The organism is Brevibacillus brevis (genome assembly GCF_001039275.2).
GTDB lineage: Bacteria > Bacillota > Bacilli > Brevibacillales > Brevibacillaceae > Brevibacillus > Brevibacillus brevis_C.
Genome location: NZ_CP030117.1, coordinates 2,919,362 through 3,380,734 on the forward strand (window position 1 = coordinate 2,919,362; position 461,373 = coordinate 3,380,734).

At 46.0% G+C, this 461,373-nt stretch carries 290 protein-coding genes, 4 pseudogenes and 3 riboswitches (2 of these 297 only partly in view); of the genes and pseudogenes, 166 read left to right on the forward strand and 128 right to left on the reverse strand.

Features of this window, described 5'->3' with window-relative positions; translation table 11 throughout:
• Positions 1 to 1,875: the 3' portion of a (Fe-S)-binding protein gene (locus tag AB432_RS14685; RefSeq protein ID WP_048032903.1), read on the forward strand. Its footprint begins 171 nt before the window's first position; 1,875 of the gene's 2,046 nt are visible here — the last part of the coding sequence; the start codon falls outside the window, past its left edge; its stop codon occupies positions 1,873 to 1,875.
• A 206-nt stretch (positions 1,876 to 2,081) separates the two neighbouring features.
• The gene (locus AB432_RS14690) at positions 2,082 to 2,930 is read left to right on the forward strand and encodes a VOC family protein (RefSeq protein WP_048032904.1); all 849 of its coding nucleotides are present in this window, start codon (positions 2,082 to 2,084) and stop codon (positions 2,928 to 2,930) included.
• A 117-nt stretch (positions 2,931 to 3,047) separates the two neighbouring features.
• Here AB432_RS14690 and AB432_RS14695 read toward each other — a convergent pair whose 3' ends face one another.
• Positions 3,048 to 3,677 carry a hypothetical protein gene (locus AB432_RS14695; protein ID WP_048032905.1) on the reverse strand — a complete coding sequence of 210 codons (630 nt, stop codon included), beginning with the start codon at positions 3,675 to 3,677 and terminating at the stop codon, positions 3,048 to 3,050.
• 434 nt (positions 3,678 to 4,111) lie between these two features.
• Here AB432_RS14695 and AB432_RS14700 point away from each other — a divergent pair, with 434 nt between their 5' ends.
• Positions 4,112 to 5,593, forward strand: a complete 1,482-nt coding sequence (locus tag AB432_RS14700; RefSeq protein ID WP_048032906.1) for an Lsa family ABC-F type ribosomal protection protein — start codon at positions 4,112 to 4,114, stop codon at positions 5,591 to 5,593.
• A gap of 176 nt (positions 5,594 to 5,769) precedes the next feature.
• A complete protein-coding gene (locus AB432_RS14705; protein ID WP_082195927.1) occupies positions 5,770 to 6,360 on the forward strand; it encodes a dihydrofolate reductase family protein in 591 nt (196 codons plus the stop codon).
• Between the two features lie 63 nt (positions 6,361 to 6,423).
• On the opposite strand, the gene AB432_RS14710 is transcribed toward AB432_RS14705, so the two are convergent.
• On the reverse strand, positions 6,424 to 7,389 hold the full coding sequence (locus AB432_RS14710; protein ID WP_048032908.1) for a DHH family phosphoesterase: 966 nt from the start codon (positions 7,387 to 7,389) through the stop codon (positions 6,424 to 6,426).
• 86 nt (positions 7,390 to 7,475) lie between these two features.
• Complete coding sequence (locus AB432_RS14715; protein WP_048032909.1) at positions 7,476 to 9,488, reverse strand: sigma-54 interaction domain-containing protein; 2,013 nt, start codon at positions 9,486 to 9,488, stop codon at positions 7,476 to 7,478.
• Positions 9,489 to 9,736: 248 nt separating this feature from the next.
• On the opposite strand from AB432_RS14715, the gene AB432_RS14720 reads away from it, so the two are divergent.
• The 7 genes from AB432_RS14720 to AB432_RS14750 all read left to right on the forward strand — a co-directional run bounded on the left by AB432_RS14720 (position 9,737) and on the right by AB432_RS14750 (position 17,962).
• Positions 9,737 to 11,347 carry a glutathione ABC transporter substrate-binding protein gene (locus AB432_RS14720; protein WP_048035819.1) on the forward strand — a complete coding sequence of 537 codons (1,611 nt, stop codon included), beginning with the start codon at positions 9,737 to 9,739 and terminating at the stop codon, positions 11,345 to 11,347.
• A 29-nt stretch (positions 11,348 to 11,376) separates the two neighbouring features.
• Entirely contained in the window at positions 11,377 to 12,297 is a 921-nt protein-coding gene (gene nikB / locus AB432_RS14725; RefSeq protein WP_048032910.1) for a nickel ABC transporter permease, read from the forward strand.
• Positions 12,298 to 12,314: 17 nt separating this feature from the next.
• The gene (locus AB432_RS14730) at positions 12,315 to 13,859 is read left to right on the forward strand and encodes an ABC transporter permease (RefSeq protein ID WP_048032911.1); all 1,545 of its coding nucleotides are present in this window, start codon (positions 12,315 to 12,317) and stop codon (positions 13,857 to 13,859) included.
• Between the two features lie 10 nt (positions 13,860 to 13,869).
• Positions 13,870 to 14,835: an ABC transporter ATP-binding protein gene (locus tag AB432_RS14735; RefSeq protein WP_048032912.1), complete on the forward strand. Its 966-nt coding sequence runs from the start codon at positions 13,870 to 13,872 to the stop codon at positions 14,833 to 14,835.
• 19 nt (positions 14,836 to 14,854) lie between these two features.
• Positions 14,855 to 15,820, forward strand: a complete 966-nt coding sequence (locus AB432_RS14740) for an ABC transporter ATP-binding protein (protein ID WP_048032913.1) — start codon at positions 14,855 to 14,857, stop codon at positions 15,818 to 15,820.
• Between the two features lie 36 nt (positions 15,821 to 15,856).
• Positions 15,857 to 17,212, forward strand: coding sequence for a M20/M25/M40 family metallo-hydrolase (locus AB432_RS14745; protein WP_048032914.1), 1,356 nt, complete (start codon positions 15,857 to 15,859; stop codon positions 17,210 to 17,212).
• Between the two features lie 174 nt (positions 17,213 to 17,386).
• Positions 17,387 to 17,962, forward strand: a complete 576-nt coding sequence (locus AB432_RS14750) for a hypothetical protein (RefSeq protein ID WP_048035820.1) — start codon at positions 17,387 to 17,389, stop codon at positions 17,960 to 17,962.
• Between the two features lie 117 nt (positions 17,963 to 18,079).
• Here AB432_RS14750 and AB432_RS14755 read toward each other — a convergent pair whose 3' ends face one another.
• The 3 genes from AB432_RS14755 to AB432_RS14765 form a co-directional block, all read right to left on the reverse strand.
• On the reverse strand, positions 18,080 to 18,448 hold the full coding sequence (locus tag AB432_RS14755; RefSeq protein WP_048032915.1) for an ArsR/SmtB family transcription factor: 369 nt from the start codon (positions 18,446 to 18,448) through the stop codon (positions 18,080 to 18,082).
• Entirely contained in the window at positions 18,449 to 18,883 is a 435-nt protein-coding gene (locus tag AB432_RS14760) for an SRPBCC family protein (protein ID WP_048032916.1), read from the reverse strand.
• A gap of 170 nt (positions 18,884 to 19,053) precedes the next feature.
• On the reverse strand, positions 19,054 to 19,977 hold the full coding sequence (locus AB432_RS14765; RefSeq protein WP_048032917.1) for a LysR family transcriptional regulator: 924 nt from the start codon (positions 19,975 to 19,977) through the stop codon (positions 19,054 to 19,056).
• Positions 19,978 to 20,254: 277 nt separating this feature from the next.
• Here AB432_RS14765 and AB432_RS14770 point away from each other — a divergent pair, with 277 nt between their 5' ends.
• The 10 genes from AB432_RS14770 to AB432_RS14815 all read left to right on the forward strand — a co-directional run bounded on the left by AB432_RS14770 (position 20,255) and on the right by AB432_RS14815 (position 30,734).
• On the forward strand, positions 20,255 to 21,037 hold the full coding sequence (locus AB432_RS14770; RefSeq protein ID WP_048032918.1) for an enoyl-CoA hydratase/isomerase family protein: 783 nt from the start codon (positions 20,255 to 20,257) through the stop codon (positions 21,035 to 21,037).
• A gap of 33 nt (positions 21,038 to 21,070) precedes the next feature.
• Positions 21,071 to 22,606: a class I adenylate-forming enzyme family protein gene (locus tag AB432_RS14775; RefSeq protein WP_048035821.1), complete on the forward strand. Its 1,536-nt coding sequence runs from the start codon at positions 21,071 to 21,073 to the stop codon at positions 22,604 to 22,606.
• A 185-nt stretch (positions 22,607 to 22,791) separates the two neighbouring features.
• Positions 22,792 to 24,378: a long-chain-fatty-acid--CoA ligase gene (locus tag AB432_RS14780; RefSeq protein ID WP_048032919.1), complete on the forward strand. Its 1,587-nt coding sequence runs from the start codon at positions 22,792 to 22,794 to the stop codon at positions 24,376 to 24,378.
• 131 nt (positions 24,379 to 24,509) lie between these two features.
• Positions 24,510 to 25,688, forward strand: coding sequence for a lipid-transfer protein (locus tag AB432_RS14785; protein WP_082195929.1), 1,179 nt, complete (start codon positions 24,510 to 24,512; stop codon positions 25,686 to 25,688).
• 25 nt (positions 25,689 to 25,713) lie between these two features.
• On the forward strand, positions 25,714 to 26,529 hold the full coding sequence (locus tag AB432_RS14790) for an SDR family NAD(P)-dependent oxidoreductase (protein ID WP_048032920.1): 816 nt from the start codon (positions 25,714 to 25,716) through the stop codon (positions 26,527 to 26,529).
• 37 nt (positions 26,530 to 26,566) lie between these two features.
• Complete coding sequence (locus AB432_RS14795; protein ID WP_053079576.1) at positions 26,567 to 27,019, forward strand: MaoC family dehydratase N-terminal domain-containing protein; 453 nt, start codon at positions 26,567 to 26,569, stop codon at positions 27,017 to 27,019.
• Between the two features lie 27 nt (positions 27,020 to 27,046).
• Entirely contained in the window at positions 27,047 to 27,454 is a 408-nt protein-coding gene (locus AB432_RS14800; protein WP_048032922.1) for a MaoC/PaaZ C-terminal domain-containing protein, read from the forward strand.
• A 135-nt stretch (positions 27,455 to 27,589) separates the two neighbouring features.
• Complete coding sequence (locus AB432_RS14805) at positions 27,590 to 28,783, forward strand: acyl-CoA dehydrogenase family protein (protein ID WP_048032923.1); 1,194 nt, start codon at positions 27,590 to 27,592, stop codon at positions 28,781 to 28,783.
• 39 nt (positions 28,784 to 28,822) lie between these two features.
• Entirely contained in the window at positions 28,823 to 29,566 is a 744-nt protein-coding gene (locus AB432_RS14810; RefSeq protein WP_082195931.1) for an SDR family NAD(P)-dependent oxidoreductase, read from the forward strand.
• A 16-nt stretch (positions 29,567 to 29,582) separates the two neighbouring features.
• Positions 29,583 to 30,734: an acyl-CoA dehydrogenase family protein gene (locus AB432_RS14815; RefSeq protein ID WP_048032925.1), complete on the forward strand. Its 1,152-nt coding sequence runs from the start codon at positions 29,583 to 29,585 to the stop codon at positions 30,732 to 30,734.
• A gap of 68 nt (positions 30,735 to 30,802) precedes the next feature.
• Here the strand turns inward: AB432_RS14815 and AB432_RS14820 are convergent, their stop codons facing one another.
• Positions 30,803 to 31,498 (reverse strand): response regulator transcription factor, encoded by a 696-nt coding sequence (locus AB432_RS14820; RefSeq protein WP_048032926.1) that lies wholly within the window; start codon positions 31,496 to 31,498, stop codon positions 30,803 to 30,805.
• 123 nt (positions 31,499 to 31,621) lie between these two features.
• Between AB432_RS14820 and AB432_RS14825 the strand changes: the two genes are divergently transcribed.
• The 16 genes from AB432_RS14825 to tyrS all read left to right on the forward strand — a co-directional run bounded on the left by AB432_RS14825 (position 31,622) and on the right by tyrS (position 49,883).
• Positions 31,622 to 32,566, forward strand: coding sequence for an alpha/beta hydrolase (locus AB432_RS14825; RefSeq protein ID WP_048032927.1), 945 nt, complete (start codon positions 31,622 to 31,624; stop codon positions 32,564 to 32,566).
• Positions 32,567 to 32,583: 17 nt separating this feature from the next.
• Positions 32,584 to 34,002 (forward strand): DUF1254 domain-containing protein, encoded by a 1,419-nt coding sequence (locus tag AB432_RS14830; protein ID WP_053079577.1) that lies wholly within the window; start codon positions 32,584 to 32,586, stop codon positions 34,000 to 34,002.
• 18 nt (positions 34,003 to 34,020) lie between these two features.
• Positions 34,021 to 35,460, forward strand: a complete 1,440-nt coding sequence (locus AB432_RS14835) for a DUF1254 domain-containing protein (protein ID WP_053079578.1) — start codon at positions 34,021 to 34,023, stop codon at positions 35,458 to 35,460.
• A gap of 22 nt (positions 35,461 to 35,482) precedes the next feature.
• Positions 35,483 to 37,141, forward strand: coding sequence for a flavin-containing monooxygenase (locus AB432_RS14840; protein ID WP_048032928.1), 1,659 nt, complete (start codon positions 35,483 to 35,485; stop codon positions 37,139 to 37,141).
• 37 nt (positions 37,142 to 37,178) lie between these two features.
• Positions 37,179 to 38,678 carry an aldehyde dehydrogenase family protein gene (locus AB432_RS14845; protein WP_048032929.1) on the forward strand — a complete coding sequence of 500 codons (1,500 nt, stop codon included), beginning with the start codon at positions 37,179 to 37,181 and terminating at the stop codon, positions 38,676 to 38,678.
• 32 nt (positions 38,679 to 38,710) lie between these two features.
• The gene (locus AB432_RS14850; RefSeq protein WP_048032930.1) at positions 38,711 to 39,739 is read left to right on the forward strand and encodes an alcohol dehydrogenase catalytic domain-containing protein; all 1,029 of its coding nucleotides are present in this window, start codon (positions 38,711 to 38,713) and stop codon (positions 39,737 to 39,739) included.
• A gap of 361 nt (positions 39,740 to 40,100) precedes the next feature.
• A complete protein-coding gene (locus AB432_RS14855; protein ID WP_048032931.1) occupies positions 40,101 to 41,576 on the forward strand; it encodes a protein adenylyltransferase SelO in 1,476 nt (491 codons plus the stop codon).
• A gap of 110 nt (positions 41,577 to 41,686) precedes the next feature.
• Positions 41,687 to 42,505 carry a hypothetical protein gene (locus tag AB432_RS14860; RefSeq protein WP_048032932.1) on the forward strand — a complete coding sequence of 273 codons (819 nt, stop codon included), beginning with the start codon at positions 41,687 to 41,689 and terminating at the stop codon, positions 42,503 to 42,505.
• Between the two features lie 110 nt (positions 42,506 to 42,615).
• Positions 42,616 to 43,578: an AAA family ATPase gene (locus AB432_RS14865; RefSeq protein WP_048032933.1), complete on the forward strand. Its 963-nt coding sequence runs from the start codon at positions 42,616 to 42,618 to the stop codon at positions 43,576 to 43,578.
• Between the two features lie 14 nt (positions 43,579 to 43,592).
• A complete protein-coding gene (locus AB432_RS14870) occupies positions 43,593 to 44,231 on the forward strand; it encodes an RNA ligase family protein (protein WP_048032934.1) in 639 nt (212 codons plus the stop codon).
• A gap of 135 nt (positions 44,232 to 44,366) precedes the next feature.
• Positions 44,367 to 45,428, forward strand: a complete 1,062-nt coding sequence (locus tag AB432_RS14875; RefSeq protein ID WP_048035825.1) for a suppressor of fused domain protein — start codon at positions 44,367 to 44,369, stop codon at positions 45,426 to 45,428.
• 39 nt (positions 45,429 to 45,467) lie between these two features.
• Positions 45,468 to 47,132, forward strand: coding sequence for a DUF6138 family protein (locus tag AB432_RS14880; RefSeq protein ID WP_048032935.1), 1,665 nt, complete (start codon positions 45,468 to 45,470; stop codon positions 47,130 to 47,132).
• A 301-nt stretch (positions 47,133 to 47,433) separates the two neighbouring features.
• Entirely contained in the window at positions 47,434 to 47,712 is a 279-nt protein-coding gene (locus tag AB432_RS31070) for a hypothetical protein (RefSeq protein WP_048032936.1), read from the forward strand.
• Positions 47,694 to 47,933, forward strand: coding sequence for an ATP-binding cassette domain-containing protein (locus AB432_RS31075; protein WP_053079579.1), 240 nt, complete (start codon positions 47,694 to 47,696; stop codon positions 47,931 to 47,933). Before AB432_RS31070 ends, AB432_RS31075 begins: the two co-directional genes overlap by 19 nt.
• A 119-nt stretch (positions 47,934 to 48,052) precedes the next feature.
• Positions 48,053 to 48,253 (forward strand): P-loop NTPase family protein, encoded by a 201-nt coding sequence (locus tag AB432_RS31080; RefSeq protein ID WP_235617696.1) that lies wholly within the window; start codon positions 48,053 to 48,055, stop codon positions 48,251 to 48,253.
• A gap of 367 nt (positions 48,254 to 48,620) precedes the next feature.
• Complete coding sequence (gene tyrS, locus AB432_RS14890; protein ID WP_048035826.1) at positions 48,621 to 49,883, forward strand: tyrosine--tRNA ligase; 1,263 nt, start codon at positions 48,621 to 48,623, stop codon at positions 49,881 to 49,883.
• Between the two features lie 75 nt (positions 49,884 to 49,958).
• On the opposite strand, the gene AB432_RS14895 is transcribed toward tyrS, so the two are convergent.
• Positions 49,959 to 52,142, reverse strand: coding sequence for a hypothetical protein (locus AB432_RS14895; protein WP_235617697.1), 2,184 nt, complete (start codon positions 52,140 to 52,142; stop codon positions 49,959 to 49,961).
• Between the two features lie 120 nt (positions 52,143 to 52,262).
• On the opposite strand from AB432_RS14895, the gene AB432_RS14900 reads away from it, so the two are divergent.
• The 17 genes from AB432_RS14900 to AB432_RS14980 all read left to right on the forward strand — a co-directional run bounded on the left by AB432_RS14900 (position 52,263) and on the right by AB432_RS14980 (position 104,816).
• Positions 52,263 to 52,640 (forward strand): MarR family winged helix-turn-helix transcriptional regulator, encoded by a 378-nt coding sequence (locus tag AB432_RS14900; RefSeq protein WP_235617698.1) that lies wholly within the window; start codon positions 52,263 to 52,265, stop codon positions 52,638 to 52,640.
• 3 nt (positions 52,641 to 52,643) lie between these two features.
• Complete coding sequence (locus AB432_RS14905; RefSeq protein ID WP_048032939.1) at positions 52,644 to 53,834, forward strand: MFS transporter; 1,191 nt, start codon at positions 52,644 to 52,646, stop codon at positions 53,832 to 53,834.
• 270 nt (positions 53,835 to 54,104) lie between these two features.
• Positions 54,105 to 55,253 (forward strand): AI-2E family transporter, encoded by a 1,149-nt coding sequence (locus AB432_RS14910; RefSeq protein ID WP_053079580.1) that lies wholly within the window; start codon positions 54,105 to 54,107, stop codon positions 55,251 to 55,253.
• A 707-nt stretch (positions 55,254 to 55,960) separates the two neighbouring features.
• A complete protein-coding gene (tycA, locus tag AB432_RS14915; protein WP_048032940.1) occupies positions 55,961 to 59,239 on the forward strand; it encodes a tyrocidine non-ribosomal peptide synthetase TycA in 3,279 nt (1,092 codons plus the stop codon).
• 93 nt (positions 59,240 to 59,332) lie between these two features.
• On the forward strand, positions 59,333 to 70,102 hold the full coding sequence (gene tycB / locus AB432_RS14920; protein ID WP_048032941.1) for a tyrocidine non-ribosomal peptide synthetase TycB: 10,770 nt from the start codon (positions 59,333 to 59,335) through the stop codon (positions 70,100 to 70,102).
• Between the two features lie 103 nt (positions 70,103 to 70,205).
• Positions 70,206 to 89,672 (forward strand): tyrocidine non-ribosomal peptide synthetase TycC, encoded by a 19,467-nt coding sequence (gene tycC / locus AB432_RS14925; protein WP_048032942.1) that lies wholly within the window; start codon positions 70,206 to 70,208, stop codon positions 89,670 to 89,672.
• Positions 89,673 to 89,755: 83 nt separating this feature from the next.
• A complete protein-coding gene (locus AB432_RS14930) occupies positions 89,756 to 91,537 on the forward strand; it encodes an ABC transporter ATP-binding protein (protein ID WP_048032943.1) in 1,782 nt (593 codons plus the stop codon).
• A 2-nt stretch (positions 91,538 to 91,539) separates the two neighbouring features.
• Complete coding sequence (locus AB432_RS14935; protein WP_048032944.1) at positions 91,540 to 93,339, forward strand: ABC transporter ATP-binding protein; 1,800 nt, start codon at positions 91,540 to 91,542, stop codon at positions 93,337 to 93,339.
• Entirely contained in the window at positions 93,336 to 94,043 is a 708-nt protein-coding gene (locus AB432_RS14940; RefSeq protein ID WP_048032945.1) for a 4'-phosphopantetheinyl transferase family protein, read from the forward strand. The genes AB432_RS14935 and AB432_RS14940 overlap by 4 nt, the downstream gene beginning before the upstream one ends.
• A gap of 28 nt (positions 94,044 to 94,071) precedes the next feature.
• Positions 94,072 to 94,800 (forward strand): thioesterase II family protein, encoded by a 729-nt coding sequence (locus tag AB432_RS14945; RefSeq protein ID WP_048035829.1) that lies wholly within the window; start codon positions 94,072 to 94,074, stop codon positions 94,798 to 94,800.
• Between the two features lie 51 nt (positions 94,801 to 94,851).
• Positions 94,852 to 96,438, forward strand: coding sequence for a lipase family protein (locus tag AB432_RS14950; RefSeq protein WP_048032946.1), 1,587 nt, complete (start codon positions 94,852 to 94,854; stop codon positions 96,436 to 96,438).
• A gap of 106 nt (positions 96,439 to 96,544) precedes the next feature.
• The gene (locus AB432_RS14955) at positions 96,545 to 98,284 is read left to right on the forward strand and encodes an ABC transporter ATP-binding protein (RefSeq protein ID WP_048032947.1); all 1,740 of its coding nucleotides are present in this window, start codon (positions 96,545 to 96,547) and stop codon (positions 98,282 to 98,284) included.
• Positions 98,281 to 100,152, forward strand: coding sequence for an ABC transporter ATP-binding protein (locus AB432_RS14960; RefSeq protein WP_048032948.1), 1,872 nt, complete (start codon positions 98,281 to 98,283; stop codon positions 100,150 to 100,152). Before AB432_RS14955 ends, AB432_RS14960 begins: the two co-directional genes overlap by 4 nt.
• Positions 100,153 to 100,293: 141 nt before the next feature.
• Positions 100,294 to 101,085, forward strand: coding sequence for a citryl-CoA lyase (locus tag AB432_RS14965; protein WP_048032949.1), 792 nt, complete (start codon positions 100,294 to 100,296; stop codon positions 101,083 to 101,085).
• A 36-nt stretch (positions 101,086 to 101,121) separates the two neighbouring features.
• Entirely contained in the window at positions 101,122 to 102,270 is a 1,149-nt protein-coding gene (locus AB432_RS14970) for an acyl-CoA dehydrogenase family protein (RefSeq protein WP_048032950.1), read from the forward strand.
• Positions 102,271 to 102,533: 263 nt separating this feature from the next.
• A complete protein-coding gene (locus AB432_RS14975; RefSeq protein WP_053079581.1) occupies positions 102,534 to 103,955 on the forward strand; it encodes a serine hydrolase domain-containing protein in 1,422 nt (473 codons plus the stop codon).
• Positions 103,956 to 103,979: 24 nt separating this feature from the next.
• The gene (locus tag AB432_RS14980) at positions 103,980 to 104,816 is read left to right on the forward strand and encodes a M55 family metallopeptidase (RefSeq protein ID WP_048032951.1); all 837 of its coding nucleotides are present in this window, start codon (positions 103,980 to 103,982) and stop codon (positions 104,814 to 104,816) included.
• A 51-nt stretch (positions 104,817 to 104,867) separates the two neighbouring features.
• On the opposite strand, the gene AB432_RS14985 is transcribed toward AB432_RS14980, so the two are convergent.
• On the reverse strand, positions 104,868 to 105,530 hold the full coding sequence (locus AB432_RS14985; RefSeq protein ID WP_048032952.1) for an S-layer homology domain-containing protein: 663 nt from the start codon (positions 105,528 to 105,530) through the stop codon (positions 104,868 to 104,870).
• 238 nt (positions 105,531 to 105,768) lie between these two features.
• Here AB432_RS14985 and AB432_RS14990 point away from each other — a divergent pair, with 238 nt between their 5' ends.
• A complete protein-coding gene (locus AB432_RS14990; protein WP_048032953.1) occupies positions 105,769 to 106,614 on the forward strand; it encodes a M15 family metallopeptidase in 846 nt (281 codons plus the stop codon).
• Positions 106,615 to 106,754: 140 nt separating this feature from the next.
• On the opposite strand, the gene AB432_RS14995 is transcribed toward AB432_RS14990, so the two are convergent.
• Positions 106,755 to 107,519 (reverse strand): C40 family peptidase, encoded by a 765-nt coding sequence (locus AB432_RS14995; RefSeq protein WP_048032954.1) that lies wholly within the window; start codon positions 107,517 to 107,519, stop codon positions 106,755 to 106,757.
• A gap of 147 nt (positions 107,520 to 107,666) precedes the next feature.
• Between AB432_RS14995 and AB432_RS15000 the strand changes: the two genes are divergently transcribed.
• From AB432_RS15000 to AB432_RS15020, 4 genes are all read left to right on the forward strand, one after another.
• Positions 107,667 to 108,353 carry a response regulator transcription factor gene (locus tag AB432_RS15000; protein ID WP_048032955.1) on the forward strand — a complete coding sequence of 229 codons (687 nt, stop codon included), beginning with the start codon at positions 107,667 to 107,669 and terminating at the stop codon, positions 108,351 to 108,353.
• A 93-nt stretch (positions 108,354 to 108,446) separates the two neighbouring features.
• A complete protein-coding gene (locus tag AB432_RS15005) occupies positions 108,447 to 109,730 on the forward strand; it encodes a sensor histidine kinase (protein WP_235617699.1) in 1,284 nt (427 codons plus the stop codon).
• Positions 109,731 to 110,050: 320 nt separating this feature from the next.
• Positions 110,051 to 110,290 carry a glutaredoxin family protein gene (locus tag AB432_RS15015; protein ID WP_048032957.1) on the forward strand — a complete coding sequence of 80 codons (240 nt, stop codon included), beginning with the start codon at positions 110,051 to 110,053 and terminating at the stop codon, positions 110,288 to 110,290.
• A 177-nt stretch (positions 110,291 to 110,467) separates the two neighbouring features.
• On the forward strand, positions 110,468 to 111,016 hold the full coding sequence (locus AB432_RS15020; protein ID WP_235617700.1) for a MarR family winged helix-turn-helix transcriptional regulator: 549 nt from the start codon (positions 110,468 to 110,470) through the stop codon (positions 111,014 to 111,016).
• Positions 111,017 to 111,104: 88 nt separating this feature from the next.
• Here AB432_RS15020 and AB432_RS15025 read toward each other — a convergent pair whose 3' ends face one another.
• Positions 111,105 to 112,001 (reverse strand): LysR family transcriptional regulator, encoded by an 897-nt coding sequence (locus AB432_RS15025; protein WP_048032959.1) that lies wholly within the window; start codon positions 111,999 to 112,001, stop codon positions 111,105 to 111,107.
• A gap of 127 nt (positions 112,002 to 112,128) precedes the next feature.
• Between AB432_RS15025 and AB432_RS15030 the strand changes: the two genes are divergently transcribed.
• The 6 genes from AB432_RS15030 (at position 112,129) to AB432_RS15055 (ending at position 117,176) form a co-directional block, all read left to right on the forward strand.
• Positions 112,129 to 112,812, forward strand: a complete 684-nt coding sequence (locus tag AB432_RS15030; protein WP_048032960.1) for an MOSC domain-containing protein — start codon at positions 112,129 to 112,131, stop codon at positions 112,810 to 112,812.
• Positions 112,813 to 112,842: 30 nt separating this feature from the next.
• On the forward strand, positions 112,843 to 113,631 hold the full coding sequence (locus tag AB432_RS15035; protein WP_048032961.1) for a xanthine dehydrogenase family protein molybdopterin-binding subunit: 789 nt from the start codon (positions 112,843 to 112,845) through the stop codon (positions 113,629 to 113,631).
• A gap of 10 nt (positions 113,632 to 113,641) precedes the next feature.
• The gene (locus AB432_RS15040; protein ID WP_048032962.1) at positions 113,642 to 113,857 is read left to right on the forward strand and encodes an FAD binding domain-containing protein; all 216 of its coding nucleotides are present in this window, start codon (positions 113,642 to 113,644) and stop codon (positions 113,855 to 113,857) included.
• A gap of 39 nt (positions 113,858 to 113,896) precedes the next feature.
• Positions 113,897 to 114,478: a cupin domain-containing protein gene (locus AB432_RS15045; RefSeq protein WP_048032963.1), complete on the forward strand. Its 582-nt coding sequence runs from the start codon at positions 113,897 to 113,899 to the stop codon at positions 114,476 to 114,478.
• Between the two features lie 137 nt (positions 114,479 to 114,615).
• The gene (locus tag AB432_RS15050) at positions 114,616 to 116,436 is read left to right on the forward strand and encodes a PAS domain S-box protein (protein WP_048032964.1); all 1,821 of its coding nucleotides are present in this window, start codon (positions 114,616 to 114,618) and stop codon (positions 116,434 to 116,436) included.
• Between the two features lie 107 nt (positions 116,437 to 116,543).
• Complete coding sequence (locus AB432_RS15055; RefSeq protein WP_048032965.1) at positions 116,544 to 117,176, forward strand: YczE/YyaS/YitT family protein; 633 nt, start codon at positions 116,544 to 116,546, stop codon at positions 117,174 to 117,176.
• Positions 117,177 to 117,199: 23 nt separating this feature from the next.
• On the opposite strand, the gene AB432_RS15060 is transcribed toward AB432_RS15055, so the two are convergent.
• Positions 117,200 to 118,417: an MFS transporter gene (locus AB432_RS15060; RefSeq protein ID WP_048032966.1), complete on the reverse strand. Its 1,218-nt coding sequence runs from the start codon at positions 118,415 to 118,417 to the stop codon at positions 117,200 to 117,202.
• 286 nt (positions 118,418 to 118,703) lie between these two features.
• On the opposite strand from AB432_RS15060, the gene AB432_RS15065 reads away from it, so the two are divergent.
• The 21 genes from AB432_RS15065 (at position 118,704) to AB432_RS15165 (ending at position 141,537) form a co-directional block, all read left to right on the forward strand.
• A complete protein-coding gene (locus AB432_RS15065) occupies positions 118,704 to 119,549 on the forward strand; it encodes a histidine racemase CntK family protein (RefSeq protein ID WP_048032967.1) in 846 nt (281 codons plus the stop codon).
• Positions 119,550 to 119,583: 34 nt separating this feature from the next.
• Positions 119,584 to 120,390: a class I SAM-dependent methyltransferase gene (locus tag AB432_RS15070; RefSeq protein WP_048032968.1), complete on the forward strand. Its 807-nt coding sequence runs from the start codon at positions 119,584 to 119,586 to the stop codon at positions 120,388 to 120,390.
• An 18-nt stretch (positions 120,391 to 120,408) separates the two neighbouring features.
• Positions 120,409 to 121,716: an opine metallophore biosynthesis dehydrogenase gene (locus AB432_RS15075; protein ID WP_048032969.1), complete on the forward strand. Its 1,308-nt coding sequence runs from the start codon at positions 120,409 to 120,411 to the stop codon at positions 121,714 to 121,716.
• Between the two features lie 33 nt (positions 121,717 to 121,749).
• Positions 121,750 to 123,357 carry a staphylopine-dependent metal ABC transporter substrate-binding lipoprotein gene (cntA, locus tag AB432_RS15080; protein WP_048032970.1) on the forward strand — a complete coding sequence of 536 codons (1,608 nt, stop codon included), beginning with the start codon at positions 121,750 to 121,752 and terminating at the stop codon, positions 123,355 to 123,357.
• 20 nt (positions 123,358 to 123,377) lie between these two features.
• Positions 123,378 to 124,310: a nickel/cobalt ABC transporter permease gene (opp1B, locus tag AB432_RS15085; RefSeq protein ID WP_048032971.1), complete on the forward strand. Its 933-nt coding sequence runs from the start codon at positions 123,378 to 123,380 to the stop codon at positions 124,308 to 124,310.
• Positions 124,311 to 125,204 carry a staphylopine uptake ABC transporter permease subunit CntC gene (gene cntC, locus AB432_RS15090; protein WP_048032972.1) on the forward strand — a complete coding sequence of 298 codons (894 nt, stop codon included), beginning with the start codon at positions 124,311 to 124,313 and terminating at the stop codon, positions 125,202 to 125,204.
• A 7-nt stretch (positions 125,205 to 125,211) separates the two neighbouring features.
• Positions 125,212 to 126,033 (forward strand): staphylopine uptake ABC transporter ATP-binding protein CntD, encoded by an 822-nt coding sequence (gene cntD, locus AB432_RS15095; protein ID WP_048035831.1) that lies wholly within the window; start codon positions 125,212 to 125,214, stop codon positions 126,031 to 126,033.
• Positions 126,020 to 126,763, forward strand: a complete 744-nt coding sequence (locus AB432_RS15100) for an ABC transporter ATP-binding protein (RefSeq protein WP_048032973.1) — start codon at positions 126,020 to 126,022, stop codon at positions 126,761 to 126,763. Before cntD ends, AB432_RS15100 begins: the two co-directional genes overlap by 14 nt.
• A 49-nt stretch (positions 126,764 to 126,812) precedes the next feature.
• Positions 126,813 to 128,000, forward strand: coding sequence for a staphylopine family metallophore export MFS transporter CntE (gene cntE, locus AB432_RS15105; RefSeq protein WP_048032974.1), 1,188 nt, complete (start codon positions 126,813 to 126,815; stop codon positions 127,998 to 128,000).
• A gap of 204 nt (positions 128,001 to 128,204) precedes the next feature.
• Entirely contained in the window at positions 128,205 to 129,281 is a 1,077-nt protein-coding gene (locus tag AB432_RS15110) for a PAS domain-containing sensor histidine kinase (RefSeq protein WP_235617701.1), read from the forward strand.
• Positions 129,278 to 129,922 carry a response regulator gene (locus AB432_RS15115; protein WP_048032975.1) on the forward strand — a complete coding sequence of 215 codons (645 nt, stop codon included), beginning with the start codon at positions 129,278 to 129,280 and terminating at the stop codon, positions 129,920 to 129,922. The genes AB432_RS15110 and AB432_RS15115 overlap by 4 nt, the downstream gene beginning before the upstream one ends.
• Positions 129,923 to 130,053: 131 nt before the next feature.
• Entirely contained in the window at positions 130,054 to 131,253 is a 1,200-nt protein-coding gene (locus AB432_RS15120) for an NAD(P)/FAD-dependent oxidoreductase (RefSeq protein ID WP_048032976.1), read from the forward strand.
• Positions 131,254 to 131,287: 34 nt separating this feature from the next.
• Positions 131,288 to 131,866, forward strand: a complete 579-nt coding sequence (locus AB432_RS15125; RefSeq protein WP_048032977.1) for a helical membrane plugin domain-containing protein — start codon at positions 131,288 to 131,290, stop codon at positions 131,864 to 131,866.
• A gap of 24 nt (positions 131,867 to 131,890) precedes the next feature.
• Complete coding sequence (locus tag AB432_RS15130) at positions 131,891 to 133,309, forward strand: MBL fold metallo-hydrolase (protein ID WP_048032978.1); 1,419 nt, start codon at positions 131,891 to 131,893, stop codon at positions 133,307 to 133,309.
• 31 nt (positions 133,310 to 133,340) lie between these two features.
• Entirely contained in the window at positions 133,341 to 134,132 is a 792-nt protein-coding gene (locus tag AB432_RS15135) for a sulfite exporter TauE/SafE family protein (protein ID WP_048032979.1), read from the forward strand.
• A 122-nt stretch (positions 134,133 to 134,254) separates the two neighbouring features.
• Positions 134,255 to 134,359, forward strand: a riboswitch (SAM riboswitch).
• 109 nt (positions 134,360 to 134,468) lie between these two features.
• On the forward strand, positions 134,469 to 135,401 hold the full coding sequence (locus AB432_RS15140) for an ABC transporter permease (protein ID WP_082195934.1): 933 nt from the start codon (positions 134,469 to 134,471) through the stop codon (positions 135,399 to 135,401).
• 4 nt (positions 135,402 to 135,405) lie between these two features.
• Complete coding sequence (locus AB432_RS15145; RefSeq protein WP_048032980.1) at positions 135,406 to 136,353, forward strand: ABC transporter permease; 948 nt, start codon at positions 135,406 to 135,408, stop codon at positions 136,351 to 136,353.
• Positions 136,354 to 136,366: 13 nt separating this feature from the next.
• Positions 136,367 to 137,383: an ABC transporter ATP-binding protein gene (locus tag AB432_RS15150; protein WP_048032981.1), complete on the forward strand. Its 1,017-nt coding sequence runs from the start codon at positions 136,367 to 136,369 to the stop codon at positions 137,381 to 137,383.
• Complete coding sequence (locus AB432_RS15155; protein WP_048032982.1) at positions 137,376 to 138,332, forward strand: ABC transporter ATP-binding protein; 957 nt, start codon at positions 137,376 to 137,378, stop codon at positions 138,330 to 138,332. Before AB432_RS15150 ends, AB432_RS15155 begins: the two co-directional genes overlap by 8 nt.
• 27 nt (positions 138,333 to 138,359) lie before the next feature.
• Complete coding sequence (locus AB432_RS15160) at positions 138,360 to 139,991, forward strand: peptide ABC transporter substrate-binding protein (RefSeq protein ID WP_048032983.1); 1,632 nt, start codon at positions 138,360 to 138,362, stop codon at positions 139,989 to 139,991.
• Between the two features lie 295 nt (positions 139,992 to 140,286).
• A complete protein-coding gene (locus AB432_RS15165) occupies positions 140,287 to 141,537 on the forward strand; it encodes an aminopeptidase P family protein (RefSeq protein WP_419178485.1) in 1,251 nt (416 codons plus the stop codon).
• 156 nt (positions 141,538 to 141,693) lie between these two features.
• On the opposite strand, the gene AB432_RS15170 is transcribed toward AB432_RS15165, so the two are convergent.
• On the reverse strand, positions 141,694 to 142,125 hold the full coding sequence (locus tag AB432_RS15170) for a VOC family protein (RefSeq protein ID WP_048032985.1): 432 nt from the start codon (positions 142,123 to 142,125) through the stop codon (positions 141,694 to 141,696).
• Positions 142,126 to 142,239: 114 nt separating this feature from the next.
• Between AB432_RS15170 and AB432_RS15175 the strand changes: the two genes are divergently transcribed.
• On the forward strand, positions 142,240 to 143,187 hold the full coding sequence (locus tag AB432_RS15175) for a helix-turn-helix transcriptional regulator (RefSeq protein ID WP_048032986.1): 948 nt from the start codon (positions 142,240 to 142,242) through the stop codon (positions 143,185 to 143,187).
• Positions 143,188 to 143,386: 199 nt separating this feature from the next.
• Here the strand turns inward: AB432_RS15175 and AB432_RS15180 are convergent, their stop codons facing one another.
• Complete coding sequence (locus AB432_RS15180) at positions 143,387 to 144,406, reverse strand: alpha/beta fold hydrolase (RefSeq protein ID WP_048032987.1); 1,020 nt, start codon at positions 144,404 to 144,406, stop codon at positions 143,387 to 143,389.
• Between the two features lie 142 nt (positions 144,407 to 144,548).
• Here AB432_RS15180 and AB432_RS15185 point away from each other — a divergent pair, with 142 nt between their 5' ends.
• Positions 144,549 to 145,457, forward strand: coding sequence for a LysR family transcriptional regulator (locus AB432_RS15185; RefSeq protein ID WP_048032988.1), 909 nt, complete (start codon positions 144,549 to 144,551; stop codon positions 145,455 to 145,457).
• A gap of 264 nt (positions 145,458 to 145,721) precedes the next feature.
• Positions 145,722 to 146,285, forward strand: coding sequence for an NAD(P)H-dependent oxidoreductase (locus tag AB432_RS15190; protein ID WP_048032989.1), 564 nt, complete (start codon positions 145,722 to 145,724; stop codon positions 146,283 to 146,285).
• Positions 146,286 to 146,351: 66 nt separating this feature from the next.
• Here the strand turns inward: AB432_RS15190 and AB432_RS15195 are convergent, their stop codons facing one another.
• Positions 146,352 to 146,717: a winged helix-turn-helix transcriptional regulator gene (locus AB432_RS15195; RefSeq protein WP_048032990.1), complete on the reverse strand. Its 366-nt coding sequence runs from the start codon at positions 146,715 to 146,717 to the stop codon at positions 146,352 to 146,354.
• Positions 146,718 to 146,822: 105 nt separating this feature from the next.
• Positions 146,823 to 148,334 carry an MFS transporter gene (locus AB432_RS15200; RefSeq protein WP_048032991.1) on the reverse strand — a complete coding sequence of 504 codons (1,512 nt, stop codon included), beginning with the start codon at positions 148,332 to 148,334 and terminating at the stop codon, positions 146,823 to 146,825.
• A 217-nt stretch (positions 148,335 to 148,551) separates the two neighbouring features.
• Here AB432_RS15200 and AB432_RS15205 point away from each other — a divergent pair, with 217 nt between their 5' ends.
• Together AB432_RS15205 and AB432_RS15210 are read left to right on the forward strand one after the other, a co-directional pair.
• Positions 148,552 to 149,376: a MerR family transcriptional regulator gene (locus tag AB432_RS15205; RefSeq protein WP_048032992.1), complete on the forward strand. Its 825-nt coding sequence runs from the start codon at positions 148,552 to 148,554 to the stop codon at positions 149,374 to 149,376.
• Positions 149,377 to 149,403: 27 nt separating this feature from the next.
• On the forward strand, positions 149,404 to 150,423 hold the full coding sequence (locus AB432_RS15210) for a serine hydrolase domain-containing protein (protein WP_048032993.1): 1,020 nt from the start codon (positions 149,404 to 149,406) through the stop codon (positions 150,421 to 150,423).
• A gap of 82 nt (positions 150,424 to 150,505) precedes the next feature.
• Here AB432_RS15210 and AB432_RS15215 read toward each other — a convergent pair whose 3' ends face one another.
• Entirely contained in the window at positions 150,506 to 151,243 is a 738-nt protein-coding gene (locus AB432_RS15215; protein ID WP_048032994.1) for a MerR family transcriptional regulator, read from the reverse strand.
• A gap of 133 nt (positions 151,244 to 151,376) precedes the next feature.
• Between AB432_RS15215 and AB432_RS15220 the strand changes: the two genes are divergently transcribed.
• Positions 151,377 to 152,396, forward strand: a complete 1,020-nt coding sequence (locus tag AB432_RS15220; RefSeq protein WP_048032995.1) for a phosphotransferase enzyme family protein — start codon at positions 151,377 to 151,379, stop codon at positions 152,394 to 152,396.
• 39 nt (positions 152,397 to 152,435) lie between these two features.
• On the opposite strand, the gene AB432_RS15225 is transcribed toward AB432_RS15220, so the two are convergent.
• Both AB432_RS15225 and AB432_RS15230 read right to left on the reverse strand, forming a co-directional pair.
• On the reverse strand, positions 152,436 to 153,617 hold the full coding sequence (locus AB432_RS15225; protein ID WP_327377900.1) for a GNAT family N-acetyltransferase: 1,182 nt from the start codon (positions 153,615 to 153,617) through the stop codon (positions 152,436 to 152,438).
• 261 nt (positions 153,618 to 153,878) lie between these two features.
• Positions 153,879 to 156,014, reverse strand: coding sequence for a helix-turn-helix domain-containing protein (locus AB432_RS15230; protein WP_048032997.1), 2,136 nt, complete (start codon positions 156,012 to 156,014; stop codon positions 153,879 to 153,881).
• Positions 156,015 to 156,137: 123 nt separating this feature from the next.
• Between AB432_RS15230 and AB432_RS15235 the strand changes: the two genes are divergently transcribed.
• The 16 genes from AB432_RS15235 (at position 156,138) to AB432_RS15305 (ending at position 171,421) form a co-directional block, all read left to right on the forward strand.
• Positions 156,138 to 157,589, forward strand: a complete 1,452-nt coding sequence (locus tag AB432_RS15235; RefSeq protein ID WP_235617703.1) for an aldehyde dehydrogenase family protein — start codon at positions 156,138 to 156,140, stop codon at positions 157,587 to 157,589.
• Positions 157,590 to 157,615: 26 nt separating this feature from the next.
• On the forward strand, positions 157,616 to 158,506 hold the full coding sequence (locus tag AB432_RS15240) for an NAD(P)-dependent oxidoreductase (protein ID WP_048032999.1): 891 nt from the start codon (positions 157,616 to 157,618) through the stop codon (positions 158,504 to 158,506).
• 336 nt (positions 158,507 to 158,842) lie between these two features.
• Entirely contained in the window at positions 158,843 to 158,947 is a 105-nt protein-coding gene (locus AB432_RS31510) for a class III lanthipeptide (RefSeq protein ID WP_201265926.1), read from the forward strand.
• 141 nt (positions 158,948 to 159,088) lie between these two features.
• Positions 159,089 to 161,710: a class III lanthionine synthetase LanKC gene (gene lanKC / locus AB432_RS15245; RefSeq protein ID WP_048033000.1), complete on the forward strand. Its 2,622-nt coding sequence runs from the start codon at positions 159,089 to 159,091 to the stop codon at positions 161,708 to 161,710.
• 159 nt (positions 161,711 to 161,869) lie between these two features.
• Complete coding sequence (locus tag AB432_RS15250; protein WP_048033001.1) at positions 161,870 to 162,178, forward strand: thioredoxin family protein; 309 nt, start codon at positions 161,870 to 161,872, stop codon at positions 162,176 to 162,178.
• Positions 162,179 to 162,242: 64 nt separating this feature from the next.
• On the forward strand, positions 162,243 to 163,526 hold the full coding sequence (locus AB432_RS15255; protein WP_048033002.1) for a glycoside hydrolase family 18 protein: 1,284 nt from the start codon (positions 162,243 to 162,245) through the stop codon (positions 163,524 to 163,526).
• A 96-nt stretch (positions 163,527 to 163,622) separates the two neighbouring features.
• Positions 163,623 to 163,850, forward strand: coding sequence for a hypothetical protein (locus AB432_RS15260; protein WP_041749457.1), 228 nt, complete (start codon positions 163,623 to 163,625; stop codon positions 163,848 to 163,850).
• Between the two features lie 81 nt (positions 163,851 to 163,931).
• Positions 163,932 to 165,143 (forward strand): serine-tRNA(Ala) deacylase AlaX, encoded by a 1,212-nt coding sequence (locus tag AB432_RS15265; RefSeq protein ID WP_053079582.1) that lies wholly within the window; start codon positions 163,932 to 163,934, stop codon positions 165,141 to 165,143.
• A 31-nt stretch (positions 165,144 to 165,174) separates the two neighbouring features.
• A complete protein-coding gene (locus tag AB432_RS15270) occupies positions 165,175 to 165,558 on the forward strand; it encodes a kinase-associated lipoprotein KapB (protein WP_048033004.1) in 384 nt (127 codons plus the stop codon).
• A 41-nt stretch (positions 165,559 to 165,599) separates the two neighbouring features.
• A riboswitch (TPP riboswitch) is annotated at positions 165,600 to 165,710 on the forward strand.
• 199 nt (positions 165,711 to 165,909) lie between these two features.
• Positions 165,910 to 166,113 carry a sulfur carrier protein ThiS gene (gene thiS, locus AB432_RS15275; RefSeq protein WP_007729348.1) on the forward strand — a complete coding sequence of 68 codons (204 nt, stop codon included), beginning with the start codon at positions 165,910 to 165,912 and terminating at the stop codon, positions 166,111 to 166,113.
• Positions 166,114 to 166,118: 5 nt separating this feature from the next.
• Complete coding sequence (locus AB432_RS15280; RefSeq protein WP_048033005.1) at positions 166,119 to 166,892, forward strand: thiazole synthase; 774 nt, start codon at positions 166,119 to 166,121, stop codon at positions 166,890 to 166,892.
• Positions 166,885 to 168,180 (forward strand): acetylornithine deacetylase, encoded by a 1,296-nt coding sequence (locus AB432_RS15285; protein WP_048033006.1) that lies wholly within the window; start codon positions 166,885 to 166,887, stop codon positions 168,178 to 168,180. The genes AB432_RS15280 and AB432_RS15285 overlap by 8 nt, the downstream gene beginning before the upstream one ends.
• Positions 168,181 to 168,187: 7 nt before the next feature.
• The gene (tenA, locus tag AB432_RS15290; RefSeq protein ID WP_048033007.1) at positions 168,188 to 168,868 is read left to right on the forward strand and encodes a thiaminase II; all 681 of its coding nucleotides are present in this window, start codon (positions 168,188 to 168,190) and stop codon (positions 168,866 to 168,868) included.
• The gene (locus tag AB432_RS15295) at positions 168,853 to 169,635 is read left to right on the forward strand and encodes an ABC transporter ATP-binding protein (RefSeq protein WP_048033008.1); all 783 of its coding nucleotides are present in this window, start codon (positions 168,853 to 168,855) and stop codon (positions 169,633 to 169,635) included. The genes tenA and AB432_RS15295 overlap by 16 nt, the downstream gene beginning before the upstream one ends.
• Positions 169,635 to 170,393, forward strand: a complete 759-nt coding sequence (locus AB432_RS15300) for an ABC transporter permease (protein ID WP_039961545.1) — start codon at positions 169,635 to 169,637, stop codon at positions 170,391 to 170,393. Before AB432_RS15295 ends, AB432_RS15300 begins: the two co-directional genes overlap by 1 nt.
• Complete coding sequence (locus AB432_RS15305; RefSeq protein WP_048033009.1) at positions 170,390 to 171,421, forward strand: ABC transporter substrate-binding protein; 1,032 nt, start codon at positions 170,390 to 170,392, stop codon at positions 171,419 to 171,421. Before AB432_RS15300 ends, AB432_RS15305 begins: the two co-directional genes overlap by 4 nt.
• A gap of 89 nt (positions 171,422 to 171,510) precedes the next feature.
• Here AB432_RS15305 and AB432_RS15310 read toward each other — a convergent pair whose 3' ends face one another.
• Positions 171,511 to 172,893, reverse strand: a complete 1,383-nt coding sequence (locus tag AB432_RS15310; protein ID WP_048033010.1) for a sensor histidine kinase — start codon at positions 172,891 to 172,893, stop codon at positions 171,511 to 171,513.
• Positions 172,894 to 173,607 carry a response regulator transcription factor gene (locus AB432_RS15315; RefSeq protein ID WP_048033011.1) on the reverse strand — a complete coding sequence of 238 codons (714 nt, stop codon included), beginning with the start codon at positions 173,605 to 173,607 and terminating at the stop codon, positions 172,894 to 172,896.
• 151 nt (positions 173,608 to 173,758) lie between these two features.
• Between AB432_RS15315 and AB432_RS15320 the strand changes: the two genes are divergently transcribed.
• From AB432_RS15320 to AB432_RS15330, 3 genes are read left to right on the forward strand one after another with little or no spacing between them, the layout of a single operon-like run.
• Positions 173,759 to 174,670 (forward strand): ABC transporter ATP-binding protein, encoded by a 912-nt coding sequence (locus AB432_RS15320; RefSeq protein WP_048033012.1) that lies wholly within the window; start codon positions 173,759 to 173,761, stop codon positions 174,668 to 174,670.
• Positions 174,670 to 175,419, forward strand: coding sequence for an ABC transporter permease (locus AB432_RS15325; protein ID WP_048033013.1), 750 nt, complete (start codon positions 174,670 to 174,672; stop codon positions 175,417 to 175,419). The genes AB432_RS15320 and AB432_RS15325 overlap by 1 nt, the downstream gene beginning before the upstream one ends.
• A 12-nt stretch (positions 175,420 to 175,431) precedes the next feature.
• Complete coding sequence (locus AB432_RS15330) at positions 175,432 to 176,163, forward strand: ABC transporter permease (protein ID WP_048033014.1); 732 nt, start codon at positions 175,432 to 175,434, stop codon at positions 176,161 to 176,163.
• A gap of 262 nt (positions 176,164 to 176,425) precedes the next feature.
• Here the strand turns inward: AB432_RS15330 and AB432_RS15335 are convergent, their stop codons facing one another.
• Positions 176,426 to 176,968 (reverse strand): hypothetical protein, encoded by a 543-nt coding sequence (locus AB432_RS15335; RefSeq protein WP_048033015.1) that lies wholly within the window; start codon positions 176,966 to 176,968, stop codon positions 176,426 to 176,428.
• A 179-nt stretch (positions 176,969 to 177,147) separates the two neighbouring features.
• On the opposite strand from AB432_RS15335, the gene dacB reads away from it, so the two are divergent.
• From dacB to AB432_RS15385, 10 genes are all read left to right on the forward strand, one after another.
• Positions 177,148 to 180,042, forward strand: coding sequence for a D-alanyl-D-alanine carboxypeptidase/D-alanyl-D-alanine endopeptidase (gene dacB, locus AB432_RS15340; RefSeq protein WP_048033016.1), 2,895 nt, complete (start codon positions 177,148 to 177,150; stop codon positions 180,040 to 180,042).
• Positions 180,043 to 180,211: 169 nt separating this feature from the next.
• Positions 180,212 to 181,276 (forward strand): Ldh family oxidoreductase, encoded by a 1,065-nt coding sequence (locus AB432_RS15345; protein WP_048033017.1) that lies wholly within the window; start codon positions 180,212 to 180,214, stop codon positions 181,274 to 181,276.
• Between the two features lie 84 nt (positions 181,277 to 181,360).
• Positions 181,361 to 181,753, forward strand: coding sequence for an aspartate 1-decarboxylase (gene panD, locus AB432_RS15350; protein ID WP_048033018.1), 393 nt, complete (start codon positions 181,361 to 181,363; stop codon positions 181,751 to 181,753).
• A 38-nt stretch (positions 181,754 to 181,791) separates the two neighbouring features.
• Positions 181,792 to 182,484 (forward strand): YheC/YheD family protein, encoded by a 693-nt coding sequence (locus tag AB432_RS15355; RefSeq protein WP_048033019.1) that lies wholly within the window; start codon positions 181,792 to 181,794, stop codon positions 182,482 to 182,484.
• A 187-nt stretch (positions 182,485 to 182,671) separates the two neighbouring features.
• Positions 182,672 to 184,015, forward strand: a complete 1,344-nt coding sequence (gene brnQ, locus AB432_RS15360) for a branched-chain amino acid transport system II carrier protein (RefSeq protein ID WP_048033020.1) — start codon at positions 182,672 to 182,674, stop codon at positions 184,013 to 184,015.
• A 132-nt stretch (positions 184,016 to 184,147) separates the two neighbouring features.
• Entirely contained in the window at positions 184,148 to 185,353 is a 1,206-nt protein-coding gene (locus AB432_RS15365; protein WP_048033021.1) for a DUF418 domain-containing protein, read from the forward strand.
• 220 nt (positions 185,354 to 185,573) lie between these two features.
• On the forward strand, positions 185,574 to 186,986 hold the full coding sequence (locus tag AB432_RS15370; protein ID WP_048033022.1) for an FMN-binding glutamate synthase family protein: 1,413 nt from the start codon (positions 185,574 to 185,576) through the stop codon (positions 186,984 to 186,986).
• Between the two features lie 5 nt (positions 186,987 to 186,991).
• On the forward strand, positions 186,992 to 187,786 hold the full coding sequence (locus AB432_RS15375) for a YqjF family protein (protein WP_048033023.1): 795 nt from the start codon (positions 186,992 to 186,994) through the stop codon (positions 187,784 to 187,786).
• Between the two features lie 129 nt (positions 187,787 to 187,915).
• On the forward strand, positions 187,916 to 189,091 hold the full coding sequence (locus AB432_RS15380; protein ID WP_048035834.1) for an acyltransferase: 1,176 nt from the start codon (positions 187,916 to 187,918) through the stop codon (positions 189,089 to 189,091).
• A 61-nt stretch (positions 189,092 to 189,152) separates the two neighbouring features.
• Positions 189,153 to 190,052, forward strand: a complete 900-nt coding sequence (locus AB432_RS15385) for a DMT family transporter (protein WP_048033024.1) — start codon at positions 189,153 to 189,155, stop codon at positions 190,050 to 190,052.
• A gap of 135 nt (positions 190,053 to 190,187) precedes the next feature.
• On the opposite strand, the gene AB432_RS15390 is transcribed toward AB432_RS15385, so the two are convergent.
• Positions 190,188 to 191,495 carry an aminotransferase class I/II-fold pyridoxal phosphate-dependent enzyme gene (locus tag AB432_RS15390; protein WP_048033025.1) on the reverse strand — a complete coding sequence of 436 codons (1,308 nt, stop codon included), beginning with the start codon at positions 191,493 to 191,495 and terminating at the stop codon, positions 190,188 to 190,190.
• A 178-nt stretch (positions 191,496 to 191,673) separates the two neighbouring features.
• Here AB432_RS15390 and def point away from each other — a divergent pair, with 178 nt between their 5' ends.
• The 3 genes from def to AB432_RS30760 all read left to right on the forward strand — a co-directional run bounded on the left by def (position 191,674) and on the right by AB432_RS30760 (position 193,495).
• Positions 191,674 to 192,225: a peptide deformylase gene (gene def, locus AB432_RS15395; RefSeq protein WP_048033026.1), complete on the forward strand. Its 552-nt coding sequence runs from the start codon at positions 191,674 to 191,676 to the stop codon at positions 192,223 to 192,225.
• A gap of 3 nt (positions 192,226 to 192,228) precedes the next feature.
• The gene (locus tag AB432_RS15400) at positions 192,229 to 193,239 is read left to right on the forward strand and encodes a homoserine dehydrogenase (protein WP_048033027.1); all 1,011 of its coding nucleotides are present in this window, start codon (positions 192,229 to 192,231) and stop codon (positions 193,237 to 193,239) included.
• A 100-nt stretch (positions 193,240 to 193,339) separates the two neighbouring features.
• On the forward strand, positions 193,340 to 193,495 hold the full coding sequence (locus AB432_RS30760; RefSeq protein WP_173630014.1) for a hypothetical protein: 156 nt from the start codon (positions 193,340 to 193,342) through the stop codon (positions 193,493 to 193,495).
• A gap of 64 nt (positions 193,496 to 193,559) precedes the next feature.
• Here AB432_RS30760 and AB432_RS15405 read toward each other — a convergent pair whose 3' ends face one another.
• The gene (locus AB432_RS15405; RefSeq protein WP_048033028.1) at positions 193,560 to 194,348 is read right to left on the reverse strand and encodes a CAP domain-containing protein; all 789 of its coding nucleotides are present in this window, start codon (positions 194,346 to 194,348) and stop codon (positions 193,560 to 193,562) included.
• 7 nt (positions 194,349 to 194,355) lie between these two features.
• Positions 194,356 to 194,512, reverse strand: a riboswitch (cyclic di-AMP (ydaO/yuaA leader).
• Positions 194,513 to 194,596: 84 nt separating this feature from the next.
• The gene (locus tag AB432_RS15410; RefSeq protein WP_235617705.1) at positions 194,597 to 194,872 is read right to left on the reverse strand and encodes a rhodanese-like domain-containing protein; all 276 of its coding nucleotides are present in this window, start codon (positions 194,870 to 194,872) and stop codon (positions 194,597 to 194,599) included.
• 494 nt (positions 194,873 to 195,366) lie between these two features.
• Between AB432_RS15410 and AB432_RS15415 the strand changes: the two genes are divergently transcribed.
• A complete protein-coding gene (locus AB432_RS15415; protein WP_007729289.1) occupies positions 195,367 to 195,570 on the forward strand; it encodes a cold-shock protein in 204 nt (67 codons plus the stop codon).
• Positions 195,571 to 195,745: 175 nt separating this feature from the next.
• Here the strand turns inward: AB432_RS15415 and AB432_RS15420 are convergent, their stop codons facing one another.
• Positions 195,746 to 196,192, reverse strand: coding sequence for a hypothetical protein (locus tag AB432_RS15420; RefSeq protein WP_048033030.1), 447 nt, complete (start codon positions 196,190 to 196,192; stop codon positions 195,746 to 195,748).
• A 111-nt stretch (positions 196,193 to 196,303) separates the two neighbouring features.
• Between AB432_RS15420 and AB432_RS15425 the strand changes: the two genes are divergently transcribed.
• The 14 genes from AB432_RS15425 (at position 196,304) to AB432_RS15495 (ending at position 208,330) form a co-directional block, all read left to right on the forward strand.
• Entirely contained in the window at positions 196,304 to 197,047 is a 744-nt protein-coding gene (locus tag AB432_RS15425; protein ID WP_048033031.1) for a 2-phosphosulfolactate phosphatase, read from the forward strand.
• A gap of 80 nt (positions 197,048 to 197,127) precedes the next feature.
• Complete coding sequence (locus tag AB432_RS15430; protein WP_048033032.1) at positions 197,128 to 198,717, forward strand: catalase; 1,590 nt, start codon at positions 197,128 to 197,130, stop codon at positions 198,715 to 198,717.
• Between the two features lie 522 nt (positions 198,718 to 199,239).
• Entirely contained in the window at positions 199,240 to 201,150 is a 1,911-nt protein-coding gene (locus AB432_RS15440) for an EAL domain-containing protein (RefSeq protein WP_048033033.1), read from the forward strand.
• A 154-nt stretch (positions 201,151 to 201,304) separates the two neighbouring features.
• The gene (locus AB432_RS15445) at positions 201,305 to 201,763 is read left to right on the forward strand and encodes a GreA/GreB family elongation factor (protein ID WP_048035835.1); all 459 of its coding nucleotides are present in this window, start codon (positions 201,305 to 201,307) and stop codon (positions 201,761 to 201,763) included.
• Between the two features lie 115 nt (positions 201,764 to 201,878).
• Positions 201,879 to 202,154: a hypothetical protein gene (locus AB432_RS15450; RefSeq protein ID WP_048033034.1), complete on the forward strand. Its 276-nt coding sequence runs from the start codon at positions 201,879 to 201,881 to the stop codon at positions 202,152 to 202,154.
• Between the two features lie 184 nt (positions 202,155 to 202,338).
• Positions 202,339 to 202,809: a MarR family transcriptional regulator gene (locus AB432_RS15455; RefSeq protein ID WP_235617706.1), complete on the forward strand. Its 471-nt coding sequence runs from the start codon at positions 202,339 to 202,341 to the stop codon at positions 202,807 to 202,809.
• Positions 202,802 to 204,091, forward strand: coding sequence for a hypothetical protein (locus AB432_RS15460; protein WP_048033036.1), 1,290 nt, complete (start codon positions 202,802 to 202,804; stop codon positions 204,089 to 204,091). The genes AB432_RS15455 and AB432_RS15460 overlap by 8 nt, the downstream gene beginning before the upstream one ends.
• Positions 204,092 to 204,156: 65 nt before the next feature.
• On the forward strand, positions 204,157 to 204,345 hold the full coding sequence (locus AB432_RS15465; protein ID WP_048033037.1) for an alpha/beta-type small acid-soluble spore protein: 189 nt from the start codon (positions 204,157 to 204,159) through the stop codon (positions 204,343 to 204,345).
• A 103-nt stretch (positions 204,346 to 204,448) separates the two neighbouring features.
• Entirely contained in the window at positions 204,449 to 204,700 is a 252-nt protein-coding gene (locus tag AB432_RS30765; RefSeq protein ID WP_201265927.1) for a hypothetical protein, read from the forward strand.
• A gap of 172 nt (positions 204,701 to 204,872) precedes the next feature.
• Positions 204,873 to 205,757, forward strand: coding sequence for a hypothetical protein (locus AB432_RS15475; protein WP_048033039.1), 885 nt, complete (start codon positions 204,873 to 204,875; stop codon positions 205,755 to 205,757).
• 98 nt (positions 205,758 to 205,855) lie between these two features.
• Positions 205,856 to 206,641 (forward strand): CsxC family protein, encoded by a 786-nt coding sequence (locus tag AB432_RS15480; RefSeq protein ID WP_048033040.1) that lies wholly within the window; start codon positions 205,856 to 205,858, stop codon positions 206,639 to 206,641.
• A gap of 268 nt (positions 206,642 to 206,909) precedes the next feature.
• Positions 206,910 to 207,326 carry a MerR family transcriptional regulator gene (locus tag AB432_RS15485; protein ID WP_048033041.1) on the forward strand — a complete coding sequence of 139 codons (417 nt, stop codon included), beginning with the start codon at positions 206,910 to 206,912 and terminating at the stop codon, positions 207,324 to 207,326.
• Positions 207,327 to 207,382: 56 nt separating this feature from the next.
• Positions 207,383 to 207,577, forward strand: a complete 195-nt coding sequence (locus tag AB432_RS15490; protein WP_162630243.1) for a hypothetical protein — start codon at positions 207,383 to 207,385, stop codon at positions 207,575 to 207,577.
• A 387-nt stretch (positions 207,578 to 207,964) separates the two neighbouring features.
• Positions 207,965 to 208,330 carry a MerR family transcriptional regulator gene (locus tag AB432_RS15495; protein WP_048033043.1) on the forward strand — a complete coding sequence of 122 codons (366 nt, stop codon included), beginning with the start codon at positions 207,965 to 207,967 and terminating at the stop codon, positions 208,328 to 208,330.
• A 47-nt stretch (positions 208,331 to 208,377) separates the two neighbouring features.
• On the opposite strand, the gene AB432_RS15500 is transcribed toward AB432_RS15495, so the two are convergent.
• Positions 208,378 to 209,136 (reverse strand): SDR family oxidoreductase, encoded by a 759-nt coding sequence (locus AB432_RS15500; protein ID WP_048033044.1) that lies wholly within the window; start codon positions 209,134 to 209,136, stop codon positions 208,378 to 208,380.
• A 479-nt stretch (positions 209,137 to 209,615) separates the two neighbouring features.
• Between AB432_RS15500 and AB432_RS15505 the strand changes: the two genes are divergently transcribed.
• The 6 genes from AB432_RS15505 (at position 209,616) to AB432_RS15530 (ending at position 215,078) form a co-directional block, all read left to right on the forward strand.
• A complete protein-coding gene (locus AB432_RS15505) occupies positions 209,616 to 212,021 on the forward strand; it encodes a peptidase G2 autoproteolytic cleavage domain-containing protein (protein WP_053079583.1) in 2,406 nt (801 codons plus the stop codon).
• A gap of 28 nt (positions 212,022 to 212,049) precedes the next feature.
• Positions 212,050 to 212,241: a hypothetical protein gene (locus tag AB432_RS15510; protein ID WP_048033045.1), complete on the forward strand. Its 192-nt coding sequence runs from the start codon at positions 212,050 to 212,052 to the stop codon at positions 212,239 to 212,241.
• A gap of 289 nt (positions 212,242 to 212,530) precedes the next feature.
• Complete coding sequence (locus AB432_RS15515; protein WP_048033046.1) at positions 212,531 to 212,986, forward strand: DUF2628 domain-containing protein; 456 nt, start codon at positions 212,531 to 212,533, stop codon at positions 212,984 to 212,986.
• 35 nt (positions 212,987 to 213,021) lie between these two features.
• Positions 213,022 to 213,423 (forward strand): hypothetical protein, encoded by a 402-nt coding sequence (locus tag AB432_RS15520; protein ID WP_048033047.1) that lies wholly within the window; start codon positions 213,022 to 213,024, stop codon positions 213,421 to 213,423.
• A 32-nt stretch (positions 213,424 to 213,455) separates the two neighbouring features.
• Entirely contained in the window at positions 213,456 to 214,097 is a 642-nt protein-coding gene (locus AB432_RS15525; protein WP_048033048.1) for a hypothetical protein, read from the forward strand.
• Between the two features lie 45 nt (positions 214,098 to 214,142).
• Positions 214,143 to 215,078, forward strand: a complete 936-nt coding sequence (locus tag AB432_RS15530; RefSeq protein ID WP_048033049.1) for a DUF4261 domain-containing protein — start codon at positions 214,143 to 214,145, stop codon at positions 215,076 to 215,078.
• Positions 215,079 to 215,178: 100 nt separating this feature from the next.
• Here AB432_RS15530 and AB432_RS15535 read toward each other — a convergent pair whose 3' ends face one another.
• The 3 genes from AB432_RS15535 to AB432_RS15545 all read right to left on the reverse strand — a co-directional run bounded on the left by AB432_RS15535 (position 215,179) and on the right by AB432_RS15545 (position 219,500).
• Positions 215,179 to 216,411, reverse strand: coding sequence for a hypothetical protein (locus AB432_RS15535; protein WP_048033050.1), 1,233 nt, complete (start codon positions 216,409 to 216,411; stop codon positions 215,179 to 215,181).
• Positions 216,412 to 216,918: 507 nt separating this feature from the next.
• Entirely contained in the window at positions 216,919 to 217,950 is a 1,032-nt protein-coding gene (locus AB432_RS15540; RefSeq protein WP_048033051.1) for a YkvI family membrane protein, read from the reverse strand.
• A 155-nt stretch (positions 217,951 to 218,105) separates the two neighbouring features.
• Positions 218,106 to 219,500: a membrane protein gene (locus tag AB432_RS15545; protein WP_048033052.1), complete on the reverse strand. Its 1,395-nt coding sequence runs from the start codon at positions 219,498 to 219,500 to the stop codon at positions 218,106 to 218,108.
• A gap of 234 nt (positions 219,501 to 219,734) precedes the next feature.
• Here AB432_RS15545 and AB432_RS15550 point away from each other — a divergent pair, with 234 nt between their 5' ends.
• The 3 genes from AB432_RS15550 (at position 219,735) to AB432_RS15560 (ending at position 223,226) form a co-directional block, all read left to right on the forward strand.
• Complete coding sequence (locus AB432_RS15550) at positions 219,735 to 221,036, forward strand: AAA family ATPase (RefSeq protein ID WP_048035837.1); 1,302 nt, start codon at positions 219,735 to 219,737, stop codon at positions 221,034 to 221,036.
• A 12-nt stretch (positions 221,037 to 221,048) separates the two neighbouring features.
• A complete protein-coding gene (locus AB432_RS15555; RefSeq protein WP_048033053.1) occupies positions 221,049 to 222,767 on the forward strand; it encodes a hypothetical protein in 1,719 nt (572 codons plus the stop codon).
• Positions 222,768 to 222,926: 159 nt separating this feature from the next.
• Complete coding sequence (locus AB432_RS15560) at positions 222,927 to 223,226, forward strand: MarR family transcriptional regulator (RefSeq protein ID WP_048033054.1); 300 nt, start codon at positions 222,927 to 222,929, stop codon at positions 223,224 to 223,226.
• Between the two features lie 62 nt (positions 223,227 to 223,288).
• Here AB432_RS15560 and AB432_RS15565 read toward each other — a convergent pair whose 3' ends face one another.
• Positions 223,289 to 224,167 (reverse strand): 5'-3' exonuclease, encoded by an 879-nt coding sequence (locus AB432_RS15565; RefSeq protein WP_048033055.1) that lies wholly within the window; start codon positions 224,165 to 224,167, stop codon positions 223,289 to 223,291.
• Positions 224,168 to 224,417: 250 nt separating this feature from the next.
• On the opposite strand from AB432_RS15565, the gene AB432_RS15570 reads away from it, so the two are divergent.
• From AB432_RS15570 to AB432_RS15610, 9 genes are all read left to right on the forward strand, one after another.
• Positions 224,418 to 224,624, forward strand: a complete 207-nt coding sequence (locus AB432_RS15570) for an alpha/beta-type small acid-soluble spore protein (protein WP_048033056.1) — start codon at positions 224,418 to 224,420, stop codon at positions 224,622 to 224,624.
• A 187-nt stretch (positions 224,625 to 224,811) separates the two neighbouring features.
• The gene (locus tag AB432_RS15575; RefSeq protein WP_048033057.1) at positions 224,812 to 225,069 is read left to right on the forward strand and encodes a hypothetical protein; all 258 of its coding nucleotides are present in this window, start codon (positions 224,812 to 224,814) and stop codon (positions 225,067 to 225,069) included.
• Between the two features lie 104 nt (positions 225,070 to 225,173).
• Positions 225,174 to 226,049: a M23 family metallopeptidase gene (locus AB432_RS15580; RefSeq protein WP_048033058.1), complete on the forward strand. Its 876-nt coding sequence runs from the start codon at positions 225,174 to 225,176 to the stop codon at positions 226,047 to 226,049.
• A gap of 14 nt (positions 226,050 to 226,063) precedes the next feature.
• A complete protein-coding gene (locus AB432_RS15585; protein ID WP_048033059.1) occupies positions 226,064 to 226,879 on the forward strand; it encodes a GTP pyrophosphokinase in 816 nt (271 codons plus the stop codon).
• Between the two features lie 71 nt (positions 226,880 to 226,950).
• Positions 226,951 to 228,171, forward strand: a complete 1,221-nt coding sequence (locus AB432_RS15590; RefSeq protein WP_048033060.1) for a D-alanyl-D-alanine carboxypeptidase family protein — start codon at positions 226,951 to 226,953, stop codon at positions 228,169 to 228,171.
• A gap of 120 nt (positions 228,172 to 228,291) precedes the next feature.
• Entirely contained in the window at positions 228,292 to 229,224 is a 933-nt protein-coding gene (locus AB432_RS15595) for a glycosyltransferase (protein ID WP_235617707.1), read from the forward strand.
• Positions 229,172 to 229,945, forward strand: a complete 774-nt coding sequence (locus AB432_RS15600) for a glycosyltransferase family A protein (RefSeq protein ID WP_235617708.1) — start codon at positions 229,172 to 229,174, stop codon at positions 229,943 to 229,945. The genes AB432_RS15595 and AB432_RS15600 overlap by 53 nt, the downstream gene beginning before the upstream one ends.
• A gap of 184 nt (positions 229,946 to 230,129) precedes the next feature.
• The gene (gene deoD / locus AB432_RS15605; protein WP_048033063.1) at positions 230,130 to 230,837 is read left to right on the forward strand and encodes a purine-nucleoside phosphorylase; all 708 of its coding nucleotides are present in this window, start codon (positions 230,130 to 230,132) and stop codon (positions 230,835 to 230,837) included.
• Between the two features lie 81 nt (positions 230,838 to 230,918).
• Positions 230,919 to 231,608, forward strand: coding sequence for a DUF4241 domain-containing protein (locus AB432_RS15610; protein WP_048033064.1), 690 nt, complete (start codon positions 230,919 to 230,921; stop codon positions 231,606 to 231,608).
• A gap of 1,511 nt (positions 231,609 to 233,119) precedes the next feature.
• On the opposite strand, the gene AB432_RS15620 is transcribed toward AB432_RS15610, so the two are convergent.
• The 5 genes from AB432_RS15620 to AB432_RS15640 all read right to left on the reverse strand — a co-directional run bounded on the left by AB432_RS15620 (position 233,120) and on the right by AB432_RS15640 (position 238,309).
• Positions 233,120 to 233,410 carry a GerAB/ArcD/ProY family transporter gene (locus tag AB432_RS15620; RefSeq protein WP_113732272.1) on the reverse strand — a complete coding sequence of 97 codons (291 nt, stop codon included), beginning with the start codon at positions 233,408 to 233,410 and terminating at the stop codon, positions 233,120 to 233,122.
• Between the two features lie 418 nt (positions 233,411 to 233,828).
• Positions 233,829 to 235,793: an acyltransferase family protein gene (locus AB432_RS15625; protein WP_327377932.1), complete on the reverse strand. Its 1,965-nt coding sequence runs from the start codon at positions 235,791 to 235,793 to the stop codon at positions 233,829 to 233,831.
• 339 nt (positions 235,794 to 236,132) lie between these two features.
• Positions 236,133 to 236,996, reverse strand: coding sequence for an anti-sigma-V factor RsiV (locus AB432_RS15630; RefSeq protein WP_048033066.1), 864 nt, complete (start codon positions 236,994 to 236,996; stop codon positions 236,133 to 236,135).
• Between the two features lies 1 nt (position 236,997).
• Positions 236,998 to 237,501, reverse strand: coding sequence for an RNA polymerase sigma factor SigV (locus AB432_RS15635; RefSeq protein WP_048033067.1), 504 nt, complete (start codon positions 237,499 to 237,501; stop codon positions 236,998 to 237,000).
• Between the two features lie 256 nt (positions 237,502 to 237,757).
• Positions 237,758 to 238,309 carry a hypothetical protein gene (locus AB432_RS15640; protein WP_048033068.1) on the reverse strand — a complete coding sequence of 184 codons (552 nt, stop codon included), beginning with the start codon at positions 238,307 to 238,309 and terminating at the stop codon, positions 237,758 to 237,760.
• Positions 238,310 to 238,650: 341 nt separating this feature from the next.
• Between AB432_RS15640 and AB432_RS31305 the strand changes: the two genes are divergently transcribed.
• Positions 238,651 to 238,782 carry a hypothetical protein gene (locus AB432_RS31305; protein ID WP_268811855.1) on the forward strand — a complete coding sequence of 44 codons (132 nt, stop codon included), beginning with the start codon at positions 238,651 to 238,653 and terminating at the stop codon, positions 238,780 to 238,782.
• A 195-nt stretch (positions 238,783 to 238,977) separates the two neighbouring features.
• Here the strand turns inward: AB432_RS31305 and AB432_RS15645 are convergent, their stop codons facing one another.
• From AB432_RS15645 to AB432_RS15655, 3 genes are all read right to left on the reverse strand, one after another.
• Complete coding sequence (locus tag AB432_RS15645) at positions 238,978 to 240,717, reverse strand: amidohydrolase (protein WP_048033069.1); 1,740 nt, start codon at positions 240,715 to 240,717, stop codon at positions 238,978 to 238,980.
• A gap of 103 nt (positions 240,718 to 240,820) precedes the next feature.
• Entirely contained in the window at positions 240,821 to 242,635 is a 1,815-nt protein-coding gene (locus AB432_RS15650) for a PucR family transcriptional regulator (protein ID WP_235617709.1), read from the reverse strand.
• Positions 242,636 to 243,113: 478 nt separating this feature from the next.
• Positions 243,114 to 243,938, reverse strand: coding sequence for a MerR family transcriptional regulator (locus tag AB432_RS15655; RefSeq protein WP_048033070.1), 825 nt, complete (start codon positions 243,936 to 243,938; stop codon positions 243,114 to 243,116).
• Positions 243,939 to 244,021: 83 nt separating this feature from the next.
• Between AB432_RS15655 and AB432_RS15660 the strand changes: the two genes are divergently transcribed.
• On the forward strand, positions 244,022 to 244,501 hold the full coding sequence (locus AB432_RS15660; RefSeq protein ID WP_048033071.1) for a GNAT family N-acetyltransferase: 480 nt from the start codon (positions 244,022 to 244,024) through the stop codon (positions 244,499 to 244,501).
• A 47-nt stretch (positions 244,502 to 244,548) separates the two neighbouring features.
• Positions 244,549 to 244,716, forward strand: a complete 168-nt coding sequence (locus AB432_RS31515; RefSeq protein ID WP_419178478.1) for a hypothetical protein — start codon at positions 244,549 to 244,551, stop codon at positions 244,714 to 244,716.
• A gap of 5 nt (positions 244,717 to 244,721) precedes the next feature.
• Here the strand turns inward: AB432_RS31515 and AB432_RS15665 are convergent.
• The 6 genes and pseudogenes from AB432_RS15665 to AB432_RS15690 form a co-directional block, all read right to left on the reverse strand.
• Positions 244,722 to 244,931 (reverse strand): annotated as a pseudogene (locus AB432_RS15665) (TetR/AcrR family transcriptional regulator); the annotation flags it as partial.
• Positions 244,932 to 245,573: 642 nt separating this feature from the next.
• Positions 245,574 to 245,840 carry a thiolase family protein gene (locus AB432_RS15670; protein WP_162630244.1) on the reverse strand — a complete coding sequence of 89 codons (267 nt, stop codon included), beginning with the start codon at positions 245,838 to 245,840 and terminating at the stop codon, positions 245,574 to 245,576.
• A gap of 240 nt (positions 245,841 to 246,080) precedes the next feature.
• The gene (locus AB432_RS15675; RefSeq protein ID WP_048033073.1) at positions 246,081 to 246,869 is read right to left on the reverse strand and encodes an SDR family NAD(P)-dependent oxidoreductase; all 789 of its coding nucleotides are present in this window, start codon (positions 246,867 to 246,869) and stop codon (positions 246,081 to 246,083) included.
• A 26-nt stretch (positions 246,870 to 246,895) separates the two neighbouring features.
• Positions 246,896 to 248,131 (reverse strand): MFS transporter, encoded by a 1,236-nt coding sequence (locus tag AB432_RS15680; RefSeq protein ID WP_082196045.1) that lies wholly within the window; start codon positions 248,129 to 248,131, stop codon positions 246,896 to 246,898.
• Positions 248,132 to 248,312: 181 nt separating this feature from the next.
• Positions 248,313 to 249,323 (reverse strand): TauD/TfdA family dioxygenase, encoded by a 1,011-nt coding sequence (locus AB432_RS15685; RefSeq protein WP_048033074.1) that lies wholly within the window; start codon positions 249,321 to 249,323, stop codon positions 248,313 to 248,315.
• A gap of 12 nt (positions 249,324 to 249,335) precedes the next feature.
• The gene (locus AB432_RS15690) at positions 249,336 to 250,865 is read right to left on the reverse strand and encodes a long-chain-fatty-acid--CoA ligase (protein WP_048033075.1); all 1,530 of its coding nucleotides are present in this window, start codon (positions 250,863 to 250,865) and stop codon (positions 249,336 to 249,338) included.
• Positions 250,866 to 251,318: 453 nt separating this feature from the next.
• Between AB432_RS15690 and AB432_RS15695 the strand changes: the two genes are divergently transcribed.
• Positions 251,319 to 252,092: an SDR family NAD(P)-dependent oxidoreductase gene (locus AB432_RS15695; protein WP_048033076.1), complete on the forward strand. Its 774-nt coding sequence runs from the start codon at positions 251,319 to 251,321 to the stop codon at positions 252,090 to 252,092.
• Positions 252,093 to 252,171: 79 nt separating this feature from the next.
• Here the strand turns inward: AB432_RS15695 and AB432_RS15700 are convergent, their stop codons facing one another.
• The 5 genes from AB432_RS15700 to AB432_RS15720 all read right to left on the reverse strand — a co-directional run bounded on the left by AB432_RS15700 (position 252,172) and on the right by AB432_RS15720 (position 257,187).
• The gene (locus tag AB432_RS15700; RefSeq protein WP_048033077.1) at positions 252,172 to 253,314 is read right to left on the reverse strand and encodes an acyl-CoA dehydrogenase; all 1,143 of its coding nucleotides are present in this window, start codon (positions 253,312 to 253,314) and stop codon (positions 252,172 to 252,174) included.
• Positions 253,315 to 254,003: 689 nt separating this feature from the next.
• Positions 254,004 to 254,354 carry an SDR family NAD(P)-dependent oxidoreductase gene (locus AB432_RS31085; protein ID WP_235617710.1) on the reverse strand — a complete coding sequence of 117 codons (351 nt, stop codon included), beginning with the start codon at positions 254,352 to 254,354 and terminating at the stop codon, positions 254,004 to 254,006.
• Positions 254,306 to 254,668, reverse strand: a complete 363-nt coding sequence (locus AB432_RS15710) for a nuclear transport factor 2 family protein (protein ID WP_048033078.1) — start codon at positions 254,666 to 254,668, stop codon at positions 254,306 to 254,308. The genes AB432_RS31085 and AB432_RS15710 overlap by 49 nt, the downstream gene beginning before the upstream one ends.
• Positions 254,669 to 254,707: 39 nt before the next feature.
• Positions 254,708 to 255,943 (reverse strand): MFS transporter, encoded by a 1,236-nt coding sequence (locus AB432_RS15715; protein WP_235617711.1) that lies wholly within the window; start codon positions 255,941 to 255,943, stop codon positions 254,708 to 254,710.
• Positions 255,944 to 256,131: 188 nt separating this feature from the next.
• Positions 256,132 to 257,187, reverse strand: coding sequence for a TauD/TfdA family dioxygenase (locus AB432_RS15720; RefSeq protein WP_048033080.1), 1,056 nt, complete (start codon positions 257,185 to 257,187; stop codon positions 256,132 to 256,134).
• Positions 257,188 to 257,352: 165 nt separating this feature from the next.
• Here AB432_RS15720 and AB432_RS15725 point away from each other — a divergent pair, with 165 nt between their 5' ends.
• Positions 257,353 to 258,264, forward strand: coding sequence for a LysR family transcriptional regulator (locus tag AB432_RS15725; protein WP_235617740.1), 912 nt, complete (start codon positions 257,353 to 257,355; stop codon positions 258,262 to 258,264).
• Between the two features lie 68 nt (positions 258,265 to 258,332).
• On the opposite strand, the gene AB432_RS15730 is transcribed toward AB432_RS15725, so the two are convergent.
• Both AB432_RS15730 and AB432_RS15735 read right to left on the reverse strand, forming a co-directional pair.
• Positions 258,333 to 258,800: a 2,4'-dihydroxyacetophenone dioxygenase family protein gene (locus AB432_RS15730; RefSeq protein ID WP_048033082.1), complete on the reverse strand. Its 468-nt coding sequence runs from the start codon at positions 258,798 to 258,800 to the stop codon at positions 258,333 to 258,335.
• Positions 258,801 to 259,113: 313 nt separating this feature from the next.
• The gene (locus tag AB432_RS15735; protein WP_048033083.1) at positions 259,114 to 259,467 is read right to left on the reverse strand and encodes a hypothetical protein; all 354 of its coding nucleotides are present in this window, start codon (positions 259,465 to 259,467) and stop codon (positions 259,114 to 259,116) included.
• Between the two features lie 915 nt (positions 259,468 to 260,382).
• On the opposite strand from AB432_RS15735, the gene loaP reads away from it, so the two are divergent.
• On the forward strand, positions 260,383 to 260,967 hold the full coding sequence (loaP, locus tag AB432_RS15740) for an antiterminator LoaP (RefSeq protein WP_048033084.1): 585 nt from the start codon (positions 260,383 to 260,385) through the stop codon (positions 260,965 to 260,967).
• A gap of 78 nt (positions 260,968 to 261,045) precedes the next feature.
• Positions 261,046 to 261,735 carry a 4'-phosphopantetheinyl transferase family protein gene (locus AB432_RS15745; RefSeq protein WP_048033085.1) on the forward strand — a complete coding sequence of 230 codons (690 nt, stop codon included), beginning with the start codon at positions 261,046 to 261,048 and terminating at the stop codon, positions 261,733 to 261,735.
• Between the two features lie 40 nt (positions 261,736 to 261,775).
• Here the strand turns inward: AB432_RS15745 and AB432_RS15750 are convergent.
• The 55 genes and pseudogenes from AB432_RS15750 to AB432_RS16020 all read right to left on the reverse strand — a co-directional run bounded on the left by AB432_RS15750 (position 261,776) and on the right by AB432_RS16020 (position 424,133).
• Positions 261,776 to 262,361: pseudogene (locus tag AB432_RS15750) on the reverse strand (GNAT family N-acetyltransferase).
• 142 nt (positions 262,362 to 262,503) lie between these two features.
• Positions 262,504 to 272,670 carry a non-ribosomal peptide synthetase gene (locus tag AB432_RS15755; RefSeq protein WP_053079585.1) on the reverse strand — a complete coding sequence of 3,389 codons (10,167 nt, stop codon included), beginning with the start codon at positions 272,668 to 272,670 and terminating at the stop codon, positions 262,504 to 262,506.
• Between the two features lie 53 nt (positions 272,671 to 272,723).
• Positions 272,724 to 277,019, reverse strand: coding sequence for a non-ribosomal peptide synthetase (locus tag AB432_RS15760; RefSeq protein ID WP_048033086.1), 4,296 nt, complete (start codon positions 277,017 to 277,019; stop codon positions 272,724 to 272,726).
• Positions 277,020 to 277,146: 127 nt separating this feature from the next.
• Positions 277,147 to 278,331 (reverse strand): DegT/DnrJ/EryC1/StrS family aminotransferase, encoded by a 1,185-nt coding sequence (locus tag AB432_RS15765; RefSeq protein ID WP_048033087.1) that lies wholly within the window; start codon positions 278,329 to 278,331, stop codon positions 277,147 to 277,149.
• Positions 278,328 to 279,269 carry an ROK family protein gene (locus tag AB432_RS15770; protein ID WP_048033088.1) on the reverse strand — a complete coding sequence of 314 codons (942 nt, stop codon included), beginning with the start codon at positions 279,267 to 279,269 and terminating at the stop codon, positions 278,328 to 278,330. The genes AB432_RS15765 and AB432_RS15770 overlap by 4 nt, the downstream gene beginning before the upstream one ends.
• Positions 279,266 to 280,369, reverse strand: coding sequence for a Gfo/Idh/MocA family protein (locus AB432_RS15775; RefSeq protein ID WP_048033089.1), 1,104 nt, complete (start codon positions 280,367 to 280,369; stop codon positions 279,266 to 279,268). Before AB432_RS15775 ends, AB432_RS15770 begins: the two co-directional genes overlap by 4 nt.
• A 106-nt stretch (positions 280,370 to 280,475) precedes the next feature.
• Positions 280,476 to 281,558 carry a hypothetical protein gene (locus AB432_RS15780; RefSeq protein ID WP_048033090.1) on the reverse strand — a complete coding sequence of 361 codons (1,083 nt, stop codon included), beginning with the start codon at positions 281,556 to 281,558 and terminating at the stop codon, positions 280,476 to 280,478.
• A gap of 23 nt (positions 281,559 to 281,581) precedes the next feature.
• On the reverse strand, positions 281,582 to 286,279 hold the full coding sequence (locus AB432_RS15785) for a type I polyketide synthase (protein ID WP_048033091.1): 4,698 nt from the start codon (positions 286,277 to 286,279) through the stop codon (positions 281,582 to 281,584).
• Positions 286,279 to 290,958 carry a type I polyketide synthase gene (locus tag AB432_RS15790; RefSeq protein WP_048033092.1) on the reverse strand — a complete coding sequence of 1,560 codons (4,680 nt, stop codon included), beginning with the start codon at positions 290,956 to 290,958 and terminating at the stop codon, positions 286,279 to 286,281. The genes AB432_RS15785 and AB432_RS15790 overlap by 1 nt, the downstream gene beginning before the upstream one ends.
• A gap of 4 nt (positions 290,959 to 290,962) precedes the next feature.
• Positions 290,963 to 298,912: a non-ribosomal peptide synthetase gene (locus tag AB432_RS15795; protein WP_048033093.1), complete on the reverse strand. Its 7,950-nt coding sequence runs from the start codon at positions 298,910 to 298,912 to the stop codon at positions 290,963 to 290,965.
• Positions 298,905 to 303,707, reverse strand: coding sequence for an SDR family NAD(P)-dependent oxidoreductase (locus AB432_RS15800; protein WP_048033094.1), 4,803 nt, complete (start codon positions 303,705 to 303,707; stop codon positions 298,905 to 298,907). The genes AB432_RS15795 and AB432_RS15800 overlap by 8 nt, the downstream gene beginning before the upstream one ends.
• The gene (locus AB432_RS15805) at positions 303,704 to 308,389 is read right to left on the reverse strand and encodes a type I polyketide synthase (RefSeq protein WP_048033095.1); all 4,686 of its coding nucleotides are present in this window, start codon (positions 308,387 to 308,389) and stop codon (positions 303,704 to 303,706) included. The genes AB432_RS15800 and AB432_RS15805 overlap by 4 nt, the downstream gene beginning before the upstream one ends.
• On the reverse strand, positions 308,379 to 309,656 hold the full coding sequence (gene fabD / locus AB432_RS15810; RefSeq protein ID WP_048033096.1) for an ACP S-malonyltransferase: 1,278 nt from the start codon (positions 309,654 to 309,656) through the stop codon (positions 308,379 to 308,381). The genes AB432_RS15805 and fabD overlap by 11 nt, the downstream gene beginning before the upstream one ends.
• A 75-nt stretch (positions 309,657 to 309,731) precedes the next feature.
• The gene (locus AB432_RS15815) at positions 309,732 to 318,005 is read right to left on the reverse strand and encodes a hybrid non-ribosomal peptide synthetase/type I polyketide synthase (protein ID WP_048033097.1); all 8,274 of its coding nucleotides are present in this window, start codon (positions 318,003 to 318,005) and stop codon (positions 309,732 to 309,734) included.
• Positions 317,998 to 322,341 (reverse strand): type I polyketide synthase, encoded by a 4,344-nt coding sequence (locus tag AB432_RS15820; RefSeq protein ID WP_053079586.1) that lies wholly within the window; start codon positions 322,339 to 322,341, stop codon positions 317,998 to 318,000. The genes AB432_RS15815 and AB432_RS15820 overlap by 8 nt, the downstream gene beginning before the upstream one ends.
• Positions 322,342 to 322,362: 21 nt before the next feature.
• A complete protein-coding gene (locus AB432_RS15825; protein WP_048033098.1) occupies positions 322,363 to 323,019 on the reverse strand; it encodes an HAD family hydrolase in 657 nt (218 codons plus the stop codon).
• A gap of 89 nt (positions 323,020 to 323,108) precedes the next feature.
• Positions 323,109 to 331,511, reverse strand: a complete 8,403-nt coding sequence (locus AB432_RS15830) for a type I polyketide synthase (RefSeq protein ID WP_048033099.1) — start codon at positions 331,509 to 331,511, stop codon at positions 323,109 to 323,111.
• A 97-nt stretch (positions 331,512 to 331,608) separates the two neighbouring features.
• On the reverse strand, positions 331,609 to 332,328 hold the full coding sequence (locus AB432_RS15835) for a thioesterase II family protein (protein ID WP_235617479.1): 720 nt from the start codon (positions 332,326 to 332,328) through the stop codon (positions 331,609 to 331,611).
• Between the two features lie 406 nt (positions 332,329 to 332,734).
• A complete protein-coding gene (locus tag AB432_RS15840; RefSeq protein WP_053079587.1) occupies positions 332,735 to 333,751 on the reverse strand; it encodes a glycosyltransferase in 1,017 nt (338 codons plus the stop codon).
• Positions 333,752 to 333,801: 50 nt separating this feature from the next.
• Positions 333,802 to 334,767 (reverse strand): LLM class flavin-dependent oxidoreductase, encoded by a 966-nt coding sequence (locus tag AB432_RS15845; RefSeq protein WP_048033100.1) that lies wholly within the window; start codon positions 334,765 to 334,767, stop codon positions 333,802 to 333,804.
• 20 nt (positions 334,768 to 334,787) lie between these two features.
• Positions 334,788 to 335,081, reverse strand: coding sequence for an acyl carrier protein (locus tag AB432_RS15850; RefSeq protein ID WP_048033101.1), 294 nt, complete (start codon positions 335,079 to 335,081; stop codon positions 334,788 to 334,790).
• Between the two features lie 43 nt (positions 335,082 to 335,124).
• Complete coding sequence (locus tag AB432_RS15855) at positions 335,125 to 336,159, reverse strand: hypothetical protein (protein ID WP_235617480.1); 1,035 nt, start codon at positions 336,157 to 336,159, stop codon at positions 335,125 to 335,127.
• Between the two features lie 58 nt (positions 336,160 to 336,217).
• The gene (locus AB432_RS15860) at positions 336,218 to 338,638 is read right to left on the reverse strand and encodes an excinuclease ABC subunit UvrA (RefSeq protein ID WP_048033103.1); all 2,421 of its coding nucleotides are present in this window, start codon (positions 338,636 to 338,638) and stop codon (positions 336,218 to 336,220) included.
• 25 nt (positions 338,639 to 338,663) lie between these two features.
• The gene (locus AB432_RS15865; RefSeq protein WP_235617481.1) at positions 338,664 to 339,134 is read right to left on the reverse strand and encodes a type II 3-dehydroquinate dehydratase; all 471 of its coding nucleotides are present in this window, start codon (positions 339,132 to 339,134) and stop codon (positions 338,664 to 338,666) included.
• A gap of 5 nt (positions 339,135 to 339,139) precedes the next feature.
• Positions 339,140 to 343,423 carry a type I polyketide synthase gene (locus AB432_RS15870; RefSeq protein ID WP_048033105.1) on the reverse strand — a complete coding sequence of 1,428 codons (4,284 nt, stop codon included), beginning with the start codon at positions 343,421 to 343,423 and terminating at the stop codon, positions 339,140 to 339,142.
• A 29-nt stretch (positions 343,424 to 343,452) separates the two neighbouring features.
• On the reverse strand, positions 343,453 to 350,436 hold the full coding sequence (locus AB432_RS15875; protein WP_048033106.1) for a non-ribosomal peptide synthetase: 6,984 nt from the start codon (positions 350,434 to 350,436) through the stop codon (positions 343,453 to 343,455).
• Complete coding sequence (locus tag AB432_RS15880) at positions 350,429 to 358,108, reverse strand: SDR family NAD(P)-dependent oxidoreductase (protein WP_235617482.1); 7,680 nt, start codon at positions 358,106 to 358,108, stop codon at positions 350,429 to 350,431. Before AB432_RS15880 ends, AB432_RS15875 begins: the two co-directional genes overlap by 8 nt.
• 34 nt (positions 358,109 to 358,142) lie before the next feature.
• Positions 358,143 to 358,955 (reverse strand): transglutaminase-like domain-containing protein, encoded by an 813-nt coding sequence (locus tag AB432_RS15885; protein WP_048033108.1) that lies wholly within the window; start codon positions 358,953 to 358,955, stop codon positions 358,143 to 358,145.
• Positions 358,948 to 369,465, reverse strand: a complete 10,518-nt coding sequence (locus AB432_RS15890; protein ID WP_048033109.1) for a non-ribosomal peptide synthetase — start codon at positions 369,463 to 369,465, stop codon at positions 358,948 to 358,950. Before AB432_RS15890 ends, AB432_RS15885 begins: the two co-directional genes overlap by 8 nt.
• Before the next feature lie 7 nt (positions 369,466 to 369,472).
• A complete protein-coding gene (locus tag AB432_RS15895; protein ID WP_053079588.1) occupies positions 369,473 to 372,115 on the reverse strand; it encodes a non-ribosomal peptide synthetase in 2,643 nt (880 codons plus the stop codon).
• Between the two features lie 28 nt (positions 372,116 to 372,143).
• Positions 372,144 to 378,743, reverse strand: coding sequence for a type I polyketide synthase (locus AB432_RS15900; RefSeq protein WP_048033110.1), 6,600 nt, complete (start codon positions 378,741 to 378,743; stop codon positions 372,144 to 372,146).
• Positions 378,744 to 378,799: 56 nt separating this feature from the next.
• A complete protein-coding gene (locus tag AB432_RS15905) occupies positions 378,800 to 380,401 on the reverse strand; it encodes a hypothetical protein (RefSeq protein WP_048033111.1) in 1,602 nt (533 codons plus the stop codon).
• A gap of 62 nt (positions 380,402 to 380,463) precedes the next feature.
• Entirely contained in the window at positions 380,464 to 385,098 is a 4,635-nt protein-coding gene (locus AB432_RS15910; protein WP_048033112.1) for a type I polyketide synthase, read from the reverse strand.
• Positions 385,091 to 397,618, reverse strand: a complete 12,528-nt coding sequence (locus AB432_RS15915; protein WP_048033113.1) for a hybrid non-ribosomal peptide synthetase/type I polyketide synthase — start codon at positions 397,616 to 397,618, stop codon at positions 385,091 to 385,093. The genes AB432_RS15910 and AB432_RS15915 overlap by 8 nt, the downstream gene beginning before the upstream one ends.
• Complete coding sequence (locus AB432_RS15920; protein WP_048033114.1) at positions 397,615 to 398,775, reverse strand: acyl-CoA dehydrogenase family protein; 1,161 nt, start codon at positions 398,773 to 398,775, stop codon at positions 397,615 to 397,617. Before AB432_RS15920 ends, AB432_RS15915 begins: the two co-directional genes overlap by 4 nt.
• Before the next feature lie 79 nt (positions 398,776 to 398,854).
• Positions 398,855 to 399,547, reverse strand: a complete 693-nt coding sequence (locus AB432_RS15925; protein WP_048033115.1) for an SAM-dependent methyltransferase — start codon at positions 399,545 to 399,547, stop codon at positions 398,855 to 398,857.
• 9 nt (positions 399,548 to 399,556) lie between these two features.
• Positions 399,557 to 399,808: a phosphopantetheine-binding protein gene (locus AB432_RS15930; RefSeq protein WP_047069454.1), complete on the reverse strand. Its 252-nt coding sequence runs from the start codon at positions 399,806 to 399,808 to the stop codon at positions 399,557 to 399,559.
• Positions 399,809 to 399,846: 38 nt separating this feature from the next.
• Positions 399,847 to 400,881 (reverse strand): HAD-IIIC family phosphatase, encoded by a 1,035-nt coding sequence (locus AB432_RS15935; RefSeq protein WP_048033116.1) that lies wholly within the window; start codon positions 400,879 to 400,881, stop codon positions 399,847 to 399,849.
• Between the two features lie 43 nt (positions 400,882 to 400,924).
• Positions 400,925 to 401,806, reverse strand: coding sequence for a 3-hydroxyacyl-CoA dehydrogenase family protein (locus tag AB432_RS15940; protein WP_048033117.1), 882 nt, complete (start codon positions 401,804 to 401,806; stop codon positions 400,925 to 400,927).
• A gap of 110 nt (positions 401,807 to 401,916) precedes the next feature.
• Complete coding sequence (locus tag AB432_RS15945) at positions 401,917 to 405,003, reverse strand: cyclic peptide export ABC transporter (protein ID WP_048033118.1); 3,087 nt, start codon at positions 405,001 to 405,003, stop codon at positions 401,917 to 401,919.
• A gap of 32 nt (positions 405,004 to 405,035) precedes the next feature.
• Positions 405,036 to 409,541 (reverse strand): non-ribosomal peptide synthetase, encoded by a 4,506-nt coding sequence (locus AB432_RS15950; protein WP_053079589.1) that lies wholly within the window; start codon positions 409,539 to 409,541, stop codon positions 405,036 to 405,038.
• 700 nt (positions 409,542 to 410,241) lie between these two features.
• Positions 410,242 to 411,102: a helix-turn-helix domain-containing protein gene (locus AB432_RS15955; protein ID WP_048035846.1), complete on the reverse strand. Its 861-nt coding sequence runs from the start codon at positions 411,100 to 411,102 to the stop codon at positions 410,242 to 410,244.
• A gap of 136 nt (positions 411,103 to 411,238) precedes the next feature.
• The gene (locus AB432_RS15960; protein ID WP_082196047.1) at positions 411,239 to 412,135 is read right to left on the reverse strand and encodes a proline dehydrogenase family protein; all 897 of its coding nucleotides are present in this window, start codon (positions 412,133 to 412,135) and stop codon (positions 411,239 to 411,241) included.
• Positions 412,136 to 412,573: 438 nt separating this feature from the next.
• Entirely contained in the window at positions 412,574 to 413,128 is a 555-nt protein-coding gene (locus AB432_RS15965; RefSeq protein WP_048033121.1) for a GNAT family N-acetyltransferase, read from the reverse strand.
• A 172-nt stretch (positions 413,129 to 413,300) separates the two neighbouring features.
• Positions 413,301 to 413,768 carry a DinB family protein gene (locus tag AB432_RS15970; RefSeq protein ID WP_048033122.1) on the reverse strand — a complete coding sequence of 156 codons (468 nt, stop codon included), beginning with the start codon at positions 413,766 to 413,768 and terminating at the stop codon, positions 413,301 to 413,303.
• 77 nt (positions 413,769 to 413,845) lie between these two features.
• Positions 413,846 to 414,877 carry a Cfr family 23S rRNA (adenine(2503)-C(8))-methyltransferase gene (locus tag AB432_RS15975; RefSeq protein ID WP_048033123.1) on the reverse strand — a complete coding sequence of 344 codons (1,032 nt, stop codon included), beginning with the start codon at positions 414,875 to 414,877 and terminating at the stop codon, positions 413,846 to 413,848.
• A gap of 688 nt (positions 414,878 to 415,565) precedes the next feature.
• Positions 415,566 to 416,354, reverse strand: coding sequence for a 2-keto-4-pentenoate hydratase (locus AB432_RS15980; protein ID WP_048033124.1), 789 nt, complete (start codon positions 416,352 to 416,354; stop codon positions 415,566 to 415,568).
• Between the two features lie 5 nt (positions 416,355 to 416,359).
• The gene (gene dmpG, locus AB432_RS15985; RefSeq protein WP_048033125.1) at positions 416,360 to 417,397 is read right to left on the reverse strand and encodes a 4-hydroxy-2-oxovalerate aldolase; all 1,038 of its coding nucleotides are present in this window, start codon (positions 417,395 to 417,397) and stop codon (positions 416,360 to 416,362) included.
• A 25-nt stretch (positions 417,398 to 417,422) separates the two neighbouring features.
• Positions 417,423 to 418,310, reverse strand: a complete 888-nt coding sequence (locus AB432_RS15990) for an acetaldehyde dehydrogenase (acetylating) (protein WP_048033126.1) — start codon at positions 418,308 to 418,310, stop codon at positions 417,423 to 417,425.
• A 22-nt stretch (positions 418,311 to 418,332) separates the two neighbouring features.
• Entirely contained in the window at positions 418,333 to 419,118 is a 786-nt protein-coding gene (locus AB432_RS15995; RefSeq protein ID WP_048033127.1) for a 2-keto-4-pentenoate hydratase, read from the reverse strand.
• 32 nt (positions 419,119 to 419,150) lie between these two features.
• Complete coding sequence (locus tag AB432_RS16000) at positions 419,151 to 420,617, reverse strand: aldehyde dehydrogenase (protein WP_048033128.1); 1,467 nt, start codon at positions 420,615 to 420,617, stop codon at positions 419,151 to 419,153.
• Positions 420,618 to 420,627: 10 nt separating this feature from the next.
• Entirely contained in the window at positions 420,628 to 421,089 is a 462-nt protein-coding gene (locus tag AB432_RS16005) for a RidA family protein (RefSeq protein WP_048033129.1), read from the reverse strand.
• A complete protein-coding gene (locus AB432_RS16010; protein WP_048035847.1) occupies positions 421,086 to 422,090 on the reverse strand; it encodes an amidohydrolase family protein in 1,005 nt (334 codons plus the stop codon). The genes AB432_RS16005 and AB432_RS16010 overlap by 4 nt, the downstream gene beginning before the upstream one ends.
• Positions 422,081 to 422,617, reverse strand: coding sequence for a 3-hydroxyanthranilate 3,4-dioxygenase (locus AB432_RS16015; protein WP_048033130.1), 537 nt, complete (start codon positions 422,615 to 422,617; stop codon positions 422,081 to 422,083). Before AB432_RS16015 ends, AB432_RS16010 begins: the two co-directional genes overlap by 10 nt.
• 28 nt (positions 422,618 to 422,645) lie before the next feature.
• Positions 422,646 to 424,133 (reverse strand): 4-hydroxyphenylacetate 3-hydroxylase family protein, encoded by a 1,488-nt coding sequence (locus AB432_RS16020; protein ID WP_048033131.1) that lies wholly within the window; start codon positions 424,131 to 424,133, stop codon positions 422,646 to 422,648.
• A 264-nt stretch (positions 424,134 to 424,397) separates the two neighbouring features.
• Between AB432_RS16020 and AB432_RS16025 the strand changes: the two genes are divergently transcribed.
• The gene (locus AB432_RS16025) at positions 424,398 to 425,045 is read left to right on the forward strand and encodes a Crp/Fnr family transcriptional regulator (protein ID WP_048035848.1); all 648 of its coding nucleotides are present in this window, start codon (positions 424,398 to 424,400) and stop codon (positions 425,043 to 425,045) included.
• Positions 425,046 to 425,071: 26 nt separating this feature from the next.
• Positions 425,072 to 425,704, forward strand: a complete 633-nt coding sequence (locus tag AB432_RS16030; protein ID WP_048033132.1) for a Crp/Fnr family transcriptional regulator — start codon at positions 425,072 to 425,074, stop codon at positions 425,702 to 425,704.
• Between the two features lie 79 nt (positions 425,705 to 425,783).
• Here the strand turns inward: AB432_RS16030 and AB432_RS16035 are convergent, their stop codons facing one another.
• From AB432_RS16035 to AB432_RS16140, 21 genes and pseudogenes are all read right to left on the reverse strand, one after another.
• Positions 425,784 to 427,739, reverse strand: coding sequence for a GTP-binding protein (locus AB432_RS16035; protein ID WP_048033133.1), 1,956 nt, complete (start codon positions 427,737 to 427,739; stop codon positions 425,784 to 425,786).
• Positions 427,740 to 428,398: 659 nt separating this feature from the next.
• Complete coding sequence (locus AB432_RS16040; RefSeq protein ID WP_048033134.1) at positions 428,399 to 428,872, reverse strand: DUF4358 domain-containing protein; 474 nt, start codon at positions 428,870 to 428,872, stop codon at positions 428,399 to 428,401.
• 5 nt (positions 428,873 to 428,877) lie between these two features.
• On the reverse strand, positions 428,878 to 430,017 hold the full coding sequence (locus AB432_RS16045; protein WP_048033135.1) for a DHHW family protein: 1,140 nt from the start codon (positions 430,015 to 430,017) through the stop codon (positions 428,878 to 428,880).
• Positions 430,018 to 430,032: 15 nt separating this feature from the next.
• A complete protein-coding gene (locus tag AB432_RS16050) occupies positions 430,033 to 431,439 on the reverse strand; it encodes an MBOAT family O-acyltransferase (RefSeq protein ID WP_048033136.1) in 1,407 nt (468 codons plus the stop codon).
• A 21-nt stretch (positions 431,440 to 431,460) separates the two neighbouring features.
• A complete protein-coding gene (locus AB432_RS16055) occupies positions 431,461 to 432,147 on the reverse strand; it encodes a GDSL-type esterase/lipase family protein (RefSeq protein WP_048033137.1) in 687 nt (228 codons plus the stop codon).
• Positions 432,148 to 432,260: 113 nt separating this feature from the next.
• The gene (locus tag AB432_RS16060; protein ID WP_048033138.1) at positions 432,261 to 434,081 is read right to left on the reverse strand and encodes a sensor histidine kinase; all 1,821 of its coding nucleotides are present in this window, start codon (positions 434,079 to 434,081) and stop codon (positions 432,261 to 432,263) included.
• Entirely contained in the window at positions 434,078 to 434,752 is a 675-nt protein-coding gene (locus AB432_RS16065) for a response regulator transcription factor (RefSeq protein ID WP_048033139.1), read from the reverse strand. The genes AB432_RS16060 and AB432_RS16065 overlap by 4 nt, the downstream gene beginning before the upstream one ends.
• 209 nt (positions 434,753 to 434,961) lie before the next feature.
• Positions 434,962 to 435,162, reverse strand: coding sequence for a hypothetical protein (locus AB432_RS16070; protein WP_235617483.1), 201 nt, complete (start codon positions 435,160 to 435,162; stop codon positions 434,962 to 434,964).
• Between the two features lie 27 nt (positions 435,163 to 435,189).
• Positions 435,190 to 435,507: a heavy metal-binding domain-containing protein gene (locus AB432_RS16075; RefSeq protein WP_007729137.1), complete on the reverse strand. Its 318-nt coding sequence runs from the start codon at positions 435,505 to 435,507 to the stop codon at positions 435,190 to 435,192.
• A 9-nt stretch (positions 435,508 to 435,516) separates the two neighbouring features.
• Entirely contained in the window at positions 435,517 to 436,278 is a 762-nt protein-coding gene (locus tag AB432_RS16080; RefSeq protein ID WP_048033141.1) for a CPBP family glutamic-type intramembrane protease, read from the reverse strand.
• Between the two features lie 306 nt (positions 436,279 to 436,584).
• Entirely contained in the window at positions 436,585 to 436,842 is a 258-nt protein-coding gene (locus AB432_RS16090; protein ID WP_048033142.1) for an autorepressor SdpR family transcription factor, read from the reverse strand.
• A gap of 353 nt (positions 436,843 to 437,195) precedes the next feature.
• Positions 437,196 to 437,666 carry a hypothetical protein gene (locus tag AB432_RS16095; RefSeq protein WP_048033143.1) on the reverse strand — a complete coding sequence of 157 codons (471 nt, stop codon included), beginning with the start codon at positions 437,664 to 437,666 and terminating at the stop codon, positions 437,196 to 437,198.
• 108 nt (positions 437,667 to 437,774) lie between these two features.
• Positions 437,775 to 438,386 carry a DUF4304 domain-containing protein gene (locus tag AB432_RS16100; protein ID WP_048033144.1) on the reverse strand — a complete coding sequence of 204 codons (612 nt, stop codon included), beginning with the start codon at positions 438,384 to 438,386 and terminating at the stop codon, positions 437,775 to 437,777.
• A gap of 55 nt (positions 438,387 to 438,441) precedes the next feature.
• Positions 438,442 to 438,900, reverse strand: a complete 459-nt coding sequence (locus tag AB432_RS16105; protein ID WP_053079590.1) for a ribosomal maturation YjgA family protein — start codon at positions 438,898 to 438,900, stop codon at positions 438,442 to 438,444.
• A 572-nt stretch (positions 438,901 to 439,472) separates the two neighbouring features.
• Positions 439,473 to 441,923 carry a non-ribosomal peptide synthetase gene (locus AB432_RS31415; protein ID WP_327378040.1) on the reverse strand — a complete coding sequence of 817 codons (2,451 nt, stop codon included), beginning with the start codon at positions 441,921 to 441,923 and terminating at the stop codon, positions 439,473 to 439,475.
• 132 nt (positions 441,924 to 442,055) lie between these two features.
• Positions 442,056 to 444,724 (reverse strand): annotated as a pseudogene (locus tag AB432_RS31420) (AMP-binding protein); the annotation flags it as partial.
• A gap of 29 nt (positions 444,725 to 444,753) precedes the next feature.
• Entirely contained in the window at positions 444,754 to 444,867 is a 114-nt protein-coding gene (locus AB432_RS31520; RefSeq protein ID WP_419178486.1) for a hypothetical protein, read from the reverse strand.
• 32 nt (positions 444,868 to 444,899) lie between these two features.
• Positions 444,900 to 445,067: pseudogene (locus tag AB432_RS31525) on the reverse strand (AMP-binding protein); the annotation flags it as partial.
• A 79-nt stretch (positions 445,068 to 445,146) separates the two neighbouring features.
• Positions 445,147 to 457,257 (reverse strand): non-ribosomal peptide synthetase, encoded by a 12,111-nt coding sequence (locus AB432_RS16130; protein WP_113732276.1) that lies wholly within the window; start codon positions 457,255 to 457,257, stop codon positions 445,147 to 445,149.
• Positions 457,258 to 457,273: 16 nt separating this feature from the next.
• Entirely contained in the window at positions 457,274 to 460,564 is a 3,291-nt protein-coding gene (locus tag AB432_RS16135) for a non-ribosomal peptide synthetase (protein WP_053079592.1), read from the reverse strand.
• A 503-nt stretch (positions 460,565 to 461,067) separates the two neighbouring features.
• Positions 461,068 to 461,373: the final stretch of a SagB/ThcOx family dehydrogenase gene (locus AB432_RS16140; RefSeq protein WP_053079593.1), read on the reverse strand. Its footprint extends 708 nt past the window's final position; only the last 306 of its 1,014 coding nucleotides appear in the window; its start codon lies beyond the right edge, outside the window — the gene reads right to left on this strand; it ends in the stop codon at positions 461,068 to 461,070.

A 461,373-nucleotide genomic window follows, 5' to 3' on the forward strand; every position in this document is an offset into this window, starting at 1 on the left:
CAAACAAAGCTCTTGAAAGATCCGAAAAGCGGTGTCATGCATATCATCATGTTTTACGGCTTTATCATTCTTCAGTTTGGGGCGATTGAACTCATTATCAAAGGGTTCGTCAAAGGCTTTGAATACCCGATGGGAGAGGCTCACAAGTATTTCAGTCTCAGTCAGGAGATTACGACTTTTCTCGTGCTGCTCGCAGTTGGTTATGCCTACTATCGTCGCTATATTGAGAAAGTAAAGCGTTTGAAACGAGGGTTTAAATCAGGGCTTGTGATTATCTTTTTAACAACACTGATGCTATCGATTTTCTTTACTTTAGCCTTTGAGCACCTATGGCTGGGAGATTCAGGTGGGGCGCATGCTCCCATCTCATCGTTGATCGCTAGCTTGTTCGCTGGGATACCCCCTGAGATAGCTGGTGCACTGTTCTATCTGTTTTGGTGGGTTCATCTACTTACGCTCCTTGCGTTTATGGTCTATGTCCCGCAATCCAAGCACGCGCATGTACTATTCGCGCCTGTAAATATCATGTTGCGCGATACCAAACCTGTCGGGAAGCTCACATCCATTGATTTTGAGGATGAAAAGCAAGAGACTTATGGCGTCGGAAAGATCGAGGATTTCCGGCAAAATCAGTTGATTGACCTGTACGCCTGCGTGGAATGCGGTAGATGTACCAATATGTGTCCTGCATCCGGTACAGGCAAAACGCTATCGCCAATGGATCTGATTGTGAAAATGCGCGATCATCTGACGGAAAAAGGCTCAGCGATTACATCACGTACGGCATGGATGCCTTCCTTTGCGTTTGCGCAGGCAAGAGGGAACCATCCAATGTATGATGAAGTGGCTGTTACCGCAGTACAAGCTCCTACGCTGATCGGAGACGTCATTACGGAAGAAGAGCTATGGGCTTGTACAACGTGCAGAAATTGCGAGGATCAATGTCCAGTAGCGAATGAGCATGTGGAAAAAATTATCGATATGCGCCGTTATCTCGTGTTAACGGAAGGCAGTATGCCGCATGAAGCATCTCGCTATTTCCAAAATATCGAACGACAGAGCAATCCGTGGGGGATTAACCGAAAAGAGCGGTTGAAGTGGCGAGAGGGGCGCGAAGACATCCAAGTGCCTACCGTGAGTGAGGTAGAGGAGTTCGAATATTTGTTCTTTGTCGGCTCCATGGGATCGTTTGATCTTCGTAGCCAAAAGATCGCGCAGGCTTTCGTCAAAATTATGAATACGGCGGGTATTTCTTTTGCTGTTCTGGGCAATGAGGAGCGTAATTCCGGGGATACAGCTCGTCGCATGGGGAACGAGTTTTTATTCCAGCAGCTCTGCCAGGAAAACATCGCGAACTTCCAAGCTTATGGCGTCAAGAAGATCGTCACGATTTGCCCGCATACGTACAATACGTTTAAGCATGAATATCAAGAATTCGGGTTGGAGGCAGAAGTCTATCATCATACAGAATTGATCTGGAAGTGGATGCAGGAAGGACGGATCAAGCCGACGAAGGAAGTCGACGAATCCATTGCTTATCACGACTCCTGTTACATCGGGCGGTATAACGATATTTACGATATCCCGCGGCAAATCCTTACCCACATTCCAGGTGTTCAAATGCTGGAGATGGCGCGCAACAAACAAGATGCGCTGTGCTGCGGGGCAGGCGGTGGGATGATGTGGATGGAAGAAACACAAGGAAAACGTGTAAATATTGAGCGTACGGAGCAGGCACTCCGTCTAAATCCAACGACAATCGGCAGCAACTGTCCATACTGTCTGACCATGATGAGTGACGGGACAAAGGCAAAAGAGATGGAGCACCTCGTCAAAACGCTGGACATTGCAGAAATCGTGGAGAAAGCGATCTAAAAGAACGTCGAAAAAAGAGCGATAGACCGCTCTTTTTTGTTTGGAGAGGATTTTTCGTGACAATCGGCATTTGATATATTATAGTAACTTTATTACTAATCGTAAGTTAAAACGGAACTTCATCTCGGAATAGAGAAGGTCGTTTATGGTCAGCTTGACAGAAGTATGAAGAACACCCATGTATATAAACGAGGAGGAACACGCTCATGACTTTTCATCAAAGTCCCCATACGTTTGTCCGACAGGTCAATCTCAAGGTACAGAACCTGGATCGCTCCCTGGCTTATTATCAGGAAGTAATCGGATTTAAAATCTTGAACCAATCTGCCACAAAGGCGGAGCTGACTGCTGACGGCAAAACAGTGCTGCTATCCATCGAACAACTTCATGACGCATTACCGAAACAAAATCATTCGACAGGTTTGTATCATTTCGCGCTTCTACTGCCAAAACGCTCTGATTTGGCTAGCGTTGTGCGACACTTCTCTGCGTTGAATTTGCGTATCGGGTCTTCGGATCATCTCGTTAGTGAAGCGCTATACTTATCGGACCCGGATGGAAATGGGATTGAAATTTATGTCGATCGTGATCCTGATCAATGGAGCTGGCATGAAGGTACCGTAGACATGGCAACAGATCCATTGAATTTTACAGATTTGTTGTCAAATGGGGAACAAACCGCGTGGAAGGGTCTGCCTGCTGGTACCATCATGGGACATATTCATCTGCATGTATCGAGGTTGAATGAAGCTGAACATTTTTATACCAAAGGACTTGGCTTTGAAGTAGTGAACCGATATGGAGCACAAGCACTGTTCATCTCCACTGGAAAGTACCATCATCATATCGGGTTGAATACATGGGCGGGTGTCGGCGCTCCACCGCCACATCCGAAGAGTCCGGGGCTCGAATCGTTTATCCTGGTGCTTCCGAATGAAAGAGCGAGAAATCAAGTAATCACTCAGTTAAGAGAGATCGGTGCAAGTGTTCAGGAGGAGAGCGGTCATTTTGTTACGGAGGATCCTTCTGGCAATCTGATTCAACTGCACATATAATTGGAAGCCGCAGGAGAGCTTTCAGCTCGATAAACGAAAACGACCTGTGGGTTGCATGAATGGTTTTCCATCGTGCTACCTACAGGTCGACTACTTATCTCAGATATTGATTAATGATTAGTACTTTCTCGTGAGGATTCGAGAATGCTCTCCGTCTACAGTGATTTCCCAGCCTCTTGGGATTTCATAAGCAAAGGCTGGCGAAGGGTGCTTGACCGCTTCAATGCTGGATTCAGTAGGGATACTGGTGATATTTACGATTTGTTTTTCATAGAGACTTACATTTACCACGACCCAGCCATATGGTACAGGCACCCCGGTACCGACCCATTTATTCTCCAGCTCTTGAGGTTGGTACCGTTTTTTATTCTCATTTCTGATATCGATATAAGCCTGTCTCTTGCTGTTATAACCTCGACCGATTTCTACCCAACCAGAAGGGATGTTAAAGCTTAAGCTTCTTTCCACTTGCCCATAATTAGCGCCATTAATATATTTCGCTATTTCATATCCAAGCTGTGTTCCACGATGTGGCTCTTTTTCAATCGAAATCCATCCATTCGGAAAGAACGTGTCGTATGCGACTACTAACGTATCACCGTACTTCCAGTTTCCATCAAAGATATACTTTTGTGGACGGACGTTAGATTCTTTTCCTTTTCCTACTGCATCTGCTGCTTGTGTCGGAACGATCAGGAATGATGATGCCAAGACGAGAATACCCAAACTTCTTACCACGTTATTCATAGCGTAACTCCTCCATATGAATGCAATAAGTAAAAAAAAGAATTTCAATAAGCATGAGAATTCTAAACATTTTTGAAATTTCCTTCTTTTTCTGGAAAAAAATTCTTGTTGATAATCGTCGAGGGAGTCGTGTCGTCGGAATTATAAAAAGTAAAACTTGTTGAAACTAAAAAATGGATATGATACAATACTGTTAAATTAATGACGGGAGCTGAAAGGTATAATGGATTCTTTTCTTGCTTAAAAAATAAAACAAAAAAGCGATATCCTTCGCATGTTTTATTCTTTATACGCAAGAAAGTTACATTATCTTTTCACTCAATCAATATATCCATATCTAACTCTTTTTGAGTTGGATTTGCTGTATTTATTTGAGCTACAAGAGAGGGTAACTTTCTTGTAGCTTTTCTATTTTTATACAGGAGGTTGATTGTATGTCATTAATCAATGTAAATAACTTAACGTTTGCCTATGAAGGCAGTTTCGATAATATTTTTGAAAACGTGAGCTTCCAAATCGATACGGATTGGAAATTGGGCTTTACGGGAAGAAACGGGAGGGGGAAGACGACCTTTCTCAACCTGTTGCTTGGTAAATATGAATACAGCGGAAAGATTAGTGCTCATGTCAGCTTTGAATACTTTCCTTTCCAAGTCGAGAACAAAGAATATCTGACCATTGATATCGTTCAAGACATTGTCCCGGATTATCAGCTATGGGAATTAATGCGCGAGTTCTCCCTCTTAAAGGTTTCAGAGGATGTTCTGTATCGTCCCTTTGAATCTTTGTCTAACGGGGAGCAAACGAAAGTAATGTTAGCCGCCTTGTTTCTAAAGGAAAACAGTTTTTTGTTAATTGATGAGCCAACCAATCACCTCGATATGCATGCAAGGGAGCTCGTCAGTGATTATCTCCATTCCAAAAACGGTTATATTTTGGTGTCTCACGACCGAGCATTTCTAGACAATTGTGTCGATCACATCTTGTCCATCAACAAGACGAACATCGAGGTGCAAAAAGGGAATTTCTCTGATTGGTGGGAAAATAAACAGAGACAGGATAACTATGAACTCGCTGAGAATGAGAAGCTCAAAAAAGACATTAAACGCTTGTCGGACGCAGCCAAACGTACAAGCAACTGGTCGGACGCTGTGGAAAAGACGAAAAATGGAACATTGAATTCCGGTTCCAAAATAGACAAAGGGTATGTTGGCCACAAGGCTGCGAAAATGATGAAGCGCTCCAAATCGATGGAGCAAAGGCAGCAATCCGCCATTGATGAAAAGTCGAAGCTGCTGAAAAACATTGAAAACCAGGAGAGCTTAAAGATTGCACAGCTTGCTTATCATAAAAATCAACTGGCCGAACTGGAGAAGGTCTCGATTTATTACGGAGAGAAGCTAGTTTGTTCAGATGTCAACTTTACGATTGAGCAGGGAGAGCGTATAGCGCTGGCAGGTAAGAACGGTTCAGGAAAATCCAGCATTCTCAAGCTCATTTGTGGGGAGAACATCCAACATACGGGGACCTTCCGAAAGGGGAGTCAATTGAAAATCTCGTATGTTTCTCAAGACACTTCCCATCTAAAGGGCAATCTCACTGACTTTGCGCGAGACAACGGGATCGAAGAGAGCTTGTTCAAATCAATTCTGCGCAAGCTGGACTTTTCCCGCGTGCAATTTGAGAAGGATATCTCCGCTTTTAGTGGCGGACAGAAGAAGAAAGTACTCATTGCGAAAAGTCTTTGCGAGAAAGCACATCTTCATATTTGGGATGAGCCGCTAAACTTTATTGACGTCATTTCTCGCATGCAAATTGAAGAGCTGCTCCTGGAACACTCGCCAACAATTCTTTTTGTGGAGCATGACAGGGAATTTTGCAATAACATCGCTACAAAGATCGTTGAACTATACTAGGACGAAAAGTGTCTAAAAGAAGGAAGGTGGGGAGAACCGTTTCGTTTTCCTCACCTTCCTTTTTCGTAGGAGGTCAGGGACTGTTCGTAAGGAAAATTGAGCAATCGAGAAGAAATAGTAAGCAGCGAAATGTGGTAGTTTTTAGATAATACTTTTAAAAGAATGGCGGAGATCCAATGGGGAAAATAATTGCAAATGTAAGCAGTACATTAAATGGTATCTATACTGGGCCGACAGGAGAAGAAGATAATATGGTAAGCTGGGCATTGCCTGGAATCATCGACGCCACAGATGACGGTCTTGCGTTATTCCAGAGGGTTGACGCCATCTTGATGGGGCGAGTCACCTATGAAGGCTTTTCAAGCTATTGGCCGTTCCAAGAGGGAGATTGGGCTGATGCGATAAATAAGACTCAAAAGTTTGTAGCAACCAATAATAGTGAGCTTACGGAAGTTCATTGGGGTGACTACGGCAATACGATTACACTCCTTCATTCTGATGTCATGACCAAAATAAAAGAGCTTAAAACACAAATCAAGGGTGATATCATTGTTCCTGCTAGCGCGGGCCTTGTTCAAGGTTTGATCCATGCTGATTTACTTGATGAACTCCGAATGATTATTCATCCGGTGTTATTGGGCAGCGGCAAACATTACTTTGACAACATTCATACACGTCACGACATGAAGTTGATAGAAACGAAGCTTTACGGAAAAAGTGGTTCCATACAACTACGATATGAGATCGGAAAGGCACAAGCAGAATAAAAAAGGTTTTTGTCCAATTTCTCAATTTCATGGATGGAGAAATTGGACTTTTTGGTTTTTACACTAATTCGTTCGTAAAGCAGGGTATACGAAAGCCTTTAACGTAACACCCGTAAAGGAACATCCAGAAGCCTTTGGATGACCGCCACCACCGTAATGCTGGGCAATCACAGACAGATTCACGTCTTCTCGAATGGTTCGAAAGCTAATTCTACCTTTTCCAGGATCAAGCATCGCGACGAAATCAATCATCTCCGCATTTTTACATAAGAAATTACCTGTCGTGGAGTGATATTGCTCGAGGAAAACCACGCCCACTTGATACGTTTTTGGCTCGTCTAAATCAATTTCAACCGGAATCAGCTTCATTTGCTTCAGCTTTTTTTGCTCAAATTCATCGATTCGTTTTTCTTCTGTATAGATGAGGATCGATTCTACTTCGTCAAATACGAATTGATCTGTATGAGCACCTTCACCACGCAAGCGCCCCAGCACATTTTGAACAAACGTGTCTCGCTCGACCATATAGAATAAAATGTTCAGTTGATTGGCTTGTACAGTACCGGTTGCATCCCAGTCCCACGTATCAAAGGCACGAACCAGCTCCACATAGTCAGAGAGAACGCTAGTTGGAATCAGATATCCCTGCTTTACCAGGTAATCATAATAGAGGCTCGTTGCCGAAGTCTTTTTCCCTGATTCTTCCGTAATAACCTTTGCCCATTCGTACTTGGAGGCCAATGGCAAGGCGGTTGGATGATGATCGATCAAGACAAACGCATGACCCTGATCGATCTTTTTCTGAATGAGCGTTGCGACCTCGTCATTGACACTTACATCGGTAATTACGACATACATATCGGGGGTGAGTTCTTCTTCGATAAACTTTTGTACGTCTTGATTGACAGTGTAAGGAGTTACCCCGCGGGAATCGACTTCTTGCTTGGAAAAAGCAATTTGACTCAGTATCGCACAGGATACGCCATCCAAGTCCTTATCACTGAAGTGAATGATTTTTTGATGATTCATTGGGCATCTCCTTATGAATTGAGTCCAGATTTCGTAGTTCACTACCATAAATCATTTTTCCCAGGACCGCAATAGATAGACCATCTTTATTTCAATACCCTCAATCCAGCATCGGTTAACCTCGTCCCAAAAGGCCCCCGGCTTTTTACAATATATCCACGCGATTCAAGTACATCCAATCTGCTGCGAATCTGCTGCTCGCTCAGTGGCTTTGCCCAATCCTTGCTCATCTCGGTTATTCTCCGTCGATTTGGCCTTTCGCCACGTTCAGCGATGGTTTGAATACTCCGTAAGATAAGCAGCAGCTCGTCTTCTTCATCAGGAATGACCGGCGCTTCGGTATGTGAATGATCGCTTTTTAAAAAGCTATTTTCCCACGGCATGTCCTTAATTTGGATGATATCCTCGTCACAGACAGCCAGCATGTAATCGATGGTGTTCTTTAACTCCCGCACATTTCCAAACCACGGTAGGGTAGTGAGCCTCTCGATGACTTCCGGCTTGATAGTCACTTGTGGGTGTACGCTTTGTCGGATAAAATGCCGAACGAGCAGCGGGATGTCATCGGTTCGAGTTCGCAGGGAGGGGAGATCGACAAAGAGAACACGTAGCCGATGATACAAATCTTCCCGAAAAGTTCCTTGTTCGATCATATGCAGCAAATTTTTGTTAGTGGCAGCAATGATCCGAACATCGATTGGAATGATTTGGCTTCCCCCGATGCGCATAATCTCTTTTTCCTGCAGGACCCGCAGAAGTCGTGCCTGTAGCTTCAGGCTACTGTCACCGATTTCGTCCAAAAAGATCGTGCCGCCGTTTGCTTGCTCGAACAAGCCAACTTTTCCACCTTTTTTAGCCCCTGTGAATGCACCGTCATCATAGCCGAACAGCTCGCTTTCCATCAAATCCTCAGAAATGGCGCTGAAATTGACAGCGAGAAACGGCCTCTTATCCCGCAGCGATGCGTTGTGGATGGCACTCGCAAAAAGTTCCTTGCCCGTGCCGCTCTCTCCTTGGATCAGGAGGGTGAGGTCTGTTTTTGCCAGTTTTTTTGCCTTTTCCTTTGTGCGCGTGAGGATTGAGCTTTCCCCAATCATATCGTCAAATGTGTATTTGGCCACAAAGCCTTTCTTTTTCAATTCGGAGCGCAGCGATCTTTCCAACTCGATTGTCTTTCTCGCATTCTTGAACGTAGCGACGAGTGATTGGTCATTGTTTAAAGGGAAGCGGTGAACAATGACTTCAACCTCACCGAACGTAAACCAGCGATCCTCTTCCTGTGAGAGGGCAAATAAAAAGTCGATGAGCTCAGGATGATCCATGACATCACGAATATGTCTGCCAATAACACGCTTGGCAGAGACACCGAGCAGAAGGCCGAGCTCCTCATTGAAGACCGTGATCTTGCCATCTTGCGTAATTGTCAAGATCCCGTCGTTTACGCCATCCAGCACCTCATTCAAATGCTTATTCAAATCTGTGGCTATCTGGTTGGCATCAGCCAGCCGCTTGCTCAATTGAATGATTTTACGCAAATAGCGCTGAGAGATCACGTCTCCTGGCCCGTTCAGTTGGAAATGGTCGAGTATTTGATGAATCGTCGAGATGTCCATCAGGCGGGGACCGATACTCACTACATCTTGAACATGGTCAGGGATTAGCTCGAACGCCCCTGGTGTCACTGCGAGATCAATTATTTCTACGTGCGGAATGCCGGGATAATACGGTATGTAATGAATGTGGTCAATCCCCAGCTTTTTCAGTGATTCAATGGACTCCAAACATGTTTCTAAGGAGTCATTGACGTAATAAGCTTTGGTTCCAACTGGTAAGTATAAGAGCCTGTCGATGTTTTCGTAATTGATGATCCTATTGGCGATGATGAGTTTGCAATTTGTTCCAAGGCATGCTCTTATTTTTGGCTCTTCTAATACGAGCGGGTGGGAGAGGACGACCAATTGATTATGAAGGGTTGTTGGAAGTTCCTCCTCGACGGAATAACTACTCATCCGCACATACCCGTCCATAATCTCCTGAAGTTGATTGACAAGCGCGATTCGGGTGTCTTTGCTGCCAGCTAGTAAAATGAATTCGTTCATCATGCCTTCCTCGCTTTTGGTTATTTGGGTGTGTTTGGTTGAATTAATTGCAAGAAATAACCGAATATTCTATATCGTAAACCAAATAGTATTTCATTGCACGATTAATTGATGGAGAAAACCAGCAAATATCAACGGTTCAGGACGAGGAAGCAGCATAGACTGCTCCCTATTTTTTTGGCATAGATCATGCTAATTAATTCAGTAGTTTCACTTCATTAATAGAAAGGGGAGAGATTTACGTGCAGATGAGAAGAAGAGTGAGATTACTCACAGTCAGCTTTTTGATGGCAACAGCCATGCTATCTGCCTGTACGAGCAATTCTGGTCAACCCCCGCCAACAAGCGGACCAGCGCCTGGAAATGCTCAACAACAAGAAGTACCAGCAAAGGCAGTACGAAATGCGGAATTAACAGTGGCTCTTGAAGCGGAGGCCACCTCACTTGATCCTTGGAATTCCACGGATAGCAACACGCTGCATATTTTGTCCACGATGTTCGAAGGATTGCTTACGCTGGATGAAAATCGGGAGGTTGTCCCTATTCTTGCAACCGATTACAAATTAAGCGCTGATGCAACCTCTTTGACTTTTCATTTACGCAAAGGAATCCTTTTTCATGACGGTTCACCCTTTGATGCAGAAGTAGTGAAAAAGAATCTGGATTACGTACGCAACAAGGAGAATGGCATGGCAAGAGCGAGCTTTTTTGGATTTATCAAGGAGGTTACTGTAGTAGACCCGTACACGATCACTGTTGTGGCGAAAGAACCAAATTCTGCGATGGTTGCCTTTATGGCACATCCTTCTGCCACCTTTAAATCGCTGAAAGAATTGCAAAAAAAAATCGATGATCCGAAATACAATTTGGACCGCAATCCAGTAGGGACAGGACCCTACCAATTCCGCGAATGGAAGAACGGGCAGTTTGTGAAGGTAGCTGCCTTTGATGGTTACTGGGATAAAGAGAAGCCGGCAAAGCTAGCAGCGATTCTGTTTAAGCCTGTGACGGAGGCGAGTACGCGGGTCAATATGCTCAAAGCCAGCGAAGTAGACATTGTGACAAGTTTGCCGACCCTGGATGCGCGGAGTATGGGAACAGATCCGAATCTCGATGTTTACTCCGGTCCATCGCTCAACATGATTTATGTCGGTATGAATACAAAGCTGGATAAGTACAAGGACAAGCGGGTGCGGCAGGCGATGAACTACGCGATCAACAAAGAACAATTGATCAGTCAGGTTGCTGACGGTTTTGGTACAGCTGCCGATTCACCGCTTTCGCCATTGGTAAAAGGCTACGCGAAACAGCAAGGCTATCCGTACAACGTTGACAAAGCGAAACAGCTTTTGACAGAGGCTGGTTATCCAGATGGTTTCGCAGCTACGTTGTGGACGCGCAATTCAACGGAATTCGTCGCGATTGCTGAAAATATCAAAATGCAGCTGCAAGCTGTAGGGATCAAAGTAGAGGTGCAAGCTTACGAGAGCGGCACGCTATTTGAAAGGCTGGATGCCGGAGAGGGAACGGATCTCTACATCGGGCGATGGGGTACGGGTACAGCGGAAGCGGATTGGGGAATGCGACCGAACTTTGCATCTGACCGAATTCCACCGAACTATAATAACTCTGGCTATTATCAGAACGAACAAGTCGATCAGCTGCTAAATGAAGCATTGAAAGCAACAGCCAACAGCATGGCACAGCAAAAATACACCGAAGCACAAAAAGTCATCATGGATGAAGCCCCATGGATATTCCTGTACGTCCCGGATGTGGTGATCGCAAAACGGAAAAATGTCTTGGATGTTGGGGTTACTCTTGATACAGTTCGTCTCCAGGCTGCATACAAACAATAAGTTAGTTTTCTAAAGAGAAGGTGTAGGAAATGGCTAGATATATTTTTGGTCGCATATTGGGCATGATTCCCATTTTAGTGATCATCTCGATCCTTTCTTTTTTGTTCGTACATCTTACCCCTGGCGACCCGATCCGCATCATGTACGGTGCGGAAATGGATATGGCCACCTATGAGAAAGTAAAAGCGAATCTAGGCTTTCATGATCCACTCTATGTGCAGTACGGTCGTTATCTTCAGCAAATTTTGTCCGGCGATTTCGGTGTTTCCTATAAAACAAAGACCAATGTGTCTGACGAGATCGGTAAGCGGTTCTTATACACGCTTGGATTAACGTTTGCCGCCATGTTCTGGGCGCTGATTATAGGCCTGGTTGTCGGAATTTATTCAGCGGCTCGGCGCAAGTCGATTTGGGATCGCATCGGGATTATCTCAACCACGACGATCATTAGCATTCCGGAGTTTTGGTTCGGACTCATGCTCATGCAAATGTTTGCCGTGCAGTTGGGATGGTTCCCAACCAGTGGCAGCGGAACTTTTGCGCACCTTCTGCTTCCGTCGATAACACTAGGATTCGGAGTGTCTGCGATCATTGCCCGCTTTACACGCTCCAGTGTCCTTGAAGTATTACAGGAAGATTTTGTACGCACAGCCAAGGCGAAAGGGCAGCGAGAGTCAGTCATCATTTGGACGCATGTATTGCGTAATGCGCTGATTCCTGTGATCACGATGACTGGGTTGCAATTTGGCTTTTTGCTCGGAGGAGCAGTCGTAGTTGAGCAAGTTTTTTCCTGGCCAGGGCTGGGATCGTATTTGATTGATTCCGTTCTCGCTCGCGATTATCCGGCCATGCAAGCGCTCATTCTGCTCTTTTCCGTCCAGTTTCTCATCGTCAATCTTCTTGTAGATATCAGCTACAGTCTTGTGAATCCGCAAATCCGTTATGAATAACAAAGAGGAGCAGACGAATGAAAAGTCAGAATACTCACTCTCCCTTTCAGCTATTTTTGAAAAAGTTCAAGAAACAGACGATGGCGGTAGTAGCCTTTTGGATATTAATCGGCATCTTTCTGCTAGGGTTGGCAGGGCCATGGATCACACCCTATGATCCGAATCGGCCTGTGACAGAGCAGTATGAGGAAAAGGGAATCGACAAAACGAAAGAATTGACCGGATCGATTCAAATAAGCGGGATCATGAGTGATGGTACAGAACTCCCTGTGTCTGAGCTTATGCTGCAAAGTACGAACCGACAGATTTCCACCGTCAGTGAATCGAATGGCTCGATCACCATAACACCAGTCGGGCAAGGAAGCACAACGGTGCTGATGGCAAAAGGAGATGTCGCTTCGCAGATCAAGCTAGACGTTTCTGCAGAGGACTCCCCACCGATTCTTACGCAGCTGCTGCTTCAAGGTCCGGCAGGCATGGTAAAGAAGGGGGACATCTTCCAGCTTGACCTAGAGGCCAGACTTTCAAATGATGTTAAGCTGATCGGCTTTGAACAAATTCGTAGCAACCTGAAACAAGTAGTGGGGGCGAACAAGGCTGTCTCACAAGAAAACAACGGGTTCGTAACAGCCAAGAAAAAGCAATCGGAAGAGGACGGACAAATTCATTACCAGTCGACAGATGAAAAAGTAGTACGTGTAACGCCTGATGGGATGGTGACCGCGCTTGGTCAGGGTATCGGGCAAGTGAAAGTATCAATCGGGCCTGTATCTACCATTGTCCCGATAGCTGTTGAAACATCGATGCAAGAGCCTGTACTCGTCCAAATACAGCCTAGTCAGACGCATATCGCACTTATGGACAATAGGAAACATCAACAGCCATCCCTACTGCACTGGTTCGGAACCGATCATCAAAATCGGGATATCTTCAGTCGTGTCTTGGCTGGGACTCGTGAAACACTGTTCATTGGTTTCGTATCTGTCGGGATCGGTGCTGTTATTGGGACGCTGCTTGGCCTATTAGCTGGATATTACGGAAGGTGGATTGACTCGATTATTACGCGTCTAACCGATATTTTGTTGGCGTTTCCGGGGATATTGCTCGCGATCGCAGTGATTGCCGTGCTAGGGGCTGGGATGGTGAACATTATTTTTGCAGTAGCAGTTTTTACGGTTCCCATCTTCATCCGCATCGTCAGAGGGAGTGCTTTAGCGTTAAAGCAAATGACGTATGTGGAAGCGGCTAAATCAATCGGTGTGCAGGATTTTGTGATTATCATACGGCATATTTTGCCTGGTATGCTTCCTGTGGTCATGGTTTATTTGACGATGAGAATTGGTACAGCGATTCTGCTTGGAGCTGCTCTTAGCTTTCTCGGTCTAGGTGGTGACATAACAGCTCCGGAATGGGGGGCGATGTTGAGCGCAGCCAAAGACAACAGCCGGAATTTTTTCTACCCAACATTTTTTCCTGGGATCGCCATTGTACTGACTGTAGTCTGCTTCAATTTGTTTGGCGACGGTCTGCGAGATACGCTCGATCCCAAGCTAAAGGAGTAGAAGTGAACGAATGAATACGCCTATTTTAGAGGTCAACCAGTTACAGGTTTCTTTTAAGAAAGAAAAGGAAGAGATAACTGTCGTCAACGGTATTTCTTTTATTGTTCATGCGGGTGAAACCTTGGGGATCGTCGGAGAATCCGGTTGCGGCAAAAGCATTACCTCACTATCGATCATGCGCCTGATCAACCCACCCGGCCGCATTACGAATGGACAAATTGTTTATAACAACAGGGATTTGACCCAACTCTCCGAGGAAGAAATGCGTGTGGTCCGAGGAACCGAGATCTCGATGATTTTCCAGGAGCCGATGACCTCCTTAAACCCTGTTTTTACGATCGGCCGACAAATCGATGAGATTATTCTACTTCATACGTGCGCATCCAAACAGGAAGCAAAAGAACAATCCATTGAGATGCTAAAGCGCGTCGGTATATCCCGTGCTGAGCAAATCTACCGAAGCTATCCGTTCGAATTGTCGGGTGGAATGCGGCAACGGGTAATGATTGCGATTGGGATGGCATGCCAGCCAAAGCTGTTGATTGCGGATGAACCAACAACGGCGCTGGATGTAACGATTCAATTGCAAATCTTAGACCTGATGAAAAAATTGCAAGAAAAAGAAAATACAGCCATCATGCTAATCACTCATGACCTGGGGGTGGTCGCTGAGATGTGTGATCGCGTTCTGGTGATGTATGCAGGAGAAGTCGTGGAAGAAGCTGACGTCGATGATTTATTCCATAATCCTAAGCATCCTTATACCATTGGTCTACTGCAATCCATGCCCTCTTCAGTAGAAAAGAGAAGCCGCCTATATACGATCAAAGGGCAAGTCCCGCCAGCAGGGTCGATCACCAAGGGTTGTCGCTTTGCAGAACGGTGCGATCGTGTTATTGACCGTTGCTGGGGGGAAGACCCCGCGATCGTTTCGGTCGGCAATAATCATACGTGCCGCTGCTGGTTACATGCCTAGGAGAACGGGAGGTGTTGGGATGGACCCATTAGTAGAAGTACAACAGTTACAGGTGTTTTATCCAGGGAAGAGCAAGCTGCTGCAAAAAACGAAGAGTGTAGTGAAGGCCGTCGATCATGTTTCGTTTACCATCAATCAAGGAGAGACGCTCGGGCTGGTAGGAGAATCCGGATGTGGAAAATCGACGATGGGCAGGGCGATTTTGCACCTGATAAAACCAACTTCAGGAGATATCAGCTTTGCAGGCAGGAGTCTGTCCTCCTTATCAGCAAGTGAAATGAGGCAACAGCGCAAGCATTTTCAAATGGTGTTCCAAGATCCATTCTCGTCGCTTAACCCACGATTGACGGTAAAGGAAATTCTAGATGAGCCGCTAAAAGCCCATAGATTGGGTGATGAACATCAGCGTTTGGAAAAAATACATCATATGATGGAGGTTTGCGGGTTAAATCGCATGTATGCTGAGCGGTATGCTCATGAATTTTCGGGTGGGCAGCGGCAACGAATTGGCATTGCTCGTGCACTGATTCTTCAACCACAGCTAGTAGTGGCTGATGAACCCGTCTCTGCACTAGATGTATCGATCCAGTCGCAAATCTTAAATCTTATGCAGGATTTACAAGAAGAATTTCAACTGACTTACTTGTTCATTTCCCATGATCTCGGGGTGGTTCGACATATCTGCAATCGTGTCGGAGTCATGTATTTAGGAAGAATGGCGGAGCTTGCGAAAACGGAACAATTGTACGCCAATCCATTACACCCCTATACCAAGACGTTGTTATCCGCCATCCCGGTGGCAGATCCCCGATTGAGAAAGGAACGAATTATTTTGCAAGGGGACGTGCCTTCGCCAGCCAACCCTCCACAGGGCTGTGCTTTTGCCAGTAGATGTCCGAGTGTGATGGAGATTTGTAAAGAAATCAGACCAGATATGCGGCAAGTGACCGATGCGCATAGTGTGGCTTGTCATCTCTATGTCTGATCCAAAAGGAAACAATCGATAGGAGAGAATATAACAATGAGCTTGGCTACAGTTCAGCGTCTGATAGAGGAGCGAAAAGAACAATATTTACAGCAACTGTTTGCCTTGTTGAAACAGAAAAGCATAAGTACAACCAATGTAGGCGTACGAGAATGTGCGGAGCTGTTGAATGAGATGATGCAGGCATGTGGGATACAGAGTCGCCTAATGGAAACAGCGGGACATCCAGTTGTATATGGAGAATGGATAAAGGCTGAGAATGCATTCACAGTATTGATCTATGGTCACTATGATGTCCAGCCTCCTGAGCCGCTCGAGGAATGGCTGTCGCCACCCTTTGAACCGAACATACGAGACGGAAGGATTTATTGTCGAGGAGTAGGAGACAACAAAGGTCAGTTAATGGCTCAGGTACTGGCGATTCAAACGTATTTGGACAGCTTTGGTGAGTTGCCAGTCAATGTGAAGCTGGTATTTGAAGGGGAGGAGGAAAACAGTAGTCCTCATCTCGCGACTTTCGTTGAAGAGAATAAAGAGCTATTGGCATGTGACCTTGTTTACACATCAGATGGGCCCATGCATGGAAGTGGTATCCCTTCTGTTGAGTTAGGTGTCAGGGGTATTCTTGGTGTCGAACTGGTAGCACACGGAGCAAAATGGGATCATCATTCGGGAAATATGGGAAATATCGCACCCAATCCGGCATGGATTCTTATTGACTTGTTAAAAACGATGCGTGATGAGCAAGGGAGGGTGCTAATCGAAGGATTTTACGATAATATCCGCCAACCGACTGCCTATGAGCTGGATTTGCTTCGCAAGCTTCCTTTTGAACGTGAGGTGTTAATCGAGCAGATCGGATATCCAGATATCGAAGCGGACGCCGAAACCTTTTATCGCTTGGTATCCTTGGAACCGACTTTCAATATTTGCGGTTTTCACAGTGGGTACGGGGGAGACGGCTCCAAGACGATTATTCCTGCCACTGCGCGTGTGAAAATGGATATACGGCTAGTCATCGATCAAGACCCAGACGATATTTTTCAAAAGCTTTGCGAACATGTGAAAAAACACAATCCTTCCATAGAGGTCTTGCATCAAGGAGAAATGAAACCTTCACGTACTTCTGCTGAACTGGAGATCGTGAAAGTGGTTACACAGGCAGTCAGAGACGCGTACAGAGTAGATCCTCTTCTTGTACCTGGAGTCGGCGGGAGCCTCCCCGATTATGTCTGGACTCAGATTCTCGGAGTCCCATCCGTGATGGTCCCGTATGCGAACGCAGATGAGGCGAATCATGCGCCGAATGAAAATATGGTAGTGGACCTTTTTTATCAGGGCATTTCATGTACATGCCATGTGATTCATCGATTAGGGGAGCTTTCAAAGTAAGAATCAATAAGTGGTAATTTGCTATTCATATCCATATGTAATATAATGCTTGGGTTAATAGCACTCCACGTATCAGTAACGGCACGGGCGTGTTCGCGATTATTCGCGATCGCCCTTATTTCTATTACACGAGTAAAATAGTGGAGAGAGAATATGGAAAAGGTGGTCTTCAACATGAAAAAGTCTGCATTGATCCCCGCTGCACTTCTGCTCGCAGTCCTGACTGCTTGCGGCAACACGCAGCCTACGGAGCAACCAGTAAATCAAAATCAAGCAGCAACAGGCACCCAACAGCCAGCAGGTGACGCAACTACGCAAAAACCTGAAGAAGCGAAAAAAGAAGAGCAACAGGTGATCGCTGCTCCACAGGAAATCGTAGTGTACAAGCAAGGGGAAAAAACATCGCTGAAGCCGGAAGATGATAAGTTCAAGGAAATTCTTGCGCTCATGAACAAACGCTTTGAAACGCCAGCGAACCAAATGCGTTTTGACGAGAGTACCCAAGCGGTGGAGAAGGACAAGAAAGAGGCTTTGGCGGTTGAATTCAACTACGCTGAAGTAACGACAAATACTTTGCCAGCGACTGTTAGTACAGATAACAAAGCAGAAGTAAAGGCGAAGACACTGTTCTTCGTATTGAGCGGAGAAAACAAAGACCATATGTTTGATTCAGAAGATGGCAAAGCTTATGGAACTGCACCGCTGCAATTGACCGAATCCACTGAACTGACCGAGCTGTTGAATAAGTAATCGAACGACGCAGACTGTCGAGCAATCGGCAGTCTTTTTGCTATTTAAAATGCCTGATCAAAGAAAACCCTCTTGATCTTGGGGCAACCGATCAAGAGGGAAGAGCAAGATAAATGATTACCTTTTTTGATCTGGTTCCGATTGCACAACAGTTAACGCCGTGTCGCCATCGGTCTCTACCAGGTGCTTTAGCATAGACAGCTTATTGTTCCAAAACTGCTCGTAAAAGGAAAGCCACTGCTTTACTTCTGTCAGGGGACCGGGATGCAGCCGATAAATTTTCTCACGACCTACTTTATGTCCCGTGACCAGATCAGCGTCGGCAAGTATATGAAGATGTTTGACCACAGCAGTTCGGCTTATGGGGAAATGAGAGGTAATCGCTGAGATCGGTAATTCTTTTTCAGCTAGCAAGCGAAGTACTTCTCGACGAGTAGGGTCAGCAATCGCTTGAAATACATCAACCTTTTCTGCTGAGGCAGACATTTAGCCTTCCACAACCTTTTTCAGGCGCTCGTGAACAATTCCAACCCAACCTTGATTCATCTTCTCGCGAATCATTGAGCTCTTCGCGTTTGCTTTTCCGATGATCTCATCTGCCGCTTTCCATCCACCATGAATGAGGGTAAACTCCGTCTTCTCTCCCAGGTCTTTTAAAAGAAAAGAGACGACCCAACCTTCTGTATCCCAAGCAAAAGAAAGGCGATGTGGTGCTTCTACTTCCAACACTTTGCATGGTGACGGCCCAAAAGGGGATTGGATATGAAACTCATGACCAACTACAGGCTGAAAATCATTCGGCATAAACCAAGCTGAAATGGCTTCCGCAGTGGATACTTTCTCCCATACCTTTTGAATAGGGGCGTCGAAAACAATGGTTTGTTTAATATCTTCTACGGCTTGCTGGTTGTTCTGTTCCACGATGAATCTCTCCGTTTCGTAGTGAAAATATAACACCTTTTGGTTTTACTTTATGATGATATAACACCTTTTGGTTTTATGTAAATGGTATTTTTCCCCCAAGGATATAAGACTATACAAAAAAGGAGATCAGATTAACTGAAGCTCCTTTGTAACATTCATGGATCGACTCATAGTCTACTTCCTTCTTTAAATGGCTCCGCTTGCACTTGAAGTTCTTTCAAAAATTCCTTACCGACCGCGGAAACGTATTGGTTTTTTAATTTGATGCAATAATAGGAGACTACGGGTTCCTTTGCAATGAGAGGCTTGCAAATAATATCTTCCCTTTGAAAAAATGGATCGGTTTTCGTCGTCAGGCGAGTTTCAAATCCCAATGCCATTCCTTGCGAGATGAAATGTTTTTTTGTTTCATAGTTTTGGGATTGAACGAAGAAGTTAATTTTGTGAAATTCCTCAAATAGATAGGAATAAAATTTTTTTGTATCACTCAAATTGGTGGAGGCAACAATTGGATAGTTATATAAATCCTCCATGTAAACAATCTCTTTGCTAGCCAATTCCGAGTCCTTTCGAAAACAAACCATCATGGAGCTATCTGTAATGTGGGTTGTAGTAAGCAGTTTGTTTTCTTCATGGGAGGAGGGAAAGGAATAGATGACTCCGATGTCGACATCCCCATTCAAAACATCTTTTCGAACTTGCATCAGATGTGCTTCTTTTACATGAAGATGGACCTTCGGGAATTTTGTCGTAATCGCAGCCAAGGTTTTCGGGACGAGTGTTCGACAGATGCCTGGGACAATAGAGATGGATAGCTGTCCTTCGAACTCAGAAGAATCACATCTCGCCTCATTTTTGAATTCTTCGATGTGGTTTAATACTTCCTGAGCGCGTAAGATCAGCTTCCTTCCCACTTCAGTGGGCTCTAATCCAGTGCGTGAGCGTTCAAAAATTTTTACGCCGAGCTCTTCTTCCAAGCTGCTGATCGCAAGGCTTATACCTGGAGAAGACACAAAAAGTCGTTCGGCGGTGTTCGCAATCGATCCTGTTTTTGCTATTTCAGTTATGTAGATAAGCTGCTCGATACGCATAGCTTCACCCCAGTAACATTGATTTTCATGGAAAATGTGTTTAGGAATGCTTACTAATATGAGCCATTAATATTTACATAACGTACCTTTTCATTTCTAAACTTTAAAAATGGATAGTACAAGAATATCATGAACGTAAGATTTCGAACAATCAGAATTGTCACTTTAATAATAACGCTTCCAAGTTAATTTTGAAAGGAAGGAGGAGAGTTTCGTTTAAGTAGGGTTGGTAGCATTTGACAAAACTCGGTTCGAGTACACCAAAGAGGTGAGTCGTATGAAGGAAAAAAACATCCTGACCACGATTGAAAACAACATTTGCATCATCAAATTGAACAGGCCTGAAATTAGAAATCCTTTAACGGAAGCAGCATGGGAACTACTCGATACATTAAGGGAAATTCAATATGACGACCAAGTCAAAGCCGTTATCATCACAGGTACAGAACGTGCGTTTAGTGCTGGCGGTAATTTGGGTAACGTTCAGCGTGATACTTCGGATGCTTTTGCTACCCGTAAAAGAATGAAACAGTATTATGAACTGCTTCATATGATGAGAAAAGTGGAAAAGCCCATAATAGCTGCTGTAAATGGCGCCGCAGCAGGAGCGGGAGTCAGTCTGGCTTTAGCCTGTGACTTGGTTATTGCAGCCCGTTCCGCTTTTTTCATTCAAAGTTTCGTGAAAGTGGGGGCTCTTCCCGATTTCGGTGGGATTCATTTTTTGACACAATCATTGGGGCCTCACCGAGCTAAAGAACTTATGATGTTGGGAGAGCGCATCACGGCAGAACAAGCATACCAGATAGGGATGGTGAATGAAGTAGTCGATGATGGTATCTTGCTGGAGCGGGCATGCTCCATAGCCCAAAAGATTGCAGAGGGGCCGAGCTTGTCCATTGGACTGATCAAACAACTTGTTCACTATAGCGCGAATGTCAGTTTGGAAGAGTTTTTGGAGCTGGAAGCCTTTGGTCAAGGATTATGCTTTCAGACGGAAGATTTGAAAGAAGGAGTTACTGCCTTTTTTGAAAAACGGGCTCCACAATTTAAAGGGAAATGATAGGAGAGTTCCTTGTTGGTGAGGTGGGTCATCGTGAATATTGGGAGTTCACTTGTCAGAAACGCGAATATGATGCCGGATAGAGTCGCGATCGTCTATCAGGATCAGACATACACGTATGAACAGCTAAACCGAATCGTAAATCGCCTGGCACATGGTTTGCTTTCACTTGGAATCGCGAAAGGTGAAAAGATATGCTTCATGATGAAAAACTCCGATATCTTCCCGATCGCTTTTTTTGCGGCCGCCAAGATTGGTGCTGTTACCGTTCCGATTAACGTCCGGCTGACGAAATCGGAAGCAGCATATCTCATCGATCATTCTGATGCCAAGCTGGTCATTTATGATGAGGAATATGGAGAGTTGATAGAACAGGCTCGATCTGCCAAGGTTGCTCATTGTATTGCTGTTCACCATGCACAAGTAGAAGGACATTTGTCGTTGCAACAGGTTCTGACTGAAAATGAAAATGAACCTGATATTGTAGTTGAACAGCATGATGATTCTCACATCCTGTATACATCCGGCACGACAGGAAGACCCAAGGGAGCTTTATTCGATCATTACCGAGCTATTTTGTTCGTATTTCATTCGCTTGGTATGAGTGGGGAAATAATGAATAGCCGCATCCTGCATTTCATGCCTTTCTTCCACGGTGCAGGCTTCAGTATCCTCTTCAAGGATTTATTTTTGGGCCAAACGCTTGTCATTCAACGAAAATTTGATCCTGTTGAAGTATTGAAAGCAATTGAGCAGTATAAAATTCAATCATTTATTGCCGTCCCAACGATGTATAACATGATGCTGCAAGTTCCAGATGCAGACCGATACGATTTATCCTCGATTGAAAGCCTAAGGTATGGGGGGGCACCTATGTCTCCCGAACTGATCAAGAGAAGCATGGAGCTGTTTAAGACGGATCAGTTTAACAATAGATGTGGTTTGACAGAAGGTGGTCCTTCCGGGATTTACTTATATCCGGAGGATCATAAGGAAAAACTCGGGACAAGCGGAAAGGCAAGATTTTTGACGGAAGCCAAAGTTGTTGACCAGCGTGGAAAAGAGGTCGTACCTGGAGAAATCGGGGAACTGATTCTGCGGAGCGAGATGGTTATGAAGGGCTACTATAAAAATCCAGAGGCTACTGCGCAGGCCATTCGTGATGGATGGCTGTACACGGGGGACTTGTGCTCTATTGATGAAGATGGGTTCATAACGCTTGTGGATCGCAAAAAGGATATGATTATTTCGGGCGGGAGCAACATCTATTCTGTGGAAGTGGAGAATATCTTGTACGCTTTTGATGGTGTATTAGAGGCAGCCGTGATCGGTGTTCCCGATGAGAAATGGGGTGAATCGGTCGCAGCCATTATCGTAGCAAAACCTGGTTGTACCATCGATAGGGCCGAGTTGATTGAATTTTGTCGAAAGCATCTCGCAGGCTACAAGATCCCTCGCAAAGTCATGTTTATGGACGTATTACCAAGAAATCCTTCCGGGAAAATCCTGAAGTATGAATTGCGAAGTCGTTACATGAATCATCCATCCGAATTTACTTTTCCCCAGTGATTGTGGAAACAAGCAATATATGGCCATGCAGGAAAGGATGTCTCCATGATAAGACATTCTTTTCTTCATTTGAGAGTTGTTTGCCGAAGGTTTGGACTCGCTTTATTCGAAACAGTTGGACAAATGGATGGAAGAACGATGTAAGGGTTTTTAAAGACCTGAGATATGGAAAGGAGCTGGTCGTATTGAAAAAGCCATGGCATGCCTTTTATCCACGAACGATCCCGTATGAAGTGGAAATTCCTTTGTGCTCAATCTACCATTTCCTGGAGCGAGCTGCCCAAGATTTCCCTCACCAGACAGCCGTGATCGAAGCGGATGTGGAGCTGACCTATTCCGAACTGAAACACGCAGTTGATCGGTTTGCCGCTGCTTTGTATCGACGTGGATGCAGGAAGGGAGATCGCTTGGGGATCATGCTATTCAATTGCAAGGAATACATCATCGCCTATTTCGCCGTTCAACGATTAGGGGGGATTGTCGTCCAACTAAACCCCATGTTTCAGCAGCGAGAATTGCAAATCATGTTGGATGATTCGGAGCCGAGCTGGCTGATTTGTGATAGCAGTCAGATTGAGAAACTAGAAAGTACCGGCTATCAAAAAAAGCTGACGATCATAACCACAGATGACAATCAGAATGGATATGCCTATTTCTATCAGTGGATCGAAGAACAAAACGATACACTCCCTCCTTTGCAAATCAATAGCAAGGAAGATATTGCCGTTTTACAGTACACAGGCGGAACGACAGGAACACCAAAAGGGGTTATGATTACGCATTTCAACACGGTAGCGAGCACATACCATACCTTTATCACAGACGAAGGGGCACTTCAACGTCCCGGTGAACGGTTTCTTGGTGTTTTCCCGATGTTCCATGGAGCAGGCTTGATGGTCATGATGTCCTCTATCTTCCATGCAGGTGCGTACATTCCCATCAGACATTTCCGCATCCACGAGGCACTTCCCATCATTCGCAAGTATCGACCCTCTCATCTTTCAGCGTCACCCACTGTCTTTGTAGCATTAGTGAACCATCCTGATTTTCGGGACGATGATTTGCGTACGCTGAAAATATGCAGATCAGGTGCTGCTCCGATCCCTTTGGAGGTGCTTCGAGCCTTTGAACAAAAGTCAGGCGTCCGTATTTCTGAAGTGTATGGACTTACAGAATCCAACGCAGTTATCGTTCGGGTATTTGGAAAAGGTGATCGAAAAACAGGGAGTGTAGGGATCCCAGTCCCTAATGCCGATGTGAAAATCGTGGATGTGGAAACGGGTTTAGAAGAACTGCCTCTAGGAGCTACAGGTGAAATTATCCTGAAAGGTCCGCAAATCATGAAAGGTTATTGGAAAAAACCAGAAGAGACTGCACAAACGATACGTGATGGATGGCTCTACACGGGTGACACCGGCATGCTGGATGAGGATGGCTTCTTGTATGTAGTCGGAAGGAAAAAGGAAATGATCATCGCTGGAGGATACAATATTTATCCCAACGAGATTGATGAGGTTTTATACCAGCATCCAGCGGTTGCAGAAGCGTGTACATTCGGTATCCCGGATGCCTACCGAGGAGAAACCGTCAAAGCAGCCATTGTTGTGAAGAAAGACCATTCGCTGACAGAAGAAGAAATTGTGCATTGGTGCAAAGAACGGCTGGCGAAATATAAAGTGCCTAGATTGATCGAATTCAGGGAACAATTGCCGAAATCGGCAGTGGGCAAAATATTACGCCGTACATTGGTTGAGGAAAATCGTAGCCATTAATATTTACTTAATGTACCTTTAGCGTTCTAAACTTTATTAAATACAAGCATAAATTTATTATTAATTTAAAGATTCAAATTATTCATAAATATTTTGAGCTACTTCACCATTTTACAAAGGAGGCGAGACTATTGGGTAAAAAAGTAAAAGTAATCGGCGTAAATATGATACCGTTTACAAAACCTGGGGCACACGAGCCCTATGAAGTTATGGCAGCGAAAGCAGTAAAAGGTGCACTGGAAGATGCGGGAATTAACTATTCCGAAATCCAGCAAGCCTATGCCAGCTATGTATACGGTGACAGCACGTGTGGCCAAAGAGCGTTGTATTTGGTAGGGATGACAGGGATTCCTATTTTTAATATCAATAACAACTGCTCCTCCGGTTCCAATGCCCTGTTCCTGGCACGACAAGCAGTAGAGTCTGGAACCGTAGAGTGCGCATTGGCTGTAGGCTTTGAAGAAATGAAGCCTGGTGCATTGAAATCCCATTGGGATGATCGAACGCCGGCAACAGGCTGGTTGCAGGATCGCTTGAAGGAATTGTGGCCGGAAGTGCCGCAAGCACCGAATGCAATCCGGTTGTTTGGTTCGGCGGGTAAGGAGTATCTGGAGAAGTACGGGGCGAATCCCGACATTTTTGCAAAAGTTTCCGTGAAAACAAGGAATCATGCCGTTCAAAATCCGTACTCGCTCTTTACACAAAAGCTGACAGTGGAAGAGGTCATGAGTGCGCCGGAGCTGATGCCTACATTGACTCGCCTCATGGCCTGCCCACCAACCTGCGGAGCGGCAGCGGCTATTGTATGCAGTGAGGAATTTGCCAAAAAACACGGTATTTCCAACGCGGTCGAGATTGTGGGGCAAGCGCTGACAACGGATATGAACGTCAGTTACGACAATATCCTCAATCTGGTGGGTGCCGATATGACACGTCGTGCTGCTAAACAGGTCTATGAGGCAGCAGGCATCGGTCCAGAAGAAGTCGATGTTCTGGAGCTCCATGACTGCTTCACCCCAAATGAGGTCATTACCTATGAGAGCCTGGGGATATGCGAAGAAGGTGGAGCAGAGAAATTTATCAATGACGGCAGTAACACATACGGTGGCAAAGTAGTGGTCAACCCTTCAGGTGGATTGATGTCAAAAGGACACCCCATCGGGGCAACAGGCCTGGCGCAGTGCACGGAGCTAGTCTGGCAGCTACGCGGGCAAGCACAGAAACGGCAAGTGGACAATGCAAGAGTCGCCTTGCAGCACAACTTGGGTCTTGGTGGCGCTTGCGTCGTAACCATGTATCGAGTTGGATAATAACGAAATGGAAGGAAGAGTGGATATGACGAAAATGTTGGAAAACCAAGTAGCAATCGTTACAGGGGCAGGACGCGGAATTGGCCGTGAGACGGCATTGGTATTGGCTGAAAATGGAGCGCGAGTCGTTGTGGCAGATCGAGACGAAGAACCGGCAGCAGAAGTCGTTTCTACGATCAAGGATCTCGGAAGCGATGCGATCGCATTTTGCGGAAACGTAACAGATCCAGCCTATCCGAAACAATTGGTAGATGCGACGATCTCAGCCTTTGGTCGACTGGATATTATCGTGAATAACGCTGGCTATTGCATTGACGGCCTGCTTCATAAAATGACGGACGAAGCGTTCCAGGCGATGCTGGACATCCACTTGATCGCTCCCTTCCGCTTGATTCGTGAGGCATCTCCATACATGCGCGATGTCGCCAAAAAAGAGATCGAGCAAGGAATCGTTCATCACCGCAAGATTATCAATGTTTCCTCAGGTTCTGGAGTAAGAGGAAACATGGGTCAAGCCAACTATTCTTCAGCAAAAGCAGGTGTTATCGGATTAACCAAAGTCGTAGCGAAAGAGTGGGGGCAATTCAATATCAACAGCAATGCAGTCGCTTTTGGTTTCATTGATACTCGTCTTACACGTCCAAAAGAAGAGGGTCTGGTCGTCAACGGCGAGGCCGCGGGCATTCCAGAGAAAGTACGGCAGAAGCTAATTAGCAACATTCCTCAACAGCGCGTTGGCAGCGCAAGGGAAGCAGCCGAAAGCATTTTATTCCTCGCATCCCCATTGTCCAACTATATCAATGGACAAGTGCTTGGAGTAAACGGAGGTTCCTTGACGTAATCATTTCGTCCAATTTATGTAGATGAGGTGAATGAACATGTCCCATGTGAAAGATTTGATCGGTCTGGAGTTTAAACCGTACACCATGACAGTAGAAAAAGGAAAAATAAAAGAATTGGCCCTCGCCATTGGTGATGACAACCCGATCTATTACGATCTGGAGGCTGCCAAAAAAGAAGGCTACGCTGGCATTCCGATCCCGCCAACTTTTTTGCAAGTCATTGACTTGTGGGGCGGCATGGGTTCCGTCGAAAAAATGGAGAAGCTGGGATTAAAACTGGCGAGAGTTTTGCATGGACAGCAATCCTACGAATATGTGGGTGACATTGTCGCAGGAGATGTGCTGTCTGTCACGAGTAAGGTTGTGGATGCAGAAACGAAAACCGGAAGCACCGGTTCGATGGATTTGGTCACCTCTGAAAATCAGTATCGAAACCAGCGAGGCGAACTGGTAGCCATTACGCGAAACACGATCGTGCATCGTCATTAATGAGGCATGAGAAGAAAGGAGAACGACATGATATTTTATGAGGATGTAAGCGAAGGATATGAGTTCCCCATTCTGGAAAAAGAACCGATCACCCGCGTGCAACTCGTTCGATTTGCAGGTGCTTCCGGCGATTTTCACCCGCTCCATTTGGTGGAAGAGTTTGCAGAAAAAGCCGGAATGAAGATCATCGCTCACGGTATGCTAGTCATGGGGATGCTGTCCCAAGGAGTCACTTCCTGGGTTACTCGAAAAAATGTTCAGAAGATTCAAGTTCGTTTCAGTAAAATGACACTGCCTGGCGAATCGATCCAGATTGTTGGGAAAGTGTTGGAAAAAAAGCCGGACAATACCGTAGTGGGAGAAGTACTGGCAAAGAATAAGGAAGGCGAAGTCAAAGTTTCAGGCATTTTTGAAGCCAAATTGCCCTCCAGGTAGTAGATAAGGCTGTGTATCCTAACTGACCGGATTGAGTGCCGTGAAAACTGGTTGCAATTTTCGCCTTTCACGGCTCTCAAAGACGGTCTTTCCTATATGTGCCTACTCACGAATCATGATTGGGAGGATGATATGATGTCAAGCCCATCAACTTCAACTACACGAACTACTTTTGATTTATGGAAAAGAGAAAGACGTTTCCTTACAGATGAACATGAGATGTTCCGAACGTCCTTGCAAAAATTTCTCGAAAAAGAAGCAGTCCCTAATATTGAAAAATGGGAAGAAGAAAAATACACGCCACGAGAATTTTATCAAAAGCTGGGTGCTCAAGGGTTTCTTTGTCCACAAATAAAGCCAGAATACGGCGGGCTTGGCCTAGACTTTGGTTTCAATCTCGTCTTGGCGGAGGAGTTAAACCGTGTTGGCGTAGGCACACTGGCTAGCACGAGCTCTTCGATTATCGTCCCTTATCTCGAGCGCTTCGGAAACGAAGAGCAAAAGAAAAAATACTTACCGAAATGTGTAAGCGGAGAAATCACGACTTCGGTAGCGATGACAGAGCCTGGAATCGGCTCGGACTTAGCCAGTATGAGTACCATGGCTATTCGTGATGGCGATCACTATATCGTAAACGGACAGAAAACCTTTATCTCCAACGGAATCAATGCATCGCTGTTTTTCGTTGCAGTCAAAACAGATCCAAAAGCAACTCCAGCCCGGAAAGGCATCAGCATCCTCTTGGTGGATGCGGGTACACCCGGATTTTCCCGCGGTCGTAAATTGAAAAAGCTGGGTCAGCATTCAACAGATACCGTTGAGTTGATTTTTGAGGATGCACGAGTTCCCGTTGCAAATCTGTTAGGAGAAGAAGGCCAAGGCTTCTACTACTTGATGGAAAAATTGCAGCAGGAACGGCTCTTGATTGCTTTGGGTGCATTGGTCGTAGCAGAAGAGATGCTCAAGACAACCATGAGCTATGTGAAGGAAAGACAGGCTTTTGGGAAACCGATCAGTTCCTTTCAGAACACGCAATTTGAGATCGCGGAAATGGCAACCGAATTAAAAATGGCACAGACCTTCCTGGATAATTTAACCGAAAAACATATGCAAGGTGATAATATCGTGACCCAAATTTCCATGGCAAAATGGTTCATTACCGAAATGGCAAGGAAGATGTCAGCCCGCTGCTTGCAGCTTCATGGCGGATACGGCTTCATGGAAGAATATCCGATCGCCCGTCGTTACCGAGATGTTGCTGTGATGCCGATCTATGGGGGGACAACGGAAATTATGAAAAATATTATCGCCAAAAACCTCGGTTTGTAAATGACTATCATCTACTAAAATCAGAAAGGGAGGATGAGTATGAGATTTGCAGGCAAAGTCGCGATCGTTACCGGTTCAGGTAAAGGAATTGGCAAGACGATTGCTCAAAAACTGGTTCTGGAAGGAGCACTTCTTACCGTAACGGATGTCAATAAGCAAACATGCGAAGAGACTGCGCTGCAAATCAATCAGGCGGGTGGAAGGGCAATCGCAGTAGAGGCAGATGTTTCCAAGGCGGAGGATACACGAAGGATTGTTGACAAGACAATCGAGGCCTATGGAAGAATCGACATTCTCGTGAATAACGCTGGATTTGTGAAAGATGCGCGAATCAATGACATGGAAGAGAATGAATGGGATTCTGTCATCGATGTTTGTTTGAAGGGCGCTTTTTTATGCTCCAAATATGTGTCTTCTCATATGATCGAGCAAAATTACGGGAAAATCGTCAATATTTCCTCGCGAGCACATTTAGGTAATCCCGGTCAGGCAAACTACTCCTCGGCCAAGGCTGGAATCGTCGGATTAACACGCGCTCTGGCCAAAGAATTAGGAAAAAACAACATTACTGTCAATGCAATTGCACCCGGTCTTATTGAAACGGATGCACTCCTACACCATCCCAAATATGAAAAAATCAAAGAGCTTCAAAAGAAAGATACGCCCATACAACGGATTGGATTACCGGAGGATGTGGCGAATGCCGTTTTGTTTTTTGCATCAGATGAATCCTCATATATCTCCGGTGATCTACTGCACGTCTCCGGCGGAAGATTTGGTTGAGAAGGAGGAACTGAACATGGCTCTCGTATTATCCGATGAACAAACGATGATTAAGGACACCCTTCGAAGATTTTTGGATAAGGAAATACACCCCATGGTTGATGATTACGAGAAATCAGGAAAAGCGGTATCAAAAGACATCGTGAAAAAATTGGTGCCATTTGGGTTTCTGGGAGGACTGCTGCCTGAGGAAGCAGGTGGTAACGGACTCGATTACACAACCTACTTTACTATGATCGAAGAATTGTCCAGAGTGTGGCCATCCTTGCGTGCGACAGTGGGACTATCGAATTCGGTACTGACTCATATCTATGAATACGGAACAGAAGAGCAACGAAGAAAATTTTTACTACCATTAATGAGCGGTGATAAATTTGGCTTTTTTGCCCTGACAGAACCAAATGTGGGATCGGACACATCGAGCATTCAAACTCGTGCAGAACGCAGGGGAGACAAGTGGGTGATTAACGGCTCCAAGATGTTTATTACGAATGGGCTGGAAGGAGAAATCGGGATCGTCATCGCACAAACCGATAAATCCAAAGGAAATGACGGGATTGCCGCTTTTATCGTAGAAAAAGGGATCTCTCATTATCAAACCAAGCCCATTGAAAAAATGGGCACAGTGAGTTGTCCATTTGCTGAGTTGATTTTTGAAGATTGTGAGATTCCGGCAGAGAATTTGCTAGGAAAAGTAGGGGATGGATTACGACAGGGACTAAAATTTCTCAATAGCGCTCGTGCTATGGTTGCCTTTATATCGACAGGCATTGCCCAAGCGTGTATAGACTCTTCTGTGAGGTATGCCAAAGAACGGGTGCAATTTGGAAAACCGATTGGAGGCTTTCAGCTCATTCAAGCAAAAATCAGTGAAATGGTAACGCTGACGAACGCGATGCGCTTGTTGGGTCTTCAAGCCAGCCATCTGCTGGATCAAGGAAAGCCGTGCAAACTGGAATGCTCGATGGCGAAATACTTCGCGACAGAAAAGGTGCTCAAAGTGGCGGAAGAAGCCTTGCAAATCCATGGCGGCTACGGGTACACAAAAGAGTTTCCGGTCGAACGCTATTACCGTGATATTCGTTATTTTACGATCGCCGAAGGAACCAATGAGATTCAAAAACTGATTATTGGACGAGAAATTTTAGGGATCTCCGCTTTTTCTTGATCGTCTGTAAGAGTGGTAAAAGTGCCGACAGAAAGCTCTGTCGGCTTTTTGGTGTTTTTTTACTTCGTCTAGGAGATGATTCCTTGCCGATAGAGTTCCCCAACAGCGTGAGATCGGTTGTTTGCACCTGTTTTTTGAATGGCGGATTTCACGTATTGTTTTACGGTCAACTCACTGATATTCATCGAATCAGCCATTTCCTTTGTACTTTGTCCCCACGCGATTCTCTGCATGACTTCCAGTTCTCTCTTGCTTAATGAAGAAGAATTTTCTGCACCCTGAAAATCTTCAATAACCCTGCCGACGAGTTTGCCATATAGAGTGGCAGATGTAAGGAGATCTTCATCAATAGTCGCTCCTATATGAAATTGTTTGGAGGATATTAAGCCAATGACGACAGAGCCGTAGCAAATGGGGGAAACTAAAAGAGCATGATCATTGGAGGAATGAGCGTAATTGCTACTGGTTTGTTTGAAAAATTCGATGCCAGAACAGTACTTGGCTTTTCTTTCACGGATGACTCCCTGCAAAATATTGTATGACCGAGCATCATCCCGTTTTTCCCGTATATGACTTAATCCTTTTGAAGAAAGGGATATAATTCCTTCTGCAAAATATCCAATAGGCGAATATCGATATAACGAGGCATCCTGGACTGGAAATAGCTCCATATAGAGCTCAAGAATTTTATATAATTTTTCTTCATGATTCGTTATGGCATCCAGCTTTCGAACTAGTTCTTCAATGGTATAGATTGCAGTCACTTTGTCATCTCCTTTTGGGGGAATCTATATACGACAAAATGGGAATATTCCAATTATACAGAAAAAGATAGGCTTTAGATAGAGAGAAAGCATACATGATAGCAAGGGAAGGATGGAAGTTTTGTGGCAAATTTAGATCCAAGAGCAAAAGTTTATTTGGACAGGATTAACCAATTACCGCCTCTCCATAAGTTAGAACCGCAAGCAGTGAGAGATTTATTCGCACAGATCCCTCCTGTCGAGGTAAAGCTCGCACCACTCGCAAAAGTGGAGGACAAGCGGATTCCTGTTGGAGCGGAAGGCGAAATAACCATCAGGATTTACACACCAGAAGGACAAGGTCCGTTTCCACTTTTTATCTATTATCACGGTGGAGGTTGGGTAATCGGTGATCTTGAAACCGTAGATGCCAGTTGTCGAATGCTGGCTTATCAAACGGGAAGAATCATCGTTTCTGTCGACTATCGTCTAGCTCCAGAGCATAAGTTCCCTGTTCCCGTCGCAGATTCCTATGCAGCGTTAAAGTGGGTGAGTGAAAATGCTTCCTCTATGAATGGAAGCGCTTCTGATTTGGTCATAGGCGGTGATAGTGCAGGAGGGAATCTTGCCGCTGTGCTCTCGCTTCTTGCTAGAGACCAAAACGGTCCTGCAATAAAGGCGCAGGTCCTCATTTACCCAGTAACGGACATGCGCTTTGACTCTTCGTCTTACATGGAATTTCAAGAAGGATTTGGTCTGAATCGGGACCTGATGATTTGGTTTTCCAACCATTATATCAATCATGAGTATGATAAAAGCAATCCGTATGTCGCTCCACTTTCAGCAAGTGATTTGAGCAATCTACCTCCAGCGATCGTGATTACCGCTGAATGTGATGTTCTGCGCGATGAGGGGAAGGCTTATGCCGAACGCTTGAAGAATGCAGGGGTAAAGGTTGAATCGATTTGTGAGAAAGGCTTGGTACACGGGTATTTTGCGAATATGGCTATATTTCCGGAGCGTATAAAAGCAACGATTTCTCGTATAACAGAATTTTTGCATAAGATCGATCAGATTATCACCAAGTAGGATAGGGGGGTGTATCAATGTTGAAGGGAAAGCTACTCATTTTCTCACTGACTACTGTCCTGACAACGCTGTCCTTTTCTGTTAGTAATGCTGCTTTAAAAGCTCCTGCTCAGGCTAGCACCATCGTGCCCTTGGCGAAGCAAGGAACGGTATCAACCAAACAGTCACGTGAGAATTTAGCGTACAGCCTGGGTATCCAAGCGTACATTTACGGTTATCCTCTTGTAACCATGGAGATGAAGAAGCGGAATGCTATACAAAACAAAAGGCCTTTAAATCAGTTTTTTCATCATCAAACGCTACCTGCTGCTGATTATCGGGGCGTAGTTTCCCCCAATCACGATACGCTGTACTCGGCTGCCTATCTTGACCTTACCCAAGGTCCTCTGGTCCTGCACGTACCTGATTTCGGAAAACGATATTATACCATCCAATTGATGGACGCATGGACAAATTCCTTTGACTACATCGGGACGAGAACGACAGGCACAAAAGAAGGCGACTATGTGATCGTTGGACCAACGTGGGAAGGTGACCTGCCAGATAATAGGAAAGTTATCAAGTCCCCGACCAATACAGTGCTCGCTGGTGGACGTATTTTAATAGATGGGGAGAATGACATACCGAATGTAACAGAACTTCAAAAGCAGATGACGATTACACCCCTTGTCCAATCTGCGCAGACCAGTTCTTCCACAAATGTACCTGCTGCTTTATTCGACGATCAGGACCCGCTGTCGTTTTTTCGTATGCTGACCAACTCCATGAAAGCCAATCAGCCTGCTCCAGTGGATGAGGCTCACGTCAAGCAATTTGAACACATTGGGATTTCGGCTACCGGTAATTTTAATGAAACTGCGCTTGATGAAGCCACTCTGGCGGGGTTAAGACGAGCTGTAAAAGATGGGGAAGAAATCATTGCAACGGCAAGTGTTGGCAAAGGACAAGGAGAAAATGGATGGAGCCTCAACCTCGATTACGGAACTTATGGGGTTGATTACTTGAAGAGAGCTGTCGTAGCTCGTACGGCTTTTGGTGCCAACATCCCGAGTGAAAGCGTATATCAAAGAACGGCTGTGGATGACAATGGGGACCCATTAACCGGAGAGAATCGTTATGTCATTCACTTTGCAAAAGATAACCTTCCTCCTGTCGAGGCTTTCTGGTCACTAACCCTGTATGGAGCAGATTACTACTTCGTACCAAACCATATCAATCGTTATGCACTTGGCGACCGCACGAGGGAGCTGAAATACAATGCAGACGGCTCTCTTGATATCTACCTCCAGAAAGAACCGCCAGCAGGAAAAGAATCGAACTGGCTGCCGACGCCAGAAGGAGACTTTAACTTGATGCTCAGAATGTATTTGCCAAAGCCAATTGTCCTGGAAGGCAAATACGAAATTCCCACGGTGAAAAAAGTAAGCGGACAATAAGCAAAGGGGGAAGTGCTTGTGAAAAAGGCAGGTCTGTTCATTACAGCACTGAGTGTATTGACTTCAATGGCGACGGGTAGTGCTTATGCAAAAGAAAACAGGCAATACCAAGCAGGAATGGTTCAGTCACAAGCTTCGGCCGCACCAAATACAGTACCACTCGTGCAAGCTCCCTTCCGTACCAATTTGGCGTACAGTGTAGGCGTTGATGCTTACATATACGGCTATACCCTGGTTGAAATGGCAAGAACGATGCAGACATACACGGAAAAAACCCCATTGAACACATTCCATCATGACAAGCTGTTAGCTGATGCCAGTTTCAGGGATTTTGTTACACCAAACAATGACACATTGTACTCAAGTGCATGGCTTGATTTATCAAAGGGACCCCAAGTGTTGCGTTATCCCAAAATCGACCGTTACTTCACTCTGCAAATGATGGATGCCTACAGTAACTCCTTCCATTATATCGGCGGCTCCAATCTAGATGACTATCAAGGTGGAAAGGTTGTGATTGTGGGACCAGAGTGGAAAGGAAAGCTGCCAAGTGATGTGGAGGTCATCAGAGCGCCAACGGATATGCTCTGGCTTCTGGGGAGAACATCTGTCAATGGCGAAAAAGATTTGCCCAATGTTTATAAAATTCAGGAGGAGTATACATTAGCACCCTTGGATGCCAAACAGAAACCGGGTTCGATCCATCTACCCAAAATTCAATTGGGTGACTTCGATGATCCGTCAAAATTTTATCCATTACTCGCCCAATTGATGAAGCTCAACCCACCGCCACAAAAGGATGAGGCTTTTCTAAGCAAGCTTGAGTTCATAGGCTTGGATTACCAGGCAGGGACATTTCACGCAAACAATGATCCAGTGGTTATGGAGGGCTTGACGAAAGCGGTAAAAGATGCAAAAGAGATCATAAAGAATTCCATGAGTATTCTCCAAAGACCCAACAATGGAAATTGGCGGGTAAACAATGAACGAGTGGGTATTTATGATACCTACTATTTAAACAGAGCAATGATTGCCAAGCGTGGACTTGCAGCCAATACGGCAAAAGAAGCTGTATACGCAACAACCCGTGTGGATAGTGATGGGAATCCTTTGGTCGGTCAGAAAAAATACGTGATTCATTTTGAGAAAGATCAGATCCCTCAGACAAAATCGTTCTGGTCGCTCAGTATATATGATTCCGATAATCACTTCATCAATAATCCGATGAATCGCTATTCGATTGGAGATCGCACGGAAGGGCTGAAATACAATGAGGATGGTTCGTTAGATATCTACATTCAAAGCACACCACCGGAGGGCAAAGAATCTAACTGGCTACCATCACCTACCTCAACGACAGCCCCGAATTTTAGTTTGGTCTTAAGAATCTACACCCCAGATGAGTCTTTACAGGAAAATACCTTTGTCGTACCGGCTGTGAAAGTAGTGAATGAGTAAACATGAGGAGGTTGGAACAAAAATGACATTTACTCAGCACAAATCCCAGAAGAATGCGAATACCGACTTCGACGCGGTGATCATCGGCGCGGGATTCTCGGGGCTATACATGCTCTATCGTTTGCGTGAAGCAGGATTTTCTGTGCAAGCTTACGATGCCGCTCCAGATGTTGGTGGTGTCTGGTATGCAAATCGTTATCCCGGAGCGAAATGCGACTCGGAAAGCATCATTTACAATTACATGTTCTCCGAGGAGCTCTATCAGGAATGGACATGGTCCTCCAGATACCCGGAGCAGGCAGAAATTCTGAGTTATCTCAACTATGTGGCGGACAAGTTCGATTTGCGGCGTGACATCCAGTTCAATACGCGTATGAGGGCGGCCCATTACGATGAGGTGAATAACAGGTGGCGACTCCAGACGGAAGACGGCACGCATATAACGGCGACGTACTTTATTACTGGTGTCGGTAATCTCTCGTCCTCCAATATCCCCAAATTTAAGGGCTTGGATAGCTTCGAAGGCGATTGGTACCATACCGGACACTGGCCACATGAAAAGGTAGATTTCAAAGGGAAGCGCGTCGGAGTGATCGGTACAGGTTCGAGTGGTATCCAGTCCATCCCGGTCATTGCAGAAGAAGCAGGTCATCTTTTCGTCTTTCAGCGGACACCTGGGTATTGTACGCCAGCGAGAAACCACGCCTATGATCCTGAGTTCATCCGCCAAACGAAAGCAAACTATAGCGAGATTAAGCGGCAAACGCGTGAATCTGCGACCGGCTATCTGCACAAATTGATCCATGATCGATCCGCGCTGGCAGATTCTCCAGAAGAACGCCAGCGGGAATACCAAAAGGTTTGGGATCGGGGAGGATTTGGGTTAGGTACAACTTACAATGACTTGATCATTAACCCGACAGCTAATGAAACGGTCGCCGAATTCATTCGCAGCAAGATCGGTGAGACCGTAAAAGACCCCAAAACAGCGGAGCTTTTGAAACCAACTTATTATTTCGCTGCGAAAAGACCTGTTCTGGACACCAATTATTATGAGACCTATAACCGCGACAATGTCACTTTAGTTGATGTAAAAAGTGCTCCAATTACAGAGATAACACCCAAGGGAATCAAAACGACGGAAGAGGAGTATGCACTGGATATCCTCGTTTTTGCAACCGGTTACGATGCGATGACCGGGCCGTTATTTAAAATCGATATTCGTGGAAAAGACGGAATCTCCCTGAAGGAAAAATGGGCTGGAGGTCCCCAAACCAGAACGTACCTAGGCATCGCAAACGCTGGTTTCCCGAACATGTTTATGATTACGGGTCCCGAGAGTCCCTCCTCTCTGTCAAACGTTCCTGTTTCCATTGAGCAGCATGTGGAATGGATTGGCGATTGCCTGGAATATTTGCGCGAGCATGGGATTACAACCATAGAGGCGAAAGCCGAGGCAGAGGAGGCTTGGAGCGCGCATTGCAGAGAAGTGGCCGATGCGACACTCTACACGAAAACAGATTCATGGTATACAGGTGCAAATATTGAGGGTAAACCACGTGGATTCCTCATCTATGTAGGCGGTGTTGGAGCCTACCGCAAAATATGCGACGAGGTCGCAGCCAAAGGCTATGAGGGCTTCTCCTTAACCCCTACGTCTGCTAAAGAAACCATTTCATAAAAAGACGCAACATTCCAAACAAAAGGAGATGAATAGCATGTCCAAAGTACGAGCTGTACCGCAGGAAAACGTGGCTACTTTCCTTTTTGACACCAAACAAATGCTGATCAACGGCGAATGGGTTCCTTCTCTCTCCGGTAAAATCTATGAATCTATCAATCCAGCAAATGGTGAGGTCATCGCCAAAATCTATGAAGGAGACGAGGCAGATGTAGATCGGGCAGTGCGTGCAGCAAGAGCAGCATGTAACGGGCCATGGTCAAAAACATCCCCTGTAGAACGAACACTACTCCTCCATAAGCTTGCAGATTTGCTGGAACAACGTGCTGAAGAATTTGCCTATCTCGAAACGCTGGATGGCGGTAACACGATTACGCTTACTCGTCATGCATTCGTCCCAAGCGCCGTGGCTCACTTGCGCTATTATGCAGGCTGGGCGACCAAATTAACGGGACAAACGATACCGCTTACATCAGGCGGAAATTTTCATGCCTATACAATTAGAGAGCCATTAGGTGTTTGCGGACAAATTACGCCATGGAACTATCCTTTGCTGGGGACAGTCTGGAAGTTAGCCGCTCCGCTCGCTGCAGGGAATACCGTGATTTTGAAGCCTTCCCAGCAAACATCCTTGACGACCTTGCTGCTTGGTGAGCTGATTATGGAAGCAGGTTTCCCCGCGGGTGTGGTGAACATTGTAACAGGTTCTGGCCGTAAAATCGGGGAAGCGATCGCGAATCACCCTGATATTGACAAAATCGGTTTCACAGGGTCGACGGAAGTGGGCAAAGGAATCATGAGAAAATCCGCTGACACCTTGAAAAAAATCACTTTGGAATTAGGGGGAAAATCACCAAACATTATTTTTGCGGATGCTGACCTGGATAAAGCGATACAAGGTGCGTTTCTTGGGATGTTTACAAACCAGGGGCAAATCTGTGTGGCAGGGACTCGTCTCTATGTTGAAAAGCCAGTCTTTCAACAGGTCACAGCTAAATTGGTTGAAATGGCACAAAAAATGAAAGTTGGGAACCCTCTAGACCCAGCTACACAGATGGGGCCACTGATTTCCAAAGAGCACTTGCAAACTGTGAAAAATTATATTGAAATCGCCAAAAAAGAAGGAGCTACCGTTTTAACAGGCGGAAACATTCTACAAGAAGGCGAGCTGGCAGGCGGAAACTATTTGGAGCCTACCATCCTTACTGATCTCGAAGAAAATTGTACGGCGGTAAAAGAGGAGATATTCGGCCCGGTCTTGTGCGTCATGCCGTTTGAACAGATAGAGGAAGTCATTGAAAGAGCGAACGAAACCGAATACGGATTGGCTGCAGGTATATGGACGCAAAATTTGACGACCGCGCATAAGGTCAGCAATGCGTTAGAAGCAGGGACTGTCTGGGTAAATACGTATCTGAAGTCGGATAACGCTCTTCCCTTCGGAGGACATAAGCAAAGCGGGATTGGATCAGAAATGGGTTATCAAGGTATAGAAGCTTACACCAAAACGAAAAGTGTCTTAATCAGCCTCGATTAAATGAATCAAAATCATACCAGGGGGTAAACAGAATGAAGGCACTCGTACTCGTAGATAAGCAGAAATGTGAAGTGAAAAATGTTCAAGATCCCACACCTGATAAAGACGGGATTCTCATTAACGTCATGGCAAACGGAGTATGTCGGAGTGACTGGCATTTTTGGCTGCATGGACAACCAGTGAACCGTATTTTGGGTCATGAATTCTGCGGTATCGTGGAAGAAGTGGGAAGGGAAGTGACCCATTTTAAAAAGGGAGATCGGGTAGTTGTTCCATTTATCGGAAGTGATGGAACGTGCCCTTATTGTCTCAGTGGGAAGTCAAACCTGTGTGACTCTCGGTCATTCCCCGGAATGTCTTATGATGGCGGCTATGCAGAATACGTCGCGGTTCCAAAAGCAGATCGAAATGTTATCCATTTGCCAGAAGAAATTGGCTTCCTTGATGCTTCGGCCTTGGGTTGCCGCTTCATGACCGCATTCCATGGACTAGTCGATCGGGCTCAAGTTATGCCTGGAGAATGGGTTGTCATTTACGGATGTGGTGGCCTTGGGCTTTCTGCAATTAACATTGCCTCGGCTATGGGGGCAAACGTGATCGGTGTGGACATTCATGATACGAATTTAGTGTTAGCCAAGCAGATGGGGGCAGCTTATACCATTAACAGCCGTAAAACGAACTCCGTTGAAGCCATCATGGAACTCACGAAGGGTGGAGCAGACGTGTCAGTAGATGCACTGGGGCATTCCGAGACATGCGTCAACTCAATCCTCAGTCTCAAAAAAGACGGCCGCCACTTGCAAGGGGGGATTGTTACACATGATGGTGGAAATGTTACGATCCCAGTAACGGATATGGTCAAGAAAGAGATTCGCTTCCTTTCTACCTTTGGCATGCCGGTTCATGGTTACTCTTCTTTGCTTTCTTTTGTGTTGCAAGGAAAACTGGCTCCTAGCAAAATGGTGAATCGCGAAGTGTCTCTTTCAGAAGTGAATGACATTTTCGAAGGGATGACACAAAATACGCTTACTGGAACATTTGTTGTCACAAAATTCGAATAAGACAAGCCAGTCATTGCAAGCATGAGGAAGAGTCTGCGGGTCATTACAGCAGACTCTTTTTAGTGAAGTCATTTATAGAAATTTCTGATTTATCATCCAAGATCGATGGTGTATAGTAAATGAAAAGGAATCAATAATGAAACGTTCCGCTCGCCCGTTTCTGGTATCGACCTAGTCTCTACAAGCTTGGTTTTTATCACAATGGTCCTCATGATGGTAGTGACCATCATGTTGCTGGCACCGAATTAAAACGTCGAATGGAAATCCGGCGTTTTTTGTTTTTCGTGTGACCAATGTGCTCCTATTTTGCATGAAAAGGGTATAATAAATTGGCAAAAGCCAATTGATAAAAGGAGATACAATGACAGACAAAAAAGCAACAATCGAACCGGGATGGAACTTCGATAACAGCTATACAACGCTGCCAAAATCATTCTTCTCTAGGCTCAATCCACCTCCTGTACGATCACCGAAGCTAGCCATTCTCAATGAACGTTTGGCAAAATCGCTAGGGCTGAATGTCGAAGCTCTGCAAAGCGAAGAAATCATAGCCATGCTCGCAGGAAATAAAACCCCAGAAGGCGCTATGCCTCTCGCTCAAGCATATGCGGGGCATCAATTTGGCCATTTTACCATGCTGGGCGACGGGCGTGCTCTCCTGCTTGGCGAGCAAATTACGCCTACAGGCGAGCGCTTTGATATCCAACTGAAAGGTTCAGGCAGAACACCTTATTCACGCGGCGGCGATGGTAGAGCAGCCCTTGGCCCGATGCTGCGCGAATACATCATTAGCGAGGCCATGCATGGACTCGGAATTCCTACTACTCGGAGCCTTGCGGTAGTGACAACCGGCGAGTCTATTTACCGCGAAGCCGAGCTGCCTGGTGCCATTTTGACGCGTGTCGCAGCCAGTCATATCAGAGTAGGCACGTTCCAATTCGCGGCAAGATTTTGTTCCATTGAAGATCTCCGCGCGTTAGCTGATTATACGTTACAAAGACATTTTCCAGAGAACCATGCAGAGGAAAACCGCTATCTCCTCCTATTGAAGGGAGTCATCCAGCGTCAGGCTATGTTGATAGCAAGGTGGCAACTCGTAGGCTTTATTCACGGGGTCATGAACACCGACAACATGGCGATCAGCGGCGAAACCATTGATTACGGTCCTTGCGCTTTCATGGACACGTATGATCCTGCTACTGTATTTAGCTCCATTGATGTTCAGGGCCGCTATGCTTACGGAAATCAGCCGTACATAGCCGTATGGAATCTTTCCCGTTTTGCGGAAACCTTATTGCCTTTGTTGCATGACAACGAAGCGCAGGCTGTGAAAATGGCCGAAGATGCCCTTGCCGAATTCAGCAAGCTGTATCATAGCAATTGGCTCACTGGAATGCGGGCAAAGCTCGGATTGTTTAACGAAGAGGAACAAGACGAGGCGTTGATCGAAGGTCTGCTCAACATGATGAAGGAGAATCATGCAGACTATACGAATACATTCCGTGCTTTTACGCTCAATCAACCAGAAGATAGCGTGCTGTTTGGTACGTGCGAATTCCCGGAATGGCATGAGCAGTGGAGAGCGCGACTAACGAGACAGCCAGAAGACCCCGCTGCGGTACAACAGTTAATGAAAAAGAGTAATCCGGCAGTCATCCCTCGCAACCATCGTGTAGAAGAGGCATTGGAAGCTGCGTGGAAAGAGGGCGACTACACGGTGATGGAACGGCTCCTGGCAGTCCTTTCTGATCCATATGCTTACACTCCTGAACAGGTAGAATACACGACTTTACCAGCGGAATCGGCACGTCCTTACCAAACGTTTTGCGGTACGTGATAGCATGGAATCAGAGTCCAACGATCTTTCACACGTTGGACTCTTTTTTCATACGTCCGATCCGCGCTAAAATATGGAAAAGCATCATAGTAAAAAGGAGCAATCGATTTATGGATAAAAAAGCAAAGCAAATCTTGATGAAAACATTTTGGAGCAGTAAAGGCTGGAACAGTGCTCCGTACGACTTTTCGGGAGAAGATTTTGAATACGCCAAAAGCAAAGGACTCATGTTTGACCCGTTAACGATCAGTCACGAGGAGTGCATAGACAAAATCATTGCTCTGCATGAAAAAGTGACGAAAGAACAAGTCGCCGCAGCATTTTTGTACAGTCTCTCGACGCGAAAGGTGTACCTGCGCAGCGCCTTGTCTAGTTGGGCTTTGACTCAGTCTTTGACAGCCCATTCGTTCGAAAGTAACGTCGGCAAATATATAAATCCAGAAAACGGCACCTATTTCGCTATGTACGGAGACTGCCATCTTTGCGACCGCTACCATATGGCAAGTCGAGAGCAGTATACGAATGAAGATTTGAATGTATTGAATTTCGAAAGAATCAAGTGGGGCGGTATCCGTCTAAATTACCTTTTGTACGTCATGCTTGATCTGGAGCTAGTAAGCAAAGAAGAAAATCTTTCGGTACAGGAAGAAGATGTAGCCATCCTCCGTCAGGTGCTAGCCATCATCGCGAGCAGTGAACCAACTGATGCCGCCCGTCAATTGGAGAAGCGCCTCCATGGTGTCTTTCCATCTAGCAAAAACGAACGGGATGTGTTCATGGAAATTCTTGCATCCGCTGGAATCTTGGCTCCAACCAAGAACCGACCAGGGCGTGGCGGGAAGAACGACTTTTTCGCCGTCGTGAATTGGCGGGGGGAAGATAGCTACTCCGAGCAAGCTGTCCAGAACTTCTTTGGTCCGTGGCTGTAAAGAACGGAAAATCTAGGAACAAAGAAGGGTGCCATCTATACGCGAAGTGTGTATAATATTGGAAAAGCATGTCGAAAAGTTTGTTTTTATTGAAAGGAGGTGAGATATAAGTGAAAAAGAAATTAATCGTCTTGTCAGGCATTGCGGGCAGTGGCAAAAGTAAGTGGGCGCAAGAAATTGCCAAAAAGGAACGGGCAACCATTGTGTCTACGGATGAAATTCGCCAGAACTTATTCGGTGATGAGCGAAAACAAAAAAAGTCTGCGCAAGTATTTTTTGAGGTCTATTCGAAAATCGCAACGGAGCTGGCGAATGGAAAGAATGTCATCTTAGACGCGACCAATATCGACAGAGAGAAAAGAATGAAAGTCCTTGCCAAATTTCCCGATGTCCAAAAGGAATGCTATTACTTCGACGTTCCCTATTCCGTTTGCCTGGAGCGCAATCGATCCCGAAAGAGAACCGTAGACGAATACATCTTGGCGAAGATGCGGAAGAACTTCCATTTTCCCATCAAGAATGAAGGCTGGGATCACATTCATCTCTTGCACGAACCAGTGCCTTATGCCATTGCAAAAGAAGAGTTCGTTCAATTGCTTCAAAACGAACCCTCCTATGAAGAGCTGTTCGACAGGTTGAATGCCATACCAATTTTCAAAGAGATGTATCAATTTAATCAAGAAAACCCTTATCATCAGTACCCTTTGTGCAAGCATACCTATCATGTTTTCGATTATGTAAACGCCTTTTACACGGAAGAAGACAAATTTCTCATGCAAGTGGTCGCCCTGTTTCACGATACAGGAAAACCATTTTGCAAAACCTACAAGCCGATGAAAGGCCATTACTCCTACTTCGGACATGAGCATGTTTCCGCACAAATTGCTTGCCATTTCTTAAAAGAATTAGGATTCAACGATGATTTTATTTTCGAAGTCGTCAACCTGATTCAAATGCACATGAAGATTAACTACGGAACGCAGCAAGATATTTCCGAGATTTATCATTTGCTAGGCGATGAGTACCTATGGAAGCTGTACTTCTTCAAGGAAGGGGATGCCTATGCCAAATGAGGAGGTGAATAACGATGCTGAAAAAATACCCGAGAACCTTTCACTTACCCTGGTCAAGAACTAGAACCGACGATGATAAAATTTTGCGAACGGTTTGTCATTTCGAGGGAAAAGAAGTAGTCGTGACAGAAAAGCTGGATGGCGAAAATACCACGCTGTACCGAAATCATATCCATGCAAGGTCACTCGATAGCAAAGATCATGCATCTAGACATTGGGTAAAGATGCTGCACGGGATGATTTCGTTTCATATCCCGGAAGGCTGGAGAATTTGCGGGGAAAATGTATATGCACTGCACTCCATCTATTACGAACACCTAACAAGCTATTTCTACGTGTTCTCGATCTGGAATGAAAAAAATGAATGCTTGTCGTGGGATGAAACGGTAGAATGGGCCGAACTACTTGGCTTGGAGACAGCGCCTGTCTTATACAGAGGGATTTGGAAGGAAGAGACCGTAAAAAGTTGCTACACCAAACAATCTTTCTTCGGCGGGGAACAAGAGGGGTACGTGGTACGAGTAACGGAGAGGTTTCCATACGAAGATTTTAAACAATCTGTCGCCAAGTTTGTACGCAAAAATCATGTGCAAACCGACCAGCACTGGTTATCGAAGCCAGTCGTTCCGAATGGGATAGCACAGGCTCATTAAAGACTTTTGAATAGAAGGGAATGAGAACGATGTAATTTGCTAAGTGGTATTGACCGTCTAATAGAGTATCCAAAATTCATTTTGGCTATTGTTAAGACTGTCATTACATAGGAGGTAAGAGAGATGAGCGAAGAAATGAACGAAGAAATGATGTCAGCGGGCTGGGATGCCATTGATCAGGAGATGAGAAAGATTTATGGAGAGCAGGAGCCTAAGCATTACGGGACGCTCATCTCGTATGCGCTGGGTGGTCACGATCCATTGGATGGAATAAGCGCCTACAAATCAGACGAGCCTTACCCGCATTGGCATTTTGTGACCTATGGATTTACTGAGCTGTATGAAAAGGAATCCGAGAATGAAGAGGAAAGCGGTTTTGGATTTGAATTGACGTTTCGATTGGCGCGAAAGGACGACGAGGAAGAACCGCCTGCCTGGGCGCTGAATCTGCTTCAAAATATGGGGCGTTACGTATTCAACACGGGCAATGTATTTCATGCAGGTGATCATTTGGATGCCAACGGTCCGATATGCCTGGGCGCCGATACCCAACTGACTGCGCTCGCTTTTGTCACGGACCCACAGCTTGCCGAAATCGATACGCCGAATGGTCGAGTGCAATTCTTGCAAATGGTCGGGATCACTGGTGATGAACTAGATGCGATGATGGCTTGGAATACACGTGGCGTACTCGAATCTGGCTTGCCGTACATGCCTTTCTACATAACCGATCTCGAGCGGGATTCACTCCTTCGCAACTCTACCGTTTCTGATGCTGTGCAAAAAGGCATGGAACAAGAAGGCTCCAACACTGCCTATTTGTTTGTGAGCCAGCTTGGCTGGGAGCCGGGTAAAAAGGGCTTATTGAAAAAAACGCCTTCGACCTTGAGGTTGGGAGCTAAGCAAGCGGAAGTCATCGGAAAAATTCTCCGTGGACGTATACGAAAAGGAGAAAGCCTGAGCCTCGTGGGACCTGATGTCCGTGTTGTATTTGAGGCAGGAAAGAAGCCTGAATGTAATCCAGGGGAGGATGTCATTCGCTTTGTCCTCGATGATGCGACAACGATTGCGCTAACCAAGCAGTTGCTTCCAAAGGAAAGCAGCTTTGAGATCCCTTCCCTGAAAGGAATTGCCATCAACATTGTGAAAACCAATATTACCGATAGCGAGGGCAATGTCGTCAAGGTCATCGGTTAAGGCGACAGCGCTGTTTTTGGCGAGGAGGAGAGTCAGTCAATGCATCAGGCAGCAGAAGCATTTCTAAACGAAGTATGGACTTCCATCCAAGAAATTTACCAAAAAGAGAACCAGCGGATCAAAGAGATCAAAGACTGGAGTCTACTGCAGGCGGGGGTCAAAGACTACCTGAGAGTGGCGTGGAGAAAAGGAAAACCTAATTGGGCCAATGGCAAAATCCACGTGGATGTTCACGAACCTTTCAGTTGGAGTGACGACTCGTACAAATACGAGGCGGGGTCTTATATTGAGGAGCTTACAGAGGAAATGCTCATGAATGAGTTTTTTCCAGCACTGTGTGATCGAATGGAATCCCTGTTCCATTCCACCGACTATGATTCTCACTTTTTTAATTACCACTTCGAGCTTGTTTTCGAATTCGAGTGGAAACAATCGGTGCAATGCCATGCTCGCCATTTCATAAACGAGCGAAAACGCGAGAGTCTAAAACAAGCACTGGATCAATTTATCGAGACAAAAATGAAAGCGGAGCTTCCTGTACGTCCGAAAGAAAGTGACGATTTTTTCTTCGCCCATTGTCTCGTCAATCCCGATCTGATGGAACAGAAGCAAGAGGTAATCGAACCGCTCATCCAGCGTCTTAGTGAAAAGCTGCGCTCCAATAAAGAACGCAGTGATTCGTGGACATACCACTCTACTTTGGCTTTAAAAGGCTGGGCGAATGAGCGTTTTTTAGTCAAATTTTTCGATCGTACCGGGCATTATGGAATGGATTGGGTTTTGAAACCTGAGCAGGAACGTCAGGAACTGAAAACGGAGGAGCTGGACTTTTTCCTGTACGTCGCTCTCGCAATAGGTAACAAGGAGCCGGACACCCGCAAGAAGTTCCTGGACCTCGCTGTTCAGCTTGGCTCCAAGCAGGCTGCGGACTACGTAAACCGGGGCAGTGGTCGCTTTGAAAACGAGTATAAAAGCAGTCTGATTCAAGCACATGCCAATGATGTTTTGCAAGCGATCGACATCCGGATTGTATCTGAGGAAGAAGCGGCCTACGGTGAAGCCATCGATTTTATCAACGGCCTTTTGCGTGAAGGCTTTCCCAAAGGGTACAAGCTCAAGCTGAAAAGCAGCGAAAAGCACTACCTGCCAGTAAAAAAGCTGGCGAAGTCAGGTCTCCACCAGTTTTTTGGCAATGCGTCCCGATATCCTGGCTTATACCCGAAAATCGCAGAATATGCCGAGCTTGCGATGGAGGAGTTCGCGTGGTACGGGGATGTAGAGCCTAGTGAAAAATCCGTCATGCCGGGCACCTATGCGGTATTGGCTCTCGGCTTGTCTAGCAACGAATATTTTCCACTCTTTTGTCGCTATATGGAGCTGGTCGACACGGAGCATCAGTCTGCCCAGGACGATTTTGCCATGGCTTTTATGGAGGCGCATGGTATAACCGCAAAGAATATGCCGGTACTCGTCTCTCTGGTGCTTGGCAGTAGCGACTCGGCGAAGCCTTTGAAAAATATCACCCTCGATCGTACCGAACTGGTGGATGCACTCATAGAGGAGCTTGCAGCAATGGAAGATTACCATCGGGAAACTGTTATTTATCGTCTTTTTGGAGGGAATAAGAAGCTCGCACAGGCGGTAAAAAAGGAATCTGCCCCCCTCAAAGACAAGCTTGCACAAGTGCTGGCCTTGGTCGAATAGCTGCTTCATTTACATTATGTAGAAGGCCATGTTATATTGAAGGCAACTATGTGGAACGGAGGGTGAATCATTTGCGCAACTGTTTATTTATTGGAAAAGCCAATCCTATCATAAATAAACAAGAAGCCAAATTCACCCGTAAATGTATATCCTGAATCCCTGTATGGTCTATTTTTCATATAGCGATTTCTAGTACGAGAGCAAGATGCTTCTGTTTATTGGACAGAAGCATCTTGCTTTGTTGTCAAAAAAAGGGGTGATACAGATGAACAAAGAGTAAACGACGAGAAACGAATATGGCATGGGTTTTCTTGCACAGGAGCTATCTAACGAAGAAAAACAAATGACCATCGCCGACTTTTTTGCCGAAAATTATTGGAGCAAAGAACTTGTGAGAGCGATGGATGATCTCGGTATTCATGAATTGGATTCAGCTAAAAAGATGGGTGTTCTGTCCGGTGGTGAGCGTTTCAAATACCGTTTTTTAAGTCTGTTGGCAAAGAAACCCGATTTGATTCTGCGGTACATGTGCCTGGCAGTAAACAAATCCTCGACTTTTCATTGGAAGTACTGCAAATAACGAACAAACAGCTATCGAAACAGATTCATTTATCGATCAAGGGGCCGGAAAAAGTCGCGATTATTGGGGAAAATGGGATCGGAAAAACAACGTTGTTAAAAAAGATCATGGATGAGCTAGTCCAGCACCCGTCCTTACAGATCGGGTACATGCTCCAAAACTATGAAGACCGGCTGGCTTCGACAAAAACACGCTTGAATACTTGGAAACAACAGGAATGAAAGATGCGATTACAAAAGCGTATACACATTTAGGCAGTATGAAATTGACAAAAGAGGAGATGCATCAACCCATTAAAAACTTGCCTGGGGGATAAAAAGCGAAATTGCTCCTAGTGAAAATGATTTTGGATCAGTGCGAAATATTGATACTGGATGAACCGACCCGAAACTTCAGTCCGTTGACGACTCCTGTTCTGTGCCGCGCCTTAACGGCTTTTGACGGTGTGATTATCAGTATTTCGCATGATCGAAGGTATTTACATGAAGTCGCAACAACTGTTTATGAACTCACCTCCGACGGTCTCACGAAAATAAAATAAGGGATCGTAGCGGAATCATTGCAACATGGTTGACATTGCTATTTGAATTCAATATACTGACTTTAATTTCATATGAAACATACGTTGAAAGAGCCCAGTAGCAGCTTATTCCCTGTCCTAGAAAGCCGGGGGTTGATGGAACCCGGTACACAATAAGCGAGCGAATTACACTCTGGAGTATCTCGGGTAATGCCGAGCGGAATCGCGAACGATAACTCGCTACGAGTGGCATGAATGGCCTGCGCTAACGCTGGGGTCCATTGGTGCAAGATGGGTGGTAACACGGTTATTCAATCGTCCCTATGTCTACAATAGACAAGGGGCGATTTTTTGTTTTTACCATAGGAGATTGAAGGAGTGTATGGCAGTGAATATTATCGACGAACTCGAATGGCGCGAAGCCATCAATCAGCAAACAGATGCAGAAGGGCTGCGAGAATTAACGAATGAAAAAGCAGTCTCGCTATATTGTGGTGTTGATCCAACAGGTGACAGCATGCATATCGGTCACTTGATTCCTTTCATGGTACTGAAACGCTTCCAGCTCGCTGGTCATCGTCCGGTCATTTTGATCGGTGGTGCAACAGGTACGATCGGCGATCCGAGCGGACGTCAATCTGAGCGCTCTTTGCAAACAATGGAACAAATTCAGGAGAACGTAGAAGCGCTCACCGCACAAATGAAGAAGCTGTTCGTAACAGAAGGCGACAACCAAATCCGTTTGGTGAACAACTATGACTGGACACACAAAATCAATGTCATTGAATTTTTGCGAGATTACGGTAAAAACTTCAGCATCAATACGATGCTTGCCAAGGATGTTGTGTCGAGCAGACTGGAAAGCGGCATCTCGTTTACGGAGTTTTCCTATCAAATTCTGCAATCGCTGGATTACCTGCATCTGTACAAACATGAAGATGTTCAACTGCAAATCGGCGGTTCCGACCAATGGGGCAACATCACAAGCGGTCTTGATCTGATCCGCAAAAAAGAAGGACCAGAAGCGAAAGCATTCGGTCTCACCATTCCTCTGATGCTGAAGGCAGATGGTACGAAATTCGGGAAGACAGCAGGAGGAGCCATCTGGCTTGATCCAAACAAAACAACACCATTCGAATTCTACCAATTCTGGGCGAATACGGATGACCGCGATGTTGTGAAATACTTGAAATACTTTACGTTCCTCTCGAAAGAGCAAATTGAAGAGCTGGCTGAAAAAGTACTGACCGAGCCACATAAACGCGAGGCTCAAAAAGCGCTGGCTGAGGAAATGACGAGATTTGTGCACGGCGAGGAATTGCTGGAGCAGGCGAAGCGCATTACAGCTGCTTTGTTTACTGGTGATATTAAATCGCTGTCGGCAGATGAGATCGAGCAAGGCTTCAAAGAAATGCCGACGTTCGAATCAACCCTCGAAACGAAGAACATTGTCGATTGGCTCGTCGAGGTCGGCATTGAGCCATCCAAGCGTCAAGCACGTGAGGATATTACAAAAGGCGCTATCTCCATGAATGGCGAGCGCGTTACCGATCTGGAACTGGAAGTAACGCCAAGTCTCGCTATCGGAGGTCGCTTCATCATTATCCGCAAAGGCAAGAAAAACTACAGCTTGGTAAAATTGTCTCAATAGATAAAGGAATAAGAAGCTTCCCTGGAAACATGAAGGGAAGCTTTTTTGTATTTGTGAGCATTGATTTTCCTTTTATTACGGGAGTGCAACACTATCCATTTTGTTCGCAGCAATAACCGCAACTGCATTCGGCTCCAGATCGAACCAAAAAATAAGATCGCCATCCGCTTTCTTCTGCGACGGCTTCAACCCGTTCACATAGACTTCTGAAGCTTTTGTCGCCATGGAAAGACCAGAAATCTTGCGCATGCCATCATTGTGTAGAACAACAGAGCCATTTGGTGCATATTCCATTCTGACTTGAGAGAGGGCAAGCCAATAATCCATGATTTCACGTACCGTCGTCAAATGCAATTTGCCTTGATCCCGCAGCGCGCCCATTCGCTTCAACAAGCGGTCAAAATCGGGATGGATGATCCAGTTCCCTTTGGCATCTCGAATGACAAATTTCCCGCCTTGCTTTTTGGCTGGAATTCTTGCCAAGTAGGTATGGTTAATAAAAACCCCACGATTTTGAATGAGCTGCTGGAGATTTTGCTCCCGATACAGATACAGCGTATCTTCCGGAATGGTGGCAGCCGACCATGAAAAAAACGAACCAGTCACTGTCGGATGCGACCAATAGAGAGGGGTGCGCAGGGCGTCGCCTTTCTGAGTTTGGTACAGATCAAGGCCATTATTCGGATTGGCGATATCTTCTGAGCTGTAGTGCCAAAAATACGAGGTGCCAAATTTTCCCCACTGATGAGCCAAGTAATTCGCAGTTTGGTTGTCGAGCCCGTTAAACGCAAAGCTGGTCTTCAAATACCCATGGTCAATCCAGGTCCTGCTTTGGAAGTGATCTTTCATTACTTGCAACGCATCTTCCGTCGTTTTTTGATAGTGCCTGATTTCGTAAGGATAGAGGGTATGCAGACCAATATCATCACCGTTCCGATACAGATCATCCAGAAACTGCAAAAATTCAGGACTTTGCGCAATGGCGATATTGACAGGTGATTTCGCTTGAAAATACGGATTGGAGTAAAATACGCTTTTCGTAACTGGAATCCGGTGTTTGACAAAACCGCCTGTCGCTTGTGCTGACGATGTAATCTTCTCGGAACCGAAATAAACAGCCCGATTCGTTTGCAGCGTCTGCTCGTCAGCATGCTCTGTCCATACATGTGTCGCCAAATAGCCAGAAGGCTGACTCATAAATCGCGGCATGAGCTTCGGTTGATACCCAACTACCAACGAGAATGAATTCGTCCGTTCATCGTTTGCACGATATTCAGAAGAGTGGCGGACTTTTCCGACTTGATTCGTAGAGCCTTGCTGTACGTATCTGTGATCGTTCATGTGATCCAGATTGACGATCAGCTGTTTTTGCGTTGTATTCAATTCAAGTGACGACACGTTGGGAGCATGGTACAAAAAAGCTGCTTGCTTCCCTTGACCGAATTTCGCACCTTGGTGATCCAGCCAGTAAGATGCTTGGAATGATTGTGTGTCCACTTTCCGGTTTTTGCGGTATACCTCTGTTACTTTTGGCTTGAATTGCAGGGCGAATGCCTCTCGAAAAACCTTTGCCACTTGCTTGTAGCTGGTTTTTACGGTGACATCGATGGCAGGGCTATTTTTTTGCAATTCATATTGTGCTGTAACCACTGAAATCGGAGTATGACCTGTGACAATGATTGTGTTACCAGTAGCGGTCTCCTGTTGTTCCACCTTAACATCATCCCATTTGCGAACCCAGTAACTGCCCCGTTTGATAAAAATGTTCCGGTCGATGACTTTCGTCGTAGCAGGAGAGAAATAGACATCATTTCCACGGACGGCAGTTACTTTTGCCTGATGGACAAGCGGAGCATTCATTCTGCCGCCAAACGATTCGGAGCGAATTTCGATGGCCGCACCTGGTTGAAAGGGTGGACTTTGATCCAACGTTATTTGATGGGAGCCTTTCGGAAGGGAAGGAGTCATCGTATTATAGATGGTGCCATATTCGGCTTGGTACTGAATAGAAGAGAGGATTTCATTTTTCGCCAGATCGGTAATACGGATATTGCCTGCCTCATCCCAGCTAAACACATAATACAGATTTTGAAAGGAGGATTCCTTCGCAAGTGCAGGTATTGGAAAATAAAGGACTAAAAAAAGCAAGAATAAGAAGGAAAGTGCGAAAAACCTTTTTACCACCATGATTTTCTCCTTTTGAATGATGATATAGGTTAGACGAATGTGCACGGAAAAAGCCACAAGGTAACCCACCATGATTTAGACCTTCTCAAACAGCAAGAAAAGAGATATAATTAATTAAATTAATTAACTAATACAAAGTACAAAGGAGCTAACATGTACCCGTTCTTTTCAAAAGTCGCATTCACACATCGTATGTACAATAACCAATTGCAAGAGGAGTTACTTCCATTCGGTATATCCGTCACACAATGGGCGTTAATTCGTTACCTGAAAAATAACGGTTCTGCTACTTTTAGCGACGTCGCCGATTATTGGCAAGTAGAGAAGCCGGCTATTACACCTATTGCGCAAAAATTAGCTGCGCGTGAAATCATTTTGATCTCATCTGGATCAGACAAACGGCAAAAAATTATGTATTTGTCAGAGAAAGGTGAAGCGCTACATAAGACGATTATGGAAGCGACTGATCCGTTCCTGGAAGAAATATTGGAGGGCATCTCACCAGAAGAAAGAGACGCAGCAGCCACCGTACTAGAAAAAATAATCATGAACCTAAAGAGAAGAGGGTAAGCAGTGAATAAGGATAGGCTTTGGACGAAAGAGTTCGTTATTGTTTCTTTCATCAATTTTCTTTTGACACTTATGTTTTTCTTACTCATGGTTACGATTGCTTCGTATGCCAAAACAGAATTTCACGCTTCAACCAGTTCAGCCGGATTAGTATCCAGTATCTTTATCATTGGTGCTTTGATTGGCCGCCTACTCACTGGTAGAGCCATTAGTCATATTGGTACGAAAAAAACGCTTTGGATTGGGTTAGCATTTTTTGCTGTCACCTCGTTGCTTTACTTTTTTGCTGTCCATATCAGTTTGCTACTGGTAAATCGATTGCTGCAAGGGATTGCCGTTGGTATTGCGAGTACAGCAACAGGAACCATTATTGCTCAAATCTTGCCAGCGTCACGCAAGGGTGAGGGGATTGGCTATTACAGTTTAAGTGCGATTTTAGCCACCGCGATTGGTCCTTTTCTCGGCATGATCTTATTACGGCTTGAAAATGGTTTCACCTGGATCTTTACGATGAATGTTGTGTTTTCCCTGATTTGTTTGCTGTTTTATGCCATGGCAAAAATCAATGTTCCGCTTCCTTCCTCAAGTGTGAAAGAGGAAACAAAAGGTTCTCTGCTTTCGAAATTCATCGAGCCGAAAGCCTTGCCGATTTCATTCATCGCCTTATTAATCGGCTTCAGTTATTCGGGTGTCTTGTCATTTCTATCGTTTTATGCGGAAGAAATTAATCTCACCTCCGCTTCCAGTTATTTCTTCCTGGTGTATGCCATTGTCATTATCCTCTCTCGACCATTCTCAGGAAAGCTAATGGACGCAAGAGGGGCGAACATCGTGACATACCCCAGCCTGGTGATATTTGCTGTCGGGATGCTTTTATTCAGTCAAGCCTCCACTTCATGGATGCTGCTGCTATCTGCTGCATTGATTGGAGTAGGTTACGGAAACTTTAACTCCATTGCCCAAACCGTAGCAGTGAAGGTGACAGATCCGCATCGCTTTGGATTAGCAACCTCTACGTACTATATTTTGTACGATCTAGGATTAGGAATCGGGCCCTATCTGCTCGGATTTATCGTACCGCATACGGGATATCGTACGATTTTCGTCGGGATGGTTGCCTTCATCCTTTTCAGTATCCCGCTTTATCACTGGCTACACGGAAAACGCGATCGGGAATTGATGCGTACTGCCTAACTCATCCAAGTAAAAAAGGAGGAGTCAGGCCCCCTATAAAAGATAGGCAGGCTGCCCTTAGTCGGTAGCCTGTTATCTTTTTCAGCAGTGTTTTTGATATAGGATTATGGAAAGTTCGAGGGAAGTTTTAGTGAAAGTGGAAAAATGATAACAGACGGTTGAAAAACATAGTATACTTTTGAGTGGACATAGTAATGGAAAAGTTTATGAACAAGTTTATGAACAAACCGCTCAACTTAGAACTCACAAAGGTTAGGAGTCAGCTAGAAAATGATGGAGAAAGTACACTGGCGAGATATAAAGAAGTACATAATGATCGCGACTTACACCGTATTACTGTTTGCTGTGGTCTGGAATTTCCCTTCTGTAAAGTCATTTATCTATGAAATATTTGACTTATTAGATCCTGTGATTTATGGGATCGCCATTGCTTACATCTTGAACATTTTAATGAGATTTTATGAAGAAAGACTTTTCTCGCCTCTTAACCGCAGTAACAATCGAATCTGGTCAAAAGTAAGACGTCCTTTTTCGATCCTGTTAACTTTGGCGACTGTCCTGGTATTTTTTACATTTCTTATGTGGTTTATTGTCCCTCAGCTTCTCACGAGTATTTCCATGCTTGCCGCAAGTATTCCGAATGACATGCAATCGTTAAAGGCTTTCGTTGATGGTTTTGCAGAGAGGTTTAACTTGTCCGGCGATTTATGGAATACACTTATGGAGAAGTGGAATGAAATTGTAAATAAGTTAGGCCATTTTTTCCTGACTTCCATCCCTGTATTACTGACGTACACGAAAATGTTTACCGTTAGCTTTATCGATGTCATCATGGGGTTGATGTTGTCCGTCTATTTGCTCCTCTATAAGGAAAAGCTGACGCTCATTGCGAAAAAACTCGTTTATGCCTATTCGTCAAAAGCAAAGGCGGATCGAGTTGTAGAAATTGGACAAATCACAAACCGCGCATTTAGTGGCTTTATCTCAGGCCAGCTAACAGAGGCGCTCATTCTTGGCGGGCTTTGTTTTGTAGGGATGTGGGCATTTAATATGCCGTATGCACTACTTGTGAGTGTGATCATTGGCGTAACGAGCATCATTCCGATTTTTGGTGCTTATATCGGGACGATTCCGAGTGCCTTTATTATTTTAATGATCGATCCAGTGAAGGCTATTTGGTTCATTGTCTTTATTCTTGTCTTGCAGCAAATTGAAGGTAATTTTATCTATCCAAGAGTGGTAGGGAATTCAATCGGATTGGATGGCTTATGGGTGATCGCAGCCTTATTGGTTGGCGGAGCATTGTTCGGGTTGATGGGAATGCTGCTTGGAATCCCTGCTTTTGCCGTCGTATATACGCTTGTCAGAAGTACGACGAACAAGCGACTGAAGGACAAGAATATCTTCCTGAAAGAATAGGTGTCCACCGTTTCGATTCCACAATGAAGTCGTAAATCAAAAGGCTCACACTTTCGAATGAAACCAGAAAGTGTGAGCCTTTTTTGTAGGGATTGAAGAAGGGTTTGGGTAAAAAGTAACACAATTAACAAAAAATCCCTATTTTTTAACTGATTTCCAAAACACTCTCTGTTATAATGAATAACAGTTTCTCGAACAGGTGCATATGAATACGTTATTCTGCTGGATTGTAAGGAGGTGTGCAGGCCAGCACATTTGTTTTCAGGTAATGTATTTTTTCCGTTCGAAATGGTCGGGAATCATGTCCTGAATCCATTAGGCTAGAGTATCAGTGCACATGCTTTGACCAAGATATGGAAGGTGACTTTTGTCCTGAAAACCGCTTTGAGTAAACAGGGAATTATTCCCATTGTGAAAAAATGTAAAATCGCGGAAAATTTGTAGGTGAAAATTGGTTCATGACCATAGTAATATGAAATTGGGTAATACTTACAAAAAAGATACAAAAACCCACATATTTTGTTACATTTGCCCATTATATTAAATGGTGTTGATGAGGAATTTCCAATGTGAGCCATTCGTCACTGATGCTTCATCTTCAGAGTTAGCAGACCATTTCCTTGTAGTGTCGTTCACTTGTTTGGCCATCACATTGTATTGTCACACTTCATGATAGACAAAAGTTTGCCAATTATCGGAGGGGACATATGTTAGCAAATCAGGCCAATCTTATCGACTTGGAGTGGGAAAAAGAACAGGTAGCTTTGTTTAATGATACAAAGGCTGAATATCCACAGGATAAGTCGATTCATCAGTTGTTCGAGGAACAGGCAGAAGCTGTGCCACACCGAGTTGCCATCGTTTATGAAAATGAGCGCTTGACTTACCAAGAGCTCAACCGAAAAGCCAACCAATTGGCAAGAGCCCTGATTGAAAAAGGGATTACAAGAGATAGCATTGTCGGTGTGATGATGGAGAAATCCATTGAAACTGTGACAGCTATTCTTGCCATCCTCAAGGCTGGCGGAGCGTATGTTCCTATCGATATCGAATATCCCCGAGATCGGATTCAATATATCCTGCAAGACAGTCAAACGAAAATCGTCATCACTCAGAAAAAAGTCAGCCAACTTGTTTATGACGTCGGATACCGTGGACCTGTAGTCGTACTTGAGGAAGAACATCTGGATTCTCGCGCAGATTCCAATCTTCACTTGCCAAGCAAACCTACTGACATGGCGTATGTCATCTACACTTCAGGTACAACCGGCAAGCCGAAAGGAACCATGCTGGAGCATAAAGGGATCGCTAATTTGCAATCATTCTTTCAAAATGCATTCGGTGTAACACCTGCAGACAGGATTGGACAGTTTGCCAGCATGTCTTTTGATGCATCGGTATGGGAAATGTTCATGGCTTTACTAACCGGTGCCAGCCTCTACGTCCTTTCGAAACAGACGATTCATGATTTCATCAGTTTTGAAAACTATTTGAATGAAAATGAATTGACCATCATCACGTTGCCACCCACATATTTGACTCACCTCAACCCAGATCATATTACTTCACTTCGCATCATGATTACGGCAGGTTCTGCTGCCAACTTCCCTTTAGTAAATAGATGGAAAAACAAAGTCCGATACGTGAATGCATACGGACCTACGGAAACAAGCATTTGCGCGACGATTTGGGAGGCACCTTCCAATGTGCTCGTCAACCAAACGATCCCAATCGGCAAACCGATTCAAAATACGTCCGCGTATATTGTCAATGAAGAGCTTCAATTACAGCCAATTGGCAGTGAAGGCGAATTATGCATAGGTGGAGTAGGCTTAGCCAGAGGATATTGGAATCGCCCGGATTTGACCGCAGAAAAATTTGTAGATAATCCGTTCGTACCAGGAGAGAAGATGTACAGGACAGGAGATCTGGCCAAATGGTTGCCGAATGGAGAAATCGAGTTTCTCGGCAGAATCGACCATCAGGTGAAAATCAGGGGTCATCGGATTGAGTTAGGAGAAATCGAGTCCGTTTTGCTGAAACATGAACAAATAAAAGAGGCAGTGGTAATCGCTAGAGAAGACCAACACGCTCAACCCTATTTGTGCGCTTATTTTATTTCGCCAGAGGAAGTAACACCTGCGCAGATCAGAGAATTTGCCGCTCAAAAGCTTCCTGCGTACATGCTCCCTTCGTATTTCGTGAAGCTGGATAAAATGCCGCTTACGCCGAATGACAAAATTGATCGCAAAGCATTGCCAGAACCCGATGTTGCTGCTGAGACAAATCCTGCATACGAACCTCCCAGAAATCAGACAGAATCGATTCTCGCAACCGTGTGGCAAGAGGTATTGGGAATTGAGAAAATTGGGATTCGCGACAATTTTTACTCACTCGGTGGGGATTCCATTCAAGCGATCCAGGTCGCTGCTCGTTTGCATGCCTATCAACTAAAGCTAGACACGAAAGATTTGCTGAATTACCCGACCATTTCCCAGGTTGCTCTCTATGTTAAAAATACGACGAGGAGAAGCGAGCAGGGAATTATCGAAGGCCCTGTTACCTTAACGCCCATTCAACAATGGTTCTTTGAAAAGAACTTTACGAATATGTTCCATTGGAATCAATCGTATGTATTGTATCGCGAACAGGGATTTGATCCTGAAGCCATCCAACAGGCCTTGGATAAAATTCTTTCACATCATGACGCACTACGCATGGTCTATCGGAACGAGAATGGGAGAATCGTACAACAAAATCGTGGGTTGGATAGCGAATTATACCATTTCCTTCAATATGATTTGACCTCGCATTCGGATGTCCAGCAAGCAATCGAAGAAGAGACAAAACGATTGCATGGCAGCATGAATTTACAAGAGGGACAGTTGGTGAAGGCAGCCTTGTTCCACACGCTCCAAGGCGATCATTTGTTTTTGGCCATCCATCATTTAGTCATGGATGGAATCTCTTGGCGCATTCTGTTTGAGGATCTAGCAACTGCATACAGTCAGGTACTAGGAGGAAAAGAAATCGTTCTCCCAGAAAAAACGGATTCTTTTAAAAATTGGGCAGTGTGGTTGAACGAGTATGCGAATAGTGATGAGTTGATGAGCGAAATCCCGTATTGGGAGAATCTTGAATCAGGAGCTAGGAATGCTTCCCTTCCGAAGGACTATGAAACGGTGGGCTGCAAACAGAAGAGTATCCGCAACATACAGGTCGGATTGCTAGCAGAGGAAACCGAACAATTGTTGAAGCAGGCAAATTCTGCTTATCAAACAGAAATCAATGATTTGTTACTGGCAGCGTTGGGGCTGGCCGTTGCAGAGTGGAGCGGGCTTGACCAAATCGTGATTAATCTGGAAGGGCACGGGCGCGAGGATGTGATCGAACACGCTAACGTGACAAGAACAATCGGATGGTTTACCTCCCAATATCCAGTTTTACTAGATTCGAGTCAAATGAATCACTTACCTGACCATATCAAATGCACGAAAGAAAACCTGAGGAAGATCCCCAATAAAGGCATTGGCTATGAAATTTTAAAATATATGACAGAACCGGAAAAACGGCATTCCTTGTCCTTTTCCTTGCAACCCGAAGTGACGTTTAACTACTTAGGTCAATTTGACGCAGGCCTTAACAACGAAATGTTTAGCCGATCTCCGTATAGTTCAGGCAACACGCTCGGTGCGGATGGGAAGAACAATCTGAGTCCCGATTCGGAGATTTATACCGCCTTGAATATTACAGGAAGAATTGAAGGTGGAGAGCTTCTCATCACGTTTACTTACAGCGAGGAGCAGTTTAAAGAAGAGTCCATTCATCAACTGAGTGCGGACTATCAAAAACATCTCCGGGCGATCATTACACATTGCTTGCAGAAAAAAGAAGTCGAGCGGACACCCAGTGACTTTAGTCTAAAAGGACTTCAGATGGAAGAAATGGACGACATCTTCGAATTATTGGCCAATACGCTTAAATAAATAAGCAGTTGCTACTATTTTTGGGGTTAAACATGTTCTTGTCTTACATTTTTATGTAAATATAACAAATAATGTCGATATCGAGGTGCCGGAATGAGTGTTTTTAGCAAAGAACAAGTACAAGATATGTATTTATTGACGCCCATGCAAGAGGGAATGTTATTTCACGCCTTGCTAGACGAAGAACATAACTCTCATCTTGTACAGATGTCCATTTCGATTCAGGGCAATCTTGATGTTGGTTTGTTTACCGATAGCTTGCATGTACTGGTAGAGAGATATGATGTGTTCCGCACGTTGTTTCTCTATGAAAAATTAAAACAGCCTTTGCAGGTTGTCTTGAAGGAACGGCCCATTCCCATCCTATTTTGCGATTTAACTGCATACGACGAGCAAGAAAAGCAGCAGCGCTACACACAGTACAAAAGGAATGACCAAGAGAAAACCTTTCATCTAGCGAAAGATTCGTTGATGAGAGTGGCTATTTTCCAAATGACGGAGAGCGAATACCAAATCATCTGGAGTTTTCATCACATACTCATGGACGGTTGGTGCTTTAGCATTATTTTTGATGACTTGCTTTCCGTCTACTTATCCTTAAAGAATGGGGCACCGATTTCGCTTGATCCGGTGCAGCCATACAGCCAATTTATTCGTTGGCTGGAAAAGCAAGATAAAGAGGCTGCTCGCGCATATTGGAGAGACTATCTGGAACAATTTGAACAGCAAACTTCCTTGCCGAAATTTGGGAAGTCTTCTAGCAAAGCCTTTCTACCAGCGCAATATCGTTTTGCGCTGGACCGTATGCTGACGCAGCAGCTTTCTGCGATCGCAAGTCAAAATCAAGTGACATTGCCGACGGTGATTCAAACCTTATGGGGGATTCTCCTCCAATCCTATAACGCTACGAATGATGTACTATTCGGCTCTGTTGTATCCGGGCGACCAACAGAAATCGTAGGAATCGACAAAATGGTTGGGTTGTTCATCAATACCATTCCATTCCGCATTCAAGCGAAAAACGATCAAACCTTTGCCGACTTGATACAGGATGTGCACCAAAGAACACTGCAATCCCAATCCTATGAGCATGTACCTTTGTACGATATTCAAAACGATTCTGTATTGAAGCAAGATTTGATCGATCACTTGATGGTCATCGAAAACTATCCGTTAGTCGAGGCCTTGCAGAAAAAAGTAGCGACACAGCAAGTAGGTTTTACCATTTCTGATGTCGAGATGTTTGAGCCTACCAATTATGACATGACCGTCATGGTAATGCCCAAAGAAGAGATTGCGATGCGGTTTGATTATAATGCTGCTGTTTTCAACGAAGCTCTTATCCAAAAAATGGCTGGACATCTCGAGCAGATTGCGGCTTGCGTGGCAAACAATCCGAAGGTCAGCCTTCAGCAGGTTACTTTGCTGACAGAAACTGAAAAACAAGAGCTAATGGCCAGAAACCGTGATACTTCCGTTGCCTATCCAACGAAAACGATGCACGAGCTCTTCATGGAACAGGTGGATAGGACACCTGAGCAGGTAGCTGTCGTATTCGGAGAACAGCAGTTGACGTATCGGGAGCTAGATGAAAAGTCCAATCAGCTCGCCAGATTTTTGAGAAGAAAAGGCATTGCAGCAGACAGTCTGGTTGGTACGATGATGGATCGTTCGATCGAGATGATTGTCGGAATTCTTGGGGTTTTGAAAGCCGGTGGTGCGTTTGTACCGATTGATCCGGAGCTGCCAGAAGAACGAATTGCCTACATGCTCGAGCATAGCGGGATTCAATTGGTAGTGACCCAGCAGCATCTACTAGAGAAAGTCTCTGCTTCTACTGAAAAAATAGATATCAGCGCTCCAGCCATCTGGGAAGAGAGCCATGCGTCTGTGGAAACGATCAATCAACCAGATGACTTGTTTTATATCATCTACACGTCCGGAACGACAGGCAAACCAAAAGGGGTCATGCTTGAGCATAAAAACATGGCAAATCTGATGCACTTTACGTTTGCCAAGACCAACATCGATTTTCATGAAAAAGTATTGCAGTATACCACATGCAGCTTTGATGTTTGCTACCAGGAGATCTTCTCCACGTTGCTTTCCGGGGGACAGCTCTATCTCATCACGAATGAGATGAGACGTCATGTAGAAAAACTGTTTGCCTTTATCCAGGAGAAACAGATCAGCATATTGTCCCTCCCTGTATCTTTCTTGAAATTTATCTTTAACGAAAAAGATTATGCCCAAAGCTTCCCGCGTTGCGTCAAGCACATTATCACTGCCGGGGAACAGCTCGTCGTCACTCATGAGCTACAGAAATATCTGCGGAACCATCACGTATTTTTACACAATCATTACGGGCCGTCGGAGACACATGTGGTAACTACCTTCACGATGGACCCAAGCATGGATATACCAGAGCTGCCACCAATCGGAAAACCGATCAGCAACACAGGCATTTATATCCTGGATGAAAAGCTGCAAATGAAACCAGATGGCATTGTTGGGGAGCTGTATATCTCTGGTGCGAATGTAGGAAGAGGGTATTTGCACAATCCGGAGCTGACTGCGGAGAAGTTTCTCGAGAACCCGTATCAATCAGGAGAAAGAATGTATCGAACGGGTGACCTCGCTCGTTGGATGCCAGATGGCAATATTGAGTTTTTAGGGCGAATCGACCATCAGGTAAAAATCAGGGGTCATCGCATCGAGTTGGGAGAGATCGAATCGCACTTGCTCAACCACGCCTCCATCAAGGAAGCCGTGGTCATCGATAGAACCGATGAGACAGGTGGCAAGTATTTGTGCGCCTATGTTGTTTGGACAGAGGAAGTCAGCAACGAAGAGCTGCGTGCGTACTTATCACGAACGCTGCCGGAGTATATGATCCCTTCCTTCTTTATGAGCTTGGAGCGGATTCCGGTCACACCTAATGGAAAAACAGACAGAAGAGCCTTACCCATCCCTGAGGGTAATGCTTTTAAGGGAGCGGATTACCTCGCTCCGACAACCGAACTGGAACAGAAAATGGCAGCGATTTGGGAGAACGTACTCGGCGTATCCCCGATTGGCATTCAGGATAATTTTTTCACGCTGGGGGGCCATTCGTTAAAAGCCATTCATCTCATTTCCCGGATGCAAAAAGACTGCCAAGCAGATGTTCCGCTTCGCGTGTTGTTTGACAGACCAACCATTCAAGAAATCGCCAAGTATGTGGAAGGTGAAGAGGAAGGAAAGTATCTCGCTATTCCGCGCGTCGCCATGCAAGAGCACTATCCTGTATCCTCTGCGCAAAAACGCATGCTGATATTAAACCAGCTTGATCCGGCTAGTACGGTGTACAATCTGCCCGTTGTGACTGTACTCGATGGGGAATTGAATGTGCAGCAGCTGGAGCATGCCATTTCCAATCTGGTGAGTCGTCATGAATCGCTGCGGACTTCCTTCCATACCATTAACGGTGAGCCGGTTCAACGCATTCATCAGGAATGCAAGCTGCCAATCGCCTACATGGAAGCGACAGAAGATGGTTTGAATCAAGTCATCATGGATTTCATGCGTCCGTTTGATTTGGAAAAAGCGCCATTAAGTCGGGTTGGACTGGTCAAACTGGGAGAGCGGCGCCATGTCATGATCATCGATATGCACCATATCATTTCGGATGGTGTGTCATCGCAAATCATCCTGAATGAACTTGCGCAGCTCTATCAAGACAAATCCTTGCCTGAGCAACGCATTCAATATAAAGACTTCGCGGTTTGGGAGAAAGGTCTGGCACAGACAGACCAATACAAAAAACAGGAAGCGTATTGGACCGAGCGATTCGCTGGTGAAATTCCTGTTTTGAACCTGCCTTTAGACTACTCTCGACCGTCTGTTCAAAGCTTTGAGGGCGAACGTTATTTATTCGGCTCGGAAAAACAGCTACTGGATGGCTTGCAAAGAGTGGCGGCAGATACTGGTACTACGCTCTATATGGTGCTCATGGCAGCCTATCATGTTTTGCTCGCAAAATACTCCGGGCAAGAAGACATGGTAGTCGGGACCGTGACAGCTGGAAGAACGCACCCTGACACCGAAAGCATCACGGGTATGTTCGTCAACACGCTGGCAATGAGAAATCAGCCGGTGGCAACCAAAAGCTTCAAGCAATTTTTACGAGAAGTGAAGGACAATACACTCTCTGCCTTTGAGCATGGGGAGTACCCGTTTGAGGAACTCGTTGAAAAGCTGGCGGTCAATCGAAATCGAAGCCGCAATCCATTATTTGACACCTTGTTTATTTTGCAAAACATGGATGCCAATCCGATCAAGATCGAAGGCATGACAGTGACGCCTTACGTGCCCGAGGGCAAAATGGCGAAATTCGATTTGTCGCTCGAAGCAACCCAAAACAACGCAGGTCTCATGTTCTGCTTCGAATTTTGCACCAAGCTGTTCAAGCAGGAGACTATCGAACGCATGTCGCGTCATTACATCCAAATCTTGCAAGAAGTCATCCGGAACACGGACTTGGCTCTCTATCAGATAGAGATGCTCACCGAGCAAGAAAAGCAGGAATTGCTGGTCCATTTCAATGACACATTCAAGCCTGTTCAGTTGGAAAGCACACTCCCACAGCTATTTGAAGAACAAGTAGGGAAAACCCCTGATCAAATCGCGCTGGTTTGCGGGGACCAAAGGTTGACATATCAGGAGCTCAATAAGAAGGCCAATCAGCTTGCTCGTACATTACGGAAAAAAGGAGTAAGTGCTGACCAACGAGTTGGGATTATGGCAAATCGTTCCTTGGAGATGGTGATTGGAATCCTTGCCATTCTCAAGGCTGGCGGAGCATATGTGCCTATTGATCCAGAATATCCGAATGATCGCATTGCCTATATGCTGGAAGATTGCGAAGCCCGTCTGGTGCTTACCCACGAGCATCTTGGAACAAAGGTTGCGGCTGGAGTGGAATGCCTGTATCTGGAGGATAAGAGTAACTATTCTCGTATCACCACAAACCTTGACCCGATTCATACGGCTACCAATCTGGCTTATATCATTTACACATCGGGTACGACGGGTAGGCCAAAAGGGGTCATGGTGGAGCACCGAGGTATTGTCAACAGTGTGACGTGGAACAAAGAAGAGTTTGCCCTATCTGTCCATGACAGAGGTTTGTTGGCTCTATCTTTTGCCTTTGATGGTTTTGTCCTTACCTTCTTTGCGTTGATTCTATCCGGTTCAACGGTTGTCTTGACGAAGGATGAAGAAGCCAAAGATCCGATAGCGCTCAAAAACCTGATCTCAACATGGAGTTGCAGCTACACGTTATGCGTACCGAGCTTGTTCCAGGCGGTTTTGGAATGCAGCACCGCCGACGAGATCAGTCCGATGAAAATGGCCGTGCTCGGGGGAGAAAAGCTATCGCCGAAGTTAGTTGAGATGTGCAAAGAGATGAATCCGCAGATGATTGCTGTCAATGCGTACGGTCCGACAGAAAGCAGCGTTATCGCCACCTATCTGTGCGATACGCTCCCGGATGCTCCGATCACCATTGGACGGCCAATAGCAAACACAAGCATATACATCGTGGACCATTCACATCAACTGCTCCCAATCGGTGTAGTGGGAGAGATATGCATAGGCGGACTCGGTTTGGCACGCGGATATTGGAACAAACCAGAACTTACCGAGGAGAAGTTTGTCTCCAATCCATTTGAGCCTGGTGAACGCATGTACAAGACGGGCGACCTTGGCAGATGGCTCCCTGACGGGACGATTGAATTCGCAGGACGCCTGGATGAACAAGTAAAAGTGAGAGGATACCGGATTGAGATCGGGGAGATAGAATCGGTTCTGCTCAGCTATGAAACGACAAATGAAGCGATTGTCGTGGCTTATCAGGACGGAAGCGGGGATGCGTATCTGACTGCCTATTTCACCGGGAAAGACAACATCTCGGAAGCGGCGCTTCGAACACATCTATCGCAAGAATTGCCAGCGTATATGGTACCAACCTATCTGGTTCAACTGGATGCTTTCCCGCTCACGCCAAATGGCAAGATCGATCGCAAAGCGCTGCCGAAGCCTGAAGGAAAGCCTACAACAGGTGTGGAGTATGTCGCTCCTGCCAATGAAGTAGAGGCAACACTGGCCAAGATTTGGGAAAACGTCCTTGGCATCACAGGCATCGGAGTGATGGATAACTTTTTTGAGCTGGGTGGACATTCTTTGAAAGCAATGACGGTAGTGGCGCATGTGCACAGGGAATTTCAAACCGATCTTCCGTTGAAGCATTTCTTTGAACAGCCTACCGTTCGAGCCTTGTCCAGGTTGATAGCACACAGTGAGAATGCGCCAGATGCATCGATTCAACCAGCAGAACCACAAGAGTACTACCCGGTATCCTCTGCCCAGCAGCGGATGTACGTGCTCCATCAGTTGGAAGGCGCGGGCATCAGCTACAATACGCCTGGGATGATCATGCTAGAGGGTCAACTGGATCGCGAACAATTGAAGCATGCACTGCAAGCATTGGTGGATCGTCACGAAATCTGGAGAACCTCCTTTGAGATGGTAGGAGATCAGCTAGTCCAAAAAATTCATGACCACGTGGAAGTGGAAATGGAATATCGGAGTGCAGAAGAACATCAGATCGATGAAATTTTCCATGCGTTTGTCCGTCCATTTGATCTGGCTGTTCCGCCACTGCTGCGCATGGGCCTCGTGCAAATCTCGAATGAACGTCATCTTCTCTTGTATGACATGCATCATATTGCTTCGGATGCCTCGTCTGTCACGATCATTTTCAATGAACTGGCGGAATTGTACCAAGGCAGACAATTACCGGAGCTGCGTATCCAATACAAAGATTTTTCTGTTTGGCAAAAACGCTTTACCGAGTCAGATGACTTCAAGAAGCAAGAAGAGTATTGGCGCCAGGCGTTTGAGGGGCATAACACTGTCTTGGAGATTCCGACAGATTTTCCACGCCCAGCTGTGAAAAGCTTTGAGGGTGATCAAATCGTACTCGCTACCGATAGACCTCTGCTAGAAGCTTTACATGCGTTGGCTGCAGAAACGAAAACGACCTTGTTTATGGTCTTGCTAGCCGCTTACAACTTGCTGCTCTCGAAGTATACGGGGCAGGAGGATATCGTTGTCGGAACGCCAATCTCCGGTAAGACACGCGCTGAGCTCGAACCGATTGTTGGTATGTTCGTCAATACGCTAGCAATCAGAAACAAACCGACAGCAGAGAAGACCTTCAAGGAGTTTCTGATGGAAGTCAAGCAGAATGCCCTGGATGCCTATGATCATCAGGATTATCCGTTGGAAAGTCTGGTTGAAAAGCTTGGGATTCAACGTGATCCGGGACGCAATCCACTTTTTGATACCATGTTCATTCTGCAAACCGACGAGCTTTACCAAAAAACACTGGGTCAACTGACCTATCAGCCCTATGAATCGACGAGCGCACTTGCCATTTCAAAGTTCGACCTGTCTTTTCACCTGACTGAACGGGAAACAGACCTGTTGCTGCGACTGGAGTACAGTACCAAGCTGTTTAGAAGAGACACCGTAGACAGAATGTCGCGTCATTTTATGCAAATTCTACGCAATGTTGCGGCAGAACCTGACAGGCAGCTTCAGGCGATTGAGATGCTGACGGCAGAAGAAAAGCAGCTGTTGCTAGTGGAATTCAATCATACAGACAGAGAGTTCACGGAAGACCAGACCATACAACAGCTCTTTGAGGAACTGGCAGCGAACACGCCTGACCAAACGGCCATTGTATTTGAAGAGAAGAGCATGTCATACCAAGAGCTCAATGAAAAAGCGAACCAGCTAGCTGCGGTTTTGCGGGAAAAAGGGGTAGGTCCTTCGCAAATCGTCGTCATGATGGTAGAGCGTTCCTTGGAAATGGTCATTGCCACACTCGCCATTTTAAAAGCTGGCGGAGCCTTTTTGCCTGTCGATCCCGATTATCCCGAAGATCGAGTTCGCTACATGATCGAGGATAGTCAAGCGAAGCTCGTGCTTACCCATTCTCACTTAATCCACAAGGTGTCCAGTCAGGCAGAAATTATCGATTTGGACGACGCGGGGAGCTATTCGTCGCATTCAGACAATTTGCTTTGCATCAACAAGCCGTCAGATCTGGCCTATATCATTTACACGTCCGGTACCACTGGCAATCCAAAAGGAGTCATGCTGGAGCACAAAGGGGCAGCCAATCTACAGGCGGTTTTCAAAAATCAACTCGGCGTAACGCCACAAGATCGGCCAGGGCATTTTGCGAGTATCTCTTTTGACGCATCGGTGTGGGATATGTTTATAGCTCTATTGACAGGAGCGACCTTGTATATTATCTCCCGCGATACAATCAATGATTTCCGCAAGTTTGAGGAATATGTCCACAAAAACGGAATTACCATTCTCACGTTACCGCCGACGTACGCTATTTATCTTGAGGCTGACCGTATGCCGTCCCTGCGTATCCTGATTACTGCTGGATCGGCTGCAACTATCGCGTTGGTAGAGCAATGGAAAGAGAAAGTGACCTATATCAATGGCTACGGCCCCACAGAGAATACAGTTTGCGCCACACTCTGGAAAGCTTTGCCGCATGAACCAGTTGGTCAGACCATTACGATTGGCAAACCGATTCAGAATACGAAGTTGTTCATCGTGGATGAACAAATGCAATTGAAGACAGTCGGTCAAATAGGTGAATTGTGCATCAGCGGGGTGGCGCTAGCCAGAGGATATTGGAATCGACCAGAATTGACGGCTGAAAAATTCGTCGACAATCCGTTTGTGCCAGGAGAGAAGATGTATCGCACCGGGGATCTGGCCAAATGGCTTCCGGACGGAAATATCGAGTATCTCGGTAGAATCGACCATCAGGTGAAGGTACGCGGTCATCGGGTAGAGCTGGGCGAGGTCGAGAGTGTCCTGTTGCGATATGAGACGATCATTGAGGCAGCAGCTATCACACATTTGGATGACCAGGGGCAACCTTACCTGTGCGCATACTATGTAGCCGATGGGGAAGCAAGTCCGGCTCAACTGCGTGAATTTATGGGAAAAGAATTGCCAAATTATATGGTTCCCTCCTTCTTCGTTCAGTTGGATAAGATGCCGTTGACACCGAATGACAAAATTGACCGCAAAGCATTGCCGAAGCCAAGTCACGAAGAGAAATCGGGCAGGGAATATGAAGCACCACAAAACGAACTGGAACACTTACTGGCAACGACCTGGGCAGAGGTATTGGGAATTGGGCAAGTGGGAATGAAAGACAACTTCTTTGAATTGGGCGGAGATTCCATCAAAGCCATACAGGTATCCACGCGTTTGCACGCATCAGGCTGGACGCTAGCGATGAAGCAACTGTTCCAATATCCGACCATTGAACAAGTGGCTGCTCATGTCATACCGAACAACAGAGAGAGCGATCAGGGAGTAGTAGAAGGCGAGATTGGCTTGACGCCCATCCAGAGGTGGTTCTTCGAGTGCAATTTCACTGACCGTCACCACTGGAATCAGGCTGTCATGCTCTTCCGAGAGGATGGCTTTGATCCGGGACTTGTTCAGCAAGCGTTCTATAAAATCGTCGAGCACCACGATGCGTTGCGCATGATATATAAACAGGAGAATGAGACAATCACGCAAATCAATCGAGCGCTGACAGGTGAGCGATTCCGTTTCCATTCGTATGACTTGAAAGACCATGCAAATAGCGCAGCTCATATTTTGGAGTTATCTGATCACATCCAAAGCAGTATCGATTTGGAACAGGGACCACTCGTCCACTTGGCACTCTTCTCCACAACGGAAGGGGATCATTTACTGATTGCCATTCATCATCTGGTCGTGGATGGCGTTTCATGGCGCATCTTGTTTGAAGATTTTTCCTCTGCCTATTCGCAGGCTCTCCACAATCAGGAGATCGTCTTGCCGAAAAAGACAGATTCCTTCAAGGATTGGTCGATTCAATTGCAAAACTATGCGGAGAGTGACGAGCTTTTGCGTGAAGCTGCGTATTGGCACAACCTCGAGAGCACGACCACGGCAGGAAAGTTGCCAACCGATTTTGTTACAGCAGATCGTAAACAAAAGCACACCCGTACAGCGAAGGTCGAGTTGACAGCGCAAGAGACAGAAAACCTGTTACGTCACGTACATCATGCCTATCACACAGAAATAAATGACCTGTTGCTGACTGCGTTGGGATTAACCGTGAAAGAGTGGGCGAATACCGACTACGCTGTCATCAACCTGGAAGGTCACGGTCGCGAAGATATTCAGAATGAAATGAATGTGACCAGAACGATTGGGTGGTTCACATCCCAGTTCCCTGTCGTGCTTGATATGGAAAAGTCAAAGGACTTGTCATACCAAATCAAGCAAATCAAAGAAAACTTGCGCCATATTCCGAAAAAAGGAATTGGCTACGAGATATTACGCACGATGACAGCGGATAAACTGCGTCCATCCCTGCAATTTAGCCTGCGGCCGGAAATCAGTTTTAACTACCTCGGGCAATTTGATTCGGATGTAAAATCTGGCGGACTTACTTTCTCGCCACTCGGTACGGGGCAGCTTTTCAGTCCAGAATCGGAGAGAGTATTCTTGTTGGATATTTCCGGCATGATCGAGGATGGAAAGCTCCAGATCAGTTTTGGCTATAGCAGTCTCCAGTATCAGGAAGAGACCATCGCGAAATTGGCAGACAACTATCGGAATCACTTGCTCAGCATTATTGAGCATTGCCTATCAAAAGAAAATGGAGAATTGACCCCAAGCGATTTGGGTGATGATGACCTTTCCATGGAAGAACTGGAGAACATCCTGGAATTAATCTAATCAGGCGACATGAGAAATGCTATTCCTCCAATAAAAGCTGAGACATTCGCTTTTATTGGAGGAACCCTCTTTAAATCGATAAATCACAGAGTTGAGGTGCAGAATGAATAAGCAGGAAAATATTGCGAAAATTTATCCGTTAACCCCATTGCAAGAGGGTATGTTGTTTCATGCTGTCAAAGATACAGACAGCAGCGCCTACTGCCTCCAGATGTCCGCAAAGCTTCAAGGTGATTTTCACCTGCCTATTTTTGAAGAGAGCATGAACAAGCTCGTAGAGAACTATGAGGTTTTGCGCACTGTGTTTGTTTATCAAAATCTGCAGCGGCCTCGACAGGTTGTTTTTAAAGAAAGAAAAGTTACCGTTCATTTCGAAAACATTGCGCATTTACCTATAGATAATCAGAACGATTACATAAAAGCGTATACCAGCCAGCATCATACATTTGAGCTGACGAAAGACGTCTTGATGAAAGCAGCCATTTTCCAAACGGGGGAGAACCAGTATCAGTTCGTTTGGGCTTTCCATCATATCATCGTCGACGGTTGGACTTTGGGCGTATTGCTTCATAAGCTGCTCTCGTACTACGCCGCCATTCGCAAGGGCGAGGCTGTTTTGCGGGAAGCGACCAAACCATACAGCGACTATATCAAATGGCTGGATAAGCAAAACAAAGAAGAAGCACTTACTTACTGGCAGAACTACCTGGAAGGCTATGACCAGCAGGCTGATTTCCCTAAAAAGAAAAATGTAGCGGAAAATAGCCATTATGTACATGTGGAGAATCTTTTCACCGTCGCACCTGAGAAGACTCAGCAACTGATGCAGATTGCCAATCAGAATCAGGCTACGATGAGCAGTGTGTTCCAATCTCTTTGGGGTATTTTGGCGAGCAAGTACAAAAATTCGGACGATGTGGTATTCGGTTCTGTTGTGTCAGGTCGACCGCCAGGGATTCAAGGGATTGAGAGCATGGTTGGATTGTTCATTAACACGATCCCAACCCGCGTGAAAACAAACCCTAAACAAACCTTCAGTGGGCTGTTAAAAACAGTTCAGGAGCAAGCCTTGGCTTCTGCTTCTTATGATTTCGCTCCGCTGTACGAAATTCAGAGCAAGACGGTACTGAAACAGGAGTTAATCGATCATTTGGTGACGTATGAAAACTACCCGGATAATACTTTGAATGATCTGGAGGATTCCTTAGGCTTTCAATTCAACGTGGAAAATGGGGAAGAACAGACCTCCTATGATTTTAACGTTGTAGTAGCGGTCGCACCTTCGAATGAGATGTATGTGAAGTTGAGCTATAATGCATCGGTGTATGAAGAGTCATTCATGAACCGAGTAGAAGGGCATTTGAAAACGATCATTGAACAGGTCATTCACAATCCGAATGTACTGCTGGAAGATATCGGAATCATCACGGATGAGGAAAAACAGCAATTGCTGGTAGCTTATAACGACACGACCGCCGATTATCCACGCGACAAAATGATTTTCGAGCTGATCGCGGAGCAAGCAAGACAGACGCCTTCGAAAGTTGCGGTTGTTTGCGGGGAAGATCGCCTTACTTACCAGGAGCTTCAGGAGCGTTCCAACCAGTTGGCCAGAGCTCTGCGTGGGAAAGGAATTAGCCAAGGCAGTATCGTCTCCATTATGGCGGAGCATTCACTCGAGCTGATCGTGGCTATTATGGCCGTTCTAAAAGCAGGTGGCGCCTATTTGCCGATTGATCCCGAGTATCCGATAGAGAGAATTCAGTATTTACTGGATGACAGTCAGACGACGATTCTCTTGACACAGTCTTATCTTCAGGAAAAAGTCGAGTTTGAAGGAGACATCCTCTACCTAGACAATCCTTCCTTGTTTGAAGGCGACAGTACAGATCTTGACACAGCATGCACACCGGACGATTTGGCTTACATGATCTATACTTCCGGGTCTACGGGGAATCCAAAAGGCGCGATGATTACCCACCGAGGTCTAGTCAATTACATTTGGTGGGCAAACAAGGAGTATGTCCAAGGGGAAGCTGTAGACTTCCCGCTATACTCTTCCATTTCGTTTGATTTGACTGTCACCTCGATCTTCACGCCGCTTCTGTCAGGCAATACGATCTATGTCTACAGAGGAACAGATAAAGTACAGGTTATTTTAGACATCCTCCAAGATAATCAAGTGGGCATCATCAAGCTGACGCCAACCCATTTGAAGCTGATTGAAGAAATAGATGGAACAAACAGCAGCATCCGACGGTTTATTGTCGGTGGTGAGAACTTGCCGACCCAATTGGCGAAGAGAATTTATGAGAACTTTGGACAGAATGTCAAGATTTTCAATGAGTATGGACCTACCGAAACGGTTGTGGGCTGCATGATTTATTTGTATGACCCTAAAAAAACCATCCAGGAATCGGTACCAATCGGCGTCCCGGCAGACAACGTTCAACTCTACCTGCTTGATTCTTCTATGCAGCCGATACCTGTTGGCTCCATCGGCGAAATGTACATAGCTGGAGATGGAGTCGCCAAGGGCTACTTCAACAGACCGGAGCTGACAGAGGAAAAGTTCATCGATAATCCGTTCCGTCCGGGGACCAAAATGTATCGAACAGGCGACCTAGCGAAGTGGCTGCCTGACGGCAATATGGAATACTTGGGAAGAATCGACCATCAAGTCAAAATCCGCGGGCATCGGATTGAGATGGGCGAAATTGAGGCGCGTTTGACGCAGCATGAATGGATCAAGGAAGCCGTCGTCATCGCTGAAAAGGATGACAGTGGCCAAAATGTGCTCTATGCCTACATTGTTTCCGAGCAGGAGTTGACTGTATCGGAATTGAGAGAGCATTTGGGAAGTACACTTCCTTCCTACATGATCCCGTCCTTCTTTGTCCGTTTGGAGGAAATTCCGCTGACAGCCAATGGAAAAGTAGAGCGGAAGAAATTGCCGAAGCCTGACGGTGCAGTTGTAACGGGAACAGCGTACGTCGCTCCTCAGAATGAAACGGAAACCAAACTGGCTGAGATTTGGCAGCAGGCCTTGGGGGTTAGCCGTGTAGGCGTTCACGATCATTTCTTTGATTTGGGTGGACATTCACTGAAGGCTATGACAGTCATTTTTCAAGTTTCTAAAGCGTTGGAAGTGGATTTACCAGTAAAGGCATTGTTCGAGAATCCGACCGTATCCCAGCTCGCTGCTTTTATCTCGAAATCGGGGAAAAGCAAGTACACAGCCATCCAACCGGTTGAGGTAAAAGAATTTTATCCCGTATCTTCTGCTCAAAAAAGAATGTACATCCTTCAGCAATTTGAAGGAAGTGGCATCAGCTATAACATTTCGGGAGCAATGTTGCTGGATGGAAAGCTGGATTACAATCGTTTTGCTAGCACGGTCCAACGTCTGGCGGAGCGCCACGAAGCCTTGCGCACCTCCTTCCACCGTATCGATGGTGAGCCAGTACAGAAAGTGCATGATGAGGTAGAAGTACCAATCCTGATGCTGAAGTCTACGGAAGACAAGGCAGAGCAAATCATGCGGGATTTTGTCCGTCCATTTGACCTCGGAATCGCTCCCTTGATTCGAACGGGCTTGGTCAAGTTGGGCAAAGACCGCCATTTGTTCCTGCTAGACATGCACCATATCATCTCGGACGGTGTTTCGTCCCAAATTTTGCTGAGTGAATTTGCCAAGTTGTACCAAGGGGAAGCATTGCAGCCTCTTTCTCTCCAATACAAGGATTTCGCTGTCTGGCAAAATGAGCTGTTCCAGACGGACGTGTACAAGAAACAGGAGCTTCACTGGTTAAATACGTTTGCTGATGAAATTCCTTTACTCAATCTGCCGACTGATTATCCGCGTCCAACCATTCAAAGCTTTGAAGGGGATCTTGTCCTTTTTGACACTGGAAAAGAATTGACCGAGCGTTTGCGCAAGGTAGCAGCAGATACGGGTACCACTCTGTATATGGTCTTGCTCGCGGCTTACCATGTACTTCTGTCCAAGTATTCCGGCCAAGAGGATATCATAGTAGGTACGCCTGTCGCTGGTCGTTCTCATGCCGATGTGGAAAACATCATGGGGATCTTCGTGAATACGTTGGCGATGAGAAATCATCCTGCGAGCGACAAAACCTTTACCCAATTCTTGCAAGAAGTGAAACAAAACGCGCTGGCGGCCTTTGACAATCAGGATTATCCATTTGAAGAGCTGGTGGAAAAGCTGGCGATTCAACGTGACATTAGCCGAAATCCTTTGTTTGACACCATGTTTTCTTTGGAAAATGCGAATCAGCAGTCGCTGGCAATCGAGCAGCTCACAGCAGCTCCGTATGAGTTATTTAACAAAATTTCAAAGTTCGATCTTGCTTTGAATGCGAGTGAATCGAAGTCCGACATTCAATTCCAATTCGCATTCGGAACGAAGCTATTCAAGAAGGAAACCATCCAAAGAATGGCCCATCATTATCTGGAAATCCTGCTTGCCATAGGTGCACAACCGAATGCCAAGCTAGCAGAAATCGATATGATGACAGAAGCAGAAAAACGTGCTCTCATCCTGAACGTCAATGATACTTTTGTCGAACGTTCCGCTGATCAGGTTTTGCATCAATTATTTGAAGAGCAAGTAGCGCTTACGCCAGATCAAGTAGCTTTAGCCTATGACGGATACACCTTGACCTATCGCCAGTTGAACGCCAGGGCCAATCAAGTAGCTCGTTTGCTGCGGAGCAAAGGAACGCAACCAGATACGTTGATCGGGATTATGGTAGACCGTTCCATCGGGATGGTCGTGAGCATGTTGGCCGTGTTAAAAGCGGGTGGTGCGTATACGCCAATTGATCCTACTTACCCGCCAGAAAGAATCCAATACATGCTCAGCGACAGCAAAGCTCCGATTCTACTGACACAGCGTCATTTGAAAGAGACAGTAGAGTATGCAGGAGAAATCATCGACGTAGACGATGAAGCAATTTATGCAGGTGACGACACCAATCTGGACAATGTCGCTAGCAGGGATGACCTGGCCTATGTCATCTATACATCTGGATCGACCGGAAATCCCAAAGGGGTTATGATCGCGCATCAAGCGATTTGCAATCACATGCTCTGGATGAAGAATGCCTTCCCACTGACTACAGAGGATGCTGTCTTGCAAAAAACGCCGTTTTCCTTCGATGCTTCCGTATGGGAATTCTATTTGCCACTGATCACGGGGGGGCGCCTGGTACTGGCAAAGCCAGACGGACATCGCGACATCGAGTACATGACTCGCATGATCAAAGAAGAGAAGATCACGACTTTACAGATGGTTCCTTCCTTGCTGGACCTGATCATGACCGAACCAGGATGGAGCTCTTGCACGAGCTTGCAACGCGTTTTCTGCGGTGGAGAAGCATTGACACCTGCACTTGTTTCGCGTTTTTACCAGAATCAAACGGCACAGTTGATTAACCTCTATGGCCCTACAGAAAGCACGATTGATGCGACATACTGGATTTGCCCTCGTATGCCGGAGTATGGCGTGATTCCCATTGGCAGACCGATTGATAACGTCCGTTTGTACGTCGTAAATGCGATCAATCAGCTCCAGCCTGTAGGGGTTGCAGGAGAGCTGTGCATCGCTGGCGATGGTTTGGCCCGCGGCTACTGGAATCGTGAAGAACTGACAACAGCCAGCTTCATTGAGAATCCGTTTGAACCGGGCAGCAGGATGTACCGTACTGGAGACATGGTAAGATACCTAGCCTGCGGCAACGTGGAATATCTCGGACGCATCGATCATCAGGTCAAAATCAGAGGCCACCGGATCGAACTGGGTGAGATCGAAGCAAGGCTTTTGCAGCATGAATGGATTAAAACGGCCATCGTTCTTGCTCGTCCAGATGAAAAAGGGCAAAACAACTTGTACGCCTATATTGTTTCCGATCAGGAAATCAAGACAGCCGACCTGAGAGCTTACATGGCGTCCCATTTGCCAGCTTATATGGTTCCTTCTTATTTTGTTTATTTGGAGAAGCTGCCGCTCACGGCAAATGGCAAGATAGATCGCAAAGCATTGCCACAACCTGAGGGAGCATCCTCATCTGAGACAGTGTATGTAGCGCCGCGCAATGAAGTGGAAGCCACACTGGCAGAAATTTGGCAAAGTGTACTTGGTGTGAACCAAATCGGGGTCTACGATCATTTCTTTGAGTTGGGCGGACACTCCTTGAAGGCGATGAACGTCATTTCTTTGATCCATCGCACCCTTCAAGTAGATGTACCGTTGAAAACACTGTTTGAATCACCTACGATCGCTGACTTGTCGGCATACATCGCTACTGCTGCTGGCAAAGGCAAGTATACAACCATTGAGCCTGTTCAGAAGCAGGAGTATTATTCGGTGTCTTCTGCCCAAAAGAGAATGTTTATTCTCCGACAAATGGAAGGTGCAGACATTAGCTACAACATGCCGGGCATCCTGTACATCGATGGCAAGCTGGATACAGAGCGTTTGCAGCAGGCGCTCAAGAGTCTGGTGAGACGCCATGAATCTCTGCGTACCTCGTTCCACTCCATGAAAGGAGAGACTGTTCAGCGCGTACATGAAGATGTCGAGCTGGAGATCTCGCTGATGGAATCAACAGAGGGAGAGCTCAAACAAATCGTCGAGCAATTTATTCAACCGTTCGATTTGGAAAAAGCTCCACTGATTCGCGCTGGACTGGTCAAACTGGCTCCGGAACGCCATCTTTTCATGCTGGATTTCCACCATATTGTGGTGGATGGAGTATCGATTGGCATTCTTGTTCAAGAGCTTGCCCAGCTTTATCACGGGGAAGAGCTGCCAGAACTAGGCATTCAGTACAAGGACTTTGCGCATTGGCAGAAGCAATGGGTCGAGACGGAAGAGTTTGCTGCTCAGGAAGCCTATTGGATCGATGCCTTTACAGGTGAAATTCCTGTATTGAATCTTGCAACGGATTATCCGAGACCTTCTGTGAAAAGCTTCGAGGGTGAGCGATTTGTTTTCAACTCCGGTGCCCTTTTGAAAAAAGAATTGAATCGTCTTGCCCATGGTACAGGAGCTACGCTCTACATGGTTTTGCTGGCTGCCTACAATGTACTTCTCTCCAAATACTCTGGACAAGAGGACATTATTGTTGGTGCGCCTACAGCAGGCAGGTCCCATGCAGAGACGGATTCGATCATCGGTATGTTTGTCAATACACTGGCATTGCGAAACGAGCCTGTGGGGGCTAAGACCTTCCTTAGCTTTTTGGCAGAAGTGAAAAACAATACGCTGAAAGCCTTTGAGAATCAGGATTATCCACTGGATGAGCTGATCGATAAGCTGAACATCCAACGGGATCTGAGCCGTAATCCTTTATTTGACACCGTATTTATCTTGCAAAATATGGATCAGAAGCCGTTCGAAATGGAGCAACTGACGTTTACACCCTATATGGCAGACGTGAATCAGGCCAAGTTTGATCTGTCATTAGAAGCGTACGAAGAAGATGAGGAGATCATCTTTAGCCTTGATTACTGCACCAAATTGTTTACAAGAGAGACGATTGAAAAAATAGCGGCACATTTCATCCGAATCCTTCATGCCGTAATTGAGCAACAAGCCATTACGTTGTCCGAAATCACGATGCTATCCGATGAAGAAAAGCATCGCTTGTTAGTAGAATTCAACGATACGCATAAGGAATATCCGCAGAACAAGACACTACATGAGCTATTTGAGGAGCAAGTGGAAAAAACACCACAGGTTGCTGCGATTGAGATCGGCGATAAGCAGATGTCCTATCACGAACTGAATGAGCGAGCAAACCAGCTTGCCGTTACCTTGCGCGAACGGGGAGTAAAGGCTAACCAATTCGTAGGAATCATGGCAAACCGTTCTGTGGAAATGGTTGTGGGAATCATGGCCATTTTGAAAGCAGGGGGAGCCTATGTACCTATCGATCCTGAATATCCGGAAGATCGTGTGTCCTACATGTTGGAGGATTGCGAAGCCCGACTGTTGCTTACCCAAAAACATCTTGGAGCAAAGCTGGCTTCTAATATGAGTGTGGAATGCCTGTATCTGGAGGAGGAGAAGAACTATTCTCCCAGCCGTTCGAATCTCGAGCCGATGCAAACCGCTTCCGATCTGGCTTATGTCATCTACACATCGGGGACAACAGGCAAGCCAAAAGGAGTAATGATCGAGCATCGAGGCATTGTCAACAGCGTGTTGTGGAAGAAAGAGGAGTATCAGTTTAGCGTCCATGATAGAAGTCTGGTGCCTCTATCCTTTGCGTTTGATGCCTTCGTTCTTTCCTTCTTTACACCGATCCTTTCCGGTTCAACCGTCGTCATGGCGGAGGATGAAGAAGCCAAAGACCCTGTATCTCTCAGAAACCTCATTGCAGCTGCGAGATGCACCCAAATGACATGCGTGCCAAGTTTGTTCCAGGCGATATTGGAATGCGGTTCTGCTGCGGATATCAGTTCCCTGCAAACCATCACACTTGGGGGCGAAAAAGTATCTGCTCAGCTCGTTGAGAAGAGCAATCAGCAGTATCCGCAATTGGTCATCGTCAATGAATACGGTCCGACAGAAAGCAGTGTCGTCGCCACTTGGCAGCGAATTTCGCAACTGGATTCCGCGATAACGATCGGACGTCCCATTGCCAACACCAGCGTCTATATCGTGGACAAATACCATCAGCTACAGCCAGTCGGCGTCGTCGGGGAAATTTGTATCGGTGGCCATGGTTTGGCACGTGGATATTGGAACAAGCCGGAACTCACAGCAGAGAAGTTTGTTTCCCATCCCTATTTGGAAGGCGAGCGCATGTACAAGACGGGCGATCTAGGAAAGTGGCTCCCAGACGGAACGATTGAATTTGTTGGTCGCTTGGATGAACAGGTAAAAGTAAGGGGATATCGGATTGAAATCGGCGAGATTGAGTCAGTTATGCTCTCCTTTGAAAAGCTGACTTCGGCTGTTGTGATTGTCCATGAGGACCAACAGGGCCAATCGTCGCTTGCTGCTTATTACACGGCGGAAGAAAAGATTGAAGCCTCGAATCTGTGGTCGTATTTGTCGCATAGCCTGCCGTCTTACATGATTCCTGCGTACTTGGTCCAGCTCGATTTTCTCCCGCTTACGCCGAATGGAAAGATCGACAGAAAAGCGTTGCCGAAACCAGAAGGCAGACCTGTAACGGGAGCAGAATATGTGGCGCCAGCAAGTCCTGTGGAAAGCAGGCTGGTAGAGATTTGGGAACGTGTGCTTGGGGTGAACGACATCGGTGTTCTCGACAACTTCTTCCAGCTAGGTGGGCATTCCTTGAAAGCTATGTCGCTGGCCGCACAAATCCATCGAGAGTATCAAGTTGAGCTTCCACTCAGAGTACTCTTTGCGACACCTACCATCCAGGCATTGGCACAGTATATCGAGACAAGCGGAAAAGACACACATGTACCGATCCAGCCTGTACCGTTGCAAGCGTATTATCCCGTTTCCTCTGCACAAAAAAGGATGTTTGTCCTGCGCCAGTTTGAAGGCACCGGCACAGTCTATAACATGCCAAGCGTGATGTACATCGAAGGCGATCTGGATCATCCACGCTTTGAAACCGCGATACAAGGGCTGATCAAGCGACACGAATCGTTGCGGACATCCTTCCACACAGTGAATGGCGAGCCTGTTCAGCGTGTACATGAGGCAGTCGAACTGGATGTGCGCTATGAGGATTTGACGGAAGACCAAGTCGAGCAAACCATCGAATCATTTGTGCAAGCATTTGATCTGGAGAAGGCTCCATTGTTGAGGGTTGGACTCTTCAAATTGGGAGAGAAGCGACATCTCTTCCTGATGGATATGCATCATATCATTTCGGATGGTGTCTCTGTCGGAATCATCATGGAAGAATTCTCGAAGCTGTATCGAAACGAATATTTGCCTGAGCTGGCTGTTCAATACAAAGATTTTGCTGTCTGGCAGACGGATCTGTTCCAAACAGACATCTATGCAAAGCACGAGAACTACTGGTTGAAGTCCTTCGCGGGTGACATTCCGGTACTGAATCTGCCCGCCGATTATTCACGACCGCTGGTTCAAAGCTTTGAGGGAGATTGCATTACGTTCCAAACAGACAAAACGTTGATGGACGATTTATACAAGCTCGCTCATGAGAACCAAACTACGCTGTTTATGGTCTTGCTGGCGGCTTACAATGTGCTTCTTTCCAAATACAGCGGCCAGGAAGACATCGTAGTAGGAACGCCGATTGCTGGCAGATCTCATGCGGATGTAGAAAAAGTTTTGGGGATGTTTGTCAATACATTGGCTTTGCGAAACAACCCTGACGGAACGAAATCGTTCCGGGCATTTTTGGAAGATGTCAAGCAGAATACGCTGCAAGCATACGCCCATCAGGATTATCCGTTTGAAGCACTTGTCGAAAAACTGGAAATCCAGAGGGATCTCAGCAGAAACCCGCTGTTTGACACCATGTTTATTTTGCAAAACCTGGACAAAAAAGCCTATGAGCTGGATGGACTGAAATTTGAAGCCTACTCCGGAGAAGGGCAGCAAGGCAACGCCAAGTTCGATCTCACACTGGAAGCGCATGAAGATGAGACAGGAATTCATTTTGGTCTCGTGTACTCCACGAAATTGTTCCAAAGAGACACGGTTGAAAGAATGGCTGGTCATTTCCTCCAGGTACTGCGAGGAGTCATTGCAGACCAAACAGCGGCGTTGCATGAAATCAACTTGCTCGGTGAGGAAGAAAAACACCTTGTAACAGTTGGATTCAACAACACGTTTGCCGCGTATCCACGCGAAAGCACGATTCAGGAGCTGTTCGAGGAGCAAGTGGAAAGAACGCCCGAGCATACAGCAGTTGTGATGAACGAACAGATGCTGACGTATCGGGAGCTGAACCAAAAAGCGAATCAGATCGCAAGTACTCTTCGCCGATTGGAAGTAGGAAAAGACAGCGTTGTAGGTATGTTAGCAGATCGTTCTCTCGAGATGATCACAGGTATTATGGGGATCATCAAAGCGGGAGGAGCCTACCTGGGGATTGATCCAGAGCATCCATCCGAGCGCATTTCTTACATGCTCGAAGATGGTGGCGTGAAGGTTGTCCTTGTTCAAAGACATCTGCTGCATCTCGTCGAAGAGGGGCTCATTCCAATCGTTTTGGATGACGAGAGTCTGGAGCAAGAAGATGCAAGCAACCTCGCCAACCTCAATGACGCCAAGGACTTGGCCTATGTGATGTACACGTCGGGTTCAACAGGCAAACCAAAAGGAGTCATGGTCGAGCATCGCAATGTCATCCGATTGGTGAAGCATACGAATTACGTTCAGGTACGCGAAGAAGACCGCATGATTCAAACGGGCGCTATTGGCTTCGACGCCATGACGTTTGAGATTTTCGGAGCTCTGTTACATGGTGCTAGCTTGTTCCTGGTTAGCAAGGATGTTCTGTTGGATGCGGAGAAGCTAAGCAATTTCCTGCGAGAGAATCGGATTACAACGATGTGGTTAACTTCACCACTGTTTAACCAGCTTTCGCAAGACAACCCGGCTATGTTTGAGGGCTTGCGTGCGTTAATCGTCGGTGGCGAAGCACTGTCGCCGAGACACATCAACAAAGTTAACAGCGCCCATCCCGCTCTGGAGATTTGGAACGGATACGGCCCGACAGAAAACACAACTTTCTCTACATGCTATCTGATTGAGAAGGAATTCGAAGACAATATTCCGATTGGGAAGCCGATCACGAACTCCACTGCTTATATAGTGGATCGCTACAATCAGCCGCAGCCAATTGGGGTGCCGGGTGAACTGTGCGTAGGTGGAGATGGAGTAGCCAGGGGCTATTTGAACAAGCCGGAATTGACCGCTGAGAAGTTTGTTCCGAATCCGTTTGTTTCCGGTGAAAACATGTACCGCACAGGGGATTTGGCGAGATGGAAGGCGGATGGAACGATTGAGTATTTGGGACGTATCGACCAGCAGGTAAAGATCAGAGGCTATCGGATCGAGCTAGGGGAAATCGAGACTGTTCTCACCAATCTGGCAAAGGTAAAAGAAGCTGTCGTTACGGTGATGGATGATACGAACGGCCAAAAAGCTCTCTGCGCTTATTTTGTTCCAGAAACGGAACTCGACGCAGCAGAGTTGAGAGAAGCGATTTCCAAAGAATTGCCTAGCTATATGGTGCCAACCTTCTATGTCCAAATGGATAAACTGCCTTTAACTGCAAACGGAAAGCTCGATCGCAGAGCATTGCCTGAACCATCTGGTGATCGGGTTCAAAGCTCCACATATGTCGCTCCACAAAACGCGACGGAGACGAAGCTGGCTGAAATTTGGCAAGAGGTACTGGGTATTCATGCGGTAGGCATTCACGACAATTTCTTTGAACTGGGCGGACATTCCCTGAAGGCCATGAATGTGATCACGCAGGTGCACAAGGCATTTCAGGTAGAGCTTCCGTTAAAAGCACTGTTTGAATCTCCTACGATCCATGAACTGGCTGCTTATATCACCGCGAGTGAGATTGAACAGTTCGAGACCATTCAACCAGTAGAGCAAGCAGACTTTTACCCAGTCTCGTTCGCTCAAAAAAGAATGTACATCCTGCATGAGTTTGAAGGAAGCGGGATCAGCTACAACGTGCCGAATGTGCTGATAATAGATGGCCATCTGGATTACGAGCGCTTTGAACATGCGATCCAAACACTGGTAAAACGCCATGAATCCTTGCGAACATCCTTCCATTCGATAAACGGGGAACCTGTGCAACGAGTCCATGAGGATGTCACGCTGCTCATCGGTATTTCCGAGGCGACAGAAGACCAAGTAGAGCAACGCATTCAGGAGTTGGTCCAGCCGTTTGATTTGGAAGTAGCTCCGCTGTTCCGGGTTGACTTGATCAAACTGGGAGCAGAACGACATTTGTTCTTTATGGATATGCACCACATTATCTCGGATGGAGTATCGCTTGCAGTCATCGCCAAGGAGTTTGCTAGCTTGTACGAAGAAAAGCAGCTCCCTGACATGCGCATCCAGTATAAAGATTTTGCTGCTTGGCAAGCGAAGCTGTCCCAGTCTGAGCGTTTCCAAAAACAAGAGGATTATTGGACGAATGTCTTTGCAGGGGAGATCCCGTTACTCAATCTGCCAAATGATTTCCCAAGACCTACTGTTCAAAGCTTCGAAGGTGACACAGTAGCGATCGGTACAGGAAATCAATTGCTTGCGGAGTTGCGACAACTCGCTGCAAATACGGGCTCAACACTGTTCATGGTGCTTTTGGCAGCCTACAATGTGCTTCTGTCCAAATACGCAGGACAGGAAGAAATCGTAGTCGGCACACCGATTGCAGGTCGATCCCACGCAGATGTGGAACGAATCGTGGGCATGTTCGTCAACACGCTTGCCTTGAAAAATGTGGCAGGAGGCAACCTGACCTTCCGCGAGTTTTTGGGTGACGTGAGACAAAATGCACTACATGCGTTTGAACATCAGGATTATCCGTTTGAACATCTCGTAGATAAGCTGCAAGTGCGGCGCGATTTAAGCCGAAATCCACTGTTCGATACGATGTTCAGTCTGGGGCTTGCAGACTCATCTGCCTTAGAAATTGCAGGACTCAACATGTCCGCTTACCCGGTAGATGGCAAGATCGCGAAATTCGATATCGCTCTGGATGCGATGGAGCAACAAGATGAGCTTCTCGTGCAATTCAACTATTGCACGAAGTTGTTTGCCAAAGAATCGATCGACCGCATGGCGAATCATTACGTCCATCTTCTACAAGCGATCATTGCCAATCCAGATTGCAAGCTGGCAGAGATCAGTGTCTTGTCAAATGATGAGATAGAACAAATGCTGCATGATTTCAATGCAACAAAAGCCGCTTATCCAACGAATAAAACGTTCCAGGAGCTATTCGAAGAGCAAGTCGAAAAAACACCGAACCAGGTAGCTGTCATCTTCGAGGATGAACAGCTAACGTATCGGGAATTAAATGAAAAAGCGAACCAGCTCGCACGTGTTTTGCGCCAAAAGGGAGTCAAGCCAGAGAGCACTGTCGGTATCATGGTAGACCGTTCCTTGCACATGGTAGTAGGGACGCTTGGTATTTTGAAAGCCGGCGGCGCCTACGTTCCGATTGATCCAGACTATCCATTGGAGCGTCAAGCTTTCATTTTGGAAGATAGCGATGCGAAGCTGTTCCTTACTTTGCAAAAGTTGAATACGCAGCTTGCATTCCCTCACGAAACTCTCTATCTGGATGCAGAAGGGCTGTATCAGGGAGAAGCGAGCAATCTGGAGCCTGTGGCATTGCCGGAACACGCCGCTTACATCATTTATACGTCCGGTACGACTGGCAAGCCAAAAGGGGTAGTGATCGAACACCGGAGCTATGCGAATGTCGCGTTTGCATGGCAGGATGAGTATCACTTGGATACCTTCCCGGTTCGTTTGCTGCAAATGGCGAGCTTCGCTTTCGACGTATCGACTGGCGACTTTGCCAGAGCATTGCTCACAGGAGGGCAACTGGTAATTTGCCCGAATGAGGTCAAAATGGACCCTGCTTCCTTGTACGAAATCATCAAGCGCTATGAAATCACTATTTTTGAAGCGACACCAGCTTTGATCATGCCGTTGATGCATTACATTTACGAAAATCAGCTCGACATCAGTCAGATGAAGCTTCTGATTCTCGGAGCAGACAGTTGTCCAGCAGAAGACTTCAAGACCTTGCTCGCGAGATTCAGCCAGACGATGCGTATTGTTAACAGTTATGGCGTAACAGAGGCGTGCATCGATTCCAGTTATTACGAAGAAACAGATGTCTCATCCATTCGCTCGGGAACGGTACCGATCGGAAAACCGCTGCCAAATATGCAGATGTATGTGATGGATCAACAATTGAATCTTCAACCTGTTGGAGTCGTGGGTGAGTTGTGCATCGGTGGAGCAGGGGTCGCTCGCGGTTATTTGAACAGACCTGAGCTGACAGTGGAGAAATTCGTGCCGAATCCATTCGCTCCAGGTGAGCTGCTGTATCGTACGGGTGATCTGGCGAAGTGGCGCGCGGATGGCAATGTGGAATTCTTGGGTCGTAACGATCATCAAGTGAAAATCAGAGGTGTCCGTATCGAGCTGGGCGAAATCGAGACACAGCTACGCAAGCTGGACGGAATCTTGGAAGCAGTTGTCATCGCAAGAGAGGATCACAGACAAGAAAAGTATTTATGCGCGTACATGGTAGCAGACCACGAGATCGACACCGCACAATTACGCCAGGAATTGTTAAAGGAATTGCCTCAAGCGATGATTCCATCGTATTTCGTATCTCTTGAAGCATTGCCGCTTACCGCAAATGGGAAGATCGACAGACGTTCCTTACCGGCGCCGGATGTATCTATGCTTAGAACGACGGAGTACGTAGCACCTCGTACGGAATTGGAAGCACAATTGGCCCGCGTATGGGAGCAAGTGCTGAATATGGAGCAAGTAGGGATTCTGGATGATTTCTTTGCAATTGGCGGTCACTCGCTGCGTGCGATGAGTGTGATTTCGAGCATGCATAACGAATATCAAGTCGATATCCCGCTTCGTGTTTTGTTCGAAAAACCGACGATTCAACAGTTGGCTGCACATATCGAAGAGACAGCAAGAGGGTATGTTATTTCAATTCAACCAGCACCTGCGCAAGAGTATTATCCTGTTTCATCGGCGCAAAAGCGCATGTATATCCTTCATCAATTTGAGGGAGTCGGCATCAGCTACAATATGCCTTCCACCATGCTGATCGAAGGGAAGTTGGAACCGGAACGATTGGAGACAGCGTTCAAGCAACTGATACAGCGCCATGAGAGTCTTCGTACGTCTTTTGCCGTTGTAAATGGAGAACCTGTTCAGAAGATTCACGAGGAAGTTTCTTTTGAACTTTCGTATACAACGATCACTGAAGACCAGGCTCAAGAGGTCCTTTCCACACTCGTTCAACCATTCGATCTGGGTGTAGCGCCGCTCATTCGCGTCCGTCTTCTGCATATCGGAGAAGACCGTCATGTGCTCTTTACCGACATGCATCATAGCATTTCCGACGGTGTATCCTCTGGCATTCTCCTGTCTGACTTAGTTCATCTGTACCAAGGGGACGTTTTGCCAGAGCTGCGAATCCAGTACAAAGATTTCTCCGTATGGCAACAGGAGCTTTTCCAATCTGATGCCTTCAACAAGCAAGAAGAGTACTGGGCGCAAGTGTTTGCAGACGAAATTCCCGTGCTAAACCTGCAAACGGATTTCACCCGACCAAGCATTCAAAATTTCGCAGGGGATCAGTATAGCATCGGAACCGGTAAACAACTCATGGAAGGCTTGAACCAGCTAGCTCGAGAAACGGGAACGACGCTGTACATGGTGCTCCTCGCGACGTACAACGTACTGCTTTCCAAGTATTCCGGGCAAGAGGACATCATTGTCGGCACACCGATTACAGGCAGATCCCATGCTGATCTGGAACCAATCGTCGGTATGTTTGTAAACACATTGGCGATGAGAAACAAACCGCATGCTGGGAAAACATTTACAGAGTTGTTGCTGGAAGTGAAGCAGAATGCACTGGACGCTTACGTTCATCAGGATTATCCGTTTGAGGAACTGGTGGAAAAACTCGACATTGCGCGAGACTTAAGCAGGAACCCGCTCTTCGACACGATGTTTACTTTGCAAAACAACTCGGATGATTCTATCGACCTGCGGGGCTTGACACTTGCTCCTTTCATGACTGATCAGGCTGGCAACCATTCCAAATTTGATTTGACGCTGATTGCCACAGAAGACCGTGAAGAGATTAGCATTGGCGTGGAGTACAGCACGAGCTTGTTTACGCGAGAAACAATTGAACGGTTAAGCAACCACTTCATGGCAATTGCACAAATCGTTGTGCAAAATCCACATATCCGCTTGAGTGAGATCGACATGCTCGCGACGGAAGAGAAGCAGCAAATTCTCGAGAAGTTCAATGATACAGCTGTCAGCTATATACAAGACAAAACGCTGCATCAATTATTCGAAGAGCAAGTCGCGAAGACGCCAGATCAGGAGGCTATTCTCTTTAACGGCCAGTCACTGACTTACAGCGAGCTCAATGAACGAGCCAACAGACTGGCAAGAGTTCTGCGCACCAAAGGAATCGGACCTGATCGTCTTGTAGCAGTCATGGCGGAGCGTTCACCAGAGATGATCATTGGCATCCTTGGTATTTTAAAGGCAGGCGGAGCGTATGTTCCGATCGACCCGGCGTATCCGCAAGAACGCATTCAGTATTTGCTAGAAGACAGCGGCGCAACACTGCTTCTCTGCCAATCCCATCTGTCAGAACTATTGTCTCGCGTGTCGAGCGGACTTGACTGGCTTGATTTGAACGCAGAGCATAATGCCGAGATGGATGGCTCCAATCTCGCATCTCTCAATCAACCGACCGATCTCGCCTATGTGATCTATACATCGGGTACGACCGGTAAGCCGAAGGGTGTTATGATTCCACATCAGGGAATCGTCAATTGCTTGCAGTGGAGAAGAGATGAGTATGGATTCGGACCGGGAGACAAGGCGTTGCAGGTATTCTCGTTTGCCTTCGATGGGTTTGTAGCCAGCTTGTTCGCTCCGCTTCTCGGAGGTGCTACTTGCGTCTTGCCGAGAGAGGAAGAGGCCAAAGATCCAGTAGCACTGAAAAAGCTGATTGCCCAGGCGGGAGTCACACATTATTACGGTGTACCGAGTCTGTTCCAAGCGATTCTGGATTGCTCGACTGCCGCAGATTTCTCTCCTCTGCGTTGCGTAACATTGGGGGGCGAGAAACTACCTCCGCAGCTAGTGCAAAAAACAAAAGAAAAACATCCAGCGATCGAGATCAACAATGAATACGGTCCAACCGAAAACAGCGTCGTCACTACCATCTCTCGTTCGATCGAAGTAGGGCAAGACATCACGATTGGGCGACCGCTAGCCAATGTTCAGGTTTACATCGTAGATACACAACATCACTTGCAACCGATCGGCGTAGTGGGAGAGCTATGCATCGGAGGACCCGGACTTGCAAGAGGTTATTTGAATAAACCAGAGCTCACACAAGAAAAGTTCGTTCCGAATCCGTTTGTGCCAGGAGAGCTCATGTATAAAACGGGTGACTTGGTGAAATGGCGGACAGATGGCACGATCGATTACATTGGTCGGGCTGACGAACAGGTGAAGGTGAGAGGGTACCGCATCGAGATCGGGGAAATCGAAAGCACCATACTTGCTTACGATGGCATCGATCAAGCAGTGGTAGTTGTGCAAGAGGATGAGTTCACTGCCGGACAGTATCTTTGCGCTTATCTCGTCCCATCAGCAGAGGTATCCGTTTCTGGGCTGAGAAGGCATCTGGCGAAGGAACTGCCTGCTTACATGGTTCCAAGCTATTATGTCCAGTTGGATCAACTGCCGCTTTCGGCCAATGGAAAAGTGGATCGCAAAGCGTTGCCGAAGCCAAAGCCATCAGATGCGACCACGCGTGAGTTCGTGGCACCAAGAACGGCGACCGAGCATCAATTGGCTTCCATTTGGCAGGAAGTTCTGGGGATAGAACCAATCGGCATTACGGACCATTTCTTTGAACTGGGTGGACATTCATTGAAAGCAACGCTGCTGGTTGCAAAGGTGTATGAGTACATGCAGATTGAACTGCCGTTGAACCTCATCTTCCAGCATCCAACGATTGAGAAGGTAGCGGATTTCATCACGCACAAGAACTTCGAGGGCAACTCCGGAAGTGCCATTCTCTTAAATGAAGAGATGGCAAGAAAGGTATTCTGCTTTACGCCGATCGGAGCCCAAAGTGTCTATTACCAGAAGCTTGCTGATGAAATTAAGGGCGTTTCCTTGTATAGCTTTGATTTCATTCAAGAGGACAATCGACTTGAGCAGTACATCGAAGCCATCGTGGCGATTGATCCACAAGGACCCTATACGCTCATGGGATATTCCTCTGGAGGCAATCTGGCTTTTGAAGTCGCAAAAGAACTGGAGAACCAAGGATATGTCGTGACCGACCTCATCCTGTTCGATTCCTACTGGAAAGACAAGGTGATGGAGCGGACTCTGGCGGAAACCGAGAGTGACATTACCCAGTTATTTGCCGAAATTGGAGAAAACATCGAGATGTTCAACATGACACAAGAAGACTTCAATTTGTACGCTGCCAATGAATTCGTCAAGCAAAGCTTCATTCGAAAAACAGTCAGCTACGTGATGTACCACAATCAACTGATCAATACGGGTGCAACGAGCGCAGCGATCCATCTCATTCAATCAGAGCTGGAATCGGGCGAGGATGATCTGGTCGCAGTCAAGTGGAATGAAACCGCTTGGGCACAGGCTACGAAACGACTGATGACGTACGAAGGGTACGGAATCCACTCCAGGATGTTGGGAGGAAATTACGTGTCAATGAATGCCTCCATCCTCCGAGAGATCCTGCAAGAGCTGTTCATTCTGAAATAAGATCACGGCTTTGTGATGATTCCCCTTGGGAACACGTTTTCCAAGGGGAGTTCATCCATTACATCCTTGGAGAGGAGCAGCAAATGATTTTTACCAAGCAAGCTCAGCACCGAAAGAAAGCGCCCGTGTTTGGCTGGGTACTCTCATATGTAAAGCCATATCGAGGTTGGGTCATAACCTGTATCATTGCCTCGCTTCTTGTGGCTGTGGCAGACATTTGGATGGGAATCCTGATCAAGACTATGGTCGAACATACGAACAACTTCGACAAGCTGGTCAGTATTGCCCTCATCATTTTTTGTCTGACCATCGTCGGTTTTCTTTCGAAATATTTCATCACGTATTCGGCAGCTAGATTCAGTTCAAGAGCCATGAGAGATTTGAAAAACAGCATGGCTTCTCATCTCGAAAAAGTCCCCATGTCCACTATGGATAAATATCATTCCGGCGATCTCGTTTCTCGCTTAACAACGGATGCCCAAATCTTGCAAAGGTTTTTGCAACAGCATTTTTTCCAGCTTTTTTATCTGCCAGTTGTTTTTCTGGGAGCTCTTGGACTGTTGTTGACGATCAATTGGAAGTTAATCATCTTCAGCGTAGCGATCCTTCCAGTCGCCATCGCCATTACAGGATGGATGAGCAGACCGCTACAAAAATATTCAGAGCAAATGCAGGACCATCTGGGTCAAACAAACACCATCGCGCAGGATACGCTCTCCGGGATTCACATGGTCAAAGCTTTTCAATTGGAAGGCGTCCTGTATCGTAAATACCACGCGGGTATGAAGCAGGTATTGAAAAATGCGATCCAGGCAGAGAAGAAACGCGCGTGGATGACAGCACCAGGGATTTTATTGTTTTCTTCCCCGATCCTGTTTTTTGTCGCTTATGGTGGGTACTTGATTCAGGCGGGAGAATTGGATCTGGGCAGCTTGGTCATCTTCAGTTATTTGCTTCACTTTATTATCGAACCACTATCTCTCGCACCCGTGTTGTTTGCCCAAGTACAAGAGACATCAGGTGCGGCAAAGCGGCTGCAAGAAATTTTTTCACAGCCAGTCGAACAAAATGATCAGCCAGTGATTTCAGTTGATCCAGAGGCGATTCCGGTGCAGTTTGAGAATGTTACGTTTGCCTACGATCAGGCAAGGATTCTTCATAACGTTAGCTTTACGCTATATCCGAACAAGACCATTGCGTTAGTAGGTGCCAGCGGAAGTGGAAAGAGCACCATCATAAAGCTGTTGTGCGGGTTTTATCAAATGGAACCGGGAAACGGAAGACTGAATGTGTTCGGGCATTCCATGACGGATTGGAATATGACGGACATGCGGAGCTACCTTTCCATGGTTTCTCAGGATACGACGCTATTCCCCGTGTCTATTGCGGAAAATATCTCGTATGGACGCATTCATGCGACACAAGACGAGATCATCGCAGCGGCAAAAGCGGCCAATGCGCATAACTTCATCATGGAGCTGCCGCAAGGATATCAAACAAAAGTGGGGGAACGTGGCTCTCGTCTATCCGGAGGACAGAAACAGCGCATTGCGATTGCCCGAGCGATTTTGAAGGACGCCCCGATTTTGCTGCTGGATGAACCAACGTCTGCCTTGGATACAGAATCGGAAGCTTTGGTCCAGGAAGCGTTGGAAAATGTGATGAAAAATCGGACGGTTCTCGTCATTGCGCATCGACTGTCTACGATCAAAGAAGCGGATGAAGTGCTAGTTTTGGAGCAAGGACAAATTGTTGAGCGAGGAACACACTACGATTTGCTTGGCCAAGGCGGGGTTTACACCAGATTGTATCAAAAACAGTTTGCCACAGAGAGGCAGAGCTCGTTGGCAGCAGGGGGGGTATAGGCATGTTCATCCAGAATCTGATGCGGGAGCTACTTCAACTGCTGTCATTTATGAAATCGAAAAAGAGAGCGTATATTTTGGGACTCGTGGGTGACGGAATCGGTCAAGCAGCTGTATTGGTATCTCTCCCTTTCGTGTTCAAGGATCTGACGGACTTTGCGAACACAAAAGACCCTGCTTTATTAACCAGAGCGATTGCGACCATGGCAGTGATGTTCCTCTTGCTGAGTATCCTGTCTCCATTTTTCAGCTATATCTATCGTCGATGCGTCCGCGAGCTCATTGCCAACATTCGGCTTCAAGTCTATCAACGATTGAGCAAGCTGCCTTTCGATTATTATGAGCAGCACCATTCAGGAGATACGATGTCGAGACTGGGCAACGATGTTGTCCTCATGGAAAACGCGTATGCGGAGCAATTGAAAACGTTAAGCATCATCCTGCTTTCGCTGATCGGTTCGATCATAGGGATGTTTGCTATGGATTGGAAAATTGCCGTCGTCCTGTTGCTCATAAGTACATTGACTCTTTATGTGAATACGCTGTTTGCCAAATCAGTCCGGCGAATTGGTGACCGAATGCAGCAACAGATGGGGATTGGGACAGAAAGATTAAATGATTTTTTGTCTGGTCTGCCCATCATTAAAATGTTTCATTTACATAACGTTGTGACCGCGCGTTACACGGCAGCAAACGAAGAAGTAGCTTCGTCTGCCATCAAGCAAGGGCATAAACACGGATTATTGGAAGGGACCAATTTTTTCATCCAATTCGTAAGCTTCGGGGGAATGCTTGTTTTTGGAATCCTGATGGTATCCAAACAAATGATCGGGTTAGGCGTGCTGGTCGCTCTGGTTCAACAACAGATGCTTGTGACATTGGCGTTTCTCCAGCTTGGCCAAGTCATCACAGCGTTGCAGAGCTCGCTAGCAGGGGCTTCTCGGGTCGTCGATTTTCTGAATGAACCTCTCGAACCAGAAGAGTACCAGAAGAACTCCGACAAACACCAGCATTGCGAAAGCATGCTAAAGCTGGAGCAGGTCGTTTTCGGATACAACGAATCTACCAATGTGCTGGATGGTGTTTCGTTGCGAGTCGAGCAAGGCCAAATGGCTGGGCTAGTCGGAACGAGTGGCAGTGGAAAAAGCACCGTCATGAAACTTCTGTTAGGATATTACCCACCTGCGAGCGGCTCTCTTTATTTACTGGGCAAACCCATGGGAGCTTATTCTCTTGCAGAAATTAGAAGCTTGATCTCATACGTGCCTCAGGATGCCTTTTTGTTCGAAGGAACCATCGAAGACAATATCCGTTACGGCTGCCTGGATGCTTCGGAAGAGGATGTCATCAACGCAAGCAAAGCAGCGTATGCGCATGATTTTATTATGGAACTGACAGATGGCTACCAGACCAAAACAGGAGAGCGCGGTGCCAAGCTATCTGGCGGACAGCGTCAGCGAATTGCCATTGCCAGAGCCATCTTGAAAAATGCACCAATCCTTCTACTCGATGAAGCAACCTCCGCATTGGATGCAGAATCGGAATATTGGGTGCAGCAAGCATTAACCGCACTCATGAAAGATAAAACGGTACTTGTCATCGCTCATCGCTTGTCAACGGTAGAGGATGCCGATGTGATTTACGTGATGGATCAAGGAAAGGTCATCGAGCAAGGTCACCATGTTGAGTTAATGAAGTACAACGGCACGTATGCCAACCTGTATGAAGTGCAGCAGCGAAAGGATCGGGCAGAACAAGTCAATAGTTTTGAATTGACAGAAAGAAGTGTGGGTGCTACATGATTGCCATTTATGCGTTGAAATGTCCTGCTGTCATGGAGAAAGAACTGTTCAACCGATTTTTGCAAGCATTACCCGAAGAAAAGCGGGAACGGATCCACCGTTTCAGAAATCCGGCTGATTCCTATCGGACGTTGCTCGCGGACGTGCTGGTACGTTCTCTCATTTGTGAAGCCTACGAGATTTCCAATGACGAAATCAAGTATGACTACAATGCATACGGAAAGCCTTCTTTGAAATCATTTCCCAACTTCTGCTTTAACGTCTCGCATTCTGGGGAATGGGTCGTCTGCGCCACGCATGACTCGCAGGTGGGGATTGATGTGGAGCAAATATGTCCGATTGACTTGGATATTGCCACTCATTATTTTGCACCAGCCGAAGTAGAGGTTCTCTTGGCAAAACATCCGGATGAACAAGTTTCGTATTTCTACGACCTTTGGACTTTGAAGGAGAGTTATATAAAAGCGAGAGGCATGGGGCTGTCCATCCCGTTGCAATCATTTGCCATTAGAAAAAAACTAGACCAATCGATTACGATTTCGCAAAGTGATTCGCGCGATGCTTGGGAATTTCAGCAGTATGAGATCGATCCAGGCTACAAATTGTCAGTTTGCGCGACTACCAATCAGTTTGCTGCTCAAGTAGTAATGAAAGATCTGAAAGATTTGCATCAGGCCATTTTTCATAGAAAGATCTCGAGGTAATTACGTAATGAGGAAAGGGCGGAAAAAAATGAAATTGTTCTGCTTTCCGTACGCAGGTGGACTTCCCGGGATCTATTACGGTTGGAAGCGGGTATTGTCGCCAGCGTTATTGGAAATTGATCCATTCGAGGTACGACCTTCACTTCAGAGCGACAGCATGGTTCTTTCCACCTCGTTTTATGAGGTCTTGGAGGATGTATACAAACGGATCACACCAGAGCTGGGGGAAGAACCTTTTGCCTTTTTTGGCCACAGCATGGGCGGATTAATTGCGTTTGAACTGACGCGAAAGCTGTTGCAGAATGGAAAGCCACTGCCCCAGCACTTGTTCTTGTCTGCATCTCGCGTGCCACATGCGTATCACAAACTGGTAAAAACATACAACCTCCCGCATAACGAGTTCATCGAATCCCTACGTAAACTTGGGGGCACTCCCGATGAAGTTTTGGATAATCACGAGATCTTGGAGTTATTTTTGCCTATCATTCGCGCTGATTTCCAGGCCGTGCAAACTTATGAAATGAATCACGAGCTTCCTCAGCAAATCCCGGTCGACATGACGGTTTTGTTTGGGAAAGAAGATTCTATTGAAGTCCAAGATATTGTGGCATGGCGAGACTATTGCGGGCGAGAATGCAAATTTTACCCCATGCCTGGTGGGCATTTCTTTATTCATCACCAAATGAATCCGATCCTAGCGATCATTCAAGACACATTGAAGGTAGAACGGGCAGTTGCAATCCGTGCACAATTCTAACGATTGTGCACGGCAACAATAAATCCTAAGGTGAAGGTTGGTGTTCTTTTCATGAATCAGAAAGCACTATCTCGTTTGCTTGCAGCCGTTACATTATCAACGGCGCTGGTCTACCCGCAAGCTGCAAGCGCAGCGGCTCCACCTCCGGCTTTGCATGACGACAATCCAAGTGGTCATTTTGGTGACTGGTACACAGGTGCGGTTCCTCCCAATGCATCCAACGACAAGCCTGTGATCCTGTTTGTTCAAGGTCTGCACTCCACCTACAATACCTGGTATACAACAGACGGATTTTATGATGCAGCCTATAATGCCGGGTATCGTACCGCATTTGTGCAACTGAAGGACGCGGATGGTACTGGTGGCAACATGTGGACAAACGGAGCCAAGCTCGCCGAAGTCATTAAAAAGGTTGCAGAATATTATGGCGTTTCCAAAATCAATATCATTGCTCATTCCAAAGGCGGCATTGATACACAGACAGCACTCGTCCACTATGGGGCGCATCCGTATGTCAACGTTGTTCACCAGCTTTCTACGCCAAACAAAGGTTCAGAATTGGCTGACATGGCGTACAGCAATTGGGCGGGTTGGCTCGCCGACATTCTTGGCAAAAAAGACGATGCCGTGTATTCCCTGCAAACGTCCTATATGGCTAACTTCCGTGCGCAAACTGACAGCCGTAGCGAAAATAGTTCAACAAAGACATATATGGCAGCCGGAACAGGGGATGATGGCTGGTTTAGTGCTACCTGGTTTGCTCATGCAGTTCTTCCTGGTGAAGACGATGGAGCAGTTTCCGTTGAGTCTGCTTTCGGTTTGCCATATGGGATCAAGAGCTTTACAAAAGACATTTCCCACGGTCAAATAGCGAAAGCCTCACAAACATGGGATCTGGTCCAGCCGAAATTGCAAAAGGCCTCTACTCGCGATCGTGTAAATAAAGTAAGCAAAGAAGACAAATCAAAATCTAGCACTGTGGAAGAGAGCTCCGTCATTCTCCGTGGCGGCGAAGTAGAAGACAACGTCTCCGAAACATTTTTCCTGGAGAGCGGAATCAATCAGTTGAACCTGGATACGATGACCTCGTCAGAAGACACCGTTGTGACGTTGATCAGTCCGTCTGGCAAAGAGTATGAAGCGGATCACAGTAAAAAAAGCAAATCGGAGGATGAACCTGAGATATTCCAGGATGCTGTTCATCACTTCATTGAAGTAGAGGAGCCTGAAGCAGGCGAATGGACACTTGAAGTGGAGGGCTCTGACGACGCCTTTTTCATGGTTGCTTCGGTGGAAGGTGGAGAAGAAGCGAAGGTAAAAGCGAGCAAAAAGGTATTCAAGAAAGGCGACAAAGCGAAGATTTCCGTCGACCTGGGCAAAAACGAAATTGATCAATCGTTACTGGAAAAAGCAAACCTGACTCGTTCGCTGAACGGCGAAAAAGCAAGCGTCCTTGATGAAGTGAAGTTTGCCGTAAAAGAAGATGAGTTGACTGGCAATTTTACCGTGCCGACTAAGCCAGGCGTCTATAATCTCTCCTTTGACGTAACCGGTATCAATGAGGACGGCGAGCCATTTACACGCTCTATTAATTACAACTTTGCGGTAACAAATAGTGATGGAGAATTAGAAAAATAAAAGCAAACCATTTCGCGGCCCTGAAAAAGGGTCGTTTTTTCTGCATACAACTACATCCCAAATGGAAATGTAGTATGGAAGAGGCAGGAAAGGGAGCGTGCATCGTATGATGAGGCTGTTTCGATACTTGACGTCCTACAAATGGCCGATCGCAGCGATATTGGTGCTTGTTTTCATCCAATCGTTATCCGATCTGTACTTGCCAACGTTAATGGCAGATATCGTTGATGTTGGGATTGTGCAGGGGGACACCTTCTTTATTTGGAAGGTTGGTGCTTTTATGCTGCTCATCGCTGCAGGTGGGGGATTTTGTGCCATCGGAGCCAGTTATTTCTCATCCAAGGTGGCCATGAGCTTTGGTCGTGAGCTGCGTGCCAAGGTGTTTTACCAAGTAGAACACTATTCTATGCAGGAGATCGGTCAAATCGGTACAGCCTCGCTTATTACGAGAACAACGAACGATATTAACCAAGTACAACAGGTTTTGATCATGATTTTGCGTATCATGGTGGTTGCTCCCATGATGTGTATTGGTGGAATTATCATGGCTTCATCTAAGGATGCCAAACTGACACTTGTTCTTGCAGTAGCTGTTCCCATTCTAGCCTTAGCCATTTTCCTGATCGCACGAAAGGGGATGCCTCTTTTCAAAGCGATGCAAAAAAAGCTGGATAAGCTGAATTTGGTCGTGAGAGAAGGCCTGACGGGAATTCGTGTGATCCGCTCGTTTAACCGCATGGATGTGGAGAAAAGGCGTTTTAACGAAGCGAATACTGATTTGACGCAGACAGCGATTAACGTGAATCGAATTATGGCAGGCTTGATGCCGATTATGATGCTGACCTTTAACTTGTCTGCCGTTGCCATTCTTTGGTTCGGTGGCATTCGTGTCAGTAATATGAACCTTCAAGTCGGTGATCTCATGGCGTTCATCCAGTATGCGACACAGATTATGTTTTCATTGGTCATGCTGTCTATGATTTTCGTCATGGTTCCTCGTGCTTCTGCATCCGCTATCCGAATCAACGAAGTGCTGGATTTACATTCGACTATTCATGATCGCCCAGAGCCTGTGACGCGGTCGAAAGCGACGACTTCAGGCACGGTAGAGTTTCAAGATGTCACATTTTCTTACCCGGGTGCAGAACATCCCGCATTGACTTCGATCACTTTTACAGCTCGTCCGGGGCAGACCACCGCGATTATCGGAGGGACAGGCTCCGGTAAATCGACAATACTCCATCTGGTTGAGCGATTCTACGATGTGACTTCCGGAACCATTCGGGTAGACGGTCTTGACATACGTGACCTGCCTTTAGAGCAATTGCGAGCAAAAATTGGCTACGTCCCACAAAAAGTGCTGCTCTTTTCAGGCTCGATCGCCGACAATATTCGCTTCGGGAAAGAGGACGCTACGGATGCCGAAATCGAGCATGCTGCAAAAATTGCGCAGGCAGGCGATTTTATTGCGAGTATGAAGGGAGGATACGAGGCACATATTTCCCAAGGCGGTACGAACGTGTCCGGTGGGCAAAAGCAGCGGTTATCGATTGCACGAGCAATTGTTCGCCAGCCGGCCATCTACATGTTTGATGACAGTTTTTCTGCGTTGGATTTCAAGACAGATGCATTATTGAGAGCCGCATTAAAAGAAGAGATTGAGAAGAACCAATCCACGTTAATCATCGTGGCTCAGCGGGTTAGCACTGTGATGGACGCAGACCAGATAATCGTGCTGGATGAAGGCTCGATTGCGGGTATGGGGACACATGAAGATCTCATGAAAAACTGCGAAGTCTATCAGGAAATCGTACGATCCCAACTGACAAAGGAGGAGATCGCATGAGTGAGCCACGAGGAGGTAAGCAAGCTTCAAAGGGCGGCCATATGGGTGGCCCGATGGGAATGGCTATGCCAGGAGCGAAAGCAAAGGACTTTACAGGTACACTCAAGCGCTTGATCGGCTACTTTCGGCCACATCGTATTCAACTGATCGTCGTGTTTCTGGCTGCCGTTTTGAGTACGATCTTTGCTATTGTCAGTCCCAAACTGATGGGGAAGGCGACGACGAATCTTTTCACAGGCATGATCGGTCTGATGCAGGGACAGCCAAAGGAAATCGCATTTGATTTTGCGTATATCGCAAATATCCTAATCCTTTTGATCGGATTGTATGTCATCAGTGCGCTGTTCAGCTATTTGCAGCAATATGTGATGGCAGGAGTATCACAGAAGATCGTCTATGACATGCGTGAGCAGGTAAATGAGAAATTGTCCCGCCTACCGCTGAAATACTTTGATGCGAAAATGCATGGGGATATTTTGAGCCGTGTCACAAACGATATTGATAATATCAGCAACACGCTCCAGCAAAGCCTGACACAGCTCATTACTTCCATCGTGACGATCATCGGTGTCATCATTATGATGCTGACGATTAGCCCATTATTGACTCTCATTCTGATTTTGACGTTGCCGCTCAGTGCCATTGCTACGAAACAGATCGCCTCGAAGTCACAAAAGCATTTCATCGGACAGCAGAGCTCGCTTGGTGAACTGAATGGGCATGTAGAAGAAATGTTTACGGGGCATCAGGTTGTAAAGGCGTTTGGATATGAGAAGAAGTCACAACAGACATTTGATCAAATCAATGCCAAGCTGTACGAAGCCGGATGGAGAGCGCAATTTATATCAGGGATTATCATGCCGGTTATGAGCTTCATCGGAAATATCGGCTACGTGCTCGTCTGCATTGTCGGCGGGATTCTCGCTACGAACGGTTCCATTGAAATCGGGGATATCCAAGCCTTTATCCAATATACTCGTCAGTTCACGATGCCAATTGCGCAAACCGCGAACATCGCCAACCTGATCCAGTCGACGATCGCTTCAGCGGAGCGGGTCTTTGAGGTTTTGGATGACGAAGAGGAAGTGCCAGAAAGCACGCAGCCAGTCATGATCGCAGCGCCGAAAGGCAAAGTGGCATTTCAGCATGTCAGGTTTGGTTATAAAGAAGGTCATTTGTTGATGCAAGACATCAATCTCGTAGTAGAACCTGGACAAAAGATTGCGATCGTGGGTCCAACAGGTGCGGGTAAGACGACACTGATTAATTTGCTTATGCGTTTTTATGAGCTCAATGGTGGAGCGATACTGATCGATGACGTCGATATTACACGCATGAAACGAAGCGATCTTCGCTCTCTGTTCGGCATGGTCCTGCAAGATACATGGCTGTTTAATGGAACGATCCATGATAATTTGGCCTATGCACAACCCGACGCTTCTGATACGGATATCATTCGCGCGGCGAAGGCAGCTCGCGCCGATCACTTTATTCGCACGCTACTAGATGGGTACAAGACGGTGTTAAATGAAGAAGCCTCCAATATTTCCCAAGGACAAAAACAACTGTTGACCATCGCTCGTGCTATTTTGGCAGACCCTACGATTCTGATTTTGGACGAAGCAACAAGCAGCGTGGATACTCGAACCGAGGTGCATATCCAGGAAGCGATGAATGAGCTAATGAAGGGGCGCACTAGCTTCGTGATCGCACATCGATTGTCTACAATCAGAAATGCAGACTTGATCCTCGTCATGAACAAGGGAACGATCATAGAACAAGGAACACATGACGAGTTGATGGAGCAAGATGGTTTTTATGCGGATTTATACAACAGTCAGTTTGCAGAGTCCACAACAGCAGGCTAAAAAAACGCTGCTTTACGCGAAACCGCCAAGTTTGGGCGGTTTTATTGTTGGGAGAGGAAATGTGCAAGATGGCACGGTAATTGCTTGTAAATAAATCAAGCAGGTAAACCAGTTCTATGAATACGAAAGCGAGGAAAGAAAATGGAATTCCAGACAAACATCGGTGTATCAAAATCAGACAAGATTTATGTTCATGGCTATGATTTGACAGAAGAATTAATTGGACAGATCACCTTGGCGGATATGGCATTCCTAGGAGCAGCCCACCGGAAGCCTACCCAAAATGAATCAAAAATGTTGAATGCGTGCATGGTTGCTATATGTGAACATGGATTTACGCCAAGCTCGATTTCCGCACGGTTGACCTATCTGGGAGCACCGGAAGCTGTGCAAGCTGCAGTCGCAGCCGGATTGTTGGGGGCGGGTTCAGTCTATCTAGGAGCGATGGAATACGTTGCCCAAATGCTCCAAGAAGGGTTGCAGAAGTACGGTGCCGATTGCGACAGGAAAGAGGTCGCCAAACGAATCCTGGAGGAGCGTGAAGAAAGAGGACTGCAAATGCCAGGGTTCGGGCATCCGATTCATAGACCTGTTGATCCACGTACCCCAAAATTGTTTGCGTTGGCAGAGGAGCTAGGCTTTGCTGGAGACCATATGGCTATTATGAAAGAAATTCATGAGCAATTCAGCACGAAAAAAGGCAAACAGATCACGCTAAATGTTGCAGGTGCCATTGGCGCTGTGCTCTCGGATATGAGGTTGCACTACAGTGTCGTGAAATCATTTGCAGTCGCGGCGAGGGCCGTCGGACTGATTGCCCACATTGTGGAAGAAATTGAATCGGGCAGGAAAGATTGCATGGCACAGAAGCTATACGACTTTGTGGAGGAGAATACCCTCTACACTAATCGCATACCAGACGAAGTGAAGTAGTAAACCGACATCACAGTAAGAGGGGGATCGGATGACATGAACGTTACATTCAGCAGTGAAATAGAAGAGCTGCGCAAAGCTGTGCGGAGTTTTATCAGTGAGAAGGTCGACCCAGTCGCTGATCACATTGAACGGGAAGATCATATACCAGATCAAATCATGGAGATGTGTAAAGAAGTGGGATTGTTTGGACTGAGCATCCCCGAACAATACGGCGGACTCGGTATTAATATGCTTGGAAAATGCGCTATTTTTGAAGAGATTGGGAAAACAAGCAATGGATTTACGACCGTCATTGGTTGCCATAATGGCATCGGTTCTGTAGGGATTGTCGAAATGGGCACTGAAGAGCAAAAACGAAAATATTTGCCGCGCATGGCTACCGGTGAAATGATGGGTGCTTTCGCTTTAACAGAACCAAGTGCAGGATCAAATGCGACTAATTTAAAGACAAGGGCTGTACGGAAAGCAGACAAATACATCTTGAATGGCTCCAAACATTACATCACGAATGCGCCCATCGCTGGCATTTTTACGGTCATGGCTGTCACCGATCCTTCCATGGGAGCAAAAGGGATTACCTCCTTTTTAGTCGAAAAAGATTTCCCAGGCTTCCAGATCGGAAAAATAGAGGAAAAGATGGGCTTGAGGGGCTCCCACTCGGCTGAAATATTTTTTGAAGATTGCGAAGTTCCTGTAGAAAACGTCCTTGGCCATGAGGGAATGGGCTATACCAATGCTCTCAAAATCCTAGCGAATGGACGGGCGGGATTGGCAGCCCGAAATCTCGGTTCTTGCCAAAAACTACTGGATATGTCCATGAAATATGCGATGGAGCGCATCCAATTTGACAAGCCGATTTTTGAACAACAAATTATCCAGCACTACTTGGCAGAAATAGCACTGGACTGTGAAACACTGCGTGCGTTTACGCATCATGTCGCATCGCTCGTGGACCAAGGCAAGAATGTGATCAAAGAAGCCGCGATGGTGAAACTGTTTGCCTCCGAAGTCTATAACCGTGTGGCAGATAAAGCGGTACAAATCCATGGGGGGATCGGATATATCAAGGAATACCCAGTCGAGCGTTATTACCGGGATGCCAGAATTACCAAGATTTATGAAGGTACCTCTGAAATCCAAAAGAACATTATCGCAGGTCGTTTACGTAAGGAATACTCGTAATCAAGTGAAAAGAGGGAATGCTGGATTTGACCAGCGACATTTCTGGGCCCGCGTCTTACAGACGAAGGGCCATTTTTTATTTGACTGCGCTTCGTTATTAATATTTTTTATTTTCAGAATTATATATTGTCGTTTTTTCATCTGCCGCTTATAATTCTACTAGCGCATGAACTTCATATCCTTATTTTTTTGAAGTATACACTTCGGTATTCAAACTGAAATTGCTTTCCTTTTTGTAAGGAATGAACCTAAGGAGGCATGACATGAAGATGAATGAGTGGGAAGCGTCGTTTGAAGCATACGTCCAAAGGCTGATGGATGATTTTCAAGTTCCCGGTGCGATCATTGCTGTAGCCAAAGACGGAGAACTCACTTATGAAAAAGCGTTTGGTTATCGGGACCGCGAAAAGCAAGCTCCCATCGATCTGAATACGGTATTTGGGATCGGATCGATTACGAAATCGTTTACATGCATGGCGATCATGCAGCTTCAGGAAGAAGGAAAGCTTTCCGTGCATGATCCGGTTATCACCTATTTACCTGAGTTTCGCACACCGAACGAAGCACAAACGAAGAGCATCACCATTCATCATTTCATGACACATACCCTCGGATTTCCACCACTTCCAGCTCTCATTCCCGCCATGCTACCCAGCTTACAAGCCGATCCGACAGCAGAAGAATTACTTCAACATTTTGAAGCGCACTGTAAACACCCAATTGATACCTTCGAAGAACTCATGTCATATATAGAGAAGCTGCCCTTTGAATTGTTGGGACCTGCTGGAACGGAATTCAGCTATTCGAACGAAGCTTTTGGTTTGCTTGGGGCAATTATTGAGCGTGTCAGCGGCAAAACATACGAAGCTTATGTCCAAGAGCATATTTTACAGCCACTTGGCATGGAACGAACAGTTTTTCATGTGGAGGAATTAGGTGAGGACGACAATACTACCATGCTGTACACACGTCGCTTGAACGATGGCGTTCGAGAAGTAGTACGTGCCCCCGGCTGGTGGGATGCTCCCGCCATGCGTGCAGCAGGCTTCCTCAAATCGTCCGCACGTGACATGCTTCGGTATGCAGATGTTTATCGGACAGGCGGGCTTTCAAATGGAGCGAGAATCTTCTCGGGAGATAGCGCCTCACAAATGACTGCCCCCCATGTCCGTATTGACTTGAGCCGCAGCTATGGTTACGGACTCGGCGTGTTTCCATTTTCCGAAGATTACACCTTACTTACCCATACTGGCGGCTTAAAAGGGATGACCGCACAAATGTTCATCATTCCAGAGGCGGGAGTAACTGGCATCCTTTTGACCAACATGGATGATGCCCCCATTTCCAATCTGACATTAGGACTGTTGAACAGCATGTTCGGTCGCCCGCTCGAGAGGCAGTTCGCCACGTTTTCCGAATGTGAAGTGCCGCTTGCTTACTTGCAGCAATGCCCCGGTACATATAAATCCGGAGAAGGTGAAGCAGTAGAGATTACCTTCGATGAAGCACAGAGACAGCTCGTACTCGTTCTAGGCAGTGATGTGTTCCCACTGCGTTCCGTTGGCGAAGATACGTTTCTTTTCACGCGCCACAACATCGATTCACTCATCCGCTTTGTTCGCCATCCAGACGGTGAGATCAAGCGCTTGGCGTTTGGTTCGCGCCAAATGCCGAAAGTAATCTAATCAAAGATAGGGAGGCTATTGCTCATGAAGGTGTTTATTTCGTTGGACATGGAAGGGATCTCTGGACTAAGCGAATGGGAGGATGTTATCCCCGGCCACAGACATTACGAAGCGGGGAGAAGACTGCTGACCCAAGACGTAAATGCAGCGATTGAGGGTGCACTGGAAGCAGGTGCTACCCAAATTATTGTCAATGAGTCTCATGGACCGATGAATAATATCATTTTGGAAGAATTGAATCCACAGGCAGATGTCATCCGCGGTTTTTTCAAGCCTCTTTGTATGATGCAGGGGATCGACAGTAGCTGCGATGCCGCATTTTTCATCGGTTATCATGGAAAAGCGGGAACAGGAGATGCGGTACTCAATCATACGTTGTCTGGTCTCGCTATCCATCGGCTGATCTTAAATGGCAAAGAGGTGGGCGAAGCAGGTTTAAATGCAGCAATAGCGGGAGCCTTTGGTGTCCCTGTCGTACTCGTTACCGGAGACTCCCAGACGGCTAAAGAGGTGGAAGAAGATATCCCTGGAGTCTTTACAGTCGCCGTGAAAACTGGGATAACTGGACTCTCGTCGCAAGCAATGCATCCAGTTCGTGCGAGAGAGCTGATCCGTCAGCAAGCAAAAGAAGCGTTGCTCCATCGCAATACCGTTAAACCGCTTGAGCAAAGAGCAGAGAATACGATAGAAGTCGAGTTTACGAAATCACAATTTGCCACAGCAGTCAGCTGGATGCCAGGAGTTGAACTCATCGAAGGACGAACGGTACGCTTCCATTCGCCTGAAGTTGTTAGTATGATGCCCGTCTTGCAGGCGATGCTGTTGATAACCGGGCAAGTGAATCGGATGATTATGGGTTAAGTAAATCAAAAATGCAGCTCCTCATCACGAGGATCGCTGCATTTTTTCATTTCAGTTCAGAGGCTTATGACTTTTTAAATACGCAAGGGCATTATATATCATTTCGGCTGCCTCTTCACGAGTGATGGTCTTTTGCGGATGGAGCTTGTTTTCCTTGTCCAATTCGATAATATCTCTCGCAATAGCTCGTTGAATGGAACCTTGGTAATCCACGGTGAGTTCATGATTATCTTGGATTTCTACCGGTACGAGTTTGATCATGGGCAGATTACCCTTGGCCTCCATGACTCTCATTAGCTGGTGAATGAACTGCTCTTTGGTCCATTCTGCATTCGGATCAAGATCATCTGGTAAGTCCAATCCGTTCGCAGCCGCTATGATCAGACTCTCTGCATACCAAGCATCGTTATCTGCTTTGGAAAAAAAGTCAGTAGCTTGTGGAGCCTTTACAAAACGGATCGCTGCCAGACTCAAATCAAAGGCATTTACAATCAGTTGAATACCTTGAGCAGCCGTTATCGTTTCGTTCGGTGCAAATTTGCTATCCTCTACGCCTTTTATTACGCCTTGTTGCTGTAAGGAAAGAATTTTATCTTTCGCTCCCGATTGGGCAAGATCCGTAAAAGGAGTCGTTGCAGCAAAGCTTGGTTGGGCGAATGACACAGTTAAAAAAGCAAGGATGGAGAGAGACATCATATTTTGTCTGACATTCATGGTAGCCACCTCGTCTATTTTTGAAGTTTCACTCCATTTGACGAGGAACAATTGACAACGTTTCAGCTTTTTTCGCACTCTATCGGATTACAAAGGACAACTATGGAAATTTTCTGTTTGTTTACAACGAAATGTTTTAAGGAAAATTTTATCTTTTGTCCACGATTTCATTTATCATTGCCTATTATCATCCTATTGAGAAAGAATAACGTGTATTTGAACCGTGGAGGAAATGGAAATGAAAAAGCGATTTCTCTTACTAAGTATCCTTTTATTGCTACTGGCTTATTCGTTATTGCAACCTTTAGTAGAGGACGTATGGCAAAAACAGCCGGATGTTACAGCTTTCCCGAAGTACAAAGAGATTCGCGTTGAAAAAGACCAGATTTATCAGGGTGATCTGTTATTGGTCAACAAGTACGATCTGATCCATCCAGAGGCGGTGCCATCCGATGTGATCCAATTGTCTTCGCACAAATATTTAGTGGAGGGCTATCGCTTGCAAGACAATTCCATTGAATTGTCTGAGAAGGCAGCGGAGGCCTTCAACGAAATGGTGAACGCAGCAAACAGTGACAATGTAAAGCATTTTGTGCTCCAGAGCGGTTACAGAAGCTTGGAAAAACGGAGCGAACTGTCTAAAGAGAAGGGACATGACAATACTTTGCCAGATTGTTTGAGTGAACATCATCTGGGTACATCCCTGGACGTTGCATCCACACAAATGAAAATCGACTTATCCCCAGAAGGGAAGTGGCTACAAAAAAACGCCTGGAAATACGGGTTCATTTTGCGCTATCCGAAGGAAAAGGTCGCAATCACTGGCATTCCTTACAACCCTACCCATTACCGATTTATAGGTTTGCCGCACAGCGCCATTATGCAAGAGCGCCAATTATCCTTGGAGGAGTACGTGCATTACTTGCGGGAGGCAAAGGAAGTATCAGGGACGATAAATGGTGGCGACTACAAAATTTACTATTTTCCAGTGGCGACTAGCATCATGATTCAAGTGCCTACCAATGGGAAGTATGTGCTTTCTGGTGACAATCAGGGAGGTGTTATTGTGACAGAGTTTTTGTAGTTTGCTGATTTTTTTTACACAGTGAGCGCAGCGGAACATGTTTCTCCCATTTCCTTCGTGAAGGTGAGCGAATCAGGCCGTTCGTTTTTAGGAGATAGGAAAAAGCTGCTGAAGCACTCAGCAGCTGCCCAAGAAGATGATTAAATCACACGTCTTCCAAGCTCAAATCGTTTTTCCCAGGAAGTCCCTTCAAATTTGGTTGTCGTGACTCCCGGCTTACCGTACGTATGCAGCAGCTTATTGTCTCCAGCGTAGATGGCAACATGGGTAATGCGAGAAGATGAGCTGCCGTAGCTGCGGAAGAACACAAGATCTCCTTTTTGCAGTTGATCCTTCGAGACTTTTTTACCGACTTTGGACTGTTGACGTGAGTCTCGCGGCAGACTTATTCCGACCTCTTTAAACACTCGCTGTGTAAAGGAAGAGCAATCAAATGTGCGCGTTGTTTTTTTGCTCGAACCGTACTTATAGGGTACGCCTTTATACTTCAAGCCTTTTGAAATGACCTGATCGGCAATGTCGGAAGAGGGGGCGGAAGTATTCGTAGCCCTATTATCTTTCTCAGTGCTTGGATCAGAAATGGTTGAAGATGAATCTGTTCCATTTTGGTCCGTAGTGCTTTCCTCATTGGCTGTCAGGTCGTTATTCGTACCATCTTGCACCATTTGATAAAATTGCTGAATTTCAGTCTGTTCATTGCTCTGATCTTCAACTGATGCTTCGATGCTTTGTTGCAAGTTCTGCTCATTCTTATGTTTTTTCTGCTGTTTATCCAGTTTATGTGTAGTTGTGGAGGTGAGACTTGTCTCTGAAGCTGCGTAGGCTTGTCCGTTCATGAGAAGAGAAGTTCCCATTAGAATAGCTACGACCGTAGTAGTTGTACCTTTCCAGTTGCGCTTTGTCATGATGTTCCTCCTTCTGAATGGTTGATCTTGTTGTGTGTTTCTCATCCACGCTCTTATCGTACAGAACAAAACTAAGATTCCCGGTAGAATTTCATGAGAGTTTCCTGAGAAAACTGTTGGTAAGATATTCAAACGGAGATGATATACATGCCTACGCCAGATGGAAAAGGCTATTTGCTGCTCGTGGAAGATGAGCATAACTTGGCAAGATACTTACAGTTGGAGTTAGAGAATGAAGGATTTTCGACGGATATTGAATACGACGGGCTTTCCGGATTAGAAAAGGCACTAACGGTTGAGTACGACCTCATCCTGCTGGATGTCATGCTGCCCGAATTATCGGGGATAGAATTATGCCGACGAATTCGGGAAACCAAAGATGTCCCCATTGTTATGATCACGGCTCGTGGAGAGGTTCCGGATATCGTGACGGGGTTAGACAGTGGAGCCAATGACTACCTGGCGAAGCCGTTTGCCATCGAGGAGTTATTTGCCCGGATTCGGGCCTTATTGCGTCAGCGGGAATCAAAAGCGAATCAAGAGATAGTGGTTGGCCGATTGCGTATCCAGCCAAACGCGCGGCGCGTGTTCCTCGATGAAGAGGAAATCATGTTAACACCACGCGAATTTGATTTGCTTTTTTATCTGGTTCAAAACAAGGAGCAAGCGGTCTCGCGAGAGCAAATTCTCACAGCCGTTTGGGGTTTTGACTTTATGGGGAATACCAACATCGTGGATGTGTATATCCGGTATTTACGGAATAAAATTGAAAGTGATCCATCCGTCAAACTGATTCATACTGTGCGAGGAATTGGATATACACTACGAGATTAAAAGGAGAACGCAGTGCTTACACATCGCAGACACTCACTCAAATGGAGACTCACGCTGTTTTTTAGCTCTGGCATGCTGGTCCTGCTTCTCTTTTTGTCCATTTTTATTTTTTTCAGCACCTCTAATCTCGTCCATCAACATGAGCAAAAATTGCTCAATCAGAAAGCAACGGCCATCGCAGCCGATTTGAAAACGGAAATCACCGAGGAAGCATCGCTGACGATTAACTATTTGACTCGTTTGTTAACCAATTACGCTGACGTCAATCAATCCATAAACATTAGCGACCAGAACGGCAAGGAAATCGCTTCGATACAGGGAGCCAATTGGACAAAAGAGCCGGAAGACTATTATGAAAGAACCTTGGTGGCTAAAGAACCGGTACAGCTACCGTTCACATCCGAGCTTTTGTTTGTGCAGATTTCTACGACGACAGAGGCGCTTGAATGGTATTTTTCCATCTTGCTCACGATTCTTTTTCTCTCTTCCTTTTTTACCTTGTTACTTTCCGCGATTGGGGGCTATTGGTTGAGTAACTGGGGACTTAAGCCTCTCGATCATCTTATCCAGCAAATCCATTCCATTTTCCCTCAACGTCTCTCCCAACGAATTCACCATCATCACGTAGAGAATGAAATCTACGAGCTGATCCATGCCTTTAATCTGTTGTTAGACCGTATGGAAGAAGCAATGGTCTATCAGCAGCGATTCGTCACAGATGCATCACACGAGTTGCGTACACCACTCTCGATTATTGAAGGGTATGTAAGTCTTCTGCAAAGATGGGGGCAGCACAAGCCTGAAGTAAGAGATGAAGCACTCGCTGCTGTTCAGCAGGAGTGTAAACGACTTTTCAAACTCATTGATGACCTGCTATCGCTCGCTAAATTGCAGCATACGTCACAACCAGGCTCAACGAAAGTCGTTCAGCCATTAACCCCTCTGCTCCTTGAAGTAAAGCAAGCGTGGGTACCCATCTTCCCTCCACAAATCAAGCTGCTTTTTGAATGGGAAGAAGCTCTTGTCCTGTTGATGGATCGTGAGCGGATTCGACAATTATTGGACATCCTTTTGGACAATGCACGGAAATACACAGATGAAGGGCAAGTGAAGGTACGAGCATATGGGGATGAAGAGGCCGTGCACATTGTGGTAGAGGATACAGGGATCGGTATTCAAGCCAAGGAGATTCCCCACCTTTTTAAGCGATTTTATCGTGTGGACAAATCCCGTACACGAAAAAGGGGAGGAAGCGGGATCGGTCTGGCCATCGCCCAAGCGATTGTCGCAGATCACGAAGGAAGCATCTCTATTGCTCCATCCTCGGAAAGAGGCTTGGTTGTGCATGTTTTGTTGAAAAAAGCGGGAATGGATTGACGTCACGAATGATTAACGTTGGGCTCTGTGCTGTGAGTGTTTCCAAGAAACAAGTCAGAGCGGGCGTGCATTCCAGAGCCTTCGCAGAGTCGTTCTTTTGATTTACTAGTTCCACCTATCGGACTTACAGATAATTGGAATCAGCACAAAGTCCTTGAATTGCTTTCTTTTACAAATGTAGCTCTTCCTGTTTTGGAAGGTCTCATTCATTGTCATTCCCTATGATAATCATAGGGAATTTGTAATTGTTCCGAAAGCTGGTCGCTCCTATAATCAAATACGTAGCAATGCTACATAAAATCATTAGGAGCTGATTCCAAATGCTAAAAGCCATTTTTTATCATGCAGGTTGCCCAGTATGTGTAGATGCGGAGCAAGTCGTCCTTGATTACCTGGATCAAACAAAGCTCGATGTTGAAATTGTCCACCTTGGTACGGAGCGGAACCGCCTTGAAGAAGCAGAGAAGGCTGGTATTCAATCAGTACCTGCTCTCGTGATTGGCGGAAACGTCTACCACATTAACTTTGGGGCAAGCCTGGAAGATGTGAAAAACGGCTAAATGAGAAAAGGAGGTGCTTTTGGGGCGCCTCCTTTTTCCTACGCTTTTACACGACCATGTTTCCATTTACAATGGATAGAAGAATGAGAACAGGGAAGGTAAGATACGCTCATGATGTTTGATCCCCAACAACGTAAGGAAAATCGCTCAGCCCGTATCATGATGGCTCTATTTCGAATGTCCCAGGCGATAAAAAAGGTGACGCAGGCAGAGAGTGATGTACAGGGATTGTCACCCGTACAAATTCAGGCGTTACTGTTCACTTTCTATACGAGAAGCGACGTGGCTACCATTGGTAACTTTGCCAAGGCAATCGGAACGACACATGTGACAGCTGTTAAGATCATCAATGGACTCGTAACGAAAGGACACATGACGAAAGTACCTAAAAAAGAAGATAGACGAGTGACCCTGCTTCAACTGACTAAAAAGGGAAAAGAAGCTGCATTAAGCCTTGAAAAATGGGGGTATACACTGGAAGAAGCCCTTCATTCGATTCCAGATGAGATACTGGAAGATTTCGAGATCGGGCTCGGTTCCGTGATAACAGCGATGCAGAGACGTGGTTATCTCGTTGTAGCGGAGCCCTGTCTAGGCTGCATGCATTTTCGCCCGAATACAGGTGATTCCCATACACCCCATTATTGCGCGTTCATTGAAAAGTACCTTACGCATGAAGCATCCTTGAAAGAATGCCCCGAGCATATTTCCTCTGAGAATGACTAAATAATGATAGGCAATACCTATCGAAATGATAACAACGATGCTATTGAACAAGGATTTACCTCGTCATAAACTGATCTTGACTCCCGCATCAGCGAACATCATCGTGTTTTACCGTGGCAAGTAACTGTTCCATAAAGACTCGGCTTGCTGCACACAAATACTTGTTTTTCCGGTAAACGATACCGATTTGCGCCGTGATAGTAGGCTGTTGGATCGGAATCGTGCGAATCCGTTTATCATCGATATAGTCGAGGTAGCCTTTCGAAAGGACCGTGACACCGACACCTTGCCCGACCATATTCGTAATCGATTCCATTGTGGTCATCTCCAAAACAGGCTGTGCCGAGAAGCCCAGCTCCTGACACTTTTCATCAATTAATTGACGCAAAAAGTACGTGTTCGGCAATAAAATAGAGGGGAGGTCTTTTAAAATCGCAAGAGAAACAAATGGTTCCTTTGCGATCGGATGATCCACAGGTACTCCTAATGCCAGATTTTCCGTATAGAGTGGAATGGTTTCCAGATCGTCATGCTCCATAGGCAAAAAAACAATGCCGAGATCAAGTTCGTTTTTTAGAAGTCCTTCATAAATATCACCGGTTCTCAGCCCGAAAATAGACAATTCAACCTTCGGATAACGCTGGTGAAACTCGATTACAGTGGGCGGGAGCAAATAATTGACAACTGTCAGTAGTACGCCAATTTTTAAGGAGCCTCTGCTTAAGCCTTGCAGCTCACTAATCGCTGCACGTGCCTGTGACAACTCATGAAACACATTGTAGCTATGGTGAAGCAATGTTCTGCCTGCTTCCGTCATAACCGTTCGTTTGCCGACGCGATCAAACAAAGGCATGCCGATTTCATGCTCAAGCAGACGGATTTGCTGACTGAGTGAGGGCTGCGCAATGCCCAATTTCTCGGCTGCGCGAGTAAAATTCAACTCCTGGCACAGTGCCATAAAGTATTCTAATTGCTTGAGCTCCAAGGACTATCCCTCCGACGATTTATGATCGAACAATAGGTTTTTCCTATCATTATAGAACAAACCATTATGAATTTGTATGAAAGTAGTGCGCAATGCGCATTTCCATAAAAGAATGAGGTGATCGCTTGTGAATATCGAAATGATTTCACTGAATGTAGGTAAGCCCAAACAAGTACAGTATCAAAACAAAGAGGTTTCTACCGGTATTTACAAAACCCCAGCAACAAAATCTCTGTATCTATCCTTTTTGAATTTCGAGGGAGATGGACAGGCAGACTTGGTCCACCATGGGGGCAAGGAGAAGGCGGTATGCGTCTATCCTTATGAGCACTACCCATTCTGGGAAGCTGAATTACAGAGAAAGCTGGCAATCGGTGCATTCGGAGAAAATCTGACGATTCGGGGATTAGTTGAGACGGACGTATGCATCGGTGATACCTTTCAGCTAGGGGAAGCGATCGTACAGGTCAGTCAACCGAGACAGCCTTGTTATAAATTATCTGTTCGTTACGGTGTGCCTGAAATGTTGGTTAAGGTCCAAGAGACCGGCTATACTGGCTTTTATTTTCGGGTGCTAAAAGAAGGGCTTGTATCTCATATGGATGGATTGACAAGACTTTCTTCGCATCCAAAAGCGATAACAGTCTCTTATGCAAACCGAATCATGCATCAAGAAAAAGAGAATATCGATGGCATGAAAAAGCTGTTGGAAGTAGAGGAGCTGTCCTCAAATTGGCGAGCGACCTTTACCAAACGATTATCCGGCATAGAAATTGATACGCGCGAAAGGCTGACAGGAAACCAATCATAGCTAGAGCCATTTCATTAATACGGACAACAAGTGTTGTATATATATACCAATGATCGTCCTGCACCAGGTCTCCTACATGCCAAAGTTGCTATCAGTCCGCATGCTCCCGCTACCATAAAATCGATCGATTTGACCGAAGCGATGAAAATACTAGGTGTAAAAGCGATCATAACCGGACGATATTACCCGATACTGACAGGGTCACCACTGGAAGACCGTCCTCCAATCGCAATAGACAAAGTAAGATATTATGGCGAGCCCGTTGCCCTCGTAGTAGAGGAACAGGAATATATCGCAGAGATGGCGACTTACCGAATCAAAGTGGACTATGAACTTTTGCCGACGGTTCTTTCCCCTCGGGAGGCATTTCAGAAAAATGCTCCACTTGTTCACGATTGTCTTGCCGAGTACAGACACCACGAAGAGGTTTACCCTGAGCCGGGAACCAACATTGCGAACAGGACCAAAATCCGCAAGGGAGATATGGCGGAAGGTTGGAGAAATTGCCACCATACCATAGAGGTCGAGGTCACTCTACCACAGTCGGAACACGCTGCAATGGAAAAGAGATGCAGTACGGCACAGATTATGCCCGACAGCAAAGTGATCATCTATTCCACTTCACAATCGCCTTCTGTCATCCGAAGAGCAATCAGCCAAGCATTTCATATGCCCCTTCATAAAGTAATTTTGGCGGAAAAGCCGCGATTCAACCGGAATTTCTTGTTTATTGGCATGCCCGCAGCATTGGCGAATTGCCTGAGTAACGCCGCTGGAGTAGCGTTGAATCAGTTGCCTCTCACGCCCGAAATGATCTGAAGGACGATTCATGACTCCATTTGACTTTGACTACTACCAACCCGCCTCCATTCAGAAAGCTGTGGAATGGTTTCAGTTGCTGCATAAACGCAAGAAAAATCTGATGTATTACACCGGAGGCACGGAAATCATCACATTTGCTCGAACGAATTCGATCCATCCGGGTGCTGTTATTGATCTGAAATTGCTCTTCAGAATAGTTACCTGTCATCAGGTAGCCACATAGGCTAAAGGGTAAATCCTTTACACTGGAGAGGAGATCGCGATGTACAACAACTATTACCATCACTATCAATGGTATGATACCGTGCTTGCCGGATGGAATAACAACCATTTTCACTATGGTTGGAGCCCTCATTATTACAATTGGAGTCATGCGAATGGGAATCGATACTGGAATCGGTATCAGAATACCATCGAATTGAGAGATTATGGACCAAAGCCATTTGTCGTGAACATTGAGCAAGCCACAAAGCAAAACAATACGTTCCGTACAGCATTATGGACAGGGAATCACTTGCAGGTGACGCTGATGAGCATAAATGTTGGAGACGACATCGGTTTAGAAAATCATCCGAATACGGATCAATTCATCCGAGTGGAAGAAGGTCAAGGACTTGTTCGGATGGGGGATCGCAAAGATCATTTAGATTTTGAACAAAGAGTCAATGATAACGATGCTATCATGGTCCCTGCGGGCACGTGGCACAATATCATCAATACGGGTAATACGCCGCTAAAAGTATATTCCATCTACGCACCGCCTCATCATCCATTTGGCACCGTTCATGAGACGAAAGCCAGTGCCATGGCTTCTGAGCAAAGCACGCAAGAATCGAGTCGATAGGCATTGGTGCCAAAATATGCCGCTCCTTTTTAAGGGGCGGTATTTTTTAGTGGGATAGATATTTTCTCAAGGATATTTTTAACGGGTATAGAATATTAACATTATTCACAATCTTTGTTTGAGGAAGGTATAAACCTATGGATAAAGAAGCTGAGCGAATCGACCTTAGACAAGAACAGTTCAACATGAAAGAGCTGCTTCAGTCACTTTTTGAAACGACTACGGACGCGATTTCAATTAGGGACATGCAGGGTAATATACTTTTTTTGAATAGTGCTTTTGAAAAAATTTATGGTTGGACACATCAAGACCTCCTGAATGATCCGTACTGTCTTGTACCTGAAGATCTCATTAACGAGACAAAGGACATTTTCCACGAGATTAAATTTGAAGGAAAAAATATAACGGGCTATGAGACCGTGCGTCACCGTAAAAATGGTCAGATCGTTCAGGTTAGTTTAACAGCTTCTCCGTTAAAGGATACAAAAGGAACGATCATAGGCACTTCAGTCATCGCCAGAGATATAACGGACCGCAAAATGGCGGAAGAAGCACTCGTGAAAAGCGAGGCAAAGTACCGTATCCTTGTAGAACATACGAGCGATGTTATTTGTCAGTATGATGTACACATGAATAATCTTTTTGTATCTCCTTCTATCGAGCACCACTTGGGATACACACCGGATGAATTTTTACAAACGAGTAGTTTTGATCACATTCACCCCGATGATGTCACTATCGTGAAAGATATGCGTTCCTTAATCTCCACGTATCCCCAAAGTGTTCAAATGGAGATCAGGTTACGACACAAAAATGGATCATGGGTGAATTGGGAGTCGCGTTGTGTCCCCATCATGTCTGAGAACAATGAGGTTGAAAGCTTCCTATTCGTTTCTCGCAATATCACCGAGCGAAAACACTCCGAAGAAGCTTTGCGCAAGAGCGAGGAACAGTATAGATTCATCGCCGAGCACACGGCAGACTTCATTTCCGTCATTGATAAGTACGGTCACGTATCGTATAGCTCACCTTCACATGAGAAGAAGTTAGGTACGAGCCAAATAATCTTTGAAAACATACATCCGGAAGACGCATCACTCGTCTGTGAGCAATTTGTTTCTATGATTCAATACAATATCCCCATTACATGTGAGTATCGATACAAACTAGAAAACGAGAAATGGATCTACCTTGAATCAAGAGGAATGCCGTTTTTTAGCTCGGATGGCGGAAATCAGTACTTCATTAACGTGACACGTGACTTAACGGAGAGGAAGCAGAACGAAGAACTTCTCCGCAGAACAGAGAAGCTGTCCGTAATCGGTGAATTGGCTGCAAGTATCGCTCACGAAATAAGGAATCCGCTTACTTCATTGAAAGGCTTTATCCAGTATTTGCGGCCAACGCTATCGGAGGGCGCCATTTTTACAGACATTATGTTGTCCGAGCTAGATCGCATTAACTTTATCGTGAGTGAGCTGCTTGTATTGGCCAAACCGCAAACGCTCCATGTGAAGCGGATTCTTTTACACCCGCTCATTGAAAGTGTGGTAAAGTTTCTCGAATCAGAAGCGAATCTCAACAACATTTCGATTAACACAATATTTAGCGATATACCGATAGCGATCAAAGGAGAAGAAAATCAAGTAAAACAAGTCTTTATCAATATTTTGAAGAATTCCTTGGATGCGATCACGGCGAGTGGCGAAATCAGCATAGAAACCATCTGCCTACATGATAACCAAGTGCTGATTCGCTTTACTGACAATGGATGTGGCATTTCCCAAGAACTGCTACCTAGACTCGGCGAACCTTTTTATACCACGAAAGAGAAAGGAACAGGCTTAGGTTTACTTGTCAGCAATAAAATAATGAAAGATCATCAAGGAACCATCACCATCTCAAGTGAGATCAACAAAGGTACCATCGTGGAAATCAGGTTGCCCATTTCGAAATAGGAAGGTGATCCTAATGAATACGCAAATCGTTGGCAATCAGGTAACATTCACGAAATCCCCACCTATGTGTGCTGAAAAAGCCAGATTTTTTAGAGGGGGAGAAAATGATGTGGAGGAAGGTACTGCTTCATCCGCTTGCAATTCGATACAGCGTGTTTATGATCGGACTGGCGATCATGGCGTTTGGCATTGGCATGATGATTGAGGCTCATTTAGGTGTTGCACCGTGGGATACACTGCATATTGGATTACAGAAGACATTTGGACTGACCATCGGCATATGGTCGCAGATCGTGGGTGCCATGATCATTCTCGCTTCCTACATCATTGGCAAGATCCGGCCTAACGTGGGTATGTTTTTAAACATGTTTTTCTTCGGGCTGTTTATTGACTTATTCATGTGGTTGAACTGGATTCCTACAGGAGAGACCATTACAGAACGAGTGATTTTGTTCGTAGTTGGTCTGCTCATCTATACGATCGGAACGGGGATGTATATTTCACCGCGATTGGGAGCTGGTCCTCGTGACAGTTTTATGTTAGCTCTACATGAGCGAATGGGATGGGGCATCGGTAAAGTCAGGATCGGTATAGAGTGCACGGTCATGGTGCTAGGTTTGTTGCTTGGTGGGCCCGTTTCGGTGGGAACCTTTGTGACGGCCCTTGCGATCGGACCGCTGATCAAGCAGTTTATTCCGATGTGGGAGCGAATCCTGGCAAAACCGTACGGAACGGCTTAACCAGCGCAAAAGAAAAAGGGTGCTCAAATGGAGTACCCTTTTTCACTTTGTTGCAGCTTGCGTTCAGCCATATAGGAAGCGATTCCCAAAATCAGTCCCAATGCTACGAGCACAGCACCGACCCATGGGAGGGAGGTAATATCTAGATGAGTAATTACCCATCCGCCAATGAAAGCACCAGCTGCATTTCCTAGATTTCCGGCAGAATGACTCGAGGTAGAAGCAAGCGCTGGTGCATGCTGCGCGAGGTTCATCACACGCACTTGCAGCCCTGGAAATACAGCGAAAGAAGCAGCGCCCCATAGAAAAATAGTCAAAACGGCAGCTGTGGGACTATAGAGGGTAAACGTAAACAGCGTGAGAATGATGCATATTGTAAAGTAAAGTCCGAGTATGGAAGGCATCAGCTTCCAATCCGCAAGCTTTCCGCCCACGATATTGCCGATGGTCACTCCACAGCCAAAGAGGACAAGAATCCACGTAACATGATACTCAGCAAAACCGGTAATTTGCGTCAGCAGTGGCGCAATGTAAGTAAATACGGTGAAGAGACCTGCATTGCCCAGTGCTCCGATCAGAAGGTACAGAAGGAGCTTGGGCTTGAGAAGAGCGGTAATTTGCCCAGTGATACTCCCCGTGTTTTTTTGCCGCATGTTTGGGACGAAAACGAGTATTCCGATGAGTGCTATTATTCCCATGATCGCAATAGAGCCAAATGATGCTCGCCATCCCATGTGCTGACCGATGAAAGTCCCCAAAGGTACACCAATGATATTGGCGATCGTCAGGCCTGCCATCATGATAGAAACGGCTGCGGCACGTTTGTCTGGACTTACCAGACTGGAGGCTACAACAGCCCCAACTCCAAAGAATGTCCCGTGTGTCAAAGCGGTGATCAGGCGTGCCCCCATCAGTATCTCATAGTTGGGAGCAAAAACAGAGATTCCGTTTCCGAGAATAAATAGAACCATTAGTAGACAGAGTAGCTTCTTTTGGGGAATTCGGTGGGTGAGGACTGTCAGTATCGGTGCACCGACGGCTACCCCTAGCGCATACATGGTAATGAGTTGACCCGCGGAAGAGATACTAACCCCCAAATCCTCTGCAACATTCGGCAAAAGCCCCATAATGACAAATTCCGTCATCCCAATGGCAAAAGAGCCCACGGTAAGAGAGAGCAAAGAGATAGAAGACTTTTCCTTGTTGGCTTGTTTCTTGGTAGTAGTGTGAGATAAGTCCATGAAGTCAATACAACCTTTCTCCAGTATAAAATTCCGGTGGAACTGTCGTTTATAGTAGCGGGTAAAGATTACCCGTTCTACTTTGTTAAGTCAAGGTATTCTTTTTGCATGCTTGACTGACCTGTTTGAATTGTGCAGTTGACAGATAACCAAATTGTGGTTATGATTTACTCGTTAATAATCGTAATCATTACGGTTTATTTTTTTCTCGATTAAATCGTAATGATTACGTTTAGAGCGAAGTAAGTAGTTGTTCATCAAAAATAGGGTAAGAGGGTAGGTTGTGATGAAACGGGAAATCGATTTTATAAAGTTTAATCCCACACAAAATATGACCATTCTTGTGAAAAATAATCATCCAACTGCAGAGCATACGCTGATCGCCTCAAAAATAATGTCCTACGATAGTGTCCATGCTGAACAAGTGGGGTTTATCGAAAAATCGAATCATGATGGAGCGGCAGCCTATCTGCAAATGGCTGGGGGTGAGTTTTGCGGCAATGCATGCATGGCATTAGCGACGTTCATCGCGCATGAAAATGGTCTACAGCATCAGGAGTGGACCAACATTGTATTGGAAGCTTCGGGTACAGATCATTTCGTTGCTTGTCGAGTAAAAAGAATCGAAGACGAATATTACTGCCAAGTTTCGATGCCCCTTCCTAAAAAGATCGAGCAGCAATCAATCAACTATGATGGCGACGAAATCAACATGGTGATTGTGAGGTATCCTGGTTTCTTTCACATCGTGATTGAAGTGGACGAGTTCAGTAAAGCGGTAAGAAAACGTGCACAATCTTTAGCCAAGCTGCTGGGAGTAACTGTAGGGGCGAATTTGATCGGGGTGCTATTGTATCAGCCAGCTTCGAATGAAATGGCTCCGCTGATTTTTGTTCCACCAGTAGATAGCATGATCTGGGAAAGAGGCTGTGGGTCAGGTACTGCTTCACTTGGAGCCTATCTGGCTTGGAAAAAACAAGGCGATATCGCTGCTCCAATCAGGCAACCGGGAGGCACGATTCATGTAACGGCCATTTGGCAAAGAGAGGCGGTAACAAGCCTGAAAATTGAGGGGGCAGTCGGAATTGTGGCACGAGGCAAAGCATTCATCGAGATACACGATACCGTTTGAGGTGTCACATTTTATTTAGCAAGGGGAGAACTGAATGAATAGACCTGAACAGTTGCAACAGCATTTGACTGCATTTCTAGAAAGGTTCACCCATTTAGCCGACCGATATGACGGCACCATCCATCAGAGCTCGGAGTTAGAGAAGATCATCGATGAGTATTCTTCCTTCATAACAGATGAAAGAAACAAAGAAGCCTGGGAGCAACTAGAACAGTCAATCGTAAGCCACTTGGATCAGCTTGTGGAGGATGTAAGGAAATCGTCGGCGATTTGCGTTGCTATTATGGAGAAATATCGTGCGTTGAAGCTGCTTGATGGGATTGCTGATAAGACCGACTACTTTCAAAACATAGAATCATGTATTGAAGAAGAATTTGGGAGTTTCCAAGTTACTGCTGATTCAAAGGTGTTGATGGTTGGCTCAGGCTCATTTCCTATGACGCCATTGTTGATTGCGAAGCGAACGGGAGCAGAAGTAGTTGGAATCGACATTGATGAGGAGGCTATCAAGCTAGGGCGGAGTGTTGTAGAAAGGCTGGGAAGTGGATTGCCTATCCGCTTGGAGCAAGAGTTTGTGGAACGACTCGATGTGACGAAGGATGCAACCCATATCATCTTTAGTTCCACGGTTCCAAATAAATATGACCTACTGGAACAATTGCATCCATTGACAAACGAACAAGTGATCGCGGCGATCCGATACGGTAATCAAATGAAGTCCCTGTTTAACTACCCTATGAGAGAGGTAGATGAGCGGAAATGGACGCTGATTGAAACCATCTTGCGTCCCGACCATGTGTTTGATATCGCTTTGTATAAAAAAGCATCGGCTGCTTGCTGATTTTATAAGGAGGTTTTTATGGGTGCTTTGAAAAGAATCTTGCTATTGGGAACAGGTCCTGCTTCCATTCAAATGGCTGTCCTGCTAAAAAAACAAAGGGATTGCTACATTGGGATCGTTGGGCGTGAGTCTGTTCGTTCCGAATCATTCTTTACTGAACTTAAGCAAAATAGCCAGCAAATTCGTGTAGATATTCAAAATGAAAAGCATCAAACGATGGAGGGCGAATGCCAAATCGATCAAGTATTCCAGGGATATGGGACTGTCACAGGGGAATGGGATACCTTCCTACTAGCTGTCACCACAGATGCTTATGTTGAGGTTTTACAACAAATCGATGGTCAGGTCTTACAGCAAGTAAAGTGCTTGGTTTTAGTTTCTCCGACCTTTGGTTCCAACAGTTTACTACGCCATTATCTAAACAGTATTCATTCAAATGCGGAGATTATCAGTTTTTCTACATACCTTGGCGATACTCGCTGGTTCCACGAAAAGCCTTCCAATCGTGTGATTACGACAGGTGTTAAGAAAAAAGTTTACATGGGCTCGACGCACTCTCCATCCCAGTATGTAAAAAAATTATGTGAGTTATATGAGCAAGTAGGTATCGATTTGGAAGTCATGGACTCTCCAATTGAGGCGGAAACGAGAAACATATCCCTGTATGTGCATCCGCCACTGTTTATGAATGATTTCTCCCTTCGTGTGATATTTGGAGAGGAAACAAGCAAAAAGTACGTATACAAAATGTTTCCAGAGGGCCCCATCACGCAATTTCTCATTCGCGATATGCTGACCCAATGGAAAGAGATCACAAATGTGGTGGAAAAGCTCAATATGAAAGGAGTCAATTTGCTGAAGTTCATGACGGATGATAACTATCCGGTGAGGCTGGAGTGTCTATCACGTGATGATATCGAAAACTTCGTTCATTTTGAAGCGACTCATCAAGAGTATTTATTGTTCATTCGGTATACCTCGTTGTTGATCGATCCTTTTTCGGAGCCAGATGCAGATGGAAGATACTTCGATTTTTCTGCTGTCCCCATCCGGAAAATGTTTATCAATAGAGAAGGGTATTGGGATATCCCACGCATGCCAAAGGAAGATTACTATCGCATAAAAATCATACAGGGCATTGCGAGATTCATAGATAGCAGTTGCCCTACCATCGATACATTCATTGAAACGTACGAGCGTAAAATTGCCGAAGTCTCGCGAGCACATAAGGGCGAACGCTTATCGGATGCATTTGTGGTACAAAGCTTTGAGGATGATTTGAAGAGGATATGCAGTGAGATCGGCAAGGGCATCGGATCAAAGTAACTGTGCTAGCACGTATTTTCAGGAGGAATGGGTATGACAGGTAGAATGGGTTTTTTAGTAAGGACTTTTACACTCTCAATCGTACTACTGGTTGGATGCAGTAACGGTGATGCGGCAAAAACGGCGTCAACTGATACAGGGAAAGAGATTGTGTATGCCACTTCGAAAGATATAAACGATATGAACCCCCATTTTTATTCCGGCTCCATGCCAGCTCAAGGGTTGGTGTATGAATCGTTAGTAGAAAATACAGAAGATGGGATCAAACCATTGTTGGCTGAATCTTGGGAAGTTTCCGATGATGGAAAGGTGTACAAGTTTCACTTGAGAAAAAACGTGACGTTCCATGATGGAGAACGGTTTAATGCCGAAGCAGTGAAAAAGAATATAGAAGCGGTGCAAAGCAATGCAAGCAAGCACTCCTGGATCAAGCTATCCACCAAGATCGTGGATTGCAATGTACTCGATGAGTATACAGTTGAACTGGTCTTATCCGAACCGTACTATCCGACACTGGTCGAATTGTCGATGACAAGACCTTATGTATTCATCTCGCCCAAAAATTTTGTGAACGGGGGAACCAAAGATGGCGTTAGTGGTTTTAACGGCACGGGCCCCTATAAGCTCACTGAGCATAAAGTCGATCAGTATGCCGTAATGGAAGCGAATGAAAAATACTGGGGCGGCGTGCCCAAGGTAAAAAAAATAACAGCCAAAGTACTTCCCGCAGGCGAAACTACTTTCTTGGCGCTGCAAAAGGGAGAAGTCAACTTTGTATTTACGGATGATCGAGGCGCGAATAGTCTCGATGTTGAAGCCATGAATCAGTTGGTTGAATCCGGTGAATACCAGATTATTCGCAGTCAACCAATGAACACAGGCATCATTGTCGCCAATAGTAGCAAAACCGAGAGCCCTGTACATGAAACCGCTGTACGCGAAGCGTTTTGGCATTCGATTGACAGAGAGACTATCAGTAAACAAATATTTGAAGGCACTGAACAACCCGCTTATACCCTTTTCTCTTCGAATGTCAATTACGCCAATGTGGAAGTAGAGAAGCGGGGCTACGATTTGGAAAAAGCGAAAAAGCTTTTGGAGGAAGCGGGCTGGGGTATCGGGAATGCGGGTGAAATCAGAACGAAAAACGGAAAGCCATTAGCCATGAAGCTATATTACGATGTCAATTCGTCCACTCAAAAAACGCAGGCTGAATTCATTCAAAATACGGGAAAACGGATTGGGATTCATCTGGAGATTGTGGGAGAGGAGTCTTCTTCGATTGCGAACAGAAGATCTACAGGTGACTATGACCTGCTTTTCAATCAAACATGGGGACTCGCGTATGATCCGCAGAGTACAATCGCTGCTTTTACTTCCAAGTCTTCCTATTACCATACGACAAGAGGTATCGCGCAAGCTGATGAGCTCTATAAAAAGATAGAAGAAGTCATGGTGACGACGGATGAGGAACATAGAAAATCGTTATATACCGATATTTTGATTATAGTTCATAAGGAAGCCGTATTTATTCCGATTACGAATGGAAGAGTGTCGATCTTGGCTCCCAAAAACTTGCAGGGCATCTCGTTTAAGCAAACGCAATTCAAGCTTCCATTCGAGCGGATGTACTTTGAATAAATACACAAAAGGAGCGTGCCATGGGTAGTTATATCCTCAAAAGGTTATTACTATCGATTCCTTTAGTCCTGATCATCTCGTTTGTAACGTTTGCCTTCATTCATCTATCTCCCTTGGATCCCGCCGAAGTGGTGCTGCATTCGCAAGGCATACCCAAAATAACGGATGAGTTACTTGCGCAAACAAGAACGAAACTTGGGATGGACCAACCCTTTCTGACTCGCTACCTAAACTGGGTTGTCTCATGCTTGCAGCTAGATTTTGGAGATTCCTATATAACGGGTAAACCAGTGTGGTCTATGCTAGGACCAGCCCTTCTCCATACAGGAAAGCTGACGCTGTTTTCGACATTTGCCATTGTTGTACTGTCCATTGTATTCGGGGTGGTATGCGCATTGAAAGCAGGGAAATGGGTGGACAAATTAGTTAGAGGTGTTTCGTTTTTTTTGACATCGATGCCGTCCTATTGGCTCGCAGCTTTGCTGATCTGGTATTTTTCCGTGAAGCTGGATTTGCTTCCGACAAGCGGAATGGAGTCGTTTAAAAGCTATATATTGCCCGTTGCTGTGATTACCATCAGCTATGCTGGCATCTATTTTCGAATCATCAGAACTTCCATGTTAAGCAACATGAATGAAGACTATGTTCTCTACGCAAGGGCATGCGGCTTACCGGAGAAAAAGATCACGATGCACATTCTCAGAAATTCATTGCAGGTGAGCATTTCCGTACTATGCATGGCGATTCCCATTATTTTGGGAAGCACAGTCGTAGTGGAAAACATCTTTGCTTGGCCGGGACTCGGAACGCTAAGCGTCAAATCCATTTTAAGCAGGGATTTCCCGATTATCCAAGCCTATGTCCTTGTGTTGGCAGTCGCCTTTATTCTGTTCAACATCGTTTCCGACATCATCAATGTGGCATTGAACCCCAAACTAAGGGATGGTCTCTAGATGAAGCGATTACAAAATGTGTGGAAAGACAAGGTCGCTGTCCTATCCTTATCGATTATCACGGTCACAACAGTGGCTGGGATATTTGCGCCATTCGTTGCACCGAATGATCCCGAAGAAGTACATATGGAGCTTCGATTTGCATCCGCATCATGGGAATATCTTTTGGGCAACGACCACCTCGGGCGATGCATTTTATCCAGACTCATTTACGCTATTCGTCCCAGCATGCTCTGGGTCTTTGCTGCGCTACTTCTATCTGTATTAATTGGGTCGATTGTAGGTGTTCTCGCGGGTTACTTTCGTGGAAAAACAGATGCTTTTTTGATGCGCGTTTGCGATGTGATCCTTTCTTTTCCTGGATATGTCATGACCCTGGCGATCATCGGCATATTGGGTGTCGGTTTTGAAAATATAATCATCGCCTTTGTATTGATGAAATGGGCGTGGTTTGCTCGAATCATCAGAACGTCAGTCATGCAATATGCGGAATCCGATTATGTAAAATTCGCAAAGGCAATCGGCGCAAGCAATATGAGAATCATGATCAAGCACATTGTTCCGGTTGCATTGCCCGACATCGCCGTCATTTCAAGCAACTCCTTCGGTTCAATGATTTTGCAAATATCGGGGTTTTCCTTTCTCGGTTTAGGCATTCAAGCACCGGAAGCAGAGTGGGGCATGATGTTGAATGAAGCGAGAGACGTCATGTTTTCACGCCCGGAATTTATGCTGGCTCCCGGTTTGACCATCGTGATCGTCGTGTCAGCCATTAACTATTTGTCTGATGCCCTTCAAGTGGCTCTCGATCCCAAATTAATGACTACTAAAAATAAGCAGCAAGGATTAGTAAGAGCCTCAGCCGTTAAGCACGAAGGAAACGGGGTGGCATGACCGGATGATGAACATTTTGGAAGTGAAAAACCTGAAAATCTGGGACAGTCGCAATGATCGAGTGATTGTTCCAAATAGTTCATTTTATCTGAAGCAGGGAAGCTGCCTGGCCATTGTGGGAGAAAGTGGAAGTGGGAAGTCGGTGACTTGCAAGGCCATCATGAGATTGAATCAAGCTGGGATTCGCCAATCGGGAGACGTTCTGTTACGAGGAGAAAATCTTATGGAGCTCTCCGAACAGGAGATGAGGAAAAAGAGGGGGAAACAGCTTTGCATGATTTTGCAGAATGGCATGCGTGCCTTTGATCCCTCTTGCGTGGTGGGCGTTCATCTAAAGGAGACGCTTGTGGAGCATTTTGGATGGAGCCGTGACGAAATCATAACCAAAATGAAAAATGCCATGGAAAGTGTCATGCTGAAAGACCCGTTAGAGGTGATGAACAAGTACCCCCACCAGTTGTCGGGTGGAACGCTGCAACGAGTCATGATTGCCCTCGCAATTGTATTGGAGCCTGACATTCTGATTGCGGATGAACCCACGACAGCACTTGATACCATCTCGCAGTTCGAAGTCGTTGAACAGTTCCTGCAATTGCGTGAACAAATGGGCTGCTCCATGATCTTCATTTCTCACGATTTAGGGATTGTCAAATTAATCGCAGATGAAGTTCTCGTCATGAAAGAAGGAGAAATTGTTGAAAACGGGACAACCCAAGCCATCTTCTCTGAACCGCAGCATCCCTATACCCGTTACTTGCTCTCCACGAAGCTGGCGATGAATCAACATTTTACGAGAGTCATGGGAGGAGTTCGTGTTGCTGAGCGTTGAATGCGTGGAGAAATCATATCGAAAAGGCGGATTGTTCTCAAGGAAAAGAGAGCCTGTGTTGAAAAACATTAGCTTCGAATGTAAGCCTGGAGAGTGTCTTGGCATCATCGGAGAAAGTGGAAGTGGCAAATCAACATTGGGACGATTGCTATTGGGGATTGAAAAGCCTGATCGAGGTACCATCCTGTTTGCGGGCAAAAAAGTAGAGAATCGAAAAGTGAGAGCAGGGAACCTAAGCGCTGTTTTTCAAGATTACACTTCCTCTATCCATCCATTTTATACGGTTGAGGAGGCCATTCTGGAGCCTTTACAAATGAAAAGAAAGGCACGGGAAGATGCGCGAAGTCAGATTGACCCATTATTATCTCAAGTGGGGTTGGATCCTTCCTATCGAAAAAAATATCCGCATGAGTTATCAGGGGGAGAGGTTCAGAGGGTATGCATAGCGAGAGCCGTTTCAACGGAGCCAACGTGCATCCTATTTGATGAAGCAATCAGTTCCTTGGACGGCTCTGTGCAAATGCAAGTGCTTGAATTACTGAAGAACTTGAGAAAACGTTACGACATGGGCTATATCTTCATCACCCATGATATACAGGCTGCCGCCTATCTTTGCGACAGAGTCATGATCATACGAAAGGGTGAGATCGAAGAGATCGTAGCGGTTGAACAATTAAAAGATGTTCAGTCCGTCTATACGCAGAAATTGCTGCAAATGGTTATTGCGTAATGAAATTGGCATTGAGGGTGAACAGGATCAGAGGAAGGAGCAAGGAGCTATGAGAGGGGCTCTGTCTTGGCCGTTTTTGCGATTATACATATTGACTCTTTTGTATTTTAGTGCGAACTCCATTCTGAATGTCATTATTCCGTTGAAGGGTGCAGAGTTGGGTGCAACCAATACAACCATCGGAGTCGTTATGGGAGCGTATCTGTTTACAACCATGTTTTTTCGGCCATGGGCAGGCCATATCATCCAAAAACATGGTGCAATCAAAGTGCTCCGCACGATTCTGATTTTCAATGGTGCGGCTCTTATATTATATACGTTCACTGAATTGGAGGGCTTTATCGTTGCCCGGATGCTTCAAGGGGTGTGTACCGCTTTTTTCTCCATGGCCTTACAGTTAGGGATTATTGATGCGCTGCCGGACAAGGATCGCTCACAAGGGATTTCCATGTATTCCTTATGTGCTTATTTGCCTGGTATTCTTGGTCCACTACTCGCTTTAGGCATCTGGCAAGCAGGGGATAGCCATTCTTTTACTGTTGCCATGATCACCATTGCGCTCCTTACAGGAGTGGTGGGCTATAGTGCCAAAATGGACAAAAAAGTGGCCGAGCCCGTTCAGGGTCAGACAGAAAAGGGAGCAACGATGTTTGGTTCGGTAAGCCAATTAGTCAAAAATCCGCATTTATGTAAATGCAGTGTCTTGATGCTGGCGGCCTCCGTTATATTTGGAGCTGTGACTACCTTTATCCCGCTGTACGCTGTACAAATCAAATATGGGAATGCAGGAATTTACCTCATGCTTCAAGCTGGCACCGTCGTATTATCGCGGTTTGTATTGAGAAAGAAAATCCCGTCTGACGGCAAGTGGCGTTCATCTTTTATGATGGGAATTATGCTCACTCTTGCAGCAGCGGCGTTAAGTGTAAGCTTTTCTACCCTGGGTGGGGCAGCCTATTTGTATGGAGGGGCCATATTAATGGGGATTGCGCAAGCCCTCCTTTACCCTACATTAACGACGTATTTAACCTTTGTTCTACCGAAGACGGATCGCAATGTGTTAATCGGGTTATTCATAGCGATGGCCGATTTGGGTGTTTCGCTGGGAGGAGTCATCATGGGGCCAGTCGCGGATTATTTCTCCTATTCCTTTATGTATATGATTTGCGCGATCTTAGGCGTGACGATGATTATTTTTGCCTATGAACGAAGCAAAACTTCTGTGGAAGTACAATAAGAGGAATCGTCGCTGGACACGTAGGAGAATATTCAGGTGGCAAGCCGAGTACACGCTAGGGGATGATACCTGGCTGTTACTCGGCTTTTATCTATTTGATCATCATGTAGCGTCACATAAGATAGGGGAAGGTACCTATTTGAAAGATGCGCCACGTCTCTTACGATGGGATCATAGGAGAAATACGATCAGTATGGAGGACCAATGATGGATCAATGTCTCACTTTATTTGAACGCGCTGGCGATGAAGGAAAAGCGACGGATAACGGTTATCTGAAGCAAATCTTCGACCACTTGCAGGACGGCATTATTCTCATGGATCAGGAACGAAAAATCATGGTGATGAATCCATCCGCAGAAAAAATGACCGGTTGGAAACGAGGAGAAAAGGTGCCGTTCTGCTCCTACTGCCAAAACAGAGAGCTGGAAGAGGGAGAAGAACGATGTTATTTGCTTGCCAAACGAGAAGTTCCCTATTTTCTTTCTGCGATGCCCACGTATGAGGGGCGGTACGTCGACATGGAAATGAGCACGGCTGTCATCTATGAAAATGGTGAACAAAACAGGCAGGATGTCCTTTTGGTCTTGAAAGATATGACGGTCAAGAAAAAAGAAGAGGAAGTCAGAATCTCCAAGCAGGTGCTGCAAAAAACGCTAGAAGCACAGGAAAACGAACATAAGCGCCTGGCCCAGGAGCTGCACGACGGCGTAGGGCAATCCTTGTATTCCGTTTCGGTTGGCATTCAAGCTATTCAAACGCGTCTCAACCAGGAAGGACAATTCCGGGAATTCATGCAAGAGATTGTCAATGAGCTGGAAAAAGCGATACAAGACGTCAAGCTCTATTCTCTACAACTGCGTCCGCATAGTCTTGATCAACTGGGGCTGATTCCTACAGTCCGGCATCTTGTTTCTAGCTTGAACAAAGCACATCAGGATGTTTCCATTACCTTTTCCTACAGCAATGTCAGCGATCATTTTCAGCCAATCTTGGAAATCAATCTGTACCGTGTCATCCAGGAAGCCTTACATAATGCCCTAAAATACGCGAAAGCGACACTCATTGAAGTCATTTTGTACAAGGAAGACGACCAACTGACTTTGCTGATTCAAGACAACGGAATCGGCTTTGTTCGCGATCAGGTTCAGGTTGGTCTGGGACTCAAACATATGGAAGAACGGGTGGCTCAGATGGAGGGGAGTCTTCAGATTCAATCTGTGCTCCACGAAGGTACATCGATCAAGGTAACGGTAGTGGGACAAGGAGGGAGAGCAGAGTGATACGAGTGCTTTTGGTTGATGATCACACGATGATTCGGAAGGGATTGCGTGTGCTTCTCGAAAGTTACTCTCAAATAAAAATTGTTGGAGAGAGTCATACAGGCAATGATGCCATCCTGAAAGCCAATCAGCTCACTCCCGATGTGGTGCTCATGGATTTGTCATTGCCGAATGGGCTGGATGGGTTTACCGCGAGCAATGAGATTCGCAAGTCGAATCCTTTCGTGAAAATCGTCATTTTGACTATGCATGACGAGGAGATTTTCGTCCAGAAGGCCATCGCCGTCGGAGCCCATGGGTACATTTTAAAAAACAGCCATGGCGAGCTGCTGTTTCAAGCCATTGTGGAGGTTTACAAAGGAAAGCGCTTTTACAAGACTTCCGTATCGCAAGAGATCATCAATCTATGGCTGAAATCGGATGCCAAAACGATGCCTTCTGTTTTAACGCTCCGTGAAAAGGAGCTTGTCAGACTCATCGTGCTTGGCTATACCAATAAGGAAATGGCAGATAAGTTGTTGATCAGTGTCAAAACCGTGGAGAACCACAAAACGAATATCATGCAGAAGCTAGGACTGGATTCCAAGCATCAATTGATCCAATACGCCATTAAAAATAGATATCTCGATCTGGCATTTTAAACGCATAGAGCAAAAAGTAGGGGACTTCCCCTATATGGAAAAAATGACAGAGGAATAAACTGAATAGAGAGACTACACCTTATGAACCATCATCTACGATTGGAAACCATATCGTCGTCGGAGGAGGAACTATGGCAAAACAAGTTCATTATACGGTTGTCATCGTGGGTGCAGGCTCAGCAGGAATCTCTGTTGCTGCCCGTATCGTCCGGGCTTCCAAAGGGCTCATGGGACAAGTCGCCATCATCGATCCCGCATCCAAGCATTATTATCAGCCTTTGTGGACATTAGTCGGAGGAGGTGCCGCGAAAAAGGAGGAATCCGAGCGAGAACTCTCCTCTCTGATTCCCGCTGGCGTCGACTGGATTTGCGATGCGGTCACCTCGTTTCAAGCGGAACAGCACACGCTTCGTACTGAGCAGGGAACCGTCCTCTCCTATGACTATCTCGTTGTTGCTGCCGGTCTGCAAATAGATTGGGAGGGGGTAAAGGGCCTGAAGGATGCCGTCGGCAAGAACGGCGTTTGCAGCAACTACGCTTACCAAACGGTAGACAGTACCTGGGAAGCTATCCGGAGCTTTAAAGGTGGCACTGCCATTTTTACCCACCCGAATTCACCCGTAAAATGTGGCGGAGCCCCTCAGAAAATCATGTATCTGGCCGATGATTACTTTCGCAAGTTACATGTTCGCAACCAGTCAGAGATTATTTTCGCATCGGCGAAGGGAAGTATTTTTGACGTTCCCACGTATGCCAATACCCTCACGAACGTCATTCGTCGTAAGAACATCGAAACCAGATACAAGCATAACCTGATGGAAGTGCGGGCGGATACCAAAGAAGCCGTATTCGAGAATCTGGACACCAAAGAACAGGTGGTATGGAAGTATGACATGCTTCATGTAACCCCTCCTATGAAAGCGCCTGATTTTATTGCAAACAGCGCATTGGCAGACACAGCAGGCTGGGTGGATGTCGATCCATTTACGCTTGCGCACAAAAGATTTCCCACTATTTTCGGCATAGGCGATTGCGCGAATCTTCCGACGTCCAAAACCGGAGCTGCTATTCGCAAACAGGCGCCAGTTGTCGAGAAAAACCTGCTCGCACTAATCAATGGTACTCCATTGGTTGCCAAGTACGACGGTTATACATCCTGCCCACTCGTAACGGGGTACAACAAACTGGTACTGGCCGAATTTGATTACAACCTGACACCGTGTGAAACCTTTCCTTTTGACCAATCTGAAGAGAGATTTAGTATGTACCTGATGAAAAGAGAGCTGCTTCCCATCCTTTATTGGAATGGGATGTTAAAAGGATTGATGTAAGGCAGTTTTTGAAAGAGAGGGGGAGAGCAACATTTTGAACGACAGGAAGGAACAGAGAAGCTCTGACATGTTTTTAGAGGATTTATCTGATCCAGAAGTTCAGGAAGCAATCACCATATTGATCCGAAAGCTCCCGAAGATAAAAGATACCGTCCTGGCAGCCGAAGCGGGACTTGAAGTAGCTACATCGATCTTGCGCGATCAGGAATCACTACGGTATTTGTTTGAGCGCGTAGATGGTCAACTGTCCCGTTTCTTGGTGGAAAAAGAATCGATAGACGCCCTATTCACGTTACTTGATAAGATGCCAAAGCTCGTTACGTATATCAATGTTTTAGAACAAGCTACTGATTTTTTGGAAAGCCTCGGAAAGGATAAGCAATCGCAGCAATATCTGCTCAACGGTATGAAAGCGTACATCGCTCCTGTGTCCGTGCAAGTGGAGCACGGAGTAGCTATCTTCCAAGAAGCCAAAGCACGAGCCGAACGTAAAAGCGAGCCCGTTTCCGTTTTCACGCTTTACAAGCTCATGAAAGATCCCACTGTCCAAAAGACACTTCGTTTTACCCAATCGTTGCTCGAAGTACTCGCAGAAAAATCAAACAAAAAATAGACATGTAAAAGGGAGGAATGCGCCATGTTGTTACGTTACTTTTATGATGAAAAACTGGCCCATGCATCTTATCTGGTCGGTTGCCAAAAAACCGGGGAGGCGATTGTGATCGATCCCGCCCGCAATCTGGCTCCTTATTTTCAAGCTGCCAAAGCAGAAGGGGTTACCATTGTAGCCGCCACGGAAACTCACATTCACGCTGATTTTGTCTCTGGTGCCAGAGAACTGGGCGCAGCTCATCAGGCGAAGCTGTTTTTATCCAATGAGGGCGATGAAGATTGGAAATATCAATACTTGGAAGGGTTGAACCATCAGCTTGTCCACGATGGGGATCGCTTTTTTATCGGGAACTTGCTATTTGAAGTCATGCATACCCCTGGCCATACACCAGAGAGCATATCCTTCCTTTTGACAGACCTTGGAGGGAATGCAGATCGGCCCATCGGGATCTTCACGGGGGATTTCGTCTTTGTCGGCGATATCGGCAGACCGGACTTGCTCGAAAAAGCGGCGGGAATAAAGGGTACGTCCGAATCAGGTGCTAGAGCCATGTTCCAGTCCCTCCAAAAATTCAAGCAACTGCCGGATTATATGCAGGTATGGCCAGCGCATGGCGCAGGAAGTGCTTGCGGGAAAGCACTGGGGGCCGTGCCGTCTTCTACCGTTGGTTATGAAAAGCTCTTTAACTGGGCGATGTTACACTCTAATGAAGAGGAATTCGTTCAGGCACTCCTGGATGGACAACCAGAACCACCAACGTATTTTGCAGTAATGAAACGCGTGAATAAGGAAGGCCCTGCCTTGCTCAACGAACTCCCTGTTGTTCAAGAGTTCAACTCGCTTGAAGCGGTAAAGGAAACGCTGGAAAACGGACAGATTGTCGATACACGTCCTTTCCAGAATTTTGCGAACGGGCATTTGGCGGGAACACTTCACATTCCTTATAACAAGTCATTTGCCAACTGGGCGGGCTGGATCGTCGATTACGATCGCCCGGTTCATATCCTGGCCATCCCAGATGAGCTGGATGAGATTTTGCAAGCCTTGCATTCCGTAGGGATTGATCATGTCACAGGTTTTATCGACAGCGGCAAACTACTGGAAAGTGAAGTGTCTTCACTCGAGACAATCAAAGAGGTAACACCGTTGGAGATTGCCGAACAAGTGAAAAAGGGAGAGGTTCACGTAGTAGATGTACGTAATCTGGCTGAGTGGAAGGAAGGACACATTCCAGATGCACAGCACATCATGCTCGGTACGCTCGCTATGCGGCTGGAGGAAATTCCTCACGATAAGCCGCTTCTCGTACAGTGCCGTTCCGGTGCCCGATCCGCTATTGGAGCAAGCATTCTTCAGGCAAATGGTTTCAAGGATGTCATGAATTTGAGCGGCGGAATCTTGAAATGGCAAATAGACGGCTTGGCAGTTGTAGAACGAGGATAAAACGAAGTGAGGTGTTGCAAAGGGTGAGCGTATGACTATCGACCTTGTGATCACACTGTTTGTTATCGGTTTCGCGGGATCATTTATCTCTGGTCTCGTCGGAATCGGGGGCTCCATCATCAAGTATCCGATGCTTCTGTACATTCCGCCCGCGCTTGGATTCGTTGCTTACACAGCTCACGAGGTATCCGGAATAAGTGCAGTCCAAGTATTTTTTGCCACCCTAGCTGCTGTTTGGACTCTGCGCAAAGATAAGCTTATTCATTACCAACTCGTACTGTACATGGGAAGTTCAATTATTGTCGGGAGCTTGCTTGGGGGATATGGAGGAAAATATCTTTCGGCAGAAGCCATCAATATCGTTTACGCCATCCTGGCCACCCTTGCTGTAATCTTGATGTTCCTGCCAAAAAAGCGAATGGACGAGCGAGAACAGACAGAGGTTATCTTTCATAAACCAACAGCCGTATTATCCGCTTTGATTGTCGGAGGCGCCTCAGGAATTGTCGGGGCAGCTGGCGCTTTTATTTTGGTTCCCATCATGTTGATCATCCTTAAGATTCCGACAAGGGTTACAATAGCTTCATCTCTTGCCATTACCTTTCTTTCTTCCATCGGTTCGACGGTAGGGAAAGGGATGGCGGGGGACATATTGCTGTGGCCATCCGTAATCATGGTAATCGCCAGTATCATGGCAGCGCCGCTCGGTACGATGGTCAGCAAACGTTTGGACACACGGATTCTCCAAACGATTCTTGCCTTGTTAATCCTAGCCACCACGATTAAGATTTGGGCTGACATCCTCCTATTCAAACGTGTGTGAAGATTTACTTTTTTCATAAATAAAATAAAGAAAAATCAATTGTCATTGAACAGCATTGACATATCCGAGTAAAATGATAAGATAAAAAAGAATTTTACGATGAAACAAAATTTCATAGAACATTCTTATCGAGAGTGGTGGAGGGACTGGCCCGATGAAACCCGGCAACCTTGGTCTGATTGACCTTACGGTGCTAATTCCTGCGGAGTAATTCTGCGAGATGAGAAGGTGGGAACCGTGCAATTACCCCTCTTCTTTTCGGAGAGGGGTTTTCTGTATTTATAATTCGTAGTATTCCAATCTATTTACTTTACATTATGCAAAGGAGGAAACAATGTGCTTCATTATGCGGTCAAGCGTGGCTTTCTCATGATTGTTACGCTGTGGATTATTGTCACGGTGACGTTTGTGACCATGCACTTGATTCCGGGTGACCCGTTCGCGTCTGACGCCAAAATGCTTCCAGAAGAAGTGGTAAAGAACATGCGGGCGGAGTACAACCTGGATCAGCCAATCACGGTACAGTACCTGCTCTATCTGAAAGGTTTACTACAGTTTGAATTGGGGCCATCTATCCAGTCCAAGACGAGGGATGTGAACACGTTGATAGCAGAGGGATTTCCCGCCTCGGCTGTTCTGGGACTCCAGTCGTTTATTGTCGCGCTGGCAGGTGGAATCACACTGGGAATCGTAGCGGCACTCTATCACAATCGAACGCTGGATTTCTTGTCTATGTTTGCAGCCATCATCGGGATCTCCGTCCCCAGTTTTATTCTGGCGCCACTGTTGATTAAGTACTTGGCGGTCAAATGGGAGCTTCTTCCTGTTGCTGCGTGGGGGAGCTGGGAACACTCGATTCTTCCAACGCTTGCGCTCGCTATCGGTCCGCTTGCCATTATCGCCCGTTTCGTACGAGCCAGCATGCTTGAGGTTTGGCAACAGGAATACATAAGCACGGCGGAGGCGAAAGGGCTTGGCACCTTTTCCATTGTCATTAGACACGGGATGCGCAATGCCATGCTGCCGGTTCTTACCTTTATCGGTCCACTGTTTGCCAACCTGATGACCGGAACCTTTGTGGTAGAAAAGATTTTCGCCATTCCCGGGCTCGGCAAATACTTCGTGGAAAGCATTTTTAACCGCGATTACCCCGTTATTTTGGGAACAACCGTGTTTTACAGCTTTGTGCTCATTTTTACTTTGTACATCATCGACCTGCTGTATCGGGTGATTGACCCGCGCATCAGATTGACGAGTGGAGGGAAGTAACGACATGGCCAATCAGGCAACACAACTAGACTCCCTGTTTCGACCAGTAGACCGAAACCGACTATTCGAAGGAATTCGTGAACGTCCCAGTCTTGGGTATTGGCAGGAGGTATTGCAGCGAGTATTCCACAACAAGCTGGCCATGCTCGGGTTTTTCCTGCTCGCAACAGTGGTGACTCTCTCGATCATCGGACCGATGCTCGTACACCATAGCCCGCATGAACAGTCATTGACGAAGGGTAATCTTCCGCTGTCGGGCGAGCACTGGTTTGGAACGGATGACTTGGGTCGGGACATGTGGGCACGTACCTGGGTAGGTGGTCAAATCTCTTTGTTTATTGGTGTGGCGGCAGCTGCCATTGACCTAGTGATCGGCGTAATCATCGGCGGGATATCCGGTTACATGGCAGGGAGGAACAAGCTGGGAGACCGTGTGGACAACATCCTGATGCGGTTAGCTGAAATTCTATACAGCATTCCGTATCTGCTAGTGGTAATCCTGCTGATGGTGGTTCTGGAGCCTGGTCTCACAACGATCATTATTGCCCTTTCACTAACCGGCTGGGTCGGCATGGCGCGCCTGGTCAGAGGGCAAATCATGCAGATCAAGCGTCAGGAGTTTGTACTGGCCGCAGAAAAGCTGGGTACCTCGCATGCCAAAATCATCATCAAGCATCTGCTGCCAAATACGATCGGCGTCATCATCGTCAACCTGACTTTTACGATCCCGCACGCGATTTTCGCCGAATCGTTTCTCAGCTTTCTTGGGCTGGGTGTGCAGGCGCCAACCGCCAGCTGGGGAACCATGGCCAACGACGCGCTGGCTGTTATGCTGAGCGGACAGTGGTGGCGGCTGTTTTTTCCGGGATTCATGATTTCGCTTACCATGTTCGCGTGCAATGCACTCGGGGACGGTTTGCAGGACGCACTGGACCCGCGGATCAGGAAATGAGGAGGAGTACATCGTGAAACCATTGTTGGAAGTAGATCAGCTGCGCGTCTCCTTTCGCACGTACGGAGGAGAGGTGCAGGCAGTAAGAGGGGTTTCCTTTTCTGTGAAGGAGGGGGAGACGCTGGCGATTGTCGGGGAAAGCGGATGCGGTAAAAGTGTGACTGCTCGGGCATTGATGGGGATGATTCCTCCGCGATCCGGTCAGGTAAAAGGTGGCAGCATTCGGTTTCGCGGGCGTGAACTGACTGGGCTGACGAAGCTGGAATGGCAGCAGGTTCGCGGCTCGCAGATCGGCATGATCTTCCAAGACCCGATGACTTCGCTGAACCCCACGATGAAAATCGGTTTACAGATTGCGGAAGGGCTGATCAAACATCAAAAGCAGACGAAGACGCAAGCAAAGGAAGAGACACTGAAACTGCTAGAGAAGGTGGGCATTCCGGAAGCGGCGAGGCGTTTTGAACAATATCCGCACGAGCTAAGCGGAGGCATGCGGCAGCGTGTTGGAATCGCTATGGCGCTTGCTTGCCAACCGCAGTTGGTTGTCGCGGACGAACCGACGACAGCGCTCGACGTGACCATTCAGGCACAGATTCTTCGTCTGATGAGGGAGTTGCAGGAGCAGTTAAACACGTCGATCATTTTGATCACCCACGATCTGGGTGTTGTCGCAGAGGTGGCCGATCATGTAGCGGTCATGTACGCAGGCGTAGTGGTGGAGAGCGGCCCTGTGGGAGAGATCTTTGACAATCCGCGCCACCCATATACGCAAGGACTGTTGCAGTCTGTGCCACGCCTTGATACAGGCAAAAAAGAGCGGCTGCTCCCCATCGAAGGGACACCGCCGGATCTTTTTCGTCCGCCTGCTGGTTGCCCGTTCGCTGCACGGTGCCGGTTTGCCATGGAAATTTGCCTGGAGCATATGCCGCAATCGAATTCGTTTATCAATCAGCATGAGGCGAGCTGCTGGCTGAACGACCCGCGTGCCCGGGGAGCAGAAGCGTGGATGGGGAGGGAGAAACATGGTTGACAACATAATAGGGGTGGAGAATCTCGCTAAATCGTTTGAGATTGGCGGAGGCCAACGGGTTAGAGCTGTTGACCGCGTTTCTTTTGAAATCAGGCGAGGGGAGACGCTCGGAATCGTTGGGGAAAGCGGCTGCGGCAAGTCTACGCTGGGCAGGACGATCGTGGGCCTTTACCCGGCTAGTGCGGGGCGCATCCTGTTTCAAGGTAAAGACATCACCAGGATGGACAGACGTGAGCGACGGGACGCAAATCGCCACATGCAGCTGATCTTCCAAGATCCGCAGGCCTCACTCAATCCGCGTTTACGAGTGGGCGACATCATTGCCGAGGGAATCGATTCCTATGGATTGGCAAAAGGAAAAGAGCGAGAAGAACGCATCTATCGGCTGCTGGAGTTAGTAGGATTGCACCCAAGCCACGCAAAACGCTTTCCGCATGAATTTAGCGGCGGACAACGACAACGTATCGGAATCGCCCGCGCGCTTGCGGTGGAGCCCAGCTTTATCGTGGCAGACGAGTCCATCTCCGCACTGGATGTGTCTATCCAGGCGCAAATCGTCAACCTTTTAGCCGATCTTCAGGCAGAACGGTTCATCACGTATCTGTTTATCGCCCATGACCTGTCGATGGTGAAGCACATCAGCGACCGGATTGGTGTGATGTACCTGGGGCAAATGATGGAGCTTGCACCGAGCGAGGAGTTGTTTGCCACGCCGCTACATCCGTATACGCAGGCCTTGATTTCGGCTATGCCCGTCTCCCATCCAGCCCAGCGCGAAGAGCGGGAGCAGATTGTACTGACTGGAGAACCGCCCAGCCCGATTCATCCGCCAAGCGGTTGCCCGTTTCGTACCAGATGCCCGGTTGCCCAAGGCATTTGCGCCGAAACAGCGCCGGATTGGAAGGAGGTGAGGCACGGACACTGGATCGCTTGCCATCTTGTAAAGTAGATAGAGGAGAACAAGGAGGAAATCATCATGAAAAAGGAATTGCTCGCTTTTGTCGCATTGCTGGCGCTCGCTGTACCTGCGCTTTCTGCGTGCGGCAGCGATAAACCGGCTGCGTCTTCCGATCAACAGACGGGAGCAGCCGTCAAACAAGTCATGACCGCTAACCTGCGGGGGGAACCGTACACATTAGACCCGGCTTTCGCTTCCGATACCACCTCGTACTGGGTGATTGACCATCTGTATGAAGGATTGTATCGATACAGTCAGAATGGAGACATCAGCGAAGGCGCAGCAGAAAAGGTGGAAGTCTCCCCGGACGGCAAAACCTACACGTTTACTCTGCATCCCGAAATGAAATGGTCGAACGGCGATCCGTTGACGGCGCATGATTACGAATACTCCTGGAAGCGCGTGCTGAATCCGCAGACTGCCGCCTATGAACCATCCGCACTCTACTACATACAAGGCGCGGAGGCATATAACACGGGAAAAGGCAGCGTGGATGACGTTCAGATCAAAGCAAAGGATGACCGAACACTCATCGTCGGACTGAAAGACCCGATCACCTATTTCCCGAAAATCATGATGAGTCGCGCCTATCTGCCGGTGAACAAGAAAGTCGTGGATGCAGACAAAAACTGGGCGTCCGAAGCGAAAGGCATCGTGACCAATGGCCCGTACACCGTGGAGAGCTGGGACCACAACAGTCAGCTGACAATCGCCAAAAGCCAGAGCTATTGGGAGAAAGAAAAGGTAACGATGGAAACCGTCCACTTCAAGATGGTGAACGAAGCGACCACCTACTACCAGATGTTCAAAACAGGAGCGCTCGACCTGATTGACTCCCTGCCGATCGACGTAATTGAGCAGGAAAAAGAAAAAGAAGAATTCAAATCATTCCCGGACTACAGCATTTATACGTACACGTTCAACGTAGAGGAAAAGCCGTTTACTAATGCGAAAATTCGTCAGGCCTTTTCCTACGCGATAGACCGGGATATCCTGACGAAAAACGTGACCAAGGGAGGCCAGCTCCCGGCGTACGGTTATACGCCATTCGGGGTGAAAACTCCTTCGGGCAAGGATTTCCGAGAAGAAGTGGCTCCTTACTATCAGTTTGATACGTCCAAGGCGAAGCAACTTCTAGCTGAAGGCTTGAAGGAAGAAGGCTGGACAGAGCTTCCGCCAATTACACTGAAATACAGCACCGCGGAAAACCATAAGAAGATCGCTGAAGCGCTGCAAGAAATGTTCAAGCAAAATTTAGGCGTGCAAGTGAAGCTGGAAAATCAGGAGTGGAAAACGTACATCGATACGTTCAAGCAGAAAAACTTCCAGATTGCCCGTATGGGTTGGGGCGGCGATTATCTCGATCCGCTCGCGATGCTGGAGTTGTACACAGGGAAAAGCTCCCGCAACTTCACGAACTGGGCCAATCCGAAATTTGACGAGCTGATCGAAAAAGCAAAGGTTGAGCAAAACGAGGAAGCACGCATGAAGCTTCTGCACGACGCTGAAACCATTTTGATGCAGGACATGCCCGTCATCCCGATTTATTTCAATAACGAAAACTACCTCAACAGCAAAAAGATCGAAGGCATCCGCTTCAGTGTAACCGGGACACCGGATCTGCGCTGGGCAAAAAGAGTGGCAGAGTAACGTTTAATAAAATGCGTTTGTATTCTGCGATAACAAAGAGCAGCTTGCCTAAAGCAACTGCTCTTTGTTTTTGGGACTCAATAAAAGGTTTATTGCGAAACTCGTTTCCCAAATGTTGAAAGTATCCTAAAATATAGAAGAAAGGAGGATACATTACAGGTCTATTTCAATTTGAGGTCGGCGGGTAATTGTCAGATTATACTGAACTCAAAACGATCAAGAGCGCTTTTCACAAGCTATATCAATCCATGAAGAAATTCACGAACGAAGGGGTATAAAACATATGACATTAACCATAAATTCAATAGAGTTCATCAATCGCCGTCAAAAACTCGCAGAAAAAATGCCTGATCACAGCGCACTTGTCCTATTTTCAGGGGTTGTCAAGACACGCAGCCATGACGATAAATATCTGTTTTCACCGAACCGCAACTTCTATTATCTAACCGGTATTGCACGTAGTAACCTCATTCTCCTGATCACGAAACGCGCTGGCATTGTGAACGAAACGTTATTTCTTCAGCGCCCAAATGAGCTGGAAGCGAAATGGATAGGGGCCGTCTTATCAGATCAAGAGGCGAAAGAGCAGTCTGGTATCGAACACTTCGATTATCTCGATGAGTGGCTCCAGTCCTTTGGAACCTTTATGAGGCGCTGTGAAGGCAAATACTCGCTCTATCTTGATTTGCATCGCTATCAGTGGAGCGACGAGCTGACCCCTGCAGAGATTTTTGCCGAAGACGCGCAGAAGAAATACCGGACCTTGCAGATTCACGATGCGGGCCCATGGCTGAAGGAACTGCGCATGGTAAAGAGTCCGGCAGAGATCGGAGAAATCAGACGTGCGATTGCGATCACGGATGAAGCAATCCGTCGCATGTGGTCGCATGCACGTCCTGGAATCATGGAATATGAGCTAGAGGCGCACTATGATTTCGCGTTGAAGTCGCATGGTGTTCGGGAGCTACCTTATTTACCGATTATTGCTAGTGGGATCAATGCTACTATCTTGCACTATGAAGCGAATAATCAGCGTGCGGAAGATGGTGATTTGGTCCTTCTCGACCTCGGGGCAGCATCGAATTACTATGCGGCTGATATTTCGCGAACGTTTCCCGTTAATGGTCGTTTTTCCGATCGGCAGAAAGCGATCTATCAACTCGTGCTCGAAGCAGAAATCAAGACCATCGAAGCAGTGAAGCCAGGTGTCACCCTTCCGCAACTAAATGAAGTCACGAAACAAGTCTTGACGGATGGACTGCTACGTCTCGGTCTCATCCAAGAGAGCAGTGAGCTGTCCAAATACTACTATCATTCCGTGTCCCATCACCTTGGATTGGATACACACGATATCCCGGATTACAATATTGCTTTGCAACCTGGTATGGTAATCACGATTGAACCTGGTCTATACATAGAGGAAGAAGCGATTGGCATCCGGATTGAAGATAATGTGCTAGTAACAGAAGACGGCTGCGAGGTGCTCTCATCGCAGATCCCGAAGGAAGTCGAAGAAGTGGAATTGTTGATTGGGAAAAAGGAATAGCCATCGTTTAAAAGAGGGGGTACGATTTATAATAGAGTCATCATCCGAAAGTATCGGTCAGAAAAGCTCCGGGGTTGCCCTCGGAGCTTTATAGCGTTTCGTTTATAGTTTGCATAAAAGAACTGGGGATCTCTCCCAAGTCAAGGTTTTGTATTTTCAGCTCCAACTGCTTGTTGTATCATTCATGTAGAATTGGAACGTAATGTTATAACGGTCTTTCACCATTCCAAAGCAGGGACTGAATTCAGTTTTTTGCAACGGGAACAACACTTGCCCTTTTTCGCTCAATTTATTAAACATTTCTTCAATCTCGCTTTGTTGCGTCGCTGTTATACAAATGTTCACCTGATCTCCGATTACATAAGGTTGCCCCGGAAAGAGATCAGCAACCATCATATCATTTTCACCGGTTTGCAACACGGCATGGGCAATACGGGTTTTCACTTCTTCAGGCAAACTATCGGCATTCTTGCCTTCCCCGTACGTAGTTTTGAACAGTAATTTCGAGTTCAACGCTTCCTGGTAAAACTCAATCGCTTCCGCAGCTTTTCCATCCAGCATAATGAACGACGTTGTGCGCATTGACATGTAATCAATCTCCTTTTAAATGAAATTGTCCAATTTTTGCTGTTTTGGACTTCATTAGCATCGTATCGTACAATAGTGACAATACTTGTCGTAATAATTGAAAAGGAGTTAATAATGGCAAAGTCCAAAAGACTGATCGAGATTATGATGGCCGTCAACAAAAAGAAGTCTTTCAACGCCAAACAGCTTGCCAGTGAATTTGGAGTTTCCACGCGGACAATTATGCGGGATATGCAGGAGTTGAGCGCGCTAGGGGTTCCTTTTTATTCGGAAGTCGGTCCGAATGGGGGATATAAGATGCTAAACGAGAGAATGCTGCCCCCGGTCGCTTTTACGGAAGGCGAAGCGCTTGCTGTATTTTTTGCCAGCCATGCATTGAGGCACTACGCGAATCTTCCGTTTGAGGCGGAAACAGATTCAGTGTTGCGGAAATTTTACTCTTATATGTCAGAAGATATTCGGGACCGTATCGACCGGATGCGGGAACGATTTGATCTGGTTACGCCGATGAGACATGCAAGCACGCCTTATTTGAGCTTGTTGCTGGATGCTGCGATCGATCAAAAAGTGGTGCGCATAGAGTACGAATCGAAACAGCATAAGCAGTTAAGAGATGTTCAGCCGATCGGAATATATGCCAGCAACGGGTTTTGGTATTGTCCGGCCTATTGCTTTCACCGCCGCGATTTTCGCTTGTTTCGCTGTGACAGGGTTAAATCTGTTGAACTGTCCGAACGGAAAGCGGTCGATTTGACGCAAGTGCATACAGGAAACTGGGAGTCTTACATAGAAGAGGAAAGTCCGGCTATGGAACTTTATGTTGAGCTTACTGCAACAGGGGTGCAGAGATGCGAGCTCGAACTGTGGCCGGCGCACAAAATGCAAATTCATGTTCGAGAAGACGGCACGGGGTGGCTGGACAATCGAATCCCCACGAGCAGCTTTCCATTTTTCGGCCAATTTTTTATTGGATTGGGTACGGATGCAAAGGTAAAAGCGCCAAACGAATTGATTCATGTTATGAGAGAAATGCTGGACAAACTATTGGCGCAATATCGGTAAATCTCTGAATCCCGGTAACGGGTTCGTTAGGTCAATGAAAAAACAAGGGCAGTCTAGGAACTATTAGCGTGTCCTGGACTGCCTCTGGCTCTTTTAACAAGGGTAGTCTAAAACTAATTACCTCCAAATGAACTCTTTTAGAATTCATCTATTTTGGTTTAGTAGTTTTGAAAAGCCGTACGTCGTTACGTGGAATACTCTATCCGTTTGGACTAAGCGCCAACAAGCTTTTTAGGTTGTCATCAATGAATGTATTATCGGCACTGTTGATTCCGCGACCGGCAAAATGGCCCCAGATCGACTCGATAGGATGAAAAACAGCATTAGGTATAAACGTAGCCTCGTATTTGTTATCGTCCGCTGTGCAGAAGAGATCCGTACTCCCTGGCATGATGCAGGTAAGCGCTTTAATGCTTTTGAGCGCTTTATGGAAATCTCCGTTATAGGCAGGGTTTGCACTAATATCTGCAAATTGACCTGTCCATAACATAGCTAGGACATTGTGCGGGTCCATCTTCATAAAGCTATCTTCCCAGACGCCAGTCACAAAATCTGCCAATGTGTCATAGCCCAACTCCCGATAAAGTTCCTCTCTGTAAAACGCCTGCGATAACCCCCATCCCGCATAGACACGACCAACGGCGCGCATGTCTGCAGAAGTCAACTGGTTTAGTTTACTTGAATCGAAGCCAACTGCAGCCATGAGCGAAGCTTTCATTCCGTCCAGAACCAAAAACGTTTGGGGCCAAGTCTTGGCAACTCCGGCGAAAGGTGCAATTCGTTCCACCATATCTGGATAACTTGCCCCCCATTGGAACGATTGAATGCCTCCCATTGACCATCCAACTACGAGAGCGATTTTTTGAATACCGAATTTTTCGGTCACCAGCCGATGTTGTAGTTTGACGTTGTCATAGATGGTTACCTGCGGAAAATTAGCTCGGTCGAATGGGGGAGGCGTGTTACTGGGAGACGAAGATAATCCGTTGCCCAGCAGATTTGGAACGATAATGAAATATTTCTGTGGATCGAGTGCCATACCGCTTCCAATCAACCATTCATTCTGAACATGCTGGTCGCCAAAAGCAGTTGGATAGACGATGACATTATCTTTCTTTTCATTCAATTTTCCATAAGTCTTATAAGCAAGAAAAGCGTTCGGTAACGATACTCCTGATTGCAAGGTTACGTCACCCAATTCAAAAATTTCATAATCCATCGTATAGCTGCTCCTCTCACATTGAAACCGTGATTTAGAATGTATTTCTTGTACTTAGTATAGACCTGTGCTATTTTCAGTAAAAGTGAATAGAATTCAAAATAGTATTCAATATTATTGAAAGTAATTTGGGGGTAGTATGATGGAATTGCGCCAATTGAATACGTTCTGCACGGTTGCATCAACTTTAAATTTCAGTCGAGCCGCGGAAGTTCTGGGCTACGTCCCCTCCAACGTCACGATGCAAATAAAAGCATTGGAGGATGAGCTTGGTGTTCGTCTCTTTGACCGCTTGGGCAAGCAGCTCGTTCTCACAACTGCGGGTAAACGCTTTTTAATACATATCCAAGGCGTACTTAACAAATTGGACGAAGCTCGCAGTGTCGTTCATGACAATGAAAATCTAAGCGGCACCCTAACGATAAGTGCCAACGAGGTTCTTTGCGCCTATCGGCTACCAGTTGTCTTTCACCTATTTCGTTCGCGCCATCCGGGAGTACGTCTGATCTTCCGCTCTGTTTCCAATCAGCAACTCAAGCAAGCGCTCCTTGAGGGCACCGCGGATGTCGTCTTTATGTTGGACGAATCCATACACTCGAGCGCGCTTGTAGTGGAGCCGTTGGTAGAAGAAACTTTCCGATTTTTCGCCGCTCCAGACCACCCACTCTCGAAACGAACTGTACTGCATCTGGAAGATTTTCACGGAGAAGTGTTCCTGACAAATGAAAAGGGTTGTCCCTATCGAACCATGTTTGACCGGCAATTTGAGAGAAAGGGCATTGATAGTATTACGTATTTAGAATTTCAAAATGCCGAAGCCATTAAACAATGTGCAATTACGGGAATCGGTATTGCCTTTCTTCCTGAGATGACAACGAAAGCGGAAGTTGAACGGGGCGAACTTGTTGCTCTTCCATGGCAAATTCCAGACTTGCGCGTGTATACACAGATGTTATGGCATAAAGACAAGTGGCTTTCACCAATCATATTATCTTTCATAGAAGCAGCAAGGGAAGTTATCGCTATAGAGGAGGAGAATATATCCGTTTAGCCTATTCCTGGAAGAATCTCTGAGCTGGCATCGTTCGCATCAACCGATTAAAGGCTCACTGTATATGGAGAAAAAGCGCATATCAAACATTTGCAAAGAGGCCTCCCCACGATACGAACCTAAGATCATTAGGTCGCGGGGAGGCTTTTTTCTGTTTTTTACACTCACCTTTATGTAAGTAACTGAACAAAATGTGCATACTTACAAATTTGCAGCAAGCATCTTATACTCATAAAACAACAACCCTTCAAGGAGGACGCTATTTTGAAAACTCTTGTCATCGTCACTCATCCAAGCATCGAAACATCCGTCATCAATAAGCGATGGGTAGAAGAACTCAAAAAATATCCAGAAAAGTATACCGTACATGAATTGCATAAGGCATACCCAGATGGAAACATTGATGTGGAAAAAGAACAGCAATGGATTGAATCGCATGGGAATCTTGTTTTACAGTTTCCGGTATACTGGTTTAATTGTCCGCCGCTGCTGAAAAAATGGCTGGATGATGTTTTTGCATATGGGTGGGCGTACGGTTCAAAGGGAGGCGATAAATTAAAGAATCGCAAAGCTGCATTAGCCGTATCTGCTGGAATTAGAAAAGAGGATTATCAGGAAGAGGGAAGATATCGGTATACACTGGAGCAAATTTTGACCCCTTTTGAAACAACCTTCCGCTATTGTCATGCGGATTATCGTTCATTCTTTGCGTATTATGGTACGGAGACTGAGTCAGGGGAAAATGTACCTGGTCAAGAACTTGAGCCGACCGGCAGCGTATTGGATAAGAGCGCGCAAGATTATTTGAAATTCGTTGATAACCTGTAAGAAGCCCATGAAAAAAGAAGTATTTCCTCGGTTAGGAGATACTTCTTTTCCTGTCAGAAACAATCGTTATGCCTGCTGCTTTACATCCTCCTGAGGGGGCAAGCTATTCTTCTCGCCCCAGTCGCACATCATATTTAACAACGGTATGAGAGAAAGGCCACGCTCAGATAAGGAATATTCCACTTTGGGAGGGACTTGAGGAAATTCCTTGCGGATGATCAAGCCATCTGCCTCCAGCTCTTTTAACATCAAGCTCAGCGTTTTAAAGGAAATGGTACCGATACTGCGCTTCAGCTCATTATGCCGCATCACTTTATTTTCAGCTAGCCAATATAAAATGATCATTTTATATTTCCCGCCTATTAAAGACAACGTATATCCAAAGCCAGTGTCTCTCAGCTCCACGCCAGTCGGAACACAGGTTTCACCCACAATATACACTCTCCTCTGGGAAGTATGGTTTGTAAATGCATATACTTTACCATACAACATACTTCCATTTTTAGAAAGTGATGCCGCGCAAAAAAACGTAGACCTTTATGATTCGACACCCTGCTTATGACGCTCAAGCTTGCCAGGGCCTGCGTATAGTACGGAAAAGAAACCAATTACGGCGAAAATCAATCCCACGATATAACCATGATTGATGGCGCTACCTAGAGAATTACTTAGAAAAGAATGAACACTCGGCTCGATCTGTAAAGGCTCACGCATGAGAACTTCAGGGTTAAGCAGATCAGTTGCTTTCTCCAAGGAAATGCCATGTAATGACGCACCCTTGGACACGATACTCGCATAATTTTGGTTCACAACAGCAGCCGTGATTGATGCACCGAGAACGCCTCCGATGTTCCGACAAAACCCAACGATCGAGGAAGAAATGCCCATATATTTTTTATCGACCGAATGCACTATCGCGTTTTGTGCAATGCTCATTAACGGCCCGATTGCAGCAAACCCGAACAAAATCATCAAGAGCGTTAAGAAAAAGAAGGAAATGCCAGGTGAAACGTACATAAGCAAAATCGAACTTACTACACAAGCGAGCATAGAGAACGCCATGAGAGATCGAAAGGAAAATTTTGTTTGTAACATTCCGAATACCACGGCACCTCCCGTCAAAGAGAGCATCAACGGTGTTAAAACATTATTGGAGTTTGGATATCCAAGTACGGCTACAGCGAAAATAGGCAAATAAGTGATGGCGGCAAACATGATAGCACCTTGAGAAAGACAGGCGATACAAGTCGCGACCACCATACGATTTTGAAAAATTTGGAGGGGAAGGATCGGTTCCTGTGCATGACGTTCTACCATAATAAAAGCAATCCCCACTATTGCGGCCAGTGCAAATAGTGAGATGATTGGCCACGAAAACCACTCATATGCTTTTCCTCCCCATTCAAGCGCCAGCATGACAGCTATACAGGTGACGATTAATGTAACGGTACCCAAATAGTCAATCTTTGGCTTTGTATGAGAACGGGATTCTTTCAGGGAAAACAGAAGCGTTACTAGAGACAGCAAACCGATCGGAACATTGACATAAAAGCACCAACGCCACCCCAAATAATCCGAGAGCAAGGTCCCGACTTGAGGTCCAGCGATAGAAGAGAGCCCAAAGATACCGGCAAACACGCCGGAGATTCGCGCTGTATATTTCGGATCAGAGGAAAGCGTAAACAGGATTGTGAAAGTAATGGGAAAGAGAGCCCCTGAACCTATTCCTTGAAGGGCACGGAAAGCGATGAGCTGTTCAATACTTTGGGCAACGCCACAAAGTGCCGACCCAATGAGAAAAATAGTAATGCCAAGTAAGTAAAACAACTTGCGTCCAAATAGATCGGACATTTTCCCGAAGATGAGCATCGTACTAGTGGCGGCTAACACGTACGAGGTGAAGACCCAGCTCATGCTTTCAAAGCCACCGATATCTTTAATAATGTGACTAATGGCCGCCGAGGTAATGGTATTGTCGAGGGAAGACATCAGTAAGCCCAGTGCCAAAGCAAGGATAATGAAGTGATTACGTTTTTCGGATTGTGACATAAAAAGCGAACTCCTATCTCTTTTTCTATTCATGTAGCAAACTTCGCTGTAAGACTATTATTTGTGCATTCGTTGCCAAGAAATAGGGAAAAAACAGTTGCAAATCAAACTTTACATCGTTTATGCATGTAAGTTTTTATACATGCCGTTGACTTTGCCCTTAGGGGAAGGGGTATAAGTAGAATAGCGATACGGAATGAACAATGGAGGTGAACCCGTGCTATCAATCGGAGAATTCTCAAAGATATGCGGAGTGTCTACCAAAACGCTCCGTTATTATGCTGAAATAGGACTAATGAACCCGGACGAGATTAATCCTGAAAATGGCTATCGGTATTATTCCATCAAGCAACTGAAAAAGATGCTCTTCATCAACCGTTTGAAATCGTATCATTTTTCGCTGGACGAAATAAAAGCCATGTTGGAATGGGAAGAAGATCAGTCGGAGGAGAAGCTTGTTTCCGCCCTTCTTCGCAAGCAAAGGGAAATGTCCGAAAAACGAAACGCTTTGGACTATACCATAAAACAACTGAACCATGATCTTTCCAAAATAGAGCAGGGCATCTCCATGATGTCATACCTTGACAACATAGAAGTACAGCTTGTGGAGACCCAGCCAATCCATATTGTTTCTTTACGCCAGATGATGACGAGTGATGATTATGCAACAGGGTATGGTCAATATTTTAGTAAGCTGTATGAAAGGATTGCGACTGAAAAGCTCACCTTGCTCGGTACGCCGATGACGATTTATCACAGCGCTGAATTCAATCCTGCCGGAAACGATACCGAGTTTGCACTCCCGGTCGCGGAGGAGGTAAAGGGAACAAAAGATTTGCCTGGGGGACTTTGTGCAAAGTCTGTATGTAAGGGTCTGTACTCAGAATTGACTGCGGTATATGCCAGATTGCGGGAGTGGGTAGAAAATGAAGGCTATGAATTTGTGAGATCGCCCTACGAAGTCTATGTAACCGAACCCGATCAAGCCAGTGTTCCTGAGAAGCTTATTACGGAAGTGTATTTTCCAGTCAGAAAAAAATGATATTCACTTGTTGAGGAGAGAATGATCATGCAAAGAAGCAATTGGCCCACGACAGAATGGCAAGCAGTAGACCCGGCCCTCTTGAACATAGACGCTGAAAAACTAGCAGAGCTAGATCCTATCATAAAATCCGCGTACAGCAACATAAACGGGATCATGATTGTGAGAAATGGATATATCGCCCATGAAAGCTACTATCATGGCTATGGACCGAAAGATAGGCACCATGTAGCGTCTGTAACGAAAAGTATTCTATCTGCTCTCATTGGTATTGCCATAGAGAAACGGTTTATCAAAAATGTCGACCAAAAGGTGCTGGAATTTTTTCCTGACTATGCACCCGATCATACTGATACGCAAAAACAAGCAATCACCATCCGCCATCTTCTCACGATGACAGCCCCCTATGCTTTTGAGGACTGGCACGAACCACTGGACAAAATGTGTATGCAATCCGATTGGGTAACATATACCCTGGATATGCTCGGTCAAAAGGGAGAGATTGGAGCGTTTAAGTATTCGACCGCTGGCGCGCACCTGCTTTCTGCCGTCCTTACACGCAGCACAGGAAAAAGTGCCCGAGAATTCGCAAACGAATGCTTGTTTGCACCCATCGGCATGGAAGAACTCCCTGATTATGAGATGAAGGCATTTGCGTTTGAAGATTTATTCGGGAAAGATGTGAGAGGATGGGTGAAAGATCCAAACAACAATTCCACAGGAGGGTGGGGGCTTACCTTAACTCCTCGTGACATGGCACGTTTTGGTTGGCTCTATCTGAATCGTGGCTGTTGGAACAATCATCAGATCATGCCAGAGGCTTGGATAGATGAATCGACAGCGATGAATCCCAATCAATACGGGTATCTATGGTGGTTTCGTGAAGAGGACGGTGTTTTTGCATACGTTGCACTGGGCGATGGCGGTAATGTTATCTGTTGCATCCCAGAAAAAAACCTCGTCGTAGCCATTGCATCGGAATTCATGCCGAATCCTCGTGATCGATGGACGCTAATCAAGGAGCATATTATCAGGGCGGTATTCTAAGGCAGCAGATAGGAATCGAAACAAGGAACCGGGGAGTTGCAGCTCACCCGGTTTAAGTGTTAAACGATCGTTTACCTACACTTTACTTGGATGCGTAATTTTCGGCAGCAATGCAAATGTAGTAGCTTAATCCCGTTTGCTGTTCTTCCAACATAGTGCGGTGGAACTCATCTGACAGGAAAAACCTTGACTGCTCGGCAAAAGCTCTCGCATCAATCGGATGGTCTTTTTGTAAAAAAGCAAGGTGGTTTTCGATCGCAGAAACTACTGCTTCATCGTCGACTCTTTTGTTGTTTTTCAACGCCGCTGCCATAGACGTCATGAAAGCAGTCGCTTCAGTAGCTTTTTCATTCATGGAAGCCACGTCCAGATTCTCTGTATCCAATTGAAAATCGTACGCTTCCAGCAAATGCTCATTTTGTTGAATGAATGCCTGTTTCCATTCTTCCTCGTTCAATCCATCAAACATGTTCTCAGTGGACATATTTCCTCTCTTCCTTTCGTGTCGAATCGTTTCTTCTAAAGTAAGCAAGATGCGCTCCAATCGAAGCTGGCGTGCCTTTAACATCGCTTGCTGCTCACCTAAACAACGAAGTCTGTCTGGTTCGTGATCGAGTGCAGCTTTAACGCTGTCCAACGGAAAATCAAGCTCACGATAAAACAAGATTTGTTGTAACCGCTTGAGTTCATTCTCACCATAATATCTGTATCCATTTTCTGTAACGACTTTGGGCATCAGCAAGCCAATCTTTTGATAATGATACAGTGTTTTGATTGTGGTACCAGACAGTTTGGCTACCTCGTTAACGGTATACAACATGGCGATTCACCTCCTGAAGTTGAGTTTGCAGTCTGACCTTAGGTTGGAGTCAAGCGAAAAAAAGGAAAGAGGAGTATGGCGGAAATCAAACGAATGTAAGCATATGATCCATATAGTGGATAGGGGGATTCGCATGACGAGGTTATTTCAGTTGGAGTCTGAAGATGACATCGAGAAGGTAGTGGCCCAGTCGCAGCAAATCGCACAAAGGGCGATGCACGAATACGACTTGGATGGGGAACGGCTTCGTTTCAATCAACTATCCGATACTTGCACGTTTGTGATCGAAACAGAGAAGGATGGTACCTATTTACTCCGCATACATGGAAACAAGAACAGAAATGAAATTGATTCCGAGCTTGCTTGGCTCAGCTATTTGCATGAAAAAATAGAGATAGCGATTCCAACGGGAATTGAGTGCCGCAATGGTTCCAAGACAGTGAGCATCGATCTTGCGAATGGTGACTGTGTATTCGTATCCGTCATGCGTTGGGTCGCAGGGGAGCATGCAGATGAAGAGCTTTCGGAAGACCAAGTTTACAAAGAGGGCGTCCTGTTAGCAAAGCTGCATACCGTATCTCAGGATTTCCAATTTCCCCCTGAATTTACACGTCCGATCTGGGGAGAGGATAGCTTCAAGGAGGCCATGGCTAGATTGACGGAGCATTACCAACGGTTTCTGACAGACGAAGAATTCGAGCTATATGAATTGGCGGCGGATAAAATACTCACTTGTCTCGCCAAATTGGACAAGAATAGCAGCCACTATGGAATCATTCACGGCGATCTGCACCAAGGCAACATCGTGTTTCACAACGGAGATCCTCATCCGATTGATTTTGGAAGATGTGGGTTTGGTCACTATCTTTATGATATCGCCCATACCATTTTGGGTTTATATCCTGCACAAAGAGAGCTAGTCATAAAAGGCTACGAGAGTTTTCGGAAACTAGACGGGGACTGGCTTCCTTCACTAGAGAGCTTCGCGGTGATGGTCATGATTGAAAATTATAGCCACCATGCTCCTGACCCCAGAGAAACTGAGGGGCTAAAAGAAGAACAGCCCTATGCAATACCAATGATCAAAAACTACTTGAACGGCAAGCCATTTCTTTTTCATTCAAAGGCAGAGAACGAGAGGGAAAATGGATGAGCTCAGCAAAAAGCCGCCGATAAACGGCGGCCGTTTCCATTATCGTACGGATTCAGCAAGAACACGAGCGATCTGCTCGCTGTCCGGTTCTCTGTACACATAATCATGATAATGCGGGTGGTGAATGCTTACCCAGCCGTACTCGATAGCCTTTTTGTAGTAATGCCTAGCACGGTCCTCTTCACCACTGAGATAGAACATGCAAGCAGCATTCCAATACAAGGCCGGATCGCCATCCCAATCCCAGCCTTTATCAAGTGCTTGGGCATAACTCCATCCGGAACGGGGGTAGTCTTTTTCCACGCCATATTTCAGGTCGCCTCGCATATAGTGGTTGCCGTTGACAAGGAAATTGTTTAAAGGAAGGTTCCATCCGAACAGAACCGGGAAATCCGCGAGCAACTCGAAACCGACAGACAAGGCTGTTCGCTGTGAACCTATATTATTTGACCAGCACTGCCATCCCACTTTTTTGATTCCGCGTTGTTTGGCGAGTGAGAGAGCACCCAATGCTGTCTTTCGAGCCCATCCGTTACCTCGATAATCCTCATCGGTTTCAATACCCAATTCACATTCGTCTTCTACTACCCAATCCGTCATGCACCAACTAATAATGGTAGGCCCCTCATCGGTATCTTGAATTGCGGCACAACCGAAGCCTTTGTCTTCATAGGCTTCAATGGATGGCCAGTTCTCTGCTATTTCATCAAGAACATCCTCAATACCTATCCATTCTTTACACTTCAAAAAGGTGCTGTCTATCGGGACAATATGATTGTCAACAGGAGGGAACAGATCCTGTAAATGGTGAGTAAAGATCATTCGTCCACTTCGCATGGGAAATAGATCTTTCATCACGATATCGAGAATGTCATCCCACTTCTCATCCGTAGGATAAAACAGGACGTAGTCAAGCTGTTCATCAGCAGCAAGCTGCGGTAAAATCTCCTCTTTTAGCAATGCATTTACTTCTACAAAGAAGAGCGGATTATCAACACTGCCTCCTAGAAAAATACCTTGGGGGCTTGTCAACAAGGCTGATCTCGCGTCATTTGACAGGAATATTCTACCGGGAATCACACCTGCAATAACGCCTTTGACGGATACATGATGCTTCAACGCTTCAAACAGATCGGTCGCGCTATGGAAGCTATCAGTTGTGAGTTCCGTTCCTTGAACCATTTTTTGAGCAAACATTTCGTTCATTTCCTCCCATAGCATATGAGAGAAGGGATGAAATTATCGTTTGGAACCTCTCATATGCTTTTCCATTTGTTTTTGCGAATCCAAAACATCATCACTCCTTTACCTAGAGTAGGGCGCGAATCTCTGGGGTGTTTGTTGTCTGTTGCCCTCATGTTCATTATGGATGAGTATCCAAATATTACAAGGGAAATTTCATTATTTACATAATTTCATTATGGTAAACAAAAGGTAGCCCAAGACTTTTTTCTGTCCAATGCTACCCCTGCCTTTTTCGATTCATCCTTCCTGGCGCAAATGACAAGCGAGCTGTAATTTCAGCAAGTCTTCCGGATTGCGCAAATCGATATGAAGAAGCTCCTCGACTTTGCGCAATCTCTGATACAACGTATTGACGTGAATGTGCAGCTCCTTGGCGGTGAGTTGAGGGGATTGACTGTATTTCATATAGGTCATGATCGTCTGTTCCCATTCCTGATATTTTTCCGGGTCTTGCCAGAATGGCGCAAACACATCTTGAATGAATGCATCAATATCGGCCTGACTCTGGTTCAGCATGAGGCGATTGACGCCCAGGTCTTTGTAGTGCACCACACCATAACGGCTGCGGTTGGTCAAGTAGTGAGCGGCTTTCTTGGCTTCTTCGTAGCTTTTGCTGATTTGCTCAATCCCGCTTGCCATACTTCCAACACCAATCGATAACGATGCTTCCTTGCCAAGTTCCCACTCATAGGACGCCTGTTGTAGCCTCTCCCGGATGTCCTTGCCATCTCGGGACCCGAGAGATCGGATAAGAAGCGTGACATGGTTATGGAATCCGTAGACAAACATCTGAGTTTTACTGAACTCCCATTTCCAACGGGTAATGAGCCGATGAATGTTTGCTTCTAGCAAAGCCAGATCGTGGCACTGCGTCAGATGGGCATAAACTACGTAGTATTTTGCTTGCGGCTGTAACCCCATCGAACGGGCGCGGTCAACCAGTTCATTGCCTTTGCTTGCAATCAGTTCTTGAAAAAGATCGTGTGCTCGCTTGTACAGCACGGAGCTGATCGATTGCTTTTTCACCAAATCGAGTATGAGCACAGCACGCCCTTGCTCGACCGTCATTCGTGCAAGATCAGATAGCCCGCATTCATCTAAGGGAATCATGAGACATCCGAGAAAGATGCTCCCATTGATTAGTGGATACAAACAAAACAGTTGATCGTCACCAGTAGCGGGAGAGAACAGGCTGACGGAAACAGGCTGTCTTCTTTTGTTCAGCAATGAATACAGTTCATCCCAGCTAAAAAATAAAACACTCTTTTCCGGATACATTTTCTGCTCAAGCCAATCGGCAAAATAGATGGAATGGCCTGTCATTTTGCTGAGGGTCTTTACGATTGTTTCTGCCCCTTTATTTTGCAGGGACAACTGCTTGATCGATTCATGGATCTGGTTGCGCTGTATCAAATCATCATGCTTAGCTTGCAGTTGGGCACTCATGGCAGCCATATGTTCATACGCTCGCTTGACTTCTGCATAGAGTTCGGCATTTTGCAGGGCAATGGAAGTTTGGTCTGCGAAGCCTTGGAGGAGGTCGAGGTCGTACTCCGTAAACACATTTTCCTGATAAAACTGATGCAGAACCAGCACGCCGATACGCTTTTCTTCACGTGATATTGGAACGCATAGCAATCCATTCAAGTCTCGCAATGTTTTTGCGTGGTTCAGGGAGTGAAAGTTGTCAGCGGAGATGTCCTTCATCGCGTAGGTTGTTTCTTGACTGGTTTTGTACATGCGCGGGATACCGTCTTCAAACACTTTGCCCGCGATGGATTCGCCCACCCGCATTTTGAGATCCTTGAACACCGTATCATGAAAACCGACGGTCGCTTTCGGGATCAATCGGTCGATAGTGGGATCATACAAGTGCAAAAGACCTGCATCAGCTGCCGGGATAACAGCCAGTGCGTTACCAATGATGCCACGGATGATTTGGTGAACGTCGAGGGTTGCAGATATGGAGCGAATCCCTTCAAAGAGCTTCTTGCTTTCCTCCGCTTTGGCAGTCATTTTTTCTTCTGCCAACAACAGGTGAATCCCGAACCACAGTAGTTCCCGTTGGTCAGAGGTAAGGATGACTGATTGGTTTGCTTTATGTGCAAGGCAAATAACAGCTTGTCCTTCCTTTTCGTAGAAAAAACGGTACATCTGTTGGGAGGGAAGAGACTCATATGTATAACGCATGTGGCTAGCATCGCCGTCACAGCGAGGTACTGTCGTAGGGGGAATATTTGTGGCAGCGGTTTCATGGAAAGAGGAAAAAATAAGCCGAAAATGTCGATCACGCGAAAATTGGAACCAGATCGAAAATGGCTGATCACCAAACCATTCGTGCAGCTTTTGAAGCAGGAGCGAAAATGAATTCATCCACGTGTCCTCCATGTAGAGAAATACACATTTATAGTTGGAAATAAGTGTCTGTATATACATTGTATTCATAATTTTTGCTATATACAATACTCCTATAAGATACGGAAGGTGGGAGACGATTTGACAGCAACCTACAATAATTACATCGATGGCGCTTGGGTGACGAGCCATACTGGGCAAGTTTTCCCTAGTACGAACCCTGCCAATACGAATGAGGTTCTCGGTTATTTTCAAAAATCGGACGGGCTGGATGCGCGTTCTGCCATTGAAGCTGCTGCCAATGCTTTTGGTGAATGGTCGCAAAAATCGGCTCCCTCACGCGGAGAATTCTTGTTCTCCCTCATTCACTTATTGGAAAAACACAAAGAAGACCTCGCAGAAACGATTACCCGCGAAGTCGGAAAAACTTTGCGGGAAGCGAGAGGCGAGGTCACCAAGACAATCACTTCCATGAAGCAGTTGACTGGGGAAGCCACTCGCCTGACAGGTCAAACGGTGCCTTCCTTTGATGAACGAGTAATTGGTTACACGGTGCGAGAGCCAATCGGGGTTTTCGCGATTATTGCGCCTTGGAATTTTCCATTGGGGATTGGCTTGTGGAAGATTGTCCCAGCTATCCTCGCAGGCAATACGGTTGTGTTCAAGCCAGCAAGCAACACCTCCTTGATTAGCGTAAAGCTGGTAGAGCTCCTGATTGAGAGCGGCGTACCGGGTGGTGTAGTGAATTTGGTAACAGGACCGGGTGCGGTAATTGGTGATGAATTGGCGAATCATCCACTGGTCAAAGGCATTTCCTTTACCGGTTCTTCTGAAGTAGGACTTGCCTTGGGGAGAGCAGTTGGAGCCAGAGGGGGCAAAATTCAGGCGGAGATGGGTGGGAAAAATCCGGCGATCATTCTCGCGGACGCTGATATTGACCTCGCTATCGATTCCATCGTACTAAGTGGATTCTTCGATAATGGGCAACGTTGTACGGGGACCAGTCGCGTATTGGTCGTTCCCGAAGTAGCCGAACAAGTAAAAGCAAAACTGATCGAGCGAGCGAAGAGCTTGAAAGTCGGAAATGGTTTTGATCCAGAGAATCATAACGGTCCAGTAGTGGACGAGCATCAGCTTAATTTGTATCTCCATTATGTACAAAAGGGGATCGAAGAAGGTGGCGTACTGGAATGTGGGGGTAAGCGCCTGGTAGAAGGTGATCTCGCCCAGGGCTACTTCGTCGCACCGACGGTATTTACCGGCATTACACAGGAGATGACGATTGCCAACGAAGAAATTTTTGGCCCTGTGATCGCTGTGATCGATGTGGATTCTTTCGAACATGCTATGCAAGTGGCTAACCAGGTGGAATTTGGTTTATCCTCCACGATTTTTACGAACGATTTGCAAAAAGCTTTCCAATTTGTCAAAGGCATTCAGTCAGGTGTCACGCATGTCAATATGCCGTCGACTCATTTTGAATCACAGTTTCCGTTTGGTGGCAAAAAGATATCGGGATTGGGGCCGAGAGAGCAAGGGGAGTCAGCGCTCGATTTTTACGTCGAGACAAAAACCGTTTATATTCGACCATAAGTATAGGGAAAGCAGGAGGAGCGAAGATGGAAGCGATTGGTGTAATCGGCATTGGTGCAATGGGTAAAGGGATGGTCTGTAATCTATTGCAAAAAGGCTACCACGTGTATGCCTATGATCCAAGTCCGGCAGCAAAAGCCTGGGCGAAGGAAAAAGGAGCGATAGTCGTCGAGTCTCCACGGGCAGTGGGTAGCGTAGCACGTGTCGTTTTCACTTCGCTTCCAGGTCCTGCGATTGTTGAGGAAGTCATGCTGGGTACGGACGGACTTTTCTTATCATTAGGGGCGGGCAGTTTCGTGTTTGATACAAGTACGATCGATCCTGCTACAGCAAAACGTCTGAATCAGCACGGCGTAGAAAAAGGGATCTACTACTACGATTGTCCGGTGAGTGGAGGACCTGCGGGTTCTGCTGCTGGAACGTTGACCATTATGGTCGGCGGTGATGAGGCCAAGCTTCCAGAAATCATGGACTATCTCAGGGCAATTGGAAAGGAAATTTTTTATCTGGGGGAATCCGGCGCCGCACAAGTTGCGAAGCTTTGTCACAACTCAGTCGTTGCCGTCATCACAGCAGCGTTGGGCGAGGCGTTCAGTGTCGGGGCAAAAGCAGGTGTTGATCCACACAAGCTGGCAGCAGTCATGGACAAAGGCTCTGCCCACAATCGTGTGCTCTCTGTTTTTGGGCCTAACATCTTGTATGGTACGTATGAAAATACAGTCTTTTCCTTGGATCATATGCACAAAGATTTGCAGCTCTATGCGCAAACCGCACGTGAACAGCAAGTGCCTGTTCTCGTTGGAGGAACGGTTGCGCAAATGTATGAGGCAGCGAAAGCACAAGGCAAGGGTAGCTGGGATTCGAGTGCGGTCTGTACCGTGACAGAGGAGTTGGCTCATACAACGATTGCGCGTTAAGCGTTGAGGTTGAAAGAGAAAGTAGACTACATCAACTATTTCTTGTAGTCTACTTTTTTTCGTAGGCTTCTCTTCCCCAAATAAAAGATGAAAAACTCAGTAGAGGTGACTCTCCAAGAATCTGGTATCATCAGCTATTTGGGAAATTTACTGAATATATCGCAGATTTCGAATTCATTTGACAATAATATCCACTTATTGTTAAAATATGTAATATGGATTCGATTTAAAGGTGGTTAGAATTTTAGTTCGCGATGAAGAGCGGAGCATTAATATAGTACAAGCTTTATAATAGTCACGACATTTCATCTAAATTTTGGAAGGAGGTGAATGATAATGAATCAAGTACTGAATTTACAAAAACTTCCTCAAAACGAGGCAAGTGAAGCAGCTGCTAGGTGGTCATTGTATAGTAACATTTGCCATTGGCCATGGGGGTAATGGTTGTTAAGTGCTTCTTCAGAGAAGACCTAGTTGAAGGGTAACTTCAACTAGGTCCTTTTGATTGAGACGAATAAATAAGATGTAGCTTACAAATGATTGGGAGAGGTACATAAATCATTTATGAGAGGAGCGTATATCATGAAGGCAAACATGGTTTATTATGATTATTTAAATGAAAACTCGAAATATTTCACTCCTAACAAATCAAGCGTTACTGAGAGAGAATTTAATGTGACAAATTTATCAGATGATTGTGTAGTGAGCAAGGAAGAAAATTCCGTATGGAAAATGTACATGTTTAAAGAACAATCCTTGCAAGCTCAAGGCTGGAAAATCCATATTAGTGCAACACTTGATAATGCCGAACAGATTTTACAGAAAGTCAGTAATATATTGGTTGAACGTAAAGTCCATTTCAAACATCTTGCAAGCGAATGGGATTATCTTACTACAAACTCAAAGACCGCAAATAGAGCAAGTTCGGGAAAGTTTATTACGATCTATCCTCCTAGTGACGATGATTTTTTAAATTTATTAGATCTACTATATACCACTCTTCATTCTTTTGAGAGTGGTCCATACATTCTGAGTGACAAATGTTGGAAAAACAGCAATGTTTACTATAGGTATGGCGGATTTGCAATGATATTCAACGAACAAGGCGAATTGTGCATGAAAGATGAAAATGGTGAATTGCTTGTAGACGAAAGGGTTCCTTACTATAAAGTACCTTCTTTTGTTAAAGAATTTGATCAGTATTTAGATTCTTTAAACACCACATCTATTGAGGCTGAAGTAGAAAATAATAAATTTGAAGAATACGAATTTCAAAGTGCACTTCGCTTTACGAATGGTGGAGGAATCTATGTGACAGAAAGGAAGAAAGATAAAAAGAAAGTCATTATTAAAGAAGCAAGGCCAAAATCAGGATTGGATGGTCAAAAAGTTGATGCATTAGAAAGACAAAAAATGGAACTTGATGCGTTATCAAAGCTATCGAAAGTAGATGGAATTGTAAATATACTAGATTACTTTACACATTGGAAACATAGTTTTCTTGTGGAAGAGTATGTGGATGGAATTGACTTAGAATCCTGGATTGTAGCGAACTACCCTTTTATTAATAATGGTGATATCAAAGTCTACAAGAACAAAATACATAATATTCTTACTAAATTGGTGTCTATTGTTGAAGAAATGCATAAAAATGGTGTAGGAATGGGAGATTTACAACCAGCAAATATCATCATATCCGAAGATTTAGACGTTACTCTGATTGACTTTGAAACAGCACGACCTAAGGATTTGGAAGGAAAGCCTACACTGATAACATGCGGATTCTCCCATCCACGTAATAAAAATAACGGAGAGAGGGACTGGTATGCAATAAAGAAAATTCTGCGATATTGTTTATTGCCAATTGGACCAATCGAGGATATTGATTCCGGTATGTATGCTTATCAAGATCAATGGATTGAAAAAGTTTATGGAGAGGATTTTCTACTATTTGTAGAAATGATAACGGAAAAATGTAATCAGCATTTATCGTTTATAGGAGAAGAGAATAGGTTGCAGGCCATTTATAAAAATGCGATGAAAAAGGATATTCCCTCCATTATAGAAGGTCTCAGAAATGGTATTGAGAAAAATTTTGTTCGTAGCGAAAAATTAATTCATGGCGATATCAGGCAATTTGAAAGCAAAGCTGGGAAATACAATGTACAAAATGGGGGCACTGGAGCTGCACTAGCATTTTTTAGATCTGGTACTGTGAGTGAGATTATAAGCCATTGGATTGAAAATGAATTAATGAGAAATATCGATTCTATTGAACAAGGTGGATTATTAACAGGGAAAGTAGGCATAGGGACAACATTATATGAAATCGGTTATAAAAAAGAAGCAATAAACATCTTTGCAAACATGAATCTTAATTCGTCTGATATATCATTAAGGTCAGGATTGTCAGGAATAGGTCTTGGTTTAGTTAGTCTTTATTTAGAAGAACAAGATGAACGTTTTCTAGAAAAAGCAATATTTGTCGCTAGTATCATTGATACTTTTATGAGCGAGAAGAAAGAGTTAAAAGTTCAGGATTGGGCCGGGATTCCAATCGGTATAATGGATGGTTGGTCTGGAGTCTCGTTGTTTTACTCGGCTTTGTATGCAGTCACCAAAAAGGAAAGTTATTACCTAAAATCTATTGAATGCATTGATAAAGATTTAGAAAAAACAAAAGAAGACAAAAGCACATTGCAAACGATTGATGACTCCAATCGTTTATTACCTTACCTTTCAGGGGGATCGGTAGGTATAGGAATAGCAATCGTTTACCTAAATCATGTTAGTGATAAAAAACGTTACCAAAGAGAATTGAGCTTAATTACGAATTTATATCGTGTTAGATGTAGCTTTAGTGGGGGGCTTTACGATGGCGCTGGAAGCTTTTTGATGATACCGCCTCTACTAGGAAAAAGTGATTCTGAGTACACAAACAAAAAAGATTGTGTAATAGAATTGTTACGTTTATTTTTAATTCCTAAGGAAAATCATATTTTATTTCCAGGGCAGTTTTGTTATCGTTTGTCTGATGACTTTCAAACAGGGAGCTCTGGTATTATACTAGCTTTAGAGGGGATATTGAAAGATAACCCATTATATTGGCTTCCATTAATAAATATCGATGACTTTTATAAAAATACAAAATATAGACAAGATGAAGTATGTGTAAATGCCGCCCCAACTACAATCAAGCAATGAGTCGTAGAGTAGTGGTTAGCTTTGTTCTATAATTGTATAAGAGTACCAAATGGACAGTGCTACCTTATGGTTGGTTGCTGTCGTTTTTTTGTTTGCGAAAGAGAAAAAGGTTGTTTAGATCCTGCATCATGTCCAATGTGCAGAAAGGAGAGATACGACTTGCAAGAACTAACCTCAACAGAACTGATCCAATACCTGCAAGAAAAAGAATCGGTCGCTCTTTTTGTCTATACACCGATGTGTGGGACCTGCAAGCTAGCAGCACGCATGCTCGGCATCATGCAAGAAACATGGCCTACCGTTCCTCTGTATCAGATCAACATTAATACGGCGCCTGCATTGGCAGAACAATGGCAAGTGACCAGCGTTCCCGCCTTGCTTATTTTTCACAGAAATGAATTGTTGGAATGCCATTATGCCATCCAGTCCGTTGGATTTTTATACGATGTATTGAAACCTCTGGCCTAGACATACACCTAATTCCTTCGCCTTGAATATGACAGAGAGAGAAGAAATGCGAAGGAGGAGGCGTATGCAAATCCACGTGGTGGAAGAAGGACAAACCTTAGCAAGCATCGCCGAGACGTACGGCACAACGCCGGAAGCGATCAACAAGGCTAATGAACTGCCAGATCCGAATAAGCTGGCAACTGGGCAGGCGATGGTGATCCCGATTGTAGGTAGCTACTATTGGGTTAAACAAGGAGATACGTTGTATACGATTGGTCAGCGTAACCAGATCAGCGCAGCAGAGCTTGCTCGCGTCAATGGGATTTCTCCCTATAAACCGCTACAAGTCGGGCAAAAGCTCTACATCCCGCCTCGCCCTAGACGAGCGGCTGATTTCAATGCGTATGTGGAACCGCGTCGCACTGTCCCACCAGCGATGGAAGCGGATGTCCGAACGGCTGCCCCTCATCTTACGTATTTGGCGCCGTTCAGCTTTCGTATTAAACGGGATGGAACCCTCCAACGACCAAATCTGAACAACTTTCCGGCGATCGCAAAAGAAAACCAGGTCCTACTTATGATGGTCGTGACGAATTTGGAAAAAGGTCAGTTCAGTACGGAATTGGGCGCACTCATCCTGAACGATCAAGAGCTCCAGAACAAATTGTTGGATAATATTCTCGCGACCGCCCGTGAGCTGGGAATGGGGGATATCCATTTTGATCTGGAAGCATTGCCCACAACAGGTGCAGAAGCGTACGCGAACTTCTTGCGAAAAGCAAGGGACCGTATACATGCAGCAGGATTGATGATGTCTGTTGCGCTCGCACCGAAGACGAGTGCCGAGCAAGCAGGCAAATGGTATTCCGCCCATGATTACAAAGCGATAGGAGCGCTTGCCGATTTTGTCGTGATCATGACGTATGAATGGGGCTATAGTGGTGGTCCTCCCATGGCGGTTTCTCCAATCGGACCGGTGCGGCGTGTCTTGCAGTACGCCATTACCGAAATGCCAGCCGAGAAAATTTTGATGGGCCAAAATCTGTACGGATACGACTGGACCTTACCGTACGAGCGAGGAACGACAGCGAAAGCTCTGAGTCCGCAAGCAGCCATTGCTCTGGCTGCGCAGCATAATGCAGTGATCCGGTATGACTATCGCGCACAGGCTCCGTTTTTTACGTACACTGATGATCAAGGCAAGCAACATCAGGTGTGGTTTGAGGATGCACGATCGATTCAAGCCAAGTTCAATCTGGTTAAACAACTCGGTTTGAGAGGCGTCAGCTACTGGAAACTCGGTTTGCCATTTCCGCAAAACTGGCTGTTGATCGAGGAGAACTTTCGCGTCCGTAAGCGTGCATAGTCATCAGGCGTACATTCCATTGGGGGCTGTACGCCTTTTTTTCAAATGAAAAATCATGGTATGATGAAGATGACAGGAAGGAAAAGGGGAGAAATCATGGGAGAATGCAAATTGGATCACAGCCATGAGGACGTACTCAAAAAACTGGCAGAACAAGCTCCACATCTGTCAGAGTTGCGTGTGAGTCAATTCAAAAATCAGTTGAATGGCGAACTTAGCCAAGAGCGTCTAAACGAGCTGTTTCATTTATTGAAAAAGTATGACCTGGCGAGCCCAGAGGAGCGCCAAGAGCGCGAAAAACAAATGGATCACTTGTTTGGCTAATCTTTATACATACGTTTTTCGTTTTGCCCCCTAGTGGGAGAATCAGGCTGGAACCACAGTTCCATGCAGCGAGGAGTAACAATGGACGACAGACTCTATTATCAGGATGCCTATACGAGAACGTTTTCGGCCCAGGTGACGAGAACTGGTGTTGAGCAAGATGGGACACCTTACGTGGTACTGAATCAAACGGCTTTTTACCCTACTGGAGGCGGACAGCCTTCTGATCTGGGCGTATTGGGAGAGATTTGTGTAGTAGATGTGGAAGAGGTAGATGGCGAAATTCGTCACCGACTGGAAGCCCCCTTATCGGAAAGCATAGCGGAAGTAACGGGTCACATCGATTGGGACCGCCGCTTCGATCACATGCAGCAGCATGCTGGCCAACACATTTTATCCGCGTCCTTCCTGGAAGTCGTGCAGGCGGAAACCGTTGCCTTTCACTTGGGTAAAGAACGTGTCACCATTGATGTACGACTGGATGAGTTGACAGCAGATGTATGGGAGACGGTAGAAAAGCGAGCGAATCAGATTGTTCTGGAAAACCACCCCATCATTGCGCGGTTCGTTGATGACGAGGAATTGGCAACGCTGCCCTTGAAAAAACAGCCGACCGTTACTGAAAATATTCGTGTCGTGATGATACCTGATTTTGATTACAACCCATGCGGAGGGACACATCCAGCGAGTACGGGCGAAGTCGGGATGATCAAGATCTTGGGCTGGGAGCGACATCGCGGAAACATTCGTCTGGAATTCATCTGTGGCTGGCGAGCTTTGCGGGACTACAACCAAAAGCAAGCTGTCGTTCGTGATACGGCCAAGCTGCTCGCTACCAATGAAGGGGAACTGATCGCACAGACGGAACGCCTCCTTGCAGAACGCGACGCCTTGAAGGCAAAATTGGCAGAAGTGGATAAGCAGCTCTTGGAAGTGGAAGTGAATCAACAACTATCTGCTGCTAGCCAACTCGGTCATTCTCGCCTCATTATGCGTACCTTCACAGACAAAACCATTCAACAGCTTCAGCAGTTCGCACAACTGGCTACTGCTCTGGCGCCAGATGCAATTTGCCTCTTGGCAGCTACTACTGAAGACAAAATGCAAGTCGTGTTTGCTCGTGGGCAGGAAGTCAATGTAGCCATCAATCAGGTGTTGAAAGAAACCTTACCGGTTATTAACGGAAAAGGTGGGGGGAATCCTGCCATGGCACAGGGTGGCGGTCAGTCGGTAGTGGATGCGGAGGAAGTATTGCTACATGCTCGCAAACTGCTGGAAGACTCACTAATGTAAATACATTCCATAATAAAAGGAGGAATCCGCGATGAACTGGAATCCGGGAGATATCGTTCGTGTTGCGCAGCGAACGGGTGAATATATTACAGAAGTATTGGAAATCCACGATTCGAAGCTGCTGGTAAAAGTGTTGGCAGTGACCAAATACCCAACGCAAGGCGATTTGCATTCTTCCTACGAAGTAGATGTGCCGCTGTTTCACCAGCGTCCAGCACTCTCTTACATGGAAAAATTCATGACGCCTGTCCAAGGGGTCATTCGCTATAATGGCGCGATTCCAGACTACAAGGAATCTGTGCGTCAGGCGATGGAGAGAGAAATGGAAAAGCTGGCGAAAATGGCAGCTTGGGCAGAACGTTGTCTCGTTGAGCTGGAAAGGATGCACAAGGAAGCCTTTACAAACACGAAATAGAGTGGTACTGTAGTACTCGAATGTACGACAATTGCATAGCTTTACTACCAAACGGGAGCCAAGCAACGTTGGCTGAGATTGTAACGAGTGTGTTACTGACCGTTGAACCTGACCTGGGTCATGCCAGCGGAGGAAGAGGTATTTGGAATCAGTATCACGTGTCGCATCCGAGCGGAACTATGCTTGTTTGCGTGCATGCATGATAAGATCTCACTCAACCATCCGAGGCGGATGGTTTTTTTATGCCATTCGTCCCGTGAGATGGGATGGGTATACGGCTTCTTCTGTTTGTCTGAATCGACTCAGGCAGGCGGGAGAAGCCGTTTTTTTTCCAGTAGAAGGAGGTAATCAATGATTGTTCAGCTGAATGGGAAAAAAGTAGAGTTGGCGGAAGAGATCACGACAGTGCGGGCCTTGCTCGCTTCTTATTCCCTGCAAGAGAAGATTGTCGTCGTGGAGCGAAATGGTGAAATTATTGACCGCTCAGCGTACGAACAAACACCGATTGCAGACGGAGATCGCATAGAAATCGTTCATTTTGTCGGAGGAGGATGATCATCATGATGGATACATTGAAAATTGGACCGTACGAGTTTCGTTCCCGTTTGCTTCTCGGGACAGGTAAATTCGCTGACTTGGACACACAAGGGAAAGCAGTAGAGGTGTCGGAAGCAGAAATTTTGACCTTTGCGATTCGTCGCTTGAATTTGGAAAATCCGCAAGAACCAAACTTTTTGGAACAACTCGATTTGAAAAAATTCACCCTGCTACCAAATACAGCAGGTGCCTATACAGCGGAAGAAGCGGTGCGCATTGCCCGTTTGGCCAAAGCATCTGGCCTGTGTGACATGATCAAGGTCGAAGTCATTGGAGATCCGAAAACACTTCTCCCTGACCCGATTGGCACGCTCGAGGCTTCGAAAATCCTGGTGGAAGAAGGCTTTATCGTACTGACCTACACCAATGATGATCCGATTCTTGCTAGACATCTGCAAGAGGTTGGCGTACATGCGGTTATGCCAGGTGCGTCACCAATTGGTTCCGGACAAGGGATTGTCAACGAAAACAATCTCCGCTTTATCATCGAGGATGCCAAAGTACCGATTATCGTGGATGCAGGAATCGGCTCTCCAGCAGACTGCGCGAAAGCGATGGAGCTGGGTGCTGACGGTGTCTTGTTGAATACAGCAGTCGCCCTCGCTGATAATCCTGTCTTGATGGCAGAAGCGATGAAGCTCGGAGTAGAAGCAGGTCGCAAAGGATTCCTGGCAGGCCGTATCGCGAAAAAACGTTACGCGTCCGCAAGCAGCCCGACTGAAGGGATGATTGAGTAGCGTGGATCGACTGACAGAAGCGGTAGAATCGATTGCCAGCCGCAAAGAAGAGCTGTTCGAATTATTGGCAGAGCTCGTTTCTCATCCGACTGTAAGTCCTCCCGCGCGAAACAGCCACGCCGCGCAAGGAGTAATCGCCAACAGACTGCAAGCGATAGGATTCGAGGTCGATCGCTGGACGGTATATCCAGGAGACGACAATATCGTCGGTCGGTTATCAGGGAGTGCCTCTACACAGGCAAACAGCTTGATTGTCAACGGGCATATCGATGTGGCTGAAGTTGGAGATGACACGGGGTGGACCTATCCACCCTTTGCTCTGACACATGGCAAGGATGGACGCTTGTACGGCCGTGGCGTTGCTGATATGAAAGGTGGACTCGCAGCGAGCATGTTTGCGATCCAAATGCTGCGCGAGCACGGAATCGAGCTCCACGGTGATCTGCTCTTTCAATCCGTCATCGGAGAAGAAGCAGGCGAAGCGGGGACATTGGTCGCTATCGAGCGTGGCTATCAGGCTGACTACGCCGTTGTAGTGGATACGAGCAATCTCCACATGCAAGGGCAGGGCGGTGTCATTACAGGCTGGATCACGATTGAGAGTCCGACGACGCTGCATGACGGAATGCGCGCACAGACCATTCATGCAGGCGGACGTGTCCGGGGAGCTTCTGCCATTGAAAAAATGACGAAGGTGATCACCGCACTACAGGAGCTGGAACGGGACTGGGCCGTCATGAAGTCCTATCCCGGCTTCCCGGCAGGCAGCAATACGATCAATCCCGCAGTCATCGAGGGAGGTCGTCACGCTGCGTTCATCGCAGACCGTTGCGCTCTCTGGATTACCGTTCACTTTTATCCGAATGAATCCCATGAAGAGATCATCCGAGAGATCGAGGATCACGTCGGGCGTGTAGCAGCAGCTGATCTTTGGCTGAGAGACCATCCTCCGACATTCCGCTGGGGTGGACGTTCGATGATTGAGGAGCGCGGTGAAATCTTTCCTTCACTGGAGTTGGATACGAAGCATCCGGGCTTGGCAGCGCTGCAATCTGCCTATGAAAGTCACATGCATCAAGCGCCCAGTGTAACTATGTCGCCTACGGTGACAGATGCAGGCTGGTTTGCGCATGCAGGCATTCCGGCTGTATTATTCGGGCCCGGTGAGCTCATGCATGCACATGCCGTAGATGAATCCATTGATCCTGACCAGCTTGTTCATTTTGCCCAGATCATGGCCCGTTTTATTGCCAACTGGTGCAATACCCCAAAGGAAGCGAAGGAGTGAGTATCGCATGGCAACCTTTACTGATCGATTGAGAAAAAGTGTAGCCCCGATCTGGGAGCGTGTTCATCAACATCCATTCGTCACCGGACTTGGAGATGGCAGCCTGCCCGTTGGTGCATTCAAATATTACATGAAACAAGACTACATCTATCTGATTGATTACGCCAAAATGTTCGCAATTGCGAGTGTGAAGGCGTACGATCTGGAAACAAGCTCCAGATTCGCCGCTTTGCAAGAATCAACGCTGAACACAGAGATGGAGCTGCATCGCCAGTATGCCGAGCGCTTTGGTATCTCTCGCGCGGAGCTGGAAGCAACAGAGCCTTCGTTTGTAATGCTCGGGTACACGAGCTACATGCTGCGTGTCGCTCATCAAGGCTCGTTGGCAGAATTGGTGAGTGCACTACTCCCATGCACATGGAGTTATTGGGAGATCGGCAAGCGTTTGGCTCAAGTAGAAGGGGCGCTGGATCACGAACTGTACGGGGAGTGGGTACGCATGTACAGCTCCGATGAGTTTGGGCAACTGGCGATCTGGCTGATTGAGATCATGAATCATTTGGCGGAAGGAAAGAGCGAGCAAGAGCTGGCCAGGATGGAAGAGTATTTTGTCAATACCTCCAAAATGGAGTACATGTTCTGGGACATGTCCTACAGAGAGGAAATGTGGCCGTGGGAGAACAACTAGCTTTCGCCGACGTCAGCTTTTCATATGGCGACAAGCAGATTCTCGATCATTTTGATCTGCGTGTGGAAAAAGGGGAGTTCGTCAGCTTGATCGGTCCGAGCGGGATCGGGAAAAGCACTTTATTTCAACTCATCGCAGGTCTTCTTGAGCCGGGACAAGGCGAAATCAGGCTCGGCAGTGTACCGGTAGCAAATCGTTTGGGGCAGGTCGGCTATATGCCCCAACGCGATTTGCTCATGCCATGGCGTACGATTGTCGAAAATGCAGCTTTGCCGCTAGAAATCAAAGGTATGACGAAAAAAGAAGCGCATGAGCGTGTCAGACAACAACTGCCTAGGTACGGGCTTCAGGATTGGGCTGACAGCTATCCAGCCCAGCTTTCTGGTGGAATGCGTCAGCGAGTTTCCTTTTTGCGCGCGTTGTTTTCTGGTGCAGAGATGATGCTATTGGATGAGCCGTTTAGTGCATTGGATGGAATTACGAGAATGGACATGCAAGAGTGGCTGATGGAAAAGTGGCAGGAAACAGGCAGTACGATGCTGATGATTACACATGACATCGACGAAGCCATTTTACTTGCAGATCGTATTATTGTGCTTTTAGGTAGTCCGATCACTAAGCCGATCGAATTAACCGTTCAGGTGAGCAGACCACGAACGGTGAGCAGTCGCAACCAAGCCGGATTCTTGGCATTGCGTGAACAAATTTGGGAACTGCTTCGACAGGATCGCCAAGCAGCAATGAAGCCGTTGAGGAGAGAAGCATGATGGGGAGAGGCATCTGGTTTGGCATCTCCATTGCCATTTTTCTCTTGGCGTGGGAAGCTGGTTGTCGCTTCTTCGGAGTGCCGCCATTCATTTTACCGCCGCCTAGCGCTGTGGTCGTATCGTTGTGGGATTTACGTACCTCTTTAGTAGGCATACATCTTTGGGCGACGTTAAAGGAAGTGTTACTGGGGCTATCGATCTCGATTGTATTTGGAATCTCCCTTGCATTTGCGATGATTCGCAGTCGGATTGTGGAGCGCTTGGTCTATCCGTATATCGTCATCTCCCAAACGATCCCCCTTATAGCATTATCACCCGTATTCATTTTGTGGTTCGGGTATGATTTATCTGGAAAAATCGCTGTTACGATTCTGTTTACTTTCTTTCCGATCGTCGTCAACACGTATGATGGACTTCGCTCAACAAACAAGGAAATGCTCCAGCTGTTAAAAACAATGGGGGCAACGAACGGACAAATTTTCACCAAGCTGCAACTCCCGTCGAGCTTACCCCATTTCTTCAGTGGTCTCAAAGTGGCAGCTACTTACAGTGTAGCTGGGGCGACGATTGGGGAATGGCTGGGAGCGAGCGAGGGACTCGGGTACTTTGGCAGACGGGCATCTGGCAATTTTCAGGCTCCCGCGTTGTTTGCCTCGGTCCTGTTGCTCTCGATTCTAGGCATGCTGCTGTTTTGGCTGGCTGGACGAGTCGAACGTCATTTTTCCCCGCATATGAAAATCAAAGGAGAACAACAATGAAACCTTTCAACAAATGGACGAAAGCATTTATGGCACTCACATTAGCAACAGGTCTTGCTGCTTGCGGCAATCAGGCGAGCACCGATGCTGGTCAGACGCAAGCCCCTGCTGATAAAGGAGCGGAGCCGACTGAGCTTACCATTGCGCTCGATTGGTATCCGAATGCTGTACATTCCTTCTTGTATGTCGCTGAGGAGCAAGGCTACTTCAAAGACGAGAACCTCAAGGTGACCATGCAAATGCCTTCAGACAGCAATGATCCGTTGAAGATGGCGGCTGCGGGCAAAGTAGATTTGGCAATCAGTTATCAACCACAGCTCATCCAAGCTCGTGCCGAAGGAGTCCCTGTCGTATCTGTAGGTGCACTTGTTCGTCATCCGTTAAACGTGATCATGACGCGCAAAGACAGTGGAATCGATACTCCGCAGAGGTTGGCTGGAAAAAATATCGGTTATCCATCACTTCCACTTGATGAATCGATCGTACGTCAAGTTGTGAAGCATGGTGGTGGCGATGATTCCGGACTGACCTTCACGGATATCGGCTTTGACATCGTCCCAGCGTTGACGGCAAAAAAAGTCGATGCAGTGGTAGGTGGCTATATCAACCATGAGCAACCGATATTGGAGAAGCACGGCGTTCCAGTCAATGTGTTCAAGCCTTTTGAGTTTGGTGTTCCAGACTACTATGAGCTCGTATTGGCGACAAGTGACGAGACTTTGGGCAAAAAACAGAAAGCTGTGGAAGGTTTCCTGCGTGCGATTGGCAAGGGACAGGACTATGTGAAAAATAATAAGGAAAAGGCACTCGATTTGTTGTTTACCAAACAGGCTACGGATTTCCCGCTGGAAAAAGACATTGAGACCAAGAGCTTGGATATCCTCATTCCGTTGATGGATGCGGGAGAAAAGCCTTTTGGATACCAGACGGCCGAATCTTGGCAAACACTGATTGATTGGATGAAAAAAGAGAAGCTGATAACAACTGACATCAAAGCAGAAGAGATCATGCGCGATCTCGTGAAGTAATCAGTAAAAAGCACCCCCTTTGTTCGCTCTTGGGAGTCTACTCTCCATTGGCGAGACAGAGGAGGTGCTTTCTCTATGATGTCTTCCTTTTAGGAGGAGAGGGGGAAACAAAGTTCTGCTGTCATCCCTTTTCCTGTATCGCTTGTTAACAGCAGGTGTCCATGATGAGCGGCAGCAATACGTGCAACCATAGGAATACCGAGACCATGACCATTGTGTAAGGTAGATTTTCTTTTTGACGAATAAGGCAATTCCACCAAATCAGGTAGCATGCTGTGCTCAATGCCTTTTCCGTTATCAGTGATAATCAGAAGAGCATTGCGCTGGTTGGGCGACAGGGTCGTTTGCACGTGGATGTGACAGCCTGAAGGGTTATGCACGATGCTGTTTTGGAGCAGGTTCGTGATGGCGCGGACAAGAAGTTTTTCGTCGCCCATTACGAAGCATTGCTCAGTCGTGACATCCAGCTCAATGGTAAAAGTCTCTGCCAAATCATTGTTCAAAAAGTCAGTGACAATTTGCCGCGCAAGTGTCGATAGCCGAATCGGTTTGGTATGAATGGGCTGCATTTCGTATTCCAGCATGGAAACGAGATTCAAGTCGCTGACCAAAGACCGGAGCTTTTCCCCTTGCTTTCGAATGATACTTGCTTTTTGCTGCTGCTCGAAAGGCACCGCATCGCTCTCTTCCAATTCACTGGCATACCCGAGCACCATCGATAATGGCGTGCGTATATCATGGGAAATTCCAGCGATCCAGTTCGAGCGTGCTTCGTCTCTGGCTTTTAGCAAAGCGTTCTTCTCTTGCAGAAGCGACGATGCATGATTGATGCTTCTAGCAATCCCGCTGAACATTCCCTTTGCCTCGACATGAGTATGCTGATCTTCTGACAGAGCGTGAATTCCGCTAATCAATGGGCGGATTGCCCGAATGAGTCGAGAACCGATGAATAGAGAGAGAAGAGCAGCGAGCAGTACATTTCCGAAAAGCAAAGCCAGTAATCGATACGGTAAATCGCTTATCCAACTGATCGGGAAATGAAACTGGTACTTGGCGAGACTGTCCTTCGGGTAGCCCACGACGACTAGCCCTCTCTCATGCTCCCAAACAAAAACAGGATAGTCCTGTAAGTAATTTCGCGAGAACTGCGCTACTTCTGCCAGAGAATAGGCGCGGGGCAATTGGTCTGGTATGGCGTAGTCCCAGATGACCTTCCCATCGTTTGCAATCAGCATGGCCCAAGCCTGGCTTTTTTGCAACCATTCTTGTGCTTTTGGCTCCAACGTATAGTGGGAACCGTTCTGGTGAAGACCTTCTGCGACAGTTTGTGTGACGTGGACGGGAGAAGAGCCCTCGTTCATGCCTTTGAAAACAAATGTACCGAGAATGATGTAATTGACGATGAGCAAAAAGAAGGCAATCAGGATAGAAGCACCTGTATAACGACGTAATATTTGTGCGGCTCCATCCATCTACGACTCTTCCTTTACGAGTAATTTGTATCCGAGTCCTCTTACTGTCAGCAAATATTCAGGGGTAGACGGACATGGCTCGATCTTTTCGCGAATGCGCCGCATATGAACCATCAACGTGTTTTCATACCCGTAGTAATCGTCACCCCAGACGGATTGGCACAGGGCATCGCTCGTGACAATTCGTCCCCGGTTTTCATAGAGTTTTCGTAAGAGGGCGTGTTCCTTGGCAGTCAATGCGTATTCGTGGTGATCTCTCGTCACGATGGCCGCCTCCAAATCGACTGTACTGTCACCAAGCTGGAAAACGGGCAGACGATCGATTTGGGGAGGAGCGTAAACGCGTCGTAAAATGACCAGGAGACGAAGAACGAGCTCGCGCGGCAAAAATGGCTTCACGATATAGTCGTCAGCACCAAGGCCAAGTCCGAGCAATCGATCTTCATCTTCCCCTCTCGCTGACAGAAAAATGACAGGGATTTGCGAGAAACGACGAATCGAAGTCAAAAGTCCAAATCCATCTCCATCTGGAAGCATGACATCCAGGATCGCGACATCAGGCTTGTCCGAAGCACATATCACTAACGCCTCTTTACAACTACCCGCATGAAAAATACGAGAGAATCCTTCCTTACGCAAAAATCCATCGATCATATTTCTGATTTCTAGCTCATCTTCCACGATGAGCACTTTTTTCTGTTTCCACTCTTCCATATTGAATCACCCGTATTCATTATACTCGCTTGATTTGTGTGTTCTACCCACTCTGAGTCGATTTAAGGTTGTCGTAAGATTCTTGTCAGCTTATCGACGGGTTGGGACTCTATGATTCGTAGGAGAGACCAATAGATAGGAGCGAGAAAAGATGAATACGGTGATTCAAACGGAAAACCTTTCAAAGCGCTATGGAGAAGTCTATTCCGTCCAGCGGGTGAATCTAGCGGTAGGAGAAGGGGAGGTCTATGGCTTCCTCGGTCCAAATGGTGCAGGAAAATCGACGACTCTTAAAATGCTGCTAGGATTAGTCAAGCCGACTGAAGGGAGTGTATCTGTATTCGGGAAGGATTTTAGCAGGAACCGAGTTGAGATTTTGAGTCAGACGGGTTCCTTGATCGAGGCTCCTTCCTATTACGGTCATCTTACCGGCCTGGAAAATATGCGCGTCATGCAGCGGCTGCGAGATGTCCCGGACAAACATGTAGAGAAAGCTTTGCAAATCGTCCGTTTGGAAAAACAACAGAACAAAAAGGTAGATCAGTATTCGCTTGGGATGAAGCAGCGACTGGGAATTGCCATGGCTTTGCTGCATTTTCCAAGGCTCGTCATCCTCGATGAACCGACAAACGGACTGGACCCAGCAGGAATCGGTGAAATTCGGGAATTGATCCAATCGTTGCCACACCAGTATGGAATGACCGTGCTGCTCTCCAGCCATCTGCTCTCGGAAATCGAGCAAGTGGCTACGTCCATCGGCATTATCCACGGGGGGCAGCTACTCTTCCAAGGGAGTATGGAGCAGCTGCAACGCAACAGTCAGCCTCATGTTTGGATGAAAACGCAGGACAATGAAAAAGCGAGAAGAGTTCTTCAAGATATGGAGCTTTCTCCAAGTCTCCAAGATGGATACCTTGTCATGGAAGGCATGAATGATAGGGAGGTAGCGCAGACAAACCGGGCGCTGATTATGGCGGGTTTTGATGTTCATCGCATTGAAGTGCACAAACAAAGCTTGGAGAGCATTTTCCTCTCCCTTACAGGCAAGGAGGGGAGCTTGTAATGAGGACACTCTGGTTAGAATTTTATAAAATTCGACATAAGCGTTTGTTTCTCATGCTTGCCATTCTTTTGAGTATCGAACTGGCATGGGGGTTCATGGCTGTCAGTATTTCCATGACAAAAAATCCGGATGCCGCGAAGTGGAGCGCCATTCTGGTCACGATTACAGCCATGAACGGATTGTTTTTGCCAATCGGCTCGGCTGTCATTGTTTCACGGATTTGTGATATGGAACATAAAGGGCGTACATGGAAGCTGCTGTTGGCTGCTTCTGTCAGCAAAAAAGCGGTTTATGCAGCAAAATTCGTCTCTGCGGCTGTTTTGATGGGAGGTGCCGTCATTCTACAGATATTGGCGATCGTTGCATTTGGTATTGTCTATGGTTTAGCAGAGCCAGTCCCGATTAGCCTATTACTCGGATTGGTAGCAGGGACTACGCTGACGAATCTCGTGGTGATTGCTCTGCAACAATGGTTCTCTCTCGCCATTAAAAACCAGTCGTTCAGCCTATGCCTCGGGATGATCGGGGGCTTCATTGGCATGACGGCGAGCTTGTTTCCGCCACAAATTGGACGCCTTTTCATCTGGTCGTATTATGTAGACTTTTCGCCCGTTACGTATCAATTCGTAAATGAAACCATGTTATTTACTACCCGTGAAATCGGCGTTCATTTGCCGATCATCGTCGTACTCATGGGCATCGCATTTTATCTTGCTGGGAGCATTCACGTATCCCGGCAAGACGTGTAGGGAGGATCTCGTATGGTAATCAGATGTTTGGGAGCGGAATGGGTAAAACTCCGCCGTTCTCGTATATGGCTTGTTTTGCTTGTGCTTCCTGTTTTCAGTACACTGATCGGTTTCGCCAACTACTGGATGAATCAAGCGATCCTGCAAAATGGCTGGTACAGCCTGTGGACGCAGGTGAGCTTGTTCTACGGTGAATTTTTCTTGCCCATTCTCATCGCGATCTGCTGTTCGTTCGTGTGCAGACTGGAGCATGCAAACCGTAACTGGAACGTGATACTGACAGCGCCTGTACATAGGCCAACGATTTTTTTCGCGAAGCTGGTGGTGGTTGGTGTTCTCCTTTTTGTTGTACAGCTTTTCTTCTTGGTGCTGTATATTTGCGCGGGTTTCATCGCTGGACTACATGCCCATTTTTCGTTTCCTCCAGAGGTGTTTGGATGGATCATGCGAGGCTGGCTGGCTTCGCTTGCCATCGTCGCCTTCCAACTATGGCTTTCCACGCGGATACAGAGCTTTGCTGTACCTGTCGGCATTAGTGTTTGCACTGTTTTTGTAGGGTTGGGCTTGTATGTGTCTGGGCTGGGGATGTTTTTTCCTCTGTCGCTTTTAACGATTGGCATGGGCGTGCTCAGTCAAGAGAGTTTGTCGCTGGGAGAGCTGGGGGCGTTTGTCGTCATGTGTGTCCTGTTCGTGACGAGCGGCTGTGCACTGGGGATTCGCCGTCTTACGAGTGCAGGTCTTTAACAGTTTTCGCTACATTAACGGTTTCCCTTTCTTGTCAAACAACCTTATAATAGAAGGTGAATGCTTGAATGAGGAGAAGTTTCCATGGACGACAAACACATAAACAAGACGAATAGCAAATGGGTGATCTGGGGGTTTATTCTCAGCGTACTCGCTTGTGCTGTGTCTATGGTGATTTTCATCTACGTGATGCGCAACTAACAGCACATGATGGAAACGTCAAAAAACCGCTCGTATACGAGAGCGGTTTTTTGCTGTGACGCTAGCGGGATATCGCTGTTATTTTTCGGATGGCTTCTTCTTGTGACAGTTGGTTCAGCTCGGTAAAACCAAGGTTGGAAAGAGCAATCGTTTTTCCTTGATAGATGGGATAGACGCCTTGCCAGAGCCCTGCTGTACTGTACAGGTGTGATCCGCTCACTTTACGTAAAAACAACAAATAATTCCCTTCCGACAACGGTCCAGGATATTGCAGGTTGAGCGGACTGGAGGCATCGGGCAGCGGCTCTACGCCAGTGCTAATTACCGTTAATAGTCTGGACGACGAGCCTTTAATGGCCGTTTTTACCTGAAGGTTTTGTGTGTAGTTCACAATCTTGCCTTGGGGAATCGTGCGTCCCGTTGGATGCTCCCGGTGGGCACTGTCTACCCAGGCGATAACGATCAAGTCTGACTTTTTTACGAGCTCCGCAAGAGAAGGATACGTTGAGGGATCTACTTGGACACGTCCCATGTCGGTTTGGGCATGGACGGGGAATGAAAAGGCGCAGAGAAGCGACAGACAGAGTAGCAATCGATAGAACATGGACCCATTTCCTCCAAACGAAAGAAGTCTTGAAGGTATTATGAGCGGAATGAGTATCGTTCATGCCTGTAGACTTTTAGTATAATGGTAATATTCCGAATAAATAGAATACGTGCTATCATGATGGCGTACTGTGATTTGTTGGTTGAAATCGCCCAGACTATGACAAGGAGGTTATCATGAATCATTTGTTTGCTTTTCGACGTGTCGGTACGTGGTTTTTCGTGTTGGCTCTCTTGTTGCAGGTAGCAGCTTCGCCTGCGCTAGCCAAGGAAGAGGCTGCTTCTTCTAGTCCTCTTGCACTCAGCATAGAAAAATTCCTCTCCGATTTGAAAAACGATGAGAATAGCAAGGGGATGTACGCTGGAATTGCGGTTTACGATCTAACCGACAAAAAGTACGTATATAAGCACAATGCCGAACGTAATTTTATCCCGGCTTCCAACATGAAGCTGTTTACGACAATTGCAGGTCTGGATAAGCTGGGGCCGGATTATCAGTGGAAGACGGAGGTGTTTGTTTCAGGAAAGGTAAATAACGGAGGCATTTTGCAAGGAGATTTGATAGTAAAAGGCTATGGCGATCCTAGCCTGACCTCAGAGGATTTGCAGCAAATGGCAAAAGCCATCAAAGATTTGGGGATCAAACGAATCAATGGAAACCTCCTTCTCGATGACAGCTATTTTGATGAGACCAGATTGGGTACGAGCTGGATGTGGGATGACGAACCGTACGGGTACAGCGCTCAGGTCAGTGGATTAGCCGTAAATAAAAACTTTACGACGCTAACCGCAACCCCTGGGAAAACCGTGAACGACGCCCCCGTCCTGACCTTGAATCCGGCTACCACATACATAACAGTCACAAACCAGTTGAAAACGACAGCGGGCAAGGAGAGCAACGTGCTCGTCGAGCGTCCGCGCGGAACAAATGAAATCATCGTATCCGGTACGATCGGGATACAAGCAGCCCCTTATGATGAAGATGTCACGATGGAAGATCCAGCTTTGTACGTGGGCGATCTATGGAAGGATCAGTTGCAGAAACAAGGGATTGCCATACATCCGAAGACAGAAGTGAAAAAAACTGTACTGCAAAGCGGAGTACCGCTCTATACCCACTTGTCCAAACCGTTGGGTGAGATCACGGTGGAGCTTAACAAGAATAGTGACAACTTCTATGCCGAGATGCTTCTAAAGACGCTGGGGGTTACCCAGAAAAGCGAGGGGAGCTTTGAAGCAGGCAGTGAAGCGGTAGCGGACGTGATGAAGCGCGCTGGCATTGAGTCAGGCTTCCGTCAGGTAGATGGCTCGGGGTTATCGAGATTTAATATGATCACCCCAGAGCAGATGATCGAAGCCCTTGTCTTTTTGCAGGAGCAAGAATATCGAACCGAACTGGAAAAATCACTCCCAATCGCAGGAGTGGACGGCACCTTGAAAAACCGCATGAAGGGAACGAGTGCGGAAAAGAATTTGTTTGCTAAGACAGGTTCGTTAAGCGGAGTCAATACCATGTCGGGTTATGTAACGGCAAAAAATGGTCATAAGCTGGCCTTTTCGATTTTGATCAACGGCATCTATAAATCGAAGTATGCGAGGGAGCTACAGGATCGAATCGGAATTTTGTTAACAACCTACCCGGATGTCGCAGCTCCGGAAGGATTCAGCCCTCCAGAGAAAAAGACGTACCCGCTCTCTTCTTTAATCGATCCCATCCTCGACACGCCGGAAGCAGCAGGTGTAACGGCTGGAATCATGGTCAAGTCGTTAGATTCAACAGATGACCCTGTTTTATACGAACGGGATGCGGACACACTGCTTACCCCAGCTTCGAATCTGAAGCTGCTGACGACTGCCACAGCATTGAACCAGCTTGGTTCGGATTACGTATTCAAAACGGAAGTGTATGGAGACGCTCCGATCCTCTCTACGGGCGTACAACAAGGCAATCTGTATGTGAAAGGATACGGTGACCCTACTTTGCACACAGAGAATGCGCTACAAGTGCAGGAAGGTGTGTCCATTGAAAAAATAGCAGGGTGGCTCAAGCAACAGGGAATCACGCGTATAAACGGGAATCTCGTGATGGATGACAGCTACTTTGACCAGCAACGGCTTGGCCTCGGCTGGGCATGGGATGACGAGAGCTACTATTACAACCCGACCATTGGGGCTCTAGCAATGAACCGTGGAACGGTCATGATCGAATTCAAGCCCGCAAACGATGCTGGCGAACGAGTGGAAATCAACGTGCTTCCCAAAACAGCGTATGTGCAAGTGATTAATGAAGCCAAGACTGTACAAAAAGGGGAAGAAAATACGTTTGCTATCCTGCGTGACCGTGGAACAAATACCATTAGACTGTCAGGGAACCTCCCGCTCGATCACGAAGGGGATTACGAGCGGGTACCTGTGGAGGAGCCAGCCAAGTACGTGGGGACCGTGCTGAAGGAAACGTTGGAGCAGCAAGGAATTGCGTTTGCTCCGAAAAGTGAAGTGCTGATCCAGCCCGTTCCTCCATCAGCAGTGAAATGGACACAATTTGAGTCACTGCCGTTGAAGAAAATCGTTCAGTATCTTAACAAGCGCAGTGACAATTACTACGCCGAAATGCTCCTCAAGTCGCTCGGAGCTGCAAAGAAAGGGAAAGGGAGCGCAGCGACTGGGGCAGAGGTCGTCATGGAAACCGTATCTTCGCTCGGCGGGAATACCACCTTCGACATGATGGATGGATCAGGATTGACACGCTACAATCTTATTTCTGCTCGGCAGATCGCATCCGTCCTTGAGGGAATGACCAAGGAATCGACATTTGCCACTTTTGATGAATCTTTACCCATAGCGGGAATGGACGGTACGCTAAAAAACCGCTTGAAGGACACCCCCGCCGCTAATAATCTTCATGCGAAAACAGGTTCGATGACGGGTGTGAACACACTGTCGGGTTATATCACGACCAAAAGCGGGGAGAAGCTCATCGTTTCGATTATGTTTAATGGTTATGTCGAGGATGAAGAGCTGTTTACCAAGATGCAGGACCAGATCATCACAATACTGGCCAGTTATAAATAGGAGTAACACGGAAAAAGGAGCCCCAATATCGGGAGCTCCTTTTTCCGTTGGTATCGTCGGCTGAACTGGGTCAATGCCTGTAGCGGTCAAACAGCGGGTGACATATCTATATTCAGATTAGGAAGCAGGCGAAGTACAGAACAGCGATGAAGGAGGGGAAAAAGAGAAGATGCACCCTGCACTCTTTCATTGGAAGCGTTTGGAACAAGTTGTAACAGAGGTGCTTGTACAGGCAGGTGCCAGACGCAAGCATGCAAGGCTTGTCGCAGAATCTCTCGTCCATGCTGATTTGCGAGGTATTGAGTCCCATGGTTTGGCGAGGCTGCCGATTTATATCCAACGAATCGAAGCAGGCTTGATCGAATTGAACGATGAACCAGTGATATGGAAACAGGAGGGAGCAACAGCGTTGGTAGACGGCAAAAACCAGTTGGGTGCGGTAGTCGGGGTGGTGGCTTTGGAGGAAGCGATCAAATTGTCACGGCAGATGGGAATCGGGGTAGTTGGCGTTCGTCATTCCAACCACTTTGGCTCCTGTTCGTATTATGCAGAACGAGCGATCGCAGAAGGGAAAATTCTTCTTGTCCTTTCCAATGCACCCGAAGCAATAGCACCTACAGGAGGGATTCGCCCTTTTTTCGGAACAAATCCAATTGCAGTGGGAATACCGGCAGGGGAAGAGCCATCCTTTTTGTTAGATATGGCTACGAGTGTCGCTGCCAGGGGAAAAATCGCCTTAGCCGTTAAAAAAGGGGAAACAATTCCTGCCGATTGGGCCATCGATCCCACTGGGAAGGAAACGACTGATCCCGCACAAGCCTTGCTAGGTTCACTTTTGCCGATCGGAGGGGCAAAGGGTTATGGATTGGCAATGTTCATTGATATCTTGTGTGGGCTGCTAACGGGTGCAGCAACGGGACCACATGTAAAAAGCCTGTATGACAATTGGAACGATCCACAAAACGTTGGACATCTATTCTTGACGGTGGATATTGAACGATTTATGCCACTGTCCGATTTCTGCACCAATATGGATGCATACATTCGTGAAGTGAAAAGTGTGCCTACGAAAGAAGGGGTATTCGAAATTTTCATACCTGGAGAGATCGAGAGCCGAAAAAAGCAAGAACGCATGGAAAACGGTATCCCATTTGATCCGAACGTGACGAAAGAACTCAGCCAATTATGCCGCACCTACGGGGTTGATTTGCAGGCAGCGTATTACATCCCCTAACCAGATTTCCTTTCGCAGGTGGTTTCATGGACAATCCATCCCACATAGACTAATGTCATCGGTTTGGAAAGGAGTGAACCGCCTATGCAACGACACATGTGCAAAGGAAAAATTCACAGGGCGACAGTTACGCAGGCCGAATTGGATTACGTGGGGAGTATCACAATTGACGTTGCTCTCATGGAAGCGGCAGATATCAAGCCATATGAAATCGTGCAAATAACCAGTTTGCGTAATGCCACGCGCTGGAAAACATACGCATTACCCGGAGCATCGGGTAGCGGAGTCATCTGTCTGAACGGTCCACCTGCTCATCTATTCTCGCCAGGAGATCTGGTCATTATTTTGAGTATGGGCATGTACGAAGAATCCGAGATCGAACAGCTCGTTCCCAAGGTCGTGTTTGTGGACGAACAGAATCGTATCACGAAAATAGAGGAGCATCATCTGATAAAGAATGGAGAGACACTGCCATAAAACCGCCAAACGTAGGAAAATGGGGCAAGCACAAGCACATGGTCAAAGACGAACTTTTGCAGGAGTATTTGCCCAAAACCCGCGTGTACTCTCCAGAAGAGCTATGGGAGTATGCAGAAGCGTTTACACATGTGATGCTGAAGCCTTCGGGAGGCGGCGGTGGGGCAGGAATTATTCAAGTAACGGCGCGAGGAGAAGAGCAATATTTGGTTCATAGTGGGAGTCGTCGTCGCCTCGTGGATGGGAAAGAGGCGACGATCCGATACGTGGAATCGTTGTTTCGACCAAAAACATACCTGCTCCAGCCACGTATCCCACTCGGCAGAATCAACGGCAAGCCTTTTGACGTGCGTGTCATGATCCAGCGAAAGAGCAACAAGGAGCCCTGGAAAATAACGGGGTGGTGTGCAAAGCTTGCAGGACCGGGCTATGTCGTGACAAATGTGGCTCGCAGCCGTGGGAAAGTTTTGCCCATCCAGACCGCAATCAAGCTGTCGAATATAAAAGCAGGCCCGCATCTCCTGCGTGATATCCGCATGGTAGCTGCGGCGGTAGCTAATCGTTTGGGAAGAGCCTATCCGACACTCCGGGAGATCGGTTTAGACTTAGGGATTGATGTGGATGGCAAACCATGGATTATTGAAGCCAACTTCCGACCCTCTCTTTCTCTCTTTCAAAAGCTGGAGGATAAGACCTTTTACAAACGAATTGTCTCCATGCGAAAACGATAAGAGGAAAACCACTTGTCGATGTAACAACGGTAAGATATGGCAGGTGGTTTCCCTTGTTTTTTACTTTCAATTATAGTAAGAAAAATGGTAATGATCTTACAATTACAACTATGGCGTTGCTACTAGCTAAGGGACGCAAAAGTTGATAGAATGCCTCTCAATAAGGTGGGAGGTAATATATACGTCGATGATAACCTTGTCTAAGAAAGAAATGTTGCTGGTCAGTTTTATGCTGTTTTCGATGTTTTTTGGTGCAGGGAACCTTATTTTTCCACCCTATTTGGGTCAAGAGGCAGGTACCCATGTTTGGCTGTCGATTGCAGGCTTTGTATTATCGGCTGTCGGTCTGCCCATCCTTGGGGTGATTGCTATTGCAAAGGCAGGCAGCTTTTACCAATTAGCGAGTCGTGTACATCCAAGCTTTGCTCTTATTTTTCCTATTTTGATTTATGTGTCGATTGGACCCGCACTTGCTATCCCGCGTGCTGGCAGTCTCGCGTACGAGATGGGAATGGCGCCTTTTTTGCCGGCACAAGCCGCTGATTCCACCTGGAGCCTTTTCTTCTATACGATCGTATTTTTTGGCATTGTCTTTTGGTTTAGTCTGAGTCCTTCCAAATTGATTGATCGCTTTGGGAAAATACTGACTCCTGCACTGCTGACCATGATTGCACTGATCTACATCAAGAGCTTATTTACACCACTCGGTCCAACGGGGGTACCAGCAGGAAAATATGCCACCAATCCGGTTGTGCAAGGTTTTCTGGACGGGTATTTAACGATGGATGCTTTGGCTGCACTCGTATTTGGTATCGTGATCGCCAATACGCTGCGGAGCAAGGGAATCGAAGACAAAAAGCAACTGTCTGCGAATATGATCAAAGCAGGTCTCGGAGCAGGTTTGTTGCTGACATTCATCTATGTCATTTTGGGATTGCTCGGTTCATCCGGTGCCTCTTTAGGAAGGCCGGAGAATGGCGCATTACTCTTGACAGCTATCATGAGACAGCTTTTTGGGACAAGCGGTACGCTGATTCTTGGTGTCATCTTTACCGTCGCTTGCCTTTGTGTATCGATTGGACTCGTAACTTCTTGCAGTCAATACTTTCATGGACGATTCAAAGGTTTGTCCTACAGAGGATGGGCGATTATTCTCTGTGTCCTGAGCATGGGAGTCGCAAACTTGGGACTATCGGAGATTTTAAGTGTATCTGTCCCGATTTTGGGCGCAATTTACCCGATTGCTATCGTACTCATTTTGCTGGCTTTACTAGAGCGCTGGATACCTGGGCATTCGTCTGTGTATATGACGACTGTCGCAGTTGTGACGGTTTTTGGTGTCGTGGATTTGATGAATCTTACGTTTTTTAATCAGAGCTGGAGTGATATCTTGGGTGTTCTTCCTTTTTATAAGGAAGGCGCTGGTTGGATCATGCCAGCAATATTTGCTGGTTTTGTCGGTGTTTTGCTCGATTTTCGGAAAAGGACAAACCGCACAGGAACAGGAACAACAACTTCCTCATCAAAATAAGGCAACACGTAAGGGAGGGCTTCGTTTTCGCGAAGCTCTCTTGTTATGGAAAAAAGCATGTTGTTACTTTTTTCGAGGTTCATTCGTATTAAAAGTGTTAAAGCCTAGAGCGTAGTTGAGGAGGTTCATTACGTGAAAGTAGCACCTGTTGCGGAAGGTGAGCGAATTCGGCAGCTAGATGGGATTAGAGGCTTTGCTCTCTTGGGGATCGTACTAGTGAATATGCCGTCATTTTTGTACCCCATTATGTTCTTACCAGATGCAGGACTGGTCAATACCCATTCGGAAATCGATGGTTGGATACGGCTTTTGTTTAACATGTTTATACAGACGAAGTTTTACACGATCTTCTCGTTTTTGTTTGGGGTAGGCTTTTTTCTGTTTATGCATCGTGCGGAGAGCAAACAGTTGCCATATCAAAGCCTGTTTACGCGCAGATTATTGGTGCTGCTGATTGTGGGGATGGCACACCTTGTTTTCCTCTGGTATGGCGACATTCTTCATACGTACGCCCTAGCCGGATTTCTTCTGTTGCTGTTTTACCACAGGCAAGAAAAGACGATCAAAAGATGGGCGTGGACGCTCTTGATTGGTATGCAGGCCCTATCTGCTCTGATGCTGACCGTCCCTGAGGACCTCGTTCCTGTGCCAGATCAATCACCGCTCATACAAAAAGCTATCGATGCTTATACCAATGGGTCGATGATCGAGTGGTTGCTATTCCGGGTTGCTTACGAAATTCCAGTCGTTTTCTCCCTTGAGTTCATTGTTATCCTATCTGTACTGCCGCTCTTTTTATTCGGATTTCTGGCAGCCAAGCGGGGAGTATTGGAGAGGACGGAAGAATTTATTCCAGCCATTCGCCGCGTATGGTGGCTGGCATTGGGCTTAAGTGTTGTGCTTGTACCGATGATTCCGCTTGTTCAATTTGGCATCGTAAAATTTCCTGCCTCGATCTCGATCGCCGTTCAGACATTTGTTACCTGGAGCGGTCTTAGTCTGTGCGCTTTTTACATCACGTCACTGCTGCTTCTTTATCGGAAAGAGAGCGGCAAGCGCATGTTGAAGCATTTGGAACCGGTCGGCAGAATGGCGTTAAGCAACTATTTGAGCCAAACCATCATCGCTGTATTGCTTGTGCGTGTTGGACATTTGTACGGAACGTCTGGGCTGGGTCTCGGATTGGTGTTTAGCTTGGTGATCTTCACTGCGCAAATCTTCGTTAGTCGCTGGTGGCTCGCCAATTATCAGTTTGGTCCTGCCGAATGGCTTTGGCGCTGTTTGACATACGGCAAATTTGTACCGATGAAACGAAAAGGAGGAGCTCATGCGATTTGACACTCTCATGACAATTGCTGTCGTGCTTGTGATGACGTTCTGTTATTTTTATTTGTGGAAAAGGCTTTGCTCGAAAACGTCCAGTTAATCTGGGCGTTTTTTCTACCTTCAACGGTCAGGAACAGCGTAGGATAAAAGTGGCATGATTGGGGCAAAATTTTCCTATCTCATATACCTATTAACAAGCAGCAGCGCTCTTACAGTAGGAAGGAGAAAGAGGATGGCTGGCAATTGGATTTCGTTTTTGATCGGCTCCTTTGTAGGATCGATTGCTGCACTCATCGTGGTGGGACTGCTTTTGATCTGTCTTTTTCGACCTCTTGCCCAGTGGCTGCTCGCCAAGTTCATGAAGCGCCTCATGTCAGACCGCTATCCGGAAAATATTTTTGAGATGGTCTCCGCAATGACCAAAGTCAGTCCACGCTACGTTCTGGAGAACAGCTTGCGAGCAGCTTCTGGACAAGCCATCGAGCGTCCTTTCGGAAGTCCGCGTAAGTTCTTGAACTTCGATAGCTTGATATTTTCTCCTGCACAACTGGCCAAGCTGCCTTCGAGTGAGGATACCGAAGTGGATATGCAAATCACGATTGGACCCATGGCAAAAAAGCCTTTAACCTTGGACATTCCGCTCATGGTAGGGGCAATGGGATACGGTATCGGTGTAAGTGCCGATGTAAAAATCGCGATTGCAAAAGGAACGGCTGCAGTGGGGACTTTGACGAATACCGGTGAAGGCCCATTATTACCGGAAGAGAGGAAATTCGCCAAACACCTGATTCTCCAATACAACTCGGGAAAGTGGGGAAAGGAACCGGAAATTTTGCGACAGGCGGACGCCATCGAAATCCATTTTGGGCAAGGGGCGACTGCAGCTGCCGCGAGTTTTATCCCCGCTGAATATATCCAGGGAAGAGCTGCTGAAATTATGGGCGTGCAGAATGAAGAAATGATCATCATTCCTTCACGGCAGCCGGAAGTATCGAATCCGGAAGATCTTAAGAAGCTCATAGACAAGTTGCGCACAATAACAGACGGTGTTCCGATTGGAGTCAAAATCTGTGCCAGTGCCATACTTGAAAAAGACCTGGAGATTGCGATCCAAGCCGGTGTAGATTTTATCAGTATCGATGGCGGACAGGCGGGGACAAAAGGAGGACCTCCCATCCTGGAGGATGATTTCGGCTTGCCAACGATTTATGCATTGACCCGCGCTGTGCGCTATTTGAAGAAAAAAGGTGTGAAGGAACGAATTACCTTATTGTCTGGGGGCGGATATAACACCCCGGGTGAGTGCCTGAAAGCAATTGCTTTGGGAGCAGACGGCATATTTATGGGGACAGCTGTTTTGTGGGCGATGACCCATGATCAGGTGACAAAAGCAATACCGTGGGAACCGCCGACAGAACTGATCACCTATCCGGGGAGCTTGAAAAACAAATTCGACCCCGATTTAGCCACGAAATACTTGGCTAACTTTTTTCTTTCGTTTGTGGATGAGATGGAAATTGCCATCCTCGCGCTGGGGAAAACATCTATTCGTGAAGTTACGGCTGCGGATCTCGTCTCACTCGATGAGATGACGAGCAAAGTGACGAAGGTTCCCCTTGCCTATCATTCATCCTCTTCCAGTTAATCAGCATGATCGACGTACGAATGGGAGGGATTCGTATCGAACAGAGGATCATCCAAATCAAGTCACCTGCACAGTATAACGGATGGACCATGACGCAGACATGGGAGCATCTACTTTTTTTACATTGGGCGGTTTCCCCAGCGTCTATCAAAGGGCTCATTCCAGAAGGACTTGAGCTCGATACTTACGATGGCAAGGCATGGATCAGTATGATCCCGTTTTTGCTTAGTGGGGTGCGTTTGCGTCGGATGCCGTCCGTACCATTCACGACGACTTTCCCTGAAATCAATGTCCGGACGTATGTGAAGGCGAAAGGGAAGACAGGCGTGTTTTTTCTTTCGCTGGACACGTCGAATCCGCTGGTAATCAAGATTGCGAAATTTTGGTACCGACTGCCGTATTATCGGGCTCAAATGACTTTTCATCACCAAGGAGATCGGATCGATTTCACCTCTCGACGTCTATCCAGTCTGCCTCAGTCTCCCATGTTCGAAGGCAGCTACCAGCCTCTCGCTGACAGATTTCTCGCCAATGAGGGAACGCTAATGCATTGGCTGACGGAGCGATACACGCTCTTTTGCAGGTGTAACAGAACAAAGCAAATGATGTATGCGGATGTGGTGCACGAGCCGTGGCAGCTACAGGAGACAGTCTTTCATATTCGTGAAAACTCGATGACCGAAAACCTGTCGATCCCTCTCACAGATTCTCCGCATCTAGCACTGTATTCACGTGGGGTACAAAGTCTTATTTGGCCGATTCGAAGTCTAGCGGATCTATCTTCGGATCGAGGTGGATAAGAGTGACTGATACCAGTACAAAAGGGTATCAGTCTTTTTCGATTTGAGACTTGCCAGACTGACTTTTGGTCGGTAAGATGAAAGATAGCACTTTTTTTCGTAAAAACAGGAAGGATCTGGTATTTGGTTATGGCTCGAAAAGAACGAATTGGCGAGTTGGATCTGATCCGGGCCTTTGCATTCTTGGCTGTGGTTTATCAGCATGTCATTGGTGTGTATATCCGTGAGCCGGGATTGACAGGGCAGGTGTCGATCATCTACGGAATGTTGTTTCATTTGTTAAAATTCGCGGTACCAGCATTCATTTTCATTACGGGTCTTGTTTTGTTTTACAACTACTCCGAAAAAGTAAACTATATTTCCTTCACGCGTAAACGGATAACGGAGATTTTGGTTCCGTATGGAATATGGTCGGTGGTTTACCTTTATTTGATGGAAAAGCCCTTGGGTGAGGGAGCAGCGTTCGTTTGGAATGTAAGCAAAAATTTCCTGACAGGGACATCCTCTTATCATCTGTGGTTCGTCGTGATGATTTTTCAGTTCTATCTTTTGTATCCGTTTTGGCAAAGCGTATTTGAACTTTTCCGCAGATTCGTGACCAATCGCTTCCGTCTCATTGTCGTTCTTGGAGTCAGCGGATTGGTTTATGCGGGCCTCATGTGGTTTTCAGCGCGATACATCCCGGCGCATGGTTTCCGATTCGATATGAATTGGCTTGATACGTATTTCATCAAATACCGCGATCGAAATGCGTTCTATTATTTCTATTACTTTTTGTTCGGTGGCTTGGTCGCCTGCACGTTGCCTGCATTCCGTGCCATGCTGAAAAGATACTGGCAATGGATCATCGTTTCGGTTGGTGTGCTGTACGCCGTCATTGGCTATGAACTTTTGCGTGATTCAGGGCAAGGCCAGATCAATTTAAACGTCGCGACATCCTTGAAACCTTCGATGTTCCTCTATACGATGGCTTGCTTACTGGCTGTGTACGCTCTCTGCCTATGGATGAGCAAAAAGCAGTCCAAATGGACACATTGGCTGGGACTCCTTGGGAAATATTCGTACGGAGCGTATTTGATTCATGCACTGATCTTGACGTACTTGATGAAGATTTTACGCGAGCTTCAACTTTTTCACACGGGCGTGTGGGGAAGTATGGTAGCCTTCGTCTTGTGCTCCATTCTTTCTTTTGCTATATCATTTGGGCTGGGAAAACTGCCGTTTGGTTCCTGGCTGGTGGGGGCAGCAGAGAAAAAGACAAAAAAGATCCCGTCATCTCAAAAAGAATGGCAAAACGCAGGTTAATCGCAAGCAGTTTGGCCAGATGCAGAGAATTGTAGGAGGTTGAAGGGAGAAGCGAGTCGACATGCTGTTAGCTTACATTCAGTTAGCCTTGGCTATGGCCTTGGTCGGGGGCAATATCTCCATCGGTAAAGAAATTGTTTCTCATGTTCCTGTGTTTTTGTTTTCGGAGCTGCGCTTTTTGCTCGCGATCGTCATCCTATTGCCGCTGCTGGCTATGCGTGGGGAATGGAAAACATCTTGGAGCCGTGAGGAAGGCAAGGTCTTATTCTGGCAGTCGTTTTTCGGCGTGTTTCTGTTTAGTATTTGCATGCTGTATGGTGTTCAGTGGACGACCGCTACTGCAGCGGGTATCATTACGAGTACGGTACCTGCCTGCATCGCTTTGTTTTCGTTCTGGATTCTCAAGGAAAAATTACACGCCAATAGCTTAGTGGCGATCGGTCTTTCAGTGGGCGGGATCGGCTTCATTACGTTCACTGGAGGCGGCGGGGAACAAAACTGGATAAGCATGCTGGGCAATTTGCTCGTATTTTTGGCGGTCGTTAGCGAGGCGCTCTTCACGATTTTCGCCAAAAGACTTTCTGGGAAAATAACTCCTTTCCAAATGACTGCCGTGATAAATGTCATCAGCTTTGTCTTGTTTCTTCCGTTTGCGATCTGGGAAAGCTTGCGGTTTGATTGGAGTGCTGTACCTGCAAATGTGTGGTGGCTTCTTGTGTACTATGCGTTTACGGCAAGCATCTTATCCTTTTTTCTCTGGTACAAAGGGGTGGAGAAGGTGGAGGCTTCCAAAGCGGGCTTGTTCACCGGAATGATGCCGATAAGCGCTGCTCTCGTCGCTGTCTTTTTCTTGAACGAAGCATTTACTTGGATGCATGGGGTGGGTATGATCCTGGTGCTCGCCTCCATTTTTATCGGTACACACCAGCCGCGGCGTATGCGTTCGTCGATTGAAAGCTAGTAGAAAAAGCATGATGGAAAGGTCTCGGAAAACCTCGCATGTAAACTTCGCGGGTTTCCGGGGCTTTTTTTGAAAGAAAACGAAAAGCGCCCTGACACGAGGTCAAGACGCTTTTTTCAAAAGAGCTAGTTACATTTATTTGGTCAATGCATTTTCCAAATCTTTTACACCGCTGTAGACTAATTCGAACAAGTCCGCAATGTTTTCTTCTTCAATGCAAGAGAAGGCAATGCGCAAGTCGGTTTGACCGAGAGCGATCGTACCGACGCCATACTGTTCCAGCAAGTGCTGGCGCAATGTTTCCGCTTCGACAGTCTTTAGCTTGAGGCACATAAAGTAGCCGGAGTTGAATGGATAGTAGGTCCACACGTCATCGTATTTACCGCTGTCGAGCACTTCCTTGGTGCGGTTGGCGCGGCCTTTCATGATATCGAATTTCTCCTGCTTCTGTGCTTTGTACTCCGGTGCAGTGATTGCTTGCAGGACGAATGTTTGGGAAGGATGCGATCCGCTGGAAAGAGTCGCGCGGATGATTCCCATAGTCTTCTGTTCCAAAGCGCTGAGCAAGTCGGTGGATGAGGAAGCATACGTAATGAAGCCAACACGGAAGCCCCATACGTAATCCTCTTTGGTAGCTCCATCTACCTTTACAGGCAGAATACGTGGGTGAACGTCGCATAGACTAGCGAAGAGAGATTCGTGCATCGAATCCTCGAAGAACAAGCCGAAGTACGCGTCATCTGTCACTGCGACAATGTTGATCCCAGCCTCAGCACCTTCTTTAAGTGCAGCAACGATTTGCTTTCCTTCCTCTGGACCTGGTGTATAGCCAGTTGGGTTATTAGGGAAGTTGAGTACGACGATGGCTTTGCCTTTGTCTTTTTGAGCGAGAATGGCATCACGCAAAGCAGCAGCATTAAATTTCATCTCGTCGTTATACAATGGATAGTAGACCATTTCCGCACCACGGCGGATCGAAAAGGTAAGCTCGTAGTTTTCCCAGTTTTTGTCTGGGATGATGACACTGTCGCCGCTGTCAGCGAACAAGTCAGATACGATACTCAGTCCATGCGTCAATGCGTTTGTAACGATTGGGTTACTAAACGTACGGTTAGCCAGTGAAGGCTGTTCCTCGATCATTTTTTTACGCCATGCTGCACGCAGCTCAGGTTTTCCTGCTGGGGGAGCATATTCGTAAATGTCTTTTGGCTGGTAAGCAGACAGATTATCCTGGATGACCTTAAGGTGCATCGGTTGACCGTTTTCCAATGCAATCCCGATGGTTGCGTTGTACTTTTTCGCTTTTGCTTTCGCTTCTGCCGACTGGCTGAGAATCCCCTCTTTCGGGAAATAAATCAGCTTGGCGATATTGGACAGCATTTCATATACGTGTGGGTTTTCGCGTTGGATGGTTTCGTTCAGCGTTGATGCTAATGAATGCATGGTAGCCTCCCTTTTCATATACAAACATCTATCTTTACCAATAAAGATAGCGTATCTACATGCATTTGTCACCCTTGGCCAGCGGGATATTTCAGATTTTGCAAGGTTCCTTTTGACAGTGAGGACATGATTTGCTACCTTGAAATCGAAAACTGAGTAATGCGGGAGGGAGAAGGAAATGGCTGAACGCAGGATCGTTCGCCTGGGAGACCCTATCTTGCGTGAAACTTCAAAAAGAGTACCATCCATTACTCCACAGGATGAAAAGATTTTGGATGATATGGCCCAAACGATTTACGCTGCGAAGGGTCGAGCAGGTTTATCCGCGATCCAGATTGGCATTCCGAAGCGATTAGTTGTGATGGATTGCGGTAGTGGTTTGATTGAACTGATTAATCCGGTGTTAATGGAAAAATCAGGTAAGCAGATAGGGCAAGAAGCTTGTCTTTCGATACCGGGTGTTTTTGGGATCGTTCATCGGGCCAATTATGTTAAAGTTCAGACGTTGAACCGCCAAGGAGAAAAAAGGACAATCGAAGCGGAAGATTTCCTTGCTCGGTGTATTCAGCACGAGATGGACCATTTAGAAGGAATTTTGTTTATTGATCATACGGAAGAGCTCTACTCAGCAAAAACAGGAAAGAAACTGAATGGCAGGGATTTGCACCGGCTACAGGCGAAAAGCAGAAAAAATGGCGGAAATAATCGGAATAGACAACAAGGAGATTGACTCATGAAACGTTGGAATATTATGTTAACAGGCTTTGGAACAGTAGGACGTCAGGTAGCCAGATTGCTCGAGCAGCGACGGGAGCGATACCGCGAGCTTTATCAAGCGGATGTCAGACTCGTGGGAGTTGTTCGTTCAGCTTCCGGTCTCTACGATGAGAACGGAATCGATTCAGAAAAAAGGGAAGACTATGCTCATACAAAACAAACAAGGAACCCATCTTGGAACGCACTGGAATTTATCAAGTCAGCTCAAGCAGACGTGCTCATCGAGGCAGGTCCATCTGAAAAAGAGGGAGGACCCGGTCTTACTTATATTCGTCATGCATTAGAAAATGCTATACATGCAATCGCGATTTCAAAAGGTGCGCTCGTTGTCGATTATGCTGGATTAGCCGCTCTAGCCAAAAAAAATGGCGTCGCGTTGAAAGTGAGTGGAGCAACAGCAGCAGCTCTACCGACAATCGATCTATTGCAGTATAACTTGGCAGGTTGTGAAGTAAAACGAGTCGAAGGCATTTTTACGGGAACGACGAACTTCGTGCTTACAAAAATGATGGAAGAGGGGCTCAGTTGTGCGGAAGCAGTCGAGCTCGCTCAGAAGATGGGGATTGCCGAACCGGACCCTTCGTACGATATCGATGGTTGGGATACAGCTTCGAAGCTCACGATCTTGGCAAACGCTGCTTTTGGCATGCAAGTAAATCTGACCGATATCACACGCGCAAGTATTCGCGAAATAACCTCGTTACAAATGGAGACGTGGAAAAAGCATACGAAGATTCCCAAGCTGATCGGAAGCATCCAAAAGGAAGCGAATGGCACGCTTTCTGTAGCAGTGGAGCTCTGTGCAGTGGATTACACTCATCCATTTGCTTCTGTATCAGGTACGACCAAAGCCATACGGGTTGAAACAGATGTCATGGGGGATTTATTAGTCGTTGGAGGAAAATCAGATCCTGTAGCGGCAGCAGCGGCTGCCTTAAAAGACCTTGAACATATTATTAGCAGATAGGCTCATTTGCATGTGCTTCCAATGTTCCTTAGGAATGAGCCGTTTACAACCGCGAGCATACTAGGGATGCACCACAAAAAACGGCAAGGGGGCTATACGGATGAACCAATCGTCTGATGTCAATGCCGAGCTGCAGCAAGTATCTGCTTACCCAACCAAGCAAAAAATGTATCAAAAGGACGTCGCTTTGGTAAATGAGCAGGATAGCTGCTGTTGTACCCCCAAAAAGCAGGCATCCGAAGCACAGCAGGAATAATGCCTACACGAAAAAGCCGGGTCTCGTTTAAGAGACACCGGCTTTTCGTTTCGTGCAAAGCGTTCTATCCGATAAATTCTTGTACCCAGTAACCATTTGTGAAGCCTACACCGATTTTTGTGAACGCAGGGTTCATAATGTTTTGGCGGTGGCCTTCACTGTTCATCCATTGTTGCATAACTTCTTGTGGACTCTGTTGACCCATGGCGATATTCTCACCTGCAGTCGAGTACTGAATGCCATACTGCTTCATCATGTCAAATGGGGAACCGTACGTTGGGCTGTTGTGGTCAAAATAGTTGTTAGCAGACATATCTTGTGCTTTTGCCAACGCTACTTTGGACAGTGCTGCGTCCATTTCAACAGGCTTGAGACCTGCTTTTGCACGCTCTTGGTTCACCAAATCCGCGACTTGTTTCGCAAAATCACCCGTTTTTGCATCTTCAGCCTGATTTACTGGAGCGGAAGGCTGAGTGACGTTCTTGCTAGGTTGTGCTGGTGCTGGTTGAACTGGTGTTTGTTGTGCTGGAGCTTGTTGTACGGGTGCTGGTTGAAAAGATCCTGGTTGAATTGGGTATGGTTGTACAGTGGTAGCTTGTCCTTGCTTAACAGGTTGCATTGGCTGTACTGCTTGTGGTTGGCCAGGAACAAAGCCTTGCTTTTGGAAAAAGTTAAAGAACTGTTGTGCATTTGGTGCTTGTTGGAATTGTCCCATATTTTGACCCGCATTGAATTGGAATTGTCCGTTCTTCAATGGGCAGTTAGATGCTGCGGAAGCAGAAGAAGCAAACCCTGTCAAAGCCAAGCCCAGACCAAGAGTCATCGCGATTGTAACAGAACCAAAACGTTTCATAAAACAAATCTCTCCTTTTTTTGGCCTACGAGGTTAGTTGTCGGATTCGGATTGAGGAAACAACCCTACGCCAGTTCGGCGATTCACCCCAATGTGGAGTATCTCATCCACAAAAAAGTCCCCCGCACTTCCTTTTCAAGAGGAAGTCTCGGCTTATTTCGTTTGGCATGAACAACAATATCAGACAATCCCAATCGAAATAAAGGAGTAATATATGGCAAATAGCTAGAATCGTTGATAAATTAGGCTCATTTCGCTTCGTTTGATTGTTCCTTCCATGCGGTTAAGCCGCCTTCCAATGCATTTGCTTGAAAACCATGCTCACGAAGAAGAGCGGCAGCTTTTTGAGCTTTGTTACCTGTTGTACATAGGGTAACAATCTGTACATTTTTCGCAAGTTTCTCGGTTTCTTCATCGAACGGTTTGTCCTGTTCTTTCATTAAAAGATACGGGACGTTACGTGTCGATGCGTTTTCATGAACGAGGCTGCCGGAAATAAATTTTTCGGCATCGCGTACGTCCAATAAAAGTACGGGCATTTTCTTTTGAAGCAATTCGGATAATTGAATGGTTGTCAAAGTATGCAATGAAATCCCTCCCAATGCTATTGTAACAGAGTACCGCCTTCCCAGTATAAGGGTGAACGGTTGCTTTTATTGGACAACCATGGTAGAATGAGGTTGCTACTTGAAAAATTGATACCTAATCATTCATCGAGGTGTATTTGTATGCTGATGGATAACATTTTTGAATCCCCGATTCACACTGGCGCGGTCATCGGAGCCGCAAGGATGGAAGAGAGGAAGGGCTTTCATTGTTTTAGGTTTTCAAAAGGTTTAGTTTTTAATTTTGCAGTTCCGTCCTATGACATTCGTATATTGGCTGAGTAGGTAAAATTCACATATCATGAAGGCGTATCATAGCACATGATTTGGTATTTCTTCATGATATGTGAGCTTTATTTGCTTCGGTAAATATGACTAGCATATTCAAATTGAATTTTTGGAGGTTTTTTTAGATGCAAACGAACGGAACAGTAAAATGGTTTAACGCAGAAAAAGGTTTCGGTTTCATTCAAGTAGAAGGCGGAGACGATGTATTCGTACACTTCAGCGCAATCCAAGGTGACGGTTTCAAAACTTTGGACGAAGGTCAAAAAGTTCAATTCAACATCGTTCAAGGCAACCGTGGCCCACAAGCTGAGAACGTAGTAAAACTGTAAGTCTCCTTTTAAAAGAAGCTGTCCTTTCGAGGGCAGTTTTTTTTGTCGTGGTCGTTGGTCGTAGAAGCCAAAAAGGCGTTGGAATCGTCCCCAGCGCCTTTTCTTGCATGCGAATGGATTAAAAAAGGAACTATGGCCTCCCACCATAATTCCTCATTTTCTTCCTACAAGATCATTAGATACAAGTTTCGATTTCGACAGTTTGGAATTGACTGTCAAGAACTGAAAGACCAACAACTTGACCGCCGCCGATAGAAGTACGGCCATAAGTGGTGAGAAGGACATTTTCATTGTTTTCTGCTACGGTAAGGCGCACTTCATAGTGGAAAGAAGCGGGGACCAGCGCATTAAAAGCAGTGCGAGTATTCGCAGGGATAAATTGCGTGATGTCAAGCAAGGTGCTAACTGGATTCGTTTGCGTAACTGCGTTACCCCAGTTCAATACTTGCACACGTACTTCAACCTCTTCTGTGTTCAGATTTACCAGGTCGAGGTGAGCGGTGAGAGCACGGGCGAGGTTGTTTTGCAAAATACCAGTTGTTCTCACAGTATTTCTTTTTGGGCGTCTGTGACTTCTTCTTTCAGTATTACCTTGATCGTCGTCGTGTTCGATTTCAGACATCCATGTTCACTCCATTCTTGTGTAATCTAGTGGGACAATAATACGATATTGTTTCTTGTCTTATTTTGTAACGGCGAACGTAAGGGTACGAGTAACTATTTTGGATAGAGGATGGTGGAGATTTTGGGAGAAACACCTGTATGCAAACAACTAGATTACACGGCACGATTTGATTGGGGATATGAAGGGGTGGAACATGTCGGAGCTGCATCGGATATGATCGTTATTATCGATGTGCTTTCCTTCAGCACGTGTGTCGATATCGTAACGGGACGTGGAGGTATCGTCTATCCTTATCAGGTAAAGGATGAGTCAGCCCTAACATTCGCGAAACAAAAAGCGGCGCTACTCGCTGGAAAACGTGGAGAACCAATCTCCCTTTCACCCGCCTGTCTGAAAACGGTTCCAATGGGAAGTAGAATCGTATTACCCTCGCCAAACGGATCGACCTGTACCGTGTTGGCAAAGAAAACAGCGGCAAAGGTAATCGCAGCGTGCTTGCGAAATGCGTCATCCGTCGCCAAATACATACAGCAGCAGAAAGGATCTGTGACGGTCATCGCTTGCGGTGAACGGTGGGAAAATGGAGCATTGCGACCCGCTATTGAGGATATGATTGCGGCAGGTGCGTTGCTTCACGAATTGGAGGGGTATTGCTTGTCACCAGAGGCAGAAATGGCGGTGGCAACCTTCCGATCGGCTCAAGCTCATCTTTCCGCTTACTTGCAGAACTGTGCTTCCGGCCAAGAACTAATCAGCATGGGGTACCCGGAAGATGTCGCACTTGCAGCACAATGGAATCAGAGTGGCACGGTTCCAGTGCTTAACGATGATTTTGCTTACGAAGCGATTTAGTCTTTTCGCATAAAGAATCCCTCATTCGGTAACCATGGTTATGAACCACACATGAGAAAAACTGGACAGGGAGGATTCATATGGATGACAACAGCAAGTCCATTAACCAGTCAGAAGAAAATACCCTGACGAATCGCCAAGGCCATCCGATTACAGACAACCAGAACTTGCGGACCGTTGGAAATCGCGGGCCAACCGTTCTGGAGAATTACGACTTTCTGGAAAAAATCACACATTTTGATCGGGAGAAAACACCTGAACGTGTCGTGCATAGCCGAGGTGCCGGAGCACATGGCTATTTTGAAGCGTATGGAACCGTAGGAGATGAGCCGATTTCTACGTACACGAGGGCGAAGTTGTTTTCGGAGCGGGGGAAAAAAACGCCTGTGTTTGTACGGTTTTCTACGGTTATTCATGGCACACATTCACCCGAGACATTGCGCGATCCACGTGGGTTCGCGGTGAAGTTTTATACAGAGGACGGGAACTGGGATCTGGTTGGCAATAACCTCAAAGTTTTTTTCATTCGGGATGCGATGAAGTTTCCTGATCTTGTCCATGCGTTCAAGCCTGATCCTGTCACAAACATACAAGACGTGGAACGGATCTTTGACTTTATCTCGAACACGCCTGAGGCCATGCATATGATCACGTTTTTGTTCTCCCCGTGGGGAATACCAGCGAACTATCGGCAAATGCAAGGCTCTGGCGTAAACACGTACAAGTGGGTAAACCACGAAGGAAAAGCGGTCCTGGTCAAATACCATTGGCAACCATTAACGCAAGGGATTAAAAATTTGACACAAAAACAGGCGGAAGAGATCCAAGGGAAAAACTTCAATCATGCCACGCAGGACTTGTATGAAGCGATTGAGCGAGGGGAATATCCGGAATGGGAAATGTGCGTCCAGATCATGAGTGATGACGATCACCCAGAGCTCGATTTTGATCCGCTTGATCCAACGAAAATATGGCCCGAAGATCAATTCCCGTTTCTTCCTGTAGGCAAAATGGTACTGAACAAAAACCCGGATAACTATTTTGCAGAGGTCGAGCAAGCAGCATTTGGGACAGGTGTTTTGGTAGATGGACTTGATTTTTCCGATGACAAGCTACTGCAAGGAAGGACCTTCTCTTACTCCGACACGCAGCGTTATCGGGTTGGCGCCAACTATTTGCAGCTTCCGGTTAACGCTCCCAGAAAGCATGTCGCTACCAATCAGGAAGGCGGTCAAATGCTGTATCATGTAGATCGGACGCAGCGGCATATTAACTATGAGCCATCGACGATTGGCGGATTGCAGGAAGCCAAGCAAGCCGCTCCCGATCATCAGCCGGAAGTGGAAGGAAAGGTCGTTCGTCAAAAGATTGATCGCACAAACGATTTCAAACAGGCGGGAGAACGTTATCGCCTCTTGGAAGACTGGGAAAGAGAAGACCTCATTGCCAATCTGACGGATGCACTCCTCTCCTGTGATCGTCGCATTCAAGAGAAAATGCTTGACTACTTCTCGCAATGTGACGAAGAGTACGGCCAGCGTTTGAAATCTGGAATCGCTCAGGGCAATGGCGGAAACAGCAAAGAGATGGGCGGACCGATGGGCGCAACGAATCCCGGAGCGGCTGTCAAGGACGCCGAACAAAAGTCTCGTCCCTCTAAACCTTACTGATGACCCGAGTGAACCATCTAGACGAAATAAACAGCGGAGCTTTGCCGAATCCATGGTGAAGCTCTTTTTTGTATCCGTTACCATTTGACTTAACAATCAGTAGGCTAAAACGTATGGGATCGATTTGCCAAAGGAGACGTCATTCAAGTCAAAAGATAAGAAAACACATCAACATATTGTAGTTGCAGCCTTTCCATTATTCGCGGAGCATCGAGTTAGGTGTCGTCACATCTGATCGTTTCGTAGCAAAAGCTCATATTCTAGCACTCGTTGTTGATAATATCAGTAATTACATGCTGCCGGTGATTGAGCTTGATCAGAGGGATATCTGAACTGAAACAGTAAGAAACGTACTAAAGTAATCGAAAAAACAGTAACCTCTTTCCTTTTGCCTGAGAGGTAGTATTCAACGTTGTCATGGATAAACATGGAGGAAAATGTAGAATTATGTCGAATGAATATTTGTGAATAAGCATGAGCCTATACGTACGTTGGTTCTAGGGAAAAGGAGAATCTATGTAAATGCAGAAGTCATCAAATTCGTCCAAGGAAAACAGCGCTGCATGCTGCCAACCGTCGATTTCGCTGGCAGACGATTCTGCACGGATTGTAATAGAAGGAAACAACGAAGTTATCGCACAAATGAACATGATTAACTTGACGGAAGTGGATTTGCAGTTGATCGCAGCGTTTCGCCCTGTCATTGCGACTGAAATTGAGCAGATTACTTCTTCTTTTTATGAATCGATTCTCCATGTAGACTCTTTGAAACAAATTGTATTGGAGCATACAACCGTTGAACGATTACATCAAACCTTAAAGAACCATTTAATCGAGATGTTTGACGGCCGGATCGATCCTGCCTTCATTGAAAAACGCTTGAAAATTGCGATGGTTCATCAAAAAATCGGGCTTCCTCCCAAGTGGTACATGGGTTCTTTTCAAAACCTGTTAGGCACACTCATGCGAATTATAGATGATCGGAAAGAAGTTTATCCTGACTCGAAAAAACTGGCACAAGCCATTACGAAGTTGCTCAGCTTTGAGCAGCAATTGGTCCTGGAGGCTTATGAAGACCAGACACGTATGCTGGAGCAACGCGCCAAGTCGATGATGGAATATCAGGCGTTTCACGATGAATTAACCGGCTTGCCAAACAGAAGGAAGCTCCATCAAGCCTTGCAGGAGGCGATAATTAACAATGGCGAACAGGGTACGCGTTTTGCGGTGCTGGTACTGGACATCGATCGTTTTAAAATGATCAATGACTCTCTGGGCCATACGTATGGAGATCGTTTTTTGCAAGAAGTGAGCGATCGGATCAAAAAAAGCGCGGAAGGATTCGATGTGACGATTGCCCGTATGGGTGGTGATGAGTTCACACTGATCTGCCAGAATGTTGAGGGCGATCACGAGTTTTCGACATTGGCTGATCAAGTGGTCAAGGAAATCGAGATCCCCTATCTCTTGCAAGGAAAAGATTATTACGTCTCGGCGAGTCTTGGCGTAGCGGTGTATCCCGATCACGGATGCAGTGAGGAGCAATTGCTCAAAAATGCTGATGCTGCCATGTACGAAGTGAAGAAAAACGGGAAAAACGGATTTCAGTTTTTTACCAATGAGCTCGATGAACAAGTGTTGATTCGTATTGAACTGGAGAGGGATTTGAGAAAAGCGGTAAAGAATGACGAGCTGGTTTTGTACTACCAGCCACAGATTCAAACAGGGAACAATCAGCTCATTGGCGTGGAAGCACTCGTTCGGTGGAATCATCCGATAAAAGGAATCCTGTCACCTGGTGTGTTCATCCCGATTGCGGAGGAAACGGGCTTGATCTTTGAGATTGGCACGTGGACATTAAAGGAAGCCTGCAAACAAATGAAGAAATGGCATGATGCGGGTGGACCCTTGATTCCCGTTTCAGTCAATCTGTCCTCACGTCAGTTCCACCAACCCAATCTCGTAGGCTACATCCGACAAATCCTGGTAGAGAGCGGACTCGAACCGCAGTATTTGGAATTGGAAATAACGGAAAGTATGATGATGGACGCAGATCTTTCCACAGAAATTTTAAAGGAATTGAATGAATATGGCGTAAAAATTAGCCTGGACGATTTCGGAACGGGTTACAGCTCGCTCAGCTACCTCAAGCTGCTGCCCATTCACAAGCTAAAAATTGATCGTTCGTTCATTACGGATATCACGAAGAATCCCAGTGATCAGGCGATCGTCGCAACGATCATTTCCATGGCGAAGCATCTAAACATGAATGTCATTGCAGAAGGGATCGAGACCCAGGGACAGTTAGACTTTCTTACGGAGAATGCCTGCAAGGAAATCCAAGGGTATTACTTTAGCCACCCATTACCTGCAACGGAAGTGGAGGAAGCATTCTTCATGCCGGTGCGAGAGAGTTTTGATCATCCTCTGTAAAGCATTTCTAAACAGTCGATGGAATCATTTTGAAATTATTGATACAATGATGAGAGTCCCTTCGGGGGCTATTTTTTTAAGGAGGGTTTTTCGATGAAGAACATTACGTTCATCAAACATGTCTATGAAAAGCAACTGGGGGGTGAAATTTACTATGAACCCTAGTATTTTGAATGGCACCAGAAATCATCTGATCAACCAGCTTGTCTTTTTTGACGAGCAGTATTCACTCTTTTACGATCAATATGTACGCAATTATGGAAAAGAAAAGCAAGCCATCGATGAGATTGTCGAGCGTTACAAGCAAACACTTGAAAGCCTTTTGTCAAAAGAAGACAGCGCACTCTTTCAATCGCTTAAAGCAATTACTTTATTAGGCAGCAGCGTAAAAGTGCTATTTGAAGAAGATCAATTTGAGGAGTCATTTACTGTGGTGTACCCCACAGACATTGACCCGGATAACAACAGAATTTCATTCTTATCGCCAATAGGCAGGCAACTGCTGCTAGCGGCTCCACACGATTCTGTTGTGCTGGAAAGTCCGGTTGGCAGGCAGCAGGTGCAGGTTCGGGAGATAAGCTTTACATATATGGGGGGATTCTCGTCACCTTAGAAAACTACCCATCCCATCGATCATATGAGAAGACACTAACACGGGTTAGTGTCTTTTTTTGTTCATTCTAGTAAAATGCAAGAAAAGTAAGCTGTACGTACAGGAGGGAAAGACGATGAAAATAAATGCCTGCCCAACGTGTGAGCAAGATGTGCAATGGGATATGAATCGCTTGCAGAAGCTGGAGGAGCGGTGGGTGATAGCTTGTGAAATTTGTGGTGACCAGTTTTTCAGCGTGACAGAAGAAGAAAAGGAAATGATCCTTGCAGGCATGCGATTGACGGAAGAGTATACACCAGATATCATCAATGCTTATCACAATGAGGATGTAAAGAACCTCCCCTCCAGAGTTGGGTTCGGAGAAATCAAAAAAAGCAATTCAGAGAACTGAATGGCAGGTGTTCATCCATCTGCTAAAGATTGACGAGCAAATATAATTCGCGAGTCATGGAAAAGTGAGTCCTAAGACACTAGTTTTTTGTTGGTGTCTTTTTCTATTTATTCAGGTAAAATTTAGTCGAACGATATTTCTGAAATATAGAGTGAAAAGAAGGGATTTCATGATTGTTCTTGGGATGATGATTTGCATTTGGTTGTTATCACTTTGGGTGCATCCGATCCTACAAGCTTATGTGGAGGCATTTCTGCTCTTTTTTTATGAGGACAGATACGAAGCGTACATTCCTTATGAAATGACAGCCTTACATTATGCGGTGAATGCCATGACACTTGGTTTCATCTTCGGACTGCCACTTGAAATCAAATACAAAAGGGCAAAATCAAAATGGCTCAAGAAGCTCAAGTTTCTTGAAAGCCTCGAGTCCGACAATATCCTGTATATTCTTTCTGTTGCGCGTGATCAGCAGGGCTATGTGACAGCAGCGGATATCGCGTCCCAATCTACTCTTACCATACAAAAAGCGCAAGATATATTAAGTAAGCTTCAAAAAAAAGGGTTTGCTGACCTGAGTGTAACCGAGAAGGGTGACATTCTCTATTATTTCGCGGGCTTTACTGTAGGTGAGGAAGGAGCAGCGAATGAATAAATTTTTAGGCAGCTTGGTGATTCTTTTTGTTATTGGCGTTTTTCTCATACTTGCTTTGCTAACTGGCTATTTTGTCATCGATGGCATCTATCAAATCTTAGACAACACAATCTTCTTAGGAATTTTGATGAGCCTCATTTCCATTGGTTACGCGTTCTTTTACATGGAAGGAAGAAGGCTGGCAAAAAAGCAAATGCAACGAACACAGCAAGCCGTTGCAATGACGGTCGCTAATAAAAATCATGGAGTCGTTTCTGTTGCATCGTTTGCTCTCGAATCGCAGTTGCCGCTATCGCAGTGTGAGCAAATTCTGAGAGAGATGGAACAACGAAAGGTTTTGAGCACGTCCACCATGCCAGGCAAGATGGCCGTCTATCAGTTGGATGATTATGTATACGGACATATGCCTTATGAAAGTGACTATGAGGAAGCTCTCAAACTGGAACAGAGCCAGCGAAAACGCAAAAAAAGAATCTTACAAGCCGTATTGGGAGGAGTCATTGGCACATTGATTGCCATCTCAGAAGAACAAATTATCTTGAACATGAGAGAGTATATCTCAGCGGCTACTACTGCAATCATCTTTCTTATATTAATTGGACGTTACATACTGACCTCGCATCGGAAAGAGGATCAACAGCATTCGGAACACGATGTTTTGACGTATGTCATGGACAGTGCAGGGGAACTCAATCCGAAAGAGATTCCGTACTATACGCATGAAAGCTATCAATCGATTGAGCCCATTATCGATAAATGGCACAAAAGCAACTACTGCTCAATTACGCATCAAGAAGATGGTGGAATCATCTATCTCTTTCCGAATTATACGGATGAGTCGGAAGTGTACGAATATGACGAAGAGTATGATCCGATCCCTGCATGGATCGATAAAAGGTCCAGATTTCTGCTCTTTTGCTGTTTAGCATTTGTCTTCACCTTTATAGGCGGCTATGCCCTTGTACATTGGAACAGCCTTATCTTCATTCTCGCTTGTACGACCATAGGAGGGATCTACGGTTATTTTGCCTTCACACAAAAACCGGAGCTAGAGAGAAGGGAGCGAATCGCACTGCAAGTAGCTACGAAAAAGGGCGGTGCTTTAGCGGTTTACGAGCTGGCTTACAATGCCAGAATCACCATGGATGAAGCTGCGATGTTATTAGAAAAATGGGAGCAAACGAATATTGCGAGAAAAGTATATGCAGAGGAAGGCGCGCCAATTTACATGGTGAGTGGCCTGGCTTCCAAAGAACAAAGACTACGGTCGGAGCATGTTTGATTACACTCCCATAATCTGCACATACTACCATTCACGAAAACAATCACAACCAGAGGTGAACAGCAATGTCACGTTCAAATTCCTTGGTGTATGGACAAGCTCGTGCAGCACTTGACCAATTAAAGTACGAGATCGCTGCTGAATTCGGGGTCGAGTTGGGCGCTGATACGTCGGCACGCCAAAATGGCTCTGTCGGTGGAGAGATGACGAAGCGTTTGGTACAATACGCGGAACAGCAAATGTTTCACCTGTAATCCCTCCTTGTGAGGGATTTTTCTTTCGCTTATACGTAACCGAAATATCGCGTATAATTACGGGAGAGCGACGAGAAAGTTTTCATCGTCTTTTTTGTGTTGCTTGAAGTGGTTCTGGGTGCCCAAGCAAAAAACCTTGACCAACAGGTGTTTACCGAAGTACCGGTCGAGCTTAACGATATCTGGTTCATACTCCACGATCTTTTTAAAGGCTAAAAACGGTCGTTTCCAATTTGACTTGCATTTTAGATATTTGATCGTCCTGACAGAGGTCTTGGTGAAGGCCGAACCCATCAAGGACAAAACGGCAATGGAGAAAAGCATTTTCCAAAGCAAAGATATCGATACATCCTGAGGTCAAGATTATAAGTGTCGGAGCGTAAAAAAATAAAGGACAACGGCTTTCGTGGTTTCTTCGGAAGAGGGTTGTTCTTTTTTGTTAGGGGAAGACGAATTATTTAGTGAAAGGGCAAGTGTCTATACAACCAGACGGGCGATCACGTATGGATAATGGGAGGAGTATTTTGATGGGGAGGAGTGAGGACATGCCGAACGACAAGAAAAATCCGAAGAATCGAAAGCCAATTCTTAACCATCGAGGCTCTTTGAAAAAGTCGAGTGCATCACTCCCGCTCCTTTTTGTAGTACCGAAGGAACAGATGCAGCCTCAGCAAGGTGCCATCGATAAGCAGAAAGTGTATCGTTCCAAGAAACCTAAGCGCAAACGAAACCATGCGCCTCCACCTCCGGTCAAGCAGACAGCTACTGAACAAATTTCACCGCAGTCCGCTCCTGACATTCCTCCCATCTCCAAGGATGCCAGGGATCTTACGAAAGAAAACAACAGATCTCAGCCAGAACTGATTCAAGCAAAAGTAGTCTACGTAGAAAACGCAGGTCAATCGCTCATGCAGGTTGCTATCCTGGAAGAAATTTGGGACGTAGAGTGGGTTCATTCCTTACGTGTGCCATGGAAGCTCGATTGGAAAGAGGTGGAATGCCAAAGTAAGATCGATGTCCAGCACGTTCGCCACGATGATAGCAAAAAGATTGTCTGGCTGTCAGGTGAGTTGGAAATCAAGGGTGTGGGGGTCACTGTCGATTCGCAAAAAGTAGAGCATGAAACGATTCGCTTGCCATTTACCTCTACAGTATTACGCCCTTCCTTGCCCAAAGAAAATGTAGGAACAAGTGCCATTCTCCTTACAGCACCAGCTTGTCTGACGAATAGATGGGTAGAGACGGGGGACTGGCAAATCAACATCACGGCAGAACCGCTCACCCATTCGCAATCAGGATGGAAGGAGTTCAGCGGCTTGGCAACCATTAGCGGTCGTGTATGGTGGTATCGGAAGCAGCTAGTTCCCGTTCCGCCTCCATACATAACGAAGAAGGTAAACAGTCTTTTCTAGAAAAAAGGGCAGATAACGCTTGGCATCAGCCAAATCCATATTGAATCTAGTCCATATAATATAAAGAGAGTAGGTTGGTGATAAAGGAGAGAGTAAAAATGGGTATACATGGCGATGGCTGTAACTGTGGCCAAACTCAAGTTACGCAAAACAGCTGCACGGTGGAAAACGCCCGTGTGTTCGGAATGGCTTCGACCGAAACCGCTTTTCCTAAAACGATTAAAGTACCTGTAACGTTGGCGGAAACGGCCGTTGTCGTATGTGTGGAAGCTAATGTTCATTTGGAAAGGCCTGCCCTTGAGATCATTCGAGTATTAAAGAGTGTTATTCTGGAGCAATGTGAGCTGGTTCCTACATTTAACCCGTTGTCTGCAAAGTTGTTCGTCAGTGGTTTTATTCGCAAAAATATCGAGTACACCACAGTTGATCAAGTAACGGGAACTGCTGTATGCGGTGACGTACGACATACAACGGCGCTGATACCATTCGATTTCTGTACGGATCTGACCTTTCCGGCTACAGGACCGACTTTGCAACTGGCACCAGATTTCGAGTCACACGGAGAATATTTGAATAAATCAGGTCATGCGGCAAAGATCAACGTAGGTTTGTTCGGTAACCGAAAAGTTTACAACGAGAGACCGTATTGTGAGCTGTTATTCACGGAATTCACCGAATTAGACATTGGTTTGGAAAATAAGCGGTGCAAAGACACAACCAAAACATTCTCGACCGTCCGTGAAAAAATCGTCCTGCGTATTGGTCTGAAGGTTTTGCAGGATCAACAAGTTCCTATTCCAACAACACCACCACCGACACCACCACCAAAACCGACATTTCCACCACCTTGCAAACCGATATGTCCACCTAAGAAAAAATGGTAGTACGAAAAAAGCGTTTGATGAGACACTTCAGGGCAGATCATGTGCTACTGGGTGTCTCTTTTTTCATGAGGAAGTGATTGGTTTCGACTTAGACAGGCATGCCAATCCACCTAAGTCGGCGTACATGTTTATTCAACTGTGAGAGGAGATCGAGGACCCAAAAACGAAGGTTTCAGCTTCAGACAAGGGTTGTCCAAACAGACAATCTTTTTTCTGATTGACTCTGTACGTAACTACAGCCTTTATCATAATGATTGAGGAGGAAAATATGGATGGGTTGACGAGAAGCCAAGTAGCCAGTGAAGCCAATGTGCATAGTGAAACAGTCAGATACTACGAAAAAAGGGGACTCATTGCCGCAGCTCCCCGCAATAAATCCGGCTATCGCATGTTCTCTCAGCAAACCGTTACTGACATTCTATTCATTAAACGTGCACAGGACATTGGCTTTACGTTAGAAGAGATCAAAAACCTCTTGATTCTGTACAAAAAAGACGAGGAGCTTCCCACCCAGGAAATGCACAAGCTGGCCCTTGATAAAGTAGAAGAAATCAACAAAAAAATAAGCCAGCTTCAACATTTCAAAGCATTGCTAGAGGAAGCTACAAAACGTCCACCCTCGATGTGGTCCGTCTCAAGGGAGCAATGCCCGATCATGCAAAAATGTGCGAAAGGAGAGGAGTAGTCATAGGTGCAAAAATCGAAATATTTGTAGATGGCAGTCACTCCAGTTCTGCCTTTGTGGAAAAGGTCAAAGCGTTATGCTGTTCCAAATGTGAGGTCGTCGTTCATAACAAGCTGGAGCAGAGTGTCGAGGGCGAATTTGAGGAGAAAACGAAGGTATATGGGATTGAAGCATTGCCAGCGGTGACGATGGATGGAAAGGTAGTCGATATGGAAAAAGTGAACGCGGTAAAGAAGGAACATGGACGGTAAATTTACAAGGACACGGATACTGTAATTACTAAAGAGCTGCATGGGCTTTGCTATAGTAGACAGATCCGGCGATGTTCATGTTAGCAGAGTCATTGGTAATTGCAATCCATTCAGCTAACGCAAAAACACCTTCGCTAACCCTTTTAGGTGATAGTATTTTACTACCTTCTCTTGATGTTGACTCTATAGAACGATCAAATATGATTTACCATGTAAAAAATTCTTGAGTTCACATATAAATGTAAATGTTTTCTTCTAGTTCTTGTTTTCTGGAGAATTTTCATACGAAAGAAGCAGCATAGATTCGTAATCAAAAACGATATGGATACCCTGACATTCTGGCATATAATTGGGATAGCATTCTCACACGAGGAGGTACTTTACTGCGTGAAAATAAGCGAATTATCCCAATTAACCAATGTCAGTACTCGATCGATCCGCTATTATGAAGAAAAGGGTTTGTTACAGGCAGAACGACTGGAAAATGATTACCGCCATTTCAATGAATCGGCAGTCAAGCGCGTCAAGATGATTCAACTGTACTTGAAGCTGGGATTAACAGCGGATGAAATCAGAACGCTGTTCAGAGGGGAAGTTGCGACTCCAGACGATTACGAATATTGCGAGGAAATGCTGGCGATTTACGAACAAAAGCTCAGCAAAGTGAACGAACAGATTGAGGCACTCCAAGAGTGGAAGAAAACGCTGGAGAGGCAAATATCCATTACCCGCGGAAAAAAGGTTACGAGCTAGTTCATAGTCACGGCCCCGAAGCGATCAGCTGATCCGGGGCCGTCTTTTTAAAAGGAATGTAAGTTTTGCCCGATGCCACCATCCACAGTTAGCCTCGCACCAGTCGTAAAGGTAGCGTCAAAGGCGAAGAAAAGCACCGCTTTCGCCACTTCTTCTGATGAACCATGACGTTTCATTGGTGTAATCTTATCGCCAAGCTCCTGGAAGGTAGCGCGTTGTTCATCCGAGAAACCGGCAACTCCCATGGAAGGCGTATCAATGAAACCGGGACTTACGACATTGACACGAATGCCCTTGTCAAGCAACTCCACTGCAAACCCGGAGGCCAAAGAGCGCAATGCCGCCTTGGATGCACTGTATACGCTCATGCCGGGGTAGCCGCCTTCATCTGCTACGGAAGATGTAAATACGATCGAACCTCCTTCATGAATAAGCGGTGCCAAGCGCTGGACAGTGAAAAATGCCCCTTTCGTATTTACCTCAAAAATCCGATCGTAGGTCTCCTCAGTGACTTCCAAAAACGGTTCCAGAATGGAAGTGCCTGCATTCACATGGAGAAAATCGATCTTACCAAAATGCTTTTCAACATAGTCTCCGAATGCTTGCACATCCTCCATGCTCGATACGTCAGACACCACAACATGTGCCCGTTCGCCCAGCTCACGTTTTGCTTCTTCGGCATTTTTCAGATTGCGACCAGAGACGATGACCTCGGCACCGCCTGCCAGCAATGCTTTTGCCACGGCCAAGCCCATGCCATGTGTACCTCCAGTTACGACTGCTTTTTTACCTGTATAGTTGTTCATTTTTTGTCTCTCCTTGAGTGAATGAGTTATCGTTCTGCATGTAGTCTAAACGTTCACGCTAATGTGAAGGTCAAGGGCTTATGGAGAAAAAAGAGCGGTTCACTCGTCGGTTGTAATTTACATTATCTGGATTAGCTTTTTGATTATATTTAACCGATCATCAGTCAGTTAGGTTGATTGGTCATGAAAGGAGGGGAATGAGATGCTGTATAAGATCATCACGATTCGTACTGTTCCTTTTTCTTATGCTATCAGCGGTGATCATTGTCAGTGCTTCCCGTAATGGTGAACAAGAATTACACCAAACAAATTGAATTCAAATACTTCGACTCAATGGTATCAGCATCGAGTTAGCTGGATGGGTTGTTTCGTTCGTCCTACGGAATAATTCCACCCTTATCCATGGTTAAGCCGACCAGTCCACCATTCTTCTCATGGCATACGATACCATAACTGTTTAGTAGGGGGGAGGGTATCGTATGCCAAATGGTTGCAACGAAATCGCAAGCGGGCTGTGTTCCGAAGCGGAAGGAATAGGCACAGTCGCGAGTGGTGAAGGCTCCCACGCCGAGGGAGTCAGCACCACAGCCAGCGGTAAAGGATCGCATGCGGAAGGATTCAAAACTACGGCAAGCAATTTCGCCGCCCATGCAGAAGGGATCGGAGGAACGGCAAGTGGACTTGCGGCTCATGCGGAAGGATTCAACACGACAGCAAGTGGAGATGAGTCACATGCGGAAGGGAAAGGGACGATCGCAAGCGGACTGATTTCCCATACAGAGGGGCTCCTAACAACAGCAACTCAACTGGCTGCCCATGCGGAAGGGATATCCACGGCGGCGAGTGGACGCGCTTCACATGCGGAAGGGAGTAGCACACAGGCGCAAGCGGATCAATCTCATGCCGAGGGTATATCTACCATCGCTAGTGGACTGAATTCTCATGCTGAAGGGGAAGGAAACACCGCTAGTGGAAGAGCTTCCCACGTAGAGGGCGGTGGTGTAGATCAATTGGGTAACCCAGCTCCTAACCTAGCCAGTGGTCAAAGTGCTCATGCAGAAGGGGTTGGAACAATTGCAAGTGGGTTTGCGTCTCATGCCGAAGGAGGAACTTTAAGTATCTTATCGAGGCCAGGCCCACAGGCGTTAGGGGATTTTTCCCATGCGGAGGGTCGTGAGACAGAAGCCAGCGGAGATGCATCCCATTCGGAGGGTGCTCGGGCAATTGCCAGTGGATTTGCATCCCATGCCGAGGGGCTTTTTACAGTTGCGAGCGGAAATTTTTCCCACGCAGAGGGTTCTAATACAGAGGCCAGTGGATTAGGATCCCATGCTGAGGGTTCTGGTACAGAGGCGAGTGGATTTGCATCCCATACCGAGGGGTCTGTGACAGAGGCTAGTGGAGTAGCATCGCATGCAGAGGGTGTGACTACAGAGGCGAGTGGATTTGCGTCGCATGCGGAGGGTGTTTCTACAAATGCTAGCGGATTTGCGTCGCATGCGGAGGGTAATTTCGCAGATGCCTTAGGTCTTTTTTCTCATGCGGAAGGTGATGGGACAGATGCTATTGGAAATTCGTCCCATGCAGAGGGTTCTGGTACAGTGGCGAGGGGAAATTTTTCCCACGCGGAGGGTTTTCATACAAATGCCAGTGGAATAGCATCGCATGCGGAGGGTGTTTCTACAAATGCCACTGGATTTGCGGCCCATGCCGAGGGGAATTTTGCAGATGCCATCGGCAGTTTTTCTCATGCAGAGGGTGATGGGACAGATGCCACTGGCGTTGCGTCCCATGCAGAGGGTTCTGGCACAGTGGCCAGTGGAAATTTGTCGCATGCGGAGGGTTTTCATTCAAATGCCGTTGGATTTGCGGCCCATGCGGAGGGTAATTTCGCAGATGCTATAGGGAATTTTTCCCATGCAGAGGGTGATGGGACAGATGCCACTGGAGTTGCGTCCCACGCGGAGGGTTCTGGTACAGTGGCAAGTGGAGAGGTGTCGCATACGGAGGGTTTTCATACAGTGGCCAGTGCATTTGGGTCCCATGCGGAGGGTTCTGAGACAGAGGCCAGTGGATTTGCATCGCATGCGGAGGGTGTTAACACTCTTGCAGATGGAAACTTCTCCCATACAGAAGGTTTGGGCACATGCGCTGGCACACTTGGGGGAGTGCATGTGATGGGGATCAACGGCGCTCCCAATCCTGCAGCGGGAGATTTGCCATTTTCCTGGTACCTAGTTAATGGAGCAGCTCCATGTGACCCTACAGGCGTCAAAGCCAAAATTTTAAATAACGGCAGTGCGTGTTTCGAATCGACCGTCACAGCTTCGGCATTCAACGTAGCCGTCGGTGCTTGCGATTTTGCTGAGATGTTTGAGACGGCGGATGGCCAGCCGATTGATGTCGGTTACTTTGTAAGCTTTGACGGAGAAAGTGAGACCATCCGGAAAGCTACTTCCAACGACGATTATATTCTAGGAGTGACCAGCTCTAATCCGGCAATTTTGGCGGATGTGGAAGATCCGGGGTGCAGCAAGTTCGTGCTCGATGAATGGAGTCGTATCCAATACCACGAGGTCGTGGTTCCGGCAGTAACCGATCGGGAAGGAAATATCATCATACCCGAACGAACAGAGGAGAGACCCAAAATCAATCCGTATTGGGATCCGAACCGGAAGTGTAAAACGCGGAAAGAAATGCCCAACTGGGTGGCTATCGGTCTCATCGGTAAACTGCTTCTTCGCGACGATGGAACGTGCCGAGCGGGGGGATATTGCAAACCGAACGACGAAGGGGTGGCGACGGCATCGGGTACAGGTTATCGGGTAATGAAAAGGACAGGAGATAATCAAATCTTGATATTGTTTAATGGGAACAGAGTATAGAAGAATATACTGATAGGGAGATAGAAATATGAGTTCTGAAGAGAGACGCTTAGAACGGATCGAGAAGAAAAAAGAGAAGATCTCCAAAATGGAAGCAAGACTGGGAGAGATTCCTGAACCTTTGAGAGAACAACAGATGAAGATGATCGAGATGATGAAGAGCGGAATCGAAATGATCGAGAACAACATTCGCAAACGGAAAAACATTTGGGATTTTTAGTAAATTTATCAGTGACGGCATGGTAAAGCTCAGTCGATTCTAAGATGATAGTGGGTGAGTGACCTGTTCTTGCAGTTCCACAGCATTGCCAGTGATGCGAAATCTAAGTGGTACGTCCAAAAATAAAAGAGGTCAACCAGCAAAAACTGGCTGACCTTCTAATACAAATGGTTCGATATCGTTTGGGTTGGTCATTTTTGGTATAATGAGAGGTCGTTAGAGCATACTCGCCCACATAAAGGTCGCAAAAGATTAGGAACTAATAGAAAATAGTTTTGGGGGAGAACCTTTGGAGACACATCTTACCTTGAATTTCTTGTCCGCCTATGTCCACCATCATAAGTACTATCTGGAGGCTTGGCGGGCGAAAGGACTCTCATGGAATTGGGGAGCAGCACTTTTTGGCGTAGCATGGTTTGCCTATCGGAAGATGTATGGATGGGCGACCGTTATTTATTTGGTGAACCTCTTTGTGGGTTTTGCCTTGGGTGCATTGGCATTCGATGATGCTACCTTTAATGAAGTGTACATACTCTTTGCATTATTTCAACGAGCGTTATTTGGACTAACCGGCAATTTTTTATACTATGTGTCGGCTGTTCGGAAAATAAAAAAAGCGTACAGTAATAATGCCTTGCTTGATTTAGAAGAGACAAGAACGCTTGGTGGTGTTAGTGTTCGCGGCGTTGTAGTGGTTGTGTTGGTCAATATTGGCTTTAGTCTATTAGATTTACTGCTCACATAGTGAAGAGAAGTTCCTCATTTGGGGAGGGAGATAGCATGGGAGTAGCTTATAAGCTGCATTGTGAACGTTGCTCATACAACCAAAATGTGTACATGGGCGTTGGATTCAGATATGGTTATTTGAGCGAAATCGAAGAATGGTTCGAGGATCCAGTTGGCAAGGAGCGAATCCGAGAATTTATGAAGGACGAGCGTACAAAGTATAACTGCTTTCATGGTCTATACGCTTGCGAAAAATGCAAATACCTGCTAAATGCCCACTATTTGCACTTGCAGTCGGACACTGATTCGTATTTACAAAGCTATGATTGTCCACGGTGTTCAGAGAAAATGCCATCTATACCGATTGACAAGGAGCTGGATCACGGGTATTCGCCGACTTGTCCCGAATGCGGGGAGGAAAAGTTGTCCGTGGAAGGTTTTTTGGATTGGGATTAGGCGGAGTATCTAAATCGTAAAGGTGGATGCAAATGAAAAGCTGGTCAAAGCCTTTCCTAAAACATGAAGTATTAAAACAGCGTATGCTCGTCCTGAGTGCCCTGGATATTCTACTATGCCAGGAGGAATGGCTGCGTAGATATCAGTTCGATCCACAATGGGATGAAAACACAACATTCGCGAGCATTAACAACGGAGCAGGCGACGATCTTTACATCCTGTTCACTCCCGAGGGCGTTATTGTAAAAGGGTTTGATCATGAATCGGAAATGAGTCCTCATGCCAGGGAAGAATACGAGGTTTGGCCTGGTATCTATGAGCAAGTCCCTCCAGCTTTGCTTCATCGACTCGATGACGAAGCGTTAACCAAGGAGGACGTTACGTTTTGTTTATGGCAAGTACCTACTGATCACGTGTGGAAAACAGGAGACATACATAATCCGCAAGGGCTGGATGACGGCTCAGATTTTTTGCTTGGGATGATATATGATAGTCCAGAAGATTATGTAGAGTGGGCAGAGGCTTACTACGAGGTGAAGGTTTCGCTTGATGTAGTTGGGTACACGTTTTCAAATACTGCCATTACCGAAGAAATGATTACGGAGCTGAATCCGGAAGTGGATCTGGAACTCGCGATGAAGGAGCTTCAAGCGATCGGATTTACAGTTACGTAAAGTACGCCATGACTCATAAAAATACAATGGAAAGAAGATGACGATATGCCAAAAGGTATGTATTCTCAAGGAGTTGCCGTCCTGCTGTCAACGGCGGTTCCGATTCACAAAATAGCAGACATGCTCAAGGATCAATTCGAAATTGTTAACATCATGGAAACGTTCGACCAATGGGTGTTCAGCGGCCCTAGCTTGCTTATTCCGTATCGTCCAGAAGTAAACGGATATATTCAGGTCGATGTCGTCGATAAGCCTTGGCCGGATAGTATGGGAGACCCGGCAGAAGACACGATGCTGTTTGGCGCTTGGTCGATGGGCTTTTTCGGTCCGTTCACGTTCTCGAATAGCCTTGAGCGGGCAACTCAACAGTCTTGGGGATATCCCGAAGGGCGGCAAGCCGCATCCGAGCACAAAGCGTTCATCCGTATTCGCTCTTCTTTCGTGTTGGGAGAGTCGAACGATCAAGCTCCTGTACTGCCTGAGGGTTATGAAGCACTCCCGGAGTTGATGACTGTCACCGCCATTGCTGAGTCGCTGTTGAAAATGCCAGAAGCCCTTTGCTTTTTTAATCCGAATGGAGAGTGCCTCGCGTCTGCCGAGCTGATGCAAGAGCTGAATCAACGTTATGAGCAAATCCAGCTTCTTCCGCTGGAGCTATGGTCCAATGTCCGGTTGTTCAATCTTCCGGAAGGATGGCTCTTGATGGATACCGTCGGCATGCAGCAGTTGGATGTGATCGATCATGAGGCGATATTTAATGGGGATGCCTACGATCCGAATGAGGTCGCGAGTTTCCTGCGAAATATATCGAACTATGTATATGAGAATGGTCCTGTTATCAATGACGGAGATACAACCGATGGGCCGGGTGATGAAGTTTGGAAGTGTGTCTTGCTGGAGGAAGGGTTGGCAAGCCCACCGCGTGATGTGCTTCGCTGGTATCCATTGGATGGAAGGGAAAAACCTGCGGGATTGGAATAATTGCGTTATCACTTGGGAGACCAAGGGAACTTGATAGGAAAAGCACGACCATACCCCTTGTTTAACAGGGCATTGTCGTGCTTTTATTTGTTTGACCTACTTATTTGATAATCTCCTCATAGATCAGCTTGCCGTCATGCGTATACACACCAATCTTTTTGGTCCCCGAGATGGTGTACTCGATGGCAACGGTCTCATTCGTAGGAGTGATCAGCAATTGATGTGGAAAGTTGAAGCTTTGATTGTTAGCTGTGTTCGCAATGATCTGGGAATCAGTATGAAACAATTGTCCCGTCTGCTTGAGCTCTTTCATTAGTTCTGGCTTATTTAGCACATATTGTTGCGGTGAGACGACTTTATCTGCCGCATTAATTTTGGTAAAAGTATATGGCTTGTTGGTTTTCGTCACAGCCAGAAAGTGACCATCAGCTGTCGGGCGGATAAACGCATACTTTTTGGAAGCAATGAGTCCCTTTTTATTCATCAGCACATAAAATTCTTCGCTCCCCAGCTTGCCTGAGACAACGAATGCTCCACTGTGCATATTCGATTCGACTTTATAGTTACGGGAAGGCTTTAGCATAATTTTGCCTTCATTGCTGATAAAATGCGTCTGGCCATTTATTTTCACACGATGCCAGCCTTCACCATATCCGTAATATTCATCAAAAAATGGCTTACTCAGTATTTTTCCATGAATATTTCTCATGCCCATCTTGTAATATTCGTACCCTTTTGCGTCTTTTACCATATCACCATAGGGCAAGTAATACGGATCAAACGTTTTCGTAGTCGGTTCGGCTAGGTAGAATGGATGATCCGCGTCCGGAAACTTCTTGGTAATTTTCCCTGTTTTGGCGTTGTACAGATACGGCAGGTTTCCCGGAAAGTCCGTGCCCGTAAACCATTCCCCATGTATCTGCTTGAAAGCAACATCGCAACAGGTACCCATCGGTGAAACTTTGCCCTGCTTATCGTAGACCAAATATTCCGTATGCTTAAAAAAGCTGCCATTATAAAAATAACCGTACCCATTTCGGAGCGGGTACACTTCACTTTTATAAACGAGATAATTGCTTTTTATTACTTTTCCAGACGGTGAAACCAATGACATGGTGTAAGTCTTTGGAGGTGAATCGTGCTTGTAAAGTGGTTGCTTCGTGAAAAGAAAGAATGGCTCTGTCAAATGAGACGGGATTTGCAGGTTTTGATACACCACTGGTAATTGCGGTGGATTTAATGGGTCTTGCTGCTCTTCAGCCTTGATTGGCGAAGTAGAGAAGAAGGTAAGAAACAGAACGAGCATGGTTTTTAATAGGGTAGAAAATTTCATGTGAGAAATTCCTTTCTAGTATGTTGATGAGGTCAGTCTTACACTATGACGGTTCAATCGTGACAAATGTTACCATTCGTATGCGAATAAATGAAAGAGTTCGAGTATGAATATGTCTGGCGGGTACACAATATGGTTCGCGATGCAAAAGTCTTGGGTCTAGGAGAGTCTATACGTGGGAGCAGACTATGGAAGGTGCTCTCGCTGATTTACGTTCGCTCAATTGCTATAGTAGTGAACAATTGATCATTTATAGTAAAAAGCCGACTGCTTCACGACGGAGAGTCGGCCTTTTACGTATCGTACATATGTGAATGACTGTTGAGAAATGCGGATTAATTACGAATTATATATTGATATTAATTAAAAATTGTTCGTGAATATTGAGCCGCTATCTCACTTTGTTAAAAAATTCTCGGGGGTAATACTTTTGGTTATCGTAAGTGACTATCCTAAACACGAACAATATGCGATCTTAATCTTGATTTGAGAAGTGGTCGTCTGTTTTTAAAATCTATGCCGAGGGATCGTCCCTGGAACCGAAATCCGACAGAGCGTAGACAACCCCAAATACCCAAACAACGGATATAAAAACATCAGCAACTGACTATACCCGATCAGGCACAATACGAAAGCAGTAGAGAACAAATACAAGTAAAGGCGCGTTTCCGGAACGTCCAATAATTCACGCAGCTGCTGACCAATCCCGAACACGTTCGAAATCAATGTGGTAAAAATCTCGGAATAGAGCACGAAAACAAAGAACAGCTGGAGCCACTCGTTCCATTGGTCCGTTACAAAAAGAATCGGGATATTCATGAGACGGACGTCGTCCCAGTTGGCCAACATAGCAGTATGGACGACGAGGAGCATAAATCCAAGCACGACCCCGCCAATGACGGCTGCCCGAAACAAAACAACCTTGTCGCGGATCGCATAACCGATCGGGATGAGAACGGATTGGGCCATGGCCAGGTTAAATGACACGTATAAGACTGTTTTCCATAAGAAGGAGTAATCGGATGGGGTCGAGAGAGGCATGGGGGAATCTGCGGTGCCATCCAGTAAAATGAGCAAAGCGAACAATAACATGGATGGCACGACAATCGCATTTACGACGAGTAATTGCTCCAACCCTTTTCGCAGAAGCAACAGGGCGAACAGAACGGTGGCGATGGTCCCGATCAAATATGGAATGTCAAACTGCTCCTCCAAGACCGAACCCGCTCCTGCCAGCATGACAGTCGTTACGCCAAAAAGGGTGAGAAAGACCAAAATATTCATCGCACGACCGATCATCGGTCCAAACAGTCTTTGATTAAAGGATTCATAGGAGGGTGTGCGCAAATGATGAGCGATTAGCATCATCTTGTAGCCCAACCAAACAAAAAGAGATGTGGCGAGCAGGATGCCGATTGTTCCGGCATGGCCGTAAGCGGTGAAAAACGCGAGGATTTCTTGACCGCTCGCAAACCCGGCGCCTACGACGGTTCCAATGTACGTTGCTGCGACCTGGATACTTTTTCCCCACAACTTCATACTGGTTTTTTCCTTTCTCATCTAAATAGATGCTAGTACAAGTGTATGAGTCTCGGAGAAAAACAGAATGAAAAAACTTGTCTATCTCATCACCCAACCAAGGAAAAAAGCGAACGGCACGAGACCATTCGCTTTTTCGTATAGATACCGACGCTTTACAGAAGAAACATCGCCACGATTGTGGTCACCAAAAGTCCGATCGCCACGGGATACAGATTTCGTCTCGCCAGCTCAAAAGGGTCTACTCCGCAAATCGCCGCAGCAGGAATCAATGCCCAAGGAATGATCGTACCACCGCCGACCCAGATGGCGGCAATCTGTCCGAGCGCTGTTAACGTAGCGGCACCGGCACCTAAAGCAGTTGCGAATAGTTGAGCCAAAGAGCCAGCCAGCGTAATACCAGAGAACCCTGAGCCATCGAGCCCTGTAATAACCCCTACTGCGGATACAGTAAGAGCAGCTACTTCCGTGTTAATGGGAATCGTCTGTGCAAGCGCCACTCCGAGGTCGTTCACGATTCCGTGTGAACCCTGCGGCAGCATCTCCCCAAACACTTTGATAAACCCGCTGTCGCCCATATAAAAGAAAGCAGCAATCGGGATGACCGGACCAAATACTTTAAAGCCGAACTGAAAGCCTTGAATCAGATGTGTGGTTACCTGCTCGAGACCACTTTGCTTGTGCGCAAGCATCGTTGCGATAATGAGAATGAGCAGGGCGGTTCCGCCCACAAGCGCCGTTGCATCTCCTCCGCGTAAATCAAAAGCAAACATGGCCACGACATCGAGGATAAATAAAACCGGTACAAGTCCAGCCAACGCACGACGCACGCCATCTGATAAAGGGACTCGTGCGGAAGTAAAAACTTCATCGGGTACGACTGTCTCTTTGGGAGACGCGAGCACGCCGAGCTTCATGTCTTTTTTCAAATACCAGAATGCGATGGCAGTTGTCACGACGCCCATAATGATAACGAGAGGGACGCTGGCTGAAATCACGTCCGAGACAGGGATTCCTGCGGCTTTGGCCGTTAAAGTGGGAGCCCCCTGAATAATGTAATCGCCGGACAGCGCAATCCCGTGTCCAAACAAGTTCATCGAAACGGCGACACCCATCGCCGGCAGGCCAGCGCGCAATGCCACGGGCAACATAACAGCACCGATTAGTGCGACAGCTGGAGAAGGCCAGAAAAACCAGGAAATGACCATCATGACGATCCCGATCACCCAATACGCCAATGTAGGATTTCGAACTAAATGAGTCATCGGCCGAATCATCGTTTCGTTTACGCCCGTATCCGTCAAAACGTGACTCATGGCAACGATGATGCAGATAACTAAAATCGTCGGCAATAGCTCGGTAATCGCGTAGATGAAGCTGCCAAATATTCCGCCGACGGCTGCCGTCACAGACCCTGTCGCGACGAAACCGAGGATTGCTATGCCCACGATACTAATCAGACTCGTATCTTTTCGTAAAACCATCACGAGAATAATGCCAATCACGAACAAGACATACACACCATGTATCCACAAAAGCTCGATCCCCATGTCGCACCCTCCTTTTTCGTTACTCCGATGTAAGTACCTTGATGTCACAACATATGCGAAAAATAGGCCATGGGTGAAAGCACACTCTAGAGAGAACAAGTGAATCCACTGGAGAACTGGCATTTTTGTCCATGATATGCCACTATTAATGAATGACGTAAATTTGGGTTCCAAGCAAGAGAGGGGGATCGGCACTTCGACGTCTGTAACCAGCCCGTCGTGCAGCCAACTACGATGAATTCGACTACACCCATCCAACGTAAAATGGACCAGGCAATTGAGCTTTTGGAGCGCCGTTTCCTGGAAAGAAGTGAACTGATTCGCCTTTTAATGCTCGGCATTATGAGCGGGGAAAATGCTTTGTTAATCGGTCCGCCGGGAACAGCCAAGTCTCAGCTAGCACGATCTGTTTCTCAGCTATTCGGATCGGAACATTGGTTCGAGTATTTGCTTACCCGTTTTACGACCCCCGATGAGATATTCGGTCCGGTCTCCCTTCAACAATTGAAACTGGATCAATACGTACGAAAAACAACAGGCTATTTACCCAACGCTCAGTTTGCGTTTTTGGATGAAATTTTCAAAGCGAATAGCGCGATTCTGAATGCGTTGCTTTCTATATTGAACGAACGAATCTATTTCAATGGCAGAGAAAAAGAGGAGGTTCCGTTGCAATTTTTAATCGCTGCATCGAATGAACTTCCTGATGACGATGATCAATTGTCAGCTCTTTATGACCGCTTCCTGTTTCGCTATGAAGTTCACTATTTGAAACATGCTTCCAGTTACGAGCGCATGTTTTCATTGCCTACGACGCCTCTTCCTGTTGTGTTCTCTCTGTATGACGTGAAGGATATTCAAGCGGCAGCGAAGCAAGTGGTTATTCCAGAAACCATGATTTATTTCTTGTACCGTCTAAAACAAGACCTGGAAGTAAAAGAGTATGTGCTCTCCGACCGTCGCTGGAGCAAAATCGCGCATGTATGGCGAACTTCTGCTGCCTTGCATGGACGTGAGCAGGTGACAATCTGGGACACGGTTTTCACTCCGCATATGCTGTGGAATGTTCCTGAGGACTTGTCGGTCATGCAGGAAGCGTTTGAACAACAATTTACGGAAATGCTGAAGAATGATATGGAGAATGAATTGCCACTCCAGCGCTTCGGACAAATTGCGGATAAATGGAAGGAAAAAGAATCGGAGCTGCATGCCTTCCAGTTTAAAAAGGAAGTGGGCGCAAAGCTGGGCAAGGAAGCGATGGAGCGCAATGTCCGGTTGTTGGAAGAGAGTCGCGAAGAGGTAGAAGAGACGGCGCGAGACTTGCGTAATCGTCTCATTCAGTGGGAGAAGCGCGAGCACGATCTGCATGCCTACGTCCTGGAAAAAAACCGCTTGATTCCCCATGTAGAAAAATACGCGGTCAAATATTCGTACCTGCGAATTGAAGGCGAACGGATTTTGCAGCAACTACAGCGCACGTATCGGACGATTTTTGACAAGGAAATCCCCGGGGCGGACTACGATTTTACGTTGTAGGGGGTAGTTTGTATGATCATTCGTGCTAGCGGTGTTGATCGCTATGTATTTGAAACGTACCTTGCCTCTTCGCGAACCGCACAGGAATGGGTTCATGAGGCGAGGGCACGAGCAGCATGGTTTGATTTGGAGCTCTTGGCTGATTTTTTCCTCGTCTTTTATTTGGATAAGCCGGAGATCGATCTGACGCAAGAATCTACTCCTTTTCATCATTGGATGATTCGTACACTGATGAAGCAGTATTTTACACGCATGATTCATCCTCGTACAGTCGGGCAGGAAAGCGCGTCGTTCAAAACCGCAATCAAGGCCTTGCTGTGGCTGACAGAAACGTTTTCTGAGGAAGTGAAGCAGCGGGAGAAGGATCAACGGCTTTCTCCGCTCATAACCGGCTTAAAAGACCAGCAAGGCCAGGAAGGAAGTCAACAAGCACAGCTTTCCGAGCTTTTGACAGAAAAACAAAAGGCCAAGCTCGAGTTAGTTGGTTACACGCTTCAGCAGGGGAAGCGGGTCGTGGAAGACAAGCAAGAGGCCATGGACACCAAGCCGTTAGTGCGGGCAGAGGTATTGTCTTTGCAAAATCGCATTACGGAGCTGCAAGAAGAAATGAAAATCCAGTTCACGAAACGGACCAAGCTCCTGCAAAAGGTGAAAAAACTGGAAACTGACCTCGCCCAACGCGAAAAGCAGCTAGATCGACTGGAAAAGCAAGAGAAGGAAGCGATCGCCGCTTTTGAAAAAGAGCTCGGACAATGGCTGGAGCAATCGTTAAAGGCGACGCTATCTACTGAAGAACTCGATACGCTTTTTGTTGAAGAGGTATTTACGGCCAGTCAGCGTTTTGCCAACCGAAGCTGGGGGCATGAGTTAGGCAAGCTGCGCAGGCAAAGCTTTGAGCAGTATTTGAAATGGATTGAGAAATTGAAGCGCCATCCTGACTTGATTGCTTTTCTGAACGAGGTAGGCAGGCAAGTCCATCGCTTTCGTGTGAAGCGCAAAGAAATTCGCTCCAGACATTTTCCTGAGGAATACTATGATTTGCGCCAATCGGGCGATATTGCCCACATGCTGCCTGGTGAAGCTGTGCTTCTTGCTGATCCGGACTTTGAGAACTACTTCATGCTCAAATGGCTGGAGCAAAAGCTCATGACTTACGATACTTCGGGATGGGTGGAAGAACCGCCAAAAGGTCCGGTAATCTGCATGCTGGACACATCCCACTCGATGCGCGGAAGTAAGCTGCGACTTGCGCAAATTTTCCTCATGACGTTTGCCGCCCTCTCGATGCTGGAAAAGCGTGATTTTATCCTCCTCTTGTTCGGGGCAAAAGGCGAGATCAGAGAGCAACCGCTTTATCACAAAAAGCCAGATTGGCCTGCCTTTTATGGCTTGGCGCAAATGGCGTTCGGCGGTGGGACTCACTTCGACGCCCCGATGAAGCGAGCCATCGAGCTGGTTGAAAAGGAACAAGCGTGGCGTGGAGCAGATTTTGTCATGGTAACAGATGGAATCGGGGGCATTTCTCCTTATGTCCAAGAAAAACTCATCTCTTTGGGTCAGCATAAACAAGTTCGCTTGCACAGCTTGATTGTGGGTTCTGCGAGGCAGCATCTCGTACAAGCGTATGATTTGCTGGGCGTTTCTCACCGTGTCAAATTTGCGACGAGCTGGGAAGCGGATGGGGAGGAGAACACAGGACTGCTCCTGGATGTTTTTCAAGCAGCTAAATAAGTGATTCGACATCACTTCCAAATCTCGTCTCCTCTTGTGGGACGGGATTTTTTTAATGTAGTTTAAGAAAAAGTTTAACTCTTACCCACTTTTTTCTTTAATAGTTTCGTCTATTCTGAGCATAAGCTAGCAAAAGGTAAATGGTAAAAGGAGGACACGATGAAGGAATTGATCAAGCTGGCCAAGCTTATACGGGGAGCCAGTGTCTTGTTTTCAAATATGGCACAAAAAGAGCTAGAGACAAATGAACTCAATTGGCAACAAGTATTGATTCTTGAATTTCTAGGAAACGGGCCAAAAACAATGGGGGAAATCAGCAAGGCTGTTAATTTGTCAAACAGCACAACGTCAGGCTTAATTAGCAGGCTGGAGGAGGAAAATTTGGTGCGAAGATTCCGAGACCGAACGGATCGCCGAATCGTCTGGGTTTCCCTGACGGAGCGATTATGCAGTGCATAAAGAAATCGGCTGAAAAAAAGTGGATAGACCGCTTCTTTCTCAGCCGATGATTATAACTTCAATTAGCCGACTCTCGCTGCCATTGTACGTCCGAATTCAAGCTCATCGAATTTGCTCTGAACGGCTTGACGATCGTATTCCCACACGGCATCCTCCAACGTATACTCCACCGGAACATCCCGAATAATCGTAGCCAGCTTTCTGCTCAAGTACACCTGATCGCGATTCTCTTCCAGCTTGCTGCGCATTTTAGGCGTACAGCTTGCCAGATTTACATATAGGTTGTCCAGATCACCATGCTCAGTAATCAGCTTTGTCGCTGTTTTCTCACCAATTCCTGGACAACCTGGAATACAGTCAGATGCATCTCCCATTAAAGCTTTGACGTCAACGACCTGTTCAGGTGAAATTCCACGCAATGCCAAAAGGCTCGCTGGATTATAATGCTCGTGTTTGCCACCATTTTTCAGGATTTTAACACTAACTCGCTCAGATATGAGCTGCAAGCTATCGTAATCACCTGTCGCAATGATGACCTCGTGTCCTTCTTCGGAAAGACGTGTGGAGAGCGTACCCAATACATCATCGCCTTCATAGCCAGGGCAACCCAAGTTCGGAACCGAGAACGCATCCGTTATTTCTTTCACCAAATCGAATTGTGGAATGAGCTCTTCCGGTACAGCTTGACGATTTGATTTATAGCCGTCATACCATTGGCTGCGCACCAAAGACTCGCGCGAAGCGACATCCCAGCCCACCACGAGATGAGTAGGGCGTGTCAATTCTGCGTAATCGAGCATCATTTTGGTAAATCCATAAACCGCATTTGTGTACACACCTGTTGAAGTCTGGCGATAGGCTCCACCCCAAGCAGAACCATAAAAGGCGCGAAACAAAAAGCTCATACCATCGATGAGCAGTACTTTTCCTGAATCACTCACAAAACTTTGCCCCTCTCACTACCAAACTATACGCACCATTATAGCATAAAGGAGCGGGACAACCTTGTCAGATTTTACAACTGAAATAACGTGAGAAAGTGTGCATGTACTTTTGTTACGGTGGGATGATAGTACCACAAGAGGTCAACAACCACCTCTTGAATATCAACTTCCGGTCTCAAGGCGAGAAGCAAAACGCTGGCGGTTCAAACCCGTCCCGGGAGAAAAAACGCGTCGGGAGGAATCAATCATGGCTAACAACCAAGGTGGAACCAACAATCTGGTAGTTCCTCAAGCGAACCAAGCTTTGGACCAACTGAAGTATGAGATTGCATCTGAATTTGGTGTAAATCTCGGACCAGACACTACTTCTCGCCAAAACGGTTCTGTTGGTGGCGAAATTACCAAGCGTCTGGTGAGCTTCGCTGAGCAACAATTGGCAGGTCGTCAAGTTTAACGTACTGACAAGTAAATAGCTGGATGAAGAGAGGTCCCTTTTGAGGGGCCTTTCTATGTTTACCTATGAAAAGCCCTTTTCTTTCCTGTGTGGTGCAAACACACAAGCACAATCGCGGACTAGTCATATGGTGTAACGAACAGTTAACTATCCTCGTTTGTCCAGTGGAAAGGAGCGACGTCCGGCTATGAAGAAAAAAGAAGTGAAGCAGCTTTTAAAACAGCATCCCGAATTTGAAGCGTGGGTTCTCGAGGATTCCATGCGGATTAGAGCGGTCAAAAGCAACCCCGGTATGGCGGAAGAATTGTTTAAAAGATGGAACGACCGAAAAAAAGGGCTACTTGACTTTGAAGGCATCTCGCAAAAAACCAAACGTGCGAGTGAAATGCTGACAGGCGTGCAATCCATCATGGAAATGATGTCGGATTATTCGAAGAAACAGTAAGATTACATTTGGAATGATTGGAGAAGGCTAGCTCATTAGCCTTCTTTTTCTTTTTCCTTTCAGAGTGTGTTTTGTTATACTAGAAAATGGGAGGGAGCATGTCTATGTTCAAATCAATGGTTAGTCTTATGTTGGTCACAGCATTGACGCTCGTCTCTGGGACAAGCATATTCAGCCAGACAGTAGAAGGGGTCTACGCCCAAACAACGAAACAACAGCCAGCGATCAGCGTAACGCCAGCCAAAACATATCCTGGGGACGTTATTTTTGTACGCAGTAAAGAGCCACAAACGGTAACGGTATTCTCACAGAACTATCGATTGCAAAAGACACAGGATGAGTATGCCCGGTTTATCCCGATTCCTTTTAACACGAAAGCAGGGACCTATAAAGTTACATCTGCTGACAAAAAACTTTCCGTAACAGTGACAATCGCACCGAAAAAATTTGAAGTAGATAAGCTCACGGTAAGTAAACAGCTCAACAACATGCGTCAGGATACAAAACGAATCAATGCAGATCAAAAAAAGATCAATGCAGCCAGATCTAACTCGAGAGCGATTCCGTATTTCTCGGAGCCGTTTACACAGCCAGCAGTCGGAAAATTAACGACTCCATTCGGCTACCAGCGCGTAGTAAATGGTGTACCGGCCAACAGACACGCGGCGATTGACATCGCGAACAAAACTGGAACGCCAATTTTGGCGAGCAACCATGGGAAAGTGGTTCTGGCCGACTCTTTATACTTAACAGGAAATACCATCATCATCGATCACGGGTTAAATATTTTTTCCATATATGCTCACTTGTCCAAGCTAGGTGTCAAGACAGGGCAAGAAGTGAAACAGGGACAGGTGATTGGACAAATGGGTAGCACCGGTTTTTCTACAGGTCCTCACCTTCATTACGGCATGTTAGTGGGTAATACGTATGTAAATCCGCAGCCGTTTTTTGATGCATCACCTTTCCTCTGGAAGTAATTGGAGGTGTCTTCATGAGAGTCACAAATGTGCCAAGCAAGGTGCTCAACAACATGGTTCATTTCTTGGCGCCGTATGAACAGGCAGTCGAAGAGCTAAAGTTAAAATTAAAAGGAATTAAATACGGCTTTCTCAAAAGCGGCCGTTATTCTCCTATTGAATTTGTTGTCGGACGAGTAAAAAAAGTCGACAGTTTAGTAAAGAAGGCGAACGAAAAAGGAATCGACTTTTTGGGAGATCATTGGCAGAATGACGTCGCCAAGGAAGTCCAGGATATCGCGGGCCTTCGAGTCGTATGCCGCTATGTAGACGATGTACGCGAGGTACAGCAGTTGTTGCAGGAGCGGGAGGATATCATCATTCACGATGTCAAAGACTACATCGCAGCTCCAAAGGATTCCGGTTACAGAAGTATTCACATGATCGTTTCTTATACGGTTTACCATGGCAGCGAAAAGAAAACACTATTTTGTGAGATCCAAATTCGTACATTGGGCATGAACTTCTGGGCGACAAATGAACACGAACTGCGCTACAAGTATGCGGGCAACATTCCGACAGATGTGTTGGAGCAGCTTCATGAAGCGTCCGTGATCACACATCAGCTCGACGTGTTGATGAACAATTTACGTCAAGAAATTCTCACACCAGCAGAAGTTGATACAACACTGGAAGAAAAATTGGAAGAAATATTTTCCCTGTACGTCAAGCAGGATTTGGATTCTGCTGCAGCCTTGTACAGAGAACATGTCAGTGGCTTCGAAGAGGCTTTTGCTGACAACCCTAAGTTTAAAATGATTCACGATTTGTTGGGAATCCGGTTGAAATAACGTCTTTTGTTGTCCTCAGACCACATGTAACCTGAAAAAACGCGACAAAGTAGGAAAGGATATTGACTAACATGCGCTTTTTGCTAACGAACCTACTCGTTGTGGTGATGGTTTTGTTCAACCTTGGCACGCCTTCCGCTTTTGCCGAGGAGTCATCAAGCCTGGAGCCTAACACTCTCACTGGACAATCAGCCATTCTGATTGATGCTACAACGGGACAAGTCTTGTTTGAAAAGAACTCTCATGAGAAGTTGTACCCTGCTAGTATTACAAAAATCGCAACAGGTATTTACGCGATAGAAAAAGGGAATCTGGATGATACTGTCACTGTCTCCAAAAAAGCACGCCGTGAAGAAGGAACACGTGTCTATTTGGAAGAGGGAGAACGGATTTCTCTTCGCAATTTGTTGTACGGACTGCTCATGAATTCAGGTAACGACGCTGGTACAGCGATTGCGGAGCATATGAGCCAGACGACAGAGCGTTTTGCAGTGGATTTGAACGCTTATTTGAAAGAAAAAGTAGGAGTCACCGAAACGAATTTTACCAATCCACACGGACTGCATGATCCAAATCACTACACGACTGTCTCTGACATGGCCAAAATTTCGCAGTACGCGATGAAAAACCCCGTTTTCAGGGAAATTGTCGGTACGAAGCGTCTGCCTTGGCATGGACAAACGTGGGAAACAGTATTGGTGAATCACAACAAGCTCCTGCGCGATTACGAAGGCGCGACGGGAATGAAGAACGGTTTCACAGATCAGGCGATGCATACGCTGGTAGGCTCCGCTAAGCGTGGAGAAATGGAACTCATCGCTGTCACGATGAAGGCCTCTACAAGTGCAAATGCATACAAAGATGTGAAAAAGCTACTGGACTTTGGCTTTCAAGGATTTGAGACCAAATCCATTGCCAAAAAAGGCGATTCTTTTTCAGAAGTAGCTGTTCCTGGCAACAACTCGGTTGTAACTTTTACAGCCAAGGAGGATTTGTATGCGACGGTTCCCAAAGGGGCGGAGCCTTTGGTAGAGCTAAAAGCAGATGGGAGCCTGTTTGTACAGGCTGGCAAGCTAGCCGTCTCGTATCCATTGCTTCGTCATGATCCGCCTGCTCCAGCTCCTGCTACTGTGTTTGGGGACTCAGAAAGTGGCAACACACATCCACTAGCCCGCTATAGCGTATTAATTGTCTGGTTAGGAATGAACCTATTCTTAATCGTGTATACGTTTTCCCGTGCTCAGAGGAATAAACGAATTCGCGAGCGTAGTCTTCAACGGCGGTTCCATTAATACAAAAATGAGAATTACAACAGGACGTGGCCATAAACACGTCCTGTTTTTTGCGATATGACGGTGAAACCGAGTGTTTCGTATAGGTCATCTCTTGTTGAGTTGTGAGGGGTAGATGCCGTGTCCAATCGTGGAAAACGAGCGTACATTAGAGTAATCATTTATCAACTGGTGAGGGGGAGTGAGATGGACAACCGAATCGATGATCACCCTGCCGTGTCCGTCATCATCCCAATTAGTGACAACGCCAGGAATATAAAAAAACTGCTCTCTGTTGTCAAAAGAATAGATCCACACACGGAAGTAATAGTCGTATGCAACCAAGTGAGCTGCCAAGATGTTCTCTTGTCCAATGAATGGGGAGCACAAATCATTTCAACCGGTTTGGAAGTAGACAGCCATGAGGCAAGAGCGATCGGGTCTGCTCACGCAAGGGGAGACGTTGTCCTCTTTATCGACGAACTTCTCGCGATGCCTCTTTTATACTTGAAGAAGTATGTCACGCTGGTCAAAAAGGGATCAGATGTCATCATGACGACTTGCTCGGACCACTCGGTATCAAGAAGAGCAAAGCGTTCACCAAGAAGTGCGTATTGCTTGTTGAATCATCTTCTTGGTCAAAAAAGAATGGGCTCCGCTTCCTTTGAAAATATTCCATTTGCCTTGAGCCGAAATGCTCTAGCGGCAATTGGTCCCGGAAATTTATGCAATCCTGCAATTGCTTTGGTTCAAGCATCAGTCTTGGGGCTCAAAATGACGACAATCGCCCCGTTTGCCTCGGAAAAACAACCAGCAGGCACTCGAGATATCGTGCGAAAAGATATCCGTACGATTTATCGGGAGCATGCGAAGGCAATCCAGTTACTAACCGGTGGAACGAAGCTTCGACACGCAGATCAGGATGGACAACGACACCGCGACTTGGTGCATTCATCAGGCGTTCTGCATTTGCGCTCGGTCTTTCATCAGGAATCGCGCGGAAAGGAGGGTGGTGGATGGGATGGCAAACGTAAAGCGAAATATGCGAGATCCCACAAAAAAAAGCAGAGATGAGCACATTAATGGCAAAGAAAAATGCCAGAATGTAAATCGATTAAGTGTCATCCTTTCTGTTCACCACGAGCAGACAATCAAAAAAGTACTCAAACAAATTGAGAAGCTTCGGCCCATGGAAATCGTGCTCGTTGTGGATGGTTGCCCGGATCAATCGGTGAAGAAGATACTCACGTATTCCTCTTGTCCACTCACGGCGTTTGTGTACCCGTTTCTTTTAGGGGATGATGTATGGAGAGCAATTGGTGCCAAGGAGGCGACAGGAGATGTATGGTTGTTTCTCGATGCAGATCATGTTGTAGCTGCAAATGACATGCAGTCCTTTGTTAGAACATGTTACCGAGGAGCAGACATCGCCTTGAGAAAGGCCAGGACACCACTTCGACAATTATCAATGGAACCGGATACCGTTTTGCTAGCGAAGACATTTCTCAATACCTTGGTTTCACGACATGAACTCGGAACTTCCTCGATGTACGATTTACCTTTTGCTATGACCCGACAAGCTGCCTCTATCATCGGTGTTCAACATTTGGTTGTACCTGCCGTTGCACACGCCATTGCTCTGCACAATCAATTGCGAGTCGTGCCGTCTCATTACATTGCATCCGCAAAGCTTACGAGAAAAAGAGCGACACAAAGAAAGAATAACCCGAGTGTTAACCAGACGATCTTGGGAGATCACCTGGAAGCAATGGATTACGTGATGTCCCTTAAATGAATGAAACCGTTGTCGAGGCGATGCCATCTGTCGGTATCGCTTATTCGTTATTTTCAAAAAGTTTCGCGCAAACGTGTAATCAAAAGCTGCTGGAATCATTTGATCTCTTGACTTTGCATTGTTCGGTTTTTGTAGTACGATAGGCAAGTAGGTCATTTTTTCTTGATAAAGGAGCAAACAGATTATGAGTATCCATATTGGAGCACAGCAAGGTCAAATTGCTGAAACAATCCTACTGCCGGGCGATCCGCTACGGGCCAAATACATTGCTGAAACTTTCCTCGAAGGAGCAGAGTGCTACAACAACGTGCGTGGCATGCTCGGCTTCACAGGTACATACAAAGGTAAGCGCGTTTCTGTACAAGGAACGGGCATGGGAGTTCCTTCTATCTCGATCTACGTCAATGAGCTCATGGAATCTTATGGCGTCCAAAACCTGATCCGTGTAGGCACTTGCGGCGCGATCCAGGAAGACATCAAAGTACGTGACGTGATTATTGGTATGGCTGCATCATCCGATTCTCAAACGAATCGTCTCCTGCTCAACCAAGTTGATTTTGCTCCTACTGCTAACTTTGATTTGTTGCACAAAGCGTATCAAGCAGCGACAGAGCGCAATCTGTCTGTTAAAGTGGGCAATATTTTTACGAGCGATAGCTTCTATCGCGAGAACCTCGATTTGTACAAAAAATTGGCTTCCTATCAAGTGCTTGCTGTTGAAATGGAATCTTCCGCGTTGTACACATTGGCTGCAAAATACAAGCGCAATGCATTGTCAATCCTCACCGTAAGTGATCACATTCTAACCGGTGAAGAAACTTCCGCGGACGAGCGTCAAACGACCTTCAATGAAATGATTGAAGTGGCACTCGACGCAGCTCTGATCAAGTAAATTAGCATGCAGACGACATCCCACTGGCAAACTATCGTCAGTGGGATTTTGTGTAGAGGATAGAAAAAAGGGGATGGAATCATGAAACATAATTGCCCTGCCTTTTTTGAAACGGCATTTGACGAAGGGTATACGCAAGAGCAGGATGGCTATTTATATCAGTTTTTCCGCCAAGATATGGGCAAGCTTCAGGTGAATACAGGAAAAATTGTGGCGAACGATCCGTTTGTCATGTTTGAAACGGAACCGTTTGTGGAGGTCTTCCCAAAAGGGAGTTTCTCCGTACAGCTCGCTATCGCGCAAGTTCAATCCCAATCAAAGGAAGAGCAAACGGATAACTCTCTGGAGCCAGATGAACGTGTAGCATTGGCACGGATTGTCTTCTCAGAGAAACCTGTCGTGTCCTGGAAAATGGCTGTTTGGGCGGAGTCAGATGTGTCACAGCTTGGCGAAGGTGAGTTTTTTGGCTACGGTGTGGATGCGGGTACAGGCTCGTTCATGGATGCAGAAGCTTGCACACTTTTGGAACGCGAAATAGAGAAGGACGAGATGTTTTATGAGGCGTTGACGAAGAAAATGGATCAAACGTATAAACATACGCGTAGTTGGGGTTTAATAGATTTAGCGGAAGGCTGTAATGTGGCCATGTTTTCAACAGGATGGGGAGACGGAAGCTACGCGAGCTATATCGGTTATGATGCCGAGGGACAAATCGCACGTTTGGTAACAGATTTTTACTTGTTGGATTGGATGGGAACGGCTGAAGAATAAAAGTTGGGGGAAACGGGGAAGGAAGAGAGAAGAAAAGCTTATAGACGCCAAAGTAGAGTGCCACCGGAGGCACTCTTTTTATTGGTTATTTTTTCTTATTTCGTTCGAGGTATTGCGCCAGGTTATTCAAGGTATTTTCGTAGGATCTTTTTTTGGGTGTAGTGCTGATCGTTTTGGATTTTGGGATTACTTTGGTCATTCGGGGACCTCCGGTCGTTTTTAGTTATAGTGATCTTAATTATACTATAAATGAATTTACAATAAATGTAAATAGTGTTTTTTATTTTAAGTGAATTTTTTTATTATAATGAACCTTTGGTAGTTCATTTCATGTAGATAGATGCTAAATGACTGAGTAGCCTTATTAGATGATCAGCAGTTTGGTTGCTGCTGGTAATGTCTTATTGTGAAGCTGATAAACTACTGGAAAAGCTCCTTATTACTAATTCGATTTGTATGAGAGCAAGTTTCGGTGCATGCATGGATGTCATATGGCAGCGACAGATGAGAAAAAGCTGTTTTGCATCATCTTTTAATTTGATCCAAGTACGAGTGAGTTTGTGACACGTAGTGTATAAACAGGTGAGTACCCCTCTTAGAAATTATGTATTTCTCTTTGAGTCCGATAATATATATTATGTAAACTGATAAAAAGAGCAAGTGGGACAATAACTAAAGGTTCTTGGTTCCGATGTCTAGTGACACAAACATTGTATATTAACAGTTCTTTGTGGTTACTGTGACACAAACATGTATACTAAATTTGGATCATTGGTATACTTGTTTGTGTCACAGTTTTAATGATTGTTTACGGACACGAGTGCCTGGCGACACCAACAGACCGCTATAACATGCGTGATTATTGCATATAAATATATTGGAGGGTCTTAAAGCCCACAAGTACAAATGTAGAGGCACAATGTACAGGTTCTTCTCCTAGTGAATGATTCATTTTGTTTTCAGTTCATGAAATGTAGTTTTCATGAACTGAAATAATACCCCTCATCGAAAGCTGCTCATCAATCAGTGATTCAAAATAAAAAACTGAATTGTCAACTGAATCTTCAACGAGTTATTTATATTGATTTAATATGTCCCGTTTGCGTTGATATTCCTCCTCGCTTCACCCTTCACAAAATGCTCTCTCAGTACCATTAGTGGATAATCCTCCACTCTACTTTTCCTTATTATTAATCGAATAACCCAATAAACCGTTACTCCCAGGGCCGCAATAAAAATGAGAATCCCAACAAACATCATAAAACACATGAACATCTTGGAAGTACTGTTCATCATCATCGAGGTGCTTCCTCCAAACAAATGAAGTTATCTTTTCCTTATGTTAACTGCTTTAAAATGATACCCAATCAACGCAACTGACTAATCTTTCACTTTCGCACGCTTTTCTTTCTGGTAACATGTCCTATGTTTCATAAACTTGTCGTATAATTGCTTTTACTGTCTTTAGGGATGAATCATACAATTCTTCAATAAAATCTTTGATTCTCCCGCTATAGTCCCATTTGTTTTAAAAAATTCCCTACATTTATTTTTTGGGCCAGGGCATAGCTTGGATATTGATTTCTTGTGGTAAGATCAGAGCCAAGAACTAAAATACAAAAGGTTATAATTACGATCATTACAATTCCACCAATAATATAACCGGTGAAAAACGATCTTTGTCCATCTTTAAGCTGGTTTACTTGAGCGGGGAAAATTGTAAGTAATACGACCAACGGCAGCGTGACAACACTTAAAAAATACAAGGTTGCTGGAAGTATCGGTTTGAAGCCTGTCTCCAATACTGGTTACGTGAGAAGAATGATGCGAACAAGGATGTACTCATCGAAACGTTAAAACGTAAAATCAAAGCATTGGTGAATGAAAATAATTAATTACGTGAGCAAATGAAAAAAGCATATGCTCAGGTTTATGGTAAATTTTAGATCATTCATTACGCTAACGGGCAGGATAGCTTGGTTACGAAGAAGAAAACTGTTATAGCTATTGTTAAAACGGCTGTGACTATCAAATTGAAGATAACTCAGAAGAAAGGGAAGATGATCCCTTAACAATATAATAGCCGGTGATTCCTTAGAGTAGGAAAAACCGGCATTTTCGTTTCAAAAAGTTCTTTAGCGTGCAAAATTCTCACATTGTTAGCGGTACCCCTTATAGAAAATGTCACTGACCTTCTCTTTGTCTCGGCTACTTTCGCAATTAACGGTCGGTTACAGTTGTGCGGCTTCCGGTATCGCCGTTTTGTTGCGGTTTGATCGCATCCACCACCAGAGAAGCATAAGCCATAGCGCCTTCCTCGACAAGATGCACGCCGTCCCGTGCGAAATACGAATCTTTGTTGGCGCTGGCCGCGTACCAGTCGGCGAGTGTCACATTGGAGAACTGATTAGCTGCCTCCTCCAGTGCTGAGTTGACGACTTGTTCCCAAGGACGCGGCACTCGTGTATTTACAAGTACAATTTGCTGAACGTCTTTGAGCGAATTCAGTAGATCAACAAGTGTCTTCTCCGAGAATGGTCCGTTCGTACCGAGCTCGATAATGACTACGTCGCCTAGCTTGCCCTTGGTCTTGAGTTGATCGACTACGTCCTGCGCCTCAGACAACTGTCGGCCCACTTTGCCGTTGATTGTGATTCCAGGAAGAAGGTTTTTCAGATAAGGAGCAACGTCAAGCATGACCGAGTCGCCGATCACGGTCACTCCCTGGCCCGTATCCGGCTTTGGAGTCTCAACGGGCTGTTTTGAGTCGTTTGGCTCCGAAATAAGTTTGTCGTCAGGTTGGGCAGGATGGTCCGGTGGCAACGGTCCATCAAGTCCCAAACGTTCTTTGCTGTCGAGTGCTGTAGCGAATTCTTGCTGAGAGTTCGGCGACGCTGTTCCATCCGTTTGAAGGTTGCTGGCGCCTTGTGAAACTGAACTCGTCGTCGCGCTATAAGCACAGCTAGTTATACTGATTAAAAAAAGCATAGGTACGAGTAACTTACACACCGAAGCCATGTTGCGACCGATCGATACCCGATTCCTCCGCATTTTCCGATCACTCGTCTGCATCCATATTTTACCCAAACCGCCGTTGCGAATCGGCTCCTCGATAAACCGCCACGATAGCGCGGCAAGTACAACACTCGCTATTACCTGCAATATGCTGCGCACAATACTGGTCCCGCCGGTGTTGACCACAGGACTTGTCAGGACGATAACCGGATAATGCCAAAGATAAATACCGTAAGATCGAACGCCAAACCACCGTAGCGGTTTCCACCCCAACACTTTTCCCAGTCGGCTGACCGGATGGGCGAGCGCCGCTACCACTACAGCCGTTGCGACGGACAGCAGCACAAATCCTCCTCGGTAAAGAAAGCTGTCGTACGGATCGGTTAGCCAGATCATGACCACAATTGTGACTAGACCAGCCGCCCCGACGCAATCAATGAGTAATCGTGCTTGAGGCGCAGCTTTTACGGAGAGATTGCGGCTCGGCCATATCATTGCGAGCGCGGCGCCGATGAGCAGGGCGAACGCTCTCGTATCTGTTCCGTAGTAAACCCGGCTCGGGTCAGTACCTGGCTCGTAAAGCAACGCCATCGCTAGCGCCGAAACAAGCGCGAGCCCGATAGTCAACCCGAGAAGCCGCAATCTCCGCGGTGAGAAGTGAAGCCCGATAACAAGAAGCAACGGCCAGAGTAGGTAGAACTGCTCCTCCACTGCGAGTGACCAGAAATGTCCAAACGGGGAAGGCGGACCGAAGCTCGAAAAATACGAAACCTCGTGAAAGATACGCCACCAGTTGTTGACATAGAGCAGCGACGACAGGACCTCCCCACGAAGCGATGCCAGTTGGGAGCGACCGAGTAACGTGATCCATGCCATGACGACCACAATTGTGACGAGCAACGCGGGCATCAACCGCCGTACCCGTCTTAACCAGAAGTCTTTCCAATCAATCTTCCCGTCTCTTTTCCATTGTGCAATGAGGATGTCCGTGATAAGGTACCCGGACAATACGAAAAACACGCCGACACCTAGTAACCCCCCAGGAGCCCAGTTGCCATTGAGGTGATAGACGATGACCGCTAATACGGCAAGCGCCCTCAATCCGTCAAGTCCAGGCATGTAGCGGCCATTGCCGTTCAGCGGCTTAGGCATAACGTCTGCCCTTCCCATCTATATCAACGTTTGCTGCGAATGGCGGGAATTGTTCGGTTATCATGCGGTTCGCCACCGCGAGTCGTCTACTACAGTTCTGTTTCATTCGTTTCATGCTATGCATCTGTATTCTACCCTTTCAATCACAATAATTAGGTTTCAACTAAGCTGACGAGTAACTAATAGAATACATGTACGACGAACCCGATATATGTACTTCGGGTCCGAAGTGAATACCAGACTTCATACGGTGCTGTCGGCCCGCCCCTCGTAAGTAATGCAGTTAGCCGCGGCACGGTAGTCATTAGATTCGTTTTCAAAGGTTACACGATAGAACCTGTGATTCGATTTCGATTTTTATTTTATATATTCATTACTTACTAATGCCTCGGTAATGACATTGGTTGGTATGATAAACTCACGCACGCCCATAGATCCGGGTGCGACCTCGTATTTTTCAAAGCAGATGACAAGTTTGCCATCATTATTAATATAGAAGCTTTGATCTTTAGTAATGGTTTCAAAGTTGCCTTCCTTCTCATCTAGCCAATAAACCTTTTCGGGATCTGCTTTCATCTGCTGTCTCATCTGTTCTTTAATATTTTCGCTGATTAGGCTTATATAACTTTCATCTTTAAATAAACTCGGCAGGGTAATCAAAAGCTGGTTTTTCTTGTCTATCGTGTCGTAAGTATATTTTGATAAACCATTAACCGTGCTTACAACATATCTGCCTAAAGCAAGAATCTGATCATTGTCGGTTTTGACATCATAACCGCTTTTTACACCTACATGACCTCCGCCATTTTTCTTTAATTCCTCCATCTCAGCCGTGAAATCGTTGTACAGTTTTTTACTTTCCTCCAGATATTTGTTGTTCAAGGTGGCTTCTAAGGTTTTGTTTTCCATGTTGGCAATGGCAGGTACTTTTATATCTGCTTTGGCAGTTTCTTCATCTACTTTAAATTCTGTAAAAGTTAGTACCTTGACGAGCGAGCTAATCAACGGTACTTCCGATAAGGCATTTGCAAATGTGGGGCTAGCATTAATCCCTGTTATAAATATAATAGCCGCTGCCCCAACACCAACGAGACTCTTCACCCTCCTGTTCGCATGTCTTTTCTTGCTTTGTTTAAGAGCTTTCTTCACAACGAAATCCAATTCATCGGGGATAGGCGTATTCTTATATTTTCTTTTCAATTGTTCCAGTTGTTCGCTCATATTACTTTACCTCCTGTAAAATTTCGTCACTCATTTGAATTCGAAGTTTGCGGAGTGATTGATACAATCGAGTTTTTATCGTGTTGATGTTTTCGTTCATCACTTCCGCAATTTCTTCAATTTTTAAATCCTCAAAATATCTAAGTACAACCACAGTTCGAAAGGCTTGAGGCAATTGCTCCAAAGCCTTCTCCAGATCGATGTCATGGTAGGCGTCTTCACTTATGGGCCCGTGTAATTCCAACGTCTGATCATCTACTAGTTGAATCCTCTTTTGTTTTCTAAGGAAATCGAGAGATGTATTCACCACGATTCTGTAAAACCAGGCTTTCATCGAACCTTCGGATTTTAAGGTGTGTGAAGATGACAACGCCTTGTGGATAGAGTCCTGAACAATATCCAGTGCGTTATCTGCATTCTTTACATAACTGAAAGCTAATTGATACACATTCTGTTTATTTTCCGTAATAAAACGGATAAGTAATTTTTCCAATTTTCTATCCATTCAAAAATTCTCCCCTTGATACGCGAGTATCATTTGCTTGCCTTACTTGTAAAAGACGACTGAGCTAACCAAAAAGTTTGTTTTTAAAAATGGGAAATACGAGAGTCCCTGAAACCACCCGCAATGTATTTTAGAGTGAAAGGTGGATTAACGAACGAAGAGTTTAAATCAACAAGAAACTCGATGTCCCTGAAAGGAAATCGAGTTTCTTGTTAAATATTTGTAAGTTTGCTGGGAAAGTGTATAACTAATTGTTTTATTGTTTTACAGTGTTTTGGTTATCAGCAAAAACAATTTTCAGTTTACTTTCTTCCAAAGCTAAGACAAGATGATCCACGTATCCACCATTTCCTCCTTGTGGAGCCGTTACAATAATATCGTTCACCTTATCACCCGTATAGTCACCAATAATTAGGTTTGGTTCTCTTCCAAGCTGCCCATACAATGTTCCATCTGTCCCTTTGTACACCCAATCATGTTTTACGTATCCTTTGGTTTTTCCATCCTGCACTACAATAGATAAATTGTCGGCATAAGCATCTAATGTTCCATCAATCATTTCTTTTGTTCCAACCAATATCACTTTGTCTTCAATAGAATCACCGTTCACATCGGCCATTTTGTAATCAAGTACATACGTATTTTCTTTTAGTTTAAGTTCGGGCGCCATAAATTTTTGACCAATTTCCACTTTTGGGGCTTGAGCTGTCTGTTCTGCAGAAGCAACTTGGAGTTTTCCCCCTCCTGCTGCGCAAATAAAACCTGCGAGTACCAAAAAAGAAAGTTTCTTTACGTGTTGATTTTTCATTTTTTTAACCTCCATTTATCATTTGCTTGCCTTACATATGAAAGACGTATGAGATACCCTGAAAAGTTTGTTTTTCGATTAATCATGGAAAGCCACCGGGCTAATGCCATTTTTATTACATGTGCTCTCGACCATCATGCGATGGAGAATGGAAAGCAGATAATAATAAGTAATGAAAATTTTTTATCATCTGAGATCGCTATAGAGCTAGAAATTTAATGAAACCTTACAGAGTGTCATTGTTTATCTCAATCAAAAAACAAAGGAAAGTCTGTAAAATATTCTGTGTAAACTCTCAACCTCTAAACTACAATGAGTATTAGAAAGGTCGGGAGATTTTTATGATTTCAAAAGAGCAGATCAAGCAGTGGATCAAAGAGAAAAATATCAAGTCTGTGGACGACGTACTTCGAATAGCCGTAATGGATACAGTAAAAAAACGTCCGCTCCGAGTAGGGCGAGGTGGATATTAACACTATTGGAGAGAATGGAAACTTCTACTATGTTTCAACCGTGGATTATAAGGGGAATTCGTTGAAAAGGGTTTTTTCGAAGTCAGTGGCTTGATAGGGAATTAAATATCCCGTTCCACCCTAGAAAGTGAAACGGGATGTTTTGGGGATTTTGTCATTCGGAGTTACCCTTTTGGGACAGCCCCAGGTAGTTCATTATTTTAACGTGGCATCCCTGAAGGTTTCTTCTCCTGCTTCCATCGTCAACAATACTTTTGCACTACCAATTTCTGTTGAAGGAATCTTAAAGAGATTCTTATCGATCACAACAAGGTCTGCTTCCTTCCCTTGTTCAATGGAACCAGTGATTTTATCTGAAAAGCTGGCATAGGCACCGTTAATCGTGAAACTAGCAATCAAATCAGCAACCGATGCTTTTTCTTCAGGCCCCAGCACTAACTTAGGATCGGTATTTCCGAACTCCTCTCTGGTGACACCTACTTGTATTCCAAATAATGGATCAAATTCCCACGTTATCGGATAGTCACTGGCAGAGGCCACTTTCACTCCGTTATTGATCAGACTCTTCATTGGATACTCACTACTCGCCCGTTCCTCTCCGAGATAAGGCAGTTCAATGTTTTCATAATAGCCTGGTGATTTAATAAACCAATATGGATTGGTAACAGCCACAACATTCAATTTTTCCATGCGCTGAATATCACTTGGCTGAACGATTTGGAGATGAGTCATCTGATGGCGGGAATCTCTTTTTCCATTCTTCTCTACAGCGTACTCAAAACCATCCAAGGTTTCTTTTGTGGCAGCATCTCCGACAGAATGAACGTGCATCGCAAAACCTGCTTTATCCAATGCAGCAGCCGTTTCGTTAAAGACTTGAGGATCCCATTGCGGTTTGGCATTGTGCTTATCCATATATGGTTCAATTAGCGCAGCTGTCCCTCCCTCGATTACACCATCCATGAATACCTTCACCGAGTTTACCTGGACATCAGGTCCGTTTAGTTTTGCCCGTTCTTCTACCAACGATTTTACTTGAGACGGACCCTTGGCAGGATCAGTGGCCAAGGAAACACGATATTTCAGATGAAGCTTTTTTTCTGCTTCAAGAGCCTTTAATGCTTTTAAGGCATTACTACCTGGAACAGCTAGCGCGAGATGGACAGAAGTAATTCCTTTTTCTGCTGCCATATTCTCATAGGCTAAAATCCCTTCCTTATACTCTTCTTCAGAGTAATCCGCAATAATGCCCAAAACCAGATCTTGAGCGGTCTCACGAAGAGTACCAGTAGGTTCCCCCGTAACATCGTCTCGCTCAATTACGCCACCTTCTGGATTCTTGGTATCCTTGGTAATACCGGCCAGTTCAAGAGCTTTAGTGTTCACCCACACCGAATGATGGTCTCCTGAGGTTAAGACAACAGGTATATCCTTTACGATTTGATCAAGATCCTCTTTTTTCGGGCCCTTTCCGGGGAAGACAGGGTTTTCCCAGCCAAATCCCTTCAAACCTTTAAGATTAGGGTTCTTTTGAACAAATTCTTTAATTGTATGGAGATAATCCTCCCTCGATTCTTTTCCAACCAGATTCACTGAAAAGATTGTTTCAACGGCTGCAGTCACATGAGAGTGGCTATCAATAAAACCAGGGAGAACCATCTTTCCCCCAAGATCAACCACTTTGGTCTTTGAGTTTTGATAAGGCTTTACTCCTTGATTGGTGCCAACATATACAATTTTCCCATCGCTGATCGCTATGGCTTCAGCAAAATCACGTTTTGCATTAACGGTGTAAACGGTACCGTTTTGCAATATGACATCTGCCTTTTTACTGATGGGGTTGGTTGCATTTGTTTGGGCCTGTGCAAATCCTGAGAAAAGTGTACTCATTAAGAGAGATGCAAGAGCAACATTCAACGTCTTCTTTAGCTTCATACAATCACCTTTCCTGGCGTGTCTACTTTTCACTTCAGGAAAAATTATATATAAAAAATAGGTAGAGAAATATGTTCATAGCAGACGAAAAATGAATACTTTTTCATCCATGGTGGAGGTTTCTTTGTCCGAATAAATCATACAGCTTAAAGGCTAACATGAGATTAAACCGCTCTTCCGGATCATCCAGCTCCAGTTGTAATAAGTCTGTTATCTTTTCTAATCTATACTTCAGTGAACTTCGATGGATAAAAAGATATTCTGCCGTTTCTTTTAAATTCCCGTTCATGCTTAAATATACTCGCAAAGTATCAAACAGGTCTTTTCCCTTTTCATTTCCGTAGTTTAATAACGGGTCCAGATATTTCTTGATGAACAATTTTGCCGCAAAACTTTCTTCAAGATCAAATAAAATGGAAAGAGAGCCAAGATTGTCAAAGTTTTGTATATGTTTGTTTGAAAAGCGGTTACTTACGATTTTCAAAGCTTGATGAGCTTGGCGATAACAAATGTGGTAGTCTTCGATGGTTTGTGTCCTAGAACTTATTCCTAAAAAAATTTCAATTCCTTGTATGGTTGGTGAAACAACATCCCTAACTTGTTTATGAATCAGTTTCCAATAGAGGTTGCTGTCTTTTTCTTTTTGGTCAGGAACAATCAGAACATAGCGTCCCTCTTTTTGCGTTACGATAATATTTCGATCAAAGAGGTGTAATGCTGTTCTGATTTTTTCCCATATCCAAGTCATCTTGAGCTTAATTGATTGTAAATCCGCTTCTCTATGATTACATTCGATAGATAATACACCAATTCTATTAGGTTCAAACAGGTTAAGATTAAACAGATTGGCATATCCGATCACTTTTTCTTTATCTTCAATCTTTTCCAGGAAAAGTTGATGGATAAAACCGTCCTTAACCTGTTCTTTTGCCTCTGCCACAAGTTTTTGTTTTTTGATCTGAATTGCATATACATCCAAGGCGTACTTCAGTGTCATTCGCATTTCCAGATCGAATTCCTGTTTACTTGCTTTCACACCTACATACCCGAATAGCTCACTGCCACAAACTACCCTCCATATTCCAAGATGATGGTCTCCCCCATATTGGAGCCACTGCTCTCGATCAGGTATATTCATGATTTCCCATGCTTTTACATTCAGTTGTCTTACGATTTCCTCTAGCTCCTCATTACGTTCTCCCATGAAAAAACTGGAGATCGGATGCAGGAAACGATCAAATAGAATAACTGTTTTTCCAATCAAATGTGAGAAGGTTTTGGTAACCTCAAAGTAACCATCACCTACCAGAGCCTGTGTCACTAATTCTTTATAGTGAATCATTCGTTTTTCCAAGCGATTTTTGTCTTCCAGTTCTGCCCTCAATTTCTGCTTTTCTTTCTCTTTGTTTTTTACTATTTCCATTACGATCGCAAAATCTTTGCCATATTCCCTAAATGACTTGTCCGCTTGGAGATTCAAGGGAGTCTCCTCCCGATACCCAACAACACATACATCAAAACTGGTAGAATCGCTTTCTTTAATTGGAAAGGTAAACCAGGCAACAAAACCTTCATTCTCAAATTCTCTAAGCAGATCACAACTCTTCCATACCTCGATACCATCCATAGAACAATGGGGTTTAGATAAACAGCATGCCAAACAAGACGAACACGATAATGGAAACTTCTTCTCAAAACTCTGTGAGTCTCCTCTTCTTGTTCGAATACTCAAGACATCCTCTGATTTTTGAATAATTGCAACGTAGTCACAGACAAACTCATCCCAAAATGACTCTACTAGAAACCGCAGTGCTTCATCAACGGTTTCTAGTTTGTGCAAGTTTCTCGCAGTATTACGTAAGTGTATATCGATATCTTCAATACTATTTTGCCCCCAAATCCACTCCCATTTGTCCATTCTATCCCTCATTTCTATAAGTTAAATATGAAAGAAACCCAACCAGAAGCGTTGCCACAAACATCATAATTGATATTCGTTCAAAACGCTGCCACTTAATTCAACAATCTTGGTACATACCAGACTCTAATCGATCTGACGCATTTCAACGATATCTGATACTTCTATGTTCCTATTTCAACAGACGCATGAGTTGATTCGTACAATCGGGACAAAACCATTTCCCAATACGCGAAGAAAGTTATTATCTGGGATATGCTTCATGTTGAAGAGACATATTGAAGGGTCTGCTGCGCAGCTGACAGCTCGTATGTTAACAAGAGGTACTTTTTTTATCTAACGCCAATATCTTTCCTTACAGGAATGCTCCTATTAATCTCTATTTTCCGAGTTTTAAAAAGAAAGGCAGAATGGGACTCGATTGTCGAGTTCCATTCTGCCTTTCTTTTTAAAGTATTGCTGCTTTGCCTAACACCTTCTATTTTCGAACCTCTATCATTATTTTTGTCACATACTCTTCGCTAGTATTTTTGGTTACCGCATCTAGGACGTATTCTTCATACGAATATTCCCCGATTTGAAGTTCGTGGGCTTTTATAAATGCAAGCATTTCTTCATAAGTTGCAGCAATCCTCTCACTCTTTCCAAAATGATAGCCAACCACATACAACCCCTTTGGCTTTGTATAGCAAGTTATCGCTTCATGATTTTCTGTTTGTTTCATATATAAATTCGAATAGTTTTCGTAATCTGCTGACAATAGTTGATTACGTGAAACCATCGCTCCAATTGGATAACCCGCATCGAGCCGATGCGTATGGAGCGCATCGATAAAATCAGATACAGCCCGTACAAAATCTCGGTCCGTACAATCTAGAATGGCATCACTGGAAAATAATTTTTCCTCCGAAAGTTCTTCTATATGAATACGTGAAAAATCGGTTTTGATGGCTTCCTTGGTCAAGCTAAGCTTCGTTTCAATCATTTGTTGGATTTGCTGCAGGTTTTGAATTTTGCGCTGAATTGTAGACGCTTTATCTTCTAAAAGGCTAACAAAGTTTTCTGGTGTTTTGTTTTCCAAAAAGGGCTTTATTTCTTTTAAGGGCATCCCGACCTCTTTTAATAGTTCAATCACGTTAAATAACTCAAACTGTCGATACGAATAGAATCGATAGCCCTTCTCATTTTTAATATCTGGTGACATTAACCCGATGTCATCATAATAAAACAATGTTTGCTTATTGACTCGACATAGCCTCGCAAATTCCCCTGTCGTGAAATATTTGTGTGTCGCCTCTGACATATAAACCTCCCCTCTCTTGACTATATAGTTACTATATAGTGTACATTTCTTACTATAAATTTAAGCGAAAGGGTTTGATAGTCATGAGTATCATTATTCGTGACATAACGCCAGAAAATGTTCAAGAAATCCTGCAATTACGTGTCAAAAAGTACCAAACCTCATTTATCGAAACACCTCAAAAATGTTTACAAGATGCAAAAGCATGTAGCTTTTATCAACCAGTAGGGCTATATACTGGCAAAGAACTAGTTGGATTTGCGATGTACGGAGAATTCCCGGGTGAAGATGAAATAGAAGATAAACGTGTTTGGTTAGATCGCTACTTTATTGACCACCGTTATCAAGGATATGGCTTAGGTAAGCAATCATTGGAAGCCCTTATTCAGCACCTTGTCAAACAGTATAACTGTGAAAAAATTTACTTAAGTGTATTTAAGGACAATGTCCAAGCCATTCGTATTTATCAAAAATATGGATTCAAGTTCAATGGAGAAATTGATATTAACGGTGAAAAAGTCATGGTGAAGAAAGTCAAGGGATTTGACCTGAAGCACTTGTAGCCATTAATATTACAGCGCCAATCTTCCCTATTCTATTATCCATTTCATTGTGGATGGGGATAGGAGGAGCCACTTTATATTCAATTTTTCTAGGTCAGAAGAAATATAAAGAAGCACAAGCAGTCTTTACACAATCATTTGGAGTATCAGGGGGCAACTCAGCCATATATTTTTCCAAAACGGCACGGCAAGTGGTATTCATCCATTGTTGGTAAGCTTACTGTGCCTTTTCTAATACATAGGAAATAAATTGATCATGTATGATGCAAAGAAGCTTATCCTTCGATTTGAAGTTGTGGTAAAATCCTCCTTTTGATTTTTCACTTTCCTTTACAATTTGCTCAACCGTCACCCCGTGGTATCCATTCGCTTCAAAAAGGAGGATCGATGGTTCAATAATTCCATCTCTAAGTGATTTCTCGCATACTATTTACGAGCGCTTATTATAACACAAGATTTATTGAAACCATGCCTGTAACATCTTATCGATGGCAATCACAACAATTTTACAACCGACTCAGGAGAACTCCTTTTTCAATACGTTGAAAAGATTATAAAACTGGTTAACCAAACAAAAAAGAGCCTGCCTTCTTCCCCAATCCCTCTCCCTGAAATTAACTCTAACTAACACGCGGAAAATAGTGCACATTCAAAGATCACTTAGTATCAATGAAAGAATCCAATGCATTAAAATACTGATAACGGATACAGTTTTTTCAAGAAAAACTCACCGCAGGCAAAATCCTCCCGGGTGAGTTCATTCTTGTTTTACTACATCCTACCACGAGACAACATCAAACCTCGCTTGGATGATCGTGCACTTAAATAATATGTTGTTTTTTATAGGATATAAATTTATTTGTAAATAATTTATAGTGCGCTTGATCGCCGCAAAATTGGCAAAACAGTTTTGCGGAAGAAACCTTGTTGACATGTGGAACTTGAATTGTTCGCAATCCTTCTATCAAATGTTTCTTACAAACATAAACCATTGCAACCTCCTCCTTTCCATTGTGAGAACATGTGACCATAGGAGAACGTAATAGTTCTCTAAGTTACACCGATTCAATAATCATAGAAATCCCTTGACTTCCGCCGATACACATGGTAGCCAATCCATCTTAAAGGCCGACTTTAAATCCTCCGGCCTTTCAAGTTTAGCATCATGGCGAATATATTCATCCTCGGCGATGGTGATCTGCTTTCCTTTATTTGTTAGAATGACAAGCGTAATTTCCTGCTTGAACCGACCCTCCTGTTGTGCTCTGGCGGCTTTCAATTGCGATTCCAGTGCAAATTGATCTTGCAAGTCACGCCCGATTTCAAATTGATCGGCCAAACGTATGCTCGATTTCTTCCGCTTGGACCTTGCTCTTCTCAATCGCTTCCCTGGAAGCAATAGCCCCAATCTACACAGCGGAAACATCCTTTAAGTTTCCACCAAAGCTGCCGAACGGAGTTCTTGCTCCTCCCAAGATACTAGATTAAAAAAGTTATGGATCTCTGATTGATCGAAAAGCGAGCGATCACAGGATGCATGATCGCTCACACTGTCTTTTCCTTATCTTTATATTTCCTTTTACTTAGCCCCAAGTCCCCCATCAACAGCCAGTATTTGTCCTGTGCAATAATTAGAAGCTGCAGAAGCAAAGTATAGGACAGCTCCTACTAAATCATTATCTTCGCCTAGTCTTCTTGCTGGAACTTGGGTAGCAAGGAAAGCACCAGCTTTTTGGACAAGTGTTCCAGGAATTTCGGGGTTATTCATTCCTGTTTGGTAAATTCCAGGAGCAATGGAATTCACATTTATGCCATGGCGACCCCACTTGACGGCAAGATCCTTCGTTAGAGTCATCACTGCACCCTTGCTGGTTGTATATCCTACAGAGTCTACTACTTCCGGATCCGTACCTTTACCTCCAATAATAGAAGAAATATTAATGATTTTTCCGTATTGGTTGTCGATCATATGGCTTCCTACCGCCTGACACATCAAGAATGTTCCGGTAACATTGGTATTGATCATGTCTTGCCATTGTTTTAATGTCATTTCAGTCGCTGGCGCTTCTGAAACCGTCCCGCTACTGTTGGTTAAAATTTCAATCTTTCCAAAATGCTCAATGGCCCTTTTCACACCTTTACGGACAGATTCAGGATCCGTGACATCTAATGCTATTGCAAGTGCTTGTTTTCCTAAAGCTTCGATTTCTTTTACAACGTTCTCACAAATCTCTACACGACGCGAGCATACTACAATGTTTGCACCTGCTTCCGCCAACGCCAGCGCCATGAAACGCCCTAACCCAGTACCGCCTCCTGTAACAATTGCTGTCTGTCCAGTTAAATCAAACATTTTGTTAAATGACATATTAGATCTCCTCCTAGAAATGGTGTTTAGATACTTACTTTCTTGTCTGCTTTTATTGGAGTGTGACTTTGATTTGCGGGACGTACAACGACCCAAAAGAACAATCCGATAACGAACATAACCAATGAAGCCACTTGAAACCCATAACGATATCCGATTGCTTCAGTCGCTGCATAATGAATAATGAACCCGAATACGAGAGGAGCAATCATACTCCCTGTATTTGCGAGAGCAATATACATCCCTTGTGCTTTTCCGATGTTTTGGGCAGAAAAAAGTTCTATCAATACGGCGGGTCCAATTGAGAGAACGAGCATTCCTAAACCTGGAGCAAGGGTCAAGAACAGTATCGAGAGAGCACTCGAATTCACTACACTTCCAAGAAATATACAAAGTGCGGACAGCACCATCGACAAACCTGCAAGATTTACTCGTGCTTTACGAATATCTCTTGTCTTGCGATATAGCCTGTCTGATAGCATGGCAAATCCAATTTGACTAATAGCAGCGAAAAGAAAAGGTAGAGCCACGGCAAGTTTTAATAATTGACTATCAAAATGTTGAATTTTGGTAAAGTATACTGGATACCAAATCACTTGAATGGCCACTAAAAAATATGCACAAGCTCCACTCAAAGCGACAAAGACAAAATTTTTAGAAAATAGATGCGGGAGAAATTGGCGCCAAGAAAGTTTAGCGAGGTTTGATGAATGCTGCTCCTCTTGATCAAATGAAGGCAAACCAATTTCTTGTGGACTTTCTTTACCAAAAAACTGCCAAAAAACTACCCAAATCAGTCCTACGATACCCATGGCTATAAAAGCAGATCTCCATCCATATTGATCTGTCAAGGAGATTAATAGTGGAGAAGCAATCGCAGGTCCAATCATTGTTCCAAACAGAATAGCGGCATAGCCGATCCCATGTTTTTCTTTCGGGAACCATTTTCCCAACATAGCTGTTGCTACAGCGGCGGCTGGACCTTCGCCTGCTCCCAAGATGATTCTTGTCAACACCAAGAGAGACAGACTGGAAACAAAAGGTGTGGCAAATTGAACAGTCAACCATATCATCGACAGCCAAATAAACATTTTTTTCGTGTTTTTGGAATCAGCCATACCACCTAGTAAAATCGATGTTAGGGTGAAAAACAAATAAAAGGAGCTCCCCACAAGTCCCCATTGGGAAGGACTTAAATGTAACTCATTCATGACGGGGACGGAAACCAAACCTATGATAATTTTGTCAACTTGGTTGATCATACCGATAAGAACTAGAAACAACAATATAATCCAGGAGTATTTAGGAGTGTTCCGTATAATAATCCCCCCTAATATTTTACTTTTTAGGGAACGCCTTCTCTTGAAATCTGAAAAGGCACTCCCTCTCACATGAATCCATTGGTGTTCCAAATTCAAGCCCACTTACCTCAGGTTTTCTACACTACCGTCTAGCTGTTTTTTCACGTACAGGAATACCACCGCTAAACACATCGAATTCTGGGGCAACTTCTCGACCATTTGGCATCATGAGCCATAATCTTAATAAATGACGTCTGCGTTCCTCTTCTTCGTAATCTTCAAATACAGTCCGTGAATGAAGTACGGTGTAATTGTTGACGAATTGCATATCACCCGGTTCCATCATCATATCAATCTGCAAGTTTCCATCATGAAGGAGGGAATCCATTACATCAAATGCTTCAACCTCCATTTTTGACAGTTTGATACCTGTTTTCTCTTGTGCAGATTCAACATAATAACGCATAAATCTACAGCTCAATTTACCATCGTAATAACTAAAGATCGGTGATGAAAATACGGGAGATTCACCTTGTGCTTGTTCCCCGCGAAGATCATGGAAGAGTGGGCGATAGAGGATTCCAAGATACTCTGGGTACTTCTCCAGTATTTCATTATAAAGAGCCATTGCACTCGCCAGACTGCTTAAACCGCCAGATTTCGCTTTGCGAAGACAGAGTAACCCGACTACGTCCGTTAAATCTGTGTGATAAGGAAGATGTACATTCGTTTGGTAAGCACGTACACTTGTATTGGAAAAGTCGAGACCTCTGTCTTTGATATGTCCCAAGAGGTCGCCTTTTGCGTTTTGCGTTACCGGAATGCCCAAATTAAGCCCGAGACCGTAGTAAATAATGCTCGCTTCTTCATCTGTATACCTTTCCATCGGCAATCCACGAATTAATAGAAACCCTTTCCCATTCTCCAGTTCGTCAATAAAGTAAGCGATTTCATCAGCGAGATCAGGAATCGGGAAATCCTCCTTGTTAATATCAGGTACTTGTAAACCCTTTTGCTTCACTTGAAATAAAGCGTTTTCAAGAGATGCGATCATTTTGTCGGACATATAATAAATCCATGAATCATCTTTCGTGAGATCACTCCCTTTCCAAGCTACTGAACCTTGAACTTTTTCCTTTAGAATGGATCCCATAAAAATTCCTCCTCAAATAATATGGCTGGTTTTACCTTCAGTTAGTTCTCTTAATTCTCTGCGTAAAATTTTCCCTGCTGAGTTTTTCGGTAACTCCTTTAAAAATTCTACATATTCGGGAAGTTTGTACTTCACCAGCTTTTCCTGACAGAATCGAATCATGTCATCCTTAGTGATCTGTTCATCCGAGACGACGACATAAGCTTTTATGCTTTCACCGTATTCTGCATCTGGTACTCCGATCACGGCCGCCTCTAAAATTGCAGGATGTTCATAAAGGACTTCCTCTACTTCACGGGGATATACATTGTAACCGCCAACGATAATCATGTCTTTCTTGCGATCAACTATGTAGATGTATCCTTCTTCATCCATTCTGGCTAAATCACCCGTGTAAAACCAGCCATCCTTTAAAACAGCTGATGTAGCTTCCGGCATGCTCAAGTATCCCTTCATGACATTTGGGCCTTGGACAACTAATTCTCCGACTTCTCCTTTCGCCAATTCTTTTCCGTATTCATCTACCACTTTGCTCTTGACACCAGGAATATCCAGACCGATAGAACCAGGCTTGCGTGTTCCCTTTAAAGGATTAAAAGCGACGACAGGAGCAGTTTCGGAAAGGCCATACCCTTCCAAGATAAACACGTTAAACTTGTTTTGAAATTTTTGCAGCACCTCAACTGGAATGGAGGCACCTCCAGAGATGCACAAGCGAATAGATGAGAGATCTTCCGCAGTTGCTTCAGGCAATTGATAGATAAAATTGTACATCGTTGGAACTCCTGCAAACACAGTTCCCTTTTTTTCTCGGATGGTTCTGACCACATCGAGAGGGCTGAATCTAGGCACGATAAGGACAGTTGCCCCGCAAGCAATTGGCGCATTCAGACAAACGGTCATACTAAAAACATGAAACATCGGCAGAACAGCTACGACGCGATCTCCCTCAAACATTTCCAGTAATTTAAAAACGGAGTCTGCATTCGAAGCCAGATTTCGATGAGATAACATCACACCCTTTGGTTTACCGGTTGTTCCTGATGTGTATAGAATGACGGCAAGGTCTTCCTGATCAATGAGAGGACTTTCACAAACATAATTGCCTGTTTCCATCAGATGCTCCCAAGTCCATTCCTGATCCTTTGCATCTGTATAAATGACGAGTTTTGGATTTTCCAATTGTCCCTTTATTTCTGATAACTTCGGTTCTACGGATATATGAGCAATGACCGCTTTGGCTTGACTATTGTCTAAAATGTAGGTGATTTCCCCAGAGGTAAATAAAGGATTGATTGGAACAGCGAATGCACCGACACGTATAATGCCGTAGTACGCGATGACAAATTCAGGGCTGTTTCCTAATACAAGAGCTACTCCATCACCTTTCCCGATTCCTTGGGCAGATAACCCGGCAGCGAATCGATCCACCTGCTGATTTAATTCTTTATAAGTAACACTTTTATCTCCATAGATATAGGCGTTACTATCCGGGAAATTACTTGCACTTCTTTTCAAATTTCCATCTAAATGATAACTCATTACATAATACTCCCCCTTTACTCACAATTAGGTGTTTGTAAACAGTGATTATTATGACTTTTGTGACTGTTTAGAAATCTTACTTTGATTATACTCATCAATTGCAATTAAATAAAATTAGAGTTTTTTACTTGCAAGTAAGTATTGCTAATATTTGAGTTAGGGTTCAACATCTTTAATTACTCAAGAGGGCATGGTGAAGTACCATATCCTTGATCAAACTCTCGTCACATAAAACGGTGAATATATGAAACGTTCTGGCTGTATAACCATGATTGATAGACAAAGGCTGTTCCCCTTTTAATATTAGTAATACTTACTTGCAAGTAAAAACATTTAATTTTATTTAATTATTTTTGACAAGTATAATCGAATGTATAAAAGAGTTAATATTCACAAAAATCGCATTCTATTTTGGTCGCATGAAGTCTTGATTTAAACAGGAGGTATTGTATGGATTTAAAGTTATCTGGAAAAAAAGCACTCATTACAGGAGGAAGCCGGGGAATTGGTAAAGCGATTGCCCGACAGTTGGCTCTGGAAGGTGTAGATTGTACGATTTGTGCAAGAAACGAATCCGCATTAGAGATCGCTGCAGATGAATTAGTCCAAGAAACAAAAAGAAATATCTATCCGATCGTGGCAGATACTTCGAATCCTGACTCTATCCTACATTTAGTTGAACAATCGGCAACAGCGATGGGTGGTATTGATATTCTCATCAACAGCGGGGCTCGTGTTGGGGGTGGAGAGCCAGAGGATTTTAATCGTATTAAAGATGAACTGATTTTGAAAGATTTTGAAGAAAAGTATATGGGCTATTTTCGTTGCATGCGAGCTGTCGCTCCATATATGATGAAAAACAATTGGGGGCGCATCGTTAATATAAGCGGTCTGGCTGCCAGAATAGGAGGCAATTATTTTAGTTCCGGTCCGCGTAATGCATCTGTTGTCCATTTAACAAAATCTGCATCATTGGAATTAGGAAAGCACGGAATTAACGTCAATGCTGTTTATCCAGCCGTTACCGTGACGGAAACGATTAAAGAGCGATTCCCTAATGAGGAGGATTTGCACAAGGCAGTAGAAATGTATCCGATTGGCCGCTTGGTTACAGCGGAGGATATTGCTTATGTCGTTACCTTCCTGGCTTCACCTTTGTCGACATCGATTACTGGCGATGTCATTTCGGTAACTGGCGGCATAGGGAATACCGTTTTTTACTAATAGCTAGAACAAGTCAAAAATAAAAATATCTTCTCTATTAAAAAACGAGCCTCTCTAAAATCTGAGGCTCGTTTAACTTTTATCCTCTAAGAAGCAGGTTTGCAATCACAACACGCTGAATTTCATTTGTTCCTTCATAGATTTGAGTGATCTTCGCATCGCGCATGAAACGCTCAACTGGATATTCACGAGTATAACCGTATCCACCGAACACTTGAACAGCTTCAACGGTCACTTCCATGGCAATATCTCCAGCAAAAAGCTTAGACATCGCAGAATGAAGTCCGTAAGAGATTCCTTGATTTTCTCGCCAGGCTGCCTGATATGTCAGCAAGCGAGCAGCTTCAATTTTAGTCGCCATATCAGCAAGCTTAAATTGGATTGCTTGTAGCGTAGAGATCGGCTGGCCGAACTGTACGCGCTCCTTGGAGTAGGCTAAAGCGTGATCGAATGCCCCTTGCGCAATCCCTACAGCTTGAGCTGCAATGCCGTTTCTTCCCCCGTCGAGCGTCGTCATAGCAATCTTAAACCCTTCGCCAATAGAGCCTAGCATATTTTCTTTTGGCACGCGGCATCCTTCAAAAATAATTTCATTTGTTGCCGAAGAACGAATCCCTAACTTCTTCTCTTTCTTACCAATCTTTACACCGGGGAATGTTTTTTCTATTATAAATGCAGCGATTCCTTTATGTCTTAACTCAGGATTGGTCTGAGCAAAAACGATAAAGACATCCGCATATTCTCCGTTAGTAATAAATATCTTACTTCCGTTAATCACCCACTCATTCCCTTGTAAAACAGCAGTTGTCCTCATATTCGCGGAATCGGAACCGGATCCTGGTTCAGTTAAGCAGTAAGCACCCATCCATTGTCCTTTTGCCATCGCCCGAAGATATTTTTGCTTTTGTTCTTCCGTCCCAAATTTATATACTGGCCAGCTGGCAAGTGATGTGTGCGCACTTAGCGTTACGCCTACAGAAGCATCGATACGAGAAAGCTCTTCAATCGCGATCACATAACTTAAGTAATCAGCTCCAGCGCCACCATATTCTTCACCCCAAGGGATTCCTAACAATCCTATTTCCCGCATCTTTTGCCATATCGACATATCCCAACGCTCTTCTTCATCACGGTCTCCTGCTGTTGGTTCACACTCATTTCTAGCAAACTCACGTACCATCTTCTGCATCATTAAATGTTCATCCGATAAAATAAAATTCATAAATTCTCTCTCCCTTTCGAGTTCATAGTCTCATTCTGCTTCTACTTCTTCATGAGAAGTATCCGTAGTTAATTCACTACAATTCCAGCAGTAACTTCTTATCCTTTCCCAAATGGAGAGGGGCTCGTTACAATAAATACAACTGTCTATTTTTGCCATGGAAGGTACCCTCCTTTAGAATTGAAATCCTCACGACATGTCGTTACATGCTTTCCTTTGGCTTAAACCGTCAATAGACGGCTATTCCCTTTCACTAAAACGGAAAGAAATAATAGAGAAAGAAATTAGGTATTTCTTTCTCTATAGAAAGGAGTGGAAATGAAGCACTCGTCACTAAAGTCAAGAGGTTCCAGAGCTGAGCGCTCCTGCGAGCGAAGATCAGCAGGCTATCCTGTAGTTCGTACGGTTACATACGAAAGTGTTTTGGACGTCCTTTGACTTAGCCCCAAATCCCCCATCAACAGCCAATATTAGTCCAGTACAATATTTGGAAGCGGCAGAAGCGTAGAGTAACAGCAAAAGATCCTGCTAAAGTCATTGTTTCAGCTAACCTATTCTCCTAAGATGGAATTATTATGGGCGAAAGAAAGGCTTAGAGGACCAGCCTTTTGGCCAAGAGATTCCTCTGGAGTAGGCCTGTGGGTCATTCACGCCGATAGGGAAAGTTCCAGGAGCAATGGAATTCACATTTACGCCATGGCGGCCCACTTGACGGCAAGCTCCTCCGTTAAAGTCATAACTGCAACCTTACTTGTTATATATGCAACAGAGTCTATAAATTCTGGGTCAGCACCTTTAGCCGTTCCGCTGCTGTTTACTAAAATCTCGATTTTTCCAAAGTGAGAAATGGCTTTATCCACTCCCTGACGGACAGATACAGGATCTGTGACATGCAATGCCAAGGCAAGTGCTTGTCTTCCTAAAACTTCGATTTCTTTTATTAGTTCATTTCTTACATACGCCAAATCTTGGTTACCCTGCGCTGAAAAGGTTAAGGTTGTAAATGAATAATTGTACCTTGATGGAAAAACAATTGCCATCTTCCATTTCTCAATTTCCAAATAGAACTACGCAAAGTATGTCGATTTCTTGTTTCATCAATTATTTGATAAGTAGCCAGTACCGCATCGTCAGCCAAAGTATGCATATCAAAATTATGGAGAGTCATTTTAAAGACACCACCGGCTCCAACAGCTGCTATGCAATCACTTTTCAAAAATATATGACCCATACTTCCAAATTCACGAAAATCATTTGCAAGCAGTTTATTTAATTCCTCAGGAGATGAGCGAACTTCTGGTCTTAACAATTGTTTCTCAAGTCCTCTAATGTGTTGTTTTAGATCTTTATCCATAATTTTCATCCCCAATCCAGTATTTTATTGTAAAGGTGATTAAACATTCACTTGTTCCCCTTCTTTTAGCGCTGTAAGACTCCGCTTTAAGGGACGCACAACGATCCAAAACAATAATCCAATAACCAACATGCCCAAAGAGGTTACTTGAAACGAATAATGATATCCAATTGCTTCAGTCGCAGCATTTTGGATGAGATAACCGAATACGAGTGGAGCAATAATACTTGCTGAACTTGAAAGAGCAATGAACGTCCCTTGTGCTTTTCCGATATTTTTGGGAGAAAAAAAATCCATCAATATGGCGGGTGCGAGTGAAAGGATGACATACGAAAGACCTGGAGCAATGGTAAAGAACAGTATCTTAAGATCAGTTGAATTCACGGCATTTGCCAGAAATATGCACACAGCGGATAGCACCATCATGAAACCCGCAAGATTGATTCGCGCTTTACGAATATCCCCTGTTTTACGATAAAGCCAATCTGATAGCATCGAAAAGCCAAGTTGGCAAATGGCAGCGAAAAGAAATGGTAAAGACACCGCTAGTTTTAAGGTTGGGCCATTGAAATGTTGAATTTTGGAAAAGTATGCCGGAAACCATACCGCTTGAACGGACAATAACCAATAGGCACAACCTCCACACAAAACGGTAAAAACGAAATTTTTAGAAAAAAGATATGGGAGAAACTGACGCCAAGAAACCTTGGAGAGGGTTGATGAATGCTGCTCCTCTTGATCAAAGGAAGGCAACCCGATTTCTTGTGGACTTTCTTTACCGACAATCACCCAAAACCCTAGCACAATAAGCCCAAGAATACCCATGGCGATAAAAGCAGATCTCCATCCATATTGTTCGATCATGGAAATTAATAATGGCGAAGCAATCGCTGATCCGCCAGTTGTTCCTAACAGAACAGCTCCAAAACCTATCCCATGTCTATGTTTTGGGAACCATTTTCCGATTATAGCCGTTGATAGTGCAGGTGCTGGACCTTCACCTGCTCCCAAGATGATTCTTGTCAACACCAAGACAAACAGACCGGAAACAAACGGTGTGGCAAATTGAACAGCCAACCAAATTAATGACAGCCAAGTTAACATTTTTTTTGTGTTTATTGAATCGGCCATTCCGCCAAGTACGATAGAGGAAAAGATAAAGAACCAAAAAAAAGAACTACCAACAAGTCCCCATTCGGAAGGGCTTAATTGTAACTCCGTCATGAGGGGAACGGAAACCAAACCAATGACAATTTTATCGACTTGGTTGATCATCCCAGAAAGAACTAGGAATGATAATATGATCCAGGAATATTTTGGCGTTTTCGGCATAAGCCCCCCCCTTTTTTACCATTAAGGGAACACCATTTCGTAATATCTGAAAAGGTACTCCCCATCACATGGCTCAGTTGGTGTTCTTATGAAACGGTCAATAAAGGTAAATCTTCAAGTTTTACGTTCAATTACTTCAAGTTTTCTACAATACCGCCGGCGGTTTTTTTACGTACAGGAATACCACCACGACCCGGTTTACCTGTGTGCTCATCAATATACATCGCGAAATCTGATGCAATTTCCCGACCATTTGGCATCGTGAGCCACAATCTTAATAAATGACGTTTGCGTTCCGGTTCTTCATAGTCTTCGTACAGAGTACGTGAATGAAGCATTGTATAGTTATTGACGAATTGCATATCACCTGGTTCCATCATCATGTTATAATGCATATTTTCATCATGAAGAATGGAATCCAACATGTCTAATGCTTCGATTTCAACTTTTGATAAATGAGTACCTGTTTTCACTTGTGCTGATTCAATAAATGTACGCACATATCTGCAGCTCAATTTACCACCGTAATAGCTAAAAATAGGTGAAGTAAATACGGGAGATTCACCCGGCGCTTCCTCTCCACGGCGATCAAAGATGAATGGACGATAGAGAATTCCGAGATACTCTGGGTATTTCTCCAGAATTTCGTTATAAACAGCCATCGAACTTATGATACTGCTAAACCCGCCAGATTTCGCTTTTCGAAGACTTAATAATCCGACGACGTCAGATCCATCTGCGTGAAAGGGAAGATGTAATTTCGTTTGGTAACCACGTACATTTGGATTTTCTAAACTGAGACCTTGATCTATGACGTGCCCTAAAACGTCACCTCTTGCATTTTGCGTTACCGGAATGCCCATATGAAGTCCAAGCCCCCAGTAAATGATGCTTGCTTCTTCATCCGTATACCTTTCGATCGGTAAACCACGAATTAATAGAAACCCCCTACCGTTCTCCAACTCGTTAACAAAGTAAGCAACTTCGTTAGAGAGATCCTGAATCGGGAAGTCTTCCTTGTTAAAATCAGGTGCTTGTAAACCCTTTTGCTTCACATGAAATAAAGCGTTTTCAAGTACTGCAATCGTTTTTTCAGACAAATTATAGATCCATGAATCATCTTGTGCTAAATCAGTCCCTTTCCACGCTACTGCTCCTTGAATTTTTTCCTTTATAATGGATCCCATAAATACTCCTCCTTCAATAGTACGGTTGGCTTCTTAAAATAGAGATTATTATGATTTTTATGAGTGTTTCGAAAACTCATCTTGATTATACTGATAAATTGTATTTAAATAAAATTATAGATTTTTACTTGCAAATAAGTATTTCTAATATTGAATAAAGAGGGAATGACTGTGAACCTTGAACAATTACACTATATTGTTGAAGTCGCAAGACACGGCTCTCTGTCTATAGCAGCACAGAATCTTCATGTGACCCAATCCGGTGTTAGCCAGTCCATTACCAACTTAGAAAAGGAGTTAGGGCTTAAAATTTTTAATCGGTCACGAGGACACGGAGCAGTACCGACCGATGAAGGTAGAATCATTCTGAAGCAAGCCTACGAAGTGCTGAGAAAACTTGAGGAAATAAAAGAAACAGCTAACTCATTCACCTCCACGGAAGTGGGGGAACTAAAAGTGTCTTCTGCACCTGGGATGACGACGCTTCTGGTAAAAGCTATTGCTGCTTTTAGACATGATTATCCTCACGTAAACGTGGAAGTTGCCGAAAAATGGGCCCCTACTGTGATTGAAGATGTTCGTCAGCATAAGACCGACATTGGATTGATTACGTATTCAACTAATTGGAATATAAACTTGGAAGGAATCGCTTTTGAAGCACTGCTTGAAGGGAGACCGAAAGTATACGTTTCTAAGCACTCTCCATTAGCATTTCTTAGTACCATAACTCCGCATGAGTTACTTGATCAAACTTTGGTCACATTTAACAGTGAATCAATGCAGTGTTTTGTTCAAGATTTCTTTAACAAGTACAAACCCTTGAGAATTTTATTTACAGCAAATAATATGGAGGGAGTTCTCCAGGCGATCATTGATGGTTTGGCTTTTACATTTGCTCCTGATTTCCAAATGAAAAACTATCACCCTGTCATAAAGGGTGATATCATTGCTATTGATTTGGTAAATCATGGGCCTGTCAATATTTCTATCGGGTTGGTTAAATCAGAGGTGAAACATTTATCAACTTTTGCCAACAAGTATATTCATTATTTAAAATCTGAAATCATTAAGAGTTAAGACGTAACATAAAAGAGAAGCACCTCCGTACGATTACGGCAACGGCTTCTCTTTTTCATGTCTACCATTTAAAATTTGGTTACATCTGTAGGTTCAATTCCTTCGGCCGCACAGTAGTCATGGTATCTTTTCAGGAATGATTCCCAATTATCTCGCGCAATAATTTCGCCATTCTCACCCAAATAGTCCAATGTTCCTTCTACGATATTTAAGGTAATAACATCTTGATCCCCTAAGCCTTGCGGTGTATGTTTGGAGCCAGCAGGTTCATATACGATATCACCAGCTCTGGAGATCCAATCATCCTCAAGATACCTCCAGGATCCCTGGATGGTATACACAATGACTGTACCAGAATGAAAATGAGCAGGAAGTTGCATACCAGGGGGAACTTTTAATATGGTAAGATTTTGTCCTGTCACCGGGTTGGCTTTAAGCAGCTTAAATTTCGCGTCTCCAAAATAAGGAATCCAAGGCAAATCGTCTGGATTAACATGATTGGCAGCCAATGCTGCTACATTTTTCACATTGCTCATTTATTTCCCCTCTTCCAATAAAAGTTTTGGCGCTCTTCGCAAATTGTTAACGCTTTCAAGTTTGTAATTTTATTAACTATTGCGAATTAACCGACTTTATTATACTTAGAATTTTGCATCAAATAAAATTATTATTTTTAACTTGTAAGTAAGTTGAATTAATATGCACCACTGATAACCATAGATACATACATTCACCTCGTCCCTATGATGCATCGGGATGCTGCAGATGCTTTTGGGAAAGCATTTTGTATAGTGCTTAATCGTTCCCATCATAACTTAAATTCATCCTTACCCAATGTGTTTAAGCGGTTTATAAACAGCATCTGTAACTGCGCGGTCCGCCATAGACAGAGGGACCCAAGGCATCTCCCAGGAACAGCTTGTAGTTTCCTTCAGGTTTTTTTTGTAAAAGTAACATAACCTCTTCACCTGGCTTTACAAAACCATCTTTTTGTGTGTTACGGTCACCAAGTTGATAGAAGGTAATTTCTTCATCAGTAGAAATATTTCCAGCAATTACTTTTGTCACTTTCACCTTAGATGGAGTGACTGGAAACTCGAAATTTATCCTTGAATCCAAGCCGGCATCTTGAACAAAAACAGGTAATTCCTCAACTACTTTTCCTTCAACAATAACTTGCGGTAAATCCATCTCTTCTTCCAAGACAATATATATTTTTTCATGAGCTTCTCCTTCTTAAATGGAATTAGCGACTATACATGCTATTAACATCCTGGATATCGACACTTGTGGGATTATAAGAGAATCTACCATCATTCCAAGCACCGTTCTTCATGATAGAGTCAACGCCAATTAAACCATTATGTGCAATAGAGTTATCATTTTTACTTTCAGTTCATGAAATAACAATTTTATGAACTAGATTTAATTATTAAAAAACTATAGATTTTTTGATTGAACTTTTATCTAAACTGAATTTTCAGATGATTCCTTTTATTGACTTTTCCATAATTCCTCTTTTCCATATTCTTTCGTTCACACACTGTATTCTCACTTCCTCTATACGCTCTTTCGTTTGTTTTGAACCTCCCCCTCTTAACCCTCGTTTAGTTACCGATTGACTAAAACCTGTGCTACTCTCATGGTAGCTTATGAATCCAGGACGACAATATGATTTTGTATCACTGCTCCTCCCTACAGCTGAACCCATCCTTTTTGTAGGATGATAGCTGCAACGTCAGGCATTCCGAACGTGCCGAACAATTTGGACGGGCATGGAAATTTACCATCAGGACAGCTTTTCCTTTATAATTCGAAAGCAATTGAAATGCGAGAATGAACTTGACGATAAGCTAGTGTGGGGTTACCATAGTGTTGGTAATAAATATAAAAAATGATAATTTTTTCAATTAACTTGAATTACAATCAAAATGTCTCTTATCTTTTTAAGTTGATGGACTTGAAAAAGTTTCGATCAAGGGATTCAGAGTAGAGGGTCTCAATAATTGTTACACGACAACGTTTTACATGACTCAAGTACTGTTGAGCATTTAATTCTAGAGCTGCTGTTACTACCAATTATCTGAGAAACATCTCGAAAAGGAGTCAATTACCTATATGAACTGGTATGTTCTCTTTGTTAAATCGGGTAATGAACATTCTGTAAAAGATTGGCTGAATAAAGCCTTTGATAAAGAAACTTTGTACTCAATCGTTCCAAAACGAATCGTTCCTGAGAAAAAAAACGGTGAACTTCTGCGTGTCGAGAAGAATTTGTTCCCCGGATATATTTTTGTAAAAACAGAAATGAATTTTTCAACATACTACTCCATTAAACGACATTCAAAAATCATCCGCATACTAAACTATCTAAATAAAATAGACCTAACATACGATAGTACCGTTTCCCCCCGAAACTGCCGTGGGAATCAAAACTATGAAGAAGCGCATTATTTTAAAAAGATTCCCGAAGAAGAAATGTCGACTATTCTTAAACTTCTGAATAATGATGATCAGATCGATTTTTCCCAAGTATACACGCAAGACTTCAAAGTTTATGTAGAATCAGGCCCATTAAAAGGAATGGAAGGTATTATTAAAAAAATCGATAAACACAGGAGAAGGGTAAAAGTGCTTGTTTCCCTTATGGGAGATGAGCGAATTATCGACCTTGGTATTGAATTTATTGAGCCTAGTGTGTAATTCATGTAGCCATCATAGGTAAATGCTAAATGTTCAAATCCCCTGAAAGCATGACAACTGTACTGGAGGTTGAACATTATGCAAATATACGCTGTCCCTATATCTACATTACCAGATGTGTACATTTCACACCTCTTAACCTTTGTTACGGAAGAAAAGAAACAAAGACTGTCCAAGTTCCTTCAACGTGAAGATCTGATCAGAGGACTATTGGGCGACCTCCTTATTAGAAAAATCGTTTCTGAAAAATTTGCGATTCCTCCGAAAAGTATCTTATTTAGCAAGAACACATTTGGAAAACCGTACCTTTACATGCCGTTGAACCTACTTCATTTTAATATCTCACACTCGGGCAAATGGATAGTCTGCATAATAGACGAGCACCCTGTGGGTATTGATATAGAAAGAATACATACGGTTGATCTACAGATTGCAAAACAGTTTTTTGCACAAGAAGAATATGAGTTTATTGAGAATGAACAAGATGCTCTGCAAAGATACTCTCGCTTTTTTAAAGTCTGGACGGCCAAGGAGAGTTATGTCAAAGCAATCGGCCATGGACTCTCGACTCCACTAAATAGCTTTTCAACTGTTCGAGGAGGTGCAGTTGAGGGATTACGTGTCTATGATCAATGTAATTGGTATTTTAAAATATTCTTTCTTGATGACCAATATACTCTTACTGCTTGCGCGAAGAACGACAAGTTTTGTGAAACGGTTGAGATCATTGCCTTGAATACATTTGTTCAGTTTTTTCTAAATGATTGAGGGTGACATCAAGTTTTTTGAAAAAAAGAAGGCTTCATCCTCAAAACCGGTAGTTCTCTCTTTCGAAATCTTCTTTAAACAAGCTATATATCTCTAAATCTACAATTCCTTTACCAGACCAGGATGCTGCTTGTCTTAGCGTTCCCTTCTTGATGAAACCATTCTTGAGCAATACCCTTTTGGATACTTCATTCAGAGGCATTACATCTGCTTGAATTCTGCTCACCTTGGCATCTTCAATTTTAAGAAGCGTACGACCATGTTGACCGCCTCTGAGGCAATTCCTTTTCCCCAGTGTCTTTCGGCCAAAAAGTAGCCGATTGTTACCTTGTTTATTCTTTGATGAAACTCGAAAGCCTCGATAATACCAACTAATGTATTGCTCTGGTTCTAAGGGAAATCCCCCATTTCAATCTCGTTTTTTTATGATAATCTCTTTTAAAATGCCTGAGCATGGTCATTACACTGTCCTTTTTGTGCTTTGGAATAATACCGCAGTACTCAAATACATTATCATTGCTGTAAATCTCAAACACTTCTTCTAAATGATGATCTTCAATCGGGCCAAGTGTTAATTTGTCCGATTTCAATACTGGAAACTCCTTAAACAAAACGTTGCTATCCATTATTCAATCTCTCTCCTTTCCGTGTTCCCTTCTAGTAGACGCTACAGTCTGCAACCTCGTGTTCGGGGGTGCTTCCTATATTTACTTCAGGGTGGATGTAAAAAAATCCCGCCAATGTAGATGGCGGGACTATGTCCAAAAGCTATGGTTGTACTCGTTGGCTGGTCATGATCTTTTTTAGACAAATACTCGTATCATGAACAATTTGCTGAACCAATTCAATAAATTGAGCAATGAACTCATTAGCCGATTCATCTGGGAGATACGAATCTCGGTATGTCATTTCCAGGTACAAGGTCCGCTGATCTTCTTGTACGACAACAAAGTGGATATCGAATTTGCTTGGAGCGCAAGCATATTCGACAGGGAGCATCTCCAGACCCGCAATTTTCTCAACTTCGTCCTTTTGTGCAAATTGGAACACGACATTGAACAAAGGGTTTGTGCTGATCTCACGCGGGACGTTCAGTTTGTCCACCAGATGATCAAAAGGATAATCTTGATTTTCATATGCTTCTAGCAGTCGCTCCTTCACTTGATTCAAATACTCCAGAAAGTTCAGGCTGCGTCGTACCGAGTTACGAATGGCTAACGTATTGACAAACATTCCTACGATATTCTCCAGTCCATCGTGATGTCTTCCCGAGATTGGAGTTCCAACCACAATATCTTCCTGATCAGACAGCTTGGACAACAGAATAGTAAAGGTCGTCATCAACACCATAAAAAGGGTCGTCTCTGTTGACTGAGCAAGGTTCTGCAAGGCTACAGTTGTGTTATCCTCAAGGGAAAAATAGATCGTACGGGTTTTGGCATCTGCTGTCAAGGATGCTTGGCGACTGACTGGCATTTGTATCGGGTGAACAGGCTCTTTGAATATCTCTAGCCAGTACTTCTCCTGCTTTTGCCATTCTCTCGTATTCATGAGCTGATTTTCCCAGACAGCGTAGTCCTTATATTGAAGCTTGGGGGTATCCAACTGTCTTTTTTCGTAAAGGGCTACTAAGTCTTTTAGTATAATGCCTATTGACATACCATCTGTTATGCTATGGTGCATATCAATGATAAGGATGCACTCTTCTTTATCTATCAGCTTGATTAGCGCTGATCGAAACAGCGGTGATCTATCCAGGCGAAACGGCCTGACAAAATCTTGAATCATTTCTGTTGCTTCTGCCTCGGTCAGTTCATATACGAAAGAGGTAAACGAAACGTCAGAATGCACCTTTTGGAGCAACGCACCGGTTTCCACATCCAATTGAAAGGATGTCCGAAGTGATTCATGTCGCTGGGCAAGTTCCTTCATGGCCTCCCCAACACGCTGAATGTCCAGTCTCCCTTTCATTCTGCGTATGACTGGAACGTTGTAAGTTGTTCCGCTACCTAGTAATTTATTGATCATAAACAGCCGCTTTTGTGCTGAGGATGCTGGGTAGAAAGGACGCTCGGCAACTACTTCCAGTGAAGGCAATGGATTCACAGAGCAAATTTCGATCTGTTTAGCTAGTTCTCGAATGGTAGGATTACGAATCATCAGATTAAGATTCGATTTAACGCCAAAAGCCTTATTTATTTTGTCGATTACATCAAGCGCTTTGAAGGTTTGATCTGTTAACTGAAAGAAATGATCATGAACGCTTACCTTACGGATTCCAATTGTTTCCTGCCACAGAGCGGCTAATTGTTGCTCTGTTTCTCCCCTCGGTTCGTCCTCCTCAGTCAGAACCATGTTATCGGGCCACAATGGCAACGCTTTGCGGTCAATTTTGCCGTTCGGAGTCAGCGGTAGTGACTCTAGCAATATGAGATATTGCGGGACCATATATCCTGGAAGCTCGTCTTGCAGGTAATGATAGAGCTGGTCGGTTGTCAAAGAGCTGACCGGAACTACATATGCTCGGAGTATCGCGTCCCCGTCCACATCCTGTACAGCCGTTACCACTGATTCCTTTACTAGAGGATGATCGACTAGCTTCTTCTCAATCTCTTCAATTTCAATGCGGAATCCACGGATTTTGACTTGGTGATCTACCCTTCCAATGAATACCACGTTGCCATCTGGTATCCGCTTGACTATGTCTCCCGTCTTGTACACGACTCTCTCAGGCAACTCGTTGCTCTGTACAAAACGTTCCTCCGTCAACTCGGGAGCATTGTAATAGCCAAGGCCGACCCCCACACCTCCGATGCACAACTCACCTTCCATACCTTCCGGAACAATCTTCATCTCTTTGTCCACCACATACAATCGGACGTTATCAATTGGTTTGCCGATCGGCAGCTCGACTTCGCCTTGCCAGTCTTCGCTGCGCATGCGGTAATAGGAAGCGATGTCAGTACATTCAGTCGGGCCGTAGGTATTGACGATCTCCGCCTGGCAGTTCTCGCTGCGCACCCATGGACCCATCTTGGTCATGTGGATCGGCTCACCGCCCAGAAATACCCAGCGGAGGCTTTTCAGCTTTTGGTAGCCGTCGTCTGCATTCTCCTCGAGTAACGGGTAAAACGCGCTAGGTGTGCAGTTGATTACAGTAATGCCTTCACGTTCAATAGTCGCCGACATCTGTTCGTAGTCATACAAACCCGGTTCGAAAAGGATTAAGCGTCCACCAGTAATCAACGGCGCGTATAGATTTTTTTGCGCCAGATCAAAGCTGGCTGAAGCAATGAGCAGGACCCGTTCGTTCTCGGTAAACCTAAACTCCCTTGTGTACCAGTGAAGTAAATTGACAAAGGCATGAGACCGGATCATAGCACCTTTGGGATTTCCCGTTGATCCAGAGGTATAAAGTACGTACATCAATCGCTCAGGATCATATGGAAGCAGCATGTTTTCACTTGGAAACTCAGCTATTAGCAGGTCTTCCATCGCAACCATATCTGCATCCGTGTCGGCAATACGGTCTTGAAACGCACGCTGGACGAGCAACAACTTCGCACTCGAATTGCGTAGCAAGTAACGAAGACGCTCCGCTGGATAGCCGGGGTCAACTGGGGTATAGGCAGCTCCGGCTTTTAGGACTCCAAGTAGGCCTGTAATGAGTTCCAGGGAACGCTCGGCCATCACGACAACAACGTCTCCCTCTCCGATTCCCCTGTGATGCAGGGCATGAGCGATGCGGTTGGAAGACGCATGCAGTTGACGGTAAGTGAGGCGTTGTTCACCGAACACGACAGCGATCTCCTCGGGGCGTTGTTCAACCTGGTTCTCCAACATGTATGCGATGCTTAGCTCATATGGATATTCGGTGGTGGTCTGATTCAAGCCATAGACAAGGCGCTCTCGTTCATCTGCTGACAGCATGTCCATATCTTCTAGAAGCTGGTCGACATTACGGACCAGTTGTTCTAGCAGATTGAGGTAATGGTGCAGTAACCTCTCCATCTTGTTTTTGGCAAACAGCTTGACGCAATATTCCAGATTCAACTGGATGCCTCCGTCTTCTCTCTCGATCGCTTCCAGCATGAGGTCAAACTGAGAGACATGGGCGTTGATCGGATGCGTTACCATCCTTACCCCTTCCATACTCGGAAGGTAACTCTCCATGTTTTGTAGGACGAACATGGTATCAAACAACGGATTGCGGCTTAAATCCCGGGAGAACTCTAGTTTCTCGACCAGCTTGTCAAACGGCCATTCCTGGTGTTCATAGGCTTTCAGACAACACTCTCTTACTTCTGTAAGAAAGGCACGGAATGACTTGGCTGGGTGCGGGAAGTTCCGCAGAGCCAGTGTGTTGACGAACATTCCCACTATATTTTCAAATTCAGGCTGTTGCCTTCCCCCGACTGGTGATCCGACAATGATATCGGATTGTCCCGTATACTTGTGCAACAACACTTGATACGCAGCAAGCAAAACCATATACAGGGTGGATCCTGTTTCTTCGGCTACCTGTCCCAGCTTTTTGGCCAGTGAGGCGTCCACGTGGATGCTTACCTTGTCGCCCTCGAAGTTTTGTAACGGTGGCCGCGGGTGATCCAACGGCAGATTCAATACCGGTAGCTCCCCTTGCAACAAGTCTAGCCAATACTGCTCCTGTTCTTGCAAGGTCTCCCGCCTTTTGTTTTGCCAACACGCATAATCCTTGTACTGCATCGGCAATGATTCCAGTACTTCTCCTTCATAAAGGGCGGAAAATTCTTTCAGTAAAATCTGTATAGAAATACCGTCTGCAATAATGTGATGCATGTCCAGAAGAAACAGATGTTCGTTTGCGCCGAGCCGGATGACTTTCACTCGGAACAACGGACCTACACTCAGATCGAATGGACGCACGAACTGCCTGATTAGGTGGTCAGGAACCCCACCGATCACTTCCTCATAGGTGAAGAAGCCTTTCACTTCTTTTAGCACTTTTTGAAAAACCGTATCGCCAATCATCTCAAAACAAGTGCGAAGCGATTCATGCCGACGGCTTAACGAGGTAAATGCTTCGTGACAGCGGTCAGCGTCCAATGGGCCATATACGTGAGCCGCCCATGGCACGTTGTAGGCAGTGCCTACATCCTCAAACTGTTCCAAAACATAGAGCCTTTCTTGCTCCGAGGAAAGCCGATGATATTCTTGCCCTCCTGCTGTAGGAATGGATACGATACTTGTTTTGGGTGTTTGTCGAATGACCTCGGCAAGCTGCTGAACAGTCGGCGATCGAAATAAAGTTTGAATCGGGATGGACACACCAAATGTCTTTTTGATTCGAGAGAGAAGGGCAATGGCTTTTAAGGAGTGTCCTCCCAAACGAAAGAAACTGTCTTGGAGGCTAACCTTGCTAATGCCAAGAACATCCTCCCACAGTGTCGCCAATCGTTGCTCTGTTTCACCGTTGGGATCGTTTTCCTCCGTTCGCTCGATTTGCTGAGTAGGCAAGGGCAGCGCTTTGCGGTCGATTTTGCCGTTCGGAGTCAGTGGCAATGCCTCGAGGATCATTACCAACTGCGGGACCATATACGCTGGCAGTTCCATCTGGAGGTAATTGCAGATTTGGTCGGTGGTCAGGTTAGTGATCGGTACTACATATGCACGGAGCGTCGTGTCTCCGCTTGCATCTTGTACAGCCGTAACCACTGCCTCTTTTACCTGATGGTGATCGAGGAGTTTCTTTTCGATTTCTTCGATCTCAATGCGGAATCCACGTATTTTGACTTGGTGGTCTACCCTTCCTATGAACATTATGTTGCCATCTGGTAATCGCTTGACGATGTCCCCTGTTTTGTACATGACTCTCTCGGGCAACTCGTTGCTCTGTACAAATCGTTCCTCCGTCAACTCGGGAGCATTGTAGTAGCCAAGGCCGACCCCCACACCCCCGATGCACAACTCACCTTCCATACCTTCCGGGACAATCTTCATCTCTTTGTCCACCACATACAGCCGAGTGTTGTTAATTGGCTTGCCGATTGGCAACTCGACTTCACCCTGCCAGTTTTCGTTGCGCATGCGGTAATAGGAAGCGATGTCGGTACATTCGGTCGGGCCGTAGGTATTGACGATTTCCGCCTGGCAGTGCGGGCTGCGCAACCATGGACCCAGATGGGTCATGTGGATCGGTTCTCCGCCCAAAAATACCCACCGCAAGCTTTTCAGCTTTTGGTAGCCGTCGTCTGCATTCTCCTCGAGCAACGGGTAAAACGCGCTAGGTGTGCAGTTGATTACGGTAATGCCCTCACGTTCAATAGTGCTGGACATCTGCTCGTAATCATACAGACCCGGTTCAAAAAGGATTAAGCGTCCGCCAGTAATTAACGGCGCGTATAGATTTTTTTGCGCCAGATCAAAGCTGGCTGAAGCAATGAGCAGGACCCGTTCGTTTTCGGTAAATGTAAACTCTTGGGTGTACCAGTGAAGCAAATTGACAAAGGCATGAGATCGGATCATGGCTCCCTTCGGATTTCCTGTTGATCCAGAGGTATAAAGCACGTACATCAATCGCTCAGGATGATAGGGAAGTGGCAGGTTTTCGCTAGTCAACTCAGCCGCTAGCAGGTCTTCCACCGCAACAACATCTGCATCTGTGTCGGTAATACGGTCTCGAAACGTACGCTGGACGAGTAACAACTTCGCACTCGAATTGCGTAGCAAGTAACGAAGACGCTCCGCTGGATAGCCGGGGTCAACCGGGGTATAGGCAGCTCCAGCTTTTAGGACTCCAAGTAGGCCTGTAATGAGTTCCAGGGAACGCTCGGCCATCACGACAACAACGTCTCCCTCTCCGATTCCCCTGTGATGCAGGGCATGAGCGATGCGGTTGGAGGACGCATGCAGTTGACCGTAAGTGAGACGCTGTTCACCGAACACGACAGCGATCTCCTCGGGGCGTTGTTCGACCTGTTTCTCCAGCATGTGTGCAATGCTTAGCTCATATGGATATTCGGTGGTGGTTTGATTCAAGCCATAAACAAGGCGCTCTCGTTCATCTGCTGACAGCATGTCCATTTCTTCTACACGTTGGTCGACATTATGGACTAGTTGCTCCAGCAGATTGAGGTAATGGCGGAGCAACCTCTCCATCGTATTTTTGGCAAACAGCTTGACGCAAAACTCCAGATTCAAATGAATGGTGTCATTTCCTCTTTCGATTGCTTCCAGCATCAGGTCAAACTGAGAGATATGGGCGTTGATCGGATGAGTTACCATCTTTACCCCTTCCATACTCGGAAGGTAGCTCTTCATGTTTTGCAGCACGAACATGGTGTCAAACAACGGATTGCGGCTTAAATCCCGAGAGAACTGTAATTTCTCGACTAGCTTCTCAAACGGCCATTCCTGATGTTCATAGGCTTTCAGACAACACTCTCGGACTTCTGTAAGAAAGGCACGGAATGACTTGGCTGGGTGCGGGAAGTTCCGCAGAGCCAGTGTGTTGACGAACATACCCACTATGTTTTCAAATTCAGCCTGTTGCCTTCCCCCGATTGGTGAGCCTACGATGATATCGGTTTGTCCCGTATACTTGTGTAACAACACTTGATACGACGCGAGCAAAACCATATACAGGGTGGTTCCCGTTTCCTCGGCTACCTGTCTTAGCTTTTTCACAAGTGGAGCGTCCAGGCGAGCGCTCACTTTGTCGCCCTCGAAACTTTGTAACGGTGGCCGTGGGTGATCAAGGGGGAGATTCAGTACGGGTAGCTCCCCTTGTAGCAAGTCGAGCCAATACTGCTCCTGTTCTTGCAAGGTCTCCCGCCTTTTGTTTTGCCAATTGGCATAATCTTTGTACTGCATCGGCAGTGGGTTCAGAGCTTTCCCTTCATAGAGGGCGGAAAATTCTTTCAGTAAAATCTGTATAGAAATACCGTCTGCAATAATGTGATGCATGTCCAGAAGAAACAGATGTTCGTTTGCGCCGAGCCGGATGACTTTCACTCGGAACAACGGACCTACACTCAGATCGAATGGACGCACGAACTGCCTGATTAGTTGGTCAGGCACCCCACCGATCACTTCTTCATAGGTGAAGAAGCCTTTCACTTCTTTCAGCACTTTTTGAAAAACCGTATCGCCAATCATCTCAAAGCATGTGCGAAGTGATTCATGCCGACGGCTTAACGAGGTAAATGCTTCGTGACAGCGGTCAGCGTCCAATGGACCATATACGTGAGCCGCCCATGGCACGTTGTAGGCAGTACCTACATCCTCAAACTGTTCCAAAACATAAAGCCTTTCTTGCTCCGAGGAAAGCCGATGATATTCTTGGCTTTCAGCAGTAGGAATCGATACGACGTTAGTCTTAGGAGATCGCCGGATGACCTCGGCAAGCTGCTGAACAGTCGGCGATCGAAATAAAGTTTGAATCGGGATGGACACACCAAATGTCTTTTTGATTCGAGAGAGAAGGGCAATCGCCTTTAACGAGTGCCCCCCCAAACGAAAGAAGCTGTCTCGGATGCCTATCTTGCGGATCCCAAGCACTTCCTGCCATAGGGCGACCAATTGTTGCGCTATCTCATCGTTGAGATCAGGTTCCTCTGTTGGCCTCATTTTCTCAGGTGGCAGGGGCAACGCTTTGCGGTCGATTTTGCCGTTTGGAGTCAGCGGTAATGACTCTAGCAATATGAAAAACTGCGGGACCATATACGCTGGCAGTTCCATCTGCAGGTAATCGCGGATTTGGTCGATAGTCAAGCTAACCATCGGCACTACATATGCCCGGAGTGATGTGTCTCCATCTGCATCTTGTACAGCAGTGATTACGGCTTCCTTCACATGTGGATGGTCGAGGAGCTTTTTCTCAATCTCTTCAATTTCTATACGGAATCCACGGATTTTGACTTGGTGGTCCACCCTTCCAATGAACGCAATGTTGCCATCTGGTAACCGCTTGACTACGTCCCCTGTCCTGTACACGACTCTTTCGGGCAACTCGTCGCTCTGTACAAAGCGTTCCTGGGTCAACTCGGGAGCATTGTAATAGCCAAGGCCGACTCCAACGCCTCCGATGCACAGCTCGCCTTCCATACCTTCCGGGACAATCTTCATCTCTTTGTCCACCACATACAGCCGGACATTGTCAATTGGCTTGCCGATCGGCAGTTCGGCTTCGCCTTGCCAGTCTTCGCTGCGCATACGGTAATAGGAGGCAATATCAGTACATTCAGTCGGGCCGTAGGTATTGACGATCTCCGCCTGGCAGTTCTCGCTGCGCAGCCATGGACCCAGCTTGGTCATGTGGATCGGTTCTCCACCCAAAAATATCCACCGCAAGCTTTTCAGTTTTTTGTAGTCGTCGTCCGCATTCTCCTCGAGCAACGGGTAAAACGCGCTAGGTGTGCAGTTGATCACGGTAATGTCCTCGCGTTCAATGGTCGCCGACATCTGCTCGTAATCATACAAACCCGGTTCAAAAAGGATTAAGCGTCCGCCAGTAATCAACGGCGCGTATAGATTTTTTTGCGCCAGATCAAAGCTGGCTGAAGCAATGAGCAGAACCCGATCGTTTTCGGTAAATGTAAACTCTTGGGTATACCAATGGAGCAAATTAACAAATGCATGCGATCGGATCATGGCCCCCTTCGGATTTCCTGTTGATCCAGAGGTATAAAGCACGTACATCAATTGTTCAGGATCATATGGAAGCAACAGGTTTTCACTTGGAAACTCAGCCGCTAGCAGGTCTTCCACCGCAACCACATCTGCATCTGTGTCGGTAATACGGTCTTGAAACGTACGCTGGACGAGTAGCAACTTCGCACTCGAATTGCGTAGCAAGTAACGAAGACGCTCCGCTGGATAGCCGGGGTCAACCGGGGTATAGGCGGCTCTGGCTTTCAGGACTCCAAGTAGGCCTGTAATGAATTCCAGGGAACGCTCGGCCATCACGACAACGACATCTCCCTCTCCGATTCCCCTGTGATGCAGGGCATGAGCGATGCGATTGGAAGAAGCATGCAGTTGACGGTAAGTGAGGCGCTGTTCACCAAACACGACAGCGATCTCCTCGGGACGCTGTTCAATCTGTTTCTCCAGCATGTGTGCAATGCTTTGATCAAATGGATATTCGGTGGTAGTCTGATTCAAGCCATGGACCAGGTGCTCTCGTTCATCTGCTGACAGCATATCCATATCTGCGAGACATTGGTCGGCATCACGGACCAGTTCCTCCAGCAGATTGAAGTAATGGCAAAGCAATCTCTCCATTGTGCTTTTGAAAAAGAGGTTTGTATCATATTGAACTTTGACAAAGATGCCCTCTTTTTCTGCTTCGATTTCTAATGAAAAGTCATACTTTTTCCATTCAATCTCTTCATTTTTTTTCTTTTTGAAGAGAACATCAAAGAGTGGATTTCTGCTCGGATCTTGGTCCAAATCGAGTGTTTTCACTAGTTCTTCGTATGAGAAACGTTTCGGAGCAAGAGCCTGCAAGCACACTTGCTCGATGATGGCTACATACTCACGCCAAGTGATTTCCTGATCCACGTGGCCAGCGATTACAGAGGTGCAAGGTGCTTGGCCACCAGATTGTTGAAACGAATCAGACATCCACCCTACGAAGATTTGGTCTTGGCCAGAATATTTGGAGAGCAGTAGTATGAAAGCAGCCAGAAGCATGATTTCCATGGATACGGCTTCTTTCTCTTCAATAAGCTCCAGCTTTCTCTTTAACTCGAGGCTTGTCTTTTGTGCGACATAACCTTTCTCCATGCTTTTAACGGCTGGGCGAACACAATCTAATGGCATGTTTAATGTTTGTTCACGGTTTGCCAATATGTGTCTCCAATAATCATCCACTTGCCAATCATACAGCCTCTGTTCGACGTCTCCAGGTAGTTGGCCGTTCCTATTGGCAGTTCCAGCAAGCTTCTGAATCATTGAGTTGCTCTCCTTTGACATCAGGATTAGAGGATCATCTTTTTTCCTTCGTATCACCCTTTTTTGGGGGCAATCGATTCAAAGAATGAAGCCATCTCTTTAACGCCAGGATCTCTGAAAATGGAAAAATGATCCCCCTCCATTTCATGTAGATTGACTGGACTATAAAAAAATGCGTTCCATTGCTTTTCTTCTATCGAAGATTCTTTCGCTTTGATCAAATGAGCCTGTGCAAAAACTTTTCGCTGCGGATGATAGTGGACATAGGCATTCTGGAAATCGATGAACAAATTTAAATAGCGGTAAAAGTCTACTTGACTACTCTGTGCATATGCTGGAATTACTTGCAGAATTTCTTTGGGCATCAGGATTTCCAATGCTTCAAACGTAAGGTTGTGCGCTTCCATGTACTGAGCAGTCTTTTTATACAAACCATATAGCGTCGATTCATTCTCCATCTGAGAAATCAGTTCAGGAGCAGACAATACTTGTGTAATTTGCTGTCTGAATGAGTCTACAACCGATGCATCTGGAATTTGGAGATGCTGGTGCAGCAGCGGTGAGGAAGAATCGATGAGAACAAGCATCTCCACCTCATCTCCTGCAGCTTCTAGTTGCCTCGTGATTTCAAATGCCAATAGGCCACCTAGACTCCAACCAGCTAAAAAGTAAGGGCCGTCGTTTTGGATTTTTTTCATTTTTTCCAGGTATTTCTTTGCTAGCACCTCGATGGTGACATCTTGGCTACTTTCGCCATTGCTCATTTCTGCTGGAATGCCATAGCAGGTGAATCTGTCACCAAGGTGGTTTACAAGGTCAAAATAAGCGTCGATACTACCGCTAATGTCGTGAATCAAAAAGAGATTGGGAGCCTCCGTCGATCGTTTGTTGATTAAAACGAGGCCATGATCGCCATTAGCCGAGGCAGGCAAAGATTCCAATTGAATGTAAGAAGCGATTTCTGCGATTGTTGGATGGGTGTAAACATGACTAACAGGAATGTCCACGTTCATCTCTTGGCGAATTTGGCTTGCAATCAAGATGATTTTCAGCGAATTAGCCCCAACTGAGAACAGATTTGTTCGAATGCCAAGCTGATCGATACGCAATACCTTTTGACATATGTTTGTCAGCTTTATTTCTACGTCGCTAGTGGGCAGCCCATCTGTTGCTTGATCCACTTCAACAACGGGGGCAGGCAACCGTTTTCTGTTTACTTTTCCACTGGAGTTTAGGGGAATCTCCTCTATCGCCATAATCGCATCCGGTACCATGAAGCGTGGCAGTCGACTGGTTAGATAGCTCTTCAGCACTTCGGAGTCCAACATGTCAGAAGACACATAATAAAGGCACAGCAGCTTCTCTTCTGCTTGGCTTATCGATATCGCCGCAACGGCTGCCTCAATCTCTGGCAATTCGAGTAACACATTTTCAATTTCGCCCAATTCAATCCGCACGCCTCTGATTTTGACCTGCTCATCCTTTCGGCCCAAATACTCGATAGCTCCGTCCGGCATCCAGCGAACCAAATCTCCGCTTCGATACATTCTGTTACCTGGATACCACGGATCGTTGATAAATTTTTGCGCAGTGATCTCAGGTTGATTCAAATAACCTCTTCCCACTCCAACCCCTGAAATCATCAGCTCACCTGGAATGCCCATCGGCTGGAGGGTGTCTTCCTTGTCCACAATATACAGACGGATATTGTCAATGGGTTTTCCGATCGGAATGATCGTTCGCGGTGGTTGTGTCCCATAGCCTTCGGAACAATCAAACCAAGAGACTTCAACGGTGGTTTCTGTCGGACCGTATAGATTGATGAGCCTTGTTCCGCTCCGCTCATGAATGATTCGATTAAATGTGTTGACTGCACTTGGGAGTAGGGCTTCTCCGCTCGCAAACATGAATCGAAGACTGGACAGTCGCTCTGACTCCCGCTCCATGCGAGGCTCTACGTAGGAAAGAAAGCTGCTCAACATAGACGGAACAAAGTGCAACAGCGTGATTCGCTCACGAGCAATCGTTGCGAGAATGGCTTCGGGATCTTTCTCCTTGCCCGGCTCCAGAAAGCAAACACTCGCCCCTTGAAAATACCATCCAAAGAGTTCCCATACGGAAACATCGAAGGTAAAAGGTGTCTTCTGCAAAAAGCAGTCATCTTCTGTAATGAGAAACTGCTTATGCATCCAGTCTAGTCTGTTAATTACTGAGCGGTGCTCAATCATGACTCCTTTTGGATTGCCGGTGGAACCAGATGTATACATAATATAAGCTAGATCAGTTGGACTGCTTCTCGGTACAAGATTGGAATCATCACCTACATACAATGCAGGGTTCTGAACATTTACGTACATCTTCTCTTTTGGGTAGCTGCTTTCCAAAGTGTCTTGATTGACAAGCACAACCTTGGCCTGGCTGTCCTCTAGCATAAACTGCACGCGATCATGCGGATAGTCCGGGCTAATCGGCAGGTACGCACCACCTGCTTTCAAAATCCCCAGAAGAGCTACCATCATGTCAACAGACCTCTCCAGCATTACGCCTACCGTTACACCGGGGCCAACGCCCCTTTCCACAAGCACTCTCGCTAGTTGGTTGGTTTTCCTGTTCAGTTCCCGATACGTAAGCGATTCATCGGCACAAACAACCGCAATATTGTCTGCGTATGTTTGGACCTTATGTTCGAAGATCGCTTGCAGTGTTTGTTCGGTGGAAAAATCGGAAATCTTCCTGTTGAAGTGATGCAAAATTTTGTCTTTCTCGTCCTCTGTCAACAGGCTAAACTCCCCTATTCTGCGTTCAGGTTCCGACAGGATTGCTTGAAGCAGACCGATGAAGTGTTCGCCCATTCGCTGCATTGTGCTTGGATCAAACAATTCCATGTTGTATTCCATGTTTAAGCAGATTCTTCCGGAATCGAGAAAGTAAACTCCGCAGGCAATATCTTGCCTGTTTCCACTCTGCAACGTATCTCCCTCCCCTCCAATGATGGATTCCGTGACCGAGTCCATTTCGGTATGGATGTTCATCGAGACACGGTACAAGGGATGATCCGTCTTGGAGAGAAGATGCTGTCGGCAAATGATTTCTTCCATTTCATCGATGTCGCATTCCTGATGTTCAAGGGCGCTGATCCAGATTTTCTTCACCTGCTGTAAATATTCAGGCAGTGTTTGTTCCGACGTAATTTGGAAGCGAATCGGAACAGTTCGAATAAACACACCGATACTGTTCTCGAGTCCGCTGTATCTGCGCGACGATAGAATGCCCATGGTGATGTCACTTTGAGCGGTGTATTTGGAAAGAAGGAGCCCATAGATTGCTGTCAACAAAATACTTGGCGTGACTTGATACTGTTTGGCGACGTTCTGAATAGCCTTTGCAGTCGATTCATCTAGGAAGAAGTTTTTGTTTCCATAGGTAGCTATCAGACCATTGCTACGGGGACGGTCTAGCGGGAGATTCAAAACTGGCAGATCGTCGGCAAACATATCCAGCCAGAAAGCTTTCTTTTCTTCGTAGGCTTCCGTGTGCTCGAGTTCGGTTTGCCATACGCAGTAATCGGCATATTGCAGATGGAGCTGAGGCAACAACCTTCCTTGGCTGATGCAATCCAACTCGTGATACACCAGTTTCAGGGAAAACGCATCAAAAATAATATGATGAAAATGAAGAATCAATAAACTCCCTTCTCCGGGCAGACGAACAAGACCAACGCGAAAGAGTGGAAGCTGGTCAAGTGTGTAAGGCTGATTGATTTCTGCCACGCACTTTTGAATAAACTCCTCCTGCAACTCTTTTTCCCCAGGAGCCTCCCAGTAGAAAAGGCGAAACGTATCCGATTCTGATTCATCGTGAACAAACTGAACGATGGCATCATCCTTGATCCCAACCGTGGTGCGCAGCAATTTATGCCGTTTGATTATGTATTGAAAAGCCCTCTCAAGCACATAAGGATCAATTTCATACGCTACTTTTCGAAAATCGAGAACGGCATTCTCAAGTCCGTCGAAGTAAGCTAAGTACATCTTTTTTTGTATCCAGGAAACAGGGTAATAGGGTCTGTCCGGGGCAGGTTTTATTAAGGCAAACTTGTTTTCCTGTGAGGTGCGGATATATTCAGCCAGCTCCTTGATCGTAAGGTAGCTAAAGATATTTTCCAAAGAGATTTCGATATCAAATTCGACACCAATTCGGACCTCAAGCTCCAACGCTTTTAGTGAGTGTCCACCCACTTCGAAAAAATTGTCCTGAATGCCTACGTTATTTAGTTGGAGAACATCTATCCAAATCGCTTTTAGTTTTTCTTCGACATCGTCAAGCTTTGTCTGGGTGGTTCCGTTCATCGTCCGCATTTCCTCCTTTTGGAGCTGGATAAAGAAGGAACGGGTCCGGAGTCATTAGCTCCGGCACCCGTTCTCCCAACACATCAGCTATCGTCAATCCATCAGGCACAGCATGCAAATGCAACTGCTATGATATCTTTGCTTCTGCGCCGGCTTGCAGTTCCTTAACAGTTTGGGCGATACCTTTTACTGCTTCTGCATCACCCAACAGTGCGCGATGATGAATCCAGATCACTTCTTCCGCTACTTTTTTAGAAACAGGGCAGTTCAACTGATTAGGGAAAGTATAGGTATCCCCCAGACTGGCGACGAATTCTTTGAAGATTGGCGTATCGTGAATCTGTGTATATGCAATAAAGGCTGGAATGCCTTGCTCGTTCAGCATTTCAACAAACCGCTCTCTCTGGATCCCGCCGAATTTTAGAGGATTGTAGTAGAACATGTACATGTAGTGGGTATGGATCGTGCACTCTTCTTGACGGCTTTGCGGAATGATTCCTTCGATCTTTTTCATTTCCTCATCAAGAATGTGAGCATTGCGCTCGCGAAGCTCGTTTTGTTCAGTGAGACGGGAGGTTTGCGGCAACAAGACAGCTGCTTGGAACTCTGAAAGCCGATAATTGGAGCCTTCGACAAGGTGTTGATATTTCTTATCTCCAAAAGGTCGGCCGACATTGTGATATAGAAAAGCCTGTTCATACAGATCCTGTGATTTGGTGGTCAGCGCGCCGCCTTCCCCTGCCGTCATCAATTTAAACTGCTGGAAACTGAAAACCCCAGCATCTCCTATGCTACCTGCTCGTTTCCCCTTCCATTCTCCACCGTGTGCATGGCAAGCGTCTTCGATAATAAACAGGTGAAACTCATCAGCAATCTGCTGGAGTAGGTCCATATCGCACATATGTCCTGCCATATGCACCGGAATCATCCCTACTGTACGACTAGTCACAGCTTCCCGAACTTTTACGGGATCGAGGCAGAAAGTACCGGGATCGACGTCCACAGGGACAGGAATCGCCCCAAGGCTCATTACAGGCAATGCGGTCGAGATAAAGGTAAAGGCGGGAACAATCACTTCATCCCCCGGTTTTACTCCCAAGCTCGACATAACCAGCTGAATCGCGTGTGTACCGTTTGTAACGGCCAAAGCATGCTTCGTTTGATGCATCTCGGCGAACACTCGTTCAAATTCTTTTACTTTAGTGCCAGACATGCGCCACCACTGATGACTGCGTAAGGCTTCCAACAATTCTTTTTCTTCGCTTTCATTCGCCATCGGCCAGCTTGGGAATCTTTCTGTCAGGTTACTCATTTGCGAACACCTTCCAATTCTTTGATTTTTCCTAACATTTGCAAACCGTAAGCAATACCGCCCCAAAGCGCCGCATCCTCTCCCAGGGCGGAAAGTTTTACGCTGACATTCCGTTGCGGCAGAGTCCCCAGGAAATCTTGAATGTGTTTCTCAAGGGATCGATACTGGTCAGGGAATCTGCTCACCATGCCGCCCCCCACGACCACCACTTCGGGGTCAAAGAGACGTATAGCGTTTGCAATACCAATAGCCAGCATTCGAAGGGAATCAGTTACAATCCACTGGGCAGTTTCATTTCCTTGAGAGGCTAAATGAAACACTTCGCTCGCTCTCGTAATAGACAGTCCTTTGGATTGAGCTATTCGTTCCATCGCCCTGCCAGATGCGTACATTTGCAAGCAACCGATACCTCCGCAAGGACAGCGCTCTCCCCAAGGATCAACCGTTATATGGCCCAACTCGCCGCTTGCTCCTCTTGCTCCCGTATACAAATTTCCCTGTAAGACCAGCGAGCTGCCGATCCCGGTGCCAACTACGACATACAGAAGTTGTTGAACCGAGTGATCGAGTCCAAATGCGTATTCTCCCAAGGCTCCAAGATTGGCATCATCAAACAGCACGATAGGCTTGCCCACCAAGGCTGCGAACGTATCACGAAAAGCAAAGCCATTCCATTCGGGACGATTCGGCCAGGTAACAATCGTTCCTGAGGCATCATGCAACGCAGCGAGTCCAGCTACAATCCCGCGGATTTCTCTTTCCGCCAGCTCTTCCCAATTGCTGATGACACCAGCCATTTGCGAAATCGCTTGACACGGACCCATGTCCTTCTCCAAATCGATCCTCATGGATTCCATCATCGTTGCACTCTCGAGATCAACGAGAGCCATCCTTACTGTGGAGCCTCCAAGATCAATCGTAACGAGGCATTCTCTCATGTGACAACAAGTCCTTTACGAGCAGATTGATAGAGAAGCTGGATCAGCTGAACGACTTTTTCCCCGTCCCTTACCGAGATGCCTGATTGACTTTTTTCTCTGATACACGCCACAAGATGATCAGCCTGGCGCTTAAAAGCAAGGAGCGGATCTGGTTTCGTAGGGAAAGGTATATACTGCGCTTCTTGACCAGCTTGAGTGAACAACAGATGGGGCTGCTTGTACAATCCCTGATCGCTAAAGCCGAACAGGGTGCGTAACGTCAGGCTTCCGCGCTCGCCTTTCAGATGAATCTCCACAAAATCCCCGTCCACATCATCTTGCCAACTTACATGAAGCTTGCCGAGCACGCCGTTGGCAAACTGAATCATGCCTACTGCAGTATCTTCCACCTCAACCCTTTCTGATTCAAAGCTGCCCAGCCAATTGCTATACCCCTCCTGAGTGGAAACAGGGCGAGAATAAATACTGGCCAGGCAAGCAACTGGCTCATCGGCTTCTGTCAAATAAAGCAACTGGTCAATCATATGGCTGCCCAGATCAATGAGGACTCCGCCTCCGGAAAGTTGTTTTTGGGTAAACCAGCTACCCGGACGGGGTATTCCTTTCTTTCGACGCCAACTGACTTCACAGATTTGAATCTTGCCGATCTGTCCAGACCGGATTCTTGACCGCAACTCCTGAATATCATCACGGTAACGATTCACGAACCCCATCAACAAAACAGTTCCGGTTCCTTGGGCAATGTGGCGCAGAGCTACAGCGTCTTCTGCTGTCGTCGTCATCGGCTTTTCACATAAGACATGGATTCCTCTATCCAAGAAAAATTTCGTCAATTCGAAATGAGTATGATTGGGGGTACATAAAATCACCGCATCCAAAGGAACTTGTCCGATCTCACTAAGACTGGAATACGCGATTGCGCCTGTTTGTTTCGCCAAACGGCCAGCGCGAGTTGCATCTGTATCGTAAATCGCTTGAACTGACACGTTATCCATCGACATAAAGCTGGGGAGATGTGCGTATTCTGCGATCCAACCCGCTCCAATAATCCCTATGGAAATCTGACTCTTTTGGGCCAAAGCATTCATCCTTTTCATTTGTCGTATGTTCCTGCTCTTGACTCATTCGGTTCTAGGAAAGATTTACCCTTCACGTTTTTTCATTTTTATCAAATTTTACCATATTGCTACTTGGTACTACGGATTATGTCAACAGTTCAAGCGTGAAGGAAGTCACCCTTTTTTCTTTTTCGCACATGCCCATAAGTAGTTCTCGTAACGACTCCATCTCGCTCTGGTGCGATTGGTTGGCCCCCCTGCTGTAATAGGACTTGTAATATAGTTTAATGAGCGTATTTCCATATAGTTCCCAATCATGGCACAGTTTTTTATATTCGCTGGTCAACCGGTCGAATGCAGTCTCATTCACCCAGTTATTTTTATACAGAATCAGAGGCAAATGAATGGTAGATTTCCGAAAGAAATACGGATTTTTGATCGCCACGGCCTTACGCTGAAAATTCGGAAGGGATATCCCTAGCAATCTTTGCTCGATGCTATCTGCAAATCGCTGGATGGCTGACAGTCCATACGCTGTATAAATTGGAGAATTTTCCGAATGTATCCCCTTGATTTGGGTGCGTTCTTCCAGAAGGAGAGAATGGAGATTCCCTTTTATCAGCTCTTTTGTACATCTGGAAAAAAATTGTTGCTCTTCTTGCTCTTTGATTCGCGTCGCCAAGAGAGACGGGGCCTGTGCAGATGCAAAGGCCCGATCAAAACAATCGTAGGGAAGCATGTATTTCTCCATTTTACTTGGCTGCATGCAATCCTCGATCAAAAGATATGATTTCGTCTCTTCGTTGTAACCATAAAGAAAAGCAGGGTGTACGATATGCTGTTTTTCCGAGTCTACACCGGAGGGATAATAAAAGCGGTCCAAATCCACAAAAACATAGTAGCCGTTTCGTAAAAATTCCTTGATGGCGCGATGACCACTTTCTTCTTTTGCAAAGGAATAGGTTTGGAAATCCAAAACGGAAGAAAGATCTAACACGCGAACAACATCTAGTAGCAGCATTCCTTCTTCATGTGCTTGACTTTTGTTTTCCGTCGTTTCATCCCTAGCGTCTTCTTCCAGCGAATGTAACTGATACTTTGTTTCTGCTAAGCATGGGGTATACTCAAAATTTTTATCGTGATTCATCAGGATCGAGATCAAATTGTTATTGACGCAATTTATCCATGTTCCATTAAAGGGCTCCACCGGGAGTGAAAACGCTTCCAACGATCTACACCTCCACACTTATCCTAGACCGGCTCACTCATCTCTCTGATGAACTGGTCCGCTTCGTCCGCTGTTATTTTTCCTTGCTCCAAATCATTCATGATTTGTTCAATCGTCATGTTCCGTTTTACCGGAGTAGCTCGTTTTCTCTCAAGATAGGTAGCCATATCATGTACGGTCGGATAGGAGAAAATATCGGAGATCATAAACACGCCAGGATAGGCTGCATCCAATTCCTTTTGGAGCCTGACCGCAAGCAGTGAATTTCCGCCCAAATCTTCGAAGTTGGCAAAGATGCTGATCTCCTCAAGACCGAGCACTTTTGCCAAGATAAGCGCGATTTCCTGATCCCACTTCGTTATCTCCTGATGATCAGCTTCTTTTATGATCGCCGTTTCTCGGATAGACGAGTGTTCAAGTGTGCTGCTACTGCCAAGTGCGCGATCGATTGCCTTCTCGATACTCTCCGCAAGCACATAATCTTTTGCCAAGCTGTGTCCAATCGTTTCTTTTGTGAGTTTTGGCTTCAATTGACCGACGATGACCTGGCAAAGGTCTGCTTCCAAAAGCTCTGTGAAGATCGCCGCTCCCTGACTTGGCGAGATGCTCTCGAAAAGGTTGTACTGATTGTCTGTATCGTACGCTTGACCCATTCCAACATCTCGCCACAGAGGCCAATTGATGGTAAGCGCTTTTCTCCCTGTTTGACGCATATAGGCTGCATAGAGATCCATGTAACTGTTCGCCGCCACGTAATCACTTTGTCCAATACCGCCTGTCAACGTATGCATGCTAGAAAACATCACAAAGAAATCGAGATTGTCTTGCCGTGTGATTCGCTCCAATATCCAGGTGCCCCTCACCTTCGCTGCCATAACTTCCCGGATGCGGCTCTCTGGTTTGCGCACGAGCAATCCTTCCCCTGCTACCCCAGCACAATGGATCACGCCATGGATGGCTCCGGACTCTTTGCGGATTTTCTCAATCACTTCACGCATCTGGCCCTCTTGGCTAATTTCCGCTGAATGAATCTGCACGATCGCGCCGTTTTTCTCCATCTCGTGGATAGAGGCGATCTGTTGGAGCCTTTTCTGATCTTCCCCCTTAGATACGATGTCTGCCCACATGTCTCGCACGGGCAATCCTTGCCGACTGATCAGGTGGATTTTCGCAGGACTCAAACGGCTGATCTGTTTGCCGATTTCCAAACCCAATCCTCCGGTCCCACCTGTAATCACATATACGCCGCCTGCATTGATCACTGGCTTCTCGCCTGTGGCTGCCAGGGTAGTTTCCTTCAATCGCTCCACGTACCGCTTGTTGTTGCGATAGGCAACTTGGTACGGGGCATCTGTGACCGCAAATTCTTCGATAATCAATTTCGGATCGGTATAAGCATCGATATCAATGAACCGGATACGTACATGAGGAAATTCTTCTCGTGCTACTTTGCCAAGGCCCAGCAAGCATCCATGCTCTGGGTGAAGGGGCATCTCGTCTCCCGTTACTCGGTTGCCCTGATCGCACACGAGGATGATTTCTAACTCTTCACCAGCAGAATGAGCAAAGAGACTGTCTAGCAAGTAATACAGACTGGAAAAGCCTCTTTCCTCCGCCTTGCTGAGTCCGTCAACATCCTGAATCTCCGTTTCCGTCATGCTCATCAAATGGATAATTTTCTTAATCTTTTTCGCCTGCCATTGCGGCCACAAGCAATGATAGTCTTCACGATCCTTGGCTTGGCTGTAAGCGATCTCGCTTAGTTCTCCATAAATGTCGCGTAGATGCTCCTGAAGTCGCTCGGCAATCTCTCCCTCCCCTTTGAACACAGCCACGGCCTCTTCAAGCACAGTCTGCGGCTTTTCACGGGATGAAGATGGTGCCTCCTGGAGAATCCAATCCTTTTCGTAATAGCTCGCCCTCGTTATCTGGCCATTTACCTGCTTGATGGTATATCCAACTATTTCAGCGAGTACCTCTCCATCGGCATTCAAAATATCGATGTCAAAAGTTGCTGTTTGGTTTCCTTCTCCCTGCGCGCGCCTTTTTACATAACTGTAAATAGCAGAAGGAATAGGGGCGTGAACCCGGATCTCCTGATAGTAAAAAGGCAGATACAAAAGGTCATCCATGCTGCGTATCGCGATATTGACTGCATTGTCCATCATAGCTGGATGATAGAGGTAGTGTGCCGTTTCTTCACGATAGGAATCTGCGAGTTGGATCGCAACCAAACATTCCGTGGCTCCTATTCGAAGCCCTTTGATATTGTTCCAGTGTGGTCCTGTCGTAATAAAGCCTCCGCTCCGCTGCAGGTCAGTTGTGCTGGAAGCTAACGTACTTTGCAAGGCCAGCAGGTCTACGCGTTTTTGCTCCTGCATGGAACGACACAGTTTACCCTCCGCATGCTTGCGCCAGGAGCCATCTGCTTGATCCTTACTGGCGATATAGAAGTGATTTTCGTAGCCCTCTTTTTTTACCGTGATTTGCAGTTCATGGGTCTCCTCTTCCTGAAGCGAAAAGGGCTGCAAAAAGGCGAGGTCCTTGATGACAGTGAGACCGCCTTGTTGTCTGCCAACTTCGAGCAGCATCTCGATATACGCTGTGCCGGGCAAGACATACTCGCTACCCACCATGTGCTCGTGGAAGACCCAGTCTGTTGTAACGGAAAAGGCTGTCGTATACACCGTCTGCTCGATAGTGTCGCAAGTATATCCGCGAAGCAGTGGGTGTCCTAACGCTTGTGGAGCGGTCTGCCGATATCCTTGATTGCTGCTTTCTACCCAGCAACGAGTTTTATGAAACGGATAGACGGGGAGGCTTAGGCGATTGCACATGGACGGGTCGTATAATTGCTTCCATTCAATAGCCGCTCCCAAAACATATAGCTCCCCCAAAGAGTGATAGAAGGACATTTCTTTTCCTCGGGTAGCCTTAGAAGTGAGCAAGTCTCTAGCTTGCAAGGACAACTCCTGCTTTTCTCGCTCTGTCCATTTCTTCTTCAGGTTGTGCGGATGATCGGCTGATGATCCTCTGCTGACAACCACTTCGTGAATCTGGTACAATACCTGCTCACTAGAGGCAAGACCATGTCTCTTCAGATATTCCAGCTTGCTGAGCAGATCGTCGTAACCTGAGAAGATGATCATCAATCGATGGTTGTAATGGCCGCGTCCCGTGCTCGCTGTGTAGCACAGGTCCTGCAAATCAATTTGCTTGTTCCTGTATAAATAAGCGACATAGTCTGCCACCAGCTTGGATAGTACCTGCTCATCTTTTCCAGATAGCGGAAGCAAATAGAGAGAGGGCTCGTCCTTTTTCGTGTATAGCTGAACTTCTGGAGCCTCCCCTACTACCATGTGGCAATTGGTTCCGCTAAAGCCAAACGAACTGATACCCGCGATTCGCGGTCCTCCCGAAGTTGTCCAATCCCGGAGACGATCATTCACATAGACGGGCGAAGCAAAGAAATCAATAAAAGGATTCGCCTCCAGAAAGTTGATGCTCGCCGGAATTTTGCGGTGGCGCATAGCCAGCAACACTTTTAGCAAGGATGCTAGCCCTGATGCTCCGACAGTATGTCCGATGTTCGTCTTAACCGTTCCAATGGCACAAAACTGCTTTTTCTTTGTATAGCGGGAAAAAGCTTTGACAAGACCATCAATCTCGATCGAATCTCCCAATTGGGTTCCAGTTCCATGCGCTTCGATGTAGGAAATCGCTTCGCCATCGATGCCCGCCTCCTGCCATGCTCGACAAATGACTTCTTCCTGCGCACGAGCATTCGGTGCCGTGATCCCGTCTGATGTTCCATCGTTGTTTACTGCGCTTCCTTTAATCACGCCGTAGATATGGTCTCGATCCCGAATTGCATGCTGAAGAGGCTTGAGGATGACGGCACCCACCCCTTCTCCCCAAACTGTTCCATTCGCCTGTTTGTCAAATGTGCGGATCAGATAATCTTCCGACTCGACTAGACCAAGCATCGGATTTTTGATTGGGCTGTAATTAATGTGAATCCCACCTGCGATCGCCATGTCGCAAACGCCCGATACAATGGCTCGGCACGCTTCATGGACGGCAACCAGTCCGGAAGAGCATGAAGTATCAATGACAAGGCTCGGACCCTTTAAATTAAACCAATAGGAAATTCGACTAGACAGAATGGCTGACCACGTGCCAGATAGCAACAAAGGATCTTTTTCCGCCGCATTGTCTCGATACCATTGTCCCCAGGTATGATCCGTACCGATATATACACCTGTATTCGTTCCGCTGATGTCTTTGTAATAGTATCCTGCGTCTTCCAGGGCTTGATAGGAAGTTTCCAACATCAATCTTTGCATCGGGTCCATGAATTTTGCTTCGACAGGAGAGATTTGGAAAAAAGCAGGGTCAAACTGATCAATGCGATCCAGATATCCGCCCTTAAAGAACCATTGATTTTTTTCCACTTGCCCCAATAGACGTTCATCGATACAATCCCGAACGCGTGAATCGGGAAACTCATCGATGCAATTTTGTTGATGCTTCAGTTGCTCCCAAAAGTGAGCCAGGTCCTCTCCTTTCGGAAATTTGCCTGCCATGCCGACAATGGCAATTTCTTTGTCCACCATCGGCTCTGTAAGCTTCTGACACTGCTCCAATAGCGCTGCTGCATCTGTCGGATTCATTTTTTTGGTAGCGACTAGTTCAAAAATAAGTTTTTCTACTGCCGTCATTACACACCTCCTCCCTTATTTTTGTAGGCATCAAGTGCTTCGTGCACGGATATTTCTTGACTGGCTAATCGCTGCAACAAATCCAGTGTCGTTGCTGCACTGACAGTGCTGCCATTGAGTTGCTGGTGCTTTTTCTCTATGTAATCCGCCATTTCCGAGATCGTCGAATAGGTGAACACATCTGAGATATTCAAGATCGGTCCGTATTTTTCTTCCAAGAGCCTGAATAGATAGACAGCCAGGATAGAATTGCCTCCCAGACTATTAAATTTGGCAGAAAGGCGTATTTCTTTGACACCGAGAACTTGTGCCCAAATCATGGCGACTTCTCTTTCTGTAGCGGACAAGGCAGATTCATCTTTATCCAAGATGTGTAGATGTTCTTTTTGAGCAGGGCGATCCGCTTTTTCCTCTCGCGGAGATCCCAACTGCGTTCGTAAAAAGTTCGCTAACTGGTCGCTTAACACATAATCATGCCCTAAGCTTTGTCCAATGGCTTCCTTGGTGAGTCGGCGTTTCAGTTGACCGACAATCACCTGATTTTGGTCTGCATGCAAAAGCTCTGTAAAAATCGTTGCTCCCTGTCTTGGCGCAAGGCTCTCGAACGGGCTATGTCGATTGTCCACGTCGTACGTTTTCCCCATTCCAACGTCTTGCCACAGTGGCCAGTTGATAGTAAGAGACTTTCTGCCTCGTTGGCGCATGGAGGCTGCATACATGTCCAAGTAACTGTTTGCCGCTACATAATCGCTCTGTCCAGCTCCGCCTGTCACCGTGTTCATACTGGAAAACATCACAAAGAAATCAAGGTCGTCATCTCCTGTGAGCTGATCCAATATCCATGTGCCTCTCACTTTGGCCGCCATGACTTCCCGGATGCGGCTTTCTGGCTTGCGAACGAGCAGTCCTTCTCCTGCCACTCCCGCACAATGGATCACTCCGTGGATAGCACCAGAATCAGAGCGGATTTTTTCGATCACTTGGCGCATCTGACTCTCTTGACTGATATCTGCTGCATGAATCTGAACACTCGCGCCGTTACTCTCCATTTCGCGGATGGAAGCGATCTGCTCAATTTGTCTTTGCTCTCCTCCGTTGGTAACGATGTCCTCCCACATCTCTCGAACTGGCAAGCCTTGTCGGCTGATCAGGTGGATGTTTACCTGATTTAGACGGCTGAGCTGCTTGCCGATTTCCAGGCCTAATCCCCCGGTCCCGCCTGTAATCATATACACACCGCCAGATTTAATAACGGGTACTTCGCTTGTTACTTCCAGCGTCGTTTCCTTTAATCGTTCCACATACCGCTTGTTGTTGCGGTAGGCTACTTGATACGGCGCATCTGCTACAGCAAACTCTTCGACGATCAAATTGGGATCGGTATATGCATCGATATCGATAAAACGGATACGCACATGAGGGAATTCTTCCCGCCCTACTTTACCAAGGCCCAGCAAGCACCCATGTTCAGGACGGAGGGTCGTTTCGTCCCCCGTAACACGATTGCCATGATCGCACACGAGGATGATTTCCAGCTCTTCACCAGAAGAATGAACAAAGAGACTGTCAAGCAAGTAATACAGACTGTAAAAGCCCCTTTCTTCCGCTTCGTTGAGTCCCCCTATATCCTGAATCTCCGTTTCCGTCATACTCATGAAATGGATGACTTTTTTCATTTTTTTCGCCTGCCATTGCGACCACAAACGGTGATAGTCCTCACGATCCTTGACTTGGCCAATTGCATCCCCGTAGGAGACTTCAACGATGTCTTCATAGACATTGTTCAGACACTTCCGAAGCCGCTCGGCAAGCTCTCCTTTTCCTCTGAACACTGCCACTGTCTCGCCAGAAGCGGCTTGCTGCTTTTCATCGGATGGGAGTGGGGCTTCCTTGCAAATCCAATCCTTTTCGTAATAGCTCGCTGTAGTCATCTGGGCATTTACCTGCTTAATGGTATACCCTTCAATTTCAACGAGCACCTCGCCATCGGGATTCAATATGTCGATGTCAAATGTTGCCGTTTGGTTTTCTTCCCCTTGTGCTCGCCTTTTCACATAGCTGTAAATGTCAGGTGGTATAGGGGCATAGACCCGAATCTCCTGATAGTAAAAAGGCAGATACAAATGAGCATCGATGCTCCGTATCGCAATATTGGCGGCATTGTCCAGCATGGCCGGATGATAGTGGAAATGAGCCGTTTCTTCGCGATAGGAATCTGCGAGTTGAATGGAAACTAGACATTCCGTCTCGCCCGTTTGCAGCTCCTTCATATTGTTCCAGCGTGCTCCTGTCGTAATGTAACCCCCGCTCGATTCCACATCGGTTGTGCTGGGAGCCGCATGGAACGTCCTTTGCAGAGCAGACAGGTCTAAGCGCTTTTGCTCACGCGTCGAGCGGCACAGTTTTCCTTCCGCATGCTGGCGCCAGGAGCCATCTGTCTGATCCTTGCTAGCGATAGAGAAGTGATTTTCGTCGCCTTCTTTTTTCATCGTGATTTTCAGTTCATGACTCTCAGATTGCTGAAGTGAAAAAGGCTGCAAAAAAGCAAGGTCCTTGATGACAGTGAACTCGCCTTGTTGTCTTCCTACCTCTAGCAGCATCTCGATGTACGCCGTGCCAGGCAGTACATATTCGTTTCCGATCATGTGCTCGTTCAGGACCCAGTCATCTTTTACTGACAATCCGACTACATAAGTAACTTGATCAGAAGTATTTTCACCCAAACTTGTGAGCAATGGATGCTGGGACTTCGGTGAGCTTAGTAGCTTGTTATCCGCATAATCCTCCTGATTAATCCAGCAACGAATTTTCTGAAACGGATAAACCGGCAAACTTAATCGGTTGCACGAAGAGCCGTCAAATAAACGCTCCCATTGGATTGCGGCCCCCGCTACGTAAAGCTCACCCAAGGACAGATAGGAAGACAAATCTTTATCTGAAGCGTCGTGAACGGTTGCTGTAACGTTGCCACTCTCCCCTTCATGAACCTGGTACAACACCTGCTCCCCCGATGCAAGGCCGTGTCTTTTCAGATGCTCCAGTTTACGGATCAGATCGTTGTGATCTTTAAAAATGATCGCCAATCGATGGCTGTAATGACCGCGTCCCGTGCTCGCCGTGTAGCAAAGGTCCTCTAGATCAACTTGACGGTTTTGGTATAAATAAGCGGTATATTCCGCAACTAGCCTCGTTAGCACCTGTTCTTCCTTGGCAGATAACGGTAGCAAATAGAGTGACGCTCCGTTTTTTTGCTTAAAAGGTGCGGGCGGGGCCTCTTGCAATACCATGTGGCAATTGGTCCCGCTTAATCCGAATGAACTGATGCCAGCCGTTCGGGGTCCTCCAGAAGGCGTCCACTCTCGTAGCTGGTCGTTCACATAGACAGCCGACGAGCTAAAATCTATATTTTTATTCGGCTTTTTAAAATGGAGAGAAGGGAACAGCTTTTGGCTTTTCATGGAATAGATGACTTTTACTAAACCGGCAATCCCGGCCGCATGATCGAGATGTCCAATATTGGTCTTAATGGAACCGATGGCGCAAAACTGTTTTTTCTTTGTATAGCGGGAAAAAGCACGTGTAATTCCCTCTATTTCAATCGGATCGCCTAGCCTCGTTCCCGTTCCATGTGCTTCGATATAGGTGATGGTCTCAGGGTCGATTCCAGCATCCTCCCATGCCTGGCAGATGACTTCCTCCTGCGCTTGCGAATTGGGGGCGGTGATGCCGATCGAATTGCCGTCCTGGTTGATTGCGCTGCCTTTGATGATGGCATGTATATGGTCCCGGTCCTCTAAAGCTTTTTTCAACGGCTTTAGTAGAACGACACCCATTCCCTCGCCTTTTCCGGTTCCATTGGAGCTCTCATCGAATGTTTTGGTTCTTTCGTCAGATGATTCAATTCCGATTTTTACATGCTCGTGGCTTTTCAGCGGGAACAGATTCAGCTTGATCCCCCCTGCCAATGCCAAGTCACAAGACCCTTCGATAAGTTGGCGGCAAGCAAAATGAATCGCGACGAGAGAGGAAGAGCACGCCGTGTCGATGGCGATGGCTGGCCCCTTCAAATCCAACAGGTAAGAAATCCGGCTGGCGATAATGGATTGGATATTGCCAGGAATAGCGATGCCCATAGCTTCCGGTGCTAGAAGCTGAATCCCCCTCTTATACACTTCGCCAAAATCTGTGCTATAGCCAATAAATACACCTGTCTTGCTTCCTGCTAACCTCAAACCTCCGTAGCCAGCTTCTTCGATTGCTTCCCAAGCCAATTGCAAAAACAAGCGTTGATTCGGGTCCATTAAGCTGGCTTCTCGTGGGGATATCTGGAAAAAGCCAGGATCAAATTGATCAATCTCTGACAAATATCCCACGCAGTCAAAACGGGCTTTTTCTTTTTCAACCTGAAGCATCGGGAGGAAAAGGGCGGCATTTTCTCTCCGGTTTGCCGGAATATCCTGGATGGAGTCTATGCCCAAGTGGAGAAGCTTTTCCATCCCGGAAACAGTGTCAGCATGGCCTAACCGAGACGCGATTCCCACAATGGCAATATCTTTTTCTACTTCCTTTTGCTGATCCTGTCGCAAATAATGAATGAGGTGGGCGGCAATGTTTTTATCTAACTGGCCAGAGCCGACATGCTTCAGGATATAGGAGTACATCTCTTCTTTTTTTGCCATAAGCTTACTCTCCTAATTTTTTCAGGATATCTTCTACCGATGCTTCCCCTTCGCTAAATTCATCCAATAGCTGTAAAATATCGCCGATTTCTTCTGATTGCCCTTCCCTCTTCACTCTTGGCTCTCCTTGATCTGACTGGACTTTTTGAATGTGCTGCGCCATGGCACTAATCGTTTTGCACTCGAACAAATCGATGACCTTGATTCGCTGCGGATACTTCTCTTCAATTTTGGCTTGCAATTGAACGATCAGATGCGAATTTCCTCCGAGATCAAAAAAGTTCTGCTTTGTCCCGATCTGTTCGATGCCCAGCAACTCTCGCCATATCTGGAGCAAAAAGCTTTCCACTTCATTTCCAGGCACATGCAGCTCACCTTGCTCCACGGAATCATGTGGAAGAGTCATAGCCTGCAACGTTTTTCGATCGATTTTTTGATTGGAGGTAACAGGCATCGCCTCCAGGCGTACAAATCTCGCCGGGATCATATAAGAAGGAAGCAACTGACGCAAAGATTCTTGAAATTCCGGAACCCCGATGTCTCGGGTCGATGTATAATAGCAAATCAATTTATTGGATTCACTTTCTTTGACAGCTACAACGACAACGGACTTGATCCCTGGCATTGCTTCGATTTTATGTTCGATTTCCCCCGTTTCAATCCGGTATCCTCTTACTTTGACCATTCCATCGTTGCGTGAAATATATTCAATCTGTCCATCCATCCCATATTTGCCCAGATCTCCAGTATGATAAACGATCTGATCCGTAAAGGGATGGGAGCGAAATGCTTGTGCGGTCTTCTCCCTGTCACGGAAATACCCTGGGGTAACACCAGCACCACTTATGCAAATTTCACCTGATACGCCAGTTCCGCACAAATTTCCATCTTTGTCCAAAATATAAATTTGATTGTTCAGAATTGGCTGACCAAGCGGGACAATCGATTTTCCCTTCAACTCCCTTTCCACTTCGTAACACGTAGCCCATATGGTTGCTTCCGTCGGCCCATACATGTTGTACAGTTTAGCGTTGGGGAAATAGCTTCGAATCTCTTTGGCTAGCATGGGACTCCAGGCTTCTCCGCCGATCAGAATAGTTTCAAACTGTTGCAAGCAAGCCAATTGTTGCCCATCCTGTTGAGCAAGACCAAGCATGAATTGATTGATCAAAGCAGGAACAGAATGCCAGACATTTATCCGATTTTCCGCTAGATAGGAAAATAACAAGGCGGGGTCCCTTAAGCGCTCTGGTGACACAATATGCAAGGTTGCTCCACTCGCCAAACAGCCAAACATTTCAAAAACTGAAATATCAAAACTGATAGAAGTCACCAGCATCATATTATGCGCAGGTCCCAGACGGAATTGCTGCTGACTCCATAAGAGATAATTGATGACATTTTGCTGGGTAACCATGACCCCTTTCGGCGTTCCAGTCGAGCCTGAGGTATAAATAACGTACATTAACTGAGATTCCGGTCCATCAACAGTATCCGTCGATTGCTTGCGGATATGTGAATTGCCATAGTACCGAAGATGACCAGTCGTTTCTGCCAATAAGTCATCCCCCGATACATCCACAATCGTCTCCAGATGAGTCCCTGCGATTTCCTCAAGTATTGGAAGGAAGCCCTTTTCCGACAAAACCGTTTTCAGTTGGCTATGACGGATCATATAAGCAATGCGTTCGTTTGGAAAATCAACATCCAACGGTATATACGGACGACCGGACTTAAGTATCCCCAAAAGCGCGATGACTATCTCGATGCCTCTTGGCAAATAGACGCCGATTGGTTCCCGCTGCTCCTGCCCGATGATTTGCGTAAGGAACGCGGCCAATTGGTTGGATTGCTCATTTATTTGTTTGTAGGTAAGACTCCTTCCCTCAAAAACCACTGCGATCTGATCGGGATTTTTCTTCACTTGCGCCTCAAATAACCGATGTACCTGGTTCGGGGCATCCATGACGACAGAGGGCGGATTGAACATTCCGAACATGTTTGCCTTGTGCTCGGCATCCAATAACTCATAGCGGCTAAGCAAGGCTTCCGGATTATCAATGACCTGATCAATTAAAAATAAAAAATAGTCAACATATTTCTTGATAGTTCCTTCTGCAAACAGCGTCGTCTTGTATTCCATCCTTACTTCCATTTGCTCCTGTTCCATTTTGCAAATGCAGCTCAGATCATAGAGACTGATGCGGTCATTATCTTGCGGGACGTTATCGTATAGCTGGAAAATCGTGGAGAAAACAGGCGTTCTGCTCTGATCTCTATCCGGGTTCAGCTTCTCGACGAGGGTATTGAACGGATATCGGCCATTAGCATAAGCTCGCACACATTTGTGTTTGATGGCCTCTAGAACCTCGTCAAAACGGGAAAGTCCACCAAAATCGACCCGAATGCAAACCATGTTCATAAATAAACCGATGACGTTCTCCCACTCCTGTTTTTCCCTGCCGGAAACTGGGAACCCGACAATGATGTCGTCTTCTTGGCTAATTTTGTGCAGGAAAAGAAAATAGACAGCCAAGACTGTCATATACAAAGTGGTGGATCGATTTCTCGCAAGCAAACGTAATTGTTCGGTTTTCTCTTTCGATACCATGAATTTGATGTAACTGCCGTCGTAGACGAGAGAATAAGGGCGTTCATAATCGGTTGGTAAGTTAAGTACCGGAAGCGGCTTAGCGAGCTCGTTCATCCAATAGTTCTCCATGTGCTGGAATTCCTCAGAATCAAGCCATCTTCTCTCCTGCTCCACCCAGTTTGCATACTGTAAAGGAATGGCTGGTAACTGGATTGCACGCTTCGAACGGATTTGCTCATACAGCTCCATCAATTCCTGGAAAAATAAACCGACACTCCAGCCATCCGAAATGATGTGATGCATATTTACACAAATACGATGTACAACAGCAGACAAACGATGCAATTCCATCCTGAACAATGGTTGCTCAAAATCAAATGGAGTGGCATTCTGCTCATCCAGTCGTTTGGCTGACAGCTCTTCTCGAAGAGGTTCCTGTTGATAATCTCTGTAATGAATGACATTTTTCCAATCAGGTAAAACGAATTGTTTCGGAATACCATCGACATTTTTGAAGACGGTACGCAATGAGGCGTGGCGCTTCGTCAAGACGTCTAGGGCTTGCTGCAGCACATCCAGGTCAACCGCCATCTTCACGTGTTTGATGACTGGTAAATGATAGGCGGTCGTTTGTCGATCATAGTTTTGCAAAAACCAAATCCGATACTGTGCTTTGGAGAGATCATGACCATTGCTTTGCTCAGTTGTTGCGGATGGCTTCACAGGTGTCGCTTGCGATGGTAGCAAAGATTGGTCCAAATAAGCCGAAAGCTCCGGGATCGTTGGAAATTCAAAAATTTCAGCGATAGAGATTGGCTTATTCAGATGCGTATTTAAGAGATTCGCCATTTGCGTAGCGATAATAGAGTCTCCGCCGACTTCGTAGAAGCTTTTCTGCAGATCAATTTCTGATAACCCAAATGTGTTAGCCCAGACGTGTGCCAATTTTTTCTCGGTGTCTGTGAGTTCATCTTGATTTTTTCCGACAATGGAAATGTCAATAGAAAGAGCATCCCCAGCGGCAGACGGTGCTGCTCGATTGGTAACTTTCCGGACCATGCCAGGTGCCATATGCACCGGGAAACGTTTGGCTAGTGATTCATCTATCTGCTCAAAGCGTATATCCGCGATGATTACCCGTGGATGTTCGGGTAGGTTGGTAAATGCCTGAATGGCCTGAGCCGTTTTCAGTGGCTTGAACAGTCCGTTGCCGTCTGTCACGCCATAGTCCGCCGCCATGCCTGTTTCTTCCCACGCGGTCCAATTGATTGTCGTGGCACGAATACCTCGCTTGCTCAGGTAAGAGGCGAAGCCGTCCAGATACCCATTCGCGGCAACATAATCGCTCTGTCCCGGGCTGCCCTCCACAGTCGCCATGGAGGAAAACAGAACGAAGAAGTCAGGGCACTCTTCCAGCAGGTTGTACAGCAAATAGCTGCCCTCGATTTTCGGCTTGGTCACCTTCGTAAAGTCGGACCATGTTTTCGTAAACAGAAAACCGCTGCCTGCTACTCCTGCCGCATGAATGATTCCTTTGACCTCGCCGTATTCCTCACGTAGCTGTTTCAAAGTAACTGCTACCTGCTGCTCGTCGGCTATATCGCACGAGCAGACCATGATTTTGCTGCCTGATTGCTCAATCTCTTCCACACTCTCGATGATTCGCCGTGTTTTCATATCCGTGTCACTTTGCTTGAGCTCCTCCCAGACTTCACGAGGGGGAAGTCCGCTTCTACTGATTAAGCCCAGGCAGATTTTGCTTCGGGATGCCAGATGCTTGGCAATCTCCAGTCCAATTCCGCCAGTTCCGCCGGTAATGAGATACAACCCGTCTTCTTGCAGCTCCAGTGGCTGAACAGGCTCCTCAACTGCGCAACGGCCGAATTCCTCCACATACCGTTCATTTCCACGATAGGCAACCTGGTAAGTAGCTGTTTCCGTGTATATTTCTGCCAAAAGACTTTCACAATCCGTATCCACGTCGAGATCGATACTGCGACACTTCACATTAGGGTACTCCGTATTCACTACTTTTCCCAGTTGGAACAGTGCCGTATGACACGGCTCAATCTCTTCTTCGCTTCCCGTCACTTCCCAGCCGTTCCGGCCCAGTACGATAAGCTCCATCTCTTGCTTGTATTTTGCCTGAACGAGTGATTTCACCAAATGAAACAAGCTTTGGATACTGTGTGCCTGAATCGTTTTCAGTCTGGAAAGGCTTGGGGCTGCACTGTTTTCGTCGAGGGCATAGGCATGAACAATCCGGCTTATCTTCCGCTCTTTCAAATCGGAAAAGAGTTGCTCATAATCTGTTTCCTCGTGGCCTACCACATACTTCGTTTCTTGCTCTTTTCGATAGCCATCGCCGTGAGCGACCTGAATCGTGTCTACTCCACTTGCTTCCCAACGTTGGATCAACTCTCGAGTTGTCCTGTTTTCGTTGCCGAACAACAGCACGCTGCCATCCGTTGTGATATTCCCGCTTTCTTTAAGCGGTGATTGCACCCAGCGAATCTGATAAAACAAATCTTGGGCGACCATGGCAGAAGAGACACTTTTCAACGTATAGTTCTCTACTTCCGCAAATACATTTCCTTGCTCGTCGATCAGGCTGATATCGTAGGAAACCGTCTCCCGGTTATCCCCCCGAGCTTCCCTCTTTCGCAGATAACTGTAAAAAGAAGTGGGCATGTCCCGGTAGAGATGGAACATTTGGTAATAAAACGGGAAGTAATAAGACACATGGGTTTCTTCGGACTGTTTCAACAGATGCCAGAAGCTTAGTGCCGTATCCAGCATTGCCGGATGAAGCGAATACTGGCCACGCTCTCGCTCATCCGCCAATCGGACATGGAGCAGTGCAGATCCTGCGTTTTCATAAAATTGATCGATACATTTCCAGCGAGAACCGTACTGAATGAATCCCGAATAGAGAGGGGTGAATTTTTCTACGTCCTGTTCATCCATCTTGCGGATGATCTGCTCAATCGAGTGAGTCTGTTTTTTGCGATCTTCCTGCTGATGAACTTCCCCTTGTGCATGAGTGATCCAACTCTCTGTAGGATCATTTTCTTTCATGCTGGCGATTGTAAAGGTGATGTGATCATGCTCTTCATAGATGATTGTATGGACAATCCTTGTTTCATCCAAAGAGCATGTCAGCATACTTTGCAAAGTCACATTCTTAATCACCACGGTTGCTTTCGGGAAAAAGTACTCGCTTGCGGCCTTTGCCATCTCCAGATAGGCCACACCTGGCAATACTCCGTTATCGAAAATGCGATGCTCCTGCAACATCCAAAGCTCTCGCATCGATGCCTTCGCTGCGTAAACGCGCAAACCGGCGGTAGAGATGACGCACTCTCCCGTTAATGACTGTCCTTTTTCAGTAGCTGTCTCTGTCTTCTTATCGGTCGGCCAATGCCTCACCCTGCTGAATGGGTAAAAAGGCAGTTCGACTGTTTTGAGAGTTTGACCTCCGTATAGCTTCTTCCAGTGAACTCGGGCACCTTGTACATACAATTTCGCCAATTCATGGAGAGAGTCGGCATTAGCCATTGCCCCGATTTCTGCCAAGTTATGAATCATTTGGCTAGCTTTTTCATGGATTGGTTGTTTTTCTTTCTCCCATGCGTCTGGTTGAATCATATGATTTTTTGCTTTCTGAGCGATAGGAGAATGTCCATAATATCCAAGCACTTCAGGCAAATTGTCCAAGTCCAGTGAGAGGACCGAAGCGATTTTGTTCAACAGTTCGCTGGTGCTCTGTGCAATAATCGCTAAGCGATGAGAAAAATGCTCCCGTCCAACTTGTGCGGTATAGACGAGATTGCGGAAATTTTCCTGCTGATTCGATTGCAAATATTGGCAGTATCGTTGCAATAAATCCAATAAATTCGTACGGTTTTTGGCAGACACGGTAAAAATGTGGGGTGTCTCATGCTCGTCCTTCTGCGTATCATTTTGTTTCCATTCCTCCAATAGCACGTGGCAATTCATGCCACTGAAGCCAAACGAGCTAATACCAGCTCGACGCGGCATATCACCGGTTTTCCAGGCAAGTGGCTGGTCGACCATATAAAATGGAGATTCGGAGAAAGGGATATAGGGATTTGGCTCCTCAAAATTTATCGTGGGAACGAGTTGTTTATGCTTCAACGACAAAACTACTTTAAGCAGCGATGCCATCCCCGAAGCACCTACCAGATGGCCGATGTTAGATTTTACGGAACCAATTCCACAAAACTGTTTTTTGCTCGTATATTGATGAAAAGCGTGCCTCATCGCCTTAATTTCGATCGGATCGCCAATAACGGTACCGGTACCGTGTGTTTCGATGTAGGTAATGGTTTCAGGATGAATCCCTGCTTTGTTCCACACATCAATCAGGAGCTGCTCCTGGGCCTGCGGGTTGGGCGCGGTGATGTAGTTGGAAGCCCCGTCGCTGTTCACTCCACTTGCTTTGATCACCGAGTAAATCCGGTCCCCATCTTTCAAGGCGTCCTGTAAAGGCTTCAGAAGGATGGCCGACAGTCCTTCCCCCCATGTGGTTCCTTTGGCTTGGCTATCAAATGGCCTTACGATGCCGTCATTGTTTTCCACGATTTTAAAAGAGGAGTTGGCAATCGGCACCAAATTCAAACTGATGCCTCCGGCGATGGCCAATTGACATTCTTTTTTAATCAAGGATTCGAAGGCATGATGCACCGCCACTAAACCAGATGAGCAAGCGGTATCAATGACTTGATTCGGTCCGGTAAGATTAAAGAAAAAGGCAATCCTGCCAGAGAGAAAACTGGGCAGATTGCCGGTCATGGCCAATTCGTTGGATGAATCGATGAATTGTTGATAAAGACCGGAAGAATGGTGATCTCTTCCGATAAATACTCCCGTATGGGAACCGTATATTTTTTCACCCATATATCCCGCATCTTCAATTGCTTCCGCTGTGACTTCCAGCATCAAGCGCTGATGCGGGTCCATGAACTCGGCTTCCTTCGGAGAGACACGAAAATAGTCTGCGTCAAATCGATCTATGTCTTCCAGATAGCTGCCTTTCGCATATTCAGGCTCTCCCCAGTGGTTCTGTAGCAAGGGGTCTGTATCCCTGCGTCGCTTGAGTGGAAAATCAGTTATACAATTCATCCCGTTTAGCAGATTGGCCCAATACTGCTCTAGATTGTCTGCAAAAGGAAACCGGCAAGAAATGCCAATGATGGCGATATCCGTACTGGTATTTTTTTCGGCCTCAGTCTGACCTGTATTCAATTGATGCAGCAACTTACGTGCAAGCTCTTTGTCTAGGCGATTGGATTTTACGCTTTCCAGGATAAGTGTATTGATTTGATCAATGTTATTCATCTATCCGATTCCTCCGCTGCGACAAAAGATCCACCATATCTTCTACAGATTGATCACCGGATGAAAGGCTGTCCAAGATGGATTCTAGCTGTTGGTCAAACGATTCGATGGAGGTTGCGTTTCGTTCTTCCACTTTTTCTGTCACCTCGGCTTTCTTCCTCTGCTGCCTGCCTTGCTCCTGCTTGATATAATCAGCTAGTACCGCTACCGAAGAATAGGTAAACAAATCGGGCAAATCGAGAACACCCGGAAACTCGTTATCCAGTTTTTTCAGCAACTGGGTTGCTATGAGTGAATCCCCGCCCACATCCAGAAAACTGTCATAGATGTTGACAGTTGATAAGTGCATGGTCTCAGCCCAGATTCCGGAGACCTTTTGCTCGATCTCGTCATACGTCTCCTCTTTTCGGCCAATGATCGTAAAAGTACGTTTCACACTAGGCGAAGTAGAAGCAGCTCCGGAGCCAACAACCTTCTCTATCAGACCAGCCTCTAGTTTCAAAAATAGACCTTCATGTCTATCCCGTAACCATTCTCTGTTGACCGATGCGATTACCACCTGACTAAGATTCATCGCCAGTACCTGTTCAAAAGCAGCAGTGGCTTCATTTGTTTTCAACGGCTTGAACAGACCATTGCTATTTGCAACGCCATAGTCAGCCGCCATGCCAGTTTCTTCCCACGCGGTCCAATTTATCGTCGTGGCACGAATGCCTCGCTTGCGCAGGTAAGAGGCGAAGCCGTCCAGATACCCATTCGCGGCAATGTAATCGCTCTGTCCCGGGCTGCCCTCCACCGTCGCCACGGAGGAAAACAGAACGAAGAAGTCAGGGCGCTCTTCCAGCAAGTTGTACAGCAAATAGCTGCCTTCGATTTTCGGCTTGGTCACCTTCGTAAAGTCGGACCATGTTTTCGTAAACAGAAAACCGCTGCCTGCTACTCCTGCCGCATGAATGATTCCTTTGACCTCGCCGAATGCCTCACGTAGCTGTTTCAAAGTAGCTGCTACCTGCTGCTCATCGGCTATATCGCACGAGCAGACCATGATTTTGCTGCCTGATCGCTCAATTTCTTCTACACTCTCAATGATTCGCCGCGTTTTCGCATCCATGTCGCTTTGCTTGAGTTGCTCCCAGACTTCACGAGGGGGAAGTCCACTTCGACTGATCAAGCCCAGGCAGATTTTGCTTCGGGATGCCAGATGTTTGGCAATCTCCAGTCCAATCCCGCCAGTTCCGCCAGTAATGAGATACAACCCGTCTTCTTGTAGCTCCAGTGGTTGCACAGGCTCCTCAACTGCGCAACGGCCGAATTCCTCCACATACCGTTCATTTCCACGATAGGCAACCTGGTAAGCATCTGTTTCCGTGTATATTTCTGCCAAAATATTTTCGCAATCGGTGCCCGTGTCGAGATCGATACTGCGGCACTTCACTTGAGGATACTCGGCATTCACTACTTTTCCCAGTTGGAACAGTGCCGTATGACACGGCTCAATCTCTTCTTCGCTTCCCGTCACTTCCCAGCCGTTTTGACCCAGCACGATAAGCTCCATCTCTTGCTTGTATTTTGCCTGAACGAGTGATTTCACCAAATAAAACAAGCTTTGGATACTGTGTGCCTGAATCGTTTTCAGTCTGGAAAGGCAAGGGGCTGCACTGTTTTCGTCGAGGGCATAGGCATGAACAATCCGGCTTATCTTCCGCTCTTTCAAATCGGAAAAGAGTTGCTCATAATCGGTTTCCTCGTGGCCTACCACATACTTCGTTTCTTGCTCTTTTCGATAGCCATCGCCGTGAGCGACCTGAATCAGGTCTACTCCACTCGCTTCCCAACGTTGGATCAACTCTCGAGTTGTCCTGTTTTCGTTGCCGAACAACAGCACGCTGCCATCCGTTGTGATATTCCCGCTTTCTTTAAGCGGTGATTGTACCCAACGAATCTGATAAAACAAATCTTGGGCGACCATGGCAGAAGAGACACGTTTCAACGTATAGTTCTCTACTTCTGCAAATACATTTCCTTGCTCGTCGATCAGACTGATATCGTAGGAAACCGTCTCCCGGTTATCCCCCTGAGTTTCCCTCTTTCGCAGGTAGCTGTAAAACGACAAAGACATTTTTCCGTAGATGCTCATGCGCTTAAAGGAAAAGGGGAGGTAGAGATTTTCCAAGATAAACATGGTTACAGCATTTAGCCCGGTATCTAGTAAAGCTGGATGAAAGCCGTACACCGAAAAATCATCTAGGTAAGCTTCTGGCAATTTTACCCGGACCAGCACACGATCTTCGCATTTCGTCAGTGAATGAATATTGTTCCATCGCGGACCAAATTTGGTACGCCCACGTATGGTTTCAATTTTCGCTTCTACCTGCTCCCAAGCGCCTTCTTCCCTGATCCGCTGAAGATCCATCCAAGGAGCCTTTGCAGCGTCGACAGGAATGATTTTTCCTTCCACATTCAGTTGCCACTCGTGATTGACTCCCGCGTGATGGGAAGAATTACGGTTGACTATACGCAAGTGAAGTTGATCATCTAGACTTTCCAAAATCGTATGGACCAAATGCTCTTGATTCTCCGGGATGATCAACGGACTGATAAACCGAAGATCCCGCAACTCAAAAGCGTCGTTTCCATAATGACTGTATCCAGCTTTTCTCGCCCATTCCATGAATGCGGTCGCAGGCACGATATGGTACCCCATCATGAGATGCTCTTGCAAAATCCACTGATTTTCCATCCGTAATGGCATTTCATAGATGCTCTGCCGATAGGATTCCAATACTTTAGGGCCAGGAATGACTTCCTTATTTTGCGGGATCAGCGTTTGAGCCTCTCCTCCCTGACCCACATCCACCTGCGGCCAAAAAACGGTCTTTTTAAAAGGATAAGGAGGCAACGACAATCGATGGTACTCCCCGGACTGATAGAAATACCGCCAATCTATTTCCGCTCCCTGCACATAGAGCTGGCAGATGTCAGACATCCCCTGAAAATCAGCAGAGGAAACGCTTGTAATCACTTGCCGAGCTTTATCCAGCAACTGATGCAAGCCCGATTCGGTAATCTCACCATTTGCTTTATCCAATTTGCTTTCCGGAACGACCTTGAACTCGTTGTAATAGATTCCTTCGACCTCTCGACTGTAGGGAAGACGCTCCAAAAAGACCTGATTCAGCTTTTCTTTTAATTCGTGCAAACTGCGAACGATTAGGGCAAGACGGCATGTATAATGTCCTCTACCCATTACCGAAGTAAAACAAAGCTCCTCCAAAGACAAGTTCTCCTGATGATTGACAAAATGGCGATAGCGAGATATCAGTTCGAACAAGGTATCTTTATCTTTAGCCGAAGCGGTAAAAATCTGAAAAGGACGAACTGGCGGCGCATCCGCTTTTTCAACTGGCGCTTCCTCCAGTACGAGATGGCAATTCGTGCCGCTAAAACCAAATGAACTCACACCTGCGCGAAGTGGAATATCCTGTTGATCCCGCTGCCATTCCTGGAGCTTGTCCACCATATAGAGCGGCGAGCCCATAAAGTCGATGAATGGATTCGGATCGTCAAAATGAAGGGTGCTGACCATCTTCTTATGTTTGAGGGACATAATTACTTTAAAGACAGAAGCGATCCCAGAAGCGGCCGCAAGATGACCGATATTTGATTTCACCGAACCGATTCCGCAAAACTGTTTCTTCGACGTATATTTTTTAAAAGCATTGCTTAGTGCTTGAACTTCGATCGGATCGCCAAGAACTGTGCCTGTACCATGTGCTTCAATAAATCGGATCGTCTCGGGTGAAATCTCGGCATTCATCCAGGCTTTTGTGAACACTTCTTCTTGAGCGATCGCATTGGGTGCTGTGATTCCATTCGACTTCCCATCGTTATTAGCCGCACTTCCTTTGATGACGGCATGAATATGATCCCGATCCTGGATGGCTTTATCCAGTGGCTTCAGTAATAATGCCCCAAACCCTTCTCCCCATAGCGTTCCATCTGCATTTTTGTCAAAAGGCTTAACTAGATGTAGCTTGGATTCCACCAAGCCAAAAGCAGGGTTTTTAACCGGGAAGAAAATCAGGGAAACGCCGCCTGCAATCGCCATATCGCATTCGTTGTTCCTGATTGCTTGACACGCATTGTGAATGGCTAACAATCCTGATGAACAAGCGGAATCTACGACTACGCTAGGTCCCTTTAAATCGAGAAAATAGGAAATCCGGCTGGCCAAAATCCCGGTATAGGAACCAGTTAGCGCCAGCTCGTCCGTTTGGTCCAACAAGTGCGTGTACATGTTCCCTACAGTGTGGTCTCTTCCAATAAAAACGCCGGTTTTGGATGAAACGATTCGATTTCCCCCGTACCCAGCATCCTCCACGGTTTCCATAACGGTAGTCAAGAGAAGGCGTTGCATGGGGTCCATCATGACGGATTCCTTATTGGAAATCTTGAAATATTCCGCGTCAAAATGATCAATATGGTCCAGATATCCGCCCTTTTCATAGACAACGTCTGCTGAAGTTCCCTGATACATCTTGCTGATAAATCCTTCGACACCCGTTTGCCTGCTCTTCGGAAAATCCGTGATGCAGTCGACCTCGGCCATCAAATTGTGCCAGTATTCATCCAGATTGCTAGCACCCGGGAAGCGGCCAGCCATTCCGATAATCGCGATATCCTTGTTTTTTTTCAAGCCTGCATTTTTGATCTCTTTCAGAATGACCTTGGACTTCTCGACGCTTAATTGCTGATCCTTTATCTGCTGATAAATGTATTTTCTCGTTTCTTTCATTCCTCTTCTCCCAGCAATCGATCGATCTCTTCCACATCGAGCTCACCGTTGGCTAAGCGATGCAAGATTTGATCGAGATTTTGATCTTCATCCTCCTGATCCATACTGCCGGATGATAGTGGTTGCTCACTTCCCATTCTGGAATACAGATATTCGGCCATCTTATTAATCGTGGGATAAGTAAAAATATCCGAGATGCCCAGCTGATCTGGAAAGAATTTTTCCAATTCCTGGAGCAGATATACAGCAAAAATGGAATTCCCTCCAAGGGACGTAAAATTATCATCCATTTGAATGGAATCAGATTCCAACAGTGTGATCCATAACTGGCGAATCAACTCTTTGATTTCGTGCAGGGAAGCGTGCCTTGGATTCCCATGAAACACGCTTGGGGACGTCTGAGCAATATGGTTTTCTCGAAGCCCCTTCGACTGTTCCACATAATCGATCAACAGTCTGTTTCCCTCGTAAAAGAAGTTGCTTTGGAAATTCTTTATAGCCACCTCTTTATTGATTCTACCTATCACTATTTGTTTCTCGCCAAGGGCAAGTGCAGCATCAAATGCAGTAACAGCAGTCTTCGATGACAGCAGGTGGAAGATCATCTCTTTTTGGAAGGTTCCATAATCATAGGCCATACCGATCTCTTCCCAAGGCGCCCAATTTAGCGTAATTCCGTTTTGATAGACAGGTAGGCTGTGGACGAAGCTGTCCAAAAAGCCGTTTGCCGCCACATAATCACCTTGTCCTGGCGTACCTTCCAGCGTAGAGACAGATGAAAAGCAGACGAAAAAATTCAGCGGTTCGGTGATCAATTGGGCCAAATTCATACTCCCCGCTATTTTGGCTTGAATCACCTCACGAAAACGTTCCTCTTCCCTATTGAATAAAAATTGATCCCCGGCTACTCCAGCTGCATGAATCACTCCGTTGATGCTGCCGAATGTTTCTCTGACTTCTTCGAGCAAGGCCGCTAGCTGTTCTTTGCACGCAACATCCGCTCTGTAGATCGTATATGTACTGCCTGACTCTGTAATTTTTTGCAGCATCTTGATTCTTCGTATTACTTCTTGTTGCTCTCCTTTTTGTACAATCTCTTCCCAATCATCTTCTGCTGGCAAGCCTGATCTGCTTACCAACACGAAATGGTTCGGCTTCTTCCCTGCTAGGTGCAAGGCAATGGTCAAGCCTAACCCACCCGTTCCACCTGTAATTAAATAACAGCCCGATTGAGTCAGGCTGAGCTCTTGTGGTAGAGATGACTGGTGATCCAGCTCCTTCATTTTTTGCACGAAGCGCTGACCGCGCCTGTACGCTGCAATGTAACTGTCTGGCTGATGCTCCAGTTCGGCAATAATCGCAGAGATATCTGTATCTGTATCCAGATCGATAGAACGGCAGCGCAAGTGAGACCATTCACTGCTGACTACTTTTCCGAGATGATAGAAAGCATTGTGAATCGGATTTAGCGCAGGCTCCGTATCTGTAACAGGAAACGCCTGATCGCCAATCAGGACCAGATCAATTTTGTGTCGTACGTTTAAGGCAATCAAACTCTTCGTCAGATAGAAGAGACTGAACAAACCTTCGTCTCCAATCTGGTCACCGTTGATCTTTGACAGAGAAAAGCAGTGGATGATGCGCTGCACAGCCTTGTTCCCGATTTCCTTCCATAGCGCATCGAAATCTTGTTGATTGACAGTAACCTCATAATGGAAGTCATCGAGCTTGGCAAAATGATCACCAACCGTAACGAGAATGGTAGGGGTTCCGTTCCTTTTGAGTTCCTCCATCAGTTGTTGAGAGAAAGGGTCATGACCACTAAAAACAAGCGTGTGCGGCGTTGTGTCCTGATTTTTATTTTCTTCACGCAATGGCCTGGCTTCCCAAACAATTTGATGAAACAGCCCTTTGGAAGAGAACGCGGCGGAAGATGCTTCTGCCATATTCACTCTTTTCAAGGTGTATTCTTGTATTTCAGCGAAAACCTCTCCTTTTTCGTTGAGGAGCATGATATCAAAGGAGATTGCTTCCTGCATGGTCGCCGCATCTTTCTCTTTCATTTGCAGCAAACTGTAAAATTTGCTCGGCATGGCCCCAGAAAAAATGAGTTTTTTATACCGAAAAGGTAAAAACAATCCATCGCGGATTTGACTGATCGGAATATTAACCGCGCAATCCAACAAAGAAGGATGGAGAACAAAAGTGTGCAACTCATGAGCAAATTGAACAGGCAGTTCAAAAAAGGCGACAATTCTATCCTCTTCCATATAAATCTCTTTCATGCACTCCCAATGCGGGCCTGTTTGAACAGGGGCATCAGCCTCTGGTTTATACCCGGATACCGACTGCTTGTTTGCTCCCCTCAGCAATTCGGGAAGAGACAGTTGCTTTTGCTGATGCTGCTGTTCAGACTGAACAAGCACTTTTGCTCGGCAGTGAACGACCCACTCGTCCGAATGCTCCAACATCGAAGTGACCATGACGTCATACGATGACTTTTGTTTTTGCAGGACAATGTGGACGCTTTTTTTTTCCCCTTCTTTAACTTGAAGTGGCTGTAAAAACATGACGTTTTCTAGTGCCAACACGTCCTGCTGAGGTATCGTTTTTCGAACAATCTGGCTCATCATTTCCAGATAAGCGGTTCCAGGCAAAACGTAATGCTCAGCAATTTTATGTTCCGCCAGTACCCAATGCGTGTCGACCGAAAACTTCGTTTCATAAATATCAACGCCATTACTGCTTACAAGGCATTGGTCGACAAGAGGAGCGAGTTTTTTCTCCAAATCTTTCGTCTCGATCCAGCAGCGAATATCCTGAAACGGATACGTAGGCAAGCTGATCAATGGATGTCGTTGACCAGAGTAAAGGTCGTTCCAAGGAATTGGCTCGCCTTCGATATACTTCAATGCCCAATGGATCATCTCGCCGAAAATGGAATTCTCTTTACCACCCAGGCTGACATCTCTTACTTCCTGGCTAGAAAGCCCCCGATAAAACACATGCTCATTGACAATCTTTTCGACGCCGGATTTGCGAACAGAATGCAACTTTTCCAGTAAATCGGTTTGATCTTGAAACACGATCGCCAGTTTATGGGCAAAGTGATCCCGACCAACATTCGCTGTGTAGCATAAGCTCTCCAGATTGATGACTCCTGCCTGCTTGACCCACTGATCATAATCGCTGACCAGTTTATCTAACACAGTGGGGTTTTTCGCTGATAACCCGAGCATGTACCATTGTTCTTCTTTGTTTTTTTGTGAGGACACTTCTTCGGCTTGGTGATATTGTTCCAGAATGAGATGGCAGTTGGTTCCGCTCAACCCGAAAGAATTGATCCCGCATCTCCGGGGGTGCTCCCCCTTTTTCCACAACCGGGCTTCGTCGTTCACATAAACAGGCGAATTCACAAAATCGATTTCTTGGTTTGGGCTTTGAAAGTGCAACGTTGGCGGCACAATCTCGTGTTGCAACGCGAGGATACATTTCAACAGGCCAGATATTCCGGCTGCATGATCCAAATGGCCGATATTGGTTTTGACCGACCCAATTGCACAAAACTGTTTTTTCGTGGTGTACCTGTCAAAAGCTCTTTTGATGCCCTCTATCTCTACCGGATCCCCCAAGTGGGTTGCCGTGCCGTGAGCCTCGATCAGTGAGATGGTCTCTGGATGAATGCCTGCATCCTGCCACGCCCTTATAATCAAGTCTTCCTGGGCCTTAGAGTTGGGTGCAGTTATACCAATGGATTGCCCATCCTGGTTGATGGCACTTCCCTTTATTAGGGCGTAAATATGATCTCCATCTCGGATTGCCTTTTCCGCGTCTTTCAGCAAGATTACTCCCACACCTTCACCCAAGCCGGTACCATCGGCCTCCCGATCAAAGGTTCGCGCTCTGAAGGTTGGGGATACGATGCCGATCCCCGTATTGGCCTTTTCAAAGGGTTGAAACTGAATTTTTACTCCTCCGGCAAAGGCCATCTCGCACTCATCTCGGCGAATCGATTGGCACGCAAGATGAACGGCAACCAGTGAGGAGGAGCATGCCGTATCGATCAGCATGCTGGGACCATGCAGATCGAGCAAATAAGCCAATCTGGCAGCCATGATCGATTTGATATTCCCAGTCATCGCCAAGTCTGCTATTTCTGCGTTGTCTACAGCAAGAAAATGCTTGTATTCTCCCCCAAAATCACTGCTGTATCCTAAAAAAACACCCGTCTGACTTCCGCGCAATCGAGCTTTTCCATACCCTGCATCTTCCATCGCTTCCACACAGCTTTGCAAAAAAAGCCGCTGATTCGGGTCCATCAGCTTGGCTTCTTTTCGCGAGATAGAAAAGTACTCACAATCAAACAGATCGACTTGATCTAAATATCCGCTTTCCGCATATTCACTTTGTTCTTTCCGAACATCTTTCTGCAAAAAATAAGACAGAAGCTCTTCGTAGTCTTGTTTACGCAACAAAGGGATTCGTTGGATAGAATCCTTGCCAAGCACAAGATTACTCCAGAACTCCCTGACATTGCGCGCATCAGCCAGCTTTCCTGCTATCCCAATGATCGCTACGTCTTTTTTCGGAGCATCTGCCGACTTCCCCAATTCCCCCCAAGTACCTGCGATATCCTCTTCAAAGTTGAGGTGGATATCGTCAAATAGAGGCTTACTTTTCATTGACAACCTCCTTTTCGGCAAACATGATAGGGGCAAAGTCATCAAACAGATGTCTCTTCTTCGTCTCGTCAAAAATTTGAGTGAAACGCTCTTTTTGCTCTTCCAGCGGCACTTTTTTCGTCACAAACACAGAACGAAGCATCTCGATCGCTTGCTTTATATCCTCAAAGGACTCTTCTCTTCCTTCTTCCTCTAGTTTGTTGCCCAAAGCCTGTATTTTTCTGTATGGTTCGATTACGCCTTTTTGATACTCTGCGTCGTCCCAGTTTTCGTTTCTCATGCACACAGCGATCCCTAAAGAACGGGAAACCACGGATGGACGTTTTTCCGCCACCTGTTCATCGATAATAGACATAATTTGCTCATAGTTATCTTCATAGGAATAAGCACGCACATGAGAGAAGTCGCGTTTGATCAAATTAGTCAAGGCTGTTTTTGGCCCCAACTCAATAAAGGTGTTCACTCCTTGTCTCAGCATATAATCGATGGTCTCTTTCCATCTGACTGCACTGGTCATTTGTACATTCAGCCTATCCCGGATTTCTGCTGGATGGTAGTATGGCTTTGCGTCCACATTAGAGATAACTGGCCATTTTAGCCCAGCCATTTGCGTTTGAGCGATAGCCCTCTGGAACATTTGATTGCTGAGCTCCAGATAAGGTGTGTGGAAAGGAGCAGAGACCTTCAAAGGAATCGTAATGGCACCGATTTTTGCCAGATTTTCCGTGGCGACTTTCACCAAAGAGTTGGCGCCTGAAATCACAACCTGGTTGGATGAATTGTAATTGGCCACGACAATTTTATCCTCGCCGTTCGATACACGCTCACATTCCTCTTCGACCAGAAGTGGGTGCAAGCCATTAATAGCAGCCATGCCGCCAAACCCGTCCGATGTAGCTTGCTGCATGATCGTTGCTCTTTCCATGACCAATCGCAATGCATCCTCATAGCGGAATACTTCCGCGCACGTAAGAGCTGTAAATTCCCCAAGACTGTGACCAGCCATAAAAGAAGGGAAAAACTTTTTCTCCTTGCAAATGGATTGGAAAATGGCATAGCTGTATGCAAAAATCGCAGGCTGCGCATATTCAGTCCGCGTTAATTTTTCCATATTCCCCTCGTTGATAATGCCTAACAAATCGTATCCGAGAATTTCGTTGGTTCGATGAAAAATTTCCCTAACCTCGGGAGAGCTTTCATAAAGAGCTTTCCCCATCATATTGTACTGACTTCCTTGACCTGGAAATAATAAGGCGATCTTAATCATAACTGTTTCCTCCCTTTATGGTTACGTTATACTCGGCACGCTTTTAAGAGAACGTGCCCAACTTGGCTAACACTGTTACGTATTAACAACATTTGAAACCAATTGCTTCGCCAAATGGGCAAAGCCTTGCACCACTTTTTTCAATTCTGTGCCTTTAAATAGCAAGCTGTCGTAGTCCAGATAAACCTTGATTCTTTCCTGGTTGTCCACTTCCCATCTCCAGATTGCATTGAATGAAGACAAAGCTCTGCTAGGAACAGAAGGGGTCAACGGATACAGGAAATACAAGGTTTTATCCTGTTTCTGTCCCATGTGGTAAGGATCTGCAAGTACATTCAGACGATTATCATTTTTGATGCTTTCCTTGACCGCCAGGAAAAGTGAGTCAAAATCGGTCATGTTGGAAAAATCAATGGTCACTGTCTGGACCTGCTCATGCTTGTTCAATAGATGAATAGAAATGCAAACCTCATTTGACACTTGTTTCAACAAATAAAAAAGCAGAGAGAGCATGACTTCCTCGACCCGCATCTCATGGAACCGGGAGATTTGGAATAAGCCCTGTGCGGTGGTTGAGGCCAATTCCAACGCCAACGGAAGGTTTTCACCTCGATCATTTGTTGACAAGAAGTAATTGACGGGCAGTTTCACTCCACGCATTCCCTCTCCTTGCGATGCTGAGATGCTCAGCTCGATATAGGCAGCCAATTTTTCAATAGTCGGATGTGTAAAAATATCCGCCACATGGATTTGCAACTCGAAAACTTCTTTTACTTTTTCCTGCATCAGTACAACGCTAAGAGATGTCCCACCTAAATCGAAGTAGGAATCTGCGGTGCTGATTCTCTCCAAGTGCAATAGCTCTTTCCAAATGGAAGTAAGCTGTTCTTCCACTTCGGTAGTCGGCTGTTTAAATGGATTGGAACTGACGAGTTGGATTTGTTGCAGGGATTTCAGCTTTTTCCTGTCTATTTTTTGGTTGCTGTTCAACGGGATTTTCTCAATGACGAAAAATTGCTGCGGGACCATATAAGCTGGCAAACGCTCCAGCAAGAACCCTTTCAGCTCACCAAAACTGACAGCCTTATCTGTCCCTAGTACCAGGTAGCTTGTTAAGCACCTGTCATCAACCCCGCCGGATTTCCCGGCACTTTCCACCATCGTATCTAGCACCACGACATTGTCCTGAATCCCTGGATACGAGGAAATAATTGCTTTTATCTCGGACAGCTCAACGCGAAAACCTCGGATCTTCACCTGATCATCGACCCTGCCCGCACATTGAATAGTGCCATCCGCCAAAAACCGAGCGATGTCTCCCGTTCTGTACATCTTAGGGTGCAGATCGCTATCGAATGGATTGGCTACAAACCTCTCAGCCGTTAGCGTCGGATTGTTCACATACCCGGAGGCCACACCCATGCCGCCTATATACATTTCCCCGTATACGCCCAATGGAACGGGCTTATTGAAGCTGTCTAAAATATAGATTTGCGTATTGTCAATGGGCTTGCCAATCGTCTGCTGTTCCGCATCTGTAATCTCGGAAACAGTCGACCAAATTGTGGTTTCCGTTGGTCCATACATATTCCAGAAAGATCCAACCCTCTCGAGCATTTCCCGGGCCAAATCTGTTGGCAGGCTTTCTCCGCCGCATAGAGCCTTCAATTGCGGACTGCCTGACCATCCCGACATGATCATCATTTTCCACGTGGCTGGTGTCGCCTGCATTACTGTGATTCCGTGTGTTTCGAGCAATAATCTTAACTGGTTCCCGTCGCCCATTTCCGTTTTGGTTGCGAGTATTACCGTCGCTCCGGTAATGAGCGGTAAGAACAGTTCCAGCCCAAAAATATCAAAGGAGAAGGTCGTCACCGATAGAAGCTTATCCTCCGCTGTCATGCCTGGTTCTCTCGACATGGATAGCAGAAAATTGCTCAATGCACGATGCGGAACCATAACCCCTTTTGGCTTGCCTGTGGAACCGGATGTAAAGATGATATAAGCCGTCTGTGACGGTTCGACAGTAAAGTTCAATGGAGTAGACGATTCCTGCAAAACTTCGTCCCACTCCTGATCCAGAAGCACCGTGCTTTGGAAATAGAGCTTGGTGTCTGCCAACAATTCGCTGGTGGAAACAATCACGTCTAATCCAGCTTCTTCTTTGATCTGTTGCAGACGCTGAAGAGGAATGCTGGCATCGATCGGAACATACGAGCCTCCCGCTTTCAACACAGCCATCATAGCGATGGCCATCTCCAATGATCGCTCGATGTATATTCCCACTGGTTTTCCCCGCATTCCTCCCTTTTTTTGCAAATAACGAGCCAACCTGTTTGCCGCATGTTGCAATTCTCGGTAACTCAAAGATGAGCTACCTATGGTTATCGCTATTTTTTCTGGATTTTTTTCAACCTGGCTCTCAAACAACGACAGGACGTTTTGACTAGGGTCTACTTGTCGTCGAGTTTGGTTAAAACCTACGAGCACTTGCTGTTTTTCGTTCTCGGGCACCATCTGTACTTCTGACAAAGCTATTGATGGCTCGTCTATAACATGTTTCATCAAATCTTCAAAATAACGAGCCATACGCTCCATCGTTTTTCTTGCAAACAGGTTCGTGGAATATTCAATCTCACAACCTATTTGTGAACCTTCCTCCCAAGCGGAAAAGCGAATGCTGAACATGGCTGTTTTATGCTTGTAAAGCGAAGTGATTTCCTTCACTCCACCGATCTGATCTGTCTTGTCGTAGACATCCCGAAAACTGAACATGGTTTCAAATAAAGGGTTCCTACTCAAATCTCGCTGAATGTCCAAGCTGTTAATTAGCTCTTCAAATGGATAATCCTGATGATCCAATGCAGAAGAGATGGTTTGCTTGACGACTTGCAGCAATTTTGAAAAGGAGGTAGCTGCATCGACGCATAGTTTTAGGGCAACCGTATCAACAAAGGGTCCGATGAGGTTCTCTAGCTCCGTCTGTTTCCTTCCAGACACAGGTGTTCCGACGATTACTGTTTCTTGCTGGCACAGTTTGGATAGGAGAGCAGCATAAAGAGCCAGCAGACCCATATTTACTGTAACGGCTTCCTTTTTCACCATACGCTTGAAGCGTTCTGTTGTTTGTTCATCGATGTGAAACTGAATGAAGTCCCCGTCAAAACTTTGAATGAGAGGCGGCTTGAAATCCGTCGGCAACTGGAGCTTATTCTCATGCTCACCATTCGCGAATTGATCCAGCCAATACTGTTTCTGTCTGTCGAAAGCAGGGCTTACTTTCATCGAAGATTGCCATTCAGCGTAATCCTTGTACTGCACAGGTAGAACTGGCAATTCTTCACCTTTAAAGAAAGACAGGAAATCTCTGATCAACAATTGATAGGACATCTCGTCTGAAATCAAATGATGCATATCTATGAGCAGCATGTTTTTATTTCGCTCATAGCCAATCCGAATAAGGGGCGCTTTTTCCGGTTCAAACGGCCGAATAAACCCAGAGATTGCCGCATCCATTCCTTCCTCGGGCAGTACCAGCTCCTCAATGGTGAATGGAATGGTTTCATGCACAGTCTGAACTACCTCTTGCCCTACGAAGCCAAAGGAGGTTCGGAAAATTTCATGACGTTCGATGAGCTTTTGAAAGATTTGCTCAATACTGTTCGGATCGATGTCCCCCTCTAATTGATACACGCCGGGATTGTTGTATACCGTCGTGAAAGGATGCATCTTTTGCAAGAAATAGACTCGCTTTTGAACCGATGTCAGCGGATAGTAGTCCTTTCGCGCTACAGAGTGTATCCCGCCCTCCCTACTTGGATTGGTTTGTTGCAGATAGGCGGAAATGCCGCCAACAGTAGGATGGTTAAGAAAATACGCCATGGGAATGCGCTCGTTGAACAGCTTTTGGATTTTTCCCAGAATGGAGAGAGCCATAATGGAGTCTCCACCCAATTCAAACAAACTGTCGTGAACCCCGATTGGTCTCACGCCAAACTGTGCTTCCCATACCTCTGTGATCTTTCGTTCCCGTTCGTTTTGCGGAGCGGTATATTCAGTTGTCAAATCAGGCCGTTCATACGTCTCCGTGTTACAAGGCTGAGGGTAATCAAAGGCGATTTCCTCTGAAATAAGGTGAATTTTCGCATCATGATACCGGGTCGTGAGCTCATTCAAGTCATAGGCAGAAATGACAACCTGCGGAAGCTGAATCGTGCCTATCCGGGAAAAGATGTGCAGGCCTTCTTCTTCTGTTATGGCATTCTCTAGCTCCTCACCAGTCAATTGTTTATGCTTCTCTTCAATTTGCCGGGCCATCCCTGTCCCTCTCCATCTCTCCCAATTGATTGACAGAACAGGTAAATTACTTTTATTTCCATGGCAATAAATTGCAAATGAGTCCAGGAAAGAGTTTGCTGCGCAGTAACCCGCCTGCCCGATTGCGGGAATGTATGCACTCAGTGATGAAAACAGGATTAAAAAATCCAGCGGCCTTTCGCGAAGAGTCTCATAAAGAAAGTAAGTACCTTCTACCTTTGCTGCTAACATCTTCTTAGCGTTTTCTCGTGTGCAGCGTTGTATCATTTCCCCATCTGGCACACCTGCTGCATGGATCACTCCTGTCAGTTCTCCAGGTAGACAATCAACTTTTTTCATTAGTTCTTGAACTTGACTCTTGTCGCTGATATCAGCATTCATGATGTGAATGTTCCCACCAAATTGCTCGATTTCCAATAACCGGCGAATTGTTCGGCTCACCCCATCATCGGGCTGGTGTTCCGAAAGCCACTCCTGCCATGTTTCCTTCGGAGGAAATGCAGACCTTCCCACTAATATCAGGGTCGCCTGTGCTTTTTGCGCCAAAAATTTGGCAACGGCGAGGCCAATCCCGCCCAAACCGCCTGTTACTAAATACTTACCGCCTTGCTTCAGCTCTATGCCGTCCTGGGCATGAGTGGAGATGGCATCATATGCTGGAAACCAAAAATACTTGTTTTGATAAGCAACCACACCGTTCCAATCTTGCGAGAGAAATGGCAGGAGGAATAAATCGATAGCTTTGTCCATATCCATGGACCCCGGTGTGATGTCAATATCAAAGAAGCTGCATCGAATCGCCGGGTATTCAAGCGGAATTACTTTGATTGGTCCCAGTATGATAGACTTTTGCGGTTCTTTCCCGTCAAAGCCAGTAACCTCACAGACCCCATTTGATATGACTTTCAACTCCATCGATTGCTCATAGAAATGCAAGCCGAATTCCTTGGCAATGGCAAGCAAACTATAGTACCCGTTATCGAGAGACGTATCCAAATCGGATAGCGTGAAGCCCTCTTCCTGTTCAAGCAGCAAGCTCCACATATGAATGGTCTCATCTGGCGTGAACGAACTCGCTTTCAATTCTTGAAAGAGCCAGCCATAATCCTCGTCTTTGCTCGGATTGATCGCAAATTCGTTGTCATTCATTTTCTGTCGATGCTCGCTTTTATAAACAACGATACATTGTTCGCTCAACTGTTTTATTTTTTGCGTCAGAAGCTCACTGATCAGGGACTGTTCGGCAAAAATCAATCGCCGCTTTTCTTTGTGAACATTGTTTTTGGAAGAAAGGATAGGTGTGTGCCGCTTCCATGACGGAACGTAATACCAATCCTCAATGTTTTTCCTTACCATCTGTTTCGATTGATTTGTAGCGTTGGCTTGAAGTGCCGTCTCTTCCAACCAGAATTTCTTTCGCATAAATGGATAAGTAGGCAATGGGATTCGTGTTCCCTGTGGATTCAATTGGTTCCAATCTATGGTCACCCCGTATTGCCACAGCTTGCCGAGCCGCTTGTATAAATGGTGGTGCTCCGAGACATTGCTGTTTGCAAACGGGATGAGATTTAGTATTTTTGGAGCGGGATCTGAGCCCAACGTTCGTTTTGCCAAAGCACTCAAATCATGCCCCGGCCCGATTTCGATAAAAATAGCGCGTTGATCCGCTAGAAGCTGGATTGCCTTCGTAAACCGCACCGTATCTTTTAGCTGATTGATCCAATATTCGCTGGTGCCCAGAGCTTCTTTCCCTGCCCAGTCTCCTGTTACACTGGAGATAAACGGAATCTGCATCTGCTGATACGCAACTGGTTGAAAGGCCGCCTGGTAATCATCCAATATCGATTCGACCCGTGACGTATGAATCACTTTCGGAAAAGGAAGAGGTGTGCAGATCCATTTGTTTTGTTTCAGCTTCTCTTCTAGGTCCAATACCAAATGTTTGGGTCCGCCAACTACGCAAGACACGTGGTTATCAATGGCAATTTCCAGCGATTCAGACAAGAATGGAGTCACTTCCTCTACCGAAAGCGGAATACTGAGCATCAATCCATCCGGCAGTAGCTGAAATAACTCCCCACGTTTGACAACCAGTTGAATCGCCTGTTCTAGGGTAAACAGCCCCGCAATCGTCGCCGCGATATATTCGCCCAAACTGTACCCGATCACAACATCTGGTTGTATTCCCCATTCCATCAATAACCGGGCTAATGCGTATTCAAAAGCAAACAGAATGACTTGTCCATGATCCAAACTGGCTATCGCTTCCCTGGCTTGATCCCGATCATTATCTTTTGGAAACAGAATGGAGCGATAATCAACCTCAGAGTATCGTTGGAGGATAGCAAAACAATGATCGAGGTGCTTCCGGAAAATCTCCTCCTTTGCATAGAGTTCTTGTCCCATGCTGACGTATTGGGATCCTTGACCGGAGAACATGAACACGATTTGTTCAGGCTGTCCATCTGCCCGATAAGTCTGTGATTGACGGGGATTTTTATCTTTCAAAGCACGGATCAGCTCCGCGCTGCTTTGGCAAACGATTGGCTTGCGATATTCAAAAGATTTTCGTCCCATTTGCAATGTATAGGCAATATCACGCAACCTTGTCTGGGGATGTTCCTCCACATGCTTCGCCAGGTTTTCGGCCATCTTTTCCAGCGATTCGCTGTTTTGGGCGGACAGTAAAATAAGGTGAGGCTGCTGCTCATCCTTCACCGACTCGTCGACCTCAGGGGCTTCCTCCAAAACCAAATGCGCATTTTGCCCCCCAACGCCAAACGAGCTAATCCCCGCCCGTAAAGGAAATGGCCCATCGCTCCACTCACTCAACTTTGTGTTGATTGTGAACGGACTTTTCTCCATTTCCAAAATCGGATTGCTCTTCGAAAAATGGATCATGGGAGGGATCTGGCGGTGTTTCAGAGCGAGTACGGTCTTCATGAAGCCCGCCACACCCGATGCTGCATCCAGATGGCCAATATTGTTTTTGACCGAGCCCAAAACACATTTGGTTTGCCGATCATGAAAAACTTGTTTTAGCGCTGTAAACTCGATGGAATCACCCAGTTGTGTCCCGGTCCCATGGGTTTCAATGTACGAGATGCTCTCCGGCTCTACATCGGAGAGTTGCAATGCGCTTTGAATGACTTCTCTCTGTCCCTCAACACTTGGCGCCATATATCCCGCTTTACGGTTTCCATCGTTGTTGATGGCACTCCCCTTAATAATGGCCCAAATATGGTCTTTATCCGCCAGTGCATTTTCTAGCGGCTTTAACACGACCACCCCGATCCCGTTTCCAAACAAGATGCCTGATGCTTTTTCGTCAAAGGCACGAATTCGTCCGTCTTTCGATAGAAAGAGCCCTTCTTCATACAGATATCCGCTTTTATTCGGAATCAAAATGGAAATGCCCCCAGCGAGCGCCATGTCACATTCGCCACTAAGTAAACTGCGGCAGGCAGTATGAATGGCAGTTAACGACGTGGAGCAAGCGGTCGTTAGTGTTAAGCTGGGTCCTTTTAAATTGAATTTGTAGGAAATTCGTGAGGCGAGAAAATCTTTGTTGCTCAATTGGATTTCGGAGAAGAGATCGCGATGCTCCCCTTCATAGGAATAAACTCTGGCATTCCAGTTATAATTGCTCGATGCCCCTGCAAAAACGCCGATTAATCCGGAATAACTGTCAGGAATATATCCGGCGTCTTCCATGGCTTCCCAGGCAACCTCGTGAAACAGCCGAACCTGCGGGTCCATGACCAGGGCATCTTTGGGGCTATATCCAAAAAAACGTTCGTCGAAATATTCAAACTGATCGATGATCGCGCCCGCTTTTACATAGTTTTTATTCTGAATGAGTTCAGGCGGTACTCCTTCTGCTTTGACCTCTTCATCGGTAAAAAACGTAACAGAGTCCAATCCATCCTTGATGTTATTCCAGAATTGCTGGCGATTGTTTGCTCCCGGAAAGCGGCAGGATAAGCCGATCACGGCGATTTCCAAGCCGTTGAAGTTTCGAGTCTCAGCCATTTCGAACCTCCTTCCCCTTTTTTCGCAGCATTTTTAATTTATCGATCCCTTTATGGACTATCTCGGAGCGATCAAAGCCGAGATCGTTTGCTTCCATTCCCTTGTCTTGCCCTTTCAAATACCCGGCCAGCTTGCGAATGGTCGGATATTCAAACCAAGAAGAAATCAGAACGGGCTTATCCATGGTCTTCTGGAGGATATCATTGATCCCCACAATATCCATCGAAGTGATTCCTGCATCAAAGAAATTGTCGTCCAGGCCCATTTTCGTATTCCCAATGTAATCTTGAATCGTTTCTTGAAGCAACATCTCCATGGACAACTCTTTCCGCCCTTGACTCTTAAGCCGTTCCCCTTTGTATCGGGGCCGGTTGACCCAGAGGGCGAGCCTTGGCTCCAGGTCTGTTGTGGAAACAATGACATGCTCTTCATGATGGATGAGAGAGAACAAATAAGCAAAAATTTGTCTACCTTCTGCGGGAGTGATCAGTTGTTCCATACGTTCACTCGCAGCTGTACGGTTGCCTGAATCAGAAACCGAGAAGTTCCAAGCATCCCAGCCGACGGACATCCATCTGGTTTGACTCTGCTCTTGATTCATCTTTTGGACAAAACTATCCATGAATTGGTTGGCCGCCGTATAGGCAACCAGTCCAATCCCACCGAGAATCGAAGAGAGGGAAGAGTTCACCATGCAATACGCAATCTCTCTATCTCTAATGAGCTTTTCAAGAATGAGGATACCTCTTATTTTCACAGAAAACTCTGCTTCACACATGCTCCGATTGATATGGGCAATCGAGTGCTGGAAGAAATCGCTTACGACTCTGCCCGCTGAGAAGATAACACCGTCAATCCGTTCAAACCTCTCGTCGATCTCTTCCAATAGGGCCTTCATTTGTGCTTCATCGCTTACATCTACCTGATACAGATGAACCTGTGCGCCCAGTGCTTTCAGTTGCATGACTTCGCGAATTTTCTGATGGGTAGGATCGCTGTCAGGAGAGTTGGCCAGATACTCCTGCCAGTGTTCTTCCCGAGGGAACTGTGTGCGTCCAGTCAAAATAATTGTAGCTGGACCCTGATGAGCCAGCGCGCTTGCTGCTGTCAATCCAATCCCGCCCAAACCTCCTAAAACCAGATGCACCCCTCTAGCTTTACGATCAGAAGCAACGGGCAGATCTAAGCGAATGGGTTCGTACGTTCGTACCCATTTGTGACGGTAGCGGATGGCCATCATTTTTTCCGGGTCTTGTTTGACCAGCTCCTCAACGAGCAATTTCATGCCGATCTGTTTCTGCTTCTGGAACTCTTCCGCCGAAATTTCCAAATATGCGGAATGGACATTTCCAAATTCTTGTGGTATGACCTGGACAGCTCCGAAGGCAGTAGCATAATACGGCGACAAAGCTTCGTTCCCAATAATGGACTGAGACGCAGATGCGATAACAAATAACTGAATCGGCTGCTGAGGATCAAGCATCCCAAAAGATTTGCCCATGTGCAATAAGCTGTAAAAAGTAGGCGTCTGTACATGCTGGGAGACATCCTTTTCAAAAAACGAGGGCTCATCTAAAAGACTCCACATGTGAACGATTTTCCAGACCTGTCCCGGTTGAAAAACTTCTCGTAACAACGTGAGATACTGCTCGGTCTCTTCCGGATGAATCTCGTACTCATGTGGAGCCAGCTTGAAAAATGAACGGCCAGCTTTTACGGTACACACCCGTTTTCCTTTTGCTAACAGGGCTTGCTTAACTCCTTCTCCTATTCCGCTAGTATCAGTAAAGATTAAATAGGAATCAGACTGGTCGTCCATACGTGTACGGCCCGATCCGTTGTGCTGTTTCCATACGGGACGATACAACCAATTCTCCAGCTCATTTTTACGAATGGCATGTTGTTGTGTCGCTCGATCTTTCTTCTCAAACCAATACTTGTCTCTGTCAAAGGCATAGGTGGGGAGGGACAGACGGTTTCTGTTCTCGCCAGAATACAGTTCTTTCCAATGAATGGAGCCCCCTTGCTTCCATATCTCCCCTAGACTGTTATGAAAATACCATTCTGTCGATTCCGTCATTTCTTGCGAACGCAACAGTTGGATGACAGGTAGAGGTTCGCATTCAGACCAATCCCGATGCTTCATCCCCATCTCAATTAGAAGGGGAATGTCCCTCTCCATGAGGTAGTTCTCCATTGAGGATGTAACAGAGATTTGTTGCATGTTGTACAACCAAAAATCTGTGTCACGAATCAGCTCGTTCGTGATGGGAGATCCGCTGGATATAACCTCCAGATCATTCCCCCCCACTCTTATCGTCCGTAATACAAAAGCGAGTTCTTCTTCCATCCGGCTTTGTTGTTCCTTTGCAGAATGAAGCCACTTGTGTTTTAGAACAATGATTCTAACCAGATCATTCATAGATAATAGCTTCGCATGATAGACAGCGGAGAATATGCCTGTCCCCTCCGCAATCGCCACATGAGGTTTGATTCCGAGAGAAACCATAAAGTCAGCCAATGCGCATTGGTAAATGAACTGACTCATTTCCACATACATAGAGTCTAGCTTGTCCTCATGATGATCAAGCCCACATCCCTTCAAGATGCTCTCGATGCTGGGTACATCAACTGTTCCTGATGTTGTCCAGGCATGGAGATAGCCATCAATGATACAGGCAAAGCCCTTTTCAGTCCGGTACAGCTCGTACCCAATTTTGAGAATCGCTTGACTTTGCGGCGAAAACAGAAGCCCAGTACGCAGCTCTTCTTTTTCACTTTTGGATACGTCGCCCCTCCCTGTTTCAAGCGAGTGAACAGCTTCTGCGACTGAAGAGCAAACTACCATTTTTCGATAAGGAAAATGAACACGCCCGGTTTGCAATGAATAGGACACATCCGCAAGGGGAAGTCGGGGATGCTCACGGAAAAATTGCGCCATTTTCTTGCAAGCATTCTCTAATGCCTTCTCCGTTTTAGCTGAAAACAATAAGAGATGCTGCTGTCTAAAAGAAGCATCTGAAGGAAAGGAAGGAGCCTCTTCCAAAATTACGTGGGCATTTGTCCCTCCAATTCCAAAAGAACTAACGCCTCCCTTTGGGGAATGGCTCACTTCTTTCCATAAACGAGGCTTTGTGTTCACATAGAACGGACTTTGCTCGAATGACAGCTTGGGATTCGGCTGCTCATGGTTAATGCAAGGCGGAATCACTTGATGCTTCAAGGCAAGAGTCGTTTTGATCAAGCCAATGATGCCTGCTGCGGTATCCAAGTGGCCGATATTGGGTTTGACAGACCCGATGGCGCAAAATTGGGGCTGGGTTGCTTCTGCTTGAAATACTTCTTTAAGCGCCTTTATTTCAACTGCGTCACCCAGTTCAGTCCCAGTTCCATGCGTTTCAATGTAACTGATTTCACGTGGAGAGACGTTGGCAACCGTCAGCGCCTCATGAATGACTTGCGCTTGTCCGATTGGACTCGGCGCAGTATACCCAATCTTTTCATCTCCGTCATTATTGACGGCAGTACCGCAGATGACAGCCTGTATGTTGTCGCGATCACGAATGGCATCCGCCAAGCGCTTCAAAACAACAATCCCGATCCCATTTCCAAAAACAGTGCCTGCGGAATCTGTATCAAAGACACGACAATGACCATCTGGGGAGACCATGCCTTCTTTTTGGAAGACATACCCTCCTGTTTGCTCACTTCGGATCGTCACGCCCCCTGCCAATGCAATGTCACACTCGCCATTCAATAGACTTTGACTAGCTAAATGGACTGCGACCAAGGAGGAGGAGCATGCCGTTTGCACGTTGACGGAAGGCCCACGCAAACCCAATTTAAACGAAACTTTGGATGCCAAAAAATCTTTTTCATTGCCAATGCCGATTTGCACGTGCCCCAGTCTTTGCACAAGTTCCGGATCTGAATAAAGACGCAAAAAATAGCTACTGATGCAAGAGCTGGCGTAAACTCCTACCACTTGCTGCTCTATGTCCTGCACACAGCTAGCATCTTCTAGCGCCTCCCAGGCACATTCGAGAAAGACACGGTGCTGCGGGTCGGTAATCTCTGCATCCTTTTCTGAATAACGGAAAAAGCCTGCATCGAAATACTCTGTATCTTTGAGGATAGCTCCTCTCTTTACATATTGAGGGTCGTTGAGGAGATTGACCGGAATACCTGCATCCCTTAACTCCTCATCTGTAAACGTCTTGATGGATTCCACACCGTTGACGATATTTCGCCAAAAAGCCAAAGGGGTATCGGCATCGGGAACACGGCAGGCCATGCCAATGATGGCAATTTTTGAATGGATTACATCTTCATCCATCACTCACATCACTCCCGCTTTTCATAATGAAACTCTTGGATGCTGAAAAAGGGTTTGCAACGCATGTCTGAGTTCATCGACGCTATAGGCAAAATAGCTAGGCGATTCTTGCTGGAGCACTTCTACCGAATTATGGCCCCATGCGACCGCAATGCTTTTGACCTCCGCCTCTCTGGCACAAATGAGATCGTTTTTTCCGTCTCCAACAAATACAGAGTGTTCAACATTGGAGTGCAGTTGCTCGATGGCGAGCAGAAGGCTTTCCGGATGCGGCTTCGGATGGGTTACATCATCCGAACAGACCACTGTGTCAAAATAATCAATCAGCTCGAATTCTTTCAGGATGTGGATGGTTCGCTTCCGATCTTTTCCCGTACATAATCCGCATTTCCATCCTTCGTTTTGGATGAAGCGCAAAATCTCCTCCATCCCCTCTACAATCTCAATCAGGTGGATATTGGAGCTAGCTATTCTCCGATAATGTTCAACCATGCTAAGTGGCAGGTTCATTTTACTGAAAATGTTGGGAATGGAATCCCCACTGTGCCCCAGAAACTCCTCAAAAGAGGGAAGCGGACCATTGGAAACGAGCTGAAAGCTATCAAAGAATGCCTTACGCTGTACTTCTAGCGAATCAATAATCACTCCATCGAAGTCAAACACGACACTTTTTTGCATACCCTTCTCCTTTACCCTTCAAATGTCCAAAGCAGGAGGAGTCACCCGGAGCGCGAGGCGCCCCGATTTCCTGTCTCCCCGATGGCCTTTTACCGTTTTCCCCGTTGCTGGCGCAGGCTTTTTCTAAGCTCGCCCCGCTGCATGCTTTGCTGCAAATAATCATTTTTGTTCTGCTGCTTGTCTTGTAAAAACAAAGCCAACGAACGTATGGTTGGATATTTGAACAAATCGGCCATCTCAATCGTTGTTTGCAGTTCCTTCTCCAGATTGTTTTGAACTTGCATCAACATCAACGAGTGACCACCAACGTCAAAAAATCCATCGTCTACTCCGATCTGCTCTTTTCCTAATGTTTCTTGCCATATTTTTAGGAGCAGTTCTTCCATGCGATTTTGCGGTGGAGCCGTACGGGAGCTCTTTGGCGTGTTGACATTCAAGGCTGGCAATGCACTGCGGTCGATTTTATTCGGTCCGACCATGGCAAACGATTGCAATTCCATCCAATATTGCGGAACAAGGTAGCTCGGTAATAATTCCTTCACCATACCGATGATCTCTTTCTCTGATATGTGTTCCTTCAATACGTAGTAAGAAACGATGACCGGTTCGTTGTTCGCATCCTCGGTTGATTTGACAACACTCTTTACCATACAATCCAATCCGTCGATGACACTTTCTACTTCATTCAAATCAACCCTGTAGCCTCTGATTTTCAACTGGGAATCGTTTCTGCCGTTGTATTCCAAGCAACCATCTGGCAATAATCTGCCGTAGTCTCCGCTTCGGTACAATCGACCCTCACCTGTGTGCAAATCGTATGCAAAAGCCTTCTCTGTTTCTTCTGCGCGGTTCCAGTACCCAGGAGAGAGATACTCGCTTTGATAGTAGAGTTGCCCGGATTCGTAAATACTCACTTCCTGGTTGTTTTCGTTAAGAATGCGCAAATTTATGCCATCGACGACATACCCGGCTGGAATTTTTGCAGGATGGACTGCCATATCCTTGTTCATGATGAAAAATGAAATGACCATCACTTCCGAACAACCCAGGAAATTGACAAACAAGCAGTCATCCGCGTGTTTTTGTTTGTACAACTCAAAATCCGTGCCAGACACGACCTCTCCTCCTAATAAAACCATGCGAATATGAGGAAGTCGTATGCTGTCATCCAGGTTCTTCATAAAAAAGCGGAACACGGATGGAACGGAGTGGAACAATGTGATTCGTTCCTGATTTAACCAATTGGCGAATCGCGTCATACTACCGTCCAGCTTGATATCATAGAGATGCAAAGTAGCCCCATTTAACAAGCTTCCCAATATATCCAAGATGCCGATCGCATGACTGTACGATGTCAACAATGCGATATGATCACGTTGATGGACCTTCAATACCTGGGTGAACTGTGAAAGATAGTAATAGACGTTTTGATAGCTCTGCATGACCCCCTTCGGTCTTCCTGTCGAGCCAGAAGTATAGAGGATAAATGCAATTGCTTCGCCTTTTATGCTTAGATCCAAATTCTCTTCTGAAATGTTACTGGTTCCGTCCGTCAAATTGATCGTTTGGATTTTCTGGTTGATCTTCTCTACAACTTCACCAGCCAAAATTATGTTTTCCGAATCGGTCAAAAGAATGCTCGATTGCGCATCGTCGATCATATAAGCCAACCGCTCAATTGGAGCACTTCGATCCAGCGGCACGAACGGAACCCCTGCCTTCAACGCACCCATCAAGGCAACTACCATTTCGAGTGTGTTCCCAAATAAAAGGGCAACTGGTGTTTGTGCGCTTTCTGGAGAGCAGTGCTCTAAAATTTTTCGGGCAATCTGATTTACTTTTGCATTGAGCTGTCCATATTCCAAAGCATCAAAGTTATGTTTGACAGCGATATGATTCGGATAGGTGGCAACCTGCTCTTCAAACCGTTTTACAAGAGCGGCAGTAGACTCCTTGAAAGAAAAGGGCTGGTACTTGCAAAGCGGCACAACACCATTCTCCCTGTGCAAGCCCTCGCTCTGTTTCAATATTGGCAATTCGCCAATCTGCAGGTTGGGTTTTTGGATGATGCATTCAAGCAATTTGCGGTACTCGGTAAACATGTATTGGACTGTCTCCTGCTTGAACAAGTCCGTCCTGTAGTAACATTCCAGATAAATCCCTGCGGCAGTTTCGTATAAATGAATATTCAGATCCGCTTTTGTTGTTTTTACCGTGACCGGGTAGGCCGATAACTTTATGTCCTCGTAATACGTTCCTTCACTTTCCGTCTGATTCTTCATGCTCTGGTAATTGAAGATCGTATCATATAAGAATGTACGGCTTGGGTCACGCTTAAAATCCAGTTGATCCAATATCTGTTCGATTTGAAAATCCTGATTTTCCAACGCTTCCAATAAACTCGTTTTTACTTCGTGAAGCAATTCAAGGAAGCTTTTCTCCCTCTCTGGCTTATTACGCAGAACAAGGGAATTGACAAACATGCCTACGATCTCTTTCAGCTCATCATGGTTTCGGCCTGCTTGCGGAATTCCTACCAGGATATCTGAGTCCCCACTGAGTCTCGCCAGCCATGCATAATACGCAGCCAACATCGTCATAAACCAGGTGACCTGATTCTCCTGAGAAAACTTCTTGATTCCCTCACTCAATTGTTGATCAAGCTCCAGACTAATCCGATCACCATGGAAGCTAAGGGATGCCGGGCGAGGGAAGTCCGTCGGCAGCTGCAGGACAGGCAATGCTCCCCCCAGCTTATTCAACCAATAGGCCTCTTGTGCCCGATAAGCGGTTGACCGTGCAAAATCGTGCTGCCACTCCGCGTAATCCTTATACTGGACGTTCAATGGAGGAAGCGAAACGTTCCTGTACAATTCAGAAAAATCTTTCACCAATAAGCTAATGGATGTTCCATCCGAAATAATATGATGGATGTCCACTGCTAGAATACTCTTTTGTTCTCCAATTTTGATTAATCCCACTCGGAAAAGAGGCGCCCTCGCCAGATCGAACGGTTGAATAAACTTCTCGAGATCTTGCTCAACCGAATGTTCATCGGACTCCAAGCAAATCACTTCGAAGTCAATACGGGGGTGTACAATTTGGACAATCTCACCTTCCAGTACCTGAAACGAAGTGCGTAAGCTTTCGTGCCTCTCAATCATTTTGGCAAATATCTCTTCAATTTTTCTGAGATGAATCGGCCCTTCCAGCAAAACGGCAGTCGATTCATTGTACCCCACCGTATCTGGCATCAGACCCTGTAAGAAAAAGATGCGTCTTTGTGCAAGCGATGTCTTGTAGTGTGGTTGAACCTCGACGGGTGCTATTTGATATTGTCCGACTTGGTTATTGCTTTTGATGAATTCAGCTACGTTTTTGATCGTTTTATACTGGAATAAATCCGTCAACGTGATATTGCTATCAAACTGCTTTCTGATGTTCGTGCTAACATGTATCGCCTTGAGAGAATCTCCACCCAGCTCAAAAAAGTCATCTGCGATACCAATAGGAGCCATTCCTAAATAGTTTTCATAAATGGCACACAGCGCTTTTTCGATATCCGTTTGGGGAGGAACATACTCTACAGACAACGGTGGTCGTTTTGCCTGAATCTTTTTGCTTGCTGACTGTTCATATCCGTTCCATCCATTAGCTGTGCTGTGATGGCTTTTACGTAAACGGGTTTCGATGTCGATCGTGGAAATGATCAGGTTGGAAACACCGGACGTCAGTATTTTTCCAAATATTTCACGCCCCTCTTCCGGCAAGATTCCGATTGGGCTGGAATCGTCTCCGTGAGCATCAGCGTCCATCCATTTATCTAGATTAATCTGTATACTGTGCTTCTTTCCGTCACTGATCCGGTCTGCAACAGATTCGGATATCGCGATTACGGTATAGTTTCGGATATCAATGATCACATTTCCGAACTCATCCATGATCTGAATATCGAAACTCGCCAAGTCCTCCTGCGGAAAACGGCTGTCCAAATATTTGCTGTAGCTGTATATGCGGCGCGGCATTTTGCCATAGACGGCAATTGATTCGTAGGACAAGGGAATAAACATCTTCTGTTTATTGAGAAAGCCGAGCAAAAAGCTTGTCGCTGTATCCAGCATACCAGGATGCAGATGATAATCGTCCAGATCGGCTTGATACGTTTCAGGCAACTCAATGATGGCTACCCCTTCATCTGACCCCGCCATAACTTCGCGAATATTGCGCCATCTCTTCCCGAAATTCAGATATCCTCCATGCTTTTGATGATCCGCTTCGGTAAACAGTACATGCTTGTCTCCGCAGCTTTCCTTCAAAGCTTCCAGATCCATCGTGCTTGCAGACTGCTGGGCAGCTTCAATTGTGCCGGTAACATGAGGAATCCACGTATGCTCGTCATGATGAAAACGACTGTATATGATAAAGTCATAGCTTTCCTTGTTTTTAGTAAAGAGGAGCAAGACTCCTTTTTCCTCTTCCTCGCGCACGGTTATCGGCGTGTGGAAATGCACTTGTCGGAGGAGATAGGGCTTTTTCAGCATACTGTTATCAGCGGCTTCCCGAACCATTTCAAGCAATGTCGTTCCTGATAGCACTCCATGTTCATTGGTACGATGATCCTGCAAAACCCAATGACGATGCAGGCTTAGTTTTGAATAGAACAGTTCTTTGTCACCCGCCTGAAAACGGTATTCAAAGAGCGGATGTTCAAGCTCTTTTCTAGGAGCGGTCGATAACCCAGACTGTACCGCCATCCCTACCTTTTTCCAAACATCCCATTTCACATTGGTGATTGCCTGCTTCCCTTCCCGGTTACAATACTCGGCATACGCATCTAAAAAGGCATTGGCGGCATTATAATCAGACTGCCCGATCATCGGGGAAATCGTACTGATAGACGAGCACAGCACGAAAAAGTCCAAGTTGTTTTCCCGCAGAAGTCGATTTAAGTTGATGCATCCCATTGTCTTTGACATGATGACCTGGTGCATCGTCTCCTTGCTTATCTGTTGGATAAGGCCGCTGCCCGGAAGTCCTGCCGCATGAATCACACCTTGAACGGGGCCAACTTCCTCCTGAGCACAATACAGAGTCGAGGCAAGAGTAGAGAAATCAGAAACATCCGCCTGGTAGACGTAAATTTGTGCGCCGCTTCGTTCGATCTCCTGAATCCGTTTGATCTTGGCTGAGATGGAGTCTTGCTTTCCGTGATCTTGGAGCCATTTCCCCCACTCATCCTTCGCAGGAAAGAATGATCGCCCAAGCAGAATAATACTGGCCTTACAGTGACTGGCGATGTAAGCGGCCAACTCCAATCCAATTCCACCTGTACCTCCAGAAATCAGATAGGTGCCTCCGTCTATCAGCTTCAGGGTTGAATGGGTTTCCAGAGATGTACGCTCATAGAGAGGAAGCCATTTTGATTTTCCTCGCAAAGCAAACAGGTCCTCTTGACTACCTTCCATTTCGCACAAAAGCGTCTCGACCATTCCAGAGGCGACTAGCTGCTCCTGGCCAGAAATATCAATCAACTGGCAGTTCCTATCAGGAAATTCCAATGGAATGCCACGGACTAAACCCAGCAATGTTGCTTTCCAAGGGTTAATCTCTTCATCGCCAAGCACGTCAAAAAGACGATTCGCAACGACAGAGAGTTGAATCGCCGTAGATCCTTTGATTTCATCTAGTGCCTGGACGAGATGCAGAAAGCCATAATAAGTTTCTTCCAGTATACTTTCGGCCTGCATCTGATCCTCTTCAATGAAATCATCCTGGATAAGGGAAAAGTAGAGGATCGCATCCGGTTCGTTTTTGGTTTTCTGATAGTATGCTTGTAAAATATCGCTGAAGCCTCTTTTACTCGTTTCCCCTAACAGATAACCGTTATCCCCCTCAGAGACAGGAGGACACCCGCGCGCTACAAAAAACGGCTCTTTATAATGCCGTTTGCACGCTTCCAGAATCGTCGCATTCAGCTCTACATCATGGAAAATGATAGCAGATCGCTGTTTCGTTTTCCCAGTAGGCAAACTGGAAAGAGCACCTCTTTTCCATGTCGGCACGTAATACCAATCCGATACGCCCTTTTGGACCAATGATTGTTCCTTGACCTGTTGCAGGAAGGTTTTCCCGATCTGTACCGGGTCATCATCCAAAAAGTAGCGATTCCGCTCAAAAGGATAAGTAGGCAAAGGGATGCGTCCATTAGCCCCCTTTTTATGTAAAGCTTCCCAATGGATGCTTACTCCTGAACTCCATAATTCCCCGATCCATTTCAAAACAAAGGCTTCCGAGGGCCTTTCTTCCATGCTGCTCGTACATAAAGAAATCCACTCGTGCATGGGCAAATCTGTGTGATCACCAATTCCATTTTCCTTATTTCCTAGGAAAGCCACCACCATCTTCGGAGTTTGGCAAAGTGTGGAAACTCCTTTTGGTATGGAAAGCGAAGCATTCAGTACTGTACTCCAAAAAGCTCGGTCCTTCAATTGTTCTCCGGAAAGCTTTTCGCCATTTACAGGAGAAAACATGGGAATCCGAAGCTGGCGAATCTGGTTTTCCGTAATCGTTGTGATCTCATTACCCATGAATGCCGCAAACGAATGCTCGATAGCCACGGCTTCCGCTAGAGTGGCGGCTACCAAATTTCCACTCTTGAATCCAAGTATGCCAAAGGGTTGCTCATGGTAAGTAAACATTACTTTTGCAAAAGCATAAGCAAAAAGAAAATGAATCGCTTGAAGTTGCAGACTCCCTTTTTCACCTGGATCGAACAATTGGCGTAAATCGACCTTACTGTTCGAACCTAATTTGCTTAGGCATTGCGTGACTTCCTCTCGAAACAGCCGATGCTTTTGGTATAACGAGAGGGCAAATTGAACGCTTTGTAGATCTCCGGAAATTTCCGGAATGAGGTAGAGGATAGATTTTTCCCCTTTTTCCGGTGTTCTGCCCCAAAGCTTTTTCGTATCTAACTGATGGAAAAGCTCCTGGAAGCTTTCGGCAGTCAAATAAAAACGATTTGACAAAGCCATTCTCCCTACCTGAAGCGTATAAGCCGCATCGCGCAGGTCAATATCAGGCTGTTGTTTCAAGTGATTTTTGAAGCGGTTGATCTGCTGCTGCAAAGCGCTTTCTGTTTTGGCAGAAAAGACAAACAATTGAGGTTCATCCGTGGCCGCTTGCTTTTCAAGCATTGGCGCTTCCTCAAGGATTACATGTGCATTCGTTCCGCCAATTCCAAAGGAGCTGACTGCTGCTCGTCGAGGTTGATCTGTCGTATGCCAATCCATCAAAGAATGATTTACAAAAAAAGGAGTATTCTCAAACTCTATTTTAGGATTCGGGTTCAAAACATGAAGGGACGGCGGAATTTGCCTGTTTGCCAACGAAAGAATCGTTTTGATCATGCCTGCAATACCAGCCGCTTCATTCAGATGCCCAATATTTGATTTAACCGAACCTATGGCGCAGTATGCTCTTTTATTCGTTTGATACGCCCTTTTGAGAGCTTCCACTTCGATGGCATCACCGATCTTGGTTCCTGTCCCATGAGCTTCCAGCATCGTGATTGATTCCGCATCTACCTCCGCCATGTGGAGAGCTGCCTCGATGACTTCTTTTTGTCCCTGAATACTAGGCGCGGAAAAACCCGCTTTACGATGCCCGTCGTTATTGATCGCCGATCCTTTTATAATGGCATAAATATGGTCCTTGTCTTTTATCGCGTCCTGCAATGTTTTCAAGACGACGACTCCTGCTCCGTCACTAACGAGCGTTCCTGTCGAAGAGACATCAAACGCGCGACAATGACCATCAGGCGAGTAAATGAGATCATCGGAATAGTAATAGCCTTTTTTTGACGGAAGGGAAATGTGTACGCCGCCCGCAATCGCTATGCTGCATTCGCCGTTTAATAATGCCTGGCTGGCGAGATGAACTGCAACCAATGACGTTGAGCATGCGCTTAGTACGGAGACGCTTGGACCCTTCAACTTTAATTTGTAGGAAATGGACGTACATAAATACTCACGATAGCTTAAATTGAAAGTGGGGTTCTCATCAACCAGCAACTGTCTCAGCAGCCAATTCACATTTTCGGTACTTCCTGCGTACAGACCGATTTGGCCCTTGTACGTTTCAGGATTATAGCCCGCATTTTCCAAGGCGTTCATTACCACTTCGTGAAAAACTCTAATTTGCGGGTCCAGTACGGTTGCTTCACGGGGGGTATAATCAAAGAAGGTAGAATCAAAATAGTCTATCCCTTCCAGATACCCTTTTGCTTTCACATAATTCGGATCGTTGCATAGAGCTGGATCGATTCCGGATTGAATCATTTCCTCATCCGAAAAGAAAGATACCCCTTCGACTCCATTCTTGAGATTGTCCCAAAATTGGTGAACATCCTCGGCTTTTGGAAATTTACAATCCATGCCAATGACAGCAATCTCTAACCCTGTATACGTCTGATCGTCATATTTATACCCCATGATAAACTCCCATTTCCCTTTTCAAATTTGTATACAGCAGAAAAAAGCTAACTCTTGACCAATTATTGGCAAGGGTTAGCTACTTACAGCGTACGTCTTATGTAGTTAGCGTTTTATTAATAATATCGATAACCTTTTCTTCTTCCTCATTGATAAAGAAGTGTCCACCCTGGAGAGTCACGATCGTACATGATTGGCTCGTATATTTTCTCCACTGGTTAATATCATCCAATGTTACGAGGTTATCATCATCTCCCGTCAGGACAGTCATATCGATATCCCACGTTTCTTGATCTGCCACCAAAAAATACTCTTCTACATTTTTATAATCACCCCTCAGGACAGGAGTGAAAATTTCCATAAGCTCTTTGTTCTCTGCTACTTCTTTGGGGGTACCGCCAAGCTGTATGATTTCCTGGATGAATTCTTCACCCGGCAAATGATGAATCTTTTTTTTGTCCCGAATATGTGGAGGATGCATGCCAGATAAAAATAGATGCCGCGGCTTTCTCCAGCCATTTTTTCGGATTTGTTTCATGAGCTCACAGATGTAAAGAGACCCCATACTGTGCCCAAACAACGAATAATCGCTGTCTCCAATCTGCTCCATTATGTAGGAGGAAACGTCTTTTACACCGTCGGGCAAGGAAGGGTAACACGGTTCTTTAAAACGCCTTCCTCTCCCCGCCAACTCCACCGGAAGCAGCTCAATTCTTGGGTCCAGCTCTCGTCTCCACTTACTAAAAACAGTGGCCGAACCACCTGCGTAGGGCAAGCAAAATAACTTCATGTAATCAGAGCTGTTATTGTTTTCCACTGCGTTTTCCCCTTTATTCAAACCACTCGTAGTAATAAAACGTCTTGAAGGGCATAGCTTCGCCATCTCGTGTATCGAAGGCGTATACACTACTCCATGTCGTATGACCCCTGACTTATTCTAATGTGCCTAAGCTTCAATAAAATGCATCAGGTTGTTATAAAAGAGGATAAAAAATCCTTCCCATGCATTCATTTCCTTCTGGCAGGAAAGGTTTCATGACAAACAAAATTTAGAAAGATAACTTTTCCCGAATAAAATTACCTTTTTAAAATCTCCGCGCATCTTATCTATCTCAAAATAACAAAATTTCTTTTATCTGGAAAGCTTACAAATATACTACCCCACGCTTTCACCCTTGTCAATGTAATTGACGGACTGTTTCTATTTCTCACACAATACAACATCATTGAAATGGGGATGAAGGATGTGAGTACGAATGTGCATACGAATCACGTACACTAATTAATGAAAGAATCTGATTCCAAGCTTCTACTATACTCTTTTCTTCTTTATCGAGTGAGTAGTTCTTTTGAATATAGTTGCTAGCTTTGATTGACTTTTCCATAAAAATATCGTTGGATTTATTAAACTGCTCGATAGCCCGTTCGACTACAAGTGTGAACTGTAAAACATCCCCATTCGATATGGTGTAACTAAAATCTGGTTGAAAATACTCTCTACCAGCCAAGCCATTGTACCCAATCACGATACAGCCACACGCCATCGCTTCAGCCGCGGGCAAGTAAAATCCTTCTTGCGTTCCGAAGCTTAAGAAAATGGATGCTTCTCTGAGGATTCTCGCTACTTCTTTATGAGGCTTTTCGTAAATGGGGGTAAGTTCCCACCCTTTTAAAGCATCTCTGATTTTCAGCATATAGATAATCTGTCGTATGTCGTGAGGGTTTTTCGTGCACATAAAAGCAATTTGTTTCTTTTTCGCAGCTTTATCAAAATAAAACAAGGATGAATCGATGCCGTGTTTGATTCGATAGATGTTTTTGTCAGGAAAACAATGTTTTAAGTAGCTTCTATCATTTTCAGATACAACCAATACGGCCTTTACTTCTTCTTTGTGGTAATAGGACGATAACTTATTTCTTAATAATACGACTGGAAGCGGAAGATTATTGAACGTGTGATAACAACCTTGGTTAAAAATCACTTTATTTCTGACTTGAAATTTTTGTGGAAGGGATGGAACGCTGAACTCGGGGAATACCACGATGTCATTTTCACTTATATCTTCTTTGTGATAGCAGATTGGCGTATCCTTCCTAAACCATGAGCAGCGAAATCCCTCTTCTTCATGGTATATATACGAGGGAATCCCGTTTTTATTTAAAACGTTCACATGTTGATAGCCTTGCTTTATACCGCCTATCTCTCTATCAATTGAAGAGCACCAAATATAAATTGCCATGTCTTTCTGGCTCCTTTACCATGTTCCCGTCTCTACTGCCGTTTTGTAGGCTAGGTCATCCCGACCATCTCTGCTCGATTCAATACCTCTTTCACATGCTGCAAATCTTCAACCGAACGAATGCAACTAAAAATGATATGTTTAATCCCGAAGTCCTTGTATCTACGAAAATAACTTGCTACCTCATCGTAGGAGCCAACCAATAATGGCCCGCGAAAAGCCTTGCCTTGTTCGGTAGGAAAATAAATACGCTCTTCTTCTTCTGTATAAAATCCTGACGCTCTTCCCTGCTTCTTCACAATCTGCATAAATCGCATGGGGACTTCCTCTTTTGCCACTTCGATGGCTTCCTGAGACGTTGGACGTGCGATAATGCCAAGTCGACAACATAATTCCACATGCGAATCATAAAGAATGTCAAAGCTGTTGACAAGCTGAGAGATGGGACTTGCTAATTGAATAGCTACATCAACCGACTGGAGGGCGGCTTTTTGAAATAAGGAGGAGGCCCCTGGCATAAAAATGATCGGTCTCAAATCCTCATCCACTTGCGCAAAGACTTGCAACTCATTGTACGTATAGTATTTGCCACTGTATGTTAAAGGGTCATTTGACTGAAGTAATGACCGCAATATCTCTATGTATTCCACTAAGCGATCGAAGCGTTCCTCGGCCGGTACAGTATCATTGACTTGCCGAAGCTCGGATGGCGATTGACCAGGTATTAAATTTAGCGCTACTTTGCGCCCGTACAAGTGGACTAGCGAATGTATCATTTTGGCAGCGGAGAACGGAGGAATTGTATTTGGCTGCAATGCGATGATCGGCAGATGATTGTTTGTAGCTTGTAAGGTGCCAGTGGCAACGATCCATGGATCAAGCGTAGTATGCTGATAAAAAAGCAGGGACCCTGCAAACCCATTCTCCTCTAATAATTTTGCGGATTCGTGGATGAGGTGGAGTTGATTCTTGTCATTATAATGAAGCCACATTGGTAAATCTGCATAAAATTTCATATACATTCCCACCTTCCAAATTAAATAGACTCCTGCTTTACTTTCCCCTCTATATAAGTAATCAACTCTTGGATGGTTTGAAAAAGTTCGACATTCAGCATGTCATCTTCAAACTGAAATCCAAATTCATTTTCAACCGCAACCACCAGTCGAATAAATCCAAGCGAGTTAATTCCGACATCTTGTAAGCGGATTTCCTGGGACGAGAAATCAATCCCGCTTTGTTGCAAGTTATCCGGACTAATTTGAAGCTCTTGCATCTGTTTCATGTAGATGTTCACCAATTTTTCTTCGATTTCGTTTTTGGTTATCATACAAATATCCTCCTTTATAAAAAGATTGAAGAAACGCGAAGGTTTAGAGCAACTTCGGTTCGTGTCTGCGCAATAACGTCAAAAGCTTTTCCATCACCATTGCTTCCTGAGCGGCTATTTCATCAAGGTATCTCATGATTTTATGAAGGGTTTCTTCTTCCTGCTGCATATAAAATTTCAGCATAAGATTGCGCGTATTTCGCGCTTTACGCTCTATTTCTGAATAACCCTCATAAATCTGATGGGACGAATTCAGGTAGCTAGTGTTTTCCTGCATATATTTGATGCGGGATACCATCAATCTTTTGTGCTCCCACAAGGTGTGAACGTGACGAACATCAAAATGGGTCTTTCCCTCGAGCAGGTGCTGGTAATAGTCTTGCAGGCACTGATATGTTTCCAAGCCGTAGGCACAATGGTTCCAAGGCTTGGAAATCATGCGAAATCGTGTTGAGGTATTTTTTGAATACAGATACTCTTCTAGCGTTTCCTGAACCAATGTCAAATCAAAATCATACTCTCCCGATTCCTTGTATTTATACAAATAAATGCGATTGCAAACCGCCTGGTGATCAATCTGGTCTATGCTGTCGTAAGCCAATTCAAAGTTTCGGAAGGACACACTCGTCGAAGCAAACGTCTCTTTATCCGTAAAGCCGAGCAATTGAAAGGTTTTCTCCTGAAGATCGACTCCATGTATAAGTACATCGTGAGAGAGATTACTTTTTTGATAGACTTTGCGCTCCGGGATGTAATACTCATCCACATTGAGGTAAACATAGTAGCCGTCCAAAAGACAATCGCGAACAAAATCTACGATATTCCTTTGGACGATGCTCATCGTGCCTCTCTCAAAATGTTCAACGTGAAGCCATGGATTCAACTTGTAGTCATGGATGTAAAAAGTAAACGGGACAGGTGGATTCGGGCGCTTGTCGAAGCAGACCTGGATGAAATTGCTGTATAACCAAGGCAGGCTTCTTTCGTCCTTTAATACAATACACAGAGGAAAGGCAAAAAATTGATAGCCGAAAATGGGCGGTTGCACAACTGGCAGCATTACACTCTCCACAAGCATCTCCTCTTTTCGTATCGAATTAGGATCAAATCAAACCTACGCGAATAAACTCTTCCTTCTATTCCAAAAAAGGACCGATCATGGAGCAAGTTAGCTGTTTGATCTCCTCAGGTGATCCTTCCGCGATCACCTCTCCCCCTTTGTTTCCTGCACCGGGGCCAAGCTCTATGAGATAGTCGCAATAAGCGAGCACGTAAGGATCGTGCTCAATGAGCAAGACTGAATGCCCGTTCTCTACCAATTTGCCCAGAATGACCAGTAACTTTTCGGTGTCATAATAGCTGAGTCCAACAGTCGGTTCATCCAAAATGTACAGGTAGCTTCCCTTGCTGCCTTTTCCCAGCTCTCTGGCCAATTTTAAACGTTGTGCTTCTCCCCCACTTAACGTAGTGAGGCTCTGCCCAATGAGGATATATCCCATACCCAGCTCTTCAATCGTGCCCAGCATCTTGCTGATTTTAGCGTGATCGCCGAAAAATTCGTGCGCTTCAGAGATGGACATCTCTAATATGTCGGAAATCGTACGTTCTTTGTACCGTACCTTCATCACTTCAGGCTTGAATCTTTTCCCTCGGCAAGCTGGACATTGGTCGCTAAACACAAGTTGACCCAGCCATCTTTTTATGTAGCCGTGACCATTGCAAACTGTGCATGAGCCTGTCGAGTTAAATGAAAAAGAGCTGCGCGTGAACTGAAGGGCGATTGCCTCCTCTTGTGTGGAAAAAATATGCCGAATATGATCCCACACGCCTAAGAACGTTGCTACACAAGAATTCTCATGACGTCGTGCCAGCTTTTGTGTGACCACAATACATCCATCAATATTTTCGGCGCCTTCCAATTTGGCATCGGCATGCGTATGGACGAAATCGGTTTCGTGCTCCGCTTCATCTTCTATTACTGTCTTTTGTTTGGTCGCTTTTGCTTTCAAGGAGGCCTGAAGTTTGGGAATGAGCGTATCAATTACCAAGGAGCTTTTGCCACTACCTGATAAGCCACTGACACCCACGATGGCATGCAACGGAATAGAGACGTCGATGTTTTTCAGATTATTCGTGCGCGCATTCTTGATGGACAATGTAGAGGCTGGCGTATCCACACGGCTTGTATATTCTTTACGAGGATGCTTTTTCTCGCGCAAATACTGAGCCGTTATCGAATTAGTCGAATCCAGAAAGTCGGAGTAGTTTCCTTGATAAACAATCGAACCGCCTAGTTGTCCGGCCAAAGGACCAAAGTCCATAATGTAGTCGGCATGCTTGATCACGCTTTCGTCATGCTCTACGACAATAACCGTGTTTCCCTGTTGCTTTAATCGATGAAAGCTTTCGATAATCTTTTCTTTTTCCTTTTCGTGCAAGCCAGCCGTCGGCTCATCAAAAATATAGATGATTGAATCGACCTTTGCTGATAAATGAGACATAATGTGCAGTCTCTGGGTCTCCCCTCCGCTCAGTGTCGGGATTTCTCGGTACAGGTTCAAATAGGACAAGCCTACTGTCTCGAGACAATTCAGTTTACGGAGGATCTCATTGATCAAATGGGTAATAAAGGGGGTATGTGGCCTCGTTGCCAGATAATGCTGGAAAAATGTCGTCAACTCCCCAACATTCATTTGGCAAAGCTGGCCGATATGCTTGTTATTGATGGTGATCGAGAGTGCTTGCTTTCCTAACCGAAACCCCGCGCACCGGGTGCACGGTCGTGTTGTCTGGAGGTCTGCTATTTGCTGCGTGTTGATCTTTTTCAACTTTTCCTCAATGACTACACTGACCCCATAAAAGATCAGGTGACCCTTGCTTTGCGTCCGCTTTGGTCGATAATGCAAGAACGTTTCCTTGGCTTCACGCGATAATTCTATAAAAAGAGTATCCGGGCTCAATCCATAGTGTTTCGTGAAATTTTCCAACCTTTTGGAAACGTACTCCTTTTCCTCTTTTTTTGGTTGGGGAAATTGGTAGGCGAACTGATGCCAGCGTTCAATCGTTTCATTGGCAGGCGGCAAAATTTTTTCGATGTTTACCTCCGAAACGTATCCTCTCCCCCCGCATGTTGGGCAGGAACCGTGGGGGGAGTTAAACATAAAGATGCCCGGGACATATTCACTTGGTTTTTGTGGATCTGCGACTTCGCCCGCTCGTTGTCCCTCTTGGGCATAAATGATAGCCAGCAAGTTAAGAATACGCGTGACTGAGCCTACAACCGATCGCGGATTCAGATTGCTCACGGTCCTCTGTTGCACGGCAATCGTCGGACTTAGCCCTTGAATCATGTCAAACGAATCATAGTGCAGGACATCATGCGCAATACCCAGCGCCTCCAAATAAATTCGCTGCCCTTCATGATGCAAGGTGTCGAAAATAAAACTTGATTTTCCCGAGCCGCTAACTCCTGTGACTACGATGAACTGATGTTTGGGAATCGTTGTTGTAATGTTTTTTAAGTTGTGGAGCTTTGCGTTGTAGACTTCAATTTGCACCAGTTCCCCATTCCTTCCTGCTGTTCTATGTTTGTTTTTCCTGTACGTACTGACTGATGCCTCGCAAGCCCAACTCATAAACGTTGGCCTTCAAGCCGATCACATGTCCGATGGCGTTTTCAAAAAAAATCGATTCCGCATGCCAACCGCCTCTTTCAAAAATGTTGGACATATGCACCTCAATATAGGGAATACCGATGGAGGTCAAAGCATCCAGTATGGAGTATCCGGTTTTGGAATAGCCCGCTGGATTCAAGACCACGCCATCAAGGTCGTGTAGGTGCTGCTGAATAAAGTCTATAATTTCACCTTCATGGTTGGATTGAAAAAAGAGGACATCGACTTGCAATTCGGCAGCCAGCTCACGTAGCCTGTCTTCGATTTGCTTCCACGTGACTGTCCCGTAAAATTGTGTTTCCCGCATCCCGATCAGATTCATATTCGGTCCATTAATAATGGCAATCTTCATATCGTTGATCAGTCTCCCGCCAGGCATGTGCCCTAATAAAATTGATTTTTTGACGGTATCCACAAATCTTGCATCACATCAGCTTTTGGGATGGTAACTACCAGACGCTTTACCTCCTGCAGGAGTTGCGTGATAACATCATGGGCAAATTGGTTACTGTCGTATTCTGCTCGGATCGTTAAGCGTTCCTCTCCCGGGTTAACAAAAATACGCAGCGGAAGGTGAAGCTGACCGACACTGTCACCCTGCAAATGCTTTTGCTCCCCAAGTTCGGAAGCCTGGTTCGTCTGAAAAGGAGATTGGGTATAAACCAAGCTTCGTGTATTGATCACCGTCTGTAAAAAATCAAGCGGAATCTGCGACCAATAGGTGATTTGCTGCAAAGTAATGTGCTCGTAACGTCTGATTTTCACCAGCTTTTTTTGCAATGCCACAAACCACTCTCTGATGTGGTCTGCCTCGTCGTAGATCAACCGGACTGGCAAGTTATTTGTAAACAATCCGACCATTTTGTCCATTTGATCGATTTCCGGTACTCTTCCCGATGTAATCATTCCGATCATCACATCATGCTTTTTCAACAGCCGCGCTTGCGCCAAACCCCAAGCTCCTAGGACTACCGTATTTATCGTTATTTGGTTTTTTTTGGTAAATTCTCTTACAGTATAGACCTCGTCCTGTGCAAGATCAACACTTTTCACAGCACTGACAAAGGTACTCTGACTGCTTGTGGGAGCCTGCACAAGTTGATCCTGATAACGGAACTGTTGTAGCTCCTCTGTCCAAAATTGTTTGGCTTCATGATCATCTTTTGTTTTTTGCCATTTGACATATTCCAGGAACGGAGTTGCCGGCCTATCTGGTTGGCTGATAAGAGATTCGCCTAGATGATAGTTTCCCCATACTTCTTGCAGAATGATATTCATGCTCCATCCATCAAAAAGCGAATTTTGGTAGGACCATACAAATTGATAGGCGGCCTTGCCGTATTGGATGAGATGAAAACGCATTTGCGGAACCGCATCCACGCTAAAGCTCTTTTGTCGTTCCATCGCAATGAATTCCGTCAAAGCAAGCATTTGGTCCTCCTCGGAAAGCTCCGTCCAATCCAGCACGTCTATCGATACATCTACATGCCTTTTGACAAATTGAACTGGATGCGAAATCCTTCTCCATATAAAACCTGTTCGCAACAAAGAATGACGGTTGATTACTTTTTGCCATGCCATCTCGAAAAGATCAAGACGAAGCTCTTCTGCGATCGGAAAGGACAGCAAATTGACGGTGCCTTGTCGTGCATGGATAATATTGTGATTTAAGACCAATAGTTGCATGAAGGAAAGCGGATAAACGCTTTCAACTTCTGCTGCCTCTACTACGTTCATCAAAATTTCCTGATCAGCTTTGTCCACATAGTAATACTGAATGCCCGGGACTTCTGTCGGCATCACTTCCGGGGACGAAGGGTTATCGCGTTCCATGCGAATCTGCTTCGCCAATTCCTCCATCGTCGGATAATCAAAGAGCAATTCAGAGGAAATTTCAATTTGGAGTTCTTTGACACGGGAAGCAAATTGGATGGCTATCACCGAATCACCACCCAAATCAAAAAAGTCATCTTGGATACCTATCGGGCTTTTCCCTAGTAGCTCCTCCAAAATTTTGCACAACACAGAGGCAATGTCTTCATACTTTTGTTCGCGCGGCTGCTGCTCTTTTCGATAATCAGTTGCGGGTGGTGCCAATTTCACGAGTGAGGGGTCAGAAGAAAAGCTAGCCAATAGGTTTTCCAGTTGTTGCATTTGGAAAGCATTCAGCGTATAAATGGCATCGTCATGCTGGACGAATTGGTCCCCTTGTTTTATCAAAAGCGTGGATGGGGAACGGTGCTTTTCCTGATGAAGCGTATCCACATGGGAATCGAAGGCGCTGTCAATCCAATAGTATTGTTTCTCAAAGGAGTAGGTTGGCAAAGAGAGCCGTCTCGGGTGCTGTGACGTATGGAAATTTTTCCAGTTGACGTTTGTTTTATACAGCCACAACTGCCCTAATGAGTAAAGCATCGTTTTATAGGCGCTTTCGCTATCTTTTTCAGCAAGAAAGGAATGCAGTAACGGTTCTGATTGGAAGTGTTCATGCTCCGCCAGCAATTCACATCGTTTTTTCCCTGGTCCAATTTCTAAAAAGACAGGCTTTCTCATTTTGGCTAACGTGGGCAAGCCTGCGGACAATTGATCAGGGAAGTTGATCAGCTCTCGCCAATATTCGAGGGATGTCGCTTGTTCCTCGGTTATCCACGTGTTGCTTCTATTCGACAGAAACGGGATGGTCGGTTGGCGTAGGACCATGTCTTCGTGAATATCCCCTCGGAAAAATAGCAGCTTCAAAGCGTCTTCCCAAGCAAAGACGTTTGCGAGACACGCACTGACGTATTCTCCTAGCCAATCCCCAGCCATTGCTTTTGGTGCCACTCCCCAATGCCGCCATAATTGACCTAATGCGTATTCAAGAAGGAATAGCGCAATTGTTCCGTGGAGTGGATCATGCTGAATCATTTCCGCTTGATCCCGATTATGATGATCCGGGTACATCTTCTTTTTTATATCCAGATGAAACAGTCGCTCGACCAGTCGAAAGCCTCGTTCCATCGTTTCCCGAAAGAATGGGATTAGTTGATACAAGTCACGAGCCATATTTACATACTCGGTCCCTTGAGCGGAAAATACGAAGACAACCGATTTTTCTTCCTGTTCTTCTTCCTTCTCCGTTAGAACTAGCGGAAGCTCATTCGTATTGGGCCTCTGCACTTGATGATTGCAAAGCACAATCCCGCGAAACTCGAAGTGCTCTCGGCCTGCTTGAAGTGTGTAAGCTACTTGAGATACGTCTACTTCCGGATTTTCTTTGAGATAGGTCAACATATTCTCGTAGTTTCGCTGTCTGGCTTGACTCGTTTTCCCCGAAACCGTAAGTAAATTCCACTCTTTCCTCTCTTCTTGGGACCGAGTCTCTGGAGCTTCTTCGACAATCACATGAGCATTTGTCCCTCCGATCCCAAAAGAACTGACGCCTGCCACTCTTTTCCTGATAACTGCGTTCCATTTCACCGGGCTCTTATTCAACTGAAATGGACTTCTTTCCAATTCGAGCTGCGGATTAGGATTTTGAAGATGAAGCAATGGCGGGATCGTCTCGTGTTTGATAGCGAGAACTGCCTTGATTAAGCCTGCGATGCCGGAAGCAGTGTTCAAATGTCCAATATTCGCTTTGACAGACCCTATATAGCATGGATCGTCCAGGTCTCGATCTTTGAAAACTTCCTTGAGTGCGGCAATCTCTACCCGATCCCCCAACTTCGTCCCCGTGCCATGCGCTTCCACATAACCGATATCGTGGGGGGTCACGCCCGCAACTTCCATCGCTTCGGAAATCACTTGAATTTGCCCTTCAAATCCAGGAGCGGTATATCCCACTTTTCCTGCCCCGTCATTGTTAATCGCTGATCCGCTAATGACTGCGTAGATATGATCCTTGTCTTGAATCGCTTCTTCCAGCCTTTTGAGCACAATCACACCAACGCCATCACCGAATACCGTTCCTTCTGCTTTTTCATCGAAACAGCGGCAGTGTCCATCCGGAGACTCGATGCCTCCCTGCTTGTACAGGTAGCCATGCTTGCTCAGAAACTGAATGGATACGCCTCCTGCCAAAGCCATATCGCACTCCCCGTTCAGCAAGCTTTGGCAGGCCAAGTGCACACTTACCAAAGAAGAAGAGCAAGCAGTCTGAATGGAAAGACTAGGTCCCGTCAAATTCAATTTGTAAGAGACCCGTGTAGTCAAGAAATCCTTATCATTTGCCACTTCGATTTGTCGATGGTCTAAAATGCGGAGCAAGTCAGTACGACTCACTACATGGGTCAAATATTTATTGGCCCCGATCCCAGCGAAAACGCCAACCGCTCCATCGAATTGTGATAGGCTATGCCCAGCATCTTCCATAGCATTCCATGCGTATTCCAGGAACAAGCGTTGCTGAGGATCAATAATTTCGGTTTCTCTCGGTGTATATTGGAAAAAGGCTGCGTCAAACCATTCAATATCTTGTAATCGGCCACTAGCTCGTACATAATCTGGCCTATCGATCAGAGCCGCGTCTACTCCCGACTCCAGCAATTCCTCTTTTGTGAAAAATTGAATCCCTTCCACGCCGTCGATCAAGTTGTTCCAGTATTGCTGAATATTTTCCGCTCGTGGAAATTTTCCGGCCATTCCGATGATGGCAATTTTCGAACTCAGAACATGATCATTTTCCATTCCGATTTTCCTTTCACAAAAGATGATCGTTAGCTTCGCATGGTTCTTAGTCTTTTCCGCAGTTCTGCTCTTTTTTGTCCAGTTTCAACGCTTGATCTGTTTACAGTATTTTCGTTGATGTGATTCGCCAGTTTTTCAATCGTCGTATATTGGAAAAGGTCCACAATCGACATCTCATGTGACAGTTCCGCTTTGATCATCTCTTGTAATTGAACGATTAGTAAAGAATTTCCGCCAATATCAAAGAAGTTTTCATGAATCCCGATTTTTTGGGAACCAAGCAGCTGTCTCCATATCTCCACCAGCTTTTTATCGACTTCATCTCGAGCATCCGAAGGAGCTGGGCTGACATCCGTATTTTGGCAATACAGCGCCATTGATTTCCAGTCCATCTTGCCGTTCGGGGTCAATAAAAAATGATCCACATGGAAAAATTGTGCGGGAATCATGTATTCAGGCAGTTTCTTTCTCGCGTATTCCTTTAATTGCCCCATCGGTAGAGGCTTCTCAGCCGTATAGTAGCAAACAATTTTGCTCGTTTCGCCGTCTTTTAAGGTCGTCACGGCAATTTGTTGGAGAGCCGCTATGTCCTTGAGTGCAAGCTCGATCTCACCGAGCTCAATTCGATAACCCCTTACTTTTACCAACTGATCTCTTCTGCCAATAAATTCGATGTTGCCATCTGCCAAGTATCTACCCAGATCACCTGTCTTATAGCAAAGTTGGCCGTTGGCTTGCGGGATAAATGCTTGTCTTGTTTTTTCTTCATCCCGGAAGTAGCCCTTTGTCACATTTAGACCAGCTATGTAGATTTCGCCGATCACACCAGGTGGGCAAAGGTTGTCATATGGATCCAAGATGAAGATTTGATTATTGGCGATCGGTTTGCCAATAAGTACGGCACCATATGGAGAGCCCGTTCCTGGCTCCACCTTGTAACTGGAAATCCAGATCGTCGTCTCTGTCGGTCCATACATGTTGTGGATTTCAGCACGCGGAAAAATTTCCTGTACCTGTTTAGCCAATGTAGAGCTCCACGCTTCTCCACCCAGCATCAAGTATCTGAGTTGATGAAAAACGGAAAGATGATTGTACTGCTCTTTGTTGTATGTCAGAAAAGTGGAAAGCTGCACCATTAAGCTCGGGACAGAATGCCAGATTGAAACCTGGTTGGCCTCCATATATGCGAGTAATCGGTCCATATCCTTCATACTGTCTTGGGAAACGATGCAAAGTCGACCCCCACTCAGTAATGCGCCGAATATTTCAAAGACGGATATATCAAAACTGATGGAAGTGACCAGCATGAAGACATCATCTGTTCTCAATTGAAATTGCTCGATGCCCCAGGCAAGAAAATTATGAACGTTGGAATGGGTAACCAGTACGCCTTTTGGCTTGCCGGTTGAGCCAGAGGTGTACATGATATACATCCAATCAGATTCATGGCTTTCAGTCGGTGGATTTAGGATGGACAGTTCCTGCTCCCAATCAACAAGATAAGTCTGGTTCACAGCACTTCGCTCAATGGTCGTGCTCAGATTGATGATATCAATCTGTTGGTCCAGTTCGATCCGACCTACCTTCTCCATCAAGCTGTTTTCTGACAACAACAGCTTGGCTCCACTGTTTGCGAGAATATAACTGATTCTCTCTTCCGGATAACTCGGGTCGAGTGGCACATAAGCGCCTCCGGCTTTCAAAATCGCCAAGATGCCAACCACTGTTTGGAAGCCTCTGTCCACGAAAATACCAACCGGCACATTGGTACCGACACCTTTGTTCATCAGCAGCCAAGCGAGCTGGTTGGCCTTTTCGTTTAACGTTTTATACGTCATTTGCCGGTCTTCGAATACTAATGCGATGGCATTCGGTGTTTTTTGCGCCTGGACTTCAAATTGCTTGTGAATCGGCAGTTGATCTTGCCAGTCTACTTGACCACCGTGGAAATGGTGTAGCAGCTCGACTTGCTCTGAATCTGTCAGCAAAGTAATCTCTTTAATTGATATTTCAGGCCGTTCCACAACTTGTGCGAGAATATGTAGGAAAAAGTGTGCAAACTGCCGGATCGTGCTTTCAGAATACAAATCCGAATTGTACTCAAACGAAATCTCGATACGTTGATCGGTTTCTTTTGCGAGGCAGCTCAATTCAAATTGACTGATCCCGTCATTTTCCAAATGCAATTTATCAAAGAATTGGAACAGCACATTGTAGATGGGATTTCTGGATAAATCCCGCTCCGGATTTACCTTTTCAACCAGCAAATCAAATGGGTATTGTGCTTTGTCGATCGCTGACCAAATTTTTTGCTGCACGGTATTTTGTAACTGAGAAAAACTGGAGATCTCATGAAACGGAACACGAATACACAAGGTGTTGATAAAGATCCCTACTACCTCTTCCCATTTCTTTTGATTTCTTCCAGCAGCAGGCACACCGACAATAATGTCCTGGTCCTGAGACAGCTTGTGCAACAACAGGAAGTAGGCGCTTAGCAAGAAATTGTTATACGTAATCTGCTGATTCTCGACGTGTTTTTTGAGCTTTTTATAAAGCTCCCCGCTAATCTCGAATTTATGATAGCTGCCGTTGTATGTTTGGACGGACGGTCGTTTTTTGTCAGTGGGCAAATGCAAAGTCGGCAATGGCTTGGCCAGCTCTCTTAGCCAGTAATTTTCGTGCTCGACAAACTCCTTGCTGTTCTCCCATTCTTTTTGTTCCATGATCCAATCAAAGTAATCGTGCTTCGCTTCGGCCAGTCTTGGGGGTTGCTGATGCAAGAACGATTGGTAAATGCCGAATAGTTCCCGGTAAAAAATATCTATGCTCCAGCCGTCCGTTAAAATATGGTGGAAATTGACGTAGAGGCAAAACCTCTCCTTGCCAAGCTGGTAGAGATAGATGCGGTAAGGAGGAGATTCTAAATCGAACGGCTTCATTTTTTGGGTATAGATGTTTTTTTCCAGTAAAAGCTCTTGATCCGATTGTTCGGATAAGTCAATAACCTGGATAGTAGGGTGATACTCAGGTAGCGCTACCTGAACCGGAATTCCGTCTTGGAGTGTAAATCTTGTGCGCAATAACAGGTGCCTTGCAGCCAGGTACGAGACAGCCCGCTCTAAAAGCGCAACGTCAATCGCCATGTCGTAGGTGCGGATAAAGGGTAAGTTGTAGGCAACGAGATCAGGATTCATCTTTTGCAAAAACCATATTCGCCTTTGGGCATGCGACAGCGGCATGACGCTTTTTTCTATGGAGGCCTCCCTTCTAAGCTGAGTTCCCCCACCGCTCTTTTCCTGTTGCTTTTGTTGCACAAACTCGGCCAATGCCGGAATGGTCAAATACGTAAACACATCCTGAACCGTCAAGGTTACCTGGCACTCTTCATTGATCCGGTTGGCGATCTTGATGCCCATGATAGAGGTGCCACCTAAATCATAGAACTGATCGTGAATATCAATGGTTGGCAGCCGGAAGATGTTTCCCCAAATATGTGCAATCTGATTTTCGATATCGGTATAAGCGTCATTCGTTCTTCCCGTCATCTGTACTTTTATTTCAACTTCTGGCGACTTGATTCTCTCTCGAATCGATGGCGCTAATGCTATCGGCAACGAATTGTTCCAGAACATGTCATTGTCCGTGTTGATTTCCCCAACCACGACGTTGGACAGATTTTTTTGGATGACCTGCTCGAATGCTTTGATCGCTCGACGAGATGTGAGGGAGCGGAAAGCAACATCGAGGTTGGTACCTGCATTTTTCGCCATACCAGTATTCATCCAGGTTGTCCAATTGATGGTCATGATCCGTGTAGGCGAGCTCGATATCCCGGAAAAAGCATCCAAGTAGGAATTAGCCGCCACATAATCCCCTAAGTAAATTCCTCCGACCACAGATGCGATCGAAGAGAACAAAACGAGAAAATCGGGCGGATTCTCGAGGGTTAGCATATAGAGATTTTGAGTACCGCTGATTTTGGCCGAGACCCCAGCAGAAAAAGCTGTTCCATCCTTTTCAATCAGCATGCCGCTTCCCGGTAAGCCAGCTGCATGGATGATGCCGTCAATTTTGCCATGGATACGATAAATGTCGCGGATGACCGGGGCAATTTCGTCCAAGTTGGCTACATCAGCGCTGTATGTATATACCTCAGAACCATTTCGCTCCAAGCTTTTCAGATGGTGAAGTAGACTTCCTACTTGATCTTGCTGGCTGAACTCGTCCCACGATGCACGCTGGGGTAATTTTGTACGGCTGAGTAGGATCAGCTTTACTTTGTATTGCAGAGCAATATTCTTTGCAAGCTCCAGACCAATTCCCCCGGTGCCACCTGTAATGACATACACCCCTTGATCCTTGAAGCGAATGCCACCTTCATCTACTGCCGGTAAGTCCAATGGTGTGAGTTGGGGATGGTATCTGTCTCCCGAACGAAGCGCGATTTGATAATGCTCGGCATTTCCTAGTGCTTCTGACACGACATCGCTGACAAGTGTTCCCTCATCAAAGTCGATACACTTGCAATGAAGCCCGCTATACTCTTCCCGAATGACTTTTCCCAATCCGAATAGGGCTGCAAAATGCGGATGGACTGCTTGATCGACGGGGAGGACCCGCTGGGCGTTTTTTCCTAAAAGTACAATCTCGAGGGGGCTAAATTGATTTTTCACCAGTGCCTTTGCCAGATAAAACAGCGCATGCAGGCTGTCCCCAGCACTTTCGGAGACGGGTGCATTCCCGGCGGCAAAGACGACTTTGCTCAGTGCTAGCTGGCCTGTATCACGGATAAGCTGGTCAAAATCCGCTTCGGAAACGGTAAGACCATACTGCGAGGCGTTCACCCTGTTGTAGGCTGTCGTCAATCGGGCATGCACCATATGCATACTCCGCGAAGCGATAATATCGGCTAAATCGTTACCCCAATCGGTAGAATCCGTAATAACTAGCACATTTTCCTTCTTTTCCGCTTGTGAAGACAATGGGGCCAGTGGCACCCACTGAATGCTGTGATAAAGGGCATGATCTCCTGCTGATAACGCTTCGGTCGTATCCGCTTTGCCTGATTCTAACGGTAAGCGGACACTCGCTTTCTTGTCCACTACCGGCCAGACTTTGATTGGATCAAATGGATAAACAGGCAAGTTCAGCTTTTGCCGCTGCTCACGGTACAGGGTCTCCCAAGGGATCGACATTCCGTGAACGTATTGCTCTGCTAGCCTTTCAAGCGATGCTCTTGTCTGGAAATTCTCTCTTCCAATCTCTGTTAAATCTCCAATAGCAGAAAGGTTTGTACGAGAGCTGACTTCACGGTTGACTTCAGTTCCTACGTGAATATAGATTCCTTTTTCCTTCGCTAAGTCTTGTCTCGATAAATCTACTTGTAGCAATTGCTGCATCAGTTCGTCTCTTGAACTGAACACCAGCGCGACTCTGTTCTCATATTGGCCTCTGCCAGTGTTCGCTGTGTAGCAAAGGTCTTCAAGATCAATGGATTCATGTGCTTGCAAATAGGAATTGTAGGCTTTAATCAACGCATCGAGTGAGTTTAGGCTATTGGCTGAAATCGTTAAGAGATGAAAAGGCGGCAAAAGCTCCGTCTCTGGCCGGTCTAGTTCGGGAGCCTCTTCTAGAATGACGTGGCAATTGGTACCACTGAAACCAAAAGAGTTGACACCTGCTCGGAGCAAGCTATCTTCCCGCTTCCAGTCTCTCAGCTCGGTAACGATCTCGACTGCCGAGTTTTCGGGATCGACAAAAGGATTCGGAGACTGATAATGCAGGGTGGCAGGGATTTTCTTATGTTTGAGAGCAAGCGTGACCTTTATCAGCGATGCTAACCCTGAGGCCGCAACGGTATGTCCAATGTTTGTCTTGACTGACCCAATCCCGCAAACGTGCGTTTCCGACGTATATTTTCGAAAAGCATCGTTGATCGCCTGCAATTCAATGGAATCCCCCAATAAAGTACCTGTACCATGCGCTTCAATATAGGAGATGGACAACGGATCAATTTTCGCTTTTTCCCACGTACGGATAAACAATTGGGTCTCGGCTTCTGGATTGGGGGCCGTTAGTCCGTTGGAAGCGCCATCTGCATTGACGCCGCTTCCCTTGATCACCGCATAGATCGGGTCACGATCCTCCCTTGCCCTCCCTAACGGTTTGAGCATCAGAGCCGTCATTCCCTCGCTCCAAATCGTTCCGTCCGCATTTTTGTCAAACGCCTTCACTCTTCCGTCAGAAGTCTCCAAATCATTCAGCTTCCCGGTAACCTGTGGAATCACCATCATATTCACGCCACCGACCAGCGCCATTTCGCATTCCTTATTCGCCAATGCCGTGCATGCCTGGTGTAAGGCCACAAGGCCCGATGAGCATGCCGTATTGAGAACGAAAGCAGGCCCGCGTAAGTCTAGAAAATAAGAGATTCGATTGGACAAAAGTCCTACTAAGGAACCGACGAGGGAAGAAATATCCTCGTTTTGCAACAGGGAACGATAATGGGATTGATAGGCTGTCTCCAGTCCCACAAATACTCCCGTGTTGGAATGTTTCAGTTTGGCTCCCCCGTATCCTGCGTCCTCGATTGCATGATAGGCGGTCTCCAGAAAAAGTCGCTGATACGGTTCCATTGCCATCGCTTCTTTATGTCCGATATGGAAAAAAGGGTGATCGAATCGGGAAATTTGATCGAGGTAGCCAGCTTGATGATTGGAGCTCGCTAGCAACTCTTCCAATTCTGGAATAAAGCCAGATAAGTCCTGCAATCGTTCTTCTGGAAAATACCCTATGCTATTAACCCCTTGGACTAGATTGTCCCAAAACTGCTGGGGGTTGTTTGCTCCGGGGAAGCGGCAGGCCATTCCAATCACAGCAATATCCTGCTGATACTTTCGCTCTGGATTGCGATTCAGCTTTTCCAGAATGGAAAGTGCCATATCCTGATTGAGATGTCCAGATTTCAGTAGCTGCAAAATGCTGTCATTCATCTCTTTTCGGCTACTCATCTTCTTCTCCCCACTCTTTCTTGTCTAAGTAGTCCAATATATTCTCCATTGAAATATCACCCTTGATAAAGTCGGCAACCTTGTCCTGCAAAGGGATGTTCTCGCTCTGGACCTCGCCATTTTTCTGGGACGGTTCGTATTGACTCGGTTTGTTCTCGAGATATTCAGCCATTTTCGCAATGGAAGGATAGGCAAACAACGTTGCAATGTTGATACGGCCAGGGTACAACTGATCGATTTCTTTTACGAGACTTGTCGCCAGAATGGAGTTTCCTCCTGCCTCTTGAAAAGACTGGTACACATTCGCTTCCGGTATTCCCAATACTTTTTGCCAAATAGAGGCTAGTTGGGTCTCGATATCGCTGTATCTGTGATTATTTCTGCCTTTCAGCATGGGAACAATCTGCTGCTCTTCAATTGCCTCGAATGCAACAGGCTGTGTGACCATTCTCCTGATTCCTGGTGAGATGGTAAAAGGCAAGTGATAGCTGTGCGTGCGGAAATGCGCTTCGTTCATTTCACCGACGATGACGCGAGGGACCTTTCGCGCTAAAATTGAATCCAAAATGTCGATTGCTTGATCCGGATGGATGCCATGAAACGGAGAAGCCTCTTTCTTGATACGATATTTCGCCGCCATGCCAGTATCGTTCCATGCAGGCCAATTGATGGTTATGCTTCTTTGACCTTTGGCTTGCCTGTACTCACTAAAAACGTCCAAATAGGCATTGGCAGCCGTATAATCAGCCTGTCCGATCCCGCCCAACAGACTAGTGACAGATGAAAACATAACGAAAAAGTCGAGCTGATCTCTCTGAGTGTAACGGTCCAGCAACCAGGTACCGATGACTTTTGGATCTAGCACTTGCTTCATCTGTGCATGTTCTTTGTTGATCAGTAAACCTTCGCCTGCCACCCCGGCGCAGTGGAAAAGACCATGGATAGCTCCGTGCTGATGGCGGATAGTATCCAAAACATCTGCCAACTTGCTCTCATTGGCAATATCAACCGCATATACTTCTACACTGGACCCATTTTTCTCTATTCTGCGGATTATATCTATTTGGCTAGCCACTTTGGAATGGGACTGATCTCGGACAATGTCAGTCCATTGCTCTCGCGGAGGCAATACGTTTCTTCCGAGCAAGCATAAGTGAACCGATTTTTTCGTACTGAGATACTGAGCAACCTTCAGTCCAATATCGCCGAGTCCACCCGTAACCAGATAGACGCCGTTTTTCTTTATGGCTATGTCCTGGAGCTCTGTATTGCCCAGCATCTGTTCTTCCAAATGTTCGATGTACCGGACATTATGCCGATACGCCACCTGGAAGTCTTCTTTGTCTGCACAAATTTCTTTCCAGATAGTCGCTGGTGAAGTATCGCTATCGATATCGATGCATCGGCATTTCAACTGTGAATACTCCTGCGGTATTACTTTTGCCATTCCAAACAGTACAGCGTGATGGGGCTTCAGGATCGATTCATGCTTGGTCAGTGAGAAAGTATGGTCGCCAATGACATAAAGATTGATTTGCTGATTGTACGACTGGTTTAGCATTTCACATACAAAATGATAGAAGCTGTAAACTCCCTTGTTCTCTAGTGCATGTAAGTCTTCTGCACACTCAATATCCTCATCTACCACGCTCATGCAGTGGATAATGTTTCGGATGTTTCGGTTCATCAGCTCCTTCAGCAAGACTGGATAATCTTCTTTCGAGCCGATCTGGTAGTGATGATCACTGAATTTTTGAAAGGCTGGACCAGAACTAACCTCGATAAGATCGATTTTACGCTCTCTTATCTCTTGGAGCATTGACTGACTCCATTGCCCAGTTCCTCCCAAAAACAGCCAGGTTCCGTTGCTTTTGCCTACTTGCTTCAATGGCTCTTTGTCGTCGCGTATCCACCGTAAGTGATAATAGGTGTCCTTTTGCTTAGAGCTTTCTTGTTTCTGTGTCCCAATCCAATGACGAACCGAATCATACGAATAAGCTGGCAATTCGATGATTTGATGCTGCTCTCTCGGATAAAGGCTATGCCAGTTGATATCTGCCCCATCTGTGTACATCACGGCGATGTTTTGCAGGCTTTGAAGTGTGAAAGCAGAGTCATTTGCTAAATACTGCTGAATGGTTCTTTCCGCAATCGCGTTCCGTTTTAATTTTTCTTCCTCTAGCAACCCGTTTTCACACTGGTCATTTTGGTCTAGGATGACTTGGCTCACCTTGTAATAGATTCCTTCCTCTGCTCCGTTCGTATTTTCAAGCCCTTTCCCATCCAAGGATCTGCATTTTTCCCGGAGTTCGGCCTGGTGCTTAAAGAGGATGGCCACCCGGTGCTCATAGTGTCCACGAGTTGTGTTGGCTGTATAGCATAGATTTTGGGAATCGACTGCCTTCGTCGTGTTGAGATATTTGGTGTAGCGGCTGATCAGTGCACGTAAAGCTGATTTCGTTTTCGCCGATAAAGTCAGAAGGTTCCAGCCTTGATTGCCTACGTTCTCCACAGCAGAGGGAGGGGGTTCTTCCAACAGAATATGGCAATTCGTCCCACTAAACCCAAAGGAACTGATTCCACATCTGCGCGGTGTGCCTGATACGTTCCACTCCTGTAGCTTGTCATTGACAAAAATAGGAGAATCCGCAAATTCGATGAACGGATTCGGATGCTTAAAGTGTGCTACCGGGGGCAACTGCTTATATTTAAATGCCAGAATCATCTTTATGACGGAAGCCATCCCCGAGGCCCCCACCAAGTGACCGATGTTGGCTTTTACCGTGCCTACACCGCAAAATTGCTTTTTATTCGTAAATCTACGGAAGGCATTGGAAATACCCTTCATTTCAATCGGGTCACCCAATTTGGTTCCAGTGGCATGCGCTTCGATATACGAAATCGTTTCGGGATCGATATTGGCTGTCCTCCATGCCTCTACCAATGCTTTTTCCTGCGCGTCCGCATTTGGTGCAGTGATTCCGTTTGATGCTCCGTTATTATTCATGGCGGAGCCTTTGACAACAGCATGTATCACGTGCTTATCCTGTACAGCCTGATCCAAGCGCTTCAGCACGATGGTACCTACTCCTTCTCCCCACATGGTTCCGTTTGCTCCGGCATCAAAAGGACGAATTGTTTCGTCTGCAGAATCAATCAGGGGATTGTGCTGTGTAGGAAGATACGCCAATGAAACCCCCGCAACAATAGCCACATCAATTTGTCCCTGCTTCAACGCTTGCGTGGCCAAGCACATGGCGGCCAGACTGGAGGAGCATGCTGTATCTACAACCAAGCAGGGACCATTTAAATTCAGGAAGTACGCGATCCGACTTGCGAGAATGCCAGTCGATCCAGAAGTTACTTTCAATGGATGCTGAATGTCGATCATGTTGTTGTATTCATTGCGTCCGGTCGTATCCTTACCGATGTAAACACCCGTTTCGGTTCCAAAAAGATTTTTCCCGCCAAGACCGCTGTTCTCAATGGCCTCATACACATTCTCCAAAAGGAGGCGTTGTTCAGGGTCCATCAATTCTGCCTCTTTGGGAGCAATATGGAAAAAGCTTGAATCAAAGCTATCGATATTCTCCAGATAACCGCCTTGGCAGTATGCTTGGTCTTCGGTTAGATACTGATCCGTATCTTTTCTTCTGGAGGATGGAAACGGTCGTACAGCATTGATACCCGAAGTTAAATTTGTCCAAAATTGCTCTGCATTCTCTGCCTGTGGAAATTTACATGCATATCCGATAATCGCGTATTCGTCATTTTGTCCGGACTGTATAGACTGCCCCGTTGATAACGTATTCCATTCTGCCAATAATCTCTTTGTCTCATCCTTCGAGTACCTACTCTGCTTGTACCCTTCCAGGATGGATTCAATCGTTAGCTCAGTAGACTGCGGTGTCTTTTTGCTATCCAAGTAATTGGCCATTTCATAAATGGTTGGGTACATGTATATATCTGCTACATGAAGCGTGCCTGGGTATTTCTCGTTCCACTGTTTATACAGTTGTGCAGCGTGGATCGAATCACCCCCCAATTGATGGAAAGTGTCGAACAAGCTGATAGCGGTTAGCCCAAGAACCTCCGCCCATAATTGCGCCAACTCTTTTTGGGTCGCTGTATATCCGTCCTTCTCCTTGAGTGTCACAGATGTGGCAGTGATAACGCGTCCCGGTTTTGCAGTCTCCTTGAACAATTCTTGCTTCACTTCATCTGCCAAACGGAATGGCCATACGTGTTCGAGCTCCAACAGTTCATTGGCATGATTAAGTTTGCCGACGATTGTCCGGAACATTTGCCTGTGGAGAATATGATCGAGTGCTTGCAAGGCCTGATGGGTAGACAGAAAACGGAAAACGTGTCTCTCTTCTTGCATGGAAAGCTTGGAAGCAGTCGTTTCCCACGTAGCCCAGTTGATAGAGATGACTTTTTTCCCCTGTCGCTTGATAGCTTCCGCCAATCCGTCCAAAAAGGCATTCCCTGTGGCATAACTAAGGGAACCCCGTCCCCCCGTGACAGAAACTGCAGACGAAAAGAACATGGTAAAGCCTTTGTTCATCTCTTTCGTGAGCGTGTATAACAGCCAGCTTCCATACGTTTTCACGGCATGTCTTCGTTCAAATTCTTGCTCGCTCATACCAAAATCCTCTATGTCCCCAACTCCAACCCCCGCACAATGAATAATTCCATTAAGCTGCCCATGTGTCTCCTGAATGTTCTGAACCAAACGTTTCATTTCTGATTCGTTGCATATGTCCACACATTGATAGTCAAGCACGGACCCCAAAGCCTCAACGGCAAGTATCGCATTCATTTTATTCATCAAATCTTTGTCCGACTGTTCTCGAATAATGGTTGGCCATGCCTCTTTGTCCGGAAGCATTGTCCTTCCTAGTACGATCAGCTTTACTTTGTTTTTTTGGCTCAGATACTTGCAAACTTCTGTTCCTAGTTGGCCCAACCCACCGGTGATTAAGAAGACATCGCCTGCTCCGATTGTTGTTTCATCTTCTTGTGTGCCTGAGACATCTGCTTTTTGAATAACCTCGATATAACGGCGGCCTTGACGCAACGCCACCGAGTAACATGTGCTTTTTCGCTGAATTTCGGCTAATAGAAGATCCAACTCCAAGTTGTCAGAGCTGCAATCAATATTGCGTATATTCAGGCAGAAGTTCTCCTGGCGAATGGATTTCCCCAGTCCGACGAGCATATGGTGAAAAGGATTGCAGATCGCAACGGCCATCTGCACCGCTTGTGCATTCTGCGTGATTAAAGCAACATCTATTTCTTTTGTCAGCTTTCCAGTCATGTGCAGCGCTTTGGTAAAAAGCAGCAAAGACCCGGCTGTTTGATTCATGGACGATTGAAATTCTATCCACGACTCAGACAGATCATGGGTAGTCGGAGCGATAAAGAGAATCTGATCCAGTGACGAAATATCGAGCTGCGCGCAGAATCCAGATATATCCTCATACGTACGCGCAACTTTGAAGTGATCATGGGTCACTTGCAAAGAGTGTGTTCCTATCTCTACCATGATCAATCGCTTTGCTTGCAGTTTTTCAAATAAATGCGGGTGCCACTTGGCCGTATCCTTCTCATCGACAATCAGCAAAATCGTATTGTCATCCGTTTCCTGATGGAGGTCAGAGGTAGGAAGGGTTTCTTCCATCCAGACAGTCTTATAATAAAGGTCTTCTTCCATTTTCTTTGGCTTTGCTTCAACCGGCCAAAATTTTTGCCGCTCCAGTATATTTCCAGGTAGAGGCAGCTTATGACCTCCTCGATAAAGCTTTGTCCAGTCAATACTAGCACCCTTCATGTAAAGTTGTGCAACCTGTCCCCAGATCAGCTTTTCGTCCACATTCTTCTCGATCAGTTCCTTGATTGCTTCGTTTGCTTGTCTGTCTAAAAACTTTTTCTCACCTTCCCGGATTTCCCACGGCTCTACGGCCTGCTTATTGTCCGGCACTACCTCATGCCTCTGGTAGCCAATGTCAGGATTTTCACTCCATTCGGATACACGGTTTACTACTTTCATCCCGTTCAATTTCACCAAAAGATCTTGGTAGCTGTGGAAAATAATCGATACTCGGTGGGTGTAATGATTACGGGAAGTGCTTGCTGTAAAGCACAGATCGCTCAACTGTACGTTACGGTTTGCCAATAAAAACTGTTGGTACTCCTTGACCGACTCCAGCAGTTTCTGCTCACTACTTGCCGATAAAACCAGCATATAGCTGTCTTGCCCGTGGTAGCTTTGACGTACGAGTCTTTGTGGTTCCTCGATCAGAATATGGCAATTGGTCCCACTAAATCCAAACGAGTTAATCCCGATCCGAGTTGGATAATCCTTTTGCTCCAATTTTGTTCGCACATCATTGACGAATAAAGCTGAGTTTGCCAAGTCAATGTAAGGGCTGGGTGTTTGAAAATGAAGCGAAGGTGGGATTTCTCCATGTTTCAGCATCATTACCGCTTTGATCAGAGAGACAATCCCCGAAGCCCCAACCAAATGCCCAATGTTCGTTTTGACTGAGCCCACACCACAAAACTGTTTTTTGGTCGTAAAGGATTGAAAGGCATTCATAATGGATTGCAATTCGATGGAATCCCCTAACACGGTACCTGTCCCGTGGGCTTCAATGTACCGAATGGTCTCAGGATCGATCTGCGCTTGCTTCCACACGCTTTTTAGAAGCTCTTCCTGCGCCTCCCCATTTGGAGCCGTAATACCTTTGGAGAGTCCGTTGTTGTTGATCCCGCTGCCTTTTATGATCGCGTAAATCATGTCGTTGTCTGCGAGCGCCTTGGACAACGGCTTCAGAAGCAGCCCTCCGCCACCCTCGCCCCATACAGTGCCCTTTGCATCTTTGTCAAACGCACAAATCATTTCTTCGGCGGATTCAACTTGATCCAGTGATCCGTCCTCCTTGATTGGAGGAAAATAGAAAAGGCCGCTGATGCCGCCCACAAATGCCATCTCACATTCATTTCTACGCAAAGATTCGCAAGCAAAATGAACGCCTACCAACCCGGAAGAACACGACGTATCAAAGACAACGCTCGGTCCTTTCAGGTTATAGGCATACGAGATTCTGCTTGCTAATATCCCTGGCCACGAGCCGGTCAAGCTAAAAATATCCGGGCTCACATAATTGCGGTATTCAATCCCTGTGACATGATCTTTTCCGATAAATACGCCTGTCTTTGATCCTATGATATCCCGTGTCTCATAACCGGCATTGAGTAAGGTCTCATAGGCAAGTTCCAGCATGATTCGTTGATAAGGCTCCATGGACATAGCTTCCTTCGGTGATATGCGAAACATGTCTGCATCGAAGAAACTGATTTCATCCAAATAGCCGCCTTTTTTAAAGCGCTTGTGATCAAATCGCTGATCGGAAAATAGGGCCCGTCCATCTTCCAAGCGATGGACAGGAAAATCATCCAGGCATTCTCTTCCCGCGCGAATATTTTCCCAAAACTCCTGCACTGTATTCGCCTTAGGAAATCGTCCAGATATGCCGATAATCGCGACCTCATCGCTCAATGCTTCGTTCGCTTTTTGCAGGCTCACGATGTATTCCGTCGCTTCTTTGGCCGATAGTTTCTTGGCTGCAACCAGCTCGTAAATATACTTCTTCAATTTATCCATCATCTATCACCGCTTAGAGTTTTTTCGAACAATTGCCTTATCCCTTGAAATGAAGGAAATCATGCTCCAAAAACAATGCTTGCAGTTGATCGTGATTTTCATCGGGGTCTTGCAAATAAAGAGCGATCTCATCGAGTAATTGCAACTCTTCCCAGTCCAGCTCGTCCATCTCTTTTTGGCATAGCGGAGGATAATCCCAGTATCTTAATTCGTTGCCGAGAATGGCATTCAGGTCATAGCAGAGATTATTTCTAATATAGTGCATCCCCCAAGATTTCTTGACCCCAAATAGCTGTGGATTGATTTCTTTGTCACGAGCCATCAACCAGGCATCACCGGCCATCAGGAACTCATCGCCCTGAATATCGATGAGTTCCAAATCGGGGTCTACTCTGATCCATCGTTTCTCGGTATCATCCCACACTTCGCAAATCCAGTGATCGATATATTTTCGGTGATTCTCGGAAAGGTAGCTTGCAAATCCGACGCGGCAGCGCACCGGGATCCCTTGGGAGCGAAGCATAGAAATCAGGAGCAAAGAATGGAATCGGCAAGAAATAAGTAATCTCTCACTTGGCAATCGGTCAAACGTAATGCCATCTGCGTTGCGTTCTACCAGAGCCTCAAGCATTTCTGTTACCTGATAAAACTTCTCGTCTTCGTTTTTTGTAAAATGCGTAAGCGAATGTCTTACTTTTTTTATCATTGAGGGGTGAATCAATTGGCATTTGATGAGGTGGCAAAGTTCTGGCAAGCCTCGGGGCAACTCATGAAAGAGATAGCCGTATTCGCCGGGATCCGTGTAAGGAGTAAATTTCGTATAATATTGCAGCAGTTCGGCTTTATTCACTTTCAGGCGTCCTCCTTCTTTTGGCGTTTCTTTGTTTGATCCGTTCTCTTCCTTGGTTCCGGGCAACCATGGTTTCGTCCTGCTCTTCATCCTGTTGATCGTGACTGTCTCCCGTCAAATAAGAGGCAAGCGCGTTAATATTCGCGTACTCAAACATGGTGAGAATTGGGATTTCCCTTTCAAATACCTGTTTCAGCTTGGTGTTAATCATTCCGATCTGGATGGAATTCATACCCATCTCAAAAAAGTTGTCGAGCACACCTACATGATCGGTTTCCAAAACCTCTTGAATCACGTTGACAATCTTCTCTTCCGCTACGTTCCGAGGAGCTACGTATGCTGTCCCGTTGCTTGTGCTGGTTGGCTTCAGCTTCAGGAGAGTTTGCATATCTACTTTCCCATTAGCAGTCAGCGGCAATTGTTCCACCATAATAAAGTGATACGGTATCATGTAATCTGGCAAGGCTTTAGCCAAGCTTGTCCTAATCTCATTCATGAATGTTTCTTGATCCTGCGGCGCTGTTTCTGGCACGAGATACGCATACAACCGTTTGTCTGCCTCCCCCGCCACCAAAACAACTGCATTTCTCACCGCTTCTATACTTAGCAACCGCGATTCGATTTCTCCTAATTCTATTCTATAACCGCCAATTTTTACCTGCTGATCCTTTCTTCCCAAAAATTCGATCAGCCCATTGCGGTGCAATACTCCATAATCCCCCGTTTTATAGACATATCCGAATTCTGGATGATGAATAAAGGATTGATTGGTCTTTTCCGCATCATGAAGATAACCGTCCGCAACCCCTTTCCCCCCAATGTAAAGTTCACCCGGCACTGCAATCGGGCAAAGCTGCATCTGCGAATTGAGTACATAGAACTGCTGGTTAGCTAACGGTTTTCCATAATAGATGCTCTTCCACTGGGGATCTACCTCGTCGATCGGATAATAAATCGACCAAATGGAAGCCTCTGTAGCTCCACCTAGACTGACTACTTTTGCGGTAGGGAACCTTTCATTGATCGTTGTCGGCAATGTAAGCGGAATCCAGTCGCCGCTCAGCATCACAAGACGAAGCTGTCCATCACTATATTCGCTGCCACGGTCCTTTTTCTCCGCTACCACCCGATCCATAATGGCAGGGACAGAATTCCATATCGTTATTTTTTTGTCTTTTAGGGTGTCGGCAAGCTGCGTGATGTTCTTCTGATCTTTCACCAGCACGAGCGTAGCTCCTGCTGCGAATGCTCCAAAAATATCATAGACGGACAAATCAAAGCAGAGGGAAGACACACCTAGAATACGATCGTGGGTCGCAACCTCAAACTTTTGATTGATATCCAGAACGGTATTGGCTGCGGCTTCGTGTCTGATCATGACCCCTTTGGGATTCCCCGTGCTTCCCGATGTATAAATAACGTATGCCAGGTGCTCCGGCTGTTCAGCGAATGATGGATGGTTCTTTGGATAGCGATCGATCTCGTTCTTCACGTAAAAATCAGGTTCCAACACGAATTTGCATTGACTGTGTCTCTGAATGTAATCTACGCGCTCTAACGGGTAGTCAGGGTCAATAGGTACATAGGCGGCACCGCTTTTTAGGACACCTAACAGATGTGCAAAGGTGACTATTTCCCGTTTGGCAATAACCCCAATGAGGTCTCCCGCGCCTACGCCGATTTGCTGCAAGTAATTAGCCACTTTGTTTGCTTGCTCGTCAAGGTCTAGGTAAGTGATGCTCTCCTGTGCATCTTCTATCGCCACGGCATAGGGAGTTTGTGCAACCGTTTCTTCAAACAGCCCGTGCAACGTTTTTCTCGGAATAGGAGTGGCAGTATCGTTGTATGTGAAAATTGCTTCTTTGTCGGTCTCGGATACCCAGGCCAGCTGTTTTTCGGCTTCATCGTTCAAAATGGCATCGATTCTGGCCAGATACTGTTTAAACATGGTATCGATCACCACAGGATCAAACAATTCACTGATATAGTCCCAGTTGATTACCATGTTCCCATTGATGAGCGCCACCTGATTATCCAGATAGACTTGAGAAGTTTGTGTAATTCCGTTTGTTTGGTTCTCCCTTTCGGATGAATTCTCCACAAGGACATCAGCTTGCTGGCCGCTGTCTCCATTTTCAAACAAAGCACTAGTAAAAACGACCGGCATGAGGGCTTTGTTGCTCATTTCTCTTTGCTTACTGATTTCCCGCATCAGATCAATTCCATCAAAATGGCGATGAGCGAGCGCCTCCATCAGCGTTTGCTGTACTTTGCCTGCTTTCCCCCAGAACGAATCGTTCGGATTCAAATGCACGTCAACTACAATCACGGAAGTAAAATCTCCAATGAGTTTGTCCACATCCGGGTGCATCGGGAGTCGATTAAACAACGTCAAATTGAGGCTGAATGCCACTTGATTGCTCCAATTCGCCAGGACCTCTGTATACGCCGTGCATAAAACAGTCGAAGGGGTCAAATTGTGCTTCTGGGCCACTTTCTTTAACTGCTGCCAGCTCTTTTCCGCATATCGTTTTGATTTTCTTTGAAAATACGGATTTTTAACGTGCATAGGTTGGACCCGTAACGGAATTTCTGGAGCTAGTGGGAAATCGGGCAGCTTGGCCATCCAGTACTCCTTGTCTTGCGAGTACCACTTGCTGTTTTTTAATTGTTGATAACCGATCATATAATCCCGGAAGGAAATAGACAAATCATCGAGCTTCGCTGCATCGTCCTGATAAAGCTCTTGTATTTCTTTTCCTAAGATCTCCAGACTATAGGCATCCATGATGAGCAAATCAAAACTGAGGCATAAAAGACTCTCTTGCTCAGACAAGCGAAACGCTTTGATTTCAAATAGAGGCCATTGATCCGGACGGAAAATAGCGTGGGACATCCGTTCTCTTTCTTTCTTGATCATCTCGGCTTTTTCAACATTTCCGCAAGCCTGCAGATCGCGTATGTCTATGCGGTATTCGGGTACTTCTGCCATAATCTGCTGACGGGCGTCTTCCAAAAAGATCGTCCGAAGCGCGGGATGCCTGCGGATCAAAATATTCAAGCAATGATTGAGTCGATGAATATCGAGCGTCGTTACGACCTCTTGATACGCATGTGTAGAAATTCCGCCTAACTCAAACCTGCTGCTTCTGCCCAAATAATAGGCCATTTGGACATTCGTTAAAGGAAACGGTTCATGCATTTGGCTAAAGTCAGGTGTCAGTACCGGCAATTCTGACTCCCGCTCTTCCTGAATCGATTCTCGGATAAAACGGGCAATCGCCTCGATGGTTTGTAGTTCGATAAAGTGTTTAAACTGTAAGGAACCAGAGAAACAATTGTTAATTTCATACACAAGCTGCATGATTTGGATGGAATTTCCGCCCAATTCAAAAAATCTTTCCCGAACTCCAAAGTTTTCGATTCGCAACACTTTCTGCCAAATTTCATATAGCTTCGCTTCCACCTCGTCACTCGGTCCAACAAGGCCCTTTTGCTCCTCCACTACCCCAGTTACCGACGGAAGCGACTTCCAGTCAATCTTGCCGTTGAGCGTAAGGGGAATCTTCTCTATCCTCATGAAGGATTGAGGAATCATATATTCTGGGACAAGTTTACGCAAATACTCGCGGAGTTCATAGCTAGATTCAGCATGGGCAGATGTGAAATAGGCGATAAGCATTTGCTCGTGATGAGCATCTTGTTGTACATGGACGACTGCTTTTTCAATAGCAGGATGGGCATCAAGCAGCTTTTCTATTTCACTCATTTCAATTCGATAGCCCCGTATTTTTGCCTGAAAATCTTTTCTTCCCAAATATTCGATCAAGCCGTTCGCCGTCCATCTTGCCATGTCACCAGTACCATAAATTTTTTCGCCTGGCCGAAACGGGTTTTCCGTAAATTTCTCATGGGACAGCTCCGGTTTGTTCTGATAACCCCGCGCTAAACCGTGTCCACCGATATACAGCATGCCAGGAACCCCGATTGGCTGCGGGACCATCTCCTGGTTGAGGATATAGACTTGGGTATTCTTGAGCGGTCTACCGATCGTGACCGGATGATCTTCCGTCACTTCCTCAATCGTGGACCAAATCGTCGTTTCTGTAGGGCCATAAAGGTTGTAGACGCGTCCATTTTTCAACAATCTAAGCGCTTGATTTGCCACCGAAAGCGGCAAAGCTTCTCCCCCGATCAGCAAGTAACGCAAGCGACTCAGCTGCTCCGCTAAATCCGGCTCAGCCAACAACAGTTTTAACCGTGACGGTGTGGTTTGCATCACCGTAATTTCCTCGCTTCTGACTAGGCTGGCTAACGAACGAATATCTCGCTGACTTTCTTCATCGGCAATGACTACATGATGACCGGTTAAAAGCGGCAGGATACTCTCTAACCAGAAAATATCGAAAGAAACTGTTGTTAACGATAAAAACCTCTCAGTTTCCCGCAAGGTCAGTACATCCGTGATTCCGTGCAGGAAATTCATTAACGCCCGATGCTCGATTAAAATCCCTTTGGGAAAGCCGGTTGTTCCCGAGGTATACATGCAATACGCTACATCCCTGCTGTTATTCTCAATCGGCAGCGAATCAAGAGGGTTCATATGAATTTGTGGATCGCGCATGTCAATAACCTTGCGATCGTCTGTTGTCTCCACATTTGTATTGGTCAAAATAACTTGCACGTGGCCGTCTTCGAGCATGTAATCAATTCTGTTATGTGGCAGGCTCGGATCGACAGGCAAATACGCCCCACCCGCTTTGCTAATAGCCAAGAGTCCAACCATCATATCGAACGAACGGGTAGTAATGAGGGCAACCAACTTATTTGGACCGACACCATGTGATTTTAGTGTATAGGCCACTTGATTGGCCCTTCCGTTTAGCTCACGGTACGTCATCGTTTGATTTTGGAACGTTACTGCTGGCTTGTCGGGATACTTTTCAACCATCGTCTCAAAAAGCTGGTGCACCACAAGATGCTCTGGATATTCACCCGATGTCTGATTAAACCCAGCCAACAATAGCTCCAGCTCTTGGGCATCTACCAAATGAATTTGGCTAATTTTTTGCTTTGGCTGGGCAAGCACCTCTTGCATGATCTTTTGGAAATAGCGAATAAAACGGGAGACAGTTTCTTTTGTAAACAAATCAGTAGAATACTCTACAGTAAAAAACAGCTCGCCCTCCCGTTCCTCGCCATCCAATGTCAAATCAAACCGAGATGAGTTTGCTTTAAATGAATACGACTCTATTTGCACTCCCTCAAACGGGACGTGCGCGCTGCTCCCCTGATGACGGGCGTTTTGAAAGGTAAACATCACATCAAACAGAGGATTTCGGCCAAAATCTCGAGAAAGCTCCACCTGGCTGACGAGCTCTTCGAATGGATAATCTTGATGCTCCAGCGCATGGGACATATTCACTTTGAGCTCACTTAGCAGTTCTGCAAAGCTCATTTCTTTGCTTACAGAACTTCTGACTGGCAGCGTCTGAACAAACATGCCCACCACATTTTGGATATCACTGTGATTCCTGCCCGAAGTAGGAATTCCTACGATTATATCTTCCTGATCGCTCAGCTTTGCCAAAAGAACTTTCCAAGCAGCAAGCAACACCATATAAAGCGTCACTTCATGAGCGGCAGCGATTTTCTTTATTTCTTCTGCCTGATTTTGCGGTATAGAAAACATCTCCATGCTACCGCGGTAGGTTTTGAATGCTGGACGAGAAAAATCTGTCGGTAAATCGAGCAGCGGAATTTCTCCAGTAAACATGTCTGTCCAATACTTCTGGTCAGCTTGATGACTGTCAAGTGTTGTCTTTTCCTTTTGCCATTCAGCATAATCCTTGTACTGAATCGATAAGGCGGCCAAGCCTGCCGACTGTACATCATTTTGGTAAAGAGCAGTAAACTCTTCGATCAGGATCGCATTGGATGTGCCATCTGTGATGATATGGTGGATATTAAAGACAAGAAGATGATTTTGCTCGCTCTCTTTAAAAATCCCCACCTTCCATGCAGGAGCAACCTCTAAATCAAAGGATTGTATCCACGCTTCGATGTGTGCGTCGTTTATTGGTTCATTGATTTCCCTGTAATCAGGGGTAAATAAGAAAGGTTCATGGATAACCTGTAACAGTTCCCCATCGATTCGTCGGAACGAAGTGCGCAAGCTTTCATGCCTGCGAATGAGCTCATTCAAGCTTTTTTCCAATTTTTCGTAGGACAGCGGCCCCTTCACACGCAACGCAATAATATTGTTGTACTGCTTATTCTCAACTTCCATTTGACTGAGAAAATAAAGTCTTTTTTGCCCGGAAGTCAAAGGATATCCCGGTTTTTTCACTGCCTTTTTAATCTGTGAAAAATCCGTTCGGTCTGCCTCGCGAATAAAACGAGCGATGTCTCCAATTGTAGGCTTGTTGAAAAAAGTCGGTAGAGGGAGTTTTACATCCAGTTTTTTATAGAGAAGGGCAATAATCGTAATGGCTTTAAGCGAATCCCCTCCCAGGCTAAAGAAGTCTTCATCACTGCCAATCGATGTAGTTCCCAATACACTACGCCATATGTCCGCTATGGTCTGCTCCAGCTCTGCTTCAGACAGCATTGCACTGCTGATTTTTTCGGGAATCAGTTCTGTTTGGGCAGCTACTGCCGCTTCTTTTTCCAGGATGGATTCTTCGCGAAGCTGATTGCTTTCCTCCATCAAGGCAGGAAGATCAAGGACAGAGACAATAGCCCGAGTGAATTGGTTTTCCAGAATATATTGCAGCACTTCTACACCGTTTTGCGGTGTAATCGCTTCTTCCTCAAACTGCTGCTCGTTGACTTGTCTGTTCATGCCGCGATTTTTTTCCATGGCAGTGACAGACATCCCTACTTGCGCCCAATCGTTCCAGTTGATGGACGCCGTAAAGCCAGGTCGATTCTGCAAGCGATAAGCGACGAACGCATCCAAAAATTCATTTGCTGCGTTATATCCCACTTGGCCGAATTTGCGTCCGTAAATGTAGTTGCCGATCGACGAAAACAATAGAAAGAAATCGAGCGTTCGTCCCATAAAAAGCGTATCCAGCACGATGGTTCCCTGTACCTTCGGGAGTAGGATTGGGTCCGTCATTTCTTTTGTTCTTCTTTGAATGACGCCTGCATAATCCGGGACTCCCGCTGTGTGCAAGATACCAGTAATTGGCCCAAACTGCGCTTCCGCTTCGTGAATGACTTTTTGCATGGAGGAGTAATCAGATATGTCCACACTGTATACGTTGATCATTGCCCCTGCCTGTTCCAATGACAGGATCGTACGAATGGTGTTTGATAGCCTATGATCAGGTTTTTCCTTCAGCCATTGCTCCCATTCCTGTCTAGGAGGAAAAGGGGAACGTCCCACTAAAACCAGCCGGGCCTTATACTGTCTTGCCAAATACTCTACCATCGCAAAGCCCATTCCTCCTAATCCGCCTGTGATCAAGCAGACAAGGTTCTCCTTCAGAAGTGCAAGCTTTCCAGGTTGTTTCACTAGGACAGGCTCTCGAACCGATTCAATCCACCTGCTTTTGCCACGATAAGCCACTTGCTTGTGCGGAAAATCAAAATGAAATTCCCGAATCAATTTTGAAGCCATGTAACTATTTTGCAGGTTGTTTCCTTCTGAAAGCTCGATATCGACAGTGCAAACCTTGCTACCAGGGTACTCGTAAGGAATGATTTTACTTGCTCCCAGCAATACCGCCTTCATCGGGCATATCTGTTCTTCTTGGGTAACGGAATACAACCCGTTTGTCACGATTTGTAACCGAGTATCTTTGCTGCCGGCCTTGCTTCCTATGTATTGGGCAATCTGTAAGAGGTTGTAGAGAAACAACTGCTGACTGGAGTCAACGACTGCCAACTCTAGCTCGATAGGAGGAGTCACCGTCCAAAGATAGCAGATGTACTCCGGTACTACCTCTAGATTTTCCAACAAGCGGTCTAATTCTTTCGGATTTTGCGGATTTACCATGTAATGGTCCGTCGCTACTTTTTGGAAGTGCTCCGCTTGATCGACAAGGATATACCTAACGTCATGTTCCCTTAACTCGTTGGACAACGCTTCTCCCAAACCTGTCTTGTCATTGAAAATAAGCCAGGTCGCGCCATGAGAATAGGTTCCCTCCGCATAGCTTGGCAGATGGGAGCTCTCCCAAGCAGGTACATAAAACCACTTGCGGATGTCTTCCCTTCTTTTGGCCGTTTTGCTCTCGCTGTGCAGATGACGACAGGTGAACTGCTCAAATTGGAACAGGTCTCTCTCTACCGGGAATTCCTGGGGTTCAAATGAATAGGTGGGCAAGGAGACGCGATTTCGCTGCTCGTGTTTATAAAATTCATTCCAATCCATTTCCTTGCCATATAGCCACATGGTCCCTAAGGCATCCAGGATGGTATACGAATTCATCTTCTCCAGCCAAATATGTATCGTATCGGTTTCCATTTGCTTACTGCTCGTCTGCTCATCTTTGGTTGAACCAAAGTACATATAAATGGCTTCTGGATTGGAAATGTCACGATTGTTCTCCGAGTGGACAAAGGTGTCAAGCGCCGGTTTATCTACCAGTGCGAAGATAGCCTCTTCGAAGGAAAGACCGCCAGTCAAGCAATCGACCAGCAGTTTGCCCTTTCCGTATCCAAGCGTGCCCTCCGGCTTGATACCCCATTCTCTGAACAACATCGTAATGGCATAGTAGAGAATAAAGCGCACAACGTCGCCATACTTTTCCTCACGCAGGTGCTCCGTTTTTAGCGTATCCGCTCGTCCTGATGCTTGCCGATTCAGGAGGAGCAGCGCTTGCTCTATGATCCGTTTGACCGTAGGCTCTTCTTGACATAATTGGACGATTTCTGCAAATTCACTATCTCCCCAGTTGTCATCGGAAAAATCAGGGTACACGAAAATGACAGGAAGATTCTGCTTTGCTAGACCCGCCTTACACTTGCCCGCTGAAAAGCGGACCGGTTCCGCTACTGTCGGGTTGCAAAGTGCTACCTCTCGAAACGGAAAATGCTTACGGCCCACCTGTAGCGAATAGGCAATATCTTCAAGACGTACATCCAGATTTGCATGTATATAGTCCTCAACATTTTGCTTATATCGCTCCAGGGCTTGCTCTGTTTTTGCAGAGAGCAGAATCAGTTGCCATTTCCGTCCAGTAGTTGATTCTGGCGAGGCTGGGGCTTCCTCGATAATCACATGAGCATTTGTCCCCCCGATTCCAAAAGCGCTGATCCCCGCCCGGATAGGCTCGTGCGATTTCTTCCATTCTGTCAGCTTATCGTTGATGTAAAACCCCTTTTCAATCACGTTTAAATGAGGATTCGGGGTTTGAAAATGCAGGGAAGGCGGAAGCATGCGATGCTTGATGGACAGCACTGTTTTGATGAAGGAAGCGATTCCGGCTGCGCTATCCAAATGTCCAATGTTTGCCTTTACCGAGCCAAGTGCGCACGAATGCTTCTGAGAAGGTTGATAGGCGAGCTCCAGGGCTTCCAGCTCAATGGGATCGCCAAGCGGTGTCCCTGTACCATGGCATTCAATGTAATCAACGCTCTCTGGCGTCACTTCCGCAACTTTGAGAGCGGTTCGGATTACTTCCGCTTGTCCGAGGGTGCTCGGGGCTGTAAACCCGTTTTTTTGCATACCGTCATTGTTGATAGCGGAGCCTTTGATCACTGCATATATCTGATCACGATCGTCTATGGCATCTTGCAATCTCTTTAATACAACAACTCCTGCTCCATCTCCGCCAACGATGCCCTTTCCATTCGCATCAAACGCCTTGCATTTGCCGTCTGGAGATAAGATCATCCCTTCCTGATAAACATACCCGCTTTTTCCAGGAAGTGTGACAGTAACCCCGCCAGCCAAAGCCATATCGCATTCGCCGTTCAGGAGCGATTGAGCCGCCATATGAACAGCAACTAGCGAAGTCGAGCAAGCGGTATAAATCGTCAAGGCAGGCCCTTTGAGATTTAATTTGTGAGCGATCCGCAAGCTCAAATAGTCTTTATCCACGAGCTGAGTGGCTGCCCAGTGGCCGATAGCTTCACTTTTTCCTGACAGGCTCATAAGTCCTTCCCACATATGGTTCGGCGAAGCTCCCGCGAATAGACCAATCAGCTTTTGGTCAACCTGGGCAGCATAGCCGGCATCCTCCAGTGCTTCCCAGATGCACTCATGAAAGACTTTCATTTGCGGGTCCATGAGCTCCGCTTCCAGTGGCGTATAATCAAAAAAATGGGCATCGAAGCGATTCCCGCTCTCCAGATACCCCTTTGCCTTGACGTATTCTTCACTATTGATTGCTTTCGGATCTACACCAGCCTCGATTAGCTCGGCTTCCGAAAATGTTTGGATGGAATGAACCCCATTTTTCAAGTTTTCCCAGTACGCCGCAATCGTGTTCGCTCCTGGAAATCTCCCCGACAGGCCGATTACTGCAATTTCCAAACCATTGTATTGGTGTCCCATATCATCCCTACTTTTTTAACAGACGTAATTTTTGCATTCTCGTTCTTTTCCCTTCTTCGATAGAATCGAGTCGGGCGTCGACTTGCAACTTCTGGACAGTGACCTCAGCTTCCAATACCTTTGCTAGCATGCTGACAGTGGGGTAAGTAAACAGCGTGACGACTGATATCTCTTGCCCTAACTGATCAGTCAATTCCTTGCTGATTTTAATCACATCAAAAGAAGTTCCACCTAAATCAAAGATCGTAGAATGAATGCCGATTGGATCGGTTCTGAGAACCTTGCTCCACACTTCGGCTATCTTTTTTTCCATATCCGTGTTCGGTTGAACGAATTCATGCTTTCCGCTCTGCTTGAATTCCATTTGGCGGAGTTGGGTATCATCCACTTTTCCATTAATCGTTAACGGTATGCTTTCGAGCTGAAGGATGAAGGACGGAATCATATAATCGGCGACCCGCGTTTGCAGATATTGCCTGATTTCCACCGGATCGAAGCGGTCTTCCTTCTTCTCTTTCATTACCACATAGGCACAAAGAATTTTGGTATCTTCTTCGATTTCCCGCGCCATCACCACTGCCTCTTGAATCGTTTCCATGGTTAAAAGATGAGAACGCACTTCATCCAGTTCGATCCGAAATCCGCGGATTTTTACCTGTTTGTCACGGCGCCCGATGTATTCTACTTCCCCATTAGGCAAATACCTGCCCAAATCGCCAGAGCAATAGAGGCGTTCCATCCGGTCTCCAATTTGGCGAAGCTGAAACCGTTCCTTCGTCAATTCAGGTTTGTTTAAATAGCCACGAGCGACCCCTTCGCCGCCAATCCACATTTCCCCGACGACTCCGATTGGCACCGTTTCGCCTTGTCGGTTACATACATACAATTGGACAGTAGAAAAAGGGACGCCGATCAGCTTTTTATTCTCTCGAATCTGTTGTGAGGTCACTTCTTTATAGGTTGTATGGACGGTCGTTTCCGTGATGCCGTACATATTGATCAGTTTGGTTTCGGGATATTTGTCATGCCAAGCAGCAAGCTTCGCAGGTAGTAGAGCCTCCCCACCAAAAATGACATACCGCAAGCAGAGTCCTTTGTTAGGCGTTTTCAGCTCTTCCTCAATAAACTGGTAAAAGGAAGAGGGAGTCTGGTTCCAAATCGTTACCTTTTCTTCTCTTAATCGCTGTACCAATTGCCGGTAATCTCTTTTTTGCAAATGGGGGAGCACCACCAACTTGCCTCCATGAAGCAATGCCCCAAAAATCTCCCAAACAGAAAAATCGAACCCGAACGAGTGAAACAGCACCCAAGTATCGTGACAGGTAAAATCAAACCTGTTATTTTCATGGAAAAACAAACGAACCACATTTCTGTGCTCGATCATGACTCCTTTGGGGTTACCTGTTGTTCCGGAAGTATAAATAATGTAGGCCAGATGATTCGGATCATGAACGGGCTCAAGATTGGTATCGGGATAAAGAAGCAGTTTGTTATCGTCGACAAACATCACTTCACCGCTAAAATGGCTGACGAGCTCCTGTGATGTTTGTGTGAGGATATGTGCAGCCTGGCTATCTTTTAACATATATTCCATTCTGTGTGCTGGAAGGTCCGGGTCGATCGGCAAGTACGCTCCCCCCGCTTTTCCTATGGCTAAGATGCCTATGAGCATTTCTATAGAAGGCGGCATGAGAAGAGCAACGATCGATTCCGTGGTTACTCCTCGCTCCCGTAAATAATGGGCCAATTGATTCGCTTTTTGATTCAATTGTTCATAAGACAACTGCTCTTTTTCAAAAACAACTGCTGTATGGTTCGGATAGGTTCTGACACATTCCTCAAAAAGAGACGGGATGGTCGCCTTTTCCGGAAAATGGGCAGCCGTCTCATTGATCTGCGTGAGTATCTCCCAATCTCTCTTTGTGAGGATGGTAAGCTCTTTCAGAGGTGTTTTTGGATTATTAATCGAATTTTCCAACAAAACCAACAAGTTCTCCATCAGAACCTCGACCATCTCTTTATGGTAGAGCGAGGCATTGTAATGAATGCGAGCGCTGAGTTCTTCCAGCTTCCTGTCAAACACCAGGACAAGATTGGAAGACGCTTTGGCGAGATATTGCGGATCTTGAATGTTTTCTAAAATAACGGAGACGTCCAGAAAGTCCAAATCTTGATTGCCGTTTTTCAAGATTAACTCGATTGGATAGTTTTGATGTTCGATCGCTTCTGAAACGATTTGTTTGACTTGGCTGATCACCTCAATCAGACTCATTTCATTGGTGACCGTTATCCGAATCGGAAGTATGGTATTGATAAATTCCTCTTCCGCTTGTTGTCGGTAGATGCTTGTGCCCAACACAATATCTGTTTGTCCCGTATGCTTCATGAGCAATATGCCTGTATACGCCAGCAGCAATACATGCAATCTAGCATCGGAATGGTTGCTTATTTTTACCAGTCGATTGGCATAATCACCTGGGAGGGTATAGTCTATCGATTCCATATGAGACTCTGGCCCTTGAGCGTCTTTTTTGCCGTCAAAAAAGCAGCTCTTCTCTACCGTGCCTGCCATCTTTTCCTGCCAATACTCATACTCTTTTTTATATACATCATTTAAATATGACACGTTCGTATAGAAATTACCTCCCATATGCTACCACCCCTATGCTTTCGATTGCTTAGAAAACGAAATCGTTTCCATCTTGCAGCAGTGCTTCTGCCCTTGCTTTCACAAGACCTGCATCCAGTCTAATGTCTTTTACCAACATGTCCGGATTCTCGACTACTTGCTTGGCAATGTCCAGAAAATGGCCGGTCATTGTTTTTATCGTTTTTCGGGTAAACAAATCTGTCGAATATTCCATACGCAATTCGATTCTATGCTCATAATCGTAGACCCAGAGGGTCAAATCGAATTTCGATGAAGGATTACGGAAAGGATAGCGCTTGATTCTGACTTGATTCATCGTAATTTCGGCTGGCTTGAAATCTGGCAGCACGAGCATGACTGTGAATAATGGATGGGTACTTAACTGATGAGTCAGCCCCAATTTTTCCACCAAAATTTCAAACTGCACATCCTGATTCTCAAAGAGTTGCAGACTTTTCTCTTTTACTTCCACCAGATAATCCTGAAAGCTGGCGCTTGTCTCAAGCCGAGAATAGAAAGGCAGCACATTGGCAAACATACCAACCATTTGTGCCAGATCAACGTGATTTCTTCCGGCGAGGCTCGCTCCAATAATCATCTCTTCTTGCCCTGTATATTTCTGCAGTAATACGTTGAAGATAGCCAGCATGTTCATAAACAAAGTTGTCGTGTTTCTCTTCATGCCCGCTTTCAGCTTCGCAGTTAACTCTTCTTCTATATAGAACGAATAAATATCGCCGCGATAGCTTAGCACAGACGGTCGTGGAAAATCGGTTGGAAGCAATACATCCTGCACTTTACCAGATAATTGCTGCAGCCAGTACTCTGTTTGTTTGTCATATTCCCCTCGTCTAATCATTTCATTTTGCCACGCAACAAAATCCACATAATTCAACGTGACGGCTTGCAGGTCCTCGGACTGACCATTGTAGAACTGGATCAACTCGTTCTGCAAAATCGAAACGGAGATATTATCCGCGACAATATGGTGGATATCAAATAGCCATACATATTTTTGTGTTTCGTACCGGATCACTTTTACACGCATTAAAGGAGGGTGCCGCAAGTCAAAAGGCTGCATAAATTGTTCAACCGCCTGTTGTAATTCCCCTTCCACCATAACTACGTACTCCACTTGTAATCGGACCTCGTCTGCAATGATCTGTACAATTTCGCCATCTATGACGTCAAAGCCTGTCCGTAAAATGGCGTGCCTCTGAATGATTTGCTCAAAGGCGTATTGCAATTTGCCAAGATCGAAATCTCCTTCCATGTAGGTAATTTCCGGAATGTTGTAAGCGATGTTATCTGGTTGAACCTGCTGCTGGAAAAACAGCCGTTTTTGTGCAGAAGACAAGGGATAGTATGCTTGCGGAGCAGTTTTCTTAATCCCCGTATATTCCTGTGCGATATGATACGTATCCATAATATATCGCGCCAGCTTCTCCACTGTGGTTGAATGAAAAAATACCGTGATCGGGATTTTTATGTTGCTTGCTTGATACAGTCGCTCGGCAACCGTCAATACTTTTAGCGAGTCTCCCCCAAGCTCAAAAAAGTCAGCGTCACCGGAAATATGTTCATGGCCCAACACAGCCTGCCAAATACTTGTAATGATCCCTTCCACTTCTTCTAGCGATAGACTCTGTTTGTTGGCAACAGTCTTGTCGAACGCAGAAGACAAGCTGCTGCTTTGATCAAATGCGGTCACTTTCTCCTGTTTGTATGCTTCGAGGCGTTTCGGCAAATCTACTGTTGATACGATGAGTTGGTGATATCCAGTAGCGAGTGCAGTATGAAAAAGCATGAGTCCTTCTTCTGGAGTCAGAGACGTGACCGAATTAGATAGCGATTCTTCTTGCGAGCGGTCAGGGACTGTCTTAGCCATCGGCAGGCCCGGGCTGTCTGTCTGATGATCCGAGGTGACTGCTGCCACCTGGTAGCCCTCTATTTCAATGATGCCCCTCCCCTGTTCATCCATAATCGTCAGATCAAACTCCACGATTTTGTTGGTCGGCTGAGTCGCTGACTGGCAACGAATATGACTGTACACTTTTTCCGGCACTTTTCCGTGGATAATGATGCTTTTGAACGAAAACGGTACGTATTCGCCGCCGCTCGTTTTGGCATGATCCATATGAACCAAAGCAACGTCGATAATAGCCGGATGGAAATGATACGAAACTACATCCCCCACAAACTCTTGTGGCAGCTCGATAAGAGACAGTCCTTGCTGTGAAGTGAATTTCCCCCAGGAATAGCTGTTCCAGCGTGGCCCGTACGTCAATTTACTTTCCCGCAGGTTATTGTAATCGTTTTTGCCATAATTGTTTTGATCGCAGGCATCGCTGATGGCCGTGAGTTGATAATCACGGGGATGGATGCGCCCTACGCCAATATGACCGCGTGCATGTGTGATCCAGCTAGCGTTTTGAGTGCCCGAATCACTTTCGATCGTAAACTGATAACCGTTATTTTCTCGTATCAATACGGTTCGGACATAAATATCGGCGCCGTCTTGCAATACAAGTGGCGTCAAAAAAAACACATCTTGGATGTGCATGGCAGTTTCTAAGTTGGGGTTCAAAGCTTCATAGGCGGCGCATGCCATTTCCACATAACAAGTCCCTGGGAGCACGGCTCTGTCTCCTACCCGATGTTCATCCAAAACCCAGTCTTTGTTCGTCTGAAAATGAGAAACGTAAGTCGTACGCCCCGTATTTTCTTTCACGAAATACTGGAAGAATGGGTGCTCCATCTCCTTATACGAAATTCCAGGAAGCACAGAGCTGTCTGGACGAAATGATGATGAAAGGCTCGCCATTCCGGTATCTTCCCACGTATCCCAATTAATTGTTTGTGTGAAGAAACCCTTTTTAGTATTCGCCCTGGAAAAAGCATCCAGAAAGGCATTAGCTGCACTGTACGCGACCTGTGCTGTCGGAGCGAGTACCGAGCTCAATGAGGAAAAGAGCAAAAGGAAGTCGATAGGCAGTGTCAACTGTTCAATCACTTTTTGCAAGACCGCGGTTCCATAAACCTTTGTCGCAAACACGGATTCGCACATCTCTCTGGTTCTTCTCTGAATGACGGCTCCATCGGGAACACCAGCTATATGGATAATACCGTTGATCGCCTTGTTTTTCTCCAGAATGTGGTTGAGAATCTGCGAGATTTGCCTTTCATCCGTTATGTCTGCTTGATACAGGTAGACTTTCTTGGCCGAAGTCTTCAGTTCCCGCAGGATTGAAATTTTTTTGCTTACAGGGTCCTCTTCTCCATGAAGTTCATACCAGTTATCCCACTCTGTTTCAGGCAAAAACTGCGAACGGTTGATCAAAATCAGCGTCGCTTGATATTTTTGGGCCAAAAATTTTGCTACATGTAGTCCAATTGCTCCCAAGCCCCCGGTAATAACATAGACTCCCCCCTGCTTGAGCCGTTGAGAAGTCGTAGTAACAGATGTCGACAGATGAATTTGCTTGTACGCAGGCTCCCAGATGTACGCATGTCGAATGGCAATCAGATCATTTACGCTCTCTTGATTGTCCACCTGCTGCAGCAACATTCGGACTACATGCTGATTTTTGCGGCGGTCGGCATCGATCAACCTGCAAACGATATGATCGTATTCTTTGGGGATGACGCGAACTGGACCTAACAGTGTAGCTTTAGCTGGTACGACAGTCTCATCTCCGATGACTTCAAAAACTTGGCTAGCCACGATGTCGATGGCAATCGTTTGCTGTAGCTGAAGCTGTCCAATTGCTCGGGCTAGGTTCAATAACGTGTGGTAGCCTAACCGATTCCATTCTCGCGCTTCCCATTGTCGATTGGGAGCGTCATCCTCATGCTGGAAGCACCAGAAATGAACTATCTTCAGAGGCCTGTCCTCTAGAATAGGCAGCTTCTTTAAGAGTTTGACCAGATCGTCTTGACTATCAGGGTTTACCGTATAGGTCTCTCCCCCTTGGTGTGTAAATACTTCTCCCAATTCGATACTGACAACTGTATGGCCTGAATTTTTAATTTGTTCGATCCAATCGATTACTTCGGGATCTTGTGTAGCGAAAACAACAAATAAACAAGGAGGAAGCTCCTTTGCTGTCTCTTTGTAATCTGAACGAGTCCATGATGGAATGTACAGCCAATCTTCGGGTTTCTTCTTGACAATCTCGCTATCGTCTTTGTCCTTCAACAGATTTGTCAGTTTTCTGAGTTGCTGGGCTTCTACCCCATATTTTTTCCGCGTAAAAGGATAGGTCGGCAGAGAAATGCGAGATTTTCTTTGATGCTTGTTCATCTCTTCCCATTTTATTGCGCAGCCATTTGACCACAAGTGACCAATTGATTCGAGAAGCTGATGCTCGAACCCGGAATTTCCTTGCAAAAGAGAAAGAGAAGTAGACTGGCTTTCGTTTTCGACTGCTGCCCCATCTGTCCCAAAAAGAAGCTTTTGGGCTTTGTCACCCGTTTCCTGCCTTGCCACAAGTGAGCCTTGTCGGTTAACGCACTCTCCTAAACGGTTCACCCAGTAGTCTGGCAGGATCACTTCGTGGGAAATCGTTTTCCCCGTATCGTAAGACATCACGGGTATGGAAGGCTGAGAGAGGTGTGTGAAGTGAAATGCTTCAAACAGCTCCGCCTGGAGTGCCTCCAGCAAAAACAGATCGTCTTCATTCCCGCTCAGTTCTTCCAAGAGCTGTCCTCTTTTTTCTACCAACATCAATGCATCTTCTAGCGAGAAAACATCGGCGAGACAACTTGCGACATACTCTCCGATTCCCACTCCCATAACAACTGTAGGTTGTACTCCGATTCGGCTCAACCATTTGGATAATGCCAGTTGGAAGAGAAAGGGCAGAATCTGCTCGTGTTGAGCCTGACTATTCACATTGAACAGAGTCGTTTTTGTGATTCCCAATATCTCGCATGTTTGAAGCAAGAGTGCTTCAAAATCTTCATGGCAATACGTGTTACGTAAACCCGCTTGATAAAGAGTAGCTGCTCTTCTGGGATCTATTTCGGAAAATACAAAATATGTTTGCGGGACTGCCTTCTTCGTTTCCGTGCCAATGGCTTGCATACTTTTCGAGCGCAGTGCAACGCATGCATCTTGAATAGTTTCGCAAGCCACATGCCGGCGATAGGAAAAATGCGCCCGTCCCATTTGCAAGGTATAAGCGATGGCGGAAAGGTCTGCACCTGGATTTCCTTTTGCATATTTGACAAAGTCGTCAATCGCGTGATCCAGCTCTTCTTCTGTCTTTGCGGAGAATACCAAAAGCTTGCTCTGCTCCGCTTCTTCCTGAACGCTCCGCGGGGATGGTGCTTCTTCCAACACAACGTGCGCATTCGTTCCACCCACTCCAAAAGAACTGACACCCGCTCGTAGAGGTCCCGTTGAATTAACCCATTCTGTTGCTTGGTCTACCAGATAAAAAGGAGTATTTTCCAGCTCAAGATTTTGATTCGGCTTGGAAAAGTGCAAGGTAGGCAGCAAACACTTGTTGTCAATCGCCAATACTGTCTTGATCAACCCGGCAATCCCGGCTGCGCTGTCGAGGTGACCGATATTCGTTTTGACTGAGCCAAGCCCACAGTAATTTTTTCTGCCCGTTTGAAAAGCTTTGGTCAGCGCTTTGACTTCAATCGGATCACCTAACGCTGTCCCGGTCCCGTGTGCCTCGATATAACTGATCGTGGTCGGATCCACGGCGGCCACACGATGAGCAGCCCGAATGACTTCTACTTGTCCGTCTACGCTTGGAGCGGTGTATCCGACTTTGCGGTTGCCATCGTTATTGATTGCAGTCCCTTTAATGACCGCATAAATATGGTCCTTATCGCGCAAGGCATCTTCCAAGCGCTTTAAAATCACCAATCCGATTCCATTGCCCACTACTGTTCCGGTGGAGTTGGCATCAAAAGCCCGACAATGACCGTCTGATGACAAGATCATCCCATCCTGATAGATGTATCCATATTTGCTGGGGGTAGTGATGGATACTCCGCCTGCTACTGCGAGGTCGCACTCACCACTGACTACCCCTTGACAAGCTACGTGAACAGCAACCAATGAGGTGGAACACGCAGTAAACAAGGTATAGCTGGGTCCGGTCAAATGCAGTTTATAGGATACTCTTGTGCTCATTAAATCTTTGTCATTCAAGTGGGCGATTTCAAACTCCTCGGCTCCGTTGTGAGAGCCTGCGGATATCGATAACGCCTCCCAGCGAAAGTGGGGACGCCCCCCCACATATACACCAATGGAGTCATTTGTCACTCCTGGAGGATAACCCGCATCCTCGAGTGCTTTCCATGTATGCTCGTGCAACAACCGGGTCTGTGGGTCCATATATTGTGCTTCATTTGGCGTATATCCGAAAAAGTTATGATCGAAATAATCACTCTCGTCAAGATATCCTTTTGCTTTCACGAAGTCCTTCCTTTTGTACACTTCTGCTAGAACTCCGGCCTCTTCTAATTCTTTATTTGAAAAAAAAGAGATACTCTCTACGCCATTCTTGACGTTTTGAAAAAACTGCTCAAGGTTTTTGGCCCCCGGAAAAGCACCCGACATTCCAATGATGGCGACCTCTAACCCTGTTCGTGTGTCCTCATTCATGGTTACCCTCCTTTTCTCTTGGTTTCATATCTAAGCAGCAGCTTTTCCGGGCATGCTTATTCCTCTGCCATCAAGGTCATGGCAAAGATATGTATATTTGGACAATCTGGCAACTTTATACGCAATATTTTTTTTCGCTGATTCAGTTCGTATTTTTGTACCAACAGCCTCACGGGGAACTCCAAAATTTTGACCTCTCCCTCTTTACGCTGCGCGCCTTTTCCTACCCATGCTGTTGTTTCACCAAATATCGGCTCCAAATACCAATCGGTAAATTGGATTGGAATGTAGCTCACTTCGTTGTCTTCATACAAGATCTCAATTCTCTCCGCGTAACTTCCGCACTCTGAACATCCTAAGAGCATGATGCTCGAATAATAGCCTTCAGGAACCTTCATGTCTTGCCCAGCACAAGAGATATTATCGTTTATATTCTCGCCAAACGCAGAAAGAGAAAATTCCATCCCTTCTACGTCCCATATCGTCTGATCCGGCAGTTGATCGATCAAAAAATACTCGCCCATCAGAGTCAAATCTGCTCTACAAGCAGGGGAAACCAACTGACTGAACCCTTTATTATTGCAATAATCCGAGATATCCATGTATTTCATCTTTCTGTGCTCAGTAGCCGTTTTCCCATGCTCCGCTTTTTCAACTACCTGATTATTCTGTGGTCTTTCTTCACAAATGGATCGTAGCTTTACGGCAATTGTTTCTTCCAGTTCTGCTACCATTCGTATTTTACTAGCAGCTCGCTTTATTAATTGGCTGTCACTCGATTGATAATATGCTTTGGTAATCATCGATAAGATAGTGCTCCACTGCGCCGCAGCATATGCTAGATCATTGATCAATGGAGCTAAGTCATCTACCTGGTACTTTGTTTTCACATATTGCAATGCGGTTGAAAAATGTTTTCTGCCGTTACTGATCGAGTACAATACGGTTAACAAAGGAGACATCCATACCTCCTTTGATCCGTTAAACTCGACCTCGACAGTAGGCAAGTGCTCCAAAACTTCGGCAAAACTTCTCATCATATCAAATGAATTCGTTTCCTGATTCTGAAAGAGTGTCCGGCTCAATGCTTGCATGATGAGTTGTTTCCATTCAACGCCTTCGCTAGCATCTGGAAGTTTTCGGAATAACGCAATCCCTCTGTATTCATGCTTAAAACAATGTTCGATCGGAATCGTTACATTTTTCTTTTCATAAAAGCAATCTACTAGCGTATAGCAATGATTCTCCGGATCCATCCCTACGATTAAACCGGTATGAATGGAATGGTATTTCTGGTAACCATGACTCCACTGACAATAATAGGAATCCAAATCAAAGGCAACCGGCCTAGATTCTTTCAGCTCGCTTTCCACAATAGCGACTGTATCCTGCAAGGACTTATTCCCCATAACAATGATTTCGATGCCATGAACTTGCTTCAACAAAGTCAGCATGTCTCCAATGCCTGACGTAATGCTCTGGTATAGCTTCCCTGAATTGTTCCATTGTGATAAGTCGAATGTAAACCCCCACGATTCTAAAAACATAAGTTCATAGTCACGCTTCCACCAAGAAGCGACTGTAACGATGGTGTCCTCTTTGCAATTTCTCGATTCATGATGAATGGGGGTAATGTCTAGGTCTAAGATTGCGTTCACAATTGATCACCTTTTTTAGTTTATGGGGAACTGTCTTGCCATTTAATTATCCATGGATCGCCTCACTCCTTCTTCCTTAAATGTAATTGTTTAGTTAAAAGGTCTCTTCCAACGACTTCCCGTTCTTTCAACCTTTTTTCCTCGAATTCATCATTTGCATCGTTTTCGTCTTGCTGGATTCTTTTCGCCAAACTAGAAATAGTAGGATTGGCAAAAAGATCGACAATCGGGATTTGTCTATTGAATTCTTCGTCCAATATAGATTTCATGCGTATCAGGGTTAAGGAGGTCGCTCCCAAATCAAAAAAATTATCATGGGTGCTGATCTCCTGGATTCCCAAAAACTCCTCCCAAATTTCCGCTATTCTTTGCTCGAGTTGATTGGACGGTTTTTCATAATCAACCATGGAAGAAGTATTTTTCCGTTTTTTCCGTGCGCTTTTGACCGTTACAGCATTTCCTTCAGGACTCCCCTGAAACCGAATCCATTGATCCAGCCGCATTTCCAAATCACCGGGAGAGTGGACAAGATGGTGATAGCGATCGACTGACAGTACCCGACGAAGCGCTTCGATCCCCTCTTCCGGGGTCATAGCCAGATCACCGATCGATGACTGGTACCCTATCTCGACCTTTTCGTGATTCCGCCAAGCCTCCCAATCAATGGTTTTCCATTTCACGCTGTGTTGCTTATTTCTCTTATTCGTATAGGAATCCATGAAAACATTCGCTGCCGAGTATGCGGCAAAGCCATATCCGCCCAACACAGATGCCGTCGAAGACATGAGCAGACAGAAATCAAGTGATTTTTGTTCCAAGACTTGGTCGAGTACAAGCAATCCGTCTATTTTGGGCTGAAAAATGGTTTGGCAGAGATCCGCATTTAACTGATCGATCGGATTCAAAAATTGATCCCCCATGTTTGCTGCACAATGGAAGACGCCATGAATAATTCCATGAGTTGCTTCGATCTCAGCAATAATATGGGACATCTGCGGGTAGTCATCGACCTGCCCTCTATAAACTTCTATGGTGGCTCCCAGTTGCTCTGCTTCCATCATTTCGCGAATTCTCATGCTCCGCGGGTCATCTTCCGGATGGTTCTTCAGCCACTCTGTCCACTCCTGTTTCAATGGGAACGACCTCTGGATAATTGCTATCGTAGCCTGATACTGTTTGGCCAGATAACTGCCTATGATCCAACCGATCATGCCTGCTCCGCCAGTAATGACATACACGCCGTTTTTTCGAAAAGGATCAGTCTTCGCTTCTGTCAGCTTGATCGGTTGATAGCTCGGAACCCATCTCTGGAAATGGCGATAAGCAATCAATCTGTCCGAAATCTCGTGAGCAAACTCTTCCACCACCATTTGTGCCATCCGCTTTACATCTTCCGCAGCTTCAAGCGCAGCGGTCTGAATATCGACAGTCAAATGACGAATGTTTTGCAATTCTTGCGGAATGACATGGCCCAACCCAATGAGCGGAGAATGCTCCGGGAACAACGTTTCCTGCCCGGTGACGGCCATCGCTTCATTCGTCACAACAGCCATTCGGATGACTCTGTGCCTGTCATAACGCTGTATGCAACGAACGATATACATGATGCTATAAAAACCAGTTTGCTGCGTCTTGTGAAAAGCTAAAACATCCAAAGGTGCGCTTGATTTATGCCCTGCACTCCACAAATGGAGTACATGATCGATTTGAATGTTGTTCTCTGTCAGGCTGACAAATAGTTTTTCGTAATCCGAAGAGGAAGTCGGATTCACCGTATAAGCACGTTCGTCGATTGCAAATTCAACACCCTCATAGATGACGATTGGGATTTGACCGGTAGATGACAGCTCTCGAATGACCTCATTGCTTAACGAATCCCGATTGGCAAACACAAGAAAAGTCTGCTGATCAGCCAGCTTGGCATTGGGAGGCAATACCTTCTGCTGCCAAAGAGGGGCATAAAACCAGTCTTCTATGTGCGGCTTTTTTTGCATTATCAATTTTCTGGCGATTTGCTTGTCATTCAACATGTGAAACGGATTACCATCCAACCAATGATATTCGCGCTCAAATGGATAGGTTGGCAAAGATAGTCTATTCCGCTTCTCATATTGGTACAGCTTCATCCAATCAATGGCATGACCTGCTCCCCAAATCTGACCCAAACGGGTGTACAGGTAATACAAATCGTCTACTTTTTCCTGTGGGTTTCGAATGATATTGAGAATCGTATGTGACGAATCACGTTGAATAAAATAACGCAGAAGCGCACTTAGGTTCCGGTCAGGTCCCACTTCAATAAAGGTTAGCGCGTCTTCTTGCAAAATTTCTTGCAAGCCACGAGCAAATCGGATTGGATCAGTCAGTTGTCTCGCCCAGTAGTCTGGGTCTGTTGCCTCCTCGGCAGTAATCCAGTCACCGGTCATGTTGGAAATAAAAGAGATGAGTGGCGGGTGTAACGGAATCTGCTTCATCTCCTCTGCGAATGCTTGCTTGATCGGCTTCATTAAATCGGAGTGAAGCGCATGGGAAGTGTCCAACCGAATACATATTTGCCTCAACGATTTTAGCTGTTCCTCAAACTGCTCTACCGTTTCCTTGGTTCCCCCCACTACGCACGATGGTCCATTGACGATACATAAGGAGAGATTCGCGGGAAGCAATGGCACCAACTCTGCTTCAGTCATTGGGACACTGAGCATGGCTCCCTCTTCCGTCAGCTTTATGAGCTGCCCTCTTCTAATAATCACGCGAATGGCGTCTTCCAGTGAAAAAACACCTGCCAGGCAGGCGGCGGCAAATTCCCCAAAGCTGTAGCCGATCATATAAGCAGGTTTGACGCCAAGTTCCATCAGATACTTTCCAAGCGCGTATTCAAAAATGAATACAACCAGTTGGCTGATATCGATCTGCTTGATTTTTTGGCTGGCTTGTTCCCAATCTGTTTGCGGAAACATCCATTCTTTTATGGACACATCCAGGTAACGGTCCAAAATTTCAAAGCAGTGATCCAGCTCTTTCTTAAATAAAGGCTCGAAACGATATAATCCGAGTCCCATCTCTACATATTGATTGCCCAACCCTGGAAACATGAAGACGATTTTCTTATCTGTCTGATCGATAGCACTGGTAAAAATCTTCCGTGAACGCTTTCCTTTTTCGTTTCCAATCGTTTGTAAAATGTCAGCCAATTCATCGGTATGGTTGGCAACGATAAAGCGTCTGTGCTCGAAGGCTTTTCTTCCGATTTGAAGGGTAAACGCCAAATCAGCCAATGAGACATCCGGGTTATTGCGGATATAGTCGGTCAGATTTTTGCTGGACTGATCCAAAGCGCTTTCGCTTTTAGCTGAAATCAGGATGAGCTGAGATCCTCTGCCCTTTGACGACTTTAATAAAGTGGGTGCTTCTTCCAGAATGACATGCGCATTGGTGCCCCCTATCCCGAACGAGCTGACTCCTGCCCGCAGTGTGTCGCTGACCGTGGATAAATCGATCAGCTTGGAATTAATCACAAAGGGAGAATCGGACAAATCGATTTTTGGATTCAGCTTTTTGAAGTGCAGGGTAGGAGGCAACAATTTATGCTGCAAACTTAGCGTTGCTTTGATAAGGCCCGCTACGCCTGCAGCAACATCGAGATGGCCGATATTAGATTTTACCGAACCAATCCTGCATACCCCTTCACCACTGCCAAATGCCGTACGTAACGCTTCCAGTTCAATCGGGTCCCCCAGTATGGTACCTGTGCCGTGTGTCTCTACAAACTGAATGCTCTCAAAATCAACCTCAGCTAGTTGCTGCGCCGTTTGGATCACCTCAACTTGCCCTTCGACACTCGGAGCAGTATAGGCGCTTTTTCGGGTTCCATCGTTATTAATCGCGGAGCCCTTTATCACCGCGTAGATATGATCTCCATCAGCAACTGCTTCCTCATATCGTTTCAAAACGACGACTCCCGCCCCATTGCCTGGTACTGATCCTTGGCCCTCCTCGTCAAACGGCCTGCAATGTCCATCCGGAGACAAGATCATGCCCTCCTGATACTGATAACCCGACTTCAAAGGCAAAGAGACGCTGACACCTCCTGCCAAGGCAATATCGCATTCACCGTTTAACAATGCCTGTGCGGCAAGATGGACAGCCACCAGCGATGTGGAGCAGGCTGTATTGACGGTAATACTCGGTCCTTTTAGATTCAGCCGATGCGAGATTTGCATGGACATAAAATCTTTGTTCGCTAACTGGTTAGCCGAAAATGGTCCGAGCAACTTGGAGCTGTCGGATAAAAAAGAAAGGGACTGCCAATAAAGATTACTGGCAGCTCCCGCATACATCCCGATCAAGCCCGAGTAAGTGTCAGCACAATACCCTGCATCCTCAAGCGCTTCCCAGACACATTCATGAAAAATACGAACTTGTGGGTCCATTACCTCGGCTTCAAGGGGAGAATAGTTAAAAAATGAAGCGTCAAAACGTTCACAGTTCTCCAGGTAGCCTTTTGCACGAACATAATCTGGACGAGAAAGCATTTCCGGGTCCATTTCACTATCCGCCAGTTCCTCCTGGGAAAAAAACGTGATCGTTTCTTTACCATTTACCAGATTGCTCCAAAAGCCTTCGATGTCCTGCGCTCCCGGGAATCTTCCCGCCATGCCAATAATGGCAATCTCGAGTCCGTTTAGTTGTTTACTCATCACTATTTATCCCTTTTCTTTTTGATAATCGTTGTGATCTTTTGGCATTGCCCTGAAGCAACAACTCTCTACGTCTTGGCTCTGGAATCGATTGCAGACTGTTTGCATTTGTTTTCTGACTTATATAAGTCAGGAAAGATTCGATGGTTCGATATCTGTACAGATTGGCTATCGAAATGTCTCGATCTATCTTTTCTATCAGCAGCTTATGCAAATGGATGACACTGAGGGAATTGCCTCCAATCTGGAAGAAGTCATCACCTATGCTGACCTTGTCGATCTGCAGTACTTCTTTCCAGAGCAGTGACAATTGTTTTTCCATCTCGGTTTTGGGAAGAACCACTTTCTCTTTTTCCAAGCCCACTTGGATACGTGAAAGCGATTTTCTGTCAATTTTTCCGCTGGAGGTATAAGGCAGTGCATCGAGCTGTTGGTAATAGACGGGAACCATGTACGCCGGCAAATGCCGTTGCAAATGTGTCTTCAGCTTCCCTGTATCAATCTTGTCCTTGGCGCTAAAAAACGCGCACAGTACCTTGCTCTCAGCCTGCGTCCCCTGGCTGAGTACCGCAACCGTTTCGATTTGGTCGGTATAAGCTTGGATAGCCGATTCAATTTCTCCCAATTCGATCCGGAAGCCCCGCAGCTTGATTTGTGTATCTTTTCTGCCCAAATAGGCAATGTTCCCGTCTTCTAGCCAACGGGCTAAATCTCCCGTGAAGTACAGCCGCTCTCCTGGAAGAATCGGCAGCTCCTTGAATTTTTCCGCTGTCAGCTCTGGACGGTTCAGATAGCCTTTCGCCACCTGGACACCTGCTATGCACAGCTCTCCCGGAACGCCAATCGGTGCGAATCCGCCCTCTTCCGTGACGATGTACAAGCGGGTATTCGCCACTGGCTTGCCGATAGGGATGAGCTGGTCTTCTTCTTGAACCTCATAGTAGCTGACGTCAATTGACGCCTCGGTAGGGCCGTACAGATTGTGCAATTCCACTCCCGGCATTTTTCGGAAGAAGCGATCCTTTACTTCGATGCTCAGCTCTTCGCCGCTGCAGATACATCGCTTCAATCGAGAAAAGGAAGCTGCTTCCGGCAGCGCATGAAGGAACCCTGCCAGCATGGAAGGCACGAAATGCAGCGTCGTAACCTCCTGCTCGCAGATGAGGTTGTAGAGATAATCGGGATCTTTTTCTCCCCCCGGCTTCGCCAAGCATAGTACCCCACCGATCATGAGCGGGAGAAACAGCTCCCACACGGAAACATCAAACGTATAGGTGGTCTTTTGCAGCACGACCTCCTTTTCATCCATCCCGTATTGATCGGCCATCCAGCGCAATCGGTTGGTCATACCTCCATGGGTCAAAAGGACGCCTTTCGGATTACCTGTGGAGCCCGATGTATAGAGCACATAAGCCAAATCATCCGGGTGAAGCTGTATGCCTAGATTGGTACACTCATAACTGGCATATCGTGCTGTATCTTCCAAATCATAGACGGCAATCTTTGTCGTTCCCATAGCAGGGACTTTGTCAATCAACTCCGTATGGCTCAGGACGATGCGGACTCCACTGTCTTCGAGCAAGTACTGAATTCGCTCTCCGGGAGTAGAGGGATCGATGGGCAGATAAGCACATCCCGCCTTTTCAATGGCGAGCAATCCAATGATCATGGCAAAGGAGCGTTCTGCCATGATGCCCACAATCTGATTTTTCTCGCAACCTTGTTCGAGCAGGAATCGAGCGACCTGATTCGCCCGTTTGTTCAACTCGCGGTATGTCAGGCTCTGCCTTTCCCACACAACCGCACTTTCATTTCCCCGCACGCTGGCCTGTTCCTCGATAAGAGCAATCACGCTTTGGCTCCAGTCCTCATTCACCTGCGTTTGGTTGAACCCGTCTCGAAGCAGGTGCTCTTCTTCCACTGAAATCAAGCCAATCTCCCTGATTTGTTGGTCAGGGCCCCGCAAAATTTCATGGACGATTTGCTGGAAATGTCTCCCCATGCGCTCAACCGTGGATGCAGTGAACAGCGCGGTCGCGTACTCGATGGCAAATCCTATCTTCCCTTGCTCTTCCCACGTTTGCATCATCAGGTCAAACTTGGCGATGCCGCTGTGGAAGTCATAACGTTGGACATCCAGACCACGGATGATCAATTGGCTGCGATCCCGTTGTTCCCACGTAAACATCGTGTCAAACAGAGGATTGCGACTGAGATCTCGTTCCTTCTCGATTTGCTGCACAAGCTCCTCAAAAGGATAGCTTTGATGCTCAAACGCTTGCAGGCAGTACGCTTTCAGCTCTTGCAGGTAATCAACTACGCGCTTGTCGCCTTCTGGGTAGCTTCTCAGTGCGAGTGTATTAACGAAAGCCCCGACAGTCTCCTCGGTCTCCACACCGAGACGACCAGCAACTGGGGTTCCGATCAGGATTTCTTTTTGACCACTGTATTTGGTCAGCAGGATGGAGAAGCAGCCAAACAGCAGCATAAACGGCGTCAGTTGCTGTTTGCGGCAAAACTCTCGGAGTGCAGCAGCCTTCTCATTCTCCAAGACAAAACACCTAAGCGCTCCAGAGAAATTTTTGATCGAAGGACGACGGTAATCAGTCGGCAAATCAAGTGTTTCGTAGCCGTCCCTGTATTGTTGTAGCCAGAAATCTGCTTCCTTTTGCCAAAATGCCGTGTCCCTGCTTTGCTGCCATACAGCGAAGTCTTTGTACTGAACCTTTGGTTCCCCCAAGGTCTGACTATCGTAATAGGCCAGAAAATCATTCACCAGCCGTTCAATCGACAGTCCGTCGGAAATGATATGATGCATATCGATCAGCATGACATGGCGTTCTTTTTCCACGCAGACCAGGCGAATTCGCAGCAACGGTGCTTGGTCCAACGAAAACGGACGAACAAAGCCTTCTAGCGTTTCATCTACATTTGCTCCCAACATCTCCGCATATTCAATGGCAAAAGATGCATCGGGTACGATTTTTTGCACTAAATTTTGACCGATCAGCTCAAAATACGTCCGCAGCGCTTCATGCCGTTGCAGCAATAATTCGCACGCAGCCTCCACTCGTTCCCGATCTAGCTTCCCTTTCAGTACGAACACACCGGGGATGTTGTATGCCATACTGTTCTCATCAAATTGATGTAGGGCATACAGCCTTTTTTGTTGGGATGATACCGGGTAGTACGGCGCTTCCGATGCTTTTGGAATCACGACTGCCGTCTGCGGCGTTTTTTGCAGAATGAGCGGTACCAGTTCCCGGATCGTAGGATGCTCGAACACCTCCTGCATCGTCAACTGCACTTGGAAGGCTGCGGAAATCTTTGATTTTAATACAATTGCTGCTAACGAATTGCCTCCCAATTCAAAAAAATGATCTGTGGAGGAAAGGTTCTCAATGTTGAGCGTCTCTTTAAAAATGGAAACCAGAAGCTGTCCTTCTTTTCTCCTAAAGATTTCAGGAGATGGCTTTTCTATGTTGTCGCTAACTGTTATATGCGGCAACGCTTTTCTATCGATCTTTCCGCTGGAGGTATAAGGGAGCGCATCGAGCTGTTGGTAATGGACGGGAACCATGTACGCCGGCAAATGCCGTTGCAAATGTGTCTTCAGCTTCCCTGTATCAATCTTGTCCTTGGCGCTAAAAAACGCGCACAGTACCTTGCTCTCAGCCTGCGTCCCCTGGCTGAGTACCGCAACCGTTTCGATTTGGTCTGTATAAGCTTGGATAGCCGATTCAATTTCTCCCAATTCGATCCGGAAGCCCCGCAGCTTGATTTGTGTATCTTTTCTGCCCAAATAGGCAATGTTCCCGTCTTCTAGCCAACGGGCTAAATCTCCCGTGAAGTACAGCCGCTCCCCTGGAAGAATCGGCAGCTCCTTGAATTTTTCCGCTGTCAGCTCTGGACGGTTGAGATAGCCTTTCGCCACCTGGACACCTGCTATGCACAGCTCTCCCGGAACGCCAATCGGTGCGAATCCGCCCTCTTCCGTGACGATGTACAAGCGGGTATTCGCCACTGGCTTGCCGATAGGGATGAGCTGGTCTTCTTCTTGAACCTCATAGTAGCTGACGTCAATTGACGCCTCGGTAGGGCCGTACAGATTGTGCAATTCCACTCCCGGCATTTTTCGGAAGAAGCGATCCTTTACTTCGATGCTCAGCTCTTCGCCGCTGCAGATGCAGCGCTTCAATCGGGAAAAGGAAGCTGCTTCCGGCAGCGCATGAAGGAACCCTGCCAGCATGGAAGGCACGAAATGCAGCGTCGTAACCTCCTGCTCGCAGATGAGGTTGTAGAGATAATCGGGATCTTTTTCTCCCCCCGGCTTCGCCAAGCATAGTACCCCACCGATCATGAGCGGGAGAAACAGCTCCCACACGGAAACATCAAATGTATAGGTGGTCTTTTGCAGCACGACCTCCTTGTCATCCATCCCGTATTGATCGGCCATCCAGCGCAATCGGTTGGTCATACCGCCATGGGTCAAAAGGACGCCTTTCGGATTACCTGTGGAGCCTGATGTATAGAGCACATAGGCCAAATCATCGGGATGAAGCTGTATGCCTGGATTGGTACACTCATAACCCGCGTATCGCACGGCATCTTCCAAATCATAGACGACTACGCCTGCAGTGTTTGCTATACCAACAAGTCCCGCATGGCTCAAGACGATGCGGATTCCACTGTCTTCGACCATATACTGGATTCGCTCCGCTGGGGTAGTGGGATCGATGGGCAGATAAGCACATCCCGCCTTTTCAATGGCGAGCAATCCAATGATCATGGCAAAGGAGCGTTCTGCCATGATGCCCACAATCTGATTTTTCTCGCAACCTTGTTCGAGTAAGAATCGAGCGACCTGATTCGCCCGTTCGTTCAACTCGCGGTATGTCAGGCTCTGCCCTTCCCACACAACTGCACTTTCATTTCCCCGCACGCTGGCCTGTTCCTCGATAAGAGCAATCACGCTTTGACTCCAGTCCTCATTAACCTTTGTCTGGTTAAACCCTTCCCGAAGCAGGTGCTCTTCTTCCGCTGAAATCAAGCGAATCTTCCTGATTTGTTGGTCAGGAGACTGCAAAATTTCGTCGACGATCTGCTGGAAATGTCTGCCCATGCGCTCTACCGTGGAAGCGGTAAACAGCGCGGTCGCATACTCGATGGCAAATCCTAACTCCTCTTGCTCTTCCCACGTTTGCATCATCAGGTCAAACTTGGCGATGCCGCTGTGGAAGTCATAACGTTGCACATCTACTCCATGGATAATCAATTGGCTGCGATCCCGCTGTTCCCACGTAAACATCGTGTCAAACAGAGGATTGCGACTGAGATCTCGTTCCTTCTCGATTTGTTGCACAAGCTCCTCAAAAGGATAGCTTTGATGCTCAAATGCTTGCAGGCAGTACGCTTTCAGCTCTTGCAGGTAATCAACTACGCGCTTGCCCCCTTCTGGGTAGCTTCTCAGTGCGAGTGTATTAACAAAAGCCCCGACAGTCTCCTCCGTCTCCACGCCGAAACGACCGGCAACTGGGGTTCCGATCAGGATTTCATTTTGACCACTGTATTTGGCCAGCAGGATAGAGAAGCAACCAAACAGCAGCATGTACGGTGTCAGTTGTTGCGTGCGGCAAAACTCCCGGAGTGCAGCAGCCTTCTCATCCGCCAAAACAAACCGACTAATCGACCCGGCAAAATTTTTGATCGAAGGACGGCGGTAATCAGTCGGCAAATCAAGTGTTTCGTAGCCATCCTTATATTGCTGTAACCAAAAATCTGCTTCCTTTTGCCAAAATGCTGTGTCCCTGCTTTGCTGCCATACAGCGAAGTCTTTGTATTGAATCTTTGGGTCCCCCAAGGTCTGCCCATCGTAATAGGCCAGAAAATCACTCACTAGCCGTTCACTCGACAATCCGTCAGAAATGATATGATGCATATCGATCAGCATGACATGGCGCTGTTTTTCCACGCAGACCAAGCGAATTCGCAGCAACGGTGCTTGGTCCAATGCGAACGGGCGACTGAAGCCCTCCAGTGTCTCCTCTACACTTGCCCCCGGCATCTCCACATATTCAATCGCAAACGAGGCTTCTGGAACGATTTTTTGTACAAGATCTTGTCCGATCAGCTCAAAACACGTCCGCAGAGCTTCATGCCGTTGCAGCAATCCATCACATGCAGCCTGCAATCGTTCCCGATCCACCATTCCGTGCAGGAGGAACACACCGGGGATGTTGTATGCCGTACTGCTCTCATCAAATTGCTGTAGAGCGTATAGCCTCTTTTGCTGGGATGATACCGGGTAGTGCGGCGCTTCCTTTGCTTTGGGGATGACGACTGCCGTCTGCGGCGTTTTTTGCATGATAAGCGGCACCAGTTCCCGGATCGTAGGATGCTCGAACACCTCTTGCATCGTCAAATGCACTTGAAACGTATCTGTCATTTTGGAGACAAGTGAAATGACTTTAAGCGAATCAAATCCTGATTCAAACAGATCATCGTCTTCCCCAACATGAGGTCCTCCGATAATTTCGGATACTACCTGTGAAAGCATGGCTCCTTCTTTCGTTGTAAACTTGTGCACGGCTTGAATCGAAACGGGGTCTTGTCCAAGCAACGGTTTCTCGTTGGCACTCACCCGCTTGCCGTGGCTGCTTGTGTCGAAACGGAAATTGTTTATCCAGTAACGCTTTTTTTCAAACGGGTATCCTGGCAGAGAAACTCTCCTTCGCTTTTCTGCTCCGTAAAACCGTTTCCAGTCAATGTCGATTCCATATAACCATAATTGCGCAACTGTCTTTAAAAAGAATTCATCATCCGCTACTTTCATTTGCTCAACTCGAATCGTATCGAGAATCTGTTGATTGCGTTCAGGATACAAAAACCTCTTCGCAAGCGTGCACAGATTTCGTCCCGGCCCTATCTCGATAAATAAGGTATGCTCATGCATCGCCAGCTTCTTAATCCCTTCCACAAAACGAACAGGTTCGCGCAAATGACGAAGCCAATATTCGGGATCGACAGCTTCCTCAGGTGTGATTGCATTACCTGTCAAACTGGAGAAAAACGGAATAACAGGTGGATGGTACGAAATGCTGTGAACGTATTCACTTAGGTCGGCCAGCATGGAATCCAGCATCTTGGAATGGCCGGCATGGGAAATAGGAAGCCGCATGCTTATGATCTTGTTTTGCTTCAGCGAAGATTCGAATTTGGTAACATCCTCCTTGCTCCCGGAGACAACACAAGACTCATCGTTCACTGCTGCGATCGACAGTTCATTTGGAAGCATGCCCAGCAATTCCAATTCCGGCAACGGCACCGTTAGCATAGTCCCTTCAGGAAGTCCCTCCATCAGCCGTCCTCTGTGATAGGTTAAAAACAGGGCGTCTTCCAGCGAGAAAACTCCAGCTATGCACGCTGCCACATACTCCCCTATGCTGTATCCGATCATGCTCAGAGGAGTAATATGCCACTCCATCAGCATCAAAGCCATAGAATACTCAACGGCAAAGTGAAGAGGCTGGGAAATGCTCTGTCTATGAATTTCCGTTCCCGTTTGGGTGTCAGTCTTTTCTGGATACAGATAGTCTTGATACCGGACACCCGAGATTTTTTGCAAAATCGTGAAGCATTCATCCAGCTTCTCTCGAAAAATCGTCTCGTATCGGTAAAGATCCAGGGCCATATTCACGTATTCCGCGCCTTGACCCGTAAACATAAATACAATGGAAGGCGTTTGTTCGGAAGCCACGAAATCCAATGACTTTCGTGTGTCCTTCTCCGTTAATATTTCAATAGCCTGTCTCACTTCCGAACAAAGGAATACAGAGCGGTGCGAAAAACGCTTCCGTCCTACCTTCAACGTGTAAGCTGCATCGGCTAAATGAATGTTGTGGTTGCGCTGGAACTTCTCTCGAATCTGTCCTTTTATCTTCTTCAACGCCGTATCGTTTTCCGCGGATAACGTTATGATTTGGAATCGTCTTTTGGTCGGCGTCTTTATAACGGGCGGAGCTTCTTCCAGAATCACATGGGCGTTGCTCCCCCCCTGTCCAAAGGAACTCACACCAGCCCGAAGAGGGAACAAATCTTCTGTTCGCAAGTCACGAAGTTGCGTGTGCGGGTAAAAAGGAGAATTCTGAAAATCGATTTGCGGATTGACCTCATCAAAATTGATTGTAGGCGGAATCATCCGATTCTTCAGCGACAAGGATGTTTTCATTAAACCCGCAATCCCTGCCGCTGCTTCCAAATGTCCGATATTCGTCTTGACTGAGCCAATTCCGCAATAGTTTTTCTTATCCGTATCAAAGGCCATTTTGAGTCCTTCGATTTCAACAGGATCACCCAAAATCGTTCCAGTCCCATGAGCTTCAATATAATGGAGCTGTGTAGACCCGAGTCCGGAGCGTTGGATTGCTTTCTGGATGACAGCTGCTTGTCCTTCAACACTCGGGGCGGAGTACCCCACTTTACGGTTTCCATCATTATTTACCGCAGAAGACTTCACAACTGAATAGATATGATCCCCATCTGCAAGGGCATCCTTCAATCGTTTTAATACGACAAGCCCCACGCCATTTCCGGTCACCGTGCCTGATGCTTTTTTATCAAAGGCTCTGCAATGTCCATCCCTTGATAAAATCATTCCCTCCTGGTGGATATACCCCATCTCGTCCAGCAAAGAAACTGTAACCGCTCCTGCTATTGCTATGTCACACTCTCCAAAAAGCAAATCTTTGTAGGCACGATCGACGGCAATCAGCGAAGTGGAGCAAGCTGCTTGGACCGTGATAGCTGGACCCCTCAAATTCATGCGATACGCAATCAGTGTTGCAAATGAATTGCTGTTAACATGATAAATTTGATATTGATCAGAGGCATAAAGAGACGGTGAAAACTTTTCGGGTACCCAGTATATATTGTAGGAGGAGCCGACATACAAACCGATGGAGCCTGGGTAGGCTTCAGGTTCATATCCTGCATCTTCCAAGGCATGCCAAGCACATTCATGAAGCAAGCGAATTTGTGGGTCCATTTGCTTGGCCTCTGTAACCGTATATCCAAAGAAATCTGCATCAAAACAATCGATATCCTCCAGCTTCCCCTTTGCTTTAACAAAATGGGGGCTGTTCAACAACTCGTGATCGATGCCGAATGCCTGCATTTCTTCATCCGTATAAAACTTGATTGTTTCCGTTCCGTTCACCAAGTTGCTCCAAAACTGCTCTTTGTCAGCCGCTCCTGGAAATCGGCCAGCCATCCCAATGATGGCGACATCCGTGTCTTGAATGTCTATGGCTTGAAGCGGGACGATTTTAGGCTTTTTATCTTTTGTATGGGTAGTCATGCTGTGAACCTTGGTTTTCGCATGGAAGTATTTTGCAAAATCATAAATCGTCGGATAGGTGAAAATAGTCTGTATCGAAACTTCCGTATTGAATTCGGCTTTCAATTCATTACACAAATAAATGACTTTGATCGAGTCGCCTCCGACATCAAAGAATCGGTCGTGTATGCCCACTCGCTCGATTTTCAGTACTTTTTTCCATATCTGAGCAATCTTTGTTTCCAGCTCGCTCCTTGGCTCAACTGTTTTTTCCGAAACATTCAATGGATTTTTTTGGATCTGTACCAAAGCTTTTCGATCCACTTTTAAATTGCTGGTGTACGGAATTGCTTGTATACGGTAGTAAAAAGACGGAATGGCGTAATAAGACAGTTTGTCCTTTAGAAAATCTTTACAATCTGCCCAGTTGAAATTGCCATCGATGACCATATACGCAGCCAGAGCCGAATCATTCTTTTCTTTTATCTCTATGACAACGGCATCTTTTACTGACGGAAATTTTTTCAGGGCGCTTTCAACCTCGGCGATTTCTATGCGATGTCCCCTGATTTTGACCTGATCGTCTTTTCGTCCAACAAACTGCAACGTTCCATCTGGCAGCCAATAGGCATAATCACCCGTACAGTATAATTTTTCACCTGGTTGAAATGGATGAGGTATAAATTTTTCCTCAGTGAGTAGAGGCTGGTTTAAGTATCCCTTCGCCACTCCTTTTCCTGAGATGCACAGTTCACCCGGGTACCCGAGCGGGCGCAATGTCCTCTCTTTCGACAAGAGATAGATTCCCGTATTGGCAATAGGTTTCCCGATGGCAATCGATTCATCAAGCAGGTGGACAGTAGACCATACAGTCGTTTCAGTCGGGCCATAGACATTGTAAATCGGCTGCTTAGTTATTTCGCGCAAAGATTGATATAAATGTTCCGGCAGTCCTTCTCCGCCGATCAATATCTTTTTCAATTGCTGCAAGCTGTTAGCACGTGATGAATTCACAAGCATTTTCATCCGAGATGGAGTCGCTTGGAGAATCGTAACCGAATTGGCTTCGATCAATCGCAGTATTTCATCCGGGTCTTTTAGCGCCATATCGCTCGCCAATACGATTTTCATTCCAAGACATAGCGGCGCCAATGATTCCAGGACAAAAATATCAAAAGAATAAGTAGTGAGAGCGAGTATGGCATGATCAGGCTCAAAACCGATCTCTTTTTCCATTCCGTAGATAAAATTCACGACGTTTTCGTGTGTGATCATCACACCCTTGGGTACCCCTGTCGATCCGGATGTATAAATCACATAAGCCAGATCATCCGACGAAGGCGGAGCAATTGTCGCTTCCCGCGCGCGTTGCTGCATGTCTTGCAAGCCATAATACCCTTCGCTCTCTGTATGATCCATGCACACAACGGTTTGGAAAGCCGGACACTTCGCTTGAAGAGCAGCTAATATATCGCCGTATTTCTGCTCGGAAATCACTACTTTTACATGCCCGTCGTCAAGCATCGTCGAGCAACGTTCGAGTGGCAGCATCGGATCAATTGGCACATAGGCGCCCCCGGCTTTTAATATTCCGAGCATGGCGATTAACAGTTCCGGCCGCCTGTCCATGAACAGACCCACGCACTGGTTGGAGTGAATGTCCACATCCCGTAATAAAATTGCCAACTGATTCGCTTGCTCATTGATTTGCCGATACGTGAAGCATTGGTCTTGGTATATAAGTGCAATACGATCCGGTGTTTTACATACCTGCTCTTCAAATAACTGTGGGATGCTTTTCTCGGATGGCACCCACACTTTTGTATCATTCCACTTATACAGCAGCTTCTGTTTTTCTTCGGGAAAGAGAAAGTCAACAGCGCGAATGCTTGCAAGCGGCTGTTCTACAAGCCAAGAAAGTATCGTCTGATAGCGCGCACATAGTTCCTCTACGAATGTCTCGCTATAGATGCGATTGTCATAGTCGACAACAAACTGAATCGAATTCCACAGCGTGATAAAGATCGTGAGCGGATAGTTGGTTTCTTCTCTATATGAAAAGGAATCAATAACAATATTCCGATTATTCGAATGATGTTGAAGCGGATAATTTTCAACGACAAGAATTGCATCAAATAACTCTTTTTCAAAAGGCAACGCACTGTATTTTTTTATATCCCGCAATGGGGTAGAACCAAAGTGTTTTCGAGCATTCATGGAGGCAAACACCTTTTCCAAAAATGCCTGGAGAGATTCATCTGGATCGATCGCCATTCTAAGTGGCAACGTATTGATAAATAAACCCACCATCTCCCCGATTCCTTCGAGAGACTCTTCCCTCCCTGAGATGGTCGTTCCAAAAACTACGTCTTTGCTGTCTGTATAAAAATAGTGCAGCAACGCCCAAGCCCCATACAGATAACAACTGATTGAGTGCTTTCCTTGGCGCTTGATTTCATCGTGTAGGGACTGAGGTAGTTCCAGACGGACCTGTTTTTTCCCCTCATCATCCTGTCTGCTAACGCGATTCGCTGGAATGATCTCCTGAAGCCAGACCGGATTTACGTCTTGCAGATATGTGGTCCAGAAGCTTTCTTGCTCAGCTTTGTCTTTTTTCTGAATCCATTTGATATAGTCTTTACCTTTCCTTTTCGAGGGAACGGATAGCTGACGCTGATCCAGCAGTTGTTGGTACGCCTCTATAAATTCAGACAAAAGGATGCCCGTACTCCATCCGTCAAACAGAATATGGTGATGACTCATGATCAGTTGAAAGTCTTCGTCACCCAATTTGTACAGGCTGATTCGAAACGCGCCTTCCCTCAGATCAAACTTGTTTTCTCGATCATCGTCCAGTATTTTTGCCACAAATGCGTTACGGTCCTCTCGCGTCTGTTCCGATACATCAATGACTCGCAGAAAGTCTTGCACCTCTTTTACGATGATGAGAAGAGGCTCTTTTACCCCTTCCCATCGAAAAACGGCACGTAGCATCTCATTTACTGAGACGACGTGCCGCCAAGCCTGTTGAAAAGCAGAAATATTTACAGCCGAGGAAATATGCAAGCTGATTTGTTCAAAATATAGCGAGCTGTCTGGTTCTTTTAAGTAATGAAACAGCATTCCTTCTTGCATTGGACTAAGAGAAATGATGTCGCTGACTTGATTGGCATCTAATTTTTTCATAGTTCCGTTACCCTCTTAGGCTGATAATGTCTATTTGCGGCATGCATCGCAATGATTTGCTGCTGAATTTGAGAAGACCCTTCAATGATCTCCAGTACTTTCGCCTCTCGAAAAAGCCGTTCTACCGGATAGAGGTTGCTGCAACCGTTAGCGCCGAGGACTTGAACTGCATCGGAGGCAACCTTGTTAGCCACCACTGACGAAAAGTATTTTGCCATTGTCGTTTGTACGATCGCATCCGGGTGATTATCCGCACGCATCCGAGCAGCCTCCTTGCATAGCGAACGGGCAGCATGAACGTTCGTAGTGGCGTCGCCAATGATCCCTTTGATAAGTTGAAAGTTAAAGATTTTCTCTCCGGATTGGGTTCTTTTTCTCGCGTACGTAACCATTACTTCCAACGCCTCCTGCGCCAACCCGACGCCCATCCAGGCGACATTAAATCTTCCCTGATCCAGAGCGAAGTTGGCAACACCCGTGAAGCCCATTCCTTCCTTGCCAATCAGCCTCTCGCTGCCCACTTCTACGTTCGTCAATTCAATATCCGCAAGCTGTGAAGCTGCACAAGAGAGCAGCCCCTGTATCTTTTGAACGCGAACTCCCTCTTGTTCACGGTCGACGATAAAGGCACTGATGCCATTCCCTGATGAGTCCGACGCTATAACAATAAAAAAGTCGGCGATCTCTCCGAACGATATCCATTTCTTGCGCCCCGTTATCCGATATTTGTCGCCTACTTTTTCGTAAGAGGTTTGCACATCCTTCGCACCGCTTCCCACGCCCGGCTCAGTCAACGCAAAAGCACCGATCTTCTCCCCGCTCGCGATGGGAAGAACGTACTGTTCTTTCTGGTACTCGGTCCCCCAGCGGATGAGTGTTTCGCCTACCAATCCGGTTGTAACCGTCAGGAGCATCGCAGCAGACAAAGCCCCTTTGCCAATCTCTTCAACCATGCTCCCATATTCAAGCGGGTGCAGCTGCAAGCCCCCATATTGCTCAGAAAAGCTTGCAGCCAAATATCGTTTGTTCCCCATTTTTTTGATTAGTTCCCTTGGGAGTGCTTGTTGCTTTTCAAAATCAGTAGCATATGGCCTAATTTCTTCGTCTACAAATTGTCTTACTTCTTCAAGAATGCTATGCGGGCTTGTTATCTTCATTTTCATTCAATCCCCATCATATAAAATGTGATTATGACTGAGTCTAATTCCGCATCCTTTCGAAAAAGAAAACCTTCTATCATTTACATAAAATCGCCAAAAAATCGTAGACATAGCCCTGACTGACTTCTGCGCGAATCGGCTCCAAACCACTGGCTCTGAGCTGCTCCAGTGCAGTCTTCTTGGTCAATAGCTCTCTGTATCCCAAGTTGATTTCAGGGTGAACCTCGTAATAGGCCCGAGTCAAAAAGCTATCCATGGGAACGACCAAAATCATATGTCCATCTTCTTTACAAAATTGTTTATGTACGGACAAGATTTCGTTCTTCTCTTTAAAATGTTCAATCAAGCCAAAACTGCAAACAACATCAAACGTTTCTTCCAGCTCTAACGTAAACAGATCTTGGAGTATATAAGTAATATGATCGGCATGTTTATCCGCTATCTTGTTATAGGCGTTGAAGGAGGTTTGGCAATTATCTACCAAAACCCCGCTCCCTTGGTACATGGTAAGCAAAAGACGCGTCAAAAATCCGGTACCCGCACCAAGCTCAAGCATTCTTGGCTCAGTCTTGATCTGAACGCCTCTTAAAAGCTTTCGCAGCACGTCACCGAGCACCAATCCTAATAAGTGAGCATTTTCACTTAACAAATGACGGATGTTTTGAAAATAGATATGCGTATCGAGACTTGGGATCTCCCCGTTGTGTAACCTGGTAAAATACTCGGTCCAATCAAAATCTGCACTTGTATTTTTCGTCGTATAAATCATTTTCTTCACTCATTTATAAACCGATTTTGACTGGATAAAGTTCACGATATTGTTAATGGTATTGAAATTCGAAATTTCCATTTCGTCGCTTTCGATGGTCAAGCGAAACTCGCTCTCAATGAAAGTGACGAGTTTCATGGCAAACAATGAATTGACGAAGCCTAGCTCAAAAATATTGTCGTCATTCGTGAAATCAACATCATCATCGAATACAACCAGATTAGCCAGAATAAACTCACGAATTTGTTCATGAAGTTGCATAAGTGTAAACGCTCCTTTTTTTGGGGTTTTCATTGTGATTACTGAACGAGAACATTGATGTAAGGGGGAAATTTTTGTATCTGGGTCAAATCGTTTTCCAAAATGACAAAGCCGTCTTCTTCTTTGGAGACTTCCTTGAAATTGGAAAAACGATAGGATACATACATCATCTTGTTTCTCTCCGTATTTTTAAAGTCAGCTAGCAGTCTCTTGTTGGCTAGCTGTGCCTGCTGCATGATATGGGTTAGCAATACGGTACCAACACCTCTGGAAATCACTCTGCACGACATAATAAGCAATTTGATATGCCAATGAGTTTCGGTTATTTCAACCAATGCGATTCCTATTTTCCCGTATGACCCGTATTTATCTGTGAGCTCACAGACATATAATTTGTGGTCGGGTGAATTTCGGAAATAATTGAGTTCATCGTAGCTGTAAATCCGTCCCGTCGAGTTCAATTGATTGGTGCGAACCGTTAGCTCTTCTGCGCGTTTCAAGCAATCTTCCTGCGCCTCGCTGATGATAAACTTCATGTCTAACGTTTTTAAAAATTCTTCGTTTGTCCCTGTGAAGGATTCCTCCTCCTGCTTGCGCTGAATGTCTTGTAGATACATTTCCCGCCTTTTTTTCGAATCTTCTGTAATGAAAGCTGGAATCAACGAAGGGTGGGACAACAACTCTGTATATCGGTCGACGTGGACACAATTGATAGATTCATGTACGCTTTTCACTTCATCCAGTTCAAAGGGCTGATCATCGATAAACAAAAGGGTATCCATTCCAATATTAATCGACTGCTGGATAATCCCTACGGATTTTGACTTGGGCTCCCAATGAATTTGCGGGTAAAGAAAATAGCGGTCAATCTCAAACTCTTTCAGCTTGCGCATCGCGTCATCGTAATTGTTTTTACTCGCAATCGATTGCAAAATGCCCCTCTGATCAAGTTGTTCCAATATTTCTTTGATCCGAGGGTTTAAGGCTACATCGTCCCCTTCCGATAAAACGCCATTCCAAATCGTATTGTCTAAATCCCAGACTACACATTTAACCCCGTTTTTAATATCCATCTGCATGTTCCTTTACTCGAATTTTGATTTGATCCGCTTAAAACTACCTGGTAGTTTGTGCCAATGCAGCCGTGTAATCAAAGAACCCTTTTCCGCTTTTCTTTCCGAGTAATCCAGCATCTACCATTTTGACTAACAGCGGGCATGGACGATATTTAGGATCGTTAAAGCTCTCATACAAAACTTCAATCGAGTGTAAAATAGTGTCCAATCCGATCAAATCAGCAGTCGCTAACGGTCCCATTTTATGGCTAAATCCTAATCGGAATATTTTGTCGAGGTCCTGAGGCGTCGCCACTTGATCGTGAATTGCCCAAATACATTCATTGATCATCAGCATCAGCACGCGGTTCGTCACAAAACCCGGCGAATCATTGACCAGCACAGGCTTTTTGTCGATCGACTCCAGAAAGTTTTTGATTGTTTGGATGGTTTGTTCGGAGGTATAGTAGCCTTTGATGATCTCTACCATCTGCTTAAGTGGCACAGGATTCATGAAGTGCATCCCGATAACATTTTCCGGCTTGGGAAGTAGTGAGCCAACCTTGGTGATGGAGATGCAGCTTGTGTTGACTCCATATATCGTGTCTTGAGGGCAAAATTCTTTCAATTCTAGGTAGACCTGCTTTTTTGCCTCCCAATTTTCCGTGATGTTTTCAATCACGAAGGGAACGGTATAAAAATCGTCGTAAGATGTAGTAAACACAACATTGGAAAGCACTTGCTCAATGTCTTTTACTGGAATCTCTTTTTTCATCAGCTTTACAAGCTTAAAATCTTCTCTCATCTTCTGTTTTGCTTTTTCCAAAATGTCGGGATGCAGGTCCTTCAAAATGACACGGTATCCATGACTCGCCAGGTCCAAGGTCAAATCCGATCCCATAATTCCTGCTCCGATAATCCCAATCGATTCGAATGTTTTCATCTTCAACAATCATCCTTTTTTTGTAGTGGAGGGCTTAACGAAATCATTCTATCCTATGGCTTTTTTCTATCTCTCCTCTCCCTTTTCAGATTAGGAGATCCTCTGTTCTGTTACGCATGTTGTTTCAACTGTTCGTGGGTAACTTGACCAACTTCCATTTTTAAAAGTTGATCGGCTACATGGAAATACCTGTCGTCATGCGTAATGGCAATGACGCATTTTCCTTTTTGTTTCATCTCAGGGATGAGGTTATAGTAGAAATATTCTCTGAACTCAGGGTCCTGATCGGCAGCCCATTCGTCAAAGAAATAGATAGGTCGATCCTCCATACAACTGATAAGCAAGGCCAATCTTTTTCTTTGTCCCGTGGACAGATTGACGGTACTGAATCCTCCATGTTGGATTTGCAACTTATGGTTCATGCCTAATTTCAGCAAATATTCTTGAATTTCTTGTTCTTTCATTTTCACGTCGATGCCATACATCTTTTCAAAGAGGTGAAAATCGCTGAAGATGGCCGCAAAATTTTGACTTAACTCTTCAAGCTGCTGACCATTCAGTAAAATTTCGCCTTGGTCAGGTTTGTACAACCCTACTAACAGTTTACCCAGAGTCGATTTTCCGCTCCCGTTTCCTCCTGTAATGAAGGTGACTTGCCCGGAATGGAAGCTCAGATTAACGGGCCCGACTGTAAACTGTTCTCCCTCTTGGTTTTTATAATGATATTCAACATCTTTGACCTCTAAGTGAATGATCTCGCTTGCAGGCGATGCCTCTTTGACTCGCTCTGATTGTTTTGTCTCACCTGTTTCCAACTGCCTCGACAATTCGTTTAATCGGTTCCAGCTAATCCTGACCCGAATAAAATTAGGGATCGCGTCCAAAACGCCGTGAACAGGACTTGTCATATACAAAAACACAAAGATATACGCTCTTAAGGAACTGTTTGCAATGTCATCAAAGACGACAGGAAAAACAAACGCAACGACCCCGATCACAAAGGTAAACAGAAGTTCGCCCATAACAAATACATTGGCAAAGCTCAAATCTCCCTGAATCCGTTTAGTCCGGTACGTGTCACAGCTTTCCTGCAGCTCCTCCTGAAATTGTCCTTTTTTACCTTTGTGGATGCTAAGCTCCTTGAAACCGCCAATCATGTGATTAATGAACTTGAAAAACGTGTTTTGAATATCCCTGGTTTCTTCCCAGACGCGATTGGCGTACCTTCCTGCCATAAAATAAAGGCCGGCAGCGACCATAATAACGAAAATGGAAATCAGCAATCCGTAAATATTGACCATCCCTAAATAGATGAAACAGCACAGCAACGTAACCAAACTGGTGACCCCGAAAATCAGGATGTTGGACACACCGCTGATCGTTTCTGTATCGTTGTTCAACACGGAATAAATTCGTTCTTTTTCAATGGTTTCAATATTTTGATACGGAGATTTCAGTATTTTATCAATCAACTCCGTTCTCTTTTGGAAAACCATCTCATTTGTAATCGTAATCAGTTTAGCCCGTACCAATCTTTGTCCAAAAACATAGATGACGATTCCCATCACAAAAAAGGATAGCAATCCGCCCTGAAACCGGTCAGTATGGTTAAGCGCCTCGTTAATGATAAAAATTATCAAGGCATTGCCCAATCCACTCACCGTACTAAGGACGATAATGGGAAAAAAGGTACGATCATGCGATTTTGGAAAGACCACCGTTATGAAGTAATAGAACGCAAACAAAACAATCCCGACAAATAAGCTTTGAATGGCGATGACAAAACTTGAAGGTGCCCAAACATCGACGAAGTCCCATGAGACCCCGTCAAATAAAACCGAAGGAATTTGATAAAAGCAATACCCGGACAGCCCCAGACACAGAAGCAACAGCACAAATCGATACGCATTTTTCCCGAATCCCCCGGATCGCATCCTCTTTTTTCGGGCGATTTCGCCAAGCGCAACAATGGCAAACCATGCAGTAAGCAGGATCAACGGTATCGCTATGCACAGGATGGCAACCGACACATTATCCACACTGCTGTAGAGATCGGAAACATTTTCCGGTGGTTTCTTTTGACGCAGGATTTCCATGATTCCTTGGCCCATTGCCTGCGTATGGGCAGAGTTGATATTCGTTAATACCGCTACTCCGAGTTTCTCTCCCGGACGTATTACTACTGAGGAAGAGTAATTCGGATTGCTTCCGCCATGAGAGAGTTCGCCACTGCCTTTTTGGTAGACGAACCAACCCGCCGCATACGAGGAACTATCTATATTCGGCAAAACGGATCGATCCGGCTGATGGGACCGATTAATCAACCCGCTGCTCACATTATTATTTGTAATCGAGCCTAGCTGACTTTTGAGCCAGATTGCCATGTCCTCGCTATTGGAAATGATATATCCGGCTGGCGTATTGCCGCGATACACAGGAGCCTGGTATTCTCTCGCCCCCAAAAAACCGATTTTATACCCTTTTGCCATCTCATGCCGCTCGGCTTCATTTCGGAACAAATACGAATGAGTAAGTCCAATCGGCGTCAACACGTTGTCTTTCACATACTGTTCAAAAGGCTCACCCGTTACCTTTTCAATGACCAAACCTAGTACATCGTAGTTCATGGAAGCATAAAGAAATCTTTCTCCGGGGGAAAAGTCCAATGTCTGCCCTACCACTTTGCGGACGGTTCGCTCCAGCGCGTCAGACTCTTCGCCGACTGGAATTTCACCAATCGTATGAAAAGGAATTCCGCTTGTATGATGGAGCAGTTGCTCCAATGTGATTTCTGGCGTATGTCCTTCTGCATCCTTCACCTGAAACCAAGGGAGGTACTTTTGCACAGGATCTTTCAGATTGAGTAATCCTTGTTCCTCCAGCGACAATATCGCCAGACCCGTAAACGCCTTGGTGGTGGACCCAAGCTCGAATAAAGTTTGTGTGGTCACCGGGCTCTTTGCTGCCATATCCGCATAACCAAACCCTCGGTTGTAGACGGTTTGTTCCCCTTTTACAATGACAACGGAGGCTCCCGGGATCTTGCCATCCTGCATTTTTTGGTCAATCCACGATTCGATTGATGCGATTTCTTCTTTACTCAAACTACCTTCTACTGCCGTTTCTGCCTGTAGCTGCAGGGGGAAAATCATGGTGAGCAGAAGCAAAATAAGCCATGCCGAGATCCCTTTTCTCATAAAATTAACCTCTCATCACAAATTTTCCACCCTCAAATGAAGAGATTGTCTAACTCTTCCTGGGAAATTTCTACCGTTTCAAAATCGGAAGGAGTAAACTCTTTCGACTCTTTCTGGCTGCAGTACAGGATGATCTCGCCAAGCTGCTTTTTAAAATGAGCCAAAAATTGTTGCATGCTGCTATCCTTATATTTATTCCGGCTAAAGGTCAGCCGTATTTGCAAACGGCTATCCAAAATAAAGCAATTCACATCGATTAAACAAGTCAGCGGATTGTCTTGACTTGTGCTTTGCTGGACAGAACCCCCCAACAATTTTACATATCCACCCTCAAACTCTTGCGTAAACTCCCCCAGATAATTAAACCTAATCGTCTTGGGTGCATGATAAGGGATAGACTTCGCAAGGTAGCGCGATATTCCGTAACCGATTCCGTTATTTGGTACCTTTCTCCGTTCCTCTTTGACATGCTTGATTTGTTGGGACAGACTACCATCGGTTAAGGAGATGCCCAATGGATAGAGACTGGTAAACCATCCGACCGTCCTGGTAATGTCCAACTTGTCCTCTATATGCTCTCGCCCATGCCCTTCCGTCTCAATCAGGATATCCGTACTTCCCGTACATTCTTTGATGGTCACCAGCAAAGACGTAAGCAACAAATCGATAGGCTCTGTATTGTAGGTAACATTGGCTTCCGACAAGAGGGAAAGCGTTTCCTGCTTACCGATCTCGGCTGAGAGCGTACAACTGCTCGCTATACTATCTACACCCAGATCATGGTCAACAGGAAAAGGAGTGAACTTTTGCAGTATAGCTTGCCAATACCCAGATTCCTTTTCTCCCTCTTCTCTCCAATAGCTCTCAAGGAACTCCGTCCATTTTTGATAGGAATGCGTCTTTGGAGGGAGCAACGGATCTTGACCAAGACTGATTTGTTTTAGTAACGTGTTCAAATCTTCTACAATGATTCGCCAGGATACCCCGTCTACCACCAAGTGATGGGCCACAAGCAGCATATTCCGCGAGCTTCCAACATCGATTACACATGCTTTTAACAAAATATCCTGGAAGATATCCGCGCTATCAGCGAGTTCGTAGGCTACTTCCATCAGCTTGTCTGACTGCTCGGAATGAGATAAGCCTGTGAAATCGAGCTCTTTAATCGTCGGCAGACTAAGGAGGTGGTTATTATTGTAAAACAACTCGCCATGGTTCGCCTTGGCGTTTATTCGCAAGCCGTCATGATGTTCGATTAGCTTGAAGAGTGTTCTTTCTAGGATCTCAACCGTAATACCCTGATTGATTTCCACCAAGACACACTGATGATAATGATGTGGCTTGGGGAATTCTTGGGAAAAAAACCACGATACGATTGGCGCAGGTAATATACTTCCCTCGACTAATCCCTGATCAATAACAACCAGCGGAACCTCGTCAACGAGCAACGCCATCTCTTCCAGAATGGGGGTTGACAGCATCTCTTTTACTTTTATCCGGTAGCCTTTGGCATTCAGTTTCGACGCTATCTGAATGGCCTTGATAGAGTCCCCGCCCAAATGATAGAAGTTGTGCTTCCTTCCTATCTTTTCAACTCCTAGAACTTCTTCTACTGTCTGGATAAACTGCTTTTCTTTTTCGGTTGAATAAGTCGTATATTCCGTATTTTCCGCCAATGGCAGTTCCATTTCTGCCAATAAACGCGTGTCGACCTTTCCATTTGCTGTTAGCGGGATTTCTTCTACTTCTATAAAATGCTGTGGAATAAGGTAATTGGGCAATTGTTGTCCAAGATGCTGCTTCAAGTCATCAGGGGAGATATTACCTTTTGCAACGTAATAGGCACATAGGATAACATTCTTCTTCTTGTCCTCCCGATCCAAGACAACAGCGTCTTTTACCTGCGGGTGCTGGATCAACTGGTTTTCTATTTCTCCTAGCTCAACCCGATGTCCCCTGATCTTGATTTGCTGGTCGTCCCTCCCCAAGTACTCCAGCTTTCCATTCGGTAATAATCTTCCGAGGTCTCCTGTCTTATACATCCGCTTGCCGATTACGAATGGATCGTCCAAGAATTTCTCCTTGGTAAGTTCAGGATTGTGATGGTACCCTCTAGCCACTCCATCTCCTGAAATATAGATTTCACCCACAGCGTATGTCGGAACAGGGTCCATGTTTTTGTCCAATACGTAAATGCGGACATTATCGGCAGGTTTGCCAATTGGTACCGATACTCTCGTGTCTCTCTCAACATCATAAGAGTGAATCATACACCCAACCACCGTCTCGGTTGGCCCATATTCATTCAAGATCTCTATATTGCCACCAAAGCTGTCATATACGCTTTTGGCAAGGCTAACCTTCAGATTTTCGCCGCCAACAATAAATCTTTTCACGGAGCTATTCCTGTTGTCCCGATCCAGCACCAAGGATAAATGAGAAGGCGTGAGCTTGATGATCGACGCTTTGTTTTCTTTTAAAATGCGGAACAGCACATACTCATCTTCTGTTTGGCTATAAATCAGAACTGTTCCTCCACAGATCAATGGAGTAAAAACAGAGGTAATTGTCAGGTCGAATGCCAAAGAGGAGTAGAGCGCGAACATCTCGTCCTCGTGTTTAACGTACATTTTCTTCGCCCAGTATATATAGTTGACAAGCCCGCGGTGCTCGACCATCGTTCCCTTCGGCCTTCCGGTAGAACCAGATGTATAGATCATGTATGCCAACTCTGTAGGCTTACTCTCTACTAGCATATTGGATGATGGATAATGATCGTAGTTGACGTCCGTTAGGCTGATAATCTGTCCGTCGAAACCAAACTCGTCCATGACAACCACATTCGTCAGCAAGATTTTTGTGCAGGAGTTTTGCAAAATATACCGTATCCGCTCAGTTGGATTATCTGGATCAATTGGCATGAAGGCTCCGCCGGCTTTTCCAATGCCGATAATCCCAATCATGGTTTCCATAGAATGTGTGGTCAGCATGCCCACAATTGTTTCTGGACCGATCCCTTGTTCCCTCAAATATCTGGCTAGCTGATTGGCCTTCTCGTTCAGTTGCCGATAAGTCAGCCACTCTTTGCCATATTGAATCGCGATCTTGTCTGGTGATTTTTCCACTTGTTCTTCAAACAGCTGGTAAATTGTTTTGTCCCTCGGATAAGGTGCAGCGGTATCGTTATAGTCTTCTACTAGTTTTTTATACTCATCCTCGTAGAAAACCGTAAGCTGCCTGATTTCTTCATTGGGATTGGACACCATTTTTTTGATCAGCGAAGTCAGACGAACGAACAGAACATGGATTTGCTCTTCGGTGTAATCGTTCATTTTGTAGTCAAAGCTAATGCTGATGCTGCCTGAATCCGACCATTCCTTTATCACCATCTGCATGGAATAAATCTGGGACCCGCTGTAGAACTCAACATTCTCGACAGGATGGCCTTCCCATTCGGTATCGAGTGTCGTGTTGTAATAATTGACACATACATCAAACAATTGGTTGTAACCCTTCTTCTTCAGCTCCATGTCCTGGATCAACAGGTCATACGGATAGCGTTGATGAAAAAAACAATCCTGCAGGTCGCTGCTAACCTCATCCATCATTTCCGTAACTGACCAGCCAGGCTCAATCGTAAAACGAAAAGGCATCGTACTGGTAAACATGCCAAACATGCTCTTTTGCTGTTTACCAGATCGATTGAGTACAGGTGTGCCTATCACGAGATCGTCTTGACCAGTCATCTTGTGAACATACAGTAAATACAAGCCTACCAAAACTGTATTCAATGACCACTTATTGGCTTTGGCCCACGCTTTGATTTGAGCAGAAAGATTAGGGTTCCATTCATATGTGATGCGGTTTCCCGCTAAGTCGTCAGAGCTTTTTTCCAAAAACGAATCAGGTAGGACTCGAAACTTCTCATTCCAAAATACTTTGTTTTTCCGGTACCGATCCGACGAAAGATAATCTCGCTCGTGGTTGATGTACGTCAAGTAAGTAGGAGCTTGATGCTCTCCTACTTCCTCTTCGCGCAAAAGTTTGCTATAGATTTCTCGAATATGATCGGTCATAATATTGATCGACCATCCATCTGCGATTATATGGTGAAACTTGGCCAAATATCCATTCTCACTGTCTGAAATTCGAAACATGGCAAAATAAAAAAGCCTTTCGTTTTCGATGACGAATGGCTTTCTCGCTTCTGTTTTCACCCAATTCTCAAATTCCTTATGCGGCTCATTGTACACAGTGAAATCTTTAAAATCGTATGGGATATCCTCAATATGACTCACAAATTGCTGGATCTCCCCCATTTGGTTAACAAATCTTAAACGCAATCCTTCATGCCTTCGAATGAAGAGGTGTATAGCCTTTTCAAGTAGTGAAAATTGAATAGGCCCTTTTATTTTTACGGTTCCACCAATATTATGCAAGGGTGTTTGGGGGTAAATCTGCTCGATCAACCAAATTCTCTTCTGGGGATGGGTTAACTGGTAAAAACATAATGAATCCATGTATAGCAATTCCTCCATCTCGTGAAAACCTTTTTGGTTTTCGATTCAGCAAAAAAACGGCAAAGCTTCGCCACTTCGTGTATTATCCAGATAATACACTCGCGCTCACTTTCCCGTATGACCCCTTCATTCCTCTAATGTGCCTAAGCTTCAATAGATTCACTCAGGTTGCTATGATTTTTAGATTGAAATAGGGCTTATCTGCACGAATAAATCTCTCATTTCATCCTATGTTCTCATTTTGCGAGTAAGTGTCCGTGTTTCTTTTAACGACATTTTAATGGGTCAGGCAACTTTTTTCAAGCTTTTTCCACATTTCTATATAAATTCCAATGCTGCTGGCAGTTTCTACATGATTCCATTCTTTGAGAATCGATCTCTTGTGATTGGTTACTCTTTATCTAGGTATTCCTGTTGACTCGGTTGTTTGCCATGCAGTTGATATCCTATAAAAAGTTGGCTTTATCACTTTCCCAAACCCTGACGGTCAAAGCATAACTGAAGTTATTGCAAGGACTGGCGCAATGCCGATTCTAACTCAGCTCATTATCCACTCCCCACCCTTTTTTATAGAATGACGGAACCAAAGAAAAATAATGAGAACCCGATAATAAACATTATCGAGCTAAATAAGTTTCTTAATGTAGTAGGTTTTCCTATTAATACGATGTATGTCAAGGAAGACTTGATAGCCTTTTCAGATTAGCCAGAGTCTCCATTATCCATTATTACTCTTCCTGCCATCCGGCAAATGCGATTCTGTTATGGGTTCAAATATCTTCATGTATTGCTTAGGTGTTAAACCGATCAGTTTTTTGAAAAAATGAGAAAAGTGACTTTGGTCGCTAAAACCAGTTTGAAAAGCGACCTCCATCGGCGGAATCCCTTGTTCTAACAATTTTTTGGCATTTCCGATCCGAATTGTTTCCAGATAACTATATGGGGAGATACCTTTTTGTTTGGTAAAAGAACGCAGCAGATGATATTTGCTTACTTTCGTTAAATCGCTCAACTGGTCAAGCGTAATTGTATTTGCGTAATTGGATTCCAAGTAATCACAGATCATTCTCATTTCAGAGGCAGGCTCTTGTATGCACTGTTCGGGTACATCATCGGAATATTCTTGTATGAGCTGCTCGATGAGAAACAGAAACAGCTCCTCCTTCTTAAAGTCAATGTCTCCCTCGGAAATCATCAGATGAAGCTCCCGCAGGGATGTTGCGAGTTCGCTGCGATAAAGAACTGTTTGTGTGAAGCGGGGCAGATATTCCCTTCCTGTGATTTCCCGAACGGCTTGTCGCATAATACTTTCAGGAATGTTAAGACTTCGATAGTCCAGCGTTTTCCCGTCTACTTGTTCACAAGTATGAGCATCACGTGGGTTAAAAATGATTACATCGCCGGCGTTTATGATATATTCCTGATTTTTGCATAATAGAAAACGTTTCCCCTTTTCGATAAAGCCCAAAACGTAATAATCATGAAAATGATTTGGGAATTTCTGCATAACTCCTTTAAAGCAGTATGCCTCCATTTTTAATTTTTTATCAAAACAGACCGTTCGAACCTCTTTAGCCATTCGGTCCCCCTCCTTATCTTCTTCCATTTCATAAAACATTTCTACTCGTTCTCTTCATTCAAACGGGAGACAAACTTGAAATTCTCCACCCATATTTGCAAAGTGTGGGTGAGATTGTTTACAGAAAAGTATCGTTTCAATAAAGTTGGGAAAAGTCTCCCTTTCCATAAATCATATCCGTAATGGCAGTATAAATGTTTGGCGGGTACTCAGCTATTCTATGACAAAGGTATAAGTACCACTCTACACCATAGGTAAGATAAACCCGAACAGGCAGTCCTTCATCTTTAAGTTTTTTGCAAAATTCGGGGCGAATGCCATAAAGCATTTCCGCTTCCGCATACGGATTTCGCAAAAAACCACGCTCGATGACTTGTTCATATATAGCATTATCATGAGAAGCAATGGATACTTGGTGACCGGCTTTCACACATATCTCCACCAATTCAAGATAACGTTGATCCAGCTTTTCAGAACGAGGAGTACAAATATTTGACGGCTCTTGATATGCTCCTTTCACAATCCTAATTGCCCCAGGATAATGAATTAATTCATTAATATCTTCAAATGTTCGATGCAATTGTGCTTGCAGCGTAATCCCTACGTTGGAATAATCCACAGCGACTTTTTTATATATGGTAAGGATCTGATCTGTTTTAGCTGATTCCTCCATACTAATCATTAGAGAAAGGCCACGGGATTGCGCTTCTTTCGCCATTTCCATCAAGTTTTGATAGGCAAGCCCAGGCTCAATCGATAAACCAATATGAGATAAATCAAAAGAAATCCGAGCACTTAGTCTACGATCTCCACATTCTTTCATCAATGCTATAAATTCCTCTTTGGCCTGTAAGCATTCCTCTTTGTTTATTGTGTTTTCTCCGATGAATTCCAGAGAAATACGGTATCCCTTCTGTATTAGTTGATTACCAACTGATACCCCATCTTCTCTTAAATCACCTGTTACAAATCGCTTAGCTGCACGCTGAAATATCGGATTCAGCTCCGAAGATTGTTGAATGTACTCTTTCATCTTTAAATTTCGGGCAATCGATTTCAAGGAATCGGAAAATTGCTTTTCGATTGATAGGGTCACTACTATCCCTCATTTCGTTCAAGTTGCATTTATTATAGGAAAAAAATTAGGGAGTCTCTTGTATGATGTTGCTCAAATAGGCTTAACTTTCGCATGACTCATACCTTTATGGAAACTCGCCAGGGACCGACTCTCTCAATTTGCTACAAGCCTTACTACTAATTTGCAGATAAGTTAATACTTCTAGTTGTTTAGTGTCATGTATGTTAGCTGAACGGGGGCAATCGGCGAAAAATGCAAAAGGAGCTGTCGCGGCACGACAAGCTCCCAGAAATCCATTTGATTAAATTTTGAACAGAATCTAAGACAATGCTTTGCCAGCAAGTAAAACCGGTGTTGTGTTACCTCAAAGTAACTCTGCCGTTAAACACTTTATTAATCAAGCATGAGATACCAATAAATCGCTATCTCTTCACTATCTTTAACTAGACCTTTGTAGACGTAGGAATCGAAACCTCCGATGACAAAGCCACAACTTTCGTAGAATTTACATGCGCGGACATTATTACTTTGTGTCTCCAGCATGACTCCCGTCATACCGGCCTCCTTCGTCCAGCGTTTAGCCTGTTCGATTAGTTTTTTACCGACACCGTATCCTCTATATCGCTTATCAACTTTGATATCTTCCACACAGGCATATTTGTTCCAATTTCTTTTCAAAACAATCTGACCCACAACTTGATTATTTACGAGCGCTAAATAAATGATTTGATGGGGATTGCCGATATAGTTCGAATAATCTTCAACAGTATCTTCTTCAAGCGGTTCATCATCGTAGCTTTTATTCCTAAGAGGTATCTCCTTCACCGTATAGCCGATTCGCTGTCCCATTAGTTGCAAGACAAGGGTAGAGTCTACGATAAAGCTCCCATCTATGCTTGTACCACAATCATCGTCCCCAGCCCTCAGTTCTCTAATGAAAATATCCATATTCATCCTCCTATATTATTATAAGATGAGAATAGAGATAGAAAGGGGGACCGCGGACTTAACGGAATACATATTGCTCCGTCATTTTCATAACCTCCAAGTATTATTAGCATGTAAGATTCTCTAGATATTGTACAATCATTATTTAACAGGTGCGACAGCTTTTTAATCGTTAACTATCCTTCGATAATGCCTGCTTTACCCGCTCAATCTGGGCGAGGTGGGCACGGACATGCTGGACGCGTAATCCCAGTAGTTCTTTGAACGTGTACCTTACTCCGTCGGGATATTGCCCGATCCGCTCAAGCTGCTCGGGAGACAGATTTTCCAGAAGCGGCAGCATGCTGACCCGCAGCATTTGGAACAGGAGCATATGCCGCTCGCGGTCCAAGCGTTCGTATCCCAGGTTATCCGACCAGGCTTCCTGATCAAAAGATAGCAGAAGCGGTTCTTCCTCCGCCAAGACTTTTCTCAGACGATGTGTCGCCAAGATCTCGGAATCTGTTACATGAATAAGAATCTGGTGGATGCTCCATTTGGTCGGTGCAGGTTGGAAACGCAGCTCTTCCTCAGACAATCCTTCAATGGCTTCTCGCAACAGCTCATAGTCTCGGCTGTACTCCTCGATCAACTTTTCCATCCGATCCTCTCCTTAATCATAATTCGTGTGGCTGGTAGCCATTGATCATAGTATTCTTTGAAATAAAACAAGTCCCTTTATTCAGAACGGTATAGCTGGCCGCATGCCGCGTTAATGTCCGATCCGAATTGAGTTCGGACCGTGATGCTTATACCCTTGGACTTCAAAATCCGAGCAAACGCTCTAATCCGAGTAGGATCAGATTGTCGATAGCTGTCTGGCGTAACTTCGGTCGAATTGAATGGAATCAGGTTAACATGGTAGAGATGTTCCCAAGATCCCCTTCCCCTTAGCAACTCGGCAACTGCTTCGGCATGCGCCGTCGAGTCGTTTACTCCACGAAGTAGAATATACGCAATATATACCTTTCTTCCTGTTTGCCGGATGTGACGATCCAATGCCATCAGTACGTCGCCGACTGGGAATCGGTCGTTGATCGGCATCAGCTCGCTTCGCTGATCGTCGAACGGCGAATGCAGCGAGAAGGTTAAATTGACCTGGGGAAACTCCCGAGTCAGCTTGTCGATTCCCGGCAACAGGCCGATAGTGGAAATCGTAATACGTCGATGTCCTAAACCAAAGAGATACGGATCAGTCAATATCGTCATTGCATCAAAAATATGCGGGTTGGCAAGCGCCTCCCCCATACCCATGAATGAGATGCTGTCCAAAGTGTGGCCGTTCAAGCGAAAGTACAGCAATTGGTCGGTGATTTCGTCGGCGGTCAGATTTCGTTTCAGGCCAATGGTACCGGTAGCACAAAATTTGCACCCGAATCCGCAGCCGCACTGTGTGGAAATACAATACGATTTCCACCCCCGCTCATAAGTAAGTCGTACAGCCTCCACGCGTTCGTCGCCCGGAATAGCAAACAGCACCTTGCTGACCTGTTTCGACGTGAGTTCCTTTACCGGAACGATACTGCAAACGTTCGGGCCAAGTATCCGGTTCAACTCGTCGCGCAAAAATTTTGGTAGCATGGTCATCCGTCCGTATTCGCCGATGTTTTGCTTAAAAATTGCGTCCATAATCTGAGCATAGCGATACTCGGGCTGCTTGAATTCGGACAAAATTCGCCGAATCGTTTCATATTTCGAGGTTAGTTTCATGTCTTCTCCTTACTGCCGGAGAAACCGTAAAAAGCAACCGTCAATTGGCGCTATGACACGTGATTACTCAACTCATACGTTTGCAGACAGATTACTACGTGCATCTGTCGATAAATTGGTAAATCTCCGGCAACCGATTTGTTTTTTTGTGAACCGCTTCACACAATTGGAACCAGTTCACATAATCATCTACAACCTCAATCTCCATCGCTTTCATCCTCCAAATTCTTTTGTCAGAATAAAAAAGAGCTACAAGAAAGTTACCTTTCCTGTAGCTCAAAAAATACGGCACATCCAACCCATGAAGGGTATAAAAAGGATATATTTTCTGAGTGAAAAGAATAAGGTAACGATCTTGCCAATAAAGAATAAAACAAATTCTGCTTTATTCATTAAAAAAGTGGCAAGAATGCTTACATTATCCTCTTCAACTCCAATCGTTACGTGTCAGCACGATTTTAACATACCGGTTTCTACATGACAACAGGTCATCCAGTAGCTTAGAAACTACCTGCTGAAAGCTATCGTGTACACATCGCATAAGGTCCGGTATCAATTGCGGTCTTGATACCTTCTCTTTTGTGAAGCACTCGGTTGTATACAAATCATATAGCCATCCAGACGAAAAAAGAAGCCGAGCAAATACGGGATAACTCCCTGCAATCTTCTCGGCGTTTCGCCGTACTGCCTATCCCGTTTTCACCACAAACTCAATGCTTCCGAGGCTTCCCCATTTAGCGCATACGACATCCCCCTCGCGTAGATGATGGGAACTGGTCATGCCCCCGGACAAAATCAAATCTCCCTTGTACAGCTTGCGTCCTTCGCGAGCAAGCATGTTCGCCAGCATTGCGACGGAGTGGGCTGGATGACCGAGAACTGCTGCACCAGCCCCCATGTCTTTGAGCTCGCCATTGATCGAAAGAGTCACACCTACCAAATCGAGTTCAAGTTCATCAGGCTTTCTCCACGTCGATCCGATAAACACACGGGAAGACGAAGTATTGTCGGCAATAACATCCGGCAAGGCAAACTGGAACTGCGCATACCTGCTATCGATAATCTCCAGTGCAGGAACCACATAGTCAGTGGATGCCAGGACATGAGCCTCAGTGATGCCGGGTCCTTCCAAATCCTCACTCAATACAAAGGCGATTTCCGCTTCCACCTTGGGATGAATCAATTCATTGATCGGCAAAATACCATCCTCGATATTCATATAGTCAAAAATGTAGCCCCGAATCGGTTCGTGCACATTCATCTGTTTCATCTTTACCTGACTGGTCAAACCCATTTTAGAGGCAAAGATGCGATGTCCCTGCTCAAGCTTGAGGGAGACCAGCTCATTTTGAATACGATATCCATCCTCCACTGTCAGCTGGGGGTATTCAGCCGTAAGTTTTACGATCTCCTCCCTGTTCAACTCCGCATCCACCAGCTTCTGAGCCAGCCTTTTGTACAATAGTTCCGATTGCACGCTGATCACCCCCTATCTGATATTGGTAGATTGGTATAGCTGTTCAGTTGGGCGATTTCTGCTGCGACATCCACGATCATGTCTTCTTGTCCCCCCACGGCCTTTCGTCTTCCCAACTCGATCAAAATATCCCGGGAGTCGATGCCGAATTTCGTTGCTGCACGCTCGGCATGAAGCCGGAAGCTGGAATAGACCCCCGCGTATCCGAGAACCAGAGCGTCTCTGGTAATTTCCTGTGGGACTTGAAGAATCGGCGACACGATTTCCTCTGCCAGGTCCATCATTTTGTACAGATCGACGCCCGTCTGAATGCCCATTCGATCCAATACAGCAAGGAGAACCTCGGTTTGTGTATTGCCCGCACCTGCACCCAAGCACCGCACGCTGCCGTCAATCCAGGTGGCGCCCTCTTGAATGGCGACGAGCGTATTGGCCATAGCTAAAGACAAATTATTGTGTGCATGGAAGCCAACGGGAATATGCAGACATTGCTTCAATGCCCGGACTCGTTCCCCTGCTTGATCAGGTAGCAGAGCGCCAGCAGAATCGACGATATACACGACATCGGCTCCATAGCTTTGCATGAGTCCAGCTTGCTCCGCCAGTTTTCCCGGAGCAGCCGTATGCGACATCATCAAAAAGCCAACTGTTTTCAAGCCAAGCTCTTTAGCCTGATACATATGCTGAGCGGAAACATCCGCTTCGGTCGCATGTGTGGCGATTCGTGCCATCCCTACCCCAAGCCCTGCAGCCGTCTTCAAATCTTTGATCGTGCCGATTCCCGGCAGCAAGAGCACGCCCACTTTTGCTTGTTTACAAACGGAAACGGCAGCCTCGATCAGCTCCAGTTCAGGGGTCCTGGATAGCCCATACTGCAGGGACGATCCGGCCAATCCATCTCCATGGGAGACCTCAATATACGGCACGCTTGCTTCATCCAATGCGCGCGCCACTTCGACTACTTGCTCTACAGTAAACTGGTGATTGATCGCATGGCTCCCATCTCGAAGCGCTACCTCGGTGATCACAATATCACGACTCATATGCGGTTCCTCCTTTCATTCGTGGCTATATACCCGTGGCAATGCCGACAGTATACTTGGCATATTCCTCTGCTACCTTCACCGCTGTCGCCGTCATGATATCCAGATTGCCAGAATAAGTAGGGAGGTAGTCGCCCGCGCCTTCTACCTCCAAAAAAATGGTGATTTTGTTTTCATCAAAGATTGGTTCTGAGCGCAGTCGGTAACCAGGAACGTATGCTTGAATATAGGCAATAGTCTGGTGGATAGCCTTCACGATCGTCTGTCGGTCCGCACCCTCCTCCACTACTGCATAGACCGTATCTCTCATCAGGATCGGTGGCTCCGCCGGATTCAGGATGATGATCGCCTTGCCTTTCTTCGCTCCGCCAATCGCTTCGATTCCATGTGCGGTCGTCTCCGTAAATTCGTCGATGTTGGAACGTGTACCGGGACCCGCGCTTTTACTGGAAATAGTGGCCACGATCTCTGCGTAGCTGACCGGACTCACACTCCCTATCGCATGAACAATCGGAATCGTAGCCTGGCCGCCGCATGTGATCAGATTGATGTTCTTTTCATTCAAATGCGCACCGAGATTCACAGATGGTACAACATAGGGACCCACAGCAGCAGGCGTCAGATCGATGGCGAGCTTTCCTGCCTCCCTGAGCGCCTTGGCATGCCGAATATGTGCACGAGCTGAAGTAGCGTCAAAGACGATATCCGCAAGTTCCGTAGCGCTTTCCAAAAAGTGTTCTAATCCGCCGTCAAATACGTAGTATCCAGCTGCCTTTGCTCTACGCAGGCCATCCGATTCAGGATCGATTCCAATCATGGACGTCAGTTCAAGAACTGGCGACCTTCCAAGCTTGGTCATCAGGTCTGTCCCGATGTTACCCGAGCCCAGTATTGCTACTTTTACTTTCTTCATACATGCACTCCTTTCCTATTTTTTACTTGCCAAACCTGACTCCTACTGAACCAAGTCCAGCAATCCGTGTGTGAAATACATCGCCAGGCTTAGCTTCAACTGCTGCCGATAACGCACCGGACAAGATGATTTCTCCTGCTTTGAGTGTCATTCCTAACTCGTACAGCTTGTTTGCTAACCACGCCACACAAAATGCGGGATTGCCCAATGCGGCTGCACCAACACCGGTATTGACCAGCTCCTGATTTTTATAAAACGCCATTCCTACCAGAGGAAGATCCAGATCTTGCGGTTTCACAGGATGTCCACCCAGCACATAGAAGCCCGAGGATGCATTGTCCGCAATTGTGTCTTCTAGTTTGATTTGCCAGTTGGCTATACGGCTGTCCACGATTTCCAAAGCAGGCACTACATATTCCGTTGCCATCAAGACGTCAAAGATGGTTACATGTGGCCCTTCCAGATCGCTCTTCAGCAGAAAGGCAATTTCTGCTTCAACTTTTGGCTGAAGGACATGCTCGAAAGGCAGTTCTCCGTTGTTTTCAACCACCATGTCGTCCAAAAGATGTCCATAGTCTGGCTGTTCCACGCCAAGCAGTGTCTGCATGGCACGAGAGGTCAGGCCAATTTTTTTCCCTGTAATCCTCGCGCCTTCTTTCACTTTTCGCTCAATCGTCTTCAATTGAACGTGGTATGCCTCTATCTCGCTGATTTGCGGTTCCAGTAAAGTGAGTGGCGCTACTCCCACCCCTTCACGACTCGCCGCCGCTAAATGATCGGCAAATCGCGTGATCTTTTCCATGTCCACAAGGCTCCCTCCCTGATTTGCAGTCCTTCACGCTATAATTTCATGGTGACTGTCTTGATCTCGGAGTAGAATTCGAAGCTGTGACGCCCTCCTTCGCGGCCAATCCCGCTATCCTTGGCACCGCCAAACGGAGTTCGCAAGTCACGCACATACCAGCAATTGATCCATAAAAGACCTGATTTCACTCGATCAGCCACGCGATGCGCGCGCCGAAGGTTGTTGGTCCAAACCACTCCTGCCAAGCCGTAAGCCGAATCATTGGCGATCCGAATAGCGTCCTCTTCTGAACGAAAAGGGATGATTACGACGACTGGACCGAAAATCTCCTCCTGGGCTACCCTCATTTTGTTGTCTACATCATAGAGAACAGTTGGCTCCAGGAAATTGCCGTCACCCAGCCCGCTGATCCGTTTTCCGCCGCAACCGAGCTTGGCTCCTTCTTCCAGTCCGATCTGGATGTAGTCCACCACCGTCTCCAAGTGACTGCGGGACACCAACGCGCCCATATCGGTCTCTGGTTCCAGCGGATTTCCCACCTTGATCCTTTGGACAGCCGCCACAAATTTGTCCAGAAACTGATCATATACGCTTTCTTGCACCAATAAACGCGATCCTGCCAGACAAATCTCGCCCTGATTGCGGAATATCGCCTCGACCGACCCTTTTACCGCTTCATCAAGATCGGCATCTTCAAATACAATATTGGCTGATTTGCCTCCCAATTCAAGCGATACCGGAATCAGATGCGAAGCGGCATTCTGCATGACGGTCTTGCCGGTGTTAGATTCTCCCACAAAAGAGATCCGGCGTACATGGGGATGCGTCGTCATCGCCGTCCCGACAGTCCCACCTGGACCCGTGATGATGTTGAGCACGCCAGGAGGCAGACCTGCTTCATTGGCAATCTCTCCGAGCATCACCGCCGAGAGAGGGGTGTACGAGGCTGGCTTTACAACGACGGTATTTCCCGCCGCTAAAGCCGCTGATGCTTTCCAGGTCATCTGCATGAAGGGCAAATTCCATGGAATGATCAGACTGGTCACACCTGCCGGAGCATATTTGGCGTAGGACATAAAATGGCGCATTTCATAATGCTCATGGACCAAGTATTTGGCCATTTCGGCAAAGAAGCGCAAATTTGCTGCCGCTCTCGGAATATCGAAGCCCCGGCTTTCTTTGATTGGTTTGCCGACATCGAGCGTTTCCACCAAAGCGAGTTCGTCCACACGCTCCATCACCAGGTCAGCCATTTTGCAGAGAATCTTGGCGCGCTCATCTACGGTCGTCTCACTCCAAACGCCTGACTCAAACGTACGCTGCGCTACGTCGATCGCTCTTTTTACATCCTGCTCACTTGCATTGGCAACAGAAGCCAGCTTGAGATTTGTCGCGGGGTTGATCGTATCGAAGGTTTCACCGGAAACAGCGTCCACGTAATCTCCGTCTATGAAAAGCTTGGCGGCTTTTCGTTCCTGATTTTCCTTGGCAGTCTGACTCATGGGAATCCTCCTAACTCTCGATTTCCAAGATCATCTCTACTTCTACGGCGTTATTTAGCGGGAGCTGGGCCATTCCTACAGCAGACCGCCCATGCCTGCCTTTCTCTCCGAATAGCTCCACCAACAAATCGGATGCCCCATTCATGACTTTAGGCTGATCTATAAAGGCTGGATCGCTGTTAACGAATCCGAGTATTTTGACCACTCGTTTGACTCTACCCAGTTCCCCTAGCTCTTGTTTGGCAACAGACAGAAGATTGAGCATACACTGCCTGGCAGCTAGGTAGCCTTCCTCTATCGTGACATCCTGTCCCAGCTTCCCTCGATATTCGTTTGTCCCTTGGCCTGCCAGAAAGAGAAGATTGCCTGTTTGGACACAACCGACATAATTACCAGCCGCCTGTCTCGGTTCGGGCAGGGATAGACCCATAGCCTGTAGACGTTGTTCCGGCGTTTCAGTCTGATGCTTCACGGTCTGTTCATCTCCTTTATGTTCAGGAAGCGAAGCGCGTTTTCACCCAGCAACGCCCGCTTCTGTCCGTCAGTCAGCTCCAAGGTATGATCGATGACTTCTCCGGGAGGTGTTTCACGAAGCAGGAAGGGATAATCTGATCCCATCATGATTTTATCTTCGCCAAAGCGCTTCATCATGTATCGGATGTTCAGTGGGTCGTACGTCAAAGAATCAAAATAGAATTGTTTCGCGTACACACTAGGCGGTTGATCGGTCAGACGCAGATGCGGCCATACCCTCCAGCCTTGGTCTAGCCTGGGTAAAATATAAGGAAAAGAGCCGCCGCCATGAGCAAAGCAGATTTTCAGGCGCGGAAACTTCTCGATCACGCCGCCCAAGATAAGACTTGCTGCGGCAAGCGCTGTCTCGCTTGGCATCCCGACGGTGTACATCAGGTTGTGCCGCGGCATCCGTTCTCTGCCCAGCGTCTCCCATGGATGGACGAAGAGTGGCACATCCCATGCCTGACACCTATCAAAAAAAGGAATCAGTTCCGGGTCGTCCAGATTGTTGCCATTTACATTGGTACCGATTTCGATTCCTCTCAGGCCGAGGTCGTGCATGCAGCGATCCATTTCCCGAATGGCTGTCTCGGTGTCTTGCAATGGAACTGTACCCAATCCGATGAAATGATTCGGATGCTGGTTGACCGTCTCTGCGATAAAATCGTTTTGAATCCGGGCCATCACTTCCGCTTCGGCTGCCGGGGCCCAGTAGGAAAACGTGACCGGAATGGGCGACAACACCTGCATATCCACGCCTTCTTGCTGCATGTCATGAATCCGTTTTTCGGGTTCCCACACCTGATCGGTCACTTCGCGAAAAACTTTGCCCCCGACCATGATAGTTGCCCCGCATGTGCAAGTGCGGTGCAGAACTGGCCAGCGCTCGCCATGAAATCGTTCAGCCAGGTTGGGAAGATCCTCTGGAATAATGTGGGTATGGAAGTCTACTCGCATTTCCACTCACTCGCTTCCGGAGGCATGATGTGACCGCATTTTTGGCATGTCCGCAGCTCCAGATTGCTGTTGAATCCTTCGATCGCCTCTTTTACCTGCACCTCTATGTTGGTCAGTTGAATCCGTACGCGATGCATTTCGTGGTCGCAGTTTTCGCAGAACCAGGCAAAGTCCTCCAGTTCTCCCTCATTTCTGTTGCGCTCAATCACGAGGCCGATCGTATCCGCGATCCGGTGTGGGGAATGCGGGACATTCGCTGGAAGCAGGAACATTTCACCTTCTCTGACTGTAATGATCTCACGCTTCCCATCCTGATTCATGATTTCTACGAAGCAATCACCCTTGAGCTGGTAAAAGACTTCCTCGGATGGATCAATATGAAAATCCCGTCGCTTATTCGGTCCTCCCACTACCATGACCATTAGTTCTGCATCTTTCCAAATCACCTTGTTATTCACCGGTGGCTTGAGCTGATCGATGTGATCCTCGATAAACTTCCACAAATGGATAGGTGCCAATGTACGCATTCTCGATTCCCTCCTTGTTTTTACTTGCTTAAAGAATCTGCTCCGTCTGCGATGACAATTTGGCAGCAAAAACGCTGAGCGCGTCATCCACCATCGTGCATGCATGAGACTTTTTATAATTGTTGTAAAAAATCGCTAATTTACGTACCGGATCACCAGTATAGTACCGTTCGTATTGCAGTAAACGCTGTCCGAAGGCTTCCCCACACAGGTCCCAAGCGAGCTTAAACAGACGTACCCGCTCTGTACCGGAGATACCCTCCCGTCCGGCATAAAACTTTTCCATATCCCCCGCCAACTCGGGATGCTCCATATCACTGTCAGTCGGGGACATGAGCAATCCGCCTGCTCCAATAATTTGAATGACTTCGATCGCCCGCGGGTACAGCTTCGGAAGTAGTCCGCGAATGGTTTCGAGCTGGACGTAACCCGGCATGAGCTCGCCCGACGGCAAGGTCTCGTATTCCAGCTCAGCGGTCCTCAAGAGCGCTCTGATCGATTCCAGCGATTGCGCTAGCTCCCCGAGAATGTTTTGGACATTCGGATAGACGTCTACCCCGATGGAGTCTGCCAGCCGCATGGCAACCTCCGTGGCAAATTGGAGCTTCAACAGTCCTCTCACCCCTGACTGGTGTGCCGGCTGCTGTCCGATGCCTGTCTTTGGATAAAGCAGGTTGGCTGCTTCTACATTGTTGAACAGGAATAAACGCTCCCATGGTACGAGTACGTCATGAAAGACAAGAAGAGCATCCATTTCTTCGAAGCGCGATGCCAAAGGATGGTCATAAACGGAACGAATTCCATCCTGCATGGGCTCTCTGCAAATGATGCGTAAGCCCGGCGTGTTTATCGGAATGGCAAATGCCAAGGCGTAACGCTCATCTCCTGGCTTGAACCCAGGAAACGAATAAATGATGACTTCATCCGTGATCGGCGCCAGTGTTGCGAGCATTTTCGCTCCTTTGACAATCAGCCCTTCCGGCGTCTCCTTTACTGCCCCCAAATGGGTGTACACATCGTTTTGTTCGTGCGAGGACTTACTGCGGTCATTTTGCGGATTGATAATCGCATGCGTTAAAAACAGGTCTTGATCGCGAACATACTTGTAATAATTTTTCGCGTTTTCCGCCCATTGCGGATTGTACCTTTCCAAGAAAGATGCATTGCTGTATAGCGACGTCAAGACGACATTGAGAAAATCCGGCGTTCTTCCCATCAAGCCAAAAGTGGCTTCCGCATAAGCTTCGTACAAGTCTCGTTTCGCCTGCAATTCCTCAGGGGTCTTTGCAACGAGAAAGGCGTTGCTCACACGCTCGCCGGTCTCCTGACAAATATGGGTAATCTTCTCCTGATACTTCTCGTCATGCTGCATGTCATACAGTTTGGCTATTTCATGAATCGGCTGTCGAAAAACAGCTTCCTCGCATACGTTTGTCACCTTTCTGCCTTGCAGCCAAATCTCCGGTTGCCGTGATCTCAAGCCCTGAATGTATTGGTCACCTGTACGGATTCCCACTACAATTCCTCCCTGTAGATTTTTGGTGGTTGAGCCGTTTATGTTCTTAAACCGCATTATAATGTCAGTCTTTTCCGAAAAATGTAGCCCACTTAACATCCATTCTGTTTTTCTTTCGAATGCACGTCATTTTCACATAGAAATATGGGTAAGGAGCTTTTTCATTTCATATAATCAAGAGTGATAAGTTCAGAAAATTAAGACTCAATCTTGGGTGGAGGATTGGAAGAGGCAAGTTCATGGATGAGGAAAGGAGCTGTGATGATGGTATCCCCTTTTGAAACTGATTTGAAATGGGAAACCCTTTTAGAATACGGCACCCGTCAATTTGTGAAAGGAAAAACAGCTATCTATAAGCAAGGGATGATGGGAGAAGGTTTTTATTATCTTCATAAGGGTTTGGTCAAGATTGTGACCTCTACCTTCAAGGGGAAAGATCGCCTGGTGAACATCGTAGTCCCTGGTCAAATCATGGGACTTCAAGCGATGGATCAACAACCTCATTTCACCACGGCTATTGCTGTAAAGAATGCAGTCGTCTACCATTTCTCCTGTTTGCCATTCCTCGAAATGCTGAAGGCACGCCCTGAACTCTTGTCTCTTTTCACCCAAACAATCAATCAAAAAATGCGGATTCTTCTAACCGCCATCAACATGAAGGCACTGACTTCAGAAGAGCAAATCGCTCGTCTCCTGCTGAACATCTGCGAAGACTTTAAAAACCACGAGGTCCCCCTTACTCAACAGGAGCTTGCTGAATGTGCTGGTCTCACCCGTATCACTGTCTACAAGATCCTGAAGGTATGGAAGGAACATGGCATCATTGAAATTAAAAACCGATCCTTTGTCGTCAAACGTCCGGATATGCTGAAGCCTCCACAGCTTACGGCACACACTGCTCGCACAGTATAAGCCTATCAATGTGAAAGGTGGTCACAATGGCCTGTCTCCGCTATCAGTGGACCCCGTATCTCATGTATGGCAAGAAGATCGAAATGGGAAAACATACACCGATCTACCATCAAGGCGATGTGGGAAATGGATTTTATTATCTAGATAAAGGGAGCGTAAAGATCACTCTCTTATCTGAAAACGGGCATGAGCGGTCTATCGATTACATCCCCACGGGTGGGTTGTTCGGGGAGCACGGCGCCTATAACGGCTCATACCTGACATCAGCCATAACGACTTCTCCTTCCGTCATTTACTTTTTCTCCGACGAGGACTTATCGCGCGTATGCCAAGACCATCCACAGTCAGCAGTGATCTTCACCAATTCACAAATCTATAAGCTCCGTCTCCTTGCTGAAATCATCGCGTTCACTGACAGTCCGATTGAGCCTGCGATGGCTAATTATTTGCTCAAACTGATAGCTGTGTACGGAAATGATCATATCCCTATCGACCAGAAGTCTTTTGCACGCTATATTGATACGTCGCGCATTACGGTGAACAAGACTTTGCAGAAATGGCGACAGCAAGGCTTGATTGACTTATCTGAGCGTAGTGCCATTCGAGTTGTGGATATAGAGGGATTACGTGGGATCTATTCTCGCATCCACTGTAAATAGGGCGAAGCCTAATCCGGCTCGCCCCTCTACATTGAAAATAACCTTTGCTAAATCTTGATACAGCACTGTTCGGTTCTGCTTAGAGTAGATGCATCTTGGCTTCTGCCTCGTCCCACGTCACCGAGTAGCCAGCACCCTTGGCGCAAAAGATCGAGGAGGATGTATAAACCGGATCTGCATCCTTTTCATAGCTTTTCCTTTCAATCACTTCCTCCGCGTTATGGCAGCGGTCGTATCCGCCAAATACACAGCGAATGCTGCCTCGACCATGCGTGAAAGAAGCGAATTCGGTGCTGTAATTCATGAATGTTGCTACGGGTACTCTTCCCGTAATGACCGTATGCGTATCAGACATCTGCGGTGGCTCGAACGAACCTGAGGCGCGTTGAATATCCGAAAGAACCCTCCCCATCTCGTTCATTCCCACCTTTATTTTGAAGTCATAATAGGGTTCTAACAGCATGTTCTCCGCTTTCTCCAGCCCCTGCCGCAGCGCGCGGAAGGTGGCCTCACGAAAGTCGCCCCCATGCGTATGTTCGTTATGCGCACGGCCTCTTAAGAGCGTAATTTTCATGTCGGTGACCGGCATGCCTGTCAATAGCCCATGATGCTCCCGTTCGTAGAGATGAGAACGAACCAGATTCTGGTAGTTAAAACTCAGTTCATCTGGATGACATAGGCTAGTGAAGTGGATTCCGCTGCCTCGCTCTCCCGGTTCAAGCAGGAGGTGCACTTCCGCGTAATGCCTGAGCGGCTCGAAGTGTCCATATCCTGTCACAGCAGACTGTATCGTTTCTTTATACAAGATTTCCGGTTGGCCGAAAGAGACAACGAAACCAAAGCGTTCCTTCACAACCTGCTCCAGCACTTCTAACTGGATCAGACCCATGACGCGAATGTGAATCTCTTGCAAACTCTCTTCCCAAACCACATTCAGAGACGGGTCCTCCGCATTCAAAATGCGAAACGCACCGAGCACTTGCTGCACGTGAAGCGAACTGTCAAACTGTACTTTCGACTGTAGTGTCGGCTCTGTCTCATAAGCAAACTTGTCTGAGTAGAGCCCCACTCCTTGTCCAGCTTCGGCCTCGGACAAGCCGACGACCGCGAACAAATCGCCGGCAGCTACTTGTTCAACGGAGTGTGATTTCCTACCATTAACCATTAAGATTTGTGTAATCTTCTCTTCGTATCGAAGTCCACCGCTCTCATAGCTAAGCAGCTCCCGTACCTTCAGCTTGCCGCTCAGCGCTTTGACGAACGTTAGCCTCAACCCGTTTGCTGCGTGTCGAATTTTATAAATGCGCCCCCCGAACGGAGCCGTCTCGTCATAAGTCGCAGTCGTCAACAAGGACAGTTGATTCAGGAACTCTACCACGCCATCATCCTGCAATGCCGAGCCGCTGGCACAGGGGAAAAGACTCCCATCTCGTATCATCTCCTGCAAGGCACCCAGCCAAAAAGCTTGATCGACTCTTTCCTCTATGAACGCTTCAAGCAGTGACTCGTTCCGCTCCGTCATCATCTCCCGCAGCTCCTCACCGACGATACCATTGGCGAAGTTGTCCTTGACGGAACAGACATCCCTTGTCAACTGACTGCGTATCTCCTCTTCCGTCCTGTTGACATCCGCGCCTATCCGATCTGTTTTATTGATGAAGAAAAATGTCGGTATCCGATGTTTGCGCAACAACTGCCAGACTGTCTCGGTATGACCCTGAACACCTTCTACCGCACTGACAATCACGATAGCGTAATCCATTACCCCGATCGCCCGCTCCATCTCGGAAGAAAAATCGACGTGTCCAGGCGTATCGATCAAATAATAAACGTCGCCCTTATCGTTCATAACCGCCTGATCGGCGAACACGGTAATGCCTCTTTTCCTCTCGATATCGTGGCTGTCCAAAAAGGCATCTTGATGATCCACCCGGCCCCGCGACCGGATACTGTTCGTATGGTATAGCAACTGTTCGGCGAAAGTAGTTTTGCCCGCATCCACATGGGCAAACAAGCCGATCGTTAGACGCTTCATGTTATCCCTCTTCCAGAGCTACTCGACTGCCATTTCTTTTCTCATTAAAACATAAAAATGCAGAAGAAGAATAGGCTTGCCAGGTTGAACCCTGGGTGCATTCACCTCTGTTGGATTGAATGTCAACATTCTTCGCGCTAGTACATCGATACCCGATTACAAAATCACTGAACTGCGTCCATTTTTGACACTTGCAAGCTCTCGTCCAGTCAAAAGGTAAATTTTGTTAATAAGTTATTTTAGATCGTTATAAAGGAGGAAGTATCTGATGAAAAAGAAGAAATCTGCTTCTAAGAAATTCAAGAAAGTAAAAGGTCAATTGGTGCACTATCAACCATATGAATCATCTGGGCAATATCAATCACGTGCTAGACGTTGTTTCCCGTGTTGCTGGGAAGATGGCTGCGGTTATTGTTGCCCTAGCCACCCGCCAGTAATGTGACCATCCTCTAAATAGAGCGATCATTGGAATTCATGGACACTCTTAATTATACAAGGAGTGTCTTTTTATTTGTGTCACATCACTGCTAAAAAAAGCTGCTACTGGATTATCAAGGGCTTCCAATCCGCAGAAGAAGGACCCACCTTGTAAGAATCAAGATAGGTCCTTTTATCGTTAAGAGTTGCTTTTCCTTTTTGAATACAATCTCTTCGTGTTTTTACTTCAGAGCTTCGTCAAACACAGATTCTATTTGATCCACCTCTTTTGACACCGCGAATAAAACAAACTGGCCTTTCGTCTTCAAAACATGCTTTTCGATGAGAAAATACTCCTCTGGGCGATAGTCTTTAAATTTGATTGTTTGTGCCTCGATCCGTTGTTGTATTTTCTCTTTTACATTATCGGTGTCGCTCGCATCTTTGACTTTGATAACAGCCAGTTCATCCGCTTTCACATTGGATGAAGCCGTATACAGGATGAAATTCTCCACCTTTTCTGCCTCGATCTGATACAACTTTTGCAGTTTCTCCAGATCCCTTTGTTTCATATCCTGAAAACTTACCGTTTGTTGAATTCTTTCTCCCACTTTTGCAGCCGAAAGTTCTTCGGAAGTTCCGCCTTCACTGGAGCATCCGGCCAACATTCCCATTCCGATAGCAAACATAAGCAGCACTGACAAAAATCGCTTCATTGCATTCACTCCATGATGTTTAGAATAGAGGTGTCTTCAAAAAACGTTTTGACGTTGTAAAGGAATAACATCTCATGAAACTGCCGATCTTGTATGAGCTTTGTTACGGACCCCTCATAATATCGAAGGTCAACGACATCAATCTCTGCGAAGTGTTCGGCCAAAAAGGGAATCAGGCTATTGGCGTACGAATCTTTCACGATCAGCAGCTTCTTCCCTTCCGAATGGTCGGTTGTGATTCGGACCCGTGCATGGTTGCCGTTCAGGAATACTGCATACTTATCCTTTTTGTCCAAATTGTCCATCTGGTACATGGAATCTGCGGTACGACCTTCGTCCACATACTCCACCTTCTTTTTCCTTTCCTCTTTCGGCAAATAAAGATCGATACGATCAGGCTGCAGATGACGGAAGCCGCTCTTCGAATAGAGCGATCCATAGAATGCATCCGTTACCTGCCGGATGTTGAACGCTGCTTCGTCTTTTGGAACAATCCCCATCTGCTTGCACAACGCCCGGTAAGCATAATAAGCGCCTTTGCTCGTCCAATGATGATCCGTTTTATAAAAAATGGCTTCTTCGCGTGCGGCATACAGCGCGGGATAGACATCAACGAAGCGAATATCAGGTTGCAGCAATTGCCGAACTCGATTGAGCGCAGCATACTCGTCCCCCATTGGTGCGTAGGCGGGCAGTTTATCCCGAAGCAACGCGCCGGGGGTCGGCACCAGCATGATATACTTGCGAAGGTCAGGCGTTGTCTGGTGAATCGAATGGATGGCCTGAGCCCTGTCATTCACCTCGGTGTCCAGCGGCGATGAGAAATATTGAATCAGGTACCCATCCTTTCCCAGATAAACACCGTTGCTGTCCTTTTTGCCCATAACTCGATCCGCATCCGTTTTTAGCCCGATCCACACGTCCCGGAAAGCAAATTGATCGGTGATATAGGTCTCGTAATCAGAAGTGAACTTCCCCGCCAGCAGTGATCGCAGTGAAAAAGGCGGCCTCCTCTCGAGCACCCTGTTTTCTGATTCCGAGAATGCCTGATCAGGGGTCAGTATGTTCGAAACGGCCATCATGAGGATAAACAGCAAGAATAACAAGCCCGTCACGGCTCGCGTCCATTTGTCACATCTAGTCAAGACAGCTACCTCCCCTCAAAACCGAAAATATAAGAATGGATTGTAATCCTCAAAGACCAAATAAGCTGACGACAAAACCAAGCTAATGATAGAAAATGCCAGAGCAGCTATCATTCCTACCGAATTCCATCGCGCTTTCATTTGCTCCAATACTTTCCCTGGCAGCGGTGTCGCGCACAAGGCCAACAGAACGAGCAATCCCCCATACGTCGTCAGGTCGTAGAGCGCCTGGCGATCAACCCATTCGTGCGCCCCGAAACCAAACATCGCACCGATGAACATCCACGCGGAAGGCAAATGTTCGAATTCAAAAAAGACCCACCCGACAACGACAATCAGCAGCGTGTAGAGATGTCCTGCCCAGCTCGGCCAATGCTTCAGCCATTTCAGCAAAAACAGCTTCTCCAACACAACGAAACAGCCGAAATATAAGCCCCATACGATAAAGTTCCAGCTCGCCCCATGCCACAGACCGGTTAAGAACCATACGATCAAGAGGTTACGGAACTGCTTGCCCAAGCCCATTCGGTTACCGCCGAGCGGAATATAGACATACTCCCGAAACCAGGAACCGAGGGAAATATGCCATCTGCGCCAAAATTCCGTAACGCTTCGTGAAATATACGGATACTTGAAGTTTTCTGGGAATTCGAAACCGAACATTTTTCCGAGTCCACGTGCCATATCCGAATACCCGCTGAAATCGAAATAGATTTGAAACGTAAACGCCAGGATGCCGAGCCATGCGGAAAGGACAGTCAAGTCCTCCATCGGCGTCGACTTCACGTTGGTCCATAGCAGTCCGATATTGTTGGCTAGTAGCACTTTTTTGGCCAATCCCCGAATGAACCATTCCGCTCCTTCCCCGAACCGCTCCAGCGTTACTTTACGAGAGACCAGTTGCTCCGCGATATCTCCATATTTGACGATCGGACCTGCGACCAGTTGGGGGAACATCGTGACGTAAGTACCGAAAGCGACAATATTTCGTTGTGCCGGCACTTTTCCTAGGTATACATCCACTACATAGGACATCGTTTGGAATGTATAAAAGGAAATACCGACGGGTAGTGGCAGATCAGCCACCTGTATATGCAGACCGAATAGATCATTTACATTCGAAACAACAAACCCGGCATATTTGAAGAAACCGAGAATCGCCAGACTGCCACAGATGGAACCGAACAACACTGCTCTGGCAATCGGCTTGCGGTGACTGTACTTGTCGATCACGAGCCCGTTGATATAATCAAATACCGTTGTAAAAATCATGATGATGATATATACCGGTTCGCCCCATGCATAAAAGATGAGGCTCGCTGCGAACAGAACAGCATTTCTCAGCTTATTTGGCGACACATAATAAACGAGCAGTACGGCGGGCAAAAATTGAAACAGGAAAATCAGACTGCTGAATACCAACGTTCGTTTCCTCCCGCGGCGTTATTTTGCGCTCTTCTTGCGATCCAGCTCATCTTTTACGTAATCGAGCAGAATCGGATAAAACTTGGCTTGGAAATGAATGCCGTCCGCATCGTACATTTCAGGATGATTGGCCACAATTGACGACACATCGATGTATCCGACTTGTACCTTACTTGCCAGCTCCTTCAGTCCCTTATTGTAGTCGCCGATATTTTGATAGCGGGGCTCCGCTTTTTCTGCCTCTGCCGTAACCGGGGTAACGGATAATATCGTGATCGACGCCTCTGGAAGCCTTTCTTTGATGCGATCGATCAATTGGGTGTAATGTGATAACGAATATTCCTTGGGATGGTCGGTCGGCCATAAAATATCGTCGGAACCCAACTGGATAAAAATATGCTCGGGTTTTCGCTTGACTAATTCGTCCACATCTTCCAGTGCGAATTCAGCCGTTTTCCCTGCACCTGCGAGCACGCTCTCCTCTTTCAGCACATCATGGTAAGACAATCCCTCCGTAATCGAATCTCCGAGAAAAACGCTTGTTTGATACTGTGATGCATATGAGGTTTGCTCCGGATTGGAGATCTCCCCGGCTTGCCTGGTAATCTCGGAAGCGGGTGGTTGTCCATTGGTGCCGCATGCCGCAACGGATAAGGCGACCATTGCGAACAGTGTAATACTCATCATTTTCCTTTGCACGTTCATCTTTCCCCTTTCTTCTTGGACAAGGTAAAGAGTAATCGTCAAAGATCAAGATCAGATGCAGATCGTGTGCAGATTGGATAGAAATGCAATAAAAAAAGTGCAGAACCGAGGTTCTACACTTTCTTTTTCTTCAATTCAAAATAGAACAAGACGCCTTCGTCCGTATTCATTGCCCCATAAAACGTTCCATGCAGTTCTAGAATCTGCTTGGAGATTGCCAGGCCCAATCCGGTTCCTCCGGTCGAACGGTTGCGGGAATGCTCGCCGCGGTAGAAACGATCCCATATCTTCTCCAACTGCTCGGCCGGAATATGGACGCCTTTGTTTTCGATGCAAATCTTGACGGTATCCCCTTCTTCAATCGTCGAGATGACAATATCCTCGTGGTCAGGCGTATACCGTATGGCATTTGTCAGGAAATTCACGATCACCTGCTCGATTCGATGCTGATTGGCGATGACCTCGACTGGGGCTAAACAGTGGTGCAACTGCAACTGCTTGCTGGCAATGTCAGGTGCCAACTTTACGCAGATTTGCTCCAGTAGCACATCAATCCGGAACGAATCCATCTGCATTCTATACGTACCAGATTCATATTTTGCCAATTCCAGCATATCCGCAACCAGCAGGTTCATCTTCTTCACTTCATCTTCCATCGCAGCAAAATAGTAGTCTCGCTTCGGGCTGTCCGCCTTATCCTTCAAAATGTATAGGCAGCTTTCCATGATGCTGAGCGGAGTTTTCAGCTCATGGGACACGCCAGCAATAAATTCCTTGCGCGTTTGCTCTAGTCGCTTTTCTTTCTCAATATCCTGCTCCAGACGGACAATATGGGCATGCAGCATATCCGAAAGCCGATTAATATTCCGTGACAGGCTGCCGATCTCATCCTCTGTCTTGATCGGAATTTTTTCAGAGAAGTCCAGCTTGGCCATTTTTTGCGTCATGTCGTCCATGCGGAGCAAAGGAGCTGCTATTCTACGGGAGTAATAGAAGGAGGCGAGCAGAACGAGCAGCAAGGTACCCGCAATGATGTAGCCATAATAACTTCGCATAACCCCCGTTGCTTCGTTTACGGGCTGTAGCGATGTCATGGCGAACAGATAGACGGGATTCCCTGTTTGATCGGTCACGCGCTCTACGAATATTTTGTATTCCATATCGTTCACTTTGTATTCCGTTATGGTGCTTGTTTGCACCACTTCATCTCCATATAGAAGATCCGCTTGAAAAGCTTTCACTCGTTCAAGAAATAACCGGTTCGTATAGCGGGATACATCCGCGCCTTGCGGTGTCTGGACCTGTGTGATGGTTCCGCGCACCAAAACGCTGGGATAACGCTCATGGTATTCGGTGGGATTCTTGAATCGCGGGACGACCTCATACTCTTTTTTGACGAGTTGCTGATTCTCTAGTTGATCTTCCTCTCTGAGATTGGAGACACTCCTCCCGATCCGTTGCGGATAAAATTGATTATCGATCATGATCCCTTCCATGGCAATCTGTTTCCCCACTTTCACAAAGGTATCCAAGAAGGGGGTATCGGTGCTTACATCCTCCACATCCATGACCGTGTACAATGGAACGACAATTGACTTGCCAGAAAGAGCTGTGTTTTCGTCTGAGTTATCCAGACGGACCTCCATCTGGAAATCGTCCGTGTATTTCAGATGGCCTCTTTCATCCAATCGAGCAAACCAGGCACTCGTCTTTTGATAAAACTCCTGTTCCTTCCTGACTTCATCCTGGGAAGCCCCGGCATGAATCAACTCGTTTTGCCGATAGAATTGAAGGGCTTCCTTCACCTTCTCTACCTTTTGATGCACATAAAACTGCTCGAAAAATACGGTTTGTCCGATAAAAATGCTCCCGATCACAAACAGGCATAAACTCGTCGTGAGCAGAAACAGCTTGCGTACAATGCTTTTTCTCATGGCCGGTCCTCGAATTTATAACCGGAACGAACAACAGTGACGACATGCTTCGCATACTCTCCCAGCTTGGAACGCAAATTGCGAATATGGCTGCTGAGCGTACGATCCTCGCCGTCAAAGTCGTAACCCCAGATTTTTGTAATGAGCTGTTCTCTGGTGAGGATGATGCCTTTGTTTTTCATCAAGTAGGCCAAAATTTCGAATTCCGTGTGCGTCAAGCTATAGTTTTTTCCCTCAATCGAAACGGTTCGGGACGGCAGGTGAATCGTGATCCCGCCGCCAGACAACATATCCGCGGGTTCGTGCATTTGCCGATTTTCCAGCAAGCGTTTGGAGCGTGCCAGCAGGATGGGAGGACTGCACGGTTTCACTACATAATCGTCCGCCCCGAGCTCGAACCCAAGCAACGTATCATCCTCATCCGAACGAGCTGTTAACATCAGAATCGGGACGTTGGAAACTTTGCGAATACGTCTGCATACTGACCACCCGTCCAATTCCGGCAGCATAACGTCCAGAATGATCAAATGCACTTCATGCTCCTGAAATAACGTCAGCGCCTGAGTTCCGTCCCCCGCTTCCAGTACTTCGTATCCTTCGTCCATCAAGTATTCTTTCATAATCTCTCGCAAAACCTGCTGGTCTTCCACAATCAGTATCGTTTTCGTCATGCTAATGACCTCTCGTCCTCTATCTCTCTGAAGATATTTTTTAGAATGTTATCATGACTTTGGAGTCGTCACAATATGGCAGGTCGTAGAGGACCCCATTTTCTAATCAGGCAAGTTTCCAGACCGTGCGAGCTATCGCCCATGCCGGACGCACAACAAAAGCCAAATCTTGTCATCTAGCAAGATTTGGCTCGTTTTTACTATCCATCTTATTTTTCAATTTTGTAATAGCGATCCCCGGTCTTCGGATTGAAGTATACACGACGCTTTTCCTGAGTTACCGGGTCGATCATCACTTCATTCGTCGACACAAATCCGGGCGGAACGATTTCTCCGTGGTCTGCGTGCAGTCGCTTGTCCTTGATTTTGGAAATGATTAGCAAAGTGATGAAAAGTAAGATCTGAAACACAATGTAATAAAGGACATAAATCATTCATTACACCTTTTCAACGACAACTGCTGTACCGTATGCGACAACTTCCCCCATATTTCCCATATTTCCAGAGTCGTAACGACACATTACTACAGCGTTAGCTCCCATGGCAGTTGCGTTTTTAATCATGCGGTCAAGCGCCTGTTTGCGCGCGTCCTCCAAGAGCACCGTGTATTCCTTGATTTCTCCGCCAACTACTGAACGAAGACCTGCCATGATGTCTCCCCCAATTCCGCGTGCTCGAACGATCAAGCCGAAAGTCGTTCCTTTTACTTCAACGACACGATATCCTGGAATGTTTTCTGTTGTTACGACGATCATTTGCTTCTCCTACTTTCTGCTTTTATTTTTGAAGATCACATGTAGCACGATGTCAGCGCTAAAATGACTAATAATCGCAGCTTCCAAACCATATCGCCAATATAGGAAGCCAAACAAGATGCCCAAGATACCGTTTAGCAACAACGTCCATACAGTGACCACGTTGCCTTTTCCGTACGTCATGTAATTGGTTGGGAGATGGGATGCAGCGAAAACAATAGCAGCGATACAGATACCCAGCCAATAGGAAATTCCCATCCATCCAATCTTCTGTGCCAAAAATACGACAACAGTCATAACCCCTAGACGCATGAGTACTTCTTCGCAAACTCCTCCGTAAAAAGACGAGAGAAAGCCGAAAAATCGTGATGAAATCGGTTCTTTACCCATTATGGTGGTCATGTGTTGTTGAAAGAAAGAACGATCCACCCATTTTACCAAGAGGCCTACGGCGATACCTGAACCAATAGAAACCGCCCAGAACGACCTGATGGAAAACGGCAGCCCTGCTCCGGACACCCAGTGATCGAGAATCCAGAGTCGAAGACCAGTAGAAGGCATGAGCCATAAGCCTATAGCAATCGCCACAGTCAGAAATACACAACTCTGAATGATCATAATCGCAACCATGACGGAAATAGGCGGGACTTTTTTATTAGGGTAGATGGCGGCTTGTAACTGTACATGTTGGCGAATCATGTTGGATTGAATAGGTATAGTGCATAAAGCGCAGAGTACACTAACCAACCAGATCAGCCAAAAATGTTCCATTTCTACGCCTCCTCTTTAGATTTCTGATCGTTCAAAAAAGTACCAGCCCTTAAAGAAAACACGATGTTGAGTGTAAAGGCCCTGCGAGGCCCGGTAAACCTGTGATGAATGCTTGCGACAGAGTTGCGTTTTCTTGAATCAACATCACCGCATTTGACAAACCACCTGGAGATACCATATCCAAAAATTTTCCGAGAAATTGTGGAATCGTGAAGATCACGATATTGAATACCAGCGAGGCTCCACCGGCAATGTGCCGAGAGAGCTAAATTTGCTAATCGCCGTTGCGAGTACTTACCTCACTTTCTAATGGAATTGGAGAACCCATTTTAATAAGTCTTGAAAAACGGTCGTATTAAGTGAGTAGTAGATGTTTTGCCCTTTTCGTTCGTCGTAAACCATTTGTGCCTGTTTCAACAAACTGAGGTGATGGGAGATGCTGGGCTTTGTCATTTGAAAATGGTCGGCTATTTCTCCAGCCGTCATATCTTTCTCCCTCAACAGCTCAAGAATCTTTCTTCTGGTGGGATCAGAGAGTGCCTTAAATGCGTAATTTATTGACATAATCAATCGATCCTACTTTCATTCAGCACTTTTAGATATTTAGGAATTTATCTAAATCTTAGGTTGAGAAATACCTTGTGCCAGGCTCGTAAGACACCACTGGATCGTCCATCTATATATTGATTCTACCATAAATGAAAAATTCCTCCAATAATTTACACAAAGAACGTAATTCGTCAATGAAATCGAACATATGCAGCCGTCGCCTATTCTAAATGACTTGATTTGGGCTGAATATTTGCTTACAGGTACTTTCCGAAGTATGTATAATGTCGAGTGACATAAATATTTTCTTACAACGCGCAGTCAGTATCCTTGTTTGTATCACTCGACACATGAGCACAACTTATCAATTACGATTGGATACGTGAATATCTAAATGTATGCCAAATTTCATTATCATCCTTAATGGTTAGATAGATTTGCCCCGCTCCATAATCCGCCATGGCTACGTATACTTTTCCAGGAGTATACTCGCCTACATATTTCCCATAATAATCGCTATCAAACGTTAATCTTCTTCCTGATATTTCAAAGGTTACTGATGTCCCTGTCGCTGCAATACATTTGACATTTACTTTATCTACTGCTGCCTGTTGATAGGTTTGATCGTTTTGCGTTTGCATTGGGCTTTGCTGTCTAACAACTTCTAAATCCTTTTTTAATGCGTCATTCTTTTTCATACATGCTGACAAGGCTTCTTGTACTTCCGCCAGACGTCGCTCTAATCTGGCAATGTGTCGCAGTAATTCATAATCGTTGTATGGTCTGCCTTCTCCCGCCGAAATTGGATAATAACCCTCATGTGGATACCACCCGTACATAAATTCCCTCCTCCATTGGCTTTGCTACACTTTACGTTATGAATTTTCCGCCTATTCGTTCGCCTATTTTACCAAAAATTGGTTTAGGTTAGACCTTTCTGTGCTGATTTATCGCTTATCAAATTCCACTCCGTATTTATTGAAGATGGCCGTGTATTTATTCTCGAATATGGTCCATCGCTTTTCTGTTCCGTACTTTTCCTGCAAAGCCTTCCAATAATGTTTAGCCGCTACTACATCATTGGACTGTAAGAGCAAATGAAAGCTCTCTTCGCTCAGATGTAAAAATGGACCAGTGGTGTAATAATCAACAATAGATCTGGCGCTGGTCATCGTTTCATAGAAATGAATAACCTCTTCTAAACCATTTAGCAGCGTTTTTCTTACATCTTCCATATTCGTATCACGAGTGATGGTAAATCGATCTGGAACAGACTCAACGATTTCCCCAATTCTTGCTCTGAAGTGACACTCCGCTTCTTGAGGTGCTGTTAGAATCTCTCTCGATTGTATTTGTGCCAACTCCGCTGCATAAATTCCGCAATTCACATAAAACATTACATGATCCGCTGAATTGCCAGCAGATTTTTGAAAGTTGAACATGTAGATGAGGTTGTTTTCTGTTCTCTTAGTGAAATTCAAACTCTTCTTTCCGAAGCCGTGATTGGAAAGGAACGGCTTTACGTCCTGTTTAATCATATTGGTAAAGAGCTGCTGCAACCTGATCCCTCCTAGTCGTTTATGTTAGATTTTCATTTCAAATATGTGTCAAAAATCACGAGCGCTTACGCCAAGACCAAGCGAGGTCGAGCAGGGCAGCAACGACAGCTCCCGCCGTGTACCGTACAAGGTCCGCCGTCAAAAAGCCTTTTCCTAATACCAAGGCCCCAAGAGTTGTCTCCCGGAGATGATTGATCCAATCGGCCTGATACAATTGGCTAGCCTCGATCGCAAAGCAGAACGCGAAGCTGCACCACAAAGAAAAAGAAATCTTTTTATGAGCATAACAAGTGCGAAAACCATAGTAGATCATGCACGCCCATAATGCATCGCCAAAATGCTCCGCTACAAAGACAGGCAACACATCGGCGTATGTTCTGGACCCTAAGCCCAAAGCCATGACAACAAAAACGGCTACGAAATAGGCGGCCCTGTCTCTCCATCGACACGCCGAGCGCTCGTTGCGTATGCGCATAGGTATCGTCCGGTAGTACTTCCATTCGGCTTTGTGCATACACCATCAATCTTCCCTGTGTTTAGTCTAAATCTAATCTATTTTTCACAGTCTATCACTTTATTTTTGAGTCTAAAACATTATTTTCAGTGAACAACTAGATTGAGACACTTTGCGTTGTAAAGCTAGGAATAGAGAAACATATAAAAACAGATCACTGAATAGTATCGATGCCTATCAAGTGATCTGTTTTATGATGTTGAGCTATTTCCGCCAAAAAGTTGAACAGCCTGGCTTCTCCAAAATATGAAATTCGATTATTTTCTCAAGTAATGAGAAATTAACCCGACTATCCAAATACACGAGGTTGCCAGTTATCAATACTCGCTCAATATTCTTCAAAAGATTCCTTGTTGCTCCCTTCTAAGATAACTATGTCATTCAGTCGAGTCCGTAAGCATTTACCGGCATCATAATTTATTCCTTCAGTATCAAAGGACTGTTCATATCAACACCCTTTGTCATGAGGCAATGCCTCCCGACTGTTTCATAATCCCATTCTTCTGGCGTTGTTCCCGTATGGATATCGGGGTAGCGCAAGCCTACACGCGCGCTACCCCATTTTGAATCCCTTACTTCAAAATATTGTTGATCAGCGTAGCGTTTTGCTCAACAAAACCTGTATCGAGCATTTTTTCATGATCACCATATCCGTCAAACGCTGCATATGTGCCTGTTGTGGATGAACCCCACAGATTGATATCGCCCCGTACATACTCATGCGTGCTTTGAGTGGACGGTGACTTGATCATATACAGATTGGCAGCCACCTGTCCCTCATTTTTAAGATTGTCGAGATACGAGTAGTAGCTTTCGATTTTCTTCCCAACCTGTTCCTTGAAGTACTCACCTTCCCCTTGCAACTGCGGGTAGGATTGGAGCATGTATTCAACCGTTTCCTGTGCATATTTGTGGCTTTCTTCTGGCGTGAGTCGCTCATCATTTATCTCCTGAATATAGAACGAGTCTAGCAATATCAAATCCGCCACGCGTTCTCCTTGTTTCTCCAGAAGCTTTGTGATTTCAAAAGCCAGATTGCCCCCCGCTGAAATACCAAGGAATGTATACGGTCCTTGAGGTTGAATTTGTTTGATCAGACTAAGATAGGCTTCCATCCGATTCTCTGATTCGATGAAATTAAAACTATAGAACGAATAGTTATCCAATATTTCCGCCAGTCGATGATAGACTACGCCCAGTGCCACCACAGGCGGGAAGCAGAAGATGATCTTCTCCCCGTGAGCTGAGGTAGAAAGCAGCATCCGTTCTGTGGAATAATCTGGCTCGGATGTATTCTGATTCGCAATGAATTGAGCAATCTCACGAATGGTAGGAGTTTGGAAGACTTGATGAATCGGCATCTGGAAGAAAAGCTCACGCGATAGTCGGGCAGCGAATTTAATAATACTCATGGAATCGGCTCCTAGCGTAAAGAGGTGGTCGTTTACGCCAATTTGTTCAATTCCCAGTAAATCGCTCCAGATCGTGGCAAGCTGTTTTTCCAGCTCACTCTCTGGTTCGATGTAGACAGTTGTAATCCAGGATTCTACGTCTGGTCTTGGCATTGCTTTGCGGTTTATCTTTCCATTTGGTGAAAGCGGCATTACATCTAATTGCATAAAATGCAGCGGCACCATGTAGCTGGGTAGAACCTCACCAAGCTTTGTCTTGATCTGCACGACATCGATTGATTGCTCGGAAACGATGTAGCCGCAAAGATATTTCTTCCCTTTGCTGTCTACTTGGTCCAGTACAACGGCTTCCTTTACCGGAGGAAGCTGGAATAGCTGGTTCTCAATTTCCCCAAGCTCTACCCGATAGCCGCGAATCTTCACCTGTGCATCTTTTCTTCCTAGAAACTCAATGAAACCTTCTGCATGCAAAATCCCATAATCCCCAGTCCGATAGAGTCTGCCCAACTGCGGATGCAGTATAAAAGCTTCCTCAGTCTTCACCTTATCCTGCAAGTATTCCTTCGCGAGACCGATGCCTCCAATATAAAGTTCGCCCTGTACCCCGAGCGGACAATAGCCGAGCTGCTCGTTCAGTACGTAAAACTTTTGGTTTGCAAGCGGCATGCCATAAGGGATAGAGGTGTTGGTTTTCGCCAGTGCGTCTACTGGATAATAGATGGACCAGATTGACGCTTCTGTAGCTCCACCCAGACTGATTACATCCGCATCGAGGAAATGCTTGTTGATTTTTTCTGGCAGTTTCACAGAAATCCAGTCACCGCTTAACAGGGCGAGCCGCAACGAACTGTTTTTTCTGTGCGGAGTCGAGCTGGTGTGCTGTTTTTTCAACTCCTGTTCCTCATCATTACTGCCAAGAATCTCTTCCATCAACAAATCCATGATCGCAGGTACCGAGTTCCAGATGGTAATACTCTTCTCCTCTACCGTACGGCGTACCTCAGCCAAATCGCGTTGATCTGCTACCATGACTAGCGTCGCTCCGGCTGCTAGGGCTCCAAAAATATCGTAGACGGACAGGTCGAAGCACATGGAGGAGAGTCCGATGATTCGATCATTCTCATTGACGGTAAACTTGCGATTGATGTCTTGGATCGTATTGGCTGCGGCACCATGGGTAATGACCACCCCTTTTGGCCTGCCCGTACTTCCCGAGGTATAGATCACATAGGCCACATCATCCGGACTGTGATTTTCTTCTAGTTCTTTTGTGCAATACGCTGCTATTCCTTCTTTCTCGTACAACTCAGGGAGAAGCATCCCCCTGCATTGGCTGTGAATCCCCCTGCATTGGCTGTGATCGAGAATATAGTTTACCCTCTCTTCCGGATACTCCGGATCAATTGGCACATAGGCGGCCCCTGCTTTTACAATCCCCAGCAGATTAACAATTGTCTCAATTTTGCGGTTAGCCAGTAAAGCAACCCGATCATTTCGCGAAATCCCTTGCTCATGTAAATAATGGGCTACCTGATTGGAACGCTCATTCAGTTCCCTGTAGCTGATGGCTTGATCTTGGAAAATAACGGCTATTGCTTCGGGTACGCGCATCGCTTGCTCAACAAACAGGGCGTGGAGCGTCGTGTAGGGAATCGCTTCATCCGTGTCATTATAGGCAGCAATGAATCGCTGATCTTCCGCCTTTCCACTAAGCGCATAGAAGTCTTCCCCTTCCAAGACCCGATCAAGCAGGACAAAGTACTCTGCAAACATGGCGGAGATCATGCTGTCCTCAAAAAGCTCCTCCACGTAATCCCACGCAATGGTTAGGCCCCCATCTGCCTCTAGCACCTGATAATCAATGAAGACCTGAGAGGTTTGGGATACGGCCATTTTTAGCTCTCCCATCTGCTCTTGTTCGGGTTGTCCGGCATAACCTGTATCAAGCAGCATGCTGGTAAAGACGATCGGCATGACAGCCCGGTTCCCTTCCAGTCCATGATACCTGGCGAGATCGCGAATGAATTGGATACCATCGTAGTGTCTTCTCTCCAGCGCTTCCATCAACACATCCTGCACAGCCTTGGCCTGCTCCCAGAAGGAGGCTCCCCGAGAAAGCGACAAATCCAGCAGCATGACAGAGGTAAAATCTCCAATTAAGTGCATCACATCTTCATGGAACGGATATCGATTGAAAATGGTGCAGTTCAAAGCAAGGTGGGACTGGTTGCTCCAAAATGCCAACACCTTGGCGAATGCTGTGCACAGTACTGTAGTTGGTGTGATCGAATGCTCTCGCGCTTTGCGCTTCAATTGTTCGTATTTTTCTTTTTGCACTTGCATCGTTACCCGTTTGAAACGTGGGCTTATGATCAGCTCAGGACTTGTTCTCATCGGAAGGGCCGGAGCGCTTGGAAAATCTTCTAGTTTGTTAAGCCAATACTGCTTATCGTCCTGATAGGTAGGAGACTCTTTGAACGCCTGATAGGCGAGCATATAATCTCGGAATGTAATCCCGATGTCCGGTAGTTGTCGTTCTGGATGGTGGTACAGTTCAAGCAATTCTCTATGAATGAATTGGAAGCTAGCTCCATCGGTGATTAGCATGTCATACCCGATAAACAGATAATGGGTATCGGCCGAGAGCTTATATGCCTTATATTCAAAAAGCGGCCACTGGTCAGTCGGGAAGATATAATGAGACATTCGTTCCCGCTCTGTCTCAATCCATTGTTGCTGTGCGTCCTTGTCCAGATGTGTCAAATCCGTAATTGAGATCTGATATGCTGGCACATCACGCAGGATCTGTTGTTCGCCACTCGGTAAAATAACGGCGCGCAGCATTGGATGGCGAGCAATGACTTTCTGTAAAGCTTGTGTGAATCTCTGCATATCCAATTTGGTTTCCATCTCCAGATAGACGTGGGTCGAGACTCCTCCCATTTCAAAATGATCGTGTCTTCCCATGAGGTAGGCCATCTGTACATCTGTGAGCGGGAATGGTTCATACAAGCCTGCAGTATCTGCCGTTATCTCGGGATAATGAATGGTGCTCGTCGAAGCGGACTCCGTCAGTAGCCGAGTCAACTTGGAAATCGTCTGGTGACTCAAGAAGTCGCGCAGATTGATCTCTAACCCCATCTCTTTGCTGATTCGTGTCCGGATTTGGACCATAAGGATGGAGTTGCCACCCAGCTCAAAGAAGTGATCCTCTACGCCGACACGCTCAAGCCCTAATACCTCGGCCCAAATCTGGGACAGTTTTTCTTCATAAGCGTTGCTTGGTGCGACATACCTTGATTCTATCTCTTGTTTCGTATCTGGCTGTGGCAACGCCTTGCGATCCACTTTCCCATTGGGTGTCAGTGGGATTACATCCAGCTCAATGAAGTACGCTGGCACCATGTATTCTGGCAGTTCGCGCAAGAGATAGATGCGCAACTCCTCTGCTGTCACTTCTTCCTCTTCACCGCTGTAATAGGCACACAAGTATTTCTTGCCACGATGGTCTGTCTGATCGACTACGACAGCTTGACGGACGAAATCATGGGCCAAGAGCCTTCCCTCGATCTCTCCCAACTCGATGCGATAGCCGCGGATTTTGACCTGATGATCTTTTCGTCCCAAAAACTCGATGAAGCCCTCGGGATGGAACGCCCCATAGTCGCCAGTCCGATAGAGTCTGCCCAATTCAGGATGGAAAATGAAGGCTGCGCTTGTCTTCTCCTCATCATGCAGATATTCCTTGGCAAGACCAATACCCCCGATGTAAAGTTCTCCTTGCACACCGATAGGACAATGCTGCAATTGCTGATTTAACACATAGAACTGCTGATTGGCGAGCGGTATCCCATAGGGAATGGAGCGCATACCTGCTGGCAGGGCTTCCGGGATCGGGTAATAAATCGACCAGATGGAGGCCTCGGTTGCTCCTCCCAAGCTGATGACCTGCGCTTGAGTAAAGTGGCGCTTGATTTTCTGCGGAAGATGCAGAGCGATCCAGTCTCCGCTGAGCAGTACCACCTTCACTTGTTCCTGGACAAAGGAGGAGTCGACATTATCCAGCAGCATCTCCATGATCGCAGGTACGGAGTTCCAGATCGTAATCCCGTGTTCTTCTATCGCCTGACGCACCTCCAATACGTCACGCTGATCTTGAATCATGACCAAAGCCGCCCCTGCTCCCAGCGCTCCAAAGATGTCATAGACAGATAAATCGAAGCACATGGAGGACAGGCCAATAATCCGATCCGTCTCATTCACTCGTATTTTCGGTTGATGTCCTGAATGGTATTGGCGCAGGCTCCATGGGTAATAACCACTCCTTTTGGTCTGCCCGTACTGCCAGACGTATAGATGACATACGCCACATCGTCAGGATTGTGGTTATCCTTCAGTTCCATCTGTTGCATAGCTGGCCAAAACCTTCCCGTTCGTACAGTCAGGCTGCAACAACAGGTTGCAATCGCTTGTTTTCCAGGAGATAGCTTCTGCGCTCTTCTGGATACGCAGGATCAACGGGAACATATGCCGCTCCTGCCTTGAGGACACCCAAACAGATTTCACAATGGTTCCAACCTGACGGCTCGCTAGGACCGCTACTCGATCCTCTCGCCCTACTCCCTGTGCCTGCAAATAACGGGCTACTTGATTGGAACGCTTATCAAGCTCACGATATGTGAGTTGCTGCTCTTGCAGAATTACAGCCGCCTGGCATCGCGGTACCCGCTGTGCCTTGTTCGGCAAACAAGGCAATGCAGGTTCGTGTAATGGGGATTCTTCGGCTGTCTGGTTTCATAGCTGTGAATGCTCTCTTGCTCCGATGGACGCATGTTTAAAAAATTAAATTTCTTGCTGGTCCTTCGATACTTCTGCCGCCAATAAGTGGCCTGTATAGTGCGCAAAACATGGTGGAGATGATCGCAGGCTCAAACAACTGATCGACATAGTCCCACACAAGGCGTAGGGAACCATTGTCTTCAAATACTTGATGGTCGAGATAAACCTGCGAGGTTTGGCCTGCACCCATCTGGAATTCCCCTAGTTCATTCCAGCTTGCATCCCCGGATTCCTTGTTTCCAAGCAGAATACTGGTAAAGACGATCGGCATGACGGAGCGGGTCCCATACTGGTGATATTTCGACAACTCCCGGATCATCTCGATTCCATCGTAATGGCGATGCTCCAATGCCTCGAGCAAACGTTCCTGAATCGCAACCGCCTTCTCCCAGAAAGTGAGCTGTGCCCGCAAGTCGATCTCCAACAGGATCACGGAGGTAAAGTCACCGATCAGGCTATTTACATCCTCATGAAATGGTAACCGGTTAAAGACAGTGAGATTGATCGCAAAATGAGACTGGTTACTCCAATACCCGAGAACTTGCGCATAAGCCGCACACAGAACAGCAGACGGTGTTACATTATGCTCATTCGCCTTGCGTTTCAATTGCTCCCAGTCTGCTCTGGCAAAAGCCTGCTCAAATCGCTTGAAGTGTGGCGAATCAATGCTGCTTGGTTCCTGCTTCATCGGCAGTATCGGTGCCAGAGGGAACGTCGATAGCTGATCCAGCCAATAGGCTTTATCTCTTTCATACGTGTTCGTCTTTTTAAATGCTTCCACAGCCAAAATGTAGTCGCGATAGGTGCTATCCAATATCGGCGCCTGCCAGTCAGGCTGTTGATAAAATTTCATCAGCAGCTTGCCCATTAGTTGGGAACTCGCACCATCAGCGATCAGCATATCGTAGCTGATAAACAGATAGTGGGTATCGGCTGACAACTTGAACGCTTTATATTCAAAGAGTGGCCACTGGTCGGTTACAAATACATAGTGTGACATGCGCTCGCGTTCTTGCAAAATCCACTGCTGTTGCGCATCAGCATCCAGATGCGTCAAATCGAGGATCTCTATTTGATAGGCTGGTACTTGCTGTAGAATTTTTTGTTCGCCCGTTGGCAAGATAATCGCACGCATCATCGGCTGGTAAGCAATGACTTTATTCAATGCTTCATTTAGCGCATGCATATCTGCTTGTGTTTCCAGCTCCGCATAACCATGGGTTGCGACTCCGCCCATTTCAAAATGATCTTCCCTTCCCATGAGATAAGCCATTTGCACATCTGTGAGCGGAAATGGCTCATGCATGTTAACGGGATCTGGTGTGAGAACCGGATAAACGACCGCTCGGGTCACATCTCCACTATTAAGCAAATGAGCCAGTTTGGAAATCGTCTGGTGACTCAAGAAGTCGCGCAGATTGACATCGACCCCCAGCTCTTTGCTGATACGTGTCCGGATTTGGACCATTAGGACGGAGTTGCCACCCAGCTCAAAGAAATGATCCTCTACGCCGACACGCTCAAGCCCTAACACTTCGGCCCAAATCTGGGACAGCTTTTCTTCATAGGCGTTGCTTGGTGCGACATACCTTGATTCTATCTCTTGTTTCGTATCTGGCTGTGGCAACGCCTTGCGATCCACTTTCCCATTGGGTGTCAGTGGGATTACATCCAGCTCGATGAAGTACGTTGGCACCATGTATTCTGGCAGTTCGCGCAAGAGATAGATGCGCAGCTCCTCCGCTGTCACTTCTTCCTCTTCCCTGCTGTAATAGGCACACAAATATTTCTTGCCGCGATGATCTGTCTGATCGACTACGACAGCTTGACGGACGAAATCATGGGCCAAGAGTCTTCCCTCAATCTCTCCCAACTCGATGCGATAGCCACGGATTTTGACCTGATGATCTTTTCGTCCCAAAAACTCTATGAAGCCTTCGGGATGGAACACCCCATAGTCGCCAGTCCGATAGAGTCTGCCCAGTTCAGGATGGAAGATGAAGGCTGCGCCTGTCTTCTCCTCATCATGCAGATATTCCTTGGCAAGACCAATACCCCCGATGTAGAGTTCCCCTTGCACGCCGATAGGACAATGCTGCAATTGTTGATTAAGCACATAGAACTGCTGATTGGCGAGCGGTATCCCATAGGGAATGGAGCGCATACCTGCTGGCAAGGTTTCCGGGATCGGGTAATAAATCGACCAGATGGAAGCCTCGGTTGCTCCTCCCAAGCTGATGACCTGCGCTTGAGTAAAGTGCCGCTTGATCTTCTGCGGAAGATGCAGAGCGATCCAGTCTCCGCTGAGCAGTACCACCTTCACTTGTTCCTGCAAAAAGGAAGACTCTATATTATCCAGCAGCATCTCCATGATCGCAGGTACGGAGTTCCAGATCGTAATCCCGTGTTCTTCTATCGCCTGACGCACCTCCAATACGTCACGCTGATCTTGAATCATGACCAAAGCCGCCCCTGCTCCCAGCGCTCCAAAGATGTCATAGACAGATAAATCGAAGCACATGGAGGACAGGCCAATAATCCGATCCGTCTCATTCACCTCGTATTTTCGGTTGATGTCCTGAATGGTATTGGCGCAGGCTCCATGGGTAATAACCACTCCTTTTGGTCTGCCCGTACTGCCAGACGTATAGATGACATACGCCACATCGTCAGGATTGTGGTTATCCTTCAGTTCATCTGTTGCATAGCTGGCCAAACCTTCCCGTTCGTACAGGTCAGGCTGCAACAACAGGTTGCAATCGCTGTTTTCCAGGAGATAGCTTCTGCGCTCTTCTGGATACGCAGGATCAACGGGAACATATGCCGCTCCTGCCTTGAGGACACCCAACAGATTCACAATGGTTCCAACCTGACGGCTCGCTAGGACCGCTACTCGATCCTGTCGCCCTACTCCCTGTGCCTGCAAATAACGGGCTACTTGATTGGAACGCTCATCAAGTTCACGATATGTGAGGTGCTGCTGTTGGCAGATTACAGCCGCTGCATCCGGTACCCGCTGTGCTTGTTCGGCAAACAAGGCATGCAGGGTCGTGTACGGGATTTCTTCTGCTGTCTGGTTATAGCTGTGAATGCTCTCTTGCTCCGGTGGACGCAGTTCAAAAATAAATTCTTGCTGTCCTTCGATCTCTGCCGCCAAAATGCCTGTATATTGCGCAAACATGGTGGAGATGATCGCAGGCTCAAACAACTGATCGACATAGTCCCACACAAGGCGTAGGGAACCATTGTCTTCAAACACTTGATGGTCGAGATAAACCTGCGAGGTTTGACCTGCACCCATCTGAATTTCCCCTAGTTCATACCAGCTTACTTCCCCGGATTCCTTGTTTCCAAGCAGAATACTGGTAAAGACAATCGGCATGACGGAGCGTGTCCCATACTGGTGATATTTCGACAACTCTCGGATCATCTCGATTCCATCGTAATGGCGATGCTCCAATGCCTCGAGCAAACGTTCCTGAATCGCGACCGCCTTCTCCCAGAAAGTGAGCTGTGCTCGCAAGTCGATCTCCAACAGGATCACGGAGGTAAAATCACCAATCAAGCTATTTACATCCTCATGAAATGGTAACCGGTTAAAGACAGTGAGATTGATAGCAAAATGAGATTGGTTACTCCAGAAAGAAAGTACTTGGGCATAAGCCGCACACAGTACGGCAGACGGTGTTACATTATGCTCATTCGCCTTGCGTTTCAATTGCTCCCAGTCTGCTCTGGCAAAAGCCTGCTCAAATCGCTTGAAGTGTGGCGAATCAATGCTGCTTGGTTCCTGCTTCATCGGCAGTATCGGTGCCAGAGGGAACGTGGATAGCTGATCCAGCCAATAGGCTTTATCTCTTTCATACGTGTTCGTCTTTTTAAATGCTTCCAAAGCCAAAATGTAGTCGCGATAGGTGCTCTCCAACACTGGTGCCTGCCAGTCAGGCTGTTGATAAAATTTCATCAGCAGCTTGCCCATTAGTTGGATACTCGCACCATCAGCGATCAGCATATCGTAGCTGATAAACAGATAGTGGGTATCGGCTGACAACTTGAACGCTTTATATTCAAAGAGTGGCCACTGGTCGGTCGCAAATACATAGTGTGACATACGCTCACGTTCTTGCAAAATCCACTGCTGTTGCGCATCAGCATCCAGATGTGTCAAATCGAGGATCTCTATCTGGTAGGCTGGTACATGCTGCAAAATTTTTTGTTCGCCCGTTGGCAAGATAATCGCACGCATCATCGGCTGGTAAGCAATGACTTTATTCAATGCTTCATTCAGCGCATACATATCTGCTTGTGTTTCCAGCTCCGCATAACCATGGGTTGCGACTCCGCCCATTTCAAAATGATCTTCCCTTCCCATGAGATAAGCCATTTGCACATCTGTGAGCGGAAATGGCTCATGCATGTTAACGGGATCTGGTGTGAGAACCGGATAAACGACCGCTCGGGTCACATCTCCACTATTAAGCAAATGAGCCAGTTTGGAAATCGTCTGGTGACTCAAGAAGTCGCGCAGATTGACATCGACCCCCAGCTCTTTGCTGATACACGTGCGGATTTGGACCATAAGGACGGAGTTGCCACCCAACTCAAAGAAATGATCCTCTACGCCGACACGCTCAAGCCCTAACACTTCGGACCAGATTTGCGCAAGCTTTTCCTCGATGTTCGTACGAGGAGCCACATATTTGGCATCCAGCTCTTGCTTTGTATCTGGTTGTGGCAACGCCTTGCGATCGACCTTCCCATTGGGTGTCAGTGGGATTACATCCAGCTCAATGAAGTACGTTGGCACCATGTATTCCGGCAGTTCGCGCAAGAGATAGATGCGCAGCTCCTCCGCTGTCACTTCTTCCTCTTCCCTGCTGTAATAGGCACACAAATATTTCTTGCCGCGATGATCTGTCTGGTCGACTACGACAGCTTGACGGACGAAATCATGGGCCAAGAGTCTTCCCTCAATCTCTCCCAACTCGATGCGATAGCCACGGATTTTGACCTGATGATCTTTGCGCCCCAAAAACTCGATGAAGCCTTCGGGATGGAACACCCCATAGTCGCCTGTCCGATAGAGTCTGCCCAGTTCAGGATGGGGGATGAAGGCTGCGCTTGTCTTCTCCTCATCATGCAGATATTCCTTGGCAAGACCAATACCCCCGATGTAGAGTTCTCCTTGCACGCCAATAGGACAATGCTGCAATTGCTGATTTAACACATAGAACTGCTGATTGGCGAGCGGCATCCCATAGGGAATGGAGCGCATACCTGCTGGCAGGGCTTCCGGGATCGGGTAATAAATCGACCAGATGGAAGCCTCGGTTGCTCCTCCCAAGCTGATGACCTGCGCTTGAGTAAAGTGCCGCTTGATCTTCTGCGGAAGATGCAGAGCGATCCAGTCTCCGCTGAGCAGTACCACCTTCACTTGTTCCTGGACAAAGGAGGAGTCGACATTATCCAGCAGCATCTCCATGATCGCAGGTACCGAGTTCCAGATCGTAATTCCGTGTTCTTCTATCGCCTGACGCACCTCCAATACGTCACGCTGATCTTGAATCATGACCAGAGCCGCCCCTGCTCCCAGTGCTCCAAAGATGTCATAGACGGATAGATCGAAGCACATGGAGGAGAGACCAATAATCCGATCCGTCTCATTCACCCCGTATTTTCGATTGATGTCCTGAATGGTATTGGCGCACGCTCCATGGGTAATAACTACCCCTTTTGGTCTGCCCGTACTGCCAGAAGTATAGATGACATACGCCACATCGTCCGGATTGTGGTTATCCGTCATCTCATCAGGTGCATAGCTGGCCAAGCCTTCCTGTTCGTACAGGTCAGGCTGCAACAACAGCTTGCAATCGCTGTTTTCCAGGAGATAGCTTCTGCGCTCTTCTGGATACGCAGGATCGACGGGAACATATGCCGCTCCTGCCTTGAGGACACCCAACAGATTCACAATGGTTCCAACCTGACGGCTCGCTAGGACTGCTACTCGATCCTCTCGCCCTATTCCCTGTGTCTGCAAATAACGGGCTACTTGATTGGAGCGTTTGTCAAGGTCACGATATGTGAGGTGCTGCTCTTGGCAGATTACAGCCGCTGCATCCGGTACCCGCTGTGCTTGTTCGGCAAACAAGGCATGCAGGGTCGTGTATGGGATTTCTGCTTGCGTATGATTAAACGCAGCAATCTGTATCCTATCTTTCTCACCAATCTGGAGTGGTTCAGGCGTATTCCCTTGTAACAAACTATCTACCATGCTAGAAAAATGACCAAACATCGTCTCCATTAACTCTGGTTCAAACAACTCATCCACATAATCCCAGAATATCCACAGCTCATCCGCTAGCAAGGTAGCCTGGAAATCAATATAGACTTGTGATGTCTGAGTAATCCCCGTCTTGAGATCGCCCAATTGCTCCAAGCCAGGACGACCCGCCTGCTGCTCTCCCGTCAATACAGAGGTGAATACGTAAGGCATGACCGCTTTACCATGCATCCAATCATGATATTTGACCAACTCGCGGATCAGTTCAACGCCTTCAAAATGTCGATGCTCTAATGCTTCAATTAGCACCTGCTGTACATAACGTGCTTTCTCCCAAATCGTTGGCTGAGATGCAAAATGAATCCCCAAAAGCAAATTGGATGTAAAGTCACCAACTATTTGTTCCACATCAGGATGGAATGGATAGCGGTTAAAGACAGTCAGATTGATCGCAATGTCTGATTGGTTGCTCCAGAGTGCCAGAATCTCTGCATAGATCGTGGCAAATAAAGCGGAAGGTGTAACCCCATGCTCAAGTGATATACGCTTCAGCTTCTCCCATTGCTTCTTGCTATAGATTCGTTCTTTACGTTGAAAAGTGGGAAGTTGAATGTCATTCGGGTTACATCTGAGTGGCAATGCCGGAGCCTGCGGAAAGCTTTCCACCTTTTGCAACCAAAATTGCTTGTCAGTCTCATAAACTTCCGATTGCTTCAATGCTTTGTACGCCATCATATAATCGCGGAAGGTAAACGACGAATCAGGCAACTCTGCATCGGGATTCTCATAATATCTCATCAAATCCCGACCGATGATATCCATACTGGCCGCATCGGCAATCAACAGGTCTCGGCCCATACATAAAAGATGCTTATTCTCAGAGAGTCGATATGCCTTAAATTCAAACAGCGGCCATTGATCAGTGGGAAACACGTAGTGTGACATACGATTGCGCTCGGCATGAATGCAAGCCTGCTGTGCCGCTTCATCAAGCTCACGCAAATCCACAACCTCAATCTGATACGCTGGGACATGCTCCAGAATTTGTTGCTCGCCAGTCGGCAAAATAATCGCTCGCAACATGGGATGACGACTGATTACTTGGTTAAGGCTGGCATTGAATCGCCCTATATCAATCGTGGTCTCCACTTCTGTATAGACATGTGTAGATACTCCACCTAATTCAAACTCGGCATTTCGGCCTAAAAAGTACGCCATCTGTATATCCGTTAATGGGAAGGGCTGATAGAGATGTTGGAAATCAGCCTTCGCTTCCGGGTATGGAGAGACTTCTTCGGAAGCTTTGACTGTATGGTCATCCTTTAATGTTGCTTCCCTTGCAGGCTCTAGCTTGGAACAATAGCTTGTGAGCTGCTGCAGATAGAAGATAAAATCATCAGCAACCCTGCTTATTGTCTCTTCCCGATATTCCTGCTGGTTATAGTGGATAGAAAGGCGGAACTGGCCCCCCATGACCATGCAGGTGATATCAATGGCGTGGGCTCTTTGTGAAGAAGGGTCGAGCATTTGCCCTGTGCCCACAGGAGATACGCTATATACCTCATCCATTTCCTGATCGAATTGCCCTAAATAGTTGAAGCAGATTTCCGGTGTTTTAGAAAACGTCAGCTCTCGCTTATTTTCATCAGCAGTCAAATATTTCAGGATTCCATAGCCGATCCCGCGATTCGGAACACTTTGAAGCGTTTCGTGAACCTTGCTGATTTGCTCACCCCAATCATCCGTATCGATTATTTCCAGAGCAAGCGGATACACCGACGTAAACCATCCGATAGTTCTACTGACGCTTATCTCAGATAAAATTTCTTCACGTCCATGCCCTTCCATACCGATTAAAAAGCGATCTTCTTTTGTCCATTTTTTTAGAGTCAGACCAAGAGCCGCCAAGAGTATTTCGTTTGTTTCCACACGCACTGCTTTGCCAGCTACACGCAAGAGGTGCATGGTTTCCTTTTGGTTTAGTTCCCGTTCCAATATGTGTGTATCCTTGACAAGATTGCTCTTCGTTTGGTGGTCTTTGGGCAACGGAGAGATTCTGTATGCTTCAAGCTTTTGCCAATAATCTTTCTCTTTTAATAGCGGCTGCTGGTTTGCATAGGCTGCTAGCCCTTTTGCCCACGATTGATAAGAAGACGTCTTTTTTGGAAGCTGAAGCTCTTTTTGCTCCAACGCTTGTTTGTATACTTGAGCCAAATCCTCAAGCAAAATGCGCCAAGACACTCCGTCGATGACAAGATGGTGAATGACAATTAAGAGGTGGTCTCCTGTATTTGTCTGGAAGAGTCCTGCCTTGACGAGTGGGCCTTTGGTGATATCTATGCTTCTTTGGATTTCGTTTGCTTTTTCCAGCATCGTTTGCTCGATCTCGGTCTGCTCGCGAAGATCGAACAACGCCAATTCATAGAGAGGCTCCTTCGCTCCTCTATTGGTTTGAATAATCTGTGGCTCATTTATCTGGTAAACCATTCGTAGTGCATCATGATGAATAGACAAATGGGTCAACGCTTTTTCTAGTGCTTCTTTCTCAAAACCTGATTCTCTGTAAAGCATGAAGGCTTGATTCCAATGTCCGCGCTGTGGAATCTCCTGGTCAAAGAACCAATGCTGAATCGGAGTAAGCTCTACATCCCCTGTTACCACACCCTGGTCACAGCTTTTGGTAGAACGCTTCATTACTTTCGCCAATTGCGCTACCGTTGGATGGTCAAACAGATCTTTGATGCCGACTTGCAGTCCATGTTTTTGCAGGCGAGAAGAGACTTGAATCGCCTTGATCGAGTCACCGCCAAACGCAAAGAAATGATCGTCAATGCCAATCTGTGTAACCCCCAGAACATCTTGCCACACCTTAACCAGGTTCATCTCTGCCTCGTCACGCGGTGCCAAATATTCAGTATTTCCCTGCTCCTGAATGTTTGGCAGCGGCAGTGATTTACGGTCGATTTTGCCACTCTGATTTAACGGGTAGCTATCCAGTTGCATGTAATAGGACGGAACCATATAACTAGGCAACCGCGCCAGCAAATACGCGCGCAAATCCTCTTCATCAAGGGGTTCGGACATGATCAGATAGGCACACAGATACTTTCCTCCACGCATATCTTCATTCATCGTTACCAATGCTTGCCTGATGGCGCGATAGTTAAACAAATGCGCTTCGATCTCTCCCATTTCAATACGAAATCCTCTAATTTTTAGCTGGAAATCCATCCGACCCATGTATTCGATATTTCCGTCAGGCAGCAATCGGCACAAGTCGCCTGTTTTGTACATTTTTGCTCCGGGGGTAAACGGATTTCGGACAAAAACCTCTTCCGTCAGCTCAGGACGATTCACATACCCTCTGGCCAAACCTGCTCCTGCAATGCACAGTTCCCCCGGTACGCCCAACGGTTGAAGCTGATGATCCCGATCCACAATATACAACTGGATATTCTCCACTGGCTTCCCGATCAGAACGGTAGACACCTCTGTCCCAGCCGGACAATCATAATAAGAGACATGGATAGTAGCTTCGGTTGGTCCATACAGATTTGAGAGGATGAGCGAAGTATTACCTCTCCATAGCTGATTAAAACGATTCACATGCTGAGCGGTAAGCGCCTCTCCGCTAGCGAATACTTTTTGAATGGTAGAGAGTCGCTTCACATGATTGTCGCCATATTCGAGATAATCCAAAAAAGCTTGAAGCATGGATGGGACAAAATGAATGACAGTCACACCCTGTTGTTCGACAGTTTGAATAATCATCTCAGGCTCTTTTTCGCCGCCCGGTTCGAGAAAGCAAAGCGTTGCTCCCTGGAAGAACCACCAGCATAGCTCAAAGACAGATACATCAAAGGTATACGCTGTCTTCTGCATGATCACGTCATTTTCCGTGATCGGATACTGATGTTGCATCCAGCACAAATTGTTGATCACAGCATGGTGTTCAATCATTACGCCTTTAGGCATCCCTGTCGAGCCAGAGGTGTAGATGACATAAGCCAGATCGGCCGAAGTATTCATACATTCCAGATCAGAAGAATCTCCTTGGTAAAGGGCTTTATCATCCAGATCCATGACGATTTGCTCCACATCCAGTTCTTGTATGAACTGAGACTGGGTCAGGAGCAATTTGGCTTCGCTGTCTTTGAGCAAGAAGCGAATGCGCTCGGCTGGGTTGGCTGGATCGATGGGGACATACGCGCCACCGGCCTTATGAATAGCCAGAATGGCAATCATCATCTCAAATGATCGTTCTACCATCAATCCGACTATTTGATTGGGCACGATACCCTCTCGACGCAATACCCGGGCCAACTGATTGGAGCGTTCGTGCAATTCCCGGTAGGTCATGGACCGATCTCGGAAAAGAAGCGCTGTTTTTTCTGGATGCCTCCTCGCTGATTCTGTAAACACCTGATGCAGCAGCTTGTCTTTGGGATATACCACCTTCGTCTGGTTGCAATGATGTGATAGCTCATTTTGCTCTGCATCTGTGAGTATACATAGTTTGCCTATTTCTACTGAGGGATCACTTAGAATTGTCTTTACCACTTCCCGGATATGGCCAGCCACTCTTTCCATATGCCCCTGCTCGTAGACAAGGCCGTTATATTTCAGTGTGATGGCTAATTCCTCTGTCGGGATCACAATCAGATTAAAATCATAGTTGGTCTGTTCAAACAGATCAAAATCATACAGTTTTAGGCCCTGAAAATCATGGCCGCCTAGCAAATCTACTTCAAGCGGCACATTTTCAAAAGCGATAATGTGATGAATCAGCCCTTGTGACAATTCAGAAGCTGCCTGAATCTTGGAAAGTGGAAAATAACTATGCTCTTCCGATGCCAGCATCTGTGTCTGCATCCGTTTCATTAGCTCTGTAAAGCGTATCCCGGCTTCAAATTGAACACGCACAGGATTCGTATTGATAAACAGGCCGATCATCTGCTCAATTCCTGAAATCGGAGCTTGTCGACCAGATACAACCGCGCCGAACAATACATCGTCAGCGTTGTTATAGCGCTTCAGGATGATACTCCAGATGGATTGAACAACCGTATTGAGCGTTACATGATGCTCTTTCGCCAACCGTTTTAGGCGTGCTGTTTCCTGTTTGGAAATCGTGAGCTGTACCTTTTGTTGTTGATATCCAGAAGACTTTTCCTTCTTCGCCCATGGCAACAAGGTAGGTTCGTCTACTCCCTCAATGTAATCGCTCCAGTATGCACCTGCCTTTTGCTGATTCTGCTGATGCAACCATTGCAAATAGGTGGAAAACGGTTTCGGCTCCGGCAACCGGGGATCGGTGTTTTCCGCCATGGCCTGATAAATCGCAAAGAGCTCCTCAATAATTGGCCCGAGGCTCCATCCATCCACAATGATATGGTGGAAACTGAGCAGTAGGTGAAAATCGGCTTCTCCCTTTTTGAAAACAGATAGGCGGATAAGTAAGTCGCGCGTCAGGTCAAAGCCCTTTGCCCGGTCCTGCTCTTTCAAAGAGGCAAGTAAGTCTGCCTGCTCCTGTCCTGAATAGAAAGAGAGGTCCGTATAGCTGATCTTGCTTTTTCTTTTTTCCAGCACGATTTGGATCGGTTGCTTTGCTTTCTCTGTATTGAAAACCGTACGAAAAACATCATGACGCATAATCAAAAGCTGTAGGCTTTGCTCCAATAAAGATTTCTGAAGATCTCCTTTGATTCCAAAGGAAAGCTGAACAAAGAACGACTGATCATTGGGATCGAGCAAGGAATGGTAGAGAATTCCTTCCTGCATCGGTGTTAATGGATACACTTTTTGCAGCAATTGTTGTGAAGACATATGTTTACCCCCATGATTATTGAATGGTTTCCTTTAATTCCTCTTCTAATTCCTTTATTTCATCTATGGATAGACCCAGTTCATCAAGTAGAACAGGCGTCTCATCAACGCCATCGGCATTTGCGCTACTCTCTGGGGCATGCGCCTGATTTCCTTGTAAAAAAGAAGAGAGACCTGCAATAGTAGGCTGATTGAACAAATCTTTTACCTGAATCATGACTTCCTGTTCACGAAGGCGTGCACATATCTGGATTGCCTTGATCGAATCTCCCCCTAAATGAAAATAATTGTCCATGATACCAACCAGTGAGATTCCCAGCACCTCTTGCCAGACTTGGACAAGCTGTTGCTCTGTTTCATTGCGTGGCGCCATGTACGCTTGGCTTTGTAAGTCCTCCCAGTCTGGCTCAGGCAAAGCACGACGGTCTACCTTACCATTTGTGTTTAACGGGAGAGAGGCCATTTGGTGGAAAGAAGCTGGTAGCATATAGTACGGAAGGGACTTCGCTAGCTGGACACGTAGTTCTTGGACATCTACCTCGTAATTCGCTACAAAATAGGCGCATAGTTGATCCAATCCTGTAGTCGACGTCCAATTAATCACTACAGCCTCTTTCACTCCTTCCAGCTCCAGAAGGCTATGCTCAATCTCACCTAGCTCGATGCGAAAGCCTCTACGCTTCACCTGATGATCTACCCGCCCAATAAATTCGATGGTCCCATTAGGCAGCCAGCGAGCTAAATCCCCTGTCTTGTACATCCGTTCCCCAGGGTAAAACGGATGTGGGACAAATTTCTCGGCGGTAAGCTCCGGATTGTTCAGATAACCACGAGCCAGACCGTCCCCGGAAATACATAGCTCTCCAATGGCGCCATAAGGTTGCATTTGATTTTTCTTGTTGAGGATAAACACCTGCGTATTGGCAAGTGGCACACCGATCGGGACAGTTCCGAGCTCCTCGTCTACCTCGTCCACCGCATGATAAGTAGCATAGACTGTACTCTCTGTTGGACCATATACATGCAGGATTGCTCCCTTTCCCATATAAGCGAGGGCTTTTTGGACATGTCGCAGAGAGACTCGTTCCCCGCCGAAAAGCACTTTGCGCACGCCGGAAAAGCTTTCAATATTGTGATCTACCAGTGTGTTGAACAAAGCTGTCGTTACGAAAAAAATGGTTACTCGCTGCTCTTTTATTTGCGAAAGCAATCCGGTCATATTGAGAAGTGTTTCATAATCAAGTAGCACCAGTTTGGCGCCATTTAACAACGCACCGAAAATATCAAAGGTGGAGCCATCAAAAGCGAAGTTGGACAATTGCAAGATTGTGTCGTCCGGCGTGATTTCCAGATAATTTGTGGTCTTTATTACTCTAGTTACGTTGAAGTGCTGGGTCAAAATACCCTTGGGCTTTCCAGTCGATCCAGAGGTGTACATCACGTAGGCGAGATGCTCAGGTTGACAAGTGCGTAAGGGATCCTGATTCCACCCAGGATTCGTCGCTGCGAGCATATCCTCCAGCACAAGCACCTGAAAAGCCTCGCCATGCTTTATCCCTTCTTCGACCTCTCTCCATTTCTCCCACATTTCTCTTTGGATCAGGACCATTTTGGGTTTAGCGTCAGACAAGATCATACCAAGCCGTTCAACAGGATTTCTCGGATCGAGTGGGACGTATGCAACGCCCGCTTTAAGAATACCGAAAATTCCGGCAATCATAGTGGGAGAACGCTCAGTAAAAATCCCGATCAGTTCGTCAGGTTGGACCCCTTTTTGCTGAAGTTGATGAGCAATCCGGTTTGCGCGCTGGTTAAGCTCCTCATAAGTTATCGTCTCTTGACCATATACAAGTGCGGTCTGTTTCGGCACTGCTTTCACCTGTTGCTCAAATAGATCAGCGATCGTCTTCTGTCTGGGGTAGTTCGTTTTCGTCTGGTTTTTTTCTGCTAGAAAGTGGCGTTTTTCCTCAGCGGTAAGCATTTCGATCTCATCGAGACCTATCGAGACATCTAGGCTTACAGACTCGATGACAGTTTGGATATGACCTGCCATGCGTTGGATATCCTCGCTCGAAAAATGCTCTTGGCGGTAGATCAGGCGCAGCATTAGTTGATCGGATTTTGACATGACCGTAATGCTAAGCGGGTAATGGGTATGCTCAATGACACGCTTCTCGCCAGCATGTACACCGTCTTCTTGCCATTGCCTTCTCCACGCTTGATTCGCAGGGCTGTTGTCAAAAACCAACAAATGATCAAAAAGGGGAGCCCCTAATGTTACACGCTGAATCTCGGACAAAGGCACATATTCATGCTTCTTGGCGAGCCTGGTTTGTTCGTGAATGCTTTGCAACAACTCCTGAAATGTCTGTTCCTGTGCCGTTTTTACCCGCAGAGGTAAGGTGTTTATGAAGAGCCCAACCATCTTTTCCACCCCGGAAAGCTCGGCTGGACGTCCAGCTACCACCGTACCAAAAACAACATCAGTGCGGTCGTTATAGGTTTGCAATACGATCCCCCAGATTGCTTGGAACACGGAACTTAGTGTCACCTGATTTTGTCGGGCGATATGTGTAAGCCGCTGTGTTACCGCTAAATCGAGGAACACATCATACTCTCCAGCAACAGAGGAGGCATCACGTAGCTTGCTCCCTACTGGTAAGGGGGCGATTTCCTCATAACCATGCAATTCATTCTGCCAATATTCGAGAGCACTGCTCCGATCTTGTTTCCACAGCCATTTCATATAGTGGCTGTACGGCTGAGTGGGAGGCAATTGGTCTAGCGTTCTATTCAATAGTGAATGATAGATCTGCACCAGATCTCCCAAAATAATATCTGCGCACCACCCGTCCATCAGAATGTGATGGAAGCTGATCAAGAGGGTCCATTCCTTTTCGCCCTTCTCGATGATCTGCAAGCGGATCAAAGAGTCTTTTGTAAGATCAAATCCTCGCTCCCGGTCCTCCCTGATTAGCTTTTCTACCCATTCCTCCACGGGAAATTCAACTGATTCGATAGGGCGTTTTTGCACTTTTATCATTAGCGGTCGCTCCCGGAGGACGACCTGCATCGGCTGTTTTACCTGTTCATGCAAAAAGGTAGTGCGTAGTACCTCGTGGCGTTGGACAAGTAATTCAAAGCTTTTCGCTAGTACCGTCACATGCAGATCACCTGTAACAGGCAGCACGATCTGCACTTGATAAGACGTATCATCTTGATCAGCCAATGCATGAAAGAGCATCCCTTCCTGCATCGGTGAGAGTGAATAGATATCTTGTACATGTTCTCTGGAAAAAGTCGTCATGTTTTTCCCCCGCCTCACTCAAAATGCTTACTGTATGCTTTCTAGCAGGAAATCGTAGATTCGTTCTATTTCATCCTGCTTCAGTTCCCTTTGCATGAAATCTCTAGGGGTCCGATTCGCCACCTGACGACCCTGCTCGTTAAGAATGTAATCCGTGCATGAGGGATGGAGTCTCTATAGGCATAATTGGCGCGTAAAAAGACAGAGCATGTGCTCGCAGTAGTACTGCAAATGCTCGCTTATGTAGGGTCCGTATGCATTCACATAGGCAACATGTTGCATCCATCGATTGACTGAATCCCGTGATGGCTGTAGAGCCGCCGTAATTATCAAAAGCAGAGAAGGCAATGTCACTGGGGCCAATTGAAACACTTACGTGGGTGGCAGTGTCGTTACTGTAATGGCGTATTTCTGAGGGAATTGCTCGAATGCATGAAAATACGGGGCAAGCTTGTCCGAATGCCCTTTCACTTGTTGCTTAAATAAAATCATCCACGACTTTCTCATTGTGGTTGCAAGCCCACTTCAATGGAGTGAATAAGTACTTGCTGGGGGGACAACTTGAAGTATTTCTGTATTCTTCTGAAATTCATATCGCCAATGGAGCAGATGCCAGCCTTGTGCATTTCAGCTACATGGGTCAACAATTGCACCATGATGCCACTGTCAATCCCTGCATAGAAATACCCCAAACCACCGTATTTCGGCATTGTCACATCAGCGTTATAAATGAGATAGATTGAAAACGCAGATGACTGAAAGATTTCCTTATTCATGGAATAATGTGCATCCTCAGTAATTACACAAGT

Excerpts from the sequence above, each read along its gene's own strand:
- AB432_RS14690 (WP_048032904.1), top strand. The coding sequence starts at position 2,082 with ATGACTTTTCATCAAAGTCCCCATACGTTTGTCCGACAGGTCAATCTC.
- AB432_RS14695 (WP_048032905.1), bottom strand. The coding sequence starts at position 3,677 with ATGAATAACGTGGTAAGAAGTTTGGGTATTCTCGTCTTGGCATCATCA.
- AB432_RS14700 (WP_048032906.1), top strand. The coding sequence starts at position 4,112 with ATGTCATTAATCAATGTAAATAACTTAACGTTTGCCTATGAAGGCAGT.
- AB432_RS14705 (WP_082195927.1), top strand. The coding sequence starts at position 5,770 with ATGGGGAAAATAATTGCAAATGTAAGCAGTACATTAAATGGTATCTAT.
- AB432_RS14710 (WP_048032908.1), bottom strand. The coding sequence starts at position 7,389 with ATGAATCATCAAAAAATCATTCACTTCAGTGATAAGGACTTGGATGGC.
- AB432_RS14715 (WP_048032909.1), bottom strand. The coding sequence starts at position 9,488 with ATGAACGAATTCATTTTACTAGCTGGCAGCAAAGACACCCGAATCGCG.
- AB432_RS14720 (WP_048035819.1), top strand. The coding sequence starts at position 9,737 with ATGAGAAGAAGAGTGAGATTACTCACAGTCAGCTTTTTGATGGCAACA.
- nikB (WP_048032910.1), top strand. The coding sequence starts at position 11,377 with ATGGCTAGATATATTTTTGGTCGCATATTGGGCATGATTCCCATTTTA.
- AB432_RS14730 (WP_048032911.1), top strand. The coding sequence starts at position 12,315 with ATGAAAAGTCAGAATACTCACTCTCCCTTTCAGCTATTTTTGAAAAAG.
- AB432_RS14735 (WP_048032912.1), top strand. The coding sequence starts at position 13,870 with ATGAATACGCCTATTTTAGAGGTCAACCAGTTACAGGTTTCTTTTAAG.
- AB432_RS14740 (WP_048032913.1), top strand. The coding sequence starts at position 14,855 with ATGGACCCATTAGTAGAAGTACAACAGTTACAGGTGTTTTATCCAGGG.
- AB432_RS14745 (WP_048032914.1), top strand. The coding sequence starts at position 15,857 with ATGAGCTTGGCTACAGTTCAGCGTCTGATAGAGGAGCGAAAAGAACAA.
- AB432_RS14750 (WP_048035820.1), top strand. The coding sequence starts at position 17,387 with ATGAAAAAGTCTGCATTGATCCCCGCTGCACTTCTGCTCGCAGTCCTG.
- AB432_RS14755 (WP_048032915.1), bottom strand. The coding sequence starts at position 18,448 with ATGTCTGCCTCAGCAGAAAAGGTTGATGTATTTCAAGCGATTGCTGAC.
- AB432_RS14765 (WP_048032917.1), bottom strand. The coding sequence starts at position 19,977 with ATGCGTATCGAGCAGCTTATCTACATAACTGAAATAGCAAAAACAGGA.
- AB432_RS14770 (WP_048032918.1), top strand. The coding sequence starts at position 20,255 with ATGAAGGAAAAAAACATCCTGACCACGATTGAAAACAACATTTGCATC.
- AB432_RS14790 (WP_048032920.1), top strand. The coding sequence starts at position 25,714 with ATGACGAAAATGTTGGAAAACCAAGTAGCAATCGTTACAGGGGCAGGA.
- AB432_RS14795 (WP_053079576.1), top strand. The coding sequence starts at position 26,567 with ATGTCCCATGTGAAAGATTTGATCGGTCTGGAGTTTAAACCGTACACC.
- AB432_RS14800 (WP_048032922.1), top strand. The coding sequence starts at position 27,047 with ATGATATTTTATGAGGATGTAAGCGAAGGATATGAGTTCCCCATTCTG.
- AB432_RS14805 (WP_048032923.1), top strand. The coding sequence starts at position 27,590 with ATGTCAAGCCCATCAACTTCAACTACACGAACTACTTTTGATTTATGG.
- AB432_RS14810 (WP_082195931.1), top strand. The coding sequence starts at position 28,823 with ATGAGATTTGCAGGCAAAGTCGCGATCGTTACCGGTTCAGGTAAAGGA.
- AB432_RS14815 (WP_048032925.1), top strand. The coding sequence starts at position 29,583 with ATGGCTCTCGTATTATCCGATGAACAAACGATGATTAAGGACACCCTT.
- AB432_RS14830 (WP_053079577.1), top strand. The coding sequence starts at position 32,584 with ATGTTGAAGGGAAAGCTACTCATTTTCTCACTGACTACTGTCCTGACA.
- AB432_RS14840 (WP_048032928.1), top strand. The coding sequence starts at position 35,483 with ATGACATTTACTCAGCACAAATCCCAGAAGAATGCGAATACCGACTTC.
- AB432_RS14845 (WP_048032929.1), top strand. The coding sequence starts at position 37,179 with ATGTCCAAAGTACGAGCTGTACCGCAGGAAAACGTGGCTACTTTCCTT.
- AB432_RS14850 (WP_048032930.1), top strand. The coding sequence starts at position 38,711 with ATGAAGGCACTCGTACTCGTAGATAAGCAGAAATGTGAAGTGAAAAAT.
- AB432_RS14855 (WP_048032931.1), top strand. The coding sequence starts at position 40,101 with ATGACAGACAAAAAAGCAACAATCGAACCGGGATGGAACTTCGATAAC.
- AB432_RS14860 (WP_048032932.1), top strand. The coding sequence starts at position 41,687 with ATGGATAAAAAAGCAAAGCAAATCTTGATGAAAACATTTTGGAGCAGT.
- AB432_RS14870 (WP_048032934.1), top strand. The coding sequence starts at position 43,593 with ATGCTGAAAAAATACCCGAGAACCTTTCACTTACCCTGGTCAAGAACT.
- AB432_RS14875 (WP_048035825.1), top strand. The coding sequence starts at position 44,367 with ATGAACGAAGAAATGATGTCAGCGGGCTGGGATGCCATTGATCAGGAG.
- AB432_RS14880 (WP_048032935.1), top strand. The coding sequence starts at position 45,468 with ATGCATCAGGCAGCAGAAGCATTTCTAAACGAAGTATGGACTTCCATC.
- AB432_RS31070 (WP_048032936.1), top strand. The coding sequence starts at position 47,434 with ATGGGTTTTCTTGCACAGGAGCTATCTAACGAAGAAAAACAAATGACC.
- AB432_RS31080 (WP_235617696.1), top strand. The coding sequence starts at position 48,053 with ATGATTTTGGATCAGTGCGAAATATTGATACTGGATGAACCGACCCGA.
- AB432_RS14895 (WP_235617697.1), bottom strand. The coding sequence starts at position 52,142 with ATGGTGGGTTACCTTGTGGCTTTTTCCGTGCACATTCGTCTAACCTAT.
- AB432_RS14900 (WP_235617698.1), top strand. The coding sequence starts at position 52,263 with ATGTACAATAACCAATTGCAAGAGGAGTTACTTCCATTCGGTATATCC.
- AB432_RS14910 (WP_053079580.1), top strand. The coding sequence starts at position 54,105 with ATGATGGAGAAAGTACACTGGCGAGATATAAAGAAGTACATAATGATC.
- tycA (WP_048032940.1), top strand. The coding sequence starts at position 55,961 with ATGTTAGCAAATCAGGCCAATCTTATCGACTTGGAGTGGGAAAAAGAA.
- tycB (WP_048032941.1), top strand. The coding sequence starts at position 59,333 with ATGAGTGTTTTTAGCAAAGAACAAGTACAAGATATGTATTTATTGACG.
- tycC (WP_048032942.1), top strand. The coding sequence starts at position 70,206 with ATGAATAAGCAGGAAAATATTGCGAAAATTTATCCGTTAACCCCATTG.
- AB432_RS14930 (WP_048032943.1), top strand. The coding sequence starts at position 89,756 with ATGATTTTTACCAAGCAAGCTCAGCACCGAAAGAAAGCGCCCGTGTTT.
- AB432_RS14935 (WP_048032944.1), top strand. The coding sequence starts at position 91,540 with ATGTTCATCCAGAATCTGATGCGGGAGCTACTTCAACTGCTGTCATTT.
- AB432_RS14940 (WP_048032945.1), top strand. The coding sequence starts at position 93,336 with ATGATTGCCATTTATGCGTTGAAATGTCCTGCTGTCATGGAGAAAGAA.
- AB432_RS14945 (WP_048035829.1), top strand. The coding sequence starts at position 94,072 with ATGAAATTGTTCTGCTTTCCGTACGCAGGTGGACTTCCCGGGATCTAT.
- AB432_RS14950 (WP_048032946.1), top strand. The coding sequence starts at position 94,852 with ATGAATCAGAAAGCACTATCTCGTTTGCTTGCAGCCGTTACATTATCA.
- AB432_RS14955 (WP_048032947.1), top strand. The coding sequence starts at position 96,545 with ATGATGAGGCTGTTTCGATACTTGACGTCCTACAAATGGCCGATCGCA.
- AB432_RS14960 (WP_048032948.1), top strand. The coding sequence starts at position 98,281 with ATGAGTGAGCCACGAGGAGGTAAGCAAGCTTCAAAGGGCGGCCATATG.
- AB432_RS14965 (WP_048032949.1), top strand. The coding sequence starts at position 100,294 with ATGGAATTCCAGACAAACATCGGTGTATCAAAATCAGACAAGATTTAT.
- AB432_RS14970 (WP_048032950.1), top strand. The coding sequence starts at position 101,122 with ATGAACGTTACATTCAGCAGTGAAATAGAAGAGCTGCGCAAAGCTGTG.
- AB432_RS14975 (WP_053079581.1), top strand. The coding sequence starts at position 102,534 with ATGAAGATGAATGAGTGGGAAGCGTCGTTTGAAGCATACGTCCAAAGG.
- AB432_RS14980 (WP_048032951.1), top strand. The coding sequence starts at position 103,980 with ATGAAGGTGTTTATTTCGTTGGACATGGAAGGGATCTCTGGACTAAGC.
- AB432_RS14985 (WP_048032952.1), bottom strand. The coding sequence starts at position 105,530 with ATGAATGTCAGACAAAATATGATGTCTCTCTCCATCCTTGCTTTTTTA.
- AB432_RS14990 (WP_048032953.1), top strand. The coding sequence starts at position 105,769 with ATGAAAAAGCGATTTCTCTTACTAAGTATCCTTTTATTGCTACTGGCT.
- AB432_RS14995 (WP_048032954.1), bottom strand. The coding sequence starts at position 107,519 with ATGACAAAGCGCAACTGGAAAGGTACAACTACTACGGTCGTAGCTATT.
- AB432_RS15000 (WP_048032955.1), top strand. The coding sequence starts at position 107,667 with ATGCCTACGCCAGATGGAAAAGGCTATTTGCTGCTCGTGGAAGATGAG.
- AB432_RS15015 (WP_048032957.1), top strand. The coding sequence starts at position 110,051 with ATGCTAAAAGCCATTTTTTATCATGCAGGTTGCCCAGTATGTGTAGAT.
- AB432_RS15020 (WP_235617700.1), top strand. The coding sequence starts at position 110,468 with ATGTCCCAGGCGATAAAAAAGGTGACGCAGGCAGAGAGTGATGTACAG.
- AB432_RS15040 (WP_048032962.1), top strand. The coding sequence starts at position 113,642 with ATGACTCCATTTGACTTTGACTACTACCAACCCGCCTCCATTCAGAAA.
- AB432_RS15045 (WP_048032963.1), top strand. The coding sequence starts at position 113,897 with ATGTACAACAACTATTACCATCACTATCAATGGTATGATACCGTGCTT.
- AB432_RS15050 (WP_048032964.1), top strand. The coding sequence starts at position 114,616 with ATGGATAAAGAAGCTGAGCGAATCGACCTTAGACAAGAACAGTTCAAC.
- AB432_RS15055 (WP_048032965.1), top strand. The coding sequence starts at position 116,544 with ATGTGGAGGAAGGTACTGCTTCATCCGCTTGCAATTCGATACAGCGTG.
- AB432_RS15060 (WP_048032966.1), bottom strand. The coding sequence starts at position 118,417 with ATGGACTTATCTCACACTACTACCAAGAAACAAGCCAACAAGGAAAAG.
- AB432_RS15065 (WP_048032967.1), top strand. The coding sequence starts at position 118,704 with ATGAAACGGGAAATCGATTTTATAAAGTTTAATCCCACACAAAATATG.
- AB432_RS15070 (WP_048032968.1), top strand. The coding sequence starts at position 119,584 with ATGAATAGACCTGAACAGTTGCAACAGCATTTGACTGCATTTCTAGAA.
- AB432_RS15075 (WP_048032969.1), top strand. The coding sequence starts at position 120,409 with ATGGGTGCTTTGAAAAGAATCTTGCTATTGGGAACAGGTCCTGCTTCC.
- cntA (WP_048032970.1), top strand. The coding sequence starts at position 121,750 with ATGACAGGTAGAATGGGTTTTTTAGTAAGGACTTTTACACTCTCAATC.
- opp1B (WP_048032971.1), top strand. The coding sequence starts at position 123,378 with ATGGGTAGTTATATCCTCAAAAGGTTATTACTATCGATTCCTTTAGTC.
- cntC (WP_048032972.1), top strand. The coding sequence starts at position 124,311 with ATGAAGCGATTACAAAATGTGTGGAAAGACAAGGTCGCTGTCCTATCC.
- cntD (WP_048035831.1), top strand. The coding sequence starts at position 125,212 with ATGAACATTTTGGAAGTGAAAAACCTGAAAATCTGGGACAGTCGCAAT.
- cntE (WP_048032974.1), top strand. The coding sequence starts at position 126,813 with ATGAGAGGGGCTCTGTCTTGGCCGTTTTTGCGATTATACATATTGACT.
- AB432_RS15110 (WP_235617701.1), top strand. The coding sequence starts at position 128,205 with ATGATGGATCAATGTCTCACTTTATTTGAACGCGCTGGCGATGAAGGA.
- AB432_RS15120 (WP_048032976.1), top strand. The coding sequence starts at position 130,054 with ATGGCAAAACAAGTTCATTATACGGTTGTCATCGTGGGTGCAGGCTCA.
- AB432_RS15130 (WP_048032978.1), top strand. The coding sequence starts at position 131,891 with ATGTTGTTACGTTACTTTTATGATGAAAAACTGGCCCATGCATCTTAT.
- AB432_RS15135 (WP_048032979.1), top strand. The coding sequence starts at position 133,341 with ATGACTATCGACCTTGTGATCACACTGTTTGTTATCGGTTTCGCGGGA.
- AB432_RS15145 (WP_048032980.1), top strand. The coding sequence starts at position 135,406 with ATGGCCAATCAGGCAACACAACTAGACTCCCTGTTTCGACCAGTAGAC.
- AB432_RS15155 (WP_048032982.1), top strand. The coding sequence starts at position 137,376 with ATGGTTGACAACATAATAGGGGTGGAGAATCTCGCTAAATCGTTTGAG.
- AB432_RS15160 (WP_048032983.1), top strand. The coding sequence starts at position 138,360 with ATGAAAAAGGAATTGCTCGCTTTTGTCGCATTGCTGGCGCTCGCTGTA.
- AB432_RS15170 (WP_048032985.1), bottom strand. The coding sequence starts at position 142,125 with ATGTCAATGCGCACAACGTCGTTCATTATGCTGGATGGAAAAGCTGCG.
- AB432_RS15175 (WP_048032986.1), top strand. The coding sequence starts at position 142,240 with ATGGCAAAGTCCAAAAGACTGATCGAGATTATGATGGCCGTCAACAAA.
- AB432_RS15180 (WP_048032987.1), bottom strand. The coding sequence starts at position 144,406 with ATGGATTATGAAATTTTTGAATTGGGTGACGTAACCTTGCAATCAGGA.
- AB432_RS15185 (WP_048032988.1), top strand. The coding sequence starts at position 144,549 with ATGGAATTGCGCCAATTGAATACGTTCTGCACGGTTGCATCAACTTTA.
- AB432_RS15200 (WP_048032991.1), bottom strand. The coding sequence starts at position 148,334 with ATGTCACAATCCGAAAAACGTAATCACTTCATTATCCTTGCTTTGGCA.
- AB432_RS15210 (WP_048032993.1), top strand. The coding sequence starts at position 149,404 with ATGCAAAGAAGCAATTGGCCCACGACAGAATGGCAAGCAGTAGACCCG.
- AB432_RS15215 (WP_048032994.1), bottom strand. The coding sequence starts at position 151,243 with ATGTTGTATACCGTTAACGAGGTAGCCAAACTGTCTGGTACCACAATC.
- AB432_RS15220 (WP_048032995.1), top strand. The coding sequence starts at position 151,377 with ATGACGAGGTTATTTCAGTTGGAGTCTGAAGATGACATCGAGAAGGTA.
- AB432_RS15225 (WP_327377900.1), bottom strand. The coding sequence starts at position 153,617 with ATGCTATGGGAGGAAATGAACGAAATGTTTGCTCAAAAAATGGTTCAA.
- AB432_RS15230 (WP_048032997.1), bottom strand. The coding sequence starts at position 156,014 with ATGAATTCATTTTCGCTCCTGCTTCAAAAGCTGCACGAATGGTTTGGT.
- AB432_RS15240 (WP_048032999.1), top strand. The coding sequence starts at position 157,616 with ATGGAAGCGATTGGTGTAATCGGCATTGGTGCAATGGGTAAAGGGATG.
- AB432_RS31510 (WP_201265926.1), top strand. The coding sequence starts at position 158,843 with ATGAATCAAGTACTGAATTTACAAAAACTTCCTCAAAACGAGGCAAGT.
- lanKC (WP_048033000.1), top strand. The coding sequence starts at position 159,089 with ATGAAGGCAAACATGGTTTATTATGATTATTTAAATGAAAACTCGAAA.
- AB432_RS15255 (WP_048033002.1), top strand. The coding sequence starts at position 162,243 with ATGCAAATCCACGTGGTGGAAGAAGGACAAACCTTAGCAAGCATCGCC.
- AB432_RS15260 (WP_041749457.1), top strand. The coding sequence starts at position 163,623 with ATGGGAGAATGCAAATTGGATCACAGCCATGAGGACGTACTCAAAAAA.
- AB432_RS15265 (WP_053079582.1), top strand. The coding sequence starts at position 163,932 with ATGGACGACAGACTCTATTATCAGGATGCCTATACGAGAACGTTTTCG.
- AB432_RS15270 (WP_048033004.1), top strand. The coding sequence starts at position 165,175 with ATGAACTGGAATCCGGGAGATATCGTTCGTGTTGCGCAGCGAACGGGT.
- thiS (WP_007729348.1), top strand. The coding sequence starts at position 165,910 with ATGATTGTTCAGCTGAATGGGAAAAAAGTAGAGTTGGCGGAAGAGATC.
- AB432_RS15280 (WP_048033005.1), top strand. The coding sequence starts at position 166,119 with ATGATGGATACATTGAAAATTGGACCGTACGAGTTTCGTTCCCGTTTG.
- tenA (WP_048033007.1), top strand. The coding sequence starts at position 168,188 with ATGGCAACCTTTACTGATCGATTGAGAAAAAGTGTAGCCCCGATCTGG.
- AB432_RS15300 (WP_039961545.1), top strand. The coding sequence starts at position 169,635 with ATGGGGAGAGGCATCTGGTTTGGCATCTCCATTGCCATTTTTCTCTTG.
- AB432_RS15305 (WP_048033009.1), top strand. The coding sequence starts at position 170,390 with ATGAAACCTTTCAACAAATGGACGAAAGCATTTATGGCACTCACATTA.
- AB432_RS15310 (WP_048033010.1), bottom strand. The coding sequence starts at position 172,893 with ATGGATGGAGCCGCACAAATATTACGTCGTTATACAGGTGCTTCTATC.
- AB432_RS15315 (WP_048033011.1), bottom strand. The coding sequence starts at position 173,607 with ATGGAAGAGTGGAAACAGAAAAAAGTGCTCATCGTGGAAGATGAGCTA.
- AB432_RS15320 (WP_048033012.1), top strand. The coding sequence starts at position 173,759 with ATGAATACGGTGATTCAAACGGAAAACCTTTCAAAGCGCTATGGAGAA.
- AB432_RS15325 (WP_048033013.1), top strand. The coding sequence starts at position 174,670 with ATGAGGACACTCTGGTTAGAATTTTATAAAATTCGACATAAGCGTTTG.
- AB432_RS15330 (WP_048033014.1), top strand. The coding sequence starts at position 175,432 with ATGGTAATCAGATGTTTGGGAGCGGAATGGGTAAAACTCCGCCGTTCT.
- AB432_RS15335 (WP_048033015.1), bottom strand. The coding sequence starts at position 176,968 with ATGTTCTATCGATTGCTACTCTGTCTGTCGCTTCTCTGCGCCTTTTCA.
- dacB (WP_048033016.1), top strand. The coding sequence starts at position 177,148 with ATGAATCATTTGTTTGCTTTTCGACGTGTCGGTACGTGGTTTTTCGTG.
- AB432_RS15345 (WP_048033017.1), top strand. The coding sequence starts at position 180,212 with ATGCACCCTGCACTCTTTCATTGGAAGCGTTTGGAACAAGTTGTAACA.
- panD (WP_048033018.1), top strand. The coding sequence starts at position 181,361 with ATGCAACGACACATGTGCAAAGGAAAAATTCACAGGGCGACAGTTACG.
- AB432_RS15355 (WP_048033019.1), top strand. The coding sequence starts at position 181,792 with ATGGTCAAAGACGAACTTTTGCAGGAGTATTTGCCCAAAACCCGCGTG.
- brnQ (WP_048033020.1), top strand. The coding sequence starts at position 182,672 with ATGATAACCTTGTCTAAGAAAGAAATGTTGCTGGTCAGTTTTATGCTG.
- AB432_RS15370 (WP_048033022.1), top strand. The coding sequence starts at position 185,574 with ATGGCTGGCAATTGGATTTCGTTTTTGATCGGCTCCTTTGTAGGATCG.
- AB432_RS15375 (WP_048033023.1), top strand. The coding sequence starts at position 186,992 with ATGATCGACGTACGAATGGGAGGGATTCGTATCGAACAGAGGATCATC.
- AB432_RS15380 (WP_048035834.1), top strand. The coding sequence starts at position 187,916 with ATGGCTCGAAAAGAACGAATTGGCGAGTTGGATCTGATCCGGGCCTTT.
- AB432_RS15385 (WP_048033024.1), top strand. The coding sequence starts at position 189,153 with ATGCTGTTAGCTTACATTCAGTTAGCCTTGGCTATGGCCTTGGTCGGG.
- AB432_RS15390 (WP_048033025.1), bottom strand. The coding sequence starts at position 191,495 with ATGCATTCATTAGCATCAACGCTGAACGAAACCATCCAACGCGAAAAC.
- def (WP_048033026.1), top strand. The coding sequence starts at position 191,674 with ATGGCTGAACGCAGGATCGTTCGCCTGGGAGACCCTATCTTGCGTGAA.
- AB432_RS15400 (WP_048033027.1), top strand. The coding sequence starts at position 192,229 with ATGAAACGTTGGAATATTATGTTAACAGGCTTTGGAACAGTAGGACGT.
- AB432_RS30760 (WP_173630014.1), top strand. The coding sequence starts at position 193,340 with ATGAACCAATCGTCTGATGTCAATGCCGAGCTGCAGCAAGTATCTGCT.
- AB432_RS15405 (WP_048033028.1), bottom strand. The coding sequence starts at position 194,348 with ATGAAACGTTTTGGTTCTGTTACAATCGCGATGACTCTTGGTCTGGGC.
- AB432_RS15415 (WP_007729289.1), top strand. The coding sequence starts at position 195,367 with ATGCAAACGAACGGAACAGTAAAATGGTTTAACGCAGAAAAAGGTTTC.
- AB432_RS15420 (WP_048033030.1), bottom strand. The coding sequence starts at position 196,192 with ATGTCTGAAATCGAACACGACGACGATCAAGGTAATACTGAAAGAAGA.
- AB432_RS15425 (WP_048033031.1), top strand. The coding sequence starts at position 196,304 with ATGGTGGAGATTTTGGGAGAAACACCTGTATGCAAACAACTAGATTAC.
- AB432_RS15430 (WP_048033032.1), top strand. The coding sequence starts at position 197,128 with ATGGATGACAACAGCAAGTCCATTAACCAGTCAGAAGAAAATACCCTG.
- AB432_RS15440 (WP_048033033.1), top strand. The coding sequence starts at position 199,240 with ATGCAGAAGTCATCAAATTCGTCCAAGGAAAACAGCGCTGCATGCTGC.
- AB432_RS15445 (WP_048035835.1), top strand. The coding sequence starts at position 201,305 with ATGAACCCTAGTATTTTGAATGGCACCAGAAATCATCTGATCAACCAG.
- AB432_RS15450 (WP_048033034.1), top strand. The coding sequence starts at position 201,879 with ATGAAAATAAATGCCTGCCCAACGTGTGAGCAAGATGTGCAATGGGAT.
- AB432_RS15455 (WP_235617706.1), top strand. The coding sequence starts at position 202,339 with ATGATGATTTGCATTTGGTTGTTATCACTTTGGGTGCATCCGATCCTA.
- AB432_RS15460 (WP_048033036.1), top strand. The coding sequence starts at position 202,802 with ATGAATAAATTTTTAGGCAGCTTGGTGATTCTTTTTGTTATTGGCGTT.
- AB432_RS15465 (WP_048033037.1), top strand. The coding sequence starts at position 204,157 with ATGTCACGTTCAAATTCCTTGGTGTATGGACAAGCTCGTGCAGCACTT.
- AB432_RS15475 (WP_048033039.1), top strand. The coding sequence starts at position 204,873 with ATGGGGAGGAGTGAGGACATGCCGAACGACAAGAAAAATCCGAAGAAT.
- AB432_RS15480 (WP_048033040.1), top strand. The coding sequence starts at position 205,856 with ATGGGTATACATGGCGATGGCTGTAACTGTGGCCAAACTCAAGTTACG.
- AB432_RS15485 (WP_048033041.1), top strand. The coding sequence starts at position 206,910 with ATGGATGGGTTGACGAGAAGCCAAGTAGCCAGTGAAGCCAATGTGCAT.
- AB432_RS15500 (WP_048033044.1), bottom strand. The coding sequence starts at position 209,136 with ATGAACAACTATACAGGTAAAAAAGCAGTCGTAACTGGAGGTACACAT.
- AB432_RS15505 (WP_053079583.1), top strand. The coding sequence starts at position 209,616 with ATGCCAAATGGTTGCAACGAAATCGCAAGCGGGCTGTGTTCCGAAGCG.
- AB432_RS15510 (WP_048033045.1), top strand. The coding sequence starts at position 212,050 with ATGAGTTCTGAAGAGAGACGCTTAGAACGGATCGAGAAGAAAAAAGAG.
- AB432_RS15520 (WP_048033047.1), top strand. The coding sequence starts at position 213,022 with ATGGGAGTAGCTTATAAGCTGCATTGTGAACGTTGCTCATACAACCAA.
- AB432_RS15525 (WP_048033048.1), top strand. The coding sequence starts at position 213,456 with ATGAAAAGCTGGTCAAAGCCTTTCCTAAAACATGAAGTATTAAAACAG.
- AB432_RS15530 (WP_048033049.1), top strand. The coding sequence starts at position 214,143 with ATGCCAAAAGGTATGTATTCTCAAGGAGTTGCCGTCCTGCTGTCAACG.
- AB432_RS15535 (WP_048033050.1), bottom strand. The coding sequence starts at position 216,411 with ATGAAATTTTCTACCCTATTAAAAACCATGCTCGTTCTGTTTCTTACC.
- AB432_RS15540 (WP_048033051.1), bottom strand. The coding sequence starts at position 217,950 with ATGAAGTTGTGGGGAAAAAGTATCCAGGTCGCAGCAACGTACATTGGA.
- AB432_RS15545 (WP_048033052.1), bottom strand. The coding sequence starts at position 219,500 with ATGGGGATCGAGCTTTTGTGGATACATGGTGTGTATGTCTTGTTCGTG.
- AB432_RS15550 (WP_048035837.1), top strand. The coding sequence starts at position 219,735 with ATGAATTCGACTACACCCATCCAACGTAAAATGGACCAGGCAATTGAG.
- AB432_RS15555 (WP_048033053.1), top strand. The coding sequence starts at position 221,049 with ATGATCATTCGTGCTAGCGGTGTTGATCGCTATGTATTTGAAACGTAC.
- AB432_RS15560 (WP_048033054.1), top strand. The coding sequence starts at position 222,927 with ATGAAGGAATTGATCAAGCTGGCCAAGCTTATACGGGGAGCCAGTGTC.
- AB432_RS15570 (WP_048033056.1), top strand. The coding sequence starts at position 224,418 with ATGGCTAACAACCAAGGTGGAACCAACAATCTGGTAGTTCCTCAAGCG.
- AB432_RS15575 (WP_048033057.1), top strand. The coding sequence starts at position 224,812 with ATGAAGAAAAAAGAAGTGAAGCAGCTTTTAAAACAGCATCCCGAATTT.
- AB432_RS15580 (WP_048033058.1), top strand. The coding sequence starts at position 225,174 with ATGTTCAAATCAATGGTTAGTCTTATGTTGGTCACAGCATTGACGCTC.
- AB432_RS15585 (WP_048033059.1), top strand. The coding sequence starts at position 226,064 with ATGAGAGTCACAAATGTGCCAAGCAAGGTGCTCAACAACATGGTTCAT.
- AB432_RS15590 (WP_048033060.1), top strand. The coding sequence starts at position 226,951 with ATGCGCTTTTTGCTAACGAACCTACTCGTTGTGGTGATGGTTTTGTTC.
- AB432_RS15600 (WP_235617708.1), top strand. The coding sequence starts at position 229,172 with ATGGCAAACGTAAAGCGAAATATGCGAGATCCCACAAAAAAAAGCAGA.
- deoD (WP_048033063.1), top strand. The coding sequence starts at position 230,130 with ATGAGTATCCATATTGGAGCACAGCAAGGTCAAATTGCTGAAACAATC.
- AB432_RS15610 (WP_048033064.1), top strand. The coding sequence starts at position 230,919 with ATGAAACATAATTGCCCTGCCTTTTTTGAAACGGCATTTGACGAAGGG.
- AB432_RS15625 (WP_327377932.1), bottom strand. The coding sequence starts at position 235,793 with ATGGGAAGGGCAGACGTTATGCCTAAGCCGCTGAACGGCAATGGCCGC.
- AB432_RS15630 (WP_048033066.1), bottom strand. The coding sequence starts at position 236,996 with ATGAGCGAACAACTGGAACAATTGAAAAGAAAATATAAGAATACGCCT.
- AB432_RS15635 (WP_048033067.1), bottom strand. The coding sequence starts at position 237,501 with ATGGATAGAAAATTGGAAAAATTACTTATCCGTTTTATTACGGAAAAT.
- AB432_RS15640 (WP_048033068.1), bottom strand. The coding sequence starts at position 238,309 with ATGAAAAATCAACACGTAAAGAAACTTTCTTTTTTGGTACTCGCAGGT.
- AB432_RS31305 (WP_268811855.1), top strand. The coding sequence starts at position 238,651 with ATGATTTCAAAAGAGCAGATCAAGCAGTGGATCAAAGAGAAAAATATC.
- AB432_RS15645 (WP_048033069.1), bottom strand. The coding sequence starts at position 240,717 with ATGAAGCTAAAGAAGACGTTGAATGTTGCTCTTGCATCTCTCTTAATG.
- AB432_RS15650 (WP_235617709.1), bottom strand. The coding sequence starts at position 242,635 with ATGGACAAATGGGAGTGGATTTGGGGGCAAAATAGTATTGAAGATATC.
- AB432_RS15655 (WP_048033070.1), bottom strand. The coding sequence starts at position 243,938 with ATGTCAGAGGCGACACACAAATATTTCACGACAGGGGAATTTGCGAGG.
- AB432_RS15660 (WP_048033071.1), top strand. The coding sequence starts at position 244,022 with ATGAGTATCATTATTCGTGACATAACGCCAGAAAATGTTCAAGAAATC.
- AB432_RS15675 (WP_048033073.1), bottom strand. The coding sequence starts at position 246,869 with ATGTCATTTAACAAAATGTTTGATTTAACTGGACAGACAGCAATTGTT.
- AB432_RS15680 (WP_082196045.1), bottom strand. The coding sequence starts at position 248,131 with ATGATCAACCAAGTTGACAAAATTATCATAGGTTTGGTTTCCGTCCCC.
- AB432_RS15685 (WP_048033074.1), bottom strand. The coding sequence starts at position 249,323 with ATGGGATCCATTCTAAAGGAAAAAGTTCAAGGTTCAGTAGCTTGGAAA.
- AB432_RS15690 (WP_048033075.1), bottom strand. The coding sequence starts at position 250,865 with ATGAGTTATCATTTAGATGGAAATTTGAAAAGAAGTGCAAGTAATTTC.
- AB432_RS15695 (WP_048033076.1), top strand. The coding sequence starts at position 251,319 with ATGGATTTAAAGTTATCTGGAAAAAAAGCACTCATTACAGGAGGAAGC.
- AB432_RS15700 (WP_048033077.1), bottom strand. The coding sequence starts at position 253,314 with ATGAATTTTATTTTATCGGATGAACATTTAATGATGCAGAAGATGGTA.
- AB432_RS31085 (WP_235617710.1), bottom strand. The coding sequence starts at position 254,354 with ATGGCAATTGTTTTTCCATCAAGGTACAATTATTCATTTACAACCTTA.
- AB432_RS15710 (WP_048033078.1), bottom strand. The coding sequence starts at position 254,668 with ATGGATAAAGATCTAAAACAACACATTAGAGGACTTGAGAAACAATTG.
- AB432_RS15715 (WP_235617711.1), bottom strand. The coding sequence starts at position 255,943 with ATGATCAACCAAGTCGATAAAATTGTCATTGGTTTGGTTTCCGTTCCC.
- AB432_RS15720 (WP_048033080.1), bottom strand. The coding sequence starts at position 257,187 with ATGGGATCCATTATAAAGGAAAAAATTCAAGGAGCAGTAGCGTGGAAA.
- AB432_RS15725 (WP_235617740.1), top strand. The coding sequence starts at position 257,353 with ATGACTGTGAACCTTGAACAATTACACTATATTGTTGAAGTCGCAAGA.
- AB432_RS15730 (WP_048033082.1), bottom strand. The coding sequence starts at position 258,800 with ATGAGCAATGTGAAAAATGTAGCAGCATTGGCTGCCAATCATGTTAAT.
- loaP (WP_048033084.1), top strand. The coding sequence starts at position 260,383 with ATGAACTGGTATGTTCTCTTTGTTAAATCGGGTAATGAACATTCTGTA.
- AB432_RS15745 (WP_048033085.1), top strand. The coding sequence starts at position 261,046 with ATGCAAATATACGCTGTCCCTATATCTACATTACCAGATGTGTACATT.
- AB432_RS15755 (WP_053079585.1), bottom strand. The coding sequence starts at position 272,670 with ATGATTCAGAAGCTTGCTGGAACTGCCAATAGGAACGGCCAACTACCT.
- AB432_RS15760 (WP_048033086.1), bottom strand. The coding sequence starts at position 277,019 with ATGAACGGAACCACCCAGACAAAGCTTGACGATGTCGAAGAAAAACTA.
- AB432_RS15765 (WP_048033087.1), bottom strand. The coding sequence starts at position 278,331 with ATGAGTAACCTGACAGAAAGATTCCCAAGCTGGCCGATGGCGAATGAA.
- AB432_RS15770 (WP_048033088.1), bottom strand. The coding sequence starts at position 279,269 with ATGAGAGAATGCCTCGTTACGATTGATCTTGGAGGCTCCACAGTAAGG.
- AB432_RS15775 (WP_048033089.1), bottom strand. The coding sequence starts at position 280,369 with ATGAAAAGGATGAATGCTTTGGCCCAAAAGAGTCAGATTTCCATAGGG.
- AB432_RS15785 (WP_048033091.1), bottom strand. The coding sequence starts at position 286,279 with ATGACGGCAGTAGAAAAACTTATTTTTGAACTAGTCGCTACCAAAAAA.
- AB432_RS15790 (WP_048033092.1), bottom strand. The coding sequence starts at position 290,958 with ATGGCAAAAAAAGAAGAGATGTACTCCTATATCCTGAAGCATGTCGGC.
- AB432_RS15795 (WP_048033093.1), bottom strand. The coding sequence starts at position 298,912 with ATGAATAACATTGATCAAATCAATACACTTATCCTGGAAAGCGTAAAA.
- AB432_RS15800 (WP_048033094.1), bottom strand. The coding sequence starts at position 303,707 with ATGAAAGAAACGAGAAAATACATTTATCAGCAGATAAAGGATCAGCAA.
- AB432_RS15805 (WP_048033095.1), bottom strand. The coding sequence starts at position 308,389 with ATGAAAAGTAAGCCTCTATTTGACGATATCCACCTCAACTTTGAAGAG.
- fabD (WP_048033096.1), bottom strand. The coding sequence starts at position 309,656 with ATGATTAAGATCGCCTTATTATTTCCAGGTCAAGGAAGTCAGTACAAT.
- AB432_RS15815 (WP_048033097.1), bottom strand. The coding sequence starts at position 318,005 with ATGGCTGAGACTCGAAACTTCAACGGCTTGGAAATCGCCGTGATCGGC.
- AB432_RS15820 (WP_053079586.1), bottom strand. The coding sequence starts at position 322,341 with ATGGATGAAGATGTAATCCATTCAAAAATTGCCATCATTGGCATGGCC.
- AB432_RS15825 (WP_048033098.1), bottom strand. The coding sequence starts at position 323,019 with ATGCAAAAAAGTGTCGTGTTTGACTTCGATGGAGTGATTATTGATTCG.
- AB432_RS15830 (WP_048033099.1), bottom strand. The coding sequence starts at position 331,511 with ATGGGGTATAAATATGACGATCAGACGTATACAGGGTTAGAGATTGCT.
- AB432_RS15840 (WP_053079587.1), bottom strand. The coding sequence starts at position 333,751 with ATGGCAATTTATATTTGGTGCTCTTCAATTGATAGAGAGATAGGCGGT.
- AB432_RS15845 (WP_048033100.1), bottom strand. The coding sequence starts at position 334,767 with ATGAAATTTTATGCAGATTTACCAATGTGGCTTCATTATAATGACAAG.
- AB432_RS15850 (WP_048033101.1), bottom strand. The coding sequence starts at position 335,081 with ATGATAACCAAAAACGAAATCGAAGAAAAATTGGTGAACATCTACATG.
- AB432_RS15855 (WP_235617480.1), bottom strand. The coding sequence starts at position 336,159 with ATGCTTGTGGAGAGTGTAATGCTGCCAGTTGTGCAACCGCCCATTTTC.
- AB432_RS15865 (WP_235617481.1), bottom strand. The coding sequence starts at position 339,134 with ATGCCTGGCGGGAGACTGATCAACGATATGAAGATTGCCATTATTAAT.
- AB432_RS15870 (WP_048033105.1), bottom strand. The coding sequence starts at position 343,423 with ATGGAAAATGATCATGTTCTGAGTTCGAAAATTGCCATCATCGGAATG.
- AB432_RS15875 (WP_048033106.1), bottom strand. The coding sequence starts at position 350,436 with ATGAGTAGCCGAAAAGAGATGAATGACAGCATTTTGCAGCTACTGAAA.
- AB432_RS15880 (WP_235617482.1), bottom strand. The coding sequence starts at position 358,108 with ATGATGGATAAATTGAAGAAGTATATTTACGAGCTGGTTGCAGCCAAG.
- AB432_RS15890 (WP_048033109.1), bottom strand. The coding sequence starts at position 369,465 with ATGGGACACCAATACAATGGTTTGGAAATTGCAGTAATCGGCCTGTCG.
- AB432_RS15895 (WP_053079588.1), bottom strand. The coding sequence starts at position 372,115 with ATGGGAGGTAATTTCTATACGAACGTGTCATATTTAAATGATGTATAT.
- AB432_RS15900 (WP_048033110.1), bottom strand. The coding sequence starts at position 378,743 with ATGAATGAGGACACACGAACAGGGTTAGAGGTCGCCATCATTGGAATG.
- AB432_RS15910 (WP_048033112.1), bottom strand. The coding sequence starts at position 385,098 with ATGAGTAAACAACTAAACGGACTCGAGATTGCCATTATTGGCATGGCG.
- AB432_RS15915 (WP_048033113.1), bottom strand. The coding sequence starts at position 397,618 with ATGAAAAAATTAGATGCCAATCAAGTCAGCGACATCATTTCTCTTAGT.
- AB432_RS15920 (WP_048033114.1), bottom strand. The coding sequence starts at position 398,775 with ATGAAGATAACAAGCCCGCATAGCATTCTTGAAGAAGTAAGACAATTT.
- AB432_RS15925 (WP_048033115.1), bottom strand. The coding sequence starts at position 399,547 with ATGATTTATACGACGAAAAATACAAGTGCAGATTTTGATTGGACCGAG.
- AB432_RS15930 (WP_047069454.1), bottom strand. The coding sequence starts at position 399,808 with ATGCAACTTCATGAACAAATTCGTGAGTTTATTCTGGCTAATCTGGTT.
- AB432_RS15935 (WP_048033116.1), bottom strand. The coding sequence starts at position 400,881 with ATGGATATTAAAAACGGGGTTAAATGTGTAGTCTGGGATTTAGACAAT.
- AB432_RS15940 (WP_048033117.1), bottom strand. The coding sequence starts at position 401,806 with ATGAAAACATTCGAATCGATTGGGATTATCGGAGCAGGAATTATGGGA.
- AB432_RS15945 (WP_048033118.1), bottom strand. The coding sequence starts at position 405,003 with ATGAGAAAAGGGATCTCGGCATGGCTTATTTTGCTTCTGCTCACCATG.
- AB432_RS15950 (WP_053079589.1), bottom strand. The coding sequence starts at position 409,541 with ATGGAGGAATTGCTATACATGGATTCATTATGTTTTTACCAGTTAACC.
- AB432_RS15955 (WP_048035846.1), bottom strand. The coding sequence starts at position 411,102 with ATGGCTAAAGAGGTTCGAACGGTCTGTTTTGATAAAAAATTAAAAATG.
- AB432_RS15960 (WP_082196047.1), bottom strand. The coding sequence starts at position 412,135 with ATGAAAGAGTACATTCAACAATCTTCGGAGCTGAATCCGATATTTCAG.
- AB432_RS15965 (WP_048033121.1), bottom strand. The coding sequence starts at position 413,128 with ATGGATATTTTCATTAGAGAACTGAGGGCTGGGGACGATGATTGTGGT.
- AB432_RS15970 (WP_048033122.1), bottom strand. The coding sequence starts at position 413,768 with ATGGAAAAGTTGATCGAGGAGTACAGCCGAGACTATGAGCTGTTGCGA.
- AB432_RS15975 (WP_048033123.1), bottom strand. The coding sequence starts at position 414,877 with ATGAAACTAACCTCGAAATATGAAACGATTCGGCGAATTTTGTCCGAA.
- dmpG (WP_048033125.1), bottom strand. The coding sequence starts at position 417,397 with ATGAGTCGTGATATTGTGATCACCGAGGTAGCGCTTCGAGATGGGAGC.
- AB432_RS15990 (WP_048033126.1), bottom strand. The coding sequence starts at position 418,310 with ATGAAGAAAGTAAAAGTAGCAATACTGGGCTCGGGTAACATCGGGACA.
- AB432_RS16000 (WP_048033128.1), bottom strand. The coding sequence starts at position 420,617 with ATGAGTCAGACTGCCAAGGAAAATCAGGAACGAAAAGCCGCCAAGCTT.
- AB432_RS16010 (WP_048035847.1), bottom strand. The coding sequence starts at position 422,090 with ATGCGAGTAGACTTCCATACCCACATTATTCCAGAGGATCTTCCCAAC.
- AB432_RS16015 (WP_048033130.1), bottom strand. The coding sequence starts at position 422,617 with ATGCGTACATTGGCACCTATCCATTTGTGGAAGTTTATCGAGGATCAC.
- AB432_RS16025 (WP_048035848.1), top strand. The coding sequence starts at position 424,398 with ATGGTATCCCCTTTTGAAACTGATTTGAAATGGGAAACCCTTTTAGAA.
- AB432_RS16030 (WP_048033132.1), top strand. The coding sequence starts at position 425,072 with ATGGCCTGTCTCCGCTATCAGTGGACCCCGTATCTCATGTATGGCAAG.
- AB432_RS16035 (WP_048033133.1), bottom strand. The coding sequence starts at position 427,739 with ATGAAGCGTCTAACGATCGGCTTGTTTGCCCATGTGGATGCGGGCAAA.
- AB432_RS16040 (WP_048033134.1), bottom strand. The coding sequence starts at position 428,872 with ATGAAGCGATTTTTGTCAGTGCTGCTTATGTTTGCTATCGGAATGGGA.
- AB432_RS16055 (WP_048033137.1), bottom strand. The coding sequence starts at position 432,147 with ATGAACGTGCAAAGGAAAATGATGAGTATTACACTGTTCGCAATGGTC.
- AB432_RS16060 (WP_048033138.1), bottom strand. The coding sequence starts at position 434,081 with ATGAGAAAAAGCATTGTACGCAAGCTGTTTCTGCTCACGACGAGTTTA.
- AB432_RS16065 (WP_048033139.1), bottom strand. The coding sequence starts at position 434,752 with ATGACGAAAACGATACTGATTGTGGAAGACCAGCAGGTTTTGCGAGAG.
- AB432_RS16075 (WP_007729137.1), bottom strand. The coding sequence starts at position 435,507 with ATGATCGTCGTAACAACAGAAAACATTCCAGGATATCGTGTCGTTGAA.
- AB432_RS16080 (WP_048033141.1), bottom strand. The coding sequence starts at position 436,278 with ATGGAACATTTTTGGCTGATCTGGTTGGTTAGTGTACTCTGCGCTTTA.
- AB432_RS16090 (WP_048033142.1), bottom strand. The coding sequence starts at position 436,842 with ATGTCAATAAATTACGCATTTAAGGCACTCTCTGATCCCACCAGAAGA.
- AB432_RS16095 (WP_048033143.1), bottom strand. The coding sequence starts at position 437,666 with ATGTACGGGTGGTATCCACATGAGGGTTATTATCCAATTTCGGCGGGA.
- AB432_RS16105 (WP_053079590.1), bottom strand. The coding sequence starts at position 438,900 with ATGCACAAAGCCGAATGGAAGTACTACCGGACGATACCTATGCGCATA.
- AB432_RS31415 (WP_327378040.1), bottom strand. The coding sequence starts at position 441,923 with ATGCGCGTACCCGAAGCAATAGCCGTTATTTTCCAAGATCAAGCCATC.
- AB432_RS16130 (WP_113732276.1), bottom strand. The coding sequence starts at position 457,257 with ATGTCTTCACAACAATTGCTGCAAAAAGTGTATCCATTAACACCGATG.
- AB432_RS16135 (WP_053079592.1), bottom strand. The coding sequence starts at position 460,564 with ATGACGACTTTTTCCAGAGAACATGTACAAGATATCTATTCACTCTCA.